The 367,500-nt window shown below is 41.7% G+C and carries 331 protein-coding genes, 10 tRNA genes, 3 rRNA genes, 4 pseudogenes and 1 riboswitch (1 of these 349 only partly in view); of the genes and pseudogenes, 203 read left to right on the top strand and 145 right to left on the bottom strand.

The window, feature by feature from the left end:
• The 9 genes from F993_RS16715 to F993_RS16755 all read left to right on the top strand — a co-directional run.
• A 16S ribosomal RNA gene (locus tag F993_RS16715) occupies nt 1-19 on the top strand (it extends 1,519 nt beyond the left edge of the window).
• Nucleotides 20-78: 59 nt separating this feature from the next.
• Nucleotides 79-155, top strand: a tRNA-Ile gene (locus F993_RS16720).
• Nucleotides 156-210: 55 nt separating this feature from the next.
• A tRNA-Ala gene (locus F993_RS16725) sits at nt 211-286 on the top strand.
• Nucleotides 287-663: 377 nt separating this feature from the next.
• Nucleotides 664-3,555, top strand: a 23S ribosomal RNA gene (locus F993_RS16730).
• Between the two features lie 159 nt (nt 3,556-3,714).
• Nucleotides 3,715-3,829, top strand: a 5S ribosomal RNA gene (gene rrf / locus F993_RS16735).
• The 16S, 23S and 5S rRNA genes sit together here with 2 tRNA genes alongside, the layout of an rRNA operon.
• Nucleotides 3,830-3,920: 91 nt before the next feature.
• Nucleotides 3,921-4,313 (top strand): putative signal transducing protein, encoded by a 393-nt coding sequence (locus tag F993_RS16740; protein ID WP_004652572.1) that lies wholly within the window; start codon nt 3,921-3,923, stop codon nt 4,311-4,313.
• 89 nt (nt 4,314-4,402) lie between these two features.
• The gene (locus F993_RS16745) at nt 4,403-4,750 is read left to right on the top strand and encodes a GFA family protein (RefSeq protein ID WP_004652571.1); all 348 of its coding nucleotides are present in this window, start codon (nt 4,403-4,405) and stop codon (nt 4,748-4,750) included.
• A 22-nt stretch (nt 4,751-4,772) separates the two neighbouring features.
• Complete coding sequence (locus F993_RS16750; protein ID WP_004652570.1) at nt 4,773-5,336, top strand: DUF4256 domain-containing protein; 564 nt, start codon at nt 4,773-4,775, stop codon at nt 5,334-5,336.
• 135 nt (nt 5,337-5,471) lie between these two features.
• Entirely contained in the window at nt 5,472-6,635 is a 1,164-nt protein-coding gene (locus tag F993_RS16755; RefSeq protein WP_004652569.1) for an acyl-CoA dehydrogenase family protein, read from the top strand.
• A 58-nt stretch (nt 6,636-6,693) separates the two neighbouring features.
• Here the strand turns inward: F993_RS16755 and F993_RS16760 are convergent, their stop codons facing one another.
• The 4 genes from F993_RS16760 to F993_RS16775 all read right to left on the bottom strand — a co-directional run bounded on the left by F993_RS16760 (nt 6,694) and on the right by F993_RS16775 (nt 9,290).
• Nucleotides 6,694-7,431 carry a hypothetical protein gene (locus tag F993_RS16760; RefSeq protein ID WP_004652568.1) on the bottom strand — a complete coding sequence of 246 codons (738 nt, stop codon included), beginning with the start codon at nt 7,429-7,431 and terminating at the stop codon, nt 6,694-6,696.
• Nucleotides 7,432-7,448: 17 nt separating this feature from the next.
• The gene (locus F993_RS16765; RefSeq protein WP_004652566.1) at nt 7,449-8,066 is read right to left on the bottom strand and encodes a DUF6915 family protein; all 618 of its coding nucleotides are present in this window, start codon (nt 8,064-8,066) and stop codon (nt 7,449-7,451) included.
• 118 nt (nt 8,067-8,184) lie between these two features.
• Nucleotides 8,185-8,694, bottom strand: a complete 510-nt coding sequence (locus F993_RS16770) for a GNAT family N-acetyltransferase (protein WP_004652565.1) — start codon at nt 8,692-8,694, stop codon at nt 8,185-8,187.
• The gene (locus F993_RS16775; RefSeq protein ID WP_004652564.1) at nt 8,691-9,290 is read right to left on the bottom strand and encodes a TetR/AcrR family transcriptional regulator; all 600 of its coding nucleotides are present in this window, start codon (nt 9,288-9,290) and stop codon (nt 8,691-8,693) included. The genes F993_RS16770 and F993_RS16775 overlap by 4 nt, the downstream gene beginning before the upstream one ends.
• Before the next feature lie 195 nt (nt 9,291-9,485).
• On the opposite strand from F993_RS16775, the gene F993_RS16780 reads away from it, so the two are divergent.
• The 6 genes from F993_RS16780 to F993_RS16805 all read left to right on the top strand — a co-directional run bounded on the left by F993_RS16780 (nt 9,486) and on the right by F993_RS16805 (nt 17,956).
• Nucleotides 9,486-11,294 (top strand): acyclic terpene utilization AtuA family protein, encoded by a 1,809-nt coding sequence (locus F993_RS16780; protein ID WP_004652563.1) that lies wholly within the window; start codon nt 9,486-9,488, stop codon nt 11,292-11,294.
• 10 nt (nt 11,295-11,304) lie between these two features.
• Nucleotides 11,305-12,180, top strand: coding sequence for an SDR family oxidoreductase (locus tag F993_RS16785; RefSeq protein ID WP_004652562.1), 876 nt, complete (start codon nt 11,305-11,307; stop codon nt 12,178-12,180).
• Nucleotides 12,181-12,182: 2 nt separating this feature from the next.
• Entirely contained in the window at nt 12,183-13,796 is a 1,614-nt protein-coding gene (locus F993_RS16790) for an acyl-CoA carboxylase subunit beta (protein ID WP_004652561.1), read from the top strand.
• Nucleotides 13,797-13,904: 108 nt separating this feature from the next.
• On the top strand, nt 13,905-15,065 hold the full coding sequence (locus tag F993_RS16795) for an acyl-CoA dehydrogenase family protein (protein WP_004652560.1): 1,161 nt from the start codon (nt 13,905-13,907) through the stop codon (nt 15,063-15,065).
• Nucleotides 15,066-15,075: 10 nt separating this feature from the next.
• Nucleotides 15,076-15,906 (top strand): enoyl-CoA hydratase/isomerase family protein, encoded by an 831-nt coding sequence (locus tag F993_RS16800; protein ID WP_004652559.1) that lies wholly within the window; start codon nt 15,076-15,078, stop codon nt 15,904-15,906.
• A gap of 91 nt (nt 15,907-15,997) precedes the next feature.
• Nucleotides 15,998-17,956, top strand: coding sequence for an acetyl/propionyl/methylcrotonyl-CoA carboxylase subunit alpha (locus F993_RS16805; RefSeq protein WP_004652557.1), 1,959 nt, complete (start codon nt 15,998-16,000; stop codon nt 17,954-17,956).
• A gap of 53 nt (nt 17,957-18,009) precedes the next feature.
• Here F993_RS16805 and F993_RS16810 read toward each other — a convergent pair whose 3' ends face one another.
• From F993_RS16810 to F993_RS16850, 9 genes are all read right to left on the bottom strand, one after another.
• Nucleotides 18,010-18,939 carry a lipase secretion chaperone gene (locus F993_RS16810; protein ID WP_004652556.1) on the bottom strand — a complete coding sequence of 310 codons (930 nt, stop codon included), beginning with the start codon at nt 18,937-18,939 and terminating at the stop codon, nt 18,010-18,012.
• Between the two features lie 12 nt (nt 18,940-18,951).
• Nucleotides 18,952-20,295, bottom strand: coding sequence for a sphingomyelin phosphodiesterase (locus tag F993_RS16815; protein WP_004652555.1), 1,344 nt, complete (start codon nt 20,293-20,295; stop codon nt 18,952-18,954).
• 359 nt (nt 20,296-20,654) lie between these two features.
• Nucleotides 20,655-21,074, bottom strand: coding sequence for a roadblock/LC7 domain-containing protein (locus tag F993_RS16820; RefSeq protein WP_004652554.1), 420 nt, complete (start codon nt 21,072-21,074; stop codon nt 20,655-20,657).
• Between the two features lie 22 nt (nt 21,075-21,096).
• Nucleotides 21,097-21,639 carry a GTP-binding protein gene (locus tag F993_RS16825; RefSeq protein ID WP_004652553.1) on the bottom strand — a complete coding sequence of 181 codons (543 nt, stop codon included), beginning with the start codon at nt 21,637-21,639 and terminating at the stop codon, nt 21,097-21,099.
• A gap of 8 nt (nt 21,640-21,647) precedes the next feature.
• Nucleotides 21,648-22,616, bottom strand: coding sequence for a hypothetical protein (locus F993_RS16830; RefSeq protein ID WP_004652552.1), 969 nt, complete (start codon nt 22,614-22,616; stop codon nt 21,648-21,650).
• 161 nt (nt 22,617-22,777) lie between these two features.
• Nucleotides 22,778-23,137: a roadblock/LC7 domain-containing protein gene (locus F993_RS16835; RefSeq protein ID WP_004652550.1), complete on the bottom strand. Its 360-nt coding sequence runs from the start codon at nt 23,135-23,137 to the stop codon at nt 22,778-22,780.
• A gap of 387 nt (nt 23,138-23,524) precedes the next feature.
• A complete protein-coding gene (locus F993_RS16840) occupies nt 23,525-24,187 on the bottom strand; it encodes a hypothetical protein (RefSeq protein WP_004652549.1) in 663 nt (220 codons plus the stop codon).
• Nucleotides 24,188-24,202: 15 nt separating this feature from the next.
• The gene (locus F993_RS16845) at nt 24,203-24,628 is read right to left on the bottom strand and encodes a ClpXP protease specificity-enhancing factor (protein ID WP_004652547.1); all 426 of its coding nucleotides are present in this window, start codon (nt 24,626-24,628) and stop codon (nt 24,203-24,205) included.
• A 14-nt stretch (nt 24,629-24,642) separates the two neighbouring features.
• A complete protein-coding gene (locus F993_RS16850) occupies nt 24,643-25,302 on the bottom strand; it encodes a glutathione S-transferase N-terminal domain-containing protein (protein WP_004652546.1) in 660 nt (219 codons plus the stop codon).
• 280 nt (nt 25,303-25,582) lie between these two features.
• Here F993_RS16850 and F993_RS20880 point away from each other — a divergent pair.
• Nucleotides 25,583-25,729, top strand: a pseudogene (locus F993_RS20880) (hypothetical protein); the annotation flags it as partial.
• A 163-nt stretch (nt 25,730-25,892) separates the two neighbouring features.
• Here F993_RS20880 and rpsI read toward each other — a convergent pair.
• Complete coding sequence (rpsI, locus tag F993_RS16860; RefSeq protein ID WP_004652544.1) at nt 25,893-26,279, bottom strand: 30S ribosomal protein S9; 387 nt, start codon at nt 26,277-26,279, stop codon at nt 25,893-25,895.
• 12 nt (nt 26,280-26,291) lie between these two features.
• Nucleotides 26,292-26,720, bottom strand: coding sequence for a 50S ribosomal protein L13 (gene rplM, locus F993_RS16865; RefSeq protein WP_004652543.1), 429 nt, complete (start codon nt 26,718-26,720; stop codon nt 26,292-26,294).
• A gap of 267 nt (nt 26,721-26,987) precedes the next feature.
• Between rplM and F993_RS16870 the strand changes: the two genes are divergently transcribed.
• The 38 genes from F993_RS16870 (at nt 26,988) to F993_RS17055 (ending at nt 61,140) form a co-directional block, all read left to right on the top strand.
• A complete protein-coding gene (locus F993_RS16870; protein ID WP_004652542.1) occupies nt 26,988-27,608 on the top strand; it encodes a hypothetical protein in 621 nt (206 codons plus the stop codon).
• A 62-nt stretch (nt 27,609-27,670) separates the two neighbouring features.
• The gene (locus tag F993_RS16875) at nt 27,671-28,024 is read left to right on the top strand and encodes a hypothetical protein (protein WP_004652541.1); all 354 of its coding nucleotides are present in this window, start codon (nt 27,671-27,673) and stop codon (nt 28,022-28,024) included.
• Nucleotides 28,025-28,244: 220 nt separating this feature from the next.
• On the top strand, nt 28,245-29,222 hold the full coding sequence (gene pdxA / locus F993_RS16880; protein WP_004652539.1) for a 4-hydroxythreonine-4-phosphate dehydrogenase PdxA: 978 nt from the start codon (nt 28,245-28,247) through the stop codon (nt 29,220-29,222).
• 36 nt (nt 29,223-29,258) lie between these two features.
• The gene (locus tag F993_RS16885; protein WP_004652538.1) at nt 29,259-30,131 is read left to right on the top strand and encodes a hypothetical protein; all 873 of its coding nucleotides are present in this window, start codon (nt 29,259-29,261) and stop codon (nt 30,129-30,131) included.
• An 18-nt stretch (nt 30,132-30,149) separates the two neighbouring features.
• Nucleotides 30,150-30,962, top strand: a complete 813-nt coding sequence (rsmA, locus tag F993_RS16890) for a 16S rRNA (adenine(1518)-N(6)/adenine(1519)-N(6))-dimethyltransferase RsmA (RefSeq protein WP_004652537.1) — start codon at nt 30,150-30,152, stop codon at nt 30,960-30,962.
• Nucleotides 30,962-31,801, top strand: a complete 840-nt coding sequence (locus tag F993_RS16895; protein WP_004652536.1) for a symmetrical bis(5'-nucleosyl)-tetraphosphatase — start codon at nt 30,962-30,964, stop codon at nt 31,799-31,801. The genes rsmA and F993_RS16895 overlap by 1 nt, the downstream gene beginning before the upstream one ends.
• A 157-nt stretch (nt 31,802-31,958) precedes the next feature.
• The gene (locus tag F993_RS16900) at nt 31,959-33,230 is read left to right on the top strand and encodes a glycosyltransferase family 4 protein (protein WP_004652535.1); all 1,272 of its coding nucleotides are present in this window, start codon (nt 31,959-31,961) and stop codon (nt 33,228-33,230) included.
• 38 nt (nt 33,231-33,268) lie between these two features.
• Nucleotides 33,269-33,820, top strand: a complete 552-nt coding sequence (locus F993_RS16905; protein WP_004652534.1) for a phosphatase PAP2 family protein — start codon at nt 33,269-33,271, stop codon at nt 33,818-33,820.
• A 96-nt stretch (nt 33,821-33,916) separates the two neighbouring features.
• Complete coding sequence (iscX, locus tag F993_RS16910; protein WP_004652532.1) at nt 33,917-34,117, top strand: Fe-S cluster assembly protein IscX; 201 nt, start codon at nt 33,917-33,919, stop codon at nt 34,115-34,117.
• Between the two features lie 107 nt (nt 34,118-34,224).
• On the top strand, nt 34,225-34,656 hold the full coding sequence (gene ndk, locus F993_RS16915) for a nucleoside-diphosphate kinase (protein ID WP_004652531.1): 432 nt from the start codon (nt 34,225-34,227) through the stop codon (nt 34,654-34,656).
• A 121-nt stretch (nt 34,657-34,777) separates the two neighbouring features.
• On the top strand, nt 34,778-36,013 hold the full coding sequence (gene rlmN / locus F993_RS16920; RefSeq protein WP_004652530.1) for a dual-specificity RNA methyltransferase RlmN: 1,236 nt from the start codon (nt 34,778-34,780) through the stop codon (nt 36,011-36,013).
• Between the two features lie 17 nt (nt 36,014-36,030).
• Nucleotides 36,031-36,837, top strand: a complete 807-nt coding sequence (pilW, locus tag F993_RS16925) for a type IV pilus biogenesis/stability protein PilW (protein ID WP_004652529.1) — start codon at nt 36,031-36,033, stop codon at nt 36,835-36,837.
• Nucleotides 36,828-37,622: a helix-turn-helix domain-containing protein gene (locus tag F993_RS16930; RefSeq protein WP_004652527.1), complete on the top strand. Its 795-nt coding sequence runs from the start codon at nt 36,828-36,830 to the stop codon at nt 37,620-37,622. Before pilW ends, F993_RS16930 begins: the two co-directional genes overlap by 10 nt.
• Nucleotides 37,623-37,644: 22 nt before the next feature.
• Entirely contained in the window at nt 37,645-38,760 is a 1,116-nt protein-coding gene (ispG, locus tag F993_RS16935; protein ID WP_004652525.1) for a flavodoxin-dependent (E)-4-hydroxy-3-methylbut-2-enyl-diphosphate synthase, read from the top strand.
• On the top strand, nt 38,757-40,049 hold the full coding sequence (gene hisS, locus F993_RS16940) for a histidine--tRNA ligase (protein WP_004652524.1): 1,293 nt from the start codon (nt 38,757-38,759) through the stop codon (nt 40,047-40,049). The genes ispG and hisS overlap by 4 nt, the downstream gene beginning before the upstream one ends.
• A 29-nt stretch (nt 40,050-40,078) precedes the next feature.
• Complete coding sequence (locus F993_RS16945) at nt 40,079-40,777, top strand: YfgM family protein (RefSeq protein ID WP_004652523.1); 699 nt, start codon at nt 40,079-40,081, stop codon at nt 40,775-40,777.
• Nucleotides 40,777-41,919: an outer membrane protein assembly factor BamB gene (gene bamB, locus F993_RS16950; RefSeq protein WP_004652521.1), complete on the top strand. Its 1,143-nt coding sequence runs from the start codon at nt 40,777-40,779 to the stop codon at nt 41,917-41,919. Before F993_RS16945 ends, bamB begins: the two co-directional genes overlap by 1 nt.
• 176 nt (nt 41,920-42,095) lie before the next feature.
• Nucleotides 42,096-43,505 (top strand): ribosome biogenesis GTPase Der, encoded by a 1,410-nt coding sequence (der, locus tag F993_RS16955; RefSeq protein WP_004652520.1) that lies wholly within the window; start codon nt 42,096-42,098, stop codon nt 43,503-43,505.
• Nucleotides 43,506-43,755: 250 nt separating this feature from the next.
• Entirely contained in the window at nt 43,756-44,370 is a 615-nt protein-coding gene (locus F993_RS16960) for a beta-ketoacyl synthase chain length factor (protein WP_004652519.1), read from the top strand.
• Nucleotides 44,355-45,176, top strand: a complete 822-nt coding sequence (locus tag F993_RS16965; protein WP_085942721.1) for a lysophospholipid acyltransferase family protein — start codon at nt 44,355-44,357, stop codon at nt 45,174-45,176. Before F993_RS16960 ends, F993_RS16965 begins: the two co-directional genes overlap by 16 nt.
• Entirely contained in the window at nt 45,160-45,420 is a 261-nt protein-coding gene (locus F993_RS16970; RefSeq protein WP_004652517.1) for a phosphopantetheine-binding protein, read from the top strand. Before F993_RS16965 ends, F993_RS16970 begins: the two co-directional genes overlap by 17 nt.
• An 11-nt stretch (nt 45,421-45,431) precedes the next feature.
• A complete protein-coding gene (locus tag F993_RS16975; protein ID WP_004652515.1) occupies nt 45,432-45,680 on the top strand; it encodes an acyl carrier protein in 249 nt (82 codons plus the stop codon).
• On the top strand, nt 45,677-46,228 hold the full coding sequence (locus F993_RS16980) for a COG4648 family protein (RefSeq protein ID WP_004652514.1): 552 nt from the start codon (nt 45,677-45,679) through the stop codon (nt 46,226-46,228). Before F993_RS16975 ends, F993_RS16980 begins: the two co-directional genes overlap by 4 nt.
• 6 nt (nt 46,229-46,234) lie before the next feature.
• Entirely contained in the window at nt 46,235-47,908 is a 1,674-nt protein-coding gene (locus F993_RS16985; protein ID WP_004652512.1) for an ApeI family dehydratase, read from the top strand.
• 10 nt (nt 47,909-47,918) lie between these two features.
• On the top strand, nt 47,919-48,659 hold the full coding sequence (locus tag F993_RS16990) for a glycosyltransferase family 2 protein (RefSeq protein WP_004652511.1): 741 nt from the start codon (nt 47,919-47,921) through the stop codon (nt 48,657-48,659).
• Nucleotides 48,659-49,591: an LpxL/LpxP family acyltransferase gene (locus F993_RS16995; protein ID WP_004652508.1), complete on the top strand. Its 933-nt coding sequence runs from the start codon at nt 48,659-48,661 to the stop codon at nt 49,589-49,591. Before F993_RS16990 ends, F993_RS16995 begins: the two co-directional genes overlap by 1 nt.
• 25 nt (nt 49,592-49,616) lie before the next feature.
• Nucleotides 49,617-51,158, top strand: a complete 1,542-nt coding sequence (locus tag F993_RS17000) for an HAL/PAL/TAL family ammonia-lyase (protein WP_032812357.1) — start codon at nt 49,617-49,619, stop codon at nt 51,156-51,158.
• Nucleotides 51,159-51,167: 9 nt separating this feature from the next.
• Nucleotides 51,168-51,596, top strand: coding sequence for an acyl-CoA thioesterase (locus F993_RS17005; RefSeq protein WP_004652506.1), 429 nt, complete (start codon nt 51,168-51,170; stop codon nt 51,594-51,596).
• The gene (locus F993_RS17010) at nt 51,589-52,269 is read left to right on the top strand and encodes a LolA family protein (RefSeq protein ID WP_004652505.1); all 681 of its coding nucleotides are present in this window, start codon (nt 51,589-51,591) and stop codon (nt 52,267-52,269) included. Before F993_RS17005 ends, F993_RS17010 begins: the two co-directional genes overlap by 8 nt.
• A complete protein-coding gene (locus F993_RS17015) occupies nt 52,244-54,556 on the top strand; it encodes an MMPL family transporter (RefSeq protein WP_004652503.1) in 2,313 nt (770 codons plus the stop codon). The genes F993_RS17010 and F993_RS17015 overlap by 26 nt, the downstream gene beginning before the upstream one ends.
• A 24-nt stretch (nt 54,557-54,580) precedes the next feature.
• On the top strand, nt 54,581-55,870 hold the full coding sequence (locus F993_RS17020) for an NAD(P)/FAD-dependent oxidoreductase (protein ID WP_004652502.1): 1,290 nt from the start codon (nt 54,581-54,583) through the stop codon (nt 55,868-55,870).
• 1 nt (nt 55,871) lies between these two features.
• Complete coding sequence (locus F993_RS17025; RefSeq protein ID WP_004652501.1) at nt 55,872-56,426, top strand: DUF3261 domain-containing protein; 555 nt, start codon at nt 55,872-55,874, stop codon at nt 56,424-56,426.
• Nucleotides 56,423-57,616, top strand: coding sequence for a beta-ketoacyl-[acyl-carrier-protein] synthase family protein (locus F993_RS17030; protein ID WP_004652500.1), 1,194 nt, complete (start codon nt 56,423-56,425; stop codon nt 57,614-57,616). The genes F993_RS17025 and F993_RS17030 overlap by 4 nt, the downstream gene beginning before the upstream one ends.
• Nucleotides 57,617-58,048: a hotdog family protein gene (locus F993_RS17035; protein WP_004652499.1), complete on the top strand. Its 432-nt coding sequence runs from the start codon at nt 57,617-57,619 to the stop codon at nt 58,046-58,048.
• A gap of 14 nt (nt 58,049-58,062) precedes the next feature.
• Nucleotides 58,063-58,788: a 3-ketoacyl-ACP reductase FabG2 gene (locus F993_RS17040; RefSeq protein ID WP_004652497.1), complete on the top strand. Its 726-nt coding sequence runs from the start codon at nt 58,063-58,065 to the stop codon at nt 58,786-58,788.
• Complete coding sequence (locus F993_RS17045; protein WP_004652496.1) at nt 58,788-60,011, top strand: beta-ketoacyl-ACP synthase; 1,224 nt, start codon at nt 58,788-58,790, stop codon at nt 60,009-60,011. The genes F993_RS17040 and F993_RS17045 overlap by 1 nt, the downstream gene beginning before the upstream one ends.
• A gap of 18 nt (nt 60,012-60,029) precedes the next feature.
• The gene (locus F993_RS17050) at nt 60,030-60,464 is read left to right on the top strand and encodes a hypothetical protein (RefSeq protein WP_004652495.1); all 435 of its coding nucleotides are present in this window, start codon (nt 60,030-60,032) and stop codon (nt 60,462-60,464) included.
• 22 nt (nt 60,465-60,486) lie between these two features.
• Nucleotides 60,487-61,140, top strand: coding sequence for a 4'-phosphopantetheinyl transferase family protein (locus F993_RS17055; RefSeq protein ID WP_004652494.1), 654 nt, complete (start codon nt 60,487-60,489; stop codon nt 61,138-61,140).
• A 22-nt stretch (nt 61,141-61,162) separates the two neighbouring features.
• Here the strand turns inward: F993_RS17055 and F993_RS17060 are convergent, their stop codons facing one another.
• Nucleotides 61,163-62,629 carry an NCS1 family nucleobase:cation symporter-1 gene (locus F993_RS17060; RefSeq protein WP_004652492.1) on the bottom strand — a complete coding sequence of 489 codons (1,467 nt, stop codon included), beginning with the start codon at nt 62,627-62,629 and terminating at the stop codon, nt 61,163-61,165.
• 192 nt (nt 62,630-62,821) lie between these two features.
• Between F993_RS17060 and F993_RS17065 the strand changes: the two genes are divergently transcribed.
• On the top strand, nt 62,822-63,535 hold the full coding sequence (locus F993_RS17065) for an aspartate/glutamate racemase family protein (protein ID WP_004652490.1): 714 nt from the start codon (nt 62,822-62,824) through the stop codon (nt 63,533-63,535).
• A gap of 125 nt (nt 63,536-63,660) precedes the next feature.
• On the opposite strand, the gene secF is transcribed toward F993_RS17065, so the two are convergent.
• From secF to queA, 7 genes are all read right to left on the bottom strand, one after another.
• On the bottom strand, nt 63,661-64,629 hold the full coding sequence (secF, locus tag F993_RS17070; protein ID WP_004652489.1) for a protein translocase subunit SecF: 969 nt from the start codon (nt 64,627-64,629) through the stop codon (nt 63,661-63,663).
• Nucleotides 64,630-64,639: 10 nt separating this feature from the next.
• Complete coding sequence (gene secD, locus F993_RS17075) at nt 64,640-66,541, bottom strand: protein translocase subunit SecD (RefSeq protein WP_004652488.1); 1,902 nt, start codon at nt 66,539-66,541, stop codon at nt 64,640-64,642.
• Nucleotides 66,542-66,592: 51 nt separating this feature from the next.
• Nucleotides 66,593-66,922: a preprotein translocase subunit YajC gene (yajC, locus tag F993_RS17080; RefSeq protein ID WP_004652487.1), complete on the bottom strand. Its 330-nt coding sequence runs from the start codon at nt 66,920-66,922 to the stop codon at nt 66,593-66,595.
• 108 nt (nt 66,923-67,030) lie between these two features.
• Nucleotides 67,031-68,161, bottom strand: a complete 1,131-nt coding sequence (gene tgt, locus F993_RS17085; RefSeq protein ID WP_004652486.1) for a tRNA guanosine(34) transglycosylase Tgt — start codon at nt 68,159-68,161, stop codon at nt 67,031-67,033.
• Between the two features lie 349 nt (nt 68,162-68,510).
• The gene (locus tag F993_RS17090) at nt 68,511-69,080 is read right to left on the bottom strand and encodes a LemA family protein (protein ID WP_004652484.1); all 570 of its coding nucleotides are present in this window, start codon (nt 69,078-69,080) and stop codon (nt 68,511-68,513) included.
• A gap of 31 nt (nt 69,081-69,111) precedes the next feature.
• Nucleotides 69,112-70,140, bottom strand: a complete 1,029-nt coding sequence (locus F993_RS17095; protein ID WP_004652483.1) for a hypothetical protein — start codon at nt 70,138-70,140, stop codon at nt 69,112-69,114.
• A 177-nt stretch (nt 70,141-70,317) separates the two neighbouring features.
• On the bottom strand, nt 70,318-71,355 hold the full coding sequence (queA, locus tag F993_RS17100; RefSeq protein ID WP_004652482.1) for a tRNA preQ1(34) S-adenosylmethionine ribosyltransferase-isomerase QueA: 1,038 nt from the start codon (nt 71,353-71,355) through the stop codon (nt 70,318-70,320).
• A 180-nt stretch (nt 71,356-71,535) separates the two neighbouring features.
• Here queA and F993_RS17105 point away from each other — a divergent pair.
• The 3 genes and pseudogenes from F993_RS17105 (at nt 71,536) to F993_RS17115 (ending at nt 73,580) form a co-directional block, all read left to right on the top strand.
• Nucleotides 71,536-71,622 (top strand) — tRNA-Leu (locus F993_RS17105).
• A gap of 203 nt (nt 71,623-71,825) precedes the next feature.
• Nucleotides 71,826-72,542: pseudogene (locus tag F993_RS17110) on the top strand (phage portal protein); the annotation flags it as partial.
• Nucleotides 72,543-72,677: 135 nt separating this feature from the next.
• Nucleotides 72,678-73,580, top strand: a complete 903-nt coding sequence (locus tag F993_RS17115) for a hypothetical protein (RefSeq protein WP_004652479.1) — start codon at nt 72,678-72,680, stop codon at nt 73,578-73,580.
• Between the two features lie 299 nt (nt 73,581-73,879).
• Here the strand turns inward: F993_RS17115 and F993_RS17120 are convergent, their stop codons facing one another.
• Nucleotides 73,880-75,283 (bottom strand): KAP family P-loop NTPase fold protein, encoded by a 1,404-nt coding sequence (locus F993_RS17120; protein WP_004652478.1) that lies wholly within the window; start codon nt 75,281-75,283, stop codon nt 73,880-73,882.
• 656 nt (nt 75,284-75,939) lie between these two features.
• Here F993_RS17120 and F993_RS0119535 point away from each other — a divergent pair.
• From F993_RS0119535 to F993_RS17135, 4 genes and pseudogenes are all read left to right on the top strand, one after another.
• Nucleotides 75,940-77,211 (top strand): annotated as a pseudogene (locus tag F993_RS0119535) (sensor histidine kinase).
• A 72-nt stretch (nt 77,212-77,283) separates the two neighbouring features.
• A complete protein-coding gene (glnE, locus tag F993_RS17125; protein ID WP_004652474.1) occupies nt 77,284-80,031 on the top strand; it encodes a bifunctional [glutamate--ammonia ligase]-adenylyl-L-tyrosine phosphorylase/[glutamate--ammonia-ligase] adenylyltransferase in 2,748 nt (915 codons plus the stop codon).
• Between the two features lie 30 nt (nt 80,032-80,061).
• A complete protein-coding gene (locus tag F993_RS17130; protein ID WP_004652473.1) occupies nt 80,062-80,988 on the top strand; it encodes a branched-chain amino acid transaminase in 927 nt (308 codons plus the stop codon).
• A 175-nt stretch (nt 80,989-81,163) separates the two neighbouring features.
• On the top strand, nt 81,164-81,919 hold the full coding sequence (locus F993_RS17135) for a hypothetical protein (protein ID WP_004652472.1): 756 nt from the start codon (nt 81,164-81,166) through the stop codon (nt 81,917-81,919).
• An 86-nt stretch (nt 81,920-82,005) separates the two neighbouring features.
• Here the strand turns inward: F993_RS17135 and F993_RS17140 are convergent, their stop codons facing one another.
• From F993_RS17140 to F993_RS17150, 3 genes are read right to left on the bottom strand one after another with little or no spacing between them, the layout of a single operon-like run.
• Nucleotides 82,006-83,031, bottom strand: a complete 1,026-nt coding sequence (locus F993_RS17140) for an NAD-dependent epimerase (protein ID WP_004652471.1) — start codon at nt 83,029-83,031, stop codon at nt 82,006-82,008.
• The gene (locus F993_RS17145) at nt 83,028-84,197 is read right to left on the bottom strand and encodes a nucleotide sugar dehydrogenase (RefSeq protein ID WP_004652469.1); all 1,170 of its coding nucleotides are present in this window, start codon (nt 84,195-84,197) and stop codon (nt 83,028-83,030) included. Before F993_RS17145 ends, F993_RS17140 begins: the two co-directional genes overlap by 4 nt.
• Nucleotides 84,198-84,232: 35 nt before the next feature.
• Entirely contained in the window at nt 84,233-85,114 is an 882-nt protein-coding gene (locus F993_RS17150) for an ATP-grasp fold amidoligase family protein (RefSeq protein WP_004652468.1), read from the bottom strand.
• Nucleotides 85,115-85,489: 375 nt separating this feature from the next.
• Between F993_RS17150 and F993_RS17155 the strand changes: the two genes are divergently transcribed.
• The 3 genes from F993_RS17155 (at nt 85,490) to F993_RS17165 (ending at nt 88,235) form a co-directional block, all read left to right on the top strand.
• Nucleotides 85,490-86,488 carry a Stealth CR1 domain-containing protein gene (locus F993_RS17155; RefSeq protein ID WP_004652467.1) on the top strand — a complete coding sequence of 333 codons (999 nt, stop codon included), beginning with the start codon at nt 85,490-85,492 and terminating at the stop codon, nt 86,486-86,488.
• A 3-nt stretch (nt 86,489-86,491) separates the two neighbouring features.
• A complete protein-coding gene (locus F993_RS17160) occupies nt 86,492-87,250 on the top strand; it encodes a glycosyltransferase family 25 protein (protein WP_004652466.1) in 759 nt (252 codons plus the stop codon).
• Between the two features lie 73 nt (nt 87,251-87,323).
• A complete protein-coding gene (locus tag F993_RS17165) occupies nt 87,324-88,235 on the top strand; it encodes a glycosyltransferase family 32 protein (protein WP_004652465.1) in 912 nt (303 codons plus the stop codon).
• Between the two features lie 4 nt (nt 88,236-88,239).
• Here the strand turns inward: F993_RS17165 and F993_RS17170 are convergent, their stop codons facing one another.
• Together F993_RS17170 and F993_RS17175 are read right to left on the bottom strand one after the other, a co-directional pair.
• Nucleotides 88,240-89,148, bottom strand: coding sequence for a hypothetical protein (locus tag F993_RS17170; RefSeq protein ID WP_004652464.1), 909 nt, complete (start codon nt 89,146-89,148; stop codon nt 88,240-88,242).
• Between the two features lie 77 nt (nt 89,149-89,225).
• Nucleotides 89,226-90,128 carry a glycosyltransferase family protein gene (locus F993_RS17175; RefSeq protein WP_004652463.1) on the bottom strand — a complete coding sequence of 301 codons (903 nt, stop codon included), beginning with the start codon at nt 90,126-90,128 and terminating at the stop codon, nt 89,226-89,228.
• A 115-nt stretch (nt 90,129-90,243) separates the two neighbouring features.
• Between F993_RS17175 and F993_RS17180 the strand changes: the two genes are divergently transcribed.
• The 4 genes from F993_RS17180 (at nt 90,244) to F993_RS17195 (ending at nt 95,116) form a co-directional block, all read left to right on the top strand.
• Nucleotides 90,244-92,211, top strand: coding sequence for an HAD family hydrolase (locus F993_RS17180; protein WP_004652462.1), 1,968 nt, complete (start codon nt 90,244-90,246; stop codon nt 92,209-92,211).
• A gap of 404 nt (nt 92,212-92,615) precedes the next feature.
• Complete coding sequence (locus F993_RS17185; RefSeq protein ID WP_004652461.1) at nt 92,616-93,413, top strand: glycosyltransferase family 25 protein; 798 nt, start codon at nt 92,616-92,618, stop codon at nt 93,411-93,413.
• Nucleotides 93,410-94,183, top strand: a complete 774-nt coding sequence (locus F993_RS17190; RefSeq protein ID WP_004652459.1) for a glycosyltransferase family 25 protein — start codon at nt 93,410-93,412, stop codon at nt 94,181-94,183. The genes F993_RS17185 and F993_RS17190 overlap by 4 nt, the downstream gene beginning before the upstream one ends.
• Nucleotides 94,184-94,309: 126 nt before the next feature.
• Entirely contained in the window at nt 94,310-95,116 is an 807-nt protein-coding gene (locus F993_RS17195) for a glycosyltransferase family 25 protein (RefSeq protein WP_004652458.1), read from the top strand.
• A 24-nt stretch (nt 95,117-95,140) separates the two neighbouring features.
• On the opposite strand, the gene F993_RS17200 is transcribed toward F993_RS17195, so the two are convergent.
• The 4 genes from F993_RS17200 to F993_RS17215 all read right to left on the bottom strand — a co-directional run bounded on the left by F993_RS17200 (nt 95,141) and on the right by F993_RS17215 (nt 99,118).
• Nucleotides 95,141-96,007 carry a lysophospholipid acyltransferase family protein gene (locus F993_RS17200; RefSeq protein ID WP_004652457.1) on the bottom strand — a complete coding sequence of 289 codons (867 nt, stop codon included), beginning with the start codon at nt 96,005-96,007 and terminating at the stop codon, nt 95,141-95,143.
• 4 nt (nt 96,008-96,011) lie between these two features.
• A complete protein-coding gene (locus F993_RS17205; protein WP_004652456.1) occupies nt 96,012-96,233 on the bottom strand; it encodes a hypothetical protein in 222 nt (73 codons plus the stop codon).
• A 188-nt stretch (nt 96,234-96,421) separates the two neighbouring features.
• Entirely contained in the window at nt 96,422-98,203 is a 1,782-nt protein-coding gene (gene aspS / locus F993_RS17210; RefSeq protein WP_004652455.1) for an aspartate--tRNA ligase, read from the bottom strand.
• Between the two features lie 144 nt (nt 98,204-98,347).
• A complete protein-coding gene (locus F993_RS17215; RefSeq protein WP_004652453.1) occupies nt 98,348-99,118 on the bottom strand; it encodes a DUF4184 family protein in 771 nt (256 codons plus the stop codon).
• A gap of 202 nt (nt 99,119-99,320) precedes the next feature.
• Here F993_RS17215 and F993_RS17220 point away from each other — a divergent pair, with 202 nt between their 5' ends.
• The 4 genes from F993_RS17220 (at nt 99,321) to F993_RS17235 (ending at nt 105,326) form a co-directional block, all read left to right on the top strand.
• The gene (locus tag F993_RS17220) at nt 99,321-100,571 is read left to right on the top strand and encodes an O-antigen ligase family protein (RefSeq protein WP_004652452.1); all 1,251 of its coding nucleotides are present in this window, start codon (nt 99,321-99,323) and stop codon (nt 100,569-100,571) included.
• A 226-nt stretch (nt 100,572-100,797) separates the two neighbouring features.
• Nucleotides 100,798-102,882: a zinc piracy TonB-dependent receptor ZnuD gene (znuD, locus tag F993_RS17225; RefSeq protein ID WP_004652451.1), complete on the top strand. Its 2,085-nt coding sequence runs from the start codon at nt 100,798-100,800 to the stop codon at nt 102,880-102,882.
• A 145-nt stretch (nt 102,883-103,027) separates the two neighbouring features.
• Nucleotides 103,028-104,491, top strand: a complete 1,464-nt coding sequence (locus F993_RS17230; protein WP_171065988.1) for a phospholipase D family protein — start codon at nt 103,028-103,030, stop codon at nt 104,489-104,491.
• A gap of 25 nt (nt 104,492-104,516) precedes the next feature.
• Complete coding sequence (locus tag F993_RS17235; RefSeq protein WP_004652449.1) at nt 104,517-105,326, top strand: hypothetical protein; 810 nt, start codon at nt 104,517-104,519, stop codon at nt 105,324-105,326.
• Nucleotides 105,327-105,408: 82 nt separating this feature from the next.
• Here F993_RS17235 and F993_RS17240 read toward each other — a convergent pair whose 3' ends face one another.
• Nucleotides 105,409-105,846: a hypothetical protein gene (locus F993_RS17240; RefSeq protein ID WP_004652448.1), complete on the bottom strand. Its 438-nt coding sequence runs from the start codon at nt 105,844-105,846 to the stop codon at nt 105,409-105,411.
• A gap of 179 nt (nt 105,847-106,025) precedes the next feature.
• Between F993_RS17240 and F993_RS17245 the strand changes: the two genes are divergently transcribed.
• Entirely contained in the window at nt 106,026-106,517 is a 492-nt protein-coding gene (locus F993_RS17245; protein ID WP_004652447.1) for an RcnB family protein, read from the top strand.
• Nucleotides 106,518-106,670: 153 nt separating this feature from the next.
• Nucleotides 106,671-107,042 (top strand): RcnB family protein, encoded by a 372-nt coding sequence (locus F993_RS17250; RefSeq protein WP_004652446.1) that lies wholly within the window; start codon nt 106,671-106,673, stop codon nt 107,040-107,042.
• A gap of 41 nt (nt 107,043-107,083) precedes the next feature.
• On the opposite strand, the gene F993_RS17255 is transcribed toward F993_RS17250, so the two are convergent.
• Nucleotides 107,084-107,581, bottom strand: a complete 498-nt coding sequence (locus F993_RS17255) for a phosphate-starvation-inducible protein PsiE (protein ID WP_004652444.1) — start codon at nt 107,579-107,581, stop codon at nt 107,084-107,086.
• Nucleotides 107,582-107,765: 184 nt separating this feature from the next.
• Nucleotides 107,766-108,476 carry a glutathione S-transferase family protein gene (locus tag F993_RS17260; RefSeq protein ID WP_004652443.1) on the bottom strand — a complete coding sequence of 237 codons (711 nt, stop codon included), beginning with the start codon at nt 108,474-108,476 and terminating at the stop codon, nt 107,766-107,768.
• A 104-nt stretch (nt 108,477-108,580) separates the two neighbouring features.
• Here F993_RS17260 and F993_RS17265 point away from each other — a divergent pair, with 104 nt between their 5' ends.
• Complete coding sequence (locus tag F993_RS17265; RefSeq protein ID WP_004652442.1) at nt 108,581-109,477, top strand: LysR substrate-binding domain-containing protein; 897 nt, start codon at nt 108,581-108,583, stop codon at nt 109,475-109,477.
• Between the two features lie 75 nt (nt 109,478-109,552).
• On the opposite strand, the gene F993_RS17270 is transcribed toward F993_RS17265, so the two are convergent.
• The 3 genes from F993_RS17270 to F993_RS17280 form a co-directional block, all read right to left on the bottom strand.
• A complete protein-coding gene (locus F993_RS17270) occupies nt 109,553-111,334 on the bottom strand; it encodes an acyl-CoA dehydrogenase C-terminal domain-containing protein (protein WP_004652441.1) in 1,782 nt (593 codons plus the stop codon).
• Between the two features lie 162 nt (nt 111,335-111,496).
• Nucleotides 111,497-113,299, bottom strand: coding sequence for an acyl-CoA dehydrogenase C-terminal domain-containing protein (locus F993_RS17275; RefSeq protein ID WP_004652440.1), 1,803 nt, complete (start codon nt 113,297-113,299; stop codon nt 111,497-111,499).
• 311 nt (nt 113,300-113,610) lie between these two features.
• Entirely contained in the window at nt 113,611-113,985 is a 375-nt protein-coding gene (locus F993_RS17280; RefSeq protein WP_004652439.1) for a hypothetical protein, read from the bottom strand.
• Nucleotides 113,986-114,116: 131 nt separating this feature from the next.
• On the opposite strand from F993_RS17280, the gene baeS reads away from it, so the two are divergent.
• Together baeS and F993_RS17290 are read left to right on the top strand one after the other, a co-directional pair.
• Nucleotides 114,117-115,790 (top strand): sensor histidine kinase efflux regulator BaeS, encoded by a 1,674-nt coding sequence (gene baeS / locus F993_RS17285; RefSeq protein ID WP_004652438.1) that lies wholly within the window; start codon nt 114,117-114,119, stop codon nt 115,788-115,790.
• A gap of 45 nt (nt 115,791-115,835) precedes the next feature.
• On the top strand, nt 115,836-116,522 hold the full coding sequence (locus tag F993_RS17290; protein ID WP_004652437.1) for a response regulator: 687 nt from the start codon (nt 115,836-115,838) through the stop codon (nt 116,520-116,522).
• A 434-nt stretch (nt 116,523-116,956) separates the two neighbouring features.
• On the opposite strand, the gene F993_RS17295 is transcribed toward F993_RS17290, so the two are convergent.
• The 3 genes from F993_RS17295 to F993_RS17305 all read right to left on the bottom strand — a co-directional run bounded on the left by F993_RS17295 (nt 116,957) and on the right by F993_RS17305 (nt 120,301).
• The gene (locus F993_RS17295) at nt 116,957-117,538 is read right to left on the bottom strand and encodes a L,D-transpeptidase family protein (protein ID WP_004652435.1); all 582 of its coding nucleotides are present in this window, start codon (nt 117,536-117,538) and stop codon (nt 116,957-116,959) included.
• Nucleotides 117,539-117,550: 12 nt separating this feature from the next.
• The gene (locus F993_RS17300) at nt 117,551-118,993 is read right to left on the bottom strand and encodes a protein adenylyltransferase SelO (protein WP_004652434.1); all 1,443 of its coding nucleotides are present in this window, start codon (nt 118,991-118,993) and stop codon (nt 117,551-117,553) included.
• A 138-nt stretch (nt 118,994-119,131) separates the two neighbouring features.
• The gene (locus tag F993_RS17305) at nt 119,132-120,301 is read right to left on the bottom strand and encodes an acyl-CoA desaturase (RefSeq protein WP_004652433.1); all 1,170 of its coding nucleotides are present in this window, start codon (nt 120,299-120,301) and stop codon (nt 119,132-119,134) included.
• Nucleotides 120,302-120,512: 211 nt separating this feature from the next.
• Between F993_RS17305 and F993_RS17310 the strand changes: the two genes are divergently transcribed.
• A complete protein-coding gene (locus tag F993_RS17310) occupies nt 120,513-121,040 on the top strand; it encodes an META domain-containing protein (protein WP_004652432.1) in 528 nt (175 codons plus the stop codon).
• A 28-nt stretch (nt 121,041-121,068) separates the two neighbouring features.
• Here the strand turns inward: F993_RS17310 and F993_RS17315 are convergent, their stop codons facing one another.
• The 3 genes from F993_RS17315 to F993_RS17325 form a co-directional block, all read right to left on the bottom strand.
• On the bottom strand, nt 121,069-121,788 hold the full coding sequence (locus F993_RS17315) for a glycerophosphodiester phosphodiesterase (protein ID WP_004652431.1): 720 nt from the start codon (nt 121,786-121,788) through the stop codon (nt 121,069-121,071).
• Nucleotides 121,789-121,809: 21 nt separating this feature from the next.
• The gene (locus tag F993_RS17320; RefSeq protein WP_004652430.1) at nt 121,810-122,397 is read right to left on the bottom strand and encodes a cob(I)yrinic acid a,c-diamide adenosyltransferase; all 588 of its coding nucleotides are present in this window, start codon (nt 122,395-122,397) and stop codon (nt 121,810-121,812) included.
• A 104-nt stretch (nt 122,398-122,501) separates the two neighbouring features.
• Nucleotides 122,502-124,346: a TonB-dependent receptor plug domain-containing protein gene (locus tag F993_RS17325; protein WP_004652429.1), complete on the bottom strand. Its 1,845-nt coding sequence runs from the start codon at nt 124,344-124,346 to the stop codon at nt 122,502-122,504.
• A 37-nt stretch (nt 124,347-124,383) separates the two neighbouring features.
• Nucleotides 124,384-124,597, bottom strand: a riboswitch (cobalamin riboswitch).
• Between the two features lie 119 nt (nt 124,598-124,716).
• On the opposite strand from F993_RS17325, the gene F993_RS17330 reads away from it, so the two are divergent.
• From F993_RS17330 to F993_RS17340, 3 genes are read left to right on the top strand one after another with little or no spacing between them, the layout of a single operon-like run.
• Nucleotides 124,717-125,373, top strand: a complete 657-nt coding sequence (locus tag F993_RS17330; RefSeq protein WP_004652428.1) for a phosphoribosylanthranilate isomerase — start codon at nt 124,717-124,719, stop codon at nt 125,371-125,373.
• A complete protein-coding gene (gene trpB, locus F993_RS17335; protein WP_004652427.1) occupies nt 125,357-126,586 on the top strand; it encodes a tryptophan synthase subunit beta in 1,230 nt (409 codons plus the stop codon). The genes F993_RS17330 and trpB overlap by 17 nt, the downstream gene beginning before the upstream one ends.
• Nucleotides 126,587-126,595: 9 nt before the next feature.
• Entirely contained in the window at nt 126,596-127,108 is a 513-nt protein-coding gene (locus F993_RS17340) for a DUF1543 domain-containing protein (RefSeq protein ID WP_032812346.1), read from the top strand.
• 61 nt (nt 127,109-127,169) lie between these two features.
• On the opposite strand, the gene F993_RS17345 is transcribed toward F993_RS17340, so the two are convergent.
• Nucleotides 127,170-128,948: a bifunctional metallophosphatase/5'-nucleotidase gene (locus tag F993_RS17345; protein ID WP_004652424.1), complete on the bottom strand. Its 1,779-nt coding sequence runs from the start codon at nt 128,946-128,948 to the stop codon at nt 127,170-127,172.
• Nucleotides 128,949-129,162: 214 nt separating this feature from the next.
• Between F993_RS17345 and F993_RS17350 the strand changes: the two genes are divergently transcribed.
• Nucleotides 129,163-130,158: a DUF2804 domain-containing protein gene (locus F993_RS17350; protein WP_004652423.1), complete on the top strand. Its 996-nt coding sequence runs from the start codon at nt 129,163-129,165 to the stop codon at nt 130,156-130,158.
• A 226-nt stretch (nt 130,159-130,384) separates the two neighbouring features.
• Nucleotides 130,385-130,780, top strand: coding sequence for a hypothetical protein (locus F993_RS17355; protein ID WP_004652422.1), 396 nt, complete (start codon nt 130,385-130,387; stop codon nt 130,778-130,780).
• 57 nt (nt 130,781-130,837) lie between these two features.
• Here F993_RS17355 and F993_RS17360 read toward each other — a convergent pair whose 3' ends face one another.
• On the bottom strand, nt 130,838-131,713 hold the full coding sequence (locus F993_RS17360) for a metal-dependent hydrolase (protein WP_004652421.1): 876 nt from the start codon (nt 131,711-131,713) through the stop codon (nt 130,838-130,840).
• Between the two features lie 116 nt (nt 131,714-131,829).
• Here F993_RS17360 and F993_RS17365 point away from each other — a divergent pair, with 116 nt between their 5' ends.
• On the top strand, nt 131,830-132,852 hold the full coding sequence (locus F993_RS17365; protein ID WP_004652420.1) for an AraC family transcriptional regulator: 1,023 nt from the start codon (nt 131,830-131,832) through the stop codon (nt 132,850-132,852).
• A gap of 282 nt (nt 132,853-133,134) precedes the next feature.
• Here the strand turns inward: F993_RS17365 and F993_RS17370 are convergent, their stop codons facing one another.
• The gene (locus F993_RS17370) at nt 133,135-134,466 is read right to left on the bottom strand and encodes a Na+/H+ antiporter NhaC family protein (protein ID WP_004652419.1); all 1,332 of its coding nucleotides are present in this window, start codon (nt 134,464-134,466) and stop codon (nt 133,135-133,137) included.
• A 575-nt stretch (nt 134,467-135,041) separates the two neighbouring features.
• On the opposite strand from F993_RS17370, the gene trpA reads away from it, so the two are divergent.
• Genes trpA through F993_RS17390 form a run of 4 tightly spaced genes read left to right on the top strand, consistent with a single transcriptional unit; the run spans nt 135,042 to nt 139,100 of the window.
• Nucleotides 135,042-135,845, top strand: coding sequence for a tryptophan synthase subunit alpha (trpA, locus tag F993_RS17375; RefSeq protein WP_004652418.1), 804 nt, complete (start codon nt 135,042-135,044; stop codon nt 135,843-135,845).
• Nucleotides 135,842-136,738: an acetyl-CoA carboxylase, carboxyltransferase subunit beta gene (gene accD, locus F993_RS17380; RefSeq protein ID WP_004652417.1), complete on the top strand. Its 897-nt coding sequence runs from the start codon at nt 135,842-135,844 to the stop codon at nt 136,736-136,738. The genes trpA and accD overlap by 4 nt, the downstream gene beginning before the upstream one ends.
• Entirely contained in the window at nt 136,735-138,021 is a 1,287-nt protein-coding gene (folC, locus tag F993_RS17385; protein WP_004652416.1) for a bifunctional tetrahydrofolate synthase/dihydrofolate synthase, read from the top strand. Before accD ends, folC begins: the two co-directional genes overlap by 4 nt.
• Complete coding sequence (locus tag F993_RS17390) at nt 138,012-139,100, top strand: SPOR domain-containing protein (RefSeq protein ID WP_004652415.1); 1,089 nt, start codon at nt 138,012-138,014, stop codon at nt 139,098-139,100. Before folC ends, F993_RS17390 begins: the two co-directional genes overlap by 10 nt.
• A 21-nt stretch (nt 139,101-139,121) precedes the next feature.
• Here F993_RS17390 and F993_RS17395 read toward each other — a convergent pair whose 3' ends face one another.
• From F993_RS17395 to F993_RS17405, 3 genes are all read right to left on the bottom strand, one after another.
• Nucleotides 139,122-139,706, bottom strand: coding sequence for a dual specificity protein phosphatase family protein (locus F993_RS17395; RefSeq protein WP_070075771.1), 585 nt, complete (start codon nt 139,704-139,706; stop codon nt 139,122-139,124).
• Nucleotide 139,707: 1 nt separating this feature from the next.
• Entirely contained in the window at nt 139,708-140,517 is an 810-nt protein-coding gene (locus tag F993_RS17400; RefSeq protein ID WP_004652413.1) for an MBL fold metallo-hydrolase, read from the bottom strand.
• A 285-nt stretch (nt 140,518-140,802) separates the two neighbouring features.
• On the bottom strand, nt 140,803-141,444 hold the full coding sequence (locus F993_RS17405) for a peroxiredoxin (RefSeq protein WP_004652412.1): 642 nt from the start codon (nt 141,442-141,444) through the stop codon (nt 140,803-140,805).
• A 364-nt stretch (nt 141,445-141,808) separates the two neighbouring features.
• Between F993_RS17405 and secA the strand changes: the two genes are divergently transcribed.
• On the top strand, nt 141,809-144,541 hold the full coding sequence (secA, locus tag F993_RS17410; protein ID WP_004652411.1) for a preprotein translocase subunit SecA: 2,733 nt from the start codon (nt 141,809-141,811) through the stop codon (nt 144,539-144,541).
• 147 nt (nt 144,542-144,688) lie between these two features.
• On the top strand, nt 144,689-145,093 hold the full coding sequence (locus F993_RS17415; protein ID WP_004652410.1) for a thioredoxin domain-containing protein: 405 nt from the start codon (nt 144,689-144,691) through the stop codon (nt 145,091-145,093).
• Between the two features lie 62 nt (nt 145,094-145,155).
• Here the strand turns inward: F993_RS17415 and lpxO are convergent, their stop codons facing one another.
• The 3 genes from lpxO to trhA form a co-directional block, all read right to left on the bottom strand.
• The gene (lpxO, locus tag F993_RS17420; RefSeq protein WP_004652409.1) at nt 145,156-146,061 is read right to left on the bottom strand and encodes a lipid A hydroxylase LpxO; all 906 of its coding nucleotides are present in this window, start codon (nt 146,059-146,061) and stop codon (nt 145,156-145,158) included.
• Nucleotides 146,062-146,223: 162 nt separating this feature from the next.
• Nucleotides 146,224-147,534 carry an MFS transporter gene (locus F993_RS17425; protein ID WP_004652408.1) on the bottom strand — a complete coding sequence of 437 codons (1,311 nt, stop codon included), beginning with the start codon at nt 147,532-147,534 and terminating at the stop codon, nt 146,224-146,226.
• A gap of 105 nt (nt 147,535-147,639) precedes the next feature.
• Nucleotides 147,640-148,281 carry a PAQR family membrane homeostasis protein TrhA gene (trhA, locus tag F993_RS17430; protein ID WP_004652407.1) on the bottom strand — a complete coding sequence of 214 codons (642 nt, stop codon included), beginning with the start codon at nt 148,279-148,281 and terminating at the stop codon, nt 147,640-147,642.
• A gap of 100 nt (nt 148,282-148,381) precedes the next feature.
• Here trhA and F993_RS17435 point away from each other — a divergent pair, with 100 nt between their 5' ends.
• Entirely contained in the window at nt 148,382-149,599 is a 1,218-nt protein-coding gene (locus F993_RS17435) for a class I SAM-dependent methyltransferase (protein ID WP_004652406.1), read from the top strand.
• Nucleotides 149,600-149,712: 113 nt separating this feature from the next.
• Complete coding sequence (locus F993_RS17440; RefSeq protein WP_004652405.1) at nt 149,713-150,345, top strand: hypothetical protein; 633 nt, start codon at nt 149,713-149,715, stop codon at nt 150,343-150,345.
• A 73-nt stretch (nt 150,346-150,418) separates the two neighbouring features.
• On the opposite strand, the gene F993_RS17445 is transcribed toward F993_RS17440, so the two are convergent.
• The 5 genes from F993_RS17445 to F993_RS17465 form a co-directional block, all read right to left on the bottom strand.
• Nucleotides 150,419-150,637: a hypothetical protein gene (locus F993_RS17445; RefSeq protein ID WP_004652404.1), complete on the bottom strand. Its 219-nt coding sequence runs from the start codon at nt 150,635-150,637 to the stop codon at nt 150,419-150,421.
• 203 nt (nt 150,638-150,840) lie between these two features.
• Nucleotides 150,841-151,695 (bottom strand): patatin-like phospholipase family protein, encoded by an 855-nt coding sequence (locus F993_RS17450; protein ID WP_004652403.1) that lies wholly within the window; start codon nt 151,693-151,695, stop codon nt 150,841-150,843.
• A gap of 66 nt (nt 151,696-151,761) precedes the next feature.
• On the bottom strand, nt 151,762-151,986 hold the full coding sequence (locus tag F993_RS17455) for a hypothetical protein (RefSeq protein WP_004652402.1): 225 nt from the start codon (nt 151,984-151,986) through the stop codon (nt 151,762-151,764).
• Nucleotides 151,987-152,152: 166 nt separating this feature from the next.
• Nucleotides 152,153-154,288: a 3-hydroxyacyl-CoA dehydrogenase NAD-binding domain-containing protein gene (locus F993_RS17460; RefSeq protein ID WP_004652400.1), complete on the bottom strand. Its 2,136-nt coding sequence runs from the start codon at nt 154,286-154,288 to the stop codon at nt 152,153-152,155.
• Nucleotides 154,289-154,298: 10 nt separating this feature from the next.
• A complete protein-coding gene (locus tag F993_RS17465) occupies nt 154,299-155,504 on the bottom strand; it encodes an acetyl-CoA C-acetyltransferase (protein WP_004652399.1) in 1,206 nt (401 codons plus the stop codon).
• A 226-nt stretch (nt 155,505-155,730) separates the two neighbouring features.
• Here F993_RS17465 and F993_RS17470 point away from each other — a divergent pair, with 226 nt between their 5' ends.
• Together F993_RS17470 and F993_RS17475 are read left to right on the top strand one after the other, a co-directional pair.
• Nucleotides 155,731-156,828, top strand: a complete 1,098-nt coding sequence (locus F993_RS17470; RefSeq protein ID WP_004652398.1) for an agmatine deiminase family protein — start codon at nt 155,731-155,733, stop codon at nt 156,826-156,828.
• A gap of 67 nt (nt 156,829-156,895) precedes the next feature.
• Complete coding sequence (locus tag F993_RS17475; RefSeq protein WP_004652396.1) at nt 156,896-157,450, top strand: shikimate kinase; 555 nt, start codon at nt 156,896-156,898, stop codon at nt 157,448-157,450.
• A gap of 21 nt (nt 157,451-157,471) precedes the next feature.
• On the opposite strand, the gene F993_RS17480 is transcribed toward F993_RS17475, so the two are convergent.
• A complete protein-coding gene (locus F993_RS17480; RefSeq protein WP_004652395.1) occupies nt 157,472-157,933 on the bottom strand; it encodes a GNAT family N-acetyltransferase in 462 nt (153 codons plus the stop codon).
• A gap of 94 nt (nt 157,934-158,027) precedes the next feature.
• On the bottom strand, nt 158,028-159,041 hold the full coding sequence (locus tag F993_RS17485) for an AraC family transcriptional regulator (protein WP_004652394.1): 1,014 nt from the start codon (nt 159,039-159,041) through the stop codon (nt 158,028-158,030).
• 213 nt (nt 159,042-159,254) lie between these two features.
• On the opposite strand from F993_RS17485, the gene F993_RS17490 reads away from it, so the two are divergent.
• From F993_RS17490 to F993_RS17510, 5 genes are all read left to right on the top strand, one after another.
• The gene (locus F993_RS17490; protein WP_004652393.1) at nt 159,255-160,373 is read left to right on the top strand and encodes a CaiB/BaiF CoA transferase family protein; all 1,119 of its coding nucleotides are present in this window, start codon (nt 159,255-159,257) and stop codon (nt 160,371-160,373) included.
• Between the two features lie 144 nt (nt 160,374-160,517).
• Nucleotides 160,518-161,741: a carbohydrate porin gene (locus tag F993_RS17495; protein ID WP_171065994.1), complete on the top strand. Its 1,224-nt coding sequence runs from the start codon at nt 160,518-160,520 to the stop codon at nt 161,739-161,741.
• Nucleotides 161,742-161,885: 144 nt separating this feature from the next.
• The gene (locus F993_RS17500) at nt 161,886-164,282 is read left to right on the top strand and encodes a glucose/quinate/shikimate family membrane-bound PQQ-dependent dehydrogenase (protein WP_004652391.1); all 2,397 of its coding nucleotides are present in this window, start codon (nt 161,886-161,888) and stop codon (nt 164,280-164,282) included.
• Nucleotides 164,283-164,523: 241 nt separating this feature from the next.
• Nucleotides 164,524-166,167, top strand: a complete 1,644-nt coding sequence (locus F993_RS17505; RefSeq protein WP_004652390.1) for a nitrite/sulfite reductase — start codon at nt 164,524-164,526, stop codon at nt 166,165-166,167.
• Nucleotides 166,160-166,645 carry a DUF934 domain-containing protein gene (locus F993_RS17510; RefSeq protein ID WP_004652389.1) on the top strand — a complete coding sequence of 162 codons (486 nt, stop codon included), beginning with the start codon at nt 166,160-166,162 and terminating at the stop codon, nt 166,643-166,645. Before F993_RS17505 ends, F993_RS17510 begins: the two co-directional genes overlap by 8 nt.
• Before the next feature lie 64 nt (nt 166,646-166,709).
• On the opposite strand, the gene F993_RS17515 is transcribed toward F993_RS17510, so the two are convergent.
• From F993_RS17515 to F993_RS17525, 3 genes are all read right to left on the bottom strand, one after another.
• Nucleotides 166,710-167,153, bottom strand: a complete 444-nt coding sequence (locus F993_RS17515) for a VOC family protein (protein WP_004652388.1) — start codon at nt 167,151-167,153, stop codon at nt 166,710-166,712.
• Nucleotides 167,154-167,282: 129 nt separating this feature from the next.
• Entirely contained in the window at nt 167,283-168,458 is a 1,176-nt protein-coding gene (locus F993_RS17520; RefSeq protein ID WP_004652386.1) for a thiolase family protein, read from the bottom strand.
• Between the two features lie 110 nt (nt 168,459-168,568).
• On the bottom strand, nt 168,569-169,084 hold the full coding sequence (locus tag F993_RS17525) for a GspH/FimT family protein (RefSeq protein ID WP_004652385.1): 516 nt from the start codon (nt 169,082-169,084) through the stop codon (nt 168,569-168,571).
• 367 nt (nt 169,085-169,451) lie between these two features.
• Between F993_RS17525 and omp38 (F993_RS17530) the strand changes: the two genes are divergently transcribed.
• Both omp38 (F993_RS17530) and omp38 (F993_RS17535) read left to right on the top strand, forming a co-directional pair.
• Entirely contained in the window at nt 169,452-170,510 is a 1,059-nt protein-coding gene (omp38, locus tag F993_RS17530; RefSeq protein WP_004652384.1) for an outer membrane protein Omp38, read from the top strand.
• Nucleotides 170,511-170,959: 449 nt separating this feature from the next.
• Nucleotides 170,960-172,060 (top strand): outer membrane protein Omp38, encoded by a 1,101-nt coding sequence (omp38, locus tag F993_RS17535; protein ID WP_004652383.1) that lies wholly within the window; start codon nt 170,960-170,962, stop codon nt 172,058-172,060.
• A gap of 118 nt (nt 172,061-172,178) precedes the next feature.
• Here the strand turns inward: omp38 (F993_RS17535) and F993_RS20445 are convergent, their stop codons facing one another.
• The 5 genes from F993_RS20445 to F993_RS17555 all read right to left on the bottom strand — a co-directional run bounded on the left by F993_RS20445 (nt 172,179) and on the right by F993_RS17555 (nt 177,714).
• Complete coding sequence (locus F993_RS20445; protein WP_004652381.1) at nt 172,179-172,337, bottom strand: hypothetical protein; 159 nt, start codon at nt 172,335-172,337, stop codon at nt 172,179-172,181.
• A gap of 4 nt (nt 172,338-172,341) precedes the next feature.
• A complete protein-coding gene (locus F993_RS17540; protein WP_004652380.1) occupies nt 172,342-173,547 on the bottom strand; it encodes an RtcB family protein in 1,206 nt (401 codons plus the stop codon).
• Nucleotides 173,548-173,800: 253 nt separating this feature from the next.
• Entirely contained in the window at nt 173,801-175,258 is a 1,458-nt protein-coding gene (locus F993_RS17545) for an amino acid permease (RefSeq protein WP_004652379.1), read from the bottom strand.
• Between the two features lie 18 nt (nt 175,259-175,276).
• Nucleotides 175,277-176,293 carry a methyltransferase gene (locus F993_RS17550; RefSeq protein WP_004652377.1) on the bottom strand — a complete coding sequence of 339 codons (1,017 nt, stop codon included), beginning with the start codon at nt 176,291-176,293 and terminating at the stop codon, nt 175,277-175,279.
• 62 nt (nt 176,294-176,355) lie between these two features.
• Entirely contained in the window at nt 176,356-177,714 is a 1,359-nt protein-coding gene (locus F993_RS17555) for a uracil-xanthine permease family protein (RefSeq protein ID WP_032812342.1), read from the bottom strand.
• 176 nt (nt 177,715-177,890) lie between these two features.
• Between F993_RS17555 and typA the strand changes: the two genes are divergently transcribed.
• The 3 genes from typA to F993_RS17570 all read left to right on the top strand — a co-directional run bounded on the left by typA (nt 177,891) and on the right by F993_RS17570 (nt 180,892).
• The gene (gene typA, locus F993_RS17560) at nt 177,891-179,726 is read left to right on the top strand and encodes a translational GTPase TypA (protein WP_032812341.1); all 1,836 of its coding nucleotides are present in this window, start codon (nt 177,891-177,893) and stop codon (nt 179,724-179,726) included.
• Between the two features lie 245 nt (nt 179,727-179,971).
• Entirely contained in the window at nt 179,972-180,403 is a 432-nt protein-coding gene (gene mscL / locus F993_RS17565; RefSeq protein WP_004652374.1) for a large conductance mechanosensitive channel protein MscL, read from the top strand.
• A gap of 156 nt (nt 180,404-180,559) precedes the next feature.
• Nucleotides 180,560-180,892, top strand: coding sequence for a gamma-glutamylcyclotransferase family protein (locus F993_RS17570; RefSeq protein ID WP_004652373.1), 333 nt, complete (start codon nt 180,560-180,562; stop codon nt 180,890-180,892).
• Between the two features lie 61 nt (nt 180,893-180,953).
• On the opposite strand, the gene F993_RS17575 is transcribed toward F993_RS17570, so the two are convergent.
• Nucleotides 180,954-181,244 carry a peptidylprolyl isomerase gene (locus F993_RS17575; RefSeq protein ID WP_004652372.1) on the bottom strand — a complete coding sequence of 97 codons (291 nt, stop codon included), beginning with the start codon at nt 181,242-181,244 and terminating at the stop codon, nt 180,954-180,956.
• 30 nt (nt 181,245-181,274) lie between these two features.
• On the bottom strand, nt 181,275-182,096 hold the full coding sequence (gene mutM / locus F993_RS17580; RefSeq protein ID WP_004652371.1) for a bifunctional DNA-formamidopyrimidine glycosylase/DNA-(apurinic or apyrimidinic site) lyase: 822 nt from the start codon (nt 182,094-182,096) through the stop codon (nt 181,275-181,277).
• 211 nt (nt 182,097-182,307) lie between these two features.
• Between mutM and F993_RS17585 the strand changes: the two genes are divergently transcribed.
• Nucleotides 182,308-184,437, top strand: a complete 2,130-nt coding sequence (locus tag F993_RS17585; RefSeq protein WP_004652370.1) for a TonB-dependent receptor family protein — start codon at nt 182,308-182,310, stop codon at nt 184,435-184,437.
• Between the two features lie 38 nt (nt 184,438-184,475).
• Here the strand turns inward: F993_RS17585 and F993_RS17590 are convergent, their stop codons facing one another.
• The 4 genes from F993_RS17590 to ygfZ all read right to left on the bottom strand — a co-directional run bounded on the left by F993_RS17590 (nt 184,476) and on the right by ygfZ (nt 187,716).
• Nucleotides 184,476-185,288 (bottom strand): tetratricopeptide repeat protein, encoded by an 813-nt coding sequence (locus F993_RS17590; protein ID WP_004652369.1) that lies wholly within the window; start codon nt 185,286-185,288, stop codon nt 184,476-184,478.
• Nucleotides 185,289-185,541: 253 nt separating this feature from the next.
• Complete coding sequence (locus F993_RS17595) at nt 185,542-186,273, bottom strand: DsbC family protein (RefSeq protein ID WP_004652368.1); 732 nt, start codon at nt 186,271-186,273, stop codon at nt 185,542-185,544.
• A 74-nt stretch (nt 186,274-186,347) separates the two neighbouring features.
• On the bottom strand, nt 186,348-186,668 hold the full coding sequence (locus F993_RS0119530) for a low molecular weight protein tyrosine phosphatase family protein (protein WP_032812340.1): 321 nt from the start codon (nt 186,666-186,668) through the stop codon (nt 186,348-186,350).
• Nucleotides 186,669-186,993: 325 nt separating this feature from the next.
• Nucleotides 186,994-187,716, bottom strand: a complete 723-nt coding sequence (gene ygfZ / locus F993_RS17600; protein ID WP_004652364.1) for a CAF17-like 4Fe-4S cluster assembly/insertion protein YgfZ — start codon at nt 187,714-187,716, stop codon at nt 186,994-186,996.
• A 182-nt stretch (nt 187,717-187,898) separates the two neighbouring features.
• Here ygfZ and F993_RS17605 point away from each other — a divergent pair, with 182 nt between their 5' ends.
• The 5 genes from F993_RS17605 (at nt 187,899) to F993_RS17625 (ending at nt 190,009) form a co-directional block, all read left to right on the top strand.
• Nucleotides 187,899-188,351, top strand: a complete 453-nt coding sequence (locus tag F993_RS17605) for an SRPBCC family protein (protein ID WP_171065992.1) — start codon at nt 187,899-187,901, stop codon at nt 188,349-188,351.
• A 33-nt stretch (nt 188,352-188,384) separates the two neighbouring features.
• Entirely contained in the window at nt 188,385-188,747 is a 363-nt protein-coding gene (locus F993_RS17610) for a DUF2004 domain-containing protein (RefSeq protein WP_004652362.1), read from the top strand.
• A 21-nt stretch (nt 188,748-188,768) separates the two neighbouring features.
• On the top strand, nt 188,769-189,125 hold the full coding sequence (locus tag F993_RS17615) for a DUF488 domain-containing protein (protein WP_004652361.1): 357 nt from the start codon (nt 188,769-188,771) through the stop codon (nt 189,123-189,125).
• Nucleotides 189,126-189,177: 52 nt separating this feature from the next.
• On the top strand, nt 189,178-189,522 hold the full coding sequence (locus F993_RS17620) for a zinc ribbon domain-containing protein YjdM (protein ID WP_004652360.1): 345 nt from the start codon (nt 189,178-189,180) through the stop codon (nt 189,520-189,522).
• A 151-nt stretch (nt 189,523-189,673) separates the two neighbouring features.
• A complete protein-coding gene (locus tag F993_RS17625) occupies nt 189,674-190,009 on the top strand; it encodes a YegP family protein (protein WP_004652359.1) in 336 nt (111 codons plus the stop codon).
• 54 nt (nt 190,010-190,063) lie between these two features.
• Here the strand turns inward: F993_RS17625 and F993_RS17630 are convergent, their stop codons facing one another.
• Together F993_RS17630 and F993_RS17635 are read right to left on the bottom strand one after the other, a co-directional pair.
• On the bottom strand, nt 190,064-191,779 hold the full coding sequence (locus tag F993_RS17630; protein ID WP_004652358.1) for a proline--tRNA ligase: 1,716 nt from the start codon (nt 191,777-191,779) through the stop codon (nt 190,064-190,066).
• Between the two features lie 197 nt (nt 191,780-191,976).
• Entirely contained in the window at nt 191,977-192,630 is a 654-nt protein-coding gene (locus tag F993_RS17635) for a hypothetical protein (RefSeq protein WP_004652357.1), read from the bottom strand.
• Nucleotides 192,631-192,908: 278 nt separating this feature from the next.
• Here F993_RS17635 and pilG point away from each other — a divergent pair, with 278 nt between their 5' ends.
• The 6 genes from pilG to F993_RS17665 all read left to right on the top strand — a co-directional run bounded on the left by pilG (nt 192,909) and on the right by F993_RS17665 (nt 202,103).
• Nucleotides 192,909-193,292 carry a twitching motility response regulator PilG gene (gene pilG / locus F993_RS17640; RefSeq protein WP_004652356.1) on the top strand — a complete coding sequence of 128 codons (384 nt, stop codon included), beginning with the start codon at nt 192,909-192,911 and terminating at the stop codon, nt 193,290-193,292.
• A gap of 20 nt (nt 193,293-193,312) precedes the next feature.
• Complete coding sequence (locus tag F993_RS17645) at nt 193,313-193,675, top strand: response regulator (RefSeq protein WP_004652355.1); 363 nt, start codon at nt 193,313-193,315, stop codon at nt 193,673-193,675.
• Nucleotides 193,676-193,722: 47 nt separating this feature from the next.
• Entirely contained in the window at nt 193,723-194,259 is a 537-nt protein-coding gene (locus F993_RS17650; RefSeq protein WP_004652354.1) for a chemotaxis protein CheW, read from the top strand.
• Between the two features lie 46 nt (nt 194,260-194,305).
• Nucleotides 194,306-196,390 (top strand): methyl-accepting chemotaxis protein, encoded by a 2,085-nt coding sequence (locus F993_RS17655; RefSeq protein ID WP_004652353.1) that lies wholly within the window; start codon nt 194,306-194,308, stop codon nt 196,388-196,390.
• Nucleotides 196,391-196,543: 153 nt separating this feature from the next.
• Nucleotides 196,544-201,634 (top strand): hybrid sensor histidine kinase/response regulator, encoded by a 5,091-nt coding sequence (locus F993_RS17660; protein WP_004652352.1) that lies wholly within the window; start codon nt 196,544-196,546, stop codon nt 201,632-201,634.
• A 13-nt stretch (nt 201,635-201,647) separates the two neighbouring features.
• Nucleotides 201,648-202,103, top strand: a complete 456-nt coding sequence (locus F993_RS17665) for a hypothetical protein (protein ID WP_004652351.1) — start codon at nt 201,648-201,650, stop codon at nt 202,101-202,103.
• Between the two features lie 48 nt (nt 202,104-202,151).
• On the opposite strand, the gene dapE is transcribed toward F993_RS17665, so the two are convergent.
• The 3 genes from dapE to F993_RS17680 all read right to left on the bottom strand — a co-directional run bounded on the left by dapE (nt 202,152) and on the right by F993_RS17680 (nt 204,533).
• A complete protein-coding gene (dapE, locus tag F993_RS17670; RefSeq protein WP_004652350.1) occupies nt 202,152-203,285 on the bottom strand; it encodes a succinyl-diaminopimelate desuccinylase in 1,134 nt (377 codons plus the stop codon).
• A 123-nt stretch (nt 203,286-203,408) separates the two neighbouring features.
• Nucleotides 203,409-203,552 (bottom strand): entericidin A/B family lipoprotein, encoded by a 144-nt coding sequence (locus tag F993_RS17675; RefSeq protein ID WP_016541456.1) that lies wholly within the window; start codon nt 203,550-203,552, stop codon nt 203,409-203,411.
• A gap of 126 nt (nt 203,553-203,678) precedes the next feature.
• Entirely contained in the window at nt 203,679-204,533 is an 855-nt protein-coding gene (locus F993_RS17680; protein ID WP_004652348.1) for a DUF1853 family protein, read from the bottom strand.
• 100 nt (nt 204,534-204,633) lie between these two features.
• Here F993_RS17680 and F993_RS17685 point away from each other — a divergent pair, with 100 nt between their 5' ends.
• From F993_RS17685 to F993_RS17725, 9 genes are all read left to right on the top strand, one after another.
• Complete coding sequence (locus F993_RS17685; RefSeq protein WP_004652347.1) at nt 204,634-204,999, top strand: YbaN family protein; 366 nt, start codon at nt 204,634-204,636, stop codon at nt 204,997-204,999.
• A 345-nt stretch (nt 205,000-205,344) separates the two neighbouring features.
• Nucleotides 205,345-205,854, top strand: coding sequence for a cell wall-recycling L,D-carboxypeptidase ElsL (gene elsL, locus F993_RS17690; RefSeq protein WP_004652346.1), 510 nt, complete (start codon nt 205,345-205,347; stop codon nt 205,852-205,854).
• A gap of 163 nt (nt 205,855-206,017) precedes the next feature.
• Nucleotides 206,018-206,093, top strand: a tRNA-Val gene (locus F993_RS17695).
• Between the two features lie 24 nt (nt 206,094-206,117).
• A tRNA-Asp gene (locus tag F993_RS17700) sits at nt 206,118-206,194 on the top strand.
• Between the two features lie 43 nt (nt 206,195-206,237).
• Nucleotides 206,238-206,314, top strand: a tRNA-Asp gene (locus tag F993_RS17705).
• Nucleotides 206,315-206,417: 103 nt separating this feature from the next.
• Nucleotides 206,418-206,493, top strand: a tRNA-Val gene (locus tag F993_RS17710).
• A 38-nt stretch (nt 206,494-206,531) separates the two neighbouring features.
• A tRNA-Asp gene (locus F993_RS17715) sits at nt 206,532-206,608 on the top strand.
• Between the two features lie 140 nt (nt 206,609-206,748).
• Nucleotides 206,749-206,824, top strand: a tRNA-Val gene (locus F993_RS17720).
• Nucleotides 206,825-206,912: 88 nt separating this feature from the next.
• Entirely contained in the window at nt 206,913-207,395 is a 483-nt protein-coding gene (locus tag F993_RS17725; RefSeq protein WP_004652344.1) for a DUF2750 domain-containing protein, read from the top strand.
• Between the two features lie 21 nt (nt 207,396-207,416).
• Here the strand turns inward: F993_RS17725 and F993_RS17730 are convergent, their stop codons facing one another.
• The 4 genes from F993_RS17730 to yccS form a co-directional block, all read right to left on the bottom strand.
• Nucleotides 207,417-208,202: a YdcF family protein gene (locus F993_RS17730; RefSeq protein ID WP_004652343.1), complete on the bottom strand. Its 786-nt coding sequence runs from the start codon at nt 208,200-208,202 to the stop codon at nt 207,417-207,419.
• Between the two features lie 121 nt (nt 208,203-208,323).
• The gene (locus F993_RS17735) at nt 208,324-210,861 is read right to left on the bottom strand and encodes a PepSY domain-containing protein (protein WP_004652342.1); all 2,538 of its coding nucleotides are present in this window, start codon (nt 210,859-210,861) and stop codon (nt 208,324-208,326) included.
• A 162-nt stretch (nt 210,862-211,023) separates the two neighbouring features.
• Complete coding sequence (locus F993_RS17740) at nt 211,024-211,605, bottom strand: YcxB family protein (protein WP_004652341.1); 582 nt, start codon at nt 211,603-211,605, stop codon at nt 211,024-211,026.
• Between the two features lie 105 nt (nt 211,606-211,710).
• A complete protein-coding gene (gene yccS / locus F993_RS17745) occupies nt 211,711-213,885 on the bottom strand; it encodes a YccS family putative transporter (protein WP_004652340.1) in 2,175 nt (724 codons plus the stop codon).
• 107 nt (nt 213,886-213,992) lie between these two features.
• Here yccS and F993_RS17750 point away from each other — a divergent pair, with 107 nt between their 5' ends.
• The gene (locus F993_RS17750) at nt 213,993-215,207 is read left to right on the top strand and encodes a multidrug effflux MFS transporter (protein ID WP_004652339.1); all 1,215 of its coding nucleotides are present in this window, start codon (nt 213,993-213,995) and stop codon (nt 215,205-215,207) included.
• 21 nt (nt 215,208-215,228) lie between these two features.
• On the opposite strand, the gene F993_RS17755 is transcribed toward F993_RS17750, so the two are convergent.
• Nucleotides 215,229-215,933: a nitroreductase gene (locus F993_RS17755; RefSeq protein WP_004652338.1), complete on the bottom strand. Its 705-nt coding sequence runs from the start codon at nt 215,931-215,933 to the stop codon at nt 215,229-215,231.
• A gap of 424 nt (nt 215,934-216,357) precedes the next feature.
• On the opposite strand from F993_RS17755, the gene F993_RS17760 reads away from it, so the two are divergent.
• The 6 genes from F993_RS17760 (at nt 216,358) to F993_RS17785 (ending at nt 225,537) form a co-directional block, all read left to right on the top strand.
• Nucleotides 216,358-217,707 carry a DcaP family trimeric outer membrane transporter gene (locus tag F993_RS17760; RefSeq protein WP_004652337.1) on the top strand — a complete coding sequence of 450 codons (1,350 nt, stop codon included), beginning with the start codon at nt 216,358-216,360 and terminating at the stop codon, nt 217,705-217,707.
• A 190-nt stretch (nt 217,708-217,897) separates the two neighbouring features.
• Nucleotides 217,898-219,133 (top strand): sodium/glutamate symporter, encoded by a 1,236-nt coding sequence (gene gltS / locus F993_RS17765; RefSeq protein ID WP_004652335.1) that lies wholly within the window; start codon nt 217,898-217,900, stop codon nt 219,131-219,133.
• Between the two features lie 94 nt (nt 219,134-219,227).
• Entirely contained in the window at nt 219,228-220,709 is a 1,482-nt protein-coding gene (locus F993_RS17770) for an alanine/glycine:cation symporter family protein (RefSeq protein WP_004652334.1), read from the top strand.
• A gap of 159 nt (nt 220,710-220,868) precedes the next feature.
• Entirely contained in the window at nt 220,869-221,849 is a 981-nt protein-coding gene (locus F993_RS17775; RefSeq protein ID WP_004652333.1) for a patatin-like phospholipase family protein, read from the top strand.
• Between the two features lie 227 nt (nt 221,850-222,076).
• A complete protein-coding gene (gene sbmA, locus F993_RS17780; protein ID WP_004652332.1) occupies nt 222,077-223,270 on the top strand; it encodes a peptide antibiotic transporter SbmA in 1,194 nt (397 codons plus the stop codon).
• Nucleotides 223,271-223,485: 215 nt separating this feature from the next.
• Entirely contained in the window at nt 223,486-225,537 is a 2,052-nt protein-coding gene (locus F993_RS17785) for a M13 family metallopeptidase (protein WP_004652331.1), read from the top strand.
• Between the two features lie 48 nt (nt 225,538-225,585).
• Here F993_RS17785 and F993_RS17790 read toward each other — a convergent pair whose 3' ends face one another.
• Nucleotides 225,586-226,101, bottom strand: a complete 516-nt coding sequence (locus F993_RS17790; RefSeq protein WP_004652330.1) for a chromate transporter — start codon at nt 226,099-226,101, stop codon at nt 225,586-225,588.
• Nucleotides 226,098-226,670 (bottom strand): chromate transporter, encoded by a 573-nt coding sequence (locus tag F993_RS17795; protein WP_004652328.1) that lies wholly within the window; start codon nt 226,668-226,670, stop codon nt 226,098-226,100. The genes F993_RS17790 and F993_RS17795 overlap by 4 nt, the downstream gene beginning before the upstream one ends.
• A 100-nt stretch (nt 226,671-226,770) precedes the next feature.
• On the opposite strand from F993_RS17795, the gene F993_RS17800 reads away from it, so the two are divergent.
• Complete coding sequence (locus F993_RS17800; RefSeq protein ID WP_004652327.1) at nt 226,771-227,670, top strand: LysR family transcriptional regulator; 900 nt, start codon at nt 226,771-226,773, stop codon at nt 227,668-227,670.
• A 6-nt stretch (nt 227,671-227,676) separates the two neighbouring features.
• Here F993_RS17800 and F993_RS17805 read toward each other — a convergent pair whose 3' ends face one another.
• Entirely contained in the window at nt 227,677-228,426 is a 750-nt protein-coding gene (locus tag F993_RS17805; protein WP_004652326.1) for a DUF4850 domain-containing protein, read from the bottom strand.
• 600 nt (nt 228,427-229,026) lie between these two features.
• On the opposite strand from F993_RS17805, the gene F993_RS0119520 reads away from it, so the two are divergent.
• The 6 genes from F993_RS0119520 (at nt 229,027) to F993_RS17835 (ending at nt 233,256) form a co-directional block, all read left to right on the top strand.
• On the top strand, nt 229,027-229,314 hold the full coding sequence (locus F993_RS0119520; RefSeq protein WP_004652323.1) for a hypothetical protein: 288 nt from the start codon (nt 229,027-229,029) through the stop codon (nt 229,312-229,314).
• A 669-nt stretch (nt 229,315-229,983) separates the two neighbouring features.
• A complete protein-coding gene (locus F993_RS17815; protein ID WP_004652321.1) occupies nt 229,984-231,048 on the top strand; it encodes a DUF1176 domain-containing protein in 1,065 nt (354 codons plus the stop codon).
• Nucleotides 231,049-231,112: 64 nt separating this feature from the next.
• Complete coding sequence (locus F993_RS17820; RefSeq protein WP_004652320.1) at nt 231,113-231,853, top strand: hypothetical protein; 741 nt, start codon at nt 231,113-231,115, stop codon at nt 231,851-231,853.
• 135 nt (nt 231,854-231,988) lie between these two features.
• A complete protein-coding gene (locus tag F993_RS17825; RefSeq protein WP_004652318.1) occupies nt 231,989-232,510 on the top strand; it encodes a hypothetical protein in 522 nt (173 codons plus the stop codon).
• A gap of 90 nt (nt 232,511-232,600) precedes the next feature.
• A complete protein-coding gene (locus F993_RS17830; protein WP_004652317.1) occupies nt 232,601-232,852 on the top strand; it encodes a DUF6364 family protein in 252 nt (83 codons plus the stop codon).
• Nucleotides 232,849-233,256 (top strand): PIN domain-containing protein, encoded by a 408-nt coding sequence (locus F993_RS17835; RefSeq protein ID WP_004652316.1) that lies wholly within the window; start codon nt 232,849-232,851, stop codon nt 233,254-233,256. Before F993_RS17830 ends, F993_RS17835 begins: the two co-directional genes overlap by 4 nt.
• Before the next feature lie 112 nt (nt 233,257-233,368).
• Here the strand turns inward: F993_RS17835 and F993_RS17840 are convergent, their stop codons facing one another.
• From F993_RS17840 to gatC, 6 genes and pseudogenes are all read right to left on the bottom strand, one after another.
• Nucleotides 233,369-233,851, bottom strand: coding sequence for a hypothetical protein (locus F993_RS17840; RefSeq protein WP_004652315.1), 483 nt, complete (start codon nt 233,849-233,851; stop codon nt 233,369-233,371).
• A gap of 154 nt (nt 233,852-234,005) precedes the next feature.
• Nucleotides 234,006-234,077 (bottom strand): annotated as a pseudogene (locus F993_RS20875) (hypothetical protein); the annotation flags it as partial.
• Between the two features lie 17 nt (nt 234,078-234,094).
• Complete coding sequence (locus F993_RS17845; RefSeq protein WP_004652313.1) at nt 234,095-234,892, bottom strand: NYN domain-containing protein; 798 nt, start codon at nt 234,890-234,892, stop codon at nt 234,095-234,097.
• Between the two features lie 73 nt (nt 234,893-234,965).
• On the bottom strand, nt 234,966-236,435 hold the full coding sequence (gene gatB, locus F993_RS17850; RefSeq protein ID WP_004652312.1) for an Asp-tRNA(Asn)/Glu-tRNA(Gln) amidotransferase subunit GatB: 1,470 nt from the start codon (nt 236,433-236,435) through the stop codon (nt 234,966-234,968).
• Nucleotides 236,435-237,913, bottom strand: a complete 1,479-nt coding sequence (gene gatA / locus F993_RS17855) for an Asp-tRNA(Asn)/Glu-tRNA(Gln) amidotransferase subunit GatA (RefSeq protein ID WP_004652311.1) — start codon at nt 237,911-237,913, stop codon at nt 236,435-236,437. Before gatA ends, gatB begins: the two co-directional genes overlap by 1 nt.
• A 53-nt stretch (nt 237,914-237,966) precedes the next feature.
• Nucleotides 237,967-238,284, bottom strand: a complete 318-nt coding sequence (gene gatC / locus F993_RS17860; protein ID WP_004652310.1) for an Asp-tRNA(Asn)/Glu-tRNA(Gln) amidotransferase subunit GatC — start codon at nt 238,282-238,284, stop codon at nt 237,967-237,969.
• 133 nt (nt 238,285-238,417) lie between these two features.
• Here gatC and F993_RS17865 point away from each other — a divergent pair, with 133 nt between their 5' ends.
• From F993_RS17865 to F993_RS20320, 6 genes are all read left to right on the top strand, one after another.
• Entirely contained in the window at nt 238,418-239,458 is a 1,041-nt protein-coding gene (locus tag F993_RS17865) for a rod shape-determining protein (RefSeq protein ID WP_004652309.1), read from the top strand.
• Between the two features lie 17 nt (nt 239,459-239,475).
• On the top strand, nt 239,476-240,333 hold the full coding sequence (gene mreC, locus F993_RS17870) for a rod shape-determining protein MreC (protein ID WP_004652307.1): 858 nt from the start codon (nt 239,476-239,478) through the stop codon (nt 240,331-240,333).
• Nucleotides 240,320-240,811, top strand: coding sequence for a rod shape-determining protein MreD (gene mreD, locus F993_RS17875; RefSeq protein WP_004652306.1), 492 nt, complete (start codon nt 240,320-240,322; stop codon nt 240,809-240,811). The genes mreC and mreD overlap by 14 nt, the downstream gene beginning before the upstream one ends.
• The gene (locus tag F993_RS17880; RefSeq protein WP_004652305.1) at nt 240,799-241,365 is read left to right on the top strand and encodes a Maf-like protein; all 567 of its coding nucleotides are present in this window, start codon (nt 240,799-240,801) and stop codon (nt 241,363-241,365) included. Before mreD ends, F993_RS17880 begins: the two co-directional genes overlap by 13 nt.
• Before the next feature lie 43 nt (nt 241,366-241,408).
• Nucleotides 241,409-242,863, top strand: a complete 1,455-nt coding sequence (gene rng / locus F993_RS17885; protein WP_004652304.1) for a ribonuclease G — start codon at nt 241,409-241,411, stop codon at nt 242,861-242,863.
• 135 nt (nt 242,864-242,998) lie between these two features.
• Nucleotides 242,999-243,172, top strand: coding sequence for a PA1571 family protein (locus F993_RS20320; protein ID WP_004652303.1), 174 nt, complete (start codon nt 242,999-243,001; stop codon nt 243,170-243,172).
• Nucleotides 243,173-243,208: 36 nt separating this feature from the next.
• On the opposite strand, the gene F993_RS17890 is transcribed toward F993_RS20320, so the two are convergent.
• Together F993_RS17890 and F993_RS17895 are read right to left on the bottom strand one after the other, a co-directional pair.
• Nucleotides 243,209-244,591, bottom strand: coding sequence for a WS/DGAT/MGAT family O-acyltransferase (locus tag F993_RS17890; protein WP_004652301.1), 1,383 nt, complete (start codon nt 244,589-244,591; stop codon nt 243,209-243,211).
• A gap of 186 nt (nt 244,592-244,777) precedes the next feature.
• Nucleotides 244,778-245,509 carry a phosphoadenylyl-sulfate reductase gene (locus F993_RS17895; protein WP_004652300.1) on the bottom strand — a complete coding sequence of 244 codons (732 nt, stop codon included), beginning with the start codon at nt 245,507-245,509 and terminating at the stop codon, nt 244,778-244,780.
• Between the two features lie 173 nt (nt 245,510-245,682).
• Between F993_RS17895 and thrH the strand changes: the two genes are divergently transcribed.
• Nucleotides 245,683-246,300, top strand: a complete 618-nt coding sequence (thrH, locus tag F993_RS17900; protein WP_004652299.1) for a bifunctional phosphoserine phosphatase/homoserine phosphotransferase ThrH — start codon at nt 245,683-245,685, stop codon at nt 246,298-246,300.
• Nucleotides 246,301-246,387: 87 nt separating this feature from the next.
• Here thrH and F993_RS17905 read toward each other — a convergent pair whose 3' ends face one another.
• Together F993_RS17905 and F993_RS17910 are read right to left on the bottom strand one after the other, a co-directional pair.
• The gene (locus F993_RS17905) at nt 246,388-247,617 is read right to left on the bottom strand and encodes an OmpP1/FadL family transporter (RefSeq protein WP_004652298.1); all 1,230 of its coding nucleotides are present in this window, start codon (nt 247,615-247,617) and stop codon (nt 246,388-246,390) included.
• A 254-nt stretch (nt 247,618-247,871) separates the two neighbouring features.
• On the bottom strand, nt 247,872-249,362 hold the full coding sequence (locus F993_RS17910; protein WP_004652297.1) for an outer membrane protein transport protein: 1,491 nt from the start codon (nt 249,360-249,362) through the stop codon (nt 247,872-247,874).
• 487 nt (nt 249,363-249,849) lie between these two features.
• On the opposite strand from F993_RS17910, the gene kdpA reads away from it, so the two are divergent.
• The 8 genes from kdpA to F993_RS17950 all read left to right on the top strand — a co-directional run bounded on the left by kdpA (nt 249,850) and on the right by F993_RS17950 (nt 259,479).
• On the top strand, nt 249,850-251,556 hold the full coding sequence (kdpA, locus tag F993_RS17915; RefSeq protein WP_032812334.1) for a potassium-transporting ATPase subunit KdpA: 1,707 nt from the start codon (nt 249,850-249,852) through the stop codon (nt 251,554-251,556).
• Nucleotides 251,557-251,572: 16 nt separating this feature from the next.
• Nucleotides 251,573-253,585, top strand: a complete 2,013-nt coding sequence (gene kdpB, locus F993_RS17920; protein ID WP_004652294.1) for a potassium-transporting ATPase subunit KdpB — start codon at nt 251,573-251,575, stop codon at nt 253,583-253,585.
• Between the two features lie 9 nt (nt 253,586-253,594).
• The gene (kdpC, locus tag F993_RS17925; protein WP_004652293.1) at nt 253,595-254,230 is read left to right on the top strand and encodes a potassium-transporting ATPase subunit KdpC; all 636 of its coding nucleotides are present in this window, start codon (nt 253,595-253,597) and stop codon (nt 254,228-254,230) included.
• 13 nt (nt 254,231-254,243) lie between these two features.
• Nucleotides 254,244-256,892 (top strand): sensor histidine kinase, encoded by a 2,649-nt coding sequence (locus F993_RS17930; protein WP_004652292.1) that lies wholly within the window; start codon nt 254,244-254,246, stop codon nt 256,890-256,892.
• A 10-nt stretch (nt 256,893-256,902) separates the two neighbouring features.
• The gene (locus F993_RS17935; RefSeq protein ID WP_004652291.1) at nt 256,903-257,601 is read left to right on the top strand and encodes a response regulator; all 699 of its coding nucleotides are present in this window, start codon (nt 256,903-256,905) and stop codon (nt 257,599-257,601) included.
• A gap of 146 nt (nt 257,602-257,747) precedes the next feature.
• Entirely contained in the window at nt 257,748-258,419 is a 672-nt protein-coding gene (locus tag F993_RS17940) for a CsgG/HfaB family protein (protein ID WP_004652290.1), read from the top strand.
• A gap of 17 nt (nt 258,420-258,436) precedes the next feature.
• Nucleotides 258,437-258,805: a DUF4810 domain-containing protein gene (locus F993_RS17945; protein WP_004652288.1), complete on the top strand. Its 369-nt coding sequence runs from the start codon at nt 258,437-258,439 to the stop codon at nt 258,803-258,805.
• A complete protein-coding gene (locus F993_RS17950; RefSeq protein ID WP_004652287.1) occupies nt 258,802-259,479 on the top strand; it encodes a DUF799 domain-containing protein in 678 nt (225 codons plus the stop codon). Before F993_RS17945 ends, F993_RS17950 begins: the two co-directional genes overlap by 4 nt.
• Before the next feature lie 59 nt (nt 259,480-259,538).
• On the opposite strand, the gene F993_RS17955 is transcribed toward F993_RS17950, so the two are convergent.
• Nucleotides 259,539-260,999 carry a coniferyl aldehyde dehydrogenase gene (locus F993_RS17955; RefSeq protein ID WP_004652286.1) on the bottom strand — a complete coding sequence of 487 codons (1,461 nt, stop codon included), beginning with the start codon at nt 260,997-260,999 and terminating at the stop codon, nt 259,539-259,541.
• Nucleotides 261,000-261,130: 131 nt separating this feature from the next.
• On the opposite strand from F993_RS17955, the gene F993_RS17960 reads away from it, so the two are divergent.
• The 5 genes from F993_RS17960 to F993_RS17980 all read left to right on the top strand — a co-directional run bounded on the left by F993_RS17960 (nt 261,131) and on the right by F993_RS17980 (nt 267,628).
• Nucleotides 261,131-262,210 carry an AraC family transcriptional regulator gene (locus F993_RS17960; RefSeq protein ID WP_004652285.1) on the top strand — a complete coding sequence of 360 codons (1,080 nt, stop codon included), beginning with the start codon at nt 261,131-261,133 and terminating at the stop codon, nt 262,208-262,210.
• 483 nt (nt 262,211-262,693) lie between these two features.
• The gene (locus F993_RS17965) at nt 262,694-264,031 is read left to right on the top strand and encodes a CitMHS family transporter (RefSeq protein WP_004652284.1); all 1,338 of its coding nucleotides are present in this window, start codon (nt 262,694-262,696) and stop codon (nt 264,029-264,031) included.
• Between the two features lie 141 nt (nt 264,032-264,172).
• Entirely contained in the window at nt 264,173-265,282 is a 1,110-nt protein-coding gene (locus F993_RS17970) for a porin (protein WP_004652282.1), read from the top strand.
• 214 nt (nt 265,283-265,496) lie between these two features.
• Nucleotides 265,497-266,057, top strand: a complete 561-nt coding sequence (locus tag F993_RS17975; protein ID WP_004652281.1) for an undecaprenyl-diphosphatase — start codon at nt 265,497-265,499, stop codon at nt 266,055-266,057.
• Nucleotides 266,058-266,215: 158 nt separating this feature from the next.
• The gene (locus tag F993_RS17980) at nt 266,216-267,628 is read left to right on the top strand and encodes a glutamine synthetase family protein (protein ID WP_004652280.1); all 1,413 of its coding nucleotides are present in this window, start codon (nt 266,216-266,218) and stop codon (nt 267,626-267,628) included.
• 39 nt (nt 267,629-267,667) lie between these two features.
• On the opposite strand, the gene F993_RS17985 is transcribed toward F993_RS17980, so the two are convergent.
• Both F993_RS17985 and F993_RS17990 read right to left on the bottom strand, forming a co-directional pair.
• A tRNA-Arg gene (locus F993_RS17985) sits at nt 267,668-267,740 on the bottom strand.
• A 69-nt stretch (nt 267,741-267,809) separates the two neighbouring features.
• A complete protein-coding gene (locus F993_RS17990) occupies nt 267,810-269,168 on the bottom strand; it encodes an amino acid permease (RefSeq protein WP_004652279.1) in 1,359 nt (452 codons plus the stop codon).
• A 372-nt stretch (nt 269,169-269,540) separates the two neighbouring features.
• Between F993_RS17990 and prpF the strand changes: the two genes are divergently transcribed.
• The 3 genes from prpF to F993_RS18005 all read left to right on the top strand — a co-directional run bounded on the left by prpF (nt 269,541) and on the right by F993_RS18005 (nt 272,225).
• Nucleotides 269,541-270,728 (top strand): 2-methylaconitate cis-trans isomerase PrpF, encoded by a 1,188-nt coding sequence (prpF, locus tag F993_RS17995; RefSeq protein ID WP_004652277.1) that lies wholly within the window; start codon nt 269,541-269,543, stop codon nt 270,726-270,728.
• A 160-nt stretch (nt 270,729-270,888) separates the two neighbouring features.
• The gene (locus F993_RS18000) at nt 270,889-271,800 is read left to right on the top strand and encodes a polyprenyl synthetase family protein (protein ID WP_004652276.1); all 912 of its coding nucleotides are present in this window, start codon (nt 270,889-270,891) and stop codon (nt 271,798-271,800) included.
• Between the two features lie 56 nt (nt 271,801-271,856).
• Complete coding sequence (locus tag F993_RS18005; protein WP_004652275.1) at nt 271,857-272,225, top strand: MmcQ/YjbR family DNA-binding protein; 369 nt, start codon at nt 271,857-271,859, stop codon at nt 272,223-272,225.
• 47 nt (nt 272,226-272,272) lie between these two features.
• Here F993_RS18005 and F993_RS18010 read toward each other — a convergent pair whose 3' ends face one another.
• The 4 genes from F993_RS18010 to F993_RS18025 all read right to left on the bottom strand — a co-directional run bounded on the left by F993_RS18010 (nt 272,273) and on the right by F993_RS18025 (nt 275,389).
• On the bottom strand, nt 272,273-273,124 hold the full coding sequence (locus F993_RS18010) for an SPFH domain-containing protein (RefSeq protein ID WP_004652274.1): 852 nt from the start codon (nt 273,122-273,124) through the stop codon (nt 272,273-272,275).
• An 18-nt stretch (nt 273,125-273,142) separates the two neighbouring features.
• Entirely contained in the window at nt 273,143-273,601 is a 459-nt protein-coding gene (locus F993_RS18015; RefSeq protein ID WP_004652273.1) for an NfeD family protein, read from the bottom strand.
• Between the two features lie 181 nt (nt 273,602-273,782).
• Entirely contained in the window at nt 273,783-274,700 is a 918-nt protein-coding gene (locus tag F993_RS18020; RefSeq protein WP_004652272.1) for a patatin-like phospholipase family protein, read from the bottom strand.
• A gap of 62 nt (nt 274,701-274,762) precedes the next feature.
• On the bottom strand, nt 274,763-275,389 hold the full coding sequence (locus F993_RS18025; protein ID WP_004652271.1) for a lysophospholipid acyltransferase family protein: 627 nt from the start codon (nt 275,387-275,389) through the stop codon (nt 274,763-274,765).
• A 144-nt stretch (nt 275,390-275,533) separates the two neighbouring features.
• On the opposite strand from F993_RS18025, the gene F993_RS18030 reads away from it, so the two are divergent.
• From F993_RS18030 to F993_RS18050, 5 genes are all read left to right on the top strand, one after another.
• The gene (locus F993_RS18030; RefSeq protein ID WP_004652270.1) at nt 275,534-276,781 is read left to right on the top strand and encodes an MFS transporter; all 1,248 of its coding nucleotides are present in this window, start codon (nt 275,534-275,536) and stop codon (nt 276,779-276,781) included.
• A 346-nt stretch (nt 276,782-277,127) separates the two neighbouring features.
• A complete protein-coding gene (locus tag F993_RS18035; RefSeq protein WP_004652269.1) occupies nt 277,128-278,234 on the top strand; it encodes a porin in 1,107 nt (368 codons plus the stop codon).
• 298 nt (nt 278,235-278,532) lie between these two features.
• Nucleotides 278,533-280,170 (top strand): phosphoethanolamine transferase, encoded by a 1,638-nt coding sequence (locus F993_RS18040; protein WP_004652268.1) that lies wholly within the window; start codon nt 278,533-278,535, stop codon nt 280,168-280,170.
• 14 nt (nt 280,171-280,184) lie between these two features.
• Nucleotides 280,185-280,862, top strand: coding sequence for a DNA-binding response regulator PmrA (locus F993_RS18045; protein ID WP_004652267.1), 678 nt, complete (start codon nt 280,185-280,187; stop codon nt 280,860-280,862).
• Nucleotides 280,863-280,866: 4 nt separating this feature from the next.
• Nucleotides 280,867-282,213: an ATP-binding protein gene (locus F993_RS18050; RefSeq protein WP_004652266.1), complete on the top strand. Its 1,347-nt coding sequence runs from the start codon at nt 280,867-280,869 to the stop codon at nt 282,211-282,213.
• A gap of 35 nt (nt 282,214-282,248) precedes the next feature.
• On the opposite strand, the gene F993_RS18055 is transcribed toward F993_RS18050, so the two are convergent.
• From F993_RS18055 to F993_RS18105, 11 genes are all read right to left on the bottom strand, one after another.
• Complete coding sequence (locus tag F993_RS18055) at nt 282,249-283,061, bottom strand: lipopolysaccharide kinase InaA family protein (protein ID WP_004652265.1); 813 nt, start codon at nt 283,059-283,061, stop codon at nt 282,249-282,251.
• 61 nt (nt 283,062-283,122) lie between these two features.
• A complete protein-coding gene (locus F993_RS18060) occupies nt 283,123-283,839 on the bottom strand; it encodes a phosphatase PAP2 family protein (protein ID WP_004652263.1) in 717 nt (238 codons plus the stop codon).
• Nucleotides 283,840-284,077: 238 nt separating this feature from the next.
• Nucleotides 284,078-284,821 (bottom strand): amino acid ABC transporter ATP-binding protein, encoded by a 744-nt coding sequence (locus F993_RS18065; RefSeq protein WP_004652262.1) that lies wholly within the window; start codon nt 284,819-284,821, stop codon nt 284,078-284,080.
• Nucleotides 284,818-285,501 (bottom strand): ABC transporter permease subunit, encoded by a 684-nt coding sequence (locus F993_RS18070; protein ID WP_004652261.1) that lies wholly within the window; start codon nt 285,499-285,501, stop codon nt 284,818-284,820. The genes F993_RS18065 and F993_RS18070 overlap by 4 nt, the downstream gene beginning before the upstream one ends.
• A gap of 1 nt (nt 285,502) precedes the next feature.
• Entirely contained in the window at nt 285,503-286,246 is a 744-nt protein-coding gene (locus F993_RS18075) for an amino acid ABC transporter permease (RefSeq protein ID WP_004652260.1), read from the bottom strand.
• 78 nt (nt 286,247-286,324) lie between these two features.
• Nucleotides 286,325-287,269 carry a transporter substrate-binding domain-containing protein gene (locus F993_RS18080; protein WP_004652259.1) on the bottom strand — a complete coding sequence of 315 codons (945 nt, stop codon included), beginning with the start codon at nt 287,267-287,269 and terminating at the stop codon, nt 286,325-286,327.
• 433 nt (nt 287,270-287,702) lie between these two features.
• A complete protein-coding gene (locus tag F993_RS18085) occupies nt 287,703-288,890 on the bottom strand; it encodes an ammonium transporter (RefSeq protein ID WP_004652258.1) in 1,188 nt (395 codons plus the stop codon).
• 355 nt (nt 288,891-289,245) lie between these two features.
• The gene (locus tag F993_RS18090) at nt 289,246-290,655 is read right to left on the bottom strand and encodes a short-chain fatty acid transporter (protein WP_004652256.1); all 1,410 of its coding nucleotides are present in this window, start codon (nt 290,653-290,655) and stop codon (nt 289,246-289,248) included.
• Between the two features lie 132 nt (nt 290,656-290,787).
• The gene (locus F993_RS18095) at nt 290,788-291,429 is read right to left on the bottom strand and encodes a CoA transferase subunit B (protein ID WP_004652255.1); all 642 of its coding nucleotides are present in this window, start codon (nt 291,427-291,429) and stop codon (nt 290,788-290,790) included.
• 2 nt (nt 291,430-291,431) lie between these two features.
• Nucleotides 291,432-292,136 (bottom strand): CoA transferase subunit A, encoded by a 705-nt coding sequence (locus tag F993_RS18100; RefSeq protein ID WP_004652254.1) that lies wholly within the window; start codon nt 292,134-292,136, stop codon nt 291,432-291,434.
• A 179-nt stretch (nt 292,137-292,315) separates the two neighbouring features.
• Complete coding sequence (locus F993_RS18105) at nt 292,316-293,200, bottom strand: LysR family transcriptional regulator (protein WP_004652253.1); 885 nt, start codon at nt 293,198-293,200, stop codon at nt 292,316-292,318.
• 505 nt (nt 293,201-293,705) lie between these two features.
• Here F993_RS18105 and F993_RS18110 point away from each other — a divergent pair.
• Both F993_RS18110 and F993_RS18115 read left to right on the top strand, forming a co-directional pair.
• Nucleotides 293,706-295,130 (top strand): GntP family permease, encoded by a 1,425-nt coding sequence (locus F993_RS18110; RefSeq protein ID WP_004652252.1) that lies wholly within the window; start codon nt 293,706-293,708, stop codon nt 295,128-295,130.
• 72 nt (nt 295,131-295,202) lie between these two features.
• Nucleotides 295,203-295,988: a 3-hydroxybutyrate dehydrogenase gene (locus tag F993_RS18115; RefSeq protein ID WP_004652251.1), complete on the top strand. Its 786-nt coding sequence runs from the start codon at nt 295,203-295,205 to the stop codon at nt 295,986-295,988.
• Nucleotides 295,989-296,051: 63 nt separating this feature from the next.
• On the opposite strand, the gene F993_RS18120 is transcribed toward F993_RS18115, so the two are convergent.
• Nucleotides 296,052-296,660: a hypothetical protein gene (locus F993_RS18120; RefSeq protein WP_004652250.1), complete on the bottom strand. Its 609-nt coding sequence runs from the start codon at nt 296,658-296,660 to the stop codon at nt 296,052-296,054.
• Between the two features lie 162 nt (nt 296,661-296,822).
• Here F993_RS18120 and F993_RS18125 point away from each other — a divergent pair, with 162 nt between their 5' ends.
• From F993_RS18125 to F993_RS18135, 3 genes are all read left to right on the top strand, one after another.
• Nucleotides 296,823-297,410, top strand: a complete 588-nt coding sequence (locus F993_RS18125; protein WP_032812328.1) for a hypothetical protein — start codon at nt 296,823-296,825, stop codon at nt 297,408-297,410.
• Between the two features lie 103 nt (nt 297,411-297,513).
• Nucleotides 297,514-298,536 (top strand): coiled-coil domain-containing protein, encoded by a 1,023-nt coding sequence (locus F993_RS18130; protein ID WP_004652247.1) that lies wholly within the window; start codon nt 297,514-297,516, stop codon nt 298,534-298,536.
• A 129-nt stretch (nt 298,537-298,665) separates the two neighbouring features.
• The gene (locus F993_RS18135; RefSeq protein ID WP_004652246.1) at nt 298,666-299,037 is read left to right on the top strand and encodes an endonuclease domain-containing protein; all 372 of its coding nucleotides are present in this window, start codon (nt 298,666-298,668) and stop codon (nt 299,035-299,037) included.
• A gap of 161 nt (nt 299,038-299,198) precedes the next feature.
• On the opposite strand, the gene F993_RS18140 is transcribed toward F993_RS18135, so the two are convergent.
• Nucleotides 299,199-302,099 carry a valine--tRNA ligase gene (locus tag F993_RS18140; RefSeq protein ID WP_004652245.1) on the bottom strand — a complete coding sequence of 967 codons (2,901 nt, stop codon included), beginning with the start codon at nt 302,097-302,099 and terminating at the stop codon, nt 299,199-299,201.
• Between the two features lie 372 nt (nt 302,100-302,471).
• Here F993_RS18140 and F993_RS18145 point away from each other — a divergent pair, with 372 nt between their 5' ends.
• The 4 genes from F993_RS18145 to F993_RS18160 all read left to right on the top strand — a co-directional run bounded on the left by F993_RS18145 (nt 302,472) and on the right by F993_RS18160 (nt 305,454).
• Nucleotides 302,472-303,152: a hypothetical protein gene (locus F993_RS18145; protein WP_004652244.1), complete on the top strand. Its 681-nt coding sequence runs from the start codon at nt 302,472-302,474 to the stop codon at nt 303,150-303,152.
• 112 nt (nt 303,153-303,264) lie between these two features.
• A complete protein-coding gene (locus tag F993_RS18150) occupies nt 303,265-303,927 on the top strand; it encodes a hypothetical protein (protein WP_004652242.1) in 663 nt (220 codons plus the stop codon).
• Nucleotides 303,928-303,940: 13 nt separating this feature from the next.
• Nucleotides 303,941-304,747: an SDR family NAD(P)-dependent oxidoreductase gene (locus F993_RS18155; RefSeq protein WP_004652241.1), complete on the top strand. Its 807-nt coding sequence runs from the start codon at nt 303,941-303,943 to the stop codon at nt 304,745-304,747.
• Nucleotides 304,744-305,454 carry a Dph6-related ATP pyrophosphatase gene (locus F993_RS18160; protein WP_004652240.1) on the top strand — a complete coding sequence of 237 codons (711 nt, stop codon included), beginning with the start codon at nt 304,744-304,746 and terminating at the stop codon, nt 305,452-305,454. Before F993_RS18155 ends, F993_RS18160 begins: the two co-directional genes overlap by 4 nt.
• A gap of 31 nt (nt 305,455-305,485) precedes the next feature.
• On the opposite strand, the gene F993_RS18165 is transcribed toward F993_RS18160, so the two are convergent.
• The 8 genes from F993_RS18165 to sdsA form a co-directional block, all read right to left on the bottom strand.
• A complete protein-coding gene (locus F993_RS18165) occupies nt 305,486-305,926 on the bottom strand; it encodes a YbjQ family protein (protein ID WP_004652239.1) in 441 nt (146 codons plus the stop codon).
• An 8-nt stretch (nt 305,927-305,934) separates the two neighbouring features.
• Nucleotides 305,935-306,285 (bottom strand): YbjQ family protein, encoded by a 351-nt coding sequence (locus tag F993_RS18170; protein WP_032812351.1) that lies wholly within the window; start codon nt 306,283-306,285, stop codon nt 305,935-305,937.
• Nucleotides 306,286-306,393: 108 nt separating this feature from the next.
• Nucleotides 306,394-307,857, bottom strand: coding sequence for a multidrug efflux RND transporter AdeIJK outer membrane channel subunit AdeK (gene adeK, locus F993_RS18175; RefSeq protein WP_004652237.1), 1,464 nt, complete (start codon nt 307,855-307,857; stop codon nt 306,394-306,396).
• 5 nt (nt 307,858-307,862) lie between these two features.
• Entirely contained in the window at nt 307,863-311,036 is a 3,174-nt protein-coding gene (gene adeJ / locus F993_RS18180; RefSeq protein WP_004652236.1) for a multidrug efflux RND transporter permease subunit AdeJ, read from the bottom strand.
• A gap of 12 nt (nt 311,037-311,048) precedes the next feature.
• Nucleotides 311,049-312,299 (bottom strand): efflux RND transporter periplasmic adaptor subunit, encoded by a 1,251-nt coding sequence (locus tag F993_RS18185; protein ID WP_004652235.1) that lies wholly within the window; start codon nt 312,297-312,299, stop codon nt 311,049-311,051.
• On the bottom strand, nt 312,286-312,936 hold the full coding sequence (locus tag F993_RS18190; protein WP_004652234.1) for a phosphatase PAP2 family protein: 651 nt from the start codon (nt 312,934-312,936) through the stop codon (nt 312,286-312,288). Before F993_RS18190 ends, F993_RS18185 begins: the two co-directional genes overlap by 14 nt.
• A 603-nt stretch (nt 312,937-313,539) precedes the next feature.
• Complete coding sequence (locus F993_RS18195; protein ID WP_004652233.1) at nt 313,540-315,588, bottom strand: site-specific recombinase; 2,049 nt, start codon at nt 315,586-315,588, stop codon at nt 313,540-313,542.
• 14 nt (nt 315,589-315,602) lie between these two features.
• Nucleotides 315,603-316,580: an All-trans-nonaprenyl-diphosphate synthase gene (sdsA, locus tag F993_RS18200; RefSeq protein ID WP_004652231.1), complete on the bottom strand. Its 978-nt coding sequence runs from the start codon at nt 316,578-316,580 to the stop codon at nt 315,603-315,605.
• Between the two features lie 450 nt (nt 316,581-317,030).
• Here sdsA and rplU point away from each other — a divergent pair, with 450 nt between their 5' ends.
• Together rplU and rpmA are read left to right on the top strand one after the other, a co-directional pair.
• A complete protein-coding gene (gene rplU, locus F993_RS18205) occupies nt 317,031-317,342 on the top strand; it encodes a 50S ribosomal protein L21 (RefSeq protein WP_004652230.1) in 312 nt (103 codons plus the stop codon).
• 18 nt (nt 317,343-317,360) lie between these two features.
• Nucleotides 317,361-317,615 carry a 50S ribosomal protein L27 gene (gene rpmA, locus F993_RS18210; RefSeq protein ID WP_004640422.1) on the top strand — a complete coding sequence of 85 codons (255 nt, stop codon included), beginning with the start codon at nt 317,361-317,363 and terminating at the stop codon, nt 317,613-317,615.
• A gap of 67 nt (nt 317,616-317,682) precedes the next feature.
• Here the strand turns inward: rpmA and F993_RS18215 are convergent, their stop codons facing one another.
• Entirely contained in the window at nt 317,683-318,552 is an 870-nt protein-coding gene (locus tag F993_RS18215; RefSeq protein WP_004652229.1) for a pirin family protein, read from the bottom strand.
• Between the two features lie 290 nt (nt 318,553-318,842).
• On the opposite strand from F993_RS18215, the gene lolA reads away from it, so the two are divergent.
• The 5 genes from lolA to F993_RS18240 all read left to right on the top strand — a co-directional run bounded on the left by lolA (nt 318,843) and on the right by F993_RS18240 (nt 323,830).
• The gene (gene lolA / locus F993_RS18220; protein WP_004652228.1) at nt 318,843-319,541 is read left to right on the top strand and encodes an outer membrane lipoprotein periplasmic chaperone LolA; all 699 of its coding nucleotides are present in this window, start codon (nt 318,843-318,845) and stop codon (nt 319,539-319,541) included.
• A gap of 122 nt (nt 319,542-319,663) precedes the next feature.
• Complete coding sequence (locus F993_RS18225) at nt 319,664-320,428, top strand: RsiV family protein (protein ID WP_004652227.1); 765 nt, start codon at nt 319,664-319,666, stop codon at nt 320,426-320,428.
• Nucleotides 320,429-320,536: 108 nt separating this feature from the next.
• The gene (serS, locus tag F993_RS18230) at nt 320,537-321,808 is read left to right on the top strand and encodes a serine--tRNA ligase (RefSeq protein ID WP_004652225.1); all 1,272 of its coding nucleotides are present in this window, start codon (nt 320,537-320,539) and stop codon (nt 321,806-321,808) included.
• 67 nt (nt 321,809-321,875) lie between these two features.
• Complete coding sequence (cysG, locus tag F993_RS18235; RefSeq protein ID WP_004652224.1) at nt 321,876-323,249, top strand: siroheme synthase CysG; 1,374 nt, start codon at nt 321,876-321,878, stop codon at nt 323,247-323,249.
• A gap of 110 nt (nt 323,250-323,359) precedes the next feature.
• Nucleotides 323,360-323,830, top strand: a complete 471-nt coding sequence (locus tag F993_RS18240; protein WP_004652223.1) for a tRNA (cytidine(34)-2'-O)-methyltransferase — start codon at nt 323,360-323,362, stop codon at nt 323,828-323,830.
• A gap of 11 nt (nt 323,831-323,841) precedes the next feature.
• Here the strand turns inward: F993_RS18240 and F993_RS18245 are convergent, their stop codons facing one another.
• Entirely contained in the window at nt 323,842-324,222 is a 381-nt protein-coding gene (locus tag F993_RS18245; protein ID WP_004652222.1) for a VOC family protein, read from the bottom strand.
• Nucleotides 324,223-324,237: 15 nt separating this feature from the next.
• Nucleotides 324,238-324,621 (bottom strand): winged helix-turn-helix transcriptional regulator, encoded by a 384-nt coding sequence (locus F993_RS18250; RefSeq protein ID WP_004652221.1) that lies wholly within the window; start codon nt 324,619-324,621, stop codon nt 324,238-324,240.
• Nucleotides 324,622-324,738: 117 nt separating this feature from the next.
• Between F993_RS18250 and F993_RS18255 the strand changes: the two genes are divergently transcribed.
• The gene (locus F993_RS18255) at nt 324,739-325,293 is read left to right on the top strand and encodes a flavodoxin family protein (protein WP_004652220.1); all 555 of its coding nucleotides are present in this window, start codon (nt 324,739-324,741) and stop codon (nt 325,291-325,293) included.
• A 155-nt stretch (nt 325,294-325,448) separates the two neighbouring features.
• Here F993_RS18255 and F993_RS20645 read toward each other — a convergent pair whose 3' ends face one another.
• Nucleotides 325,449-326,750: a hypothetical protein gene (locus tag F993_RS20645; protein ID WP_004652219.1), complete on the bottom strand. Its 1,302-nt coding sequence runs from the start codon at nt 326,748-326,750 to the stop codon at nt 325,449-325,451.
• A gap of 383 nt (nt 326,751-327,133) precedes the next feature.
• On the opposite strand from F993_RS20645, the gene F993_RS18265 reads away from it, so the two are divergent.
• Nucleotides 327,134-327,538, top strand: a complete 405-nt coding sequence (locus F993_RS18265; RefSeq protein ID WP_004652218.1) for a PH domain-containing protein — start codon at nt 327,134-327,136, stop codon at nt 327,536-327,538.
• A gap of 53 nt (nt 327,539-327,591) precedes the next feature.
• Here F993_RS18265 and F993_RS18270 read toward each other — a convergent pair whose 3' ends face one another.
• The 6 genes from F993_RS18270 to rpoD all read right to left on the bottom strand — a co-directional run bounded on the left by F993_RS18270 (nt 327,592) and on the right by rpoD (nt 334,170).
• Nucleotides 327,592-328,986 (bottom strand): APC family permease, encoded by a 1,395-nt coding sequence (locus tag F993_RS18270; protein WP_016541349.1) that lies wholly within the window; start codon nt 328,984-328,986, stop codon nt 327,592-327,594.
• A gap of 268 nt (nt 328,987-329,254) precedes the next feature.
• Nucleotides 329,255-330,439 carry an iron-containing alcohol dehydrogenase gene (locus F993_RS18275; RefSeq protein ID WP_004652215.1) on the bottom strand — a complete coding sequence of 395 codons (1,185 nt, stop codon included), beginning with the start codon at nt 330,437-330,439 and terminating at the stop codon, nt 329,255-329,257.
• Nucleotide 330,440: 1 nt separating this feature from the next.
• The gene (locus F993_RS18280; protein WP_004652214.1) at nt 330,441-330,974 is read right to left on the bottom strand and encodes a hypothetical protein; all 534 of its coding nucleotides are present in this window, start codon (nt 330,972-330,974) and stop codon (nt 330,441-330,443) included.
• An 81-nt stretch (nt 330,975-331,055) separates the two neighbouring features.
• Nucleotides 331,056-331,709, bottom strand: a complete 654-nt coding sequence (gene lipB, locus F993_RS18285; protein WP_004652213.1) for a lipoyl(octanoyl) transferase LipB — start codon at nt 331,707-331,709, stop codon at nt 331,056-331,058.
• 148 nt (nt 331,710-331,857) lie between these two features.
• A complete protein-coding gene (locus F993_RS18290; RefSeq protein WP_004652212.1) occupies nt 331,858-332,145 on the bottom strand; it encodes a YbeD family protein in 288 nt (95 codons plus the stop codon).
• Between the two features lie 138 nt (nt 332,146-332,283).
• Nucleotides 332,284-334,170, bottom strand: a complete 1,887-nt coding sequence (gene rpoD, locus F993_RS18295; RefSeq protein WP_004652211.1) for an RNA polymerase sigma factor RpoD — start codon at nt 334,168-334,170, stop codon at nt 332,284-332,286.
• 348 nt (nt 334,171-334,518) lie between these two features.
• Between rpoD and F993_RS18300 the strand changes: the two genes are divergently transcribed.
• On the top strand, nt 334,519-334,725 hold the full coding sequence (locus F993_RS18300; RefSeq protein ID WP_004652209.1) for a PA3496 family putative envelope integrity protein: 207 nt from the start codon (nt 334,519-334,521) through the stop codon (nt 334,723-334,725).
• A gap of 72 nt (nt 334,726-334,797) precedes the next feature.
• Nucleotides 334,798-335,322 (top strand): YecA/YgfB family protein, encoded by a 525-nt coding sequence (locus F993_RS18305; protein WP_004652208.1) that lies wholly within the window; start codon nt 334,798-334,800, stop codon nt 335,320-335,322.
• A 128-nt stretch (nt 335,323-335,450) separates the two neighbouring features.
• Here the strand turns inward: F993_RS18305 and F993_RS18310 are convergent, their stop codons facing one another.
• On the bottom strand, nt 335,451-336,056 hold the full coding sequence (locus tag F993_RS18310) for a LysE family translocator (RefSeq protein WP_004652207.1): 606 nt from the start codon (nt 336,054-336,056) through the stop codon (nt 335,451-335,453).
• A gap of 101 nt (nt 336,057-336,157) precedes the next feature.
• On the opposite strand from F993_RS18310, the gene F993_RS18315 reads away from it, so the two are divergent.
• Nucleotides 336,158-337,045: a LysR family transcriptional regulator gene (locus F993_RS18315; protein WP_004652206.1), complete on the top strand. Its 888-nt coding sequence runs from the start codon at nt 336,158-336,160 to the stop codon at nt 337,043-337,045.
• Between the two features lie 13 nt (nt 337,046-337,058).
• On the opposite strand, the gene F993_RS18320 is transcribed toward F993_RS18315, so the two are convergent.
• Complete coding sequence (locus F993_RS18320; RefSeq protein ID WP_004652205.1) at nt 337,059-337,682, bottom strand: DedA family protein; 624 nt, start codon at nt 337,680-337,682, stop codon at nt 337,059-337,061.
• A 145-nt stretch (nt 337,683-337,827) separates the two neighbouring features.
• On the bottom strand, nt 337,828-338,760 hold the full coding sequence (gene trhO / locus F993_RS18325) for an oxygen-dependent tRNA uridine(34) hydroxylase TrhO (RefSeq protein WP_004652204.1): 933 nt from the start codon (nt 338,758-338,760) through the stop codon (nt 337,828-337,830).
• A gap of 110 nt (nt 338,761-338,870) precedes the next feature.
• On the opposite strand from trhO, the gene F993_RS18330 reads away from it, so the two are divergent.
• Entirely contained in the window at nt 338,871-339,368 is a 498-nt protein-coding gene (locus F993_RS18330; protein ID WP_004652203.1) for a DUF1289 domain-containing protein, read from the top strand.
• Between the two features lie 65 nt (nt 339,369-339,433).
• On the opposite strand, the gene F993_RS18335 is transcribed toward F993_RS18330, so the two are convergent.
• Entirely contained in the window at nt 339,434-341,209 is a 1,776-nt protein-coding gene (locus F993_RS18335; protein ID WP_004652202.1) for a DKNYY domain-containing protein, read from the bottom strand.
• 117 nt (nt 341,210-341,326) lie between these two features.
• Nucleotides 341,327-342,601 carry a citrate synthase gene (gene gltA / locus F993_RS18340; protein ID WP_004652200.1) on the bottom strand — a complete coding sequence of 425 codons (1,275 nt, stop codon included), beginning with the start codon at nt 342,599-342,601 and terminating at the stop codon, nt 341,327-341,329.
• An 899-nt stretch (nt 342,602-343,500) separates the two neighbouring features.
• Between gltA and sdhC the strand changes: the two genes are divergently transcribed.
• The 9 genes from sdhC to sucD all read left to right on the top strand — a co-directional run bounded on the left by sdhC (nt 343,501) and on the right by sucD (nt 355,417).
• Nucleotides 343,501-343,902, top strand: a complete 402-nt coding sequence (gene sdhC, locus F993_RS18345; RefSeq protein ID WP_010589984.1) for a succinate dehydrogenase, cytochrome b556 subunit — start codon at nt 343,501-343,503, stop codon at nt 343,900-343,902.
• Complete coding sequence (sdhD, locus tag F993_RS18350) at nt 343,902-344,267, top strand: succinate dehydrogenase, hydrophobic membrane anchor protein (RefSeq protein ID WP_004652198.1); 366 nt, start codon at nt 343,902-343,904, stop codon at nt 344,265-344,267. The genes sdhC and sdhD overlap by 1 nt, the downstream gene beginning before the upstream one ends.
• Nucleotides 344,268-344,279: 12 nt before the next feature.
• Complete coding sequence (locus F993_RS18355) at nt 344,280-346,175, top strand: FAD-dependent oxidoreductase (protein WP_004652196.1); 1,896 nt, start codon at nt 344,280-344,282, stop codon at nt 346,173-346,175.
• A 14-nt stretch (nt 346,176-346,189) separates the two neighbouring features.
• On the top strand, nt 346,190-346,900 hold the full coding sequence (locus tag F993_RS18360; RefSeq protein ID WP_004652195.1) for a succinate dehydrogenase iron-sulfur subunit: 711 nt from the start codon (nt 346,190-346,192) through the stop codon (nt 346,898-346,900).
• 756 nt (nt 346,901-347,656) lie between these two features.
• Entirely contained in the window at nt 347,657-350,497 is a 2,841-nt protein-coding gene (locus F993_RS18365) for a 2-oxoglutarate dehydrogenase E1 component (protein WP_004652194.1), read from the top strand.
• A complete protein-coding gene (gene odhB, locus F993_RS18370; protein WP_004652193.1) occupies nt 350,497-351,687 on the top strand; it encodes a 2-oxoglutarate dehydrogenase complex dihydrolipoyllysine-residue succinyltransferase in 1,191 nt (396 codons plus the stop codon). The genes F993_RS18365 and odhB overlap by 1 nt, the downstream gene beginning before the upstream one ends.
• Nucleotides 351,688-351,778: 91 nt before the next feature.
• Nucleotides 351,779-353,212, top strand: coding sequence for a dihydrolipoyl dehydrogenase (gene lpdA, locus F993_RS18375; RefSeq protein ID WP_004652192.1), 1,434 nt, complete (start codon nt 351,779-351,781; stop codon nt 353,210-353,212).
• A 135-nt stretch (nt 353,213-353,347) separates the two neighbouring features.
• Nucleotides 353,348-354,514, top strand: coding sequence for an ADP-forming succinate--CoA ligase subunit beta (gene sucC / locus F993_RS18380; RefSeq protein ID WP_004640348.1), 1,167 nt, complete (start codon nt 353,348-353,350; stop codon nt 354,512-354,514).
• Nucleotides 354,515-354,526: 12 nt separating this feature from the next.
• A complete protein-coding gene (gene sucD / locus F993_RS18385; protein WP_003655479.1) occupies nt 354,527-355,417 on the top strand; it encodes a succinate--CoA ligase subunit alpha in 891 nt (296 codons plus the stop codon).
• Between the two features lie 91 nt (nt 355,418-355,508).
• Here sucD and F993_RS18390 read toward each other — a convergent pair whose 3' ends face one another.
• From F993_RS18390 to trpS, 4 genes are all read right to left on the bottom strand, one after another.
• Nucleotides 355,509-357,149 carry an alkaline phosphatase D family protein gene (locus F993_RS18390; RefSeq protein WP_004652191.1) on the bottom strand — a complete coding sequence of 547 codons (1,641 nt, stop codon included), beginning with the start codon at nt 357,147-357,149 and terminating at the stop codon, nt 355,509-355,511.
• Nucleotides 357,150-357,344: 195 nt separating this feature from the next.
• Complete coding sequence (locus F993_RS18395) at nt 357,345-359,051, bottom strand: flotillin family protein (protein ID WP_004652190.1); 1,707 nt, start codon at nt 359,049-359,051, stop codon at nt 357,345-357,347.
• A gap of 33 nt (nt 359,052-359,084) precedes the next feature.
• Nucleotides 359,085-359,729, bottom strand: coding sequence for a YqiJ family protein (locus tag F993_RS18400; RefSeq protein ID WP_004652188.1), 645 nt, complete (start codon nt 359,727-359,729; stop codon nt 359,085-359,087).
• Nucleotides 359,730-360,144: 415 nt separating this feature from the next.
• Nucleotides 360,145-361,158 (bottom strand): tryptophan--tRNA ligase, encoded by a 1,014-nt coding sequence (trpS, locus tag F993_RS18405; protein ID WP_004652187.1) that lies wholly within the window; start codon nt 361,156-361,158, stop codon nt 360,145-360,147.
• A gap of 164 nt (nt 361,159-361,322) precedes the next feature.
• Here trpS and F993_RS18410 point away from each other — a divergent pair, with 164 nt between their 5' ends.
• The 4 genes from F993_RS18410 to F993_RS18425 form a co-directional block, all read left to right on the top strand.
• A complete protein-coding gene (locus F993_RS18410; RefSeq protein WP_004652186.1) occupies nt 361,323-362,249 on the top strand; it encodes a DUF808 domain-containing protein in 927 nt (308 codons plus the stop codon).
• Between the two features lie 37 nt (nt 362,250-362,286).
• The gene (ypfJ, locus tag F993_RS18415; RefSeq protein ID WP_004652185.1) at nt 362,287-363,180 is read left to right on the top strand and encodes a KPN_02809 family neutral zinc metallopeptidase; all 894 of its coding nucleotides are present in this window, start codon (nt 362,287-362,289) and stop codon (nt 363,178-363,180) included.
• Nucleotides 363,181-363,461: 281 nt separating this feature from the next.
• Nucleotides 363,462-364,961, top strand: coding sequence for a cation:proton antiporter (locus F993_RS18420; RefSeq protein WP_004652184.1), 1,500 nt, complete (start codon nt 363,462-363,464; stop codon nt 364,959-364,961).
• Between the two features lie 471 nt (nt 364,962-365,432).
• Nucleotides 365,433-367,500, top strand: a 2,068-nt coding sequence (locus F993_RS18425) for an Ig-like domain-containing protein (protein ID WP_004652183.1), incomplete at its 3' end; no start/stop codon positions are given.

Raw genomic sequence — 367,500 nt, 5'->3', positions numbered from 1 at the left:
CGGCTGGATCACCTCCTTAACGAAAGATTGGTGACTGGTAAGAATCCACAACAAGTTGTTCTTCGAAGATGTATCTGAGGGTCTGTAGCTCAGTTGGTTAGAGCACACGCTTGATAAGCGTGGGGTCACAAGTTCAAGTCTTGTCAGACCCACCAAATCTGATTGCAGTAGCTTGGATTGAAAGATATGTCGTTCATTAAGTGATAAGCTGGGGACTTAGCTTAGTTGGTAGAGCGCCTGCTTTGCACGCAGGAGGTCAGGAGTTCGACTCTCCTAGTCTCCACCATACATTACGAAGTAATGTAAAAAACGAAAGTTAAATTCCAAGATAGCTTATAGAATTTAGTAAGTAGATAGCTTATTAAGTTCTGTGATTTATCACAGTTTACTACGCACCGACGAGGTGGTAGTTAATCATTAACAGATTAGTAGAATTGAGTCTGAAATAAATTGTTCACTCATTCTTTGATTTAAACGTTTCGATGTTTAAGTTGAATGAAATGAGAACTAGCAAAAACACTGAATCAAGCGTTTTGGTATATGAATTTAGATTGAAGCTGTACGGTGATTAAGTTCACGAAACAACAAGCTGTATGAATTAATGTTTACATTGATTCTGTTGCTACACCCACTTGTAGGTGTAACGACTGTTTGGGGTTGTATAGTCAAGTAATTAAGTGCATGTGGTGGATGCCTTGGCAGTCAGAGGCGATGAAAGACGTGATAGCCTGCGAAAAGCTCCGGGGAGGCGGCAAATATCCTTTGATCCGGAGATTTCTGAATGGGGGAACCCACCCGCTATAAGGCGGGTATCATAAGCTGAATACATAGGCTTATGAAGCGAACGAGGGGAAGTGAAACATCTCAGTACCCTTAGGAAAAGAAATCAATTGAGATTCCCTTAGTAGCGGCGAGCGAACGGGGATCAGCCCATTAAGTTATGTGTGTTCTAGTGGAACGCTCTGGGAAGTGCGAACGTAGAGGGTGATATTCCCGTACACGAAAGGGCACACACAATGATGACGAGTAGGGCGAGGCACGTGAAACCTTGTCTGAATATGGGGGGACCATCCTCCAAGGCTAAATACTCCTGACTGACCGATAGTGAACCAGTACCGTGAGGGAAAGGCGAAAAGAACCCCTGTGAGGGGAGTGAAATAGATCCTGAAACCGCATGCATACAAGCAGTGGGAGCCGACTTGTTCGGTGACTGCGTACCTTTTGTATAATGGGTCAGCGACTTATATTCAGTAGCAAGGTTAACCGCATAGGGGAGCCGTAGAGAAATCGAGTCTTAATAGGGCGTTTAGTTGCTGGGTATAGACCCGAAACCAGGCGATCTATCCATGAGCAGGTTGAAGGTTGGGTAACACTAACTGGAGGACCGAACCCACTGTCGTTGAAAAGCCAGGGGATGACTTGTGGATAGGGGTGAAAGGCTAATCAAGCCTGGTGATAGCTGGTTCTCCCCGAAAGCTATTTAGGTAGCGCCTCGGACGAATACCATTGGGGGTAGAGCACTGTTTCGGCTAGGGGGTCATCCCGACTTACCAAACCGATGCAAACTCCGAATACCAATGAGTACTATCCGGGAGACAGACTGCGGGTGCTAACGTCCGTAGTCAAGAGGAAAACAATCCAGACCGCCAGCTAAGGCCCCAAAATCATAGTTAAGTGGGAAACGATGTGGGAAGGCATAGACAGCTAGGAGGTTGGCTTAGAAGCAGCCACCCTTTAAAGAAAGCGTAATAGCTCACTAGTCGAGTCGGCCTGCGCGGAAGATGTAACGGGGCTAAAACTATGTGCCGAAGCTGCGGATTTGACTTTAAGTCAAGTGGTAGGGGAGCGTTCTGTAAGCCGATGAAGGTGTATTGAGAAGTATGCTGGAGGTATCAGAAGTGCGAATGCTGACGTGAGTAACGACAAAACGGGTGAAAAACCCGTTCGCTGAAAGACCAAGGGTTCCAGTCCAACGTTAATCGGGGCTGGGTGAGTCGACCCCTAAGGCGAGGCCGAGAGGCGTAGTCGATGGGAAATTGGTTAATATTCCAATACTTCTGTGTAATGCGATGAGAGGACGGAGAAGGTTAAGTCAGCCTGGCGTTGGTTGTCCAGGTGGAAGGTTGTAGGCATGTATCTTAGGCAAATCCGGGGTACTCTATGCTGAGAACTGATAGCAAGCTGTACTTGTACAGTGAAGTGGCTGATACCATGCTTCCAGGAAAAGTCTCTAAGCTTCAGTTACACAGGAATCGTACCCGAAACCGACACAGGTGGTCAGGTCGAGTAGACCAAAGCGCTTGAGAGAACTCTGCTGAAGGAACTAGGCAAAATGGTACCGTAACTTCGGGAGAAGGTACGCTGCTGACGGTGATGGGACTTGCTCCCTGAGCTATTGGCAGCCACAGAAACCAGGCCGCTGCAACTGTTTATTAAAAACATAGCACTCTGCAAACACGAAAGTGGACGTATAGGGTGTGATGCCTGCCCGGTGCTGGAAGGTTAATTGATGGGGTTAGCGTAAGCGAAGCTCTTGATCGAAGCCCCAGTAAACGGCGGCCGTAACTATAACGGTCCTAAGGTAGCGAAATTCCTTGTCGGGTAAGTTCCGACCTGCACGAATGGCATAATGATGGCGGCGCTGTCTCCAGCAGAGGCTCAGTGAAATCGAAATCGCTGTGAAGATGCAGTGTACCCGCGGCTAGACGGAAAGACCCCGTGAACCTTTACTGCAGCTTGACATTGAACTTTGACCTTACTTGTGTAGGATAGGTGGGAGGCTTTGAAGTACGAACGCTAGTTTGTATGGAGCCGTCCTTGAAATACCACCCTGGTAATGTTGAGGTTCTAACTCTGCCCCGTAATCCGGGGCGAGGACCATGTCTGGTGGGTAGTTTGACTGGGGCGGTCTCCTCCTAAAGAGTAACGGAGGAGTACGAAGGTGCGCTCAGCGTGGTCGGAAATCACGCGTAGAGTATAAAGGCAAAAGCGCGCTTAACTGCGAGACCCACAAGTCGAGCAGGTACGAAAGTAGGTCTTAGTGATCCGGTGGTTCTGTATGGAAGGGCCATCGCTCAACGGATAAAAGGTACTCTGGGGATAACAGGCTGATACCGCCCAAGAGTTCATATCGACGGCGGTGTTTGGCACCTCGATGTCGGCTCATCTCATCCTGGGGCTGAAGCAGGTCCCAAGGGTATGGCTGTTCGCCATTTAAAGAGGTACGCGAGCTGGGTTTAGAACGTCGTGAGACAGTTCGGTCCCTATCTACCGTGGGCGCTGGAAATTTGAGAGGATCTGCTCCTAGTACGAGAGGACCAGAGTGGACGAACCTCTGGTGTACCGGTTGTGACGCCAGTCGCATCGCCGGGTAGCTATGTTCGGAAGGGATAACCGCTGAAAGCATCTAAGCGGGAAGCCTACCTCAAGATAAGATTTCCCTAGGAATTTATTCCTCTAAAGAGCCGTTCGAGACTAGGACGTTGATAGGTTGGGTGTGGAAGCACGGTGACGTGTGAAGCTGACCAATACTAATTGCTCGTGAGGCTTGACTATACAACACCCAAACAGTTGTTGTATTCAAGATAAATTCAATACATAACTTGATTTAGTGTCAAAACTAGTTACAATACGACTCGATTAAACTAATCCGTTAATAACTCTTTCGGTACTAAGTGGCAAAAAACGTAAGACCACCCAAAACCAAAACAGTTTGCTGGCGACAATAGCAAGAGTGAACCACCTGATCCCTTCCCGAACTCAGAAGTGAAACCTCTTAGCGCTGATGGTAGTGTGGCACTTGCCATGTGAGAGTAAGTCATCGCCAGCTTTTAAATCTAAACACCCTCAACCAATGGTTGGGGGTGTTTCTTATTGGGTAAAATTTTATATACTAAATCTTTATTGATCGGCTTTCTGATATGACTTGGATCGTAGTACAAAGCTTTTCATTTCCTTATGAAGCTCAAATTGCCAAAACTCAGTTAGAAGCAGCTGAGATTCCAGCGCGTATTGAAAATGAACATACCATTAATATGGATTGGCTTTACTCCAATGCTTTAGGTGGTGTGCGACTGTTAGTTCCTGAAAACTATGCAGAAGAAGCTAAAGCATTACTTGCTCAAGATTTTAGCCAAGAATTAGAACAACAATTTGGAGCAAGTGAAAGCTGTCCTAAGTGTGGCAGTACCGATATACAACCTTATACGGAAGGAAAACGGCCTGCTTATCTGGTTTTTCTATTGCTTGGTTTTCCGCTCTTTTCGTATAAAAATGGAACCAAGTGTCGACAATGCCAACATTTTTGGAGTTAAGCTTACATAAGCATTGATTAACAGAACCAGATTTGAACTTATACACGGTATCCTGTAAAAATAGATAAAAAATCAAAAAGGAAAAAAAGATGCAATATAAAGGAAGTTGTCATTGTGGAAAATTAACCTTCATTGCGCAGGGTGAACTCACTGAAGCATTATCATGTAATTGTTCAATTTGCCAGAAAAAAGGTTCTTTACTCTGGTTTTTACCTCAGAGTGAAGTTGAGATTACTGTGGAAGAGGATGCTCAGGCGACTTATCAATTCAATAAGCATGTGATCGAGCATCATTTCTGTAAGGTCTGTGGTATTCACCCTTATGCAATCGGTGTAGATCCTCAAGGGAATACCATATGTGCAATCAATGTGCGTTGTATTGATGATCTGGAACTGGAAAGTATCAAGATCAATCACTTTGATGGTCGTTCGGTATAACCTCAAAATCTAGAGTATAAAAATGACCAAGAATAAAAAGTTAGACCTTGAACAGGTTGCAAGGCTATTCGACATCTTAAAGCAGCGCTTTGAACAAAATATGCATCGTCACAAAGACCTGAATTGGTCTGATATTGAAGATCAATTACAGCAGCAGCCAGAAAAGTTATGGTCACTCCATCAAATGGAAGAAACGGGTGGAGAGCCAGACATCCTTGTATTGGATGTAAAGTCACCAGAAATAATCTTTTATGATTGTGCCGTAGAAACACCAAAAGGGCGTAGAAGCCTGTGTTATGACCGTGCCGCTTTAGACGCACGTAAGGAACATAAACCTGTAAATAATGCGGTTGATGTTGCTGAAGCCATGGGAGTCGAATTACTTACAGAAGAACAATATAGGCAGTTACAGGCAATAGAACATTTTGATTTAAAAACCTCGAGTTGGGTCAAAACGCCTGAGGATGTAAGAGCTTTAGGTGGCGCAATTTTCTGTGATAGTCGTTATGGTCGGGTTTTTACTTATCATAATGGCGCTCAATCTTATTATGCGACGCGTGGATTTCGTGGCCGATTAAAAATATAGTTTTTATGCTTTATTACAGTTTTTGACCTATTTTTTTAACTTTTAATTTTGCCAAGCGCTTGCTTGGTTTTTCCGGTTTTGCTAATTTAGTGCTCATTCAATAAACAATGATCAATAATTGCTAGGAAGCAGAATATGCACCTTAATCCTTTGTACTATAACGAGCAACATCTTGAATTTGCCAAGAGTATTCGACGCTTTGTTGAAAAGGAGATTTCGCCTTTTATCAATGAATGGGATGAATGTGAAACCTTTCCGCGAGAGCTGTATAAGAAAGCTGCAGATATTGGTTTGTTGGGATTAGGCTTTGAAGAGCAGTATGGTGGGATTGCGGGTACAGATGCATTTTATACGTTATTATCTTCGATTGAGCTCGCAAAATGTGCTTCGGGTGGCTTAGCTGCTTCTTTACTGTCACATACCATTGGTGCACCACCAATCCAGCACTTTGCCAATGACGAAATTAAAGCTGAAGTACTCCCTCAAATTCTATCGGGAGAAAAAATCTCGGCCTTGGCGATTACGGAGCCAGGTGGTGGATCAGATGTCGCTTCGCTTAAAACCAAGGCAGTACGAGACGGTGATTATTTTCTAGTCAGTGGTGAGAAGACCTTTATCACTTCGGGGATGCGAGCAGATTATTACTCGGTGGCAGTTCGTACTGATCCAAATGCGAAAGGGGCAAACGGTATATCCATGCTGCTGATTGATGCGCATAGTGAGGGAATCACTAAAACCAAACTGGATAAAATGGGATGGTGGGCATCCGATACCGCGCATTTGCATTTTGACAATGTCAAAGTGCCTGCCAGCCATTTATTAGGCCCGGAAAATATGGGCTTTCTGGTGATTATGAATAACTTCAATATGGAGCGTTTTTTCCTTGCTGCCAGTAGTTATGGCTTTGCCCTGACTTGTTATGAGGAAGCACTGGATTGGGCACAACAGCGTCAAACCTTTGGCAAGCGTCTGGTCGACCATCAGGTGATGCGTCATAAGCTGGTGGACATGGCGACTCGATTGACCGCAACCCGTGCTTTACTCGAAGATACAGCTTATCGCTTGGGCAAGCCTGAATTGCAGGGTAGTGAACTGATTGCCCAGATTTGTATGTTGAAGAATGTTGCCACTCAAACCATGCAATTCTGCGCCGATGCGGCGGTGCAGACACTCGGAGGAATGGGCTTTATGCGTGGTACGAAATCCGAACGTATTTATCGTGAAGTGAAGGTGAATATGATTGGTGGTGGTGCAGAGGAAATTATGAAGGATTTAATTAGTAAACAGTTGGGTTATTAAACTCATTTCATACTTGATTAAAAGTGCGGTCAAAACACCGCACTTTTCCGTTTAAAATTTATTCTAGTTCAGCTAGCTCTTCTAAAGAAATTTGGCGGATTTCAAAGATAGGTTGTTTCAGAAAGGAATTCAGTGCTTTGATATCAATAAACTTTATGTTGTCGAGTGCAATACCTTCAATGCTATCTTTTTCGGCATCGTAACGAATATCCGCAGTTTGCTCGATAAACTGTTTCAATAATAATGGACTATCACTTAACTCTGAAAGTGGTTTGTTCATCAAGGCTTCGAACTCATAGTCCATCGCATAAATATTGGATTCCCAAGATACATCACTAAAATTCTCATCTTGACTAGAGATAATGCTGCCAGTCTCATAGCCAGAGAAATAGTCTTCTTCTGAATTGATCCAAAGTACATAGCAAGGTTGTGTCGCATCGACCTCTAAGAGTTGATACCAGACGATACCTGAAATTTGGGCAAATTCGAAAGCATCATCTTCATTCAGCTTTGGAATTTCACCATCTTCGATATCAAATTTTTTGCCTGTTTTTTCTAATACCAAAGCTTCAAGTTTTTCGTAGATTTCATCATCTACTTCGCCATTGCCGATGTCATAGTTACAGAGTTCATCATAATATAAGCCCTCAACAACTAAGGTTTTATAGGCCTTTTCTGCATCAACTTTATCTGTATAAATCTGTTTGATTGCCCCAGTTGAAACACAATTGGTCAAATGCCATTCATCATTATAAGCAAAGTCATTTTGACGAATCACGTATTGGATATTGCTCATTTTTATTTCCCCTTAAGTTAAGCAATTTTAGTTTTTAATTCTTGCAGCTTAGCTGCACTAGGCGGCACAGCCATGCCATTGTCCATCCAGAGTTCAAAACGCATCGGGTTGAAAAAGAAATCGGGACGAATATCAAAATCAATCAATTTGGCTTCACCTTTTCCCATCATAGGAAGAATGGTATTGATAAACCAACTATTGTGGGTAATCAGCAAAGACTTTAATTGTCCTGTCACCGATAACGGAGAGAGCAGGGTTGCCGATAGCTTTGGATCATTAATCACATCAGCATGGAATTTCTCTAGGCGTTTTGCTAACCCATCTGTAGGGATATCCTGCATCGCTGCAACAAAATCACCTAAAGTTGGAATAAAGCGGTGATGGAAATCAACCAATAGGTGATCTTTTTCACAGAGATCTTTCACTTCAATGCTATTTCCTGCACTATTTTCGAAGTGATGGCCAAAGATCGGAATAATGACTTCCTGAACGCCCCAAAAAGTATGTAAGATACGATGGCGATTGTCGGTACACAACATTTTGGTGCTGTCGATTAGTGCATGAATATCAATATAATCTTCAAGCTCGCCCCCACGACGTTTCACCGAAATATTGGCATGTTGTACTGGATTCATTTTTCGAATTTTTATAATCATTTGATGTTTAAGAACAATAGCAGCTTTCTGATACAACGAACATAGATAAATAGACGTGAGCGATAAGCTGTGTCGTGCTTAAATTAGAATTATTTTTTTAGAATGCCTGATATTTTTTGTCGGTCCAATCGGCATTTAAAATTGCCCAGCGCTCATGGTCTTTCCATTCTTTTCCGCCCACTCGTAAATACTGGCGGGAGAAGCCTTCTTTTATAAAACCTGTATTTGCGACAAGGCGAATAGAGGATAGATTGTCTGGTTGGATATTGGCTTCTAGTCGATGCAGATTCAGTGTTTGAATTGCTTCTTTTAAAACCAGTTGCAGTCCTTGTCGCATGTAGCCTTGTCCTGCATAAGGAGAAAAGGCTTCATAACCTAAATAGGCGGAATGGAAGTGACCTCGAATAATATTCGAAATATTAAAGGTGCCAGCAATGGCATGATTTTCTTTCAAGCAGACAAAATAACGATGTTCTTGTTCGAGATATTGTTGAAAGTCTGTTGGTGGATAAGTCCAAGGTTGATGCAGTTGCATACTATTTTGGTAGGCAAGTTTGATTTCAGCTAAATCGCTGAGTTGAGGCTTACGCAAATAGATAGCACTCATTTCACCGCCATTTCCCAAACCATTTCAGTCAATTCATCAATTTTGACTTTGCCCTCAGGTCTGTACCAGGTCACGGTCCAAGAAATTGAGCCACCAAGCAAACGACGCCAGATAAACGCATCGTGTTTCACTTTGCCTTGAGCACGTAATTTTTCAATCACATCCAACCAGACTTGCTCATATTCATTACGCATTTTTAGAAGGTAGTCTTGTTTCTCTTTGGAAAGGGCAAACCATTCATGTACCAATACGGCCATGGCTGCGCCTGTATCACCTGCAATGGAAAGTAATTCAGCTTTGATGAGATGACGTAATTGTTGTTCAGGATCGGTTGAGCGTTCAGCGGCTTCTTTTAAACGAGCAAAGTTATAAATGATGGTTTGTTCCATCACTGTCGCTAGAATTTCATCTTTACTTTTGAAGTGATGAAACAGGCTGCCCGATTGAATGCCAATAAATTCACCGAGTTGACGAACCGTGGTTTTGTCATAACCTTGCTTATAAAACAGATAGGCAGCACCTTGCAGTAAACGTCCACGTGGACTGTCATCAAAACAAACAATCTTGGGTATTTGCTCAATTGAGGTTGCGATCATGCCTATCCGTCTATCCCATTTAATCTAAAGTGTATTGTAACAAAAATCATTTGATGCATTGTCTTATCTTTTTATAACAAGCATTTGCTTGAGTTTGTCTGTTTTTGCCAATACAGCATAGCATTATGTACTTTACAAACCAAGCACTTGCTTGGTAATGTTAAGGCGTTTTTAGCAATAACAATGAGAAAGCGCATGACAACTGTCAAACAGGATGACCAGAGGCTAGTCAAAATCGGGTGTGCATCAGGATTCTGGGGCGATACCAACACTGCTGCCTTTCAGTTGGTGCATCTGAGTGATATTGATTATCTGGTGTTTGATTATTTATCCGAAATCACCATGTCAATTATGGCCAAAGCGATGATGATCGATCCAAGTCATGGTTATGCGCTGGATTTTGTCAGTCGAGTGATGTCACCCCTGATCCATAAAATTGCTGAGAAAAAAATAAAAGTGATTAGCAATGCGGGTGGGGTAAACCCACTGGCTTGCCGTGATGCCCTACAGAAAATTATTGATGAAAAAGGCTTAGATTTAAAAGTTGCCGTGGTGTTGGGTGATGATGTATTGCCTAAGCATGCTGAATTACTCACCCAAAATATTCAGGAAATGTTTAATGGTGATGCCTTGCCTGCACATGTGGCCAGTAGTAATGCCTATCTTGGTGCTGTTGCGATTCGTGATGCTTTAGATTTGGGTGCAGATATTGTGATTACTGGCCGTGTGGTCGATTCGGCGGTTGTACTGGCACCTTTGCTGCATGAATACAAATGGTCACTCGATGATTATGACAAGCTGGCACAAGGCTCATTGGCAGGGCATGTGATTGAATGTGGTGCACAATGTACAGGTGGAAACTTTACCGATTGGCGCCTAGTTCAAGGTTTTGACAATATGGGCTTTCCGATCGTAGAAGTCAGCGCCGATGCTTCATTTATCGTGACCAAGCCGCAAGGGACGGGTGGCTTGGTTTCAACTGCGACGGTAGCAGAGCAGATTGTCTATGAAATTGGCAATCCGCAAGCCTATCTTTTACCTGATGTAAGCGCTGATTTTAGTCAAGTCCATTTAGAACAGGTGGGCGAACATCGGGTCAAGGTGACTGGTGCCGCAGGTCGTGCACCAACTCAGCAATATAAAGTCAGCGCAACCTATGCCGATGGTTATCGAGTTCTAGTCAGTTTCTTGATCGCAGGTCGTGAAGCACCAGAAAAAGCCCAAGTGATTGCCGATGCCATCATCAACAAATGTGAACGAGTGTTGGCGTTACGATCAGTTCCCCCTTTTAGTGAAAAGTCGGTTGAGATTCTTGGTATTGAAAGCACTTATGGTGCACATGCGCAAGTGAAAGATAGCCGTGAAGTAGTGGTCAAAATCGCGGTCAAGCACCTATTTAAAGAAGCCTGTATGTTCTTTGCTTCGGAAATTGCCCAAGCCTCTACAGGGATGGCACCAGCATTGGCAGGGATTGTCGGAGGGCGTCCTAAAGCATCGGCAGTGGTGAAATTATTTTCATTCTTGATTGATAAAGATCGATTAAAAGTCGAAGTCGATTTTGCAGGACAGCGTTATCCCGTTCAGATCCCCGTTGGACAAGCTTCACAGGACTATGTGCAGCATCTTGTTGGTGACGTAGCGGTATATCAAGGTGATGAGGTTGAAGTTCCTCTAGTTGAAGTTGCACATGCACGTAGTGGAGATAAGGGCAATCACAGCAATATTGGGGTGATCGCGCGCAAGGCTGAATATTTACCATGGATTCGTGCAGGACTGACCGAGGCCAATGTTGCAGAGTATATGCAGCATGTTTTAGATCCTGAAAAATCAAAAGTGATTCGTTATGAACTACCTGCCATGCATGCACTGAATTTCATGCTGGAAAATGCATTGGGTGGCGGTGGTATTGCCAGCTTACGAATTGACCCACAAGGTAAGGCGTTTGCTCAGCAACTATTAGATATGCCGGTGAAAGTGCCAGCACAATTGTTAGAAAAATATTAAGGATTTAAACATGGCTTATCAATCAATTTTCAGGGCAGATGCATTTGCTGACAAAGTGGTGATCGTCACAGGTGGTGGTTCGGGTATTGGCCGTTGTACTGCACATGAGTTGGCTTCTTTAGGCGCACAAGTGGTCATCACAGGCCGAAAAGTTGAAAAACTAGAAAAAGTCAGCCAAGAAATTCTGGAAGATGGAGGCAAAGTCCATTGCATCGTCTGTGACAATCGTGATGAAGAACAAGTTAAAAGCATGATTGCTGAGGTGCTGGAAAAATTTGGCAAGCTCGATGGTTTAGTCAATAACGCGGGGGGGCAATTTCCTTCTGCATTAGAGAATATTTCTGCCAATGGTTTTGATGCTGTGGTCCGTAATAACCTGCATTCCACCTTTTACTTGATGCGTGAAGCTTATAACCAGTGGATGGCAAAACATGGCGGTAGCATCGTGAATATGACTGCAGATATGTGGGGCGGGATGCCGGGCATGGGACATTCAGGTGCAGCACGTTCAGGGGTGGATAACCTGACTAAAACGGCTTCTGTGGAATGGGGCAAATCTGGAGTACGTGTTAATGCAGTTGCACCAGGCTGGATTATTTCTTCGGGCATGGATAACTATAGTGGTGATTTTGCCAAAGTGATCATTCCAAGTTTAGCGAGCAATGTCCCGTTAAAACGGATGGGCACAGAGTCAGAGATCTCCTCAGCGATTTGTTATCTACTTTCCGATGCAGCGGCTTTTGTATCAGGTGTTACCCTGCGTATTGATGGAGCCGCATCACAAGGCACACGCATGTATCCATTGGCTGATGCGACCAATAATGACGCTTTTAATGGTTTCCATCGTGCTTTTATCCCTGACATATTCAAAACAGATGGAGAATAAACATGACGATTCTCCAATCTGAAATTGCGGTAGGGAGTGAACAATATCAGCAAAACCGAGAAGCTTTATTAGCGCAGTTGGCTGAAGTTCGTGCCGTGCAGCAAAAAAGTATTGATAAGTCTTATGCGGCAAAACCCAAGTTTGATAAGAAAGGTAAAATCTTGCCGCATGAACGTATTCGTTTACTGTTAGATGCAGACTCACCTTTTGTTGAGTTATGTGGCTTGGTTGGCTACAACATGCATGACGATAAAGATGGTTCTGAAGCAGGTGGTGGTGTGATTGCCGGGATCGGTTTTGTCAGCGGTGTCCGTGCGCTGGTGTCTGCAAGTAACAGTGCGATCAAAGGCGGCACCATGTCACCTATGGGGGTGCATAAAACCCTCCGCCTGCAAAAGATCGCATTAGAACAAAAGCTGCCGATGGTGACCTTGACCGAAAGTGGTGGCGCAAACCTGAATTATGCCGCTGAAGTATTCACTTATGGCGGTATGACTTTTGCCAATCAGGCGCGTTTATCTGCGGCTGGGATTCCGCAAGTTGCCGTGGTGCATGGTAATGCAACCGCAGGTGGTGCTTATCAACCAGGTTTGTCTGACTATGTGATTGCGGTGCGCAAGCAAACGGAAATGTTATTGGCTGGCCCACCACTGTTATTGGCAGCAACAGGGGAAGTGGCAACTGCAGAAGAGTTGGGTGGCGCAGAAATGCATACCCAAATTTCAGGTGTGGCGGAATATTTAGCTGAAAATGATGCCGATGGTATTCGTTTGGCACGTGAGATTTTTGAGCATCTCAATTGGAAAGAGCAAACTGCACAATCCAATCCGCGTTATAAAGAACCACGTTATGCTGCTGAAGAGCTGTTAGGCATTGTTCCACAAGATCCAAAGCAACCCTTTGATATGAAAGAAATCATTGCGCGGATTATCGATGATTCAGATTTTCTCGAATTTAAGCAGGAATATGATGCCTTAACCGTGTGTGGTTGGGCCAAAGTAGGCGGACTACATATCGGCATTATTACCAATAATGGTCCGATTACCCCACAAGGGGCGGCTAAAGCAGCTCAGTTTATTCATCTGTGTGAACAGACCCAACGCCCACTTTTATTCCTGCATAACACCACCGGTTTTATGGTCGGAACCGATGCAGAGCAGAACGGGATTATTAAACATGGTTCCAAGCTGATTCAGGCGGTGGCCAATGCAACAGTACCCAAGATTTCGATTGTGGTGGCAGGCTCTTATGGCGCAGGTAACTATGCCATGTGTGGCCGTAGTTTATCGCCGCAATTTATCTTTGCATGGCCAAACTCACATGTGGCTGTGATGGGTGCAGCGCAAGCAGGTAAAGTCTTACGGATTGTGGCTGAGGGCAAACAGAAAGCTTCAGGAATGGAACCGAATCCGCAGATGCTGGATTTTCTGGAACAAAGTACAGCAATGAAACTGGAACAGCAGTCGACGGCGTTATTCAATACGGCCATGCTGCATGATGATGGCATCATTGACCCAAGAGACACCCGTAAAGTACTGATATTTTTATTACAAACCATTTATGAAGCACAACAACGTGAACTCAATCCAACACGATTTGGTGTGTCGAGATTTTAGTTTTAACACCCTCATCCTAGCCTTCTCCCAAAGGGAGAAGGGATTCCCTCTCCCCAAAGGGGAGAGGGTTAGGGAGAGGGGAAAAACAATTTTTAAGGAACAAAAACAATGAAATTTACCGCAGAACATGATGCTTTACGCCGTACCACACGCCAGTTTGTTGAAAATGAGCTAAATCCTTTTATTCCAGAATGGGAAGAAGCGGGCCGTTTTCCGATTCATGACGTGTTCAAGAAAATGGGGGACTTGGGTTTATTGGGGATTTGTAAGCCTGAGGAGAATGGTGGTTTAGGGCTCGATTATTCATACAACCTTGTGGTGGCAGAAGAGTTAGGTCGTGCTGATTGTGGGGGTGTGCCACTGGCGATTGGTGTGCAAACCGATATGGCAACACCTGCACTGGCACGCTTTGGCAGCAAAGAGTTGCGAGATGAGTTTCTAAACCCTGCCATCCGTGGTGAATATGTCGCTTCGATTGCAGTGTCTGAAGTGCATGCGGGTTCTGACGTGGCAGCCATCAAAACCACAGCAAAAAAAGATGGCGATGATTATGTGATTAATGGCAGTAAGATGTGGATTACCAATTCACTGCAAGCCGATTTCTTCTGTTTACTTGCCAATACTTCTGACGATAAGCCACACGTCAATAAATCCATGATTATTGTTCCTGCAAAAACGGCAGGGATCAGCTTTTCAGAACCCTTAAATAAATTGGGGATGCGCTCCACCACCACGGCACAGGTCTATTTCGACAATGTACGTGTACCACAACGTAACTTGGTTGGGGTGGAAGGCATGGGCTTCATGATGCAAATGATGCAGTTCCAAGAGGAGCGTATGTGGGCCTGTATCAATGCGGTTGGCGGTATGGAAAAGGTCATTCAGCAGACCATTGATTACACCAGAGAGCGAACTACTTTTGGTCAACCATTGATTAATAACCAATATGTACATTTCCGTTTTGCTGAACTGATGACAGAAGTTGCAGCGTTAAAAGCCCTAACGCTTCAAGCCTGCGAACAGCATATTGCGGGTGAAGATGTCACATTAATGGCTTCAATGGCGAAGCTGAAAGCAGGACGCTTAAGCCGTGAAGTGGCAGACAGCTGCCTGCAATATTGGGGTGGTAATGGCTTTATGTGGGATAACCCTGCATCGCAATTGTTCCGTGATGGGCGCTTAGGTTCGATTGGTGGCGGTGCGGATGAAATCATGTTGGGGATCATTTGTAAGCTCACCGATATTCTGCCGAAGAAACAGAAAAGCTAGGAGCAGAAGCATGACAGTTGCAACTTCTCTTGCAGGCTTAGCGTTAGATGACAGTATTCAGCTTGAACAGCAAGGTGGCATTTTAACGTTATGGTTAAATCGTCCTGAGAGCCGTAATGCCATGAGTTTAAAGATGGTTACTGCTATTCAACAGGTGTTTAGCCAGATTGCCGATGATGTCTCTATTCGTGCTGTGATTTTACGTGGTCGAGGTGGGCATTTCTGTGCTGGCGGCGATATCAAGGATATGGCGGGATTACGTGTTGAAGCTGCGAATACAGGCAGTTTGCAACCTTATGTCGATTTTAACCGTCGTTTTGGGACCATGATTGAACAAGTGGATCAAGCACCTCAGACCGTTGTTGCTGTGCTGGAAGGGGCAGTGCTGGGTGGAGGCTTTGGTTTAGCCTGTGTGTCAGATATTGCCATCAGCCGTGATACAGCTCAGTTTGGCCTACCTGAAACAGGCTTAGGTATTTTGCCTGCACAGATTACGCCTTTTGTGGTGAAGAGAATTGGTTTGACCCAAGCCCGCCGTTTGGCGTTATTGGGTTTACGTTTTGATGGCAAGACGGCTTTGGACTTAGGTGTCGTTCATCAAGTTGCACAAGATGAAGTTGATCTTGAACAACAACTTACAGACATAATTCAACAGATTAAACGTGCTGCACCGTTGGCTTCTCGTGCCACCAAAGCTTTATTACATCGGACGCTGAATGAGCCTTTAGAGCAGCTTTTGGATGATGCTGCACAACAGTTTGCTCAGGCAGTCGCTGGCGCAGAAGGGCAAGAAGGCACCATGGCTTTTATTCAAAAACGTAATCCGAATTGGTTTGACTAACATCTCCCTCAAACCCTCTTTATGATTAAACAAGAGGGACTTCCTCCGTTAAGAGGTGGATCGAGAGGGATTTAATAATAGAGATGAAACAATGAGTTTTTCAAAAGTCTTAGTGGCAAACCGTGGCGAAATTGCTGTTCGCGTGATGCAAACAGCCAAAGCAATGGGCTATCAAACGGTTGCGGTGTATTCAGATGTAGATGCTAATGCCCGCCATGTACAGTTTGCAGATGAAGCGGTTTATATCGGTGCATCTAAAGTTTCAGAATCCTATTTATCCATTGCCAATATTATTGCAGCCTGTCAGAAGACTGGAGCTGATGCGGTCCATCCAGGTTATGGCTTTTTATCTGAAAATACCGATTTTGCTCAGGCTTGTTTTGAGCATGGCATCACTTTTATTGGGCCGACCGCTGCTGCCATCGAGCTGATGGGCAGTAAACGTCTTTCTAAAATTGCCATGATTCAAGCTGGTGTACCGTGTGTGCCTGGTTATGAAGGCGATCAGCAAGAGCTTGATTATCTGGCTGAACAAGCTGAGAAGATTGGCTATCCTTTAATGGTCAAAGCCTCGGCTGGTGGTGGTGGGCGAGGCATGCGTCTGGTTCAAGATGCTGCTGAGGTATTGGACGCATTAAAAACAGCACGTTCGGAAGCAGAGAATGCCTTTGGTTCGGGTGAGCTGATCTTAGAAAAAGCGGTGATTGCCCCACGTCATGTCGAGATTCAGATCTTTGGGGATACGCATGGCAATTATGTATATTTATTTGAAAGAGACTGTTCGATCCAACGCCGTCATCAAAAGGTGGTCGAAGAAGCGCCATGTCCAGTGATGACATCTGAACTGCGTCAGAAAATGGGTGAGGCTGCTGTTGCGGCAGCACAGGCCTGCGATTATGTTGGGGCAGGTACGGTCGAGTTTTTGCTTGATCAATCGGGTGAATTCTATTTCTTGGAAATGAATACGCGTTTACAAGTCGAACATCCAGTCACTGAAATGGTCACAGGATTGGATTTGGTGGAATGGCAATTGCGAGTTGCCAATGGCGAAACCTTACCTTTACAACAACATGAGTTGAGCTTAAACGGGCATGCAATCGAAGTTCGTTTATATGCAGAAGATCCACGTCAGGATTTTCTGCCACAAACTGGCAAAGTACTACGTTGGCAAGCAGCCGGTGCTGATGGCAGTTTACCGAATGTTCGTATTGATCATGGCATGTTAGAACACGGTGAAATCAGTCCGTTCTATGATCCGATGGTGGCCAAAGTGATTGCCTACGGTAAGACCCGTCAGGATGCGATTCGTCTGCTTGCCAAAGCGGTTGATGATTGTGTATTGCTTGGTGTGAATAGCAATAAGCAGTTCCTTGTTAATTTATTGCGTCATCCGATCATTGTGGCTGGGGATACCAACACCGCATTTATTCAGCAACACTTCCAAGAAGATCTCAGCCTGCACCAACAAACTTTGACACTCGAAATCTTAGCCGTCGCAGCCGCACTGTTTAGCCAGCAAAATCAGCAGCAAGTGGCTTGGCAAACCGGTGTTGCTATGCCGTTTCCACTGAAATTGAAATATGCCGATCAGCAGATATTGCTGCATGTGCAAAATGATCAGCAGCAGGTCAAAGTTGCGTTATGCGATCAACAAGCGACAATCAAGATTATAAGCATTAGTGATGAACAAGTTGTTTATAGCTATGAAGGTGTTCGACGTAAGCTCGCCTATGTCTTTGATCAAAATCAGCTATATTTAGATGCAGGCAATGGCAATAGCATGCTTGAAAATATTACCTATGCAGCACCAGAAGCGGCTGAGGTGGTGGGGGATGGCAAAATTCGTGCACCAATGGACGGTGCGATTGTGAGTTTGCTGGTCAATGTCGGAGATTCAGTAACAAAAGGACAAACCTTATTGGTGCTTGAAGCGATGAAGATTCAGCAACAAATCAAATCCGATGTTGATGGTGTTGTCGAGGAGTTGATTGGTCAAGTCGGGCAACAAGTGAAAAAACGTCAGCAATTATTAAATGTTTCATTACTTTAACTCCATCGGTTGATTGAACCCTTGCGATCAGGTGTCGCTTGGGTTCAATGGATTTAAGGAAACATTTTCAAACGTAGATTTTCTAAACGACTTTGATATTGCTTTTGCCATTCTTCATTTGATAGTTGATTTTTTAAAGGCTCCATCTCTTGTTGCAACTGCTGCACAGCTTGTTGATATTGATCGACTTGCTGCTGCTGTTGAACTTCACGTTGTTCACGCTGCTGTACGTCTTGGCGTTGCTGCTCAGTCAAATAGCGTTGTTGTAACATCTGTTTTAAGCGCTGTGTTTCAGCAGAGCTATACTGGCCTTGATTAATTAAACCGAGTGCCTGTTCATAAAGCCCCATTTTATTTTCTTGTTGAGTTGTATCTGAATACTGTTTTTGTAGCTGCTCAAATGCTTTTAAACGTTGTTCAGCACTGAGTTTCTGATTCTGTGCCAAATCCTGATAGGCAAAACGATAATCTGCATAGCTGCGTTCTTGTCCAAAACCAAGCATCGCTTCGGCCTGTCCCAAGGTTTGTTCTCTCAGCTTCCACACTGCATCAAAGCGTTCTTTTGGCGATAAAGAGGTTGATAACACGGTGCTTTGCATGCGTTGTTCATATTGCGGCATACGCTTTAATAGATTTTCCACCAAATGTGCAAATTTCTGATCGGGATAATGGGCAAGTGCTTTCGCCAGCGCGGCATTACAGTCAGTGACAGGACAGTTGGCTTTGAAGTCATTGAGAAACTCGGTGATATTGCCTGGTTGCTGCTGCAGCGTTTTTAATTGTTTCAAAAGAGAGTCTTGAAAAACTTCATCCTTGGTTTTATTGGGCATGTTTTCATCACTCATCTGTAAGGATGAATCTTGAGATGATGAGGTGGATTTGGTGTTCTGAATTGCCGCAGAAGAGGCGGTGCTCTTCCAGACAGCAATCCCAACCAAGACCACGACAACAATGATGATTGTCAGCAATAGTCTTTTATTCATACCGCATTCCGTTTATGGGCCGTAATTAAACTGTCCCATTACCGGGAAGTGATCGGAAAGATCCCAAGTCATATACAGTGGGTCAGCTGTGGTACGTAAGATGCGAACATCGTTACGCGACTGAGTCGGTTGACGATGATTATTTGAAGCCACCACATAATCCAGATATTCCACTGTTGCACCGCCTGAACCTGCTGCTCCAGCCAATTTATTCACGCGTGGGTCAAAGGTCGAAGCTGTATAGCCTGTACTTGGTGCAGCTGTCGCATTCAGATTGGTCAACATGTCTTGATAATCTTGCGGCCATAACAATTTGTTCACATTAAAATCACCGCCCATGAGCACAGCATCAAAACTTGGAACATTCTGCTGATCCACCAATTGGCGAATTTGTTTGAATTGAACCTGACGCAATGCGCGTGCTGCATCGGTATCAAAAGAAGCGGTATGCGTAGAGGTGACATGATACGCCTTACCATTCTTAATGATTTCCGCATACAACACACCTTTATCCGCAAAACAATCAGTTCCTGTACAGTCTGGATAAATCAATTGTGCTGTTTTAACGATTGGATAACGGCTGACAATCACCAAGCCACTATCAAACAAGTTATAGCCAGAACCGACTGGAATATGCGTTTGGTATGGGTACTGTTGAGCCAGTTGATTCAGCATGCCAGTACGCGATGAAGCAAAGGCTTCTTGCATCATAATCACATCGTAACCGTTTAAATGATTTGGTAATTCAGCCAAGCGTTCGCTGATTTTACTCGCCACCATGGGCAGGGCATAAATATTATAAGTCAGTACCTTTAACTCATCGGCACTGGCTGAAACAGGCTCTTGAAGTGTGTTTTGATGAATAGTGTAGTGGAAGTCATCATAGCCCCCCGTGTACTCAGCTTTTACCGCTGCTTGTGCAGATAAACCCCCATAAGTTGTACTAATACGATGCACATCACGATCTGAATACCAAGGTGATGTTGTGGTCGCCGTTTGAATCCCATGTTTAATATTGCTGCCCGACCAAGTTCCTGTCATGGTTTGTTTGAGGGTCACTTGTGAATTACCACTGCTGAGAACGGTATCAAAGTTATAGGTTTTACCTGATTTGATCCCGGTATAGCGGTTCATGCGTAACACACGTTTGGTCTCGTAGGGTGCAAGTTGGGTCGCTTCCTGCGCCCATTCACTGCCTTGCTGTAAGCTTGCCCCAGTTTGATTGACTTGTATTGATACGGTTTGTGGCGTGGTATTGGTCACAAACACGTAGGAATCAGCCAAGGTCTGTTGGGTAGAAAAACCACTGATTAAGAGCGCGACCCCTGCGCCTAGTTTTAAGCTCTTCAGCTTCATCTTTATCTCTCCATAGTGCTTAATAATGTCTGAACAAATACAATGCTATGTTGTTAAAATTATTCATTTGTGAAAATTTTATGATTGTTATTTGTTCGAAAATTATAATAATGAAAAAATATTGCTAAATCATTTAAATTTACAACCATTCATCTGATGTTTTAAAAAACAATATTTTATTTCATATTTCTGACTAATTTAGGAATTATTTAACAGATTGGGATGGTTATTTAGTGAAATATAGGAAATGAAATGCTTCAAAAATGAAAATTTAAATTAATCTATTTATTATAGGGGCTATAAATGAACAAAATCTGACAAGCTAACAATGCCTGTCAGATTTCGTGATGCGAAAAAGGTTAAGCTTGGTCAGCGTCGACGATTGCACTGCTGGTTTGTTTCAAACTATAGAGCAGTTGTCCTAACAAGACATCTTTATTGCTTAAAGTCACCATCACCATGGGATGATGAGGAGCAGGGATTGAGGTCAGAATGGCTTTACCATTTTCAGCATCCAAGGTAATACTTTGGCATCCAGTCAGTTGGATTTCATTGAGAAAAGCGGTGACCATGGCCAAGATTGAACTACTAACAGCCGCAAGTTTGGTGCTGTTATAAGGGTTCTTCTTGTAAATGGAGGCGAGCTCAAAGCCATCGGTAGAGCAGAGCATAATATAATCGACGCCTCGGATATTGGTTAAAATATCATTGGCCTGTGCTTTTGCAAACTGAATCAGCTCTTTAGGTGCTGTACGTTGCTGACTGGGAATACTGAACATAATTCTTCTCTATATAAAGTAATTAGTTTGTTGCTTTTAAATTGACTTCTAATGCTGCAATGAGAGATTCAATCATGAGCAAAATATGTTCTTGTTTACGTGCATCAATAAAAAATAAGGGATATTGGTAGTCATTTTGAATTAACCACTCACGATAGATGGTCGTAGGTTGTCCCTTGTTCTCATCCACGTGGGTGATGCCGATTGAAATATTCTGGGTATAGTCCTTAAAGGTATCCAAATAACTCTCAAGTTCTTCGATCGGTACTTTACTGTTGTGGTCAACCAATAAAATAACGCCTAAAGCGCCTTGGCAAATCACTGGCCAAATAAAATCAAAGCGTGACTGGCCTGGAGTGCCATATAAGCCCACTTTTACACCGTCATCTAAAGTAATCTCACCATAATCAATACCTACCGTAGTTTGCATTTTATTATGGGCCTGACTATCAGTATTGAATGCTTCGGTCGCAAGGACAGGAATTTCTGAAAGCGATTTGATTGCTTCGGTTTTACCTGCACCCATGCTTCCTGCAAAGACAATTTTATATTGTTGGAGAATCATATCAATCCTTAAAGCCCAAAGCGGCGTCTGATCTTGCCGAAAAATTTATTTAAAAAACCTTGTTGTTCAATTGTTTGTTCAGTCGTTTCTATTCTTAAGTAATGACTTTCTGAAGCTGGGATAGTGCCGCCATTGTCAGAAATAATGCAGGCAGCGATAAATTGTTGAACCGTTTGAATAGGAAGTTTTAATTGTGTTGCAACTTGATAGAGTTGGGCTCCTTGTATAAAGCAAGCAGAAAGCAATAAGCTCGTTTTGCGGTCAGTGCCTTGAGCTGGCTGTGGCCAATATTCAATTTTGTAGTATTCATTTTCATTGGGCGCTAAACGCTGAAACTCGAGTGAGTGCCAAAACAGGTTCCATAACCAATCTTGCAGGTTATATTCAACTTTGCGAGAGACTTTGGTGAAGTTTGAAGTGGTCGCAAATTCATATTTAAAACTATGGTTGGTTTGTGTGTGGGTACGCGTTGGCTCTAGCCATGCAATTTGACTCCGCGTATCTATAATGGCCAAAGTACCGTGGTCATCAAACAAATGCAGACGGGCATTTTCAGGATTTAACATCTCAGTTAAATACTTTTCATTGATGGCATTATGGGTGGAGATCGAATCGATCTTTGGTTGTTGCGCCTGTTGATGAGTGATATAGCTTAAAAGGCGAAGATGAATCCAGTTTTTTAATGCATCAGTATGCTGAAAAGGTAAGTAAAGCGTATTGTGTTCTTCTATATGCTGTGAGCCTTCTCCTTTTGAAATTTTTAAACAGGGAAGTTTTTTTTGTTCTAAAATACGTTGAATCCCTTCGGTTTCAAAAAAATTTTCATTTATTAATAATAAGTCGATATTGGGATCGGCAATGTTGATCCAGTTAATGCCAAATTCATGAGGTATTGTTTTTCTAAGTTCTATTTTTAACTCATCTGAAACTTTTAAACTTATACCTGAAATTGCGATATTAATGCAATGTCCATTCATAGTATCACTTTAATATTTTATAAAATATTGGACTGCACAAAATTAGTCTAATACTAAGGACTAATAATAGACCGCTTGCATATTTATATTTTCTTATAATGAATAATGAAAATAAGAAATATACAAGAAGTCTAATATATTAAGTATATTGAAACTTAGAATTAAGCAAAGTCTAATTCTTTTTCAAATGTTTTTAATTCATGGCGAGCCATCGCAAGGTTAGACTTACTACGGTCTAATACGAGATAAAGGAATAGATTGCCATTGCTTTCTAATGGGCGGATTAAGTGATATGCCTTACCCAGTGTGATGAGGATGTCTTCGATATCATCGTTCAGTTTCAATGAGTTAGCTACACGGCGTTTTGCTCGAATCACTTCGGTATTACCCGCAGCTGCCAGTTCTAAATCAAGTGCCCCACCACCTTGAGTTGCTAGCGCCAAACCACTTTCTGTATCGACTAATGCTGCTGCAACGAACCCATCAATATTTGTTAAGCTTTCTAATGAAATTTTAGCCATGATTTTATCTCTACTAATACATCTTTGTTTATGAATTTATATTCGCCACTTCTGTTTTTGATTAGTTTTCAAAAGTAGTTAATCTCATTATAGGAAACTCTTTTATTAAATCAATCATGCTTTAAAATAATTAAATTGACCGATTTGCTAATAATTGACAATTTTTGTCAAACAAACAAATAAAAATACTAATTGAGGATTATATTTTATTTTTAGTGTGATTTTATTCACAGTAATCTTGGGTTTTAAATGCCTATTTTGATTGTAAATAAATGTAAATTATTTCTAATTAATATGAGTAAATTAATATTTTAAATAAAATTAAATTAATAGTAAGTCTATGATAAAGAAAGCAATCATACTTTCTTTATCATGTGAACGATGAGGTTAAACGGAAACCAATTGGCAATATGAACAATACAAAAAGATCAGAATGACCAATGCCACGATCGGGGAAACAAGATAAGCCCATGCTGGAGTTTCTGGTGTTTCAACCTCGGCAACAGGTTCATGCTCTGGCGTAATCGGTTGCGCTTGATGAACCATTTGATTGAACTCTTGCATCGTCGCTTCGAGAGATACTTCTTGCTGAATCACAGGCTTTGAACCCAGTAATTCTGTCAACTGATTGGTCGACCAGACCCAATCTTCGGCCTGACCAGATAAATGTTCGATTTGTCCCAATAATAATTCTGTCAGTCCGGTTTGCCCAAAACTACCTGTTTGATCAAGTTGTTTGAGTTCGGTCAACTGTAGAGCGAGTACATCTGAAAGACTGTTCTCCAACTCAGAGTTCTTGAGCGTCGATTGATTATGGGCTGAGGTGGTGAGATGGCGAGCAACTTCTTGAATATACAATGGGTCAGCCGTTTGAACTTCTTGATACAGTTTCTGTGGATTCTGCTTCCATAGACTAATCAATTGTCCAAGGGCCAATACATTGACTTCATCAATATGCGCTTGTTTTTCTTTCGAAGAATATTGAGCAAAAAGTTGCGGTTTTTGAATTTTAATTTGTTCAGAAAAATATTGAACTAAGTCAAATGCCATCGTGTCTATCCTCGCTTAATCTAAAATTCTTAGTGAAGGTTTCTTTTTCGTTGGTTCAGTTTCTTGCTTTGTTTCTTCGACCGATGTTGCAGTTGCTTCTTCAATCTCTGCATATTCAGAAGCATCAAAAAATAGGCCTTGACCATTTTCTCTTGCGTAAATGCCTAATACCGCACGAACAGGAACATAAATTTCCTTTGCAACGCCACCGAAACGGGCAGAGAAGCTAATCGCCTCATTACTCATATGCAACTGGTGAATGGCATGTGGTGCAAGATTTAAAACAATTTGACCATCTTTCACAAATTGTAACGGAACATCCGTATGTGGTTGCGTCGCATCCACCAATAAATAAGGAGTAAGTTGGTTATCGCAAATCCATTCATAAATGGCACGAGCAAGATATGGGCGTGTAGGCGTAAAAGTTATTTGCTCAGACATAATTGAAAAACTTATTAAATCGTAGAAATCAATTCATTGTAGCTGTTTTTTTCTTGAGCTGTCATTGATTTAATGAACGATGGTCGGCTAAAGATACGATGACAATACAAGAATATAGGTCGACAGTGCTGTGCAGGTAACTCCACTCCCATACTTTTCAGACGTATAAAGATCGGGGCTAGCATACAATCAAGAATTGAAAATGTTTCTGACATAAAATAAGGAAAATGTTGAAATAGCGGGGTGAGCGAGATCAAGGTATCTCTCAATTCTTTCTGCGCTTTCTGTTTTTGTTTTGGGTCTAAACTATCTGCATGTCTCAGCATATGGTCGGCGAGTTGGAACCAGTCTTGTTCAAAGCGCCAGATATATTGACGTTGTTCTGCGCGCGCCATCGGTGCATCTGCATAAAGTTTATTTTGCCGATAGCGGTCATCTAAATATTCAGCAATGACATTGGCTGAAAACAGCTTTAGATTTTGCTCAATCAACATAGGTAGCTGATTGTAGGGATTGAGATCGGCTAAATCCTCATCTTCATGATCCGTAATAATCAGTTGGTATTTGATTTGTTTTTCAGCGAGTAAAAAACGAATCCAATGGGAACGGAAATCATCTGCATGACTATAAAGCGTAATGCCTTGGACAGGGGTTGGGGGATTTTCTAGAGACATAAGTCCAAAAAATTATGGTTGACTGTTTAGAATACTAAAATTAACGTTGGAAATCACTTAAAGCTGAACAATATGCTTGTTACAGAATAGATTTATGATTCAATCAGTTCAAAGAGAGAAGAAGGGAATGAAACGATATTACTTTACTGTGCTTTGTGGCGCGTTATTACTCGGTGGTTGTGCAAGCTCAGCATCAGTCTCCAATCCGGTAGGTGTTGTCTCAGCAGAGGAGAGTGGAGCAGCTACAGATGTCGCGATTGCGGCGGCAGCAGATCAGGATGACTCACAATATGGCGGAATAAAAAAACAGTATGTGGTCAAAGGCTGTAAAGTGACGATTTATAACGATGGGCCAGTCCAGATGGTGGATGAAAAAACCGACCAGCCATGTAATGCGCCGATTCCTAAAGATCATCAATTTTCGAAAACGGCGCGAAGCTATCAAGAAAATGGCTGTACGATCACGGAGTTTACTTCTGCCGATGGCACTGGTGATGCGATGATGGATTGCTCTAAAAAGAAATAACTAAAACTAGGTAATAAAAAAACCTCGGATAAATCCGAGGTTTTTTGTCCAATTCGTAAAACGATTAACGTTTAGAGAATTGAGGACGTTTACGAGCTTTACGTAAACCAAGTTTCTTACGTTCAACTTCACGAGCATCACGAGTAACGAAACCAGCTTGACGAAGAGCAGGTTTTAAAGTTTCGTCAGAAGCGATCAATGCACGAGTAATACCGTGACGGATAGCGCCTGCTTGACCACCAATACCACCACCTTTAACAGTGATGTAAAGGTCAAATTTTTCAGTAACTTCTAAAAGCTCTAAAGGCTGACGCACAACCATACGAGCAGTTTCACGACCGAAATATTGCTCAAGTGTACGGTTGTTAATTACGAGTTTACCTGTACCAGCTGATAAGAAAACACGTGCAGTTGCGGTCTTACGGCGACCTGTACCATAATTAGTAGCCATGTGCTGTATCCCTTAGATGTCCAAAACTTGTGGCTGTTGAGCAGTATGAGGATGCTCAGTACCAGCGTACACTTTCATTTTTTTGATCATTGCATAACCAAGAGGACCTTTTGGTAACATACCTTTAACAGCTTTTTCTAAAACTGCTTCAGGTTTGTGAGCAATTAACTTCTCGAAGTTAGTCTCACGGATACCACCAGGGAAACCAGTATGGCGATAGTATTTCTTATCAAGTGATTTGTTACCAGTCACTTGAACGTGTTCAGCATTGATCACAACGATGTAATCGCCAGTGTCAACGTGAGGAGTATAAGAAGTCTTGTGCTTACCGCGTAAACGACGAGCGATTTCAGTCGCAAGGCGACCTAAAGTTTTGCCAGAAGCATCAACAACATACCAGTCGTGTTGAACTTCAGCAGGCTTAGCGCTGAGAGTTTTCATTTAAACCACTACCTATTATAGTTGGTTTGGACGGTAAAATCTGTCCAAACAAAAGGAGACCGAATTCTACATGAGTTTATAAAATCACACAAGAAGAATTCACCTGAGACGTCAGATTTTGCTGCAATGTGACTGATTTGGGAATTATTAGGCGCGGAATTGAAGCGTACATTATTTGTCTTGTGAGGGGACTGGATTTACCCTATTATTTTTATAGCAATTATTTGAAATAAATAGAAGTATTTACCTCTTCTCTCGGGGAATTTGATGCAGTTGTCGTTTTCTACAAAAACTCTTGTAGTCATATTATTGATCGGCGTTTGTTCAACACAGACCAATGCAAGACGACTTTATAAATGGGTAGATCAGACCAGTGTGACCAACTATTCTGAATTTCAACCCAAAGAGGGAACCAGTCGTAAACTGGAGGTTTTAGAAAGTCGGGGCAATGATCATGTAGACCCTGCGATGGCTGTGACTGCGGAAATGAAAGCGATTGAGATTCCCGTGGATCAAATGAATTTACAAGGGCAAGCGACCAATACAACGGCACAGCCTGTTCAGCAACCAACCACACAAACGGTGGTGAAACAAGGTGTGATTGCAGCTCCATATATACGTCCAGCCAGTGCCGTGGTTGCGACAACGCCTGTAGAGAAGAAAGAGACTCAAGTTGTACAGGTAGCTGAAAAAAAAGAAACAGTTAGCAATCCATTGGTAGATAAAGCCGCGAGTACTGTTGTGGTCTCTGAGAAAGAAGAAGCAGTGGTGGTACAGGCTGAGAAAAAAGTACAGCCCAAGATCAACCCATGGACACGCAAGGTCGAGTTCGTACCTTCTAATCTTGTTCCGCAAAACCTGTCTAAAGCACCGCCAACTGATCGCTGAGGTATCTGCTTGATTGAGCGGGTAAAATAATGTTTTATGAGCGTGAATCCAAATGAAGAGCCATGATATTGCGCGTTAAACAGTTTTTTTGGGGCTGTCTATTCGGTTTTGTAGCAACCTATGTGGTGCTGGTTACCTCGTTCTGTAGCTATTACGGTTTCAGTGGTATGGTTGGTGTGGCTTTAGTGAGTATGTTCATGCATTTCACTCCTTTTCCATATCTGCTTTATTTCGCAGGTGGACTGATTTTTTTATTCATCCCGGCACAGCGTTTTCCCCATATTCATCGTCAGCTGTGGAAATGGCTTTTTATTGCCATTGTTGTGGCGGTGTTTTTAATTTTCTTTTCAGAAATTGCCCATCAGCTCGGCTGGTTAAATGCCGAGTTTCATCTGCCACGAAAATCAGAAGACTAGATTCCTGACCAGAAACATTGCGAAGTTTATATAACCTTAGGTCAGGCACTTTTCCGACAGGATTTTACGAATTTACAATGCAGTGCGATGACATTTTCTTTTGCATTGGTTCGAGAGAATAGACAGGGATGGCGTTTAAACTATATTTATAAAAATGTAGGGCTATACTGTATTTCGATTTTGGTTACACTAGAAGGGAATCAAAAGCTTGGCGGTATGTATGCTTCCTTTATATGTCACTTCAGGTGAACCTGCTGGAATTGGACCTGATATTTGTCTGAGTCTTGCCGATCGTGTGGATGAACGTCCACTGGTGGTATTGGCTGATATCGAAATGTTGCAACAACGTGCCAATCAGTTAGGAATGAACGTCGAGCTGATTGCATATCAAGGGCAGATCCAGTCCAGCTTGAAAGGACAACTTTTTGTTGAGCATGTGCCTTTAGCCAAAACGGTTGTTTTAGGGCAGTTAGATTCTGCCAATGCGGCTTATGTGCTGGAACAATTACGTCGTTCGGCCGATTATGCATTGTCTGGGCAGAGTGTGGGTGTGGCTACAGCGCCTGTACAAAAATCAATTATCAATGACGCGGGCATCGCATTTAGCGGACATACTGAGTTTTACCAAGAGTCCGCAGCTATCGAGCGTGTGGTGATGATGCTGGCGACCAAAAGCTTACGTGTTGCTTTGGCAACGACTCATTTACCGTTACGGGATGTGCCTGATGCGATTACGACAGAACGTTTGCAGCAAGTCATTGATATCCTGATTCATGACTTAAAGATCAAGTTTAAAATTGCACAGCCACGGATTTTGGTTTGCGGTTTAAATCCGCATGCAGGTGAGGATGGCTATTTAGGTCGAGAAGAAATCGAAGTTATTAATCCTGTGCTGGAAAGTTATCGTGCACAGGGGATTAACATGAGTCTCAGTTTACCTGCGGATACCTTGTTTACCCCCGAAAATCTAAAAGATGCCGATGCTGTTTTAGCGATGTATCACGATCAAGGTCTACCTGTGTTAAAATCTCAAGGCTTTGGTGAAGCAGTTAACATTACATTAGGCTTGCCATTTATTCGAACTTCGGTCGATCATGGTACCGCACTTTCTCTTGCAGGCACTGGACAGGCAAAAGCATCAAGCTTGCATGTCGCAGTGGATTTAGCTTTGTCTATGGCATCTACCTTCCAGATATAACTGATCGAATTAAAAAGAACATAATTGAGTATTGATATGAGTTTTGCTTTGGAGCAGATGAAACAAGTCCGCTTTATTGATGTGCAATGGCGATCCATAAGATGGATCACTAAACTTGGTGCGATGCTGCTGCCGGTATTCATGTTATCGGCATGCTCATCTCCTCGGATTGACCATAGTCTTTGCGATTTGAGGGTTTTATCCCTGCAAATTCCAAGACAATCGGCAGATGTTGTTGTTTATGCTAGCCCAGCAGGTGTAGAGAGGCTGAAACTTAGTCAGGAGAAATTTAATCTGGCTTTGGGTGCTGTGAATGCAAACTACACGAATCATGACGGTATGAATAAAATTCTCAAGGATGCGAGTACAATCAATGCTAATATTGATGTGCTTGTGAAGCATCAAGACCAGATTGAAGCCTTACAAAATTTCGATTTATACCTACAGGAAAATATTCCTGAAATTCAGGCTGAATATAATCTGCTGACTGATCATCTAACGCGATTAAACTATCCTTCATCTCAAGTCATTATCGCAAAAAACCAAGTTTTTGTAGCTGAGCGTATTTTGCATTCAATGCATAAAGTAACTTTGGGGGACAAGCATCTTGTTGAGAATATAGACGATTTTTTTGCTGATCTTGAAACATTTAGTCTTTACCTTGAAGCACAGCTCAAAGGAAATCCTGAATTAGGTGTGAAGCGTGTTAAAGATGCGGAAGGGCGTGAGAGTTTGTTGTCAATTCAAAAGAGTACTCAGGAAATCTTGGCATCTAGAGAGCTTAATCTACTGAGTAAACGAGAATTTCTTTCGATCGTTTATCAAGCTGCTAGAGAAAATTTGACCAAGTCAGATGAACTTTTTAATGGTCTGAATGAATTAATGCTTAATACGCAATCAGGGCAATAAATTTATGTGGAGAATTTTATGTATCAAATTAATGCCCTAAACCCTAAAGATGAAGGGCATCAGGCTCGAAAACGTTTTGGTCAAAACTTCTTACATGATCAACGTGTGATTGCCAAAATTGTACGCTCAGTGAATCCGCGTGCGGGCGAAAATATTGTCGAAATCGGACCGGGTTTGGCGGCCTTGACTTCACCTTTAATTGGCGAGTGTGATGCGTTGACCGTGGTTGAACTGGATCGCGATTTGGCTGCGGGTTTACCGGGGCGTGTGCCACATCCTGAACGTTTGACGATTATTGAAGCAGATGCTTTAAAATACGACTTCACCCAACTGTTTCAAGAGGGTCGTCCGCTGCGCGTGGTGGGTAATTTACCTTATAACATTTCAACGCCACTGTTGTTCCATCTCTTGGAGTTTGGTGACAAAGTGAAAGATATGCATTTCATGCTGCAAAAGGAAGTGGTTGATCGTATTACTGCAACACCAAACACCAAAGAATATGGTCGTTTATCGGTGATGATTCAGTATTACTGTAAACCAACCTTCTTGTTTGAAGTGCCACCGGGCTCATTCAATCCGCCACCAAAAGTTACATCGGCAGTGTTCCGTTTAGAACCCTATGATGTTAAACCGATTGTGGCAAGAAATGAGAAAGCTTTAGCGCGTTTAGTGGGGCATGTATTTACCCAGCGTCGTAAGACCTTACGTAATAGCTTAAAAGGCATGTTGGTTGAAGATGGCTTTGAGAAAGCGGGTGTAGATCCAATGGCACGTCCAGAAACTTTAAGCTTAGCCGACTTTGTCGCACTTTCTGATCAGATGGTGTCTTAATGTCTAAACGCTATAACTATGTCATCGGCGATGTACAAGGCTGTTTTGAAGCACTGAAAGCTTTACTCAAAGAAATCCGCTTTGATCCAGACCAAGACTTTTTATGGTTTGCGGGTGATCTGGTCGCACGTGGTGAAAATTCAGTGGGCGCATTACGCTTTATTAAAAAACTGGCGGATCATGGTGCTGCTGCAACGGTACTAGGCAATCATGACTTAACCTTGATTGCCTGTGCCCGTGGTTTTAAAAAGGCCAAAGACAAAGATCATACTCAAGAAGTGATTGATGCCATTGATGGCGATGAGTTGATTGATTGGTTGCGTAAACAGCCGTTAAGTCTATCTCCAAATGCCCAGACCTTGATTACCCATGCAGGTGTGCCATGTATCTGGAATGCTGAACAAACGATAGCGTTGGCACAAGAAGTCCAGCAGGTGGTGGGTCATGATGATCTTTCGATTTTGGATGGCTTTCTGGTCGAAATGTTTGGTTCACAACCTGATCTATGGTCAGATGAACTCACAGGGATGCCACGCTTACGCTGTATTACCAATTATCTCACTCGAATGCGGTTGACTAATGCCGAAGGGCGTTTAGAGTTTGATTTTAAGGATGCACTCGATGCACCAATGCCAGTAGGTTTCCAACCATGGTTTGAGTTTGAAAGTCAGGCCGCACAGACCCATCAGTTGATTTTTGGACATTGGGCAGCTTTGCAGGGCAAGACTATTAGTGCTCAAATTCAAAATGTCGATGGTGGCTGTGTTTGGGGACAGCAATTGATGGCGTTCCGTTTGGAAGATCAACACATGTTTGCGGTGGACAATCCTTTAGCTTGATCAGCCCGTGATCTCTTTGAAATGCCCATTTTTATACTAAAAATCGGGCATTTTTTATTTTAAGACTGTCAAAAAACTGTCATAGGCTGATCATTAAAGTGTCAAATAATGTTTTTAAGCTGAAAGCATGAAAATAACGACACAAATGGATGGCGATATGCAGAGTACATACGCGACATCTCTATTCAAGCAAGAGTTTCCTGAAAATTTTAAATTTTACTTTAAAAGGAAACAGCTCAAAAATAAACAAGATGAATTGTCTGAGCTTCGTGATTTAGTTCGTCCTCGTCTCCGAATTGCCATTGTGACCGAAACTTGGCCACCAGAAATCAATGGCGTGGCACTGTCGATGATGCAATTGTGTCAAGGTCTTCAACGACTTGGACATAAGATTTTACTGGTACGACCAACACAAAAAGCAGTCTGTACCGAATTTCATCCCGAACAAGAATGTTTGGTGATGTCACAGCCGATTCCGAAATATCCAAGTATTCAGTTTGGTTGGCCACAATATATTAAAGTGTCCAAAGCCTTTGAAAAGTTTGCCCCAGATGTGGTGCATATCGTGACTGAAGGGCCTTTGGGTTTAACCGCCTTGCAAGCAGCGAAATCAAGAAAAATCGCAGTCTCCAGTGGTTTTCATTCAGCCTTTCATGATTTCAGCCGTTTCTTTGACTTGGCTTTCTTGGTTAAGCCAATTCAACGTTATTTGACGTGGTTTCATAACAGTACCGATGTGACTTGTGTGCCGAGTCAATATACCGAACAAGCTTTACGTGGTTTCGGTGTGACTTGCCCATTGGTGGTGGTCGGACGTGGTGTGGATACTGAAAAATTCTCGGCCAAACATCGTTCACAACAACTGCGCCAACAATGGGGTGTCGATGCCGATACCCGAGTGATGTTGTATGTCGGACGTTTATCACCAGAAAAAGAAGTCGATGTACTGATCAAAAGCTTTCATGCATTACAAGCACAGCAGGGTAACAATGTGAAGTTTGTGATTGTCGGTGATGGCCCAGATCGTGCCCGTCTGGGTAAGATGGCGCAATCTGATGATGTCATTTTTATGGGCAGTCTGAGTGGTCGTGAACTCTCAGCCGCTTATGCCAGTGCCGATGTTTTTGCCTTTGCCAGCCAAGCCGATACATTTGGAAATGTGGTCTTAGAAGCAATTGCCAGTGGCTTAGCAGTGGTGGCCTATGATTATGTTTGCGCCCATCAGCATGTACAACCGAATGTGACTGGCTGGTTGAGTCCATTGGGACAAACAGATCATCTCATTCAATCGATTTGCCAATTACCTGCCTTGCCGCAATTACGACAAATGGGCTTATTGGCCAGTGAAAGTGTGCAGCAAAGTAGCTGGCAGTTTCCAGTACAACAATTAGAACAAGCATTGTATCAAGTCGTGAGGAGTCTCCCATGACCGCGACTTAAGCTACTCTCAAAAAGAGGAGAAATCGTATGAATCTTCAAAATGCAAAAATAAAAATACTTGATTTAGATTTAAAAGGGTGTGTCTACCTCAATCATCTGTCTCAGTCACAACGGATCGCTTTATTTTTTAAAACGATCAGTCGTTTGGGGGATGGGCCATTTTGGTATGTGATGTTGTTGTCTGTATGGGCGATACAAGGTCTGGCATACGGTCTGCAAATATTGTATGTGGTTGCGGCAGGTTCAGTCGGAACCTTGATCTATAAATTTTTAAAAAATAAAACTACACGACCTAGACCCTATCAGGTGCATCAGGTGATTGTGTTGGGTGAGCGACCGTTGGATCATTTTAGTTTTCCATCAGGTCACACTTTACATGCGGTCATGGTGACCATCACTTTGGGTTATATTCAACCGCTACTATTGCTGTTAATGCTGCCATTTACCATTTTGGTTGCCTTATCTCGAATGGTACTTGGTCTGCATTATCCGAGTGATGTGATTGTAGGGGCGATGATTGGTGCGTCGGTTGCCAGTGGTATTATCTTATTGGCGCCAACTGCGAATATCGCTTTATAAGGTGTTTTATCTTGAATTTAGCGACAGAACACTATCTCTTAATTTGTATGATTTGTTAAAGTACGCTCAATTACACTCATTTATTTAGGTTGTCATATGGGCTTACGTTGGACAGATACGATTGATATTGCGATTGAACTCACCGAAGCGCACCCAGATGTAGATCCACAATGGATTCGTTTTACCGATTTACATGCATGGGTTTGTGCTTTGCCTGACTTTAGTGATGACCCAAATAAGTCAACTGAAGGTTTGCTTGAAGCCATTCAAATGGCATGGCTGGATGAAGTTCGTTAAAAATTCGTCAGAAAACGCTTAAGTTTTGCATATTCAAGCTGATTATTAGCGATGACATCGGTATAATGCGGCAAATTTTTTAGTTTAAACCATAATAGGAGTCAATCATGGCGATTGAACGTACTTTATCTATCGTAAAACCAGATGCAGTATCTAAAAACCACATCGGCGACATCTTTGCTCGTTTCGAAAAATCAGGTTTGAAAATTGTTGCAACTAAAATGAAACACCTTTCTCAAGCGGATGCTGAAGGTTTCTATGCTGAGCACAAAGAACGTGGTTTCTTTGCTGACTTAGTTGCATTCATGACTTCTGGTCCAGTGGTTGTTTCAGTTCTTGAAGGCGAAAATGCAGTTCTTGCTCACCGCGAAATTTTAGGCGCTACAAACCCTAAAGAAGCTGCTCCTGGCACAATCCGCGCTGACTTCGCTGTAAGCATCGACGAAAATGCTGCTCATGGTTCTGACTCAGTTGCTTCTGCTGAGCGCGAAATCGCTTACTTCTTTGCTGATAACGAGATTTGCCCACGCACTCGTTAATCCAAAGTATTCAAGCCAGATAAGTGGTATACTACTTATCTGGTTTTTTATTTTTTATAGATTGAGTTGTGCGAATAATGCACAGCTATTTTTAGCGCTGATATTGTTTAGGTAAATGTACATGAGTTCTGCAGTGGTCGTTTCATCAGAAAATTTAGATGAAAAACAACAGTCTGTTTCTATGCCTGTCGTTCATGCTGTCGAGAAAAAAGTAAATTTACTTGGCATGTCTCGAGCTGAATTAGAAAAATTCTTTGAAGATTTGGGCGAAAAAAAGTTTCGTGCAGGTCAAGTCATGAAATGGATGCACCAATATTTTGTGACTGATTTTGCTGAGATGAGCAATATCTCAGGCAAATTACGTGAAAAACTCGAAAAGATTTGTGAAATTAAAGCACCAGAAGTAGTGCATCGTAACTACTCCAAAGATGGTACCCGTAAGTGGGTATTCCGCGTAGGAGATGGAGAAGGTTCTCTGGTTGAAACCGTCCTGATTCCTGCGGAAGATAAGACAGGTGCGCGTAAAACCCTGTGTATTTCATCGCAAGTGGGTTGTGCACTGGATTGTTCATTCTGTTCGACGGGTAAACAAGGTTTCCAGCGTGACCTCACACCAGCAGAAATCATTGGTCAGTTGTGGATGGCAAACTATTCCTATATGGAAGATGTGCCTGTGGCTGAACGTGAACGTACCGTGACCAATGTGGTGATGATGGGTATGGGCGAACCTTTACTCAACTATGATGCTGTACTCAGTTCTATGCAGTTGATGCTGGATGACTTTGCATATGGTATGTCGAAACGCCGTGTAACCTTATCGACGTCGGGTGTCGTACCGAAAATTGATCAACTGGCGCAAGATATCGATGTTGCTTTGGCGATTTCACTTCATGCACCAAATGATGAACTTCGTAATGAATTGGTGCCGATTAATAAAAAATATCCGTTACAACAATTAATTGCAGCTTGCCAACGCTATTTAGCCAAAGATGGCAATGAAAGCTCACGTCGTCACGTGACCATCGAATATGTCATGCTCGATGGTGTCAATGATAAGCCTGAGCATGCACAGCAGTTATTAAAACTGTTAAAAAATCTACCGAGTAAGATCAATCTTATTCCATTTAACCCGTTCCCGCATGCGCCTTATGGTCGTTCGAGCCGTAACCGAATTATTGCCTTCCAAAAAACTTTGTCGGATGCAGGATTTGTGTGTACGATTCGTCAGACACGTGGCGATGATATTGATGCTGCGTGTGGACAATTGGTAGGACAGGTTGCTGACCGTACTCGTCGTGCCGAACAATGGAAAAAGAAAGTGGCGCAACGACAAGAAATTTTGCGCACACAAGGATAATACTTGGGGAAAAGGCGTTGAATACCACTCGACCAAAAACGATTATTGCGACAGCTGTTGTGTTTACTTTACTTGGCCTGACAGCATGTCAATCAACATCTTCAACATTAAAAAAAGATCCAGAAAAAGCAGTGCAAGTCCGTACCCAACTTGCAGCAGAGTATATTCGTAATCGTGATTTAGACGCAGCCAAGCGTTCACTTGACCAAGCCTTAAAAGTTGATTCACGGGATGCCAATGCCAACATGATGATGGGTATCTTACTGCAACAAGAGGGCAGCAAGACCAATATGGAAAAAGCTGAAGCTTATTTTAAGCGGGCAATTTCCTCAGAACCTGATAATGCTCAAGCGCGTAATAATTACGGTACATATTTGTATCAACAGCAACGCTATAATGACGCTATTGAGCAATTTACTCGTGCGGGTGCAACCTTAGGCTATGAACAACGGTTTCAGTCGTTGGAAAACCTAGGACGAATCTATTTGAAATTGGGCGATGTTGCGAATGCTGAAAAATCATTCAAACAGGCGCTACAAGCGAATCGAAACGCAACTATTTCAATGTTAGAGTTGGCGGAAATTTTCTATTTGCAACAAAATAATAGAGATGCGTCGCAACTATACGAACAATATGTTCGTAACGTGGGACAGAAAAACCAAGGTGCTCGGGCGCTTTGGATTGGTCTACGCATTGCTCGAGCGAATGCGGATCAATTAGGAATGCAAGTGTTAGTCAATCAACTGCGCGCACTCTTTCCTGATAGTCCAGAATATCAACGTTATTTGCAATTACAGTACAGTACTGAGGCCGTATGGAAATAAATCCAAATTCACATCAGCCAACTGGCACAACCTCGCCATCGTCAACCTTAGGAAATATTCAACGACCTGGTGAGTATTTGCGTCAAATTCGTATTGCACAAAAGAAAGAAATTGAAGAGATTGCAAACGTATTGAATATGCCTGTCAAAACATTGACAGCATTAGAGCAAGATGATTATAAATCATTGCCAGAAGCAACTTTCATCAAAGGTTATTACCGTGCTTATGCAAAGCATTTAAATGCAGATGCCAGTGCGATTATTCAGCGTTTTGATGAAATCTATGTCAATGATACTGGACTGAAAGCCAGCCATGCCTTGAATAATTCTCCGATTAAAATTATGGGGAAATTATCAGGTTCGAAAAGCGTGCGTAATCGTATCTGGTTAAAACGCATTGCAATTGTGGCGGCTGTTGCAGTTTTAGCGTGGTTGGCGGTTATGGCGGTGCAGAATTGGACATCCAGCCATAAAGATGACGATGATGTACCAAAGATCAAAAATTCGGATGTTCAGATTTTGCCGATGGGGAATACCACTACTGCAACATCTGGTGATCAATTGGTGTTGAATTTTAATCGACCAACTTCTGTGCATATTGTCGATGCAACAGGTAAAGTATTGGCAACAGGTCGTCAAGCATCGACTTTGACTTTAAGTGGTGAATCGCCATTTCAAATTCGTTTAGATGATGCGACCGCAGTAGCATTGACTTTAAATCAGGAGCAAATTTCCTTGTCTCCATATACGGTCAATGGAAAAGCAGAATTCCGTTTGTCTCGTTAATGCCAAAGAGTAGAGCTATACGATGATTGTGAATCCAATTAAACGCCGTCCAACACGAAAAATCCGTGTTGGTTCAGTGTATGTCGGTGGCGATGCCCCGATCAGTGTTCAAAGTATGACCAATACTGAAACCTGTGATGTGGATGCAACTGTGGCGCAAATCCAGCGCTGTGCAGATGCAGGTGCGGATATCATGCGTGTTTCAGTACCGTCTATGGAAGCGGCAGAGGCATTTGGCGCGATTCGTAAACGCGTTTCTGTGCCCTTGGTGGCCGATATTCATTTTGATCATCGTATTGCTTTAGCGGTTGCGGACTATGGCGCAGACTGCCTACGGATCAACCCAGGCAATATTGGCTCGGATCAGAAAGTGCGTGAAGTGGTTGCTGCGGCAAAACATCATGGTATTTCGATTCGTATTGGAGTCAATGCAGGTTCTTTGGAAAAAGACTTACAAGTGAAATATGGTGAGCCGACAGGGCAGGCTTTACTTGAGTCGGCGATGCGTCACATCGACATTCTAGACCGTTTAGATTTCCAAGAGTTCAAGGTCAGCGTTAAGGCATCGAATGTGTTTTTAACCATGGATGCTTATCGCTTGCTGTCTCAACAGATTGATAATCCGTTGCACCTTGGGGTCACTGAGGCGGGGATTTACCGAACTGGTACAGTCAAATCGGCAATTGCCTTGGGCGGATTATTGATGGAAGGCATTGGCGATACCATGCGCATTTCGCTGGCTGCTGAACCAGAAGATGAAATTAAAATCGGTTTTGATATTTTAAAATCATTGGGCTTACGCTCAAATGGGATTAATTTTATTGCTTGCCCAAGCTGTTCACGTCAGGAATTCAATGTAATTCAAGTGATGCAGGCCTTGGAAGAGCGTTTAGAAGATATCCGTACCCCGATGGACTTGTCTGTAATCGGATGTAAAGTGAATGGTCCAGGTGAAGCCAAAGAAGCGGATATCGGGATTGTCGGTGCGTCACCGCGTTCACTGGTCTATCGAAATGGTGAAAAAAGCCATTTAATTGATACAAATCAGCTGGTTGATGAAATTGAAACAATGGTTCGTCAACGTGTTCAAGAGCTTGAAGAAGCAAAATCTAAAGAAATTATTCGTAGTTCATCATGAGTTCAATTGTCGCTATCAAAGGTTTTAATGACATCCTTCCAACGCAAACTGCCGCTTGGAGAAGTCTGGAACAACAACTTGCATCGTTAATGGATGCATATGGTTATCAACAAATCCGTTTGCCGATCGTAGAGCAAACGGGTTTATTCAAACGTGCTATTGGTGATGCAACCGATATTGTTGAAAAAGAAATGTATACTTTTTTCGACAAAGGTACGCCACCAGAATCACTGACCTTGCGTCCTGAAGGGACTGCAGGCTGTGTGCGTGCGATGTTGGAGCATAACTTGCTGCGTGGTGCGACGCCACGAGTCTGGTATCTCGGGCCAATGTTCCGCTATGAGAAACCACAAAAAGGCCGTTATCGCCAGTTCCATCAATTTGGTGTGGAAACCTTCGGTGTCGCAACGCCAGATATCGATGCTGAAATCATTTTAATGACCGCACGTTTATGGAAGCGTATGGGTGTGTCAGAACATGTGCGCTTAGAGTTAAATACTTTAGGTGAAATGGATGAGCGTGCAGCCTATCGTGCAGCCTTGGTTGAGTTTTTAAGCCAACACAAAGACGCCTTGGATGAAGACTCGCAACGCCGTTTAAGCACCAATCCATTGCGTATTCTGGATTCTAAGGTTGAATCAACGCAAAAGATTTTAGAAAATGCGCCGAAGTTGCATGATTTCTTAAAAGAAGATTCAATCAATCACTTCCAACAACTGCAACAATACCTGACGGATGCAGGAATTGAGTTTGTGATTAACCAGAAACTCGTACGTGGTTTGGACTACTACAACAAGACCGTATTTGAGTGGACCACCACCATGTTGGGTTCACAGGGTACTGTATGTGCCGGTGGTCGCTATGATGGTCTAGTTGGACAGCTCAAAGGTAAAGCAGATCAATCTGTACCTGCCGTTGGTTTTGCCATGGGAATGGAACGTTTACTGTTATTGGTTGAACAGGTAGCTGAAGTCAAAGATGCACGTGATTGTGAAATCTTTTTACTGGCTGAACCTGCATATCAAGCCAAAGCTTTGGTTTTGGCTGAGCAAATTCGTGATCAGTTAGAAGCTGCAAACAGTTCGCTTCGTTTAAAAACGGGTTCACAAGGCAGTATGAAAAGCCAAATGAAAAAGGCCGATCAATCAGGTGCAACCTATGCGGTAATCTTGGGTGAACGTGAGTGGGAATCTCAGCAGTTATTGGTGAAAGAGCTTGCGACGGCTGAACAGTCACAAGTTGCGCTCACTGAACTGACGCCATTTTTTATCGAAAAATTTAAACAATAAATTGCAAAATTTAGGAAAAGGACAATCACATGAGTTTAAGTGATGATGAACAACTCGACCAGTTAAAGTCGTTTGCCAAAAAATATGGTTCTGCAATGATTAGCGGAATTCTCATTGCCTTGATTGCCTTTTTCGGATGGGAATACTGGCAAAAGAAAAACCTTGCCGAAGCCCAGAACCAAACGGCGAAGGTACAGAAGTTGATGGATGAGGCGAAAGCAGCATCAGGTCAGCCAAATGCCTTTGCCAGCTTATCTGAAACAGCAGATAAAATTGTGAAAGATGATGCAGATTCTGCACAGGCGATTCAAACACAATTTATCATGGCGAAACTTGCCTATGACAAGCAAGATTATGCGGCTGCGGAAAAAGCTTTGAAGAAAGTTGAAACTTCAAAAGTTAAAGATGCGGGTTTGCTGCAAATTGTTAAATTACGTTTGGCTGATGCGCAATTGGCGCAAAGCAAATACGATGACGCTTTAAAAACCTTATCTAGCGTGACTGATCCTGCATTTAAGGCGACTGCTGATGAACTTCGCGGTGATATTTTTGTTGCGAAAAAAGACAACGCGTCTGCTCGAAAAGCGTATCAAAGTGCATGGGATAATCTGCTCGAACGTAAACAAGAGCGTCAGCTTTTACAAATTAAACTCGAAAGTGTTGGCGTTTTAGTAGATGATCCTGAGTTTGAGCGCCCGATCTTAGATACCAAAGTGGATGAGTCTTAATGCAGAATAAACTAAAACTACCTTTGGCAATTGCAATTGCTTCAGCTTTACTCGTTGGTTGTTCAAGCAATAAAGTAAAAGAAGCAAAACCGAATCCATTGCCAAAAATCACGCAAGAACAAAATTTAAACCTTGTGTTTTCACAAAGTGTCTCGTCTACCGATGCTGCTGAAGCGTTACGTTTGCAGTTGGATACAGACAATGGTGTGATTTTTGCGATTGACCCAGACGGTCAGGTTTCTGCATACAAAGGTAAACAGCGTCTTTGGAAAAGTAAAATTACCAAACAAGAACTCACTGCTGGTGTAGAAGCAGGTGAGGGAATTGTGGTCAGTGGTAATCGCAAAGGCCAATTATTTGCTTTAGACCAAGCCACAGGTGAGCAGAAGTGGACCGCGAAATTGTCGGGTGCCATTTTATCTCCATCACTGATCCAGTCGGGTCGTGTGATTACCATTGCCAATGATGGTACGGTATTTGCGCATGATGCAGCGACAGGCCAACAGGTTTGGGCATATAAGCTACCGAATGTTCAGTTTAGTTTGCGTGGTCAACCAGCACCTGTGCGTTTAGATGAGCGTACTGTGTTAATTGGTTCTGCCAATGCCTATGTTTATGCTTTGGATATCATCAGTGGTGTACCGCGTTTCCAACGTCGTGTGGCAATCAGTGAAGGTCGTTCTGACATTCAGCGATTAGTGGATGTTGTGGGTGATCCTGTGGTATCAGGACAATATCTGGTAACCACCAGTTTCCAAGGCCAAGTCACCGTGACCGATCTTGCAACACAACGTGTGGTGTGGAGTGAAGATGCGAGCAGTACCAATAGCGCTGAAGTTGCGGATGATAAAGTTTTCGTTGCGACGACGGATGGCAAGTTGAATGCATATAACTTGGCGACAGGTGAGTTGGTTTGGCAAAATGAAGAATTGTTGAATCGTAAGCTCAGTAATCCTGTGATGTTAGGACAAAATCTGGTCGTGGGTGATTTGGATGGCGTGCTTCATCTAATCAATCCTGCTTTAGGTAAGTTGATTGGTCGTGCCAAAACCAGCGGTGAAGTCCGCTCATTGCGCGTGATTGACAATCAGCTCTATGTTGCGACACGAAAAGGTGCATTAACCATTTGGCAGAATCGTTAATTTTGCCTTAGCTTGTGGTAAAATGCACAATTAGCTATTGCTAATAAAAGAATGATCGGGGTATTTGTTTAAACAAAACCCCGAATTTTTATTGTGATTACTTGATCACCAAAATCTTCCATACTGTTTCTGATACGATGTCATCAACGATGGCTCGTCTGAATTAAGGTTAATTTATGAAACCCGTTATTGCGCTTATTGGTCGTCCAAACGTCGGAAAATCAACGCTATTTAACCAAATCACCAAAAGTCGTGATGCTTTGGTTGCTGACTTCGCTGGTTTAACTCGTGACCGCAAATATGGCGATGCGGTTTTTCAAAATAAGTCGTTCATTGTTGTCGATACCGGTGGTATTGGTGAGAATGAAGGCGGCATTGATTCATACATGGCAGAGCAGTCAAAAACCGCCATCCATGAAGCAGACATCATTGTGTTTGTTGTGGATGCACGTGCTGGCTTATTGGCATCAGACGAACAAATTGCCCGTGAACTACGTACTCTCGGTAAGAAAGTATATCTAGTCGCCAATAAAGTTGATGGGGTACATGCTGAGGCTGCGCTGGTTGAGTTTTATAAACTGGGTATGGGTGAGCCATTACAAGTTGCTGCAAGCCACGGGCGTGGTGTTCAGCAAATGCTTGAAGATGTGTTGGCTGAAGTTCCAGAAGATGAAAATCCAGAAGAACATGACAAAGCAACAGGTTTACGTCTAGCCATTATTGGTCGTCCAAATGTCGGTAAATCGACTCTAGTCAATCGCCTGCTGGGTGAAGACCGTGTGGTTGCATTTGACCAACCGGGTACTACGCGTGACTCGATTTATATTCCGTTTGAACGTGATGGACGTCAATACACCCTCATTGATACCGCTGGTGTGCGTCGTAAAGGTAAAGTCGAGGAAATGATTGAGAAATTCTCAATCGTAAAAACACTGCAAGCGATTAAAGATGCCCATGTGATTGTGGTGGTACTGGACGCTCGAGAAGGTGTGGTTGAACAAGATCTACACTTAATTGGCTATGCACTCGAAGCTGGTCGTGCCATGGTGATTGCGATCAACAAATGGGACAACATGACCGAGTATGATCGCAAACAATGTAAGTTGGATGTAGACCGTCGTTTTGACTTTATCCCTTGGGCGAAAGTGCATTTAATCTCAGCCTTACATGGCACGGGTGTCGGAGAAATGTACCCAACTATCCATCGTGCTTATGATTCATCACACTTAAAAGTTTCTCCTGCGAAATTAACTCAGATCTTGAATGATGCGACTGAAGCGCATCAACCGCCAATGATTGGGGGTAAGCGAATCAAAATGCGTTATGCGCATATGGGTGGACAAAATCCACCGACTATCGTAATTCATGGTAATAAGGTGGATAAAACGCCTGCGGACTATCGTCGTTATCTTGAGAACGTGTTCCGTAAAGTTTATAAACTGGAAGGAACGCCGGTTCGTGTAGATTTCAAAACTTCGGATAACCCATTTGAAGGGCGTAAATCTCAAGTCGATGAGCGTGTAGCGGCACGCAAACGTCGCTATGTTCAGAAGTTCAAGAAAGCGGAAAAGAAATTCAAACGTTAAGCTCGTCTTGATGATAAAAGCCCAAAGTTTGCTTTGGGCTTTTTTGATGCTATTATTTTATTAGTTAATTTAAACAATGCATGTTTTTGTCGAGTTTAGCTTGTGTTTGGATTTTGTTTAAAATAAATAATATAAGCCATTGAAATATAATAAAAATTATTTTTTGTTAAATTTCTCACCAGTGCTATAATGCCACCGCAAAATTTCCACAAATTGATTATTTTTTAAACCACATCGGATTGTGCATGGCATGTTGAAACTCCATCTAACGCAGCCTCAGTTGATTGAAGCACAGCAAAACTATACTGCGTTGGATGCTATTCCGGCCATGCAGCGTCGACGTCTATCGGCATTGGCAAAAATGGCATTAAGCAGCGCTTTGACAAGCTTAAATGGCCAGCGTGTGGATTATATTGTTTGGGCCTCCCGCTATGGGGACGAACAAAAAACCTTGGATATTCTCCAAGACGTATTACAACAACAAACACCATCACCAACACAATTTTCAACCTCAGTTCATAATGCAATTGCAGGCTTGTATTCGATTCTATGTCAGGATGCGACGCCTTCGACAAGTTTAAGCTGTGAATGGACAGAAGCATTGATTGAGGCTTATGCGATTTTAAAATCAACAGCTACCGCACAACGCGTATTGGTGGTGGCATATGATCAAGCTTTACCCAGAGTTTATGTTGATGCGACTGAATTCTCTGCATTTGCTTTGGCGACCGTCGTGAGTTTAGAAAATCCCAATTTGGAAGTTCTACAACTTAGTGGTTCTGAATCATTAGAAAGCTTGGCTTTTTACCAGTTTTGGCAAGCTGCAGAAGTAGGCCAATCAGTGTTGAGATGGAAAAAATGTTAAAGCTGAATCAGATTAAACAAAAAGCCAATTATGCTTGGCGTGTTGCAGCAACCGGTTTTAGCTTTGCAAGTTTTGGTGCGGGTGGAGTTGGGATTGCAACGGTTGTGGCACCCTTGGTTCATTTAAGCAGCCGCAATCCAGTTGTACGTCAGCAACGTGCACAGCAAGTCATTCATTACAGCTTTAAGGGCTTTACTGAAATGATGGTCAAACTTGGCGTCATGACCTACTCAGTAGAGGGACTGGAAAAACTGCAACATAGCCGCCAAGAATTGGTGATTGCCAATCATCCAACCTTGATTGATGTGGTGGTGATGATTGGATTGATGCAGCAGGCCAATTGTGTGGTGAAGCAATCGCTTTGGTCAAATCCGTTTACTCGTGGTCCAGTACGTAGTGCGGGTTATATTTTAAATGCGGGTTCGCAGCAGTTTATTGAAGACTGTGTGCTTCGATTAAAACAGCAGGGCGCAGCTTCATTACTGATTTTTCCTGAAGGCACGCGAACTGAAAAAGGCGAGTGCTTGAACGAATTTCAACGCGGCGCTGCAAATATTGCGATTCGTGCCAATGTACCAGTACGTCCAGTTTTGATTAGATGTACACCCTCGACCTTAACCAAAAATGAAAAATGGTATCATGTGCCCGCACAGCCTTTTCATATTGAGATTAAGGTGTTGGATGCGATTGAAGTCCAAGATATCTTGGCAGATTCAGAAGTTTCGCCGAAACAGGTGCGTCAGTTGAATCAGGGTTTTTATCAAATTTTTAATAATGAGTTATCGAAAAATGAGCAATCTTGCTGATGAATTAAAGCAAATGATTATTGATGTTCTCGCGCTTGAGGATATTAGCATCAGTGATATTGAAACTGAAGCACCACTTTTTGGTGAGGGTTTGGGCTTAGACTCAATTGATGCGCTCGAGTTGGGCTTGGCATTGAAAAAACGCTATAACATTCATTTGAATGCAGAATCAGATGAAACCAAACAACATTTCAAATCAGTTCAAAGCTTAGTGGCTTTGGTTGAAGCGCAGCAAGCAGGTTAAGGAGTAGATCGATGTTAACTCAAGAACAGGTGCTGGCAAAGTTAAGAGAATGGATGCAGGATTTATTCGAAATTGAACCTGATGATATCCAGCTTACTTCCAATTTATACGAAGATCTCGATGTAGACAGCATTGATGCTGTTGATCTGGTGGTTAAAATTAAAGAACTGACTGGCAAGCAAGTCAAGCCTGAAGATTTTAAAGCAGTCAGAACCGTACAAGATGTTGTTGCGGTGATTCAGAATATGACCGCTGAATGAGACATCTCATTAGAGGGGGATTGATCACATTTTTTGTGTTGTACCCCTTTATTGTTGGATGGAGCCTGTCGCATGGACAGTTCATCTGGGTCAGTGTTTTACTGATTGTTTTGGGCATGTGTCGCTTGCTGAGCGCAAAAAAAGATTTGCTGTTACCGCTAACTGGTTTAGCCATTATTTGTGGTGGATTGAGCCTGATTTTAAAAGATCATGCTTGGCTCAAGCTTTATCCTGTGGGGATGAGTCTTGGCACGTTGATCATTTTTGCACTGACACTGTATCGACCACCATCCATGATTGAACGTTTTGCCCGTCTGGTTGAGCCAGATCTGCCAGCCTCTGGCGTGGTATGGACACGGAAAGTTACTGTGGTTTGGTGTTTTTTCTTTGCAATAAATGCCATGATTGCGCTGGCAACAGTATTTGCACCCATGACGTATTGGATCATTTATAATGGCTTTGTGTCTTACCTATTGATGGGAATATTATTCCTCGGTGAGTACATCTTGCGAAAAAGACATCAACGTTTAAATCAAACGATATCTTAAAATATTATGCCTATTTCTTTTTATAATGATGCTGATTCAGCAAATGCGTTGTGTATTAGCTCTGAATTAAAAACAATTTCTTATGCTGATTTTTGGCAAGATGTCGCTGAACAAGCCGCTGCAATCAGGGGATTGGGCCAAGAGACTTGGGCATTGTGGGAACAAGATAGTTACCAGTTTTTGCTGTTATTTTTTGCAGGCGTATTGGCCAATAAAAAAATCATTTTACCCCCCAACCGTGTTCGAGATTTAGAACAACAATTGGCTCAGCAACAGATTTACTTTCTGAGCCGTCAGCCTGTTCCTGCGACAGAGAAGGTAGAAGAAAGCTTTTCGCAACTGATTCGTATCCAACAGGATGATTTCTTAAATCAGGCTGAGATCATGTTCTTTACCTCGGGTTCAACTGGCGAACCGAAAAAGATTGAACGTACTTTGAAGCAACTACTGAATGAAGTGGTTGGCTTAGCCAGTAGTTTTCAGTTCAACCAGAAAAGCGTTGCTATTGCGACAGTCAGTCACCAGCATATTTATGGATTACTGTTCAAACTGCTTTTACCGTTGGCAACAGGACGTCATTTTTTTATTCCGCAATTGGCGTTTCCTGAAGATGTCATCCAAGCTCAACAGCGTTTAGCCCAACAGGGGTGGAGCAACTACTTGATTTCCAGTCCAGCTTTATTGAAACGTTGGACGCAGGATTTGGTCTTGCAGCAGTGTGAGCTGGTGTTCAGTTCGGGGGGGAAATTAGATGCAGGTGTCCGACCACATTTGAATGTTCCGATTGTTGAAGTGCTCGGGAGCTCAGAAACCGGAGGCATTGCACATCGTCAATATGATGATGCGGCATGGACAGCTTTTAATAATGTTGAGATTCAGATTGCTGTAAGCACCCAACTCATGGTGCGAAGTAACCATGCGGGCGAGTCTGGCTGGATTATCACAGGCGATGCTGCTGAGTGGATCAATATCAACAATAAGCAATTCAAACTTTTAGGTCGCTTGGACCGCATTATCAAGTTGGAAGAAAAGCGCTTGAGTCTGGATGCGATTGAGCACAGTCTGAATACGTTGGTAGAAGTAGAACAAAGCCATACACTCTTACTTGAACATCAGCATCGGCAAATTCTGGCAGCGATTGTGGTGCTCAATGCTGAGGCTCAACAGCAATTAGTGAAGATAGGTAAAGCCGCTTTTGTCAAACAGTTGAAGCAGCTGTTACAGTATCAGCTGGAAAGCATTGCCATTCCGCGACAGTGGCGTTTTTTGAGCCAGATTCCACAAAATGCCCAGTCAAAACGCGATAAAAATTATTTAAAAGCATTATTTAGCCCGATGTTACAGCCTGTCGTATTAGCGCAATGGCAACAACAGGATGAGCAATATTTCAGCCTTGAGTTTCCTGCTGAACTGGAATGTTTTAAGGGGCATTTTCCAACCCAACCGATTTATCCGGGTGTGGGACAGATTGGCTTTATTCAGCAGTTTGCCAAGAATAGTTGGTCTGATTTGCAGTGGTGTCAGGGTTTCGAGCAATTAAAGTTTCAAAACCTGATTCGTCCTTATGCGGTGGTGCAATTAAAATTAAGTCGTAAATTACATAAAATCAGCTTTGAAATTACCTCAGAGCAACAGGTCTTGGCTTCAGGGCGTTTTTTGTTTGCGCTTGAGCAGACCTAGGAGTCCGCTGATGTTGAACTATGGCATTGTTATTCCTGTGTATAATCATCCGCACTATCTGGCTGATCTTGTTGAGTATCTGGAACAATTTCAATGTCCGATTATCCTCGTCAATGATGGCAGTGATGCTGAATGTACGGCGATTCTGCATCAACTGGCACGACAGCATCCATTGGTTGATTTAGTGGAACATCAAACCAACCAAGGCAAGGGGCAAGCGGTCATGACTGGGTTGCGACATGCTGCTCAGTGCGGGATGACGCATGCGCTGCAATTAGATGCAGATGGTCAGCATTGTTGGGAAGATGTGCCGAAATTTATTGAACAGTCGCAGCAACATCCTCAAGCAATGGTGATTGGTCAGCCAATCTTTGATGACTCGGTGCCAAAAAAACGCCTGTATGGACGTTATGTCACGCATTTTTGGGTGTGGTTAAATAGTTTGTCTTTCGAAATTAAAGACAGTATGTGCGGTTTCCGAATCTATCCCTTGGCAAAAACCATAGCCGTACTCAATGCTGCTCAATTCCAACCTCGAATGGGTTTTGATAGTGAAATCTTGGTCCGCTTAAAATGGGAGAATACCCCTTTTGTGAATGTGCCTACACGAGTCATTTATCCTGAACATGGTGTGTCACATTTTAATGTGTGGCGTGACAATTTAGGTTTAAGTCAGGCACATGCCCGATTATTCGCAGGGATGTTACTGCGCTTTCCAAAGTTGATTTGGCATAAGTTTAAGGCGGACTGATGAAGACAGCACAGACTTCACAGGATACATGGCATCAGATTAAGGAACGAGGCGGACTGTTGCCACTGATGCTGATGCTTGGATTTTATCGCTGTGGTGGGCGTTGGCTATGCCGTGTGGTACTGTATTTTATTATCATGTGGTATTGGCTGTTTGCAGTGACTGCTCGACAGGCTTCTTTACAATATTTACAGCGTTTGCATCAATTCGCAGGGTCTCAGTCACCGTTTGCAACAATGCCGAACTGGATCAATAGCTATACGCATTTCATGCAGTTTGGTGAGTGTATTCTAGATAAGATTGAGGGATGGTTGGGGCATATTCCCGAGCAAAAACTGCAATTGTTTGGGCATGAGCACTTCCAGCAATATTACCAAAAAGGTGCGATTATTGTGGTGTCGCACTTTGGCAATATTGAGCTACTACGGGCGCTAAAGTCAGAGCACCCACAAAAAATTAATGTACTGGTCTATCAAAAGCATGCCTCACAATTTAATCAGTTTTTAAAAAAAATTAATGATAAGGCTGATGTCAATTTAATTGCAGTGGATGAACTCGGCATTGAAACTGCCATGCTGTTACAGGAAAAAATGGAGCATGGGGAGTGGGTGATCGTGGCTGCGGATCGAATTCCTGTGCTGTCGGATCGAGTACAAAGCATCCAGTTTTTGGGACATGAGGCTGCGTTGCCACAAGGGGCATGGATTTTGGCCAATTTATTGAAAGTTCCTGTGCTGGCGGTCTTTTGTTATCGTGCCCAGCAGAAGTTTCAGGTACATATTCATGCGATTGCCACGCAAGTGGATTTACCGCGCAAAACCAGATTAAGCAGCATGCAACAGATTACCCAATCCTATGTCGCCGTATTGGAACAGCATTGCTTACGAGCACCGTATCAATGGTTTAATTTTTATCAGTTTTGGACAAAATAACGTGAATGCAAGTCAAAGTGAAGCAATGCTCAAGCCCGTCCTGATTGTTGGGGAACAGCCACTCAGTATTGAAGATGTGGTGGCGGTTGCTCGACAACAGCGTCAAGTGGCTTTACCGACAGCAACAGCTTGGCGTGAGTTGATTCAGCGCGGTGCAGATTTTCTGGATCAGCTGTTGCTGGATGAAGGCGTGATCTACGGTGTTACCACAGGCTATGGGGATTCATGTCTGGTTGAAATTCCGATGCATCAGGTCAATGAACTGCCTTTGCATCTGTCACGTTTTCATGGCTGTGGTCTCGGTGAAAATCTGGATTTGATCAGTGCCCGTGCGGTGGTGGTAACTCGTCTTTGCTCACTTGCACGAGGTTATTCGGGGGTGTCTTTGGCCTTGCTAGAGCGTCTGGTCTGGATGCTGAATGAAAACATTATTCCAGTGATTCCATCGGAAGGCTCTGTCGGGGCAAGCGGTGATCTGACGCCTCTGTCCTACATTGCAGGTGCTTTGGTGGGGGAGCGTGATGTCTATACGCAAGGCAAAATTGTGCCGATTGCACAAGTCTATGCAGAGCAAGGCTTGGACGCCTTGGTGTTACGCCCGAAAGAAGGCTTGGCACTGATGAATGGTACCGCGGTGATGACGGCGATTGCCTGCTTAAACTATAAAAAAGCAGAGCAGGTGGCATTAGCCAGTACCTTGATCACCGCTTTAAATGTCTTGGCCTTAGAAGGTAATCCAAGTCATTTTGATGAAGTCTTATTTGCCCAAAAACCGCATCAAGGTCAGCAACATATTGCCCAGCAATTACGTGAATGGCTAAACAGTGAAGTGCAGACAGCACACCAAAGTCCACGTTTACAGGATCGTTATTCTTTACGCTGTGCGCCGCATATTATTGGTGTGTTTGAAGATTCAAAAACATGGTTGCGTCAATTTATCGAAAATGAATTAAATTCCAGCAATGATAATCCATTGATCGATCCCGTGAATTTAAGGGTGCTGCATGGTGGTCATTTCTATGGGGGGCATATTGCGCAAGCCATGGACAGTTTGAAGATTATGATTGCCAATATTGCCGATTTGATGGATCGACAAATTGCACAGTTGGTCGACCATAAAATGAATCATGGTTTATCACGTAATTTAACGGGTGCCAGTGCAGAGCGTCTGCCTTTGAATCATGGTTTTAAAGCAGTTCAAATTGGGGTTTCGGCTTGGACGGCAGAAGCCTTGAAGCATACTTTGGCCGCGTCTATTTTCTCACGTTCGACCGAATGCCATAACCAAGATAAAGTCAGTATGGGGACCATTGCCGCCCGAGATGCGACTCGGGTCATTACCTTGACGCAGCAGGTTTTGGCGGCCTTATGCTGTGCCAGTGTGCAGGCTGTACATTTGAAAGGTGTTGAATCTCAATTAAGCCCGCCTTTAAAGGCCTTTGTTGAGTGGACCTTAGAAAGTTTTGCACTACTGCAAGAAGATCGTCCTTTACAAACTGAACTACAACAGATTATTGATCGTTTCGACAACTTTGAATTGTTTAATCAATTCCAGCAACAGGTCTAGGAGCGACAGATGCAGGTAGATGTAATCATTGAAATTCCGTTTCATGATGTCGATACCATGAATGTGGTCTGGCATGGGCATTATTTAAAGTATTTCGAAATTGCGCGTTGTAAGTTATTGGAACAGTTTAATTATAACTATAACCAGATGAGAGCATCGGGCTACGCATGGCCTGTGATTGAAAGCCATGTACGTTATGTGCAGGGCATTGAGTTTGAACAGAAAATTAAAGTTCGTGCGATTTTAAAAGAATGGGAAAACCGTTTAAAAATTGAATATCTGATTCTTGATGCAGACACTGGACGACGTTTAACCAAAGGCTATACCACGCAAGTGGCTGTGAATATGGAGACCCGAGAAATGTGTTTCCAGTCACCGCAAATTTTATTGGATTGTTTAAATGCATGGGATGCGTTTAAGGAGCACCCGCATGGTTAATTCTGGTTTTCTGCATCTTAATCGCCTTGTTGCATTGATGCAGCAGCGTGCTTGCTGGTTATTATGCAGCCTTGTTGTTAGTGTATTGTTCAGTTTGAGTGTTTCCGTATCGGCACATGCGGATCAGGTCTCGACAATTTTTAATCAGCTTGCTAAAAGTGAACTCATTCGCGCTGATTTTGAACAGCAAAAGAAGTTGGCGAGTTTAAACAAGACTTTTGTTTCCAATGGCACACTGACCTTTGCCAAATACAATGGCGTGCTTTGGCAAATTAAACGACCTGTGCAAGCAGACTTGATCGTAACCCAAAAAAAACTCATCCAGAAAACACAACGAACCTATAGTCAGATCCAGATTGACCAATCGCCTTATAGTTCGGTTGCGACCTTGTTTTTGCAACTGATGTCGGGTGATGATAAAGCTTTGGCGAAGAATTTTAATGTGTTATCCGCCAATTACAGCCCGACAGGATGGAATATCTCGTTGACACCTAAATCAGCGCTATTTAAAAAGTTGTTTCTGAGAATTGATGCGCAGGGACAACAGTATGTGAATAAGATCGTGATTCAAGAACAGGCCAATAACAGCACCACGATTTTATTCCGTAATCAAACCGCTCAACCGAATCAACTAACGGCTGCTGAAGATGCGCTTTTCCAATTGGCAAAATAAATTCATAGCCATCTGGTTAATTATTTTAGCGCTGGTTGGGCTTACGCTGGCGGTGGCATGGGTCAAAAAAGAGATCCATATCCAGACCAATATTTTTGCTTTGCTGCCTGAAACGCAACAAAATCCTGAGCTTGCTAAAACACAGCAATATATGAGTGATCAGCTCAATGAAAAGGTCTTTGTTGTTTTAGAAAGTCAGGATCAACAGGCCTTAGTGCAGGCCACCCAGTTGTTTCAACAGAAGCTAGAACACAGTGACCTGTGGCAACCGCTTCGGCCACAGTTGGATTTAGCACAGTTTTCCAAGCAGTTATATCAACATCGGGCAGGCTTGCTGAATCAACAAGACCGACAGTTTTTGCAACAGCAGGATTATGAGGCACTGACCGAACAAAGCTTGATGCAGTTAATGAGTGTCGGGATGCCGATTACCGCGACCTCACTACAGCAAGACCCTTTATTGCTGTTTCCACGCTATATGTTGAGTGTGGCCAATCAGCTTTCAAGCAATGTCGAGCTGGAAGATGGTTTTGCCACCATTCATGATGAACAAAAGACCTCACGCTTATTGGTTCTGCAATTAAAACAGAATCCTTATAACATTGATTATCAGGAACAGGTCAGCGCTTGGATTGAACAATTGCAGCCTGAGCTGAACAAGTTGCAGGTTCAATCGCATTGGACGGGGACCATTTTATTTTCTAATTATGGAACCCAGTCGGCCAAACAGGAAATCTCAACCATTGGCCTCGGTTCAACCTTAGGCTTAATCCTGTTGGTCTGGTTTGGCTTCCGTTCATTCCGGCCACTCATGACTGAATTTATCGCGGTGTCGACGGGGAGCTTACTGGCATTTGCGGTGACGCATCTGGTGTTTGGTGAAATCCATCTGATGACCTTGGTCTTTGGTGCCAGTCTGATTGGGGTGTGTGTCGATTTCTCTTTCTATTTTATGGCAATGCAATCGCAGCATCGTAAACTAGATGGATTTAGGATTCTTAGACCGCTGTTGCCGAGCTTATTTATGGGCTTAATGACCACGGTTGTGGCCTATATTTTTCTGAGCTTTACGCCGTTTCCAGCCTTTAGGCAAATTGCGGTGTTTTCAATCGTCGGTTTGGTCGCTGCTTGGATTACCAGTGTATTGCTTCTACCGCGCTTAGCTCCGCTGAATGCACAAGCTGCAATTCGACGCTTAGCTTGGATTGGAATGGCCAGACAATGGTTTCAGCAACATCAAAAACTACGCTATGGCTTTATTTTGGGTATCTTGCTGATTGGAGGAGGCAGCCTATTTGCTTTGCAATCCAATGATGATATTCGAAACTTGCAAAGTATGGATGCCAAGCTGAAACAGGAAGATCAATATATTCGTTCCTTGTTTGCCCAGCAGCAAAGCAGTGATTATTTTGTTGTGCGTGCACACTCCAGTGCTGAGCTTGAGCAGCAGGAAGCACAATTGATTAATCAATTGCAGCAATTGCAAACTCAGGGGCAGATTGACGGTTTTCAAGCTTTGGGACAATGGATTCCGCCTTTGGCCCAGCAACAACAAAATGTGCAGCTACTGCAGCAGATTCCTGCAACCGCACTGAAACAGTATGCGGAAAGCATAGGTTTAAATTTTGCAAATCTACTGCAATGGCAACAACAATTGCAGCAGCAACCTTTACTCACAGAACAGGTGTTTCAACAGCATCCCTTGGCATTTTTACAGCTCAGTTCTACCGAGCGTCTGGTTATGGTCCGTGGGGTGAAGCAGGCGCAGCGATTACAGCAATTGGAATCCGCACAGATTGATTTCCAACAACCTGTTAGTACACTGTCTGGTGCGTTTGCACAGCATCGTCAGCAAGCGCAGCATTTATTGATCTATGCCTTATTGGGATTGGCGCTGGGTTTGGGCTTGGTCTACGGCAGGCATTCGATTATGCCGCTGGTTTTGCCTGTGACTTTGGCGCTGATCAGTACCTTTGCGGTACAGGCATGGTTGGGTGTGGAAATTAACTTATTCAGTATTATGGGAACCTTCTTGATCATTGGGATTGGTGTGGATTATGCGATTTTCTATCGGCATGGACATGACCATCCACAGGTGGTTGGCATGGCGCTGTTTTTGTGTATGATGTCGACCTTATTGGGCTTTGGACTCTTATCATTGAGTCATACTTATGCGATTCATTGCTTCGGTCTAACCGTTTTATTGGGTGTGATCTTTTCATTTGTTTATGCAACTTTGCTTACACCAGCTGATCAGCACCATATGGTGAATTTAGAAGAGCATTAATAAATCTAATTTTTAGGGGCAATGATGATACAAACAGCCGATGTGGTAATTATTGGTGCTGGGCCTTCTGGCAGTTCAGCCGCAGCCTTGCTTCGTCAAAAAGGCTATGCGGTCACGGTGATTGAAAAACAATATTTTCCGCGCTTTTCAATTGGTGAATCTTTATTACCGCAGTGCATGGTGTTTTTGGAAGAAGCGGGCTTATTAGAAACCGTGCGTGAGCATGTTCAATCCCGTGCATTCCAGTTTAAAAATGGCGCGGCATTTTTGTGTGGTGAAAAACGTAGCCATTATGATTTCACTGAAAAATTCAGTGCGGGGCCTGGCACCACTTGGCAAGTTCGCCGAGCTGACTTTGATCATTTACTGGCTCAACAAGCGCAGCAATATGGCGCAGATATTCGTTTTGGACATGAAGTTGTTGCGATTGATGTTGAGGTAGAGCACCCTGTTTTAACTGTGCTAGATGAGGCACAGCAGCACTATCAGATTCAAGCCAAGTTTTTATTGGATGCCAGTGGTTTTGGTCGCATCTTACCGAAGTTTTTAGATTTAGAAAGCCCTTCCAATTTTCCAGTACGTCGTGCCTTGTTTACCCATATTGAAGATGGGATTGGCGATCGTGCTGATTTTGACCGTGACAAAATTTTAATTACCGTGCATGAAAAAGACCGTCGTGCTTGGTATTGGCTGATTCCTTTTGCCGATGGTCGAGCTTCTTTTGGTGTGGTGGCGGAGCAGGATTTCTTTGATCATTATCAGGTTGAAGATGCTGCTCAGAATGAACCTGACTTGTTATTGAAACGGATTCTGGCCGACGATCCTGCATTATCTGAGGTCTTAGCACAGGCGAAATTTGATACGCCTGTACGTACCTTGGTTGGTTACTCGGCAAACGTCAAGCATTTGGCCGGTCGGAATTATGCCTTGCTCGGCAATGCAGGCGAGTTTCTCGACCCCGTATTTTCATCGGGTGTGACCATTGCATTAAAATCTGCCAGTCTGGCAATTCCTTTAGTTGATCGAGTGTTGCATGGTGAACAGGTGGATTGGATGCAGGAGTATGAATTGCCGCTGCGTAAAGGGATTAAAGTGTTTCGTGCTTATGTCGAGTCTTGGTACGAAGGCGAGTTTCAGGATGTGGTATTCGCAAGCAATCAAAATGACAACATTCGTCGTATGGTTTCATCATTACTGGCCGGTTATGCATGGGATGATCAAAATCCGATTCATAAAAATGCCAAACGCCGTTTAAGCACCTTGGCCGAATACTGCCGTGAAGGTGTCGCGCAAGAGAAAGCCTTAGAGGTTTAATATGCAACGGATCTGGATCAACATATTATGCTGTAGCATGTTGCTGTTGAGTGGCTGTCAACTGACGCCTCATGCACAGGGACTGAAAAGCAGCCATTGGCCAGCACAGCAATATCAACGACAAGACCAAGTTGAAGTGCAGTGGAAGGATAAAAGCTTTAGCTTCTTACTGTATCAACAGCAGCAAGGTCAGCAACTCAGTCTGCTTGCTTTGGGTTTAACAGGTCAACCTTTGTTCCAATTACAGTTTGATGGGCAGCAGGTCAAGGTACAGCAACGCATTGATCAGATGCGCCTACTGCCTTTTGAGTTTGTGGTTCGAGATCTGTTATTCGCAACCTATCCTCAGTTTGCTCAGTTAGGACAACAGTCTGTTCGGGTACAACAATCGGCAATGCAACAGCAAGTTTTTATTGCTGAAAAGGCTGTACTAGCAATTCAAACTCAAGACAATAGCATTGAGCTTGATAATCTGCAGGTACCGTACCGCATGACTTTGAGCCCGATTGAAAATACCTTGAATGGCGATCAATCTGCGCAAGGAGTGCAACCATGAGTCAATCTTTATCTCAGTTACAAGCAGTCGGTATTCCCCTAAGTGTTGGGCTTTCTGCATTAGGTCAGGATATTCAGCACATTCGTGAAGGTCTAACGACTCCTGACAATACCCTGACACTGGAAGCAGGATTTTTAGCCGATCGCGCTGTTTGGGTTGGACGCTATGCAGAGGCATTGATTGAGACTGTGCCTGAATCGCTAAGTCGATTTGACTCGCGTAATCTGCGCTTTGCTTTGACCGCTCTGCAAAAAATTGAGACTGAACTTCAACAGCAAATTGCCAGCATTGATTCAAAACGTCTCAGTATTGTAATGGGGACTTCGACTTCGGGAATATCCGACAGTGAGCTGTTATTGAAACAGTATTTTGATGGGAATGCTGCCATTGAAATTATGCATCAACCGCAAGAAATGGGCTGCCTAGCCAACGCTTTACAAATTTATCTCGGCTGGCAAGGGGCGGCTTATACCATTTCGACGGCCTGTTCTTCCAGCGCCAAGGCCTTTGCCGCAGGACAACGTTTAATTCAGGCAGATTTAGCTGATGCCGTATTGGTCGGTGGGGTGGATACCTTATGCCAACTGACCTTAAATGGTTTTAACAGTTTGGAAAGTTTATCTACAGATATTTGCCAACCCTGCGGTGTCAATCGTGATGGCATTAATATTGGCGAAGCCGCGGCTTTATTTTTACTGACCAAAGCCTCCGCACCGATCATGTTATATGGTGTGGGTGAATCGATGGATGCATGGCATATTTCTGCGCCGCATCCTGAAGGTCTAGGTGCAGCGACCGCGATGCAGCGCGCCTTGGACAGTGCGGCGATAACAGCGCAAGAGGTGGGGTATATCAATTTGCATGGAACTGCCACACCGCAAAATGATGCGATGGAAATCAAAGCTGTTCGACAAGTCTTTCAAGGCTTGAATGTGCCCTTAAGTAGTACCAAGCATAAAACTGGACATTGTTTGGGAGCGGCGGGTGCGATAGAAGCGTTTATCTGTACCCAACTATTAAAAGATCAAAACGGCTTGCCTTTGCATCAACAGGTTGAGCTTGATCCTGAGCTTGCGGATCAAAACTATGTCACAGATGCTCGGCAGACCGAGAACATTCGCTATGTATTGAGTAATTCTTTTGCCTTTGGTGGCAGCAATATCAGTTTGTTATTTGGGGTACAGCACTAAATGAAATTAGATGCGATTGAATATATTCCACATCAACAGCCTATGGTCTTTATTGATCATTTGGTTGAGGCCAATGAGGGTTATGCGATTGCTGAATTGACCATTCGGCCTGAATTAATGTTCTGTGAAGCGGCGGGTTTACCGACGTGGACAAGTATTGAAATTATGGCGCAAACCATTAGTGCCTATTCAGGTTGGATGGGACAACAATTACAGCAAGCACCGAAACTGGGGTTTTTGTTGGGAACACGCAAGCTACATTTACCCTTTGCGTATTTTGCGCTTGGACAGACCTTGAGGATTCGGGTCGAGCAGCAATATTTGCATGAAGGTTTGGGGCAGTTTTCTTGCGAGATTGAAGGGGCTGAGCAGGTGATCAGTGCCTTACTCAGTGTTTATGAACCGACTGATCAATCGACATTGGCATTATAGTTTTAGGAACAACAATGAATAGAAGAATATTGGTCACGGGTTCAAGCCGTGGCATTGGTAAAGCAATCGCATTGCAATTGGCTCAGGTGGGTTTTGACGTGACCATTCACGCCCGTTCACGTGAGGTTGAGGCAGCTCAGGTGGTTGAGCAGATTCAAAAGCTTGGGCAAAATAGCCATTATTTATTATTTGATGTGAATGAACGTGAGCATGTCAAAAGTTTATTAGAGCAAGATGTTGAACAGCATGGCGCTTTCTATGGCGTGGTACTGAATGCTGGTCTCACCCATGACGGTGCTTTCCCTGCATTGACTGATCAGGACTGGGATGAGGTCATTTCGACCTCTTTAGACGGTTTCTATAATGTGCTTAAACCCTTGATTATGCCGATGATCCATTTACGCAAAGGTGGGCGAATCGTGACGCTTTCTTCGGTCTCGGGCATTATGGGCAATCGTGGACAGGTGAATTACAGTGCAGCCAAAGCCGGCTTGATTGGGGCAACCAAGGCATTGGCTTTGGAATTGGCCAAGCGAAAAATTACGGTGAACTGTGTGGCGCCTGGTTTGATTGAAACAGAAATGGTCACCGATGAAGTCAAAGAACATGCATTAAAAATGATCCCAATGCAGCGCATGGGGCAGGTGGATGAAGTGGCAGGTGTAGTGAAATTTCTCTGTTCAGATGAAGCCTCTTATATTACCCGTCAGGTAATTTCGGTTAATGGAGGGCTGATTTGATGAAGCGTGTTGTAGTTACTGGCATGGCAGGGATTACCTCGCTAGGTGAAAGTGCGGATGACATCTTTGCACAATTCCATGCGGGTAAGAGTGGCATTTGCTATATGTCCGAGTGGGAGCAATATCCAGATTTAAGAACCAAGCTTGCAGGTCCAGTGACAGATTTTCAAGTCGCCAAGCATTTTAATCGCAAAGTGACACGAGGCATGGGGCGTGTCGCGTTAATGTCAGTTATCAGTGCTGAGAATGCCTTGCAAGATGCGGGCTTAATCGGTCATGAGATATTAAATAGCGGTGAAGCCGGCGTGGCCTTTGGCTCATCTGCTGGCAGTGTGGATGCGGTGCGCGAGTTTGGCAATATGCTGATTGATCAAGACATGAGTAAGATCAATGCCACCACTTATATCCGTATGATGTCACACACCAGTGCTGTGAATATGACCGTTTATTTCGGTCTGAAAGGGCTTACCTTGCCAACCTCGAGTGCATGCACCTCAGGTTCAATGGCGATTGGTCAGGCCTATGAAGCGATTAAATACGGTAAACAAACGCTTATGCTTGCAGGCGGTGCGGAAGAGCTGAGTGCCGCAGGTGCTGCCGTTTTTGATGTTTTATTGGCGACCAGTGGGATGAATGATCATCCTGAAAAATCACCACGACCGTTTGATACACGACGAGATGGCTTGGTGATTGGCGAGGGCGCTGGTTGTTTGATTCTTGAAGAATATGAACATGCCAAGCAGCGTGGCGCTACCATTTATGCCGAGATCATTGGCTATGCAAGCAATACCGATGGGCAGCATGTGACTAAGCCCGATAGTGAGCGGATGGGGCAATGCATGCAAATGGCATTGAAAGATGCCCAACTGGATGCCAGTCAGATTGACTATGTCAATGCGCATGGCACTTCAACCGATCAAGGTGATATTGCTGAAAGCCAAGCTACGGCAAGGATTTTAGGGCGTAAACCGATTAGCTCATTAAAGAGTTATTTCGGGCATACCTTGGGGGCGTGTGGGGCAATCGAAGCTTGGTTAGGCATTGAAATGATGCAGCGTGGACAATTGATTCCAACCTTGAATCTGGATGAAATTGATCCACAATGTGGTGATTTAGATTATATTACCCAGCAAGTGAGGGCGAGTGCGATCAATATCATGATGAGCAATAACTTCGCTTTTGGAGGGATTAATACCTCACTGATTTTTAAACGAACAACATAACAAGCAAGGGGCATAATAATGTCAATCAAACAATTATTCTTAGCAACTGTATTAACGACTGGTTTTGCTGCATCTGTGCAAGCTGCGGATACCGTGCATAATCTGGATTTTAAAGCGGCGGTAGACCGTGCAGTTGCTGATGGAACCCTCGATGGAACAGTAAAGTTTTATCTTAAAGGTACCAAATCAGGTGGAAAAGTATTAGAACAAGATATCGTCACCAATCAGAAAACCAATGGTTTTGGGAAGTCAGCTGAAAAGTCATGTGATTGGGTGCTTCGTTCGGCATTAATCCAGTTAGACAAAGCAGCAAAAGCACGTGGTGCCAATGCAGTGACCAATATCGTGAGTTATTTTAAAAAGAATGAATCACAAAATTCGACCACTTATCAATGCTATAAAGGCATGGCTGTGGCCAGCGTTGCGCTGAAAGGCGATATTGTGAAGTTCTAAGTGATTTGATCAGGTTAAGCCAATGACGCTACGTGAAATTGAAATCCATGTTCAGGCATTGGCGCAACTGCTTGAAAAGCCTAAAACCGATTTTGCTGATTTAAGTAGCTTTAATCATTATAAAAAACAGCAGATCAGGGACTATCGTAATCATCTGTTGGCAGAGCGGCTGCAAAGTGAAGTTGCAGCACTCAGCTTTTCTAAACATAAACATGGTAAGCCCTTTTTAAGTTCGCATGTACTGCATTTTAACCATACCCATAGCCAGCAATTTTATGCCTTGGCGATGAGTGCACAGGTCAAAGATCTTGGGATTGATGTCGAAGAACTCGATCGGAAAGTGCGCTTTGATGCCTTGGCCCAACATGCATTTCATGCCGAGGAATACCAAACTTGGCTGCTGCAAGATCAAGATCCTGAATATTGGTTACGGGTTTGGACCACTAAAGAGGCGGTATTAAAAGCATCAGGTCTTGGTATTCGTTTGGACCTGAATAGTTTAAATACCCAAGTGCATCCATCCAATCATGGTGGCATGTGTTCGCATCCATTGATTGGCACTTTTGCTTACCAGAACTTTATCCTGAACCAGAAAATCGTGGTCACCATTGCATGGCGGGCAGAGCAGTCTTGCCGAGGTTTTCAGTTTCCAAAAATTCAGATCATTCAGCATTAGAGAACAACTACCATCAATGCAGTCATTGATGGTTTTGAGGAAGATTTAAGCTTTGCTGATGACGGATACGCTTTGCTTTTATAACGACACTTTCCCGAGAGAGGCGATAGTAAAAACTGCTGCCAAGCATAACGCCAATAAACCAGTTGAAGGGCGCCAAGAACTGAAAACTCGGAATAAGAACCAACAGCAGGCCGATACTGACTGCTGCCACTAAGCTCATCACGGCTTTTTTATTGATGCCTTTTTGATAGTAATAGGCTGCTGTGGGTTGATCGCTAAATAAGTCATCGACCCGCACTTTCTGTTTGTTAATCAGATAAAAGTCAGCAAGTAAAATACCAAACAGTGGACCGATAAAAGCCGCTAAAGTATCAAGGGTATAGTGAATCAGTTCTGGGGAATTAAATAAATTCCATGGGGTGATAAAGATGGAACCGATCGCTGCAATCATGCCTGCTCTGCGAAAATTAAGAAAACGAGGCGCGAGATTAGAAAAATCAAAACCTGCCGATACGAAATTCGCCACAATATTAATGCCAATGGTCGCGGTTAACACCGTCAATAAACCGAGCACCACCACAAATCCGTTATCGATCATGGCAACCGTTTCGAGTGGATCATGCACCATTTTTCCAAAAACACTAAAGGTACCTGAAACAATCATCACCACAATGATGGCAAAGAACATAAAGTTAAACGGTAGTCCCCAAAAGTTCCCCTTTTTGACCTGTTGCATATTTTTGCCATAACGGGAGAAATCCCCAAAGTTGAGTAATGGGCCTGAGAAATAAGACACCACTAATGCAATGGCGACAATGGTTTGCATGATCTGCTGATTGACGCTGAGGTGTTTATCACTGAGATTAAAGGAAATATTATGCCAACCTGATTTCCACACCAGCCATAAGGCCAGTGCTAACATGACCACATAGACCATTGGACCGGCCCAATCGATAAACACCTTGATGGTGTCCATGCCTTTCCAGAAAACCAATGCTTGTATCGCCCAGATAAAACCAAAACAGATCCAGCCAATCGTACTTAGACCTGCAAACTCCGTCAGTGTAAGCGGGTGTAAGGCAGGATAGAACTTAAGAAGAATCATCATCAAGGCATTGGATGCTAGCCAGGTTTGAATGCCATACCATGAAACCGCAATTAAGCCACGAATTAAGGCTGGGATATAGGCCCCATAAATCCCGAAGGCTTGGCGAGAGATGACGGCATAGGGAACCCCTGAAATTTGGCTGGGCTTTGCGACCAAGTTCGCCGCAACTTGGACAATCACGATCCCAATGAGTAAGGCTAGTAAAACTTGCCAACTGGCAAGACCGAGCGAAAATAAGCTTGCTGCAACGACATAGCCGCCCATACTATGCACATCGGACATCCAAAAGGAAAAGATGTTATACCAAGTCCAATTTTGTTGCGCAGGGATGAGATCTTCATTGGAGAGTTTAGGGCTATAGTTCGGGTTATCGCTCATGACGGGTCTTCAAGATAAACAGCTGTTCAGACCAGTGATGCAGAAATTAAGCCAACTTCTTTTTATCATTTTAAATTTATTATTAATTTGTTGATTATATTTGTTTAAATATTTAATTTTAGATTTTAACTGTTCAGACCAGTTGGATTGAAATATGATCAAGCTTATTTTTTGAATTAAAAATGTGCAGAAATGAGAAACGCGACTCGAATTCAAATCATTAATCCAAATACCTGTATCCAAATGACCACATCGATTGCTGAGGCTGCACGTCAGGTAGCCGCAGCGGATACCGAAATTATGGCGCAGTCTCCCGAAAAAGGCGTGTTATCGATTGAGGGGCATTATGATGAGGCAATGTCTGCCATTGGAGTGCTGGAGCTCATTCAACAAGGGAAAGCACAGCAGGTTGATGGGCATATTATTGCCTGCTTTGGTGATCCAGCCTTGCATGCGGCTAGAGAATTGGCTCAGGCGCCAGTGATTGGCATTGCCGAAGCTGCATTTCACATGGCCAGTTTGGTGGCGACAAAATTTTCGATTGTGACCACTTTAGCCCGAACTAAAATTATTGCTGAACATTTATTGCATCAATATGGATTTGAACGGAAATGTGCACAGATTCGATGCATTGATCTACCGGTATTGGCATTAGAACATGATAAGCAAATTGCCTATGAAAAATTATTGGCAAGCTGTCAGCAAGCTAAAATGCATGATGGGATTGGTGCAATTGTATTGGGCTGTGGCGGCATGGCTGAGATGGCCGATCAGGTCAGTTTAGAGCTGGGAATTCCGATTATTGATGGGGTTCGGGCTGCGGTCAAACTGATTGAAAGCTTGCATGGTTTAGGCATTCAAACCAGTAAGTGGGGAGATTATGATTATCCCTTAATAAAAGGGTAATTCAGCGCAACTGCATGTGAAAATATAGATAGATGACGAGCGTCTGTTTGGAGATGACTTTTCCTTGCAGCGCATACAAAAATGCCAGCATTTCGCTGGCATTTTTAGTTTAAAGAAGAACTGATTTAAGGAATCTCTTCTTCTTCAAATTCAGGTTTAACTTGAACAATAAAGTCCTGACGATTTAGACCACGCCATAATGCGAATGCAGTACCGATATAGATCGATGAGTAGGTACCGACAAAGATACCGACAAACATTGCCATAGAGAACCAGTGTAAGCCATCACCGCCTAAGAACATCATGGCAAGGACCACAAGTAATAAGGTCATCGAGGTGTGAATGGTACGACGTAAAGTTTCTGTTAAGGCAATATCTACGATTTCGCGAGGACTTGCACCACGAATTTTACGGAAGTTTTCACGGATACGGTCCGAAACAACGATGTTATCGTTGAGCGAGAAACCAATCACCGCAAGTACAGCCGCTAATACGGTTAAGTCGAATGGCCATTGGAACAGCGCAAAGGCACCAAAAATGATGATAATGTCATGGAATAATGACATTACAGCACCAACAGCCATTTTAAACTCAAAGCGCACGGTGACGTAGATCAGCATTAAGATCAATGCCAGCGCAACCGCACCCGCAGAACGGAGATAGAGCTCATTACCCACTGCACCACCGACAGAGTCCACTTTGTGAACTTCTACAGTGTTATTCGGCAATTGAACCGCTTTGGTGATGCTATTGCTAAGATCTTCAACATTCAGGTCTTCTTGTACTGGCATACGTACGATGAGGTCAGTACTACTGCCTAAAGTTTGCACCACAGCATCTTTAAAGCCTGCACGATCCAGTGCCTGCACCACTTGAGCAGGTTGAACACCTTGCTTATAGTTCAATTCAGCTGAGATACCGCCAGTAAAGTCTAAACCGAGATTCAGACCTTTCGTTACGATAAAGAAGATACTGGCAATGGTAATCAGGATCGAGAAGATGGCCGCAGGTGTGGCAATCTTCATAAACGGGATGATTTTTAGATCATCTGGGCGACCGTATTGCTTTGAGTCTTGTTGAGTCAGATCAGTCATGTGAATCTCCTTAAATACTCAACTTGGTCAAATTACGGCGCTTGCCATAAATGAGCTGTACGATTGCACGTGTTACTGTAATTGCAGTAAACATCGAACAAATAATACCGATCATCAAGGTGACTGCGAAGCCTTTGATCGGACCTGTACCAATCGCGAATAAAATAAACGCAACAATGAACGTGGTTAAGTTCGAGTCAAGAATGGTGTTATAGGCGCGATCATAACCAGCCACAATCGCCTGTTTCGGCGAGGCGCCCCAGAGCATTTCCTCTCGTATTCGTTCACAGATCAGGACGTTGGCATCGACCGCCATACCAATGGTAATCACGATACCCGCAATACCTGGCAGGGTGAGGGAAGCCCCAATCCAAGACATCACCGTTAAGATCATGGCAAGGTTAAAGACCAAGGCAAAGTTCGCGATTAAACCGAATAGACGGAAGAACACGATCATCCAGATGGCAACCAGTAAGAAACCGATTTGGGTCGATAATACGCCCTTATCAATGTTTTCTTGACCAAGACTTGGGCCCACGACACGTTCTTCAACGAAGTACATCGGCGCAGCCAAAGCACCTGCACGAAGCATCAAGGCAAGCTCAGCCGCTTCTTGTGGTGAATCTAAACCAGTAATACGGAATTGTGAACCCAATACCGCTTGGATCGTCGCAGCGTTAATCACCACAGATTCAGTATATGGGGTGCGAACTTCTGTTTGAACGCCTGTATTTGGATCAGCAACATAAGAGATTTTTTGTTTATTTTCGATAAACAAGACCGCCATACGTTTGCCGACAGCACCACGAGTGGCATCTGCCATCAGCTTACCGCCTGAAGAATCCAGTGTGATGTTTACTTCTGCACCACCAGAATCTTGGCTAAAGCCAGAACTTGCATTTTGAACGCGTTCACCGGTCAAAATACGGTTACGCTGTAACAGCAATTGACGACCACTGTCTAAAGACTGATAAGCAAAGACTTCAGTCCCCGGAGGAAGCGGCTGACCATTATATTTACCCGTATATGGATCGATATATTGATCATTACTGTCCGCGACCAAACGGAACTCTAAGTTCGCCGTACGACCCAAGACACGTTTTGCTTCTGCGGTATCTTGTACACCCGGTAATTCAACCACAATACGGTTGCTACCTTGGGTTTGTACCAGTGCTTCAGCCACACCAAGTTCGTTAATACGGTTACGTAGCGTGGTTAAGTTTTGATTCACTGCATAAGATTGAATTTCCTGACGACGCGCATCGGTATAATTCAGTCTTAAAGTCGCACCAGATGAGGTTGCAACCGCTTGTTGAGTAAACTCATTACCATTGCGACGTAAAAAATCAGTCGCTGCATCACGGTCTGCATTGCTGGCAAACTGGACGGTAATGGTGTTGTTATTCAAAGCAAGGTTGTTAAATTTGATTTTGTTATCACGGAATTGACGACGCAAATCAGTTGCAGATGTTTCCATACGCTGACTAATTGCTTTATCCATGTCGACTTCGAGCAAGAAGTGTACACCGCCACGTAAGTCCAAACCGAGTTTCATCGGTTTTGCCCCAATCTTTTGCAACCACTCAGGGGTGGTTGGTGCAAGGTTGAGTGCAACTACATAGTCTTCACCTAAATCACGGCGTAACACTTCTTTGGCTTTTAACTGTTCTTCAGAAGAGTTTAAGCGTAATAATGCCGCGTTGTTGGTAAAGCTATTGTCGTGACTGCTTATGTTGGCAGTTTTTAAAATCTGCTCAGCTTTTTGCACGATCGTCTGATCAATTTTGGTGCCTGCTTTTGCTCCCGAAATTTGGACAGCAGGTTCATCTGGATACAGACTTGGAAGTGCATATAACGTACTGATCACAAGTACCACAAGGATCAGTAAATATTTCCATGCAGGGTAACGCATTCGCTTTCTTCTTAAATGAAAAAGTCGTGCTGAGGCACGACTATTTTATGATTAAAGGTTATTTAATGTGCCTTCAGGTAATACTGAAATGACACTCGCACGTTGGATTTTTACCTCAACACCACGAGTGAGTTCAACAACTGCAAAGTCACCTTCAAGTTTGATAATTCTTCCCATTAAACCACCAGCAAACACGATCTCGCTGCCTACACCCAAACTTTCGATTAAAGAACGGTGTTCTTTAGCACGTTTTGCTTGAGGTCTCCAGATCAAGAAATAGAAGATTGCGATAAATACCGCGATCATCAACAAGTTTGCCATAAGGCTTGGACCTTGTGTCGCAGCAGGTGCAGCGTGAGCAGTAGAGATGAAAAAACTCATTTCGATTTCCTAAAATTAAAAGGCAAAAAATTAACAATAAATCCCAATTCGTTTTGCAATGTACCTTGTCTTGCGATCAGGCGCAAATCTTGATGCAAATCGTTCAGCTTAGTCCTCTGGACATGCTGGAACTTCTAAGCCACGACGGGCATAAAAGTCCTGAACGTACTCATCAAATGTGCCATTATCCAATGCATCACGCATACCTTGTGTCAGACGTTGGTAGTAACGTAAGTTGTGGATGGTGCCGAGCATTGAGGCCAGCATCTCACCACACTTCTCTAAATGATATAAATAGGCACGAGTAAAGTTTTTACAAGTGTAGCAATCACAATGTGGGTCTAAAGGCCCTTTATCATGGCGATATTTACTGTTACGGATTCTGACCAAACCATCGGTAACAAAATAATGACCATTACGGGCATTACGGGTTGGCATCACACAGTCAAACATATCAACACCACGGCGAACCGCTTCCACGATATCCTCTGGTTTACCTACACCCATTAAGTAACGCGGTTTGTCTTGCGGCATTTTGTTAGGTAAATAATCAAGCACCTTGATCATTTCTTCTTTCGGTTCGCCGACCGAAAGACCGCCAATCGCATAACCATCAAAACCAACTTCTAACAAGCCTTTGAGTGACTCGTCACGCAGGTCTTCGTACATCCCACCTTGAATAATGCCGAATAAGGCATTTTTATTGTTAAGCGCATCATGGTGGTGAGTTTTACAACGTTTCGCCCAGCGTAAAGAAAGCTGCAATGATTTTTGCGCATCTTCATGGGTGGCAGGGTAAGGGGTACATTCATCAAAGATCATCACGATATCTGAGTTCAATACATGTTGGATCTCCATTGAAATCTCTGGAGACAAGAACACCTTTGAACCATCAATCGGAGAGCGGAAGGTGACACCTTCTTCTTTGATTTTACGCATTGCGCCCAAGCTAAACACTTGGAAACCGCCTGAGTCAGTCAAAATTGGTTTATCCCATTGGATAAACTCATGCAGACCGCCATGCTCTTTAATCACTTCCAAACCTGGACGTAAGTAAAGGTGGAAGGTATTTCCTAAGATAATTTGTGCCTGAATTTCTTCAATGTCACGCGGGAGCATGCCTTTAACCGTACCATAAGTACCCACAGGCATAAACACAGGGGTTTCAACCACACCATGTTCTAAAGTAAGTCGACCACGACGGGCGCGCCCCGACTGGCCTAATTTTTCAAATTTCATGTAATAACCTGAGCAAGATCGAAGTGCTACTTTGATTGCAGCGCAAGGAGGCGAAAAAACAGTTCGCTGATCGAAAGCGGCTATTTTCCCCGATTATGGCGTGTAGTTCTACTACTAAATGTAGCCATAACCAAAAAATAATAATCTCCCCTAACCCCTCTTTAAAAAGAGGGGGATAAAAGGCGATATTATCTGACGATAAACTCAAATGCTCCCTCCTTTTTAAAGGTAAGCTGCGGTTATGGCAGCGCAAGGGAGGAGGATTTATGAGTTAAGAGAGTCAATCTAAAGCATCAAATTGAATGATTTTCCGCTTGTAAAATAGACTACAGTGATCGGCGCTAAGGCACTAAAAATTTGGCTTATAGTCAAAGTTTTCAGTCGCCAGATTATCCTTAAACGGGCGAATGGCTTTCTTGGATAAAGTCAGCGTATTGATCAGGTTGTTCGGGAACACTTCGATTTGGTTATTAAATAATTCCACGTTGCGGTTAAAGATGGTGATTGCCGCACCGACATTTTCGTTTTGTTCCTGAATATCATCCATCATCTTGCTATACAGCGCATCGGCTTTCAGTTCAGGATAATTTTCGACCACTACATTCAAGCTATGAATCAGTTCCTTACTCATTTTTTCAATCTGTTGTAACTGAGAAATATCCGTGTCATTCACATTCAGGTTAAGAATCTGCTGACGCAACTCGGTGACTTTTTCCAGTGTGGATTTTTCAAATTGAGTATATTGATCCAGCGTTGCTTCCAAGGCTTCTAGTGTCTTTACTTTTTGACGTTCGAAGTTGGCCACTTCTGACCATGCTCGTTTGGTGGCATTAAAATAACGCACGATATTATTGCGGATAGAAATGCCCCACACGATCAGTGCGACAAAAATTCCCAAGAAGATCAGTAAACCTGTCATCGCCATTCCCCTTATTGTTATTGCTCAATGATTAGCGGATTAAATTCAACATCAATTGTTGAAACTTATGATATTGCGGCATGGTCATGGTTCTTAAATGTCCACGTAATGCTGGAATATCCTGAATGTCACTGCGTTTACTGGCGGTTTGGAAAAGATTTTGTTCGCCGACGTAACACATAATTTGTTCCTCATGATGATAAATTAAATCACCTGTAAAATGTTGAAAAAAATCATGTAGTTTTAAGGTCAGACTAGGGCTCACCTCTTTTGCGAGTCGGTGTTGATCTAAGCCAAAAATATTCAATTCTTGGTTAATCAAAATATCGCTGCTTTGCCATGAGCTGGTATAAGGTTCAAAAAAACGAGAGCGTTGATTGCTGACGGCAATTCCTAAGGCTGGCATTTGAAAAATAAACACACCCCACAAATCTTTATGGATTTCTTTAACGATTTTCTTATCGCTGCTTTGATCCTGAAGGATCGGCATTTCACTAACATAGTGATACTGAAACAGTAGAACCTGATGTTCTGTGTTGCCATCATGCCATGTGGTCGACGCGTATTGGGTAATCTCATTAGATTCATTACCCCGATTAAATAGGGGGAAATGTTGCTTTAGCTTGCTGATGACTAAAAGTGGCTGCGCTTGAATCGGTAAATAAGCCGGCAATTGCTGGAACTGCAAACCATAGCGTAATACCGTCATTCGTTCTTCTAGATAATTGATGACGCGCGTTAATGGCTCTTGTGGTTCATAGAGCAGATAGGCCAGAAAACCGGTTAAAAATGCCCCGAGTACACTCCAGATATATTGAATATACGGATGTAGAAAATAACCAAACACCAAGGTGCCAACACTGATCAGTGCGAATAAATAGGGTAGGACATTAAAAAAACGCAGGCTGTGATCGTCACGCCATGGGTGTAAGGCATCTAATAGAGCCTGATCACTATGCGCTTTCTGTCCAACATCCCACAATCGTGCAATATTGCGAAAAACCTGCGCATTTTTTCTACGCCTGATATGTAGCGCTTGTTGTACGGTGTCGATCGGCATGGAAATAATCGTTTCATTATAATGGGTCGGACTTGTTTGAATTATGCTTTAAATTTCAGAAACTAAGAAGTCTATAATCTGAATCTAGCGGTGTTTTATTATTTTGAATGAATGACTTTTACTAAAACATTTTATTGAGAAAATCGACTAAACCGTAACTTAGTCGATTAATCAATATTAAGCGTCGAGCTTATCTACCAGCATCGCATCGCCATAACTAAAGAAGCGATAACGTTGCTCAACTGCATGGGTATAAGCAGCCAAGATATTGTCTCGATTCGATAGTGCTGAAACCAACATCAGTAAGGTCGATTCTGGTAAATGGAAGTTGGTAATCAAACGATCCACGATACAGAACTGATAACCTGGATAGATAAAGATTTGCGTATCACCTGTCCAAGCTGCAATTTTGCCTTGATTGGCTTGTGCTGCACTTTCTAAGGCACGGGTTGCCGTGGTGCCCACTGCAATGACTTTATTGCCACGCGCTTTGGTTGCCAAAATCAGGTCAATCGTGGCTTGTGGTACATCACACCATTCACTGTGCATAATATGATTGGTAATGTCTGTAGTACGTACAGGCATAAATGTGCCTGCACCGACGTGCAAGGTCACAAAGGTTTTTTGTACGCCTTTAGTGGCTAGTTTTTCTAATAAGCCTTGGTCGAAATGCAGACTCGCTGTTGGTGCAGCAACACTGGCAATTTTTTCAGGGTCGTGGAATACGGTTTGATAACGTTCGGTATCAATCTCTTCCGCTTCACGATTGAAATAAGGTGGAATCGGCAGCTGACCGTATTGATCTAGTACCGACAAGATTGGTTGTGAAAACTTCACCACAAACAGATTTTCATGACGACCTTGTACGATGACAGGCACAGCATCTTCACCGATATACAGTTCTGCGCCGGCTTTAGGTGAGTTGCTTGATTTGATATGGCAATGTGCAGTGTGGGTATCCAACATGCGCTCAACCAGAACTTCGATTGCGCCACCTGTCGCACGTTTGCCTTTTAAACGTGCTTTCATGACTTTGGTGTCATTCAGTACCAGCAAATCACCGTCTTCAAGTAGATCGAGAATATCGGTAAAGGCGTGATCGTGATATTGGCCTTTGGCATCGATATGCAGTAGGCGAGATGCGCTACGGCTGTCTAATGGGTAGCGAGCAATAAGTTCATCGGGGAGATCAAACGAAAAGTCGGAGAGTTGCATACATCTAAAACATTGCAAAAATTGGGCGTAGTATAGTCTTTTTTACGTTTTCCCGCTGAGTTCGCGTGTTTATTGATAGAAAAATATCTGAATGATTTAAAAGTGAGCAATAAGCGTGAGTTAGTGTTTGACAATAAAATCAAACAGGTTATTATACGCAACACAAAGCATCGCACTCTTCCCGAGGTGGTGAAATTGGTAGACGCGGCGGACTCAAAATCCGCTGTCAGAGATGACGTGTCGGTTCGAGTCCGACCCTCGGGACCAAGATTCAAAGACCCCAAGCTGGTATTAAAGGCTTGGGGTTTTTTCATTTTTGGCGTGAGTGTTTTTTTACGGTATTTTAAGGGATTATTTGGTATAAGTTTCCACCCGATATTTAAAGATAGAAAATAAGGAAAACCAATTATTTATGAGCACATCTATTTATCAACGTCCTAATAAAAAATGGAAGACAGATGTTGAATTAAATGGTGTGCGGCAATGGATACTTGCAACGTATTGATAATCGCTTGAATGAACCGTTGCAATTCAAAGGGTTGATGGGCAAATATATGCGAAGAATGAAGGCTCAGAATCAGTTTTTGATGATGATGGAAGGATTCAACGAGCATGAGTTTGCAGCAAATAGTGTTTGTCATATCAAAACTTCAGATGTTGATCAGGAGATCTATGGCTCACCCGAGTATCTCTCTGCCTTGCAGTCCGCTTGGTTAAATGAATCGGCAACTTTGTTCCGTCGAAAGTACTACAACAATGGATCTTATGCAGGCTTTATCTTGTATATGACCGATGCTGGTATAGATGATGAAGATGTTGAGTCTTTGAAGCAGGCAATGAAGGATTCACGTGGTCCGGGTAATTTTAGGAATTTGTTTTTACATGCACCTGGTGGAAAGAAGGATGGACTACAACTCATCCCGATCAGTGAGTTGGCGGCAAAGGATGAGTTCTTGAATATCAAGTCGATTACTCGTGATGATATTTTGGCTTCATTTCGGACGCCACCGCAGTTGCTAGGTATTATTCCTTCAAATGCCGGTGGCTTTGGTTCTATTAAGGAGGCACGTGAAAGTTATTGGTATTCAGAAATTGTGCCTGAACAAAATCGAATATCTAATACTATTAATGAATGGGCAGGAGAAAATGTAGTGCAGTTTAAAAAATATGATGAAATGAAAAATTGATTAATTTTTTGATTTTTTGTAATTAAAATATAAAGAATATTTAAAAAACAACTTTCTTTTATGAAGAAAGTTAATGTAGTACCTAAGATACATATGCTAAAATTTAACTATAAAATATTTTTTTGGTTTTGATTCATGAGTAAAAATCGTAAAGTTTTACTTCTTTTTGCTGCTGTTGGTTTTTTTATAACTCTTATTTTGTTTTATGTTGTTTTGGCTCGTTATTTTGATTTATCTGATATATCTTATTTAAAACCATTGATTTATGTTGTATTGTTTGTAATGGTTTTAGCCTCTTTAGTGGGGTTGATGAATAGCTTTTTAGAATCAAATAAATACGTTGAGAAAAGAGAGGTAGATTTAAAGTATTTGGAGTTGTTGAGGAAATATAATGTATCTGTTGGTGGTCAGAATAATGAAAAAACTATAGATGAAGCAAAAAACTTACTAAGAGATAAATTAGAAGGTATTTCGGCTGAGAGTTATTTTCAAGAGTTTAAACAAAAGGTTAAAGCTGAATCAATTGTTGAAGTTTTAGATGATAAAACAAAAAGTATAGAATTGAGAGTTCAAGGTGAAATTGCTAGACTTTCCAAAAGTGGTATCATTAATTTATCACTTGGTATGATGCTTAGTATTGGTGGGATATTATATCTAGGGAATTTTGTTGTAAATGTCCAGACATTTGATAGTATCGAGAAAATGTTTATAAATACTTTTCCGAAAACAGTATTTGTGTTGTTGATAGAAATTTTTGCCTACTTTTTCTTGAAACTTTATAAACAAAATTTAGATGATATAAAATATTATCAAAATGAGTTAACTAATATTGAATCTAAAAATTTAGCTGTGCAAATTTCAAAACAGTCAAATAATCATAAATTGCTAACTTTATGTGTCGAAGAGTTTCTATCAACAGAAAGAAACTTTATTTTAGAAAAAGATCAGACAACAATAGAGCTAGAAAAAGAACGCATAAGTTCTAATAATACAAATAATACCTTACAAGTAGTTAAAGATATTTTTAAAAATAAATAAGAAAAACAATATTGACCCTACAAAGTATCTAAGCTAATCATGATCTCCTACATGGAGATCATGATTGAATTATTGAAATGAACATTCATCAGACAGCCAGCTGTTGAAGTAGCTTTATTCTAAGCATTCTTTGTATACTTCGTAATGGGAGATTGAACGGGGAGGCGTAAGCCTGCCGTTTAGTTCCTTACGGTCGACCAATCTTGTTCAATCTGCCACCCAATTCACTAAAATAATATTGAATTCTTTTTACAGTTTTAAAATATGAAGGCAGGATAAAAAAAGCCTACACATTAAAACTATGCCTCAATCATATATATATATTTATGCCACGCTTCCATCAGATCTATTGATACGTCGTCAGTTGGATAATATACTATTTTTGATTGTCTTTTTTCAGGGGAATGTACTTGTGAAGATTCTAAAAAATATAATAAATTTCTAAATATTTGTGTTTTTCCGTTAATGCTATAAATGCTAAAAAATAAAAAATCACAGAATTTAGTTGTAAGTGGTCTTATATCATTGTTATTTTCTGTGAATTGCTTTCTATAAAATCTTTGATGTATTTCAAGAAAGTGTTTGCAAAAATCGGTTTCTGAATATTCTTTTAAAATGTTTAACTCAATGTAAATCAGAAATAAAAAAAGAAATAATTTCTTTTCATCATCAAAATCCTTTTTAAATAACGAGAACTTATTTATTAAGCGGATCAGTTGTCTTGGAGTTGGGTTATATATTTTACAGAGCTTTGTGTAGACATATAACTCATTGTTATCTAAGTCAAGTTTATAGTTTTTATTATAGTTTTCTAAAATTTTTAAGTATCTTGTTCCATCTAAATCCTTAATTTTTAACATTATAGAGAAATCAATAAATTTTTCTAAATAATTGTTGGTACTTGAAAACCCATAATAATTACTAATGGATTCTTCTAGCTGATTTTTATTCACCGCAAGAATAAATACAACTTTGGGGATATCAAAAAAATGTTTAATACGTTCAATAAGTCGTATTGCAAATTCTGGCTTACAGCGATCAAGTTCATCAACAACAAATAGCAAAGGTTTATCTAGTTTGGATGTGATTTCTGCCAAAGCTTGTTTGAAATATTCTAAGGATTCCTTCTCTTTATCATAGTTCTCAACTTGAGCAGAAAGATGCTCTTGTAGTTTTTCATTGAGCAATGTTGCAGCCTCTTTTCCAAAATCATCAGCACTTGTCAGCTTTTCTACAGCCTCAGCTACAGGTTTAGCCAATGCTCCCATACCTACGAGTGACGTAGTAAGGTACCAAAGTAACATGGGTAAGTTAGGAAGAATTGCTCTATGGGCATTTCCTATAGTTTTCTTAATTTCATCAATATTTGTTTTGTCACTCTGGAGACAATTAGCAATCTCCATTGAAATAGTTAAAAAAGGATCATCAATATAATCTTGATTAAATGCATTCAAATAAATCACTTTATATTCATCTTGCTCTAATTTTGCTTTCCAATTTTTAACAAACCAAGATTTACCAGCCCCCCATTCAGCATCAATCGCAATAGTAGCGCCAACAGTAATACGTGATACATGATCTGTTAAACGATCTGCTAATGCTTCACGTCCCCAAAAATCATTTTCAAATGGTGTTTCAATATTATCTGAAATGTCTTTAATGAATTTATACGAAGTATCTTCGGTATTTGCTGCGATATTCAAAGTCTTAGGCCTATTATTTATTGTTGACGAATAATAGTATCTAAGCTGCTTTAAATTTACCACCCACATGGTAGTAGAGATTGGCGTCTCGTTTTGAAAACAAAGCGGACAACCCGCTGCTAAAACCCATCAATTTTCGAATAGGGTATTTGGTGAGTTTTGCATATATGTTCGGTCGGATTGATTTTCCCTCTTAGCGCACCGAAGCAATAAAACCATTACGTCCACCAAAACCAATGGACGCGTGATTCTCTGAATAGTCTGTTTTTAATTGGTTGCCAATGTTCTGAAACATGGCCCCTTTAGGTTTTATATTTCCAATTTAATCCCGTTTGCGTGGGGCAAACTTGTCTGGATCTCTTTGTTTTTTATTCGCTCACGAAATCGAATTCGAAGGCCTTGCTATAAGATCCTTGATAGTTCCCTTCGTCAGGCGGGTTCAAGAAGTACTGCAAGTTGATCCAGCCAATGATTTAAACCTTTAAATGCATCCAATCTATTCAAGTTAAAATTCAATGAAATTTCACGTTTTGTTGCGAATTGATTGAATCAACAATTGCCTTTTCTGTTAAAGTTTGTTAATACTAAGTGATAGTTTTCACATTTTTTCTATAAAACGTAAAGAACCGTATAACGAAAATATTCGAGAGGCGGGAATGACGATTCAATTATTAGAACTACAGCAAGCCGAAAAGTTAAGTGCTTGTAAAATCTCTCTTTCTTTGGGGCTAACTTCAGAGCAGAACTTGCTTGAGCAATTTTTACAGTTCAACCGAAAACTGATGCAGGCCAGTACTGCATTACTGTCATTTCACCAAGAACCCTATCTATGGCACCGTTGCCCTGAAAAGCTCAAAGCCATTGATTCCGCAAAAATTACCAAAAGTCTAAATACCCTATTTGTGAATGGTGATCTGGTCGATAGCGGCCATCCGCAATACTCAACTTTACTGGCATTCCTCGCACCACTGAAAAAGAAAGTTCAATCTGCGGTCGCACTACATCTTAGACATCCAGACCGAACCTCACTCGGTTATATCATCCTGTTTGATGAAGCTGCTCAAGGCTTTAACGATCTACAAAAACAACTGCTGCAAGAACATTGCATCAACTTCATGCAACAACTGGAATTGAAGTTTAATCATGATGAGCTGAAATAATTATACGAACAAGAAGCTGCACTCAATTTTAGTAAAACCAAATTCTTTTCGATTATTTCCCATGACTTACGCGCACCGTTTCATGGTCTATTGGGTTTCTCAGAAATCTTAGCCAAAGAACGTGAAACCTTAGATGAATCCAGTATTCAGAATATCGCGGACTATCTTTACGATACTTCACAATCAACTTATAACTTATTGGAAAGCTTACTGAATTGGGCGATGGCGGAAGGTGGGCGTTTTGTCTATCACCCGATTAACTTTAAGTTACGTCAGATCACCAATATCGTGACCGATATCCTGAAAACTTTGGCGATTAAGAAGAATATTCAACTGATTAATGAAGTCGATGAAAATCTTAAAGTCTATGCCGATATGAATATGATCACCTCGGTCATTCAGAATTTGGTGTCTAATGCGCTGAAATTTACCGATGTTGATGGTACGGGCAAGGTCTATATTCAAGCACAACATAAAGGCACCTATGTTGAAGTCTATGTCAAAGACACTGGTCTCGGCATGACTCAACAACAAATCAACGATCTGTTCCAGCCACGGATTACCATGAGTTATAAAGGCACTGCAGGAGAAAAGGGTGCAGGTCTGGGCTTAAGTTTGTGTAAGCGCTTTGTGGAAATGAATTTAGGTGAAATCAATGTCACTTCCAATGAAGGCGAAGGCACGGTGTTTACGGTGTTGCTGCCGATTGAACGTGAACAGGTTGATTTATGTACGGATCAACAAAAAAGCAAAGCGAAATTAGTCTAAAGAGATTTTAAAGATAAGCTTGTAACTGATATAACTAACCTAGATGACATGACATCAGTCGAGCCTTTTTATATGAATGCGCAACAGCTACAAAAAACCTTAGTTGCAAGCCAATATGCTGAACAAGTTTTAAATTTATACAAACTACAATTAGAACAAGACTATTCCGAAGATCAATTTCTTGACTCGCTGTCGACTGAAACCATCTATCAAAAAGTGCAACTGGCTGTGGCTGACGTCAGCGATGAACAATCATGGATGAAAGCCTTACGCGTACTCCGTGCCAAGCTGATGTTTCGCTGGATTTGGCAAGATGCCAATCAACTCACCAATGTGGTGACGTTGACACGTGAGCTATCCGATTTTGCCGATGCCAGTATTTGTGCCGCCAAAGCTTTTGCATTACCGCCTTTATTAGCCAAACACGGTGAACCCATTGGTTATTCAGGTCAGTTACAAGATCTAATTGTGATTGGTATGGGTAAGCTCGGTGCCCAAGAGCTGAATCTTTCTAGTGATATTGACCTGATTTTTGCCTTTGATGAACAAGGCGAAACCAATGGGCGTAAATGTATTGATGTACAGCAGTTCTGTATTCTGTGGGGACAGAAGCTAATTTATTTGCTTGATCATATTACTGCCGATGGTTTTGTGTTCCGTGTTGATATGCGTTTGCGTCCGTGGGGTGATGGTTCAGCCTTGGCAATTAGCCATAGTGGACTGGAAAAATATTTAAGCCAGCATGGACGAGAATGGGAACGTTATGCATGGATTAAGGCTCGGGTGATTACCGGTGGCAAAGCGGGTGAAGAGTTGCTCGATATGTCGCGTCCCTTTGTATTCCGTCGTTATGTCGATTATTCCGCTTTCGCTGCCATGCGTGAAATGAAAGCCATGATCGAGCGTGAAGTCATGCGTCGTAATATCGAAGAGGATATTAAGCTCGGTGCAGGTGGGATTCGTGAAATTGAATTCATCGTGCAGGTATTCCAGTTGATCTATGGTGGATCGAAGCGTGAATTGCAAGATCGACAATGTCTGGTCAATTTACATCATTTGGGTGAAGCCGAACTGCTAGATCAGCAAGCGGTGACTGATCTGGAAGATGCTTATTTATTCCTAAGACGAGTTGAACATGCCATTCAAGCCTTGAATGATCAGCAAACACAATCCCTTCCAACTGAACCTGAACAGAGACAACGGATGTTGGATACGCTTGGCTTTGCTGATTGGCCTGCGTTCTTGGATGTACTGAATCAGAAACGTGACAAGGTCAAAGTCCAGTTTAAACAGTTGATTCAGGAAAAAGAGTTTGCTGAGCCGGTCGATGATTTCGTTCAGCTTGAACAAAAACTCAATGCCGTACTGGATGATGATGCCAAGAACTTAATTCAGAACTTTTGGCATGGGCAAGCGTTACGCAAAATCCCAGCCAGTGCCTTAGAACGCTTAAAGAAATTCTGGCCGCATTTGATTGAGGCGATTTTACAGTCGGATCAACCACAAATGGCGCTGTTGCGTTTGATGCCATTGGTTGAATCGGTGCTGCGTCGTACCGTCTATCTGGTGATGTTGATGGAAAGTCGTGGCGCGTTACAGCGACTGGTCAAGATGGCGACTGTAAGCCCGTGGATTTGTGAAGAACTGGCCCAGTATCCAGTGCTGTTGGATGAATTCCTGTCGATGGATTTTGGTTTGCCACAACGCAAAGATCTGGAAGATTCTTTGCGCCAACAGTTGCTACGCATCGAGATTGATCAAGTTGAAGATCAGATGCGGGTGCTGCGGTTATTTAAAAAGAGTAATGTATTGACGGTTGCCGCCAGTGATGTACTGGCAGAAAGTCCGTTGATGAAAGTCTCCGATGCCTTGACTGATATTGCCGAAGTCAGTGTACAGGCGACTTTGCGTTTGGCTTATGAGGCGGTTGCACAGCGTCATGGCTATCCTGTTGGAAATGATGGACAGCGTTGCAGTCTCGATAACAAAGGCTTTGCCGTGATCGCCTATGGCAAATTGGGTGGCATTGAGTTGGGCTATGGTTCAGATTTAGATTTGGTGTTTATCCATGCCTTTGAAGAGCAAAGTGAAACCGATGGCCGTAAGGGGATTAGTGGGGCCGAGTTTGCCATTCGTGTGGCACAGAAGTTTATGTCCTTGATGACCACACAAACCTTGGACGGGCGTGTCTATGAAATTGATACCCGTCTGCGACCATCAGGTGAAGCAGGGATGTTGGTTACCAGTTTAAAAGCTTATGAGCAATATCAACAAAAAAGTGCCTGGTTATGGGAGCATCAAGCTTTGGTGCGTGCTCGCTCAATTGCGGGAGATCGTGGATTATGCACGCAATTTGAACAGATTCGCTGTCAGATTCTGACTCAGGTTCGTGATGAAAATACGGTGCGTGAAGAAGTGTTGAAAATGCGCCAAAAGATGAAAGATCATTTGGGATCATCTTCTGAGCAAAAAAAACATGGGATTTTTCATTTAAAACAGGACTCAGGTGGTATCGTTGATATCGAATTTATGGCACAGTATGCTGTGCTTGCATGGAGTGGGACGAATACAGATCTCGCCCATTTTTCCGATAATGTAAGAATTCTAGAAGATGCTGCTAAAGCAGGCTGCTTATCCAGTGAAGATGCCACAGCATTAATACACGCTTATCTCCGTGAACGAGCTGAGAGCCACCGTCTAGCGCTTGCAAATCAATCTATGCAAGTCAATGCTGCGGATTGGCACGATACCCGCGAGATCGTTTGCAAGTTATGGCAAAGATTAATTGATCCAACTGCGCAAGCATTGGAAAGTGAATAATTGTGTAAAAAAGAAAATGGAGTATGTGCGATGAGTTTGGCTGATCGTGATGGTTTTATTTGGCAAGATGGAAAATTAGTTGATTGGCGTGATGCAAAAATTCACGTCTTAACTCACACACTACACTACAGCATGGGTGTCTTTGAAGGTGTCAGAGCTTACGAAACCCCGAATGGTACCGCAATCTTCCGTTTGCAAGATCATACTAAACGCTTATTAAATTCAGCAAAAATTTATCAAATGAATGTTCCATTTGATCAAGCGACACTAGAACAAGCACAAATCGATGTGGTGCGTGAAAATAAATTAGCATCTTGCTATTTACGTCCATTGATTTGGATTGGTTCTGAAAAACTCGGTATTGCCGCAACAGACAACACCATTCATGCAGCTGTTGCAGCATGGGGTTGGGGTGCATACCTTGGTGAAGAAGCAATGGCACGTGGTATTCGTGTAAAAACCTCTTCATTCACGCATCACCATCCAAACGTGACCATGTGTAAAGCAAAGGCATGCGGTAACTATACCGTGTCGATCTTGGCGCATCAGGAAGTGGCACGTTCAGGTTATGACGAAGCGATGTTGCTTGACCCACAAGGCTTTGTTTGCCAAGGTGCGGGCGAGAACGTATTCCTGATCAAAGATGGTGTCTTGCATACCCCTGATTTAGCGGGTGGCGCGTTAGAAGGGATTACCCGTCAAACCGTGATTACTATTGCTAAAGACCTTGGTTATGAAGTGGTTGAGCGTCGTATTACTCGTGATGAATTCTACATTGCAGATGAAGCATTCTTTACAGGTACTGCTGCGGAAGTGACGCCAATTCGTGAGTATGATGACCGTGAAATTGGTTGTGGTTCACGTGGTCCGATTACCACTGTGATTCAAAAGACCTTCTTTGATGCAGTACAAGGTCGCAATGACAAATATGCACACTGGTTAACTTATATTAAATAAGCTGTAATCGTGCATAAAGGCGAAGCTTAGGCTTCGCTTTTTTATTGACGAATTAATACTAAAAAAAACAATCCGCTCTATGCTAAGATGGGCATATATTCAGTGCATATGATTGAACACTTTTGTTTTTTTGGACAAAGTGTAGCCTCGTATCTCAAGCATTTAAGGTTATCAGATGGTAGATATTCAACAAAATTCGGCAACTCATGAAGACAATGTGATCTTGTGCATGAAGTGGGGAACCAAGTATGGTGCTGAGTACGTCAACCGTTTGTATAACATGGTCAAACGTCATTTGACCCTGCCTTTTAAAATGGTGTGCTTGACCGATCGTACCGAAGGTATTGACCCGAATATTCAATGTTTTCCGATTCCATCTCTAGATTTGCCAGCAGGTAGTCCTGAGCGTGGCTGGAATAAACTCTCGACCTTTGAACCTGATCTGTATGGCTTAAAAGGCAATGCTTTATTCCTCGATTTGGACGTGGTCATTATTGATAATATTGACTGCTTCTTCCAAGCGGAAGGTGAGTTCTTGGTGATTCACGACTGGAAACGCCCTTGGCGTATCACAGGCAATAGTTCGGTTTATCGTTTTAAACTGGGGGCTTTCCCTGATATTTTGCCGTACTTCCGTGCAAACTTTAAAGAGATCAGTCAAAAGTTCCGTAATGAACAAGAGTACCTGTCTTGGTTTGTTCATAAAGAAGGCAAATTGAGCTATTGGAATAAAGACTGGTGTAAAAGCTATAAATACCATTGTTTAAGAAAAGTTCCTTTCGCTTATTTTCAGCCACCCGTAAAACCCAAAGACGCGAAAATCATTATTTTCCATGGTGAGATTAACCCACCTGATGCGATCAGTGGTGGTGGTGGTAAGTGGTATCGCTATGTATTGCCATCGGATTGGATTAAAGAGTCTTGGCAGTAATCCAAGCGTTATTTATCCTGAAAAATGAAGGGATGGATAAAATAAAAAATCAGGCGGAATGCCTGATTTTTTTGCTTTAAGAGTTATTAAATATTGTGATATTGGCGATACCAATCAACAAAGTTTTTCACGCCATCGACTACCGAAGTCGCTGGTTTATAATCCACATAGTTTTCTAGCGCAGAGCTATCGGCAAAGGTATCTGGTACGTCACCTGGCTGCAGAGGAAGAAGATCTAAAATCGCTTCCTTGCCTGCTGCTTTTTCAATGGCCTGAATATATTCAATCAGTTTGACCGTGCGGTTATTGCCAATATTGAAAATTCTAAATGGGGCATTGCTGGTGGATGGATTTGGAGTATTGCTGTCCCAAGTCTCATCCGGGGTCGCAATCTTGTCGCTAGTACGGATAATCCCTTCAACAATATCGTCGATATAGGTGAAGTCACGGGTGTGATTGCCATGATTAAATACAGGAATTGGTTTGCCTTCAAAAATATTCTTGGTGAATTTGAACAGTGCCATATCTGGACGTGTCCACGGCCCATAGACGGTAAAGAAACGTAACCCTGTAGTTGGTAATTTAAATAAATGGCTATAGCTATGTGCCATTAATTCATTGGCGCGTTTGGTTGCGGCGTAAAATTGCAGTGGATGATCTACACCGTGTTGTTCGCTAAAAGGCATGGTGGTGTTGGCGCCATAGACGCTACTGGTACTAGCATAGGTTAGGTGGGGTGTAGCTGCGTAACGGCAGGCTTCCAAAATATTGGTAAATGCAATCAGGTTGCTCTCCACATAGCTATGTGGATTTTCAAGTGAATAGCGTACACCGGCCTGTGCGGCCAAATGAATCACACGGTCAAAACGATGATCTTGGAAGCATTGATCCACCACTGCTTTATTGGCGAGATTGTCACGAATCAGAGTGAAACTACCTGTATCGTTGCGCTCAGCCAGTAATTGTAATTGCTGAGCACGTGCTTCTTTCAAAGATGGATCATAATAATCATTAAAATTATCAAAACCGACCACATCATCACCGCGTTCTAGCAGTTTTTTTGCAACACTAAAGCCGATGAATCCAGCAGCACCTGTGACTAGAACTTTCATTCATCGCCTCCAAAAATATCTCGGGTATAAACTTTATCTTGTACATCTAGCAATTCATTGGAGAGGCGATTGGCAATAATCACATCACAAGCTTGTTTGAACTCATTTAAATCTTGAGTGACTTTAGACTTAAAGAAGGTGTCTTCATGAAAGGTGGGTTCGTAGATAATGATTTCCAGACCTTTGGCTTTTAATCGCTTCATTACGCCTTGAATGGCTGAGGCACGGAAATTATCTGAGCCGCTTTTCATCACCAGACGATAGATGCCCACCGTGCTTGGGTTTCTTGCCAGAATCGAATCCGCAATAAAATCTTTACGGGTGCGGTTAGCATCCACAATTGCTTTAATCAGATTGCTTGGCACATTATTATAGTTGGCCAACAACTGTTTGGTATCTTTCGGTAGACAATAGCCACCGTAGCCAAAAGATGGATTGTTATAATGACTGCCAATACGTGGGTCTAGACAGACGCCGTCAATCACTTGTTTGGTATCTAAACCAAAACTTTGCGCATAGGTATCCAGCTCATTGAAGAAGGCAACCCGCATTGCCAAATAGGTATTGGCAAACAGCTTAATGGCTTCAGCTTCGGTTGAATGCGTCAGCAAAACAGGAATATCCTGCTTGATCGCACCTTCTACCAGTAAATCTGCAAATTGCTGGGCACGTTCAGACTGCTCTCCAACGATAATACGCGACGGGTAGAGGTTGTCATGCAGGGCTTTACCTTCACGTAAAAACTCTGGCGAGAAAATAATATTTTCAGTCTGGTATTTATTTTTGACTTGCTCGGTGAAACCTACAGGAACGGTAGATTTGACGATCATGGTTGCATTGGGGTTGATGGCCAATACATCCTGAATCACGCTTTCTACACTTTGCGTATTAAAGTAATTGGTTTGAGGGTCATAGTCGGTTGGAGTGGCAATAATAATAAAATCAGCATTTTGAAAAGCCTGCTGTTTATCTGTAGTCGCTGTGAAATTGAGCTTCTTTTCTTGTAAAAAAAGTGAAATATCATGATCCTGAATCGGTGATACTTTGTTGTTCAGTAAATCTACTTTAGTTTGTAGGATATCCAGGGCAATGGTTTCATGGTGTTGTGCAAATAGCATTGCATTTGACAACCCAACATATCCTGTTCCAGCAATCGCTATTTTCATAAGTACCTAACAGATTCGACATACATGATGGACGGTTAATAGGATAACCAGAGTGACCCTAATTTTAAATCCCATTCTACGGGTGTAATCACCATTCGTCCTGCATTGGGGGTGAGTGTAATTTCACTAAAATACACATGATCTTGCGATAATAAGAAATCTACTCGGCTATAACCATACGAGAAGCAAAGTTTTTCTGACAGTCGGATGATTTCTTGCAATTGTTTCGGGGCAGCTAAAGCTGAAGGTGAGTTCTCTTTAAGGTCGACCCGAAATGGTTGTAAGGCCCATTGTGTATCATACATGTTTGAGTAGTCATTGCCTTGCGCATCTTGGACATCAATTTCCAGATATTCTGGACGGCCTTCAAAACAGTGTACACGACATGTGGTAATGGTGGATTGGCTGTCGGCATCCACATAGAGCTCAACGTACTGTTCCACCAGTACTTTAGGACAAATATCTTTATAGTGCCATTCACGCTTTCTAAAATACATGTTCATTTTGAGATGATTCTTGATTTTAGCGGTGGCGGCTTCGACACTAAACTTGCTTTTATCACGACAGACCATGGCGCTGCCACTGTCATGGGTGCATTTTAAAACAAATTGATTGGGTAATTGGTCAAAATCAATCTCATCAATACATTTGTAAACGCCAACCAACGGAACAAAATAGGCATCACCGACTTTTGCTGAAACCAGCTGTCTGACTGCACATTTATCTGCTAATTTTGTGAATAGGGGGCTCCGCTCAAAAATCATTCGGGCAGTAACTTTTTCATTGAAGCTTTTGGGAGCGCAAAAATTAGGGGTATAACCTAATTTGCAGATAAACCGTTTAGTCAGATACGCTTTATCTGAGACAAATTTAGTTCTAATTATTTTTGCTTGATACTCAAAGTAATTATAAATCATCAGTCAAAAAATTAAATTCCGTCAAAGTAACCTGTAATTATAATAAAAATACCCAAATTCGTCTAATAAAAATGTGGTGGTTTTGGGCGTGAAATGATTCCAAAAGGTTTGATTTTGTTAGGGATTGTCAGGGCTTAAGCTGAGATTAATAAAGGTACTGAACTGGGTAAAATTGTATATCGGCTGATCATCTCAGTGATATTAAAAATTAAATAGTTATAATATATTGATTTGTATAAAATGATTGACCGATCAAGGCGTCTGCCATTACGAAAAGAGACTGACGAGAAACAGATCTGTGATGTTATCATATGCTCCTAGATTAAACCTGTTTGGCGGTATTTTCGTGCTTTCTGATCGTTTAAGAGTGAATTGATGAGTGAAATGATGCAACCGGTTGATGTGGTGATTGCTTGGGTGGATGGCAATGATCCGAAGTTAAAACAGAAGCGTATGCAGTATCAGGGCAAAACTCAGGCTTCTGATGCGGTCAGCGATACTCGTTTTGCGAGCAACCATGAAATTTATTATAACATTGCATCTATTCTAAAATATGTCCCTTTTTGTCGGCATATTTATATCGTGACGGATGGTCAGCAACCGCAATGGATTGATGATTTTGTCAAAGATGGGATTTGTGAGGCGGGTAAAATTCGGATTGTTGATCATCGTGAAATCTTTGCGGGTTATGAGCAATACTTACCGACCTTCAACACGCGTTCGATTGAAACCATGCTTTGGAATATTCAGGGCTTGTCTGATTACTTTTTTTATTTGAATGATGACTTCTTTTTTAATGCGCCAGCGCAATTAGAAGATATTCTGATTGATCAGAAAATGGTGATTTACGGGCATTGGCAAAGTAGTTTTGTACTCAAGGCCAAGCTTTGGTATCGTCAGATTTTAAATCAATATTTTTCCAAGCCGATACAACCTAAACATATGATTGCGCAGATGTTAGGGGCAGATATGCTTGGCTTTAAAAAGTTTTTTGAAATTCACCATTATCCGCATGCAGTTGACCGTAAAATATTACAAGACTATCTACTTGCTCATCCTAAGTTTTTAGAAAAACAGATTCAGTATAAGTTCCGCAGCGTAGAACAAATCAATCCGATTTCATTGATGAATCATTTGAAAATTCAAAAGGGTGAGGCTTTGTTGAAGCCTGATCTTGAAATTGCTTATTTGAAAAATGAAAGCGGTTTAACTAGTTTCTTGCAAAGCTTGGGTAATGAACAGATTAAATATGGGTGCATGCAAAGTCTGGATCAATTGAGTGATACAGCAGCCGCAGAAATTTATACAGCTTTAAATCAGAAATTGGCAGGCTATATCCCGAAAGTTTTATTGGCTGAAACGGCCAAAGGATAAATGATGAAAGTTGAAACTTATCTAATTAACCTTGATGGCAGTGATCAGCGTCTAGCCAGTGCGACCGCACAATTACAGCAACAGGAATGGCCATTTACCCGTTTTTCGGCCTATGATGGACGTGGCAAGGCCTTATCTGAGTTCAAACAGTACGATGATACAGAGGCTCAACGAATTTTAGGGCGTAGTTTGATCAATTCAGAATTAGGGTGTTATCTGAGTCACTATGGCTGCGCTGAAAAGTTTCTTGAAAGCGATGCTGATTATTTGGTGGTGCTAGAAGATGACATTCAGGTTCTACCCAATTTTAAGCAGAATCTTGATTCACTGCTCAAGTATCTAGATCAGCATAAAGAACTGGATTGGTATGTGGTGAATATGGCAGCGAAAAAGAAAAAACTCGCCAAAGATATTGTGCAGATGGATCATTACAACCTTTGGCATGCGTATTATTTCCCCATTCGTGGCGTGGGGTTGCTTTGGTCTCGTAAAGGGGCAGAAGAGTTTGTCAAATTAGGTAAAAACATTCATGTGCCCGTCGATATCTTTTTCCAAGGCTGGCTCAGCAAGAATGGAAAAGGCCTAGGTGTTTGGCAGCCTTTTGTTAAACCAGCAGGCTTAGACAGTGATATTTTGGGTACGGTTGCAACACAGGGTATTCAGCGTAAAGACTTGGAAAAGCGCGATTCGTCTCATGGTTTAAAGAAACAGAAACGAATGTGGCGTGACCGTTTTTATGCTTTTAAGCATCTTTTCTTTTAATGTAAATGGTCTATGCAAATCACTGGCGTGAAATGAAACACAAAAGTGATTTGGTTTTAGCTGAGTTGCCAATATGAAAATATTTAAAAAAATATTCTATCTGTTAAAGTTTTATACGATGTACTCGAACAAACAGAGAGGGGTAAACGAAGCCATAGACAACGATGCTGGTTTGATTGTACTCAATCCGACTATTTCTGATGCGTTTATTCCAAAGAAAATCTGGATGTACTGGGAAGGCTCACTTTCAGGTTTTGTCGAAACATGTGTTGAGCAAGTCAAAAAAACCAATCCTGACTATGAGGTTCATTTTCTCACGCCAGATACAGTAAAAAGCTTTTGTGATATTGATTTTGGTCATTTCCCAAAGGCAACACCGCAACAAAAGGCCGATTTGCTACGTTTTGAGTTGATTTATCAATATGGAGGGATCTGGTTAGATGCTAGTACGATCGTGTATGAAAGTCTAGACTGGATTCAAGAGTTGGTTAAAAAGACCCAGACTAATAGCTTTGCCTATTATCGTGCCAAGAATACAACGCTTAAAGATTTTCCCGTATTAGAGAATTGGTTACTGGCTAGCGCAGAGAAAAATATTTTCTTTAAAGAATGGTTTGATGAACTGGCGAAAGCGATTGAAATGACGCCCAAAGCCTATCTGCAAAAATTGAAAGAAACAGAACCTGATTATCTGGACTTATTTCAACAGATTGGTCGTCTGGAATATCTAGTGGCGTATGTGGCTTGTCAGAAAGTGATGCGTCGTCATTTACCCAGTATGAGTTTGATTAATTGTGATAAAAATGCGCTGTATTTTCAGGTAAAGCACCAATGGGTGAAAGAAAAAGTGCTGATCGATATGGCAATCAATTATCCACCTCAACAAATGCCGCGGCTGATCAAACTTGCAGGCAAAGAAAGAAAAACCCTAAGCCATTATTATGAAAAAGGCATGTATCTAAAAGGGTCATTGATTGATATTTAAAACATCATTTTGAAGTTTCAAGCAGTGAGTTGGGATCAATTTTTTTAAAGACTTGTACTGCACTGTTTTGAGATAAATTGAAAACTTGAATGTGCTTTTGTTCAAATAAAGCAGCTGCGGCATCAAAAGCCTGAAATACTTCATCGACATGATGATTTAAGGTTGTCGGTTGCTGTCCGTCAATGTTTTCATAAAAACGTGGCTGAGAAAAATTATTCATGTCTAAACCAGCGATATAAATTTCGTTATAACCTAAGGTATAGAGAATCTGAAGAGCGACATAAGCCACGGTGAAATAGTCGAAAGTCCCTTTGTAGACATCGAGTGAAAACCCCATACTTTTGTGAATAAAGAAGTCTGTTTCATTTTGATCGAAGTGCTGGGCCTGATCTAAGAAGGTTTCGACTTGACCATCGGTAATTGTTTCAATGGTTTTGATCTGGCAATGAATATCTTCAATTCGAACGTGTCTTAAAATCAGGTCTAGGCAACGTGGCGTGGTGTAAAATGTGCAATCGCTATTCAAAACTTTTTGGACGAGATCAAAGCGGCAATCCACAAAATTATGATCAATAATTACATAACTGGAAAATGAAATTGAATCCAATGCGATGGCACCGTTTACACCGATATAGTCTCTATCGTGTTGATGTAAAATTTCTGAATTTAGTTGTTGAATAGAAGGGCCTGTCGTCACCAGCATGCACTTTTTATGAGAAATTTGTGATGGAATGAGATTATTGGAAACCAGCTTTTTCTTAAAATAAATTTTCTCGATACGATTTTGTGAATCTCGCTCAACGCTATAAAGTGGCCAATAACGACGGTTGTGTTTTGCTGCTTTAGGGAAGAAAAGCTTATAAATCAATTTATAAATACTTCTAGAAATACGATCTGAAAAGAAGTGCACCATTTAAAAACTCATTTATAAAATCATTGAGACGAATGAAACTAGATAACTTGATTTAAGCCATCTAGTTTCGATTAATATTAGTCGTCTAAAGAAAAACTTTTCTTTTTCAATTTGACTTTTAGACTATGTAAAGAGCGAGCAAACCAATTTTTATCTTCTGGTCGAGTTACTTTGTTGCCACGATAATGAATTTGGGTTGCTTTAGAAAAATCACCAAAGGGCTCAATCCGATAATTTTCTGGGCGATAACCTGCTGCAATGGCCTCTTGATAATACTGCTCGAACAGTTCAGTCAGATCTTCACGTGGATGCGGCATGATTTTACCGTCGAACCAGTGTTTTTGCCCTTCAGCCTCTAGTCGCGGTAAGGAGTATTTATGGCTGAATTGCGTACCCATATCTGAATAATGCAAGATTTTGATCTGATCAGCAGCCAGACCTTCACCATCAATATTATTATAGGAGTCTTGGTAGGGTTGAACTAACTGAGGTTTATCTTTTAAAAGCTGCATCAACTTTTTATGACTTTCAGGATCAGCTTGAATATCCTTTAATGACGGAAGGTATGCTTTGGCTTTCTCACAATCCCAAACACACGTACACAGTCTGGCTGAATTCTTACCGCCTTTGGCAATCACGATTGCCTCATCATTTTTAGGATGAGCCCATAGCTCTGCAATGTCACATAACACCACGACATCTGCATCCATATAAATGGCACGACCTTCGAAATTGCATGACTCAGGAATTGCCCATCTAAACCCTGAAAAAGGAGTCGCCCAATGTTCCGTATGCCAGCCTTCACCTGTTTGTTGATTGGTATACCATGGACTATTTTGATCGTGGCTAAGCTGCATCCATACAATTTCAACAGGATATTTGGTATGCTTGCGGACACTATAGTCCAGAACCATCATTTGTTCTAAGTCGCAATTATTTGGGTCGCAACCAACAAAAATTTTAATTGTGGAGTTAGACATGACTAGCTTCCAGTTTTAAGGTTTTATTCATAATTATAGTCTAAAAAGAGGGGTTTTTTTTGAAATATTTCTCTACTTCTGGTGATATTGTAAAGTGATTATGTGAGGCAATGTAATGATAATAAATACATTTATTGAAAAGGCAAAAAGAAAAATTGCCCAAGCAGAGATTGTCTCTTTTGATATTTTTGATACTTTACTATTACGTCCGTATTTATCTCCACGAGATTTATTCTTACATATCGAAATTGATCAATGTTTGGAAGGTTTTGCTCTGGCTCGAAGAGAAGCTGAATTTAGAGCGAGAAAGAAAAATCCAGATCGACAAGAGATTTGCTATGACGATATTTATAATGAAATTGAGACTGAGTTTAAATGTGCCAAAGAAATTGAATTAAATTGGGAATTTAGGGTTTTACAACCAAATCCAGAAATGAAACTACTTTGGGATTATGCCCTTGAACTCAATAAAAAAGTCATTGTCATTTCGGACATGTATCACTCATTTGAGAGTTTGAAGCAATTACTAATTAATAATAAATTTCATGCTTTTGAACATTTATATGTGTCTAGTCACTATGGTAAAACCAAGAAAAAAGGCACATTATTTGAGCAGGTTCTTTCTGATTTAAAGGTAAGCGCACAAGATATTGTACATATTGGTGATAATAAGAAAGGGGATTATAGAACACCTAAGAAACTGGGTATCCAAGCAATTTTATATAAACAGGTTGCACAGCAGTTCTTAGCTGTTGATGAACGGGCAAAACGATTTACAGAACAAGGTACACTTAATTTAGGCAAGAGTATTTTGGTCGCAATGTTGGCGATAAGATGGCTCAATCTGTCTTTGCTACAGGGGCAGTCATCATATTGGCAAGAGATTGGTTATAGCTATGCAGCCCCTCTCGCTTATGGCTATGGCAAATGGATAGAAACAGCAGCCCTAGAAAAAAAGCTCGATCATCTTTTGTTTGTCGCTCGAGATGGCTATTTACTGCAAAAGGTTTTTCAACAATTTCATGTTGGTGAAATTAAAACAAGCTATGTATATGCACCACGGCTACTCAATCTGGTTTACCGACTTGATTATAATAAGCACAATATTGAGAGTGCCAAAGCGATTGTAGATTTTTATGCGCATAAATATGTGGATATTGCGGCACTAGCAGAAGGGCAATCTTTTAACAAAGCCAGTGATTATCACCATTTTATTCAACAACATAAGCATCATTTTGAACAACATGCTAAGCAAATGTACGCTGATTATCATCATTATATTGATACGGTCATAGGCAAAGATGAACAGCTCGGAATAATTGATAGTAAGACCGTCGCGTTCACCTCTCAGAAAATGTTGGAAGATGTGTTGCAGCGTCCAATCAGTGGTTTTTATTGGTCTACGTTACTACCGTATCGCACTAAAAAATATGCATTCGATACATTTATTCCCAATAATTTAAATACTTTAGACTCAAATGTATTTACTAAAAACTGGAAATTTGTTGAATTGCTTTTAAGTTCACCTGAGTTTCCAATTTATGGTGTTTCGATCCAGGGGCAGCCGATATATAAAGATAATCTGAGTGAGAGTGAACGTCTTATTAAGGAAAACTATGTTGAAATTGCTCAGGGAGCCGAAGCATTTTTTGCAGATATAAAAGCTATGTTGGGTCAAACCAATCTTTATCTGGAAGGCGGTGATCTTGTTGCGTGGACAAATATCTTTTGTGACTATCCAAATTGTATTGATATTGAAAAAATGACAGAGGTTCGGTTGGCCGTTGATGTTTCACATCATCGCTCCATACCACTATTTTCAATGAAGACGTCGTTGCGCGATTTTATTAAACAACCAAAGTCAACCTTGAACGAGTTAAAGCGTTTAACTTGGAGAACACCACTGCAGTCATTGGTTCTACATATATTTAGGCCATTGAAAGTAAAAAAAAGCCACTCTAAGAATATTAAAATTGGTCTTTTTCCATATCTTAAAACTAGATATTTCATCTGGACCTTATCATTGTTTAAGAAGTTTTCATTGCAATTTTCCTTGGGGAATTACAATAAACATCATTTTTGAATTGAAATCTGCGTTGGTATCTTTGTGTGGAGTTGCCAGCCTGTCTTATCTTTGGATTTGAATTGGGCTAGACAGTTTGGGCCAGTTTTTCATGTGGATACTGCTTGGAAATTTATCTTCTTGTCAGCAATTTGTTGTCTTTGTTTTTTATTCTGAAAAAACAAGGATTTTTCGACTCAAGTTATGAGTTTGATTTTATTTGATTTATTGCGACTTTTTTTTATTTTTGTAATCTTCTAAAGTGTTAGCCCTTAGACGAAAAAAATAACTATTTTTGAAATATTGATGGTTATCCATTACTTACAATAGCTTAGCTTAGGTAACAGTCAAGCAAGCTTGAAATAATGTACATCATAATCAAAAACAAGTATTCTTAGCGCCTGTAGGTATGTTGCCTAATCTGTATGAATTACTCCTATCCCGATATGAAAAAGTTTGTTGTCAGTCTCTCTAGCGCAATCGAGCGCCGTAATCATATTTCATCTCAATTTGAGAGACAGGGAATTGAGTTTAGTTTCTTCGATGCCATTACCCCTGATGTTGCTGCATTTGATGCGCAAACTATGGGGCTCAGTGTGCATGAAAACTACATTGCCAAAGGTGAACTTGCCTGTTTTATGAGTCACGTGCACTTATGGAAGAAGATTGTCGATGACAATATTCCATACATGGCAATTTTTGAAGATGATATTCATTTAGGCGAGAATGCAAATAGATTCCTTAATCAATCTGACTGGATCGAATCAGATTGGCATCTGATCAAGTTAGAAGCATTTACTCCTAAAGTGATATTGGGAGCCAAGTACAAAGAATTTCTGCAAGAAGGAAGAGAAATCTATAAACTCACTGGAAAAAACTTGGGCACAGCAGGTTATATCCTGTCTCAACAAGGTGCAAGATTTTTATTAAATGAAATTGAGAAAATTGATTACATTATTCCTTTAGATAATCTTATGTTTGAATATATTGTTAAAAATCAAAATTTTAAAATGTTTCAAATGCAGCCAGCACTTTGTATTCAAGATACCATATTGCATTACCGATCTGCCAATATTCAGCTTAAAAGCCAGCTTACTCCAGAAAGAAAAAAGAGGATGAGAGCCAATAAAGCGAATGGTCTGCAAAAGATTCTTTTAGAATTGCTTCGCATTAGCACTCAATTAAAGATTATATTTTTTGCTCGTCGGGTAACATATAAGTGAAAACCTTTGTTATCAGTCTAAAGTCTGCAACTGATCGTAGAACACATATCGAAGAACAGTTTGGGAAAAAGGGAGTTTCATTTCATTTCTTTAATGCCATCGAGCCTGCTCAGATTGATTTTCAAGCTGAAAAGATTGGCCTTCCACTTCGTCAAGGTGATTTAAGTCGAAATGAATTGGCTTGTTTATTAAGTCATGTTTCTTTATGGCAAAAAGCTGTTGATGAAAAAATGCCAGCAATTGCAATTTTTGAAGATGATGTCCATTTGGGAGACGATGCTGAGCTATTCTTAAAGCAATCAGATTGGTTGAACGTTGATATTGTGAAGGTCGAAAAATCTTACACCAGTGTCATCTTGGATTTAGATAAAACCCAAATTTTTGATCATAAAGATTTTCTTTTGAGACGATTGAAAAAAGCCCATCTCGGAGCAGCAGGTTATATTCTCTCTTATAAGGGGGCTATAGCGTTGCTTGAATACATGAAGAAACAACCTGTGTTGGATCATGTTGATCAAATCGTTTTCAGAAAATATATCGCAGAAGGAAAGCTTGGGATTTATCAATTAAACCCAGCACTTTGTATGCAGGACTATTTATTAAATCCACAAAATCAAAAGTTTAAAACCACACTTCAATGGCGTGATAAACAGAAAGTTAAAGCGAAAGGATTACAAAAGTTATTTCGTGAGCTCAATCGCTTTTTGACTCAATTGAAAGAATTTCCTTATAAAACTAAACTAAAATTTATGGTGACTGATAAACATTAAACTATAGTCTTTTTTAGTTTAGGATTATTGATTTTAGCTTACAGTGTAAATACCTCCTTGCAGTTTGTTTTATATATTTTGATTGTATAATTCTGATACTGATTCTCATATATGATGGTTTCCTAAGTGAATGTTTTTGTTATTAGTTTAGATTCTGCGATTGAGCGAAGACAGCATATTGATTCAGAATTTAAAAAATATTCAGTTAATTTCAGCTTTTATGATGCAATTACGCCAGTTACATCTGAAGATGCAGCCAATAGCGTAGGGGTTGACTTGGCTCGACGAGGGGACTTGACCAAGGGGGAAGTTGCATGTTTGTTAAGCCATATCATGTTGTGGAAAAAGATTGTTGATCTCGACTTAGACTATATGGCAATTTTTGAAGATGATGTGTATTTAGGTGAGAATATACAAAGTTTTTTCAATAACTTTGCATGGATACCAAACGATGTTCACATTATTAAACTAGAAGCTTTTGATAAAAAAGCCGATCTGTCTTTTTTCTTAAAATTATCAAAAAATGGAAGAAGCTTATATCATCTTAAAGGGATGCATTTGGGTGGGGCGGGTTATATTTTATCAAAAGCAGCGGCTGAGCATTATCTTGAACTGATTGCAAATATGCCAGAATTGGTACCTGTAGATCATATTCTGTTTGGTCGGAATGTTAAAAAAGGGAAGTATAAAGCTTACCAAATGACGCCTGCAATTTGCGCTCAAGATTTTTATCTAAATCATAAATATCATAATTTTGGAAGTCATCTCGAAGAAGATCGTGCGGTTCGGCATCAGGCCGAAAAACTAGCAAGACTTCAACAAAAGCAGCAAATGACTGTATTTTTCAAAATCAAAAAAGAGATTTTAAGATTGTTTTTGCAAATTTTGAAACTTAAGGACCTTTCAGCTTATCGGACAGTGAAGTTTAAATAGTTTTAATACGCTTGAAACCCATACTCATTTGTAAGCAGATTCAGATTTTCCACCTCTAAAGCGTTTGTAGCCCCACATATATTCAGCAGGGAAGCGGTTAATCATCTGTTCAACGGCATGATTGAGTGCAGTTGTGGCAACTTCAATATCTCGATCATAGAGCTGTGGATCATTCAGATCATCACAATACACATCAAAACCTTCACCGTCTTCACGACGGAAACAACTTAAGCCGACTAAGCGACATTGGGTTTTTTGTGCCATTTTACTGGCGAGTGTACTGGTTAAACATGGAATTCCGAAAAAAGGAACCACAACACCTCCAGAAGGATCTGGAACATGATCGGGTAAAATGACGCTAAAACCGCCTTGCTTTAGATTTTTAAACAAGGCTTTTACACCAGATGCATCAGTTGGGACTAAAGTGGCGTTAAGACGCTGACGGGCATGCAAGGCAAAAGCATTAAAGCCAGAATCCTTCATGGGTTTGTACATGATGGTCGGAATACCGTATTGGTGTACCCATGCATTCATCATTTCCCATGTGCCCAAATGAGGGGTAATAATCAGTGCACCTCTTGGATCGCTGAGCGCATTTGTTAATACCTCTAACTGATGCACCGTATGAATCTGCTGAATACTCCATTCAGGTGGCATTGCCCAACATTTACCAGATTCAATATAACTGAGACATTGCTTGGTCACACTTTCACGTGCCAGCAGTTCTTTTTGTTCCAGACTAAGTTGAGGATAGGCTAGACCTAAGTTGACTCTGGTTTTCCACAGCATACTTTTATTCGGGTTTTGATTGATAAAGTATGCCGCCACTTTTGCGATACTGCGCAAAAATGCTAAAGGGAGAATACGAAGAAGTGTAGGATAAAACGACATGCTTTTAATCTTGTTTATCGACGTTGCCTTTAAGCACCATATAAATTAATGCAACAAAGATCAGTAAGGCACCCGCTAAGCTACTTACACAGAAGTATAAAATACGTTGATTGGTATTCATATTGAAGAGTTCATTTGCCAAGATGTAACGCATGAAAAACCATTGAGCAAGTGAAAATACAATAAGTACAATTGCATGTCGACGTACATCAGGACGCATTGCCATAAGACGGATCTCTCAATAAAAAGCAGCCTATTATGCCACTAGCAGACTTGTTCGCAAAGTATAAATCCTTATTTTACCTTTCCCTTGCGGAACTATAATCGTTCCTCATCTCCTAAAAGGAGAGGGATTGTATGGATATAAAAAACCCTGCATAGAGCAGGGTTTTATTTAAATCATAAACCTATGGTTTATTTTTCTTCAGCTTTTGGCTTTTCGCGTAAACGAATACCTAAGTCGCGCAATTGATTTGCTTCAACTGGCGCTGGTGCTTGAGTCAATGGACATTCAGCTGTCTTGGTTTTCGGGAATGCAATCACATCACGAATCGAAGATGCACCAGTCATCAGCATGATCAAACGGTCAAGACCAAATGCCAAACCACCGTGCGGAGGCGCACCGTAACGTAATGCATTCAATAAGAAGCTGAATTTCTCTTCTGCTTCTTCTTCACCGATACCTAAAGCTTCAAAAATTGCTTTTTGCATTTCTAAAGTATAGATACGAAGTGAACCACCACCGATTTCAGTACCATTCAGTACCATATCGTATGCAACAGAAAGGGCTTCACCTGGATTGCTCTTCACTTCTTCAACACTTGATTTTGGTAGTGTGAATGGGTGGTGAACAGAGGTCCATTTACCATCATCAGTTTCTTCAAACATTGGGAAGTCAACCACCCAAAGTGGTGCCCACTCGCAAGTAGTCAGCTTCAAGTCATGACCGATTTTCACACGAAGTGCGCCCATCGCATCATTTACAACTTTAGCTTTATCCGCTCCAAAGAACACGATATCGCCATTTTCAGCGCCAACACGTTTTAATAAATCAAGTACGATTGGCTCGATGAATTTAACGATTGGAGATTGAAGACCTTCGATGCCTTTTTCAAGTTCGTTGACTTTGATATAAGCCAAGCCTTTTGCACCATAGATGCCGACGAATTTAGTGTATTCGTCGATTGCACTACGTGGCAATGAACCCGCACCTGGTACACGTAAGGCAACGATACGGCCTTTAGGATCTTTTGCAGGGCCAGCGAATACTTTGAACTCTACGTCTTGCATTAAGTCTGCAACGTCAACCAATTTCAATGGAATACGCATATCTGGTTTGTCAGATGCATAGTCACGCATTGCGTCGGCATAAGTCATACGTTCAAACTTATCGAATTTTACATTCAATAATTCATTGAACATTTTAACCGTTAAGCCTTCCATTAAATCCATGATGTCATCGTCACTCATGAACGATGTTTCAACGTCAATTTGGGTAAATTCAGGCTGACGATCCGCACGTAAATCTTCGTCACGGAAACATTTCGCAATTTGGTAATAACGGTCGATACCACCCACCATCAACAACTGTTTGAACAATTGTGGAGATTGTGGAAGTGCATAGAAGCTACCATTTGAAACACGGCTTGGTACTAAATAGTCACGTGCACCTTCTGGGGTTGCACGTGTTAAAATTGGTGTTTCAACGTCTAAGAAACCATGATCTTCAAAATAGTTACGGATCAAGTTAGTTACTTTAGAACGGAAGCGTAAACGCTCTAACATTTCAGGACGACGGATGTCCAAGAAACGATATTTCAAACGAATTTCTTCTGAAATATTGGTGTTTTCGTCATTCAATGGGAATGGCGGAGTATCAGAAGCTGCAAGAACTTCGATCTCTTTACCTAAAACTTCAATCTGACCACTCACCATATTGGCATTTTCAGTACCTTCATAGCGACGACGAACACGACCTGTAATTTTTAATACAAATTCTGAACGTGCTTTATCTGCGGTTGCGAAAGCTTCAGGGGTATCTGGATCGATGACTACCTGTACGAGACCATCACGGTCACGCATATCAAGGAAAATCACACCGCCATGGTCACGGCGACGGTGAACCCATCCGCATAAAGTCACAGTTTGATCGATTTGGGCTTCTGTTAAAGAGCCACAGTAATGAGTGCGCATCATATTGAATTATGTATCCAAACTATATTGGCTGTAGAAGGTGAATGCGTAAACAGCGCACCACCAATGAAGGGGAGATTATGCCTTGTTGAACGTATAGTCTCAAGTCTTAATGTTTTCAAGCGAATTTTAAACAGACGCTTTTTGTCAAAATGATTTTAGACGCTCTGTCCGATCCCAAAATAAGAATAATAGACAAGCCATGGTGAAGACCGTTAAGCCAGCTTGGGTAAACTCATTAATCGATTTGCCAATAAAAAAATAGCGTTCACTGTTCCAGAGATCAGCACTGATATGACGGTTATAGTCAAACACTGAGAACAGGCCATAGAAGATGGAAAGGATCATGCTGATGAGTGCAAATCCTTTGAGTCTGGACGGAACGGGATGATGATGTTGATGCGTTTTATAATAGTGCCAGCACATTTTCATTAGGAACGGTAAAGCAATAATGGAGGAACCAATCTGCAAGACAAAATGTAATGGATAATGAAAACCTAACAATGAAATGTTCTGAGCCAGTATCTCTTTAAAAGCAAACGTTCGAAAATCAAGATGGGTGAGTCCATCCCAGATTAAATGCGTTGCAATACCGATGCTAATGCCTAGGCAATTCATGAAAAGAAAAGACAAGGCATGATCAAATGAATGGAGGTTTAAGGGATGTTGAATCCCGAGAATGCGATAAATTACGGGGCGATAGATCAGATACCAAAGCAGACAAAAAAACAATCCAATTGGAAGGTTTGGAAATAAAAGACCTGCCCATTGGTGGGTTAAATTAATATTTTCTTGTGTGAACAATCGATAGAGATCTGGTGTCATACAGCCAATTGCTAATGCTGCAAGTGGTAAATGGCCTTTGCTTAATTTGGATAAGGGAGGGGCAAGGACTGCATGAGAAAGGGTGAAAGGCATAATTAAAAAAGCAATATAGTTAATAAAATCTTACCCGAAAGAACAGTAAATAAATAATCAGATTTGTAAATAGGCTGACGAACATGTCTGGTTTTTCGCAATGTTGTATTGTAAGTGTGTTTTTGCTTAAATAATGCAAGAGATTTTGGTCTATTTGGATGATTAATCAGTTTGCAGATGTTAATGAGGTTTAATTTTTGTAATGGGGTATAATTTAAATTTTTTAGGTGAGAATAAAGTTGCAAAACTCCTCTCTTTGATGATATTGATTCTATTTTTTTATTATATTTTTAATGAGAAATTTAGAGTTTGGTATGTTTCAATCATCTATACGTTAATGTTTGCCTATATTTTTGTCAAAAATAAAAAAATAATCATGAATATACCTTTGATGGTTTTCTGTCTGATTAGTTTTTTTACTTTTAGCTTAAGTTATTATCTTTTTGATCGGTTGGATGTTATTCCACAAGATGGCCCCTCTAGAACATATAGGAATATTGTTAATCAGTATTTTTGGATAATTCCATTTTGCTTTTTACCAACGATCTATCATTATTTTGGTTTTAAAACCAAACATTTTTTTAATGTTTTATATATTATTATTGGCTTCTTAGTGGTCTATAGTTGGATTGTCGGGATTCAACTAGATTTTCACCGTGGGTTACTGGCAGATTTTTATAATCCGATTATATCGTACGATATTGTATTTGTTTCTTTAAGTATTTTAATTTTAGTTTTTTCTTTTTGTTTAAAATCTAAATATTCTTATTTAATAGCAACTATAAGTTTGTTGACTTTATTTGTATTTATACTTCATGGCTCTAGAGGAACATGGTTGGTTTTACCATTTTTACTGGTGTTTTTAACTTTGTTTTATTATAAAACTCAGAAGAGAAAGTTGCTGTTTAGTGGGGCACTGCTTTTAATATTTTTGATTGTTAATGCTGTTATTCCAAACTCACCTGTATTTAATCGTTTTGATGATTTTCAAAATGATAAGGCTCATATTGAAAATCATAGTTATAATAACAGTACAGGTTCTAGATTGGTGATGTGGCACAATGCAATTGAACTATTTAAACAACAGCCTGTTATAGGGGTGGGTGTTTATGGTGTTGAAAAAGAACACTGCCATCTAGCAGAACAAGGTATTTTACCGATTTGTTTTCAACATAAGCATAATATTTTCTTTCAGGAACTCGCTGCCAATGGCTTGATCGGTTTGATCGGACTCATTATTTCATTGTTTACACCATTGATATTTTTCTTCTCTCAATTTTTTAGCAGAAATGAATTAATTAGGAATTTGGCACTTGCTGGTTTTTTATTTGTACTTTCATTTCTTTTGAGCGGGTTAACCGAATATTATTTATTCTTTCCTCACGTCACCTATATATTCTTCTTCATAACAGCCAGTTTGATGAGTTTTATCATTTTGAAAAATAAAGAGTAAACTTTTATTTGACAGGAATTTAGCCGACATATCGAGAGATAGGGTCGGTTTTTTTATCAAAAATTGGGTTGATCTAGGGGATAACGTTTCTCGGATGCTGAAGGTCTTTCATTGAATCATGGAAAAGTCGTGTAGCAAATGTTCTTTGTTGCACTGTTTTTTATTGCAAAATAAATGAAATGTTATAATATAACAAAAATAACGATCGACTGATTCGAGACACGATATGTCATTTCCACAGAATATTTTGAGCTTATCTATTTTAGCTATTGTCTCTTTACCGACATTTGCTGCAGAAAATGAGCAGGTGACGAGCTTAGAGACAATACGAATTAAAGCACATCCACTAGAGCAAACATCGAAAGATTTTGCCGTTGCCGATACCGTAGTCGAGCAAAAACGCTTACAGCAAGGGGCTGTCACTATTGGGGAAGCATTGAGCAGTGAACCGGGGATCTATTCCAATCAATTCGGTGCGGGTTCAAGCCGGCCTGTGATTCGTGGGCAAGATGGACCACGCGTAAAGGTCTTGCAAAACTCTTCTGAAAATATTGATGTATCGACTTTATCGCCAGATCATGCCGTAACTGTAGATCCCGCTTTGGCTCAGCAAGTTGAAGTGATTCGTGGTCCATCCACCTTATTATTTGGTGCTGGTACAGTAGGTGGTTTGGTGAATGTGACGGATAGTAAGATTCCAACCAAAATGCCTGAAAATGGTTATGAGGGGAATGTCGGTTTACGTTACAACACGGGGAGTGATGAAAAACTGGCAACAGCAGGAGTCACTGTTGCTCTTGGGGATCAAGTGGCCTTGCGTGTTGAAGGCTTGAATCGTGAAGCCAATGACTATATCGCACCGAACTATGTGCATGAAGGTGAACGTGAACGTCGGGTCGGCAATACTTTTGCCAAAGGTGAAACGGTGAATGTGGGTTTGTCTTGGATTTATGATCGCGGTTTTACGGGAATTTCATATAGCAATCGCCAAGATAAGTATGGTCTACCTGGACATAGCCATGAATACGAGAGCTGTAGTGCTCATCTTTCAGGACGTCCTCATTTACATTGTGGCGACCATGATCACGAAGATGGCGATGATCATGACGATCACGATCACGATCACGATCACGATCACGATCATGCACATGAGGCAGGCCCTTGGATTGATCTGAAATCTGAGCGTTATGATGTTCGTACCGAATTGAATGATCCCTTTGCAGGTTTTAAAAAGTTACGTGCACAAGCGAGTTATACCGATTATAAGCATGATGAAATTGAAGAAGATACCATTGCGACTCGCTTTAAAAACAAAGGTTATGATGGTCGTTTAGAGTTGGTACATAATCCAATTGGACCATGGGAAGGGGTAATTGGAACGCAATATGGTCAACAAAAAATAGAACTCACGGGTGAAGAAGCTTTCTTGGAGCCAAACACCACCAAGAAGTGGAGTATTTTTGCCTTAGAACATGCACAGTTTAATGATGTCCATGTTGAAGTGGCAGCACGTGCTGACCAACAAAAAATTGATATTGAAGATTCCAGTAAAAAAGATTTCGATGGTTCAGCCTTTTCTGTTTCGGGTGCTGCCAACTGGGAGTTTGCACCAGACTATAAACTTTCTTTGGTTGCCTCGCATCAAGAGCGCTTACCGCTGGCGCAAGAACTGTATGCCAATGGTGGACATTTCGCGACCAATACTTATGAATTGGGTAGTGACCAACTGACGAAAGAGAAGTCGAATAATGTGGAGCTTGGTTTCCATTATGACAATGACAAGTTTGATTATCATGTGCATGTCTACCACAACTGGTTTGATGACTATATCTATGCGCAAACTCTAGACCGTTATAAAGATTTCCGTTTGGTGCAATATACCCAGGATCAGGCGCGTTTCTATGGTGCCGAAGCGGAGGCGGGTTATCAAATCTCGGACATGTATAAAGTCGGTGTATTTGGTGACTATGTCCGTGGCAAAATCGACAATGAAAATGCACCACGGGTTCCGGCTGGTCGTCTAGGGACTAAAGTGAATGCTGACTTTGGCGATGGCTTTAGCGGCTCAGCTGAATATTATCATGTGTTCCAGCAAGACAAGATTGCGGCTTATGAGACCGATACCCAAAGCTATAACATGCTGAATTTAGGTGTGGCATACACAGGTAAATATAGTAAGGCTACAGATTATCGTATTTATCTGAATGCCAATAATTTGCTCGATGATCAGGTGTACCAACATGCCTCATTCTTATCAACGATTCCGCAAGTGGGACGTAATTTCACAGTTGGGGTGAATTTTAACTTCTAAGTGAAAATTTAATTTTTGATTTTTTAAATGATCACCAAATTAGCATTGAAAAATCAAAGCATAAGCTCTAGCCTACATAAAGTTCCCCCTCTTTGATAAAGAGGGCTGGGGAGATTTTTATTCGGCTAGGGCTTTTTTTGTTTATATGCGTATCTTCCAACGAATTCATCAAAAATTAAACTGGTCAGGTCGACGTTACATGGCAGTCATCTTGTGTATTTTTGCGATTGGATACATTGCTTCGGCAATCTATCACACCGTAAAACCACTCCCAAAGGGATTGGATTTTACTGGGCAATTACGTCATGCCAATGTGAAATTCTTAGCCGATCAGACTTATATCGATACGCAAGGTCAACAACAAGTGGACCAGCATATCTTCAAAGAAGTGTTTCAGTTGATTGATCAAGCACAAAGCACCATTGTGCTGGATATGTTCCTGTTTAATCAGGAAGTGGGTAAGTCGACCGTCAAACAGTTTCCTTTGATGCAAGAGCTAACCGATGCCTTAATCGTGAAGCGTCGTTTGCATCCAAATGTTGAAGTTGTAGTGATTACCGATCCGATTAATTCGGTTTATGGTGGGTTAACGCCAAAGCATTATCTACAACTACGCCAAGCAGGTGTGGATGTCATCGAAACTGATTTAAAGCCATTGCGTGCTTCGAATCCATTGTGGTCAGGTTTTTGGTATATCTGTTGTCAGAACTTGGGCAATAATCCTGAAGGTGGCTGGTTAAGTAGTCCGTTTGGCAATGATAAAATTACCTTACGTAGTTATTTAGAACTTTTCAACTTCAAAGCCAATCATCGTAAAACCTTGGTGGTTGATACGGTTGACGGATGGAAAAGCTTAGTAACTTCGGCCAATCCACATGATGGTAGTTCACATCATAGCAATGTGGCCTTGGTGGTGGATGGGCCAACCGCGATTGATGTGTTGCAAACCGAGCAAGCTGTGGCCAATATGTCTGATGGTTCTAGTCCATTTGTCATTATGGGTGGACTGGCTGAAGATAAAACATTGCCACAAGTACAAGTCCTGACTGAAAAAGCCATTTATGACGCCGTTCTGAAAATGATTGAGACGGCCAAGAGCAAAGAGCATTTAGATATGGCAATGTTCTATTTATCAGAGCGTAATATCATTGATGCACTCAAGCAGGCGCAGCAACGTGGTGTCAATATTCGCATTATGCTTGACCCGAATAAAGATGCGTTTGGTCTGAAAAAGAATGGCATCCCTAATCGTCAAGTCGCTTCGGAATTGAATGCAGTCGGTATCCCAATCCGTTGGTGTGATACGCGTGGCGAACAGTGTCATAGCAAAATGCTGCTTAAATCAAACGCCCAGCAAGCGGAGATCATTCTGGGGTCTGCCAATTTAACGGCACGTAATTTAAAAAATTATAATCTTGAAACCGACATGCGCGTGATTGGTGCAGCGCAAGCACCTGTGTTTAAAGATGCAGGGCAATACTTTGATGCAGCATGGACCAATGCAAACGGTCGTCAAATCACGGTGGATTATGCAAAATATGCCGATGAGTCAAAAATAAAATACTGGATCTATCGTTTTATGGAATGGTCGGGCTTATCGACGTTTTAATTGGGCATAACTCGGGTTCTACGCAATGGCGAAAATTAAACTGAATATTAGACAGGATGAGCAGATTGATTTAGAGGTACATCAATTTAATCATTATGCCGATATTGTTGAAATTCAAAGTTGGGCAGAACTCTTAGAATGTTATCGCTCCCTTAAACAAGATGTTTATCCTAAAAAAGTGTTTCTGGTTTTGGATGATGCCGCACAAGCAAAATATACCTCGATGCATGCGGTCGAGGATGAGCGCTTGTATGTTGATTTTAGTGACGATCTCAAGGGGATTGAAGTCGATGATCCACGGTGGGAGAAAACCTATCAAAATGTGTGTGTTCCAAAGCAATTGCAGCATTATCTTCAACAGTTGAATGATCCAGAACAGCAGCAGCGTTTTGAAAGCCTTGCTGAAAAAATGCAGCATTACGATGAGAATGACTTAGATGCATTACTTTATTTCAATCAACATTTATTGATTTCACTGGACAGTGTTATCGAAGTTAAAGTGGCTAATATTGAAACTGAAGCGTTGAAATTGGTGATGCTGCCGAACGGCTATTTTTCCTGTGATTTTGATCCCTTCGAGAACTATGCGCTGATTCAGAAAATCCAGCATTATGGTTTTGAGTTTATTGGGCTTGGGGCGGCTTTGTTAGGGTGGATCAAAACAGCAGATTTTAAAGCCGAAAAGATGGATGATTTAATTCAGGATATTGCTTTGATTTATCCTTTAGATTCATCTCATCAAAAGGCAATGAAAGACCTGATTTTTAAAAACAATTATCTGATTTTACCTTATTCGGAATCACCACAAGAATATTTGGGTTACGACCTATCCTGATTTGGACAGTTAGCTCAACAAGCTGAATGTGGACATTTATTTGCGATTCAGCTTGTTGAAAGAAATATATCATCAATAAAAATTAAGGGCTTGGTGGGATCAACTGGTCTAAATCCTTATCAGCCATCTGCTCCAGTTCACTTAAATCTGTTTTGATTTTCCACTGAGTTTCATCTTCGACAGGATTCGGTAAGCGGGCTTCTAGCCAGTCACAAACCACATCTGGAGTGAATTCTGGATGATTACACTGAATCACCCAAGCCAAAAAATCTTTGGCTTCGCCGTTCATATACGGTGGCGGAGACACTGGGAAGAACTGAGTCGGTAAACGCTCATTGGTGGATAAATAATTGAGTACATGCCCAAGTTCTTGAACGGTTTGCCATGCCAACGGATGTTCAACATCAATATTAAATTTAAACCACCATGCGTGTTGACCATCTGCACCATGTGCAACAATACGCGCTTCTTGCACGCTTGGCACTTTACAGAAGAATTGATAGAGACGATCAAAATTCATTTCAGCCACTGATGTTGCCTTAAAACCAAAAAAGTGATTTTAGCATATCTCGGCGGAGCTGTAGCTCGCTGCTGTTTATCTTGGGAATTCAACAGCTAATCTGAAAAAATATTATTACAACAGTTGTGCTTATTTTTTATTCTAAAATAGATAAATACTCTGCTTTTAGGGAGATCACGATGAAGCAATTTCAACCTTATATTTATGGCTTAGCAGCTGTATTGAGCTATCTCCCAGTGCTGAGCTATGCGGACAATGCTTGGAGTGGCTATAGTGGGGTAGAACGTCGCTCCTCTCATCAGACTTCACCTACCTATCAGCCGCCCGCACAAGATCCATTCGCTTTTTCGAATCAGCGTTATACACCGACAGCGCCACCGAAAGGTTACTACTATCAACCCAATCAAAATAATTACTATCCTCATCCGAATCATCGACCGGGTGTTCGTGTCGAATATTATCCAGACACACAATATGACGGTAGCTATCGCCGAGAGTCTTTCGTCGTGGGCAATGAATTACCAGGTGAGTTCCGTAGCGAACGTTATGTGGTTCGGGACTGGGATTATTATTCCTTACGTGAACCACCACGTGGCAGACATTGGGTCGTCGTGGATGGACGTTATTTTTTAGTGACCGATGATAATTTTACTATTGAGATTATTCGCTGATTTTTGATGGTTTTTTAAAATTTAATCTCTCGAGGATTCTCCATAATTTCTCGCTATTCATTACAAAGCTTTGCAATGTCGTGGGTTTTATTCATGCTTTCTCCTTGAGTTTTTCTTAATCTGATTTCAGATCGAAAAACAGAGGATCAAACAATGAAAAAGACAGCCGTATTACTGGTATCAACGCTTATGTTGGGTGTTTCTGCCTCAGCCATGGCAGATTCAAATCGTTGGAATCATGATCATAAAGATCGCTACGATAACCGCTATGATCGTTATGACCACCGTTACGATCATCGTGAACAGCCACGCTGGTCGAATGGCGACCGTGGTAATCATTATGGTCAACGTATTAATTTCAAGCGTGGCGAGCGCCTACCCTCAGAATTCCGTAGTAACCGCTATGTGGTTTCTAACTATCGGACCCATCGTTTATATGAACCACCTCGCGGTTATAACTGGATGCAGGTACAAGGTAAATATGTGTTGGTGGACTCGAAATATCGTGTTTTCCGAGTTGCATAATAGATGCAATAAAAAAGCAGGCCATCCGCCTGCTTTTTTATTTATGCCAGTTCGTCATCTTGTGGTCGAGGTGTTTTGTTGGAAGGCAATTGTTGTTCTTGATCCTTGCCCCGAATCACAGAAGGATAGTTCCATGAAGCAAATCGGACCACCAAAATCGCCACCGCTAAAATCAAGATCGAACCTGTTGTAATCACCAAATCCATAGAGGCTTTATGGTTGTGCTGAATATCGGCAATCAATAGACGGGTGAGTGCGGTAATCGCGACATAAATCAAAAAGCGCACTGGCATGTGATTGGTCTTGAAATAAATCCCCACCATGGCGCCTAATTCTAAATAGATAAACAGCAGCAAGATATCATCAATGGTGGCGTACTGTTTTACGGTCAGAATTTCAATCACGGTATGTACGGCTGACCATGCAATCATACAACCGATAATAAATAGGGCTAAATAATGAAAGGCTTCAACCGCGTAGTGACCAAAGCGATCAAGTAGGCGAGGTAAACCTTCAAGTTTTTCTCTTGAATTAGACATAGCGATTTATATTCTCAACATGATCATTAGAATGTTATGCAAGTTTTATGCTGATTTCATTATAGCGATAAAAAATGACCTCAATATAGTGATTGAGGTCATTTTGATTCGAGACAAGCACTTAGTTGAGCTACTACAACCTATCTTCTCTTTAGGATGAAGCCTTTGTATTGCTTGCAAAAGCTTATTTCAAATGTGGATGTATTTGAAGAACCTGTTCAAGTGAAACATGACCTAGAAAATTGCCAGAACTCTGAGTGAGTTGTTGCTGTTCAATCGCATGAGCAAATTGCACCGCAGCCTGATCCTGTAACTGCTGATGAAGACGTTGGCAGTTGGGGAAATTTTTAATATCAATCACATCGTGATACTTAAGCCAACGGGCGATACCTGCATAGTAGCCATCCACAAAAGAAATGTGATCACCCATTAACCATGTTTGATGACTTAAGGTGCGTTCTAAAGCAGTAAACGCTTTTTCGACTTGTGCAGTGCCATAGTCACGCAAGGCTTGGATGGAATCGGTAGACGAGGCATGTTCAAGGCTATACCACAGTGGGCTAAAGGCATTGAAAAGGGTGGTGTTTAAAAAAGCCAGTTGTTGATTAAACTGGTTAAATTGGGTGGTTGCTTGTGGATAATGGAAAGAGCTATTTGGGCTTATTGCCATGATATGATTCAGGATCGCCATACTTTCCGTAATCACCTGACCATTGCTGTCCAGCAGTGCTGGCGTTTCAGCTAATGGGTTGATGCGGTGATAAGCTTCTGTATCGCTCTCAGCGGGCATTTCGATTCTGCATAATTGATAAGACAGGCCAGACCATTCCAGTGCAACAATTGAACCAAATGAACAACCAGAAGGAACGCCATAAAATAGGGTTAAAGTGGACATGATCATTACTCTACGGTGGAAGATATACCCATGTTAAGACCTCAGAAAAGTTTCGAATAGTCAGGTAATATGCAACTTATCGTCTACATTTATGGACATTGCTCATGCTGCTCAGACAACATTTAAATGACGTTTTCCTGTTTGTGGTTGCTGTAGAGCATCAAGGCTTTTCTGCCGCAGCCAAACAACTGAATTTACCCAAATCGACCATCAGTAAGCGGGTTGCGATTTTAGAAGAGAAGTTGGGTCTCATACTGATTCATCGGAGTTCACGGAGTTTTGTGCTCAGTGAAGCAGGCATACTGTTTTATCAACATGCCAAAAATGCAGTGGACGAGTTCCGTTATGCAGAAGAAAACTTATTGATGCAGCAGCAGGAGCCAAGTGGCGTGGTTCGCCTAAGTGCTTCAGTACCTGTTGCGCAATATATTTTGTCGGATTGCTTGCCTGAACTGGCGGAACGTTATCCGAAACTAATGCTACAACTTGAAGTGACTGATCGTTATGTTGATGTGATGAATGAGAATTTTGATATCGTGATCCGCAGTCATTTTAAACCCTTAGCCGATTCTGGATTGATTCAGCGGGTGTTGACACATGACAAGATCATTGCGGTTGCAGCACCCTCTTATCTGACAGAGGCTGCACCAATCCATCGCCCAAATGATTTAGCTCAACATCAAGGTCTGTGGTCGGACTTACAACGCAATCCTTGGCATTTTCAACATCTGAATGGCGAGCAACAGAGTGTCTGGCCTAATGTGCGTTTTATGGCAAATGAGTCTGAGATGTTAAAAGGTGCTGTAAAACGGGGATTGGGCATTACGCTTTTGCCTGAAAACTTTTGTATGGATGAACTTGCAAATGGAAGTCTGGTCAATGTACTACCAGAATGGTCGGCGGGTGGCGTGACCACCAGTTTATTGATGCTGACCAGACGTGGTTTATTACCGAGCGTATCTATCACAGCTGATTTTTTGGTCGAGAAATTAAAAAGATAAATACAGACTGAATTATTTGTTGCTTGAAAGAAAAAAGCGCCTGAATATTCAGACGCTTTTTTTATGCTGAATCAATTAAGCTTGATTGGTGAAGTAATCTTCGCTGAAGTTCATGATCAAGTCAGAACCTGCTTTGATTTTCGCTAAACGTGCATCTAATTCAGGCAAGATACGGTCTACAAAGTATTGTGCTAATGCAATTTTGTTTTGGTAGAAATCACCAGACTTGTCTTTTGCAGCAGCAGCGATTTTTGCAAACATATATGCGAAGCTGAGTAAGCCGACTGCATGTAGGTAATCAACCGCAGCTGAGTTCGGGAAGTCAACATTTTCAGCAGCTTGTTCGATAATGAACTGCGTGATTGCTTCAATTTCAGTAGCAGCGTCTAAAGTTGCATCTTTAATGAAGTTCAAATCAGTGTCTAGATCATTGGCGAAGTCTCGGATTTCAGTGATGTACTCAGCAATGAATGCGCCGCCACATTTAATGGTTTTACGACCAATTAAATCTTGAGACTGAACACCATTGGTTCCTTCGTAAATTTGAGCAATACGAAGATCACGGATACATTGTTCCATACCCCATTCACGGATATAACCGTGACCACCAAAGACCATTTGTGCATCTAAGGTTGCTTGGAAGGCAGTATCAGTGAGGTAAGCTTTTGCGATTGGTGTTAACAGTGCAACACGGTTGTTGGCTTGCTTCACCGCTTCTGCATCAGTCGAGAACTTGGTGATATCCAGTTGTTGACCTACATAAACTGCAAATGCACGTGATGCTTCGTTATTCGCGCGTACGTTGAGCAACATACGACGTACATCACCGTGGACTAAAATGCTATCTGCTGGTTTATTTGGTGATTGAACACCTGCTGCACTACGGCCTTGCAAACGGTCAGTCGCGTATTGTGCTGCATTTTGATAAGCAAATTCAGAAGCACCCAGACCTTGAATACCCATCGACAAACGTTCGTAGTTCATCATCACGAACATTGCCGCAAGACCTTCGTTTTCTTTACCAACAAGGTAGCCTTTAGCACCGTCAAAGTTCATCACACATGTTGCAGAGGCTTTGATCCCCATTTTGTGTTCGATTGAACCAGGACCAACAGGGTTGCGCTCACCTAAAGAACCATCTTCATTTAATAAGAACTTTGGAACGATGAATAACGAGATACCACGTGAACCCGCAGGCGCATCAGGTGTCTTCGCAAGAACAAGATGAATGATGTTTTCAGCTAAGTCGTTATCACCACCGGTGATGAAGATTTTAGTACCCGTAATGTTATACGTACCATCTTCATTGCGTTCAGCTTTAGTTTTGATAATACCTAAATCTGTACCTGCATGTGGTTCAGTTAAGCACATCGTACCTGACCATTCGCCAGAGTAGATTTTAGGTAAATAAGTTTCTTTTTGCTCTTGTGAGGCATAGCTGTTTAACGCCATACCAGCACCCACAGAAAGAAGCGGGTAGAGCATGAATGATGGATTGGTCGCGAATAACATTTCATCAGACAGTACAGTCAGCATTTTTGGCATGGCCTGACCGCCCCATTCTTCATCAGCACCTAAGCCGATCCAACCACCATCAGCGTATTGACGGAATGCTTCTTTGAAACCTGCTGGGGTGAAAACTTCGCCATTTTCCCAACGTGCACCTTCTTCATCACCCGTACGGTTTAACGGATGTGTCACGTTTTGGGCAAACTTCGCCATTTCTTCTAAAATTGCTTCAGCTGTTGCAGCATCTACATGAGCCAGTTTCTCATTAGACTGCCAAAATTGTTCTGCTTTAAATACATCATTTAAGATGAATTTCATGTCTGCTAAAGGAGCATTGTAAATTGGCATAATCGTTCCCTTCTACGCACATTTTCATGTGCAAAGTGATCAAATAAAACGAACAAATAAATTGAATCGTATAAATTTAGCATTGATTAAACAGAAAAAGGACGGTCAAAACTGACCAGTCCTTTTTCTGTGATGAACGTTGCATCTCATTCTAAACTATGTTTAGAAAGCGAAGTGTTCCGCATCAAGTTCAAACAATGGCGCAACGCCAGTTGAAAGCACATCTACATGTGAGCGAACACGTGGCAAGATCTTCTTGAAGTAGAAGCGAGCAGTGGTCACTTTTGCATTGTAGAAGTCAACTTCAGTTGAGCCTTCAGCTAGTTTCTCTTGAGCAACAAGTGCCATACGTGCCCATAAGTAAGCAAGCGTTACATAGCCAGAGAAGTATAAGTAGTCAACCGCAGCTGCACCCACTTCATCCGGGTTTTGCATTGCACGCATGCCAATTTGCATGGTGATGTCACCCCATTCTTTGTTTGCAGCAGCCAATGGCGCAACGAACTCTTGCATTGCAGCATTGTCTTTGTTCGCCTCAACAAATTTATGGATGATCTTGGTGAAGTCTTTCAACATCGCACCTTGAGTTTGCAAGACTTTACGACCTAACAAGTCAAGTGCTTGAATCTCAGTGGTACCTTCGTATAAGCAAGCAATACGCGTATCACGTACGATTTGTTCCATACCGTGTTCAGAGATGAAGCCGTGACCACCAAATACTTGTACACCGTGCTTCGCAGATTCAGAACCCGTTTCAGTTAAGAATGCTTTTGCAATTGGTGTTAACAAAGACAAGATGTTGTCAGCAAACTTACGCTCTTCTTCAGTTTCGCCTTTTTCAACGATATCTGCATATTGAGCCAATAAGTAAACCAACGCACGACCACCTTCAGCAAATGATTTTTGCGTTAAAAGCATGTTACGAACAGCTGGGTGAACAATAATTGGATCAGCTTCTTTTTCAGGTGCTTTAGGACCAGAAAGAGAACGCATTGCCAAACGATCTTTCGCATACGCCAAAGCGCCTTGGAAAGAAGATTCAGATGCAGATAAACCTTGGACCGCTGTACCGATACGTGCTGTGTTCATGAAGGTGAACATGCAGTTTAAGCCACGGTTTTCAGGTCCGATCAAGTAACCTTTTGCTTGGTCAAAGTTAATGACACACGTTGCGTTACCATGGATACCCATTTTGTGTTCGATTGAACCACAACGCACTGCATTACGCTCGCCAACTGAACCATCAGCATTGACGTGGAATTTAGGCACGATGAATAAAGAGATCCCTTTAGTGCCTTTTGGTGCACCTGGTAAACGTGCAAGTACGATATGGATGATGTTGTCAGCCATGTCGTGTTCACCAGCAGAGATAAAGATTTTCTCGCCAGAGATTGCGTAGCTACCGTCATCATTTGGTTCAGCTTTAGAACGGATGATACCAAGGTCAGAACCTGCATGAGATTCAGTTAAGCACATGGTCCCTGTCCAAACACCTGAAACAAGGTTTGGCAAGTAAGTGTTCTTTTGCTCATCAGAACCGTGATGTTCTAAAGTACGAACCGCACCGTGAGAAAGACCAGGGTACATGCCCCATGACCAGTTTGCAGTACCGACCATTTCAGAGATAGAAATCCCTAAAGAGTTTGGTAATGCTTGACCGCCAAATTCTTCATCAGCAGAAAGAGATGGGAAGCCAAGTTCGATATATTTTTGATACGCTTCTTTAAAGCCTGTAGGCGTTGTTACAACACCGTCATTCCAAGTACAACCTTCACGGTCGCCGACTTGGTTTAAAGGAGAAAGTTCGTTTTCGCAGAAATCAGCCGCTGCTTCTAAATATTGATCAACCAATTCACGGCTTACAGTGTCTTGAAATGCAGGAAGTTTCGCGTAATGTGCTTCAGCATTTAATAATTCGTGCAATACGAACTGCATATCACGTAAGGGTGCTTTGTATTGTGGCATAGCGGGTTCCTCAATACTGGTTAAACCAGAGTTATAATCTTAGTCAATGATAAATGTGCCCAACAGCACCATTTTGTACTGCTAATCGTGCAACAAGTTATAGTTCGGTACAAGCTTTTGCAGGTCATTTCTTAGTGACTGTGAAGTCAAAGTTTATGGTTCAACCTGTTTAAGCGTTTAGATTGTAGGTGCTTTTTAGGCTTTTGAGTGAAACTGCAGCGGCAAAATCGTAAGCAGCTGTGTACTTAAAAATGAATATGTTTTGGCCATAAAAAAAGGCGCTTTAAAAGCGCCGATGAGGAAGAGAGGGATTAAGTCGTTGCGTTGGCTTGACGTTTGAACTGTGATTTATCTGGGGTAAAACGAACTTCACAGGTGCCTTCAATTACACGCTTATTCCATTGAACATTCACGCGTTCTCCAATACGCTTTCCTTGACATGCCTGCTCAATCTGGGCACGTTGTGCTTGATGTTCCTGACGCATTTGTTCGCGTTGCTCTAAGCGCTGTTCACGTTTGGCTTGCCATTCAGCACGTTGTTCTGGTGTAAGTGGTGCACGTTGCATATTATGGCGGTGATGGTCACGATCCATTGACTGTTCCGCTGGTGTGGTTGACTGACAGGCAGCCAAGCCTAAAACAGAACCGAGTAGGGTGGTCATCAATACGATTTTTGTCTTGTTCATTGTTTTATCCAGCATGATCAGTTGTGATTCGATGGTTAAAGATTAGATAATAAAGATGAAGAAACAATGGAGAGTTTTTTTCGACCATGTTGGTTACAATCCACAAATAGAACACTATTGAGAATCTGCTTTTGAATGTTCGCCGCGTGCCTTTAGCCCTACGCCTGTTTTTAACGGTATTACTGACCACCTTGTTGATCGCAACGATTAGCTTGGGGATTTTGCATTGGACCATGCAAAAGAACTTTGCACGTTATGTGGCCGATGTGGAAATGCAGAAGCTAGACCGATTGATAGCCAATTTAGGCAACGTCTATACGGTTTATCATGATTGGGGCAATGCAATTCAGGCGCAGATTCTGCAAATTGAAGGTACGGCAGCACCAGATGACTATGACCGTTTGTCCCAATGGTGGTTGCGCCGTCAGTACGATATTGCCCTACAACAACGTTATTTTAATGACCATACCTTACTTAGCCTATCTCCAACGCTGGCACAAAATAATGTCGAGATCAAAAATCGGCAGATATTTAATGATGAAGAGTTAAAAATTCTCAAACAAAATTTACCTTCGGAATATCAACCTTTTGAAGGCTTGCGCTTTCCATTAAGCCCCCGTCAATTTCGTTTAAAGACGGATAGCAAAGAAGATAAACAAGACAGTAAACTGAATGCGGCACCTGCTGAGCAGGGCAAAAAGCGCTTTGTCTCGATTCCTGACCGTTTAGGTTTAAGCTCTCGACTGTCTTTATACGATGAGAATCAGCAGTTTATTGTGGGCGAACCAGCGACTGATCAAATTTCGTTCCGTCCGATTGTGGTGGGCGAGAAGGTGGTCGGTTACCTCGGATTAAAGCCCGTACTGGATCAGGATGATGCTTCTAGTATCAATTTCTTTAGTAATCAAAAACGATATTTGCTATTGGTCTATGCCTTAACGGTACTTTCAAGTTTGGTTGCAGCATTATTGATGGCGACTTATTTCAAGAAACCAATTCAACGTTTATTAAAAGCAACCTTGGAACTGACCCGTGGCAATTATCAACATCAAGTGATGATTAAGCGTAATGATGAGCTGGGTGACTTATCCAATCAACTCAATCATTTGGCTGATATTTTACATCAGCATGAAGAATCTCGCCGTCAATGGGTATCCGATACCTCGCATGAACTGAAAACACCTTTGGCGGTATTGCAGGCACAGATCGAAGCGATGCAGGACGGGATTCGTAAGGCGACGCCTGAACACCTGAATGCCATGATGCGTCAGGTCAGTACGTTGAAGAAGTTAACCCAAGATCTCGCAGACCTAGCACAAGCTGATGCACAACAGTTGAAATGCTATTTTGCTGAAGTCAATCCGTGGGATGTGGTACTACAAGAAGTTGAAAACTTTAGATCGACGTTTGAGCAAAACCAGCTTGAAGTGACATTATCTGGAGAAGGGGCAATCCTATCTTTAGATCGGGATCGCTTTAAACAGATTATCGTCAATCTGTTAGGGAACTGTGTTCGTTACACCGAACAAGGTGGAAAAATACAGATTCACACTCAACAAGATGATCAACAATGGATAATGTATGTAGATGATAGTCCATTGGGCGTAAATGATGAGCAACTGGCACGTTTAGGAGAGCGTTTCTATCGTGTCGATGATTCACGTACACGCAGTACGGGTGGTACGGGTCTAGGTTTGGCCTTGTCGTGTAAGTTGGCACAAGCTTTAGGTGGTTCACTGACTTTCGATCATTCACCCTTAGGTGGATTACGTTGTGTCCTGACTTTCCCAAAATCAATTCAATAACTTTTAGATCCTCTTATGTTGAGGATGATGGATAGGATGAAAACCATGAAACATATTATGTTGGTTGAAGATGAGGTTGAACTCGCACAGTTGGTTCGTGATTATTTAGAAGCTGCTGGTTTTGAAGTCAGTATGTTTCATGATGGTCAAGATGCTTATACCCAGTTTCAACAACGTAAACCGAGTTTGATGATTTTGGACTTGATGGTGCCACGCATGGATGGCTTGACCATTTGCCGTAAGGTTCGTGAACAGTCTGATCTACCAATTATTATGGTTACCGCACGTACTGAAGAAATTGACCGGGTCTTAGGTTTGAATATGGGGGCAGATGATTATATCTGTAAGCCATTTAGTCCCAAAGAACTGGTTGCCCGTGTGCAAGCGGTGTTGCGTCGTTTAGAGCGTAAAGCAGAGCCTGAGCAAAACGATTTATTCCGCATTGATAAAGCGCAGCAACGTATTTGGTATCAACAAAAAGCACTGACTTTGACCCCAACAGAATTCCGTTTATTAGAGTTATTCTTGGAGCACTTAGGTCAGGTATACTCTCGTGCACAGCTACTCGACCATATTAACCCGGATAGCTTCGATGTAGCCGATCGCGTAATCGACAGCCATATTAAAAACTTGCGCCGTAAGATTTCAGAGGCGGCGGATACAGGCAATCGTCATGAATGGATTCAGGCGGTGTATGGGGTGGGTTATCGTTTTGAATATCCAGATGAGTAACTAGATTTACGTTATCCTATGGCTACCCCTTGCGCCGCTTCAACACGGCTCATATCCAAGAGAATGTAGGAAAGTTTCTACAAGTGAACTTGTCTCTTTTCCTTGGTATAGAGAGGCTGACATGAGATGAGTTTTGATGATGGTAAGGGATGAAGTATTGGAAAAAGTTTTATCCTGTGGATAACCACAGCGTTATCCACAGAAAATGTGGATAGTTTCGCAAAGCTTTTGTCGAAATTATCTTCTTTTCTGGTGATAACAAAGGTATCCGCTTTTTAGAAGTATAAAAAATTTACATTACTTTACAATTGCTTGTGATGAGTTGTGACGGTGAGTTGTGACTGATTCCAGATGATAAAGTTATCCCCTGCATAAGCCTTGTGCAGTTTGATCATTGCCTTTATCCGCAAAAGCTGTTCTGAATATTGGTCACATCACGGATGAATGATGATAGGGGTGTGATCCTTGACCAATTGCCATATTTCATCCATATCTGAGTTAGTCACCGCAATACAACCCAGAGTCCAGTCTTTGCGAGGCATATAAGTTGCACTTGTAGGAACGGATGTGGCCCGTGTTGGCACAGTACCGTGAATCATCACATTTCCACCAGCGGATTGACCCTGCTGTTGGGCATAGGCGCTATCCTGTTTATTCGGGTAGGAAATGTGCAAAGACTTATAGTAAGCACTTTGAGGATTGCGCCAATCGATAGAATAAGTCCCTTCGGGTGTTTTACCATCGCCTTCAAACTGTTTGTGTCCAGTCGGATCAAAACCTAAACGCATGGGATAGCTGCGAATGACTTCCTGCTGATGTTTTAATTGTAAAATGCGCTGACTTTTAAACACTTCAATGGAAGTCACGGGTTTGTTTTGTTGAAGCTGTTGTATTTCATGGATAGAAAGAGGTTGATGTGCTGATCCCACTGTTGGGATGAACTTGCCATACTGGAAATAAGCCAGCCCCAATAACAGGACTAGAATCGCACATCCAATCATCAGCCCAATTTTCATAGATTTCTTCTGCTAAGATGAACAACTGACAGAAATTTCAGGCACATCGCTTGGCAATGGTGCAGTATCTGCTTCCGTTTCTAAATCAGTTTGTTTTTGATAAGGTTGATTCAGCAGCTTAAACAAACGCTCAACCTCACTGAAATCACCACGCTCCGCAAGCTCAATCGCTTTCTGCGCCATATGATTGCGCAGGATATATTGTGGATTAACCTGTTGCATCATCTCATCCAAGGCATCAGTATCTTGATGTTGTCGGATATTTTTATAGCGGGTCAGGAAGTCATCAAACTGTTGTATATGGATACAATCATCTCTTAAGGCTTTGTAATCCTGTTGCTGCAAACGAAGAAAGCTTTGGGTATAGTCCAATTGCTCAGTTTGCAGGATTCCAAGAAAGGCAAAACTACAATCCAGACTATCCTTATGAAAATCGGGTAGGCCCATTTTCTGACATAAGCCTTGCCCATAATGCGCTAAGAAAGTTGGCTCAAACTTTTCTAAACATGCTGCTAGATCGAGTTTGAACTGTTCTTTGTTTTCTGCGTTCGCCAACGGAATTAAATTATTTAGCCACGTCCACAGATTCCAATGACCAATACTCGGTTGGTTTTGATAGGTATAACGACCTTGGTAATCGGAATGGTTGTTAATCCAATTGGGGCGGAAACGCTCCATAAAACCGTAAGGTCCAAAGTCCAGTGTTGAGCCAGTGATATTCAGGTTATCAGTATTCATCACTCCGTGGGCAAAACCAACCAGTTGCCATTTAGCAATCATGATGGCGGTTCGTTCGATTACAGCTTCAGCAAAAGCGAGTATTGGATTTTCAGCTTTTAGACATTCTGGATAGTGCCATTCAATACATTTCTGTGTGAATTCAGCCAAAAGTTCAGGTGCATATTGATTGATCCATTCAAAATGCCCTAAACGAATATGGCATTCAGAGGTACGTAATAGCATCGCACCCAGCTCTAGAGTTTCGCGTTGTACACCTTGCGTAGAGGTGGTAAAACCAACCGCATGACTTGATGCAACACCAAGGGCATTTAATGCATGACCCGCTAAATATTCACGAATGACTGAACGTAGGACGGCTCGACCATCACCCATACGCGAGTAAGGGGTAGAGCCAGCACCTTTGAGGTGTAGATCAATCGTTTCACCTTGCTGATTCAGGATTTGCCCGATCAACAAACCTCGGCCATCACCGAGTTGTCCAGCCCATTGTCCAAACTGATGCCCTGCATAAACCATAGCGAGTGGTGGGAATTCAGCAAAGGTTTTTTGTCCACTACAGATTTCTACCCAGTTGGCCTTATCTTCTTCGTTCCATTGCAATTCATCAGCCAATGCTTCATTAAAATGACCTGCTTTGGCACCGCGCAATGGACTTGGCTGCTGTTGGTGATAGAGCTTGGGATTGAGAGAAGGGTAACGAGGATTGAATTGCATAAGCGAATGGTCATGATGGCTGAATCATGACTATAGCAAATATCAGTGTGAAATGGTGAACCGTTGAGAGAACGCGGGTGGTGGATAAATGGGCATAAAAAATGGCCTCTTGAGAGACCATTTTCAATAAGTGCTGTGTTATTCAGAAACAGGCGCTTTTTTAATATTACGCATCAAGGTTTCTAAACATTCACGATGGTGACTTAAACGATGTTCAAGCAATTGGAAATCCACTTTAAGTTTGTGATCCATTTGATGGATTTTTTCAGCCATCGCTGCTTTCTTCGCTTGAAGCTCTTGTTCTTTCAGCTTAGCCCAATCATTTAAAGTATGGGTGAAAGCTTCATATTCTTGTGCGATACGTTGTTTCATTTGCACGATGTCAGTATTGACATCATGGCCATAAATCGCCAAGTCACGTTCCGCATATTTGAACTTCATCGCAAGCTCTGCTTTTTTGATATTAAAGCTTGGAATACGACGCAGATTCTTCGCTAAACCAAGTTTAGAACTGGTCCAGATTAACCATTTGGTTGGGTCATATTGCCACCATTTCACCCCGTTACGGTAATCGTATTGGAAGATGTGGTGGTAGTTATGATAACCCTCACCCCAAGTGAAAATAGCCAACACGAAGTTGTCACGTGCCGTGTTCTCGTCGGTATAAGGACGTTTGCCCCACATGTGACATAATGAGTTGATGAAGAAGGTCACGTGATGGCTAATGATCAAACGCAATAAACCACCGAGTAAGATCACCCCCCAGATATCGCCAGTTGCCCAACCAATACCACCTAATACACCAACATGAACTGCAATCACCATTGGCACATAGTACTTGTGTTGGAACATCACCAATTTGTCATTCATCAAATCAGGTGCATTTTTAAAATCTGGTTTAGAAGGAGAATGATCGCGGATCATCCAGCCAAGATGTGCATACCAAAAACCACGTTTGATTGAATACGGATCTTGGTCCACATCATCAACATGACGGTGATGGGTACGGTGACCTGAAGCCCAGAACAAAATACTGTTTTGAACTGCGAATGTACCGCCAATCATCAATAAAATTTTAAGTGGTAAGGCTGCCTCATAAGCACGATGTGCCCAAAGACGGTGATAACCTGCTGTAATTCCTAGGCTACTCAGTGCTAACAGGAAGAATAAACTGACCCATGCACTTACACTAAAATCATAATAATAGGCGTATAAAGGAATTAAAATGGCAGCAACAATTGGTGTTCCAATTAAGGTAATGCTAGCAGTCCAGTTAATGGGTGCTTTTTTGAGTGGGGCGGAAGTCATATCCGTCAGCGCTCCTAAAAACCTTGTTTGTACAAGATAATAAAACTAAACGAGATAGCAAAACCAATCATGACGATATATTGCTATTTTATCGCCGATATTAGCATGTCCAAATCAATTAGCACTAGCATTATTCTACAGTTGTATCGGAAGAACAGTAACAGAATTCATTTGTAAGATTGATCAATGAATTAAAAGGTGAAATAAATCAATGTCTGAGCAAATTACCGTGAAAAATCCTATTTTTTCTTTGAAGGCATTTTTTAACAAAACTTTAATATTATCGGCTGGTATCCTGCTTGCAGCATGCCAAAGTCAACCTACGCCCTCACAAAAAAATACCTTACAACCCAAGCGAGTAACGCAACCACCCGCGATGCAAGTGCGTAAAAGCACCGATGGGGTTCAGGATGTTGAATGGCAGATTACTTCGATTCAAGGCAAGCGTGCGTTGTTCTTTAATCAATATCCAAGCTTTTCGCTCAATTCTGTTTCAAAAATGGTGGTGGGGCATACTGGCTGTAATCAGATTTATGGTCGCTATAAGTATGATTTTGCCCAAGGCAAACTGGATTTTGATGTGATGGCGCAGCATCAAAGTTGTGATAAAGCGTTGGCGCAAGAAGCAGACTTGATGGATGCGATACAGCGTGTTGAACGTTTTCAGTTGGAGGGCACCAACTTATATTTATTGGATGCCAAAGGGCAGCGTTTGATTCAAGCGCAGCGCAAAAGATAAGCAAAAAGGCGGAATGAGTTCCGCCTTTTTATAATTTTAGGTGTTGTAGCATGGTACTGGGTACATCCGTAATCAAACCTTGAATGCCCAATTGTTGAAGATGCTTGGCGCGCTCGACTTCATTCACCGTCCAGACACTGATTTCAAGATTGGCCTGTTGGGTCCGTTGAATAATCTCATCGGTTGCTAGGGCATCTCCCCAGCCAATCTGACAGCAGCCATATTGCTGTGCCAGTTCGATTGCATATTCCCCAATGGGGATTTCCACCAACAACCCACGTTTAAATGAGCTCTGTTGTTGCTGTAATGCCGCCAAAATTTTGACATCAAAACTGGTAATGGTCGCGGTTGTTTCAAAACCTTTTAAATCTTGTTGTAACTGCAGAACCAAACGTTCAGCTGCAGCTTCATCTGCAACCGCTTTAATTTCAACTTCGATATGCTCAAAGTCAGTGAGACAGTCTAAAACATGTGACAGGCTCGGCGTGTATTCTTCAAAGGCCCATGCTTGCCATTGATGGCGGTGATCGAATTGCTGGGCTTCAATTAAATTGCTGTTTTCAACTTGTTGTGAACGACCCGCAGTACGTACAAAATCATCATCATGAATCACCACCAAGTGGTCATCTTTCAGTTGACGTACATCAAATTCAACGGCACGTACACCTAAATCATGCAGGTAGCGGAATCCACCTAAGGTATTTTCAGGCGCTTCGCCACGTGCACCACGATGACCAATAATTCGCATCTTTATCTACCCAACAAATGATTATGCTTGATCGATACTGTCATTAATATTCTTTTGCCACAACACTTCGTTACCACCTTCAGCACGTTGTAAGGCACGTGAAGCAACGAACAACCAGTCCGATAAGCGATTGAGTAATTGTAATGCGGTTGCCTGAATATTTTGGTCACGATGATGTACTGACAATAAAGCACGTTCGGCACGACGGCACACTGCCCGAGCTTGATGTGCATAACTACAAGCTAAAGTGCCTGATGGTAAAATGAAATCTTTTAACATCGGCAGTGATTCATTCATGTGATCAATTTCTTTTTCCAGAAACTCGATGCATACAGGTTGTAGTAAGTGATAGTTCGGGATACACACTTCACCGCCTAAATCGAATAACCAATGTTGAATCAGGCTTAAGCTTTTGTCCCAGTGTGCTTTATTTTCAACTGTGCTGGCACTGATTTGTGCGCGAAGCACGCCAATGGTTGCATTGAGTTCATCAACATCACCTAAAGCTGCGATGCGTAAATCATCTTTGGCAACGCGTGAACCATCCCCTAGGCCAGTTGTACCTGAGTCGCCTGTACGGGTATAGATTTTACTTAAACGATGTCCCATAGTTCTGTTTCTCTGATCCTGAAAATAAAAAGGGGATAATGTCGGTCAGAACATTACCCCGAAACTGGAGTTAAGAAAATATTTTTTATTATTTTATCACGCGATTAATAACGGAATGTGACACCCGCAGAAGCTAGACGACCTGTATTAATGTACCAATCATTCGAAGGATAGGTGTTTAATACCTCACGATACTCAACATCGCCTACGTTTTGAATGTTAGTAAATACCTTCACATTTGGATTGATATTCCAATAAGCATTTAAATCTACAGTTGCATAACCAGGTACTCGAGTCGTATTTGCCGAGTCTGCATAAGATTTAGCTCGTGCGATTACTGATGCACTGATCCCATAAGTTGCATTTTCTAACCCTGTGCTGACTGTTAATGTTTGACGTGGGCGATAAGCAATTTCTAGATCAGTTGCTTCATTTTCTGTTTTTACATAAGCATATTGTGTTGATAAAAATAAATCATCTTGATGCCACTTGATACCAGCTTCGCCACCTGTGAAATTTGCTTTCGCTACATTTTTATTTGTACCGGCATTATAGGTAATGAGGTTTTTAATCTTTGTATGATAAACAGAAAGATTAGTACTGATATTCGGTGTGATATCGTAATCGGATCCGATTTCATAAGAGAGGCTTTCTTCTGGAGCAAGATTTTCATTACCACCCCATTGTGAATAGAGTTCATTTAAGGTTGGTGCGCGGAATGCACTACCAACATTTGCATAAACACTTGCATTCGGTATGAAATGGTAACGAATCGCAGCTTGTCCAACGGTATGATCGCCAAAACGTTCATTGTCTTCTAAACGTACACCTACTTGAGTATCAAATTGTTCATTTTTAAATTGATGTTGTAGGTAATAGCCTGTGCTATCAACACTCTGATCACCTTTCAGAATTGTGTTGGTTTTATAATTTGCATCCGTGTAGGTTGCACCAATTAAGATGTTTTGATTTGGTGTGAATTTCCATTTTAGGTTTAAATCACCTTCGTTATTTTCAGTGTCATAGTGCGAGCTATAAGCGGGTACATTTTGCTTGTCTTGAGCATTTGAATAACGTGCATTGACGATTAAATCAGGCAAAATATTGTAGGAAACTTTGGCATTGATGACACGATTTTCGAATAAGCGCTGTGCAGTATTGGTAATATAGTCATTACTGAAAATATTAGTTCCCTTATTTTCACTAATCGATGCAGAAGCATCTATGGTATTTTCTTGATAAAAACCGACCTTAGCATGGTAGCCTTTTTGGTCATAACTCGCTTTTTCATTTTTAGCTTGGCTTTCAAAGATACGCGTGCCATCACTTTCTAAGCGTTGGCCGCCTACTTGGGCATAAAAACCTTGATTAGTAACTAAATTGGCATTGGCAATCGTTTTATAGGTATTATTTTCCCCATAAATGCCAGTTAAATCTGCTCCTGTTTTTTCAGGTTTCTTTGAAATTAACTGAACAACACCGCCAATCGCATCACTACCATATTGTACAGATGCAGGTCCTTTTAAGATTTCAACTTGTTGAACGTCAGTGGTATCTAAAAATGCAGGATAGAGTGGGCCAAGTTCATTTTGACTATTTAGACGAGCACCATCTTTAAGAACGAGTGTGTGAACTGATTTGGTGCCACGAAGTGAAATCTCAGAAATTTGTCCTAAGCCACCACTTTGTTTGATATATACCGATGGGTCACGTTGAATCACATCAGATATATTTAATAAAGGATTTTGTTCAATTGTCTTTTGATCAATCACTGTAAGACGTGCAGGAACATTTTTTAGTTTTTCTTCTGTACGAGATGCTGTCACAACAATCGTATCTAGCGTCGCAGTTCTATCGCTGGATTGATCTTGAGCAAAAGCAGGTGAAGAAAACCCCATCGCAATAGCAATAGCACCAACTAAACGAGTCGGTTGAAAAACAGTAGACATGACGTCGCTCCGGACATTCACCCGTCGTGAATGATAATGTGGAAATAAACAACAAGCAGGTCTCCGGACTTCACTATAATCATCAAATAAATGATATTACTCATCATCTTCCCACATCATACCGATGCAGTGATTTGGCGTTGTGCTGAGATGAGTGATTCGGTGTTACCGTTGCGAGGGCAGTGTTGGATTTACACCAACTTCCCTATAAACAAAAGAATTTGCTTTAGACTTGTTGCAAGATTACGCAAAGTATAAAGTGTTAACGTTTTTTAAACAATTGCATTTCCGAATGAACTTTGCCCAAAGCAAGTCAAATTGCATTACAATGCGAGAGTTTCAAAAATATTCAATTTTAATTGGACAGCTCATGCGCCAAAGCCAAATGCGAACCCGCGCCAAGATTTGTGGAATTACCCGAGCACAGGATATCCAAGCCGTTGTAGAATCAGGGGCAGATGCGATTGGTTTTGTATTTTTTCCACCCAGTCCACGACATGTTAGTATCGAGCAAGCCCAAACTTTGGCAAAGCTGGTACCACCTTATGTGCAGTTGGTCGGCTTATTTGTAAATGCCAGTGCTGAAGAAATCCAAACGGTGCTTGATTCCGTTCCTTTAGATGTATTACAACTACATGGCGATGAAACACCAGAACAATGTCAATTAATTGCAACACACTGTAAACGCCGTTGGTATAAGGCCATTCAAGTCAAACCTGATTTAGATGTTGTGGTTGAAATCAAGCGCTATCAAGCAGCGGGAGCCAGTGCAGTCTTGTTAGATGCATGGCATCCTGAATTGAAAGGCGGCACAGGGCATAGTTTTGACTGGACCCAATTTCCCCAACTAGATATTCCACTCATTTTGGCAGGTGGTTTGACCCCTGAAAATGTCAGTGAAGCTATTGATACTACAGCGGCATTTGCTGTGGATGTCAGCGGAGGCGTCGAGTCCGCAAAAGGTATAAAAGACCAACAACTGATTGAAAAATTTATGCAAGGAGTCCAACGTGGATCAGCAAAATAACGTGATTGACTACACCCAGTTTCCAGATGCGCAAGGGCATTTCGGTATTCATGGTGGACGTTTTGTATCAGAAACGCTGATGGCTGCACTTGAAGACCTCGAAAGTCTTTATGGTCGTATGAAGAATGATGCACAGTTTTTAGCAGAGTTTGACCGTGATCTTGCCTTCTATGTTGGTCGTCCTAGTCCACTTTATTATGCTGAACGATGGTCTCAGCACCTCGGCGGTGCGCAAATTTACCTGAAACGTGAAGACCTGAACCACACGGGTTCGCACAAGGTTAATAACACCATTGGTCAGGCTTTATTGGCAAAGCTGTCGGGTAAGAAGCGTATTATTGCGGAAACAGGTGCAGGTCAACACGGTGTGGCGACAGCAACCATTGCAGCACGTCTGGGTATGGAATGTGTGGTGTACATGGGCGCTGAAGACGTGAAACGTCAGGCTATGAATGTTTACCGTATGCGTTTGTTGGGTGCAACGGTGGTCCCTGTGCAAAGTGGTTCAAAAACATTGAAAGATGCCATGAACGAAGCGATGCGTGATTGGGTCACCAATGTTGATAGCACCTATTATGTGATTGGTACTGTTGCTGGTCCACATCCATATCCACAGTTGGTTCGGGATTTCCAGTCGATTATTGGTCGTGAAGCGCGTCGTCAAATTCAAGAGCAAGCAGGGCGTTTGCCAGATGCTTTAGTGGCTTGTGTAGGTGGTGGTTCAAATGCGATGGGCTTGTTCTATCCATTCCTGAATGATCAAGACGTGAAAATGTATGGTGTTGAAGCTGCTGGTTATGGCATTGAAACAGGCAAACACTCTGCACCATTGAATGCAGGCCATGTTGGGGTATTACACGGAAACCGTACTTATTTGATGTCGGATGAACAAGGTCAGATCATTGAAACACATAGTATTTCAGCAGGTCTGGACTATCCAGGTGTTGGTCCTGAGCATAGTTTCTTAAAAGACATGAACCGTGTTGAATATGTGCCAATCAATGATGATGAAGCCTTGCAAGGTTTCCGTGATCTCACCAAGATTGAAGGCATTATTCCTGCGCTTGAAAGCTCACATGCGATGGCTTACGTCACTAAACTTGCGCCAACCATGTCTAAAGATCAAATCATTATTGCCACTGTTTCAGGTCGTGGCGATAAAGACTTGATGACGGTTGCGCGTATTGATGGCGTTGAAATGGTCGAGATGTAAGTTTTCACAATGCCAAGTTTGTTTATGGTGATGTTGGGTGGCCGACATGCGAAAGCCAATACCGAAGTGCATGATGTGGTAATGGCACTAGGCGAATCATTGTCTGAAGTCATCCCTCAGCTCAAACAGGCTTGGTTTGGTGAATCGAAAGGCTTGCATATCGATGCTTGGGCACAGATTTCAGGTGTGCAATCACAAGGCATGAATTATCAAATTCAGTTTTCCGATGCTGCACCGTCTGCTTTGGATGAAAAATTATATTTGATTAACCTAGGTGGATATTCACTTAACGCTTTTGGTGAATTACATAGCTACCATTTGGTGGTTGCATCCGATGCAGTGATTGCAAAACAGTTGGGTAAACAATTTATCGAACAAGATTGGCATAAACCGCATACCGATCGTGTAGTCGATGTCGATGATTGCATTCCAATTGATCATGTTGCAGGGCGTTATATCCATTTGGTTCAAGATGAGTTTAAGCCTACAGTTTGGGAAAATACCTATCTGACCTTGGATTAATCAACAATTAAAATAAAAACAGGGAAGCCATGGCTTCCCTGTTTTTTTAGTACGTATGCAGTTAAGGAAGCACTTTGATTCGATCCGTTTTAGGTGCATTCAGCGGTGAGTATTGCACCACATATTTTTCTAAGGCATCGATATCTTGTCCGCCACCGACTGGATTTTTACCTTCTTTTAATACCGTGAAGTTATCTCCACCATCCGCGAGGAAGCTATTAACCGTCACACGGTAAACCTTGCTATCATTCAGCGCTTGTCCTGCAACCAAGATATTGCTGGCACGTGGTGAAGTCGAGTTGTCTTTCTTATATGAATAACTGAACTCTTTGGATGGTTGTAAGATACGAACTGTGGCTGCGTTCGCACCTGACCATTGCTGTTCTAACACATCACGAATCTGTTTACCTGTTAAACTAAGGGTCACAATTGAATTACCAAAAGGCTGTACGGTAAAGACATCACCAAAGGTGATTTGATTGCTGCTATTTACCAATAAGTCGGCACGAACACCCCCCGGATTCATCAGGGTAAAGTCAGAACCTTGATTACTTGCTGTTAGTGCCATGGCTTGTTGTGCATCAGCAATTAAATTCCCGAGTGGGCTTTCACCACTTTCGGTGGCATTACGATTAATGACACTATTGGCTGTACCGACCACACGGGCTGAAATTGTGGTGACGGCTTGGCGATATTTATCCAAAATCGCTTCAATGCTTGGGGTTTTATTAAATTTCTCATATAGATCCGTCAAGTTCACTGTAGTTGTACCAGAGGTATAGGCTTCACTTTGAATCGGAACTTGTTTGGCGTCCTTCTTAATCACATCACCTGTTTTGCCATCCAGTTCTAACTGAATATTGGTAATGGCTGTGCCGTATTGGCCCGCAGAAGTAAGTAAGAACGGTTTTTGTGGATTCTTAGTGGCATAGTCACAGATATAAGACTGATGGGTGTGGCCAGAAACCACCACATCGACTGCAGGATCTAAGCGATCGAGGATACCGAGTAATGGGCCACTGAGGCCATCACAGGTTTTTTTATTAAACTTGGTACTAGGTGCAACACCTTCATGCACCACCACCACAATCGCTTCAATCCCTTGTTTTTTTAACTCAGGAATCAATGCATTGACCGTATCTGCTTCATCATGAAAGTCGACATCTTTAATGCCCGCAGCTGACACGATACTTGGTGTTGCTTTCAGAGTCATACCAATAAAGGCAACTGGAATACCGCCATAAGTTTTAACTTTATAGGCTGGGAACAAGGTTTTCTTGGGATCAGCCTTCATTGAGACATTGGCGGCCAAGAAATTGAATTTGGCACCCTCAAATTTTGGGTTGATCTGGCAGGGTTTAGCACTGGTATATTGCTGACAGCCACCATTTTGCAAACGACGTAATTCATCTGTACCACGGTCAAATTCATGATTACCGACCGCATTGAAATCAATCTGAATGTCATTCATGGTTTCAATAGTTGGCTCGTCTAAGAACAACGATGATGTGAGCGGTGAAGCACTAATCAAATCGCCTGCTGACACGACCGCATTGTTTGGATATTGCGCACGCAGCTTTTTGATGGCATCGGCAAAATAACTGACTCCACCAACAGGAATACGTACAGTTTTACTATTATCGTTTGGATCATCTGCTTCAATAAAACGTTTCGGCGGTTCTAAATTGCCATGAAAATCATTAAACGCAAGGATATTGATATTTTGATTTTTGCGTTCAACGGTTGGTGTTTGATTATTATCATTGTCGTCATTACATGCTGTTAAAGCCAGCATCATGAGACAGAGCACGTTTGCTTTTAAGAGTCGTTGAGTCGTCATGTTTTTTGATCGAGTGGTATAAGATTGTTTTTTAAAATAAAACTTATGTATGAATCTTTGATGAAATTGTGAGCTAAAAAAGTCCATTAGGGGCTTGGATTTATCGGTTAAAATGTGAATTAAGTTGCACTTCTTTATATAAAAATAGTAGTAAATTTGATCACTTACAGTCTATTATGGGCGTAGCTGCGACCTAGCAATCATGGAATATAAAATGGATTTGATACAAGCCAATGGTCAACCGCGTTATGGACGTTTTGAGCAAGTCCCTTCGCGGATTAATCTGGACGACTATATTTATAAAACGCCTTATGGACAGGTGTTAACAGGCTGGCGCAAACAACTTAAATATAAAAAATTTAAATTCTGTGGCTTACAGCATGAGCATTACAGTATTGGGGTTGCGATTGTTGATTTATCTTGGGCAGGTCATGGTTTTTTCTATGTCTATGATCATCAGTCTAAAAAAGTGATTGAGTGGAATGCGATTCAACCCTTGGCATTAAAAACACAGTTGGATGAGCAGCCCTTATTTAGCCAAAGTTCATTTAAAAAATCAGCGTATCAATTTGATATGCAACATGCCAACGGGGTGCGTTATATCCAAGTGACTAAACATGGTGAAGTACAACTGAAAGCCCGAATTTTTTGTGCGGGTACCGATGCCTTAAGTTTGTGTAGTCCAACGGGGATTAATGGCTGGACCTATACCCAGAAGCAAACCACATTGGCGGTTGAGGGATTCTTTATCAGCCCAGATCGACAGCAGATTGAATTTAATGCTCATAGCCTTGCAGCTTTGGACGATACCTGTGGTTTTCTACGGCCTGAAACAGCTTGGTTCTGGCTATCTTGCCAGTTCCGTGATGCACAGGATCGTCGGATTGGTCTTAACCTTGCTTCAGGTGTGAATGAAAGTTTTGGTAATGAAAATGCGTTATGGGTGAATGGACGTTTGTATCCATTAACAGATGTTCTATTTGAACAGCAAAGTGAAAATGTCTGGTCCATTCGCTCGTTAGGTGAATGTTTAAATTTGGTAGTAGAAACAGACTGGTGTCGTTTTGAAAATATTAATTTGCGTTTGATTGGCAGCCAGTTTAATCAATGGCAAGCCAAAGTCAGTGGCACCATTGCACATGAGCAGGTTGAAGTGGTGTCATTAGATAATGAATATGGTCTTTTAGAACAGCATTATGCGAAGTGGTGATGTTTTAAACTATGAGTCTGTTTGTTGTATTAAATATGCCATAGTGAAATGAGGTTGTAGGTATAAATATTAACCATGTGGAGCATTGTTTCACAAGACTTCATAATACAATATTGGAAAAGGGTAATATTCAGTTATGCGTTTTTATTATTTATAAGTTGGAATGTATAAAGATAATATTGAGATTTTTATTCCATATAAAGAGCTGAAGGGTAGTAATTTTTAAATGATTAAATCAGCAGAGGAATTTATTTTACTTCGAAATAGTGAAACACGTGATGAATATATGCGTGCAGCCTATGAAAATGCTTCTGACCTTGTTTGGATAGATGTCATTTCCAGATTTCCAGAAATGAGAGAATGGGTTGCATATAATAAAACTGTGCCATTAAATATATTGGAAACTCTAGCAAGAGATGAAAATGAATCTGTTCGAGCGACAGTTGCTATGAAGAGAAAGCTTAGCCCAGAGTTGTTTGATTTATTATCCCGAGACAATAGTGAGGAAGTTCGTCATAGAATAGCATGTAATAAAAAAACGCCAATTTATATTCTGAAAATGCTTACCAATGATCCAATAATGTTTGTTCGTGAAGCTGCTTTAAAACGTGTTGTAAATTAATAAATTACCTTGCTCTACCACCTTGTGGTAGAGCATTTAATTTTTATTTCAAATCGATTAAAGCCCTGCTTGCCAGAACGCTTCACCTGCTGCAATCGGATCATTGGTTTTAGCTAAAGTATCAATCCAGACATCATACTGGCGAATCACTGGATGTTGATTTGGATGAAAATCTTTTTTAAACCAGTCGCTATATTGTGCTCTTTTCGCCGTTAAAATACCGTTGCGACCAAAGAACCACGGTAAACCTTTACGTGCCATATCAAAACGTTGTCTTAAGTTAAAACCATCGGTTTTAAGCATTACATCAGTACGGTACAAGGTAAAGCCAAACATCATCACGGTGGTAAAGACTAAGGCAAAGCGACGAGTCGCTTCTGGGACTTCACCAACTTCTCGCATTACATCAAATGCGACATCCCGATGTTCCATTTCTTCAATTGCATGCCAAGCAAAAAGCGCACGCACAAATGGATCAGCTTCTGCTAGGGTTTCTTTTTTGCTATAGAAGGTATCAGCCATTAGCGCCGTTAAATGTTCGGCAGCTGCAGTCATGGCAATGTTGTATTGTGGAGAGCGATTCTTCAGTTCAAATCTAAAGATTTTCTTTAGACGGGCAGTGAACTGATCTACAGGCATGCCTTGATCTTTCATGACTTGGTTCATTTTGTCATGCGCAATGCCATGTTGTGCTTCCTGACGGATAAAATCAGCAACACGTTCCTGCAAGTCTGGATCATCAATCTTGTCACGGAATAAACGGACACATTCAATAAAGTAGCGCTCGCCATCAGGAAAGGTGAGGCTTAAAGCATCAAACATACGAGTACGGAACGGATCACCCCCAAACCAGAAGCGCGGTGCTTGATCGAGGTGAAAGTCCAGTTTGGTTCTGACAACGGGATCAACTTGATAAGAAACATGTGCATTCATTTTGACTATTCCTTGTTTTTCTTCATGAACTCAGTATGGAAAAAGTCCGATGAAATGTTTTGACAGTTACAGCCAAGTTTTATACAAATAACGACAGATCAGGATGAGATTGACCCATGTCAGTTAAAATAATCATTGGATATTTGCGTTTGTTTAATCGTGTTTTACAACAGGAACAAATTGATTTGTCTAAAGTTGTTGCACCTGAACTTTGGCAAGCCTTTCAAGCCTGTTTGGAAAACCCCGATGAGCGTGACTTTGATGTGGAGCGTTATGCCTTGTTATTACAGGCCGCTCAAGCACACTTCACTCGTCCGATTACTCTGGTCTTGGCAGAGCATGCTAATTTACAAGATTTGGGTTTGATGGGCTATTTGGCATCGACTAGTATTGATCTACAACAAGCACTTCAACTATTACAACGTTATTATTCTTTAGTGTTTAAGCAAACTAATCTGGAACAGCTCGATGTGCAGCAATTCTCTGAATATATTCAGATTGTTTGGAGTGCATCGTATTGTGACTATCGGGAAATGTATGAGCTCAATCTGGCGTTGATTTTTAAAATTGCACAATCGATTGTGCAAGATGCTTTAGTGCCACCGCAGATGATTCAATTTGGCTATGCACCGCATACCGCGCTTTATCATTTTGAAAAATTTTATGGTTGCCCAATTCAGATTCAGCAGGGGCAATATGCGATCCGCTTTTCTAATCAGATTTTAAAGGCAAAAAGTATTGCTGCCGACCAGCAACTGAATCATGTGTTATCAACTCAAGCACAACAATCTTTGAGGAGCGTTAGTTCTTTTGAGGTTCAACAGCAGCAATTCCGTCAAAAAATACATGGCTTTATCGAGCAAGGTTTATTGCAGCATGAAGAGGTGTTGCAGAGTTATGTGGCGAAGCGTCTGCATTGTTCGGAACGGACGCTACAACGTCAGCTCAAAGCCCATGAGCTGAATTTTCAGGATGTGCTGGACCAGTATCGTTTGGAGCAGAGCAAACTGTATTTGCAGCAAGGTAAGTCTTTGTCTGAGATTGCGGAGCGACTGAATTATGCCGATCAGAGTGCGTTTGGGCGGGCGTTTAAGCGTTGGACAGGCGTTACACCCAAGCAGTTTTTAAAATCTCTGTAGATTTTAGATCAAACTTTTAATTAATAAGTGAGTTTAGCTAAGGTAGTTTAATTTATAAACAAACAAATGGGTTTGATATTTTCCTTACTTTGCAGGGATGAAAAGTAACAAAAATCCTCTGTTGGACTGACGGTACATCCTGAGCAAATTTTAAAGCACTGCTTTGAAATGCAGCGCAAGGCCAGTCCAACGGGCGACATCCATGTCGCCTACCACGATAGTAGATTCTTGTCTAAATTGAAGCGTTATTGAGAGTGGGATTTGAGCAGTAATTCAAATCTTCTATGGTTTTTTTAAACGTGGATAATTAAAGACAATGGCAAGCACCGCACAAATCGCAAGAATCCAGCAATAGTAGATATTGCCAATCAATTCAACCGGAGAAAGTTTGGCAATCGAACAGGCAAGTAGTAACTGCGCGCCGTAGGGGATAATCCCTTGCACCACACACGAGAAAATATCAAGCAAAGCCGCACTGCGTTTAGGGTCCACCCCATATTCTCTGGCCACTTCACGTGCCATATCACCTGATAAAATAATTGCTACGGTGTTATTGGCGACAAAGAGATTCGAGAATACCACGAGGAAACTAATTCCCAGTTCACCAGCACGCTGTTTCCCGAATTTAAATAGACGGGTAATGGTATAGATGCGTTGAATCAACCACTGCAAGCCACCTTCTTTTTGCATCAATGTTGATAATCCACCTAACAACATGGAAAGTAATGCCACTTCAAACATGCTGACAAAGCCGTCATAAATTGCACTGTTCAACTTGAGTACATCAAAATCCGGTTTTTCAAGCAGCCCCATCAGACCCGATAAAATCACGCCAATCATCAGCACTGCTAAAACATGGAGACGGGTAAAAGCAAGAAAGAACACAGCCAGATAAGGCAGAATCAGCCAGATATCATAAGGCGTTGATTGAATCGCCTCCGCCTCATGGCTCATGGAAATATAAACCAGCAAGGTAATAATGGCCGCAGGGAGTGCAATCCAGACATTGACGCGAAATTTATCTCTGAGTTCGACATTCTGGCTACGGGTTGCGGCAATGGTGGTGTCTGAGATCATCGATAGATTGTCGCCAAACATGGCACCACCGACTACAGCACCAATGGCATAGACAGGTGCAATATCCGTGGCTTGGGCAAAACCAAAAGCAATCGGGGCACAGGCTGCAATGGTGCCCATTGATGTTCCCATTGCCGTTGCAATAAACGCGGCAATGATAAACAGCATGGGTAAGACAAATTCTGGTGAAATAAGTGAAAGCCCTAACTGTACCGTTGCATCGACGCTGCCTATGGCACTGGAGACACTGGCAAAAGCGCCGGCCAGCATAAATACCATAAACATCAGAATCAGATTGGGATGACTGGCGCCTTGTAAAAACTCTTCAATTGCTGCATTCAGTTTTTGCTTATATAACAACAAAGCCAAAATGACGGCTGGAATGGCTGCAACAGGTGCTTTGACTTGATAGAATGCAAATTCTGTCCCAATCATTGAATGATAGACACCACTCCCGAGAAAGATGATCAAAAATACCAATAGCGGTAGCAAAGCAAGGGCATTGCTTTGTACTTTTTCCTGAGAGTGGGCAGACATAAAAATAAAAAGAAAACTTAAAAATTGCGGCTAGTATAAAGGAGCTTGGCTGATTTCTAAAATGTTAGGGTTTGTTGGCACTTCAACCATGTCTTGCGTTATAGGCTAAAACAACAGAAACAAGGCATGAAACGCAGGCAATGGAGATCCCCTTGTCAAGTTCCATAACACAGTTTATGGAAGTTTTAGCCATAACCTGAGTAAGAGCAAAGTATTGCTTTGATCACAGCGCAAGGACAGGGGCATTTTTTGCCGTTACGGCGTTATATCTTATTTATTTAGAATAACTAAATTGCATAAGATATGCCTTGTACCGACTAAAAAATGCCCTCTGTCGCAAGCATCTGTGAAATGCCAACAGACCCTAAGCAATCCGCCTAAAATTAGGAAGCTTTGATCATTGAGAAAAAACTCAAAATATAGATAAATGTAGCAAGGCTGTTGTAAGTAGCAAGATTCACTGTCGCAATCACGTCAAACTCTGTTCAATGAACAAAAAATAGCGTTACAATGCAGTGTTTTTGTATGACTACAAACAACTCCTTAATTTATATAAATCAGGAAAGCATAATCCTATGTCACGTCTTGCCACTCGTTTTGAACAGCTTAAATCTCAGCAACGTAAAGCGCTTGTTTCTTATGTTATGGCAGGTGACCCGCATCCACAGGTTACTGTTCCATTGCTTCATCAAATGGTTGAAGCAGGGGTCGATGTCATTGAACTCGGTCTACCATTCTCTGACCCAATGGCAGATGGCCCTGTAATTGCTTTAGCGGCTGAGCGTGCTCTGGCAGGTGGAACCAATACTTTAGATGCACTGAATATGGTGAAAGCCTTTCGTGAAAAAGACCAAACCACACCAGTCGTTTTAATGGGATATTTAAATCCTGTTGAAGTGATTGGTTATGACAAGTTTGTTGCTTATGCGAAAGAATGCGGTGTTGATGGCGTGCTTTTGGTGGACTTGCCGCCAGAAGAATCGAAGCAATTAGGTGAAGTTCTGCAACAAAACGGAATGGATCAGATCTTCTTGCTTGCACCAACTTCAACCGATCAACGTATCCAGCATGTGGTCAATCAAGCCAGCGGCTTTGTTTACTATGTGTCACTCAAAGGTGTGACTGGTGCAGCAACTTTAGATACCTCTGAAGCAGCAGCCCGTATTGCAAAAATTAAGTCGAAGACCAATGTACCAGTGGGCGTCGGTTTTGGAATTAGTGATGCTGCATCTGCAAAAGCGATGGGTCAAGTTGCTGATGCCGTGATTGTAGGAAGTGCTTTCGTTAAATCTTTTGCGACATTGCCAGCGGATCAAGCTGCGCAACAGACGGTGAATAAAGTGAAGGAGCTTCGAGCTGCGCTCGATGAGTTAGTATGAGTCAAGAGTTAACATCAGGGAAGGTTCTTAGCCCTTCAACACCTTGGACGGAGCGTCATGTCCCAGGTATTCAGGTTGCGGATCAACAGCAAACATTCAAAGCAACGTTTACTGAGCCGACCATTGAATGCCCTGAATGCCATGCGTTGGTGACACGTACTGCAATGTCATTTAATGCCTATGTATGTCCTCAGTGTGATGAGCACTTGCATATGCGTGCGCGTGATCGGTTGAACTGGTTCTTTGATCAGGTCAACGGTGAGCTAGGTCAAGAGTTTGGTGCCAAAGATCCTTTAAAGTTTGTAGATAGCAAACCTTATCCAGATCGTATCCGTGAAGCACAAGACAAAACTGATGAAACTGAAGCACTCGTGGTGATGCAGGGCTCGTTAAAAGGCTTAGATCTCATTGCGTGTGCGTTTGAATTTGATTTTATGGCGGGTTCAATGGGAACTGTAGTCGGTGACCGTTTTGTACAAGCCGCTGAGCGTGCGATTGCCTTACATCAACCGATGATTTGTTTTGCTGCTTCGGGCGGCGCACGTATGCAGGAAGGCATGTTGTCTTTGATGCAAATGGCGCGTACTGCGGCTGCTATCCAGAAAATGAAAGAAGCACGTGTTCCTTATTTGGTGGTATTAACCCATCCCGTTTACGGTGGCGTGACTGCTTCATTGGCGATGCTTGGTGATGTCCATATTGCTGAACCGAAGGCAATGATTGGATTTGCGGGTAAACGTGTCATTGAACAAACCGTGCGTGAAAAATTGGAAGAACCATTCCAACGTGCAGAATATTTGCTTGATCATGGTGTGGTCGATCAAATTGTTCATCGCCATGCATTACGTGATACTGTATACAGACTTGTCGCTAAGCTGATGAATTTACCTTGAAACCACTCGCTCCACATGCAACAGATACATTAACAACATGGCTCGATTATTGGGGCCATGTTCACGTTACAGGCATTGATTTAGGTTTAGAGCGCGTTATTCCCGTCGCTGAAAAATTGGGGGTAATGCAACCACAGGCGAAGGTGTTTACCGTCGCAGGAACCAATGGTAAAGGCTCGACCACGACTACTTTGGCTGCAATTTTAAATGCACAAGGGTATAAGGTGGGGCTGTATCAGTCACCGCATATTTATCGTTTTAATGAACGTGTAAAGTTGGCAGGTGTAGAGGTAGATGATCAACGTCTGGTGGATGCATTTGTTTTGGTGGATCAAGCCCGCCGTGAGTGTGGTTTAAGTTTATCTTTTTTTGAAGCAACCACTTTGGCTGCTTTTGTTATTTTTAAGCAGCAACAATGTGACGTTTGGGTACTTGAAGTTGGTTTAGGCGGCCGTCTTGATGTGGTCAATGTGATTGATCCCGATGTTGCGGTGATTACCAATATTGGCTTAGACCATGTCGATTGGTTGGGCGATACCGTCGAAAAGATTGCATTTGAAAAAGCAGGAGTTATTCGTCCAAATATTCCAGTGGTTTTTGCAGGGCAGCAGCAACTGCCGCAAGCCATTCAAGAGAAAGTGGCTGAAACCCAAGCTCAGTTATATGCCTTAGATCGTGATTATTTTTATCAGCTTAATGATGATGGTGAAACTTGGTCATTTGCATCTTCGGGTACGACGTTAAGACTTCCAGTTGGACAACTGGCCTTAGATAATATTTCCACTGCAGTCGCAGCAGTATTGGTAAGTGGTGTTGAGGTGTCTCAGCAAGCGATTGCCAGCGGGATTCAGCAAGCTCGCTTACAAGGGCGTTTTGAAATTCGTCAGATTCAAGATAAAACTGTCATTTTTGATGCGGGCCACAATGCGCATGGCGTCGAATTTTTATTGAAGCAGTTGCGAAAATTCCTAAAATACAATAAACAGTACACAGAAGTTGTTGCAGTATTTTCAATGTTGGCTGATAAAGACATTCCATCGGTCACTGATTTACTAAAAACAACAGTAAAAGATTGGTTTATTGCTAATTTAGATGTGCCTAGAGCCGCACCAGTGCAACAAATCCAAAAAGCACTGCAAGGGCAACAGGTGCATGAGTTTGGCAGTATCCAGCAAGCGTTTGAAACTGTGCTGAAACAAGGTCATAACAATCAGCTGATTTTAGTCTGTGGTTCGTTTCATACTTTAGAAGCGATCTGGGAGTATTTAGAAGAATGTCGATGAATAACAAACAACGTTGGATGGGTGGCGTTGTTCTATTAGGTGGTGGTGTTTTATTGGCAGCATTGCTTTTGAAAGGTAATGAAGAAATAGAGCAAGATCAGACTCAAGCGACTGTTACTCATCCGATTCCTAAAACAGAGCCTAAGCCAAAAACAGCTCAGCCTGCTCAAGAGAGTGAAATGGTTTCTCTACAACCATTGGCGGTTGATGTTGAAACTGAAAAACGTTTACTTGAGGAACAACGCCGTTCGCGTGAAAAAGCAGTTGCAGAACAAGAAGCACGCGCCGCTGAATTTTTAAAGATGCAGCAGCAGGCAGAAGCAGCAGCAGCACGTAAGGCCGCCGAGGAATATGCGGCGATTAATGCGCGTCGAACAGCAGCCCAAGAAAGTTCAGATAATATTCCGCCAGAACTGGTTGAAGATGAAAAAGCCAAGGCACAACGACTCGCTGATGAAAAGAAGCGTGCTGAACAGCAAAAAACAACAGCTCAACAGAAGGCTGATGCCGAAAAGAAGTTAGCAGAAGATAAACGTAAAGCTGAAGCGGACAAGAAGGCAGCAGAAGACAAACGTAAAGCTGAAGCGGACAAGAAGGTAGCAGAAGACAAACGTAAGGCTGAAGCGGACAAGAAGGCAGCTGAAGACAAGCGTAAGGCTGAAGCGGATAAGAAGGCAGCCGAAGACAAGCGTAAAGCTGAAGCAGACAAGAAAGCCGCAGAAGATAAGCGTAAGGCAGAAGCAGACAAGAAAGCCGCAGAAGATAAACGTAAAGCTGAAGCGGATAAGAAAGCCGAAGCAGAAAAAGCACGTGATTTGATGGAAAATGGCGATAAAAAATGGATGGTACAAGTGGCATTAGCTGCGAACCAAGCCAATGCAGATGCTGTCGTGTCTAAATTGCGTGCTAAAGGTTATAAAGTGACAACGAGTCCAACCTCGAAAGGGATTCGGATTATGGTTGGCCCAGCCAAAGACCGTGACGTTGCCGATGCAACCCGTAAGAAAATTACCACAGACGAAAGTTTAAATATGAAATCAGCTTGGGTGATTGACTGGGTTCCGCTTGATCAACGCTAACTGAAACACAGTTGATGTTTGTTATGAAGATGGATTCAACAGTTGTTGTTGAATCCATTTTACATTGTCAGGCGTAAACAAATGATCAATGTTTTTCCAGATCACATGGAAGCCATAACCCCCTTGTTTCATTTCTTTGACCGCATCTTCGATTGGCCAGTTTTCAAAAATAATGCGATACATGGCAATGTTTGCCCCTGTACGATCAGAACCGTGATAACAGTGAATTAATACTTTTTGGTTATTTTGCTTAGCCGTTTGAATCGCTTGCATGGTCTGTAATAGATCTTGGCGATTGATGGCCCATGTATAAATTGGAATATGCACCAGATTAAAAGGTTGATCTTTTAAAACTTTGGCATCTTCATTTCTGGCTCTGAGATTGATGACCGTATCAATATTATAGTGTTTTAAAATTGGAATGAGTTCATTGCTAGGTTGATCACTACGAAATACATCATTGCTAATTTGATAAAAATTATGCTGCTGTGAAATCAGTGTTCCCCAATTTTTTGGACGTTGTTCATCATTAAGGCTTGAATGCTTCATGCATCCGCCCACACTGAGCGTAGAAATGAGTGTAAGGGCAAGGAGCGTTTTTTTCATATTACTGATAGCGACTGAATTCGATTGGATCGTGCGCACAAATTAACTCAATGCTTTGCTCATGTTGAGCGAGATATTGTAACTGTTTGAGATTGTGCAAACGCAATTGGTTATCTTCGGCCAATAAACGTTCTGTAAGATCTAAGGCTCGCAGTTTATTTTTCGGATTGAGCTCCAGATGGGTGTAATAGGCATCACCACAAAATAACACCCAACCATCCGCCTTTTTAATGGCGATGCCACAATGTCCAGCCGTATGTCCGATCAGGGGAATCATCAAAATTTCATCGTGAAATAATGGAAGCCCTTGGACTTTTTGCAGATTAAACCATGCTTCGCCATCGTTATGTTCAGCAAAGTTCCAATGACGATGCTGTTTAAATTGTTCTGTCTTATAACGAAGTTTGCCCTTGGTGGTCAGCGATTGAGTGGCATTAAATTCAGCGGCTAAGAGATGTACTGTCGCATTGGGGAAATCTGAAATTCCACCTGCGTGGTCAAAATCCAAATGGGTCACAAAAATATGTTGTACATCACTCGGATTAAAACCGAGTTTTTGAATTTGCTGTATGGCGGTGAGTTTTAGGTTCGGTACAATCGAACCAAACTGCTTGAGCAAAGGACCTAAGCGCTGTTCGGTGTGTAAATAGTCTTGGAGTCCTAAGCCTGTATCAATCAAAACTAAGCCACGATCTGTTTCAATTAAAAGACAATGGCAGACGAGGTGGGCTTTCCAGCCTTTTTGCCCAAATAATGGCGCGCAAACAGGGCAGAAGCTCCCACAGTGCAGATGGTGAATATTGTAGATCATGGTGCTGTTTTTATTCTGTGGCGGATCGAATTATTCTTATAACCTTATTGATTCAGAAATACCAAAACAAATTTCGATTGGCATAAAAAAGCCTATCCAGAGGATAGGCTGAGATTCATATTGTTTAATCCTGATTCGATTTATTGCTCTTGCGCTTTAATCTCTTCACTCACAGCATAGCTGTTCATCTTCTTGCGAAGCTTTAGCCGCTTCTCAGGAACGAGCGTTGCTGGTCGTTATGGCTACGCACTTCGTTTGTCTTGCACTGCGATTAAAGTATACGCTTTAATCTTGTTCAGGCTGAGGGGTTAATCGTAAATACGGTTTGACGGCCTTATAGCCTTTCGGGAAGCGTTGTTTGATTTCTTCCTCATCTTTTAATGAAGGCACAATCACCACATCTTCGCCTTGTTGCCAGTTTGCTGGTGTCGCAACTTTATGCTTGTCAGTCAATTGCAGTGAGTCGACCACGCGCAATACTTCATTAAAATTACGGCCTGTTGATGCTGGATAGGTAATGATCAAACGCACTTTTTTATTCGGATCAATAATGACCAATGAACGTACAGTTAAGGTTTCGTTGGCATTAGGATGAATAAAACCATAAAGTTCAGACACTTTTCGGTCTTTATCCGCAATAATCGGGAAGTTGACTGTGGTATTCTGCGTTTCGTTGATGTCCTGAATCCAGCCTTTATGTGATTCCACATCATCAACCGAAAGGGCAATCGCTTTCACCCCACGTTTGTCAAATTCATCTTTCAGCTTGGCGGTATAGCCGAGTTCAGTGGTACAAACGGGCGTATAGTCCGCAGGATGTGAAAAAAGAATTCCCCAACTACTCCCTAAAAAGTCATAAAAATCAATATTACCTTCACTTGATTCTTGCTGGAAATTTGGGGCGATATCGCCTAAACGTAATGTCATGATCAATCCTCTATACATTCTTTATGTTTTCTATCTCCATCTAATATGCAGGATGTACTTTATAAATAAAATTATTGTTTTTGTATTTTATTATGAACTTTTGAGATATTGATTATTGATCTTGTTAAAAAATGATCAGAAATTCACATTCAAGTCGATGTAAGTTAAATGCAAATTTGCTACATTAACGCATCTTTAGTGATGTGACGTCAGAATCGCCTCGCAGATTTTTTTGCCTGTTTGAATGCAAAGCACTTGTAGTTCTTATTTCTGACTCCATAATAACAGCTAAGAAAAAATTAACCGACCTAGGGTTTGTTGAAATTGACAAACCTTATAACAAACAGGATTAGAGAGTTTATTCATGTTGGCAAGTCTGATCGGAGGTATCTTCGGTACAAAAAATGAGCGTGAGCTCAAACGCATGCGTAAAATTGTTGAACAAATTAATGCGCTTGAACCGACGATATCTGCTCTAAACGATGCAGACCTCTCTGCAAAAACTCCAGAATTCAAACAACGTTTTAGTAATGGTGAAACTTTAGATAAGTTAATGCCAGAAGCGTTTGCGGTGTGTCGTGAAGCAGCAAAACGTGTCATGGGCATGCGCCATTATGACGTGCAGTTGATTGGTGGTATTACCTTACACGAAGGTAAGATTGCTGAAATGCGTACCGGTGAAGGTAAAACCCTGATGGGTACTTTGGCGTGTTATCTCAATGCATTAAGTGGTCAAGGCGTTCACGTGATTACGGTGAACGACTACTTGGCACAACGTGATGCTGAGTTGAACCGTCCATTATTCGAATTCTTAGGCCTCAGCATTGGTGTGATTTACTCGATGCAAATGCCGGATGAAAAAGCACAAGCCTATACTTCCGACATTACCTACGGGACCAACAACGAATTCGGTTTCGACTATCTTCGTGACAATATGGTGTTTTCTCTGCAAGAGAAAAAGCAACGCGGTTTAAGCTACGCCATCATCGATGAAGTCGACTCAATCTTGATTGATGAAGCACGTACACCGTTGATTATTTCAGGTCAAAGTGAAGATTCATCTCATCTTTATCAGCTGATTAACAGTATTCCTCCAACATTACGTCCACAGAAAGAAGAAAAAGTGGCTGATGGCGGGCATTTCTGGGTCGATGAGAAACAGCGTTCAGTTGAAATGACTGAAGTTGGTTATGAAACAGTTGAACAAAAACTGATTGAAATGGGCTTGTTGGCTGAAGGCGAGAGTCTTTATTCAGCAACTAACCTGAATTTAGTTCACCATGTCACTGCAGCGATTCGTGCACACTATCTCTATCAAAAGAATGTGCACTACATCATTGGCGTTAATCCACAGACTCAGAAAGAAGAAGTCATTATTGTGGATGAAAGCACGGGTCGTACCATGCCAGGTCGTCGTTGGTCTGAAGGTTTGCATCAAGCGGTTGAAGCCAAAGAAAACATGGAAATTCAGCCAGAAAACCAAACGCTGGCAACCACAACTTTCCAGAACTATTTCCGTCTATATAAAAAGCTGTCAGGTATGACCGGTACTGCCGATACTGAAGCTGCGGAAATGAAAGAAATCTATGGTCTGGATGTGGTGATTATTCCAACGCACCGTCCAATGGTCCGTGTCGATCATAACGATTTGATCTATTTAAACCGTAATGGTAAATATACCGCGATTATTGAAGAAATTACCAAGATTCGTCAGCAGGGCGTTGCACCGATCCTGATCGGTACCGCAACCATTGAAGCCAGTGAAATTTTATCTGCCAAGTTATTACAGGCGGGTATTCATCACGAAGTCTTGAATGCAAAACAGCACGAACGTGAAGCGGATATTATTGCGCAAGCGGGTAGTCCGAATGCGGTAACCATTGCCACCAACATGGCGGGTCGTGGTACCGATATTTTGCTGGGTGGTAACTGGAAAGCCAAGCTAGCCAAAATTGAAAATCCAACCCCTGAAGATGAAGCACGTTTACAGGCACAGTGGGAAAAAGATCACGAAGACGTTTTAAGTTCAGGTGGTTTACATATCATAGGTTCTGAGCGTCATGAATCACGTCGTATTGATAACCAGCTGCGTGGTCGTGCGGGTCGTCAAGGTGACCCTGGTGTATCTCGCTTCTATTTGTCACTTGAAGATGACTTGATGCGTATCTTCGCGGGCGATCGCGTTGTTGCCATGATGCGTGCAATGGGCTTACAAGAAAGTGAAGCGATTGAGCACAAAATGGTGAGCCGTTCAATCGAAAATGCACAGCGTAAAGTTGAAGCACGTAACTTTGATATTCGTAAGAATCTATTGAAGTACGATGACGTGAACAACGAACAACGTAAGATCATTTATTCACAACGTGATGAAGTTTTAGCGGAAAGTACGCTTCAAGACTATATTGAAGAAATGCATCAGGAAGTGGTGAAAGGTCTTATCGCAAACTTTATTCCACCAGAGTCGATTCATGACCAGTGGGATATCGAAGGCTTGGAAAATGCTTTGCATAGTGATTTAGGTATCGAGCTTCCTGTACAGCAATGGTTAGACCAAGATCGTCGTTTGGATGAAGAAGGTTTAGTGGCTCGTATTTCTGATGAAGTCATTAATCGCTACCGCCAACGTCGTGAGCAAATGGGGGATGATTCAGCAGCAATGTTGGAACGCCACTTTATGTTGAACTCGCTTGACCGCCATTGGAAAGATCATTTGGCTGCGATGGACTATCTACGTCAAGGGATTCATTTACGTGGCTACGCACAGAAAAATCCTGAGCAAGAATACAAGAAAGAAGCATTCAACTTGTTTGTAAATATGTTGGGTGTGATCAAGTCTGATGTGGTGACGGATTTATCTCGTGTTCATGTACCGACAGCAGAAGAATTGGCAGAACTTGAAGCACAGCAACAACGTCAGGCGGAATCAATGCGTCTGTCGTTTGAACATGATGATGTAGATGGTTTAACCGGTGAAATCACGGCTTCTGAAGAGATTGAAAATGTAGGTAATACTGCATTCCCAGTACCTGAAAGTCGTAATGCGCCTTGCCCTTGCGGTTCTGGCTTAAAGTATAAGCAATGTCACGGTAAAATCTAAGTTTTGACTTGATTTAAGCTGAAATAAAAAAGCAGAGCATTGGTCTCTGCTTTTTTTACGAGAATTTACTTGAGTCCAGACACGCTTTGTAGTTTCATTATTGGACTTACAGATCTTGATTGAGTTCGCATTAAAAGCGGGAAGACAATGAAAAAACCATTACAACTTTTAATTTTGGCAAGTGCGGCGGTATCGGGTTTTGCATTTGCAGACGATGCACCACAAACCACGACTGTGGATAAAGTCTTAGCGGCAAAAGGCAGCAATACAGCTGAAGCACAAGTTAAACGTGAAGTCACAACTGTGATCAGTCCACGTACTGGCATTCGCTATACTTTAGGTGATACAGGCAACCGTCCAATCGTATTGCAAACAGCAGCAATTGCGCCTGCAAACTCTGCAAATATTAACCGTATTGTGGCATCAAATCCTGCATTATCTGCACAGAGCCAAGAGAAAGCCAAGATTGCTTTAATTGGTGAAACGGCTGTTCAAGCGGCCAACGCTGCGGCGGCACAAACAGCAGGTACACAGACTGCAAAAGCAAATTAAGTTCAATTGGTTTGAAATAAAAAAGAGATGCAATTGCATCTCTTTTTTATGAATGAATTTTATTATAAAAAGCTTGGGAGCAAGATTAAGCCAATCAGGATGGCAAATAGTAACCATTTAGATACATAGTAGAGTGGGCGATTACGTTCTTTTAGGCCACGACCATAGTGATGCACGGCATAACCATATTTAAAAATACGGTTAATAAAACCAGTTTTGTCTTGGTCATCATTGGGTGAACTTGCGGCAGACATGACATTGCGACCAAACCAGTGATTGAACTTTTGTGCCCAACCCCATTTCATTGGGCGTTCGATGTCACAGAATAAGATAATACGGGTTTCATCGGTTTTGTTTTCAGCCCAATGTACAAAGGTTTCATCAAAGACTGTGGCTTCACCGTCTCTCCAGCTATAACGTTCTTGATCGACTTCGATAAAGCAATCATCGCTATTGGGTGTGACTAGGCCAAGATGATAACGTACTGAACCTGCGTAAGGGTCACGGTGTTTACCCAAGTAGCTGCCAGAAGGCAATTCGGTAAACATAGCTGCTTTGACTGACGGGATGCTTTCTAGTAGAGCAACAGTTTTTGGACAGAGTTGTTGTGCTGAAGGATGGCTGTCTTGATACCATTTTAGATAAAAGCGTTTCCACCCTCGCTTAAAGAAGGTGTTAAAGCCGGCATCATTGTTTTTTTCAGACGCTTTAATTTGGTTCTGTAGTTGGATGGCCTCTTCACGAATCACTTGCCAGTTATCTTGTAAGGGTTTTAGTTCTGGGAACTGCGCCACATCGAAGAAAGGTTGGTTCGGCAATTTAGAAAAGCCCGTCATGAACATGTTGATTGGCGCTAAAAATGTCGAATGGTCAAATAATTGTCGAGATGCTTTTAATCGTTCTTTGCCTCGTAAATAGGTATACAAAAAGCTGACTAAAAATACGGCAACGATAATCACTGCGTACATAACACAATCGTCTAAAAAAAATGAAGGCGGTTATTTTAGCACAAAAAATATTTGGAAGAATGCTGTTGTAAAAGCAACTTTATAAGATAAAAACTATGTAATTAAATGGTATTTCAGATGATCTGAGCGTGTATTTTTCACAGATCATCTGAACAAAGACACTTAAATTTGGTTATTTACATCATCATGCTTGGTTTCACGAATCATTAAAAATGCAATTAACGATAAAATTGAAGCCACGCTAAGATATAAACCGACTGCACCCAGACCATAACTTTCTGCCAATTTTGTTGCGATATATGGCGCAAAAGAGGCCCCAAAAATACCTGCCAAGTTAAAGGTTAAGGCTGAGCCTGTATAGCGAACCGAAGTTGGAAAGATTTCTGACAGGACTGTGCCAATTGGTCCATAGGTTAAGCCCATAATTGAAAGACCAATACATAAGAACAAAAACACTAAAATAGGGCTACCTGAGCCTAATAGCGGTGCGAAACACAATCCGAATAAGGCTGAAAGAATACACACGGCAATTGACGTATTTTTACGACCAAATTTCTCTGCAAAAATTGCAGATAGGGGAATAAAGGCAGCAAAACAGAGGGTTGCAAATAGTTGTAACACCAAGAAGTCACCACGGGCATAGCCGAGTTTTGTCGTGCCCCAGTTTAATGCAAATACGGTGGTGAGATAGAAAACAACAAAGGTACAGATGGCTGCAATTGTCCCGAGCACTAACATTGGAAAATGTTTGGTCATGACTTCTTTGAAAGGGACATTTACTTCTTTCTGTTTATTCAATACCTTTTGGAAGGCAGGTGTTTCATGCAACTTCAAACGGATATATAAGCCGACTAAAACCAATACTGCACTGGCGATAAATGGAATACGCCAGCCCCAAGTCATAAACGCCTGTTCAGACATAAAAGCATTGAGTAATAAAAATGAACCTGTTGCAAGGATAAAACCGATCGGGGCACCGAGTTGAGGGAACATCCCATACCAAGCACGCTTGCCCTCTGGTGCATTCTCAGTGGCAAGCAGTACCGCACCACTCCATTCACCACCTAAGCCCAAGCCTTGGCCTAAACGACACAAGGCAAGCAACAGTGGTGCAGCGAGACCAATTTGTGCATAGGTTGGTAGCAGACCGATACAGACGGTTGAAATCCCCATGGTCAGTAAAGCAGCAACTAATGTGGCTTTACGTCCGATTCGGTCACCGAGATGTCCGAAAATCGCAGCACCAATTGGGCGGGCAATAAAAGCAATCGCAAAGGTCGCAAGTGACTTGAGCACCGCAGCACCATCGCTACTTTCAGGGAAAAATAAGTGTGGAAAAATCAGTACTGCTGCTGTGGCATAGATATAAAAGTCGAAAAACTCAATTGTCGTACCGACAAGGCTGGCAAATAATACCCGTACTTTTGAATTGCTGGCCACTTCTGGGGTGGCCGTCGTAGTGCTTGACGACATACAAGACCTTCATGTTATTCATTCAAGAAACAGAATAGCGGTTGTCTTGAAAAATTCCTTTTGAATGTGCAGTTTTACTTCGAAAACTTAATGCTATATATGGACTTATAATACATAACAGTAGATTGCCAAAAAGTGTAATCCTGCGCCTAATAGCACAAAAACATGCCAAATTGCGTGGGTATATCTTACCTTTTTTAAGGCATAAAACAATGTGCCGATGGTATAAGCCAAACCACCTGCAATCAGCAGTTGTACCGCCTCTTTAGATAGGTAACGTTGCATATCATCCATCACCAACACAGCCAGCCAACCCATGACTAAATAGGCAGCTAAAGAAAGTTTTTGGAAGCGGTGAATGAAGACCAGTTTAAACAGTGTACCGAGCAGGGCAATGGCCCATAAAGCAATCAGTAAGTAATGTGCCTTGGCAGTTGGAATGGCAATACTCAAAAACGGGGTGTAGGTGCCTGCAATCAGATAGTAAATCGCGGTATGATCCAGTTTTTTATACCAATAGCGTTTGCGTTCATCTTGGGCAAAGTGATACAGCATGGAACTACTGAGTAACAGCACTAGGCTAAAGCCATACACCCATAAACTGATCCATTGTTCTAAAGGTAGAGCATAGCCTTTGATGATCAAAAAGATTGAGGCAATTAAAGCCAGTACTGCGCCAGCCCCATGACTATAGGCATTAATCAGTTCTTCTTTGGGGTCATAGTCCAGCAATGTGTTTGTGTTCATCAACGATCTGGTTGCATAAAAATACAACTGTATCGTAATGCAATTTCCCTTTTAAAGTAAGACGCTTTAAAATTTAGTTTCTATTTGTCAGGTTTTCATTATGTTTGCGCCGAAATTTTCTTTTGAACAAGAACAGCAGTTTTTCTTGGATATCCAGCAATCTATTGAAAATAATAGCTTTGATCGCCTGATTTTGAGTCAGTACAAAGGCGAAATGGCACAATTAGAAAAGATGACTTTCCGTGTAATTGAACTACAGGGTCAGGCAAGTTTATCTTGCTTATATCATTACACCACACAAGACATGACCAAAAACTATGCGATTGATGAAGGTTTAGAAAAAATTGCTGAGCTATTGAGCCTGTCTAAGCAAGCCAATCTATTCACTTCTGATCAAGATATTCAACTCAAGAAAAATAAGAAGAAAGCCATGTTGAACACTCAGAAGAAACAGGCATCGACCGTCAAAGTTGAACAACAGCAGCATAATCGTGAAAAGCAGCGTTATGTACAACAGCAAAGTCCATTCTTAAAGCATCTCGGCATTACCGATGAAAAAGGACAAATTGTTCCAAGTATGGCGCGTAAGTGGAAGCAAATTAATAAATTTATTGAAATTTTTTCGCATGCCTATGAACAGATTGACGCTACACAACAAGAATTGAATATCGTTGATTTTGGTTCAGGTAAGGGCTATTTAACTTTTGCCTTATATGATTATCTACAAGCGCAGCATAAAACACCTTTAATTACAGGGGTTGAACTGCGTTCGAATCTGGTTGAGTTTTGCCAGAATGTGGCTGATCAAACGGGTTTTAGTCATCTGGATTTCTTTGAAGGGGATGTGCGTAGTTATCAGCCAGAAAAGTTAGATGTGATGATTGCATTGCATGCCTGTGATATCGCCACTGACTTTGCGATTCATACCGGTATCCGTCTGAATGCGTCGATGATTATGTGTGCGCCGTGTTGCCATAAGGAACTTCGTCCACAGCTGCAAAGCCCTGAGGTATTACAACCGATGTTGCAATTCGGTATTCATGCAGGGCAACAGGCAGAAATGTTAACCGATACTTTACGTGCATTACTGCTTAAAGCTTATGGTTATGAAACCAAAGTTTTTGAGTTTGTGTCTTTGGAGCATACCAGTAAGAATAAAATGATTTTGGCGACCAAGCGTAAAGATATTCAGCAACCGGATGCCAAGATCATGCAGCAAATCCAAGCCTTGAAAGCCATGTATGGCATTGAAAAACAAAGTCTGGAATTATTATTGCAAGATCAAATGCCAATCGAGAATATCGGTTGTAAGTGCTAATAGCATGAATTGATTGCTGCATAAATTCAACGATATCAACTCAGATCGGTTGATATCGTCACTTGTGAGATATGGTTGAAAAAAATTAAATAACAACAAGTAGAGTCATTCAAATGATGAAAAACAAAATTTATCTCGCTGTTTTGCTTTTGGTCTTCTCCAATTTAAGTGAAGCAAAAGAATTTGAGAGTCCACTTAATCAGAAGGGCGTCGTCAGTTTTAATCCTTCAACGCAAGCCAGAGTCCGTTTATACGGCCAAAATGGCCAGCAAATATATATGCAGCATACTTTTGATTGTAAAAGTAGAAAACAAGGGATACGTGAAAATTTAAGTGGCTACGGGGCATGGAATGCTTTCAAAACCTTTACCCGAATCAATATGAATTATTCGATTGGTATGCCACGAACAATCATACAAAAAGACATTGAGCAGAATTTTAATACCTATCAGATGGTGACTTATAAGGAATATGTGGTGACGGCTAATCAACCGATCAATCTGCATGGATTTGTAGTCGGTACAGAGCAGACTACGGGCAAAGCCAAAGTAGTCGATGGATGTGAAAATACGGAAGCTTCATTTAAGCCTCAAGCAGGCCGCGAGTATGAAATATTGGGAGAGTATCAAAACCAGCAATGCCAATTTAAGGTCTATGACTTAGAGTCGAAACAATTGGTTTCTGTCTCAGAGCAAGCCTATATCTGCCCAAAAGATAAATGGAAGTTTTGGGGGAAAGGTGAGTAATGATGAGCACTTTGATTTTGGAGATTAGATGACAAACTTCGTGTATGAGAAGTTTGTCAGGATCTAAAACGGGTTAATGCTGTCCGGTTGCGACTTCAGAAGTGGCTGATTGTTGAGTGTGTTGCTGTTGTGCCTTACGTTGTGCACCTGGCATATAATCCGGTTCTTGGGTCATGGCCAAATAGAAAAAGCTTAAAAAGATGGTACTCAGTACACCAACAATGATGACAAATTTCCATCCCAATACCGTTTCTTCATTTGAATCTTTTTTTGGGGATGGTTGATTATTCATAATAAATTCCAAAAATAACAAAATATAAAACTAGATTTTGCGCCTTTTGGGCCTGATTTGCCAAGTAGGAATATGGAATTGATGATAAGAAATTGGTTCATACTTTGGATAGGGACGCGTAGACCGAAGATGCTGCTGCCATGGTTGAATTAAGAAAAAATGCTTTGCTATCCAAAGTAGAATTGAAATTGATTGGATAAGGATTAAAGCCTATTCCAGTCCTCAATTGCCTTTAAACCTGTTTCTATCCCGACATCATAGCTATAGCGGATTTTGGCTTTATTCTTTGAAAGTCGACCTGCCATATTTTTTAAATCAGGGGGACACACTTCCAAGATTTTCTGACCAGAGGCTGAGCGGGTAAATTCGACAGCATCGTTATAACGTTGAGTCCGCGTTAATAAACTTTGCGCAAAACCACGTTGCTGTTTAAACAGGTATTTGGCAAGCAATTGGTCACCTTTACTGCTGGCTTTATAATAATTTTTCGGGCGAGTTCTGAGTACCATGAGTTTAGAAACATCATGCTGTTGTGCCGCCCAATGTACGGGTAAGGCGTCGGCAACACCACCATCAAAGTAGGGCTCACCAAAAACCTCAACGGCTTGACGTGTTAATACCGGAATCGAGCTCGATGCTCTTAAGCCATCAAGGATATTGTCCTTAGATGCTTTGATATAAGTGGCTTCACCTGAAATGGCGTGCGTCAATACCATATAAAATTCAGGGTGATTGGCAAACAGATGGGCTTGATTGAGCGGATGCTCTTTTTCGACGATGTCCCACATCCATTTTAAGTCCAGTAGGTCACCACCTTTGAAAAAGCGACCATATTGAATAAACTCAGAACGAAGCGAGTGATCGAGGTAGAGATTTAGGGTGCGGCCTTGCTGTGCTGCGAGGTAGTTGGCCACATTGGTTGAGCCTGAAGAGACGCCAACGCAGAGATCAAAAGGATTAAATTGTTGCTGTAAAAATGCATCTAAGACACCGCTGGTGAATGCACCGCGCATTCCACCACCTTCAACGACCAGTGCCTGACGATTTTGTTGAAGCATTGAAAATCTCGAACATCATGATAAACCCATGTTTTACACGGATTTATCATATTCGGCAATAACACTTTAGTGATTGTGTTGATGTGCTTCCGTTGTTCCTGTTTCAGTTGTCACTGATGATTGTGACATTTCAGCAGGAGTTGCGGCTTTCTTCTGGTTCATCGGCATATAATCTGGTTCATTATTAATGGCCAAGTAGAAAATCACCATAAACAGTACGCTGAGAATTGTGGTGATAATTAATGCTTTCCAGCCCCAAGGCGAAGTTTCTGGGCAGAGTTTTTCAGACATAAGAAATTTCCAAATGATGCAAAAAAATAAAGCAGAATTGCTAAAGTTATAGCATAAATTGTGATGCATTACTCAGATGTTTTGCTGTGATTTTGTCGAGTGCATAAAAAAGCCCGTATAGACAAGGAGTTCCATACGGACCTTAATTGGCTTGGCTCAATCGAGATTATTGAATCACAGTATTTTGCTGTGCTTTTTCTTTCAATAATTTTGGAGGTGTGAAACGTTCACCATATTGTGCCGCCAGTTGCTCAGCACGTTGTAAGGATTTTTGAATGCCATTTTGATTCAGGAATTGAATAGCGCCGCCTGTCCAAGGGGCAAAGCCAATTCCAAAAATCGAGCCGACATTGGCATCAATCACAGATTCTAAAACACCTTCTTCATAGCAGCGTAAAGTATCTAGTGCTTGTACAAATAGGAAACGGTCAATCATGTCTTGTTCAGAAATGTTGTTATCTTTCTGCCAGCGACTGAGTCCATCCCATAAATGTTTTTTACCATTTTCAGGGTAGTCATAAAAACCTGCACCCGCAGCCTTACCTTTACGGTTCAGCTCATGAATCATGGTGTGTACCACCTCATCTACAGGGGTTTTCGGTAAATCTTTGCCTTCCGCTTGCAGGGCTTTACGGGTTTCTGCTGCGACATGTTCAGTCAAGGTCAGAGAGACTTCATCCTGAATCGCCAATGGGCCAACCGGCATACCTGCTTTCAGTGCTGCCATTTCAATTTTGGCTGGATGTACGCCTTCTGCAAGTAGACGCATCCCTTCTTGAATGAAGGTACCAAACACACGACTGGTGAAGAAGCCACGGCTGTCATTCACTACAATTGGGGTTTTGGCAATTTGCTGGACAAAGTCGTAAGCCTTCGCCAATGTGTCAGCAGAGGTCTGTTTACCTTTGATAATTTCAACCAACTGCATTTTATCGACTGGGCTAAAGAAATGAAGTCCAATGAACTTTTGAGCATCTTTACTCGCCGTCGCCAAACCAGTGATGGGTAGGGTCGAGGTATTCGATGCAAAGATTCCACCTTCAGCCAAATATTGTTCAGCTTCTTGAGTCACTTTGGCTTTTAACTCTTGGTTTTCGAATACCGCTTCGATGATTAAGTCACAGCCTTGCAAGTCTGCTGCATCTGCCGTTGCAGTGATCAGTGCTAAGACTTGGTCACGTTTTTCTGCGTTCATACGACCTTGTGAAACACGTTTATCCAAAAGTTTCTGTGAATAAGCTTTGCCTTTTTCTGCATTTTCAACAGAGACATCTTTCAGGATTACAGGGATGCCTTTGATTGCAGTTGAGTAAGCAATGCCTGCCCCCATCATCCCCGCACCTAACACACCGACTTTAGTCGCTTGCCATTTTGCAACATCCGCAGGGCGACTTGCGCCAGACTTGATTGCATTGAGACCATGCCAAAAAGTGCCGATCATATTTTTAGAAATTTGACCGACCGTGAGTTGAGTAAAGTAACGTGATTCGATACGCAAAGCGGTATCAACATCAACCTGCGCACCTTCTACTGCTGCCGCCATGATCGCTTCAGGCGCAGGGTAACAGCCTTTGGTTTTATCACGTAGCATCGCAGGGGCAATTGCAAGCACTTGTGCTACAGCTGGAGTTTTCGGATCGCCACCCGGAATCTTGTAGCCTTTGACATCAAAAGGTTGTTGAGATTTAGGATTGGCTTTGACCCAAGCAATCGCCTTATCTAATAGCTCTTGTTCATTCTCAGCAGTGTCATGTACCAGACCCAGTGATTTTGCTTTATCCACACCAAATTGCGTACCTTCCATCAAGAAAGGAAACGCATTTTGTAAACCAAGCAAACGTACCATACGCACGATACCGCCACCACCTGGCAGCAAGCCTAAGGTCACTTCTGGCAAACCAAATTTGGTTTTTGGATCATTGATGGCAATACGGTAATGACAGCCTAAAGCAATTTCCCAACCGCCACCGAGCGCCGTACCATTTAAGGCAGCAACAACAGGGACACCTAAAGTTTCAATCGCACGTAAGTCGCCCTTGAGCTCTTCAATCATTTTGAAAAATTCAGTGGCGTGTTCAGGTTGTACTTGAATCAGCTCATCCAAGTCACCACCAGCAAAGAAGGTTTTCTTGGCAGAACGGAAAATAATACCTTTTAGATCCGTTTCTGTTTTAAGCTTTTGGCTGACGTTATTGAGTGAATCACGGAATTCTGCATTCATGGTATTGGCAGATTGACCCGATGAATCAAGAGTAAGAATTACAATATTGTCAGCGTTTTTTTCGTATTTAATAGCGCTCATGTTGTGCTCCTTACACTAACTCAATAATGGTGGCGATCCCCATTCCACCACCAACACATAATGTGGCTAGGCCACGTTTTTTACCTTGACGCTCTAACTCATCCAGCAAGGTGCCTAAAATCATGGCGCCCGTTGCGCCCAATGGATGACCCATCGCAATTGCACCACCATTGACGTTGACTTTCTCGGCTGGAACCTTGAGCTCATTGATAAAACGCATCACTACGGCCGCAAAGGCTTCATTGACTTCAAACAGATCAATATCATCAATCGTTAGGCCAGCTTTGGCTAGGGCTTTACGTGCAGCAGGCGCAGGACCTGTGAGCATGATGGTCGGGTCTGTACCCACCAATGCCGTTGCCAACACTTTGGCACGTGGTTTTAAGCCTTGTTCTTTAACGGCTTTTTCAGAAGCCAATAACACCACCGCAGCACCATCAACGATGCCTGATGAGTTACCTGCATGATGCACATGGTTAATTTTTTGTGCTTCAGGATACTTCTGTAGCGCAACCGCATCGAAGCCCATTTGTCCCATCATTTCAAAGCTGGCATTCAGTTTTGCCAAGCCTTCAACGGTGGTAGTACCTCGAATAAATTCATCTTTTTCTAAGATCATCACACCCGAATGGTCTTTAACAGGCACGACTGATTTATCAAAATAACCTTTGGCCTGTGCTGCCGCTGCTTTTTGTTGTGAGCCGACTGCAAAAGCATCGACATCTTCGCGGCTATAGCCATCTAAAGTGGCAATTAAGTCTGCGCCAACACCTTGTGGTACAAAAGAAGATTTTAAGTTGGTTTCAGGGTCAAGTGCCCAAGGACCACCATCAGAACCCATTGGGATACGTGACATGGATTCCACACCGCCGGCAACTACCACATCTTCCCAACCAGAGCGGACTTTTTGTGCTGCCAAATTGACCGCTTCCAAACCAGATGCGCAAAAACGGTTGATTTGCACGCCTGCAACATCATCATTCCAACCCGCTGCAATGGCCGCAGTTTTAGCAATATCACCGCCTTGATCGGCAATTGGTGTGACACAACCTAAGACGATGTCATCGACTTTTGACGTATCAAGTTGATGGCGTTGTTGTAATTCATTCAGTAATGATGTCAGTAAAGTAATCGGTTTGACTTCATGCAGTGAGCCATCTTTTTTCCCTTTTCCGCGTGGTGTGCGAATGGCATCAATAATGTAGGCCTCGCTCATAGGTTTTCCTTGTATCACCTTAAAATTGTTATTTATCGAGTGTACTCAATTTAAGTGTCAGTGCAATGATGATAAACATTGGCAAGTTTGATGCTTTTCGCCAATTTGATAGATTGCGTGAGTGATCAAGCCAAGTGTTAATTTTGCTGTTTTTCTGTGTGGCTTAAGACATCTTCGATTAGACTAGCATTTGGAAATGATTGATAGAAAAGATGGGCGAAAGCACATGATAAAACGAATGCGTCACTATGCTGTCATGGGATTGGTCTTGTCACTTTTGGGATGTGATTCATCTGGACGGAATGTTGAAAATAACAAAGCAATCGAGGATAAAAACAAGGTGAGCCAAACCCATTCAAATCAAGTCGCTGACGACAGAATGTTATTGGTGTTGTCTGCGCCGTCTGTGCATGATCCGTATTACAAATCCGCTTTTCAACGAATTGTAGATTTTCAGATTGATTATGCAAAATCGATTTTGGGCAATGACAATGTGGTCATTGTGGTAGATAAAGACACTAAGCCGTATTTCACTGGCAAAGTGCCTGAAGATATTTTACTGGTAGATGATGTCCGTGATATCTGGATGCGCGACTTCACCACGGTCAATCCAATGCAACCGGTGCAATTTACCTATACTTGGGCCTCGATGACCAAGAAACAAAGTAAAGATGTGCAAAAAAGTTTTAATCAGTTTGCGGACCGTTATCAAATTCAAAGAGCCAAAACTGATTTGATGATTGATGGAGGGAATTTGGTTGATGACTATGCAGGACGTGTGATTACCACCACGCGGTTTATGGAAGATAATGAACTTAGCTATAGTGAAGCCAAACAGGAATTAAAAACCACGTTGGGTGCAACCGAAGTTGCCATTTTAGAACCAGATGAAGAAGTGCTGGCACATTCAGATGGCATGGTCAGTTGGGTAGATAAAAATACATTGCTTGTGAATGACTATTCAAAAACACCTTCATTTAGAACAACCGTGATGAAGGAGTTAAAGGCTTCATTTCCAACTGCAAAAATTGTCGAAGTGCCTGTTGAATATAAGACCAATCCCAAAGGTCAGTGGGAAGGTTTTGAGTCTGCATGTGGTGTGAATTTAAATGCCACGGTCACACATCACAATATTTATGTGCCAACCTTTAATATGCCGCATGACCAAAAAGCACTCACGATCATCAAGCAAAATACCAGCAAGAAAGTCATTCCCGTAAATGCTGAAAGTGTCTGTCCAATGGGCGGCAGTGTGCGTTGTCTCACTTGGCAGGTGACTGGGGGCAATGCTGTGAAACTGATCCAAGCGGCAAGAGATAAGTGACAGATGTGTCATTATTTAAATAGGGAGAAAAGAAACATTGAGTGCTTATGAATAACGTTGAGAAGCCATGAAATTTATCAATGTCGTCGGCACATCTGCTGCTGGAAAAACCACTTTTGCTCGTCAACTTGCTCAAAAGCTAGGATTGTCTTACATTGAAATGGATGATTTATTTTGGCTGGATGATTGGCAAGAAACACCTGATCATGAGTTTTTTGCTAAATTACAAAGTCAAATTGATCAGGCACCTAGAGGATGGGTACTTGATGGTAATTATTCTCGAACACTGGATTTAAAGCTTAAATATATTGATACGATTATTTGGCTGGATTATTCATTTTCGTTAAATCTGTACCGCTCAGTTAAACGAGCAATTAGTCGAGCGGTGACACAAAAAAGATTATGGGAAAATTCCAATAATCGAGAAAGTTTTAAGACCAGTTTTCTGTCTAAGGACTCTATTATTTTATGGATGATTACCCATCATGCTCAAAATCGTAAAAAGTATTTGGCGATGATGAATGATGCTCGATATCAGCATATCCGTTTTATTCGTTTGACTTCGCCAAAACAGACAGCAGTATTTTTAAACGAGATGGATACTCATTTATTTAACTTGTAGAAAGGAGCTTATCCAGACTGCTTAATCTGATAAATCTAAATGAAAGAATTGGTTGTAGGGTGATTCGTTATATTCTGCGAAAGCAGCACCTTCAACAAATCCAAACTTCTTATAAAGTTTGATTGCGGCATCAAAGTGAACGTCTTTTCCTGTTTCTAAACTGACTCTTTGATAGTGACGTTGCTGAGCGAGTTTTAATAAAAATTCAAGCAGTTGTGCTGCGACCCCTTGACGCAAATGATCAGGATGAGTTCGCATAGATTTGATTTCAGCGTGATCGGGTGTCAGTTCTTGGATTGCGCCACAGCCCAGTAATTGCTCATCGTTCCATAAGGTGTAGACGCTAATGCAATCTTTTTGCAGACTGCTCAGGTCTAATGCATAGCTATGCTCAAGTGGGGTGTTTTGATGCAGACCATGCAAATGGATATAAATCAAATTTTGAACTTGTGGGTGAGAAAAGTCAGCTTTTTTAATGATCATTGTTATTCAAGCAAATTGTAGGGGGCTGCTTGATTATTAGCATATTTAAAATGCAGTGTTCAACTATATAAGGTTGAACACTGCATTGTCGTTATTAGTTGTGATGGCCATGCAACTGACGATATAAACCAGGAGTCACACCTGTCCATTTCTTAAAGGCACGGTGGAAAGTACTGGTTTCACTAAAGCCGACTTGTTGTGCTACATCTTCAAGAGTGAGGTTTGGTGTGAGTAATAAATGAATCGCAGCATCACGACGCAAGGCATCCTTAACACCTTGATAGCTTTTACCTTCTGCAGCCAAACGACGACGTAAGGTTTGTGGCGATAAATACAACATTGCCGCGACATCATTGAGTGTTGGCATTTCTTCGCCAATCTGGCTCTTTAATACATCACGAATACGTGAAGTCAACGAGTTGGTATTTTTGAATTTCACTAACAGTTGGGCAGGTGCTGCTTTCAAGAATTCTTCTAAAGTCTTTTCATCTTGACGGATTGGAAGATCTAGATAATCCGCAGCAAAAGTAATCTCTGTACGTGGCGCATCGAATTGCATCACTGGAGCAAAGAATAATGCATCGTATTCATCAGCATGATTCGGACGCTCATAACCAAAATGCACACGCTCTAAAGGTAGGCGACGTTCAATCAACCATGATGCTAGACCATGCCAAATCATCAGCATGCTTTCAGTAATGAAGTGATCAGGGTCTAAAGCTTTAGGAATGTGGGGGACTAAACGTGCTTCATGCTTGTCACGTTCCAAGCTCACAGACCATTCATCTCCAAACAGTTTGTAGAATTGAGAGGAGAGTTCCAGTGCTTGTCCAAGTGTTTTGGAGTGGATGATCAATTGGCACATGATTGCAAATGTACCTAAGCGACGTGGCTGTACATCGAAACCAACGTGTTCGTCTTGGGTCACCATCCATAACATTTTTACAAAACGAGTGTACTGCTCTGGAGAGATTCGAGCCTTCGGTTGGCGAAGTAATTCAGCCTCTATGCCGACATGTGAAAGTAACGTTTCAACGTCCATGCCTAGGCGTTTAACACCTGTTAAAGCCGCATTCACGAAGTGGATGCTGATCGTATCACGGCTCATATTGAATCCTTCAGTTTCTTTACTATTCACGATAATTGACCTAAATAACCGTCTAAAATATCAAATTGGGCAATTGACAAGAAAAATAATTGCGCCCTGTATACATGTTAAATTGCCGAAACTATCAAGGTAAATGGCTGAACATGACATTGTTTTTGTGTTTATCCACACCTAGTATAAAAGAAAATTTGAACAAATTGAGTAAAAATTATTATGCCATCTGCACTAAAGGGATTGAAAGTCCTCGATTTTTCGACTTTATTACCAGGACCATTTGCCAGTATGTACCTTGCCGACATGGGTGCAGAAGTGATCCATGTGGAATCACCGACTCGCCCCGATCTGGTAAGGATTATGCCACCCTATGCCAATGGTCAGGCCACTGCGCACAGTTATCTGAATCGGAATAAGCAGTCGATTGCACTTGATCTCAAAGATGCAGCCAATATTGAACTGATCAAAAATAAAATCTCTGAGTTCGATATCGTGCTTGAACAGTTCCGTCCAGATGTGATGCGCCGTTTGGGCTTGGACTATGAGACTTTAGCGGAGATTAATCCACGACTCATCTATTGTTCGATTACTGGTTATGGTCAAACAGGGGCTTATAAAGATCGGGCAGGACACGATATTAACTATTTAGCATTGGCAGGCGTGTCGGGGCATAGTGGTCGTCAAGATGGTGGACCGCCACCCTTAGGCATTCAAATTGCGGATGTGGCAGGTGGCTCTTTGCATGCAGTGATTGGTATTCTTGCTGCTGTGGTCGAGCGTCAACGCAGTGGTCTGGGTCAATATCTTGATATTTCCATGACTGATTGTGTGGCGAGTCTGAATAGTATGGCTGCTTCTGCAAGTTTGGCTGGGCAAACGCCTCAAGCACCCGAGGCGGGCATGCTGAATGGTGCAAGCTTCTACGATTATTATCAGACCAAAGATGGCCGCTATTTTTCAGTGGGAAGCTTAGAACCACAATTTATGGCTGGTTTGGCTGCAGCGTTAGAATTACCTGTACTCCTTGCAAAAGGAACATCTTTTGACCCAGAAGATCGTCAAGCGGTAAAGCAAGCCTTGCAGGAAAAGTTTAAAACACAAAACTTTGCTGAATGGCAACATCTGTTCCAAAGCTTGGATATTTGTGTAGAACCGGTTCTCAGTCTGGATGAAGCATTGGTCTCGCCAATGGCTCAACAAAGAGGCTGGGTGGTTGATGTGCCAGTATCGGAAAATGCATCACAAACTGAGCCACAGTTGGCCTGTCCGATCAAGTTTTCCCGTTCGCAAATGAAGTATGCCTTTATCGGTCAGGGTTTGGGTGAGGGTAAATGGTAGAAAATATGTGCGACTAATCACTGATTGTTAAAATATTGTACAGATTGTTAACATTTTGAATAAGTTGTAATTTAAAAATGAGAGTAACCTTTTATACACAATAACATAAAAGGTTACGTAAACATGACAATCTCTAAGTCTTTGATTGTTTCTTGTTTATCCGTTCTATCATTGAGTCTTTTCACACAACATACTCAAGCAGCATCTTCCGCATTTGACCCAAATGGTCAATGGCTGTTTGGTGATTGGAACGGTCAACGCACTGCGTTGCAAGAACAGGGTTACAAATTTTCTGCTGATTACACAGGTGAATTTGCAGGGGTTTTAGATTCTAAACAATACTCAAGCCATGGCAGTGAATTCACTGGACAATTGGCGTTGGGCACAAACTTCGACCTAAATAAAATTTTAGGTTGGCAAGATACTGAGGCGCAGATCACGGTGACATACCGTGATGGACAATCTTTGTCACAAACCGCAGATGGCTTACAAGGTCACCAAAGTTCTGTACAAGAAGTTTGGGGGCGTGGTCAAACTTGGCGTTTAACCGACCTCTGGATTAAAAAGAAATTTTTAGATCAAGCTTTAGATATTAAAGTGGGTCGTTTTGGTGAAGGCGAAGATTTCAACAGCTTTAACTGTGATTTCCAGAATTTGTCACTATGTGGTTCTCAGGTCGGTAACTGGGTTGGTGACCAATGGTATAACTGGCCTGTGAGCCAATGGGCATTACGTGTCAAATATAACCTACAGCCAGATCTTTATGCACAAATCGGGGCATATGAATATAACCCTGAAAACTTACAGCGTGGCAAAGGTTTTAACTTAAGCACAGATGGTTCACGTGGTGCGATTATTCCAGCAGAAGTAGTCTGGAATCCTAAGCTGGGTGCATTGTCTCTGCCTGGTGAATACCGCTTTGGTTACTACTACAGTACAGCGGATGCAGCAGAAATCGAGAATCCTGCCAAAACTGGACATAAACAGGGCGGTTGGTTTACTGCGAAACAACAGTTGACTCGTCATGATGGTCAATCAGATCGTGGTTTGACTGGCTTTGTCAATGTCACGGTACATGATTCAAAAACCAATGCCATTAAAGACATGCAAAATGTCGGATTGGTCTATAAAGGTTTGTTGGATCAACGTCCTCAAGATGAACTGGCTTTAGGTGTTGCCCGTATTCACGCCAATGACAAAAACAATAGTCTATTGGATGAAGAATATAACACTGAGCTGTATTACGGTATTCATGCTACCAACTGGCTCACTATCCGTCCAAATATTCAATATGTCCACCATGTCGGTGCATTGAAGGATGGGGATAAGACTTGGGTAGGCGGGATTAAGTTCCAAACCATTTTCTAATTTTGATACTCGAGCAATTTTGCAGATGCAGTTTATAAAATAGGCGATATCTGCAAAGTTCTTGCTGTGATTTGAACTCGACCATAAAAAGAGACTTTTCTTGCTTTTTATGGATCTAAAATATAAAAGATGCAAGGTGATCTTATGAATCAATCTGCTTCAAAATCTGGGCTTAGAACATTGACGGTGGTGATTATCGCCCTCATTGCTTTGTTCTTGCTCGTTGGCGGTATCTGGCTCGCAGCAATCGGTGGGTCTTTTTATTATGTGATTGCAGGTGTGCTGTTGCTGATCGTGGCAGTACAGCTCTATAAACGTGCCTCTGGTCCATTGTGGGTCTATGCTGCGTTGATGTTGGGCAGTGTGGTTTGGGGTGTTTGGGAAGTTGGGACTGACTTCTGGGCACTGGCACCACGTCTTGATATCCTTGGAATCTTAGGTTTGTGGTTGCTGATTCCAGCGGTGACGCGTGGGATTGATAATCTCACTTCAAGTAAAGTGGCGTTGTCATCGACTTTAGCCATTGCAATTGTGGTGATGGTCTACTCAATCTTTAATGATCCACAAGAAATCAATGGTGTCATTCAAACGCCACAGCCAGCCCAAGCGAAAGCCGTGGATGGCATTGCCCCTGAAGATTGGCCTGCATATGGTCGTAGTCAGGGCGGCGAACGTTATTCTCCATTGACACAGATCAATGATAAAAACGTCAAAGATCTCAAGGTGGCTTGGACATTACGTACTGGTGATTTCCGAACTGAAAATGATTCGGGTGAAACCACCAACCAAGTAACACCAATCAAGATTGGAAATAACATGTTTATGTGTACGCCACATCAACATTTAATTTCGATTGATCCTGCGACAGGTAAGGAAAAATGGCGTTTTGATCCAAAACTCAAAACTGATAAAACCTTCCAGCATTTAACCTGTCGTGGTGTGATGTACTACGATGCTGCCAATACCACTGAATTTGCAACCAGTTTACAGGCGAAAAAGTCGACCTCAACCGAGTGTCCACGTAAAGTCTTTGTTCCTGTCAATGATGGTCGTTTAGTGGCAGTTAATGCAGATACCGGTAAAGCATGTTCTGACTTTGGTCAAAATGGTGAAGTGAATTTACAAGAATTCATGCCATATGCTTATCCAGGTGGTTATAACCCAACATCGCCAGGTGTGGTGTCTGGTACTACTGTAGTGATTGCAGGTTCAGTGACCGATAACCATTCGAATAAAGAGCCATCAGGTGTGATTCGTGGTTATGACGTGAACACAGGTAAATTATTATGGGTGTTTGATACAGGCGCAGCTGATCCAAATGCAATGCCAGGTCAAGACACTCAGTTTGTTCATAATTCACCAAATGCATGGGCGCCACTTGCCTATGACTCAAAACTAGATATCGTCTATGTTCCAACAGGTGTGGGTACACCAGATATCTGGGGTGGAGACCGTACTGAGTTGAAAGAGCGTTATGCCAACTCAATGCTAGCGATCAATGCAACCACAGGTAAACTGGTATGGCACTTCCAAACTACACATCACGATTTGTGGGATATGGATGTACCATCACAACCGTCATTGGCTGATATTCAAGATAAATCAGGTCAAACGGTTCCTGCGATTTATGTATTGACTAAAACAGGCAATGCCTTTGTTTTAGACCGTCGTAATGGTCAGCCAATTGTACCAATTACCGAGAAACCTGTTCCGCAAACTGTGAAATGGGGCCCACAAACCAAAGGTGAGTTCTACTCAAAAACTCAACCATTCTCTGACTTTGATTTAGCGCCGAAAGATAAATTGACGGATAAAGACATGTGGGGTGCCACTATGTTTGATCAGTTGATGTGTCGTGTGAAATTTAAACGTCTGAATTACGATGGCATCTATACGCCACCTTCTGAAAATGGAACCTTGGTATTCCCTGGAAACTTAGGTGTGTTTGAATGGGGCGGTATGTCAGTGAATGCTGATCGTCAGGTCGCAGTCATGAACCCGATTGGCTTGCCATTCGTAAGTCGTCTAATTCCAGCAGATCCAAACCGTCAACCTGTGGCACGTGGTGCTGGTACTGAACAGGGTATGCAACCAATGTATGGTACGCCATATGGTGTTGATATCAGTCCGTTCCTATCTCCATTGGGTTTACCATGTAAACAACCAGGTTGGGGCTTTGTTGCTGGTGTGGACTTAAAAACACATGAAGTGGTATGGAAAAAACGTATTGGTACCATTCGTGACAGCTTGCCAACCCTATTCCAGTTACCACCAGTGAAAATTGGTGTGCCAGGTTTAGGCGGTTCGATCTCAACTGCGGGTAATGTGATGTTTGTCGGTGCGACACAAGATAATTACATCCGTGCCTTTAATGTTTCAAATGGTGATAAGTTGTGGGAAGCACGTTTACCTGCGGGTGGACAAGCAACACCAATGACGTATGAAGCCAATGGTAAACAATATGTGGTGATTATGGCCGGTGGACATGGTTCATTCGGTACCAAAATGGGTGATTATCTCGTTGCGTACGCTTTACCTTAAATCCCTCCCAACCTCTCTTTATAAAAGGGAGGCGTTCCCTAATTTAATCCTTACGCCACTATAATCGTGGCTCAGGGTGAGGGGAGATTAAAAGTCCAGATTTATCTGGGCTTTTTCTTTTTGTGGCAATTAGATAGGCTTATCAATAAAACCGTTATTAAATATGCAAAAAAAGCATTTTGTTGATGAATAAAAGCTCGCTATGCTAGTCGCCTTTATAATGAATGACTAGCCATACGCCATGTATTTATATACGGATTTCGATCAACAACTGATTAACCAACGTGTTGCTCAGTTTCGCGATCAAACAGAACGCTATTTAGCTGGAAAATTAACAGAAGACGAATATCGTCCATTACGTTTGCAAAATGGTCTGTACGTGCAACGTTATGCACCTATGCTCCGTATCGCTGTGCCGTATGGCTTGATGAATACTAAACAACTCAGAAAAATTGCTGAAATTGCGACTGAATATGATCGTGGTTATGCGCACGTTTCTACCCGTCAAAATATTCAGTTGAACTGGCCTGCATTGGAAAATGTACCTGATATTCTCGCTGAGCTGGCAACAGTACAAATGCATGCCGTACAAACATCAGGTAACTGTATCCGTAATACCACTACTGACCAGTTTGCAGGCGTGGTTGCAGGTGAGATTGCCGACCCACGTCCGACCTGTGAGTTGATTCGTCAGTGGAGTACCTTCCACCCTGAATTTGCGTTCTTACCGCGTAAGTTCAAAATCGCGGTATCGGCTTTAGAAGAAAAAGACCGTGCTGCGACAGCATTCCACGATATCGGTGTTTATCTGGTTCGTAATGATGCAGGTGAAATGGGCTATAAAATCATGGTGGGTGGTGGTCTCGGCCGTACCCCGATTATTGGTAGCGTGATCCGTGAGTTTTTACCACGCGAAGATTTAATTGCTTATTTAGAAGCGACCTTACGTGTTTATAACTTACATGGCCGTCGTGATAATAAATATAAAGCGCGTATCAAAATTTTGGTGAAAGCATTAACACCAGAAGTGTTTGCACAAAAAGTGGAAGCTGAATTTGAGCACACGCGTGAAACATTGAAGATTCAACCTGAAATCTTGAAAAAATTGGATGAAGAATTTACCCCATTTGATTATCAAGATTTAGAAGATCAGGACTTCACCGACTTATTCGCTGCACATCCGAAATTCAAACAGTGGTTTAACGTCAATACCAATGCACATAAAGTGAAAGGTTATCGTATCGTTACGATTTCTTTGAAGCGTGCAGGGGTTGCACCTGGTGATGTGACTTCTGAAGAAATGAACTTAATCGCAGACTTGGCGGATAAGTACACCTTTGGTGAGTTCCGTACCACGCACGAACAAAATATTTCACTGGTGGACGTATCACAGAAAGACTTATTTGAATTGTGGCAAACGCTTGAACATCACAACATGGCACGTGCGCATATCGGCTTTATTACTGATATCATCTGCTGCCCAGGTGGGGATTTCTGTTCATTGGCCAATGCTAAATCGATTCCAATTTCAGAAGCGATCAGCCGTCGTTTTGATGACCTAGACACTATTTATAATTTGGGTGAACTTGATCTGAACATTTCTGGTTGTATGAATGCGTGTGGTCATCACCATGTCGGAAACATCGGTATTCTTGGCGTCGATAAGAAAGGTGCTGAGTTCTATCAAATTACCTTAGGTGGTCATGCCGATCATGATGCATCTTTGGGTGATATTTTAGGACCTTCATTTGCAGCCGAAGTCGTGCCAGATGTGATTGATGAGATTTTGAATACTTACCTTGATCTACGTACCGAAGGTGAGCGTTTTATCGATACCTATCGCCGTGTTGGGATCCAACCATTTAAGGAGCGTGCTTATGCTTAATACAACGCTACAAGTGCTCTCAAAAGATGGCACAATTGCTGACAATATGTATCAAGTCATTGCTGAAGATGGTGTGATTCCACAAGGTGATGTGGTTGTAACAACTGAACAGTTGGAGCAATTGGCAAATGTACAAGGCAAAAAGGCGCTTTACATTACTGTGAATGATTCACCTGAAACCCATCAATTTCCATTAAATGAGCTAGATGCTATTTTTATTGAATTTGCTGGTTTTAATGATGGCCGTGGTTATTCATTTGCTGCCTTATTACGTCGCCAAGGGTATCAAGGTGAGTTACGTGCAGTCGGTGATATCTTTAAGGATGTTTTAAACTATTTAAAACGTTCTGGCTTTGATACATTTGTGGTGAAAGAAGGCAAGGATATTCATGAAGCTGCTGCTGGGCTTCAGGATTTTACCAACCCTTATCAAGCATCAACTGCAGTGCCACAAGCAAGTTATCAAACTGGCGCATAAGCAAATTGAAAGAAAAAAGCTGAACCAAGGTTCAGCTTTTTTTGCTCTATGGTTAAGACATACTTTACTCATCTAACTGACAATTGATCATCCATTTAATCCCAAACTGATCCGTAAACGCGCCATAGAGTGCACCCCAAAAGGTTTTTTCTAAGGGCATCTCAATTTGGCCATTTGCAGATAAAGCATTAAAGAGCCGTTGTGCCTCGTCTTGTTCATCTGGATCAAGATTAATTGAAATGTAGTGGTTGTTACCTTGAGTAAATACGCTATTTTGAGCGCAGAATTGATCATTAACATCTGAAGCCATCAATACGGTAAATTCATTGATCGGTAAGGAAACATGTAAAACCAAGTTTTTATCTGCTTCTGAAAGGCTGACGCCTTCAGTAGGAGGCATATCGCCATAACGGCTGAGCATCGCAAACTCGCCACCAAACACAGATTTATAAAAGTTGAATGCTTGTTCTGTTTGTCCTTTAAAATTTAGATAATGGTTCAGTTGCATATGGGACTCCTTGTTGTTTTTTTATACACAGCATAACTTATCGATATTTTGACTATAGGTGCATTATTTTTTGTAATCCAAAAAAGAAAAATCCTGCATTAAGCAGGATTTTTATCGTATTAAATGGGCTTAGATTAATTCAATTGCAACCGCAGTTGCTTCACCACCACCGATACATAGGGCTGCAACGCCTTTCTTACCGCCAGTACGTTTAAGCGCATGAATTAATGTCAGGATGATACGTGAGCCTGTAGAACCAACAGGGTGACCTAATGCACAGGCACCACCATTGATATTCACTTTTTCTGCATCTAATTTGAAATCATCAATTGGGCACATGGTTACCATCGCAAATGCTTCATTAATTTCCCAAAGGTCAACCTCTTGCGCATCCCAGCCAGCTTTTTTCAATACTTTTTCGATAGCACCGACAGGAGCAATGGTAAATTCAGAAGGATGTTGAGAGTTAGAAGCAGTTGCAAGAATCTTCGCCAAAGGCTGTAAACCACGTTGTGCAGCAACTTCACTTGAGGTTAAAACCAATGCAGATGCACCATCAGAAATTGAACTTGCGTTCGCCGCTGTGATAGTCCCGTCCTTTGCAAATGCTGGTTTTAATGATGGGATCTTGTCGATTTTTGCACTTAGAGGTTGTTCATCTTGATCAACAACAACATCACCTTTACGGGTAGAAACTGTTACTGGAACGATCTCATCTTTGAAGTAACCTTCTGTAATCGCTTTTTGTGCACGTTGGAGTGAACGAATCGCAAAATCATCCATTTGCTCACGGGTATAGCTACGTTTGTTTGCCATATCTTGGGCAAATGAACCCATCAAGCGACCAGTTTCGGCATCTTCTAGACCATCAAGGAACATGTGATCTTTAATTTCACCATGACCCATACGGTAGCCAGCTCGTGCTTTAGGTAATACATAGGGTGCATTGGTCATTGATTCCATACCACCTGCAACCACGATCTCAGCACTACCTGCTTTAATCATATCTGCTGCTTGCATCACAGCTTTCATGCCAGAACCACAAAGCTTGTTAATGGTCACTGCACCTGTAGAGTCCGGTAAGCCCGCTTTACGCATTGCTTGGCGTGCAGGACCTTGTTTTAAACCTGCGGGTAAAACACAACCCATGATTACTTCTTCTACATCAGTCGGTTGCAGACCAGAACGTGCAATAGCTTCTTTAATGGTAACCGCACCTAATTCTGGTGCTGTAACACCGGATAATGCACCTTGGAAGCCGCCCATTGCTGTACGAGCGCCATTAACGATTACGATATCAGTCATGATGTGTCTCCACACTTATAATTTATAAAAATGTTCCAAACTTAAGCAGTATAGTAAAAAAAGAATTGGAATAAAGTGTTTTGCCCATTTTAGGCTAGACTGAAGAGTTTTTAGCAACTGGCTAACTTTTCAAAACGAATATTGCCCATACGACTCAAGACAATTTTAGTATGATACTGCGGGGATTCAGAACAGTAGACAAAGCTGCCATTGGAGGCAAAGGGAAGGCCATTCTCAGCTTGAAAAACAAGACTGTTGGGACTTCGACCAAAAGACCTAAAACTGAGATGCCCGTATTTATGATTGAGAGGAACAATAAAAAGTAGCATTTCATTCGGATCACGTTGGCTATTCCGATTAAGATCAATAAATCCGATAAAACCTTTATTCCAATCTGTGGAACAGTTCTCGGAATCTGAACTTGGGCACAGCATCACATTTTTATGATAAAGCTGTGCATCCGTTTTTGCTTTTTGTATATGAATTGTGAGGATTCTTTTGAGATTCTTCATTTCATTAGAAGCCATTATTTCACGGAAATAAGGAGCGGCAACGCTGCTCAAAATTGCCAAAATTCCAATAGCGATAATTAACTCAATCAAGGTAAAGCCAAAAGATTTAAACATATTCTACCTATCTATTTTTATTAAATTTTTTATTAACAGTAACTTAAATGGAAATTTTATCTTGCTAGTGAATCTTTCTAAAAAATAAGTTAAGATTTACTAAAGCATAAGCTCTTGAACAATAATTCATTCGTGTAGTAGATGGGAATTGAAAATTTACTGAACTACAACGGAAATTGTAAGAAATTTTGTCAATAATTTACGAGGTTAAAGTTATCAAGCACTTGGAAAATTCATCAAGTGTTTGTATGATTCAAAGTGAAGTGAATGGCTGAAAAAATAATACTGTAGAACATCACTGTTCTCAGGACGAAAAATCATAGGCTGAGCTTACACAACAAACAATTGTTATCTCTGGAGGATATCCATGAAATTGAGTCGTATTGCACTTGCTATGCTTGTTGCTGCTCCGTTAGCTGCTGCGAACGCGGGCGTAACAGTAACTCCATTAATGCTTGGTTACACATTCCAAGATTCTAAACACAACAATAGTGTTAATAATTTAACTAATGGCGCTGAACTTCAAGACGACTTGTTCGTTGGTGCTGCATTAGGTATCGAATTAACACCTTGGTTAGGTTTTGAAGCTGAATATAACCAAGTGAAAGGCGATGTAGACGGTGCTACTCCTAACGCTGAATACAAGCAACAACAAATCAACGGTAACTTCTATGTTACTTCTGATTTAATCACTAAAAACTATGACAGCAAAATTAAACCTTATGTATTATTAGGTGCTGGTCATTACAAATATACGTTCCAAGATGCTAGCTCTACTCAATTAGATCGCGCTGGTCGTGGCCTGAAAGAAGAAGGTACTTTAGGTAATGCTGGTTTTGGTGCTTTCTGGCGCTTAAACGATGCTTTATCTCTTCGTACAGAAGCTCGTGGTACTTATAATATCGATGAAGACTTCTGGAACTATACAGCACTTGCTGGTTTGAACGTCGTTCTTGGTGGTCACTTGAAGCCTGCTGCTCCAGTTGTAGAAGTTGCTCCAGTTGAACCAACTCCAGTTGCTCCACAGCCACAAGAGTTGACTGAAGATCTTAACATGGAACTTCGCGTATTCTTCGATACGAATAAGTCTGACATCAAACCACAATACAAATCTGAAATTGCGAAGGTAGCAGAGAAATTAGCTGAATACCCGAATGCAACAGCGCGTATTGAAGGTCACACAGATAACACTGGTCCACGTAAGTTGAATGAACGTTTATCTTTGGCGCGTGCTAACTCTGTTAAGTCTGCACTTGTGAATGAATACAACGTAAATGCAACTCGTTTGACAACTCAAGGTTTCGCTTGGGATCAACCGATTGCGGACAACAAAACTAAAGAAGGTCGTGCTATGAACCGTCGCGTATTCGCTGCGATTACTGGTAGCCGTACTGTTCTTGTACAACCAGGTCAACAAGCTCAATAATTTGAGTTTATGAACTGAAAAAAAGCGACTCGTCAGAGTCGCTTTTTTTTATGGATATATAGGTTTTTGTAGCATTGATGTAAAACTAAAACATAAGAATTCAAAACTAGAATAATCTTGCCTTAACTTTGGATACATTGTGGGAATTATTTAGTTTTATTGAAAAGATTTTGATACCTTGTTAAAATTTTGATTAAAAAGTGATAAGCTCTCACAGCTTTATTAGATGTTGTTAAAATAGAATTTTCTAGATTTTTGGGAGAGAAATAAGTGGTTTTTTCAGTGGCTGCTCACTAAATGTTGTCAAATGCTTGGAAAATTGATCAAGTATTTGTATGATTCAACATAAAGTGAATGACTGAAAAAGATACAATAAGATTATTTCTCAGTATTCAAAAACTATTAGAGTTTAGAGAACAAACAATTTTTTGTTTTTTGGAGGATATTCCATGAAAATGAGTCGTATTGCACTTGCTATGCTTGTTGCTGCTCCTTTAGCTGCTGCGAATGCGGGTGTAACAGTCACTCCATTAATGCTTGGTTATCACTGGTACCCTGAGAATGCTCAGGATAAGATGCGTGATACTTTGCGTGATCGCGATCCTCAAGGCCGTGGTGATGCTGGAAGTTTAAAAAATGGTGTTGCGTTACAAAGTGATTTACTTGTTGGTGCTGCGATTGGTGTGGAATTAACACCTTGGTTACAAGCAGAGATTGAATATCAACAAACTAAAGCTGATGCAGCTCGTAATGAGAAAACCAATTTCAATGGTCAGCCTTGGGATGCGAAGCAACAAACATTAAGTTTGAATGCAATTGCTACAGCTGACGTATTCACTGGTAACTATGACAGTAAAATCAAGCCATATGCTTTATTAGGTGTGGGTCATTCTAAAATCACAGTTGATAACCCAGGTTGGGATCGTCGTTCATATGATACGATTAGCAACTTAGGTGGTGGTGTGTTATGGCAAGTAAATGATGCTTTAACACTTCGTACAGAAGGTCGTGCAGTGTATAACTACGACAACAAATGGTGGGAAGGTCAAGCATTGGCTGCACTCCAAGTTGTTGTTGGTGGTCACTTGAAGCCTGCTGCTGCTCCAGTTGTAGAAGTTGCTCCAGTTGAACCAACTCCAGTTGCTCCACAACCACAAGAGTTAACTGAAGATCTTAACATGGAACTTCGCGTATTCTTCGATACGAACAAGTCTGACATCAAGCCACAATACAAGTCTGAAATTGCGAAGGTTGCTGAGAAGTTAGCTGAGTTCCCGAATGCAACAGCGCGTATTGAAGGTCACACAGATAACACTGGTCCACGTAAGTTGAACGAACGTTTATCTTTGGCGCGTGCTAACTCTGTTAAGTCTGCACTTGTGAATGAATACAACGTAAATGCAACTCGTTTGACAACTCAAGGTTTCGCTTGGGATCAACCGATTGCGGACAACAAAACTAAAGAAGGTCGTGCTATGAACCGTCGCGTATTCGCTGCGATTACTGGTAGCCGTACTGTTCTTGTACAACCAGGTCAACAAGCTCAATAATTTGAGTTTATGAACTGAAAAAAAGCGACTCGTCAGAGTCGCTTTTTTTATATGAGATATTGAGATGGTTTGACATAGTGGTCTCCTTAATTGATCAGGGGCTATTTATTTGCGTGATTTACCACATCTCTTTTTTGAGTTGTTGCTTGGTGTTTTGTCTTTCACGACGATGCTGAGCTCGCGGTTTTTCTGTTTCATGAATTCCACCTTTGTGTAATAAAGGCGAAAGTGCGACAGGATTACGGACCTTAATTTTTGGCATTTCTTTGAGTTTCATGTGATTATCCTTTGATACATAAAATTTGTTTAAGGCTATGCATGATTTCGATTAAATCAGATTGGTTAGCCATCACCTGATCAATATCTTTATAAGCAGCCGGAATTTCATCAATTACTGCGCTGTCTTTTCGGCATTCGATGCCTTGGGTCTGCTGAATCAGATCATCTTGGCTAAACAGCAGTTTTGCTTTACTGCGGCTCATTTTTCTTCCTGCACCATGTGAACATGAGCAAAAGGACTCAGGATTCGCTTTACCTTTAACGATATAAGAACGAGCTCCCATTGAACCAGGGATAATGCCTAATTCATCTTGGCCCGCTCGAATTGCCCCCTTACGTGTGATTAAGAGATTCTCACCAAAATGAGTTTCTTGACTGACGTAATTATGGTGGCAATTAATCGCTTCTTTGGTCATTTGAAAAGGGGGGAGTAATGGTCGAATTGCCTCTAAAATCAGACGCATCATTTCACGTCGATTTTCAAATGCATATTCTTGTGCCCATTGCACGGCTTCAATATAGTCATTAAAACTATTTGAACCTTCAGCAAAGTAACTCAAATCCTTATCAGGAACATGGCCAAAACGATGTTGTGCTTCTTTCTTCGCCAGTTCAATGAAGTAGGTGCCAATCACATTGCCTAAACCACGACTGCCAGAATGCAGCATCACCCAAACATCCTGATTTTCATCAAGGCAGAGTTCGATGAAGTGATTACCACCTCCTAAGGTGCCGAGTTGTTTTTGCCAAGTGGCATCAAACTTTCTGAGCATCCGAACCAAGCCAGGATGCTTTTTAATGATCGGTTGTAAGCGTTTCTCCAGAGGGATAATGCTCGAAGCTTTTGCTTTTACTTGTTTATGTAACTCAACGCCTACAGGGACCTTGCGTTCAATCGCATGACGTAATGGCGCAAGGTTGTCAGGAAGTTGTGATGCTTTAAGGTTGAGTCGAATCGCATTCATCCCACAGCCAATATCAACACCGACAGCAGCAGGGATGATGGCGCTTTTAGTGGGAATGACGCTGCCTACGGTTGCACCTTTACCGACATGTACATCAGGCATCACGGCAATATGTGAATAAACAAATTGCAGTTGTGCCATTTTTTTGAGTTGTTCAATACTTTCGCTATCAATATCGGTTGTGAAAATTTTCACTGGAACACCATATTGTGCATCGGCATTGAGTATTTTTTGTATGCCCATTTTCTTGTCTCGGGATATTTTAATATTTCGTCCGAATAGGCATAAAAAAACCTAGCGAATGCTAGGTTGAATAGAGCATTCGGACAAGTGATCAATTGATTTGTACACTTGTCCGTGAGTCGACAGTGCCAAATCTTATGGTGTAGTTCCTAGTTGTAATGGCATGTTGTCGTCCTCCTATCATGTGGTGCCGTTGAAAATATGAGCGAGATTTTACTCATATTTTCATTGGGGTCAAGTAAAAAGCGGTTTTTTATTCGCCTTCTTTTACATTCATGTCTTTATAAGCAATCAGTTTAGTCTTGTGTTTCCACTTATAACCCAGCCAAATTGCCAAGAATAATGGAATACTGATATAGGTTGAAACTAAACCTAACCAGTCAATTTTTCCACCCAGTAAGGCTTGGTAGTTTTGACCTAAGATGATGATTGAACAGAGAATAAATGCAAACCAAGGTGCAAATGGGAAGAACTTGGCGCGGTAAGCCAGATCTTCAACTTTATAACCTTGAGCAATATAGCCCTTGCGGAAACGATAGTGTGAAATTGCAATACCGAGCCAGACAATGAAACCACACATCCCTGACATATTGAGTAACCAGTTAAAGACCTGTTTCTCGCCAATAAAGGTGGTCAGGAAGCACAGTGCAGCAACCGCAGTGGTCGCATAGAGTGCATTCATTGGTACGCCACGGCCATCCAGTCTTGAGAACCACTTGGGTGCACGACCTTCTTTGGCCATATCAAATAACATACGGGTAGAGGAGTACATTCCCGAGTTACCCGCAGATAAGATTGCACTGAGAATTACTGCATTCATTAAGCTGGCAGCAAAGGCAAAGCCTGCTTTTTCATATAAAAGCGTGAATGGAGAGAGGGCAATATCTTCGCTCTGAGCTGCTTTTAATAGCAGTGGATCGTCATAACTGACTAATGTACCAATGATGAAAATACATAGGATATAGAACAGTAAAATACGCCAAAAGATTTGTTTGATCGCCAATGGAATGGTCTTTTTAGGATCTTTGGATTCACCGGCTGCAACCCCAACCATTTCAGTCCCCTGAAAAGAGAATCCGGCAATCATGGCCACACCGATTAAGGCTTGCAAACCACCGACAAAAGGCGCTTCTTTATAAGTCCAGTGCTGAAATACCGATACATTGGGTGTCATCATGATTTTAAAAATCATCCAGATACCAATGATGATAAACACGATAATCGCAATCACTTTGATCAAAGAGAATAAGAATTCACTTTCACCAAACCCTTTTACAGTTAAGGCGTTAATTCCAAAAATAATGGCAAGGAAAATGGCACTCCAGTAAAAGCCTGGGATATCGGGGAACCAAAACTTCATAATGAACTGAACCGCAACCAGTTCAAAGGCAACAGTAATGGCCCAGTTATACCAATAGTTCCAACCTAAGGCGAAACCAAAGCCATCTTCGACATAGCGGCTACCATAGGTAAAGAATGCGCCAGATGTTGGGTTATGCGTAGCTAACTCACCTAGACTGGTCATCAAGAAATAAATCATGATTCCGATGAGGGCATAGGCCAATAACGCACCACCTGGACCTGCAGTGGCAATGGTTGAACCTGAAGCAAGGAATAAGCCTGTGCCGATCGATCCACCAATGGCAATCATGTTCAGGTGTCGAGCCCCGAGCTTGCGCTGAAGGTGTTGAGGAGCAGATGTATCGCTCATAAAAATTCCTTAAAATGTTTATTTTGCACAGGCATATAACACCTTGAATCCTTGTTGATCGGCTTTCACCAGACATTCACCAAAGCTTTGTTCAATCAGAGGAGGGTAGTTTAGAAAACGATTTGCTACGATCCATAATTCACCTGAGTTTTTCAGATGTCTTTTCGCACGTTGGCAAAGTTCCTCACTCGCATCGTAATTGGTATGAATTCCCTGATGAAAAGGCGGATTGCTGACGATCGCATCTAAATCATTCGGTGCATCTACAAAACCAGTGACAGCTTGGAGATTTAACTGAGTTAAATTCAGACCATTTCGTTGAAAGGTCAGCTCAGTCGACCGTAATGCAAATGCATCAACATCAAGTGCAAAAATTTGCCGATTCGAATCTAGTTTGGCCAAATAAGCACTAATAATTCCAGCACCACAACCAAAGTCGGCAATCTTACCTGATTTTACTTGACTAAGGTAAGGGACTAATACGGCTGTGCCGACATCTAAATGATCTTGACTAAATACACCAGGCAAGGCACAGATATTTAACTGTTCTTGATCTATTTGAACTGTATAAGTTTTTAACCAATGTTCAAGTGGTTTTAACTGCTCGGTTTTTTCGATCTTCATTTGCCAAAGTTGGCAGTGACGTGCACTGTCAAGTTTCAGTGTTTTGCCATATTGCAATAATTGTTTTGCTGCCCGCTCAACGCCGCCCTTTTTTTCGCCAACCAGAAAAATATTTTGATCAAGTTTTAAATGGCTAACCACAACGTGCAGAATATAATTTAGTAATTCTTTCGACTTGGGAACGAAAATAACAACCTGATCAAACGATACTTGTGGGAATTCCACGGAAAAATGAGAGCGAATTCCAGAACGGATAAAACCTTGATGATCAGCATAATTCCAAGTCCATACTGAGGCTTGGACTTTATTGGGCAAATTTTTGGCGAGTTGATCATTTGGGGCATTAATCAGTAAAACTTGCCCGCTTAAATAATCTTGCTGTCTGATGACAACTTCACTACGTGGATCCATTTTGATCTCTCATCAAAAACAAAGCCCAGTCGTGAAACTGGGCACTTGTCATGGTTGGATGATTATTTATGTGTTTCAGGTAAAACAATATTTAAAATTAGGGCCGCGATACCACCTGTTGCGACACCAGAACTGAAAATATTTTTAAATAGTTCAGGTAGATGCTCAAGAATCTGGGGTACTTGTGCAACACCGAGTCCGAGTGCGAGCGAAATCGCAATAATTAGCAAAGCGCGACGGTCGAGGTGAATACTGGAAAGAATATTGATACCAGAAGCCGCAACAGCCCCAAACATCACCATCACAGCGCCACCAAGCACCGCTTGGGGTACGGCTTGAATCACGGCAGCAACAGCAGGGAATAAGCCTAAAATCACCAAGAGCACGGCAATCCAAATCCCGACATAACGACTTGCGACACCCGTCAATTGAATCACGCCATTGTTTTGTGCAAACACTGAGCTCGGGAAGGTGTTGAAGATACCTGCTAAGAAAGAGTTAGCACCGTTGACGAGTACGCCGCCTTTAATCCGTTGCATCCAAACAGGACCATCGACCGGTTGATTAGAAATTTTACTGGTCGCAGTAACATCGCCAATCGCTTCGAGTGAAGTGACCAGATAGATGAATGCCATTGGAATGAACAAACTCCATGAGAAGCTGAGTCCAAAATGCATCGGTGTTGGAATTTGAATCAAGGGAGCATCATTAAGTACTGAAAAGTTTAAATGCCCCATAAAACCGGCAAGAATATAACCAATCACCAGTGCAATTAAAATTGCTGAACTTTTCACCCAAATAATTTTAATACGATTGAGTAGAATAATAATTCCAAGTACGGTACATGACATGATCAGGTTATCTGCATTGGCAAAGGTATTGTCTTGCATCGCGGTATAACCACCGCCCATGCTAATCAACCCTTCTTTAATGAGGGTCAGACCAATCAACAGCACCACAATACCTGTGACTAATGGGGTAATCAGCTTTTTTACCCATGGCAAAATCCGAGAAACACCCATTTCAATAAATGAACCTGCAATCACCACACCAAAAATGGCTGCCATGACTTGCTCAACAGCGGTACCTGCAGCAACCATTGCGCTCCCAATACCAATAATTGGACCAATAAAGTTAAAACTTGTACCTTGGACAATCAGCAGCCCTGCACCAAATGGACCAACTTTTTTACACTGTAAAAAGGTTGCAATTCCTGAAATGATTAAAGACATCGAAAGGATCATATTGGTGTCTTCACGAGAGACGCCAAGTGCCAAACAAATCAGTAAACCAGGGGTGACAATCGGGACTAAAATCGCTAAAAGATGCTGTAAAGCGGCTAAAAATGCAACAAAAGGTTTCGGTCGATCATTGAGTCCGTAAACCAGATCAAGCTGCTGCTGAGGTTGTGAATTCGACATGGGAGTATAAAAAGCGAGAGGCATTAGTGGAATATTCTAATAGAGTTAGCTCGCTTTACCAACGATTCTATGACACTTCGTCAGAAAAAAAGTGCACTGTCAATAAACTGTCACTACTAAAGTTTAGTATTTTTCTGTATAATTTGCCCTCAAATTTAAAGCGTATCGAATTTTACATGTCAGATATTAAAACTCTCCGTAACATTGCCATTATTGCGCACGTCGATCATGGTAAGACGACTCTAGTCGACAAACTTTTACAACAATCAGGTGCTCTTGGTGATCGCGCAGGCGAGATTGAACGTGTTATGGATTCTAACGCGCTTGAGTCTGAACGTGGTATTACCATTCTTGCAAAAAACACTGCAATCAAATGGTTAGACGCACGTACAAACACCGAATACCGCATTAACATTGTGGACACCCCGGGACACGCCGACTTCGGTGGTGAAGTTGAACGTGTAATGTCGATGGTTGACTGCGTATTGCTTCTTGTAGACTCACAAGAAGGTCCAATGCCACAAACTCGTTTCGTAACGCAAAAAGCGTTCGCGCGTGGTTTGAAGCCAATCGTAATTATTAACAAAGTCGACAAGCCAAGCGCGCGTCCAGATTGGGTAATCGATCAAGTATTTGATTTGTTTGATAACCTTGGTGGTACAGACGAACAGTTAGACTTCCCAATTGTTTATGCTTCAGGCTTACGTGGTGTTGCTGGTCCTTCACCAGAAGAATTAGCGGAAGACATGACACCGTTGTTCCAAACGATTGTAGATATTGTTGAACCACCAGCAGTTGATGTTGATGGTCCTTTCCAAATGCAGATTTCATCACTTGACTATAACAGTTTCGTTGGTGTTATCGGTGTTGGTCGTATCCAACGTGGTTCAGTGAAATTAAACACACCAGTAACTGTGATTGATAAAGAAGGTAAGACACGTAACGGTCGTATCTTAAAAATCATGGGTTACCACGGTTTAGAGCGTGTTGATGTAGAATCTGCATCAGCAGGTGACATCGTATGTATTACAGGTATTGATGCATTAAACATTTCTGACACGATTTGTGATCCGAAAAATGTAGAAGCTTTACCTGCATTGTCTGTAGACGAACCTACAGTTTCGATGACATTCCAAGTAAACAACTCACCATTCGCTGGTAAAGAAGGTAAGTTTGTTACTTCACGTAACATCCGTGAACGTCTTGATCGCGAATTGATTCACAACGTAGCATTACGTGTTGAAGATACTGACAGTCCAGACCGTTTCAAAGTTTCTGGTCGTGGTGAACTTCATCTTTCAGTATTGATTGAAAACATGCGTCGCGAAGGCTTTGAAATGGGCGTATCACGTCCACAAGTCATCATCAAAGAAATTGATGGTGAAAGACAAGAGCCGTATGAAAACGTAACGTTTGACGTTGAAGAACAGCACCAAGGTTCTGTAATGGAGCAAATGGGTCACCGTAAAGGTGAGATGACCAATATGGAAGTTGATGGCAAAGGCCGTATCCGTATTGAAGCAACTGTTCCTTCACGTGGTTTGATTGGTTTCCGTTCTGAATTCTTGACCATGACTTCTGGTACAGGGATCATGACATCAAGCTTCTCTCATTACGGTCCTGTGAAACAGGGTAGCGTAGCGAAGCGTCAAAACGGTGTATTGATTTCAATGGTTCAAGGCACGTGCTTGGGCTATGCACTGTTCACGCTTCAAGACCGTGGTCGTTTATTCGCGAAGCCACAGTTAGAAGTGTATGAAGGGATGATCGTGGGTATTAACTCTCGTTCAGACGATATGGTTGTAAACCCAACTAAAGCAAAACAGTTAACCAACGTTCGTGCATCTGGTACTGATGATGCTTTAACTTTGACACCTGCAATTGAATATACGCTTGAACAAGCACTTGAATTCATTGAAGATGATGAGTTAGTAGAAGTAACACCAAAATCGATTCGTATTCGTAAGCGCTACTTGACTGAAAACGAACGTAAGCGTAACCGCGATAAATAATTTTTCTTCACTGAAAAATGACAAAACCGCTAAATTTATTTAGCGGTTTTTTATTGCATAAACCTAAGCGGAAGAACATGCTTAAACACATATTTTTATTAAAATAAAAAGTGTTGTTAAAGTGTGAAATAACTTTCTTTTTTTGATAAAAATATTAAATTAGCAACATTATGTGAATAACTGCGCCTGTGTAATAAACAATGCAAAAACAGACCGCGATCAAGTTCAACTCTGGAGAGTTATAGATGAGTATTATTAAAGAATTTAAAGAATTTGCCATCAAAGGCAACATGATGGATTTAGCGATTGGTGTCATCATTGGTGGCGCTTTCGGTAAAATCATTGATTCATTAGTGAAAGATATCGTGATGCCGGTGATTTCATGGATCTTGGGTGGTGATGTGGATTACACCAACTGGTTCCTTATCCTCGGCGATAACCCGAACAATGTGACGACCCTGAAAGCAGCACAGGATGCAGGACTGAATGTATTTGCTTATGGTAGCTTCTTAACCATTTTGATTAACTTCTTGTTATTGGCATGGGTTGTGTTCTTGTTGGTGAAAGTGATGAACCGTATCCGCAAACAAGAAGAGGCTGCACCTGAGCCTGAAGCAACACCAGAAGATGTTCAATTGTTACGTGAAATTCGTGATGAGTTGAAAAAACAAGGTTAAGTCATCTTGTAAAAAAACGGCATTTGAGGTGCCGTTTTTTATTACCTATTAAAATAGATTGTCACTGGATAATGCAGTGACAATCATCATTTTACATAGAAAAATTGCTGCTTTCATTTTAACATGCTGTGCATATGATGAGGGGAATTAACCAACATGAACCAATTATTTGTATATGGTACCCTGTGCCCAAATCGAGAAAATGCCCATATTTTGGGAGAAATCGGGGGTGACTGGCAGCAGGCTTCGGTGCATGGCACCATTCATATTTTGGATTGGGGGCCAGATCAAGGTTTGCCTGCAATGGTGCTGAATGAAGCAGATCCTTTGGTGGAGGGCTATCTATTTAGTACGGATAAATTAGAACAGAATTGGCAAATGTTGGATGATTTTGAAGGGATGCAGTACCAACGGGTAGAGGTTCAGGTTCAGTTGTCTGATGGCGGCACAACATTGGCATGGACTTATGTGATGAAGCCTCAGGATTAAAAGGTTTTTTCACAGAACAGGCTGAAGAGCTTAAATCAGCATTTAAGCTCAAACCCAGCGATTATCTCAAACCATCCATACGGAATTTGACTTCGATTAGATGGAAGCCAAACTGGCTTTTAATCGGACCATGTAAAATACGCTCTGCTGCGCTAAACACTAGTTTGTCGATTACAGGGACCAACTGACCTTTTTTCACCTCTCCAAGCTCACCACCACGTTTTGCTGAATTACAGGTTGAATATTGTTTGGCAACCTTGCTGAAATCTGCACCCGACTGAATGCGTTTTTTTAGCTGCTCAGCCAAGTCTTTGTCTTTCACTAGAATATGTCGAACAATCGCAGTTTGCATGATGTGTTCTCCTTCGTACATTTCATAAGCTTACGCTTTTTTTAACTTCAGTGGCTGGCATTGCGGGCAGAATACACTGGCACGTTGACCTAATTTCATGTTTTCCAATGTGGTTTCACAATTCACGCACATTTCACCTGCACGGCCATAGGCCAAAAGCGTTTGCTGAAAATAACCATTTTCACCCATGGCATTGCTATAGTCACGTAAGGTAGACCCACCTAAATCAATTGCTTGTTTTAAGATGCGTTTAACTTCAATGACCAATTTTTCCACTTGTGCTTTGCTCAGCGTCGAAGCAGGTTGTGCTGGATGAACCCCGATGTTGAATAAACTTTCAGTCGCATAAATATTGCCGACACCAACCACCACATGGTTATCCATCAAAGCAATTTTAATGCCGACATTTTTTTTGCTCAGCTTTTCATGAAGGTAACCCGCATTAAAATCTTCGCTTAATGGTTCCGGACCAAGCGTGTCGATCAGTTTACTTTGATTGTGTTGGTCTAACCACAAAATACAGCCAAAGCGACGTGGATCATGGTAGCGGAGTTGCAGATCTTCAAAATCAATCACCAGATGATCATGCTTTCTGAGTGCTTCATTGGGCTCACATAGACGAAAACTACCAGACATACCGAGATGCCAGAGCATATGGTCTTGTTCAAATTCAGCTAAAATATATTTAGAGCGACGTTTAAGTTGAGTCAAACGTTGTCCAAGCAGTTTTCCTAGATCGTTCGGAATCGGCCAGCGTAAACTTGCATTCAAGACGTTGACTGCTTGAACACGTTGTTGCAACAGCGGCAGCAGGCTGGTTTTGGTGGTTTCAACTTCAGGAAGTTCGGGCATAGAAAGCTCAAGTTGTTTCAACAACAATACAATGAGGGCAAATGTTTGACTTACAATTATGACGGTATTTAATTTTATTTACCAATGCCGATCAGTAACCAGATTATTGATGGTTTTGGCTAAAATGAATGATGTAAGACAAATATAAAATAATCAGATGCTTACTTTTAGAAATCATCCTTTCGAAATTTTTGAGAAATAAGGAATCTTCATGCCTTCACTGAAAATTAACCTTTTATACGGTTGCGTCGCAATGTGTATGGGGGCGGGTAGTAGCGCTGTTTGGGCAGCTGAATCAGATCCAGATCAAGCGGTGCAGCTTGCAACGATCAAAGTTGAAGCGACACGAACCAATACCACGTATATGCAAACGCCTGCATCGATCTTTAGGGTAGATATGCCTAAAAATGATCAATCAGCACAGGTCAATTTAACCGAAGTGGTGAAAGGCATTCCAAGTGTTCAATTACGCAATCGCGAAAATTACGCGCAAGATTTGCAGCTCTCGATGCGTGGTTTTGGTGCACGTTCTACCTTTGGTGTGCGCGGGATTCGTTTATATACCGATGGTATTCCAGCAACAATGCCAGATGGGCAAGGTCAAACCTCGAATATTGATTTAAGTAGTCTCAGTCATCTTGAAGTATTAACCGGCCCATTTTCATCACTATACGGTAACTCATCAGGTGGGGCAATCTTGGCAACGACCAAAGAAGGTCAGGGCAAAGACTCGATTGAAATGAGCTATGCGGGAGGCAGTCACAACAAGAATCGTGCAGATCTGGTGTTGCAGGGTGGTGCAAAAAATCAAAATGAACCAAGTTATGTGATTAGTTCATCTTACTTTGATACCGATGGCTATCGTGACCATAGCAGTGCAGAAAAAGTCTTAAATAATGCGAAACTGACGTGGAACTTAGATGATGGCACTAAAATTAACTGGGTCACTAACTATGTCAAGATTCATGCTGATGATCCTCAAGGATTGAATCGAACTCAATGGCAGCAAAATCCGCGTCAAGTCAACGATGCGAATAATCTTTATAATGTGCGAAAAGATATAGAACAAACACAAACGGGCGTGACTTGGTCTAAACCGATTAATGATCAGCATGAACTGTATGCGATGGCGTATTTCGGTAATCGTCAGGTGACGCAATATCAATCAATTCCCCAATCCGCGCAAAAAAATCCTAATCACGCTGGTGGTGTGATTGATTTTGAACGCAATTATTACGGTGCTGATTTCCGTTGGACAGGTAAAGAACTATTGCCGAATACAAGCTTTAGCGCAGGGCTTGCGGTTGATAGCATGGATGAAGATCGTAAAGGGTATGAGAACTTTAATCTGGTTAATGGTTCGCCATCTTATGGGGTGAAAGGCACATTGCGTCGCGATGAAGACAATACCTTGTGGAATGTTGATCCCTATATACAAGCCTCTTGGCAGTTTTTACCGACTTGGCGCTTAGATACGGGTGTGCGTTATAGCAATGTGCATTATAAATCTAAGGATCAATATTTAAGCAATGGCAATGATAGTGATAAAACGGATTATAACAAGGTGTTACCATCGGCTGCCTTAAGCTGGCAAATTGCACCTGAGTTATTGGCCTATGCTAGCTATGCCAAAGGCTTTGAAACCCCAACCTTTACTGAAATGGCTTATCAGGCGGATAAGGATAAATCTGGATTTAACTTCAATTTAAAACCTTCGAGCAGCGATAACTATGAACTCGGCGTAAAATCACAAAATCAGCTCGGTGATTTTACTTTGGCTGTTTTTCAGAGCAAAACCAAAGATGATATTGTTTCAGCAGGCACTTCAAATGGACGTGCGACCTTTCGGAATGCCGATAAAACCTTGCGCCAAGGGGTTGAGTTGGCATGGAATAAAAAGCTCTGGAAAGACTTAGAAATGAATGCCAGTTATGGTTATTTGGATGCCAAGTTTGATGCCGCAATTCCGGCTGTCGGTACTGTCAAGGCTATTGAAAAGGGCAATGCAATTCCGGGGATTGCCAAGAACCAAGCTTATCTCGGTTTGGCATGGAAACCTGAGCAAGGCTTCTATGCGGGGGCAGATGCGCAGTATATGGACAAGGTTTATGTAGATGATGTGAATAGTGATACAGCGCCAAGCTATACTGTTGCTTCAATTTATACAGGATATGCATGGAAATATGCAGATTGGGGGATTAATGGCTTTGCGCGTATTGATAATTTATTCGATAAGAACTATGCAGGCTCTGTAATTGTGAATGATAGCAATAGTCGCTTCTTTGAACCTGCCGATGGTCGTAACTGGAGTGCGGGAATTAAAGTCAGCAAGCAGTTCTAAGCGAAAAGAGCAGCATTTATTATGCTGCTCTTGGTTTTCTACTTTTTGGGTGCTTGCGCAGGTGTAGCTTTTTTCGCAGCAATCGCTTCTTCAACTTTGACTAAAGACTCTTTCGCATTGGGATAGTTTGCTGCAGCTAAACGAGAGAATATATTTTTTGCCTGATCTAAATCCTGATCGATAATATTACCATTGGCGAGCATATTGCCTAGAATCATCAGGGATGGCGCATAGTCTTTTTTGGCAAGATCTTTTAAGCTTTCAATCGCTTGTTGCTGCATGAATGGATTTTTATTCTTTACGCCGATGCCAAGGTCATATACTGCTTTTAAGTTTTTAGCAGGATAATAATCTTTTCTTAATAATGGTAATAGTTTCTGAATGGCAAGTTGGTCATATTCAGGCTTACCTTGCCTAAAAAGAATATCAGCAAACTCAACGGTCGCTTCATCCGAGCCTTGAATTGATGCTTTCTCTAAATATTCTTTATATTTTTGTGGATTTTTAGCTAGCCCAAGTGTGCCTTTATGATAGGCCTGAGCGAGGGCAAAGGTTGCAGGACCATAACCTTTGTCCGAAGCATCTTGATAATACTGCAACGCTTTCTTCTCATCTTTTACTGTGCCTTGCCCAGCCTGAGTCATATAACCTAAATTGAAGATTGCTTGCTTATTTCCAGTATTGGCCAAACGTTGCATTTCCTGAAAGGCTGCAGGATAGTCTTTTGCTTCGTAAAGTTGGGTCGCTTTGGTAAATAACGGATCGGTCTTGACGGTTGTCGCTTTAGTGTCAGCTGCGAATGCTGTATGGCTTGCAATCGTCATTAAACTCGCGATGAGCAATTTTTTCATGTTTATTTTCCTTTCATGTTGATCTGCTTTCATCCTTTGCATAGCAGAACTCAATATGCTGCCTTCATCATAAAAGTTTGGGCAAAAATGTAAATAAGGATTTTGTATAAATCGTGGTGAAATGGAAGCATAGAAATTAAGTGTTTGTGATTGAATAAAAACTATTAAATCAATAAATTATGTTCTATTTTTTTAGATAATGGCTTGTGAACCCTCTGTGGCAAAAAAGTCAACAAGCCTTCATCATTGCATACTATTTGTTACTGCTGGCTTCTTGTAAAAGCTGCTCAATCTGTTCTGCATTTTGTGGGCTGCCAGAGAGACGCATTCCATTTTGCAAGAATAGCGTCGGAGTGCCATCAATTTCTAGTTTTTGGCCTAAGGCAAGATTTTTTTGTATTGGGGTTTCACACTGCGCTGCATTTTTCGGTGCTTTACGATGCAGCATATAGTCTTCCCAAGCTTCGTACTGATTTTTTGAACACCAAATTTTATTGGCAACTGCTTCTGCTTGAGGATGTAATTTTTTCAGTGGAAATAAGAACAGATAAACCGTGACATTATCGATAGAAGTCATATTCTGTTCAAGTTTCTGGCAATAGGGACAGTCAGGATCGCTAAAGACGTAAAGGGTACGCTCTCCCTTGCCTTTGACATATTTGATTGCTTGATCGAGCGGCAGTTGTTTGACGTCGATTTTTCCAAATTCAGCTAAGTGTTCTTCGGTCAGATTTTTTTTGTTTTTAACATCGAGGAGGTTGCCGAAAAACAGGTACTTGGCGGTTTCATCTGTATAGATGATTTTGCCTGCGGCATAGACTTCATAAATACCCGGTAAAGGAGAGGGACTAACTGATTTGACTGGAATATCTGGATAATTCTGTTTGAAGTTTCGTTCCAGTGTTTTGCTATCGGCATGTAGGCTTTGTAGGCTGAGCAGACTCAAGCTGAGTGCAGATAGCCATGTTTTGATCGTTATTTTCATGAGGAATCGGTTGTGTTGAGAATAAAGGAACAATAACGTTGATTTGCGCTTTCGACAAGAATTTAACCCAAACTTTACTCCAAATAAGGCTGCATTGCCAATTGAAGTAATTCAATCAGTTCTGGGTCCATATAGTGATAGTCATCGGGAATATCGAGCACGAACACTTGCTTATGCATGAGTTGTTTGGAAAACTGTTCTTTGATCTGTTGTTTGTGTCGAGATTCCATCACAAAGATTTGTTCCGCCCAAGCAATATCCTTTAAAGAGAGAGTATGTTTGGCGTGACGGCTGGTTCCCGCTGAACGGGTACGTAGACCGTACCCTTGAGCGAAAATACGTTCGGCTGTAGGACTGCGCCATTGATTGCGACTGCAAATAAACAGGGTATTCAGGGTTAAAAAATCCAGTAATTAAAATGAGCATCATGTCAATATTTTGCTTTGGAAATTAGAGGATATCAATTCTTAATTGTCTGGCACGTGAAAGTTTATCTTGTTGTGAACATAGATATTTCCATCGTTTAGGAGGCTTCCAACACAGAGGGTTATACCTACAGTCTCGACCACGAAATAGAAATTTTTGTTTATGTCGCCATGCTCGATTACGTTGTTGTGCAACATCACCCATATTAAAAAACTCATGAGTTGATCGGGTTCAGCAGGCGCGATAACACATGAGTTTTCAATATAAAAATCAAAGCCTGATTTTTACAAGTATTTAGCTTGGTCTTGCCACATCACCATTCAGTACATCTGGTAGATCCAAAACGGTCACACCGAGCTCTTCTAATGCAGCGGGTTTTGCAATGACTAGGGCTAAATAGCCTTCTTCAAATGCAACACTATTCACCACCTCAATATCTTTGCTGAGCTGAGTTGCTGGCGCAGGCAGATCACCTTTGGCTTGAATAAGATGTAACCAATGCTTCGGCTTTGCTTTAAACCACAGGCGCGCCACAATTTCCTGACCTAGGTAACAGCCTTTATCAAAATGTACGCCATCACGTTGATGTAATCGTAATTCCTGTGGTTGAAATAAATGCTCTGTTGTTTGGCTAATCCATGCCTGACCCGATTGAATGGCTTGTACTTGCCAAGTGCCGATATCACTTTCTACTGATGAAAATTCGGTTTGAATGCCATTTACTGTTGGGAAAACAGGACCAATTTGTTCTAACTTCATTTTAGAGAAGGCACCAAACTTTTTAATGTGCTTAGCAAATTCTTCGGCTTGGTCTTGCGTGGTCACAAGTTCAAAACTCTCAGAGCTGAGTCTTTTAATCCATAAACCAAAATGAATACGTCCTTTTAAATCACAAATAGCGGTATAGCGACTTTCATTTTCAGGTATACGCTCTACATGCACGGTCAACTGACCTTGTAAAAATTTCTGTGCATCAACACCATTTAAGCTAAAAGCAGTAAAAGCAAGCTGACTCATAGATCAATCCTAAATCTGCATTCTAATCACGAAAATATGGATTGTTATTTTGCGCCATTTTTCACAAAAAAGCAGCTTTAGATTCTCGATAATCGTGCTCAAATGAGAGATTAAAGGCATAGCATTTGTACACCAAATCGCTATGATAAATCGATCCAACAAAAGAATCGTAAGATTGGAGAATAATAATGACGGGTACAGTAAAATTACATCGCGTATTGAATGCGCCACCTGCTCGGGTTTTTAAAGCCTTTTTAGATCCTGATGCCTTGGTAAAATGGTTACCACCGCATGGATTCACAGCAAAAGTCCATCACCTTGATCCGCAAGAGGGGGGGAGCTATAAAATGTCATTTACCAATTTCTCAACGGGACGCTCGCATTCTTTTGGTGGAACCTATATAGAACTGGTTCCCAATGAAAGCTTGCGTTATACCGATCGTTTTGATGACCCGAATCTGCCAGGTGAGATTCAGGTGACGATTCAATTAAAACAAGTATTGGTCGGTACTGAAATCCATATTACTCAAGAAGGCATACCAGACGTGATTCCTGTTGAAGCTTGCTATCTAGGCTGGCAAGAATCATTGTATCTGCTTGGCTTATTGGTACAGGCTGAGATTCCGGATCAGTAATTGAACAAAACAATCAGTTTAGAATTACAGTTTATGATGATGACATCGGGGGATGCTATGTCAGAACAAGCAATTGTTGAGCGCCGTGAACAGCTTGCACGTCATGCAATGCAGGAAGCTTTAGAAAACCAACAGGCCGAAGACAGTGTGGAGTTATTTATCCAACATCACCTTGAGGAGATTGAATCTGCATATTGGCAAAAACACTTTGGGACATCGACCCCAACGCCGTTGCAGGTATTGTCGCTTTTGGTGCTTGACCATCAATGGGAAAATGAGGGTTTAGCGACACATGACATGCTTGATTTTACCTTGCCCGATGGAATCACCAATTATGTGATTTGTGTCAGCTTTGATTCCAAAGGGCAGGTGATTGATATCGCAATGGAAAGTTAAGTCTAACCTGAAGGTCTGAGTATGCAAATCGAGATTAAACGTATTTATGACCCTGTCGCCGTCACCGATGGAAAGCGTATCTTGGTTGATCGCTTATGGCCAAGAGGGATTTCCAAAGAGCATGCGCATTTAGACTTATGGTTGAAGGAGATTGCACCGTCAACGGAATTGCGTCAGTCTTTTTGCCACAAGGCTGAACATTGGCTCAGTTTTCAGCAAGGTTATTATCAAGAGCTATCTGAAAATCCACATGTCAATGAACTTAGAGAAATGGCGGCGCAACAGCAATTGACACTGATTTATGCAGCCAAAGATCCTCAACTGAATCATGCCTTGGTATTGAAGAATTATTTGCTTGGCAAAGCGATTCAAGCCTAAAATTTTGAAAAACAGCGTCTATCCATCATAATAGCCGTTTTGAGTTTCTTTTATGTCTTTTCCAAATTGCCCACAATGCCAATCAGAATATACTTACCAAGATGGCGATTTATTGATTTGTCCTGAATGTTCACATGAATGGAAGGAAGGGGAAGTAGTAGCTTCAGAATTACAGGACATCATTAAAGATGCCAATGGAAATGTGTTGGCTGATGGTGATAGCGTAACGGTTGTGAAAGATCTAAAAATTAAAGGTTCATCTTCCGTGGTGAAGGTTGGAACAAAAGTCAAAAGCATTCGCTTAGTTCCTGATGCAAGTGATGGTCATAACATTGATTGTAAAATTGATGGCGTCGGTGCCATGAAGTTGAAGTCAGAGTTTGTGAAAAAAGTTTAAACGATGGGTGATAGGGGAGCATGAAAGTGCTCCTTTTTATTCATTACAAAAATTACCAAAAGCGAACAAAATTTAATCTTCTTAAACGGCAATTGCTGATCTATATTGGATGAGATAACCAACAACACTAACTCCAATAATAGAGGTCCTTATGGCAGGATGGTTCGAAGTCAGTCAAGCAAGTGATGGGCAATATCGTTTTGTGTTAAAAGCAGGAAATGGCGAGCCTGTACTGAATAGTGAGTTGTATAAAACCAAAGCTGCGGCCTTGAATGGGATTGCATCGGTACAAAAAAATAGTCCAGATGATGGGCGTTATGAACGTTTAACCTCGAAGAATGAAAAAGCCTATTTTAATTTAAAGGCTGCAAATCATCAGGTGATTGGAACCAGTCAACTGTATGCAAGCGAACAGTCTCGTGATAAGGGAATTGAGTCTGTGAAAAAGAATGGCCCATCAGAAACCATTAAAGATTTAACTGCTTAAGCTCAATAAAAAAGCCGTTTCATGGAAACGGCTTTTTTATGTTTAGAATTTAGATTAGCGAACAAGTTTTGCTAATAATTCTGCTTTATTGAGATTACTTGATTCAGCATCACGACGACCTTTGTACTCGAAAGTACCAGCATCCAAACCTTTTTCACCAATTACGATACGATGTGGAATTCCCATCAATTCTAGATCAGAGAATTTCACGCCTGGGCGTTCGTTACGGTCGTCTAGTAAGACATCATAACCTTGTGCTTGTAACTCAGCATAGAGTGCTTCTGCTGCTTCAAGCGTACGTGGTGATTTATGTGCATTCATTGGCACAATCGCAACTTCAAAAGGAGCAATGGCTTGTGGCCAGATAATGCCTTTCTCATCAAAGTTTTGTTCAATTGCCGCAGCGACTACACGTGTTACACCAATTCCGTAACACCCCATGGTGACGGTAAATGGTTTACCATCTTCACCAAGAACCTTACAGCCCAACGCTTCTGAGTATTTAGTGCCGAGTTGGAAGATATGGCCGACTTCGATCCCACGTTTAATTTGGATGGTGCCTTTACCATCTGGAGATGGGTCGCCTTCAACCACATTACGCAGGTCAAATACTTCTGTGAATTTGGCATCACGGTCCCAGTTAACTCCAGTTGCATGCTTGTCTACCTCATTTGCACCCGCAACGAAGTCAGACAATACCGATGCTGCACGGTCTACAATCACGGTTAAGCCTTTTTCGACTAAACCTTGTGGTCCGCAGAAACCTGCTGTTAAGCCATGCTGTTGCAATTGCTGCTCAGTCGCAAATGCTAAAGGTGCTGCAATCAATGGATGCTTTTCAGCTTTAATATCATTGAGTTCATGGTCACCACGAAGGAACAAGGCAACAACGGGTGTATTACCCTTGTCGTCAGTTAGGCCTTGTACCAATAATGCTTTAACAGACTGTTTCGCATCGGTATTGAGGAACTGGCAAACATCCGCAATGGTTTTTTGATTCGGTGTATCGACTAGCGTAAATGCTTGAGTTGCTGCAGCACGCTCACCCACTAACAGTGCTTCGGCCATTTCAACATTGGCGGCAAAGTCAGATTCAGTTGAGAAGGCGATGTCATCTTCACCACTTGATGCAAGCACGTGGAATTCATGTGAAGCTGAACCCCCAATTGAACCGGTATCTGCTTGTACTGGACGGAAGTCCAAACCTAGACGGGTGAAGATACGGCTATAGGTGTCGTACATCACATCATAGGTTTCTTGTAATGAGGCTTGATCCGCATGGAACGAATAAGCATCTTTCATGATGAATTCACGCGAGCGCATTACACCGAAACGTGGACGAATTTCATCGCGGAATTTGGTTTGAATTTGATAGAAATTCAAAGGGAGCTGTTTATAGCTCTTGAGTTCATTGCGCGCCAAGTCGGTAATCACTTCTTCGTGAGTTGGACCTAACACGAATGGATTGTCATGACGATCTTTAAAGCGTAATAGTTCTGGGCCGTATTGTTCAAAACGACCCGATTCTTCCCAAAGCGAAGCTGGTTGGGTCACTGGCATGAAGACTTCTAATGCACCTGAACGGTTCATTTCTTCACGAACAATGGCATCCACTTTCTTTAAAACGCGCGTTCCCATGGGCAACCAAGAGTATAAGCCAGAAGCGAGTTTACGAATCATCCCCGCACGTAGCATGAGCTGGTGTGAAATCACTTCAGCATCATTTGGGGTTTCTCTTAACGTTGCAAATAAAAAGCGGCTTGCGCGCATGGAAACTGTCCTAAAGTTAAGTGTTATTTAAAAAGTGCTATCAATGAGCAAAAATAATCAGCTCAGTTTTGAGCAATGGGCATTATGACATGAATCATTCAATTTGGCGCAGTATAAAGTACAGGCATACGCTTAAATATTGGAATTGTTTAAAGATTAATGTCGAGGCGATCAGCGGTTTATTGCATATTCAGGACTCAAGTCGAGCCGAGTGCATTTAAGCGATTGATAATATCGCTATATTCAACTTCGGTCTTATGGTAGGCATTACGTAGGCTTTCAACAGTTTTCTTAACATTCTCGATATTTTGAGCATTATTTTCCAGATTGCTTTTAAGCTGGGTAGGCAGCATTTCACCTTTGCGGTGATATTCCATTTCTTGGCGTTTAAAACCAATCTTATCCTTTTGTAATTGCTGTAATTGTTCTTGTTGATAATTCAGCTGTTTTTTCAGGTTTGCTAAAATTTGATCGCGTTTTGCTGCTGCGATTTGTGGACTGCCATAGGCGCGTTTGAGTCTGAGATCTTGTTCACGACGACGTGCTAGAGATTCGCGTTGAGCCGATTGTTGAACATCGGCAGCAGCATTATAAGCACGATTGCGTTTGATCACTTGCATGTTCCGATCAAGTGCTTCATAGCCATGCCTGATATGTTCTGGGGTGACGGAGGTACTGACATTGGCAACGCCGTTTTTGTCATAATAACGATACCAAACAGGTTTAACTTGTTCAGTTGCTGCAAGGCTAGAATGGCTGACAAATAGCAATAGAAAAAATGAACAAATGTAACTACGAGTAATCGTTGTAAAGTGACCAATGCGGAAACCGCACTTTAACGAACCAGTCATTACATTCCCCGTAAAAAGTTAATTAAATCACTTATTTTTAAATAATAATCAGTTGTATATTAGTGCTAATTTAGACATTTAAAAATAGTTATTCAGCAAAAAAAATAGGAATTTAATCAAAAGTGTGAACTGTTTATGATTGTTAAGCGAAACTGATAGGTTGGTTCAAAAAACTTCATTGATAATGCAAGTAAAGATATGTTAAAAATATCAACTAATCTGTATAAAACAAATTAAACCAACCATAATTTGTATTGAGTATTGGGGCAGGACAATAAATGGAAGATAAATTTCAAAATTTGAAGGTCATGGTGATTGACGATTCAAAAACGATTCGTCGTACAGCTGAGACTTTATTGCAACGTGAAGGTTGTGAAGTGATTACAGCGGTTGATGGCTTTGAAGCATTATCAAAAATTGCAGAAGCTAATCCAGATATCGTTTTTGTCGACATCATGATGCCTCGTTTAGACGGTTACCAAACCTGTGCATTAATTAAAAATTCTCTAAATTATCAAAATATTCCAGTCATTATGTTGTCAAGCAAAGACGGTTTGTTTGATCAGGCGAAAGGGCGTGTTGTGGGGTCGGATGAATATTTAACCAAGCCATTCAGTAAAGATGAGCTGTTAAACGCGATTCGCAACCATGTTAGCGCATAAAATTTAAGATTGAGGAAAAAATGGCTCGCATACTTATTGTAGATGATTCACCTACTGAAACATTTCGCTTTAGAGAAATTTTAACGAAACACGGTTATGACGTTATTGAAGCAACCAATGGCGCTGATGGGGTGACCATGGCGCAGGCAGAATTGCCTGACCTGGTACTGATGGATGTGGTCATGCCTGGGATGAATGGCTTTCAGGCAACGCGTCAAATCAGCAAAGGTAAGGACACACAGCATATTCCAGTTGTGATTGTCAGTACCAAAGATCAGGCCACAGACCGTGTATGGGGTAAGCGTCAAGGGGCTTGTGATTATTTAACTAAGCCGATTGATGAACAGCAACTTATTGATGTCATTAAACAATTATTAAGTTAATTTTTTGCTCAAGATGAGCCTTCTCATTACTCAATACGGGATAGGGTATGGCAGCAAATGGATTTATCGAGTTGCTTCGTTTATCCAAGCGAGGCAATAAACAATACACTTCAACTCAAAATGAAGTCAGCCGTTGGTCTGGTATCGCATTTGAGATGTTAGGGCAATATTTTGTTGCGCCTTTAGGGGAAATTTCGGAGGTGATCTATCCTCCGAAATATACACCAGTACCAAATACTCAGGCGTGGGTGCGAGGTTTGGCCAATATTCGTGGACGACTACTTTCTGTTTCTGATTTAACACACTTTATTTCAGGGCAGCGAAGTCAGTTTTCTCCAACGCAAAAAGTGATTTGTATTAGCCATCAAGACCATTATGTGGGGTTGGTCGTCGATCAGGTTTTGGGGATTCAACACTTTAATAAGAAGAGTTTTTTCTCTCAAAATAATGAGCTGGATAATAAATTGAAAGATTATTGCCAAGGTCATTTCCATCAACATAATCAACAATGGCATGTGTTTTTATTGAGTCGGTTATTAAAGAACCCTCAGTACATGAATGCATCAATAAAATTTATAAACTAATTTATACGCTACGGAACATAAGCGCGTATTCAGGGGAGAAGCTGACATGGGCTTTAAACTTAAAAAAAAGAACGGCAATGGCGATAGTGCAGGGCTGAAAAAAGGTGGGGCGTTCTTAGATAATATCCGAACGCAACTTGACCAGTTTTCGCGCTTATTCGGTGAAACTGAGAAATCAAAACCGATTATCTATCGTGCTTTAATTGCTTTGGCCCTTGCAGTTATCCTCTTGATTTACTTATTCGTGAGCGTTCCGCGTTCAAACCAGTTGACCCGTAGTTTGGGTGAATTGCGTTTGTTATCGCAGACTATTTCACGTCAAGCGACTGAAGCAACTGCATCTGGTACACCAGAAGCCATGAAAAAACTGGTCGAGTCAGAGAAGCAGTTTGCTGAAAACCTAGATACTGTTGAAAGTGTTTATGGGAAAGGCTCTGATGAGTACAAGAAGGTCAGTGGTCTTTGGGATACAGTTGCCAAGAATATTGACCTGATTGCATCGCAACAAAAAGTTATTAACCAACTTTACGATACCAACATTTCGATCAGTGAAACCATTCCTGAGATTCAGGCAGAATATAACTTGATGGTCGACCAGATGGTGCGTGAAAACATGCCGAGTAGTCAGGTAATTATCACCAAAAACCAAGTGTTCATTGCAGAACGTATTTTACGTTCAATCAACTCGGTATTGGTTGGTACGGACAACTCAAGTGTTTCTGCGAATGACTTCGGTGCCGATATTGATACCTTCGGTGTGTATTTAAATGCACAACTGAATGGTAGTTCGGAACTCGGTGTAGACCGTATCAGTTCAGCAGCATTGCGTGAATCTGTAGACAGCATTAAATCTGATTATGACGCCGTATTGAAATCAGCAGCAGCAACGGTATTACAAAATGCCAACCAGATTGTTCGCGTACGCCAAGCATCATCACAAATTTTCTCGCAGTCTGATGCGCTTTTGACTTCACTCAATGATTTATCAAATAAAGCCGAAGGCGGTTGGGATAACGTTGTTGCGGGTATTGTCCTGATTGGTGCATTAGGTCTATTGGTGTTCTCAGCACTACAATTACTTGCTTTACGTAGTAATACTGATAAAGAGCGTGTAACGCGTCTGCAAGACGAATATGACCGTAACCAAAACGCGATTTTACGTTTACTGGATGAGATTGCCGACTTAGCGGACGGTGACTTGCGTTCTTATGCGACGGTATCGGAAGACTTTACGGGGGCGATTGCCGACTCGATTAACTTCGCGATTGACCAGTTACGTGACCTTGTTTCTCGTATTACCGACACTTCACAAGAAGTTGCACGTTATACCCAAGATACTCAAAGCATTACCAACCAGTTGGCAGAGGCTTCTGAGCATCAGGCACAAGAAATTGCAGGTGCATCAGCGGCGATGAACGAAATGGCATTGTCGATTGACCAAGTATCTGCCAACGCATCTGAATCTGCTGATGTAGCACAACGTTCGGTACAAATTGCAACCAATGGTGCGCAAGTAGTAAACCGTTCGATTGAAGGTATGGATCACATTCGTGAACAGATCCAAGAAACATCAAAACGTATTAAACGTTTGGGTGAGTCTTCACAAGAGATTGGTAACATTGTCTCGTTGATTAACGATATTGCCGACCAAACCAACATCTTGGCATTAAACGCAGCGATCCAAGCATCGATGGCAGGTGAAGCAGGTCGTGGTTTCGCGGTCGTAGCCGATGAAGTCCAACGTCTTGCGGAACGTTCTGCATCAGCAACCAAGCAGATTGAAAGCCTGGTAAAAACCATTCAAACTGATACCAACGAAGCGGTCATTTCGATGGAACAAACCACTTCCGAGGTTGTTCGTGGTGCGAACTTGGCCAAGGATGCGGGGATTGCACTGGATGAGATTCAAACCGTATCAGGCGACTTGGCTAAACTGATTGCGAGCATTTCTGATGCAGCAAAACTTCAGTCTGCATCTGCCAGCCATATTGCAACCACGATGAATGTCGTACAGGAAATTACTTCACAAACCACAACTGCAACGTTTGATACAGCACGCTCAGTATCTGAGTTGGCAAACATGGCTGAATCATTACGTGAATCGGTAACCGACTTTAAGTTACCTGATTAAACCGAATTGGAAAGGCAGATGGGGGTGTCTGTCTTTCCATTTTTAGAGATGTTGGATATCTCAACAAGGTGATGGCGAAATGTAACTACATCTTGTGTGATAGATAGACGTAATTTTTACCCACATTGGTGGATAAAAACGAAAGAAGCAGCTATGAAACAAATATTAAAAACGTTAGTTGAAACGATGACGCTTCCTGAAGACAGTTATCTTGAACAAGATGCAGAGATTCTTGAAATTTTTATTGAAGAATTAGATGAAATCTTTGTTGAGTTAGAACCATTACTCGTTCAATGGACTGAACAACCACATCAGCAAGATCTACTGAGCGATATTCGCCGCCATTTTCATACCTTGAAAGGTTCGGGAAGAATGGTCGGCGCTAAGTCATCGGGTGAGTTGGCATGGACGGTTGAAGATACGTTGAATCGGGTGATCGCTGGCACGATCGTGCTTAACAGCGATATTCAACGCTATGTCCAAGCGGTATTCAATCTTTATCGCTTCAAGCTTGTACATGATTTTAAAGCGGTTCAAAAGCACTTAATTGATTTTAGAGCACTGGTTTTATTAGGACAACAATTACAACAACAGCAAAGTCCTGAACCTGCTTTGGCAGAACTTCTGAATCTAGCCACAGACTTGAATCAAGAGCATGAATCGACAGGCCTTGAATACAGTGATGCGCTTGTTGTCGAGACTGCGGTACATGAGCAAGAGCAACAGCTTGATACTATCACTGAACTTGAATTGGCAGCACCATTTGAGGATGAGGCCCTTGCCAAAGAAACACGGGCAATCTTCTTGGAAGAAGCAGAAGAGCATCTTGCGACCATTGATCAGTTCTTAAAGAATGATCGTCCAAGCAATGACCATTACAATACGCTCATCCGCGCATTACATACCTTGCGAGGTAGTTCGGCGATGGCGCATGTCGATCATGTGTTTGAGGCCAGTGCTAAAGTTGAAAATCTGTTTAAAACATTATTACAAGAAGAACTGGATTCAAGCTCGGATGAAACCGCTTTATTGACGCATTATGCGCAATTTGTACGTGATTATTTGCATACCTTGAAGCAACAAGCGCCACAGCAACAGTTTGACGAAATTTATCAAACCTTCAATGTTGCTTGGGATAGCTACGACTTCCAACTTGAAGAAAAGAACGGAGCGGCAGTACGACCTCAGGGCTTGGTTTCTGAATTACTTGAGTTGAATATCAATGATCTATTAGACGTTGAGTTTGATTTTGAGAAACGTGCCCGTCACGAGTTCCCGCAATATATTCAGCTGTTGAGCCAGCAAGCTGAAATCTTGTTACAGCATACCCATCACCATGCCACGATCGGGATGTATCAATACACCAGCTTACTGCGCTCCAGCTATCAGGATTTAATCTTTAAGCCAAGCTTACTCAATCTTGATTATGCTTTTGAGTTATACCATCAGGTTCATCAACAGTTTATTCAACTGTTTGATACCTTGGCGGCGGGACAGCGGGTCACATTAAGCAAAACACATGAACGTGTTTTGAATGAATTAAGTTCATTTACCCAGCAAAATGTTGAATCTTTGGAACAGGCTGCTGTGCTTGAAGCAACAGATGCCTCAGTAGATGTATCAGTCATTGAGCCCGTTACCACACCAAGTAATGCTTCTAATGCTTCCTCGGATCTGGCGGCACAGTTTGCTTTAGATAAACAGCAACTTCAATCAGCAGATGCCAATCGTGATTTTGATCCAGACTTATTGGATATTTTCTTGGAAGAAGCAGATGAGTTGTTGAGCGGTATTGATACCGATCTAAATACATGGGCGACGGATCATCAAAACCTCAATGCTTTAAAGAATTTGATGCGTTATTTGCACACCTTAAAAGGTGGTTCAAATATGATTCAAGCGCGTCATATCGGTTTGATTGCGCATGAATTAGAAACGATTTATGAAAAGCTGATCAATCAACAGACTCAGGCAACGCCACAATTAGTGACCGCAATTCGTGCAGTTCAAGATGATATTGCCGATCGTATTCAAACCATTCGTGATCAGCAGGTGGATTATCCTGCGACTCATACTTTGGCTGTGCTTGCTGATTTATCTAAAACAGCCCCAATTGTTAATCAGACTGGAATTGAAGCTGTAGCAACAGTGGAGCAAGGGCAATCAGTTGCCAGTGAAGCAGATGTTGCTGAGTCAGTAGAAGCACTTACCACAGTTGCCCCTGTTCAAACGGAATCTGTTTCTGCTGCCATTGATGTCACCGCTTTTGCTGCACAGCTTGCACTAGATAAGCAACAGCTCCAGTCAGCAGATGCTCATCGCGACTTTGATCCAGATTTGCTGGATATTTTCCTTGAAGAAGCAGATGAGTTGCTCGGTGGGATCGATACTGACCTGAATACATGGACGGCTGATCATCAAAACGTTCATGCCTTAAAGAATTTGATGCGTTATTTGCACACCTTAAAAGGTGGCTCAAATATGATTCAAGCGCGTCATATTGGTTTGATCGCGCATGAATTAGAAACGATTTATGAAAAGTTGATCAACCAGCAGATTCAGGCAACGCCACAACTCATCGCGATTATTCGGTTGGTGCAGGATGATATTGCTGATCGTATCCAGACCATTCGTGATCAACACACCGATTATCCATCTACCCATGTGGTACAGTTATTACAACAGGCAGATCAATCAATTGAGTCTGTTGCTGTAGAGCCAGTGCCTGAAACAGCACAAGCATTTGACGCAGTTGAAGCGATTCAGGTGGAACAGCCTGCGTTGGACCAAGTTGAAGCCGTGGTTGCTGAACAAACGATTGAACTTGAGCTCGAGTCTTCTCCTATTGAGGCCGAAGTGCTTGAGGAGATTTCCGCAGCACAGTTGGTTGATACCGTTGCTGATCCGACAGATGATGATGTTCGTAATCTGGTTGAACAGACTTTCCTTGAAGAAGCAGAAGAATTGCTTGAGCAAGCACAAGGTTTATTGAAGCAATGGTTTGACCAACGTGGTAACCGTAGCTTGCTGTTACAGTTACAGCGTAATGCCCACAGTTTGAAAGGTGGTGCACGCATGGCAGAAATGGATGCCATTGCGATTATTGCCTATCATCTAGAGAATGCATTTGAACAATTTGGTGTACATCACTTCAGCTCGAATGTGTATGATAACCTGCTGAATACGGCGTTGGCTTGGTTGAATGATGCAATCTTTAAGCGTCAATATGCCAATTTTGATGGCTTAAAACAAAGCTTGGAGAAGATGGAGTTTGTCGACGTTTCGGCACAACTACCACAGAAACTTTCTGCCAAAGATATCTTTACTCCTGAATATAGTATGGAGTTCGTTCAAGGGGACGGTACTGAGCCGCCGTCAATGTTGGGTGAGTGGGAAACTGCAGAACGCATTGAACAGAATAATGAAATGATCCGTGTTTCTGCTGACGTCATTGAGAAGATGATTGACTTGTCTGGGGAAAATGCGATCAACCGTTCGCGTATTGAAATGGATTTGGGCCAACTGGGTGGTACGCTGACGGAAATGGAACTCGCAATCAAACGTTTGGCGGATCAGTTACGTCGAATGGAAGGCGAGTTGGAAAGTCAAATTATTGCACGACATGGCGGTGAAAATTCGCGTTATGCTGATTTTGACCCACTGGAAATGGACCAATATTCATCGTTGAATCAATTGTCCAAATCATTAGCCGAGTCCGCATCGGATTTGGTTGACTTCAAAACCACGTTGTCTGAGAAGATTCGTGATACTGAAGGTTTGTTGCTACAACAGTCACGTATTCAAGCAGAAATTCAGGAAAGCTTGATGCGGACTCGCTTGGTACCTTTCTCGCGTTTATTGCCACGTTTACAGCGTATTGTGCGACAGACTGCATCGACCTTAAACCGTCCAACCGAATTGGTGGTGAATAACACTGAAGGTGAATTAGACCGCAGTATTCTTGAACGTCTGGTTGCACCATTTGAACACATGTTACGTAATGCGATTGATCACGGCATTGAAGACCGTGAGCAACGCTTACAAGCACAAAAGCCAGAGACTGGACATATTGTGCTGAACATTGGCCGTCAAGGTACGGATGTTGTTGTGACCTTCAGTGATGATGGTAAAGGGATTGATGTTAAGCGCATTAAGGAAAAAGCGTTACAAACAGGTTTGATGACCAAAGATCAGAAACTGGATCAGGAAGAAATTCTACAATTTATCTTCCATCCGGGCTTTAGTACCGCGGCTCAAGTCACTCAAATTTCTGGACGTGGAGTAGGTCTCGACGTTGTACAAAGTGATATTAAAGCCTTAGGTGGTCACGTCAGTGTCGATTCTACTTTAGGTAAGGGCACGACCTTTACCATTCGCGTACCAACCACGGTAGCGGTGAGCGATGCCTTGATGGTAAAAGCTGGCGATCAACAGTTCGCCTTCCCATTGGCACAGATCGATCGTATTGTGCGTATCTCACCGATGGCTTTAGAACAGTACTTTGAAAGCCAAGAGGATTATTTCAGTATTGATCAAGAGCGCTATCGTTTACGCTACTTGTCTGAGTTCGTCGCTGGACAGCCAATTCCGCGTTTAAGTGGGGTGGTGCATTCCTTACCTGTGCTGTTGATTAAAGGGGCTCAAGGTCAGACTACGGCATTACTGGTTGATCAGTTGATTGGTTCACGTGGACAGATTGTGGTTAAACCTGTGGGGCAACAGTTCTCAAGTATTGGCGTGATTGCAGGTGCAACGATTCTCGGTGATGGTCAAGTGTGTTTGATCTTGGACGGTCAAAATATTGCTCGACAAGCACAGTCTACTGCACGTAGTAAGCAAGCGGATGAGACCTATACCAAGCAGCGTTATGATGAACGTCGCTTAATTATGATTGTCGATGACTCGGTGACGGTACGTAAGGTCACTTCACGTCTGTTAGAGCGTCAAGGCTATGATGTTGTGACTGCTAAAGATGGTGTGGATGCAATTGAACAGCTTGAGACGATTAAGCCAGATCTGATGTTGCTGGATATCGAGATGCCACGTATGGATGGTTTCGAAGTGTCGAATTTGGTACGACATCATGAAATCCATCGTGACTTGCCAATTATCATGATTACATCGCGTACCGGTGAGAAGCATCGCGAACGTGCATTATCGTTGGGTGTAAACCAATATATGGGTAAACCATTCCAAGAAGAGGCGCTCTTGGAAAATATTGAAAGCTTACTTGCAGTGCGCTAAGAGGTGAAAAATAATGGCTAAGAAAAGCGCAAACTCAGCACTGGGACAGATTGACCAGCAAGAGTTACAACATTTAATTACGGTCTCAACGGGATTTATTGATGCATATATTATTCAATGTCATCAAAAAGTACCGATGTTGTTACCACAAAATATTGTATTGTCAGCAATGGATACCCAAACCAATGTCGATCATATTGAATGGCATGATCTTAAACTTCCTGTCTACGCCGTGAATGATCCAAAGCAGAAACACGGTGTTGCATTAGTGATTGAAGGCGATGACGTTTCTGAGCGATTTGCGCTGGTCTGCAATGAAATGCCTGAATCGATTCGTGTACGTATTTCAGAGATTGTGGATGAAGAGCGCGAAACCGACGATGATAAAGTCTTTAAATATGTAAAAATGGGCGAGCATGAATTCTATGTTCCCCATTTGCAAAATATACAGACCCAGCTTGGGCTGTAATAAAAAAAGGAACTCATTTGAGTTCCTTTTTGATTAGCTTTTTTAATTTTAAGCAAGCAGTTCGACTAAGATTTGCTCATAAATTTCAGCCAATGGTTCAAGCTCGGCAACATTGACGTGTTCATTAATTTGATGAATCGTGGCATTCAATACGCCTAATTCAAGTACTTGAGCGCCTGTCGGTGCAATGAAACGACCATCAGAAGTACCGCCACTGGTTGAGAGCACAGTATCGATACCTGTGACATTTTTAATTGCGGTCTTTGCAGCATTCACTAACTCACCGACTGGGGTAAGGAAGGGTAAGCCTGATAATGTCCACTGAATGTCGTAATTGAGTTTATGTTGATCTAGAGTCTCAAGCACACGCTGTTTCAGGATATCGGCAGTGACTTCAGTCGAGTAACGGAAGTTAAAGGTTACTTTTAATGTGCCTGGAATCACATTGGTTGCGCCAGTACCGGCTTGGATATTTGAAATTTGGAAGGAGGTTGCAGGGAAATACTCATTACCATTGTCCCAAACGGTTTCACAAAGTTCATTTAGTGCTTTAGAAGCCGTATGAATTGGGTTTTCTGCCAGATGTGGATACGCCACATGACCTTGTTTACCATATACTGTCAAAACAGCATTTAGAGAACCACGACGACCATTTTTGACGATATCACCCAATTGATGGGTGCTTGATGGTTCACCGACTAAGCACCATGTCATTTTTTCATTACGTGCTTCAAGTGTTTCAACAACTTTCACGGTACCGTTGATTGAAGGCCCTTCTTCATCAGAAGTAATCAAGAAGGCGATTGAACCTTTATGGTCTGGATGTTTAGCAACAAAACGTTCAGAGGCAACCACCATCGCAGCCAAAGCTGTTTTCATATCGGCAGAACCGCGACCATATAATTTACCATCGCGAATGCTTGGTAAGAATGGATCTGAATTCCAGTCATCTAAATGACCTGTTGGTACTACATCGGTATGGCCTGCAAAACAGAACACGGGGCTTGCTGTGCCACGACGTGCCCATAAATTATCAACATCTTCAAAACGCATGTTTTCGATATTAAAGCCAATCTTCGATAAACGTTCAGCCATGATGTTTTGACAATCATGGTCGACAGGCGTTACAGAGGGTTGACGAAGGAGTTGTAAACTGAGTTCAAGCGTATCGGAATGGTTCATGCGGGATGTAGCTAAATCTGGTGAAATATGAACCGTTATAATAGGGGAATATGCAGAAGAAAGGTATGTAAAAATAAACCTTATCTAGGTTTAGATAAGGTTTTGGTAAGTTGCTTTCAGGGATTACATTTTATCTTGTGTTTTCTCAGCAGTTTGAGTGACTTTATCTCCCGCTTTAGACACATCTTTACCAATACCTTTGAATGTATTACAACCAGTTAAAACAAAAGCAGTCATGATTGAAGCAACTAAGATCTTTTTCATCATCTTCTCCGTTTAAATGTAATTATGATGTACTTAAGAGGCTAAAAAATTTACCATAAAATGAACATAAGTGTTTGATGGTAGAAGTGTTATAAAATGTTATCTTGTTAGGTAATGAGTTTATTAAGTTTAACTGAATAATAAAGAGGGTTGCCGAAACATATAAAAAGTGGGTTCAGACTGATCTTGATAGTACAGACCATTGGTCCACCAAAGTGCAGGCTGTGACGATGCCTGTTGATCAGGGCAGAGCCATTCATGTCGTTGTAACCGATAATAAGGTGTTTTCGGGATTTGAGTTCCCCATTGTCCTAAACGTCGTGATGCATTAACCCAAGTGGGGCGGATTAAATGATCTGAAAGGCTAGGCAGGTACAGTTGACCTTTCATCACTGCAAATTTTCGTTGAAGTTGATGCTGGTTCGCTTCAGTGAATTGAAACTGACGTTCGGTAAAATGTTTGAGTTTGCGTTGTAAGGTATCTTGTCGATTGAGTCCGTACCATTGTGCTAAAGCGAATTGCCCTTCGCCCAGATAATATTTTAAGGCGACTTCCCAATGCTCAACTTCTGCGGTTTGCTGATTGAATACCACGAAGTCGAGTTCACCTAAGGTGACTGCCCCCGCAATTTTTTGAATACTATGTCCCAGCAGTTGGTAGGGGTGATAGTCATCATCCAATAACCAGAACCAGAGTAAATTCTCAAAACGTAAACCGAGGCGGGTACTTTTGAGTTGTGCCAGAAAATCAATGAGAGCTTGGGGATGTTGATCGAGTTGTTTTAGGCGCTGTTCATAACGTTGATAATGACCCTGCCAAATCGTATCCGAGTGGAGTTCAAAATGATGTTGAACATTCAGCTCGTTGGGGATGTGAGTCAGGATATTGGGACTGGCAATACAAAAGGCCAAATGCCGTACAATCGGATGCTTAAACTGTAACCACGGCTCAAAAAAACAAGGGGTGGTAATCATTTTAGACATGAAGTGACTCAATCATTGAAATAATAGGTTAAGTTTAAGAAACCACAATCAAAACACTTTATACTAGCACGGTTGTAAACAGGTGTTGGTTAATTGCTCAATGAAAACTTTGTTCTGGCGTAGCTTGGTCGTCATTTTTATTACTTTGGGAATCATTGGGGCAATTTTACCAGGGATGCCAACCACCGTATTTCTAATTCTTGCAGCATGGGCTGCGTCAAAAGGCTGGCCTGAAATGGATGCATGGTTATTAAATCATCCTAAATATGGACCGACCTTACGTAATTGGCGTGAACATGGCACAGTACCTCGGAAGGCAAAATGGATTGCCAGTATTATGATGCTGATCAGTGGTATTTTGATGCTATTTACTAATGCCCCATTCCTTGTCAAAGTTTTTACCGATGTCACCATGTTTATCGTGGCTGTGTGGTTGTGGTTACGCCCCGAGCCTGAGCAGCGTTAAGAAAAGCAACGCTTTTTAGCTGCGCAAGACGAGAACTATGTTCGAGTTAGGGCGTTAAGAAAAGCAACGCTCTTGCGAAATGTATTTCTCATGCGCAAGACCTTGCGCCAAATATGGCTCATATGTTGCGAGTAGCAAGTTAAGAAAAGCGAAGCCCTTGCTGAATATATTCTTACAGAGTGGGGAAAGTTAAACAAAGCTGGCTATTCAAAAGAAATAAAATGATTATGCTTTTCGACTTATATTTAAAACATACCAATCCTTAAAACTACTGAAAAGCACAAGAAAAAGCCGACAGTCTATGTTGAAATAAAAGAAAGTGTTCTATCAGTTATTGAGATAAAAATGAGCTATACCCTAGATCAGGCAGACATCGTCATTGACTTGGCACAACAAACTTTAAGTTTGCCAAAACATAATAAATTCTATGTGATCTCTTCGGGTAAGAACGGTATTGGTGAACAAGAGAATAGTGGTAAAACGCCGCGAGGCTGGCATCAGGTTGCACAAAAGATTGGTGGAGATGCACCTAAAAATGCCGTATTTATTGCACGCCAACCGACTGGTGAGGTGTATGACCAACAATTGGCACAGCAATTTCCACAACGTGATTGGATCTTGTCGCGGATTTTATGGTTGGATGGTTTAGAAGAAGGCTTTAACCATGGGGAAGGGCACGATACGTTTAAGCGCTATATCTATATTCATGGTACACCAGATACCGAACCGATGGGCATTCCTATGTCACATGGTTGTATTCGGATGAACAATGATGAAATCCTCGAACTATTTGAACTGGTTTCTGAACACGCCTTGGTTTATATATCGGAACATGCCATTAAAAATAGTGCATGAAAATCGCAATAAGTGCTTAAATAAAATACGAAAATCTTGATTTTTTCAAGGAATTACTTATTTTTTAATCATTCGTGCGGTTTTTTCAGAAAAGAATGGCAAAAGCGTTTGACAGGCTGTAAAGATTCTCTATAATGCACCTCACAAACGATGAAGACGTTAAGGGCGCTTAGCTCAGTTGGTAGAGCGTCTGCCTTACAAGCAGAATGTCGGCGGTTCGATCCCGTCAGCGCCCACCAAGCTCTTTACGTTAAGACTCAAGTGCAGCGGTAGTTCAGTTGGTTAGAATACCGGCCTGTCACGCCGGGGGTCGCGGGTTCGAGCCCCGTCCGCTGCGCCACTTAAGTTTTAATCGTCGTTTGCTATGATTGCAAAATTATCGTGCAGCGGTAGTTCAGTTGGTTAGAATATCGGCCTGTCACGCCGAGGGTCGCGGGTTCGAGCCCCGTCCGCTGCGCCACTTTAAGATTGCAAGATTAGATAGAGTTGAGTACATTAGAATTTATGTCTTTTATATTCAAACAAATTTTTAAAGCGATGCTTTAGATTTGTTACCTCGCTCAGGGCGCTTAGCTCAGTTGGTAGAGCGTCTGCCTTACAAGCAGAATGTCGGCGGTTCGATCCCGTCAGCGCCCACCATAATTAGTGACATCTACTTCTCTATAGAAGTATACAGTGCAGCGGTAGTTCAGTTGGTTAGAATATCGGCCTGTCACGCCGAGGGTCGCGGGTTCGAGCCCCGTCCGCTGCGCCATTTTCTTGATATCAGTTTAAGAAAATGATTGGTTTTAACAAGTATCTTTATACTTGATCTCTGATTCGAGATGCCATTAGAAAAATCAAAGATTTTTCTCTTGCGCTCAGACAAAGCTTCGCTTTGTTTATCCTCGCTCAGGGCGCTTAGCTCAGTTGGTAGAGCGTCTGCCTTACAAGCAGAATGTCGGCGGTTCGATCCCGTCAGCGCCCACCATATTTCTTCCCCATATCTCATATCATTGTAATCCCTACAAAGTTATTTTATGATTAGCATCAATAATGATTCTAATATGAAGTACTTTATGAGAAACCCTTATCAACGCAAGGCTGCGTCGAAATCTCAAACTACACCTTCTGGTTCTTCACTTAAAGACGCTTACCGTCAGTTTATCCAAAATATTGTTATGCAGCGCCAAGTGATTGCACTGTATCACGAGGGCTGGGCTTTATGCTCAACACCATCAGGTCAGCATGCATTATCTGTATGGCAAAATAAAAGCTTGGCGAAATTACTGATTAAAGACAATTGGGCACAATACGAAATTCAGGAAGTACCCTTATTGGCTTTTATTGAGAAGATGATTCCATTTTTAAAAGAAAATAATACCATTTTATCTTTGGATTTAACCCCTGAGGGGAATAACCTGTTGGTTAGCCCCGATGCATTATTATTAGATATTAAGAACTTTTTATACCAGATTTACTTACAACGACCCGATGTATTTGCTGAGTTAAAACTTCCATTACCACGTGATATTCGTTTGCATAACTCAGCATCATCTTAAAAGTAAGAATTAAATCCTCAATCAATATTCATTGAGCAGCCAACCACTGGCATAGGCAAAATATTCTCTTAGCCATGCATTGTAGCGTGTGCTTAGCGGTGTAGTCGCACCAAGCATAGTAATATCAGTATAGCCTTGTTTCTTGGCAATGGCTGCAGCTCTTAACGTATGAAAATCACTGGTCACAATTGCAATCGGTTGTTGAATGCTAATCTGTTGTGCCTGCAAGAGCTGTTGGCTATTTTTAAGATTCAACTCGGTACTGGTGCTTTTATCTTCCAAAATGATTTGTGAGGTCGGGATTTGATAGTGTTGTTGTACATAACGTGACATTACCACTGCTTCACTATCCCGTTCACCAAAATCAACTCCCCCTGTCATCACTAACTTTGCTTGCGGTTGAGCTAAAGCAACAGGTGCAGCACGATCTAAGCGTTTAGCCAATGTGGCTGACGGTTGTCCATTTTCAACTGCACTTCCGAGTACAATAATGGCTTTAACCGCAGGAATATTTTGAGTTTTGGCATTATTGTCTGAAAGATATTCAAAGAAATAGCCTAGGCTAATGACCCAAATCCAGAAACACAGCCAGCCAAGGCGCCAAATCGAATGCAGGCGGAAATGATAGAAGAAGAAACGTTCAAGATGATAATAGAAATAAGCATAGAGACAGAAAAATAGCCCAAGGAGGAGAGGGAGTACGGTTCCGATATGAATCTTTTTAAACGCAATCAGAATTGCACCATCCAAGAACAGAACTGAACCGATAAGGGCGAAAACAATACGAATCCATGAACTTATTTGCATAATATTAATTGTGTCGATTTGAACCGTGCTAAGTGTATGCAAAATTCTGAGAAAGGCAAATTCTCTTATGCTCTGATGAAAAAAAACGAGTAGCGGGCACTCGTTTTTTTATGGAAAAGGATTAATAAACGTCTCGACGATAACGGCCAGTCTGTCTTAATTCATCTAGTGTTTGTTCGCTGAGAATATCTATCAATGCTTGTTCGACCCCAGCTGCCATGCCTTCGATGCTACCACAGACATAAATCACCGCACCTTGATTGACCCATTTCACTAGCTCGTCGGCATTGCTACGTAAAATATCCTGTACATAGATACGCTGTTGTTGATCACGAGAGAAGGCGAGATCAAGTCGTTGCAATGTCCCCATATTTAGCCAGGCTTGAATAGTTTCCTGATAGAAAAAATCATGTTCGCGTTGACGTTCACCAAAGATCAGCCAGTTGGCAGTGTAATTTTGTCGATTACGTTGCTGTAATAAACTCATCAAGCCTGCAATGCCTGTTCCATTACCGATACAGATAATTGGACGGTTATCGTCAATCAAATGGAAGGACTCATTGGTCCGAATACGTAGGGCAATGGTCTGCTTCAATTGTGCAAATTCGGTTAACCAACCAGAACCAAGACCGAGTTGATCATTTTCATCACGCTTTTGACGAACCACCAGTCGCAGGAGTTGCTGCGAAGGAATACTGGCAATTGAGTATTCGCGTGCAGGCAGGGTTGGAAGTTGTTCAAGTAAATCATCAAGGGTACTAAATGGTTGGATCTCCACCCGTAGGTTTCTATCCCAAAGTACCTGTTCAATCTCTTGGTTTATGGATTCTACAATCGCATGTGCAGGAATTTGATACTTGATCAAGAAATCTTGAATATCGGCCAAGCGATTGGCAGGCTGAATTTCTGCAATATCACCCGCACGCCAGATCATATCAGAAGCTGAGGTCAGCTCAATATTATAAGCTGCCTGCCCTAAGCTATCTGGATTGAGTAGGATGCGTTCGCTTAGCGTCCATTGATCAAATACTTTCTCAATATTCATTGCATGTAGCTCATGCTGGGTTACCACAGACAAGCCCTGATTCCAACGCTGAATATCAGTGGCATTGGCATTATCGACTTCAATCAAGTCGAACAGCGGTTGTGCTTTGCATTGTTTTAACCATGCATCGACTGCATAGCCGAAGCTGCAATAGCTGTCAGGGTATTCTTTTGAACCTAGTGCGAGTACAGCATACTGCATTTGGCTAAGATCAAGCTGTTGTTGCATCAGTTTCTTGCTGAAACTTGCTGCAAGATCGGGCGCTTCACCTGTACCATAGGTACTGATCACAAATAAAACCTGTACTGCTTGTTGCAGGTCTTGCTCAGTCAGTTGCTGAATCGGTTTAACGGTTGTCGGCTGCTGCGCTTCCTGTAAACTGGTCGCTGTACGCCATGCCAACTGTTCAGCCACACCTGTTTGCGTTGCATAAGTAATTAGCCACGGTTTAGCATTTGGATCAATCTGCTGTGGGCTAAGTGACTGACGTGCAGCTTGGGTCAGCTTCTTCTGTTTGCGACGTTTTAGATACAGCATCCAGCCCGTTATAAAGAATAGTGGCATGGCCAATGAAGCCAGCATGGCGATAAATTGATAGGTTGAACCAAAGAAGCTACCGCGATGTACAGGAAGCATACTGCTCATGATTTTTTCATTGAGCTTTTTGTCTTCATAGAGTTCAAATTTTTCGAATTTATTGTCTTGATAATTATAGATGGCTTGGTTACGCGCACGTTCATGTTGCGGGATGGCATCGACAAACGAGAGTTCAACTTTGGCATCAGCATTTTTGGGAATATTCAGGGTCAAGCTTGAGTATTCACGCCCAATCTGCGCATTTACCCCAGTCCATGTCTGCGTCAGGATGCTATTAACCTGCGCTTTCGCCAATTTAGGTTGTTTATCTTTGCCACGTTCATTATTTTGTTGGTTACGTTGTGGTTGTTCAACTCCCATGACCTTGAACATACCTGCGCGCCACCAGTCATAAGACCAATATAAGCCAGTGCATGCAAACAGTAGATAGAACACAATGACCCAGGTTCCTACCACTGCATGTAAGTCCCAAATAAAGTTACGACCTTTCAATTTCGGCTTAATAAATAACCATTGTTTAATACTATGTTTTTTTGGAAAGCGCAGATAAATGCCACTCAATACAAAGAAAATCAGCATCAGTGTAGATGCCCCAGTAATCTGTGCCCCAAATTCCCCAGCGGTTAAATTACGATGTAAACGCTGAATAAATTGTAAGGTGTCACGACCTTTAATATCGGGTAAGACTTCCGCTGTATATGGATTGACCATCATGTTATAACCACGACGCGCACCTTCTTTTTTAATATTGACGGTCGAAGATGCTGTTGGGTCGGAAGCAATGGTAATACTGTTAATTTCAATCTCAGGTTGTTGCTGATTGAAATGTTGATACAGTTGAGCTGGGGTGAGTTTTGGTGTTTGGGCAACCTCAACGACATAGCTGTCTTGGTTGATCCATTTTAAAATTTGTGGTTCGTATGAGTAGATTGCACCTGTTACCCCCATCAAAGAGAGAATAAGCCCCGCGGTAATCCCTAAAAACCAGTGAATCTGGAAGAAAATTTTTTTAAACATGGTCAAAAAATGTAAATAAAGTGGAATTCATGTAAAAAATTATAACTCAAGAATAAGAACATAATATGGATTTTGTAGGTAATATTGATTTTGATTCTCATTTATTTAATGGGCATTAAAAAAACCTCCCATCATGGGAGGCTTTGGATCAAGCTTTAAAGCTTAGATTGATTTGGCTGCGCCAACCGTTTCATTCAAATGTTTACGTATCGTATTGAAGGAGAAATTCTTTGAGTCCATACGTTTTGGCAAAATATAGGCACCTTGCTGTTCTTCCCCTTTTGCTTTTACTTTGAAGTTGACCAAAATAAAGTCAGGAGAGCTATACCATTCGTAAATGTCTTTCCAACCAATGGTTGCGGTACCTTCTTGCAGACCCATTTTTTGGCGCATCACGATACCGTGAGGTTGCACCCCTAAACGCAGACCTTTAATTTCTTGTACTGGGAATTCAGTCATCTTGCGTTTCACGTACCACTCCAGACCAAAACGTTTGATCAAATAGAACAGCACCACACTCACAATCACGACCCAACAAATTACGGTTGAGTAGGTTGAATAATATTTAATAAGTCCTGCAGCAACCAATGAAAGCACAACCAGTGCAATCATAATCATCCATGCTTTGCGGCTGAATTTGTTGGTACTACGCCAAATCATCAGTTGAGCTTGACGTTGTTCAGCTTCAGAAACTTCGTAAGGAACAGGTTGTAGCGTATAAGCGTATAGCGTTTTGGCGGTCATAGTATAAAAAATGAGTATATAACTGGGCTTAGTTTAACATCTATTGGCATGCAAAGATATTATGCCAATGGCGAATCATGGGGGCTATTGCAATCACAATAGCCTTCAAAGTGAAGCAAATTCGGTACCATCTTCATTCGGTTCATGGCTTAGACTTTGTTTCAGCATACTTAAGCGGGTTAACACACTCAGCATCAATGAAAGTTGCTGCAAAATAATCAGCGATTTTGGGTCATTGTCATCATTTCGGCTCAAACGTTCACGAATGGTTTGCATCAAGTTTTGTGCGGATAAATCAGGAACTTCATCTCTGAGCAGCGCCCCTTGAATATCGTCCAAAGCTTGATCGAGTAAGCTCAGCACTTCCTGATCTTGGATTTGTTCACGATGCGCGCCCAAGGCTGCGATATAACTTAAAAAGGTATGGCTGAGACATAAAAATTCAAAAGCCAAACTTTTTCGGTTCACATCGATGTTGGGTTCAGTTGCAATCGTTGAAATCAACGATGCGACTTCTGCATCAGTATTGTGCGCAGCTCGTCGAACCACGCGATAGTTCAGGGCATTGTTACGACCTTGATGATATTGCTCCACCACCTCGGCCAGATATTTACATTGTGCCTGTAGAGAACGTTGAATCGAACGGGGCAGTCTGCGGAACTTCCAGTCTGGCCAGATAAAGCTGACACCAAACCATGCCAAGGCGCAGCCAATCACCGTATCAATAAAACGGGGTAAACCCGCTGCGAATGCAGAGCCATCCAGATTAAAGTTGATTAAGGCGAGGATGGTAATAAAGGCAGTGGCTTGCGCATATTGTTTACTGCGCAGTTCCAGAAACAGCACACCACTCAGGATCAGCATCACCAATTGACCTTCGATTGAAGGAATGAAATAGATAATCGCTAAACCAACAATAATCCCGATCAATGTTCCAATGATACGTAGATATAAACGTCGCTTGGTGGCGTTGAAGTTCGGTTGGCAGACAAACAATGCTGTGAGTAAAATCCAGTAACCATAAGCAATATTGGTCATCTGGATAAACAGATAACCAATAAAGAGAACGATGGATAAACGCACGGCATGACGGAAGAGTACCGATTCAGGGGTGAGATGCTGTTTCACCCGCACCATGATGTCATTCCAACCTTTGAGATCATCATCTTTGAGCTGACTTTCTGCATGCTCTGCATCGATCTTTTGCAGATTTCGTTCAGTCTCTAGGTTCTGTAATTGCGCATCAATCGACTTAAGGTTTTGATAGAGCGCAAATAGGGCATTCACCCGCACCTGATCATAATGTCCATCTTCACGCAGTTTTTCTAAGGACAGTCTTAAATTTTCAAAACTGTGTTTAAAGCGTTTGTTATGCACATAACGGGTACGACTTAAAATCGATTGTGCCAAGTCCTGACAAGCTTTGCCTTGAATGGATAAAATCCGTTGAAAACGAAATAAAATATCACTGTGCTGAAAGACCTTGGCCAACTTTTGATAATCGATATGCGCCGAGTCCGCGCGTTCATGAATATCTTGTGCCACAAAATAATATTGCAGACTGCGCCGAGTATCTTTTTGTCCACGGTCGCCTTTTAAACGGGTTAACAACGACATGCGCAGGTCATTGAAGATTCCCACCAATTTGCCATTTTCCAAGGCAATATCAATCATGCTTTGTTGATAGCTTGATGGTGTCATATCCACATCAAATAGATTTGACTTAGCAAACAAGAAGCTACCGAGGGCTGAATAGGAAGCAGAAAGTTGATCCTGAACTTTTCGGACAGGGAAAAGCAGAAAGCTAATAGTAGAGAGCAAGCCATACCAAGCTGCACCTGCGACTAAAAGTGCAGGCTGAATATACCATTGATCAAATAAATGCACGCCCAACATGGTGTAGACAGACGTCACTAAGCAACCATAAGCAATGGTGGCATAACGACGGCCGAGAGAACCCAATAAGATCCAGCCGATACATGACGCAATCAGCCCAATGGCAAAGGCAACCGGATAGGGGAATAACAATTGAACCGAAGCGGCGGTAATAAAGAAACCAATATAGGTGTAAATCAGATTCTGGATACGTACAGAAAAACGGTCGTCGATATCACTGATCGCGGCTGCAACCACACCTAAAGTCAGTGGAATAGTGGCTAATTGATAATTTAAAAGATAAGGAACAAAAGCAGTCCCAGTAAAGGCAATGAGCATGCGCACGTTATACATCAACGTGGTGTTATAGGTTGTTTGTTTTAAACGTCCGAACCAAGGATTCAAGGGGTGTCCTTCTTGTATTCTACAATCGATTTTATCATTCTTATTATGCACAAATTCATGGAGGATGCTAAGCTTAGAATCCAGATATAGATGAAAAGTAGCGTATTATGCAGACAGAGCAAACCAATCAGCGTCAATATTCAACAGCATGGATTTTGTTGCTTGCTTTGTTAACCGCATTAGGGCCGTTATCGATTGATATGTACTTACCTGCACTGCCGCAAATGGCAGATGAGTTTGGGGTCAGTACACAAATGGTGGCCAATACCTTACCTGCGTATTTCTTGGGACTGGCGATTGGTCAGTTGATCTATGGCCCTGTCAGTGATCGGATTGGCCGTAAAAAGCCTTTATATTTTGGTTTGGCCCTGTATGCAATTGCTAGTTTGGCCTGCGTATTTGCGACCAATGAGTGGGCCTTGATCGCCGCACGTATTTTTCAGGCCTTGGGTGGTTGTGTTGGTGTGGTGATGGCACGGGCAACCATTCGTGACCGTCTGGATATGCAGGGTTCTGCACAAGCATTTTCCAGCATGATGATTGTGATGGGATTGGCTCCGATTCTTGCGCCAATCTTTGGGGCATGGATTCTGAATTTCTTCCCTTGGCAAGCAATTTTTATCACTTTATCGATGATTGGAGTAATGTGCTGGCTTTGTGTGCATTTCTTCTTTAAAGAATCACTTCCCGTCGAGCGCCGTTTAAAATTATCAGCCTATCAAGTCAGTACGCTATATGGGGCAATTTTAAAAGATGAAAGTTTCCGTGTGCCGATGTTTGCGGGCTGTCTCACTGGGGCGGCTTTATTCTGCTACATCAGCTCGGCTTCAGAAGTGTTTATGGGGCAATATGGATTGTCGCAACAGCATTTCTCTTATGCCTTTGCCTTAAATGCTGCAGGGATCATGTTGATGTCTTCGCTGAATAAACATTTGAATACTCGCATGGGAATTTTTCAACGCCTACGTTTGGGTGGTTTAATCCAATGTTTTGGGGCATTGATTGTGCTGACTGCTGGATTGATGGCAGATGCACCGCTATTACTGCTAATGTCAGGCTTATTCTTAGTGGTGTCAGGAATTGGTTTGACGGGTCCAAATGCAATGGCTTTGGCGATGTCTCAGCAAGGCGCACGTGCAGGTACGGCCAGTGCCATCATGGGCAGTATGCAGTTTGCTTGTGGTTTACTGGCAGGAATTATCTTGAACTTCTTGGTATGGAAGGCATCTCTGAACATGGGGATCATGATGCTTTTATTTACCAGTGCAGGACTGTTTGCCATTTTAAAAGTTGGGAAACAACAAAGCAGTCTCTCTAGCTAGAGAAACTGCTTTGTTTCAGGCTTAGTCTAAAAACACTGTGAAGTTTTCAACGGGTTCACGTGGTGTAATAAAGGTATTCACAATATGCTCAGGGTCGGCATAACCTAAAGCCACCGCACAGACCAGCTCTTCATCTTCTGGCGCGCCCAAAATATCCAGCACGATTGGATGGAAGTGATTCCATGCTGCCTGTGGGCAAGTGTCTAAGCCACGTGCTTTAGCAGCGACCATGACGTTTTGAATCATCATGGCAATATCCATTTTGGAGCCAATGCCCATGATTTTATTCACGGTAAAATACAGCGCAACAGGCGCATCGAACAATTGAAAGTTACGCAATTGCTGCGCTGCCATTTTTTCTTTTTCACCTTTCTGGATACCTAGCAAGCCATACAATCCCCAACCGTTGGCACGGCGACGATCAATAAACGGAGAAATCCACGTTGCAGGGTAGTAGGCAAAGGTTTCTTGATACTGTGCTGCCAATTCGGGTTTTTGTAGTAATTCAATCTGTGCGGCGCATACACGGTCAATCATCTCTGCACGTTTTTGTCCTGTCACCACATAAACTTTCCATGGCTGGACATTGGTTCCTGAAGGTGCACGACTGGCAACTGCCAAAATATCTTTAATAGTTTGCATCTCAATCGGGGTATCTAAAAATGCACGAACTGAATGGCGCGAGGTGATGGCATCGTCCACATACTGGACTTGTTCCGTGTTCATAAAAACTCCTTATTATGCAGGTCTTGTCATATTCGCAGACTATAAATCAATAAATAAACTTTAGTGATTATTTTCACAGAAAAATTTAACCAAGTACAAAAAACAACCATGAAAAAGAAAGAATTAATGTGGCTTGTTACGCATTTTTAAAAATTTGTGCAGTTTGTGTGAAAAAGAAAACTATTAGTAACATAATGAAATCGAAAAATTATTTTTTTATCCCCCTAAAAATGGGCAAAACTACTTAAATAAAAAGTACACACAATATCCGAAATTTATGCATAATACGCCCTTTTTAAAAATTGATTAGGCTTTCCTTACTGATTGAGTGAGGGGGAATTTTCTATTTACAGATGTATTGAATTTATCCAATTTGACATCTGTGGGAAATGTTGAAATATACACCATATACAAGGAGCTTCTCATGAGTTTATCTCTCATCCGTAAGCCGTTCATAATGCAAGGTTTAGCACTTACAGTTGTAGCCTTAATGATGAACAACACGCATGCTGCTAGTGAGCAAGAACAGATTCAGCAACTTCGTGACGAAGTAAAGGAATTAAAAGCGTTATTACAGCAATATGTTCCCCAAGCAAAACAACAAAATGACCTTGCTCAAGTAAAGGAACATTCTAATTTTAAGGAAACACATCCAGATCACCCTGCAAATGCAGCGGTTGCACCTGCGGTTCCAAAGAAATCACAATTGGTGTTTAACACTGCTTCTGGTGCTGAAGTTAAATTACATGGTTTCTTGCGTGGCGATGCTTCTTATCAAGCCAAAGGTGGTGATGGGATCTTTAACCGCATCAATAAAGTGGATTTGGAAGGTGCTGAGAAGAATAGCGATCGTTTCTACAGCACGGCAACCGTTACACGTTTAGGGCTGGATTTTAAAGCACCTGTGGAAGGTGCTGAAGTCGGCGGTAAGTTAGAGGTTGACTTCCGTGGCGGCAGTAACAATGACACTATTCGTATCCGTCATGCCTATATGACTCTAAATGACTGGTTATTTGGTCAAACCACATCAACATTCTTGGCAACAGATTTACAGCCAGAAATGCTGGACTTCAACTCACCACTGGGGATTGGTACTTACCGTACACCAATGGTTCGTTATAGTGGTGCATTTAATCCAAATACACATTATTTTGTTGCCTTGGAAAAAGGCAATGATGATAACCGTGCACCTGCTTTAACTTCAAAATTAAAATATGATTTTGCTGACGGTCAGGGAACAAGTTCTGCACGTGTATTGCTTACCGAAGCCCGCAGTAAAGCTGCCTATAACAATGACAAACAGCTCAGTGCCGATGATTCAGAATTAGGCTGGGGTGTTGCAGTCGGTGCAAAATATAAGTTCAGCGATGCCTTACAGGCGATGATTGATTATTCGCATGTCAAAGGTGACAGTAAATTTTTGCTCTATACCAATAATGCCTACAACGTAAATCCGAATAATTTCGGTTTAAATCTGAATGAGTTTGATGCGTTGACACTCGGTGCGACTTATCAAATTAATCCTAAATTACGTAGTACTTTAGCTTATGGCGCAATGTTTGCTGATGATAGCAATGACTTTGCTAAACAAGCGGTGATTGCAAAAGATGCAGCGCAGAACAAAACCTTGCAACAAGGCTGGTGGAATATCATGTATTCACCAGTCACACCGATTACGTTTGGTCTAGAGTATGTCTACGGCGAACGTAAAACCTTTGATGGACAAAAAGGTAAGGATAATCGTGTAGGGGCCATGGCTCGCTATAACTTCTAAGCCATCTATCCTGTAGGTGTAAATCATCCGTGAAAACTGATCAACAGAACAGACCTCAGTTCTTGCTTAGAACTGTATACTTTTTATTAAGTTGATTGAGTTTTCACTCATTTTGAGAGTTACTATTTTATGCGTTTCAATGTGGTGGGAAAAACCATCAGCTGAACGAATAAAATAAACGGAAGAAGATATGGAATTTACTTTTAATGGTTTCTATACCCTAATTTCGGCGGTCATCGTCTTGTTATTAGGACGTTTGCTCGTTAATAAAATTGACTTCTTAAAACGCTATAACATTCCTGAGCCAGTCGCTGGTGGTTTGGTTGCAGCGGTACTTTCACTACTTGTACACTCACTTTGGGGTTACAGTATTGTCTTTAGTAGTGAATTACAAACCAGCTTTATGTTGATCTTCTTCGCTTCGATTGGCTTAAGTGCGAACTTCATGAAGTTGAAAGAAGGCGGTATTGGTTTAGTGATCTTCTTGGTCTGTGTTGCATCATTTATTGTAGTACAGAACGCTGTGGGTATGAGCCTTGCGACGATGCTGGGTATTGATCCTTTAGTCGGTTTGATTGCAGGTTCAATCACATTGACCGGTGGTCATGGTACCGCAGGTGCGTGGGGTGAAATTCTTGAGACTCAGCATGGGATTCAAGGTGCGTTAGCTTTGGGTATGGCGAGTGCAACTTTTGGTCTGATTATCGGTGGTATTATCGGTGGTCCATTGGCAAAATTGTTGATCAACCGTTATAGCCTTGCTCAAGCACAGACTCCAGCTGAAATCAAGAATCGCGATACGCATTTAGATCAACATCCTGACGAGCTGGCACCATTTGAGAATCCACATCAGGTTCGTTTAATTACGGCTGATAACGCGATTACCACGTTGGGTATGTTTGCTGCGTGTTTGGCGTTTGCAGAATTTATGACAGGATTCAGTAAGGGTACTTGGTTCGAGTTACCAACATTCGTTTGGGCGCTTGGCGGCGGTGTAATCTTACGTAATGTCTTAGAAAGCGTTTTAAAAGTAGATATCTTTGACCGTGCAATTGATGTGTTTGGAAATGCATCATTATCGCTCTATCTTGCAATGGCATTGCTTTCATTGAAATTGTGGCAGTTGGCCGATTTGGCTGGCCCGCTTGTCGTTATTTTAGGTGCGCAAACCATTACGATGGCATTATATGCTGCGTTCATTACCTTCCGCGTCATGGGTAAAAACTATGATGCAGCGGTATTGGCAGCAGGTCACTGTGGTTTTGGTATGGGGGCGACACCAACAGCGGTTGCAAACATGCAAGCGATTACCAATATGTATGGACCATCTCATAAAGCCTTCTTGATTGTTCCGCTTTGTGGTGCGTTCTTCGTTGATTTAATTAACGCAACAGTAATTCAATTAATTTTGAAATTCTTTGCCTAAGTCGGATCAAAAGCCCCAAGCGGGGCTTTTTTGATTCATCCATTGTTATCGTATATGTACGGACGTACATAAAATATTTAAAAGCGAATAAGTGATGAATGAAAAATTAAATGACACCCTGATGGCTTGGGTAAGTTTTTTCAATGATCCTTTATGGGACTTTCTCGTTGTTTTTCTGCTAGCAGTTGGTATTTTCTATACCATTGCAACGAAAGCTGTCCAAATCAGAATGTTCTTCCACAGTATCAAGGTGATGAAGGGCAGTCGCAGCAAAAGTGATGAAAAAGATTCACATGGACTGACACCATTTCAGGCATTTGTAACGGGCTTAGCCAGTCGTGTTGGGGTAGGTAACATTGCAGGTGTAGCAATTGCGATTGCGATTGGTGGACCAGGTGCGGTGTTCTGGATGTGGTTTACCGCGATTCTCGGGATGAGCTCAGCATTCATTGAATCTTCACTCGCACAATTGTTTAAAGTCAGAGATAGTAATAGTAAGCAATTCCGCGGGGGGCCAGCCTACTATATTACTCAAGGCTTACGTAGTAAAACCTTTGGTGTGATTTTCGCGCTTGCATTGATCTTTACCTATGGTTTCGTATTCAACTCAGTTCAGATTAATGCGATTGCCAATGCCTCTTCACATGCATGGGGTTGGGACAAAGCCAATCTGGTTGCCCACTTAGGGGGTGTTGATCTCGAAATTTCATGGGTAGGCCTTGCACTGGTTGTTATGGTTGCATTGGCAATTTTTGGTGGTATTAAACGTATTGCCAAATTTGCAGAAATGTTTGTTCCATTAAAAGCAGGTCTGTATCTTGCAGTAGCGATGTATATTGCCATCAGCAATTACGAACTTTTACCTGGTATCTTTAAACTGATCTTCACTGAAGCATTCCAGTTTAATGCTGCAGCTGGTGGTTTCTTTGGCGCCATGATTTCGATGGCGATGATGCAAGGGATCAAGCGTGGTTTGTTCTCTAACGAAGCGGGTATGGGTTCTGCACCAAACGCTGCCGCAGCATCGGATGTCAAACATCCAGTGAACCAAGGCTTGGTGCAAATGCTTGGTGTATTCGTTGATACGTTCATTGTGTGTACCAGTACTGCGATCATTATCTTGGTATCGGGTGTTTATCACGATGCGGGCTTTGTCGGGGTAGAGCTGACACAGCGTGCCTTAGAGACTCAAGTCGGACATTGGGGGGCTGACTTCCTAGCAGTGCTGTTGTTCTTATTCTGTTATTCCGCTGTACTTGGTAACTATGCCTATGCAGAAAGTAATGTGCAGTTTATCAATAACAATCCGAAAGTGATGTTCATCTTCCGAATCTTTGTATTGGTGATGGTGTACTTCGGCGCGATTGGTAGTGTTCCATTGGTTTGGTCAATGGCAGACTTGTTTATGGGGATCATGGCGACGATTAACTTGATCGCAATCTTATTGTTAACCCCTATGGCACGGACTCTGTTAAAAGACTATACCTCTCAGTTGAAACGTGGCATTAAAGAGCCTGAGTTTAAGATTGATAACTATCCAGAATTAAAGAAAAAAGTTGATTCTGATATTTGGTAATACAGTTAAAGCAAAACTAAAGACATAAAAAAAAGCTCCTTTCGAGGAGCTTTTTTTATGTCTTTTTGATGACAAATACAAAAAATTGCTACAGTTTTTAGATGCGCTAAACGCTAAAATTTAGATCTAGAGATATGGTTAATATGGCAATCGCGGCGTATGAAACAGCTTAAATTATGGATGTTGGGTCTTTCAATGGCAGTTTTGGCTGGTTGCCAAAGTACTTCACATTTAAAACCCGTGATTGAAGATGCCCAAGCTCAAGCTGTAAGCCAACCCTTTAATGCCATCAAACAACAGCAAAAGCGACCTGTGATTGCATTGGTGTTGGGCAGTGGTGGCGCGCGTGGTTATGCCCATATTGGTGTGATTGAAGTCTTAGAGCAGCAAGGCATTCGTCCAGATTTTATTGTGGGGACTAGTGCAGGCAGTATTGTTGGTTCAATCTATGCCAGTGGTAAAAGTCCTGCCGAATTACGTGATATTGCCTTAAAGCTCAAAGCCAATGATGTACGCGAAGTCAATGTCAGTCTAAAAGGCTTTTTTGATGGTAAAAAAGTGGAAGACTATATCAACGAGCAGGTGCATAACCTGCCATTAGAAAAGATGAAAATCCCAATGTATGTGGTGGCAACCGAATTAAAAGATGGCACTCGAACCGTATTTAATTATGGTAATACCGGGCAGGCAGTGCGGGCTTCTGCATCCATTCCAAGTATGTTTGTACCCACCAAAATTCATGATGTGGAGTATGTTGATGGTGGTTTAGTCAGCCCTGTACCTGTGCAGGTTGCACGTGAACTGGGTGCAGATGTGGTCATCGCCGTGGATATCTTGGCTCAGCCGATTCATACTGAAACCAGTAATGTCTGGGGTTTGTTCAATCAGAATATCAATATCATGCAAGGGCGTTTGGCAGAAGAGGAACTTAAAGAAGCAGATATTGTGATTCAACCTGACTTGCGTGAAAAAGCACATATCTTTGATGTCAAAGGTCGAGAAATGACCATGCAGGCAGGTGTAGATGCTGCTAATGAAAAACTCGCCGAAATTCAATGGGCAATTCAAAGCAAGAGCTTCCCAACGCCAAGCGAGCAACAGGATATTGCCTTAAAAATGAGTACTTCAGCGCCACGCTAAGCCTTTATTTTATGAGCCTTGTAATGGACTTAAGTACTTGAGTCCATTTACTAAACTTATGTTCGGGCAAAAACAAATTGTAAATCATCTACAAAAAGCTATTAAAAAGGCGAAAAAACAGGTAAATAACTACAAATCATCAAACTTTTTTATCAGACAGTTTTAAGTTTCAGGTCATAGGATGGCTTGTTCAAATAACTCGCTACATAACAAGGATTGTTAAACAGATGTTTAAGTCTTTCTTTCCGAATCCGCGTCCATTTTTCATTTCTGTGGTGATATGGATCGCTTTGAATATGCTGCTGTGGTATAGCGGTGGTCATAGCTGGGGTGAATATCTAGGTTTTCCTAAAGGTTATACTGATGCGGAACTACCGATTGATGTCAGTCGCTTCTGGGCACCTTCATTTCTTTGGTTTTATATCTGGTTTTTTATCGCAACAGCATTATTTGCTGTTTTTTGGCGGATATGCTCAGACAATAAATGGCAAGCTTGGTCGATTTTGGGATCAGCTTTTATCTTATTTAATATCTGGTTCAGTGTTCAGGTTGATGTCGTTATCAATGCTTGGTATCAACCTTTTTATAATTTAATTCAGAAAATGGTATCGAGTGGAGGGGGAGAACTTAATCTACTTTATACTGAGATGCTGACTTTTATCTTTATTGCGATGGTCTATGTCACCATCGCGGTCCTGAATTTATTTTTTGTCAGTCATTATATATTCCGCTGGCGTACAGCGATGAATGAATACTATACCCAATTCTGGGATAGACTCCGTCATATTGAAGGTGCTTCACAACGTGTACAAGAAGACACGATGCGTTTTGCAAAAACTTCAGAAAGTTTAGGGGTCAGTTTTATTGAAGCAATTATGACGCTGATTGCCTTTTTGCCAATCTTGTTGCAACTCTCGGTTCATGTAAAGGTTTTACCAGTCGTTGGCGAAATTCCCCATGCGTTAATGATTGCTGCTTTAGGTTGGGCAATCTTCGGGACAGTTGTTTTGATGTTGGTTGGATATAAGCTTCCAGGTTTGGAGTTTAATAATCAAAAAGTTGAGGCTGCATATCGTAAAGAGTTAGTTTATGGCGAAGATCATGCAAATCGAGCAGATCCTTTAACTCTAAAAGAACTCTTTAGTAAGGTTCGTTTGAATTATTTTAAACTGTACTTTCATTATACTTATTTTAATTTAGTACGTATTTGGTACCTACAATTAGATAATTTATATGGGATTTTTATACTTGCGCCCTCAATTGCAGCGGGTGCTGTTACTTTAGGAATCATGATGCAAATTCTGAATGTATTCCAACAAGTGCGAAAGTCCTTTCAATACCTGATTACATCATGGCCAACGATTATTGAATTATTATCCATTTATAAGCGTCTTAAAGCTTTTGAAAAAACTTTGGATTAATCGTTTAGTTAATAAAAGAAGCCTTGGCTCGATGCTAAGGCTTTTTTATTGCCAAAGGGTTTAGCGAGTTTGTGGTTTTTATGTGAAAAGTGAATATATATTGCAACGAAAATGACTTTATTTGATGAAAGTACTTCACTATAGTCGCTTGATAAAATTAATGATCTTTCATTTCTCTCTTGTACAGTTTAAAACCTAAATAAATAGGATAAATCATGAAACCTATATTGCTCAAAAGTGCATTGGCGCTTGCACTGACTGCCTTTACTGTAACTGTATGGGCAGATCAAGCAATTCAATCCTCTCCGACACAAAAAATTTCAGGTATAGACCAACAATATATTGATCAAAGCGTGTCTGCCAATGATGACTTTTATAATTATGTGAATGGCACATGGTTAAAAGATACTGAGATTCCCGCAGATAAATCACGTTGGGGCGCATTCAACGAATTACATGAGCTATCCACCAATCAGTTACATACTATTGTTGAAGCGCTGAGTACAAAAAAATGGGCAACAGGAACGGTTGAACAAAAAGTTGCAAGCCTGTATGCCAGCTTTATGGATGAAAAAACAATTGAAATGCAAGGAATTACACCATTAACGCAAGAATTGGTAGGTGTGGATGCGATTCAAAATAAACAAGAGCTTGCTCAATTAATGGGGCATTTCTCACGTATCGGGGTTAGAACGCCGTTTGATATCAGTATTGATCAAGATATGAAACGCTCTGATGTGATGATTGCAGGTCTGGCGCAGCGTCGCTTGGGTTTACCAGATCGGGATTATTATTTAAAAGATGATCCGAAGTTTGTCGAAACTCGTGCCAAATATCTGAAGCATATTGAGCGGATGCTACAACTATCTGGTGATCAGCAAGCAGCACAGCATGCACAAGACATACTCAAGCTCGAAACAGAACTTGCCAAGATTCAGTGGAGTAATGTTCAAAATCGTGATTTATCCAAGCGTTACAATATTTACCCGCTTAAAGATTTGAATCAGTTAAGTCGTAACTTTGATTGGGATACTTATCTGAAGACGGTTGGCGTCAAAGACAAAATTCAGACTATTCAGGTGCATCAACTCAGCTATTTCAAAGCACTTGATCCAGTGATCAATAAAACGCCTTTAAATGTATGGAAAGCTTATTTTAAATGGAACTTGATCAGTAATTTTTCACCCTTCTTAAACAAGGCTTTTGTGGATGAAAGTTTTGAATTTTTCGGCAAAACCTTGCGTGATGTTGCAGAACAAGAAGTGCGCTGGAAGCGTGGTGTACAAACCGTAAATGCAGTATTGGGCGATGGTCTGGGTAAAATCTATGTGGAGAAACATTTTTCTGCGGATAAAAAACAGCGTATGGATGCCTTGGTGCAGAATCTGATTCAAGCCTATGATCAAAGCATTAGCCAATTGGACTGGATGAGTCCTGCAACCAAAGTGCAGGCTAAAAAGAAATTAGCCAGCTTATCGATTAAAGTTGGTTATCCAAACAAATGGCGTGATTATTCAGCACTTGAGATTAAAGATGGTGATTTGATTGGTAACGTGATTCGTGCCAGAGAGTTTGAGCATCAAGACAGTTTGGATAAGTTAGGCAAACCTGTGGATCGTGATGAGTGGTTTATGACCCCTCAAACCGTGAATGCCTATTACAATCCATCCTCCAATGAAATTGTCTTTCCTGCTGCAATCTTGCAACCGCCATTCTTTAATATCGATGCTGATGATGCAGTGAACTATGGTGGAATTGGCAGTGTGATCGGGCATGAGATCAGTCATGGTTTTGATGATCAGGGCAGCCAGTTTGATGAATTGGGCAATATGCGTAATTGGTGGACCAAACAAGATCATCAGAAGTTTAAAGCCAAAACACAAGCTTTGGTTGCACAATACAATGCCTATGAGCCGATTGCAGGCTATCACGTCAATGGTGAACTGACCTTGGGTGAAAATATTGCTGATAACTCAGGTCTATCGATTGCTTATAAAGCCTATCAAATTTCGTTAGCAGGGAAGACTGCGCCTGTGATCGAGGGACGTACGGGTGAGCAGCGTTTTTATATGGGCTGGGCGCAAGTTTGGCGTGCCAAAACCCGTCAAGCACAAGCAATTGTGTATTTAAAAACTGATCCGCACGCACCAGATAAAGTTCGTGCCAATGGTGCATTAGTCAATCAAGCGCCATTCTATGATGCTTTCAAGATTAAAGCGGGAGATAAAATGTATTTAGCGCCTGAAAAACGAGTCAGTATCTGGTAATTCGAGATTCAATAAAAAACCTGCATTCAGCAGGTTTTTTTTGCCCTTTTAAAGGAAGGCGATTCCAAGCCCTGCACCTGCGGCCATGACCCAAAGCGGATGAATCTTTTTAAACATGCCGAGAATCGCTGTCAAAATCACGATGATGACCAAGAGCAGATTTTGTGCAGAAGCATCGGCAATCAACCATGCACTGACCAGAACCAAACCCACGGTAATCGGTTTCAACGCTTTTTCAAAACGTGCCCGTAATGGATTGGCTTTAAAGCGTTCCCAGAATTTCAGTGCATAAATGGTGATGATGGAAGATGGACCGAACTTCGCCAACGACGTCACCAATAAACCTGCTGGACCTGCGACATGCCAACCGACCAAAGGCACAATCATCATATTCGGGCCTGGGGCAGCCTGAGCCATGGCAAACAGCGAACTAAACTGTTCTGCGCTCATCCATTCATGCACCGTTACCACTTGGTGCTGCATTTCAGGCAGGATGGCATTACCCCCCCCAAAAGCCAGTAGCGAAAGCTGAGTAAAAACGACAGCAAGAGTAACTAAGATCATGATTTTTTTACTCCTAGAACCAGCATATTAATGCCCAGTAGAATCGCTAAAGTCAGTGCTAAGGGCAGCTTGATCCAGATCATAAACACAAAGGTCAGGCCGATGGTAAAAATGGTCAAATAACTTTTCAAAATTGGCTTGAGCATCTTAAATCCTGTCGCAAACAGCAAGCCTGCGGCAGCGGCGGCCAAACCTTGAATCATGTGTTTAACGGCAGGGAGATACTGAAAATGTTCATAGACCTGATAGATGATCAGTACAATTGCAGTCGGGGCGGAGATTAAGCCGAGCACTGAACTGATCGCACCTTTCACGCCTTGGAATTCCATTCCAATGGCAACTGCCATATTGATGATGTTACCGCCCGGTAATAACTGGCACACGCCAAGTAAGTCGGTAAATTTGCCAGCATCAATCCATTTATGTTCTTCAACGATAATGCGATGTGCCAGTGGCAGCACGCCACCAAAACCCATCAATCCCAATTTCATAAATCCCGTAAAAAGTGCCTTACAATCAGGAGCAGTCGCTAGTGGTTCACTCTCTATTGATAGGGCTTGGGCTTTCATTGGACTACCTTTCTGTTCAACCTTGTGAGCTATAGCATGGAAGATTTGTGGTATATTCACAAATGCTATTTTTGATGTTATCTATACTTTTAGAGTATGTATGATTGATATTCATAAACTCAATGCATTCGTTGCTGTGGTGGAAGAAAGCAATATTTCCAAAGCTGCGGTTAGACTGCATATGCAACAGCCGCCACTGACCCGATTGATTAAAAGTCTAGAAGAAGAGCTGGATACGGCTTTGCTTAAACGCTTGCCTCGAGGTGTGGAGGTGACGGAAGCGGGTAAGGCTTTATATCAGGAAGCGATTACCATTTTGGCGCATGCTCAGTCGATTCCGAAACGGGTCAAAAACATTGCGCAAGGCTTGGAAGGTCAGATCAATATTGGCTTTACCAACTCCGCAGGCTTGCATCCTTTCTTGCCTGCACTCTTGCGTCAATTCAGGGAGCAGTTTCCTGCAGTGGCGATTCATCTGGAGGAAGACAGCAGTACTGCTTTAACCGATGCGGTGATCAATGAAAAACTGGATATCGTTTTTCTACGTAAACCTGCACCGATTCATGCCGCAGTACAAAGCATTCATGTACTGGATGAGCCCTTGATTGTGGCTTTACCAAGTAATCACCCTTTAGCTGAGCAAGCGGGATCAATCCGCCTAGTCGATTTAGAGCCGTATGAGTTTGTGTTGTATCGCCGTATTGCGGGGCAAGACTTGTTTGATAATATTTTGGCAAATTGCTATCAGGCAGGCTTTAACCCCAACATTGTGCAGGAAGCCCCTCGTTTAACTTCTAGCCTGAATCTGATTGCAGCGGGGATTGGGCTATCAATCGTTCCTGCCTCAATTCAGGACTTCTGGAATAAGCAAATTGTGTACAAACCGCTAGAAGCGAAAAAACCATGTATCGCCCCGATCTATGCAATTTGCCGTGCCAAAGGCAATAGTGTTCGGGTTGAACATTTCTTGAGTCTACTTAAAGCCAGTCAAGCGGTTTGAAACGGCTCAATGGTTAAAGTGATAGAAGTTTAAAATTGGCCCAACCAAATGCTGCTGTGATTTATCCAGAGTTACGATGATTTCTCTAAAATTGAAGGTGTCCTCGTCATGGTATTTCGCAACGCCATGGGTTTTATTATTCAGGTTTGGGATTTGATAGCTAAAAAAAGCCACTTGTTTGGATGGATGGACCAAGGTCACCAATTTTTGTGGGTCTTTATAGCCGCCAAACTCATTTTGAATACTCTCTTTTAATAGGTTGGGAAAATAAAGCGTGGCATTGGGCATACCACAACCGACACAGAAAGATGAGTCGTATAATTCAATTGCTTGCTTTTGATTTGGACTCATCAGCAGGGCTGAACCCGTACCATTTGCGCCCGCATGTGCCTCCACATCGTGCCAATCTTTGGGTACCAGAATTGCACCAATTTCAGGTAGCGCAACTAATTTGAGTTGCTTGGCCTGATGTGTATCCAGCTTAAAGTCAAAATGGCAGCTTTTTGCTGTACAGCTTTTAAAGTCTTTTAATAAGCCTTCATCGGCTGGATTCAGCGCAGTCACTCCATAAAAGGGAACACGCACATCGTTGGCAAAGGACACTTCACCTAAGGCATAAATTTGGTTTTCGGCTTTTCGCTCTTGCGCTGTATTTGAAAATTTGGGAAAGATAGGCTTGAAGCTACGTACTTCGGCGTGTGTCAGCGTGGTAGACAGCGCCAATAGAACAGCAGAAATAGAGATTGATTTTTTCATTTTTTAATTCAGTATCCGAGCTTGGATCAAAATTAACATATTGTTTGAGATAAGTGCATTTTCTAAATTTACTTCTGGTTTTAAGTTAGGCCATTGCATGAAGCTCCAAACAATGTCTTTTAACTTTAATGATCTATATTTTATTTTTTATTATTTTAACTAAAATAAATATTAAATTTAAGTCAATAATTAGTATGAATTCAGATGAAGGAAATACAATTATTAATGAGCTTAGTTACCCAGAAGAAATGACTATGAATATGAAATCAATTTTTAAAGTAATCTTAGTTCTTGCCGTATTTGGAATGAGTGGGTGCGCTTCGTGCGTCCAATGCTAAGAATCAACCAAGTTTTTACAATTGAGTCTTAGCAAAGGAAAAATAACGAAAGCTAAAGTGTTGGAGGTGTATGTTGAACTTACGAGAAAATCTATTTTTATGTTTTGTCAGTTTTCTATTTGTTGGTTGTACGTCCTATGGAGATCATAAAACTAATACTTTGCTAAAGAATAAAATTGGGCATCCTTTGAATGAACTCGTCGCATAAATTGGACAACCAGAGAGTTCTATTTGGGATATTTCTGCCAGTGAAAAAACCTATATGCATACATGGACAATCCAGAAATATGCTCGAGATAAATTTGTAAAGACAGGAACAGAATATGTCGGCACTGGAATGGTTGGTATGACTCAAGGTGGAAATGGGGTAGCAGCAGCTCCTATTTATCAAGATCAATACAGAGATGTTGGTTATAACACTCCAACCTACTATACTTGTATGATCAATGTATACACGAATGCCAATGGGATCATTGTTAAAGAAGGTGGATTAAAAAATAAAACAAATGCAGTTAGTGGTTTTTGCGATGAATTCTTAAAGCTAAAATGATTGCCATTCTCTTATAATTTTAAGATAAAGTTGTTGTAAATGGATGTATATTTGATTTAAGAGAACTTAGGATATCTAAAATAGATAATTAATCTAAATTTGATGTGGAATTTATCTTATCTATTTGTATTTTATAAATGAGAAAGTCAAGCTATCTAGGGTGGGGATTACTCAATTTACAACTGATCATCGGTTTTGCTTATTCTTATGATTATTTTCATAGACATATTATTGTAGACTATGTTTTAGCTTTTACTTTGTCAGTTATTTTTATTGCGAATATTTTTTTCTTTTTTACTAAATTTATTAAAAATTATTCTCTTAGAGCATTTATTGCTATCATTTTCTCTAGCGTTCTAGTCTCTATATTATTTATTCAATTCAATAGAGAGGATGCTAATTTCATTGTGAGTGATGTTCTCCTTTTGATTGGGTATATGATGCTTAGAATGTTGCTCTGTATTACAACTCCTATTGCATTGGTGGTTGAATTCTTTTTAAAGAAAAAAATTAAAATTTATTTGAAAAACAGTTGCTTGTGTTTGTTTGTTTTTTGGTAAAGTTGCTTAATCTGTAGCGTTAAAACGTATATAGTATGAGTAATCATGTCAGTATTCATAATGATTAAAATAATAGTATTGAAATTAGACGGCCTAGAGCACAAGTCTTATGAAAAAGATTTTTTCAGCCTGTTCCCTTGTTGTTTTGAGTTCTAGTGCCTTGGCCCAAGATATTAAAGGCATTTCATTCTCGCATGAAGATTGGGAAATTTACTGTAGCAATACAGGTACTTGCCGAGCAGCAGGTTATTACAATGAATATAGCGATGATGAACCTGCATCGCTGTTATTGACCCGTCAGGCAGGTGCACGACAGCCTGTACAGGTTGAATTTGCATTGGCTCGTTTTGAACAACCTTCTATGCCAGCAGCAAAGCTTAAAAATCTTCATTTTTATGTGAATGGCAAAGACTTTGGGCAAGTGTCCTTCGATGGAACAGAATTCCCACTGATGGGGCAACTCTCAACAAATCAAGTCAATGCCTTATTACAGCAATCCAAGAAAAAGACCGAAATCGTGTTTAAAAATGCCAATGTACATTGGCAAATCTCTGACACAGGTATGACAGCGGCATTGTTGAAAATGGATGATTTTCAAAAGCGTATTGGTACAATGGGTGCTTTAATTAAAAAGGGCAAGGCAGATGAGTCCAAGGTATTGGCCGCTCAACCTAAATTTACTGTCAAGCAGATCAAAACATCCAGTAAGCCTTATCTGACATTGCGACCAACTGACAAGCGCTATGCTGCACTCTATCAAAACTTGATGGCGAATCAGCCAGTGCCTAAAAAAGAAGGGTTCTGTGAAGGAGTTTATGACGGCAATCAAACAGCACCTCAAGCGATTGATCTCTACAAACTAACCAATAAAAAGGTCTTGGCCGTCACGTTATGTTGGCGAGGTGCATATAACGAAGGTTATGGTGCATGGGTATTGGATGAGTCACTGACGAATAAAGCCACTTTTGTGACGGAACATTCTTCTGAGTTTTATAATGGGATTCTCAGCAGTTCGCAGAAAGGGCGTGGTATTGGTGATTGCTGGTCGAGTGATGAATGGGTCTGGGATGGGCAGAAGTTTGTACATACGCTAGATCGCTGGACAGGGATGTGTCGAGGCCTTGCCGCAGGTGGAGTGTGGGATCTTGATCAGATTGAAGCAATCGTCAAATAATATTGTGAATATAAAAATAGCCTAAGGAAACACAATGCTTAAATATAAGATGGGTTGAGGTAGAATGATTTTAATAGGCGCATCCGCCTATTTTAGTGCATCTGTTTTTGCTGCACCTTTACAGATTCTAGACTTTAAAAAGGGGCAACTGAGTGCAACGGAACAGACGCAACTCTGTGAACAAGTCAAAGAGCTGTGTCAGCAGCGAACACAATGGCAGAGTTTGAAAACACCAGATCAAACCTTATGGTTATTATCTGAGGGAAATATTGCCCAGTTTGCGACATCGAGCACAGGTTTTAAATTGTTAAAGCAGTGGCGTATTCAGTTGGCGGCTACGGAAGAAATGGCACGATCTAGCCAATATATTTTTCCTAAATTGTTTCCAATGGATCAAAACCGTTATGCCGTTGCGGTGATTGATACTTTTTCAGAAATGTATTCAGGTGGTGGGGCAGGAATTGAGCGGGCCAGCTTTTATGAGTTAAAGGATGCAGGTAAAACGTATCGCTTTATTGAAAACTATCCTTTTAATTTTAGCCGTATGATTCGAGCTTGTTTTTCTGAACAGGATTATGAAAACTCTAAGGGTAAGTGCCATGATGAAGATAGTTTGAGCCTAGATATTCGTCCGATCAAGCCGATGCTTTGGCAATTCCGTTACCGCTATAGTCTGGATGTGTCACCCGCATCAGATTCGGGTGAGAAATCATTTAAGGGCAGCCGTAACCTGAATATTGATTTAAATAAAGCACCTGAGCAGCCGAATATTCCAGAAGAATGGGATTATGAAGGTGCAGGCTGAGAATTTACAACTATGAACGCTTTTACATTTTGCCAAAGCTTTAAGGGCGTGGACTTACGCAATTTACAGCGTCATAACAGATGATCTCGACAGAGCATGGTACAAAGGGGAAGATTGCAATTTGGAACTGTGCTTATGTCTCGTGTTTATACTTCTGCCCGCCGTAAATTTTCTCATTTAAGTCGTTCTGTGCTGATGGCTGCGGCTGTGTTGGGTACAACCCAAGTGGCGATGGCAGGGCCAACGGTCGATCAATTGAGTGATTGTTTAGTGAAAGCCACGACGGCAGCGGATAAGACTACGGTTTTGCAATGGACTTTTAGCGCTTTGGCAGCACATCCTGATTTAAAGTCTTTTAGTAATGTTACGCCTGAGCAGAAAACCCAGTTGGATCAGAAGTTGGCTCAGGTGTTACAGCGTGTGATTGTGGAGCAGTGTTCGACACAAACCAAAGCAGTGATTCAGGCTGAAGGAATTCAAGCAGTTGGACAGGCTTTCCAACAGTTAGGTCAGAGTGCAGGGCAGGATATTGTTAAAGATCCAGCGGTCAGACAGCAGTTGCAAGGTACCTTGCGTTATATTGATTTGAATAAATTGGTCACGACTTTTTTAACACCTGATATTTGGAATAAGTTGGGTGTGTTAAGAGGGCAGTAAGAGTTTGAGTTTTCTCTATTGACCAAAAAGAATTGCTAAAAAATGACCTATACGTATAATTAAATAGTTAATACGTATAGGGAGAAACTTATGCAAGCAAAATTAACATTGTCTATTGATAAAAATGTGATTGAACGAGCAAAACATTATGCCCAACAGCATCAGCAAAGTGTTTCTAGCTTGGTAGAGGCTTATTTAGACCGTATCTCAGCTCAAGCGAGTAGAACGAATGAGCTTCACGCTCCAATTACAGAGCATTTAACTGGAATGTTTGCTGAGCAAGATAACGGGCAGGATTATAAAGAATTACTCGCAGATGCACGTGTGGAAAAGCATCTATGAGTGAGCGTATTTTTATTGATTCAGATGTGATTTTAGATGTCGCTTTAGCGCGTCAGCCTTTTGTTGAGGCGAGTCAGTCTGTTTTGGCCTTGTGTGAAAATAGAACTTTTACAGGCTGTATTTCATCCAATAGCGTTGCCAATATTTACTATATTTTGCGTAAGTTAGGTGGGGATGAGAAGGCTCGTATATTTATAAAGCAGCTTCTAAAATTTTTTGTCATTATTCCTGTTGATCATATTGGCATTACTAGAGCTTTAGATTCTAAATTTACTGATTTTGAAGATGCTATTCAGCATTTTGCTGCTTTGAGTTTTGGTTGTACGATGATTGTCACTCGAAATATTCAGGATTATAAGTTTGCTGAATTGAAGGTGGTTTTGCCAAGCGTTTTTATTGATTGATTTTGATACATTTCAATGCATTGATTTAAATAAGTTAGTCACGCTTTTACGTTAATAAATTAAATCATATCCCTCGTTCATGAGGGATTTTTTTATTTTCTTGGATATTTATTTATCGCAATGAACAAGCCTTGCCTTCATATTCATAACGATGAACCTTATATTCTTGACCATCCCAACGGAATACGGCAAAGCAAAAACCAGAGCCCTCATTAATAAGATCTGGCCAACCATCTTTACCTGTAGTTTTTAGGAAAGTTGGAGTGCCTCGATTTTCGACAATCATTTTCCATCTCCCTTTTTTCTGTTGGGAGATGAGGTGGTAACCAACCATTTCTCGGCCATAGCATGTTGAATCAGCATCTGAAATGATGGCATCTTTTAGTCCATCACCATTTAAGTCTTGATATGTGGTGATTTCACCGATATCGCAGTTACCTTCCCAACCATATTTAGTTTTTTTAAAACCTGCCGCTTTAAAAATGGCCTCAGCATCGGCTTTAGGAATTTGGGGTGTTTGTGCAAAATTAGAAGTGCTGATTAAAAGTAAACAGGTACTCAACAGTAATCTATTTCTCATAAGTTGAAGGATCATGTCTGTTTTAGTTTAAAAATTTATTGTGTGAATATTTTATCCTATAAAAACCAAAAAACCAAAAAACCAAAAAACCAAAAAACCAAAAAACCAAAAAACCAAAAAACCAAAAAACCCACTATAAAGCAGGTTTTCTTTATAAGGTTACATCAATTTAACTAATCAATTTTTTCATTAATTCATTCACTTGAGCTGGGTTGGCTTTACCTTTTGCAGCTTTTATCACATGATCATTGAAATCATTTATCTGAGTTTTACATATAAATTTTTATGCTCATTACTGAGCCTTTCCTCAGTGAGGAATATTTGTGGAAAACCTTTAACTAAATCCCCTAATTTTTTGTATCCATATGTACGAGGATCAAAGTCTACTTGCAAGAGTTTCCATTGTGAGCCTAGGGAGGCAACACTAATCCATTCACTGTCATGGTTATCAAAAACTTGCTTAATAATATGTATTGGTAGAGTAGAAGGTAGTTCGGTTTTTATTTCTTGTTTTGCTAATTCTTTAATAACAGTTTCTTTTTTTACTTCTTTGATTTCTGGAGTTGTTATTTCCTTAATTGAAGGTTCTTCATAATTGCTTAAGTTTTCAACATAAGTGAAGTGTGAACAGGCATTTCTGAAGGCTTCAGGTGTTTGTTTTTTACCAAAGCCATAAACAGTTGCTCCTTGCTCTTTAATGCGAATTGCGAGAGCAGTAAAATCACTATCGCTTGATACTAAACAAAAACCGTCAAATCTTCCTGTATAGAGCAAATCCATTGCATCAATAATCATAAAACCATCAGTTGCATTTTTACCTGTAGTGTAAGCAAATTGTTGCATTGGTTTGATGGCTAAACTATTGATGGCTTGTTTCCAACTTCCATTTTGATTTACGAAGTTTCCATAAATTCGTTTAACCGTAGCTTCTCCATATTTGGTGAGTTCACTAAGAATATTTTCAATATCTTTTGCTGAAGCATTATCTGCATCAATTAGAACTGCTAATTTTGCAGTTTTTTCTTCTGAAACATTAAAAATTGTTTTTAAAGCCATTATTCTCTCAAAAAATAAAAACCCCACATAAGGTAGGGTTTTTATCGCATAAATGAATTTAATTAGTCAATTATCAACCAATCAATTTCTTCATTAATTCATTCACTTGAGCTGGGTTGGCTTTACCTTTTGCAGCTTTCATGACTTGACCCACGAGACCGTTAAAGGCTTTTTCTTTACCTGACTTGTACTCTTCGACCATTTTTTCATTGGCTGCAAGCACGTTTTTGATAATCGCTTCAATCGCACCGGTATCGGTTTCTTGCTTCAAGCCTTTTTCGGCAATGATGTCATCCGCAGATTTTCCTTCTGCTTCCCACATAAAGCCAAACACTTGCTTCGCAATTTTACCGTTAATAGTATTGTCGACAATACGCGCGATCATGCCGCCCAATTGCTCAGCAGAAACAGGAGAGTCTGCCAATTCTAAGCCTGCTTTGTTTAAAGCACCCGAGAATTCACCCATCACCCAGTTTGCAGAAACTTTACCTTGCTTCGCACCGCCAGCAGCAGCCACAACCGCTTCGTAGAAGTCCGCCATTTCGCGTGACATCGTCAATACATGTGCATCGTACTCAGTCACAGCAAAGTCAGCAATAAAGCGTGCACGGCGCGCTTTAGGCAGTTCTGGAAGGGCAGCACGTGCCGCTTCGATCTGCTCGTCAGCAATGATCACAGGCAATAAATCTGGATCTGGGAAGTAGCGATAGTCGTTCGCTTCTTCTTTCGAACGCATTGAACGGGTTTCCATCTTGTTCGGATCGAACAAACGGGTTTCCTGATCAATTTCGCCGCCGTATTCCAAGATTTCCATTTGGCGTTCAATTTCAACATTGATCGCTTGCTCAATGAAACGGAATGAGTTGAGGTTTTTCAACTCGCAACGCGTACCAAAAGGTTGACCCGGACGACGCAACGATACGTTACAGTCGGCACGGAAAGAACCTTCTGCCATATTGCCGTCAGAAATACCTAACCAACGCACGAGCGTGTGAATCGATTTGATATAGGCAACTGCTTCTTCAACCGAACGCATATCTGGCTCAGATACGATTTCAAGCAATGGCGTACCCGCACGGTTTAAGTCGATACCCGACATACCTTCGAACTGGTCATGAATCGATTTACCTGCATCTTCTTCAAGATGGGCACGCGTTACGCCAATACGCTTCACAGTGCCATCTTCAAGCTGGATGTCGATATGACCCAAGCCCACAATCGGATTGTCCATCTGGCTGATCTGGTAGCCTTTTGGCGAATCTGGGTAGAAGTAGTTCTTACGTGCAAACACAGAGGCTTGGTCGATATAGGCATCAATCCCCAAACCAAAGCGAATTGCAAGATCAACCACTTCTGCGTTCAATACTGGCAATACGCCCGGCATGGCCAAATCAACAAGGCTGGCTTGTGTATTTGGGTCTTGACCAAATTCAGTCGATGAACCTGAGAAGATTTTAGACTTGGTGGCAAGCTGAGTATGGATCTCGATCCCGATAACAACTTCCCAACCGTCAATTAGCTTTAACTTTTGAGCTTCAGTCATTATGCATTCTCCTCAGCAATTGCCGCACGTTTGGTATGCCAGTCTGTGTTTTGTTGATATTGATGCACAATCGAAAGCAATTGTGATTCTGACCAGTAGTTACCAATCAACTGTAAGCCCACAGGCAAGCTGTCTTTATCAAAACCAACAGGTGCGTTGATCGCAGGCAGACCTGCCAAGTTCACTGCAAGGGTATAGATATCACCTAAATACATTTCAGTCGGGCTGAGATTCGCACCGATCTTGTAAGCAGTAGTTGGTGCAGATGGCGCAGCAATCACGTCGACATTTTCAAATGCTTTGAGGAAATCTTGCTGAATCAAACGACGTACTTTTTGTGCTTTGACATAGTAGGCATCGTAGTAACCCGCAGAAAGGGCATAAGTCCCGATCAAGATACGACGTTGTACTTCTGCACCAAAACCTTCTGAACGTGAACGTTTGTACAAGTCCATCAAGTCCACTGGGTTTTCACAACGGTAGCCATAGCGTACACCGTCAAAACGTGACAGGTTTGAAGAAGCTTCCGCAGGCGCAATCAAGTAATAAGTCGGAACATAAGCTTCAGTCATGTTGAGATCAATCTCAACCAAGATCGCGCCCATTTCCTCTAGCTTTTTCAATGACTCTTCAACACGTGCTTTTACATCTGCATCTAAACCTGCCACATTGAAGTATTGCTTTGGAATACCAATGCGTAAACCTTTCACCGCTGTGCCATTCAGGTTAGCAACGTAATCGTCCACTTCTTTGTTGATTGAAGTCGAGTCTTTTGCATCATGACCAGCAATCACATTCATCAAATAAGCACAGTCTTCCGCAGAACGTGCCATTGGACCGCCTTGATCGAGTGATGATGCATAAGCAATCATACCGAAGCGAGACACACGACCATAGGTCGGTTTTAAACCCGTTAAGCCGCAGAATGAAGCAGGTTGACGAATTGAGCCACCTGTATCAGTTCCTGTTGCGATCGGCGCGAGATCAGCCGCGACGGCTGCTGCAGAACCACCTGATGAACCACCTGGAACATGATCCAGTGCCCAAGGGTTAGACGTTGCACCGACATAAGAGTTTTCAGAAGTTGAACCCATGGCGAATTCGTCCATGTTCACCTTACCTAAAGTCACGAGACCCGCAGCTTTAGCTTTTGCAACCACAGTTGCATCATAAGGTGAAATGAAGTTATCCAGCATTTTTGAACCCGCAGTGGTTTTAATGCCTTGGGTACAAAAAATATCTTTGTGTGCAAGGGGAATACCTGCCAGCGCGTGTGCATTGCCTGCTTTCAGTGCCGCATCGGCTGCATTCGCTTCAGCAAGGGCCTGTTCTGCGGTAACCGTCACATAACTTTTTACTTTCGGGTCAATTTGGGCAATACGCTTTAAATAATGTTCAGTCAATTCGCGTGATGAAAATTGGGCTGTTTTTAAGCCTTCAGAGAGTTCACGGATTGATAAGCGATGTAAATCTGTCATATGAAAAATTTCTTTACATTCTAAATATAAAATATTGACTAATCGAATAAAACTTATTCAATTACGCGAGGGACGAGGTACAAACCTGCTTCTGTAGCAGGCGCGACCGCTTGATATTCATCACGATGGTTGCTTTCAGTCACAACGTCAGCGCGTAACGGTTGCGGGTTGTCAAATGGGCTCTTTAAAGGCTCAACATCATCGGTATTAATGCCTTTCAAGCTTTCCATCATGCCAAGGATTTTATTTAAACTTTGAGCATATTCAGCAGATTGCGTGTCATTGAGAGATAAACGTGCAAGGTGTGCAATTTGCGAGACCGTTTGCGCATTTAAGTCTGTTGTCTGCTGAGCATCTGATGATGTAGACATAACTTTACCTAATTCAGTATTAAAAAATTTCAAAATATCGTGCGTTATAATAAGCGATTGACTTGTTCAAATCATCACATTTAGTTAAAGTTGCCACCTTGTATTCACACAAAGTTTAATTGAGAACGCCCCCGTGATTCTAAAACGACTAATTGGCTTGTTTTCGCCGGATTTAGCCATTGATTTAGGTACTGCAAATACACTTATTTATGCACCAGGCCGTGGCATTATATTAAATGAACCAACTGTTGTGGCAATTCGCCATAGTGGTTCACAAAAAATTGTTGCCGCTGTAGGTATTGATGCTAAACAAATGTTAGGCCGTACACCAGCGAATATTTCAGCAATTCGTCCGATGAAAGACGGTGTGATTGCTGATTTCGAAGTCACTGAGACCATGTTGAATCAGTTCATTGGCAAAGTGCATGAAAAGCGGTTGTTCCCGCCTGCACCGCGTGTTGTGGTCTGTGTACCTTGTAAATCGACATTGGTTGAGCGTCGTGCGATTCGCGAAGCTGTATTTAATGCAGGTGCGCGTGATGTACGTTTAATCGAAGAGCCAATGGCGGCTGCAATTGGCGCAGGTATGCCAGTTGAGCAAGCATGTGGTTCGATGGTGGTTGATGTTGGTGGTGGCACCACTGAAATTGCAATCATTTCATTACAGGGTTGCGTATATGCTGATTCATTACGTATCGGTGGTGATGTATTTGATGAGCAAATCATCAATTATGTGCGTAAAGCACACGGTTGTGTGATCGGGGAAACCACAGCCGAAGTCATTAAAAAAGAAGTGGGTATGGCTGTTGCTGATGGCAAGACCCTAGAGATCGAAGTTCGCGGTCGTAACTTGGCTGAGGGTGTACCTCGCGCGATTACAGTGACTTCTGATGAAATTACGCAGGCGATTTCTGATCCGTTACAAAGCATTGTCAGCGCTGTAAAATCTGCACTTGAACAAACGCCACCTGAATTGTCTTCGGATATTGCAGAGCGTGGTATTGTGTTGACAGGTGGTGGTGCATTACTGCGTAACCTAGATAAATTACTTGCGCAAGAAACAGGTTTACCTGTAATTGTTGCAGATGATCCTTTAACTTGTGTCACTCGTGGCGGCGGTAAAGTATTAGAGTTCTTTGACAATCCAAACCACGACATGCTTTTCGTTGGTTAAATCATAAGGACTAGGCGGTGCAACCGAATCTTTTTTCAAGACAACCGCCATCTTTTCGCTCATTTGTCATTGCGGTGATTACATGCTTGGTGGTGCTTTTCTTTGATTGGCGCATGCCTTATGTAATTCAACCTGCAAGGGATGTCTTGTATGCCGCGTATAATCCAATTTATGCGCTGGCAAGCTATCCTGTACTGTCGCGAGAATGGCTTAACCAACAAACCAAATCTGAAGCTCAGTTGCGCCGTGAAAACACCGCAATGCAAGCTGAACTCCTTCAAGCACAAGTCCGTCTACAAAAGCTTTCAGAACTTTCTGCGGAAAATAACCGTTTGAGAGGGCTGTTGGATACGCCATTGATTATTGATGGTCGTATGCAAATTGCCGAAGTGATTGGAACCGATGCAGACCCATTGCGCCATATTATTATCATTAACCGTGGTGCGGTTGATCATTTAAGAACAGGGCAAACTGTTCTGGATGATAAGGGAATCATGGGGCAGATCATTAATGTCTATCCGCATAGTGCCCGCATCATGCTACTGTCTGATAAAGAACATTCATTGTCTGTGCGCTTAGAGCGTACTGGCATGCGTGCGATTGTTTCGGGTACAGGTGATTTAGGTCAGCTTAAGATGGAATATGTACCGACCAGTGCCAATATTCAGGTTGGAGACAAAGTGTTTAGTTCAGGTTTGGGCGAACATTTTCCAGCGGGTTATTTAGTGGGAACTGTATCTAAAGTGAGTCGTCATACTTCAGGTGAATTTGCTGAAATTGATGTCACACCAGCGGCTCAACTTGCCAGTGGTCATCATGTAGTGGTGCTTTTCTCTGAATCCTTAGCGCAGGAGCAACCGTATGCCGATCGCTAAGCTCAATTATGAGAAACGCAAAGATCCGTTATGGATGATTATTCTATCCATCGTGATTGCTTCAGTATTGATGGTTTATCCAATGGCCTATGAGGCTTCTGGATGGCGACCATCAATTATGCTGCTGGTCATGCTCTTTTGGATTCTTTACCAACCCGTTTGGTGCGGGGTCTGGTTTGCTTTCGGTATGGGGCTTTTTGCCGATTTACTGCTGGATGCTCCATTTGGCTTAAATGCGCTCAGTTTCGTACTGATCACTTTTGGTATACGTTATTTGATCCGCGAACGTCGTATTCTGACCTTTGGCAATTCATGGGTCATCACCGTGATTGCGACCGTTGCCCATATTACATTTTTGTGGATTAGTCAGACCATTGCAGGTACACATTTTTCGATTGCGCGCCATTGGCAACCGGTTGTGACCAGTGTATTGGCATGGCCGCTGGTTTATTATTGTTTACATAAATGGCGCATATAATTCTCGCATCCAGCTCGCCGCGTCGGCGGGAGCTATTACAGCAATTGGGTCTAGACTTTGAAATATATAGTCCAGATGTTGACGAGGCGGTGCAGAATGGGGAAACCGTTGAACAATATGTTGAACGCTTAGCGCGAGATAAAGCGCAAGTTGTTTTAAACAAATATCCTGCTGCAATTGTGATTGCAGCAGACACCAGCTTAAGTTTTGCTGGACAGATTATGGGTAAGCCAGAGTCAAAGCAACATGCCTTTGCCATCTGGTCGATGCTTTCTGGACAATGGCACGATGTCTATTCTGGAGTTTGTGTCACAACTGCGACTCAAATATTGAGTACTGTGGTAAGAACGCAAGTTGAGTTACAACAACTCAGTCATGCAGACATGGAAAAATATTGGGCTACAGGTGAGCCGATAGGCAAAGCGGGCGCTTATGCAATACAGGGAATTGCAGCGCAGTATATTCCGCAAATCCGAGGCAGTTATAGTAATGTCGTTGGTTTGCCTTTGCATGAGACAGCACAGTTATTAGAAAGGGTTAAAGCACTACGCTGACACTTTCGGGTATAAGAATTTTTATAAAAGTTTTGAGTTTGTTATGGCAGAAGAGTTGCTGATTAACGTCACGCCGATGGAATGTCGTGTGGCATTGATTGAAAATGGTACGGTCAATGAACTATTCGTTGAGCGGACCGTAAAACGTGGGTTAGTGGGTAATATCTACAAGGGTAAAGTGGTTCGTGTACTGCCAGGTATGCAGGCTGCCTTTGTGGATATCGGTTTGTCTCGAACCGCTTTTTTGCATATTAACGATATGGTGTGGCCGCGTTCGCAGCCAACCCCCAACGTCTTTGAGCTGCTTCATCCAGGGCAGATGCTGACCGTCCAAGTCATGAAAGACATGTTGGGAACCAAAGGCGCACGTCTGAGTACTGATCTTTCCATTCCATCCCGTTATCTGGTATTGATGCCGTATGGCAACCATATTGGGGTATCACAACGGATTGAATCAGAAGAAGAGCGTGATCGTTTACGTGGCATCATTGAGCATATTCAGGCTGAGCATAATTTACCGGGTAGTGTGATTGTTCGCACTGCCGCCGAAGGGGTAGACGAAGCTGCGATTGCACAGGACATGTGCTATCTCAGTAAGCTGTGGGAATTTATTCAACGTAAGCAGAAAGAAGCTGCGACGGCTGAACTGATCTTTGAAGAATTACCCCTGCCACAACGTATCGTACGTGATCTGGCCAGTGATGAAACCGCGAAGATTTATGTCGATTCACGTGAGATTCATGCCAAGCTCAGTGACTTTGTTGATGAATTTGTGCCGACCATTCAAAACCGTTTAATTCATTATCCGGGTGAAAAGCCACTTTTCGACTTGTATAACGTTGAAGAAGATATCCAGAAAGCCTTGCAGACGCGTGTTGCACTGAAGTCTGGTGGTTATCTGATGATTGATCAGACCGAAGCCATGACCACGATTGATGTGAATACTGGTTCGTATGTCGGTGGGCGCAGTTTAGAAGACACGGTATTTAAAACCAATATGGAAGCCACCCAAGTGATTGCAAGGCAGTTACGTCTGCGCAATTTGGGGGGAATTATCATTATTGATTTTATCGACATGCAAGAAGCTGAGCACCGTGAAGAAGTAATGCGTCAGTTTGATCGTATGTTGGAACGCGATCACGCCAAGACTAAAATTACTCAAGTTTCTGAACTTGGTCTAGTCGAAATGACCCGTAAACGTACACGTGAATCTTTGGAACACTTGCTCTGTGAATCATGTCCAACCTGCCAAGGACGGGGATATGTGAAGACTGCAGAGACAGTATGTTACGAGATATTTCGAGAGATATTACGTTATGCCCGTGCATTTGATTCCAAGGGTGGCTTTACTGTCGTTGCACATCCAGCGGTGATTGATCGCCTATTAACAGCAGAAGCCCCAGCTGTCGCGGATTTAGAACATTTTGTGAATCGAGTGATTAAATTCCAAGTGGAAAATCTATATACGCAAGAGCAATACGATATCATTTTAACTTAAAGTTGTAACAAGATTTCGCTTAAGCCTTGTTACAACTGAAATTTTACTTTCTATCACGAATTTTAAATACTAGAACCATAAAATGAGCCATAGGTACTTTTGGGTCCCTTAGCAAATAATATGAGGTATATAACGATGAATGTGAGTGAAAGATTAGTGAACCACGGTTTCAAGCATGTTTTAGACAGTAACCCTGTAAATACATGTTATATGGTAGACAGCCAAGGTAAAGAAGTTCAGATTACCACGGCAATGATTCGTTCAGTCTGCCATCAACTACTACAACGTTGCCGCACAATCAAAAAATAAGGGGCCACTGAAAGCCCCTTAATTTTTTCTCAATCCTTAATTCGCCATCTTTTGTGGTAAATCTTGAATTGCTTGTTCAAAGCGTTGAATTTCATCTTCCAAATGGGTGAGTAAGTTTTGCATTTTTGGTAATGCATTACGACATGCAATTAAGCCCACTTCCAATTTATCCAAGTAACTGGTCATGGTGATATTTAGAGCTTGCCCATCCATTACAATTGATGCAGGGTAGAGTGCATCTAACTTTGCACCATTCCAATATAAAGGCTCACGTGGCCCTGGGACATTGGAAATCACGAGGTTAAAGGCTTGACGCTTAGGTAACATACCTGACGCAATGTTTAAGCCTGCTGGACCATACACAACCGCACTATAGTTCAAGATTTCATTGGCGGTCATACGACTAAAACGCTGTTTTGAGTTTTGTACGCTACGGCGAATAATTTCTAAACGCTCAATTGGGTCTTCAATATGAGTCGCTAGATTTGCCAAAATCATGGTAATACGGTTGCTGACATCTGAATCGTCAGTACGCAGTGATGCAGGTACCATCGCAATCAGCGGTTTTTTCGGCAAACTATTATGGCTGAGCAGGTATTCGCGCAAAGCGCCAGAACAAACGGCTAAGATCACATCATTCAGTGTAACGCCCAGTGATTTGGCAATACGACGGAAACGGCCAAGCTCGAACGATTGTGCTGCAAAACGGCGTGAAGAACTTACTCGTTGGTTTAGAATCGAGGGAGGAGCTTGAAAGGTAGAGACATAGTCTGGATTTTTGCCCATTTCTCTAAAAATAGTTTGAGATAATTCCTGCATGACTTTAGGTGCAACTTCAAGCTGAGATTTAATCCCTTCCATCACCCCTTTAATTTTGCTCACAGTCGGTGGCTTTGGTGCTTTGAGACGTTTGGTTCGTTTACCTTCTACACACCAAAGTGGCACCACATGTTTTTCATTTGGGTCTTGCGAAAGCGATTTTTCAATTAGACGCATACCTGCGACGCCGTCCACCATGGCATGGTGAATCTTGAAATACATGGCAAAACGGTTGCCTTCAATGCCTTCAATAATGTCACAGGTCCAAAGTGGTTTGGCGCGATCAATCAAAGAGCTATGCTGTTGTGAAATATAAACCAGTAATTCACGGATACGCCCAGGATTTGGCAGTGCAATATGGCGGAAGTGGTGGTCGAGATCAAATTCGCTGTCTTCACCCCAGAATAAACCATTCAATTGATTGTTAAATGGCGGGACAGGAATACTTTTTGATTGGCGAATTTCATTGACTAGATCGTGCACAAACGTCGGTGATGCATTCTCTGGAAGCTCGAATAAAAACAATCCACCTACATGCATAGGCTGTTGTCTTTTCTCTAGCGAGAGAAAGATAAAATCAATGGGGTGTAGTGGGCGCATAGCAGATCTAGCCTCTCATTGCATTTTTTCTAAGATACTCTCTAGGAGCTCTTATTAGAATTATTGGAACCGTTCTGCGCAGTATATACTGTTTGTTCTGGTTAAAATATGACTTTAGACAAGCGAGTCAGGAAAAATAAAACCACTGACGAATCAGTGGTTTTAATATACCAAATCTGTAATTGATTATTTTTTAAGGTTACCTGCATGCAAGCCACATTCTTTATGCGTGGCTTCTTCCCACCACCAACGACCTTCGCGTTCATGTTGATTTGGCAGCACTGCACGTGTGCATGGTTCGCAACCGATTGAAATAAAACCGCGTTCGTGCAATAGGTTATATGGAATTTCCATCATGCGGATATAACTCCATACATCCGCACTGCTCCAATTTGCAAGCGGGTTATATTTGATCAATTGCTTGCCTTCACCAGAAAAACCAGCATCAGCTTGAATCACAGGCACCTCACTGCGAGTTGGACTCTGATCCTTACGTTGGCCAGTAATCCATCCATCTAAGGTCGCTAGTTTCTTGCGTAGAGGTTGTACTTTACGGATTCCACAGCATTCCTGATGTCCATCTTCAAAAAAGCTAAACAAGCCTTTTTCAGTCACGAATTGCTGAACAGCAGTAGACTCAGGGAAGCAAATTTCAATATCGATCTTATAGTGCTTACGGACAGTTTCAATAAATTGATAAGTCTCTGCATGTAAACGTCCCGTATCCAAACTAAAAACACGGAAGGGCTTACCTAGACGAGAGGCAATATCAATTAAAACAACATCTTCTGCGCCTGAAAATGAAATCGCGATTTCACCTTCTTGGCTTAACGCAAGTTCTAAAATTTCTCGGGGCGATTTATCTGCATATTCAGCAGCGAGGGCATCTACAAGGTCAATAGTCGGAATAACAGTCATGGATGTTCCTGGCGATAGGCTTGGGCACAATTGTAAATCATTCGAAGCAAAGCAGTGTGCTTGTCATTGATTTTAATCTTGCAGAATAAAATGATTTTATTCAACAACAGCGCAAAAATTGAATAATCTTAGTGCTATGATACAGCAATTTTTAACCAACATTGGAAGCATTCATGGAAATCGTATGCCTAGATCTTGAAGGGGTGTTAGTTCCAGAAATCTGGATTAACTTTGCAAAAAAAACAGGGATTAAAGAACTCGAAGCGACTACGCGTGACATTCCAGATTACGATGTACTGATGACGCAACGTTTGAATATCTTAAAACAACATGGTTTAGGTTTAAATGATATTCAAGCCGTGATTGCTGATATGGGGCCATTTGAAGGCGCGAAAGAATTTGTTGAATGGGTACGTACTCATTTCCAATTGATTATTTTGTCCGATACTTTTTATGAGTTTGCTCACCCATTGATGAAACAACTGGGATGGCCAACGATTTTCTGTCATAAGCTTGAAACTGATGAAAATGGCATGATCACCGCGTATAAATTACGTCAACCTGATCAAAAGCGTCAGGCAGTAAAAGCATTACATGGTTTGAACTTCCGAGTTATTGCGGCAGGTGATTCGTATAACGACACCACAATGTTGGGTGAAGCAGATCATGGTTTCTTATTTGATGCGCCAGCCAATGTGATTGCAGAATTTCCACAGTTTCCACCATTGCATGGTTATGAAGCATTAAAACAGGCGATTCGTTCTGTATCACAACGTGATATTCCAGAATAACCAATCCTCCCCCCCTCCTTTAGAAAAGGAGGGGGGCCTTTTTACCTTTCGCCACTTCAGTCGTGGCTCAGGGTTAGGGGAGATTTCTTAGAATTTATACCCAATCTTTAAACCATAGGCAATCGCATCATTATTTTCAAATTCAGCTACATAGCCAGGTGTATTGAATTGTGAGCCTGACTGTGCTTTGGCATCACCGAGCCAGAAATATTTCACCCCACCCGCAATAAAGGTTGCAGGCGTAGGGCTATATTGAACACCGATACCGACATTCCAATAGCCTTCAGTTGGGCCCAATGTGGTCACAGGATTACCTGCACCAGAGTCCCAACCTACAGATAAATTACCTGCCCATTGATCATTGAGTTTACGACCAACACCTGCGGTAATTGAGTATTGATCTTCGGTATATGCAACCAGATCAAAACCGTCTTTTTTACCAGTTGAAGCAACGATTGGTGGTAATGTTGAAGCAGCACCAAATTTATATGGACGAATGGCAAAGTCTTTCCAATTTACCCAACGTAAATTCGCAAAGGCAACTGTGTTTTCCATAATCCCTGTTTGGAAATCAAGATTAAGCGATTGAGGGGTCGTGATTTCAGTGGTGCCTTCTGAATGATTAATTTTGTTTAAAATTGCATCAAAACCCGCATTGCCAGTCATACCTGCAATGCCATGCGTTTCATAGGCATTCATTTCATGTTTAATTTTGGCACGGTAAGTTAAAGACGCTTTGAGTGCAATCTCAGGAATTTGATAGGCAACACCCGCTAACCAGCCGACTGCTTCATCTTTACCAGTTTTAAAATCATAACCACTGTAGGCACTATAGCTTTGACCACGTAATAACACAGTACTGTCTAAGGTTTGATAAACTGCACCCGCATAGAGGTTCCAGTTTTGTGTTGGTTGATAACCAAAGAGTAAATTTAAGTTTTCAGTATCAACGGTAACCGATGTACCACCTTTAAAAGGTAAGGGGCGGCTTTCGATAAAGTTGCTTTTACCTGTGTATTCTGCATCCGCCCCATAAGGTTGGTCATAGATCAAACCAATCGAGAATTGATCCGTTGCTTGAATTTTTAGCGCAGCATTTGGCGAGTAGTAATGATTCGCCATATTCCCAGTATTGTTTTGCGAGATATCTTTACCTGATACATTGGGATCAAGAACGGTAATACCCGCTTCAAAATAGTTATTCGGTTGTAAAAAAGCAGCAATGGATTGGCCTGAGCGATCCAGTGCTGCGGCAAATGTTGTCGTTGTTGGGATTAAGCTAAGTAGAAGAGCCGTTTGAATAGCATTCAGCTTCATTAATATGTTCTCTCAAATCACTTTGTAACAGAATGGCGCGAAAAGTATCATAATTTTTATGCGCTTAAATATTTTACAAATGTCAATAAATGAACTGATAAAGTCACGGAAAATGCTTGAGCATTCATGTTTTCTATTAATGTGGTCAAAGATATAAAAAGATGTGTATTTATTGGGCTATTATTTTGATTTTATGTATAAAAACTATATAAAAAAGGCCATCTACAGATGGCCTTTTTTATTATGAAATTTGATTAGAATTTATAACCAATTTTCAAACCGTATGCGATTGCATTGTTGTCTTCAAACTTCGCAACGTATTCATTGCCACCAGCTTGAGCACCAGTTTGCGCTTTGGCATCACCTAACCAGAAGTATTTCACACCACCAGCAATGAATGTTGCAGGGGTAGGGCTATATTGAACACCTAGACCAACGTTCCAGTAACCTTCTGTTGGACCCAGTGTCGTTACAGGGTTACCTGCACCAGAATCCCAACCTACCGAAACGTTACCTGCCCATTGATCGTTGAGCTTACGACCAACACCCGCATTTACAGACCATTGGTCATCAGAGTATTCAACTAGGTTAAAGCCATTTGGACGGCCGACTAAGCCACCAATTTGTTTAGACAATAAACCAAATTTATATGGTTGGATTGCAAAGTCTTTCCAATTTACCCAACGAACGTTTGCAAATGCAACCGTATTCGCCATGATACCTGTTTGAAAATCTAAGTTAACAGATTGAGGTGTTGTGATTTTAGTTTTTTTACCAGCACTACCTTCCTCTAGAGCTTGTGCTTGAGCCAACGCTTCTGCAGGAGAAATACCTAGTAAACCAGCTAAAACAGCAGGGTTACTTGTTAATGCTGATGTTACTGCGAATTTTTCATTAATATTAACTTTATGGTCGATTTCAGAACGGTAAGTTACGGAGGCTTTTAATGCAATTTCAGGAATCTGATATGCTGCACCGACTAACCAACCTGCACCGCCAGTTTCTTTAATGTCTGCATCGTAACCATTATAGATACTATAAGCAGTACCACGAAGGCTTACATTGCCTTTTACAGTTTGGTAGACACCACCCGCGTAAAGGTTTACATTTTTAATTGGTTGGTAACCGAAAACGAGTGAAATATTTTGAGTATCAACTTCAACACCCGTGTTACCTGTACCTAAAGATGCATTGGCATCAGCAAGGCCTTTTTGTAAAGCTTTAACTGGAGCGCTATTTAAGAAACCTTGAGTTACTGCAGCCTGAGCTTGAGCTGGGGTCATTCCACCTTGTACAAGCCCAGCAATTTGTTGCTGACCAGTTGGAGATGTTAAGTAGTCACTTACTTTTTTTTGCACTAACGCATTTGTTCTTTCAACAGGTAAAACAGTATCAGAACCAGGATTTGATACAAATACGTTATTGCCTGTGTATTGAGCATCAGCACCAAAAGGTTGGTCATAAAGAAGACCAAAAGAAATATTGTCAGTGAGTTGAAGCTTTAATGCAGCGCTTGGGAAATAATAATCATCACCCATATCCCCAATTTTACGTGTAGTTGCTGATGTACCCGCTTCTTGCCCTTTAACCGTTGGGTCTAAAACCGAAAGACCAGCTTCAAAATAGTTACCCGGTTGTAAAAATGCAGACATAGATTGACCTGAACGGTCTAACGCTGCTGCAAAAACTCCAGTTGCAGGTAGCGTTGCTAAGATCATGGCAGTGCTAAGATGTTTTAATTTCATTGTAATCTTTCCTTGAACTTCAAGATTCTTAAGTGTTAAGAAGCTATGATCTGACAACAAAAAAGTTATCTATCGTGATTGGCTATAACTTCATGTAACAAAAATACCATAATTAAAATAAGAGTAAATGTTCTAAATGAACTATGCAGTATTAGTGTTTACATGAAAATGGATAAAAATAAATCTTAAAAAATTTATATACATATGTGTTTTTATTTGTAAAATAATGATAAATATAAATTATTATTTTAAAATGATAATTCATATTCTTTGCGTTTTTCCAAAAAAAGATTTTTATTTGGTCAAAGATTTTTTGTAAAAAATGAGATTTATTTCTCCATATTTTATTTCTAGGTAAAATTTTAAGCGTCCCAAATTAGAATTGAATAATTTTACGTAAAATTTACGTCCACCGTTTTTTTCAATATAGAGAATTTACGCTCTCAATTTCCATACTAAAGCTGACCTATTTTAAATGGCATGTGCTATGTGGGAATTTATTTCTGTATTTGTTTTTTCATTGTTGTTGGCTTATCCGCTTGGCACTTACCTAGCTGATGTAATGCAGGCAAAGCCAATGAGAAGCGATGCTTTGTTTAAATGGATTGAGCAACCAATTTATGCTGTGCTCGGCGTCAAGCGTAGAGGAATGAACTGGCGGCAGTATTTGGTCGCTTTTGTGCTCAGCAATATTTTGCTGCTGGGTGCAAGTGTCACCATTTTGATGACTCAGGCATGGTTACCACTGAACCCTGATCATATTCCAAATATGAACTGGGATTTGGCATTGCATACCACCATTTCATTCTTGACCAATACCAACCAGCAACATTATTCGGGACAGGCCCAACTGTCTTATCTATCGCAAATGACGGTGATTGTCGGATTGCAATACTTGTCGCCAATTATTGGACTTGCCTTATTGGTGGCGATGTTGAGAGCTTTATTCTTGCAATCAGGTCAACAAGAGGGTTCAGATCAAAACATATGGGATCGCATCAATCTTGGTAATTATTGGATGGATATTATTCGTCCATTATTTCGATTCTTTATTCCGCTTGGCTTGATTTTTTCTTTGTTACTCACTTTTCAAGGTGTTCCAGCAACATTATCAGCTGGCCCAACAGTACAAGTTTTGGATCAAACGGCAGAAGTTAAAACTCAGCATATTCCACTCGGTCCAGTTGCACCCATGGTGGCAATTAAGCAGTTAGGCAGTAATGGTGGGGGGTGGTATGGTCCGAATAGTAGTGTGCCTTTAGAAAATCCAACGCCGTTATCCAATGTGATTGAGATGATCGCGATCTTGCTGATTCCATTGTCTGTGGTGTTTATGGTGGGGCGTTTTATCCAACGTAAGAAATTGATGTGGATGATTTTTGGCACCATGCTACTCATGTCATTGGCTTCAACCTCATTAACGTTGTGGGCTGAAAAGTCTTCTTTGATTCCAAACACGGCATTGATGGAAGGTAAGGAAGTCCGCTTTGGTACAGAGGCATCGGCACTGTGGGGGAGTTTGACCACCCAAGTGAATAACGGCTCAGTCAATATGATGCATGACTCCGCCTCGCCACTGACGGGACTGGTGGAACTGTGCAATATGTTAATCAATGCCATTTGGGGTGGGATCGGCTGTGGTCTACTGCAGTTCTTTATTTATCTATTCCTTGCAGTATTCATCGCAGGCTTGATGACAGGTCGTACTCCTGAATTATTTGGTCGCAAGATTGAAGTCACTGAAATCAAGCTTTTGGCTTTTGTGATCTTGTTACAGCCTGTGGTGATTTTGGGTTTGACTGCGATCTCAATTGCCTTTCCATCCCTTACAGGGAATTCAAATCCAGCTTTCCATGGCATTAGCCAGGTGTTTTATGAATATGTCTCTGCCTATGCCAACAATGGTTCGGGTTTTGAAGGCTTAGCTGATAATACCTTGTGGTGGAATCTGAGTGCCAGTGTCGCGTTATTGGCAGGTCGTTATAGCGTATTGATTATCCCTGTGTTGATTGCAGTCAGTTTGGCAACTAAGCCACAAGCAACCGAAAGCAAAGGCTCTTTACATATTGAATCCCCAACTTTTGCTTTGACCTTGATTGGGATCGTGTTGATTCTCACCTTATTGCAATTCATGCCAGTGTTGGTCATTGGGCCAATTGCTGATTATTTATCTGTGCTATCTGTGAAAGTTTAAGCGTGGAGCGACAACAATGAAACATTCAAATGCGACACAACAAATGGATATTTTGAATAAAGAAATTATTCAGCAAACTTTTCATAAACTGTTGCCACAGTATGCTTTTAAAAATCCAGTGATGGCCTGTGTCTGGGTGGGAACAATCTTAACGGTTGTCGCAACCGTGATGGGCAGTACCAGCTTAGGTTTTGGTTTGGTGCTGAGCTTGATTTTATTGGTGACGGTCTTATTTGCTAATTATGCAGAAGCGGTTGCAGAAACCAAAGGCCGCGGACAAGCAGCATCATTGCGTCAAGCCCGTGAAAACTTAACTGCAAATCGTATCCTCGATTTAAATGCGATACCGAATACGATTTCTGCAAATTTACTCAAGAAGGATGATCTTGTCATCGTCAAAGCAGGTGAGATCGTCCCGGCGGATGGTGAAATTATTCAAGGTTTTGCGACCATCAATGAATCAGCTGTTACGGGTGAGTCTGCGCCCGTATTGCGTGAAGCCAATACGGATCGTTCAGGCGTGATTGGTGGCACTAAAGTTTTGTCAGATGAAATTATTATTCGCGTGAGTAATGAAGCTGGTCATAGTTTCCTAGACCGTATGATTGCCTTAGTTGAAGGTGCCAACCGCCAAAAAACACCGAATGAGATTGCACTCAGTATTTTGCTCAACATCATGACCATTACCTTTATTGTGGTTGTGGCAAGCTTACCTTTTATTGGTTCCATGGTCGGTATTAAAATCAGCATGGTCTTGTTGATTGCTCTATTGGTATGTTTGATTCCAACCACAATCGGTGGATTACTGCCCGCAATTGGCATCGCAGGAATGAACCGCGCTTTAAAAGCCAATGTCTTAGCTAAATCAGGTAAAGCAGTTGAAGTTGCAGGTGATATTGATGTGTTGCTGTTGGACAAAACTGGCACGATTACCTACGGAGACCGTCAAGCCACCGCCTTTTATCCATTGGCGGGTGTGAGTCCAAGTGAGTTGCGCCAAGCAGCCATGCTAACTTCTTTTGCTGACCCAACCCCTGAAGGTAAATCCGTGGTGAGTTTAGGTAAAGAAATGGGTGAAAGCATCCAAGAGCCCAAAGATGCAGAATTTATCCAGTTTAGTGCATCAACACGTTTGTCTGGTGTGGACTTAGCCACAGGACAAAAGATTCGTAAAGGTGCTGTCGATGCCATCCTTAACTTTACCCATCAACAGATCAGAGACAATGTCGAACTGAAAACTCGTGTCGAACAAGTCGCCTCTAAAGGTGCAACACCACTGGTGGTGGCTTCAAATCACAGTATTTTAGGGGTGATTGAGCTATCAGATGTGATCAAACAGGGTATTAAACAACGTTTTGCGCTGTTACGTGAGATGGGCATTAAAACCATTATGGTTACAGGTGACAATCCGTTGACTGCAGCAGCGATTGCAGCAGAAGCGGGGGTGGATGACTATATTGCAGAAGCCAAACCTGAAGATAAATTGGCTTGTATCCGTAAACAACAAGCCGCGGGTAAACTGGTGGCAATGGTCGGTGATGGTACCAATGATGCACCTGCCTTGGCACAGGCAGATATTGGTCTTGCCATGAACTCGGGCACGCAGGCCGCGAAAGAGGCGGGCAATATGGTGGATCTGGATTCCGATCCGACCAAACTGCTCGATGTGGTGGAAATTGGCAAGCAGCAATTGATTACCCGTGGCGCCTTAACCACTTTCTCTTTGGCAAATGATGTCTCCAAGTACTTTGTGATCTTACCTGCACTGTTTGCAGTAGCAATTCCACAACTTGCGGTACTCAATATCCTGCAGCTCAGTAGTCCGAGCAGTGCAGTAATTTCAGCATTGATTTTTAATGCACTGATTATTCCGATGTTGATCCCATTGGCATTGAGAGGGGTGCAATTCAAACCAGCCAGTGCATTGCAATTGTTACGCCGTAATATGTTGATCTATGGGGTAGGTGGGGTGATCTTTCCGTTTATCGCGATCAAATTAATTGACCTTGTTGTGTCATTATGGATTTAGGAGTGAGAGATGAATACTTTATTGAATCATGAGCAATTGAATAAACAAGACCTACCATTATCCAATCCAGTACATTCGATCTTACGTCCAAGCTTTGGTTTGATCTTGGTGGGGCTCCTTGTCGCAGGTGTCTTATATTCTGCTGTGAGTGTATCGATTGCCCAGTTGATTTTTCCGAAGCAGGCCAATGGTAGCTTAATCGAACTTGATGGCAGAATTGTGGGTTCAAGTTTGGTGGGGCAAAATTTTGTTGGTGGACAATATTTCCATGGCCGCCCTAGTGCGGTAAGTTACAGTGTAGATGGGATGGCGGGCAGTAATTTAGCGGTCTCTAATCCTGATTTACAAAAACAAATTAAGGAAAGAACAGTGCAATTTGCTCAAGACAATCATATTTTAGAGCAGAAGGTACCGAACGATATGGTTACGGCATCAGGCAGTGGGATTGACCCTGATATTTCACCTGAAAGTGCATTGTTACAGGTGAAGCGAGTGGCCGAACTACGCCATTTAGCAGAGCAACAAGTGCGAGATTTAGTGCAACAACAGATTCAGCCTGCGCAGTTTGGTTTATATGGGCAAGCGCGAGTCAATGTACTGCAATTGAATTTAGCCTTAGATCAATTGTCATCTATATCTCGTTGATAGAGCCTCATTTATGCAGATTGACCGGAATAACAAAGCAGATGCATGGTTGGCTCATAGTCAACGCGAACAATCTGGACGATTAACCATTTTCTTGGGTGCAGCACCAGGCGTAGGCAAGACCTATGCCATGCTGACTCGAGCGCATGAACTGATGCAACAAGGTCAGCATGTAATGGTTGGGGTGGTCGAAACCCACGGTCGATCTGATACCGAGCGGTTGATTCAAGGCCTCAATGTAATTCCCAAAAAGGCTGTGGAATATCAAGGTCGCCTGCTGGAAGAGATGGATCTTGATCAAATTCTCAAATTAAAGCCTGAAATTGTGTTGGTGGATGAACTTGCGCATCGGAATGTGCCGAACAGCCGGCATGAATATCGTTGGCAAGATGTCAATGAACTGTTGGATGCAGGCATTGATGTCTATAGCACCTTAAATATCCAGCATTTGGAAAGTCTGAATGATGTGGTTTACCAGATCACAGGTATTCGAGTGAGTGAAACGGTTCCCGATGCATTGTTAAAACGTTTGAAAGATATTCGTTTGGTGGATCTACCTGTACCAGAGTTATTAGAGCGGATGAATCATGGCAAGATTTATTTCGCCGATGTTGCACCCCATGCGCTACAGGGATTTTTTAAGCCTGCACATTTAACTGCTTTACGTGATTTAGCGATTCAAACTGTTGCAGGGCAAGTGGAAATTGATTATCGAGAGAAGTTTGTTGCGCAGGGGCAGATTATCCCGATTCAAAATCATGTGATGTTAGCGATTGACGGTTCAGAGTTTTCTGAAGATCTGGTACGGCGCGCACATCGTATTGCAGAAAGACGCAATGCAATGTGGAGTGTGATTTCGATCCAAAAAAGCCAGAAAACCACAACACAGACATTAGCAGTGACCAAAGCATTCAACTTGGCACGTAAACTGGGTGCCGATACTTACTTGTTACATAGCAATTATATTGCGTCGACCATTTTACAGGCGGCCTATGATTATGGCGCCTCCAATATTTTACTCGGTAAAAGTCCTAAAAAGTCGCTTTGGCAACGTCTGTTCTCAGACCATATTGCCGATCAACTTTTAGAAAAACAGCATCCTTTTGAGATCACTTTTGTTCAACCCTTAAAAGCAAAAAATAATGAGGCTAAGCCACAGATAGACAGTACTCGTTCTTCTTTGTTAGAACAAGGCTTGACCTTTAATCCACGTGAGCTCATTGAAAGTATTTTGATTGTCTTATTGGGCTTAATTGCGGCAATGGTGAGTGATCATTTTATTGGTTATAGTGAATTGGCTTTAATTTTTGTGGTGACTGTGCTGGTGGTGGCAATGCGGGCGAGGATGTTGATCACCATTTCGAGTGTTGTGATTTGCTTCTTGCTTTATAACTATTTATTTATTGAACCTCGATTTACTTTAAGAATTAGTGCTGAACGGGGCGTGATCACCATCGTTATCTTTATCGTTTCGGCCTTGTTGGTGGGGCGCTTAGCCAATCAATTACGTGCTCAGGTCTTGAGTTTACGGGCTGCGAATTCGGTGTCTTTACAAATGCAGGAGTTGGAGCGGAAATTATCGAGCTGTGTTGATATCGAACAGGTTTTAAATATCGCCAAACAACATTTAGAAAGCTCGTTAAATGCAACAGTTTGGTTGAGAGTTGGCACGCAGGAATTAGGTGATAGCAGTTTGTTGAATGAAAAAGATCAGATCGCGGCCAATTGGACTCAGAAAAATGCCCAACCTTGTGGGCGCTTTACCAATACCTTAACCCAATCCGAATGGTGGTTTAATCCATTGAATCTGGTGGGAGGTTATGGGGTGATTGCACTTCGATTTAATCAAAAAACCGAAACCATCAGTTTTGAGCAGCAACGGTTAGCGGAATTGATGATCGATGATATTGCGCAAACGACTTCACGGGTGCAGTTGTCTTTACAGTTAGAAAACTCACGTGTGGTCGCTGAAACTGAAAAATTACGTTCGGCATTATTGTCATCGGTCTCTCATGATTTACGTTCGCCTTTGGCTGCCATGATTGGGTCTGCTGATAGTCTGAAATATTATGGCGAGCAGATGTCAGCGGATGATCGTGAAAGCTTATTGGACACCATTCATGTCGAAGGTGAACGGTTGGATCGTTATATTCAAAACTTACTCGATATGACCCGACTCGGTCACCAAGGTTTGAGTCTCAGTCGCGACTGGATTGGGGTAGAAGAACTAATTGGATCAGCGACACAGCGACTGAAACGCTATCAACCGAAGGTCAATATTAATGTCGAAATGACAGATGACTTGCCGCAATTGCATGTACATCCTGCCTTGATTGAACAGGCCATTTTTAATGTGCTGGAAAATGCAGCTAAGTTTTCACCTGATGATGTGCCGATTGAGGTCAAGGTATATCAAGAACATCAGTTCCTGCAAATTGATATTATGGATCAAGGGATTGGAATTCCTGAAGATGAACGAGAGCAAATTTTTGATATGTTTTATACCATGCAACGCGGTGATCGGGGCAAGACAGGAACGGGCTTAGGTCTTACGATTGTCAAAGCGATTATTGGGGCACATATGGGCAGCATCGAAGCACTTGCTGGGACATATGGTCAGGGCACCTTAATTAGAATACGATTACCACTTCATCAGGATTAAAACTATTGTTATGCCGCAATCATTCAATTCACAAGCATCAATTCTGATTATTGATGATGAGCCCCAAATTCGAAAGTTTTTGGATATTGCCTTGCGTGCACAGGGCTATCAGGTGCATGTGGCTGAAAATGGCATGAAAGGATTAGAGAGCTTGGCAACGCGTGGGGCGGATTTGTTAATTCTGGATCTGGGCCTACCCGATATGGAGGGGCAGGCGGTGCTGCTTGAGTTGCGACAATGGTCAGATATTCCTGTAATTGTATTGTCAGCTCGTCCAGATGAAAATCAAAAAATTAAACTATTAGATGCTGGAGCGAATGACTATGTCACCAAGCCATTTAGCATTCAGGAACTTTGTGCACGTATTCGTGTGATGTTCCGCAATAAGCCGCAACAGGCTGAACATAATCTGGTGTTTGATGATGGGCAGCTTTGGGTCGATGTGGCCGAACATACAGCCAAACTGGCAGGCGAGGAGGTTACCTTAACCAAAAAAGAATTTCAGTTGCTGGCTTTATTGATTCGTCATCACGGCAAGATTGTTACACAAAAACAGATCATGACTGAGCTATGGGGCATTAGCCATGAAGAAGATACCCATTATCTTCGTATCTTGGTGAAAAAGCTTAGAACCAAAATCGGTGATTCAGCAATTACGCCAAAGTATATTTTTACCATTGCGGGTGTCGGGTTACGTTTTTGCGAATAATCTTGCTTAAGTTGATCTAATTATTTGGATTGTAAAATGATTTGTGATGGTTTAAATAAGGGATTTGAATCTTAAAATGTTAGATGGTTCACAGTTTTTAAGCTATAATTTTCACGTTTTTTAATCTTTATCCCGATCGAGCGACAATGAAAAAATTATTAGCGGTTACCGTATTCAGTGCTTTCGGCTTAATGGCCTGCTCAACCACAGAAACATCAAAATCAATTCAAAGCCCTCAAGTGACGGCAGCAGTTCAACAGATTAAATATAACGGGGTGAAAGTACCGGTTTCGATTGGTAAGTTTGATAATCGCTCAAGTTATATGAGAGGCATATTTTCAGATAATGTAGATCGTCTTGGCGGACAGGCGAAAACCATTTCAGAAACGCATCTACAGCAAACTGGTTATTTCTCGGTTTTAAATCGCGATAATTTGTCTGAACTTAAACAAGAAGTGGGATTTAGCAATAGCACTCAAAGCATTAAAGGTGCACGTTATGTGATTACTGGTGATGTGTCTGAATTTGGTCGTAAAGAGGTTGGAGATCAGCAATTATTCGGGATTTTGGGACGTGGTAAACAGCAAATTGCTTATGCCAAAGTGAACTTGAATATTGTCGATGTAAAAACCTCAGAGATTGTACATTCCGTACAAGGTGCGGGTGAGTATGCGTTGAGTGCGCGTGAAGTACTTGGTTTTGGTTCTACAGCCTCATATGACTCGACCCTGAATGGCAAGGTGCTCGATTTAGCAGTACGTGAAGCGGTCAACAATTTGGTAACTGATATTCAGAATAATCGTTGGACTGCGCAATAAAATTGGACCGCTGTAAAATGAAAAAAATTCTGTTCAGCAGTCTGATGATGATCGGATTAGTTGGCTGTGCTGCTGGGCCTCAACCTTTATATAGTTGGGGTTCTTATACACAACAGACTTATCTGATGTATAACCAACCAGAAAAAGCCACACCGAGTGCACAAATCATCAAGTTAGAAGCGGAAATCGAAAAAGCCAAAGCAAAGAATCAGGGCGTTCCGCCGGGGTTATATGCGCATCTGGGTTTGTTATCTTTACAAGTGAATAATGCACAAAAAGCCGTTGAATATTTTCAACTGGAACGACAGGTTTATCCTGAATCTACGGTATTGATGAATCGTTTGTTGCAGAAGATGAATGCCAATGGAGGAATTGCAAAGCCATGATCAAGGCATTTTTAGTTTCAAACCTTGTGATTGCAGGCTTACTGGTTACAGGCTGTGCATCATCTCCGGTAGTGAATAAGGATATGACGGCATATAAACAACATATGCCAAAATCTATTTTGGTATTACCGCCTGTCAATGATTCTCCTGATGTAAAGGCAACTTATAGCTATTGGCCAACAGTCGTTATGCCTGTTGCTGAAGCGGGTTATTATGTTTTTCCAATTTCTGTTGTGGATTCGATGTTTAAAGAGAACGGTGTGACCAATGGTCATGACGCGCAAAGCATTTCAACACAGAAATTGCAGGAAATCTTTGGTGCTGATGCCGCACTCTATATTCGAATTAAAGAATATGGTTCTCAGTATCAAGTCATTCAAAGTGTTGCAACGGTGAGTGTAGAGGCAAAACTGGTCGATTTAAAAACCAATGAGACGCTTTGGACGGGTGAAAAGAAAGCCGTGCAATCGAGCAATAGTGGTAACAATGATTTACTCACTGCGCTGGTTGGGGCATTGGTTGAACAAATTGCGGGGAGCTTAAATGATCGTGCTTATCCCTTGGCCACGGTGGTAAATACGCAACTCTTTACCCCGACGCAGCATAACCCTGGTTTGGGTTTGCTTTACGGACCTCGTTCACCGAAATACCAACAAGATGGCATTGTGAAGTAATTCATTTTTCATTTGCAGAATAAAAAAGCCTCTTGATGAGGCTTTTTTATTATCGAAGCTTATTTGATATTTGGGTCACCTTGTTTCAAGAAGAAACGTAAGGCCAACTTTTGCACCCAAGTACCATATGGCGGATAGAACAACTGGGTGGGGAAGAAACGATGACGTGCAAACACTGTTTTTGCATGGGAAAGTTCACGGAAACCTTCTTCTCCATGATAAGTACCCATCCCTGAGTTTCCGATTCCCCCGAAAGGTGCATCGTGGTTGACTACATGCCAACCCCAGTCGTTCAGGGTTACACCCCCTGAATGGGTTTGCTTTAAGATGTAATCACGTTCATTGGCATCGTGAGTAAAAAGGTATAAAGCTAATGGTCGTTCACCTGCTTGAATATAATGAATCGCATCATCCACTGTATCGTAAGCAACCACAGGTAAAACTGGGCCAAATAGTTCTTCTTTTAAAATTCGCATCTCTGGGGTGCAATTCAGCACAATATGTACGGGCATACGACGTGCATCTTTGTCACGATCATATTCACCACAGGCAATGATTTGAGCACCTTTGGCTTTGGCATCATCCAAGATATCGAGTAAACGTTTTAAATGACGGTCATTCACAATCGAGGTGTAATTGTCATTATTGCGAATATTGTTGCCATACATACTGGTGAAATTCGCTTGGCATTCTGTAACGAATTGGTCGATTTTTTCTTTTGGTACCAATGCATAATCGGGCGCGACACAGATTTGACCACAGTTGGTCGCCTTGCCGTGTAAAACACGTTTTGCCGCATCAGCCAAAGGATAGTTACGACTTACCAATGCCGGCGATTTCCCGCCTAACTCTAAAGTCACAGGGGTCAGATTGTCTGCGGCTGCGCGCATCACCACGCGACCAATTGCAGGTGAGCCGGTAAATACAATATGGTTGAAGGGTAGCGAGGTGAATTGTGCCGGATCAAGGATTTCCTCTCCAAAAACAGCGACCTCATCTTCACTGAAAATTTCAGCTAGCATCCGTCGTACCACGGCATTGGTGGCAGGCGTGACTTCGGGTAGTTTGATCATCACCCGATTACCTGCTGCAATCGCTGCAATTAAAGGACCTAAGGCCAGATAAACTGGAAAGTTCCAAGGAACGATGACCCCAACCACACCTTTGGGTTGATACTGCACACGTAAGCGATTGGATAAAAATAGCAATTCAGTGCTACGTTTACTTGGTCGCATCCAACGGCGGACATGACGAATCGCATGTTCTGCTTCAAGTACTGAACCGAGCAAATCAAGCAGTTTCGATTCGTCGACTGATCTTGAACTAAAGTCACTATTGATTGCAGTCGCGATCACATCTTGATAACGGATAATTTGCTTTTTAATTTGAAATAATTTGCGACGTCGATCATCAAGATCAGGATAGGGCTGAGCATTAAAAGCAGCACGCTGTTGATTAAAAACCGAAAGCATATGTTCGATTGCAGCATCACCCAAAGGTTGTGAAGTTGAAAGTGTCATTGTTGCTCCTTTCATGCTTATTAGTAGTATAGACTTTATGATTGATGAGATTTGTAGTCGATGTTAAATTGAGACAACAAAAAGTAATTTAGTGCCATTATGCATCATCACTCAAAGGATGAGGTGAAAAAATGCGTAAACAGGATCTGCATCCAAAACTGGTTGAAGCGCGTTATGACCAACAGCAGTTAGGCCAAGGGACACCGGTTTTGGGTTTAAGCAGTCTGCTTGAAGCTATGCAGCAACAAGGCTATAGCTTGACAGAGCTACTAGCAGACACAGGTATTTCTCAAGAGGCACTGCATAGTGCTGCTTCACATGTGTCGCCTTATCAAAAATTACAGCTTTTTCAAACGATTCAGCGTTTATCTAAAGATCCCTTAATTGGAATGCATGCAGGGCAAAAACAGCGTTTATCCGACTTTGGGGTTTATGGTTATGCGCTTTATTGTTCTCGAAATTTTCAACAGGCAGTAGAGTTTGGTATTCGTCATATTAAGTTGGCAGCACCTGTACTGAAAAAGTCATTTTATATTCAAGATGATACGGCAATTTTTGAAGGGCAAGAAATTATCGCACTTGGCAAGCTATTACCTTTGGTGTGTGAGTTTTGGTTTAGTTCCATACAAAGCTTGATTGAGTGTGTATTGGAAGCACCTTTTCAGGCCAAAAAACTATTACTACCTTATCCAGCACCTGAATATGCCAGTGAATATCAAAATGTTTTTCGATGCCCAGTGGAGTTTGATGCAGATGTCCTGCAATGGCATTTCGATGTCGATTGGCTAGATAAACCCTGTCCCAATGCCAATCCGATTACCGCAGATATGTGTCAATCTTTTTGTGAACGGATGTTGAGTACAGAGGAGCATGAACAAGAGTCTGATTTAGTTCGTTCGATTCGTTTGATCTTGTTAGATGCGGTAGGTGATTTCCCAACAGCACAACAGATTGCTGAACAATTACATCTATCTAAGCGAACCTTGTACCGTCGTTTAGCCGATGTTGATGTCAGTTATCAGGAAATTTTGGATAGTACCAGACGCCGACTTGCAGATGAGTATTTGGCAACAAGCTTAAGCATCGATGAAATTGCAGAACGTTTAGGATTTTCAGATACTTCAAATTTTAGAAAAGCCTATCGAAATTGGGTGGGTATTTCACCCAATGAATATAGATTACATAGAAATAATGAAATTGAGTTTAAATGAGTTGTTTTATTCTCAAAATATGAATTTTTAATATTGTTTTAATATTCTTTGATAATAATTATTATTATAATTTGAGCGTAACAGCGTAGAGGTTATTTTCCTGTTTTTATTTTAACCAGAATAGTGGTTTTATAAATAAATGATATTTGTTTTAATTATTGGTTGATGGGAAATTGTTATTTTTTAATCAAAAAATGCACCATAATAATGCGTCTATATTTTGGCTGGATATAGCTCTGCTTATTTATTCTTCCAGTGCTTTGATCGATTGGTCTAAGTTTTTTTGAAAAAATATATTAATAATTAAAGTTTTATATTAAAAGTATATTTGTATACTTTTAAGGTATTTTTCATGTGAATGGGTGTATTAAGCATATAATTAAATTAAATGAATTACCTAAACTTAAATCGCATAGAATTTGTGCTGGATTAGGGTAGGGTCTACCCATTAAAAAAAACTTATTATGCTAAGGATTGCATTCAATGCTGACTTTTTTAGGTATCAGCATGATCATGTGCTTTATGTATTTGATCATGTCAAAACGTCTCAGTGCATTAGTTGCATTAATTTTAATCCCATTCATATTCGCTATTATCGCTTGGGGCTTAGGTTTTTATTTTGACAGCTTAAGTCATATTCAATTGGCCGAACTTGGCAATACCATGTTAGAGGGTATTAAAAAGCTCGCACCAACAGGCGTCATGCTTCTTTTCGCTATTTTATATTTTGCCTTAATGATTGATTCGGGGTTATTTGACCCTTCGGTAAGATGGATTTTAAAGAAAGTAAAAGGTGATCCATTAAAAATCACTTTGGGTACCGTTTTTCTCACCTTGTTGGTTTCTTTGGATGGTGATGGTTCAACCACATATATGATTTGTGTGGCAGCAATGATGCCGCTTTATAAACGAGTCGGTATGAATCCACTGATCATGACCTGCTTGATGTTGCTTTGTAGTGGTGTGATGAATTTGACGCCATGGGGTGGACCAACAGCCCGTGCTGCAAGTGCATTACAAGTTGATGCCAGTGAAGTGTTCATTCCGATGATTCCATCGATGATTGTGGCGGCTGCTTGGTTATTCTTCTTGGCCTATCTGTATGGCATGTACGAGCGCAAACGCTTAGGCGTGATTGAGCTGGTGGATATTAGCCATGCCGATGATATTTCGATTTCAAAAGATCCAGAAGCACAACGTCCACATTTACGTTGGTTTAACGGAATTTTAACACTGGTGTTAATGGCTTCTTTGGTAAAAGGGATTTTGCCAATGTCGATCCTGTTTATGCTGGGTTTCTGTATTGCATTGGTGGTGAACTATCCATGCGTGAACATGCAGAAGAAACGTATTGCGATGCATGCCGATAGCGTGTTAGCGGTTGTGGGGGTGATCTTTGCTGCAGGTGTCTTTACTGGTATTTTATCAGGCACAGGCATGGTTGAAGCCATGTCCAAAGGCTTCGTTGCGGTAATTCCGCCAAGTTTAGGGCCTTATCTGGCACCGATTACAGGTGTATTGAGCATGCCATTGACCTTCTTTATGTCAAATGATGCTTTCTATTTCGGAGTTTTGCCAATTTTGGCTGAAGCTGCATCACACTATGGTATTGCACCTGTTGAAATTGCACGTGCGTCAATTATTGGTCAGCCGATTCACTTGTTATCACCATTGGTTCCATCGACCTACTTACTTTGTGGTTTGGCTGCGGTAGAAATGGGTGATCACCAGAAGTTCACTTTGAAATGGGCATTTATTACCTGCTGCGTATTGATGGGCAGTGCATTAATATTTGGCGTATTTCCATTTTATAATATGTAAATCTAATTATGATGATGCTTTTATATCTATAAATATATAAAAGCATTCATATTTTTTCGTTCCCCTTTAATTTTAAATTTTGCTTGAAATAGAGCGAAATAGAGTTTTTTTACCTTTTTTTAGATGGTTAGGAAGATAACAATGAAGATGAAAATTGCACTCGCAACAGTGATGAGTATTGCGACCTGTTCTGCATTTGCAGCACCAAAATTTTATGGAGAAATTGATGCAAGTATTGATTATTTACCAGAAAAAAATGCAAATTCGTCAGACCGTGATGTATGGAAAGTAAATAGCAATAGCTCATTTCTTGGAATTAAGGGCGAAGAGAAGTTAACAGAACATTTGAGTGCGATTTATTTAGCAGAATGGGCATTTTATGCCGATGGTGATCGCACAGATTGGTCACAGCGGAATCGTTTTGTCGGATTAAAAGATGACCGATTGGGTGCACTTAAAGTCGGAAAACATAATACCCCATTAAAAGATTTATCTAGCCCAGTAGATAGTTTTAATAACTACATCAGTAATAAAGCGGATATCACTGGCATTATGACAGGTGAGAACCGTGTCAATAATGTAGTGGTCTATGATTCTCCTGAAATTGCTTTTAAAGAGGGTAACTTTGAAGCCAGCGTTTTACTTGCCACGGGTGAGAGTAGAGGTATTGAAGATGATAAACGCGGTGGTGTGAATGCGGCTGGTCGTGGCTTAGGCGATGCATGGTCGGCATCGCTGAGTTACAGTCATCCTGTGTTTTTGGTCGGTGTTGGCTACGATAAGGCTATTCCAAGTGATTTCTTGGGGCATGGCCTATTGAATGCTGCAGAAACGGAGACTCAGGTTGAGGAAGTATTTGCAGCAGCGAATACGGTTCGAGTGATTGGCCGGTTAACACCAATTGAGGGATTAGCACTGAAAACGCTTTATCAAACCTCTAAAGTGGCGGACAAAAAGGGGAATGATGAAGCTGCCATCAATATTGATGATTCGCAAGGATGGTTGATTGGCGCTGAATATAAATTGCCGAACCAGTCGAAATGGACTGTAAAAGCACAATACAGCCAAAATAGCACCAGCTTTAAAAGCAATGAGGCCGATTTTGATGCCAAACAATTATTACTTGGCACTGATTATTCATTTAATAAGCAAGTCAAAGTCTATGGTTATGCTGGATACTCAACATTCGAACAGGCAAGTGCCAAGGATAAGCAACCGATTGCAGGTACGGGTTTAGAATTTAAGTTCTAAGTTCCAGTCAATTAGCACCAGTAAATAGGGGAGGTTTATTCTATTTACTGGTGTTTTTGTTGATACAATTTAGATTTATTTTTCACTCGATATGTGAGCTTAATCCTTTAGCAAGATATGAACAATAAACCATAAAAAAAATTAATAATTTCTTCATTTTTATCCTGTATATTGGGCGCATGGATCTTCAGGGATAGTGTGGATAGAAAAGGAAATGATATTTAAAGAGTTAAATATTTCTTTGTTTAATAGTGTGAATTCTTTTGCGAAAGAAAATCCTGTGATTGATCAGCTTGCGATTTTTTTAGCGGAGGATCTGAATACCGTATTTATTAGTTTTCTGGTTTTTTTATTGGTGACCCAGTGGAAAATATACAATCTTACCTTTGCCAAAGCGCTTGTGATTGTTCTATTTTCGCTGCTGTTAAGTGATATTATTGAATTCTTTTATCATCATCCGCGTCCATTCCAGCTGGATTTAGGACATAAGTTAATTGGGCATGGTTCAAGTTCGTCTTTCCCCAGTCAGCATACGCTGACCATTGTGATTATCGCGTTTTCGTATTTATTGGCGGGTTTTAAAAAGATTGGCATTATTGGCTTAATCTTCAGTGCCATTGTCGGTTTATCACGAGTTTTTGTGGGTGTGCATTTCCCATTTGATGTAATTGGTTCATTTGTAATTGGTTTTATCTTGGTAGTATTTGTCAATTATGCTTTAAAAGAATTGGCGATCAGAATCAGAAAGCTCAAAGCAATTCGCATCGTAGAGTAAGGGATTTTATCTCATCAAAGCGGAGGTTTACTCCGCTTTTTATTGCCTGAGTTATAAGAAATTTATTCGATCACCCCAAGAGTTTACGCATTGTTTACGTTACTTCTAGGGAGGTCTCAACTAAGCTGAAACTATCTATATAACTTGAGCTTTTAGCGATGAGTGCTGTACTTGTTGAGATCAATCATCCATCTGCGCTTAAAAAGTACACTGATACGGCTATGCAGAACAATGAGTTTGATGGTCTTCAGATAAAGAATTTATTTATAGAAGAAGTCGAAGCCTATCTAAAACATTATCCGAATACGCAACATGTTGATATTTATTTATGTGATTTGAATGGACATTTACGTGGTAAACGCATCGATATTGGTTGTTTAATAAATCTCAGTAAAGGTTGCTATTTCCCACTGTCGATTTATGCCATGAGTTTAGATGGTAAAGTGATTGAGGAAACAGGCCTTGGAAAATATATTGGAGAACCTGATCATTTCTGCGAGCCTGTTTTAGGCACATTGCAACCGCATGCAACTGAACCCAACACAACGGCACAGCTGTTGCTCAGTATGAAAGATGATCATCAGCAAGATTGTCTACTTGAGCCCCGAAATATCTTAAAGAAAACCCTATCCCAATTACAGCAGCAAGGCTACTCTCCCTGTATCGCAGCAGAGATTGAATTTTATTTACAGCCTTTAAGTGAGTTGGTAGCTGTGGAAGAGCCCATAAGTCAGTGTTTTGATATTAATAGCGCTGACCCTTATCAACATATTCTGAATGAGATTGAAGTGGTTGCAAAACAGCAGCATATTCAAATCACAGGAATAGTTTCCGAATCTTCTGCTGGGCAATATGAGATTAATCTGCAGCATACAACTGATCTTTTAGCTTTATGTGATCAGATTATGTTGTTAAAGCGAAGCATCAAGCAAGTTGCTAATCAGCATGGGTTAAGAGCTAATTTCCTTGCTAAGCCAGATATGCATAAGGCGGGGAGTGGTATGCACTTCCATATGAGTCTTTTAGATCAAAAGCAGCAGAATCTTTTTAGTTCAGTAAGCGATGGGCTGTCTGAACTATTATTAAAAGCAGTAAGTGGATTACTGTTATTGATGCCTGATTCGATGGCGATTTTAGCACCTAATCTAAACTCTTTCAGACGTTTTAAATTTGGCAATCATGTGCCCCTTGAAGCCAATTGGGGGCTGAATAATCGTAATGTGGCGATTCGTATTCCGTGCTCAGATCAAGAAAATCAGAGACTGGAATACCGCGTAGCAGGAGCAGATTGTAATCCTTATTTGGCGATCACAATGATGTTGATTGGGACTTTACATGGTCTAACGCATCAGCTACCGGTACCGAAACAAGCGCATCAATTAAAACTGAAAAGTGAGCATGTATTCTTGCCAACTGAGCAAATGCAAGCACTGAAATTAATCAAAGCCAATCCATTGTTAACAGAATATCTCGGCAAACCCTTTGTTGAGCTTTGGTGTACGCTCAAGCAGGCAGAGTACCAAAGTGTATATAGTCAGATTACGGCCATTGAAAAGAACTGGAATATTTAAAGTCTTCCATCATTGCATAAGCAAAATGAAAATGGGTTATGCGCTCAGCGGGACTCGAACCCACGTCGGTCGCTTAGGAGGCAACTGCTCTATCCAGTTAAGCTATAAGCGCATAATTTTATGATTATAAACAAAAAAGTGATTGCAAACGCAATCACTTTTTAATGAAATCGATCAACTGTTAACTTTCAGTTTTACGATTTAAAAACTTATAAAAAATAAACATGGCGACGATCCAGATCGGAATCATCAGTACAGATTCTTTAAAGCCTTGCTGCCACATGATATACAGCACTACACCAATAAACGCCAAAACGAGATAGTTGCTGAATGGGGACCATAAAGCGGGATAAGAAGTCTTGATCTGAGCAGTTTTGATATGACGTCTATATTTTAAATGGGTCAAGCTGATCATGGCCCAGTTTAAAACCAGTGCACCAACAACCACATACATCAAATGTCCAAGCGCATCTTCAGGAACAAAGTAGTTTAACAATACACAGCCAAAGATTAGGAAAGCCGAGAGCAGTACTGCTGGAACTGGGACACCTTGTTTATTGGTTTTGGTAAAGATTTTCGGTGCATTACCTTGTTGAGCTAGACCAAATACCATACGACTATTGGCATACATACCGCTGTTATATACCGACAATGCTGCTGTCAGGATAATAAAGTTAAGTAAATGTGCCGCCCAGCCAATTCCCATTTGACTGAAAATCATTACGAATGGACTCTTATCTAAACCACCGAGATCCAACTGATTCCAAGGCACAAGTGATAAGAGAATGGCAAGTGAACCCACGTAGAACACTAAAATACGAATCACGACTTGGTTAATCGCTTTAGGAATGGTGGTCTTTGGGTCTTTGGCTTCTGCCGCTGCCATACCAATCAGTTCAATGCCCCCGAAGGCAAACATCAAGAAAGCCAGCATATAGAACAAGCCATCGAAGCCATGCGGGAAAAAGCCGCCATGTGACCACAGGTTGCTAAATGAGGCTGTTGAGTTTGCATCTGCAGTGAAGAGCAAGAACAAGCCAAACAAGATCATGGCAACGACAGCAGTCACTTTGATGATTGCTAACCAGAATTCTGATTCACCATAGAATTTAACATTGGTCAGGTTCACTGCCGTAATTACGACAAAGAAGAACAATACAGACTGCCAAGCGGGGATTTGTGGCCACCAGTAATTAATGTATTTACCTACTGCCGTCAGCTCAGTCATTGCGACAAGGATATACAGTACCCAATAATTCCAGCCAGTGATAAAACCTGGAAATTTACCCCAATACTTATAAGCAAAATGGCTAAATGAACCTGCAACAGGTTCTTCAACAATCATTTCACCTAAATGACGCATGATTAGAAAAACAATCAAGCCGCCAATCGCATACCCCAAAATAATAGATGGCCCAGCAGACTGGATAATTTGCGCAGAACCTAAAAATAAGCCCGTACCAATCGCTCCACCCATCGCAATGAGTTGGATATGGCGGTTTTTTAGTCCACGCTGAAGTTGAGAAGAATCGTTGTTCAAAGGACTGAGCTCGACGAGGAATTAACTGGATTATTCTAATAGATTCAAAGATTTTCGCCTAGTAAAAGTACAACGATGCTATGACTGGAAAGTTGTTTTTAAAAGTTATTTAAAATCTTATATTTATATGAATATTAAAATGAAATATGCTGCAATTTTATACAGTTGTAGAGTCCCCTTGTTTTTCCCGACGGATGGAATGGTATTTTTGCCATTGTGAAACTCTTGAAATCTACTCACTATAATGCACAGATTTTACACATTATGACCAATCCCAAAACCATTGGTCGTATGGTATTTTTGCTGGCAGTGCAGTACCTTTAGATTCAAAATTGATCTGCACCAAGAATATGATAAAAGGAAGACATTGACATGAGCTCAGTACCGCAAATAAAAGTCCCTGCAACTTATATGCGTGGAGGCACAAGTAAAGGTGTATTTTTCAAACTGGATGATTTACCTGAAGCGGCACAAGTAGCGGGCAAAGCACGTGATCAACTTCTTCTACGTGTGATTGGCAGTCCAGACCCTTATGGCAAACAGATTGATGGTATGGGGGGAGCAACCTCAAGTACCAGTAAAACCGTTATTTTGGCAAAAAGTGCACAGCCAGAACATGATGTCGATTATTTATTTGGTCAAGTTTCAATTGATCAGCCGTTTGTCGATTGGAGTGGTAACTGTGGCAACCTAACCGCAGCAGTGGGTTCATTTGCCATTTCAAATGGTTTGGTTGATGCGGCGCGTATTCCTGAGAATGGCATTTGCACAGTACGAATTTGGCAGAAGAATATACAAAAAACCATCATTGCACATGTTCCTGTGACCAATGGGCAAGTACAGGAAACTGGTGATTTTGAGCTGGATGGTGTGACTTTCCCAGCAGCTGAGGTTCAAATTGAATTTTTAGACCCTGCGGATGATGGTGAAGAAGGTGGAGATATGTTCCCGACAGGAAATGTGGTCGATCAATTGACCGTTCCTGACGTCGGCACATTCCAAGCCACGTTTATTAATGCTGGGATTCCAACGATTTTCCTGAATGCCGAAGAGATTGGTTATCAGGGTACTGAATTACAAGAGCATATTAATAGTGATGCAGCAGCTTTAGCACGTTTTGAAAAAATCCGTGCCTATGGTGCAGTACAAATGGGCTTGATTAAAGATATTTCAGAAGCAGCAGCGCGTCAGCATACGCCTAAAATTGCCTTTGTCTCAAAACCAAAAAGCTATACCTCATCAAGTGGTAAACCCGTTGAAACGAGTGATGTGGATTTATTGGTTCGCGCTTTGTCGATGGGTAAATTACATCATGCCATGATGGGAACAGCGGCAGTGGCAATTGGGACAGCTGCAGCCATTCCAGGTACCTTGGTAAATTTAGCTGCAGGTGGTGGTGAGCGTGAAGCTGTTCGTTTTGGGCATCCGTCAGGGACTTTGCGCGTGGGGGCTCAAGCTGAATTGATTGATGGTAAATGGGCGGTGAAAAAAGCCATTATGAGTCGCAGTGCGCGCGTGTTGATGGAAGGTTGGGTACGTGTACCAGGTGATACTTTCTAATTTGTGTATTGTGTTATTTGATAAGGCCTTCATTTGAAGGCCTTATTATTTTGAATTGATTAAAAATACAAACACAATTTCCTGAGATAAATAGTGTTATGATGTCGCCATTCTGGCAAGTCTTGTCATTTTCCTTTCATTAAGATTTCCCGAGGCAACTGTGTCATCTATTTCTCAAGTTAATGCGGATGTTTTACAACAAGCTCAACAACGTATTCAACAAGATTTATTGACAGCATTGGCTGCATTTTCCATTCCAGAACCTTTAAAAGCCGCCGTTCATCATGCCGTGATGTTAGGTGGTAAACGTGTTCGCCCAGCTTTATGTTATGCGGCAGCATCCTTACAGCCGAATCATCATTTTGCTGCAGCGCGTCGTGCTGCTGTTGCGGTTGAATTGATTCATTGCTATTCATTGGCACATGATGACTTGCCATGTATGGACAATGATCTATTACGCCGTGGTCAACCCACTTGTCATGTGGCATTTGGTGAAGATACCGCGTTATTAGCTGGTGACATTTTACAGTCGATGGCATTTGAGATTTTGGGCAGTCGTTTGTTCGATGAACAGGGACAAGGCACAGAGGCTGCAATTGTTTTAAAGCAAATGCAGATTTTAGCGACAGCCAGTTCTAAAATGGTTTGTGGACAAGTACTTGATTTGCAGGCTGAAGGTAAGCAAGTGGATCAGGCTGAATTAGAGAACATTCACCGTAATAAAACGGGTGCCTTGATTCAGGCTGCAATTATGATGGGGGCTGTGACCATTTTTAATGGGACTGATCAAGCGATTCCTAAGTTACGTCAGTTTGGACAAAGCATTGGTCTGGCTTTCCAAGTCCAAGATGACATCTTGGATATTACTGCAAGCACTGAAACCTTAGGTAAAACCGCGGGAAAAGATGAGCAAGTACAGAAATCAACTTATCCTGCCTTAATGGGCTTAGCACAAGCACAGGCTTATGCGCAAAGCTTGCATGATCAAGCCTTTGAAGCTTTGGCTTATTTTGGTGAAGATGCCAAAGAGCTGGTCGAGATTTCACAGTTTTTACTGGCACGTAAAAGTTAATCTAAGTTACAGTCATATATCCTGATGAATAATAAATAAAGATTGGATGTAGCCGTATGAATGATGAACAATTAGAACAACTTGCCCTTAAATATGGACAACAATTGGCTTTTTCCATTCAGTCGCAGCCTTTTGGCCCAGATTGTGAAGTATTCAAAATCTGCGATAAGGTGTTTATGTTGATTGGGGCTTATTCGGGCAAGTTACTCGTGACGATTAAATCTAAGCCAGAGAAAAGTTTGGAATATCAGGAGCTTTATCCCTCAATTTCGGCAGGCTACCATATGAATAAGAAGCACTGGATCTCAATTGCCAGTGGTCATGAAATTACAGCCGATTTACTGCAAGACTTGATTCAAGATTCTTATGATTTGGTGGTGGGAAAACTGCCTGTTAAGACGCGAAAATTGCTCCAACAGCACTAAAAAATAAAGCAGCGATCACGCTGCTTTATTTTGATTGGAAAAAGGATTTAGTGTTTACCCATAATTCCACGAATGGCATTGAGTACATCGGCTGGAAGGACCACAGTTTTTGCGTTGCTTGATTTAGAAAGATCCTGCATTGCTTTCACATATTGCTCGCCCAGTAAGTAAGCGACAGGAATTTCTTTATCACCTACTGCAGTGGTCACCATTTCAATCGCACGTTGTGAAGATTCAGCAAGAACGACCTGCGCTTCTGCATCACGACGAGACGCTTCTAAACGACCATCTGCTTCTAAAATAGCCGCCTGTTTTTCACCATCGGCTTTGGTCACTGTCGCACGACGTTGACGTTCAGCTGCTGCTTGAGCTTCCATCGCAGCTTGCATGGTGTGTGAAGGTTGAATATCTTGAATTTCAACCGTTTTCAAGGTAATACCCCAATCTGAGATATCATCAGAAATAGCTGCTTTCAGTTTCGCTTTAATATGATCACGAGAAGAAAGCGCATCATCCAAGTCCATTTCACCCACAATTGAACGCAATGAAGTTTGAACAAGGTTTTGAATGGCCCATGTATAGTTTTCAATCCCGTACACCGCTTTTTCTGGCGTTGTAAGATTAATATAAGCCACGGCATTCATGACCAAAACCGCATTGTCACGGGTAATTACTTCTTGTGAAGGAATATCCAGAACAATATCTTTGGTCGTGATTTTATAAGCGACCTCATCTACATAAGGAATCACGAAATTAAGACCTGGCGCCAACGTGGTATGGTATTTACCTAAACGTTGAACAATCCATTTATAACCTTGGGGAACAATGCGGACCCCTTTAAAAATGGTTATACCAATAAAAGCTAAAAAAGCTAAAACTACAATCGTACCGACAGACATTGAAAACCCTCTTTGTGTTTATGACGTATGAGGTTGAACGACTAAATCATTACCCAAAATATCAACCACGCGAACACGATCACCCACTTGGACTGGAACAGAACAACGGCAATTCCATTCATCAGAACCTAAAACAGGCATTGAGAAGCGTACAATAATTTGTCCATGTTCAAGACCAGTCTGGATGACCATACCGACTTGACCAATGGTTGCTTCGCGTGGGAGTCCTGCTTTGGTTTTATCAATGGAAAGTGGTTTGATAAATTTGAACCAAAGAATCGTACATAAAATAGATAAAATACCCCAAGTAATTACTTGGGTGGTAAAGCCCATCATCGGGAAAAGCCACAGTAAAATACAGACCATGACTGCTGCTATGCCAAACCATAATGCAGCAAAAGCAGGCAAAATCAATTCTGAAAGAATCAGTAAAATCCCTAATACAAACCAGTGCCAAGGTTCAACTACAAATTCCATAGATTTGCTCGCATAATGAAACGGAGTGGAGGTGAAAAAATATTCACCTTTAGCACTGTAACAGATCATTATCTTGATGAATATACAAAGATTGTTTTTTTAGAGTTTAGGGCGGGTGCGGCTCAAAGTACTTATCCTGAGGACAAGTTTTAATGAGCAGCAACAGCCCCTTAGCGGATGTTTAGAATTTAGATTTTGGTGCAGGTTTTAGGGCAGCGGGGGAGTTTTTAAATGTGGTAATGGCATTCCGAATCGCAGTGATCTTGGCTTGAGCCGCTTTTTCACCTTCTAAAATCGCTTCATTACTGGATTTTAGGTCTAATGCGCCTAAATGTCCCACTTTGGGCTGAATCACAACCGTAGCTTGATTCAGCTCTTCATTAATACTTTGCTGTCCCATGATATTAATGGTTTGATCAAGTAAGCCCCACATGCTTAAAGGCTTACCTCCCACTGGACGTGCAGAAATATCTACGGCAATCACGATATCAGCACCCATATCTTTGGCCGTTTTCACTGGAATTGGGCTGACGAGACCACCATCGACATACTTGGTATTGCCGATAACAGCAGGAACAAATACATTGGGAATACTGCATGAAGCACGGACGGCTTGTCCTGCATTACCTTTAATAAATTCAGCCTTTTTGCCACTATCCAAACGCGTTGCCACAGCGGCAAAACGAATCGGAAATTGTTCAATTGGCTTATTGCCCACTTGCGTATTCACATAATTCTGTAGTTTTTGTCCAAGAATAATACCTTGGCTATTTAAAGTTAAATCACGCAAATCGGATTCTTGCAGCTTTAATGCCAAATTCTGCATTTGATAAGGTGTTTGACCACTGGCATAAATACTGCCCACGAAGCTCCCCGCACTGGTACCCGTCACAATTTTGGCTTTAATGCCATGCGACTCTAGCACCTTGATCACGCCAATATGGGCAAAGCCTTTGGCACCGCCACCACCCAACGCGAGTGCAATGACGGGTTCACGTGCTTTAATTGCCGTAGTTTGAGGTGTTTTCTTTGCTGCTTGATCACAACCAAATAAAGCGAGACTTAGAACAGCCAAGCAAGACAGTCGAGCAATTTTCATATCAAATGCAGATAAAATGAACAAAAAGATGGGCACATCAGACCAGATTTGCCCTTAATTTTCTAGTTTTTTTTCACAAGTTTTTGTAAGGGCTGCGCCAGCCAATCAGGGTTCTTGGGGGAGAAGTGCCCAATATAACGTTTTAAGATCTGTTCGAGATCTTGTTGATAATGACCCGTCGGGGTAAAGGCACCTAAACAGTAAATGGTTTTATGATCATAATCAAAGGCAAACATCACGATTGGAATACCAGCAGCATGGGCAATATGGTAAAAACCGCTCTTCATTTTTTCAGCTTTTTTACGGGTGCCTTCTGGTGCCATCCCGATCCAAATTTTATCGTGTTGATGAATCGTGGCGACGACTTGTTCAGTAAGCCCGTGAGCACTATCACGATGCACAGGAATCAATCCCGCCCAGTTTAAAAGTGGCTTCAAAACTGGTTTAAATAGAGTATCTTTACCTAAAACCGTAATTTTTAAACCTAGGCCGCCAATAGCGAGAAAGCCATACCAGCCATCAATATTGGAAGTATGGGGCGAGATTATGGCAACAGCTTTGGGTAGGTTGGGAATTTCACCAACAACCGTCCAGCCTTGGCTGAGAAAAAGTTTTTTACACAATGCACGACTATACGCGTTACCACGTTGTGGAACTAGCGGGGGTAAATCTGGAAAATGTTGCGGCATAAATCACGATATGTAATGACAACTACAATTATGTTAAACACTCATGGCAGTGCCTGCATTGGCAAAAAATAAGATTTTATTGCCTTGCCGATGAAAGGATTAGATACTTGAGCGACTTTATCGTGCAGCCATGGAAAACTCGGAATGCCTAATCTTCGACAGATTTACATTTTATTGTTTTCTTTGTATTGGGCGCAGGGCTTGCCTGTCGGCTTTATGACGCATGCATTGCCTGTGATTTTAAGAGCACAAGGGGTGTCGCTGGCGCATATTGGTGGCTTTGGTTTATTGATGTTGCCTTGGTCGATTAAGATTTTTTGGGCGGCCTATGTAGATCGTTTGGGTCATTCTCGATGGGGACATTATCGTAGCTGGATTATTCCAACTCAACTATCCAGTGTTATTATTCTGATTATCCTCTCGTTTTTCCCGATACAAACGCTAGATCAACCCAGTTATCTGCTGATTTTCTTTACCTTGCTTCTATTTATGAATTTAACGGGAGCAACGCAAGACATTGCCACAGATGGGTTGGCTGTCAATTTACTCAAAAGTGATCAACAGCATTGGGGCAATACTTTTCAAGTGATTGGCTCACGCTTGGGATTTATTGTGGGTGGGGGAGCGGTACTTTGGTGTCTTGATTGGTTAGATTGGCAAAAGACCTTTCTGGCTTTGGCAGCCTTGGTATGGATTAATACGTTGCCTGTTTTGTTTTATCGTGAGCCACAACATGAAAGTAAAGCTGCGCTGAAGCAAGCAAGCTCACAATCCTTTATACACGCCATCAAAAGTTATTTAGATTACTTCCAGTCCTCTTCAGAATTAAAAGCATGGTTGCTGGTTCTGATCAGTTTTAAAGTAGCTGATGGGTTAGCAGGACCTATATTAAAACCTTTAATGGTGGACATAGGGTTGAACTTTACCCAGATTGGGGTGTTTATTACCATGTTTGGGGCGGTTGCTGCATTATTGGGTGCAGTTGTTGCTGGGCTATTGTTAAAATCCTTCTCGAGAATACATTGTTTAATCGTGTTCTCGTTTCTGAAAATTATAAGCTTGGGGGCGTATGCCATTCTCGGCTATGGCTATGAATCACAGTGGCAAATTGCACCACTTTGGCTGTATGGGGTAAATGCGATTGAGGATGCCTGTTCAGCGATGTTGCTGGTGGTGATGCTAACACTGGTCATGCAATATAGCCGGAAACAATTTGCAGGAACGGACTTTACTTTTCAGGTATCGATCATGGCAACGATGAGCGGTTTGTTATATTTATTCAGTGGCGTGGTGGGCGATTGGCTAGGCTATGCAGATTATTTATTGGTGATCTGCATCATTTCGATCTTGTGTTTGAGTCCGATTTTTTATTGGAAAAATAAAGCAAGATAAAGGTCACTTTTTATTACAATTTTTATGTTTAAAAGATGTGCATTGAAACAAAAAAACTCGTCTTAGGGCTCAGCTTATATAGGAATAGAACGATTTTCGTCGGATTTTATCATTTTATGAATATAGCGAATTCTATGCATAAAATGAGCTAATTTTTCTATAATTAATTGATATAAATGCTAAATTTATAATGAATAATGTCGTAAATAGACTAATTAGAATGAAGAAGCGTATGTATAAAAATTAAACTTTAGTCGAAATTGGAATAAATTAATAAGATTTTAATCGTTTTGTCATATAAAGTTAATGTGTAGGATTTGTTACAAATTTAACCAGGATGTAAACAATGAAAATCAAAATTGTAACAGCAGCTGTGCTTAGTTTGCTTGCAACAACCACTTTTGCTGCACCAACACTTTATGGTGAGATTGATGCCAGTGTTGATTATTTACCAGAAAAAAATGCAACTAAATCAAATAAAGACGTTTGGGAAATCAGTTCAAACAGTTCATTCATTGGGATTAAAGGTGATGAAAAGCTCACTGAACGCTTAAGTGCAGTTTATGCGATTGAATGGGCATTTAATGCTGATGGTGATGGCGACGATTGGAGCAAGCGTAACCGTTTTGTTGGTTTAAAAGATAGTCAGTTGGGTACATTGAAAATTGGCGCACATGATACACCATTAAAGCAATTATCGAGTACGGTTGACACATTCAACAACTATGTTGCCAACAAGGCGGATATCACAGGCATTTTCACAGGTGAGAACCGTGTATCAAATGTCGTTGTCTATGAATCTCCAGCAGTAAAATTACTCGATGGTGCGTTCAAATTTAACGCATTACTTGCAACTGGTGAATCAAGTGGTATTAAGTCAGACAAAGGCGTTGTTAAAACTGCGGGTCGTGGTTTAGGGGATGCATGGTCAACATCGATCACTTATGAAAATCCATTGGTGGTGGCAGGGATCGGTTATGACAAAGCGATTCCAAGTAACTTCCTTGGTCGTGGCTTCTTGAATGCTGCTGAACCTGCAATTGCAGGTGGTAGTTTGTTCGCTGCAGCCAATACGGTACGTGCTATTGGTAAAGTGACACCGCTTGAAGGTTTGGCACTAAAAGCACTTTATCAGACTTCTGAAGTTGAAAAAGCAGCAGGTAATGCGGCAGGTTCTGAAAATATTGATGATGCACAAGGTTGGTTATTGGGCGCTGAATACACCATTCCTCAAGCGAAAAACTGGACCGTAAAAGGCCAATATAGCCAGAATGACACCAGCTTTAAAACCAACACTGCTGATTTTAAGGCAAAACAAATTATTGCTGGGGCAGACTACGCGTTTAATAAGCAAGTCAAAACTTATGGTTATGCAGGTTATTTAACGCTTGAGCAAGCAAGCAAAAAAGATAAACAACCAGTTGCTGGTTTAGGCTTAGAATTCAAATTCTAATTATTTTTGTTAGATAACGCCCTTTAAGTTTGCTTAAAGGGCGTTTTTGTTTATATTGGTTGGACTTTCAATAGAATAACTTTGTTCAAAATAAAGCTTAGTTAAAGCATCAAGTGGTAGGGGAAACACGGATTTATAAAAAAATAGGACTTTTTCATATTTTAATTAATTCACTTCTTAATTAGCACAACTATGAAGCCCATTATTTTGAGGCTTCTATTGTTTTATTTAAGTCATTTTTAAGTTTTTATTCTTATCTTAAAAAAGCTAAGAAATTTATTTTTAGATTGTGATGATCATGCTGCTACAGAAACTCAAGACAAGACCCATCTCGCTGTTAACGTTTAATGCCTTACTCGCAATCTGGTTAGGTGTATTTTTAAATTTTGCTTTTTATAAAAAAATTGAGTCTCTTACTCCATATACAGGAATGAAAGCAGGTTTTTTTGTATTTGCTTCGATACTTGTTGTTGTTGCCTTATATAACTTTCTATTCCAAATTCTAAGTTGGAAATGGACCGCAAAACCGCTGGCAATTGCTCTGGTTTTTATTGGTGGCTTTGCTGCTTATACCGTAAATACATTAGGTGTCTGGATTACCTCTGATCAAATTCAGAATTTGATGCAAACTGATATGGCCGAGGCTCGGGATACTTGGTCATGGCATTTGCTTGTGTGGACATTAGGGATGACCCTATTGCCAATCATTATCATTCTGCTGGTCAAGATTAAACCTGAACCCGCGATACGGCAGATCTTAAAAAAGCTAGTTGCGTCTATTGTTTCTTTAGCAATGGTTGGTGGGCTTCTATTTGTTTTTTATGTCGATTTTGCAGCAATTTTCCGTGAGCATCGTGATTTAAAGGGAATGATTTCTCCTCAAAATATGATTGCTTCATTTGTATCGTATTATAAAAAGAAAGCACCTAAGGAAAATTTACCTCTGGTGACTTATGGAGAAGATGCCCAACGTAATGAAACGAACAAGAATTTACCTAAATTGATGGTTTTAGTGGTTGGTGAAACAGCACGAGCAGAAAATTTTTCTTTAAATGGTTATGCAAAGGACACTAATCCTAAACTCGCCAAGCAAGATATTTTGAATTTTTCTCAGGTGAGTTCGTGTGGTACAGCAACAGCAGTTTCAGTACCTTGTATGTTCTCTGGTATGCCAAGAGAAGATTACGATGAGCGTTTAGCAAGTCATCGTGAAGGTTTATTGGATATTGCGAAACGAGCAGGTTATCAAGTCACTTGGATTGATAATAATTCTGGGTGTAAAGGAACTTGTGATCGTGTTGAACAGTTTAAAATTCCTGAGCCAATTCAACAAAAATGGTGTAAGGAGGGTGAGTGTCTGGATGATATTCTGGTTGACAGCCTGAAAGCCTATCTTGAAACGATTCCGAAGGATGATACCCGTCCACGTTTGGTGGTGCTACATCAAATGGGCAGTCATGGCCCAGCTTATTACAAGCGTGTGCCACCAGCATACCGTGTGTTCAAACCCACCTGTGATACCAATGCGATCCAAGGCTGTACCCAAGAGGCTTTGATTAATAGTTATGATAATACTCTGCTTTATACTGATTATGTTTTAGATTCACTGATTGAGACTTTAAAAAATACCACGCAATATCAAACAGGTTTATGGTATTTATCAGATCATGGTGAATCGACGGGTGAAAGTGGCATGTATCTGCATGGTGCACCTTATGCGATTGCACCCACTCAGCAAACCCATGTTCCGATGGTGATGTGGTTCTCGAATACATGGCAGCAACAAGCGACCAAGCAAGTTAAATGCTTGGCACAACAAGCTAAAAATAAACTGAGCCAAGATAACTTGTTTCCGACCATGCTGAGTTTACTTGATATCAAAACCAAGGTAATTAATACTAAAGATGACATGTTAGCAACATGTCCTAACCCATAAGGTGAAATGAAATCATGACCAAGATCTTGATGATAGAAGATGATTTTATGATTGCAGAGTCAACCCTGACTTTACTGCGATATCATCAGTTTGACGTAGAATGGGTCAATAATGGGGTGGATGGACTGGCTTTATTGACCAAACAGTCTTTTGATTTAGTGTTATTGGATTTAGGCTTACCGTTGATGGATGGAATGCAAATCCTCCGACAAATTCGCCAACGTAGTTCTGTTCCTGTGTTGATTATTTCTGCCCGTGATCAGCTACAAAACCGTGTCGATGGTTTAAATCAAGGTGCAGATGATTATCTGATCAAGCCGTATGAGTTTGATGAACTACTTGCGCGCATTAATGCCTTATTACGCCGTGGTAGCGTAGAAACAGCACAATTGAAGAGCCAGTCACAACTGTTAAAAAGTGGTGAGCTGACCTTGGATGTGGAACAGCATTTAGCCACATTTAAAGGTCAACAAATTGAACTCTCCAATCGTGAATGGGCGATTTTGATCCCGATGGTTTCTCATCCCAACAAAATTTTCTCGAAAGCCAATCTTGAAGATAAATTGTATGATTTTGATAGTGAAGTGACCAGTAATACCATTGAAGTCTATGTACACCACTTACGTGCCAAGCTGGGTAAAGACTTTATTCGTACCATTCGTGGCTTAGGTTATCGTTTGGGGCAAGCTTAAATTGATGAAAACAACGCAGCATTATTCACTCAAGAAAAGACTGATTTGGGGAACCTCAATTTTCAGTATTGTGCTGGGTTGTTTTTTAATTTTAGCGGCATATAAAATTTCATTACATGAAGTCGATGAGATTTTAGATACGCAAATGCAATACATGGCGGAACGTTCCAGCTCTCAGCCAGTAACGCCAACAGCAAGTCGGGTGGAGTTGCACAGAACCTACCATGAAGAGGATTTGCTGATTGATATCTGGGCCTATAAAGATCAAAGTCATTTATGGCATCAGACCCATCTGTTGCTGCCGCCTGTGAAACAAGCAGGTTTTTATACCCAAAATACACCACAAGGAAAGTGGCGTGTGTATGTGATTCCATTAAAAGACTATCAGATTCAAGTCAGTCAGCAAGAAGAGGTCCGCCATGCGTTTGCGTGGGAGTTGGCTGGAAGTATGTTCGTTCCTTATCTGCTTCTATTGCCGATTGCAATTCTGGTTCTAGCATTTATTATCAGTCTGAGTTTAAAACCTTTAGATGATTTTAAAACAGAACTGACCCAGCGTGATTCGGATGGCTTGTCGCCAATAAATGTTAAAGATTATCCGCAAGAACTATTGCCTACTATTGAAGAAATGAATCGTTTATTCGAACGTATTCAGCATGCACAGACTGAACAAAAACAGTTTATTGCCGATGCTGCACATGAACTTAGAACACCTGTGACAGCGCTGAATTTACAAACGCGAATATTGATCAGTCAGTTTCCAGAACATGAGGCTTTGCAAAATCTGAGTAAAGGTTTAGCCCGTATTCAACATTTAGTTACCCAACTTTTGGCATTGGCAAAACAGGATGTTGCACTGAGTTTGATTGAACCTAGTACAAATTTTAGATTGAATGATGTTGCACTTAACTGTGTTGAACAGTTGGTCAATTTGGCTATGCAAAAGGAAATCGATTTAGGTTTTGAGCGCAATGAGCCGATCGAAATGCAAAGCCTTGAATCAACGGTACATTCGATTATTTTTAACTTGATTGATAACGCAATTAAATATACCCCCAATCAAGGCATTATTAATATTTCAGTGTATAGCGATACTGATGATTTTGCCTATATTCAAATCGAAGACAGCGGCAATGGGATTGATCCTGAGCAATACGACAAAGTCCTGAAACGTTTTTATCGCGTTCATCATCACTTAGAAGTGGGGAGTGGACTTGGACTTTCGATTGTGGATAAAGCTACTCAACGTTTAGGTGGGATTCTGACTTTATCTCGAAGTATTGAATTAGGCGGTTTGAGCGTGTTGGTCAAATTACCAAAGAAACTTGCACCACATCATGAATTACATTAAGTCTTATTCACAATGTGGCTTTTGATTGTGTTGAATCAATCCTGCTTTGCCTTTTCAGCCTGTTCTTTTAAATAGCGTAAAAAGAGCACACATTTCTGGATGCGTTTGCCATCATTGCCAACTTTGCTGACATTGAAACGCAATACCCAATTTAAGCGCTTACCGACCTTGCAAATATCTTTATAGACTTGAGGTTCATCCAGCAAAGCTTGATAGAGCAACTGGCTGGCTGGCTCGAGTCGTTCAAATTCAAAATGATAAGCTGTTGAGAAGATAAACAGTAACCAGTCACGAACAAAACAATCGTGCAGACTGAGTACATCTCGCGGATCCGTTTCAAAATCAATGAAAGTAAATTGATTTTGCTTATCGACCAAAATATTACGCGCAAAGGCTTCGCTTAAATAACCTTCATGCTGATGAATTTGGCGAATAGCTTGAATCGCTTGATGAAACAGATCGAACTGTTGTTCAGGATGGTCTTTAAGGCTTGCAATTTTCTGGTCGAGTTGGCTGACATGGCTTTGACGTTGCGAGCCGACATCTTCGAGCAAAATGCCTTTTTTTGAGAGCGCCAATACATTTGGTGTTGAAATCCCTAATGCTTTAAGCTGCTGGATACGTTTGAATTCACATTGGATTGCAGCTGATCCACCTTGGTTGGGAACGGGGGTGATGGAGCCGAGATTAAATATTTTAGCTAGCCATTTCAGAGGTGTATATAACCACAAACCATGACGTTCAGATGCTTTTTTAAGCCATACTTTACGTGAATCTAGTTCATAAGACTGAATAGAGTCGGATTGTGTTGCTAAAGTGGATTCCAAAAAAGATTGATAGTCAGACATACGGCAGCAAAAATAATCCTAATATGAGCGTCAAACATACTCGTTGTCTGAGTACGGGCGTTCACTTTACCACATCAATTGTCGATAAAGGTATAGAATTACGATTTGTAAGGGCTTGGTGGCGCTTATAAGTGAGCGCATACAACACAAGGTTCACAGCAACACAAACCCATGCAGTCCACAAATTATGACTCAAAAAATGGGCGCCACGCATCATCTGTGCCCAGCCCATCGCAAAGCCAATGATCATCGCTGCAATGAGATAAAACCAAGCACGCTGTGTTTGATGCAGACGATAGACAAAATAGCCTGTGACCAGTGCGAAGCCTGTACTGGCGTGACCACCAGGAAAACAGTGCCCAGCGGTTGCAGAAAAATCCCAAATGAAACCTGTTGAGGTTTCATGGGTCATATACCATGGACAAGCGTGAGAAGAATGAGCTTTGAGTAGTCCTACGATACCTGTGCAGAGCATACTGACCCAAAACATATAACCATATTGCCAACGTTGTGGTTTCAGCTTTTCGACTTTAAAAGATGCACACCATAGAAAGAAGAAAACCACATAAACAAGCGTTAAAAGCTGCTTGACGTAAGTATGGTTAAGTTTATCGAGAAACCAATCATTTTTATAAGGGAAGCCACCATGTTGGCTGACCCAAGGTTGAATCAGTTGCATGTCAATGGTTCCACCGACTGGAAACACGAACAACAAGATGAAAAAGCTGACCAATAATAGAAAGCTCATCAATGCGAAGAAAGGTGTTTTCAAAATCATGGAACGTATTATTAAGCTCAGATGGCAATTGTGTTATTTAATGTGAACAAGCTTAATTGGTTCTTAAATAAGCTTAAAAAAGTAACAATAGTAGACAATTGAAAATAAAACAGATTTTGTTTTAAGTTTATGAAATATTTTAATTTATATTGCCAGGTTTGGCGTTGTGATCAGCTTTATTCTATTTAAAAATAAAGCAGCAAATGACTGCTTTATTTTTAAAATGAGTGAGATATGGTTAATGTAGAATTTTATTCAGGAATTGTTGCGCTCGTTCACCACGCGGTGCACCGAAGAACTCATCTTTAGAGCAGTCTTCTACAATTTTTCCTTGGTCCATAAAAATAATCCGATTGGCGACCTGACGGGCAAAGCCCATTTCATGCGTCACACACATCATGGTCATGCCTTCTTTGGCCAATCCCACCATTACATCAAGGACCTCATTGATCATTTCAGGGTCAAGCGCAGAAGTGGGCTCATCGAATAGCATCGCAATCGGGTCCATACTGAGGGCACGCGCAATTGCTACACGTTGTTGTTGCCCCCCTGAAAGCTGGGCGGGATATTTATTGGCATGTGCGCTCAGTCCAACCCGATCCAGATAGGCGAGTCCTTTTTTATTGGCTTCCGCTTCTGAACGTCCAAGCACTTTGATCTGTGCAATAGTCAGATTCTCGGTAATACTGAGATGAGGAAACAATTCAAAGTGCTGGAACACCATACCGACACGGCTACGTAGTTTAGTCATATCGGTTTTGGGTTCGTGAACTGGCACACCATCAACAAAGATTTTACCCTGCTGAAATGGTTCAAGTCCATTCACGGTTTTGATGAGCGTGGATTTTCCTGAGCCTGATGGACCACAGACCACTACGACTTCACCTTGGCAGATTTGGGTACTGCATTCGGTCAGTACCTGAAATTGTTCATACCATTTACTGACATTCTGGAGGTCGATCATTACTTTATTGTCGCTCATACACTTAACCTCCTTTGTAAACGTTTCACTGCGAATGTTGCTAAAGCACTGATGGTGAAGTACACCAGTCCTGCAAATAGAATATATTGGGTGAGCAGAGACATTAAATCACCGCGTACATAATTTGTTCTGAAAAAATCGAGTAATCCAATTGCATAAACCATGGTGGAATCCTGAAACAGGATGATGGTCTGTTGAAGCAGTAACGGGGTCATTTTTCTGAATGCCTGCGGCAGAATAATCAGTCGCATAGATTGGCCATAGCTCATACCCAATGCTGAAGCAGCAGCAGCTTGACCTTTGGGAATGGACTGAATCCCTGCACGGACAATTTCAGAAAAATACGCTGCTTCAAATAGCATGAAGGCGACAATACTTGAAACCAAAGCGGTATCGATAGTCAGGTATTGTCCAGTAATTGCGGTATAAAAAAATGGCACAGCAAAATAGAACCACATCAAGACCAGCAGCAAGGGAATGGAACGGAACAGATCCACATAAGCCTGCGCCATCCAATTGAAAATTTTAATCGAAGACAAACGCATCATTGCCAGTATTGTACCAATGGCAATACCGCCAATGGTCGCAATCACCACGACTTTTAAGGTAATGCTGAATCCATACCAAAGCGCAGGCCCAGACTGTTGTAAGTCACTCAGAAAAGAGGTTAGCCATTCCATACTACTTTCCTCCTGATATTAAACCAGGAATACGCAGACGCTTTTCCAATAGGTTCATGCTAAAAATGAGGCAGATGTTAATCAGAATAAAAATGAGCGTGACATAGGTGTAAATTTCGATGGTATTCTGAGTGTATTCACTGATGGTTTTCATCTGCGAAATAATTTCTGCAACACCGACTAAAGAGGCGACCGAGGTGTTTTTGACACAGTTGGTTAACTCTGAACTGAGTGGCGGTAAAATGGTACGAAATGACTGAGGCAAAATGACATAGCGATACAGTTGTGCCGTGGAAAAGCCCATGGCATAACCTGCATTGATTTGTCCCTTAGGTAAGGCTTCAATCCCTGTTCGAACTTGCTCGCACACCCGAGCCGCAGTAAATAGACCCAGTCCAACACTGGCAGAAATCAATGCTGTCGTATTGGCTCCTAGATCATTCATCCACCAGTTTTTAATCGGGGCAGGCAGAAAGTTGGGAACCACATAAAACCAAATAAACAATTGAACCAGTAAAGGTACATTTCTGAATAGTGTGACGTAGGTGGTACCAATGGCTCTGGCAGTTTTATTGGGGAGTGTGCGCATGATTCCGAGGATACTGCCGAGAAGCAGGGCAATACTCCATGCGACCACAGCAATCACAACCAGCCAACCCAGACCTGTGATGATCCAGTTCAGATAGGTGGTGTCTCCGATACCTGTTGATTGCCACAAAACTCCCCAGTTCCAGCTATAATTCATAACAACTCCTGAGCAGAATCGGGACGACGTTCGCTGTTACCCAATTCTGCAATATATTCTTGCTATAAGGGGAGCGAATTATTGATCGCGATCATGTGGGCTGCTGATTAAGGCTTTGAGCTGATCCGACATGGCAAAATTTAAATTAATATTTTTGGGTGGAATCGGTTGCTGGAACCATTTTTCATACATTTTGTTGATTTCACCAGAGGCATAGGTTGCCTTAATTGCATCATCGACCACTTGTTTAAAGCCTGTATCGCCTTTACGCAACATACAGCCATAAATTTCATGGATGGGTGCTGTGCCGACAATTTCCCATTGATTCGGATCTTTGGCTTTGGATTTTTCCCCTGCAAGCAAAATATCATCCATCATAAATGCGACAGCGCGACCATTTTGCAGCATCAGGAAGGATTCAGCATGGTCTTTGGCGGAAATGATTTCGCCAATGCCAAGTTCTTGCTGATGTTGACGGATATAGCGTTCAGACGTAGTTCCCGCTGTTGTGACCAGTTTTTTACCTTTTAAATCGGCAAAGTCTTTAATGCCCGAATTTTTAGCCGTCAGCAGTCGTGAACCCACTTCAAAGAAACCGACAGAGAAATCGACTTGCTGCTGGCGTTCTTTGTTATTGGTGGTTGAGCCACATTCTAGATCTACGGTGCCATTCGAGACCAGTGGAATCCGGTTCTGACTGGTGACTAAATTATAGCGAATCTTCAGGTCTGGCATATTCAGTTTCTGCTTCACGGCCTCAACGACTTTAAGTTGCAGATCATGCGCATAACCGACGGGTTGGTTTGGGGTAGATGCAATATAAGAAAAGGGAATGGATGAGTCTCGATAACCCAGCACTATCGTGCCAGAGCTTTTGATTTTGTTTAATGTTCCCGAAGTGGAGGCACCCGCTTCAGTCGCTTTGTCGCCAGCAGCTGGCGCTTTGTTGTCACTACAAGCACTGAGTCCGAATACCAATGTGCCTGCACAAAGCAGAGAGGTCATGGTGCGTTTATAAATCATGTACAAAACTCCTTTTGTATCGTTATGATCGCATGCGTCATTGTTGCGGTTTAACCGTTCATTTTTATGAAAAATAATGTGTTCTTTTTGATGTATTAAAAAGCATTATTTTTCATCTTAATGGAGTTCAATGCACATGCTCAAGCGATATTCTTTACGGTTTTGTTAATCGTAATGGTGGATGAGTGACGTAATTTAAAAGCTGTAAATTACAGTAAAAATTGCAAGAAATATAAAGCATGATATATGCCATAATGGTTTGGATAGACTAGGGCAGAGTCGGTTGTACAGCGGCTTTATCTCAGTATTAAAACCGCTATGTATCGATAGTCTTGATGAGAAGAGAAAAATAAAATAGGGAAAATAAACACTCGTTCGTTTTTAATTGAGATAAAAAAAGCGACGTTTCCGTCGCTTAAAAAGGTTTGAAAAATTAGAACATTGATTCTTCCGAATTGGCTGAAATTTTATGGATTGAAAGATCCGCACCACGATATTCATCTTCTTGTGACAGGCGAATACCCATAGTGGCTTTTAATAGACCATAGACAATAAAACCACCGACCAAGGCAATGATAATGCCAAGACCCGTACCAATGATTTGCGAGATGATGGAGACACCACCTAAGCCACCTAAAGCTTGTTGACCAAAGATGCCTGCTGCAATTCCTCCCAATGCACCGCAAACACCGTGTAAAGGCCATACCCCAAGTACATCATCGACTTTCAGTTTATTTTGAGTATAGGTGAACAGGTAAACAAACAGTGCACCAGCCGTACCACCAATAATTAATGCACCAATTGGGTGCACAATGTCTGAACCCGCACAGATCGCGACCAAGCCAGCCAATGGACCATTGTGTAAGAAACCAGGGTCATTACGCCCCATAAAGTTGGCTGCTAAAGTACCACCCACCATTGCCATCAATGAGTTAATTGCCACTAGACCTGAAATCGCTTCAACCCGTTGTGCGCTCATCACGTTAAAGCCAAACCAGCCCACGATCAGAATCCATGAACCTAAAGCAAGGAATGGAATAGATGACGGTGGATGGGCACTGACACGACCATCATTTTTATAACGACCATGACGGGCACCGAGTAAAATCACTGCAGCAAGGGCAATCCAACCTCCCATGGCATGCACCACAACTGAACCGGCAAAGTCATGGAAACTTGCACCAAATGTGTTTTCTAGCCACTTTTGCAAGCCATAGTTACCATTCCAGATCATGCCTTCGAAGAAAGGATAGATCAGTGCCACCAAAATCAATGTTGCAATTGCTTGAGCACGCATCTTGGCACGTTCTGCGATCCCACCCGAAATAATCGCAGGAATTGCAGCAGCAAAGGTCAATAAGAAGAAACAGCGCATCAAGTTATAGCCATGATCAGCTGCTAAGGTACTGCCGGCATGGAAAAAGTTTTGACCATATGCAATCCAATAACCTACAAAGAAATAGGCAATTGCTGAAATGGCAAAATCGGTGAGGATTTTACTCAATGCATTGACTTGGTTTTTATGGCGTACCGTGCCCAATTCCAAGAATGCAAAGCCAGCATGCATTGCCAATACCAGTACTGCCCCGAGCAGTAAGAAAAATAGATCTACGTTTTGCATAGTGGTGCTCAAAAAAAGTGCTAAATTTTATTTTGGTGCAAATATTTGATTCGTTTTCTGCACCAAAATGGATTTAGTAAATCTAAAAACTCAAGCTGTATCACAACAGCTCAATTTGATGAAATATCTAAAGCAAAAAACGCACCAATTTAGAAGTTAAATTTTAATTTTGGTGAAAAGTGGTGCAATTTGCTTAAAAATAGCACAGTTCTGGGCACTTCTGAATGAAAGGCGTTGTGGGGGATTTGAATGCAAATGGAGAGATGATTTTTGCTGTGTTCAAGAACAGCTCACGCCACTTTTCATATCCGTAATGTTCAATATAAAAAGCAGCGCTGTGCAATTGTTGCTAGTCTTACATGACAGGTGGGCTATAGCTGAGGGTACGGCCTAAAATCCACAATAAGAACAGCACTAAAGGCAGATGGAATACCAATTGAGTCACGGTAAAACCAATCACATCTTTGGCCTTAAGTTTTAAGATCCCGAGCATCGGTAGCATAAAGAAGGGATTGATCAGATTCGGTAACGCTTCGGCCGCATTATAAATCTGCACGGACCAGCCTAAATGAACTTGTAAATCATTGGCAGCCTGCATCACATAGGGTGCTTCAATAATCCATTTACCGCCACCTGATGGAACAAAGAAACCCAGTACTGCAGAGTAGATGCCCATCACAATCGCAAAGGTCTCTTTGGAGGCAATCGAGACAAAGAATTCAGCAATATAATGCGACAGGGATAAATCCTGACTATTTAGCGCTTGGGTCATAATAAAGGCGATACTGCCATAGAGTGGGAACTGGATCAGAATACCCGAAACAGCAGGCACAGCCTGACTGACGGCATTGAGAAAATTACGTGGGGTGCGATGTAATGCAAGCCCCAGCATCAAGAACACAAAGTTATAAGTATTGAGACTGGAAATGGCGATGATCGGATTGGTTTTAGAAAACTCGATGAACATCCAGATTAAGCCTAATGCCACCACAATAATGGTCAATAAGGGAGAGTTTTCTAACCAATCCCCAGGTCGGGTCGATTTGACCTCAGTTTTTTCCTCTTCTTCAAAACTCAGTTCAAAATCCTGCATGGTTTTGACATTGTCTCCCTTAGGCGCAGACCAATAGGCAATCGCAATCGAGACAATTACCAAGATTAGGGTCATCAGCATCGATTGCCACAGGAAGATGGTTTCGGTAAATGGAATCACACCAGTTAAATTATAGATCGACTCAGGTAGACTGGCTTTATTAGCCTGTAATTGTGCTGCAGACGAACTGATACCGAGTGCCCAAGTTGCGCCCATACCAATAATGGCAGCAGCAGCGGCAGCACGATAGTCCATCTGTAGTTCTTTTCGTTTTGCCAGCGCAATCACCAATAACGCCGTCAGAATAGTACTGACCGCCCAATTGACCAAAGAAATCAATAAGCTGACAGTAGCGACCAAGACAATGGCACTGCGTCCCGAATGGGGGATACGTGCCATCATCTGAATCAGTTTTTTCACAGGTGCAGAAACCGAAACCACATAGCCAACAATAATCAGCATGGTCATTTGTAAGGTGAAGGGGATTAGACTCCAGAAACCATTCCCAAATGAGCTGGCAACATCTTGTACCGATGCACCAATGCCGATGGCAGCAAAGGAAACGATAATCACACCGAGCAGGGCAAAGATATAAGAGTCAGGAAACCATTTTTCCGACCAGTTACTAATACGCAGGGCAAACCGTTCTAACAAGGCAGGTTGTTTATTCATCTTGAGCATCCATTTTTAATTTTGTTGTATCTGATTCATTTGTCCTAAATGAATTTTTGCTGTTATGAAAACAGCGAAAAGTGATGCCATTACAGCATCACTTCAATGAGAAAAATAAAAGCGTGTGTAGAATTAAGCTTTGGCTTCAATCAACAGCTCAACACCTGTGGCAGCTTGAATTTGTTGTTCAGTCACATCAGGTGCCAGTTCAACCAGCTTGATGCCTTCAGCAACAACATCCAAAACACCTAGATCGGTAATGATACGATGCACCACTTTTTGACCTGTGAGCGGTAAGCTGCACTGTTTGACGATTTTAGCGGTACCATCTTTGGCATTGTGTTCCATCAACACCACCACGCGTTGTACGCCGGCAACCAGATCCATGGCACCGCCCATACCTTTGACCTTTTTGCCCGGAATCATCCAGTTGGCGAGGTCGCCTTGTTCAGAGACTTCCATGGCACCCAGAATGGCGATATTGACGTGACCACCACGAATCATGGCAAAGGATTCACTGCTTGAGAAAAATGCCGCACCTGCACGAGCAGTAACGGTTTGTTTGCCTGCATTGATTAAATCAGGGTCGAGTTGCTGTTCGGTTGGAAATTCGCCAATACCGAGTAGACCATTTTCCGATTGCAACCATACATCCATATCATCTGGAATATAGTTGGCAACCAGTGTGGGAAGGCCAATACCAAGATTGACGTAGAAACCATCTTGTAATTCTTGCGCGGCACGCTGTGCCATTTGTTCACGTGTCCATGCCATGATTATGCGTCCTGTGCTTTTAGGGTTTTTTGTTCGATCCGTTTTTCTGGCGTGGCATTCAGCACCACACGATTGACATAAATGCCCGCTAAATGAATTTCATCTGGATCCAACTCGCCGATTTCAACAATCTGTTCGACTTCAGCAATGGTGATTTTTCCAGCCATTGCACATTCAGGGTTAAAGTTTTGCGCGGTTTTACGGAATACCAGATTGCCAGCTTTATCCGCTTTATAGGCTTTAACCAGTGCTACATCTGCGGTTAGTGATGGTTCAAGGATGTAAGTACGACCATTAAATTCGCGTTGTTCTTTACCTTCAGCCACCAAGGTGCCTGCACCTGTTGCGGTATAAAAGGCAGGAATGCCAGCACCGCCAGCGCGTAGTTTTTCCGCCAATGTGCCCTGTGGGGTGAGTTCAACTTCGAGTTCGCCATTTAGATATTGGCGTTCAAATTCTTTATTTTCGCCCACATAAGATGAGATCATTTTTTTAATTTGTCGGGTCTTGAGCAAGACACCCAAGCCAAAATCATCAATACCTGCATTATTGGAAATACAGGTCAGGCCTGTTACACCAGTTTCTTTCAGTGCTTGGATTAATGCCTCAGGAATACCACATAGGCCAAAACCGCCAACCGCAAATGTCTGTTGATCTTGCACCACATCTTGCAGTGCTAGTGCTGCGGTTGAATAGACTTTATTCATTTTTTTCACCTGTAAATTCCTTGGTTTCTAATAGTTTTAGCACTCAGGGATTATTTACAGAAGTTTAAATTTTTAAAGGATTAATGAGGGAAACTCATTAATACAACAAATTTCATCTATTTCACTCAAAAGAGCAGGATGACGGAGCGAGTCTGTCTTCGTGTAGCAGTTAATCAGGGTTAGCCAAAATCATGTTGTAGCAAGATCTCGATAAACTCGGCTGAGATATTGGAAAGCTCAAAGTTTTTTTTATAGACAATGCCAATCGCTTGCGGCAGTTTGCCATCCTCAATTTCGATTAAGACATTATGTTCCTTGTCGATAAAATTTTGAAAATGACGGGGGATGGCACTGACCCCCATATCCAATGCCACAAAGCTGGAGAGGGAGCTGATTTGATGACATTCGACTTTTAAATCTAAAGTCAGATGGTTTTTGAGACAGTTTTCTTCAATTAGATGACGAACAATCGAGGGATGTTGTAAGGTCACAAAGGGATTGGCACAGAGTTGTTTCCAACTGATCGAATCCGCGTTTGCTAGTGGATGTGTTTTCGGTAAGAGCGCAAGGAAATCTTCCTCAAATAAAGGTTTAAATTCCAGTTGATCATTGCGTGGTGGTTCAAAGCAGATCCCAATTTCAAAAATGCCATCCTGAACGTTTTCCAATACTTTTTCATTGGGAATGTCATGAATAGAAAAACTGATATTGGGATGCTTGGCTAAAAAGCTATGAATGACTTGCGGCAAAATCGCATGGGTGACAAAGGGCATCGAGGCAATATTCAGTGTGCCGCGATTGAGTTTAAAACGTTGTTTAACGTCTTTTTCCATATCTTCCCAATTGGCCAGTAATTTCTTGGCATAGGGAATCAATGATTTTCCTTCCTGTGTCAGTTCAACCCGACGGGTATTGCGCTTAAACAGTTTGCCGCCGAGTTCTTCTTCTAGTGATTTGATACTGAGACTTAAAGCAGATTGACTGAGATGCAATTCAGCAGAGGCATTTGCATAATTCAGAGTACGAGTCAAAGCCAGAAATGCTTTGAGTTGCTTTAAAGTCATGGTGGACGACCTATGCGGAAAGTTTTTGATTTATATGCTGTAATTTATAAAAAAAACAGCACATTGTGACTGGCATTTTTGTTAATTCGTTGAGGCGAGGCAAGCTGTTTATTTTTAACAATACGACAAATGATTATCCATTTGTTTTATCTCAATATCGAAACATGGATTTTAAAAAGAATAAGCTAAATATAACTTGATGGGATTGATGAGTATTTTTGATCAGTTAATTTATTTTATTAATCAATTAAATTTTTAGATCTGTATTTTTGTATAGCATTGATTTTTAAATATAATTTAAATATTTTATTTTGTTTTAATCATCTTGTTTTTTATGATTTTAATGCTATTTTAAAATACGTTTTAGTATGCGTCATTGTTTTAGATTCTGTACTGTGGTTCGCAGTATTTTAATTTTATTTATGGTTAGGATAACCACCACACAGTATAAAAAAAATAATTTGGTTGACCCTGACATATATTCTTTGGAATGGAGTAAAAGAATATGTGGGACTTATTTGTCATTCTGCTGTCTTTAGGCTTGCTGATGTACACCGCCTATCGCGGTTTTTCCGTGATTTTAATGGCGCCGTTGTGCGCATTGCTGGCGGTTTTTCTGATCAACCCCGCCAATGTACTGCCGTTTTATTCAGGCATTTTTATGCCGAAGATGGTTAATTTCATTAAAGACTATTTCTTGGTGTTCTTACTGGGTGCGATCTTTGGCAAAGTGGTGGAAATGTCGGGTATTGCTGAGTCGATTGCCCGTACCATTGTCAATTTAATTGGTGCAAAGAAAGCCATTTTAACCGTGGTGTTGCTTGGTGCCATTTTGACTTATAGCGGTGTCAGTCTATTTGTGGCGGTATTTGCGATTTATCCATTTGCCAATCAGTTATTCCAACAAGCCAATATTCCAAAACGTTTGATTCCCGGCACCATTGCCCTAGGTGCGTTTACATTCACCATGGATGCCTTGCCGGGTACACCACAAATTCAGAACGTGATTCCAACCACATTCTTTGGCACCAATATTTATGCAGCACCGTTTTTGGGTGTCATTGGGGCGATTTTCGTCTTGAGCATGGGGCTACTGTATCTGGAATCACGCCGTAAAGCTGCGGCCCGTGCAGGTGAAGGTTATGCTGGTTTTGCTGCTGAAGATGCAGCCACGCAAACGGCTGCCGATGTTAATGAGTCTTCGCAAGGCAATGGTTCGGTATTACGTCAATGTATGGCCTTTGTGCCATTGATTCTGGTTGCGGTAATGAACCGTTATCTATCTACAGCCATCAAAGAATGGTATCCGAATGGCTTTGATTTTAATGCAATTGGTTTAGCCAACTACACGGTTGATGTAGCAAAAACTGGGGCGATTTGGGCAGTCGGGTTGGCCTTGATTGTCGGGATTATTGCCGCGATTTTATTTGATTATCAGCGCGTGGTAACTAACTTTAAAGAAGGCGTCAATGCCAGTATCAGTGGTTCATTATTGGCAGTAATGAATACTGCATCGGAGTATGGTTTCGGTGCGATTATTGCGGCATTACCGGGCTTTGCTTTGATCAGCCACGCATTGGGTACCACTTTTACCAATCCTTTGGTCAATGGTGCTGTGACTACGACAGTATTGGCAGGGATTACCGGTTCAGCCTCGGGTGGGATGAGTATTGCTTTGAGCGCGATGGCAGAAACCTACAATGCCGCTATTGTGGCTGCGGGCATTCCCCCTGAAGTGATGCATCGTGTGGTGGCGATGGCATCGGGCGGTATGGATACGCTACCGCATAATGGCGCAGTGATTACCTTGCTCGCCGTTACAGGTTTAACTCATAAACAATCCTATAAAGATATTTTTGCAGTCACCATTATTAAAACCTTGGCAGTCTTTGTGGTGATTGCTGCATTTACATGGTTCGGTATTGTGTAAGGCAAATTTTAATTTCAGCTTGTCCGTATTGACTGGCAAGCAATCAAAATGATCAAGAACAGGAGTAGCACAATGACTCAACAACTCGAAGCCAAAGTGGCCTTTATTACCGGTTCAGCCAGTGGCATTGGTTTAGAAATTGCGAAAAAATTTGCTCAGGAAGGCGCGAAAGTGGTGATTTCTGATGTCAATGCAGAGAAATGTCAGCAAGCGGTTGAGCAGTTAAAACAGCAAGGTTTTGACGCTTTGTCTGCGCCTTGTGATGTAACAGATGAACAAGCTTATAAAGCCGCGATTGATTTGACCATGCAAAGCTTTGGTCGTCTGGATATCCTGATCAATAATGCGGGTTTTCAGCATGTTGCAGCGATTGAAGATTTCTCAACCGAGATTTATCAGAAACTGGTACAGGTAATGCTGACAGGCTCATTTATCGGGATTAAACATGTGTTTCCGATTATGAAAGCGCAAAAATATGGTCGGATTATCAATATGTCTTCGATCAATGGCTTGATTGGTTTTGCAGGGAAGGCGGGGTATAACAGTGCCAAGCATGGGGTGATTGGCTTGACCAAAGTGGCAGCTTTGGAATGCGCCCGTGACGGGATTACCGTGAATGCACTCTGCCCAGGCTATGTGGATACACCATTGGTGCGTGGGCAAATTGCGGACTTGGCCAAAACCCGTAATGTGAGTCTGGAAAGTGCTTTGGAGGATGTGATTTTAGCCATGGTGCCGCAGAAGCGTTTACTCAGCGTGGAGGAAATTGCCGACTATGCGATTTTCCTAGCCAGCAACAAAGGGGCAGGGATTACAGGGCAGGCGGTAGTGATGGATGGGGGATATACCGCACAATAAGCTGTGTATGTGATTAAAAAAGCCGCTCAATTGAGCGGTTTTTTATGAAATGACAGTGATGAGTTAGCACAGCGCAATGCGTTTAATTTTTTCATCTGTTAAGAAAAACACAGATGTTGCACAGGTTTCTTCTAAAACATTGACAGAAATACCATCACCTTTGAACTTTAGATAATGTTTTGGGTCAATTTGCTCATCAGCTAAGATATTTCCATCTTCATCAAAGCGATAATCTTCATCCACGTAAATATCTGTTTTAGGTGCAACTTCAAAAGTTCCGAAAATATCGAGGTCATAATCTTTATCTGTATTTTCGTAATAATAAACTTTGTCGCTATTTGAGATACGGAATTCAAAGAGATATTTCATTCCTTTTTTATTTGGGTTTTTCAGCACTCGAAAGGTATCCAGATTTCCATCGCCATCAAAGTCAATAAACAAAGGCTTTTTGAGATGGGTTGTATCGACTGAATAGCCTTTTGGTAGTGGGGTTGAATTATTGGCGAGATAATCGGATTCGGGTGTAGCAGCAATAAGCACAGGTTCTGACACGGCTTGAGTCTGTTGAGCTGCCTTTTGAATGGGTTGATCGCTTTCTGCTGATGTTTTTGGTTTTTCATTACATCCAGCGAGCAAAATAAATGAGGTGAGTAATAGGACTTTATTCTTCATACAATTTGAGTATTTAAATGATGATGTATATAACAGATTTTAGCTTAAAAGTTGGATCTGTCATTTTTAATGTTTAATTCAAATTGAGGAGTATGAGAACTTTCTTTAGTCGATATTTTTTGAGTTAGAATGAACCAGCCTTTAATTCTAATACGACTTCATATGAACAATAAATTCGTCAGCTTTTGCCTTTTATCAGTCTGTTTAACTCAGTTGAGCCACGCCCAAGCAACGCCATTCAAGACCTATCAATCTGAGCCGTTGCATTGTGGTGAAGCGACTTTTCAAGTGATTTCATCCTGTTTTGATCCAGATGAAGGCGCGCTGAGAGGAAGTGGTGGCGTCATGCGTGAATCTTGCCAATCCAGTCATTTGCTGGTGAATTGGAAAGGACAGCAAAAGCGGATTGATTTTCCAATTGCAACCGCAGTACAAACGCAGCAATTAAAAAGCAAAGGTTATAAGTTGCAAAAAGTGATTCGCCAAGGGGATTGGTCACCACAAAGTTTGGCTTGTGGTCAGGTCAAAGGCATTTCGGGATATTTTGTGGTGGTGAATCAAGCAACCACCAATGATTTGAATCAAGAGTACTTGGGCAAAGGGTCATTGAGTGAAGAGCCTGTGTTACTGAATTTGAATGGCACGATGACCAGTGATGCACTTAGACAAAAAATCTATCCCTTGCTGAAACAAGATAAAGTTAAAATCACCAAAGTCGTTTCAGCCAATGCCTTATTTGGCGATGAGTAAAGCTTAGTTAAGTGACTCGTTTATCCAAACACGATATTGAAAGTGTTTGCTGACTTTGTTGGCTGATTATTGCTACACTTTTTAATTTTTAGGCAGATGCGTGATGTCTTTTGATCTTAAAGTCAGTTTAAAGCAAAGGGCTGAACCTTCCTCACAGCAGAAAAAGCTGAATCGCCTGATTGATCAAATAGAACAGCAAAAAATCAGCCTTGCCACATGGCAGAATGCGCAAGCTGAGATTCAACAACATACACGGCAAAAGCTGATGCCTGTGTATAGCGAATTGCATGAGATCTTGTTTCAGCAGTTAGATCAACTTTGGGCGCTGTTACAACAGCATGAGTTTTCCAAAACTGATATGCAGCAACTGGATGAAAAAATTGCCCAGCTTGCTCAAATGTTAAAGCGTTCCAAGATGTTGAGTGATGAACAGTTAAATCTGGTCAAGCAGATCGATACGTTTTATCAGCAACATTCCCAGCAATTGGCTAAAAAGACTAAAAAAGTACAGCCAATAAGGTTGGAACAGGATGAAAATTCTGAGCAAAGTATGACACTAGAAGAAGAGGATGACTTTGAGCAATATGCGGCTGAACAGCAGCAAGCCCGAGAACAAGCTAAACAACTTCGACAGCAGCAGAAACGTGAACAAGCTGAGCAGATGGCAGCGCAGTCGTTGAAAACGGTCTATTTAAAAATTGCTGCGATGATTCATCCTGACCGTGAGCAAGACGAGACCAAAAAAGAAGAAAAAACTGAGTTGTTCCAGCAGGCAAGTCAGGCTTATGAACAGCAGGATTTGTTTTATTTACTCAAGCTTCAATTACAGCTTGAACAGAATAAAGGTGTTGGAGCTAAAGCGTTATCAGCGGAGCAAGTCAAGTTTTATAAATTGGCTTTGGATGCACAGAGTCAGCAGCTTGAAAGCCAAATTGATGAGATTTTGGATTCTTTTCAGTTGGCGAAAAAAGTCAAAGCAGAGCATGTGCATATTGGTGATGTATATAAAGCGATAGATGCGGATTGTGCTGAGTTAAAGCAGCAATTGAAGTGGGAAAAGGAACGTTTAAAGCATATGAAGAAGGTGAGTGGGGTGGAGATATTGTTGGGGCATGGGGTGTTGTAACCTCTCCCTAACCCTCTCCTAGAAGGAGAGGGCATGTTGCGTATCGAATAACTATCAAATTCACAAAGGATGCTCCCTCTCCCTCAGGGAGAGGGCTGGGGTGAGGGTAATTAAAATGGAAAATAATAAATGAAACTAGACCCACAATTATTAGAATTCGCCAAAGCTATGCGAAGTAATGCAACTGATGCAGAACATCTAATGTGGCAATTACTTCGGGCTAAACGATTTATGAATCTGAAATTTCGCAGACAGCATGTGATTGCGCCTTATATTGTGGATTTTTACTGTCATGAATTGGGCTTGGTGATTGAGTTAGATGGCAGTCAGCACGGCACTGATGATGGAAAAGAATATGACGCTGAACGAACCAAGTTTTTAGAGGCTTCGGATTTAAAAGTAGTACGGTATTGGAATCATGAGATTTTAAAAAATACTGAGAGAGTTTTGGATGATTTATGGAATAGATGTTGTTCGCTTTCTAATAAGACCTCTCCCTAACCCTTTCCTACAAGGAGAGGGAATATCGCATGTTAGTTATAGGGGCGACATTTCGCAACTTGAAAGGAATTTATTAACCTAAAAACTTAGATTTATTTTTAATATAAAGGGCTGAATAATCAGCCCTTTATATTACATATTAATTTTAAGATTACAATACTTTACAGAGCAGCAATCTGTTCCATACTTTGTTTAATTTTCGCTAACTGATCAGCAAACTCAGCCAATTTAACCTTTTCACCTTCAACAACCGCTGCTGGTGCTTTAGCAACAAAACCTTCATTCGAAAGTTTATTGGCAATTTGATCATGTTGCTTTTGAACTTTATCCAAGTCCTTCTGCAAACGACCTAATTCAGCTTTAGGATCAATCAAGCCTTTCATTGGTACAAATACCGAAGCATGGCTGACAACGCTAGAACAAGACAACGGAGGTTCTTGCTCATTGCTTAAGAACTCAATGCTTTCAACTTTAGCCAATGCTTTGAATAAAGCTTCAATACGGATGATTTGCTCGCGCTCAGCATCAGAAATGTTTTTGAGTAATACAGGCAATAAACGCGCATTACCTAAGCCCATTTCACCACGAATATTACGTACCGCACCAATCAAACCTTGTAACCACTGCATATCTGCTTCAGCTTGATCATTGACCTTCGCTTGATCAGGCACAGGATATTGCGCAGTCATAATCGTAGCACCACCTTTGCCTAACATTGGCGCAAGGGTTTGCCAGATTTCTTCAGTTAAGTACGGCATCAAAGGATGAGCCAAACGTAAAGATGTTTCCATCACGGCAAGTAATACACGGCGAACTTCCGCTTTACGCTCTTCTGATACATTGGCATCGTTCAGCACTGGTTTGGTTAACTCAACATACCAGTCACAGTATTCATTCCAGATAAAGTCATAGATCGCTTGTGCAGCAAGGTCTAAACGATACGTAGCAAATGCTTGATGTACCGCAGCTTCTGCTCTTTGCAGACGGCTCATGATCCATTTTTCTGGAAGTTCCCAAAGCTCTGGACGCGCTTCTTGAGCAACCGTTTGACCTTCAACATTCATCAATACGAAACGGGTTGCGTTCCAGATCTTGTTGGCAAAGTTACGGTAGCCTTCAACACGTTTCATGTCGAACTTAATGTCACGACCTGTATTTGCAAGCGCACAGAAGGTGAAACGAACTGCGTCAGTACCGTAAGCTTGAATGCCTTCTGGGAATTCTTTACGGGTTGATTTCTCAATCTTCGCCGCTTGTTTCGGGTTCATCAGACCTGTCGTACGTTTTTGTACCAAAGTCTCAAGGTCAACACCATCAATCAAGTCCAGTGGGTCAAGCACATTGCCCTTAGACTTCGACATTTTTTGACCTTCGCCATCACGAACCAGACCGTGAACATAGACCGTTTTAAACGGTACTTGTGGCGTACCATCTTCATTCTTCATGAAGTGCATCGTAAACATAATCATACGAGCAACCCAGAAGAAGATGATGTCAAAACCAGTCACCAATACATCAGTTGGGTGGAAGGTATTGAGGAAATAGTTTTCCGCATCTTTCTTGGCATCGCCCGTCCAACCTAAAGTTGAGAAGGTCCACAGCGCAGAAGAGAACCATGTATCCAATACGTCTTCATCTTGGTTTAACACAACATCAGCAGGGATGTTGTTTTTGGCACGAACTTCCGCCTCGTCACGACCCACATAGATGTTGCCTTCAGCGTCGTACCAAGCTGGGATACGGTGACCCCACCAAAGCTGACGAGAGATACACCAGTCTTGGATGTTGTTCATCCACGCCATGTACATGTTGCTGTACTGTTCGGGAACAAACTTGATACGGCCATCTTGAACCGCTTCAATTGCGGGTTGCGCCAATGGAGCAATTTTTACATACCATTGGTCTGTCAATAATGGTTCAACGATTACACCTGAACGGTCACCGCGAGGTGGTTTAAGTGTATAAGGTTGAATTTGATCTAACCAACCTTCCGCTTCTGCTTGTTCAACCAGTTTTTTACGTGCTGCAAAACGCTCTAAACCAACATAGTCCGCAGGGGCTGGGATGGTTTTAGAAATTTGCTCGCCTGCTTTGGCGATGTATTCAAATTCAGCCAATACTTCTGCATTTTTATTGAAGATATTGATGATTGGTAATTCACAACGCTTACCGACTTCATAGTCATTAAAGTCGTGCGCAGGGGTGATTTTCACACAGCCTGTACCGAATTCTTTATCTACGTATTCGTCTTTAACGATTGGTACAGCACGACCTGTAATTGGCAGGATAATGTTCTGACCCACAAGGTGGGTATAGCGTTCATCATCCAGTGCCACAGCAACAGCAGTATCACCTAACAAGGTTTCAGGACGAGTGGTAGCAACAACGATATGGTCTTTACCATCATGGGTACGTAGGTTTTTATCTTCAAAGAAGTATTTGAAGTGCCACAATGAACCTGCTTCTTCTTTATCCGATTCAACTTCTAAGTCTGATAGCGCCGTTTGTAGTTTCGGATCCCAGTTGACCAGACGTTTGCCACGGTAGATCAAGCCATCTTCATGCAGTTTTACGAAAACTTCTTTGACTGCATTGGACAAACCTTCATCCATAGTGAAGCGTTCGCGTGACCAGTCGACTGAAGAACCTAAACGACGGATCTGACGGGTGATGGTATCGCCTGATTGCTCTTTCCATTCCCAAATTTTTTCGATGAATTTTTCACGACCTAAGTCATGACGGCTGATACCTTGTGCACCCAATTGACGCTCGACCACCATCTGCGTTGCAATCCCCGCATGGTCAGTTCCTGGCTGCCATAAGGTATTTTTACCCATCATACGATTGTAACGGGTCAGTGCATCCATGATGGCATTGTTAAAGCCATGTCCCATGTGCAAGCTACCCGTGACGTTCGGTGGTGGAATCATGATACAGAATGATTCACCTTGACCTGAGGGTTTGAAATAACCTTGTTGTTCCCAGATTTGATACCATTTCTTTTCGATCTCGGTTGGATCGTAAGTGGTTGCAATATTTTGAGCAGATTGAGCGTCAGTCATAGTACAGAAGATTAAAATTGAATAAAAAATTAGATCTATTGTAGCAAAAAATCCTCACTTCTGTAGGCATTTCAGCCCTGCATGAGGTGAATGATAAAAGCTGCCTAAATAATAGCTAAATCTGTGTTTCTTGAGCTGTTCTGGAGAATGAATTTAGCGTTTCTTTATGAAACGCTGCTGATTGAATGAAATCGTATAGCCAATCAAGATAAAGTCCTTATAGCATTCAAATTTTTCTAAAAAAGCCGATGAAAGGTGTTGGATTTTTATACAAATAAGATTAGATTTGTGTGGTGCATCACATAACTTAAAAAATATTGATGCTTAAAACAACAATATAAAAATGTGAAAAACTAAAAAGGGATGTTGCTCATGACTTATTCAATCCTGTTGAAAATTAATGACGTCACACATGGACAATTTGAAAGCATCCGCCAACAACTGAATGCTGGCACGCATGAAAGCCAATCACGTATCTTGGGTGAGGTACTGTCAGAAATTGCCTGTGAGATTGTCGAGCAAGTGTTTGCAGTACTATTGATTCAAAATCGCCAGCCGACGCAGCTCACCCAGAAAAATACCGCGGAATCTGAAAAAATTATTCAACAGATCATTGGGGCGGTGCGTAAATATATGCCGTGGTCGATTGCTTTATTTGGGAATGAGCGTCTTTGTCCCTTTGCCAATTATTTTTCCAATATGATCAAGTATCACGATGAGCAGGTTTATGTGTCTTATCCGATTGATCGACAACTGGTGCAGCAGGCAAACCGTTTGGTCACGCAACTCAAGAATAATGAAATCAGTGATATGGTCGATGTGTTCCAAACCTTGATTCAAATCGTGGATTTGGGGGTGACCAGTTTGATTCGTGAACCGAAAAAATGTCTCAACTTTAATAGCGTGGTGGATAAAACCTTAAATGGAGTGATCAATATGACTGCACATTTAAGTTATAAGCGATTAGAGAAAATGGGCAATCAAGTGGATAGCGATGCGGCAACCGATTGTGTCAATCATTTTTTAGCATTTATGCATGTCGATACAGAATAGAGTGTGCTAAATTCGGCGGGTACAACGCCAAAAATGATAGAAAAATTGATCTGATAAAAGGGCTTGTTGAACAAGCTCTTTTTTATGTGATCCAAGAACTAGGGTTATTAGAATGAATACCGCCGTTTTTTTAAATATTCATGCGGATACTTATGCACGTTTTGCACATATTCGGACGCAATTATTGCAAGGAAGTAAAGAAAGTCAGGCCAATGCTTTAGGCAGTGTATTGTCGGAAATGGCATGTGAAGTGATTGAACAAGTGTTTACGGTACTGCTCCAAGAGAATCAGCAGTATTCGCAAACGGGTGAATCGGAAAAAGTCATCCAGCAAATTTTAGATGCGATTCGTAAATATATGCCGTGGTCGATCTCGTTTTTTGGCAATGACCGTTTAATTCCTTTGGTTGAGTATCTTTCGAAGACGCTACAAATTGAAGATGAAACCATCTATATGACCTATCCTGTAGCGCCGCATTTGGCGCAGCAAGTTAGAAATTCAAGCCAAAAATTGGCGGGTGGCGATCATGCTGAAATTTCCAATGCGCTTAAATTGCTTACAGAAGTCATTGATGTTGGCGTCACTCATTTGATCCGAGAACCGAAGAAATGCCTTAAATTCAATTTTGTGGTGGATAAAACCCTGAATGGCGTGATTAATATGACCACACATTTGGGTTATAAGCGGTTAGAAAAATTAGGCACGCAAATTGATCAGCAAGTCGCGGCAACATATGTGGATTACTTCCTTAAATTTATGCGTCATCAAGCATAGGTAGGACCTAGAAATGGCAAAACTCAAAACACTTGAAAATAAAGTGGTCTGGATTACGGGTGCTTCGTCTGGTTTAGGCAAAGCTTTAGCCCGCGAATGTGCATTACAAGGTGCACAAGTGGTGCTGACCTCACGTCGCTATGATGAACTGGAAGCGGTGAGAGTTGGATTACTGAAACCTGAACAGCATCTTTCGATTGCAGCGGACATTACTGATGAAGCTCAAGTCCGCCATGCGCATGAACAGGTCTTGGCTTGTAAAGGACGTATTGACTGGCTGATCAATAATGCAGGTTTGAGTCAGCGTGCCTTGATTCAGGACACCACCATGCACACTGAACGTGCCATTATGGAAGTCGATTATTTCTCACAGGTATTCTTTACCAAAACCGTGTTGCCGACCTTGCTGCAACAAAAGTCGGGTCGTGTGGTCTTTGTTTCCAGTGTCGCGGGCTTATTAGGCACCCAATATCGTGCCACGTATTCTGCGGCTAAGGCGGCGATTCATATGTGGGCCAATAGTCTGCGTGCCGAAGTTGCCCCAGAAGGGGTTGAGGTTTCAGTGGTGTTTCCTGGTTTTGTTAAAACCAATGTCTCTTTTAATGCCCTCAATGGTGAAGGCAAGCCCCAAGGTCATCAGGATGAAGCCATTGAAAATGGTTTAGATGCTGATCTATTTGCGGAACGGGTGGTGGAATCCTTAATGGCAGGCGAGCAATATATTGTGGTTGGTGGGAAAAAAGAACAATTGGGGGTGTTGGTTTCTCGATTGTCACCCAACTTGTTGTATAAGATGATTCGCAAAATGAAAGTGAAATGATTGTGAAGAATCGCAAAAAAGCCGTTTTTAATTGGAGCGGTGGCAAAGACTCATCCCTCGCATTGTATAAAGTCTTACAGCAGGACGAGTTCGAGGTGATTGCCTTATTAACCACGGTCAATGAAGAAACAGAGTTGTCGTCCATGCATGCCATTCCACATGCATTGCTTGAAAAGCAAGCTGCAAGTATTGGCATTCCGCTTTATCCAGTGTTTTTGCCGAAAAATCTACCTGTCTATGAGCAACGTATGTTAGATGCTGCCCATCATTTTAAGGCACAGGGGGTTGAGCACTTTATCTTTGGTGATATTTACCTGAGCGATGTACGAAAATATCGTGAAGACCGTTTGCATCCTTTAGGCATTGAAGTGGTTGAGCCAATCTGGAACCTGAACTCGACTGAAGTGATGCAAGACTTCTTGGATTCAGGCATTCAAACCAAAATCATCGTGACCGATGCCAGTAAGCTAGATGAATCGTTTATTGGCCAAGATATCGATGCAAATTTGATAGAACGGATGCCAAGCGAAGTTGATGTCTGTGGTGAAAACGGCGAGTACCATACCTTTGCTTATGCAGGCGGTTTATTTAAACATCCTGTTGAATTTGAAATTGCTGAAACTCGTCAGATGTCATACCAGTTTAAGTTAGAAGATGGGGAAGAGAAAACCTATCATTATTGGCAAGCGATCTTTGCCGAATCCTAAGCAAAAATCCTGTGTCATACACAGGATTTTTTTAATGTGTATGGATGATTGCCGTTCCATAGGCAAATACTTCAACCATTCCACCTTGCATCCCTAATTCAGTAGTACTGAGTCGAACGCCCATAATCTGGTTGGCGCCCATGGCATGGGCTTCTTGCTTGAGTCGAACCACGGCTTCACGACGTGCACGTTCCACCACACTTTCATAGCTGACCAAACGTCCACCAAAGAAGTTGCGAATGGTTGCCAGTACATATTTAAAATAATCGTGGGAGATCACCACATTGCTACTGATCATTTGCCCATAGGCTGTGGTTTCGACAAAGCGATTGGTATCAATGCGAATATGTGCAAATTGCTTTTCTCTCTGGTCTAGCTCACGTAAGTGCTTTTGCTCGATATGACGACCAAAACCCCAACCGACTGAAAATAGGATCAGAAACAGGACAATCTGAAAAATGAGTCCATCCATAATTTTGCCTATGCGCCGAATGGATCAGGACGTTTAGGTGCAACGGGTTGTACCACCACCGCTGTGCCATAGACAAATAATTCTGATGCGCCTTGGGCAATATTTGAAGTGGAGAAACGAATACCAACAATGGCATTGGCACCTAAAGCTTTTGCCTTATCAATCATACGCTGCGTGGCTTCTTGGCGTGACTCTTCGAGCAACTCGGTATAACCGGTCAATTCACCACCCACAATATTCTTTAAACCTGCCATCAAATCACGGCCGACATGTTTACTGCGAACAGTACTGCCATACACCACATCTAGCTGGCGTAAAATTTCATGGCCCGGTACAGACTCTAAACTACTTAATAGCATTGTATTTTCTAAATCATCAATATATTCAGTTTGAAGATAAGAAAAATTGACAAGGCTTGCAATAAAAAAGCTCACCGAAGTGAGCTTTTTTATTCGCAAAAGATGAAATTATTTTTTTGCGTAATGTTGTTCAGCGCTAGATGGCTGATGTGTTACCGTTTCACTGCTAGACGCTTTGAGGCCACCGCCTAAAGTTTTGTACAGTTCAACTTGGTTATTCAAGTTTGCTTGTTGTAATAACAATAAGCCTTGTTCAGCTGAATAAGCAGAACGTTGTGCATCCAATACGGTTAAATAGCTGTCAATACCAGCACGGAAGCGGGCATTTGAAAGTTTATACGTGGTATTGGTGGCATCAACCAAACGGCGTTGAGCGGTTAAACGGTCGCCAATGTTGGCACGCGTTGCCAAAGCATCATTCACTTCACGGAAAGCGGACTGTACTGATTTTTCATAATTAGCCAGTGCAATTTTCTGATCAGTTTCAGAGATCTTAACATTGGCCTTACGTGTACCCCAGTCAAAAATTGGGATATTCAGGCTTGGACCAATAGACCAGACACCATTGCCTGCTTTGAACAGATCGCTCAAGTCAGTAGATGCATAACCCGCAGAACCGGTTAAGCTAATGGTTGGGAACAGTTGCGCTTTAGCAGCACCAATATTCGCACCGGCAGCACTTAACTGGTATTCAGATGCTTTCACATCTGGACGGTTGTTAAGCAAGTCACTTGGTAGGCCAGCGCTAAACACGTTCTGTTGCGTGATACTTGCCACTTGTTGTTGAGGAAGCAAGTTCTGAGGAACTTGCTGACCAACAAGCAAGTTCAACAAGTTTTGTGCTTGAGCCACTTGAGTTTTGTAGTTCGCAACATCATTACGTGCCGTTTCAACCGAAATTTGTGCTTGGCGCACTGGGATTTCGCTATCAATACCCACATCAAAACGTTTCTTGTTCAAGTTAAACGAGTCTTGTTGAGCTTTCAGCGTTTGATCCGCAAGTTTCAATTGTGCGTTCGCGTATGAGTAGTTTAACCATGCTTGAGTGACTTGGCTGATTAAACTGATCTGCGTTGCATCACGTGAACTTTGCGTTGCAAGATAGCTATCCAGAGCAGCATCTTTCAAACTACGTACACGACCCCAGAAATCCAACTCATATGCAGTCAAACCTAAGCCGACTTGATAGGTTGAATACGGGTTATTTGGATCACGGGTAGGGGTCACTTGACGAACCGCACTCCCACTTGCGCCAATCGTTGGTAACTGGTTGTTTTCCGAGATCTGGTATTGCTGCTGAGCTTTTTGGATATTCAACGTAGCAGTACGTAAATCACGGTTATTGGCAAGCGCGAGATCAATTACTTGAAGTAAGCGCTGGTCAGCAAAGAAATCTTTGTAACCTTGTTCAGCGATTGATTTTCCAGAAGCATTGCCATAAGAGGCGAAGCTTTCAGGAACATCTGAGCTTACAACAGGCTCTGGCCCGCGCATACTTTGGCAGGCAGCCAAAGATAGCGCGAGTGCAGAGATTGCAATGCCACGACTGGAAATAGACCATACAGTTTGCATCACGATCAATGCTCCTGAGTATTTAAAGTTTTAGGTTTGTACTTAAAGATACTACGAATCCACACGAAGAATACAGGGATGAAGAAAATACCTAAAAGTGTTGAAGAAATTACACCACCCAGTACACCATAACCGACCGAGTGTTGGCTACCTGCGCCAGCACCACTGGCAAGGGCGAGTGGTAAAACACCGAAACCGAATGCCAATGTGGTCATGATGATTGGACGTAAACGCATTTTCGCAGCATGCAGTGTTGCTTCAAAGAGTTCTTCGCCTTGTTCCTGTAATTCTTTCGCAAATTCGACGATCAAGATCGCATTCTTCGCGGATAGACCAATTACGGCAACAATCGCAACCTGGAAGTAAATGTTAAAGGATAAGTTTGGATCACCTTTAATCAGCATACCTAACCATGTCAAGGTAAATGCACCCACGATACCTAAAGGTACAACTAGTAATACCGAAACAGGTACTGACCAGCTTTCATAGAGTGCAGCAAGACACAGGAACACGATCAAGAGTGAAAGAACCAATAGAGGAGCCGTTTGGCTACCAGAATCACGTTCTTCTAAAGATAAACCTGTCCATTCATAGTCGAAACCAGTTAAGCCCATAGAAGGTAACTTACCAATGATTTCTTCCATTGCCAACATTGCATCACCAGAGCTGACACCTGGTGCAGGCGTACCTTGAATGTTAACAGATGATACGCCGTTATAACGCTCTAAACGTGGTGAACCATAGGTCCATTCACCTTTGGCAAAGCCAGAGAAAGGAACCATTTCGCCTTTATTGTTACGCACATACCACTTGTTCAAGTCTTCAGGCATCATGCGGGTATCCGCTTCACCTTGGACATAAACTTTCTTCACACGACCACGGTCAACGAAGTCATTGATATACGAACCACCCCAAGCCATGCTCATGGTGCTGTTAATATCGGCAATACTGACACCCATTGCACCTGCTTGCGCTTGATCAATGGTGATCTGGTACTGAGGTGTATCTTCTTGACCATTTGGACGTACACCTGCAAGACGTTTGTCTTGAGACGCCATGCCTAAAATCGCATTACGTGCAGCAATCAGTTTTTCATGCCCTTGACCGCTTGCATCTTTCAACTGAATATCGAAACCAGAAGCGACACCCAATTCAGGCATTGCGGGTAACTGTAATGGCATGATGTAAGATGCATCTTTCACAATCATGTTCAATGCCATACCACGTTGAATGATGGCACCAATCTGTGATTCTGGTGTGGTACGTTCGCTCCAGTCTTTTAATTTAATAAAGGCAAGACCCGCGTTTTGACCCACCCCAGTGAATGAGAAACCAGCAACTGTAAAGATTGACTCTACATTTTCTTTTTCCTTATTCAAGAAGTAGCCCGTCATGGTATCAATGACTTTATCGGTACGTTCCAAGCTCGCGCTCGGTGGTAACTGAACTAAGGTCATCACCACACCTTGGTCTTCTTCTGGCAAGAATGAAGATGGTAAAACTTTGTAGATACCAACCAAAGCTGCGATGACAACAATATAAAGTACGCCAGAGAATAATTTGTGGTGGGTCATACGATTGACGCCGCCTTGGTATTTCTCTGAAAGTTTTTCAAAGCTACGGTTAAACCAGCGGAAGAAACGCGCGAAAATATTGTTGCTTTCCTGCTTGTTTGGATCGTGTTGTTTTAACAAGGTCGCACACAGGGCAGGGGTAAAGGTCAATGCTACAATCAAAGACAAGATCATCGCGGTAACCAGCGTGATCGAGAATTGACGATAAATCACCCCAGTGGTTCCACTAAAGAACGCCATTGGTACGAATACCGCTGTTAACACACTGGTAATACCGACCAAGGCACCCGAAATCTGACTCATCGACTTTTCAGTCGCAGGGACAGGTTCCAGATGTTCTTCCTGCATCACCCGTTCCACGTTCTCGACGACAACGATGGCGTCATCCACCAACAGACCGATAGCCAGTACCATTGCGAACATGGTCAAGGTGTTGATTGAGAAGCCGAAGATATTAATCACGGCAAATGTACCCAATACAACCACAGGTACGGCCAATGTTGGAATAATCGTTGCGCGCCAGTTCTGTAAGAACAAGAACATCACGATGAATACCAAGACAACGGCTTCAATTAGCGTATGGACAACACTTTCAATCGAAAGACGAATAAATGGTGTGGTGTCATACGCAAGCTTGTCTTTTAAACCGCTTGGATAGTTATGACGTAACTCAGATAAACGCTTTTCAACTGCGGCAGCGGTATCCAGTGCGTTGGCGCCTGTTGCCAGTTTGATTGCAACACCGCCTGCAGGACTACCATTAAATTTAGAGTCGAATTGATAGTTATCTGAACCCAGTTCCACACGTGCAACATCACCTAAACGAACTTGAGCACCACCTGACGTATTTTTCAGGAAGATGTTTTTAAATTGTTCAGGAGTTTGCAACATGGTTTGTGCATTCACGGTTGCATTGAGTACTTGACCCGCAGTCGATGGCGCACCACCGAGCTGACCAACTGCAACTTGTGAGTTTTGTGCACGAATGGCTGTTGCAACATCATTTGGCGTTAGGTTAAAGCTCGTGAGTTTTGCTGGATCTAACCAGATACGCATTGCATATGAACCACCAAACACTTGGAGTTCACCTACACCTGCCACACGACTCAGTGGCTCAGAAATATTTGAGTTCACATAGTCTTTAATGTCAGATGCAGAAAGGCTGTTATCTGGTGAGTAAAAAGCAATAACTTGCAAGAAGCTTGCACCAGACTTAGTCACTTTTACACCTTGACGTTGTACGTCAGCAGGTAACAATGCTGTTGCTGATTGCAGTTTATTTTGAACTTGTACTTGGGCGATATCTGGATCGACACCTTGTGCGAAGTTCAAGTTAATTGATGCTTGACCATTACCCGCACTATTCGATGAAATGTAACGTAAACCATCCAAACCATTCATTTGTTGTTCAATGATTTGGGTGACCGTATTTTCAACGGTTTGTGCAGAAGCCCCAGGATAAGTTGCAGAAATCGTTACCGTGGGGGGGGCAATTGTCGGATATTGTGCAACTGGCATTTTTGTCAGCGTGATAATCCCCGCCAACATAATGACCAGTGCGATCACCCAAGCGAAAATTGGGCGATGGATAAAAAATTGAGCCATGCAATCTACCCCTTAAGCTTCTGAAGTTGCTTTTTGTTCAGCTTTTGGTGAATTGGCTTGTTTTTGTTCAGCAGCTTTTGGTGCTGCATTTTGACCTTCAGCTGCTTTTGGTTGGTAAGGTTTAGCAGACACTTCTTGTCCTTCTTTCACCTTGGCAACACCATCAACAACAACCTTATCACCAGCCTGTAAGCCTTCAGTTACAATCCAGTCCTGACCTTTGACACCCACGGTTTTAATTGGGCGTGTTTCAATTGCACCTTTGGCATTGACCACCAAGGCAATTGCTTGGCCTGTTGGTAAACGAGATACAGCTGCTTGAGGAATCAGAAATGCATTTGGTAAAACACCTTGCGAAATTTTAGCCGTTGCATACATCCCTGGTAATAACAGGTGGTTTGGATTCGAGAAGACTGCACGTAAAGTCACAGTACCTGTATCGGGATTCACACTTGCGTCAGAGAAAGCAAGTTGCCCTTCGACTGGGTATTCAGACCCATCTTCTAGCGTGATTTTGACACGGGTATTGTTACTGTTATTTAAACTGCCTTTGCTGAGTTGTTGGCGTAAACGCAATAATTCAGCACTTGATTGGTTGATATCAACATAGATTGGATCAAGTTGTTGAATCGTCACCAACGGGTCAGCTTGGTTTGCAGTTACCAAAGCACCTGGCGTTACCGAAGAACGGCTAGACTGACCAGAGATTGGTGCGCGAACAGTTGAGTAACCCAAGGTAATTTCAGCATTTTTTAATGCAGCTTCAGACGCAGCGACATCCGCTTCAGCCAATTTTACTTGAGCATTGATATCGTCATATTCTTGTTTAGAAACCGCATTGGTTCCTACCAATTGACGATAACGCCCTTCTTTCACACGCAATGCATTTAAGTTTGCTTGTTGACGCAATAACGTTGCACGAGCATTGTCTGCTGTTGCACGGTTGGTATTTGCATCAATTTGATAAAGTGCTTGACCTGCTTGAACGTAGCTACCTTCAGCAAATAAACGTTTTAGAATCACGCCACCTGTTTGTGGACGTACTTCAGAAACTTGATATGCAGAGGTTCGTCCTGACAGTTCGACGTTTTGTTCAACGCTTTGTGGTTGTGCAACAATGACACCAACTTCTGGAGGCGGCATTTTTTGAGCAGCAGCAGCTTGCTGTGCATCTTTAGGATCTTTGCTACAACCAACAAGCGCAATGCTTGTTGCTAATGCGCAAGCAGTTAGGGCAGGAGCCCAAAGCTTAGCCGACATCATTATTCCACCTCAATTTAGATTTTTTATCTAAAAACAAATTATTGCTGAAAGTGCTTTGATACAGCCCAAACCAAAGCAAGGAAGTCCAAATCAACCCAATTCCCCAACCGGCAAGTACGTCAGTTGGGTAGTGAACCCCCGCATAAACTCTAGATATCCCCATGAAGATAAACCATAAAGTAGATACTAAAATGACACTGGTGCGATATTTGTGTTGTTGACACAACAACATGGCTAAACTCGCAAGGGTTGCAGCATAAAGGCTATGGGCACTTGGGAAGGATGCACCATAGCTTTGAACCAAGTGATAAAACTCCATTGGTCTTGGCCGATCAATGCTCCATTTCAGAAGCCAACCAATCACAATGCTGCCAATCACACTTAAAGCGATAAATGTCACATTCTTATAATTTTTAATCCACGTTTGGTAAAGACACAAAAATGTAGTTAAAAATAGTAAAAAAGGCATTCCGCCAAGCCGAGAGAGCAGGACTGTCACATGATTAAGCGTAAATGAACGGTGCTCAAAAAAAGCTTGAACACTAAAAAGGTCTAAAGTTGATGTGTTGGAAAGAAGTAATCCAATCACACCGAATCCTAAAAAAAAGCAACCAATACAAAGCAATAGGTACGGCATGCGCTACTCATTATTTGCTTAACCATTATTCAGGGTTGTTGAGTGTTTGAAAGTGTACTCGCGAGTACACTTTTGGTCAAGTCTTGAAATTTTATGATAATTTCATTTTGATGTTTTTTTAAGGCTTAGTAAAAAAACATAACAAAATTTGATGTATATCTCACTTTTAATTGAATCTATGCCTATATTGAAAAGTACCTTTTTAAGCTATTTTCTCAACAACTTAAGTCATTATCTATATTGCAAATTTGCTTTGCTTAACATCTTTAACTCAAGCAAGAGAATCAGTATTTATGTAGGTAATATCCAATACAGTACAATATTCAAACAGTAAAACATCAACAGCGAATAAGTTGTTTTACATCATTTTGGCAGTTGGTTTAAGCGTACAGAAGCATTATTTAGATCTCTCATTTAGTCGAGATACTTATAAACGGTCGTCATCGTATCTCCTTAGTAAAAGGGATACCATGGCTGAGAAGTAATCTATTGAATAATAGACGCTGGGAATACCAACCCATTTAAACTATTTTTGGTGGCTTGATTATACGCAAAAATAGTTCAAATGTTAGACTTGTACTTTGTTGATTTTTCTGTACAAAGCTAGTGTGATGACGACGCATTTTTATTCTGTTCTTCCACCTCGACAGGTTGCTTAGGTGGCCAGAAAAAATCGCTTGGTCTAGTTAGGAAGTGAGTGGTCACTAACTTTGCAAGAGGCTTCCATTGAGCAAAACGAACACGACGCGCACGTAGTGCAACAATAATTGTTAAGGTAAAGCTGACAAATAAGTTGGTTAAGCCGATCAGCATCACGCCGAGGAATGACACTAAAATTAAACCAATATCAGGCCCACCAATGGTCATTAAACCTTGAATAAAGTTGGCAGAAGCGAATGCGATGTGACGGATATCTAAGGGCAAGCCTAAAATAAATCCAATCGTTCCCATACTACCCAGCATGATCCCGAACAAGAAGTTACCCGCCAATGCGCCAAGATTGGTTTCAATATAGTTAGCGAATTTATCTAAACGCGGTTGTCCCATCCAACGTTTTAAACGTCGATGCTGCTTTAAGCGTGGTCCAACTTTACGGTAAACCGCCAAGTTATCGAAATATCCCGCAATCAGGCCTGAAAAAAATAAACAAACACCTGCAATTGCCGCATGTGGAACAGCTAGTGAGGTAAAGGGATTGAGACTGTGTAGCAATGCAGCTGATTTGGCATGATTGAGCAAGGGTTCACCGAGATTGTATTGCCACAAAAAGGTAATCAGTGCCGCGGTTGGGATTGCAATCGAGATATTGCCTAGAATGGCAATGAACTGGGTTCGGATAATATTAATAATCAATGCGGCCAGTTCGGCAATTTGTGCGGTCTTGCTGCCTTTTTGCTGCTGTACGGTTGATGCCAATGCTGCCGCCGTCATTGCAGGTTGCTTAGTCGCCACAGTAAAGTGCAGTACATGAATGAGCATAAAACCAAGCGCATAGTTCATACTATATAAAAAGGCATGACCAAACGGTGCAAGTACCAAGCGTGCAGTTAAAATTTTCAGCGTTGCCATGGTCGCAATGATTGCACCAGCACCTGCAGCTGCCTTGTACATGCCAAAGAAGCCAGCTTTGTCGGTACTGACATAATGTTCGCCTGTTTTACTGGCATTTTCAGTCACCTGTAAGGCAATCAATTCACTGGTAGAGGTTAGTAAATGACGTACACTTTTTTCATTGTAATGTGCTTTAGTCAAGTCAACGATCAATTCGCCTAATGCGGTATAACGTGCATCATTCTTACTGGCTAATAGCGTTAGCAGCAGCTCAATCCGATCAATCGCTTGTTCTAAGAGCGACAATAAATAGGTCAGGCTGATACTAACCCCAATCCGCTTGGTGGCACGACGAATTTTTAACACCACTTCACGACATTGATCTAGCATCACAAAGGCTTGCGAAGCATCCGGTGGCGGTAAAACCACAACTGCATCTTGATCATCAATCTGCTTTTTGTATTTCTCGATGAATTCTACGATTTCTCGGTTTTGCACCAGAAAAGGGGATTCATATTCAGTAATTTCAGGCTGAGCATTAATAAACTCAGGATAGAGGCCGATACCGCTAATCCGATAGGACAATACGGTAATGGCTTTAATCAACTCATTTTTTGAAATCTGTTTTTCAATGGTATTGCTTTGGCTTTCACCTAATAGATTGAAGAGTGTAATCCAGTCCTGATTCTCAATCAGATCAAGCCATTCACCGTCATTTTCTTGATGGAACACTTTTCCAATCAAAGTCTTGAGTTGTTGTCCATCTTCGACTAAAGGAAGGAAATGTGCACCTAAACGTTGTCCCAACTGATTCCAGAAACCATCCAGCGATAAAATTCCGCTGTCAGCATATAAGCTTAACTGTTTATATTGGCTAATGAGCTTGAGTAAGAAGTTTTGCAGTAGGATGGCTGAGGTTGGGGTCAGTAATAATATTTTGATCAGCGCATGAATACGTTGTTTGACTTCATCCGCATCATTTGAATTTTTGGGGCGGATCCGATTGACCAGTTCAATCAGCAGTTGTTCATCAAGAACAGCTTGAGGTTGGTCAAGCTGTTCCTGCATTTTTAAAAAAAGATCAGATAAAGTTAAATGCATAGGCAGTCAGAAAATTATTGTAGTCGATGTAAAGCCATTAAGGTCAAATTGATCAGTGCTTGGCGATATTCATTATCTGGCAGCGCTTTTAACGCTTCTAAAGCGGCATCCGTTTCCTGTTGGGCACGTGTTTGACAGTAATCTAGGCCACCTGAGTGATGAACAATTTCAATCACTTTATCTAAATGTTCAACACCACCCGTTGCAATACTACGACGAATGATCTCGTGATCATTACCAGTTGAATGGGCTAATGCTGAAATTAACGGTAAAGTTGGCTTTCCTTCCATTAAATCATCACCAATATTTTTACCTAATGTTTCCGCATCAGAGGTGTAATCTAAAATATCGTCGATAATTTGAAAGGCATTACCAAAATGACCTGCGAAGCGACGTAAAGGTTCACGGTATTCTTCTGTTCCCGCCAGAATAGCTGCCCCTTCGGTAGCAAGTTCAAATAAGCGGGAGGTTTTACCGTGGATAATTTTTAAATAAGTTTCTTCTGAGGTTTCGGGTTGGTGCTGCGATTGAAGCTGCAAGACTTCACCCTCTGCAATTTCACAGGTGCCGGTCGAGAAATCTTTTAATAAGGTCATATTGTTTAAATCGACCAATAGATCAAACGCACGTGAAATTAGAAAATCACCAACCAAAACCGCAGTTTGGTTGTTCCATGTTGCATTTGCCGTTGGACGGCCACGACGTAAACTTGACTCATCAACTACATCATCATGAACCAAAGTTGCGGTGTGCAGCATTTCAATCACTGCAGCTAAATGTTGTGCCTGCTGCATATTGGCGAGTCCACAAGCGCGTGCTGCTAGTAAACACATAATGGGACGCATGCGTTTGCCGCCTGCTTCGACCACGTGTTTGCTGACACTCATTACTAAACCTACTTTCGAACTAATTCCTTCATTAATCAGGCGATCCATCGCAGCAAAATCTGTCGCAACAGGGGAGAGAATGTCTTGCTTAAAATCGATAACCATATGAAGAAAAACCTCGTATAGGTGGGTAGTGTTGCCAAGTGTATCAATTAATCTGTGACTAAACAGTTATACAGACTGCGTAATCTGTCATTTAAAACACGATGATGCGCTCTTTGGTCTTAAATTAGACAGAAAAAAGGGAAGTTCCCACCAAGCGCCATTACTTTACTTATGGCACTGTAAAAACACAGTTTGTTATTGTCACAATTTGTTTTCAAAAATGTATTTCAAATCTTGATCAGAATCAATCAAAACGGTTCGTCATCAATCTAATTGATTTTGCTTAAAAATCCAAGCAAGTTATCGATATACATGTGTTTATGTAAAATCACTTGTCGTTTGATCAATTTTCACTTAAAATTTGTCCCCTTGTATAACCCCAGTGGCGTTCGTCTTAAGATCGATATGTCCCTTTATCGGCACGACGACACGGGCAAGTTGGAGTACATTATGTACGCAGTAATCCAAAGCGGTGGTAAACAGCACCGTGTTGTTGAGGGTGAAACCCTTAAAGTAGAATTATTGAAAGCTGAAACTGGCGCGACTATTACGTTTGATGACGTATTAATGGTTGTTAACGGTGACAACATTCAAATCGGTGCTCCAGTTGTAGCTGGCGCAAAAGTAACTGCAGAAGTAGTTGGCCATGGTCGTCACGACAAAATCCGCATCATCAAAATGCGTCGTCGTAAACACTATCGTAAACAACAAGGTCACCGTCAATGGTTTACCGAGTTGAAAATTACTGGTATCGCAGGCTAATACGAGGAGTAAATAGACATGGCAACTAAAAAAGCCGGTGGATCGACGAAGAACGGTCGTGATTCGAATCCTAAGATGTTAGGTGTTAAAGTTTACGGTGGTCAAACTGTAACTGCTGGTAACATCATCGTTCGTCAACGTGGTACAGAGTTCCACGCTGGTGCAAATGTTGGTATGGGTCGTGACCATACTTTATTTGCTACTGCTGACGGCGTAGTAAAATTTGAAGTGAAAGGTCAATTTGGCCGTCGCTATGTAACTGTTGAAGCTTAAGTTTTAATAGTTCGAGAAAACCCGCGTTAAGCGGGTTTTTTTATGCTGCTAAGTTTTGAATTGTGATTTAGTCTGAAGCTTTTCCAAAGTTACCCGTTTTTAAGTCTTCATAGGCCTGTAAAATTTCCTCATAACTGTTCATCACAAAAAAGCCATGTCCATTGATCGGCTCTTGCAAGGGAGGTGCGGATAAAAATAACAGATCACTATCCTCTAATGCAGTAATCGCAACATCTGTATCAAAGCTGGACATCACCGCTAAGGCTTGTTCTTCTAAAAGGTCTTCATGTGCTGCGAACTGAAGCTTGCCTTTACGTAAATAAATTAAAGTCGTGTCTCCATGATTGGCAGGCAAGGTAAGTTGCTGTTGTTTATTCAGATGGACATCTAAGACATTCATGGGACTATAAGTGTGGGCAAGGCCCTGAATATTCCGAAACTGTCCGGCGACGACACGGACATAACCTGCGTCATTTTCAAGTAAGCATTTTGGAATTTTGTGATTCTGTAAGCTTTGATAGCGAGGTGCAGACATTTTATCTTTTGCGGGAAGGTTGACCCACAATTGCACCATTTCAAAGTATCCACCACGCTCACGAAAAGCAGGACTAAAATGTTCCGTATGCTGAATCCCAGAAGCCGCCGTCATCCATTGCACATCGCCTTGCGCAATGATACCGCCTTGACCCGTAGAATCTAGGTGTTGTAATTCACCAGCGAAAACAAAGGTTACGGTTTCAAAGCCGCGGTGTGGATGTTCATTCACACCTTTCTTCGTACTTTTGGGCGACAAGCGTCCTGGCCCTAGATGATCTAATAATAAAAAGGGCGAGGTGGTATTGCCCAGTTCCTGATAAGAAAAAACGGAAAGGGCCGGATAAAAATCGCCAATCGCAAAATGCGTGTCATTACGGTGGATAAAGGCAAGACTTTTCATGAATGATGCTTATTAAAATCATTGGCATTTAGCTTAGCAAATGCGAATGATTCGTCTAGATGAGAGTTAATCAATAATTTTCCCTAAACAGACATTGACGGATGCTGTCGGGAATGGTCGAAAAGTTATTTTTCGTTCTTACAATCTCTACATAAAGGCTGCAACTTCATACATAATGCAGAACTTTGCGACACGAATTACACAAAACCGTTGCTTTTCTTCATTTTTTTAATGATCAAAAACAGTAAGATGTCGTCATACCAGTAGAAATCTGATAGAAGGTTGTTTTTATGAATTTCGTAAAAAAAATGGCTTATGCTGCAACGTTAAGTGCAATGACACTTGCTCCTGTTGTGAGTAGTCAGGTCTTCGCTGCACCAGTCGCTGCATCGGCTCAGCAAGCGACCACAAGTTTGGTTCAACAGTTATCTGGCTTGCAACGATTCACCGCAGATTTTGAACAAACCACAAAAGTAGCTAACAGTAATAAAGCAGTACAAAAAAAAGGTTTAACTGCTCAACACATGAATCAGACCTTTAAAGGAACCATGAAAGTTGAGCGTCCTGGGAAATTTTATTGGGAAACCACCAGCCCAGCCAAACAAACCATTGTGACTACGGGTAAAGTGGTGTGGATTTATGATCCAGACTTGCAGCAAGCCGTTCGTCAAAGTCTAGATGATCAAATTGCCAATACCCCAGCATTATTGTTATCGGGCAATACCAACCAGATCATGCAGTCTTATCGTGTGACTCAACCAGACCGTAGCAAGCTGTATTATACCTTGTATCCAAAACAGGAAGATGGAGCATTCCAAAGCTTGACCATTAGTTTTGGTGGCAATAAAGCACCGAATTTGATGGTATTGCAAGACTCTTTGGGTCAAACCACTTATGTTCGTTTCAATAATATTAAAGTGAATCAGGCGATTCCAGCCTCAGTGTTTAATTTCACGCCGCCTAAAGGCACCGATATTATTGATCAGTAATTCTCTGCTTTACTTAAAAAGCCGCATATGTTGCGGCTTTTTTAATATGTAGTGTGGATACATTTCTTAATTTTATATTTCTACAAGGCTTTGTATAGTGAAGAAAAACATCAGAGACTTGCATGACGATGAATACTTCACAACGATCAAAAATTATTCCACTTCTTCCCATCCTGACCGTCGTTGCACTTGTAGGTTGCCAACCTAAAAAAGACACCGCTGCGACAACTGAAAAAGTCGATATTCCATTGATTCATGCAAACGTAGTGGCAGTTAAAATTCCAAAGCAGAAAGTCTGTTTGGAAGATGGTTGTACCACTTATGATTTACAAACAGTTGAGACCAATCAGAAATGGATTGATGAATATTTCGTGAATCGGATGAAAAAGGCCGAGCCGAATGCGTTTTCCAATATTGCGGATCAAAAAGTAAAAGTCCCAGCAGATGAACCATCGCAAAGTGAAAGCAGTACCTATGTGCGCTTTGTTGGGCAAAATTATAATCTAGCGACTTTTGCCATTCAGAGCTATTCCTATTCTGCAGGTGCAGCCCATGGCATGTCACATCAAGAGTTTGTCAATTTTGATTTAAGCAATAAAAAACATATCACGGTCAGTGAATTGCTAAAGCCTGATATGAATACCAAACTACGTGATGAGCTGTATGCATCTAATCAAAACTGGTTGCAAGACCACAGCATTAAAAAAGAACAGTTACAGGTCAGTGATAATTATTACTATGGGGTAAATGGCATTGTCTTTGTTTATCCACTCTATGAATTGGCCTCTTATGCAGAAGGGATGAGTGAGTTGACCTTGCCGTACTACGCAGCCAAACAGTTTGTGAAGGCGGAATATTTACCAAGCCTGCCAAAAGATCCCAACTAGTTTCGATGCAGCATTCACATATGATGTGTAGATGCTGCGCAATCGCTGTATTTTTTTAGGTTAAAGCCTTACACTATAGCCAGTTTTTTTCTCTATTCATGATTGATTATGATCGACCCAAAATTACTTAGAAATAATATTGAAGCAGTGAATGCTGCTTTGGCAAAACGTGGTATTCAGCTAAATGTGCAAGAGTGGGCTGATTTAGAAGCTCGCCGTAAAGATTTGCAATCCAAAGCTGAAAACTTACAAGCAGAGCGTAATGCTGGTGCGAAACAAGTCGGTCAAATCAAAAAATCGGGTGGAGATGCTTCTGAAATCATGGCGCGTATGGCAGCCATTGGTGATGAAATCAAAGCTGCAGAAGTGGCTTTGGCTGAGTTGCAAGCTGAGCTAGAGCAAAAGTCATTGGCGATTCCAAACTTGCCAGATGAATCTGTTCCCTTTGGTAAAGATGAAAGCGATAACCTTGAAATCTTGAAGTGGGGCACACCACGCCAATTTGATTTCGAAATCAAAGACCATACCGACCTTGGTGAAATGATGGGCGGTCTGGAGTTTGAGACGGCGACCAAATTAACAGGCTCACGTTTCAGCGTATTGAAAGGACCTTTGGCGCGTTTACAACGTGCTTTGACCCAGTTCATGCTCGATACACATACCCTCAAAAACGGTTATACCGAAGCTTATGTACCGTATTTAGTCAATGCAGACAGCTTGCGTGGTACAGGTCAACTGCCTAAGTTTGAAGAAGACTTATTCAAGCTACAAGGTGAAAAAGAGTATTACCTAATTCCAACCGCTGAAGTGCCAGTGACCAACTTCGTTCGTGACGAAATTATTGATGCGGATCGTTTACCACTAAAATATTCTGCACATACCCCATGTTTCCGCAGTGAAGCAGGTTCTTATGGTCGTGATACCCGTGGTTTGATTCGCCAACACCAATTCGACAAGGTCGAAATGGTGCAAATCGTAAAACCAGAGCACTCTATGCAGGCACTTGAAGAATTGACTGCACACGCAGAGGGTATTTTGCAGGCATTGGGTTTACCGTACCGTAAGATTTTGCTCTGTGGTGGTGACATGGGCTTTGGCGCAGTTAAAACGTATGACCTAGAAGTCTGGGTGCCGAGCCAAGATACCTATCGTGAAATTTCAAGCTGCTCAAATGTGGGCGATTTCCAAGCACGTCGTATGAAAGCACGCTACCGTGTTGATCAGAAGAAGATCGAATTGGTGCATACCTTGAATGGTTCTGGTTTAGCGGTGGGTCGTACCTTGCTTGCGGTGATGGAAAACTATCAACGCGCTGATGGTTCAATCGAGATTCCAGAAGTTTTACGTCCATATATGGGCGGTGTTAGCTACATCGACTAAACTTTGCATCGAATTTGTGCATAGTTTTTGCTTGAGCTCAATCAGATTGAAAATATAGAGGCGTGACGTGGAAATTTTCCCAATCTCTTTAAAGTTGCAGCAGCAACATTGTCTGATTGTGGGTGGTGGGCATATTGCCTACCGCAAAGCAAATCTGCTCGTCAAAGCGGGTGCAATTGTGGATGTGATTGCACCAGAAATGATTCCTGAATTAGGCCAACTGGTTGAGCAATCAACAGGGCAATATATTCAGGCGCCTTTTTCTGAAAATGTTTTGTCAACGCCTTACCGCTTGGTGATTGCTGCGACAGATCAGCCTGACGTCAATAAAAGCGTATTTGAACAGTGTGAACAGCGTAATCTGTTGGTCAACAGTGTCGATGATATTCCGCATTGTCGTTTTATGGTGCCAGCGATTATTGATCGCTCACCCTTGGTGATTTCAGTGGCTTCCAATGGCGCATCGCCAGTGTTATCCAGACAATTGCGTACTCAGATCGAAACCATTGTGCCGCATGGCATGGGTAAATTGGCTGAGTTTTCGGGGCAATGGCGTAAGCAAGTGAAAGCCAAAATTGCCAATCCAGATGAACGTCGTATCTTCTGGGAAAACCTGTACGCCAGTCCGCTGAAAGAACAGGTTTTCAATGATAATATTGATGTAGCCAATAATCTGATTGAGCAGGCTTTAACAGAATGGACTGCACCGAAAGGTGAGGTGTATTTGGTCGGGGCAGGTCCGGGCGATCCAGAACTGCTGACTTTAAAAGCATTACGTCTAATGCAGCAAGCCGATGTGGTGATTTATGATCGCTTGGTATCGGCACCCATCTTGGAATTATGCCGCCGTGATGCTGAAAAGATCTATGTCGGTAAAGCGCGTTCTAATCATTCGGTTCCACAAGATGGCATCAACGCTTTATTGGTTGAATATGCACAGCAAGGTAAACGTGTTTGTCGCTTAAAAGGTGGCGATCCCTTTATCTTTGGCCGTGGTGGAGAAGAGATTCAGGAATTGGTGCAAGCCAATGTGACGTTCCAAGTTGTTCCGGGTATTACCGCAGCTTCGGGTTGTTCGGCTTATGCCGGTATTCCACTAACACATCGTGATTATGCGCAAAGTGTACGCTTCCTGACAGGGCATTTAAAAGAAGGCTCGCCTGAGTTACCTTGGAATGAATTGGTTTACGAAAACCAAACTTTAGTTCTTTATATGGGACTGGTCGGTTTGGAACGTATTTGTGAACAATTAATTGCCCATGGTCAGCGTCCAAGCATGCCTGTGGCGTTAATTTCCAAAGGTACCACCCCTGATCAGAAAGTGGTAGTGGGTACATTGGCGGACATCGCAACCAAAGTATCAGAACATCAGATCGTAGCGCCGACTTTAACTATTATTGGTGAAGTGGTCAGTCTACGTGAACAGTTAAAATGGCAATAGAATCCCTCCTTGCGGAGCTATAACCGCTCCTCACCTCTTTAAAAAAGAGGGGGAGTTCCTCCCTTTTTCAAAGGGAGGCTAGGAGGGATTATGAAAAGTAGAGAAAATTTGTGATTCATGTCGTCCTATACGAGCCTGAGATTCCAGCGAATACAGGTAATATCATTCGTCTATGTGCCAATACCGGTGCGCAACTCCATTTGGTCAAACCTTTAGGCTTTGAGCTGGATGATAAAAAGTTGAAACGTGCCGGTTTGGATTATCACGAATGGGCAAGAATGCAAATTTGGGACACTATCGAACTTTGCCTTGCTGATTTAAAGGCGAAGGGTGTGGAGCATGTTTTTCCGCTCACCACTAAAGGCACAGCAACACCACATACGGTTGATCTGAATCGTCCAGTTGCCTTGTTGATGGGACCTGAAACCCGTGGTCTGCCTGAGCAAGTGCGTCTCATGTTCCCGCAAGAGCAATGGATTCGTTTGCCAATGGCAGAAAATTCAAGAAGCTTAAACCTCTCGAATGCAACCGCCGTGATTGTCTATGAAGCGTGGAGACAGCAGGGCTTTAAACAACTCTGATTTATCGTGCTTTAGATATCACCGTATGGACTTGCCACAACCAGCGTATAGCCATTCGGGTCCTTAAACCAGATTTCGCGATGATGCGCATTCGGGTTATATTTCGGCCCTTCCAAAATCTCAACGTGATGAGTTTGTAGCTTTTTGACAATCTCATCAAATTGATCGCTTTCAAACCAAAGCAAAACCCCGTTACCAATCAGCCGTTTCGGATCGCCGATATGTGAGTGGTCATGGGCTTGCCATTGGTGCAGTTGCAGTACAAGGCTTTGCTCAAACAGCAATTGTTCATATTCTCTGCCGCCATGTCCACTTTCTAAGCCCAGCACAGTTTGATACCACTGACTGGTTTTCTCCACATCGGTCACAGCAATTAAAGGTTGTGGGTACATAGACACCTCACAGCATCATTCGAGTTCTTGTTCCTGTATCGTATCAAAACGTCGTTGAGCGTAAATCACCTGTTCAATATTGCTTTCTGCCCAATCTTTGAGTTGATACGCCATTTCTGCCACCTCTAAACCGAGTGTTGTGAGTGAATAATCGACTCGAATTGGAGCGGTATTCTGCACTTGGCGCTCGATAAATCCATCTCTTTCCAACATTTTTAGCTTTTGTGACAATACTTTAGGTGAGATGCCTTGAATGTTTTTTTTCAATAAATTGAAATGTTGGGTTTCTCGCGCAAGCACATTAATGATCAACAGCACCCATTTATCTGCAATTTTTTCAAAAAATAACCGAGCAGGGCAATGTTGTTGATAAATATCGTATTTTAATGCCTGATTCATAGCGATAACCCTCATTTTCTCAATCGAATGTCAGTAGTTACCAGTTGGTAACTAATTGACACCTAGTTTCTTAAATATATCATTAAATCGAACTTTTGAAAAATTTTGGATACTCTCATGACACAAATTGCGGTTGTTTACTTCTCGGGCTATGGCCATACCAAAGTGGTTGCTGAAACTTTTGCGGGTGCGATTGAAGCCTCTCTGATTGAAATTGATCAGAATGGTGAAATTACGGAACAGGATTGGCAAACACTCAATAATGCACAAGGTATTGTGTTTGGTGCACCAACTTATATGGCGGCAGCCCCTTGGCAGTTCAAGAAATTTGCCGATGCTTCTTCAAAAATCTGGTTTACCCGTGGTTGGCAAGACAAGGTGTTTGCGGGCTTTACCAATAGCGCGAGCCTGAATGGTGATAAGCAGGTTACCTTGATTCAGTTACAGACTTTGGCTTCTCAGCATGGTGGTATTTGGGTGAGCTTGGGATTATTGCCAGCCAATACCAAAGATGCAAAACGTGAAGATGTAAATAACCTAGGTGGTTCAGTTGGCTTGTTGGTTCAATCACCATCAGATGCAAGTACCGATGAGATTCCAACAGGGGATTTGGAAACAGCGAAGCTTTATGCACAACGTGTGAAATCGATTGTTGAAAAATTGTATGGTTGATTTTTGTGTTAATTAAAAGGTCGCTGCTTTAATTATGTGGCCTTATTATTTTGATGATCGTCTAAATGATCTTCTCATTAAGCACAAAAAAACCGAGTTTATAATTAAACTCGGTTTTTAAATTGCAGAGGATTAATCAGGTTGAGATAAGAGGATTATTCAAGCACGGGCCCCGCTTTAGGTGACCATTTTGTGAGTATGTCATTTATAGCAGTTTTGTTGTACTGATAGCTTAGACTGTGCTGTCCTTTCAGTGGAGCTTGATATTCCCCGCGAACAACTTGTCCTTGATATTCATACCATGCCAATTGCCCATCAATGATACCAAAGTAATCAGCCATCGCTTTTTTTGCCGTTTCATCACGTGTATTAAATACAATACGTGCAGGGCTATCGCTAGTGGCATTAATGACCTGATAGTTGAGGACATAACTACTGGTCACTTTAGTTTCTGAATTTGTGGTGGTGAAATCTGCTTCATTAGCAGCACGTAAACGGACACTCGCTGTATTTCCACCATTGCGAAGCCATGCCTGTTTGTTCACAGCGTCAGTTAATGAACTTGCAATACTAGAACATGGACTAATGCTACTACATGTATAAATTGGCAGTGGATCATTCTGTGTTGTAAACACAATGTGTACTCGGAGAATGCTATAGGCTGGCTGAATCACATCACGAATCCAGCTATAAACTTTTGCCCCTGAGCTAAATTTTTCAGTATTCACAACATCAGGCCATTTTCTACCATCACCAAAGCCACGATTGAGTCCCTGAGCAAGGTTTCTATTACTAATATCTTGTTCTAAAAGGGTTAGGTATTGTATGCCCTGATCATCAACTAATTGTACTGTTTTAATTCCTGCAGAACCTACAGGTCCATTACTGGCTTTTTTACCGCCATTACTTTCAATCCATTGGTTTTTTTCACGACTAAAAACCAATTGAGGCCATAGATCTTCTCGCCATCCGTTAAAACCAAAACCGCTAGTTGCGTAAGTATTCATACTTAAATTATTCGTACTACTTGCAAATTCTCTGTTATAGCTCGATAACCGTACTGGATCGTACATCACCCAATAGCTCATTGAATAACGGCTATTTTTCTGGTCATTTAAAAATACTAATGGTTCAGTAATATAGCTAAAGTTGGCTTGATCATCTGTTTTCGTTTGGTCTGGAACTGGCGTAGGGGTTGGCGTCGGTGTCGGTGTCGGTGTCGGTGTCGGTGTCGGAGTTGGCGTCGGTGTTGGGGTAGGCGTAGGTGTCGGTGTTGGCGTTGGCGTTGGCGTTGGTGTCGGTGTCGGTGTCGGTGTCGGGGTAGGCGTTGGTGTTGGGGTAGGCGTTGGTGTAGGTTCAGACGAGCTTGAACCTCCGCCACTACCAGAGTCAAACCAACAAGCACTGAGTGCTACAGAAAGCAGGGCAACACCGCTTCCTTTCACGATATTTTTCATTATTTTGATTCCCTCTGTTTTTGTGGTGTTTAAAAATCAATTTGATTTTTAACTTTCAAATATTGTTAGATTTTTTTTAATCATAATGCAGCTGGGAAAGGGAAATAAACAAAAGGCCTCATCAGGTTAATAAATTGGTTTTAAATGTTTTTTATTCAAGATGCTTTACATCTGAATCTTTTGATCACTTTGATTTTTTTGATTATATTTACTGCGAACATATTAAACTTTCATCCATATTAATATGTGCTAAATAGAATGCTTTCATACATTATTTTTTAATAATTAATTTTTAAGATGTTTATTTCTAATAAAGGAAAGAGAGATAAAAATAATTGTGAAAGCGATCTCATAAATACTTTAAATCACTTATCGGGGTTGTTATGGAAAATGTAGAATGGCAGGGGACACCTTCTCAAATCAGTAATCTTGCTTACTTTGTTGTATGTGGTGTTTTATTCTTTTTGGTCATTCCTTTGCTATTGATCTTATGGCGTTGGTTACAGACCAAATATACAAAATACGAATTAACTTCTGAGCGTTTAATTATGTCCAAAGGGGTGTTGAATAAAACCACCAATCAATTGGAACTCTATCGAGTCAGAGACTATCGACATGAGCAACCGTTTTTTCTACGTATTTTTGGCCTAAGTAATATTGTGCTGATCAGTACCGACAAGACAGATAAAGTTCTAAACCTGATTGCCATTCGTGATGGTGGAGACTTAATTACTCAAATTAGATCAAATGTCGAAGGCTTAAGAAGATCAAAGTCGAGAATTATTTAAAGTTAAGCGCATAAAAAAGGCGCATTCAGCGCCTTTTTTATTACCTCATCAGATTAATGTCTGTCATCAAACTCATTATGCTGTGGCGCATTGTATTTGAAGCCTTTGGTCTTGTAAGCAAGATAACCGACACCGATGACGGCCCAAGCTAAACCAATCTGTAAAGCCAATTTATCAATTTCTAACCACATCATAAACACGCTGGCGAAACCCAGTGTTGGAATAATAATGTAGCTGATAATATCTTTTGGCGTCTTGTTCTTACCATCTCTCAATGCATAGCGAGAAATCACCGAGAAGTTAACAAAGCTAAATGCAGTTAATGCACCAAAGCTAATCAAGTTCACGATATGCTCAAGATCAAGGAAACCCGCAGATAAAGCCACAACACCCACAATCAAGATGTTGTAAGTTGGCGTATGTAAACGTGGGCTAATATGACCGAATAATTTCTTATTGATCACGCCATCACGACCCATCACATACATCAAACGCGATACACCTGCATGTGCCGAAATACCTGATGCCATTACTGCTACGACTGCAAAGTATAAAACCATGGTTTTAAATGCAAGGCTACCAATGGCTGCAACCATCACCGGTTGAGATTCATCCAGTGGGTTGAAGTAGGTATTCGGATTACTTGGGAAGTAAAGCTGAATAAAGTAGGTGCTGACAATGAAGATGATACCTGCAAGCAATGCTGTGGTGAAAATTGCACGTGGCAAAGTCTTTTCAGCATCTTTGGTTTCTTCTGCAAGTGAAGAAAGCGCATCAAAACCCGTAAATGAGAAGCATAGAACGGTTGCACCGGCAATTAACGCCCCGACAGAGGTCATTTCATTCCAGAATGGCGCAAGCGACCATAACTCGGCTTTGTCTGGATTCAGCGTGCCATCGGCATAAACACCTTGTGTAAGCAGGATATAGACCTGATATACAAAGTAGAAAATGACACCGAGCTGGATCACCACAATGGTACTGTTAAAACGTGCGACAAATCGTGCACCAAACAGGTTAATTACGGTCATGAGCACGGTTAAGCCAATTACCCAAATCCAGTTATTTACTTCTGGGAAGAGTGCTCGCAGATAAATATCAGCAAGAATGATATTCACCAGGGGGGAGAGCAAATAATCTAACCACGAAGACCAACCCACCATAAAACCAACATTAGGGTGAATTGACTTTTGGGCATAGGTATACGCAGAACCAGAAGACGGATAACGACGAATCATGTGACCATAACTGATCGACGTTAAAAGAATTGCAACTAAGGCAAATATGTAGGAAGTCGGTACATGACCACCACTTCTTTCAGATACTAAACCAAATGTATCAAATAAAGTTAATGGTTGAATATAAGCTAAGCCAATAATGATAATGTGCCAAAGCACAAGATTCTTTTGAAGCTTCGCTGTTGGTTGAGTCCCAGATAAATTTGTCAACGGCGTTATCCTCATAATCGTTGATCAAAGATCAGCCATAGTGTTAAGGATCGTTTGAGACAAAAACGATCCCCCGTACAAAAAACGAAAGTGCGCCAATCTATCCTAAAACACTATAAATTGTCAGTACTTTTATGCTTTTTTTAGCAATTTTTTTGCCAATTGGGTAAAGAAATAGATGAATAAAGATTCACTTAAAATTAAAAAACCCCGATACTCAATCAATATCGGGGCTTTTAAGCAGGAATACTTGATTTAACTCAATGTATTACCATGCTTTTTGTAAGATTGCACGAATGTCTTGCAAGTTTGCTTCTTTCGGGTTGTAAATGATAGAACCATCATTCAGTGCCTTGTCCGCAACTTCATCCAGTTGTGCTTCAGTGATTTTACCTGTTTCACGTAAAGTACGTGGCAATTTGGTCAGGCTGAATAAGCGATCACGCATCGCCAGAATCGTGGCAATGGCTTTGTCTGCACGTAAGCTGGCTGGTGTTTGGGCATAAATATCAGCACCTGCCAGTGGCAACAGTAACTCACCAATCTTGTCGCCATTAATCTCTTTGTTGTATTCAAGCACGTATGGCAAGAATAAGTTCATGCATAAGCCGTGGGGCAGATGTGCAACTGCACCAAGCGCATGACCCAATGAGTGAACTAAGCCCACCATTGAATTAGAGAAGGCAATCCCCGCCATGGTGGATGCTTGTGCAAGTTCTAAACGACCTTGTGCATCGCTTGGATTGTCTAAAACTTTGAACAGATTTTCGCTGATTTTTTTAATCCCTGCGCTGGCATAGGCATCACTGAGTGGATTAGCAGCTAAACAGGTATAGGCTTCAACACAGTGCGTCAATGCATCCATACCTGTCATGGCAGTCAGATGCGGCGGCAAAGTCTGGGTCATGCGTGGATCAAGAATCGCAGCATGTGGCATCAAGTAATAAGAAGCAAAAGCCAGTTTAACATTGCGTTGGGTATCCGAAACGACAGCAACCATGGTGGCTTCCGAACCTGTACCAGAGGTGGTTGGAATCACAAAGAAAGGTTTCAGTGGTTTTGGTAGGTTATGTGCACCTGAATATTGCAATAAATCGTCACCACCTTCAGAGACCAAGATATTGGTTGCTTTAGAGGTGTCGATGACTGAGCCACCGCCAATCGCAATGATCGCATCACATTTTTGCTTGCGATACAGTTCTGCTGCTAAGCGAACCACTTCCAAGCTTGAATCGGGTGGAACATCATCAAAGATTGCACCAATCACCGCATCCGTGGTGCTGAATGCTGCTTCGATTGGGTTGAGTAAACCATTGGCACGTACGCCTTTATCGGTAATGATCATTGGGCGTTTTGCGCCAAGCGTCGCAAGTTCAAATGGGATATGCTCTAAGGCAGCGTTACCAGCAATGACTTTTACAGGACAGAAAAACTCGTAATAAGGCTTAGCCATGTTATGCGCTCCGTTTGAGATATGATTTTGCGACTTTAAGATAAATATTTTTTGCACCCGTGAATTTTTCTTTTAATGTTAATTCAGCAGGGTAGCGTTTGACTGCAAGTGAAGCGATTAGCTTAGGTAAGATCAGGGCTTCCATTTTATTCAAGCAACGCACCAGACGGATGGCGCTTGAAACATCACCATCGGCAATCATACGGTCATTGGCAAAGGCTTGTGCGGTACTTTCTTGGAAAGAAAATACCAAAAAGGCATGGGTTAAATGCTTGAAGGTAATGGTTAAATCAGGCTTGCCTTTGTAATTGGACAATAGCTCTAATTGTTTTTCTTCGGTTACTCGAGCAACAAATGCAGGTCCATTGGGGAAAACATTCATTGAAAGGATAAAACCTACAGGAAACTTCGACACTTCCTGTTGTACTTCATCATCCACTTGGCTTGCCATCACGAGGCCACGACCCACAACATCCATCATGAGTTTGACGTAGGCAAATTGCAACGTGGGCTTCACTGCTTTGGTTGAAATCACTTGCGTATCCCTTGTTAAAATTATGCAAAAGCTAATTTAGAGTATTTACTCTAATTTATTTTATTAGAATTGAAAAGTAAATTATTCAGATTTGACTACAAGGTCATTAAAGAAATCGGTATTTTGCAAATACTGGACAAAATCGGCACAGAGCTGTTCAAAACTTGGGTAGTCTGTCAGTAAGTCCTGTAAGCGCACCATTTCTAAGCCTGCATAACCACATGGATTAATAGTTTGAAAACCAGTGAGGTCACAATCAATATTCAGGGCAAGACCATGATAACTACGGCCACGACGAATTTTAAAGCCGAGTGAACCAATTTTGCGTTCATCCACATAGACGCCTGGGGCATCAGCTTTGGCATAGGCATTGATATTATATTTTTTGAGCAGATCAATCATGGCTTGTTCCGCAAAACTGACCAAGGTACGAACATGCCATTTCAAGCGATTCAGATCTAATAAGAAATAGGCAACCAACTGACCTCTGCCATGCCAAGTGACTTGCCCACCGCGATCAGTATGTACAATCGGCAGGTTGCTGTGCAGCAGAATGTGTTCAGGCTTGCCTGCTTGTCCTTGGGTGAGGACATCTTGATGTTGAAGCAACCAAACCTCATCAGGTGTGGTTTCATCACGATGGGTTGTGAAGTCTTTCATTGCTTCAAAACGAGTCGTGTAATCTTGTAGATCATTGAAACAACGAATGATTAAAGTCGGTTTTGCAGCGCTCATTACAACAGAATTTCCTTGGCAGCTTTGAATTGAGTAGTCGATGAATTATGTAATGAATTGAATCAGATATATAGGGATTTATCAAAACAGTGAGGTGTTGTTTTTTGCAAAAAAAATCCAAAATACTTTCGCATTTTGGATTTCTTGATTATAGCGCTGTCTTAATTAAAGGACAGGCTGCAAGGTCAGCGTATAAGGCATGAACTTGTTCCAACTCTTCAAAGCGCAATTGTGCAGTTAAAGAGTGGTATTTACCTGTGCGTGAAGGCTGTACTTTTACTGTGTCGCCATCAAATTCAGGGAAGTGCTTCTGCAAAATATCAACAACAGCCACTCGAAGTTCATCCCCTGCATTACCAATCAATTTGATCGGATAGTCCATCGGGAAAACCCAAAGATGTTCTTGCAATTCACGAGAAGGAGTGCGGTCTAACATGAGCAACCTCTTAATTTGAAACGCCTGCATCAGTGCAGGCGCTTTTGATCTAATACATAGATGGGGATGAAGTGTTGAACTTCAAGTCCTGCACTAAACCAATACCATGCATTGGTCTAGCACAAGATTTCCCAAAGATTAGTCGTTTTCTAAGAATGAACGTAAGTGTTCTGAACGAGAAGGGTGACGAAGCTTACGTAACGCTTTTGCTTCAATCTGACGAATACGTTCACGTGTTACGTCAAACTGTTTACCTACTTCTTCTAAAGTATGGTCGGTTGGCATATCAATACCAAAACGCATTTTCAATACTTTTGCTTCACGTTCAGTCAAGTTTTCAAGTACTTCGCGGGTCGCTTCTTTTAAGCCTTCCGAGGTCGCAGCATCCACTGGTGAAGTGATGTTTGAGTCCTCAATGAAGTCACCAAGATGCGAATCTTCATCATCACCGATCGGTGTTTCCATCGAAATCGGTTCTTTTGCGATTTTAAGTACTTTACGAACTTTAACTTCGTCCATTTCCAGACGCTCACCCAATTCTTCAGGCGTCGGTTCACGACCCATTTCTTGAAGAAGTTGACGAGAAACACGATTGATCTTGTTAATCGTTTCAATCATGTGTACTGGAATACGAATAGTACGTGCTTGGTCGGCAATCGAACGCGTAATCGCCTGACGAATCCACCAAGTTGCATAAGTCGAGAATTTATAACCACGACGATATTCAAACTTGTCTACGGCTTTCATCAAACCGATGTTACCTTCTTGAATCAAGTCGAGGAACTGCAAGCCACGGTTGGTATATTTTTTCGCAATCGAAATTACCAAACGTAAGTTCGCTTCAACCATCTCTTTCTTGGCACGACGTGCTTTCGCTTCACCAACCGCCATACGTTTCGAGATATCTTTGATATCTTTAACATTTAAGCCAAGGTCTTTTTCGATATCGGCAATCTTTTGCTGGAATGCCAACACGTCAGGACGCACTTTTTCTAAGTGTGCTTTGGTTTCAGCCGGTGCTTTCGCGATTTGTTCATCTAACCAAGCTGGATTTGACTCTTGCTCAGGGAAGGTGGTACGGAACTGATTACGGTCCATACGGCCACGACGTACCGCATAACGCATAATTTCACGTTCATTCGAACGAATTTGCTCATGCGTACCACGAATCATTTCTGAAATGATGTCAAATAAACGTGGTGTGAATTTGAACATCATGAACACAGCTGCAAGCGCTTCAAGTGATGCTTTCGCTTCATCGCTATTGCGGCCATGTTTCGCTACAACAGCTTTAGTTTCATTCCAAGCTGCTTCTAATTCAGAGAAACGAACTTTGGCAACTTCAGGATCTGGACCAGAATCGCCTTCAGAATCATCATCGCCTTCAGACTCTTCTTCTTCGTCATCATCATCAAGTTTAACGTCTTTGGTTTTCGCAGAAGAATCTGTCTCTTCTTCTTCGAGCTCAGTTTCTTCTTCAAGAACTTCAGGAATTTCTTCGTCAGTTTCTGGGTCTAAATAGCCCGAGAGAATATCGGCAAGACGACGCTCGCCAGTTAAAAAGTCATTATATTCTTGTAAAACAACTTCAACAGCATTTGGCCAGTAAGCAATCGAGTGTAAAACGTCACGAATACCTTCTTCGATGCGTTTTGCAATGCTAATTTCGCCTTCACGTGTAAGAAGTTCAACCGTACCCATTTCACGCATATACATACGGACAGGGTCTGTGGTACGACCAGGCTCACTTTCAACCGATGCTAATACGGCAGCAGCTTCTTCTTCAGCAACCTCATCGGCAGCTTCAGTTGATTCACCAAACATGGTGTCGTCAGTTTCTGGCGCACGTTCATGCACAGGAATACCAACGTCTTGAAGCATCTGAATAATGTCTTCAATCTGCTCACTTTCCGTAATTGAGTCTGGTAGATGATCGTTAACCTCAGCGTAAGTTAAATAACCTTGCTCTTTGCCTCGGCTAATCAGAGCCGCTACTTGCGAAGTAGGGGAATTCATATCGCTCATCTTTGCTTACTCTTTTGTTGAATCTGGGGCGGTGAAAAACCGTGCATGATAGCACAATTCACGTCGAATGTTTTGGATTTGATCCAGTTGCTTTAAATAAAAAATAGTTTTGATTTCACGTTCGTTCCTTGAATATGGGGTTAAGTCACAATTTTTCAAGCGATATATCCTGATTAAAGCGGTTTTTTAATTGCATTGTTGTTTGGATTATAAATACACAAAAAAACCGATGAAAAAAAGTACAAATCATCATTTTATAGTAAAAAAAACAAATAAAACTTGACAAGGTAGGCCAAGACCGATAAATAGCGCCTAGGCCCATTTATATTTTTTCATTAGAGGTACTTAGTGTCTTCTACAGATTTTGAATTAGATGATGATAACTATGGTGAAGATGATGCAGGTTTTGATGAGTCATCTGGAAAAATCAGCGCCAAAGAATCATTAGAAAAGCGCCGATTGATCGATGATCTCTTGGCCCAACGTCGTTTAGAGCGAGAACTTAAAGATTTTGATTATGATTTCGACGACGATGACCTTGACGACGAAGACTAAGCGAAATAGCTAAGACTTTATGCCCGAAAATGGTATGCTGTTGCCGATGTATTTTTAAAGTTGGATGAAAGAATGAGCACGTTAGATTTAGACTTATTGAGTAACTATCTTGACGGCGATCAAAACGAATATGGTCTAGATTTTGCAGCGACTCATGGCTTTTTATGTGCGATTGCAGTTGGTCCACAATTCGATCGTTGGTTAGATGAACTTTTTGAGAGCAATCAAAAGAAAGTTCCAAGTGAAATCATTGAACAAATCAAAGTTTGGTTAGAATCAATTCGTCAAGACTTGGCCAATGAAAATGGAATCGAATTTCCATTTGAAATTGAAGAAGCGGATGTGGATTCAAGCTTAGGTGATTGGAGTGTTGGTTTCGTTGATGCCATGTTCCTCAATGAGGATGCATGGTTTGCACCTGAGTTTGAAGAGCAGTTGGTTGATTTAACCTTGCCAATCATGGTGTTTAGCGGTATTGATGAAGAAGATCCACAGATGGAATCTTTCCGCCGTAATGGTCAGTTAATGGATGAATTGGCTGAAGAAATTCCTGATAATCTAAATGAAATTTATCTCATGTACCATACGCCTGCGTAAGGGCATATCTGATACTGCGGTCTTCGTGGTTGATGAATGATCATAAAATACTAAAAACGCCTCTAGAAGGCGTTTTTTTATTGCTGCGTGTTAAGGCTTTTGGATTTTAAGTGTTTAAAGAGCAAGATTTAAAAATGAGCGAAAAGCAGACTCAGCCCTAAAGCACTCAAGATACCGCCAATGATGCGATTGATAATGACTTGTCGCGCAAGGATTTTATTGCGAATGAAAGGAGCGGAACAAAAAAGTGCCACGAGGCAAAACCAAGCCAAATGGCTACCAGAAATAAATACACCATAGCCGATTAATGTGTGCAGAGTGTTGCTGTTGGTCATGACTTGAGAATAGATACTCATAACAAAAAGCGTAGTTTTGGGATTGAGACTATTGGTGAGAAAACCATGTCTGATGGCCTGCCAGCGTGTGATTTGATTGCTGTTTTCATCAAACAGAATTGGGGCTTGGGTAAAGGTTTTGTAGCCAATATAGATCAAATAAGCTGCGCCAATATATTGAATCAGTTGAATTAAGCTGGGAAGGTGTTGTTGTAAAATGCCAAGTCCAATCAAGCTATAGCTGATGTGTACCCAGACACCCATTGCAATCCCAAAGGCCGTACACATCCCTAAATGACGCCCATAGAGATAACTGTTTCGTGTCACAAGGGCGAAGTCTGCACCAGGGCTCATAACCGCAAGCAGGGTGACGATGCCGACCGCAATGATTTCATTCACTCATCTATTCCTAAACTGACTTATTAAAGATTTTTTATATTTTTCATATTCTTGCTATATTTAAAATTGAAGTTAATTCTTGTTATGCATGAGTTTTTGGAATGATTGAACGATTATCTTTGAATTCACTCAAGTTTTTTTATTACGTGGCCCGTTATGAAAGTGTGACGCTTGCTGCGGAAAAGCTATTTGTGACTCAAAGTGCGGTAAGCAAGCAACTTAAAAACTTGGAAGAAAGTTTAGGCTTGCTGTTATTTGTACGTGAAGCTAGAAAATTAACTTTGACCTCAGAGGGTGAAGTGCTGTTTGATTGTTGTCAGGAGGTCTTTCAACAGATCGAACAGTGCTTATCGCAATTACAGCAACACAATAAAGCACAGAAGAATCTGATACTTTCTTGTGAACCGACCTTGGCCATGAAATGGCTGATTCCTCGCTTAGCGCATTTTAAGCAGCAATATCCAGAGTTTGAGGTGAGTTTGTTAACAGGTGGTGGGGCAGTGGACTTTAGTGCACAGCACATCGATGTTGCCCTGAGAAGAGATGATTTTGATTGGGGCACGGCCGTGTATAGTGAAAAAATTGCGGATGAACAGATGCTTGCAGTGCGGGTGAAGAATGATCATGCGGTAATGACTCAGGTATTTATTTCTAAATCCAGACCTCTGTTATGGCAACAGTTTAAGCGCCGACATCCGGAACAGCTTGGTGGTTTAAAACCATCTTCACTTGAGCATTTCTATCTTTGTATTGAGGCTTGCTTGGCGGGTTTAGGGGCAACGGTAGTTTCGGCCTATATGGTTGAACGAGAATTGAAATATCAGATGCTGGAGCCACTCACTGAAGTCTATGCTGATGGTTCAGCCTATCATTTATTGTCTGCCCAGCCTTTTGAAGAGGATATTCGCAAGTTGTTGTTGAGAGACTGGCTAAGAGATGAAATGCATAAAAGCCAACTGGGATTGAATACCGTTTCATCTCTGGCCTAAGGTTTTGTTGGTGCTATGAGTTGCGATTTGACTTAGACCGGTAAAACTTTTTAATTGCCCACCAGATGATGTATAGAGCGATCAGAGCAAAGATCAGATAGCTGATGCGTTGTAGAATTGCCAGCATCAGTGCCTGATTTTCACTAAAATGATAGCCCAGATAGGCAAGGAAACTGGTCCAGATGACGGTTCCAGCGCTACTGTAGAGCATAAATTTACTAAACGGCATGCGACTGATCCCCGCAGGGATACTAATTAAAGAGCGTACAGCTGGAATCATTCGTCCAAAGAAAACAATACGATGTCCGTGTTTGTTAAACCATGTCAGTGCTTTGTCTAAATCAGCAACCTGAATGCGTAAATACTTGCCATAACGTTCGATAAACTGAAACAGTCGATGTTGTGGTACTTTTCGACCAATCCAATAGAACAGCATCGCAGCTAAAATAGAACCTGCGCTCCCTGCAATGATAACACCGATCAGGGTGAGTTCACCTTTTGAGGCGGTATAGCCTGCCGAAGGCATAATGATTTCTGAGGGAATCGGCGGGAAGATATTATCTAGGAACATTAAAAATGCGATACCTAAATACCCAAGTTTTTCCATGATCGATAAGACCCACTCTTCAAGTCCCATAACGCCCTTATATAGTTCATTTGATTGTTGTTTTTAGCATAGAGAGGCGAATGGTAATGCTCAAGGGGTGAATCGTTACATGATTTTTATCAAGGCAATAAAAAAGCCATAGTGAACTATGGCTTGAGCAAAGTATCTTGCAGTTTTACAGACGTTTGCGTTTTGCCGCAGCAATTTGTGACTGACGCATACGGAAGCCTGCTTTTTGCTTGTCCGTGGTTTTATCAATACAGTAAACACAAGATACGCCGTGTTCATAGCTTGGTAATTCTGCTTCAACTTTGGTTAATGGCCAACCGCAGGCATGACACTTGATATTTTCGCCTTCTTCAACGCCATGTGTGACCGCAGTACGACCATCAAACACGAAGCATTCACCTTCCCACATACTTTCTTCGGCAGGAGTTTCTTCTAAATATTTAAGAATACCGCCTTTTAAGTGATAAACCTCATTGAAACCTTCTTGAAGCAGGAGTGAGGTTGATTTTTCACAACGAATACCACCTGTACAGAACATCGCAATTTTTTTGTCTTTATGTTGCTCGAGGTTTTGCTTTACGTATTCAGGAAATTCACGGAAGCTTTCAGTTTTCGGATCAATTGCACCCTTGAATGTACCTGCTTTATATTCATAGTCATTACGTGTGTCGATCAGGATCACATCATCACGACTAATCAGATCATTCCATTCTTTAGGATCAAGATAATGGCCAACCAAATCACGTGGCTTGACCTCCACACCTAAAGTTACAATTTCATTTTTAAGTTTGATTTTCATTTTACGGAATGGTTTTTCAGAGCTTTCAGACTCTTTATATTCCATTGCGTTAAATCCTTCGTTCAAAAGGAATTGATGAACTGCATCAATCGCGGCGCGGTCGCCCGCAACAGTTCCATTAATTCCTTCAGACGCTACAATCAGAGTTCCACATAAATTGATGTTCTTCACTAAGTCCAAAAGACGTTGTTGCAGGTCCGCTGCATCTGTAACTTCTTTAAATTGATATAGTGCTGCAACAACCCAATTATTGGTCGCTTGCTGTTCTACAGGTGCAAGCTGTTCTACAGTAGCGTTCATGGATAACTCCAAATGTATTAAGATAGAAAAATAAGGCGCATATTTTAGCGCGAAATCTGAAAATAAGCGAGAAAACCATAAAATAAATATGGTTTTTAGAGGAGTTGGTTTTGAGTAATGATCGTCGAATCCCATCATTGACCCCATGTGCAGGGCGTTGTTCAACGGTATTTGGTGATCTGGTTTGCCGTGGCTGTCGCCGCTTTAATCATGAAGTGATTCAGTGGAATACCTATACCGCAGAGCAGCGTTTGATGGTATGGAAGCGTTTGGATGCGCAACTGGATCAAATTCTGGTGCCTTTGCTGCCTCATGCGAATATACAGCACATTGAGGGCTTTATTCAGAATAAGCGAACCCGAGTCTTAGACAGCGCCAGTAAAGGGCGTAAGCTTTATCATGCTTTGAAGATTTGCGAGAAGAATAAACATTTGGCGCATGAGAGTGGGTTGGGAATTAGCGATGCTCAGGTCAAACCGATTTGGGATGAGTTTGAGCGTCGTGTATTGGCCTTGGCCAAGGCCAGTTACGAATTGGCTTGGTTACGTGCCGATGGCATCAGCAATACTTTATTGCGTGCATTAGAACTTGAAGAAGATGAGATTTAAGCGATCACATATTGTAAAAATCTTGTCCACTGTGAAAGGTGTTGATCGACACCCAACTGATCTTGTTAGTTCTGAGATGAGTGCATATCTCTATTATGAAGCAGGTTGGATAATTTTAAGGCGCTCGGATTACGAGCAAAATACTGCGCCATGATCTGTTGGTCTTGTTCACGAATCAGGCTGATTTTAAAGCCATGTGTGGTCGTTCCTGAAGAGCGACCTTTAGATCGGTAGATCTTTTCAGTGATGATGTACTTATTTTTTCCATCACTAAAGCGCCGATCATCCAGAACCTGTAATTGTATTGGTTGAGGAAATCGATAGAGCACTTTTAATCGTTGATAAAATTCATCATAAACGTAAATGTATTGCTGATCTGCAAAAAGATAGCTGAAATTTCCAGGGTAGGGTTCACTGCTTTGACTGCCAAGCAGTTGTAACTGAGTTGCGTCAACAGGTGTTGTTCCCCAAAACTTATGCTTAGCAATATTTGGTAATGGATGTTCATTTAAATAAAAAGATCGGCCATCGGTTGCTAAATTCAGATCTTGACTAAAACGATTACTGCCACTGAAAATTTGCGTTTGTTGTGCATTTAACTTGTCCAGCTTTTTATCTTGATAATAAACCACCTGTTGATCGTGAATATATTGGCTGCTATTTGGAAATGCTTGGCTCTGTTGTGGATCTAAACCGGTTAATGCTTTTGTTTTGTAATAGATCTGTTGATCGTCTTTGGCGTAAAAATAGCCAAGGGTATTGAAGCTTGGATGTAATATTGCCGAGAAATGAGCGGCATTCGCGTTGGCTAATCGTATATCGCGAAAGTAAACCTGTTGAGCATCTTTGGTGAAATCATTGCCTAAATAGCGGGTTTGTGCAGGATTTAATTGAGACAGGATGTGGTCTTGCCAGTAAACCTGTTGCGGTGTTTTACCGACATTGCTATACAGCTCATCTGCACGATCAGGGAGATTGCTCAGAGCTAAGCCTGTAAATTGATCAGCCTTGACTTGGGGAAGTAAAAAAGTGCCTTGGCCTTGTTTAAAAATATAGACCTGATTCTGAAATGTTTCGAAATTTGTGCCAGAGATTGACTGGGTTTGTTGATGGGGCAGATCAATGCTGCCATCGTTAAATTCATGCCAGAGTAGGTAGGCAATAAATAGGCTAAAGCTGACTAAAATACCAAGCGTTAGTGCGATAGCAGACCATCTCTGTTTTCGTTGAAAAGTGTCTAGCGCTTGCTGATCTGCAATGAGGCGAATGATGTCAACATGGGTTTTCTTGTGGGTACTTGTGTTGCTGATCCGTTGCAATTGTTGCTGTTTTGCCAGCGCCTCCAGTTTTTTCCAGAACGGTAAAAACTCACAATGTTGCTGGGTTAATGTGGTAGGCCACATCCATGAATTAAAATAAAAATACTGCTGATAAGGTTGGGTTTTACTGAGTAGATTGAGACTATGGATTTGTGCCTGCTGTTGTCTAAGTTGTATCTGGATCAAATCTTGCCAACAGAAAAAAGTAGATTGCTTGGAATCTTCCAGTGCCATGCCTTGCTGATATAACTTAAAGGTGATAGGACGGCTAAAGTATTTCTGATAAAGCTGGTTATACAGGTAAAGTGTTGCTATCAATAAAGCAAACATCAAAGCAATACTGAGCAGTTGGGCGAAGAAAGGCAGGAATTGATAAAGATAGTACAGGCTTAAATCATAACTAAAGTAAACCAGTAGCAGCCAAGTCAGTATGATCATCAATAGAAATAATGCGAAAGACGCCATTTTTATTTGAAAGACGGGCAGTGTGACTTGCATCAAAACAGTGTTTTTTTTGATCATTGGCTCGATAAAATGAGTTCTGCAAAATGAAAGTTGTTTAAGTTTTATTTTAAGAGCATAACCGATAAAACAAAAAAAGGATGCAGAAGCATCCTTTTTTATTAACGCTAATCGAGATTAACGTTTGATGTCGCGCTGAGTCGAGCCTGTGTAAAGCTGACGTGGACGACCAATCTTGTAAGGACCGCTGTGCATTTCTAACCAGTGGCTGATCCAACCAACTGTACGTGCAAGCGCGAAGATCACCGTGAACATGCCTGTTGGGATACCAATCGCTTTTAAGATGATACCTGAGTAGAAGTCTACGTTCGGGTAAAGCTTACGCTCAACGAAGTACGGGTCGTTAAGCGCAATACGCTCAAGTTCCATTGCAAGTTGCAATTGTGGATCGTTGATGCCTAATGCAGCAAGAACTTCGTCACAAGTTTCTTTCATGACTTTCGCACGTGGATCGAAGTTTTTATAAACACGATGACCGAAGCCCATGAGTTTAACTTCTTTGCGTTTTACTTTTTCCATGAATTCAGCAACGTTTTCTACGCTACCAATTTCATCTAACATTTTAAGTACAGCTTCGTTCGCACCACCGTGAGCAGGTCCCCAAAGTGCAGAGATACCTGCAGAGATACATGCATATGGATTCGCGCCAGTAGAACCAGCAAGACGAACGGTAGACGTAGACGCATTTTGTTCGTGGTCAGCATGAAGCGTGAAGATACGATCCATTGCACGAGCAAGAACTGGGTTTACTTTATAATCACGGTCAGCAGGCGTAGCAAACATCATATGTAAGAAGTTTTCTGCATAACCAAGGTCATTACGTGGGTAAATGAATGGTTGACCTACAGTGTACTTGTAGCTCCATGCTGCAAGTGTAGGGATTTTCGCGATTAAACGAATTGCAGTAATTTCACGGTGGTTAACATCTTCGATGTCTAAACCGTTGTGATAGAACGCAGATAATGCACCAACAACACCAACCATGATTGCCATAGGGTGAGCGTCACGACGGAAACCATTGAAGAAGCGGCTTACTTGATCGTGAACCATCGTATGGTTACGTACTTTCGCATCAAATTCTGCTTTCTGTTCAGCATTTGGAAGCTCGCCATTAAGTAGTAAGTAGCAAGTTTCTAAGTAGTCTGCTTGAGTCGCTAATTGATCAATTGGATAGCCACGGTGTAATAACACACCTTTGTCACCATCAATGAATGTGATCTTAGATTCGCAAGCCGCTGTCGCCATAAAACCAGGATCGAAAGTAAAGTGACCTGATGCCAATACATCTTTAACGTCAATTACATCTGGGCCTAATGTGCCGCTGTAAATTGGTAATTCAATTTCTTTGCCATCAAGCTGTAATACGGCTTTTTTGCCAGTTGCTGCAGACATTCAATAGATCTCCTGTCCTGGTGAATGATTATCTGACTCGAAATACTAATCTTGTCATGTGCGAATCAGACGGTGTCAAAATTTGCTATAAGATTAGTGGTTACTAAAATTTTGTCAATTATACTTAGGGATAAAAAATGACGTTGCTACAGTCAATTAGTCATTCAGTATCGAAGAAAAAACTGAGTAAAATCACAGCACCGGTCGAGTATAATATGTCAAATCAAGTTTCAGGTGCATAAAAAAAATGAAGCATCAGTCCAATTGTAAGTAAATTTTTATTTGGGTCCGATGTTGCTGCTTATAAAATAAATACTTATCCCGTCTGCAAGCCCTATAACGGCCATACTTTGCCGTGAACTGTTCATTCAAACAGCAATCAAAAGCGCTCTAGGTAAATTCATTATTGGTGCATTTTGGTGCGATTAATTGTCTAAAAAATGACTCATTGAATTTGGCAAAAGGAATCTTAAAAATAGATTATTAATTAATTATATTTAATATATAAATGAGCAGTATTATTTGGGGCTATATATAAAGGTTGAAAAATTGTGCTGCTTTGACGCTGAAAAGGGCATTTTTTGTGAAATATGAAGAAAAGAATTTATAAAATTAAAAAGTATCTATAAAAAATAGTGTTTTATTTTTATCATTACAAAACAATCAGATAGTTGTTTTTGCTTAAACTTGCTGCATTAATCGCCGCTATTATGCGTGTGAATGATTCTTATTTAAAGTTTTTTTCGACTAAAGCGAAAGTTGATTGTTTGTATTTTGATATTTCACGTTTTATAATTCGATGTCGTTTATAGGTTAGGCATGTGCTGTGCTTGCCTAACAATGCCAGCTTTCCTTTGAATTAATTCAAACAAACTCCGGATGGAGTTTCTACCTACAGGATGCCCGCTGTGAAAAGCAACAGACCTGTCAATTTGTCCATGGGTCAGGTGTTAGCGGTAAATTTACGCTCACCCGTGGCTATTGCATCAATTCTACACCGTCTATCAGGTGTAATCGTATTCTTATTAGTCGCAGTTCTTTTATGGATTTTGGATAAATCTTTATCTTCACCAGAAGGATTTGACTACGTTAAAAATGTCGTTTTCGGAAATATCATTGTACGTTTCATCGTATGGGTATTTGTAGCTGGCTTGATTTTCCACTTTATCGCAGGCGTGAAGCATTTACTTGCTGACCTCGGTTTTGCTGAAGAACTTCAAAGCGGTCGTATCGCTGCTACAGTTTCATTGATCTTGTCTGCGATTGGTATTGTCGCAGCATTCGTATGGATTATGTTCTGATGAAAAGTGCTACAGGTTTAACAGGTTCAGGTTCTCGCGATTGGTATATCCAACGTGTCAGTGCTGTAGTGTTGGCTGCATACACTGTGGTTTTGTTTGGCTGGATCCTTTGCAATAGCGGATTCGGTTATGAACAATGGGCTGGCTTTATGCTGACTTTGCCAATGAAGATTTTTTCTTTATTGGCAGTGTTATCGCTCGTTGCACACGCTTGGATTGGTATGTGGCAAGTCTTTACTGATTATGTAACGACTCGTCAAATGGGTCCTTCAGCTTCAGGTTTACGCCTTGTACTGACTTCTGCTGTCATTATTTCAGTGTTCGTGTACGCAATCTGGGGTATCCAGATTTTCTGGGCAAATTGATAGGAAGAGATCATGGGCGCAATTAACCCTAAACAAGATTATTCAAATATTCAAAACCTTACTTTCGACGCAGTTATCGTTGGTGGTGGTGGTTCTGGTATGCGTGCTGCTTATCAACTTGCTCAAGCGGGTTTAAAAGTTGCGGTATTGACCAAAGTTTTCCCAACACGTTCGCATACAGTTGCTGCCCAAGGTGGTATCGGTGCGTCGTTAGGTAACATGCAAGAAGATAACTGGCACTATCACTTCTATGACACGGTGAAAGGTTCTGACTGGTTAGGCGATCAGGATGCAATCGAGTTCATGACGCGTGAAGCGCCTAAAGTTGTTTACGAGCTTGAACACTTGGGTATGCCGTTTGACCGTAACGAAGATGGTACGATTTATCAGCGTCCATTCGGTGGTCACTCTGCAAACTACGGCGAAAAAGCAGTTCCACGTGCGTGTGCTGCCGCTGACCGTACAGGCCATGCGTTATTGCATACCTTGTATCAAAGCAACGTTAAAATGGGTACACAGTTCTACGTTGAATGGATTGCATTAGATTTAATCCGTAACGAAGAGGGTGATGTACTTGGTGTAACGGCGATTGACCAAGAAACGGGTAACATCGCAGTATTCCAAGCCAAAGCAACTTTATTTGCTACGGGCGGTGCGGGTCGTGTGTACCGTGCATCAACCAATGCCTATATCAATACTGGTGACGGTCTTGGTATGGCTGCTCGTGCAGGTATTCCATTACAAGATATGGAATTCTGGCAATTCCACCCTACGGGTGTTGCGGGCGCAGGTGTATTGTTAACTGAAGGTTGTCGTGGTGAAGGTGGTATCCTTCGTAACAAAGACGGCGAACCATTCATGGAGCGTTATGCACCGACGTTAAAAGACTTGGCACCACGTGACTTCGTATCACGCTCAATGGACCAAGAAATTAAAGAAGGTCGTGGTTGTGGTCCTAAAGCCGATTATATCTTGTTAGATATGACGCATTTGGGTGCTGAAACCATTATGAAACGTCTTCCATCTGTATTCGAGATTGGTAAGAAGTTTGCAAACGTTGACTGTACCAAAGAGCCAATTCCTGTAGTACCAACAATCCATTATCAAATGGGTGGTATTCCGACCAATATTCATGGCCAAGTGGTTGTACCACATGGTGTAGAAGAAGGTGAGTTCTCTGCAAGCTATAACAAGGATACTAAAGAGTATTCTTATAAAGGTACACGTGACTATGTGAAACCAGTAAAAGGTTTCTATGCGATCGGTGAATGTTCTTGTGTATCAGTACATGGTGCAAACCGTTTAGGCACCAACTCATTGCTTGACCTTGTGGTCTTTGGTAAAGCAGCGGGTGAACATATCATTGATTACGTGACTAAACACCATGGCGATGATTATCAACCGCTTCCGACTGATGTATTGGTAAATACATTAGAACGTATTCGTAAGTTGGACGATTCAACAACAGGTGAAAACGCACAAGAAGTTGCTGATGCAATCCGTGATATCGTACAAGATCACGCAGGTGTATTCCGTACTCAAGCATTGCTTGATAAGGGCGTAAAAGAAATTCTTGCGATTGAACCACGTGTTCGTAACATTCATTTAAAAGACAAATCTAAAGTATTTAACACCGCACGTGTTGAAGCATTGGAAGTTGAAAACTTATATGAAGTAGCGAAGGCAACCTTGATTTCTGCTGCTGCACGTAAAGAATGTCGTGGTGCGCATACGGTTGTTGACTATGAGTTAGCACCTGATCACCCAACTTATTCTTATGGTCGCCGTGATGATGAGTGGATGAAGCATACTTTATGGTATTCATCAGACAACCGTCTTGAATATAAGCCAGTGCGTTTCAGCCCATTAACGGTTGAAGCAATTGAACCTAAGCCACGTACATTCTAATCGGGAGAACAAAGATGAGTAGAGGCACTCGTACATTCGAAATCTACCGCTATGATCCTGATAAGGATAAAGCGCCGTACATGCAAACTTTCAAACTTGAGTTAACCGATAAGCACCGTATGTTGCTCGATGCGTTACTCGCGTTGAAAGTGCAAGATGAATCATTAACATTCCGCCGTTCTTGCCGTGAAGGTATTTGTGGTTCGGATGGTGTGAACATCAATGGTAAAAATGGTTTGGCGTGCTTGTGGAACTTGAACGACTTGCCAGAGAAAATTGTGATTCGTCCTTTACCTGGTCTGCCAGTGATCAAGGATTTGGTTGTAGACATGAACCAGTTCTATGATCAATATGACAAGATTCAACCATTCTTGATCAACAACCAGCCAGCACCAGCAAAAGAGCGTTTACAGTCTCAAGCAGAACGTGAACACTTAGATGGTTTGTATGAATGTATCCTTTGTGCATGTTGTTCAACTTCATGCCCATCATTCTGGTGGAACCCTGATAAGTTCCTTGGACCATCTGCATTGTTAAATGCGTACCGTTTTATCATTGACTCTCGTGATACGGCAACACAAGAACGTTTGGCTCGTTTAGATGATCCATTCTCTTTGTTCCGTTGTAAAGGGATCATGAACTGTGTATCTGTATGTCCGAAAGGTTTAAACCCGACGAAGGCAATTGGTCACATTCGTAATATGTTATTAGATCAAGCAGGTTAATCTGTTTTCTAATGCAAGAAAGGAGCTCCGAAAGGGGCTTCTTTTTTTATTGGGGTTTATTCGGATGCGAGCTAAGGAGGAGCTTGGTTAAAAAGTGTTTACTTGGCAAAATGAGGCTTGAATTTTAGTAATTCGACCTTAAATATTTATAGATTTTGCTGTTAAGACAAATCATGAGAATCGATATGTTGAAAATATTGGTTTATTTTTCATCAAATTGAATAGCGTTTGTGCAAGATTTGTAGAGAATGTTTATTTTTGATCGATTGGAGTGCAACTTTTATCAAAAGGGCGGTATATTAGAATATAATTTGATGTGTGTATTTCGCTGCTTTATGGATGGTATGTGTCAAAAAAATCAATCCAAGCCTGAGAACATGTTAGGATTTCTGCCACAAATGAAATCAAAAAATAAACAGATTCTGGATGTTATCGTTGGATAGGGTCTTGTAGATTTGTACAGATTTCATCAAAAAAGTCAATTTAGAAAAGTTAAAATTTTAGTTAATTTTTCTAAAATGATTTGCAAAAAATTGCTCGATTTCATCGAGTATAAAGAATGAGTTATGGACCTTGAATTGAAGGTGCATAGCTCATTTGTTACATCAAAGGGAATACTCCTGACGTGTAGTAATAATGTCTCAAGGTTGGATGATCTTGAGTAGTAGTGTCGTGTTACCAATTTGACACTATGAATCATGGGTGTGCTTAAAAGGCAGCCTGTATTATTTTTTGCAATAGGAAATGGGTCCAAAAATGCAAGAAGTTGCTGACGCATTGCGTCTTGACACTGAACTTTCCGCTGATAGTGCAGCGTATATTGAAGAGCTATACGAACAGTACCTAACTTCTCCAACCTCAGTGTCAGAGGATTGGCGTGAATATTTCGATAAATACCCTAAAGGTGATCAACCACACGGCAGTGTGCGCGAGCAATTCCTCCTTTTGGGACGTAATGCTAGCCGAGTTCAGCCTGTTGTACAAAGCACTGTAAGTACAGAACATGAACGTCGTCAAATTGGTGTATTACAACTCATCGCTGCGTACCGTAACCGTGGTCATCAAAAAGCTAAACTCGATCCATTAGGTCTTGCGAAACGTGAAGACGTTCCTGACCTCGATTTATCTGCTCACGGTTTAACGAAATCTGATCTTGATACTGTATTCAATACAGGCAACCTCGCAATTGGCAAAGCAGAAGCAACATTGTCTGAAATGGTTGATGCCATGGAAGCAACTTACTGCGGTTCAATTGGTGCAGAATACATGCATATCGTTGATACTAAAGAAAAGCGTTGGATTCAACAGCGTTTGGAAGGTGTTCGCGGTAAATTCAATTATACCAATGATCAGAAAAAAGGTTTCTTGGAGCGTTTAACCGCTGCAGAAGGCTTAGAGAAATATCTTGGTAACAAATTCGTTGGTGCGAAACGTTTTGGTGTAGAAGGCGGTGAGTCTTTTATTCCAATGATGAACGAAATCATTCAACGTGCTGGTAGCGTGGGCTGTAAAGAAGTTGTGATTGGTATGCCACACCGTGGTCGTCTCAACCTTCTTGTTAATATCATGGGTAAAAACCCAGCAGATCTTTTTGGTGAATTCGAAGGAAAGAGCCTACATAAAAAAGGTTCTGGTGACGTTAAGTATCACCAAGGCTTCTCTTCAAACGTCATGACGCCAGGTGGCGAAGTTCACTTAGCGTTAGCGTTTAACCCATCACACTTAGAAATCGTTGGTCCAGTCGTTGAAGGTTCAGTACGTGCACGTCAAGTCCGTCGTCGTGACATTGGTGGTGATGATGTACTTCCTGTGATCGTACATGGTGATGCAGCATTTGCTGGCCAAGGTGTAAACCAAGAAACCTTCCAAATGTCACAAACACGTGGTTACACAGTGGGCGGTACTGTCCATATTGTGATTAATAACCAAGTCGGCTTCACGACTTCAGATCCACGTGATACACGTTCTACAGAATACTGTACTGACGTTGCAAAAATGATTCAGTCACCGATTTTCCATGTGAATGGCGATGATCCTGAAGCCGTTATTTTCGCGACTCAAATTGCACATGACTTCCGTCATGAATTCCGTAAAGATGTCATTCTAGACTTGTTCTGCTACCGTCGTCGCGGTCATAACGAGGCAGACGAACCATCTGCAACTCAACCATTGATGTATCAAGTGATCAACAAGAAAGCGACTACGCGTACCTTGTATGCGGATCAATTGGTCCAAGAGAAAGTACTTGATCGTTCAAGTGCTGATGCCATGGTTGAAGGCTACCGTTCTGATTTAGAAGCAGGAAACCACGTTGCCAATGCTTTAGTTCGTGAACCAAATAAAAAGATGTTCGTCGATTGGACACCTTATTTGGGCCATGAATACACCGATCTTTGGGATACAACGTTCAGCATTGATCGTTTGAAAGAGCTTGGTTTGAAAATGAATACATTGCCAGAAGGTTTTGTATTGCAACGTCAAGTTCAAAAAGTGATTGATGACCGTGTGAAAATGCAAACAGGTGAAATGCCACTCAACTGGGGTGCTGCTGAAACTTTAGCTTATGCATCTTTGCTTGATGATGGCTTCCTTGTACGTATCACGGGTGAAGACGTGGGTCGTGGTACATTCTCACACCGTCATGCCAAATTACATAACCAAGTTGATGGTTCTGTTTATATTCCGCTTTGCCACATTAAAGAAAACCAACCGCGTACCGCGATTTACGATTCTTTATTGTCTGAAGAAGCCGTACTTGCATTTGAATATGGTTACTCAACCACATTGCCGAAAAGCTTGATCGTTTGGGAAGCGCAATTCGGTGACTTCGCAAACTGTGCACAAGTCGTTATTGACCAATTCATTGCTTCGGGTGAAACCAAGTGGGAGCGTGTATGTGGTCTAACCATGTTGTTGCCACACGGTTATGAAGGTCAAGGTCCAGAGCATTCATCTGCACGTTTAGAGCGCTTCTTGCAACTCTGTGCTGAAGACAATATGCAAGTGATGACACCAACGACACCTGCACAGATTTTCCATGCATTACGTCGTCAGGCAGTTCGTCCGATTCGTAAACCAATGATCGTAATGTCACCAAAATCGTTATTGCGTCATAAACTTGCGACTTCAACATTAGATGAATTAGCAAACGGTTCATTCCAAACTGTGATCGATGAAATTGATCAAATCAACAAAGCTGACGTAACTCGCTTAGTGCTTTGTGGTGGTAAGGTTTATTACGATTTACTCGAAAAACGTCGTGAACTTGGTTTAAACCATGTTGCAATCGTACGTATCGAACAATTGTATCCATACCCAGAACAACGCTTGGCTGAAGTTATGGCTGAGTATCCAAACATTCAAGAACTTGTTTGGGCACAAGAAGAGCCGAAGAACCAAGGTGCTTGGTTATTCATCGTTCCTCGTTTGTATGAAGACGTTCTTAAATCTGGTAAACAAATCCGTATTAGCTATGCTGGTCGTGACGCATCTGCCGCACCTGCTTGTGGCTCGCCATACTTGCATGCAAAACAACAAGCTCAGCTTATCAATGACGCACTTGCGATTGAAGTTGAACAATCAGGAGATTCTAAATAATGGCAACCGAAATTAAAGCACCGGTATTTCCAGAGTCAGTTGCTGACGGTACGATCGCAACTTGGCACAAGAAAGTAGGTGAACCTGTATCACGTGATGAAGTGATCTGTGACATTGAAACCGATAAAGTTGTTTTAGAAGTGGTTGCTCCAGCTGATGGTAGCTTAGTTGCAATCATCAAAGGTGAAGGCGATACAGTTCTTTCTGACGAAGTGATTGCTCAATTCGAAGCTGGTGCTGTTGCTGCCGCTGCTCCTGAAGCTGCTGCACCAGCAGAAGCGGCGCCTGCTGCATCTGCTCCTGCGGCTGCTGCATCAACTCAAGCAGTTGATCAAAACCAAGCGCCTGCAGTTCGTAAAGCATTATCTGAAACTGGTATCAATGCTGCTGACGTTCAAGGTACAGGCCGTGGTGGTCGCATCACCAAAGAAGATGTTGCGAACCATAAGCCAGGTACATCAGTTCAACCATTAAGCGTTGCTGTAGGTGAGCGTATCGAGAAACGTGTTCCAATGACACGTTTACGTAAGCGTGTTGCTGAGCGTTTATTGGCAGCTACACAACAAACTGCAATGTTAACAACGTTCAACGAAGTTAACATGAAGCCAATCATGGAAATGCGTAAGCAATACAAAGATGCTTTCGAAAAACGTCATGGTGCGCGTTTAGGCTTTATGTCTTTCTTCGTTAAAGCAGCAACTGAAGCATTAAAACGCTATCCAGCAGTAAACGCTTCTATCGATGGCGACGATATCGTTTATCACGGTTTCTATGACATCGGTGTAGCTGTTTCTTCTGACCGTGGTTTAGTTGTGCCAATCCTTCGTGATACTGATCGTATGAACTACGCTGAAGTTGAAGGTGGTATTGCTGCATATGCTGCTAAAGCACGTGAAGGTAAATTATCGATCGAAGAAATGACTGGCGGTACGTTCACGATCACCAACGGTGGTACGTTCGGTTCATTGCTTTCAACGCCTATTTTAAACCAGCCACAAACTGCAATCTTGGGTATGCATAAAATCCAAGAACGTCCTATGGCGGTAAATGGTCAAGTTGAAATCTTGCCAATGATGTACTTAGCGCTTTCTTATGACCACCGTTTAATCGATGGTAAAGAAGCAGTAGGTTTCTTGGTAACAATCAAAGAATTGTTAGAAGAGCCAGCTAAACTCATTCTTGATCTTTAACATATTTAAATTCCCCTAAATAGTCCTTTGATAAAGAGGGCTCCCCCTCTTTGTAAAGAGGGGTTTAGGGGGAGATTTAAGGAATAGAAAAATGTCTCAACAGTTTGATCTTGTTGTCATTGGCGGTGGACCTGGTGGTTATGAAGCGGCGATTCGTGCAGCTCAACTTGGTTTCAAAGTCGCTTGTATCGAAAAACGTATTCACAACGGTAAACCATCTTTAGGTGGTACGTGTTTAAACGTGGGTTGTATCCCTTCTAAAGCATTGCTTGACTCTTCTCACCGTTACGAAGCAACTGTTCATGAACTTGCTGAACACGGTATCACCACAGGTGAAGTTAAATTTGATTTAGACACTTTGTTGGCACGTAAAGACAAAGTTGTTGATCAATTGACGGGTGGTGTTGCTCAATTACTAAAAGGTAATGGTATCGAGTGGTTACAAGGTACGGGTAAATTACTTGCAGGTAAAAAAGTAGAATTCACACCGTTTGAAGGTGATGTACAGGTTTTAGAACCGAAGTACGTGATCCTTGCAACGGGTTCTGTACCTGTCAATATTCCAGTTGCACCTGTTGATGAAGACTTAATTGTTGATTCGACTGGCGCATTGAAATTCCCAGAAGTTCCTAAGCGTCTAGGTGTGATCGGTGCGGGTGTTATCGGTCTAGAGCTTGGTTCTGTATGGCGTCGTCTTGGTTCAGAAGTTGTTGTGTTTGAAGCATTAGATGCTTTCTTACCAATGGCAGACAAAGCATTGGCGAAGGAATATCAAAAAATCTTGAAAAAACAAGGTTTAGATATCCGTATCGGTGCAAAAGTTTCTGGTGCTGAAACCAATGGTCGCGAAGTAACGGTTAAATACAACCAAGCTGGCGAAGACAAAGAGCAAGTTTTTGACAAGTTAATCGTTTGTGTAGGACGTAAAGCCTATGCAGAAGGTTTATTGGCAGAAGATTCTGGCATTAAATTGACTGAACGTGGTTTGGTTGATGTCAATGATCAGTGCCAAACATCTGTTGAAGGTGTTTATGCGATTGGTGACTTGGTACGCGGTCCTATGCTTGCACATAAAGCAATGGAAGAGGGCGTAATGGCGGTTGAACGTATTCACGGTCATGCTGCTCAAGTAAACTACGACACCATCATCAGCGTTATTTATACGCATCCAGAAGCTGCTTGGGTGGGTTTAACTGAAGAACAAGCCGCTGAAAAAGGTCATGAAGTTAAAGCTGGTCAATTCCCGTTTGCGGTGAATGGTCGTGCATTAGCTGCTGGTGATACTGCTGGTTTTGTGAAGTTCGTTGCTGATGCGAAAACAGATCGTCTTTTAGGTATGCACGTTGTGGGTCCTAATGCATCTGATATCGTACATCAAGGTATGATCGCGCTTGAATTTGTTTCTTCTGTCGAAGACTTACAATTGATGACTTTTGGTCACCCAACTTTCTCTGAAGTTGTACATGAAGCAGCGCTTTCTGTTGACGGTCGTGCAATCCACGCGATTCAACGCAAGCGTAAATAAGACATAAGGTGTGGTTCGCCACACTTTTTTGAATGATGATGATTGTCTGGTTCAGGCAATCATTTATTCAATATGTAGCAGCCTGATTTTAAGAAGATCTGGCTGTATCACACAAACAACATAGTAGGTAACTAAATGAACTTACATGAGTATCAAGCTAAAGCATTATTGAAAGAATATGGCATGCCAGTACAAGAAGGTATCTTGGCAACAAATGCAGACGAAGCAGTTGCTGCATTTGAACAGCTTGGTGGTAAATTCGCTGTAATGAAAGCGCAAGTTCATGCTGGTGGTCGTGGTAAGGCTGGCGGCGTTAAAGTTGCAAAATCTAAAGAAGATGTCATCGAATTTGCTAACAACATCATTGGTACTCGTCTTGTAACGTATCAAACAGATGCAAATGGTCAACCAGTTAACAGCATTATCGTTGCTGAAGACGTTTACCCAGTTGAGCGTGAGCTTTACTTGGGCGCGGTTGTAGACCGTTCTAGCCGTCGTATTACTTTCATGGCTTCTACCGAAGGTGGTGTAGAAATCGAGAAAGTTGCGGAAGAAACGCCTGAAAAAATTATCAAAGTTGAAGTTGATCCATTAGTTGGCTTACAACCATTCCAAGCACGTGAAGTTGCGTTTGCTTTAGGTTTGAAAGACAAGCAAGTGAGCCAATTTGTAAAAATTATGGGCGCTGCTTACCAAGCATTTGTAGAAAATGACTTTGCATTATTTGAAATTAACCCACTTTCAGTTCGTGAAAATGGCGATATTTTATGTGTTGATGCGAAAGTAGGTATCGACTCTAACGCGCTTTACCGTTTACCTAAAGTTGCTGCTTTACGTGACAAGTCTCAAGAGAATGAGCGTGAATTAAAAGCATCTGAATTTGACCTTAACTATGTTGCTTTAGAAGGTAACATCGGTTGTATGGTGAACGGTGCTGGTCTTGCAATGGCAACAATGGACATCATTAAACTTTATGGTGGCCAGCCTGCAAACTTCCTTGACGTTGGTGGCGGTGCAACCAAAGAGCGCGTAATCGAAGCGTTCAAAATCATCCTTGCTGATACTTCTGTACAAGGTGTTTTAATCAACATCTTCGGTGGTATCGTACGTTGTGACATGATTGCTGAAGCAATTATTGCAGCGGTTCAAGAAGTAAACGTAACTGTTCCAGTTGTTGTTCGTTTAGAAGGTAACAACGCTGAGTTAGGTGCTAAATTACTTGATGAATCTGGTTTGAAATTAATTTCTGCGAACGGTTTATCTGATGCCGCAGAAAAAGTTGTAGCTGCAGTTAAAGCGTAAGGAGTATCAATCATGAGCGTATTAATTAATAAAGACACTAAAGTATTGGTACAAGGTTTTACTGGTAAAAACGGTACTTTCCACTCTGCACAAGCTTTAGACTACGGTACAAAAGTTGTTGGTGGTGTTACTCCAGGTAAAGGTGGTACAACTCACCTTGACCTACCAGTATTCAACACAATGAAAGAAGCGGTACGTGAAACAAATGCTGATGCATCTGTAATCTATGTACCAGCTCCATTCGTTTTAGACTCAATCGTTGAAGCGGTTGATTCGGGTGTTGGCCTGATCGTTGTGATCACTGAAGGTGTTCCAACAATCGACATGCTTAAAGCAAAACGCTACTTGGAAACTAACGGTAACGGTACTCGTTTGGTTGGTCCTAACTGCCCAGGCGTGATCACTCCGGGTGAATGTAAGATCGGTATTATGCCTGGTCACATCCACCAACCAGGTCGTATTGGTATCATTTCACGTTCAGGTACATTGACTTATGAAGCTGTTGCTCAAACAACTAAGCTTGGTTTAGGTCAGTCTACTTGTATCGGTATTGGTGGTGACCCAATCCCAGGTATGAACCAGATTGAAGCGCTTCAATTGTTCCAAGACGATCCAGATACTGATGCAATCATCATGATCGGTGAGATCGGTGGTACAGCGGAAGAAGAAGCTGCTGAATTCATCAAATCTAACGTGACTAAGCCTGTAGTCGGTTACATCGCTGGTGTAACAGCACCTAAAGGTAAGCGTATGGGTCATGCTGGTGCGATCATTTCTGGTGGTCAAGGTACTGCTGAAGAGAAATTTGCTGCATTTGAACGCGCAGGAATGGCTTACACGCGTAGCCCAGCTGAGCTTGGTTCTACTATGTTGCAAGTTTTAAAAGAGAAAGGTTTAGCGTAATACGTTAGATTTTAATCTTTAAAAAAACCCCAATGGAGACATTGGGGTTTTTTATTGGGTTATTATTCAGTTTTGTTTTAAGGATTGAGCTTTAACCCAACACGGCTGTTAATTCTTGAGTATATTGGGAAATACCGTCCAGATTAAAAAATTCAACTTTTAACGCTTTACTTTGGGGATCAATATTCACTTCACCAAAGAACTGGTAGCCATCTAAAGGCGAGAGATTTGCTTTACCTGCGGGTGGAGTTTTTTCAAAGATCACTTGTCCACCAAAGGTTGCATCCATTTCATTAGGACCAAAGCTTCCCGCATTTAAAGGACCTGCTACAAACTCCCAGAAGGGTGAAAAATCAGTAAATTGAGCGCGGGTATTATCATAATAATGTGCGGCACAATAATGAACATCGGCTGTTAGCCATATCATGTTTTTTACTGACTTAATACGATGAAGTAAGCTGGCAATTTCCAGTTCACGCCCGAGAGGTGCGCCATTGTTGCCATTGGCAATCGCTTCCCATGTTTTAGCAATACCCTCAGCTACGCCAAAATTATCTTGCACATTTAAACCAATCGGCATATCTGCAGCAATCACTTTCCATACGGCTTTTGAATTAGACAATTCATCTACCAGCCAGTTGACTTGCGTTTCACCGAGAAAGGCTGTGTCTGTATTTAGACTGGTCTGCAAATTGGTACTATTGCCTCCACGATACGAGCGCATATCGAGGACAAACACATCTAGTAATGGGCCATGACTGATTTTACGGTAAATACGCTGATCGCCGAAAGCCTCAGTTGTCCATGGCATTGGAGAGTATTCTAAAAAAGCTTGCTTGCCACGATAACTCAGCGTATTGATGTCTTTTTCGGTATAAGCATTATTTTTGCTTAGATCTTTGGTAGCAGACCAGTTATTGGTCACCTCATGGTCATCCCATTGCCAAATTTGCGGTACTTCTGCAGCGAATCTCCGTAAGTTTTCATCCATAAAATTATAACGATAGCGACCACGGAATTCTTTAAGGCTTTCAGCGACTTTACTGACTTCTTCTGTGACAATATTTTTCCAGATGCGCAGCTCATCGGGTTTTAGTGATTGTCCTGTTTGTAAAGTCACCGTATTTTGGATTGGACCATCTGCGTATATGGTGTCACCACTATGAATAAAAAAGTCTGGTTGACGTAGCCGCATCGTTTCCCAGATTTTCATGCCTCCAATATCGGGGTTAATTCCCCAACCTTGTCCCACAACATCGCCACCCCAAACAAATCGAATGGGGGAGGTGCCTGTTGACATGGTGCGGAAGCTACCAGTATAGATTTCACTGGTGGCATTATTTTGTGTCGCATCTTCAAAGCTAACCCGCAAAAAAATATGCTGATCATTTGGTAAACCTGTCAGGTTCACTCGCCCTGTATAGTCACTTGCTGCGGTTACCACTGGACCTGATACGACTTTGGGTTGTTTAAAGCGATCAGTAAAGTCATATTCTACACGTAGTTTCGAAGCCCGATCTGATTGCGCCCAAATGGTTGCATTACCATTGCGGACATCACCAATTTGAATACCAGACGGGAGTTTGGGTCTGGCATGCTCTGGAAGAATAATTGCTGGGGCTTTGTTGTCATTTAGGCCGCAGGCAGCCAAGGTTGAAAAAGATGCAACACCGACAGCCAATTTTCCACTATTAATTAAGAAACGACGACGGCTTTGAATAAACTGCGACATATTGGCATCTCATTTATTTACTGAGGTGGGGATTTTGCAGTATGAGAAGCCTTAGTGAATGAATGATGACAGCAACATTATTTGAATTTTTGCATAGGCCAGAAGTGCTGATTCGCTTTATAGAAATGAAAAAACGGCTGCAAGGCAACCGATTTTTGAAATGACTTACAGCTCTCTAGCCATAAGATTGTTGGTCTACTCTTTTGGTTTTAACCCTTGAGTCAAACCATTGATATCGCCACCTTGTAGGCCAAGTTCATTCATTAAACTATCAATGAGTGGCGCTTGTGAACGGTAGCGTAGGGCACTATTTACAACTTGATCAGATAAAGAGGTTTGACCATTTTCAACCGCATCACTACCGACAGTACCGCCACCTGCAAAGCCATTTAAACCATTCACTTGTAAAATCTTGATGTCATCAATATTTTCCATTGGCTTGACGCTTTCACGAATGATCTCTGGTAAATGCTTTAATAGTGCCAAGCGCACTTGCATTTCTACCTGTTCAGCAGAAAGCGTATTGGCTGCTTCATTCACTGCACGTGCACCTTCCGCATCAACCTGATATTGTTTTTCCAACGCTTGAGCAAGTAGGATTTTTGCATCGGCTTCACCTTTCGCTTTTAAGCGAATCTTTTCAGCATCTGCTTCTGCTGCAATACGTACTGCTTCTGCTTCATCGGCAGCGGCTTTTTTACCTGCATCAGCAGCTACGGTAATCGCAATGGCTTCTTTCTCTGCCGTTTGTTTAGCTGCAACCAGCTCGACTGCTTTTTGACGCTCAGCACGTTGTGTTTCACGTACAGTCACAACTTCTTCCTCTGCTTTTACCGCTTCAGCACGAGCCTTGTCAGCTTGCGCTTTGGCTTCTGATTCAGCACGAGATTTTTCAGCAATGGCAATGGCTCGATCTTGCTCAGCCAGTTCGATGGTTTTCTTTTGTTCAACTTGTGCTTTTTGAATCAATTGTGCTTTTTGAATATTCTCATTTTCTACATCACGGGCAGAAGCAATTCGTTTTAGTTCCACTTCACGTTCAGCAGCAATTTGAGCTTCTTCAGCTTCACGTTTTTTACCTGCTTCTTGAGAGGCGATTTCTGCGGTTTGTTCAGCTTTACGAATCGAGATTTCACGCTCTTGCTGTAACTTTGCATATTCTTCTTCACGAGAAATTTCTAAACGAGCACGTTCTGCTTGTAAGTTCTTGGCACGAATCGCAAGGTCAGCATCTTGTTCAATGTCATTACGCTTTTTACGGCGGTCTTCAATGGTTTCGGTCAGCTTGGTTAAACCTTCCGCATCGAAGGCATTTTGTGGGTTAAAGAATTTAAAGCTAGTCTGATCTAGACCCGTTAAAGATACGGTTTCAAGCTCTAAACCATTTTTTGATAAATCTTCTGAGACGACTTGTTGAACTTTTTGTACAAAATCGACACGCTTTTCATGTAGTTCTTCCATCGCCATTTCAGCGGCAACGGCACGCAATGAGTCAACAAATTTACCTTCGACTAGATCTTTAAGTTCTGGTGGAGACATGGTTTTACGTCCCAAGGTTTGTGCCGCAGTTGCAATTGATTCAGCAATCGGTTTGACCCGGACATAGAATTCAGCCATGACATCAACACGCATCCGGTCACGGGTAATCAGCGCCTGATCTGCTGCACGCTTTACCTCCAAACGTAAGGTATTCATATTGACAGGAATAATTTCGTGTAAGACAGGGAGGACAATTGCACCGCCATTGAGAATCACTTTCTCGCCACCAAAACCTGTGCGCACAAAAGAGACCTCTTTACTCGAACGGGTATAGAGACGGGCGATAATAATGCCAATAAAAATCAGTGCTGCAAAAATAACACCAGTAATAATTAAAATTTCAGTCAATGCTGAATTCAACATATAAACACCCTCATATAGTCATAAATATAAAAATTAAACAGCAATCGCTTGGAATCCAATTTTGGTTCTTTGCGTTAAAATTACGTCTTGTCCTTGATGGAAAACCAGATCAAGTTCGGGTTCAACTAAGACGTAGTGGGTTTGACCAAATTGGTCTTTAACTTTGGCCTGTGCAGGGGAGTTGGGTTTAGCATCCCCTAAAATGATGTGTGCAGTTCTGCCAATTAAATCATCTGCCTGAATTGCAGTAGTTTCATCTTTAGGAATTATTTTAGTTACTAAGGCAGCGCTATAACGCACTAGCGGCATTGATAAAAATAAGCAGACAGGCGCAATAATCCACGCAGAGAGGTAATGCTCTGTAAATTGATAGAACAAATCTTGGATGATTAAACCTGTGAGTGCATAGACCGTTAAAAAGATGATCAGCCAGATGAGTAAGGGAACTTTACCCAAATACAGCCATTCCAAAAACTGGGTCAAAACAGAATCAGGTTGTTCAACAGAGATATCTGCATGATCAATATCGGTAAGACTATCTGGTAAAAATTGTTCCAAAAAACTAGAACTACCGCCGAATAATAATAGAATGAATTCGAGCAGGCCAATAAACAGGCATAGCATTAAAGCAATGCTAAAAACAAGGTTAGAAGGATGTGTTAAAAGATCCCAGATCATCGCGATTACTCTTATTTCTTTTAGCGTTAATTAATAAATTTTTTATAAAAATAAAACAGTTATAAGAGTAAAGCCAATACGCCTAAATTTCAACTTAAATTGACCACATTCGTGCAGACGAAAAAAAACGCAATGATTGGGGTGATCATTGCGTTGAACAACGAATCTGTTTAAAACAGTTTCGGTTGAAAGGAGAAATGTCATGAGATTAGTGTTAACTAACCTACGAGCTCATAGTATGAAAAAACCTGACTAAGTTCATCGGTATTCATGTTAACTACTGTTAATTGATGTTAATAAGTGACGAAAATTGTTAGTTTTTTATTTTTTAATAAAGTTCTAAAATTAAACTTAAATCAAAGGTTTAAAATAAAAAAGCCCAAATATGGGCTTTTTATGTGAAAAGTAACGTAAATTAGAATTTAAATAATCCAATACCCGCTTTCACTTCATCCAGCGTTTGTTGCGTGATAATGCGGCATTTTTCAGTTCCTTGTTTGAGTACATCCATAATGTAATCTGGATCTTTTTCTAACTCGGCACGACGTTCACGGATTGGTGCAATCAACTCTTGCAACACACCTTCCAAGCGTTTTTTCACAGTACCATCACCGAGACCACCACGACGATAATGTGCTTTTAATTCTTCCACTTCTTCTTTATTTGGATCGAATGCATCAAGATAAGTAAATACGATATTGCCTTCAACCTGACCTGGGTCTTCAATACGGAGATGGTTAGGATCGGTATACATCGCATTGACGGCTTTTTTGATGTCTTTATCCGTAGCATTCAACACAATGGTATTGCCTAAAGATTTTGACATCTTCGCTTTACCATCAAAACCAGGCAAGCGTGCCATATTTGATAGCAGGGCTTTACATTCTGGTAATAGATCATGGCCGATTTGGCGGTTAATGCGACGTACCACTTCGTTGGTTTGTTCAATCATTGGGAGCTGATCTTCACCAACAGGTACTACAGTCGCTTTAAATGCAGTAATGTCTGCTGCTTGTGCAATTGGATAGCACAAGAAACCTGCTGGAATATCACGTTCAAAATTACGTAATTGGATTTCAGCTTTTACGGTTGGATTACGCTCTAAACGTGCAACGGTCACGTAGTTGAGGTAAATCATGGTCAATTCATTCAATGCAGGTAAGCAAGACTGTACACAAATCGTGGTTTTGCTTGGATCAATGCCCACAGCAAGATAATCGAGTGCAACTTGCAGGATGTTGTTGCGAACTTTATCTGGATTATCGGCATTGTCCGTCATCGCTTGTGCATCAGCCAATAACAGATGTTGATGATGACTGTCTTGTAGACCTACACGAGAACGTAATGAACCGACAAAATGTCCAAGGTGGAGTTGTCCTGTTGGACGGTCGCCTGTCAAAATGATGGGACGTTGATCAATATTACTCATGATATGTTCCAAGATTCAGTAATTTCATAGATATAAGATTGATATTATTGTACGAGAAATAAATTTTTTTCGTCAGCGATAATTTTAACTTTTTCTTAAAATCATATTGTGATTTCACTGCGTAATCCTACAATGGTGCTATAAATACAAATTAGGAAATAAAAATGGCGAGTGGTTTATTACTATTACTGGATGATATTGCAACGATTTTAGATGATGTTGCGGTAATGAGTAAAATGGCAGCCAAGAAGACTGCAGGCGTATTGGGGGATGACCTCGCCCTGAATGCACAACAAGTCAGTGGCGTACGTTCAGATCGGGAATTACCTGTGGTCTGGAGTGTTGCAAAAGGTTCATTCATTAATAAATTAATTCTCGTTCCATTGGCCTTATTGATTAGTGTGGTTGCCCCTTGGTTGATTAATCCCTTACTTATGCTTGGTGGTCTATTTCTGTGTTATGAAGGGGTAGAGAAAGTCGCGCATATGCTGTTTCACAAAAAAGCCAAAACAGCAGAAGAAGCCAGTGAAAACCTACAACAAGTCGAGGTCGATTTAGCCAAATTTGAAAAGGAGAAAGTTAAGGGAGCGATTCGAACAGACTTTATTCTTTCTGCTGAAATTGTGGTGATTTCGTTAGGTACAGTTGCAACAGCTGCATTTATGACTAAAGTGACAGTATTAAGTATTATCGCAATCGTCATGACTGTCGGGGTATATGGCTTGGTTGCAATGATCGTCAAAATTGATGATTTAGGTTTATATCTTACACAACAAGCTTCTGAATTAAAAAATAAAATCGGTCGTGGTTTACTTGCTTTTGCGCCAATTTTAATGAAAACACTTTCAATTGTTGGAACGGTTGCAATGTTCTTAGTTGGTGGCGGTATCATTACGCATACCATTCCTTTATTGCATCACTTTACTGAAGAAACGGTTGATCATTTAGAGCTGATTCCGAGTGTCGGCTCAATTATTGGTGCTTTAACACCAACTCTAATTAATTTAGGTGTGGGGTTACTTGCGGGTGCTGTTGTGTTGATGATTGTCAGTTTGATCCAGAAACTCTGGCCAAAAAAAGCATCTGCTTAAACCTAGGTCGTCATCATTAGAATTATGTGAGGTAGTTATGCGTTGGAAAGGTCGTCGAGTCAGTACCAATGTTGAAGACCGTCGCGGTGGTGGCGGTGCGAAAGCAGGTGGAATTAGTATTATCGGTTTGGTGGTGGCTTTTGTGGCTTGGAAATTTTTTGGGGTTGATCCACAGCAAGCCTATCAAGCAACTCAAGCAGTCACCAATGCTCAGTCTTCACAGCAAGGCAGCGCACCACAAAGCTTAACGCCTGATCAAAAAGAGGCCAGTGATTTTGTGGGTACAGTGTTGGCAGATACCGAAGATACGTGGACGCCGATCTTTCAACAACTGGGTATGACCTACAAACCACCACGGCTTGTATTATTTAGTGGGGTGGTTCGATCAGGTTGTGGTACTGCACAGGCTGCGATGGGACCTTTTTATTGTCCGGCTGATCAGAAAGTTTATATCGATACCTCATTCTTTAAAGATATGCGTCAGCAAATGGGGATTTCTGGAGAGCAGAACCAAACAGAACTTTCTCGTCAAGACCAGGCTGGGGATTTTGCTCAGGCCTATGTGATTGCGCATGAGGTGGGGCATCATATCCAAAACCTATTAGGTATTTCAGGTCAGGTTCAGCAAGCGCGTGCACAGGCCAGCCAAGCACAAGGCAATCAACTCTCTGTACGTTTAGAATTACAGGCAGATTGTTTTGCAGGAATCTGGGCGCATCAGAACCAGCAAAGGACCCAGTTCTTAGAGCAGGGGGATATTGAAGAAGCAATGGATGCAGCAGAAAAAATTGGAGATGACTATTTACAGCGTCGTGCAACTGGACAAGTTGTGCCAGATAGTTTTACTCATGGTACCAGTGAACAACGGATGCAGTGGTTCCAGATCGGTTTAAAATCAGGTGATGTGAATCAGTGTAATACTTTTAAATAGGATAAAAAAGGAGCGTTGCTCCTTGATTTTTATACGGAAGATATACGAATCAGTAGAAGAATTAACGTAAAATAAGAGCGTCTATGCTGAATTGAGGATGATTGGTTTATTGTTGTGCCTAAACCATTTGTTAATATAAATTAAATAATAAGATGGATGAATTACAGCATAGGCCTTCACTCTTTATTCAATCGCACAGTATTTTAAATTTTATCATTGATTAAAGTTTTAAAATTTAAATAAAGTCTATGTTGTTAAAATTGAATAAATAAAGAGGTCATATGGGTAACTTTTTTCTTTTACAAGCATTGACGGTTGTTTTTGCCTTATCCATTGCGACGACCATTTTTAATAAACGAATATTAGGTTTTCCTCAGGCCATTGGTGTTCCAATTGTCTCGGCTATTTTTGTCTTTATACTACAGTGGGGCGCAAGTTTATTAAATGGTAATCAATTTATTACCATTAATATTCATAATATTGAAGCAGCTGTAAGAAATATTGATTTTTATGATTTTCTAATCAATGGTGTGATTTGTTTTATTTTAACTTCATCTGCGTTGAAATTTAAAATTTCAGATTTAAGAAGTTACTGGAAACCGATTGGTATTTTAGCCACGATTGCACTGGTGTTATGTGCAGGATTTTACGCAGGATTATTATATTTATTTCAATGGGTGGTTGGCTATCCAGTACCCATTGGTGTTTTACTATTATTAGGTGCGGCACTTGGTGCAACCGATCCAATTGGTGTTAAAGGGGTGTTAAGTTCTATTCGGGCACCGCATCATCTGATTGTAAAACTAGAGGGAGAGTCATTATTTAATGATGCGATGTGTATTGCCTTGTTTATGACCTTATTAAAGGTTTTACAAGGAGAGCATTTTTCATTATTGGCAACCATAGAAACGCTATTATATGAAATCTTTGTCGCCGTTATTATTGGCTTTGCATTTGGTTTTGCGATCTTACGTTTACTGCGTGGTAAACATGAGATGGAGTCACTGATTTTAACCACGGCATTGCTTGCAAGCGGCTCATACCTCGTTGCTTTATTTGCACATGCATCTGCACCAATTGCCTGTGTTATTGGTGGCTTAATTGTAGGGAATAAATGGCAAGAGATTCGTGAACAAAGAGAAATTCGTGAGGTCAACCATTTTTGGCATACAGTTGAAGGGATTATTAATTCCTTCCTATTCACCTTGATTGGTTTAGAGTTATTTATTCTTGATTTGAGTGCTAATTTAATTATTGGAGGCATCATTGCCTTTATTATCCTGCATTTATCTCGTTTTGCGGCAAATTTCGCCGCCTTCGCCTTATTTCCATCATTCCGTAATAAGAGCTACAACGGTAGTCTAGCGATTCTCTCGTGGGGGGGGGTTCGAGGAGGGATTTCACTGGCGTTGATTCTTGCAGTGGCAAATATTCCAGAATTAAGTCAATACAGTAGTATCTTGATTGGTTATACCTTTATTAGTGTATTGCTATCAGGTGTGGTCTGTGGCCTTGGTTTACCTGCTGTGATGAATGCTTTCTATTACAACCCGAGTGAAGAGACCCAAGGGTTAAAAGGCTTTTATCAGCGAATGTGCAACAAGATGAATCGCCGCGGTTTTAAATATATTGTGGGTGAAGACAGTGTGGGGCGAGAAACCATTACCATTTATAATCCTGAAATTTTATTGGATCAGAAAACAGATGATGGTGTCGCAACCATGCATCACCCGAATAAACGTGAAGAAGTAAAGCGGTTAGAGAATCCTGATAATTTTTAATTGCATATTTTTGTTTTTTGTTAAAAAAAGCCTTTTGATAAAAGGCTTTTTTTATTTTATTAGGTAAATGTTTTTAAAATATTTTTAAAATTTAATTAAATAATAATTATGATTGAGTTATGTTTTTTATTTGGAGATTAATTGTTGTTTAATATTTTGTTTAGTTTTTTTTAAATGCCTTTTAGGTATTTATGGCTTTCTAGGGTTTTGTTTGTTTAGATGTGTAAATTTACAATATATTTTCAACTTTTTTTAATTTTTTATTGTTTATAAATCATGGTTTTATTGTGTTATGAAAAAATAATAAAATGTAAGTTTGTTTTTTTATTTTGTGAGCTATTTAACATTTATTTTGTTTGATTTAAAGTGGTGCTGTGAACTCTATCACTTAGAAACAATAATTTAAACTTAAGTTAATAATGTCATTAAGAATTGATTAAATATTAAAAATTTATAATGAGGAATATAACCATGTCTCAAATACAAATTATTTCCAAGGAAAGTCATGAAACCCTTGTAAATACGACGGGAAAAACAGCCACATTACCCTCTGAGCCTTCAGTTGTGTTAATTAAGGTCTCTGCAAGTGATATTTCAGTTGTTAAGAGAGATGGTGTAAATGCGGTAGTAGTATTAAAAAATGGCGAAACAATCGTTATTCATAATTTCTTCAATAATAGTGAAGTAGCAGATAATAGTCTGGTCCTCCAAGGTGAAGATAATCAATTAGTTTGGGCACATTTTAAAGATGCTGAAACGGATGCAGACGCAGATGCCGATGCGGACGCCGATGCTGATGCTGACTCAGATGATGATGATCATGAAGGGGCTGTCTTTTTAGAAGAAACACCCGCGGTTGTGCCTGAAGCGGCGGCGGCACCAGTTGAAGCCGCAACATTACAACCCATTCAGGCAGTAGAGCCATTACTTTATGCAGGTGAAACATCGAGTGGCTTCAGTCCATGGTTATGGGCTTTACCTGTACTTGCGATTGGTGGGATTGCCGCAGCAGCAAGTGGCGGCGGTGGAGGTGGAGGAAATAACAACAATACAGATACCACACCACCAAATACCGATGCCGTAAAATTTAATATTGATCCTGTGACCACAGATAATGTCATCAATGCAGCAGAATCTGCAGGCAATGTAACTTTAACAGGCACATTAACAGGCGTACCTGCAGATGCAGCGACGACTGTGGTGACGGTTGTTGTGAATGGTGTGACCTATACAGCGACAGTTAATTCAGCCAATGGTACATGGAGTGTGAGTGTACCGGGCAGTGGATTATTGGCAGATGGCGATAAAACCATTGACGCCAAAGTTACGTTTACAGATGCAGCGGGTAATAGCAGCAATGTAACGGACACACACGTTTATACAGTGGACACCACTGCACCGAATGCGCCAGAGATTAATCCAATTAATGGTACAGATCCAATTACAGGGACTGCAGAACCCGGTTCAACGGTGACCGTAACCTTCCCGGATGGCACAAGTGTTCAGGTTCCAACCGATCCAACCACTGGGGTATGGACCACACCAAATCCAGGGAACTTACCAAATGGCGGTACAGTAACAGCTATAGCAACAGACCCTGCGGGTAACCCATCTACACCAGGTACAGAAACAGTGGATACGGTTGGCCCAGATGTTTCAGGTACAACATTGAACATTGATCCTGTGACCACAGATAATGTCATCAATGCAGCAGAATCTGCAGGCAATGTAACTTTAACAGGCACATTAACAGGCGTACCTGCAGATGCAGCGACGACTGTGGTGACGGTTGTTGTGAATGGTGTGACCTATACAGCGACAGTTAATTCAGCCAATGGTACATGGAGTGTGAGTGTACCGGGCAGTGGATTATTGGCAGATGGCGATAAAACCATTGACGCCAAAGTTACGTTTACAGATGCAGCGGGTAATAGCAGCAATGTAACGGACACACACGTTTATACAGTGGACACCACTGCACCGAATGCGCCAGAGATTAATCCAATTAATGGTACAGATCCAATTACAGGGACTGCAGAACCAGGTTCGACGGTTACGGTGACCTTCCCAGATGGCAGTACGGTTCAGGTTCCAACTGATCCAACCACTGGGGTATGGACCACACCAAACCCAGGTAATTTACCGAATGGCAGTACAGTTACTGCTGTAGCAACAGACCCAGCGGGTAACCCATCTACACCAGGTACAGAAACAGTGGATACGGTTGGCCCAGATGTTTCAGGTACAACATTGAACATTGATTCTGTGACTGCAGATAACGTCGTCAATGCAGCAGAATCTGCAGGCAATGTAACTTTAACAGGCACATTAACAGGTGTACCTACAGATGCAGCGAGCACTGTAGTGACAGTTGTTGTGAATGGTGTGACTTATACCGCGACAGTCAATTCAGCCAATGGTACGTGGAGCGTGAGTGTACCGGGCAGTGGATTATTGGCAGATGGCGATAAAACCATCGATGCCAAAGTTACGTTTACAGATGCCGCAGGAAATAGCAGCAATGTAACGGACACACATG

Origin of the sequence: Acinetobacter proteolyticus (assembly GCF_000367945.1) — a bacterium.
Taxonomy (GTDB): domain Bacteria; phylum Pseudomonadota; class Gammaproteobacteria; order Pseudomonadales; family Moraxellaceae; genus Acinetobacter; species Acinetobacter proteolyticus.
Note: the sequence above shows the minus strand (reverse complement) of the source record. Positions and strands in the feature narration are given on the sequence as shown.

Excerpts from the sequence above, each read along its gene's own strand:
- F993_RS17435 (WP_004652406.1), top strand. The coding sequence starts at position 148,382 with ATGTTTGCGCCGAAATTTTCTTTTGAACAAGAACAGCAGTTTTTCTTG.
- tgt (WP_004652486.1), bottom strand. The coding sequence starts at position 68,161 with ATGAAATTTGAAAAATTAGGCCAGTCGGGGCGCGCCCGTCGTGGTCGA.
- F993_RS17180 (WP_004652462.1), top strand. The coding sequence starts at position 90,244 with ATGATAATAAATACATTTATTGAAAAGGCAAAAAGAAAAATTGCCCAA.
- F993_RS17250 (WP_004652446.1), top strand. The coding sequence starts at position 106,671 with ATGAAAAAGACAGCCGTATTACTGGTATCAACGCTTATGTTGGGTGTT.
- F993_RS17015 (WP_004652503.1), top strand. The coding sequence starts at position 52,244 with ATGCGCTTTTCCAATTGGCAAAATAAATTCATAGCCATCTGGTTAATT.
- F993_RS17275 (WP_004652440.1), bottom strand. The coding sequence starts at position 113,299 with ATGCCACAATACAAAGCACCCTTACGTGATATGCAGTTCGTATTGCAC.
- lpxO (WP_004652409.1), bottom strand. The coding sequence starts at position 146,061 with ATGTACGCAGTGATTATCGTTGCCGTATTTTTAGTCAGCTTTTTGTAT.
- F993_RS16755 (WP_004652569.1), top strand. The coding sequence starts at position 5,472 with ATGCACCTTAATCCTTTGTACTATAACGAGCAACATCTTGAATTTGCC.
- ygfZ (WP_004652364.1), bottom strand. The coding sequence starts at position 187,716 with ATGAGTCAGCTTGCTTTTACTGCTTTTAGCTTAAATGGTGTTGATGCA.
- lolA (WP_004652228.1), top strand. The coding sequence starts at position 318,843 with ATGAATTTCGTAAAAAAAATGGCTTATGCTGCAACGTTAAGTGCAATG.
- F993_RS18215 (WP_004652229.1), bottom strand. The coding sequence starts at position 318,552 with ATGAAAAGTCTTGCCTTTATCCACCGTAATGACACGCATTTTGCGATT.
- F993_RS17045 (WP_004652496.1), top strand. The coding sequence starts at position 58,788 with ATGAAGCGTGTTGTAGTTACTGGCATGGCAGGGATTACCTCGCTAGGT.
- F993_RS17050 (WP_004652495.1), top strand. The coding sequence starts at position 60,030 with ATGTCAATCAAACAATTATTCTTAGCAACTGTATTAACGACTGGTTTT.
- F993_RS17460 (WP_004652400.1), bottom strand. The coding sequence starts at position 154,288 with ATGAGCGCTATTAAATACGAAAAAAACGCTGACAATATTGTAATTCTT.
- F993_RS17800 (WP_004652327.1), top strand. The coding sequence starts at position 226,771 with ATGATTGATATTCATAAACTCAATGCATTCGTTGCTGTGGTGGAAGAA.
- F993_RS17405 (WP_004652412.1), bottom strand. The coding sequence starts at position 141,444 with ATGACATTACGTTTAGGCGATATCGCCCCAAATTTCCAGCAAGAATCA.
- F993_RS18305 (WP_004652208.1), top strand. The coding sequence starts at position 334,798 with ATGAGCACGTTAGATTTAGACTTATTGAGTAACTATCTTGACGGCGAT.
- F993_RS16750 (WP_004652570.1), top strand. The coding sequence starts at position 4,773 with ATGACCAAGAATAAAAAGTTAGACCTTGAACAGGTTGCAAGGCTATTC.
- F993_RS17320 (WP_004652430.1), bottom strand. The coding sequence starts at position 122,397 with ATGGGACATCGTTTAAGTAAAATCTATACCCGTACAGGCGACTCAGGT.
- F993_RS17795 (WP_004652328.1), bottom strand. The coding sequence starts at position 226,670 with ATGAAAGCCCAAGCCCTATCAATAGAGAGTGAACCACTAGCGACTGCT.
- F993_RS17945 (WP_004652288.1), top strand. The coding sequence starts at position 258,437 with ATGAAAAAAATTCTGTTCAGCAGTCTGATGATGATCGGATTAGTTGGC.
- sbmA (WP_004652332.1), top strand. The coding sequence starts at position 222,077 with ATGTTTAAGTCTTTCTTTCCGAATCCGCGTCCATTTTTCATTTCTGTG.
- F993_RS16895 (WP_004652536.1), top strand. The coding sequence starts at position 30,962 with ATGTCTAAACGCTATAACTATGTCATCGGCGATGTACAAGGCTGTTTT.
- F993_RS18365 (WP_004652194.1), top strand. The coding sequence starts at position 347,657 with ATGCAAGAAGTTGCTGACGCATTGCGTCTTGACACTGAACTTTCCGCT.
- F993_RS17685 (WP_004652347.1), top strand. The coding sequence starts at position 204,634 with ATGAAAACTTTGTTCTGGCGTAGCTTGGTCGTCATTTTTATTACTTTG.
- F993_RS17185 (WP_004652461.1), top strand. The coding sequence starts at position 92,616 with ATGAATTACTCCTATCCCGATATGAAAAAGTTTGTTGTCAGTCTCTCT.
- F993_RS17245 (WP_004652447.1), top strand. The coding sequence starts at position 106,026 with ATGAAGCAATTTCAACCTTATATTTATGGCTTAGCAGCTGTATTGAGC.
- F993_RS16790 (WP_004652561.1), top strand. The coding sequence starts at position 12,183 with ATGACGATTCTCCAATCTGAAATTGCGGTAGGGAGTGAACAATATCAG.
- F993_RS17095 (WP_004652483.1), bottom strand. The coding sequence starts at position 70,140 with ATGCCGATCGACACCGTACAACAAGCGCTACATATCAGGCGTAGAAAA.
- F993_RS16765 (WP_004652566.1), bottom strand. The coding sequence starts at position 8,066 with ATGAATCCAGTACAACATGCCAATATTTCGGTGAAACGTCGTGGGGGC.
- F993_RS17055 (WP_004652494.1), top strand. The coding sequence starts at position 60,487 with ATGACGCTACGTGAAATTGAAATCCATGTTCAGGCATTGGCGCAACTG.
- F993_RS18140 (WP_004652245.1), bottom strand. The coding sequence starts at position 302,099 with ATGACTGACGCTCAATCTGCTCAAAATATTGCAACCACTTACGATCCA.
- F993_RS17575 (WP_004652372.1), bottom strand. The coding sequence starts at position 181,244 with ATGCAAACTGCGATTGTTCGACATATTCTAGTGAAAGACAAAGACTTG.
- F993_RS17300 (WP_004652434.1), bottom strand. The coding sequence starts at position 118,993 with ATGCAATTCAATCCTCGTTACCCTTCTCTCAATCCCAAGCTCTATCAC.
- F993_RS17425 (WP_004652408.1), bottom strand. The coding sequence starts at position 147,534 with ATGTCGTCAAGCACTACGACGGCCACCCCAGAAGTGGCCAGCAATTCA.
- F993_RS17770 (WP_004652334.1), top strand. The coding sequence starts at position 219,228 with ATGAATGAAAAATTAAATGACACCCTGATGGCTTGGGTAAGTTTTTTC.
- F993_RS16785 (WP_004652562.1), top strand. The coding sequence starts at position 11,305 with ATGGCTTATCAATCAATTTTCAGGGCAGATGCATTTGCTGACAAAGTG.
- F993_RS17735 (WP_004652342.1), bottom strand. The coding sequence starts at position 210,861 with ATGTTTAAAAAAATTTTCTTCCAGATTCACTGGTTTTTAGGGATTACC.
- F993_RS17775 (WP_004652333.1), top strand. The coding sequence starts at position 220,869 with ATGAAACAGCTTAAATTATGGATGTTGGGTCTTTCAATGGCAGTTTTG.
- F993_RS17750 (WP_004652339.1), top strand. The coding sequence starts at position 213,993 with ATGCAGACAGAGCAAACCAATCAGCGTCAATATTCAACAGCATGGATT.
- F993_RS17610 (WP_004652362.1), top strand. The coding sequence starts at position 188,385 with ATGATGATGACATCGGGGGATGCTATGTCAGAACAAGCAATTGTTGAG.
- kdpC (WP_004652293.1), top strand. The coding sequence starts at position 253,595 with ATGAATACTTTATTGAATCATGAGCAATTGAATAAACAAGACCTACCA.
- gatC (WP_004652310.1), bottom strand. The coding sequence starts at position 238,284 with ATGTCTACATCATCAGATGCTCAGCAGACAACAGACTTAAATGCGCAA.
- typA (WP_032812341.1), top strand. The coding sequence starts at position 177,891 with ATGTCAGATATTAAAACTCTCCGTAACATTGCCATTATTGCGCACGTC.
- iscX (WP_004652532.1), top strand. The coding sequence starts at position 33,917 with ATGGGCTTACGTTGGACAGATACGATTGATATTGCGATTGAACTCACC.
- F993_RS18145 (WP_004652244.1), top strand. The coding sequence starts at position 302,472 with ATGACTTATTCAATCCTGTTGAAAATTAATGACGTCACACATGGACAA.
- F993_RS17620 (WP_004652360.1), top strand. The coding sequence starts at position 189,178 with ATGTCTTTTCCAAATTGCCCACAATGCCAATCAGAATATACTTACCAA.
- F993_RS16965 (WP_085942721.1), top strand. The coding sequence starts at position 44,355 with ATGGAAAAAATGTTAAAGCTGAATCAGATTAAACAAAAAGCCAATTAT.
- F993_RS17400 (WP_004652413.1), bottom strand. The coding sequence starts at position 140,517 with ATGATCTACAATATTCACCATCTGCACTGTGGGAGCTTCTGCCCTGTT.
- F993_RS17615 (WP_004652361.1), top strand. The coding sequence starts at position 188,769 with ATGCAAATCGAGATTAAACGTATTTATGACCCTGTCGCCGTCACCGAT.
- F993_RS17165 (WP_004652465.1), top strand. The coding sequence starts at position 87,324 with ATGAAAATATTTAAAAAAATATTCTATCTGTTAAAGTTTTATACGATG.
- F993_RS17630 (WP_004652358.1), bottom strand. The coding sequence starts at position 191,779 with ATGCGCGCAAGCCGCTTTTTATTTGCAACGTTAAGAGAAACCCCAAAT.
- F993_RS0119520 (WP_004652323.1), top strand. The coding sequence starts at position 229,027 with ATGCATACATGGACAATCCAGAAATATGCTCGAGATAAATTTGTAAAG.
- F993_RS17030 (WP_004652500.1), top strand. The coding sequence starts at position 56,423 with ATGAGTCAATCTTTATCTCAGTTACAAGCAGTCGGTATTCCCCTAAGT.
- F993_RS17135 (WP_004652472.1), top strand. The coding sequence starts at position 81,164 with ATGGTAGATATTCAACAAAATTCGGCAACTCATGAAGACAATGTGATC.
- F993_RS17905 (WP_004652298.1), bottom strand. The coding sequence starts at position 247,617 with ATGAAGCTGAATGCTATTCAAACGGCTCTTCTACTTAGCTTAATCCCA.
- pilG (WP_004652356.1), top strand. The coding sequence starts at position 192,909 with ATGGAAGATAAATTTCAAAATTTGAAGGTCATGGTGATTGACGATTCA.
- F993_RS17500 (WP_004652391.1), top strand. The coding sequence starts at position 161,886 with ATGAATCAATCTGCTTCAAAATCTGGGCTTAGAACATTGACGGTGGTG.
- F993_RS17650 (WP_004652354.1), top strand. The coding sequence starts at position 193,723 with ATGGCAGCAAATGGATTTATCGAGTTGCTTCGTTTATCCAAGCGAGGC.
- F993_RS16845 (WP_004652547.1), bottom strand. The coding sequence starts at position 24,628 with ATGTCTGAGCAAATAACTTTTACGCCTACACGCCCATATCTTGCTCGT.
- F993_RS18250 (WP_004652221.1), bottom strand. The coding sequence starts at position 324,621 with ATGAATCAGGCATTAAAATACGATATTTATCAACAACATTGCCCTGCT.
- F993_RS17330 (WP_004652428.1), top strand. The coding sequence starts at position 124,717 with ATGCGCCAAAGCCAAATGCGAACCCGCGCCAAGATTTGTGGAATTACC.
- adeJ (WP_004652236.1), bottom strand. The coding sequence starts at position 311,036 with ATGGCTCAATTTTTTATCCATCGCCCAATTTTCGCTTGGGTGATCGCA.
- F993_RS17115 (WP_004652479.1), top strand. The coding sequence starts at position 72,678 with ATGAGTAAAAATCGTAAAGTTTTACTTCTTTTTGCTGCTGTTGGTTTT.
- F993_RS17550 (WP_004652377.1), bottom strand. The coding sequence starts at position 176,293 with ATGGATCCACGTAGTGAAGTTGTCATCAGACAGCAAGATTATTTAAGC.
- F993_RS16795 (WP_004652560.1), top strand. The coding sequence starts at position 13,905 with ATGAAATTTACCGCAGAACATGATGCTTTACGCCGTACCACACGCCAG.
- F993_RS17260 (WP_004652443.1), bottom strand. The coding sequence starts at position 108,476 with ATGTCCACTTTAACCCTATTTTATGGCGTTCCTTCTGGTTGTTCATTT.
- F993_RS17220 (WP_004652452.1), top strand. The coding sequence starts at position 99,321 with ATGGGGTATAATTTAAATTTTTTAGGTGAGAATAAAGTTGCAAAACTC.
- bamB (WP_004652521.1), top strand. The coding sequence starts at position 40,777 with ATGCAGAATAAACTAAAACTACCTTTGGCAATTGCAATTGCTTCAGCT.
- F993_RS17020 (WP_004652502.1), top strand. The coding sequence starts at position 54,581 with ATGATACAAACAGCCGATGTGGTAATTATTGGTGCTGGGCCTTCTGGC.
- omp38 (WP_004652383.1), top strand. The coding sequence starts at position 170,960 with ATGAAAATGAGTCGTATTGCACTTGCTATGCTTGTTGCTGCTCCTTTA.
- F993_RS17470 (WP_004652398.1), top strand. The coding sequence starts at position 155,731 with ATGATAAAACGAATGCGTCACTATGCTGTCATGGGATTGGTCTTGTCA.
- F993_RS18070 (WP_004652261.1), bottom strand. The coding sequence starts at position 285,501 with ATGGAATGGCTAACCTCTTTTCTGAGTGACTTACAACAGTCTGGGCCT.
- omp38 (WP_004652384.1), top strand. The coding sequence starts at position 169,452 with ATGAAATTGAGTCGTATTGCACTTGCTATGCTTGTTGCTGCTCCGTTA.
- sucC (WP_004640348.1), top strand. The coding sequence starts at position 353,348 with ATGAACTTACATGAGTATCAAGCTAAAGCATTATTGAAAGAATATGGC.
- F993_RS16800 (WP_004652559.1), top strand. The coding sequence starts at position 15,076 with ATGACAGTTGCAACTTCTCTTGCAGGCTTAGCGTTAGATGACAGTATT.
- F993_RS18105 (WP_004652253.1), bottom strand. The coding sequence starts at position 293,200 with ATGACTTTAAAGCAACTCAAAGCATTTCTGGCTTTGACTCGTACTCTG.
- F993_RS17805 (WP_004652326.1), bottom strand. The coding sequence starts at position 228,426 with ATGAAAAAATCAATCTCTATTTCTGCTGTTCTATTGGCGCTGTCTACC.
- F993_RS16810 (WP_004652556.1), bottom strand. The coding sequence starts at position 18,939 with ATGAATAAAAGACTATTGCTGACAATCATCATTGTTGTCGTGGTCTTG.
- F993_RS17895 (WP_004652300.1), bottom strand. The coding sequence starts at position 245,509 with ATGACTGTTATTCCGACTATTGACCTTGTAGATGCCCTCGCTGCTGAA.
- odhB (WP_004652193.1), top strand. The coding sequence starts at position 350,497 with ATGGCAACCGAAATTAAAGCACCGGTATTTCCAGAGTCAGTTGCTGAC.
- F993_RS17940 (WP_004652290.1), top strand. The coding sequence starts at position 257,748 with ATGAAAAAATTATTAGCGGTTACCGTATTCAGTGCTTTCGGCTTAATG.
- F993_RS17655 (WP_004652353.1), top strand. The coding sequence starts at position 194,306 with ATGGGCTTTAAACTTAAAAAAAAGAACGGCAATGGCGATAGTGCAGGG.
- F993_RS16780 (WP_004652563.1), top strand. The coding sequence starts at position 9,486 with ATGACAACTGTCAAACAGGATGACCAGAGGCTAGTCAAAATCGGGTGT.
- F993_RS16960 (WP_004652519.1), top strand. The coding sequence starts at position 43,756 with ATGTTGAAACTCCATCTAACGCAGCCTCAGTTGATTGAAGCACAGCAA.
- sdsA (WP_004652231.1), bottom strand. The coding sequence starts at position 316,580 with ATGGTTATCGATTTTAAGCAAGACATTCTCTCCCCTGTTGCGACAGAT.
- F993_RS18045 (WP_004652267.1), top strand. The coding sequence starts at position 280,185 with ATGACCAAGATCTTGATGATAGAAGATGATTTTATGATTGCAGAGTCA.
- thrH (WP_004652299.1), top strand. The coding sequence starts at position 245,683 with ATGGAAATCGTATGCCTAGATCTTGAAGGGGTGTTAGTTCCAGAAATC.
- F993_RS18195 (WP_004652233.1), bottom strand. The coding sequence starts at position 315,588 with ATGCATTTAACTTTATCTGATCTTTTTTTAAAAATGCAGGAACAGCTT.
- trhO (WP_004652204.1), bottom strand. The coding sequence starts at position 338,760 with ATGAACGCTACTGTAGAACAGCTTGCACCTGTAGAACAGCAAGCGACC.
- F993_RS17960 (WP_004652285.1), top strand. The coding sequence starts at position 261,131 with ATGCGTAAACAGGATCTGCATCCAAAACTGGTTGAAGCGCGTTATGAC.
- F993_RS18015 (WP_004652273.1), bottom strand. The coding sequence starts at position 273,601 with ATGGAATTTGTAGTTGAACCTTGGCACTGGTTTGTATTAGGGATTTTA.
- F993_RS17525 (WP_004652385.1), bottom strand. The coding sequence starts at position 169,084 with ATGTTTAAATCTTTTGGCTTTACCTTGATTGAGTTAATTATCGCTATT.
- sdhD (WP_004652198.1), top strand. The coding sequence starts at position 343,902 with ATGAAAAGTGCTACAGGTTTAACAGGTTCAGGTTCTCGCGATTGGTAT.
- F993_RS18335 (WP_004652202.1), bottom strand. The coding sequence starts at position 341,209 with ATGATCAAAAAAAACACTGTTTTGATGCAAGTCACACTGCCCGTCTTT.
- F993_RS18245 (WP_004652222.1), bottom strand. The coding sequence starts at position 324,222 with ATGTACCCACAACCTTTAATTGCTGTGACCGATGTGGAGAAAACCAGT.
- F993_RS18110 (WP_004652252.1), top strand. The coding sequence starts at position 293,706 with ATGTGGGACTTATTTGTCATTCTGCTGTCTTTAGGCTTGCTGATGTAC.
- F993_RS17455 (WP_004652402.1), bottom strand. The coding sequence starts at position 151,986 with ATGTCTGAAAAACTCTGCCCAGAAACTTCGCCTTGGGGCTGGAAAGCA.
- F993_RS17730 (WP_004652343.1), bottom strand. The coding sequence starts at position 208,202 with ATGCAAATAAGTTCATGGATTCGTATTGTTTTCGCCCTTATCGGTTCA.
- F993_RS17790 (WP_004652330.1), bottom strand. The coding sequence starts at position 226,101 with ATGATCTTAGTTACTCTTGCTGTCGTTTTTACTCAGCTTTCGCTACTG.
- F993_RS17280 (WP_004652439.1), bottom strand. The coding sequence starts at position 113,985 with ATGAACAAGACAAAAATCGTATTGATGACCACCCTACTCGGTTCTGTT.
- F993_RS20445 (WP_004652381.1), bottom strand. The coding sequence starts at position 172,337 with ATGAAACTCAAAGAAATGCCAAAAATTAAGGTCCGTAATCCTGTCGCA.
- F993_RS18010 (WP_004652274.1), bottom strand. The coding sequence starts at position 273,124 with ATGTCTGTCGGTACGATTGTAGTTTTAGCTTTTTTAGCTTTTATTGGT.
- rpmA (WP_004640422.1), top strand. The coding sequence starts at position 317,361 with ATGGCAACTAAAAAAGCCGGTGGATCGACGAAGAACGGTCGTGATTCG.
- F993_RS16775 (WP_004652564.1), bottom strand. The coding sequence starts at position 9,290 with ATGATCGCAACCTCAATTGAGCAAATACCCAAGATTGTTTGTTTTGAT.
- F993_RS17370 (WP_004652419.1), bottom strand. The coding sequence starts at position 134,466 with ATGTCTGCCCACTCTCAGGAAAAAGTACAAAGCAATGCCCTTGCTTTG.
- queA (WP_004652482.1), bottom strand. The coding sequence starts at position 71,355 with ATGCAACTCTCCGACTTTTCGTTTGATCTCCCCGATGAACTTATTGCT.
- F993_RS16760 (WP_004652568.1), bottom strand. The coding sequence starts at position 7,431 with ATGAGCAATATCCAATACGTGATTCGTCAAAATGACTTTGCTTATAAT.
- ndk (WP_004652531.1), top strand. The coding sequence starts at position 34,225 with ATGGCGATTGAACGTACTTTATCTATCGTAAAACCAGATGCAGTATCT.
- F993_RS17515 (WP_004652388.1), bottom strand. The coding sequence starts at position 167,153 with ATGCAACTGAACCATTATCTAAATTTTAAAGGACAAACAGAACAAGCA.
- F993_RS18275 (WP_004652215.1), bottom strand. The coding sequence starts at position 330,439 with ATGGCTAAGCCTTATTACGAGTTTTTCTGTCCTGTAAAAGTCATTGCT.
- F993_RS17625 (WP_004652359.1), top strand. The coding sequence starts at position 189,674 with ATGGCAGGATGGTTCGAAGTCAGTCAAGCAAGTGATGGGCAATATCGT.
- F993_RS17505 (WP_004652390.1), top strand. The coding sequence starts at position 164,524 with ATGTATTTATATACGGATTTCGATCAACAACTGATTAACCAACGTGTT.
- F993_RS16930 (WP_004652527.1), top strand. The coding sequence starts at position 36,828 with ATGGAAATAAATCCAAATTCACATCAGCCAACTGGCACAACCTCGCCA.
- der (WP_004652520.1), top strand. The coding sequence starts at position 42,096 with ATGAAACCCGTTATTGCGCTTATTGGTCGTCCAAACGTCGGAAAATCA.
- rng (WP_004652304.1), top strand. The coding sequence starts at position 241,409 with ATGGCAGAAGAGTTGCTGATTAACGTCACGCCGATGGAATGTCGTGTG.
- elsL (WP_004652346.1), top strand. The coding sequence starts at position 205,345 with ATGAGCTATACCCTAGATCAGGCAGACATCGTCATTGACTTGGCACAA.
- F993_RS17310 (WP_004652432.1), top strand. The coding sequence starts at position 120,513 with ATGTCTGAGCAAATTACCGTGAAAAATCCTATTTTTTCTTTGAAGGCA.
- F993_RS17345 (WP_004652424.1), bottom strand. The coding sequence starts at position 128,948 with ATGACGACTCAACGACTCTTAAAAGCAAACGTGCTCTGTCTCATGATG.
- F993_RS18360 (WP_004652195.1), top strand. The coding sequence starts at position 346,190 with ATGAGTAGAGGCACTCGTACATTCGAAATCTACCGCTATGATCCTGAT.
- F993_RS17440 (WP_004652405.1), top strand. The coding sequence starts at position 149,713 with ATGATGAAAAACAAAATTTATCTCGCTGTTTTGCTTTTGGTCTTCTCC.
- F993_RS16820 (WP_004652554.1), bottom strand. The coding sequence starts at position 21,074 with ATGTTCAGTATTCCCAGTCAGCAACGTACAGCACCTAAAGAGCTGATT.
- F993_RS17635 (WP_004652357.1), bottom strand. The coding sequence starts at position 192,630 with ATGACTGGTTCGTTAAAGTGCGGTTTCCGCATTGGTCACTTTACAACG.
- aspS (WP_004652455.1), bottom strand. The coding sequence starts at position 98,203 with ATGATGCGCACTCATTACTGTGGCTCTTTAACAGAAGCCCAAATCGAT.
- F993_RS17955 (WP_004652286.1), bottom strand. The coding sequence starts at position 260,999 with ATGACACTTTCAACTTCACAACCTTTGGGTGATGCTGCAATCGAACAT.
- accD (WP_004652417.1), top strand. The coding sequence starts at position 135,842 with ATGAGTCAAGAGTTAACATCAGGGAAGGTTCTTAGCCCTTCAACACCT.
- F993_RS18065 (WP_004652262.1), bottom strand. The coding sequence starts at position 284,821 with ATGAGCGACAATAAAGTAATGATCGACCTCCAGAATGTCAGTAAATGG.
- F993_RS18005 (WP_004652275.1), top strand. The coding sequence starts at position 271,857 with ATGAATGATGAACAATTAGAACAACTTGCCCTTAAATATGGACAACAA.
- F993_RS17060 (WP_004652492.1), bottom strand. The coding sequence starts at position 62,629 with ATGAGCGATAACCCGAACTATAGCCCTAAACTCTCCAATGAAGATCTC.
- glnE (WP_004652474.1), top strand. The coding sequence starts at position 77,284 with ATGAATGCGCAACAGCTACAAAAAACCTTAGTTGCAAGCCAATATGCT.
- F993_RS18420 (WP_004652184.1), top strand. The coding sequence starts at position 363,462 with ATGGGTAACTTTTTTCTTTTACAAGCATTGACGGTTGTTTTTGCCTTA.
- F993_RS18115 (WP_004652251.1), top strand. The coding sequence starts at position 295,203 with ATGACTCAACAACTCGAAGCCAAAGTGGCCTTTATTACCGGTTCAGCC.
- rpoD (WP_004652211.1), bottom strand. The coding sequence starts at position 334,170 with ATGAGCGATATGAATTCCCCTACTTCGCAAGTAGCGGCTCTGATTAGC.
- F993_RS17450 (WP_004652403.1), bottom strand. The coding sequence starts at position 151,695 with ATGCTTCAACAAAATCGTCAGGCACTGGTCGTTGAAGGTGGTGGAATG.
- pdxA (WP_004652539.1), top strand. The coding sequence starts at position 28,245 with ATGCTTCCTTTATATGTCACTTCAGGTGAACCTGCTGGAATTGGACCT.
- F993_RS18165 (WP_004652239.1), bottom strand. The coding sequence starts at position 305,926 with ATGGATGGACTCATTTTTCAGATTGTCCTGTTTCTGATCCTATTTTCA.
- F993_RS17305 (WP_004652433.1), bottom strand. The coding sequence starts at position 120,301 with ATGACTTCCGCCCCACTCAAAAAAGCACCCATTAACTGGACTGCTAGC.
- F993_RS16850 (WP_004652546.1), bottom strand. The coding sequence starts at position 25,302 with ATGTCTCTAGAAAATCCCCCAACCCCTGTCCAAGGCATTACGCTTTAT.
- F993_RS16840 (WP_004652549.1), bottom strand. The coding sequence starts at position 24,187 with ATGGCATTTGACTTAGTTCAATATTTTTCTGAACAAATTAAAATTCAA.
- secD (WP_004652488.1), bottom strand. The coding sequence starts at position 66,541 with ATGCGTTACCCTGCATGGAAATATTTACTGATCCTTGTGGTACTTGTG.
- F993_RS17480 (WP_004652395.1), bottom strand. The coding sequence starts at position 157,933 with ATGATCATTAAAAAAGCTGACTTTTCTCACCCACAAGTTCAAAATTTG.
- rlmN (WP_004652530.1), top strand. The coding sequence starts at position 34,778 with ATGAGTTCTGCAGTGGTCGTTTCATCAGAAAATTTAGATGAAAAACAA.
- F993_RS17950 (WP_004652287.1), top strand. The coding sequence starts at position 258,802 with ATGATCAAGGCATTTTTAGTTTCAAACCTTGTGATTGCAGGCTTACTG.
- F993_RS17475 (WP_004652396.1), top strand. The coding sequence starts at position 156,896 with ATGAAATTTATCAATGTCGTCGGCACATCTGCTGCTGGAAAAACCACT.
- ispG (WP_004652525.1), top strand. The coding sequence starts at position 37,645 with ATGATTGTGAATCCAATTAAACGCCGTCCAACACGAAAAATCCGTGTT.
- kdpA (WP_032812334.1), top strand. The coding sequence starts at position 249,850 with ATGTGGGAATTTATTTCTGTATTTGTTTTTTCATTGTTGTTGGCTTAT.
- sdhC (WP_010589984.1), top strand. The coding sequence starts at position 343,501 with ATGCCCGCTGTGAAAAGCAACAGACCTGTCAATTTGTCCATGGGTCAG.
- F993_RS17390 (WP_004652415.1), top strand. The coding sequence starts at position 138,012 with ATGTCGATGAATAACAAACAACGTTGGATGGGTGGCGTTGTTCTATTA.
- F993_RS16985 (WP_004652512.1), top strand. The coding sequence starts at position 46,235 with ATGCCTATTTCTTTTTATAATGATGCTGATTCAGCAAATGCGTTGTGT.
- F993_RS17175 (WP_004652463.1), bottom strand. The coding sequence starts at position 90,128 with ATGTCTAACTCCACAATTAAAATTTTTGTTGGTTGCGACCCAAATAAT.
- F993_RS17490 (WP_004652393.1), top strand. The coding sequence starts at position 159,255 with ATGCCATCTGCACTAAAGGGATTGAAAGTCCTCGATTTTTCGACTTTA.
- F993_RS18135 (WP_004652246.1), top strand. The coding sequence starts at position 298,666 with ATGAAACTAGACCCACAATTATTAGAATTCGCCAAAGCTATGCGAAGT.
- F993_RS18080 (WP_004652259.1), bottom strand. The coding sequence starts at position 287,269 with ATGATTTATAAACGCACCATGACCTCTCTGCTTTGTGCAGGCACATTG.
- gatA (WP_004652311.1), bottom strand. The coding sequence starts at position 237,913 with ATGACAGATTTACATCGCTTATCAATCCGTGAACTCTCTGAAGGCTTA.
- F993_RS17970 (WP_004652282.1), top strand. The coding sequence starts at position 264,173 with ATGAAGATGAAAATTGCACTCGCAACAGTGATGAGTATTGCGACCTGT.
- F993_RS17025 (WP_004652501.1), top strand. The coding sequence starts at position 55,872 with ATGCAACGGATCTGGATCAACATATTATGCTGTAGCATGTTGCTGTTG.
- lipB (WP_004652213.1), bottom strand. The coding sequence starts at position 331,709 with ATGAGCGCTGCAAAACCGACTTTAATCATTCGTTGTTTCAATGATCTA.
- F993_RS17980 (WP_004652280.1), top strand. The coding sequence starts at position 266,216 with ATGAGTGCTGTACTTGTTGAGATCAATCATCCATCTGCGCTTAAAAAG.
- F993_RS18060 (WP_004652263.1), bottom strand. The coding sequence starts at position 283,839 with ATGATTTTGAAAACACCTTTCTTCGCATTGATGAGCTTTCTATTATTG.
- F993_RS17520 (WP_004652386.1), bottom strand. The coding sequence starts at position 168,458 with ATGACTGATATCGTAATCGTTAATGGCGCTCGTACAGCAATGGGCGGC.
- F993_RS17570 (WP_004652373.1), top strand. The coding sequence starts at position 180,560 with ATGAACCAATTATTTGTATATGGTACCCTGTGCCCAAATCGAGAAAAT.
- F993_RS18130 (WP_004652247.1), top strand. The coding sequence starts at position 297,514 with ATGTCTTTTGATCTTAAAGTCAGTTTAAAGCAAAGGGCTGAACCTTCC.
- F993_RS17675 (WP_016541456.1), bottom strand. The coding sequence starts at position 203,552 with ATGATGAAAAAGATCTTAGTTGCTTCAATCATGACTGCTTTTGTTTTA.
- F993_RS17360 (WP_004652421.1), bottom strand. The coding sequence starts at position 131,713 with ATGAATGCACATGTTTCTTATCAAGTTGATCCCGTTGTCAGAACCAAA.
- F993_RS18390 (WP_004652191.1), bottom strand. The coding sequence starts at position 357,149 with ATGTCGCAGTTTATTCAAAGCCGTCGTCGTTTCTTAATTAATAGTGGA.
- F993_RS16970 (WP_004652517.1), top strand. The coding sequence starts at position 45,160 with ATGAGCAATCTTGCTGATGAATTAAAGCAAATGATTATTGATGTTCTC.
- F993_RS17545 (WP_004652379.1), bottom strand. The coding sequence starts at position 175,258 with ATGAGCGATACATCTGCTCCTCAACACCTTCAGCGCAAGCTCGGGGCT.
- F993_RS17645 (WP_004652355.1), top strand. The coding sequence starts at position 193,313 with ATGGCTCGCATACTTATTGTAGATGATTCACCTACTGAAACATTTCGC.
- F993_RS17155 (WP_004652467.1), top strand. The coding sequence starts at position 85,490 with ATGAGTGAAATGATGCAACCGGTTGATGTGGTGATTGCTTGGGTGGAT.
- F993_RS20645 (WP_004652219.1), bottom strand. The coding sequence starts at position 326,750 with ATGAAAAATATCGTGAAAGGAAGCGGTGTTGCCCTGCTTTCTGTAGCA.
- ypfJ (WP_004652185.1), top strand. The coding sequence starts at position 362,287 with ATGCGTTGGAAAGGTCGTCGAGTCAGTACCAATGTTGAAGACCGTCGC.
- sucD (WP_003655479.1), top strand. The coding sequence starts at position 354,527 with ATGAGCGTATTAATTAATAAAGACACTAAAGTATTGGTACAAGGTTTT.
- F993_RS16975 (WP_004652515.1), top strand. The coding sequence starts at position 45,432 with ATGTTAACTCAAGAACAGGTGCTGGCAAAGTTAAGAGAATGGATGCAG.
- F993_RS17235 (WP_004652449.1), top strand. The coding sequence starts at position 104,517 with ATGGCGAAAATTAAACTGAATATTAGACAGGATGAGCAGATTGATTTA.
- F993_RS16770 (WP_004652565.1), bottom strand. The coding sequence starts at position 8,694 with ATGAGTGCTATCTATTTGCGTAAGCCTCAACTCAGCGATTTAGCTGAA.
- F993_RS17010 (WP_004652505.1), top strand. The coding sequence starts at position 51,589 with ATGGTTAATTCTGGTTTTCTGCATCTTAATCGCCTTGTTGCATTGATG.
- F993_RS18155 (WP_004652241.1), top strand. The coding sequence starts at position 303,941 with ATGGCAAAACTCAAAACACTTGAAAATAAAGTGGTCTGGATTACGGGT.
- F993_RS16990 (WP_004652511.1), top strand. The coding sequence starts at position 47,919 with ATGTTGAACTATGGCATTGTTATTCCTGTGTATAATCATCCGCACTAT.
- F993_RS17510 (WP_004652389.1), top strand. The coding sequence starts at position 166,160 with ATGCTTAATACAACGCTACAAGTGCTCTCAAAAGATGGCACAATTGCT.
- F993_RS16900 (WP_004652535.1), top strand. The coding sequence starts at position 31,959 with ATGCAGAGTACATACGCGACATCTCTATTCAAGCAAGAGTTTCCTGAA.
- F993_RS18410 (WP_004652186.1), top strand. The coding sequence starts at position 361,323 with ATGGCGAGTGGTTTATTACTATTACTGGATGATATTGCAACGATTTTA.
- F993_RS17820 (WP_004652320.1), top strand. The coding sequence starts at position 231,113 with ATGATTTTAATAGGCGCATCCGCCTATTTTAGTGCATCTGTTTTTGCT.
- F993_RS17200 (WP_004652457.1), bottom strand. The coding sequence starts at position 96,007 with ATGTCGTTTTATCCTACACTTCTTCGTATTCTCCCTTTAGCATTTTTG.
- F993_RS17930 (WP_004652292.1), top strand. The coding sequence starts at position 254,244 with ATGCAGATTGACCGGAATAACAAAGCAGATGCATGGTTGGCTCATAGT.
- F993_RS17595 (WP_004652368.1), bottom strand. The coding sequence starts at position 186,273 with ATGAAAATAACGATCAAAACATGGCTATCTGCACTCAGCTTGAGTCTG.
- F993_RS16875 (WP_004652541.1), top strand. The coding sequence starts at position 27,671 with ATGATATTGCGCGTTAAACAGTTTTTTTGGGGCTGTCTATTCGGTTTT.
- F993_RS16825 (WP_004652553.1), bottom strand. The coding sequence starts at position 21,639 with ATGATTCTCCAACAATATAAAATTGTCTTTGCAGGAAGCATGGGTGCA.
- F993_RS17240 (WP_004652448.1), bottom strand. The coding sequence starts at position 105,846 with ATGAATTTTGATCGTCTCTATCAATTCTTCTGTAAAGTGCCAAGCGTG.
- F993_RS17040 (WP_004652497.1), top strand. The coding sequence starts at position 58,063 with ATGAATAGAAGAATATTGGTCACGGGTTCAAGCCGTGGCATTGGTAAA.
- F993_RS16870 (WP_004652542.1), top strand. The coding sequence starts at position 26,988 with ATGCAGTTGTCGTTTTCTACAAAAACTCTTGTAGTCATATTATTGATC.
- F993_RS16835 (WP_004652550.1), bottom strand. The coding sequence starts at position 23,137 with ATGGCTAAAATTTCATTAGAAAGCTTAACAAATATTGATGGGTTCGTT.
- F993_RS16740 (WP_004652572.1), top strand. The coding sequence starts at position 3,921 with ATGACTTGGATCGTAGTACAAAGCTTTTCATTTCCTTATGAAGCTCAA.
- F993_RS18160 (WP_004652240.1), top strand. The coding sequence starts at position 304,744 with ATGATTGTGAAGAATCGCAAAAAAGCCGTTTTTAATTGGAGCGGTGGC.
- F993_RS17590 (WP_004652369.1), bottom strand. The coding sequence starts at position 185,288 with ATGAAAAAATTGCTCATCGCGAGTTTAATGACGATTGCAAGCCATACA.
- rplM (WP_004652543.1), bottom strand. The coding sequence starts at position 26,720 with ATGAAAACTCTCAGCGCTAAGCCTGCTGAAGTTCAACACGACTGGTAT.
- F993_RS17355 (WP_004652422.1), top strand. The coding sequence starts at position 130,385 with ATGATTAAATCAGCAGAGGAATTTATTTTACTTCGAAATAGTGAAACA.
- F993_RS16830 (WP_004652552.1), bottom strand. The coding sequence starts at position 22,616 with ATGAATGGACATTGCATTAATATCGCAATTTCAGGTATAAGTTTAAAA.
- F993_RS17910 (WP_004652297.1), bottom strand. The coding sequence starts at position 249,362 with ATGAAATTAAAACATCTTAGCACTGCCATGATCTTAGCAACGCTACCT.
- trpA (WP_004652418.1), top strand. The coding sequence starts at position 135,042 with ATGTCACGTCTTGCCACTCGTTTTGAACAGCTTAAATCTCAGCAACGT.
- F993_RS17270 (WP_004652441.1), bottom strand. The coding sequence starts at position 111,334 with ATGCCAATTTACAATGCTCCTTTAGCAGACATGAAATTCATCTTAAAT.
- F993_RS18055 (WP_004652265.1), bottom strand. The coding sequence starts at position 283,061 with ATGTCTGACTATCAATCTTTTTTGGAATCCACTTTAGCAACACAATCC.
- F993_RS17255 (WP_004652444.1), bottom strand. The coding sequence starts at position 107,581 with ATGTCTAATTCAAGAGAAAAACTTGAAGGTTTACCTCGCCTACTTGAT.
- F993_RS18190 (WP_004652234.1), bottom strand. The coding sequence starts at position 312,936 with ATGCCGTACCTATTGCTTTGTATTGGTTGCTTTTTTTTAGGATTCGGT.
- F993_RS17350 (WP_004652423.1), top strand. The coding sequence starts at position 129,163 with ATGGATTTGATACAAGCCAATGGTCAACCGCGTTATGGACGTTTTGAG.
- F993_RS17660 (WP_004652352.1), top strand. The coding sequence starts at position 196,544 with ATGAAACAAATATTAAAAACGTTAGTTGAAACGATGACGCTTCCTGAA.
- F993_RS18255 (WP_004652220.1), top strand. The coding sequence starts at position 324,739 with ATGACACAAATTGCGGTTGTTTACTTCTCGGGCTATGGCCATACCAAA.
- F993_RS17170 (WP_004652464.1), bottom strand. The coding sequence starts at position 89,148 with ATGGTGCACTTCTTTTCAGATCGTATTTCTAGAAGTATTTATAAATTG.
- F993_RS17315 (WP_004652431.1), bottom strand. The coding sequence starts at position 121,788 with ATGCGAATTATTGGTCATCGTGGTGCACGTGGCGAAGCGCCTGAAAAT.
- F993_RS17725 (WP_004652344.1), top strand. The coding sequence starts at position 206,913 with ATGAGAAACCCTTATCAACGCAAGGCTGCGTCGAAATCTCAAACTACA.
- F993_RS16815 (WP_004652555.1), bottom strand. The coding sequence starts at position 20,295 with ATGAAGCTGAAGAGCTTAAAACTAGGCGCAGGGGTCGCGCTCTTAATC.
- F993_RS18085 (WP_004652258.1), bottom strand. The coding sequence starts at position 288,890 with ATGCAAAACGTAGATCTATTTTTCTTACTGCTCGGGGCAGTACTGGTA.
- F993_RS17130 (WP_004652473.1), top strand. The coding sequence starts at position 80,062 with ATGAGTTTGGCTGATCGTGATGGTTTTATTTGGCAAGATGGAAAATTA.
- F993_RS18170 (WP_032812351.1), bottom strand. The coding sequence starts at position 306,285 with ATGCTATTAAGTAGTTTAGAGTCTGTACCGGGCCATGAAATTTTACGC.
- F993_RS17065 (WP_004652490.1), top strand. The coding sequence starts at position 62,822 with ATGAGAAACGCGACTCGAATTCAAATCATTAATCCAAATACCTGTATC.
- F993_RS17890 (WP_004652301.1), bottom strand. The coding sequence starts at position 244,591 with ATGCGCCCACTACACCCCATTGATTTTATCTTTCTCTCGCTAGAGAAA.
- F993_RS17840 (WP_004652315.1), bottom strand. The coding sequence starts at position 233,851 with ATGATCCTTCAACTTATGAGAAATAGATTACTGTTGAGTACCTGTTTA.
- F993_RS18355 (WP_004652196.1), top strand. The coding sequence starts at position 344,280 with ATGGGCGCAATTAACCCTAAACAAGATTATTCAAATATTCAAAACCTT.
- F993_RS18120 (WP_004652250.1), bottom strand. The coding sequence starts at position 296,660 with ATGAAGAATAAAGTCCTATTACTCACCTCATTTATTTTGCTCGCTGGA.
- rplU (WP_004652230.1), top strand. The coding sequence starts at position 317,031 with ATGTACGCAGTAATCCAAAGCGGTGGTAAACAGCACCGTGTTGTTGAG.
- yajC (WP_004652487.1), bottom strand. The coding sequence starts at position 66,922 with ATGAGTTTTTTCATCTCTACTGCTCACGCTGCACCTGCTGCGACACAA.
- lpdA (WP_004652192.1), top strand. The coding sequence starts at position 351,779 with ATGTCTCAACAGTTTGATCTTGTTGTCATTGGCGGTGGACCTGGTGGT.
- F993_RS17340 (WP_032812346.1), top strand. The coding sequence starts at position 126,596 with ATGCCAAGTTTGTTTATGGTGATGTTGGGTGGCCGACATGCGAAAGCC.
- mscL (WP_004652374.1), top strand. The coding sequence starts at position 179,972 with ATGAGTATTATTAAAGAATTTAAAGAATTTGCCATCAAAGGCAACATG.
- F993_RS18150 (WP_004652242.1), top strand. The coding sequence starts at position 303,265 with ATGAATACCGCCGTTTTTTTAAATATTCATGCGGATACTTATGCACGT.
- F993_RS17680 (WP_004652348.1), bottom strand. The coding sequence starts at position 204,533 with ATGTCTAAAATGATTACCACCCCTTGTTTTTTTGAGCCGTGGTTACAG.
- F993_RS18320 (WP_004652205.1), bottom strand. The coding sequence starts at position 337,682 with ATGGGACTTGAAGAGTGGGTCTTATCGATCATGGAAAAACTTGGGTAT.
- F993_RS17145 (WP_004652469.1), bottom strand. The coding sequence starts at position 84,197 with ATGAAAATAGCGATTGCTGGAACAGGATATGTTGGGTTGTCAAATGCA.
- znuD (WP_004652451.1), top strand. The coding sequence starts at position 100,798 with ATGTCATTTCCACAGAATATTTTGAGCTTATCTATTTTAGCTATTGTC.
- F993_RS17290 (WP_004652437.1), top strand. The coding sequence starts at position 115,836 with ATGAAACATATTATGTTGGTTGAAGATGAGGTTGAACTCGCACAGTTG.
- F993_RS17825 (WP_004652318.1), top strand. The coding sequence starts at position 231,989 with ATGTCTCGTGTTTATACTTCTGCCCGCCGTAAATTTTCTCATTTAAGT.
- F993_RS18025 (WP_004652271.1), bottom strand. The coding sequence starts at position 275,389 with ATGCCGCAACATTTTCCAGATTTACCCCCGCTAGTTCCACAACGTGGT.
- F993_RS18100 (WP_004652254.1), bottom strand. The coding sequence starts at position 292,136 with ATGAATAAAGTCTATTCAACCGCAGCACTAGCACTGCAAGATGTGGTG.
- F993_RS17295 (WP_004652435.1), bottom strand. The coding sequence starts at position 117,538 with ATGAAAATTGGGCTGATGATTGGATGTGCGATTCTAGTCCTGTTATTG.
- F993_RS16805 (WP_004652557.1), top strand. The coding sequence starts at position 15,998 with ATGAGTTTTTCAAAAGTCTTAGTGGCAAACCGTGGCGAAATTGCTGTT.
- F993_RS17785 (WP_004652331.1), top strand. The coding sequence starts at position 223,486 with ATGAAACCTATATTGCTCAAAAGTGCATTGGCGCTTGCACTGACTGCC.
- F993_RS18095 (WP_004652255.1), bottom strand. The coding sequence starts at position 291,429 with ATGGCATGGACACGTGAACAAATGGCACAGCGTGCCGCGCAAGAATTA.
- F993_RS18125 (WP_032812328.1), top strand. The coding sequence starts at position 296,823 with ATGAACAATAAATTCGTCAGCTTTTGCCTTTTATCAGTCTGTTTAACT.
- F993_RS18035 (WP_004652269.1), top strand. The coding sequence starts at position 277,128 with ATGAAAATCAAAATTGTAACAGCAGCTGTGCTTAGTTTGCTTGCAACA.
- F993_RS17755 (WP_004652338.1), bottom strand. The coding sequence starts at position 215,933 with ATGAACACGGAACAAGTCCAGTATGTGGACGATGCCATCACCTCGCGC.
- F993_RS17395 (WP_070075771.1), bottom strand. The coding sequence starts at position 139,706 with ATGAAAAAAACGCTCCTTGCCCTTACACTCATTTCTACGCTCAGTGTG.
- F993_RS17815 (WP_004652321.1), top strand. The coding sequence starts at position 229,984 with ATGAAAAAGATTTTTTCAGCCTGTTCCCTTGTTGTTTTGAGTTCTAGT.
- F993_RS16905 (WP_004652534.1), top strand. The coding sequence starts at position 33,269 with ATGAATCTTCAAAATGCAAAAATAAAAATACTTGATTTAGATTTAAAA.
- gltA (WP_004652200.1), bottom strand. The coding sequence starts at position 342,601 with ATGTCTGCAGCAACTGGCAAAAAAGCCGTATTACAGCTTGATGGCAAA.
- mutM (WP_004652371.1), bottom strand. The coding sequence starts at position 182,096 with ATGCCCGAACTTCCTGAAGTTGAAACCACCAAAACCAGCCTGCTGCCG.
- F993_RS17365 (WP_004652420.1), top strand. The coding sequence starts at position 131,830 with ATGTCAGTTAAAATAATCATTGGATATTTGCGTTTGTTTAATCGTGTT.
- F993_RS17965 (WP_004652284.1), top strand. The coding sequence starts at position 262,694 with ATGCTGACTTTTTTAGGTATCAGCATGATCATGTGCTTTATGTATTTG.
- F993_RS18040 (WP_004652268.1), top strand. The coding sequence starts at position 278,533 with ATGCTGCTACAGAAACTCAAGACAAGACCCATCTCGCTGTTAACGTTT.
- F993_RS16945 (WP_004652523.1), top strand. The coding sequence starts at position 40,079 with ATGAGTTTAAGTGATGATGAACAACTCGACCAGTTAAAGTCGTTTGCC.
- F993_RS17540 (WP_004652380.1), bottom strand. The coding sequence starts at position 173,547 with ATGGGCATACAAAAAATACTCAATGCCGATGCACAATATGGTGTTCCA.
- F993_RS17090 (WP_004652484.1), bottom strand. The coding sequence starts at position 69,080 with ATGACAGGTTTACTGATCTTCTTGGGAATTTTTGTCGCACTGATCGTG.
- F993_RS17230 (WP_171065988.1), top strand. The coding sequence starts at position 103,028 with ATGCGTATCTTCCAACGAATTCATCAAAAATTAAACTGGTCAGGTCGA.
- F993_RS17845 (WP_004652313.1), bottom strand. The coding sequence starts at position 234,892 with ATGGCTTTAAAAACAATTTTTAATGTTTCAGAAGAAAAAACTGCAAAA.
- F993_RS17555 (WP_032812342.1), bottom strand. The coding sequence starts at position 177,714 with ATGTCGAATTCACAACCTCAGCAGCAGCTTGATCTGGTTTACGGACTC.
- F993_RS17585 (WP_004652370.1), top strand. The coding sequence starts at position 182,308 with ATGCCTTCACTGAAAATTAACCTTTTATACGGTTGCGTCGCAATGTGT.
- F993_RS17880 (WP_004652305.1), top strand. The coding sequence starts at position 240,799 with ATGGCGCATATAATTCTCGCATCCAGCTCGCCGCGTCGGCGGGAGCTA.
- serS (WP_004652225.1), top strand. The coding sequence starts at position 320,537 with ATGATCGACCCAAAATTACTTAGAAATAATATTGAAGCAGTGAATGCT.
- F993_RS18090 (WP_004652256.1), bottom strand. The coding sequence starts at position 290,655 with ATGAATAAACAACCTGCCTTGTTAGAACGGTTTGCCCTGCGTATTAGT.
- F993_RS18185 (WP_004652235.1), bottom strand. The coding sequence starts at position 312,299 with ATGATGTCGGCTAAGCTTTGGGCTCCTGCCCTAACTGCTTGCGCATTA.
- rpsI (WP_004652544.1), bottom strand. The coding sequence starts at position 26,279 with ATGGCTACTAATTATGGTACAGGTCGCCGTAAGACCGCAACTGCACGT.
- F993_RS17160 (WP_004652466.1), top strand. The coding sequence starts at position 86,492 with ATGAAAGTTGAAACTTATCTAATTAACCTTGATGGCAGTGATCAGCGT.
- F993_RS18030 (WP_004652270.1), top strand. The coding sequence starts at position 275,534 with ATGCCTAATCTTCGACAGATTTACATTTTATTGTTTTCTTTGTATTGG.
- F993_RS17140 (WP_004652471.1), bottom strand. The coding sequence starts at position 83,031 with ATGAAAGTTCTAGTCACAGGTGCTGCTGGATTCATCGGCTTTAGTGTT.
- F993_RS17975 (WP_004652281.1), top strand. The coding sequence starts at position 265,497 with ATGATATTTAAAGAGTTAAATATTTCTTTGTTTAATAGTGTGAATTCT.
- F993_RS16995 (WP_004652508.1), top strand. The coding sequence starts at position 48,659 with ATGAAGACAGCACAGACTTCACAGGATACATGGCATCAGATTAAGGAA.
- F993_RS16745 (WP_004652571.1), top strand. The coding sequence starts at position 4,403 with ATGCAATATAAAGGAAGTTGTCATTGTGGAAAATTAACCTTCATTGCG.
- rsmA (WP_004652537.1), top strand. The coding sequence starts at position 30,150 with ATGTATCAAATTAATGCCCTAAACCCTAAAGATGAAGGGCATCAGGCT.
- prpF (WP_004652277.1), top strand. The coding sequence starts at position 269,541 with ATGAGCTCAGTACCGCAAATAAAAGTCCCTGCAACTTATATGCGTGGA.
- secF (WP_004652489.1), bottom strand. The coding sequence starts at position 64,629 with ATGACTGATCTGACTCAACAAGACTCAAAGCAATACGGTCGCCCAGAT.
- F993_RS17265 (WP_004652442.1), top strand. The coding sequence starts at position 108,581 with ATGCTGCTCAGACAACATTTAAATGACGTTTTCCTGTTTGTGGTTGCT.
- F993_RS18075 (WP_004652260.1), bottom strand. The coding sequence starts at position 286,246 with ATGAATTATAGCTGGAACTGGGGAGTTTTGTGGCAATCAACAGGTATC.
- dapE (WP_004652350.1), bottom strand. The coding sequence starts at position 203,285 with ATGAACCATTCCGATACGCTTGAACTCAGTTTACAACTCCTTCGTCAA.
- F993_RS18290 (WP_004652212.1), bottom strand. The coding sequence starts at position 332,145 with ATGTTAGACCGCACTCCTTCTCGTGAATTGCAAGAACATCTTTGGGTT.
- F993_RS17035 (WP_004652499.1), top strand. The coding sequence starts at position 57,617 with ATGAAATTAGATGCGATTGAATATATTCCACATCAACAGCCTATGGTC.
- kdpB (WP_004652294.1), top strand. The coding sequence starts at position 251,573 with ATGAAACATTCAAATGCGACACAACAAATGGATATTTTGAATAAAGAA.
- F993_RS17935 (WP_004652291.1), top strand. The coding sequence starts at position 256,903 with ATGCCGCAATCATTCAATTCACAAGCATCAATTCTGATTATTGATGAT.
- F993_RS18020 (WP_004652272.1), bottom strand. The coding sequence starts at position 274,700 with ATGAAAATTGCTCGACTGTCTTGCTTGGCTGTTCTAAGTCTCGCTTTA.
- F993_RS17830 (WP_004652317.1), top strand. The coding sequence starts at position 232,601 with ATGCAAGCAAAATTAACATTGTCTATTGATAAAAATGTGATTGAACGA.
- F993_RS18265 (WP_004652218.1), top strand. The coding sequence starts at position 327,134 with ATGGAAAATGTAGAATGGCAGGGGACACCTTCTCAAATCAGTAATCTT.
- trhA (WP_004652407.1), bottom strand. The coding sequence starts at position 148,281 with ATGAACACAAACACATTGCTGGACTATGACCCCAAAGAAGAACTGATT.
- F993_RS16980 (WP_004652514.1), top strand. The coding sequence starts at position 45,677 with ATGAGACATCTCATTAGAGGGGGATTGATCACATTTTTTGTGTTGTAC.
- gltS (WP_004652335.1), top strand. The coding sequence starts at position 217,898 with ATGGAATTTACTTTTAATGGTTTCTATACCCTAATTTCGGCGGTCATC.
- mreD (WP_004652306.1), top strand. The coding sequence starts at position 240,320 with ATGCCGATCGCTAAGCTCAATTATGAGAAACGCAAAGATCCGTTATGG.
- F993_RS17835 (WP_004652316.1), top strand. The coding sequence starts at position 232,849 with ATGAGTGAGCGTATTTTTATTGATTCAGATGTGATTTTAGATGTCGCT.
- F993_RS18395 (WP_004652190.1), bottom strand. The coding sequence starts at position 359,051 with ATGTTGAATTCAGCATTGACTGAAATTTTAATTATTACTGGTGTTATT.
- gatB (WP_004652312.1), bottom strand. The coding sequence starts at position 236,435 with ATGACTGAAGCTCAAAAGTTAAAGCTAATTGACGGTTGGGAAGTTGTT.
- F993_RS17005 (WP_004652506.1), top strand. The coding sequence starts at position 51,168 with ATGCAGGTAGATGTAATCATTGAAATTCCGTTTCATGATGTCGATACC.
- adeK (WP_004652237.1), bottom strand. The coding sequence starts at position 307,857 with ATGCAAACTGTATGGTCTATTTCCAGTCGTGGCATTGCAATCTCTGCA.
- F993_RS16885 (WP_004652538.1), top strand. The coding sequence starts at position 29,259 with ATGAGTTTTGCTTTGGAGCAGATGAAACAAGTCCGCTTTATTGATGTG.
- secA (WP_004652411.1), top strand. The coding sequence starts at position 141,809 with ATGTTGGCAAGTCTGATCGGAGGTATCTTCGGTACAAAAAATGAGCGT.
- F993_RS17215 (WP_004652453.1), bottom strand. The coding sequence starts at position 99,118 with ATGCCTTTCACCCTTTCTCATGCAGTCCTTGCCCCTCCCTTATCCAAA.
- F993_RS18050 (WP_004652266.1), top strand. The coding sequence starts at position 280,867 with ATGAAAACAACGCAGCATTATTCACTCAAGAAAAGACTGATTTGGGGA.
- F993_RS17445 (WP_004652404.1), bottom strand. The coding sequence starts at position 150,637 with ATGAATAATCAACCATCCCCAAAAAAAGATTCAAATGAAGAAACGGTA.
- F993_RS17000 (WP_032812357.1), top strand. The coding sequence starts at position 49,617 with ATGCTCAAGCCCGTCCTGATTGTTGGGGAACAGCCACTCAGTATTGAA.
- F993_RS17150 (WP_004652468.1), bottom strand. The coding sequence starts at position 85,114 with ATGATTTATAATTACTTTGAGTATCAAGCAAAAATAATTAGAACTAAA.
- F993_RS20320 (WP_004652303.1), top strand. The coding sequence starts at position 242,999 with ATGAATGTGAGTGAAAGATTAGTGAACCACGGTTTCAAGCATGTTTTA.
- F993_RS18400 (WP_004652188.1), bottom strand. The coding sequence starts at position 359,729 with ATGATCTGGGATCTTTTAACACATCCTTCTAACCTTGTTTTTAGCATT.
- F993_RS17465 (WP_004652399.1), bottom strand. The coding sequence starts at position 155,504 with ATGAGCGAGGCCTACATTATTGATGCCATTCGCACACCACGCGGAAAA.
- F993_RS17325 (WP_004652429.1), bottom strand. The coding sequence starts at position 124,346 with ATGTCTACTGTTTTTCAACCGACTCGTTTAGTTGGTGCTATTGCTATT.
- trpS (WP_004652187.1), bottom strand. The coding sequence starts at position 361,158 with ATGAGTAATATTGATCAACGTCCCATCATTTTGACAGGCGACCGTCCA.
- F993_RS18225 (WP_004652227.1), top strand. The coding sequence starts at position 319,664 with ATGACGATGAATACTTCACAACGATCAAAAATTATTCCACTTCTTCCC.
- F993_RS17415 (WP_004652410.1), top strand. The coding sequence starts at position 144,689 with ATGAAAAAACCATTACAACTTTTAATTTTGGCAAGTGCGGCGGTATCG.
- F993_RS17665 (WP_004652351.1), top strand. The coding sequence starts at position 201,648 with ATGGCTAAGAAAAGCGCAAACTCAGCACTGGGACAGATTGACCAGCAA.
- F993_RS17485 (WP_004652394.1), bottom strand. The coding sequence starts at position 159,041 with ATGAGCCGTGATACGATCAGCATCCACTTCGTGAATGCGGCTTTAACA.
- F993_RS18315 (WP_004652206.1), top strand. The coding sequence starts at position 336,158 with ATGATTGAACGATTATCTTTGAATTCACTCAAGTTTTTTTATTACGTG.
- F993_RS17740 (WP_004652341.1), bottom strand. The coding sequence starts at position 211,605 with ATGACCGCCAAAACGCTATACGCTTATACGCTACAACCTGTTCCTTAC.
- F993_RS17205 (WP_004652456.1), bottom strand. The coding sequence starts at position 96,233 with ATGGCAATGCGTCCTGATGTACGTCGACATGCAATTGTACTTATTGTA.
- F993_RS17760 (WP_004652337.1), top strand. The coding sequence starts at position 216,358 with ATGAGTTTATCTCTCATCCGTAAGCCGTTCATAATGCAAGGTTTAGCA.
- hisS (WP_004652524.1), top strand. The coding sequence starts at position 38,757 with ATGAGTTCAATTGTCGCTATCAAAGGTTTTAATGACATCCTTCCAACG.